This window comes from Streptomyces sp. NBC_00568, from assembly GCF_026341855.1.
GTDB lineage: Bacteria > Actinomycetota > Actinomycetes > Streptomycetales > Streptomycetaceae > Streptomyces.
The window spans coordinates 1-461,373 of record NZ_JAPENW010000002.1; the positions used below are offsets into that span (position 1 = coordinate 1).

At 66.6% G+C, this 461,373-nt stretch carries 351 protein-coding genes, 1 tRNA gene and 42 pseudogenes; 203 read left to right on the top strand and 191 right to left on the bottom strand.

Going from position 1 to position 461,373, the window contains the following annotated elements; translation table 11 throughout:
• Positions 1-442 (top strand): annotated as a pseudogene (locus OOK38_RS32290) (ATP-dependent DNA ligase); the annotation flags it as partial.
• A gap of 582 nt (positions 443-1,024) precedes the next feature.
• On the opposite strand, the gene OOK38_RS32295 reads toward OOK38_RS32290, so the two are convergent.
• Positions 1,025-1,570, bottom strand: a complete 546-nt coding sequence (locus tag OOK38_RS32295) for a hypothetical protein (RefSeq protein WP_266849464.1) — start codon at positions 1,568-1,570, stop codon at positions 1,025-1,027.
• 1,085 nt (positions 1,571-2,655) lie between these two features.
• On the opposite strand from OOK38_RS32295, the gene OOK38_RS32300 reads away from it, so the two are divergent.
• The 5 genes from OOK38_RS32300 to OOK38_RS32320 all read left to right on the top strand — a co-directional run bounded on the left by OOK38_RS32300 (position 2,656) and on the right by OOK38_RS32320 (position 6,313).
• Positions 2,656-2,847 carry a hypothetical protein gene (locus OOK38_RS32300; protein WP_266849466.1) on the top strand — a complete coding sequence of 64 codons (192 nt, stop codon included), beginning with the start codon at positions 2,656-2,658 and terminating at the stop codon, positions 2,845-2,847.
• A 64-nt stretch (positions 2,848-2,911) separates the two neighbouring features.
• Positions 2,912-3,283 (top strand): hypothetical protein, encoded by a 372-nt coding sequence (locus OOK38_RS32305; RefSeq protein ID WP_266849468.1) that lies wholly within the window; start codon positions 2,912-2,914, stop codon positions 3,281-3,283.
• Between the two features lie 92 nt (positions 3,284-3,375).
• Positions 3,376-3,570 carry a hypothetical protein gene (locus OOK38_RS32310; protein WP_266849470.1) on the top strand — a complete coding sequence of 65 codons (195 nt, stop codon included), beginning with the start codon at positions 3,376-3,378 and terminating at the stop codon, positions 3,568-3,570.
• A gap of 96 nt (positions 3,571-3,666) precedes the next feature.
• Complete coding sequence (locus OOK38_RS32315) at positions 3,667-4,176, top strand: topology modulation protein (RefSeq protein ID WP_266849472.1); 510 nt, start codon at positions 3,667-3,669, stop codon at positions 4,174-4,176.
• Positions 4,177-5,482: 1,306 nt separating this feature from the next.
• Positions 5,483-6,313, top strand: a complete 831-nt coding sequence (locus OOK38_RS32320) for an alpha/beta fold hydrolase (RefSeq protein ID WP_266849474.1) — start codon at positions 5,483-5,485, stop codon at positions 6,311-6,313.
• A gap of 327 nt (positions 6,314-6,640) precedes the next feature.
• Here the strand turns inward: OOK38_RS32320 and OOK38_RS32325 are convergent, their stop codons facing one another.
• The 4 genes from OOK38_RS32325 to OOK38_RS32335 form a co-directional block, all read right to left on the bottom strand.
• Positions 6,641-7,057 (bottom strand): hypothetical protein, encoded by a 417-nt coding sequence (locus tag OOK38_RS32325; RefSeq protein WP_266849475.1) that lies wholly within the window; start codon positions 7,055-7,057, stop codon positions 6,641-6,643.
• Positions 7,058-7,613: 556 nt separating this feature from the next.
• Positions 7,614-7,895 (bottom strand): DUF6479 family protein, encoded by a 282-nt coding sequence (locus OOK38_RS34665; protein WP_354006133.1) that lies wholly within the window; start codon positions 7,893-7,895, stop codon positions 7,614-7,616.
• A gap of 229 nt (positions 7,896-8,124) precedes the next feature.
• Entirely contained in the window at positions 8,125-8,301 is a 177-nt protein-coding gene (locus OOK38_RS32330) for a CsbD family protein (protein ID WP_266849477.1), read from the bottom strand.
• Between the two features lie 182 nt (positions 8,302-8,483).
• Positions 8,484-9,452: a hypothetical protein gene (locus OOK38_RS32335; RefSeq protein WP_266850000.1), complete on the bottom strand. Its 969-nt coding sequence runs from the start codon at positions 9,450-9,452 to the stop codon at positions 8,484-8,486.
• 129 nt (positions 9,453-9,581) lie between these two features.
• Between OOK38_RS32335 and OOK38_RS32340 the strand changes: the two genes are divergently transcribed.
• Entirely contained in the window at positions 9,582-9,956 is a 375-nt protein-coding gene (locus OOK38_RS32340) for a DUF6233 domain-containing protein (RefSeq protein WP_266849479.1), read from the top strand.
• 168 nt (positions 9,957-10,124) lie between these two features.
• Here the strand turns inward: OOK38_RS32340 and OOK38_RS32345 are convergent, their stop codons facing one another.
• The gene (locus tag OOK38_RS32345) at positions 10,125-10,697 is read right to left on the bottom strand and encodes an SPASM domain-containing protein (RefSeq protein WP_323178857.1); all 573 of its coding nucleotides are present in this window, start codon (positions 10,695-10,697) and stop codon (positions 10,125-10,127) included.
• A 218-nt stretch (positions 10,698-10,915) separates the two neighbouring features.
• Between OOK38_RS32345 and OOK38_RS32350 the strand changes: the two genes are divergently transcribed.
• Positions 10,916-11,479, top strand: a complete 564-nt coding sequence (locus OOK38_RS32350; RefSeq protein WP_266849481.1) for a hypothetical protein — start codon at positions 10,916-10,918, stop codon at positions 11,477-11,479.
• A 57-nt stretch (positions 11,480-11,536) separates the two neighbouring features.
• The gene (locus OOK38_RS32355; RefSeq protein WP_266849482.1) at positions 11,537-11,731 is read left to right on the top strand and encodes a hypothetical protein; all 195 of its coding nucleotides are present in this window, start codon (positions 11,537-11,539) and stop codon (positions 11,729-11,731) included.
• Positions 11,732-12,516: 785 nt separating this feature from the next.
• Here OOK38_RS32355 and OOK38_RS32360 read toward each other — a convergent pair.
• Entirely contained in the window at positions 12,517-12,684 is a 168-nt protein-coding gene (locus OOK38_RS32360; RefSeq protein ID WP_266849484.1) for a hypothetical protein, read from the bottom strand.
• Between the two features lie 4 nt (positions 12,685-12,688).
• Entirely contained in the window at positions 12,689-13,027 is a 339-nt protein-coding gene (locus OOK38_RS32365; RefSeq protein ID WP_266849486.1) for a hypothetical protein, read from the bottom strand.
• Positions 13,028-13,091: 64 nt separating this feature from the next.
• Between OOK38_RS32365 and OOK38_RS32370 the strand changes: the two genes are divergently transcribed.
• A complete protein-coding gene (locus tag OOK38_RS32370) occupies positions 13,092-13,433 on the top strand; it encodes a DUF6233 domain-containing protein (RefSeq protein ID WP_266849488.1) in 342 nt (113 codons plus the stop codon).
• A gap of 1 nt (position 13,434) precedes the next feature.
• Here the strand turns inward: OOK38_RS32370 and OOK38_RS32375 are convergent, their stop codons facing one another.
• Both OOK38_RS32375 and OOK38_RS32380 read right to left on the bottom strand, forming a co-directional pair.
• Positions 13,435-14,346, bottom strand: coding sequence for a Ku protein (locus tag OOK38_RS32375; protein WP_266849490.1), 912 nt, complete (start codon positions 14,344-14,346; stop codon positions 13,435-13,437).
• A gap of 126 nt (positions 14,347-14,472) precedes the next feature.
• Positions 14,473-15,135 (bottom strand): HNH endonuclease family protein, encoded by a 663-nt coding sequence (locus OOK38_RS32380; protein ID WP_266849491.1) that lies wholly within the window; start codon positions 15,133-15,135, stop codon positions 14,473-14,475.
• 391 nt (positions 15,136-15,526) lie between these two features.
• Between OOK38_RS32380 and OOK38_RS32385 the strand changes: the two genes are divergently transcribed.
• Positions 15,527-16,078 carry a hypothetical protein gene (locus OOK38_RS32385; RefSeq protein WP_266849493.1) on the top strand — a complete coding sequence of 184 codons (552 nt, stop codon included), beginning with the start codon at positions 15,527-15,529 and terminating at the stop codon, positions 16,076-16,078.
• A 486-nt stretch (positions 16,079-16,564) separates the two neighbouring features.
• Here the strand turns inward: OOK38_RS32385 and OOK38_RS32390 are convergent, their stop codons facing one another.
• Together OOK38_RS32390 and OOK38_RS32395 are read right to left on the bottom strand one after the other, a co-directional pair.
• Positions 16,565-16,717, bottom strand: a complete 153-nt coding sequence (locus OOK38_RS32390; RefSeq protein WP_266849495.1) for a hypothetical protein — start codon at positions 16,715-16,717, stop codon at positions 16,565-16,567.
• Positions 16,718-16,856: 139 nt separating this feature from the next.
• On the bottom strand, positions 16,857-17,486 hold the full coding sequence (locus OOK38_RS32395; RefSeq protein ID WP_266849497.1) for a recombinase family protein: 630 nt from the start codon (positions 17,484-17,486) through the stop codon (positions 16,857-16,859).
• Positions 17,487-17,838: 352 nt separating this feature from the next.
• Here OOK38_RS32395 and OOK38_RS32400 point away from each other — a divergent pair, with 352 nt between their 5' ends.
• The 3 genes from OOK38_RS32400 (at position 17,839) to OOK38_RS32410 (ending at position 19,555) form a co-directional block, all read left to right on the top strand.
• On the top strand, positions 17,839-18,456 hold the full coding sequence (locus OOK38_RS32400) for a TIGR02391 family protein (protein WP_266849499.1): 618 nt from the start codon (positions 17,839-17,841) through the stop codon (positions 18,454-18,456).
• Between the two features lie 91 nt (positions 18,457-18,547).
• Positions 18,548-19,027 carry a hypothetical protein gene (locus OOK38_RS32405; protein ID WP_266849501.1) on the top strand — a complete coding sequence of 160 codons (480 nt, stop codon included), beginning with the start codon at positions 18,548-18,550 and terminating at the stop codon, positions 19,025-19,027.
• A 171-nt stretch (positions 19,028-19,198) separates the two neighbouring features.
• The gene (locus tag OOK38_RS32410) at positions 19,199-19,555 is read left to right on the top strand and encodes a hypothetical protein (protein WP_266849503.1); all 357 of its coding nucleotides are present in this window, start codon (positions 19,199-19,201) and stop codon (positions 19,553-19,555) included.
• Between the two features lie 620 nt (positions 19,556-20,175).
• Here the strand turns inward: OOK38_RS32410 and OOK38_RS32415 are convergent.
• Complete coding sequence (locus OOK38_RS32415; protein WP_266849505.1) at positions 20,176-21,018, bottom strand: endonuclease domain-containing protein; 843 nt, start codon at positions 21,016-21,018, stop codon at positions 20,176-20,178.
• Positions 21,019-21,272: 254 nt separating this feature from the next.
• Between OOK38_RS32415 and OOK38_RS32420 the strand changes: the two genes are divergently transcribed.
• The gene (locus OOK38_RS32420; RefSeq protein ID WP_266849507.1) at positions 21,273-22,001 is read left to right on the top strand and encodes a hypothetical protein; all 729 of its coding nucleotides are present in this window, start codon (positions 21,273-21,275) and stop codon (positions 21,999-22,001) included.
• Between the two features lie 6 nt (positions 22,002-22,007).
• Here OOK38_RS32420 and OOK38_RS32425 read toward each other — a convergent pair whose 3' ends face one another.
• The 6 genes from OOK38_RS32425 to OOK38_RS32450 form a co-directional block, all read right to left on the bottom strand.
• Complete coding sequence (locus OOK38_RS32425; RefSeq protein ID WP_266849508.1) at positions 22,008-22,298, bottom strand: hypothetical protein; 291 nt, start codon at positions 22,296-22,298, stop codon at positions 22,008-22,010.
• A 161-nt stretch (positions 22,299-22,459) separates the two neighbouring features.
• Positions 22,460-23,113 carry a hypothetical protein gene (locus OOK38_RS32430; protein WP_266849510.1) on the bottom strand — a complete coding sequence of 218 codons (654 nt, stop codon included), beginning with the start codon at positions 23,111-23,113 and terminating at the stop codon, positions 22,460-22,462.
• A gap of 184 nt (positions 23,114-23,297) precedes the next feature.
• On the bottom strand, positions 23,298-23,540 hold the full coding sequence (locus tag OOK38_RS32435; RefSeq protein ID WP_266849512.1) for a hypothetical protein: 243 nt from the start codon (positions 23,538-23,540) through the stop codon (positions 23,298-23,300).
• Positions 23,537-23,806 carry a hypothetical protein gene (locus OOK38_RS32440; RefSeq protein ID WP_266849514.1) on the bottom strand — a complete coding sequence of 90 codons (270 nt, stop codon included), beginning with the start codon at positions 23,804-23,806 and terminating at the stop codon, positions 23,537-23,539. Before OOK38_RS32440 ends, OOK38_RS32435 begins: the two co-directional genes overlap by 4 nt.
• 1 nt (position 23,807) lies before the next feature.
• Positions 23,808-23,942: a hypothetical protein gene (locus tag OOK38_RS32445; protein WP_266849516.1), complete on the bottom strand. Its 135-nt coding sequence runs from the start codon at positions 23,940-23,942 to the stop codon at positions 23,808-23,810.
• Positions 23,943-23,957: 15 nt separating this feature from the next.
• Positions 23,958-24,425 (bottom strand): hypothetical protein, encoded by a 468-nt coding sequence (locus tag OOK38_RS32450; protein ID WP_266849518.1) that lies wholly within the window; start codon positions 24,423-24,425, stop codon positions 23,958-23,960.
• A 176-nt stretch (positions 24,426-24,601) separates the two neighbouring features.
• Here OOK38_RS32450 and OOK38_RS32455 point away from each other — a divergent pair, with 176 nt between their 5' ends.
• Both OOK38_RS32455 and OOK38_RS32460 read left to right on the top strand, forming a co-directional pair.
• Positions 24,602-24,805 (top strand): hypothetical protein, encoded by a 204-nt coding sequence (locus tag OOK38_RS32455; protein ID WP_266849520.1) that lies wholly within the window; start codon positions 24,602-24,604, stop codon positions 24,803-24,805.
• Entirely contained in the window at positions 24,802-25,116 is a 315-nt protein-coding gene (locus OOK38_RS32460; protein WP_266849522.1) for a hypothetical protein, read from the top strand. Before OOK38_RS32455 ends, OOK38_RS32460 begins: the two co-directional genes overlap by 4 nt.
• Before the next feature lie 255 nt (positions 25,117-25,371).
• Here OOK38_RS32460 and OOK38_RS32465 read toward each other — a convergent pair whose 3' ends face one another.
• The 3 genes from OOK38_RS32465 to OOK38_RS32475 form a co-directional block, all read right to left on the bottom strand.
• The gene (locus tag OOK38_RS32465) at positions 25,372-25,752 is read right to left on the bottom strand and encodes a hypothetical protein (protein WP_266849523.1); all 381 of its coding nucleotides are present in this window, start codon (positions 25,750-25,752) and stop codon (positions 25,372-25,374) included.
• Positions 25,753-25,892: 140 nt separating this feature from the next.
• Positions 25,893-26,084 (bottom strand): hypothetical protein, encoded by a 192-nt coding sequence (locus OOK38_RS32470; protein ID WP_266849524.1) that lies wholly within the window; start codon positions 26,082-26,084, stop codon positions 25,893-25,895.
• Between the two features lie 49 nt (positions 26,085-26,133).
• Entirely contained in the window at positions 26,134-26,340 is a 207-nt protein-coding gene (locus tag OOK38_RS32475) for a hypothetical protein (RefSeq protein ID WP_266849526.1), read from the bottom strand.
• A gap of 844 nt (positions 26,341-27,184) precedes the next feature.
• Between OOK38_RS32475 and OOK38_RS32480 the strand changes: the two genes are divergently transcribed.
• The 5 genes from OOK38_RS32480 (at position 27,185) to OOK38_RS32500 (ending at position 38,300) form a co-directional block, all read left to right on the top strand.
• Positions 27,185-30,088 (top strand): DUF6603 domain-containing protein, encoded by a 2,904-nt coding sequence (locus tag OOK38_RS32480; protein ID WP_323178866.1) that lies wholly within the window; start codon positions 27,185-27,187, stop codon positions 30,086-30,088.
• A gap of 49 nt (positions 30,089-30,137) precedes the next feature.
• Positions 30,138-32,351, top strand: coding sequence for a hypothetical protein (locus OOK38_RS32485; RefSeq protein ID WP_266849530.1), 2,214 nt, complete (start codon positions 30,138-30,140; stop codon positions 32,349-32,351).
• A 27-nt stretch (positions 32,352-32,378) separates the two neighbouring features.
• Positions 32,379-35,879, top strand: coding sequence for a hypothetical protein (locus OOK38_RS32490; protein ID WP_266849532.1), 3,501 nt, complete (start codon positions 32,379-32,381; stop codon positions 35,877-35,879).
• A 31-nt stretch (positions 35,880-35,910) separates the two neighbouring features.
• On the top strand, positions 35,911-37,059 hold the full coding sequence (locus tag OOK38_RS32495) for a hypothetical protein (protein ID WP_266849533.1): 1,149 nt from the start codon (positions 35,911-35,913) through the stop codon (positions 37,057-37,059).
• 119 nt (positions 37,060-37,178) lie between these two features.
• A complete protein-coding gene (locus OOK38_RS32500; RefSeq protein ID WP_266849534.1) occupies positions 37,179-38,300 on the top strand; it encodes a hypothetical protein in 1,122 nt (373 codons plus the stop codon).
• A 490-nt stretch (positions 38,301-38,790) separates the two neighbouring features.
• On the opposite strand, the gene OOK38_RS32505 is transcribed toward OOK38_RS32500, so the two are convergent.
• The 3 genes from OOK38_RS32505 to OOK38_RS32515 all read right to left on the bottom strand — a co-directional run bounded on the left by OOK38_RS32505 (position 38,791) and on the right by OOK38_RS32515 (position 41,244).
• Complete coding sequence (locus OOK38_RS32505) at positions 38,791-39,264, bottom strand: lamin tail domain-containing protein (protein WP_266850002.1); 474 nt, start codon at positions 39,262-39,264, stop codon at positions 38,791-38,793.
• A 454-nt stretch (positions 39,265-39,718) separates the two neighbouring features.
• Positions 39,719-40,879 (bottom strand): protein-L-isoaspartate(D-aspartate) O-methyltransferase, encoded by a 1,161-nt coding sequence (locus OOK38_RS32510; RefSeq protein WP_266849536.1) that lies wholly within the window; start codon positions 40,877-40,879, stop codon positions 39,719-39,721.
• Positions 40,880-40,911: 32 nt separating this feature from the next.
• Positions 40,912-41,244 carry an SPASM domain-containing protein gene (locus OOK38_RS32515; RefSeq protein WP_266849538.1) on the bottom strand — a complete coding sequence of 111 codons (333 nt, stop codon included), beginning with the start codon at positions 41,242-41,244 and terminating at the stop codon, positions 40,912-40,914.
• Here OOK38_RS32515 and OOK38_RS32520 point away from each other — a divergent pair, their 5' ends adjacent.
• Both OOK38_RS32520 and OOK38_RS32525 read left to right on the top strand, forming a co-directional pair.
• Positions 41,245-41,814: a hypothetical protein gene (locus OOK38_RS32520; protein ID WP_266849540.1), complete on the top strand. Its 570-nt coding sequence runs from the start codon at positions 41,245-41,247 to the stop codon at positions 41,812-41,814.
• Positions 41,811-42,227 carry a hypothetical protein gene (locus OOK38_RS32525; RefSeq protein WP_266849542.1) on the top strand — a complete coding sequence of 139 codons (417 nt, stop codon included), beginning with the start codon at positions 41,811-41,813 and terminating at the stop codon, positions 42,225-42,227. Before OOK38_RS32520 ends, OOK38_RS32525 begins: the two co-directional genes overlap by 4 nt.
• 509 nt (positions 42,228-42,736) lie before the next feature.
• Here the strand turns inward: OOK38_RS32525 and OOK38_RS32530 are convergent.
• Entirely contained in the window at positions 42,737-43,687 is a 951-nt protein-coding gene (locus tag OOK38_RS32530) for an alpha/beta fold hydrolase (protein ID WP_266849544.1), read from the bottom strand.
• Positions 43,688-43,817: 130 nt separating this feature from the next.
• Here OOK38_RS32530 and OOK38_RS32535 point away from each other — a divergent pair.
• A protein-coding gene (locus OOK38_RS32535; RefSeq protein ID WP_266849545.1) for an IS5 family transposase occupies positions 43,818-44,608 on the top strand; the annotation gives its coding sequence in 2 pieces (ribosomal slippage) (positions 43,818-44,117 and positions 44,120-44,608; 789 coding nt in all).
• A gap of 19 nt (positions 44,609-44,627) precedes the next feature.
• Here OOK38_RS32535 and OOK38_RS32540 read toward each other — a convergent pair.
• The 3 genes from OOK38_RS32540 to OOK38_RS32550 form a co-directional block, all read right to left on the bottom strand.
• Positions 44,628-45,029: a hypothetical protein gene (locus OOK38_RS32540; RefSeq protein ID WP_266849547.1), complete on the bottom strand. Its 402-nt coding sequence runs from the start codon at positions 45,027-45,029 to the stop codon at positions 44,628-44,630.
• A 311-nt stretch (positions 45,030-45,340) separates the two neighbouring features.
• On the bottom strand, positions 45,341-45,922 hold the full coding sequence (locus OOK38_RS32545; RefSeq protein ID WP_266849549.1) for a YdeI family protein: 582 nt from the start codon (positions 45,920-45,922) through the stop codon (positions 45,341-45,343).
• Between the two features lie 553 nt (positions 45,923-46,475).
• Positions 46,476-46,631: a hypothetical protein gene (locus tag OOK38_RS32550; RefSeq protein ID WP_323178858.1), complete on the bottom strand. Its 156-nt coding sequence runs from the start codon at positions 46,629-46,631 to the stop codon at positions 46,476-46,478.
• 388 nt (positions 46,632-47,019) lie between these two features.
• Here OOK38_RS32550 and OOK38_RS32555 point away from each other — a divergent pair, with 388 nt between their 5' ends.
• The 5 genes from OOK38_RS32555 to OOK38_RS32575 all read left to right on the top strand — a co-directional run bounded on the left by OOK38_RS32555 (position 47,020) and on the right by OOK38_RS32575 (position 56,010).
• On the top strand, positions 47,020-48,114 hold the full coding sequence (locus tag OOK38_RS32555) for a barstar family protein (RefSeq protein ID WP_266849550.1): 1,095 nt from the start codon (positions 47,020-47,022) through the stop codon (positions 48,112-48,114).
• A 306-nt stretch (positions 48,115-48,420) separates the two neighbouring features.
• Entirely contained in the window at positions 48,421-49,344 is a 924-nt protein-coding gene (locus OOK38_RS32560; RefSeq protein WP_266849552.1) for an immunity 49 family protein, read from the top strand.
• 615 nt (positions 49,345-49,959) lie between these two features.
• Positions 49,960-50,634 (top strand): DUF6082 family protein, encoded by a 675-nt coding sequence (locus OOK38_RS32565; RefSeq protein WP_266849554.1) that lies wholly within the window; start codon positions 49,960-49,962, stop codon positions 50,632-50,634.
• 187 nt (positions 50,635-50,821) lie between these two features.
• Complete coding sequence (locus tag OOK38_RS32570; protein WP_266849556.1) at positions 50,822-51,691, top strand: alpha/beta hydrolase; 870 nt, start codon at positions 50,822-50,824, stop codon at positions 51,689-51,691.
• A complete protein-coding gene (locus tag OOK38_RS32575; protein ID WP_266849558.1) occupies positions 51,688-56,010 on the top strand; it encodes a WD40 repeat domain-containing protein in 4,323 nt (1,440 codons plus the stop codon). Before OOK38_RS32570 ends, OOK38_RS32575 begins: the two co-directional genes overlap by 4 nt.
• 71 nt (positions 56,011-56,081) lie before the next feature.
• Here OOK38_RS32575 and OOK38_RS32580 read toward each other — a convergent pair whose 3' ends face one another.
• From OOK38_RS32580 to OOK38_RS32605, 6 genes are all read right to left on the bottom strand, one after another.
• Positions 56,082-56,654 carry a hypothetical protein gene (locus OOK38_RS32580; RefSeq protein ID WP_266849560.1) on the bottom strand — a complete coding sequence of 191 codons (573 nt, stop codon included), beginning with the start codon at positions 56,652-56,654 and terminating at the stop codon, positions 56,082-56,084.
• Complete coding sequence (locus OOK38_RS32585; protein WP_266849561.1) at positions 56,654-59,170, bottom strand: type II toxin-antitoxin system prevent-host-death family antitoxin; 2,517 nt, start codon at positions 59,168-59,170, stop codon at positions 56,654-56,656. The genes OOK38_RS32580 and OOK38_RS32585 overlap by 1 nt, the downstream gene beginning before the upstream one ends.
• 265 nt (positions 59,171-59,435) lie before the next feature.
• On the bottom strand, positions 59,436-59,774 hold the full coding sequence (locus tag OOK38_RS32590) for a hypothetical protein (RefSeq protein ID WP_266849563.1): 339 nt from the start codon (positions 59,772-59,774) through the stop codon (positions 59,436-59,438).
• A 32-nt stretch (positions 59,775-59,806) separates the two neighbouring features.
• Positions 59,807-60,106, bottom strand: coding sequence for a hypothetical protein (locus tag OOK38_RS32595; protein WP_266849564.1), 300 nt, complete (start codon positions 60,104-60,106; stop codon positions 59,807-59,809).
• A gap of 54 nt (positions 60,107-60,160) precedes the next feature.
• Complete coding sequence (locus tag OOK38_RS32600; RefSeq protein WP_266849566.1) at positions 60,161-60,364, bottom strand: hypothetical protein; 204 nt, start codon at positions 60,362-60,364, stop codon at positions 60,161-60,163.
• Positions 60,365-60,808: 444 nt separating this feature from the next.
• Positions 60,809-62,284 (bottom strand): triacylglycerol lipase, encoded by a 1,476-nt coding sequence (locus OOK38_RS32605; protein ID WP_266849568.1) that lies wholly within the window; start codon positions 62,282-62,284, stop codon positions 60,809-60,811.
• 43 nt (positions 62,285-62,327) lie between these two features.
• Between OOK38_RS32605 and OOK38_RS32610 the strand changes: the two genes are divergently transcribed.
• From OOK38_RS32610 to OOK38_RS32620, 3 genes are all read left to right on the top strand, one after another.
• Entirely contained in the window at positions 62,328-64,400 is a 2,073-nt protein-coding gene (locus tag OOK38_RS32610; RefSeq protein ID WP_266849569.1) for an ATP-binding protein, read from the top strand.
• A gap of 401 nt (positions 64,401-64,801) precedes the next feature.
• On the top strand, positions 64,802-66,703 hold the full coding sequence (locus OOK38_RS32615) for a WD40 repeat domain-containing protein (RefSeq protein WP_266849570.1): 1,902 nt from the start codon (positions 64,802-64,804) through the stop codon (positions 66,701-66,703).
• Positions 66,704-66,941: 238 nt separating this feature from the next.
• Positions 66,942-67,286: a hypothetical protein gene (locus OOK38_RS32620; RefSeq protein WP_266849571.1), complete on the top strand. Its 345-nt coding sequence runs from the start codon at positions 66,942-66,944 to the stop codon at positions 67,284-67,286.
• Positions 67,287-67,498: 212 nt separating this feature from the next.
• Here the strand turns inward: OOK38_RS32620 and OOK38_RS32625 are convergent, their stop codons facing one another.
• The 3 genes from OOK38_RS32625 to OOK38_RS32635 form a co-directional block, all read right to left on the bottom strand.
• A complete protein-coding gene (locus OOK38_RS32625) occupies positions 67,499-67,642 on the bottom strand; it encodes a hypothetical protein (protein WP_266849572.1) in 144 nt (47 codons plus the stop codon).
• A 57-nt stretch (positions 67,643-67,699) separates the two neighbouring features.
• Positions 67,700-67,927 (bottom strand): hypothetical protein, encoded by a 228-nt coding sequence (locus OOK38_RS32630; RefSeq protein ID WP_266849574.1) that lies wholly within the window; start codon positions 67,925-67,927, stop codon positions 67,700-67,702.
• A 274-nt stretch (positions 67,928-68,201) separates the two neighbouring features.
• The gene (locus OOK38_RS32635; RefSeq protein ID WP_266849575.1) at positions 68,202-68,738 is read right to left on the bottom strand and encodes a DUF4240 domain-containing protein; all 537 of its coding nucleotides are present in this window, start codon (positions 68,736-68,738) and stop codon (positions 68,202-68,204) included.
• Positions 68,739-69,081: 343 nt separating this feature from the next.
• Between OOK38_RS32635 and OOK38_RS32640 the strand changes: the two genes are divergently transcribed.
• Together OOK38_RS32640 and OOK38_RS32645 are read left to right on the top strand one after the other, a co-directional pair.
• Positions 69,082-72,510: a DNA polymerase III subunit alpha gene (locus tag OOK38_RS32640; RefSeq protein WP_266849577.1), complete on the top strand. Its 3,429-nt coding sequence runs from the start codon at positions 69,082-69,084 to the stop codon at positions 72,508-72,510.
• Positions 72,507-73,550 (top strand): hypothetical protein, encoded by a 1,044-nt coding sequence (locus OOK38_RS32645; protein WP_266849578.1) that lies wholly within the window; start codon positions 72,507-72,509, stop codon positions 73,548-73,550. Before OOK38_RS32640 ends, OOK38_RS32645 begins: the two co-directional genes overlap by 4 nt.
• Positions 73,551-73,992: 442 nt before the next feature.
• Here the strand turns inward: OOK38_RS32645 and OOK38_RS32650 are convergent, their stop codons facing one another.
• Both OOK38_RS32650 and OOK38_RS32655 read right to left on the bottom strand, forming a co-directional pair.
• Entirely contained in the window at positions 73,993-78,054 is a 4,062-nt protein-coding gene (locus OOK38_RS32650; protein WP_266849580.1) for a tetratricopeptide repeat protein, read from the bottom strand.
• A gap of 45 nt (positions 78,055-78,099) precedes the next feature.
• Positions 78,100-78,429, bottom strand: coding sequence for a trypco2 family protein (locus OOK38_RS32655; protein ID WP_266849581.1), 330 nt, complete (start codon positions 78,427-78,429; stop codon positions 78,100-78,102).
• 436 nt (positions 78,430-78,865) lie between these two features.
• On the opposite strand from OOK38_RS32655, the gene OOK38_RS32660 reads away from it, so the two are divergent.
• Both OOK38_RS32660 and OOK38_RS32665 read left to right on the top strand, forming a co-directional pair.
• A complete protein-coding gene (locus tag OOK38_RS32660) occupies positions 78,866-79,429 on the top strand; it encodes a hypothetical protein (protein WP_266849582.1) in 564 nt (187 codons plus the stop codon).
• 35 nt (positions 79,430-79,464) lie between these two features.
• Positions 79,465-80,409, top strand: a complete 945-nt coding sequence (locus OOK38_RS32665) for a Ku protein (protein ID WP_266849584.1) — start codon at positions 79,465-79,467, stop codon at positions 80,407-80,409.
• Positions 80,410-80,433: 24 nt separating this feature from the next.
• On the opposite strand, the gene OOK38_RS32670 is transcribed toward OOK38_RS32665, so the two are convergent.
• The 3 genes from OOK38_RS32670 to lexA form a co-directional block, all read right to left on the bottom strand.
• On the bottom strand, positions 80,434-80,790 hold the full coding sequence (locus OOK38_RS32670; protein WP_266849586.1) for a hypothetical protein: 357 nt from the start codon (positions 80,788-80,790) through the stop codon (positions 80,434-80,436).
• A 47-nt stretch (positions 80,791-80,837) separates the two neighbouring features.
• A complete protein-coding gene (locus OOK38_RS32675) occupies positions 80,838-81,599 on the bottom strand; it encodes a hypothetical protein (RefSeq protein WP_266849588.1) in 762 nt (253 codons plus the stop codon).
• 77 nt (positions 81,600-81,676) lie between these two features.
• Positions 81,677-82,348 carry a transcriptional repressor LexA gene (gene lexA / locus OOK38_RS32680; protein WP_266849589.1) on the bottom strand — a complete coding sequence of 224 codons (672 nt, stop codon included), beginning with the start codon at positions 82,346-82,348 and terminating at the stop codon, positions 81,677-81,679.
• Between the two features lie 695 nt (positions 82,349-83,043).
• Between lexA and OOK38_RS32685 the strand changes: the two are divergent.
• Both OOK38_RS32685 and OOK38_RS32690 read left to right on the top strand, forming a co-directional pair.
• Positions 83,044-83,484 (top strand): annotated as a pseudogene (locus OOK38_RS32685) (HNH endonuclease family protein); the annotation flags it as partial.
• A gap of 751 nt (positions 83,485-84,235) precedes the next feature.
• Positions 84,236-85,024, top strand: coding sequence for a pentapeptide repeat-containing protein (locus tag OOK38_RS32690; RefSeq protein WP_266849591.1), 789 nt, complete (start codon positions 84,236-84,238; stop codon positions 85,022-85,024).
• A gap of 38 nt (positions 85,025-85,062) precedes the next feature.
• Here the strand turns inward: OOK38_RS32690 and OOK38_RS32695 are convergent, their stop codons facing one another.
• The gene (locus tag OOK38_RS32695; protein WP_266849593.1) at positions 85,063-85,269 is read right to left on the bottom strand and encodes a hypothetical protein; all 207 of its coding nucleotides are present in this window, start codon (positions 85,267-85,269) and stop codon (positions 85,063-85,065) included.
• Positions 85,270-85,801: 532 nt separating this feature from the next.
• Here OOK38_RS32695 and OOK38_RS32700 point away from each other — a divergent pair.
• Both OOK38_RS32700 and OOK38_RS32705 read left to right on the top strand, forming a co-directional pair.
• Entirely contained in the window at positions 85,802-86,653 is an 852-nt protein-coding gene (locus OOK38_RS32700; RefSeq protein ID WP_266849595.1) for a ribosome-inactivating family protein, read from the top strand.
• A gap of 246 nt (positions 86,654-86,899) precedes the next feature.
• Positions 86,900-87,337 (top strand): ricin-type beta-trefoil lectin domain protein, encoded by a 438-nt coding sequence (locus OOK38_RS32705; RefSeq protein WP_266849597.1) that lies wholly within the window; start codon positions 86,900-86,902, stop codon positions 87,335-87,337.
• 254 nt (positions 87,338-87,591) lie between these two features.
• On the opposite strand, the gene OOK38_RS32710 is transcribed toward OOK38_RS32705, so the two are convergent.
• The 7 genes and pseudogenes from OOK38_RS32710 to OOK38_RS32740 form a co-directional block, all read right to left on the bottom strand.
• Positions 87,592-88,818 carry an IS110 family transposase gene (locus OOK38_RS32710; RefSeq protein WP_266849599.1) on the bottom strand — a complete coding sequence of 409 codons (1,227 nt, stop codon included), beginning with the start codon at positions 88,816-88,818 and terminating at the stop codon, positions 87,592-87,594.
• Positions 88,819-89,285: 467 nt separating this feature from the next.
• Positions 89,286-89,618: pseudogene (locus OOK38_RS32715) on the bottom strand (transposase); the annotation flags it as partial.
• Positions 89,619-89,648: 30 nt separating this feature from the next.
• Positions 89,649-90,272: an IS3 family transposase gene (locus tag OOK38_RS32720; RefSeq protein WP_266849601.1), complete on the bottom strand. Its 624-nt coding sequence runs from the start codon at positions 90,270-90,272 to the stop codon at positions 89,649-89,651.
• Positions 90,221-90,544 carry a hypothetical protein gene (locus OOK38_RS32725; RefSeq protein WP_266849603.1) on the bottom strand — a complete coding sequence of 108 codons (324 nt, stop codon included), beginning with the start codon at positions 90,542-90,544 and terminating at the stop codon, positions 90,221-90,223. The genes OOK38_RS32720 and OOK38_RS32725 overlap by 52 nt, the downstream gene beginning before the upstream one ends.
• The gene (locus OOK38_RS32730) at positions 90,541-90,846 is read right to left on the bottom strand and encodes a transposase (protein WP_266849605.1); all 306 of its coding nucleotides are present in this window, start codon (positions 90,844-90,846) and stop codon (positions 90,541-90,543) included. The genes OOK38_RS32725 and OOK38_RS32730 overlap by 4 nt, the downstream gene beginning before the upstream one ends.
• 51 nt (positions 90,847-90,897) lie before the next feature.
• The gene (locus OOK38_RS32735; protein ID WP_266849607.1) at positions 90,898-91,305 is read right to left on the bottom strand and encodes a diadenosine tetraphosphate hydrolase; all 408 of its coding nucleotides are present in this window, start codon (positions 91,303-91,305) and stop codon (positions 90,898-90,900) included.
• A gap of 375 nt (positions 91,306-91,680) precedes the next feature.
• A complete protein-coding gene (locus OOK38_RS32740; protein ID WP_266849609.1) occupies positions 91,681-92,415 on the bottom strand; it encodes a dienelactone hydrolase family protein in 735 nt (244 codons plus the stop codon).
• A gap of 236 nt (positions 92,416-92,651) precedes the next feature.
• On the opposite strand from OOK38_RS32740, the pseudogene OOK38_RS32745 reads away from it, so the two are divergent.
• The 3 genes and pseudogenes from OOK38_RS32745 to OOK38_RS32755 form a co-directional block, all read left to right on the top strand.
• Positions 92,652-92,893 (top strand): annotated as a pseudogene (locus OOK38_RS32745) (transposase); the annotation flags it as partial.
• Positions 92,894-93,244: 351 nt separating this feature from the next.
• Complete coding sequence (locus tag OOK38_RS32750) at positions 93,245-94,363, top strand: glycosyltransferase (RefSeq protein ID WP_266849610.1); 1,119 nt, start codon at positions 93,245-93,247, stop codon at positions 94,361-94,363.
• A 62-nt stretch (positions 94,364-94,425) separates the two neighbouring features.
• Entirely contained in the window at positions 94,426-95,430 is a 1,005-nt protein-coding gene (locus OOK38_RS32755) for a zinc-binding dehydrogenase (RefSeq protein ID WP_266849612.1), read from the top strand.
• Positions 95,431-95,492: 62 nt separating this feature from the next.
• On the opposite strand, the gene OOK38_RS32760 is transcribed toward OOK38_RS32755, so the two are convergent.
• Complete coding sequence (locus OOK38_RS32760) at positions 95,493-97,523, bottom strand: ATP-binding protein (RefSeq protein ID WP_266849613.1); 2,031 nt, start codon at positions 97,521-97,523, stop codon at positions 95,493-95,495.
• A 785-nt stretch (positions 97,524-98,308) separates the two neighbouring features.
• Here OOK38_RS32760 and OOK38_RS32765 point away from each other — a divergent pair.
• The gene (locus tag OOK38_RS32765) at positions 98,309-99,391 is read left to right on the top strand and encodes a hypothetical protein (RefSeq protein WP_266849615.1); all 1,083 of its coding nucleotides are present in this window, start codon (positions 98,309-98,311) and stop codon (positions 99,389-99,391) included.
• A gap of 241 nt (positions 99,392-99,632) precedes the next feature.
• Here OOK38_RS32765 and OOK38_RS32770 read toward each other — a convergent pair whose 3' ends face one another.
• Positions 99,633-99,875 carry a hypothetical protein gene (locus OOK38_RS32770; protein WP_266849616.1) on the bottom strand — a complete coding sequence of 81 codons (243 nt, stop codon included), beginning with the start codon at positions 99,873-99,875 and terminating at the stop codon, positions 99,633-99,635.
• Positions 99,876-100,287: 412 nt separating this feature from the next.
• Between OOK38_RS32770 and OOK38_RS32775 the strand changes: the two genes are divergently transcribed.
• Complete coding sequence (locus OOK38_RS32775) at positions 100,288-101,304, top strand: DNA-directed RNA polymerase subunit alpha (RefSeq protein WP_266849618.1); 1,017 nt, start codon at positions 100,288-100,290, stop codon at positions 101,302-101,304.
• On the opposite strand, the pseudogene OOK38_RS32780 reads toward OOK38_RS32775, so the two are convergent.
• Positions 101,231-101,440, bottom strand: a pseudogene (locus tag OOK38_RS32780) (hypothetical protein); the annotation flags it as partial. The gene OOK38_RS32775 and the pseudogene OOK38_RS32780 overlap by 74 nt on opposite strands.
• A gap of 180 nt (positions 101,441-101,620) precedes the next feature.
• On the opposite strand from OOK38_RS32780, the pseudogene OOK38_RS32785 reads away from it, so the two are divergent.
• Positions 101,621-101,782, top strand: a pseudogene (locus OOK38_RS32785) (IS5/IS1182 family transposase); the annotation flags it as partial.
• 126 nt (positions 101,783-101,908) lie between these two features.
• Here OOK38_RS32785 and OOK38_RS32790 read toward each other — a convergent pair.
• The 4 genes and pseudogenes from OOK38_RS32790 to OOK38_RS32805 form a co-directional block, all read right to left on the bottom strand.
• Positions 101,909-102,667, bottom strand: coding sequence for an IclR family transcriptional regulator (locus tag OOK38_RS32790; protein ID WP_266849620.1), 759 nt, complete (start codon positions 102,665-102,667; stop codon positions 101,909-101,911).
• Between the two features lie 53 nt (positions 102,668-102,720).
• A pseudogene (locus OOK38_RS32795) lies at positions 102,721-103,174 on the bottom strand (MBL fold metallo-hydrolase).
• Positions 103,164-103,496 carry a putative quinol monooxygenase gene (locus OOK38_RS32800; RefSeq protein WP_266849622.1) on the bottom strand — a complete coding sequence of 111 codons (333 nt, stop codon included), beginning with the start codon at positions 103,494-103,496 and terminating at the stop codon, positions 103,164-103,166. Before OOK38_RS32800 ends, OOK38_RS32795 begins: the two are co-directional and overlap by 11 nt.
• 1,271 nt (positions 103,497-104,767) lie before the next feature.
• The gene (locus OOK38_RS32805; RefSeq protein ID WP_266849624.1) at positions 104,768-105,355 is read right to left on the bottom strand and encodes a TetR/AcrR family transcriptional regulator; all 588 of its coding nucleotides are present in this window, start codon (positions 105,353-105,355) and stop codon (positions 104,768-104,770) included.
• Positions 105,356-105,466: 111 nt separating this feature from the next.
• On the opposite strand from OOK38_RS32805, the gene OOK38_RS32810 reads away from it, so the two are divergent.
• Positions 105,467-106,477: an NADP-dependent oxidoreductase gene (locus OOK38_RS32810; RefSeq protein WP_266849625.1), complete on the top strand. Its 1,011-nt coding sequence runs from the start codon at positions 105,467-105,469 to the stop codon at positions 106,475-106,477.
• Between the two features lie 295 nt (positions 106,478-106,772).
• On the opposite strand, the gene OOK38_RS32815 is transcribed toward OOK38_RS32810, so the two are convergent.
• Complete coding sequence (locus OOK38_RS32815) at positions 106,773-106,970, bottom strand: hypothetical protein (RefSeq protein ID WP_266849626.1); 198 nt, start codon at positions 106,968-106,970, stop codon at positions 106,773-106,775.
• 481 nt (positions 106,971-107,451) lie between these two features.
• Between OOK38_RS32815 and OOK38_RS32820 the strand changes: the two genes are divergently transcribed.
• Positions 107,452-108,486 (top strand): helix-turn-helix domain-containing protein, encoded by a 1,035-nt coding sequence (locus OOK38_RS32820; RefSeq protein ID WP_266849628.1) that lies wholly within the window; start codon positions 107,452-107,454, stop codon positions 108,484-108,486.
• 435 nt (positions 108,487-108,921) lie between these two features.
• Here the strand turns inward: OOK38_RS32820 and OOK38_RS32825 are convergent, their stop codons facing one another.
• On the bottom strand, positions 108,922-110,430 hold the full coding sequence (locus tag OOK38_RS32825) for a GMC family oxidoreductase N-terminal domain-containing protein (RefSeq protein ID WP_323178867.1): 1,509 nt from the start codon (positions 110,428-110,430) through the stop codon (positions 108,922-108,924).
• Positions 110,431-110,646: 216 nt separating this feature from the next.
• On the opposite strand from OOK38_RS32825, the gene OOK38_RS32830 reads away from it, so the two are divergent.
• The gene (locus tag OOK38_RS32830; RefSeq protein WP_266849629.1) at positions 110,647-110,922 is read left to right on the top strand and encodes a hypothetical protein; all 276 of its coding nucleotides are present in this window, start codon (positions 110,647-110,649) and stop codon (positions 110,920-110,922) included.
• A 95-nt stretch (positions 110,923-111,017) separates the two neighbouring features.
• Here the strand turns inward: OOK38_RS32830 and OOK38_RS32835 are convergent, their stop codons facing one another.
• From OOK38_RS32835 to OOK38_RS32850, 4 genes and pseudogenes are all read right to left on the bottom strand, one after another.
• Positions 111,018-111,467: an SMI1/KNR4 family protein gene (locus tag OOK38_RS32835; protein WP_266849631.1), complete on the bottom strand. Its 450-nt coding sequence runs from the start codon at positions 111,465-111,467 to the stop codon at positions 111,018-111,020.
• A 136-nt stretch (positions 111,468-111,603) separates the two neighbouring features.
• Positions 111,604-112,014: pseudogene (locus tag OOK38_RS32840) on the bottom strand (IS5 family transposase); the annotation flags it as partial.
• A 952-nt stretch (positions 112,015-112,966) separates the two neighbouring features.
• Positions 112,967-113,202: pseudogene (locus OOK38_RS32845) on the bottom strand (helix-turn-helix domain-containing protein); the annotation flags it as partial.
• 372 nt (positions 113,203-113,574) lie between these two features.
• Complete coding sequence (locus tag OOK38_RS32850; RefSeq protein ID WP_266849633.1) at positions 113,575-114,330, bottom strand: SGNH/GDSL hydrolase family protein; 756 nt, start codon at positions 114,328-114,330, stop codon at positions 113,575-113,577.
• Between the two features lie 435 nt (positions 114,331-114,765).
• On the opposite strand from OOK38_RS32850, the gene OOK38_RS32855 reads away from it, so the two are divergent.
• Positions 114,766-115,056: a hypothetical protein gene (locus OOK38_RS32855; protein ID WP_266849635.1), complete on the top strand. Its 291-nt coding sequence runs from the start codon at positions 114,766-114,768 to the stop codon at positions 115,054-115,056.
• A 418-nt stretch (positions 115,057-115,474) separates the two neighbouring features.
• Here OOK38_RS32855 and OOK38_RS32860 read toward each other — a convergent pair.
• Positions 115,475-115,662, bottom strand: a pseudogene (locus OOK38_RS32860) (TauD/TfdA family dioxygenase); the annotation flags it as partial.
• A gap of 917 nt (positions 115,663-116,579) precedes the next feature.
• Here OOK38_RS32860 and OOK38_RS32865 point away from each other — a divergent pair.
• Complete coding sequence (locus OOK38_RS32865; protein WP_266849636.1) at positions 116,580-117,419, top strand: alpha/beta fold hydrolase; 840 nt, start codon at positions 116,580-116,582, stop codon at positions 117,417-117,419.
• 223 nt (positions 117,420-117,642) lie between these two features.
• Positions 117,643-118,476, top strand: coding sequence for an alpha/beta fold hydrolase (locus OOK38_RS32870; RefSeq protein WP_266849638.1), 834 nt, complete (start codon positions 117,643-117,645; stop codon positions 118,474-118,476).
• A 167-nt stretch (positions 118,477-118,643) separates the two neighbouring features.
• Here the strand turns inward: OOK38_RS32870 and OOK38_RS32875 are convergent, their stop codons facing one another.
• Complete coding sequence (locus tag OOK38_RS32875; protein WP_266849640.1) at positions 118,644-119,789, bottom strand: ISAs1 family transposase; 1,146 nt, start codon at positions 119,787-119,789, stop codon at positions 118,644-118,646.
• 804 nt (positions 119,790-120,593) lie between these two features.
• On the opposite strand from OOK38_RS32875, the gene OOK38_RS32885 reads away from it, so the two are divergent.
• Positions 120,594-121,001 (top strand): hypothetical protein, encoded by a 408-nt coding sequence (locus tag OOK38_RS32885; RefSeq protein ID WP_266849641.1) that lies wholly within the window; start codon positions 120,594-120,596, stop codon positions 120,999-121,001.
• A 13-nt stretch (positions 121,002-121,014) separates the two neighbouring features.
• Positions 121,015-123,627: a tetratricopeptide repeat protein gene (locus OOK38_RS32890; protein ID WP_266849643.1), complete on the top strand. Its 2,613-nt coding sequence runs from the start codon at positions 121,015-121,017 to the stop codon at positions 123,625-123,627.
• 1,571 nt (positions 123,628-125,198) lie between these two features.
• Here the strand turns inward: OOK38_RS32890 and OOK38_RS32895 are convergent.
• From OOK38_RS32895 to OOK38_RS32905, 3 genes are all read right to left on the bottom strand, one after another.
• A complete protein-coding gene (locus OOK38_RS32895; protein WP_266849645.1) occupies positions 125,199-126,206 on the bottom strand; it encodes a YdcF family protein in 1,008 nt (335 codons plus the stop codon).
• Between the two features lie 452 nt (positions 126,207-126,658).
• Positions 126,659-127,123 (bottom strand): MarR family winged helix-turn-helix transcriptional regulator, encoded by a 465-nt coding sequence (locus tag OOK38_RS32900; protein ID WP_266849647.1) that lies wholly within the window; start codon positions 127,121-127,123, stop codon positions 126,659-126,661.
• A gap of 40 nt (positions 127,124-127,163) precedes the next feature.
• Entirely contained in the window at positions 127,164-128,465 is a 1,302-nt protein-coding gene (locus tag OOK38_RS32905) for an NAD(P)/FAD-dependent oxidoreductase (protein WP_266849648.1), read from the bottom strand.
• A gap of 287 nt (positions 128,466-128,752) precedes the next feature.
• On the opposite strand from OOK38_RS32905, the gene OOK38_RS32910 reads away from it, so the two are divergent.
• Together OOK38_RS32910 and OOK38_RS32915 are read left to right on the top strand one after the other, a co-directional pair.
• Positions 128,753-129,073: a WhiB family transcriptional regulator gene (locus OOK38_RS32910; RefSeq protein WP_266850005.1), complete on the top strand. Its 321-nt coding sequence runs from the start codon at positions 128,753-128,755 to the stop codon at positions 129,071-129,073.
• A 118-nt stretch (positions 129,074-129,191) separates the two neighbouring features.
• Complete coding sequence (locus tag OOK38_RS32915; protein WP_266849650.1) at positions 129,192-131,240, top strand: ATP-binding protein; 2,049 nt, start codon at positions 129,192-129,194, stop codon at positions 131,238-131,240.
• A gap of 809 nt (positions 131,241-132,049) precedes the next feature.
• Here the strand turns inward: OOK38_RS32915 and OOK38_RS32920 are convergent.
• Complete coding sequence (locus OOK38_RS32920; protein WP_266849652.1) at positions 132,050-132,592, bottom strand: MarR family winged helix-turn-helix transcriptional regulator; 543 nt, start codon at positions 132,590-132,592, stop codon at positions 132,050-132,052.
• 147 nt (positions 132,593-132,739) lie between these two features.
• Here OOK38_RS32920 and OOK38_RS32925 point away from each other — a divergent pair, with 147 nt between their 5' ends.
• From OOK38_RS32925 to OOK38_RS32955, 6 genes and pseudogenes are all read left to right on the top strand, one after another.
• Complete coding sequence (locus OOK38_RS32925; RefSeq protein WP_266849654.1) at positions 132,740-133,672, top strand: NADP-dependent oxidoreductase; 933 nt, start codon at positions 132,740-132,742, stop codon at positions 133,670-133,672.
• Between the two features lie 96 nt (positions 133,673-133,768).
• A complete protein-coding gene (locus OOK38_RS32930) occupies positions 133,769-134,740 on the top strand; it encodes an alpha/beta hydrolase (protein WP_266849656.1) in 972 nt (323 codons plus the stop codon).
• Positions 134,741-135,246: 506 nt separating this feature from the next.
• Positions 135,247-136,338 carry an alkene reductase gene (locus tag OOK38_RS32935; RefSeq protein WP_266849657.1) on the top strand — a complete coding sequence of 364 codons (1,092 nt, stop codon included), beginning with the start codon at positions 135,247-135,249 and terminating at the stop codon, positions 136,336-136,338.
• Positions 136,339-138,138: 1,800 nt separating this feature from the next.
• Positions 138,139-138,804, top strand: coding sequence for an RNA polymerase sigma factor (locus OOK38_RS32940; protein WP_266849658.1), 666 nt, complete (start codon positions 138,139-138,141; stop codon positions 138,802-138,804).
• Entirely contained in the window at positions 138,801-139,889 is a 1,089-nt protein-coding gene (locus OOK38_RS32945) for a CU044_5270 family protein (protein ID WP_266849659.1), read from the top strand. Before OOK38_RS32940 ends, OOK38_RS32945 begins: the two co-directional genes overlap by 4 nt.
• A 2,039-nt stretch (positions 139,890-141,928) precedes the next feature.
• Positions 141,929-142,311, top strand: a pseudogene (locus OOK38_RS32955) (transposase); the annotation flags it as partial.
• Positions 142,312-142,677: 366 nt separating this feature from the next.
• On the opposite strand, the gene OOK38_RS32960 reads toward OOK38_RS32955, so the two are convergent.
• Together OOK38_RS32960 and OOK38_RS32965 are read right to left on the bottom strand one after the other, a co-directional pair.
• Positions 142,678-143,484 (bottom strand): hypothetical protein, encoded by an 807-nt coding sequence (locus OOK38_RS32960; RefSeq protein WP_266849660.1) that lies wholly within the window; start codon positions 143,482-143,484, stop codon positions 142,678-142,680.
• A 23-nt stretch (positions 143,485-143,507) separates the two neighbouring features.
• Complete coding sequence (locus tag OOK38_RS32965) at positions 143,508-144,041, bottom strand: RNA polymerase sigma factor (protein ID WP_266849661.1); 534 nt, start codon at positions 144,039-144,041, stop codon at positions 143,508-143,510.
• Positions 144,042-145,277: 1,236 nt separating this feature from the next.
• Here OOK38_RS32965 and casA point away from each other — a divergent pair.
• From casA to cas6e, 5 genes are read left to right on the top strand one after another with little or no spacing between them, the layout of a single operon-like run.
• A complete protein-coding gene (gene casA / locus OOK38_RS32970) occupies positions 145,278-146,969 on the top strand; it encodes a type I-E CRISPR-associated protein Cse1/CasA (protein ID WP_266849662.1) in 1,692 nt (563 codons plus the stop codon).
• Entirely contained in the window at positions 146,966-147,640 is a 675-nt protein-coding gene (gene casB, locus OOK38_RS32975) for a type I-E CRISPR-associated protein Cse2/CasB (protein WP_266849663.1), read from the top strand. The genes casA and casB overlap by 4 nt, the downstream gene beginning before the upstream one ends.
• Complete coding sequence (cas7e, locus tag OOK38_RS32980; RefSeq protein ID WP_266850007.1) at positions 147,637-148,854, top strand: type I-E CRISPR-associated protein Cas7/Cse4/CasC; 1,218 nt, start codon at positions 147,637-147,639, stop codon at positions 148,852-148,854. Before casB ends, cas7e begins: the two co-directional genes overlap by 4 nt.
• Entirely contained in the window at positions 148,851-149,579 is a 729-nt protein-coding gene (cas5e, locus tag OOK38_RS32985; RefSeq protein WP_266849664.1) for a type I-E CRISPR-associated protein Cas5/CasD, read from the top strand. Before cas7e ends, cas5e begins: the two co-directional genes overlap by 4 nt.
• The gene (gene cas6e / locus OOK38_RS32990; protein ID WP_266849665.1) at positions 149,579-150,355 is read left to right on the top strand and encodes a type I-E CRISPR-associated protein Cas6/Cse3/CasE; all 777 of its coding nucleotides are present in this window, start codon (positions 149,579-149,581) and stop codon (positions 150,353-150,355) included. The genes cas5e and cas6e overlap by 1 nt, the downstream gene beginning before the upstream one ends.
• A 418-nt stretch (positions 150,356-150,773) precedes the next feature.
• Here cas6e and OOK38_RS32995 read toward each other — a convergent pair whose 3' ends face one another.
• Positions 150,774-153,920: a tetratricopeptide repeat protein gene (locus OOK38_RS32995; protein ID WP_266849666.1), complete on the bottom strand. Its 3,147-nt coding sequence runs from the start codon at positions 153,918-153,920 to the stop codon at positions 150,774-150,776.
• A gap of 792 nt (positions 153,921-154,712) precedes the next feature.
• On the opposite strand from OOK38_RS32995, the gene OOK38_RS33000 reads away from it, so the two are divergent.
• Both OOK38_RS33000 and OOK38_RS33005 read left to right on the top strand, forming a co-directional pair.
• Positions 154,713-155,513: a GNAT family N-acetyltransferase gene (locus OOK38_RS33000; protein WP_266849667.1), complete on the top strand. Its 801-nt coding sequence runs from the start codon at positions 154,713-154,715 to the stop codon at positions 155,511-155,513.
• Between the two features lie 571 nt (positions 155,514-156,084).
• Complete coding sequence (locus OOK38_RS33005) at positions 156,085-156,426, top strand: Lsr2 family protein (protein ID WP_266849668.1); 342 nt, start codon at positions 156,085-156,087, stop codon at positions 156,424-156,426.
• A gap of 570 nt (positions 156,427-156,996) precedes the next feature.
• On the opposite strand, the gene OOK38_RS33010 is transcribed toward OOK38_RS33005, so the two are convergent.
• On the bottom strand, positions 156,997-158,004 hold the full coding sequence (locus tag OOK38_RS33010) for an alcohol dehydrogenase catalytic domain-containing protein (RefSeq protein ID WP_323178860.1): 1,008 nt from the start codon (positions 158,002-158,004) through the stop codon (positions 156,997-156,999).
• A 291-nt stretch (positions 158,005-158,295) separates the two neighbouring features.
• Between OOK38_RS33010 and OOK38_RS33015 the strand changes: the two genes are divergently transcribed.
• Positions 158,296-158,523 (top strand): transposase, encoded by a 228-nt coding sequence (locus OOK38_RS33015; protein WP_266849669.1) that lies wholly within the window; start codon positions 158,296-158,298, stop codon positions 158,521-158,523.
• 3 nt (positions 158,524-158,526) lie between these two features.
• Here the strand turns inward: OOK38_RS33015 and OOK38_RS33020 are convergent, their stop codons facing one another.
• From OOK38_RS33020 to OOK38_RS33035, 4 genes are all read right to left on the bottom strand, one after another.
• Positions 158,527-159,021 (bottom strand): hypothetical protein, encoded by a 495-nt coding sequence (locus OOK38_RS33020; protein WP_266849670.1) that lies wholly within the window; start codon positions 159,019-159,021, stop codon positions 158,527-158,529.
• A 378-nt stretch (positions 159,022-159,399) separates the two neighbouring features.
• Entirely contained in the window at positions 159,400-159,960 is a 561-nt protein-coding gene (locus OOK38_RS33025; protein ID WP_266849671.1) for a TetR/AcrR family transcriptional regulator, read from the bottom strand.
• Positions 159,961-160,079: 119 nt separating this feature from the next.
• Complete coding sequence (locus OOK38_RS33030) at positions 160,080-161,477, bottom strand: amidase (RefSeq protein ID WP_266849672.1); 1,398 nt, start codon at positions 161,475-161,477, stop codon at positions 160,080-160,082.
• Positions 161,464-161,673, bottom strand: coding sequence for a hypothetical protein (locus OOK38_RS33035; RefSeq protein ID WP_266849673.1), 210 nt, complete (start codon positions 161,671-161,673; stop codon positions 161,464-161,466). The genes OOK38_RS33030 and OOK38_RS33035 overlap by 14 nt, the downstream gene beginning before the upstream one ends.
• A 149-nt stretch (positions 161,674-161,822) precedes the next feature.
• Here OOK38_RS33035 and OOK38_RS33040 point away from each other — a divergent pair, with 149 nt between their 5' ends.
• Entirely contained in the window at positions 161,823-163,124 is a 1,302-nt protein-coding gene (locus OOK38_RS33040) for an MFS transporter (RefSeq protein WP_266849674.1), read from the top strand.
• Positions 163,125-163,134: 10 nt separating this feature from the next.
• Positions 163,135-164,049, top strand: coding sequence for an MBL fold metallo-hydrolase (locus OOK38_RS33045; RefSeq protein ID WP_266849675.1), 915 nt, complete (start codon positions 163,135-163,137; stop codon positions 164,047-164,049).
• 107 nt (positions 164,050-164,156) lie between these two features.
• On the opposite strand, the gene OOK38_RS33050 is transcribed toward OOK38_RS33045, so the two are convergent.
• Positions 164,157-166,142 carry an AfsR/SARP family transcriptional regulator gene (locus OOK38_RS33050; RefSeq protein ID WP_266849676.1) on the bottom strand — a complete coding sequence of 662 codons (1,986 nt, stop codon included), beginning with the start codon at positions 166,140-166,142 and terminating at the stop codon, positions 164,157-164,159.
• Between the two features lie 153 nt (positions 166,143-166,295).
• On the opposite strand from OOK38_RS33050, the gene OOK38_RS33055 reads away from it, so the two are divergent.
• Positions 166,296-167,174 (top strand): alpha/beta fold hydrolase, encoded by an 879-nt coding sequence (locus OOK38_RS33055; protein WP_266849677.1) that lies wholly within the window; start codon positions 166,296-166,298, stop codon positions 167,172-167,174.
• Between the two features lie 586 nt (positions 167,175-167,760).
• Here the strand turns inward: OOK38_RS33055 and OOK38_RS33060 are convergent.
• The 3 genes from OOK38_RS33060 to OOK38_RS33070 all read right to left on the bottom strand — a co-directional run bounded on the left by OOK38_RS33060 (position 167,761) and on the right by OOK38_RS33070 (position 171,354).
• On the bottom strand, positions 167,761-168,651 hold the full coding sequence (locus OOK38_RS33060) for a hypothetical protein (RefSeq protein ID WP_266849678.1): 891 nt from the start codon (positions 168,649-168,651) through the stop codon (positions 167,761-167,763).
• A 778-nt stretch (positions 168,652-169,429) separates the two neighbouring features.
• On the bottom strand, positions 169,430-169,834 hold the full coding sequence (locus OOK38_RS33065) for a DUF6009 family protein (protein ID WP_266849679.1): 405 nt from the start codon (positions 169,832-169,834) through the stop codon (positions 169,430-169,432).
• Positions 169,831-171,354 carry a phage/plasmid primase, P4 family gene (locus OOK38_RS33070; protein WP_266849680.1) on the bottom strand — a complete coding sequence of 508 codons (1,524 nt, stop codon included), beginning with the start codon at positions 171,352-171,354 and terminating at the stop codon, positions 169,831-169,833. Before OOK38_RS33070 ends, OOK38_RS33065 begins: the two co-directional genes overlap by 4 nt.
• Positions 171,355-171,712: 358 nt before the next feature.
• On the opposite strand from OOK38_RS33070, the gene OOK38_RS33075 reads away from it, so the two are divergent.
• Positions 171,713-171,910, top strand: a complete 198-nt coding sequence (locus OOK38_RS33075) for a hypothetical protein (RefSeq protein WP_266849681.1) — start codon at positions 171,713-171,715, stop codon at positions 171,908-171,910.
• Positions 171,911-172,187: 277 nt separating this feature from the next.
• On the opposite strand, the gene OOK38_RS33080 is transcribed toward OOK38_RS33075, so the two are convergent.
• Positions 172,188-172,391 (bottom strand): transposase, encoded by a 204-nt coding sequence (locus tag OOK38_RS33080; protein ID WP_266849682.1) that lies wholly within the window; start codon positions 172,389-172,391, stop codon positions 172,188-172,190.
• Between the two features lie 573 nt (positions 172,392-172,964).
• On the opposite strand from OOK38_RS33080, the gene OOK38_RS33085 reads away from it, so the two are divergent.
• Positions 172,965-173,711: a NucA/NucB deoxyribonuclease domain-containing protein gene (locus OOK38_RS33085; protein ID WP_266849683.1), complete on the top strand. Its 747-nt coding sequence runs from the start codon at positions 172,965-172,967 to the stop codon at positions 173,709-173,711.
• A 29-nt stretch (positions 173,712-173,740) separates the two neighbouring features.
• Positions 173,741-174,244, top strand: a complete 504-nt coding sequence (locus OOK38_RS33090) for a hypothetical protein (RefSeq protein ID WP_266849684.1) — start codon at positions 173,741-173,743, stop codon at positions 174,242-174,244.
• 188 nt (positions 174,245-174,432) lie between these two features.
• On the opposite strand, the gene OOK38_RS33095 is transcribed toward OOK38_RS33090, so the two are convergent.
• From OOK38_RS33095 to OOK38_RS33110, 4 genes are all read right to left on the bottom strand, one after another.
• Complete coding sequence (locus OOK38_RS33095) at positions 174,433-174,993, bottom strand: transposase (RefSeq protein ID WP_266765205.1); 561 nt, start codon at positions 174,991-174,993, stop codon at positions 174,433-174,435.
• Positions 174,990-175,529, bottom strand: a complete 540-nt coding sequence (locus OOK38_RS33100; RefSeq protein ID WP_266849685.1) for a winged helix-turn-helix domain-containing protein — start codon at positions 175,527-175,529, stop codon at positions 174,990-174,992. Before OOK38_RS33100 ends, OOK38_RS33095 begins: the two co-directional genes overlap by 4 nt.
• Before the next feature lie 707 nt (positions 175,530-176,236).
• The gene (locus tag OOK38_RS33105) at positions 176,237-176,608 is read right to left on the bottom strand and encodes a fic family toxin-antitoxin system, toxin component (RefSeq protein ID WP_266849686.1); all 372 of its coding nucleotides are present in this window, start codon (positions 176,606-176,608) and stop codon (positions 176,237-176,239) included.
• Complete coding sequence (locus OOK38_RS33110) at positions 176,605-176,862, bottom strand: hypothetical protein (RefSeq protein ID WP_266849687.1); 258 nt, start codon at positions 176,860-176,862, stop codon at positions 176,605-176,607. Before OOK38_RS33110 ends, OOK38_RS33105 begins: the two co-directional genes overlap by 4 nt.
• Before the next feature lie 160 nt (positions 176,863-177,022).
• Here OOK38_RS33110 and OOK38_RS33115 point away from each other — a divergent pair.
• Positions 177,023-177,898 (top strand): annotated as a pseudogene (locus OOK38_RS33115) (IS5 family transposase).
• 73 nt (positions 177,899-177,971) lie between these two features.
• Here OOK38_RS33115 and OOK38_RS33120 read toward each other — a convergent pair.
• From OOK38_RS33120 to OOK38_RS33135, 4 genes and pseudogenes are all read right to left on the bottom strand, one after another.
• A complete protein-coding gene (locus OOK38_RS33120) occupies positions 177,972-179,273 on the bottom strand; it encodes a caspase family protein (protein WP_266849688.1) in 1,302 nt (433 codons plus the stop codon).
• Positions 179,248-179,613 (bottom strand): hypothetical protein, encoded by a 366-nt coding sequence (locus tag OOK38_RS33125; RefSeq protein ID WP_266849689.1) that lies wholly within the window; start codon positions 179,611-179,613, stop codon positions 179,248-179,250. Before OOK38_RS33125 ends, OOK38_RS33120 begins: the two co-directional genes overlap by 26 nt.
• 154 nt (positions 179,614-179,767) lie before the next feature.
• Positions 179,768-180,009 (bottom strand): annotated as a pseudogene (locus OOK38_RS33130) (transposase); the annotation flags it as partial.
• A 66-nt stretch (positions 180,010-180,075) separates the two neighbouring features.
• Complete coding sequence (locus tag OOK38_RS33135) at positions 180,076-181,563, bottom strand: triacylglycerol lipase (protein WP_266849690.1); 1,488 nt, start codon at positions 181,561-181,563, stop codon at positions 180,076-180,078.
• A 20-nt stretch (positions 181,564-181,583) separates the two neighbouring features.
• On the opposite strand from OOK38_RS33135, the gene OOK38_RS33140 reads away from it, so the two are divergent.
• From OOK38_RS33140 to OOK38_RS33155, 4 genes are all read left to right on the top strand, one after another.
• Positions 181,584-183,785, top strand: coding sequence for an AAA family ATPase (locus OOK38_RS33140; protein ID WP_266849691.1), 2,202 nt, complete (start codon positions 181,584-181,586; stop codon positions 183,783-183,785).
• Entirely contained in the window at positions 183,782-186,133 is a 2,352-nt protein-coding gene (locus tag OOK38_RS33145) for a WD40 repeat domain-containing protein (RefSeq protein ID WP_266849692.1), read from the top strand. Before OOK38_RS33140 ends, OOK38_RS33145 begins: the two co-directional genes overlap by 4 nt.
• Before the next feature lie 240 nt (positions 186,134-186,373).
• Positions 186,374-187,069, top strand: coding sequence for an RES family NAD+ phosphorylase (locus tag OOK38_RS33150; protein WP_266849693.1), 696 nt, complete (start codon positions 186,374-186,376; stop codon positions 187,067-187,069).
• A gap of 608 nt (positions 187,070-187,677) precedes the next feature.
• Positions 187,678-188,130, top strand: a complete 453-nt coding sequence (locus tag OOK38_RS33155; RefSeq protein WP_266849694.1) for an XRE family transcriptional regulator — start codon at positions 187,678-187,680, stop codon at positions 188,128-188,130.
• Between the two features lie 106 nt (positions 188,131-188,236).
• Here OOK38_RS33155 and OOK38_RS33160 read toward each other — a convergent pair whose 3' ends face one another.
• A complete protein-coding gene (locus OOK38_RS33160; protein WP_266849695.1) occupies positions 188,237-188,629 on the bottom strand; it encodes a hypothetical protein in 393 nt (130 codons plus the stop codon).
• A gap of 230 nt (positions 188,630-188,859) precedes the next feature.
• On the bottom strand, positions 188,860-189,180 hold the full coding sequence (locus OOK38_RS33165; protein WP_266849696.1) for a hypothetical protein: 321 nt from the start codon (positions 189,178-189,180) through the stop codon (positions 188,860-188,862).
• A gap of 518 nt (positions 189,181-189,698) precedes the next feature.
• On the opposite strand from OOK38_RS33165, the gene OOK38_RS33175 reads away from it, so the two are divergent.
• The 3 genes from OOK38_RS33175 to OOK38_RS33185 all read left to right on the top strand — a co-directional run bounded on the left by OOK38_RS33175 (position 189,699) and on the right by OOK38_RS33185 (position 190,510).
• Entirely contained in the window at positions 189,699-189,980 is a 282-nt protein-coding gene (locus OOK38_RS33175) for an HU family DNA-binding protein (protein WP_266849697.1), read from the top strand.
• A gap of 195 nt (positions 189,981-190,175) precedes the next feature.
• Positions 190,176-190,379 carry a cold-shock protein gene (locus OOK38_RS33180; protein ID WP_266849698.1) on the top strand — a complete coding sequence of 68 codons (204 nt, stop codon included), beginning with the start codon at positions 190,176-190,178 and terminating at the stop codon, positions 190,377-190,379.
• A 57-nt stretch (positions 190,380-190,436) separates the two neighbouring features.
• Positions 190,437-190,510, top strand: a tRNA-Met gene (locus OOK38_RS33185).
• A 444-nt stretch (positions 190,511-190,954) separates the two neighbouring features.
• Here OOK38_RS33185 and OOK38_RS33190 read toward each other — a convergent pair.
• The 6 genes from OOK38_RS33190 to OOK38_RS33215 all read right to left on the bottom strand — a co-directional run bounded on the left by OOK38_RS33190 (position 190,955) and on the right by OOK38_RS33215 (position 197,564).
• Entirely contained in the window at positions 190,955-192,037 is a 1,083-nt protein-coding gene (locus OOK38_RS33190) for an ABC transporter ATP-binding protein (RefSeq protein WP_266849699.1), read from the bottom strand.
• Between the two features lies 1 nt (position 192,038).
• Positions 192,039-193,127: an ABC transporter ATP-binding protein gene (locus tag OOK38_RS33195; RefSeq protein WP_266849700.1), complete on the bottom strand. Its 1,089-nt coding sequence runs from the start codon at positions 193,125-193,127 to the stop codon at positions 192,039-192,041.
• A complete protein-coding gene (locus OOK38_RS33200; RefSeq protein WP_266849701.1) occupies positions 193,124-193,969 on the bottom strand; it encodes a carbohydrate ABC transporter permease in 846 nt (281 codons plus the stop codon). The genes OOK38_RS33195 and OOK38_RS33200 overlap by 4 nt, the downstream gene beginning before the upstream one ends.
• Positions 193,966-194,844, bottom strand: coding sequence for a carbohydrate ABC transporter permease (locus tag OOK38_RS33205; RefSeq protein WP_266849702.1), 879 nt, complete (start codon positions 194,842-194,844; stop codon positions 193,966-193,968). The genes OOK38_RS33200 and OOK38_RS33205 overlap by 4 nt, the downstream gene beginning before the upstream one ends.
• 80 nt (positions 194,845-194,924) lie before the next feature.
• The gene (locus OOK38_RS33210) at positions 194,925-196,520 is read right to left on the bottom strand and encodes an extracellular solute-binding protein (RefSeq protein WP_266849703.1); all 1,596 of its coding nucleotides are present in this window, start codon (positions 196,518-196,520) and stop codon (positions 194,925-194,927) included.
• Positions 196,521-196,538: 18 nt separating this feature from the next.
• Positions 196,539-197,564 (bottom strand): NAD(P)-dependent alcohol dehydrogenase, encoded by a 1,026-nt coding sequence (locus tag OOK38_RS33215; RefSeq protein WP_266849704.1) that lies wholly within the window; start codon positions 197,562-197,564, stop codon positions 196,539-196,541.
• 178 nt (positions 197,565-197,742) lie between these two features.
• On the opposite strand from OOK38_RS33215, the gene OOK38_RS33220 reads away from it, so the two are divergent.
• Entirely contained in the window at positions 197,743-199,527 is a 1,785-nt protein-coding gene (locus tag OOK38_RS33220) for a sigma-54-dependent Fis family transcriptional regulator (protein WP_266850011.1), read from the top strand.
• A 277-nt stretch (positions 199,528-199,804) separates the two neighbouring features.
• Here the strand turns inward: OOK38_RS33220 and OOK38_RS33225 are convergent, their stop codons facing one another.
• Positions 199,805-200,401 (bottom strand): hypothetical protein, encoded by a 597-nt coding sequence (locus tag OOK38_RS33225; protein WP_266849705.1) that lies wholly within the window; start codon positions 200,399-200,401, stop codon positions 199,805-199,807.
• Between the two features lie 1,130 nt (positions 200,402-201,531).
• On the opposite strand from OOK38_RS33225, the gene OOK38_RS33230 reads away from it, so the two are divergent.
• From OOK38_RS33230 to OOK38_RS33240, 3 genes are read left to right on the top strand one after another with little or no spacing between them, the layout of a single operon-like run.
• Complete coding sequence (locus tag OOK38_RS33230) at positions 201,532-203,418, top strand: hypothetical protein (protein ID WP_266849706.1); 1,887 nt, start codon at positions 201,532-201,534, stop codon at positions 203,416-203,418.
• Positions 203,419-203,430: 12 nt separating this feature from the next.
• Positions 203,431-205,914: a M23 family metallopeptidase gene (locus OOK38_RS33235; protein WP_266849707.1), complete on the top strand. Its 2,484-nt coding sequence runs from the start codon at positions 203,431-203,433 to the stop codon at positions 205,912-205,914.
• A 1-nt stretch (position 205,915) separates the two neighbouring features.
• The gene (locus tag OOK38_RS33240) at positions 205,916-208,381 is read left to right on the top strand and encodes a VWA domain-containing protein (protein WP_266849708.1); all 2,466 of its coding nucleotides are present in this window, start codon (positions 205,916-205,918) and stop codon (positions 208,379-208,381) included.
• 195 nt (positions 208,382-208,576) lie between these two features.
• On the opposite strand, the gene OOK38_RS33245 is transcribed toward OOK38_RS33240, so the two are convergent.
• The 3 genes from OOK38_RS33245 to OOK38_RS33255 all read right to left on the bottom strand — a co-directional run bounded on the left by OOK38_RS33245 (position 208,577) and on the right by OOK38_RS33255 (position 210,248).
• Complete coding sequence (locus OOK38_RS33245) at positions 208,577-208,774, bottom strand: hypothetical protein (RefSeq protein ID WP_266849709.1); 198 nt, start codon at positions 208,772-208,774, stop codon at positions 208,577-208,579.
• 341 nt (positions 208,775-209,115) lie between these two features.
• On the bottom strand, positions 209,116-209,787 hold the full coding sequence (locus OOK38_RS33250) for a nucleotidyl transferase AbiEii/AbiGii toxin family protein (RefSeq protein ID WP_266849710.1): 672 nt from the start codon (positions 209,785-209,787) through the stop codon (positions 209,116-209,118).
• Complete coding sequence (locus OOK38_RS33255; RefSeq protein ID WP_266849711.1) at positions 209,784-210,248, bottom strand: hypothetical protein; 465 nt, start codon at positions 210,246-210,248, stop codon at positions 209,784-209,786. The genes OOK38_RS33250 and OOK38_RS33255 overlap by 4 nt, the downstream gene beginning before the upstream one ends.
• Positions 210,249-211,020: 772 nt before the next feature.
• On the opposite strand from OOK38_RS33255, the gene OOK38_RS33260 reads away from it, so the two are divergent.
• From OOK38_RS33260 to OOK38_RS33280, 5 genes and pseudogenes are all read left to right on the top strand, one after another.
• A complete protein-coding gene (locus tag OOK38_RS33260; protein WP_266849712.1) occupies positions 211,021-211,281 on the top strand; it encodes a hypothetical protein in 261 nt (86 codons plus the stop codon).
• 40 nt (positions 211,282-211,321) lie between these two features.
• Positions 211,322-211,489: a hypothetical protein gene (locus tag OOK38_RS33265; RefSeq protein ID WP_266849713.1), complete on the top strand. Its 168-nt coding sequence runs from the start codon at positions 211,322-211,324 to the stop codon at positions 211,487-211,489.
• A 192-nt stretch (positions 211,490-211,681) separates the two neighbouring features.
• Complete coding sequence (locus OOK38_RS33270; protein WP_266849714.1) at positions 211,682-212,602, top strand: squalene/phytoene synthase family protein; 921 nt, start codon at positions 211,682-211,684, stop codon at positions 212,600-212,602.
• 609 nt (positions 212,603-213,211) lie between these two features.
• Complete coding sequence (locus tag OOK38_RS33275) at positions 213,212-213,973, top strand: creatininase family protein (protein ID WP_266849715.1); 762 nt, start codon at positions 213,212-213,214, stop codon at positions 213,971-213,973.
• Positions 213,974-214,367: 394 nt separating this feature from the next.
• A pseudogene (locus OOK38_RS33280) lies at positions 214,368-214,899 on the top strand (transposase).
• A gap of 1,997 nt (positions 214,900-216,896) precedes the next feature.
• Here OOK38_RS33280 and OOK38_RS33285 read toward each other — a convergent pair.
• Positions 216,897-217,568 carry an FMN-dependent NADH-azoreductase gene (locus OOK38_RS33285; protein ID WP_266849716.1) on the bottom strand — a complete coding sequence of 224 codons (672 nt, stop codon included), beginning with the start codon at positions 217,566-217,568 and terminating at the stop codon, positions 216,897-216,899.
• A 120-nt stretch (positions 217,569-217,688) separates the two neighbouring features.
• On the opposite strand from OOK38_RS33285, the gene OOK38_RS33290 reads away from it, so the two are divergent.
• From OOK38_RS33290 to OOK38_RS33310, 5 genes and pseudogenes are all read left to right on the top strand, one after another.
• Positions 217,689-218,618 carry a LysR family transcriptional regulator gene (locus OOK38_RS33290; protein ID WP_266849717.1) on the top strand — a complete coding sequence of 310 codons (930 nt, stop codon included), beginning with the start codon at positions 217,689-217,691 and terminating at the stop codon, positions 218,616-218,618.
• Positions 218,619-219,483: 865 nt separating this feature from the next.
• Positions 219,484-220,986 carry a coagulation factor 5/8 type domain-containing protein gene (locus OOK38_RS33295; RefSeq protein WP_266849718.1) on the top strand — a complete coding sequence of 501 codons (1,503 nt, stop codon included), beginning with the start codon at positions 219,484-219,486 and terminating at the stop codon, positions 220,984-220,986.
• 208 nt (positions 220,987-221,194) lie between these two features.
• A pseudogene (locus tag OOK38_RS33300) lies at positions 221,195-221,736 on the top strand (IS5 family transposase); the annotation flags it as partial.
• Positions 221,737-222,437: 701 nt separating this feature from the next.
• Positions 222,438-222,587, top strand: a pseudogene (locus tag OOK38_RS33305) (IS5/IS1182 family transposase); the annotation flags it as partial.
• A gap of 59 nt (positions 222,588-222,646) precedes the next feature.
• The gene (locus tag OOK38_RS33310; RefSeq protein WP_266849719.1) at positions 222,647-222,877 is read left to right on the top strand and encodes a hypothetical protein; all 231 of its coding nucleotides are present in this window, start codon (positions 222,647-222,649) and stop codon (positions 222,875-222,877) included.
• A gap of 568 nt (positions 222,878-223,445) precedes the next feature.
• On the opposite strand, the gene OOK38_RS33315 is transcribed toward OOK38_RS33310, so the two are convergent.
• Positions 223,446-225,638 carry an acyltransferase family protein gene (locus tag OOK38_RS33315; RefSeq protein ID WP_266849720.1) on the bottom strand — a complete coding sequence of 731 codons (2,193 nt, stop codon included), beginning with the start codon at positions 225,636-225,638 and terminating at the stop codon, positions 223,446-223,448.
• 582 nt (positions 225,639-226,220) lie between these two features.
• Between OOK38_RS33315 and OOK38_RS33320 the strand changes: the two genes are divergently transcribed.
• Positions 226,221-226,931 (top strand): RNA polymerase sigma factor, encoded by a 711-nt coding sequence (locus OOK38_RS33320; protein WP_323178861.1) that lies wholly within the window; start codon positions 226,221-226,223, stop codon positions 226,929-226,931.
• A 73-nt stretch (positions 226,932-227,004) separates the two neighbouring features.
• Positions 227,005-227,898 (top strand): CU044_5270 family protein, encoded by an 894-nt coding sequence (locus OOK38_RS33325; RefSeq protein ID WP_266849721.1) that lies wholly within the window; start codon positions 227,005-227,007, stop codon positions 227,896-227,898.
• Between the two features lie 864 nt (positions 227,899-228,762).
• Here the strand turns inward: OOK38_RS33325 and OOK38_RS33330 are convergent.
• Both OOK38_RS33330 and OOK38_RS33335 read right to left on the bottom strand, forming a co-directional pair.
• Positions 228,763-228,963: a hypothetical protein gene (locus OOK38_RS33330; protein WP_266849722.1), complete on the bottom strand. Its 201-nt coding sequence runs from the start codon at positions 228,961-228,963 to the stop codon at positions 228,763-228,765.
• Between the two features lie 329 nt (positions 228,964-229,292).
• Positions 229,293-229,747 (bottom strand): annotated as a pseudogene (locus OOK38_RS33335) (L-lactate permease); the annotation flags it as partial.
• Between the two features lie 289 nt (positions 229,748-230,036).
• Here OOK38_RS33335 and OOK38_RS33340 point away from each other — a divergent pair.
• The gene (locus OOK38_RS33340; RefSeq protein ID WP_266850013.1) at positions 230,037-230,486 is read left to right on the top strand and encodes a MarR family winged helix-turn-helix transcriptional regulator; all 450 of its coding nucleotides are present in this window, start codon (positions 230,037-230,039) and stop codon (positions 230,484-230,486) included.
• Entirely contained in the window at positions 230,479-230,847 is a 369-nt protein-coding gene (locus OOK38_RS33345) for a helix-turn-helix domain-containing protein (RefSeq protein WP_266849723.1), read from the top strand. Before OOK38_RS33340 ends, OOK38_RS33345 begins: the two co-directional genes overlap by 8 nt.
• Before the next feature lie 929 nt (positions 230,848-231,776).
• Here the strand turns inward: OOK38_RS33345 and OOK38_RS33350 are convergent.
• The 5 genes from OOK38_RS33350 to OOK38_RS33370 all read right to left on the bottom strand — a co-directional run bounded on the left by OOK38_RS33350 (position 231,777) and on the right by OOK38_RS33370 (position 235,358).
• A complete protein-coding gene (locus OOK38_RS33350) occupies positions 231,777-232,256 on the bottom strand; it encodes a MarR family winged helix-turn-helix transcriptional regulator (RefSeq protein WP_266849724.1) in 480 nt (159 codons plus the stop codon).
• 283 nt (positions 232,257-232,539) lie between these two features.
• Positions 232,540-233,283: an SDR family NAD(P)-dependent oxidoreductase gene (locus tag OOK38_RS33355; protein ID WP_266849725.1), complete on the bottom strand. Its 744-nt coding sequence runs from the start codon at positions 233,281-233,283 to the stop codon at positions 232,540-232,542.
• Positions 233,284-233,587: 304 nt separating this feature from the next.
• Positions 233,588-234,466 (bottom strand): LLM class flavin-dependent oxidoreductase, encoded by an 879-nt coding sequence (locus tag OOK38_RS33360; RefSeq protein ID WP_266849726.1) that lies wholly within the window; start codon positions 234,464-234,466, stop codon positions 233,588-233,590.
• Between the two features lie 578 nt (positions 234,467-235,044).
• A complete protein-coding gene (locus OOK38_RS33365; protein WP_266849727.1) occupies positions 235,045-235,167 on the bottom strand; it encodes a hypothetical protein in 123 nt (40 codons plus the stop codon).
• Positions 235,164-235,358, bottom strand: coding sequence for a hypothetical protein (locus tag OOK38_RS33370; RefSeq protein ID WP_266849728.1), 195 nt, complete (start codon positions 235,356-235,358; stop codon positions 235,164-235,166). The genes OOK38_RS33365 and OOK38_RS33370 overlap by 4 nt, the downstream gene beginning before the upstream one ends.
• Positions 235,359-235,708: 350 nt before the next feature.
• Between OOK38_RS33370 and OOK38_RS33375 the strand changes: the two genes are divergently transcribed.
• Both OOK38_RS33375 and OOK38_RS33380 read left to right on the top strand, forming a co-directional pair.
• Complete coding sequence (locus OOK38_RS33375; RefSeq protein WP_266849729.1) at positions 235,709-236,773, top strand: alkene reductase; 1,065 nt, start codon at positions 235,709-235,711, stop codon at positions 236,771-236,773.
• A 106-nt stretch (positions 236,774-236,879) separates the two neighbouring features.
• Positions 236,880-237,248 (top strand): MarR family transcriptional regulator, encoded by a 369-nt coding sequence (locus OOK38_RS33380; RefSeq protein ID WP_323178862.1) that lies wholly within the window; start codon positions 236,880-236,882, stop codon positions 237,246-237,248.
• An 813-nt stretch (positions 237,249-238,061) separates the two neighbouring features.
• Here OOK38_RS33380 and OOK38_RS33385 read toward each other — a convergent pair.
• Positions 238,062-238,379 carry an SCO4225 family membrane protein gene (locus OOK38_RS33385; protein WP_266849731.1) on the bottom strand — a complete coding sequence of 106 codons (318 nt, stop codon included), beginning with the start codon at positions 238,377-238,379 and terminating at the stop codon, positions 238,062-238,064.
• 709 nt (positions 238,380-239,088) lie between these two features.
• Between OOK38_RS33385 and OOK38_RS33390 the strand changes: the two genes are divergently transcribed.
• Entirely contained in the window at positions 239,089-241,134 is a 2,046-nt protein-coding gene (locus OOK38_RS33390; RefSeq protein WP_266849732.1) for an ATP-binding protein, read from the top strand.
• A 263-nt stretch (positions 241,135-241,397) separates the two neighbouring features.
• On the opposite strand, the gene OOK38_RS33395 is transcribed toward OOK38_RS33390, so the two are convergent.
• Together OOK38_RS33395 and OOK38_RS33400 are read right to left on the bottom strand one after the other, a co-directional pair.
• The gene (locus tag OOK38_RS33395; RefSeq protein ID WP_266850015.1) at positions 241,398-242,087 is read right to left on the bottom strand and encodes a response regulator transcription factor; all 690 of its coding nucleotides are present in this window, start codon (positions 242,085-242,087) and stop codon (positions 241,398-241,400) included.
• Positions 242,072-244,423: a histidine kinase gene (locus OOK38_RS33400; RefSeq protein WP_266849733.1), complete on the bottom strand. Its 2,352-nt coding sequence runs from the start codon at positions 244,421-244,423 to the stop codon at positions 242,072-242,074. The genes OOK38_RS33395 and OOK38_RS33400 overlap by 16 nt, the downstream gene beginning before the upstream one ends.
• A 129-nt stretch (positions 244,424-244,552) precedes the next feature.
• Between OOK38_RS33400 and OOK38_RS33405 the strand changes: the two genes are divergently transcribed.
• From OOK38_RS33405 to OOK38_RS33425, 6 genes and pseudogenes are all read left to right on the top strand, one after another.
• Complete coding sequence (locus OOK38_RS33405) at positions 244,553-245,584, top strand: CPBP family intramembrane glutamic endopeptidase (protein WP_266849734.1); 1,032 nt, start codon at positions 244,553-244,555, stop codon at positions 245,582-245,584.
• 375 nt (positions 245,585-245,959) lie between these two features.
• Positions 245,960-246,508 (top strand): annotated as a pseudogene (locus tag OOK38_RS34670) (BTAD domain-containing putative transcriptional regulator); the annotation flags it as partial.
• A 62-nt stretch (positions 246,509-246,570) separates the two neighbouring features.
• Complete coding sequence (locus OOK38_RS33410; RefSeq protein WP_266849735.1) at positions 246,571-248,649, top strand: AAA family ATPase; 2,079 nt, start codon at positions 246,571-246,573, stop codon at positions 248,647-248,649.
• A gap of 1,301 nt (positions 248,650-249,950) precedes the next feature.
• Positions 249,951-251,156 carry a hypothetical protein gene (locus tag OOK38_RS33415; RefSeq protein WP_266849736.1) on the top strand — a complete coding sequence of 402 codons (1,206 nt, stop codon included), beginning with the start codon at positions 249,951-249,953 and terminating at the stop codon, positions 251,154-251,156.
• 178 nt (positions 251,157-251,334) lie between these two features.
• The gene (locus OOK38_RS33420) at positions 251,335-251,898 is read left to right on the top strand and encodes a sigma-70 family RNA polymerase sigma factor (protein ID WP_266849738.1); all 564 of its coding nucleotides are present in this window, start codon (positions 251,335-251,337) and stop codon (positions 251,896-251,898) included.
• A 568-nt stretch (positions 251,899-252,466) separates the two neighbouring features.
• Positions 252,467-253,828: an FAD-binding oxidoreductase gene (locus OOK38_RS33425; protein WP_266849739.1), complete on the top strand. Its 1,362-nt coding sequence runs from the start codon at positions 252,467-252,469 to the stop codon at positions 253,826-253,828.
• A 325-nt stretch (positions 253,829-254,153) separates the two neighbouring features.
• Here OOK38_RS33425 and OOK38_RS33430 read toward each other — a convergent pair whose 3' ends face one another.
• The 5 genes and pseudogenes from OOK38_RS33430 to OOK38_RS33450 all read right to left on the bottom strand — a co-directional run.
• On the bottom strand, positions 254,154-255,122 hold the full coding sequence (locus OOK38_RS33430) for a threo-3-hydroxy-L-aspartate ammonia-lyase (protein WP_266849741.1): 969 nt from the start codon (positions 255,120-255,122) through the stop codon (positions 254,154-254,156).
• Positions 255,119-255,799, bottom strand: coding sequence for a transcriptional regulator (locus tag OOK38_RS33435; RefSeq protein WP_266849743.1), 681 nt, complete (start codon positions 255,797-255,799; stop codon positions 255,119-255,121). Before OOK38_RS33435 ends, OOK38_RS33430 begins: the two co-directional genes overlap by 4 nt.
• Positions 255,789-256,193 (bottom strand): RidA family protein, encoded by a 405-nt coding sequence (locus OOK38_RS33440; protein WP_266849745.1) that lies wholly within the window; start codon positions 256,191-256,193, stop codon positions 255,789-255,791. The genes OOK38_RS33435 and OOK38_RS33440 overlap by 11 nt, the downstream gene beginning before the upstream one ends.
• 874 nt (positions 256,194-257,067) lie before the next feature.
• Positions 257,068-257,637 (bottom strand): sigma-70 family RNA polymerase sigma factor, encoded by a 570-nt coding sequence (locus OOK38_RS33445; protein WP_266849746.1) that lies wholly within the window; start codon positions 257,635-257,637, stop codon positions 257,068-257,070.
• Between the two features lie 1,102 nt (positions 257,638-258,739).
• A pseudogene (locus OOK38_RS33450) lies at positions 258,740-258,872 on the bottom strand (IS5/IS1182 family transposase); the annotation flags it as partial.
• Positions 258,873-259,690: 818 nt separating this feature from the next.
• On the opposite strand from OOK38_RS33450, the gene OOK38_RS33455 reads away from it, so the two are divergent.
• A complete protein-coding gene (locus OOK38_RS33455) occupies positions 259,691-260,224 on the top strand; it encodes an RICIN domain-containing protein (protein ID WP_266849748.1) in 534 nt (177 codons plus the stop codon).
• A gap of 92 nt (positions 260,225-260,316) precedes the next feature.
• On the opposite strand, the pseudogene OOK38_RS33460 reads toward OOK38_RS33455, so the two are convergent.
• Positions 260,317-261,067, bottom strand: a pseudogene (locus OOK38_RS33460) (transposase); the annotation flags it as partial.
• A gap of 370 nt (positions 261,068-261,437) precedes the next feature.
• Between OOK38_RS33460 and OOK38_RS33465 the strand changes: the two are divergent.
• On the top strand, positions 261,438-264,794 hold the full coding sequence (locus tag OOK38_RS33465; RefSeq protein ID WP_266849750.1) for a S8 family peptidase: 3,357 nt from the start codon (positions 261,438-261,440) through the stop codon (positions 264,792-264,794).
• Positions 264,795-265,439: 645 nt separating this feature from the next.
• Here OOK38_RS33465 and OOK38_RS33470 read toward each other — a convergent pair.
• On the bottom strand, positions 265,440-266,099 hold the full coding sequence (locus OOK38_RS33470; RefSeq protein ID WP_266849752.1) for a hypothetical protein: 660 nt from the start codon (positions 266,097-266,099) through the stop codon (positions 265,440-265,442).
• Positions 266,100-267,170: 1,071 nt separating this feature from the next.
• Between OOK38_RS33470 and OOK38_RS33475 the strand changes: the two genes are divergently transcribed.
• The gene (locus tag OOK38_RS33475; protein WP_266849754.1) at positions 267,171-267,629 is read left to right on the top strand and encodes a hypothetical protein; all 459 of its coding nucleotides are present in this window, start codon (positions 267,171-267,173) and stop codon (positions 267,627-267,629) included.
• A 217-nt stretch (positions 267,630-267,846) separates the two neighbouring features.
• Here OOK38_RS33475 and OOK38_RS33480 read toward each other — a convergent pair whose 3' ends face one another.
• Complete coding sequence (locus OOK38_RS33480; protein WP_266849756.1) at positions 267,847-268,305, bottom strand: hypothetical protein; 459 nt, start codon at positions 268,303-268,305, stop codon at positions 267,847-267,849.
• 236 nt (positions 268,306-268,541) lie between these two features.
• Between OOK38_RS33480 and OOK38_RS33485 the strand changes: the two genes are divergently transcribed.
• Positions 268,542-269,264 (top strand): response regulator transcription factor, encoded by a 723-nt coding sequence (locus OOK38_RS33485; RefSeq protein WP_266849758.1) that lies wholly within the window; start codon positions 268,542-268,544, stop codon positions 269,262-269,264.
• Between the two features lie 58 nt (positions 269,265-269,322).
• A complete protein-coding gene (locus tag OOK38_RS33490; RefSeq protein WP_266849760.1) occupies positions 269,323-271,083 on the top strand; it encodes a cell wall metabolism sensor histidine kinase WalK in 1,761 nt (586 codons plus the stop codon).
• Between the two features lie 141 nt (positions 271,084-271,224).
• Here the strand turns inward: OOK38_RS33490 and OOK38_RS33495 are convergent.
• A pseudogene (locus tag OOK38_RS33495) lies at positions 271,225-271,952 on the bottom strand (transposase family protein).
• A 100-nt stretch (positions 271,953-272,052) separates the two neighbouring features.
• On the opposite strand from OOK38_RS33495, the pseudogene OOK38_RS33500 reads away from it, so the two are divergent.
• Both OOK38_RS33500 and OOK38_RS33505 read left to right on the top strand, forming a co-directional pair.
• A pseudogene (locus tag OOK38_RS33500) lies at positions 272,053-272,304 on the top strand (IS1380 family transposase); the annotation flags it as partial.
• 229 nt (positions 272,305-272,533) lie between these two features.
• A complete protein-coding gene (locus OOK38_RS33505; protein WP_266849762.1) occupies positions 272,534-274,867 on the top strand; it encodes a GDSL-type esterase/lipase family protein in 2,334 nt (777 codons plus the stop codon).
• 771 nt (positions 274,868-275,638) lie between these two features.
• On the opposite strand, the gene OOK38_RS33510 is transcribed toward OOK38_RS33505, so the two are convergent.
• From OOK38_RS33510 to OOK38_RS33530, 5 genes are all read right to left on the bottom strand, one after another.
• Entirely contained in the window at positions 275,639-277,039 is a 1,401-nt protein-coding gene (locus OOK38_RS33510) for an MFS transporter (RefSeq protein WP_266849764.1), read from the bottom strand.
• Between the two features lie 695 nt (positions 277,040-277,734).
• On the bottom strand, positions 277,735-278,343 hold the full coding sequence (locus OOK38_RS33515; RefSeq protein ID WP_266849766.1) for a hypothetical protein: 609 nt from the start codon (positions 278,341-278,343) through the stop codon (positions 277,735-277,737).
• A 273-nt stretch (positions 278,344-278,616) separates the two neighbouring features.
• The gene (locus OOK38_RS33520) at positions 278,617-279,900 is read right to left on the bottom strand and encodes an ABC transporter permease (RefSeq protein WP_266849768.1); all 1,284 of its coding nucleotides are present in this window, start codon (positions 279,898-279,900) and stop codon (positions 278,617-278,619) included.
• The gene (locus tag OOK38_RS33525) at positions 279,893-280,582 is read right to left on the bottom strand and encodes an ABC transporter ATP-binding protein (protein ID WP_266849770.1); all 690 of its coding nucleotides are present in this window, start codon (positions 280,580-280,582) and stop codon (positions 279,893-279,895) included. Before OOK38_RS33525 ends, OOK38_RS33520 begins: the two co-directional genes overlap by 8 nt.
• The gene (locus OOK38_RS33530; protein WP_266849772.1) at positions 280,579-281,793 is read right to left on the bottom strand and encodes a hypothetical protein; all 1,215 of its coding nucleotides are present in this window, start codon (positions 281,791-281,793) and stop codon (positions 280,579-280,581) included. Before OOK38_RS33530 ends, OOK38_RS33525 begins: the two co-directional genes overlap by 4 nt.
• 565 nt (positions 281,794-282,358) lie before the next feature.
• Between OOK38_RS33530 and OOK38_RS33535 the strand changes: the two genes are divergently transcribed.
• Together OOK38_RS33535 and OOK38_RS33540 are read left to right on the top strand one after the other, a co-directional pair.
• The gene (locus tag OOK38_RS33535) at positions 282,359-283,042 is read left to right on the top strand and encodes a response regulator transcription factor (RefSeq protein WP_266849774.1); all 684 of its coding nucleotides are present in this window, start codon (positions 282,359-282,361) and stop codon (positions 283,040-283,042) included.
• 1 nt (position 283,043) lies between these two features.
• A complete protein-coding gene (locus OOK38_RS33540; RefSeq protein WP_266849776.1) occupies positions 283,044-284,843 on the top strand; it encodes a cell wall metabolism sensor histidine kinase WalK in 1,800 nt (599 codons plus the stop codon).
• Between the two features lie 111 nt (positions 284,844-284,954).
• Here OOK38_RS33540 and OOK38_RS33545 read toward each other — a convergent pair.
• From OOK38_RS33545 to OOK38_RS33565, 5 genes and pseudogenes are all read right to left on the bottom strand, one after another.
• Positions 284,955-285,267, bottom strand: a pseudogene (locus OOK38_RS33545) (transposase family protein).
• 40 nt (positions 285,268-285,307) lie between these two features.
• Positions 285,308-285,691, bottom strand: a complete 384-nt coding sequence (locus OOK38_RS33550) for a ribosomal protein L7/L12 (protein WP_266849778.1) — start codon at positions 285,689-285,691, stop codon at positions 285,308-285,310.
• Between the two features lie 273 nt (positions 285,692-285,964).
• Positions 285,965-286,696: an anti-sigma factor gene (locus tag OOK38_RS33555; protein WP_266849780.1), complete on the bottom strand. Its 732-nt coding sequence runs from the start codon at positions 286,694-286,696 to the stop codon at positions 285,965-285,967.
• A gap of 106 nt (positions 286,697-286,802) precedes the next feature.
• Positions 286,803-289,727 carry a BTAD domain-containing putative transcriptional regulator gene (locus OOK38_RS33560; RefSeq protein WP_266849782.1) on the bottom strand — a complete coding sequence of 975 codons (2,925 nt, stop codon included), beginning with the start codon at positions 289,725-289,727 and terminating at the stop codon, positions 286,803-286,805.
• Positions 289,728-289,880: 153 nt separating this feature from the next.
• A complete protein-coding gene (locus OOK38_RS33565) occupies positions 289,881-290,633 on the bottom strand; it encodes an alpha/beta fold hydrolase (RefSeq protein WP_266849784.1) in 753 nt (250 codons plus the stop codon).
• Between the two features lie 663 nt (positions 290,634-291,296).
• Between OOK38_RS33565 and OOK38_RS33570 the strand changes: the two genes are divergently transcribed.
• The 7 genes and pseudogenes from OOK38_RS33570 (at position 291,297) to OOK38_RS34675 (ending at position 297,111) form a co-directional block, all read left to right on the top strand.
• Positions 291,297-291,530, top strand: coding sequence for a winged helix-turn-helix domain-containing protein (locus OOK38_RS33570; protein WP_266849786.1), 234 nt, complete (start codon positions 291,297-291,299; stop codon positions 291,528-291,530).
• Positions 291,531-291,726: 196 nt separating this feature from the next.
• Positions 291,727-291,994: pseudogene (locus OOK38_RS33575) on the top strand (transposase); the annotation flags it as partial.
• Between the two features lie 553 nt (positions 291,995-292,547).
• The gene (locus tag OOK38_RS33580; protein ID WP_266849788.1) at positions 292,548-293,693 is read left to right on the top strand and encodes a serine protease; all 1,146 of its coding nucleotides are present in this window, start codon (positions 292,548-292,550) and stop codon (positions 293,691-293,693) included.
• A 172-nt stretch (positions 293,694-293,865) separates the two neighbouring features.
• Entirely contained in the window at positions 293,866-294,822 is a 957-nt protein-coding gene (locus tag OOK38_RS33585; RefSeq protein WP_266849790.1) for an SCO0930 family lipoprotein, read from the top strand.
• Between the two features lie 347 nt (positions 294,823-295,169).
• A pseudogene (locus OOK38_RS33590) lies at positions 295,170-295,429 on the top strand (IS701 family transposase); the annotation flags it as partial.
• Positions 295,430-295,684: 255 nt separating this feature from the next.
• On the top strand, positions 295,685-296,506 hold the full coding sequence (locus tag OOK38_RS33595; protein ID WP_266849792.1) for a DUF3152 domain-containing protein: 822 nt from the start codon (positions 295,685-295,687) through the stop codon (positions 296,504-296,506).
• Between the two features lie 161 nt (positions 296,507-296,667).
• The gene (locus OOK38_RS34675; protein ID WP_354006134.1) at positions 296,668-297,111 is read left to right on the top strand and encodes an ATP-binding protein; all 444 of its coding nucleotides are present in this window, start codon (positions 296,668-296,670) and stop codon (positions 297,109-297,111) included.
• A 70-nt stretch (positions 297,112-297,181) separates the two neighbouring features.
• On the opposite strand, the pseudogene OOK38_RS33600 reads toward OOK38_RS34675, so the two are convergent.
• Positions 297,182-297,621, bottom strand: a pseudogene (locus OOK38_RS33600) (transposase); the annotation flags it as partial.
• A gap of 581 nt (positions 297,622-298,202) precedes the next feature.
• Between OOK38_RS33600 and OOK38_RS33605 the strand changes: the two are divergent.
• Genes OOK38_RS33605 through OOK38_RS33615 form a run of 3 tightly spaced genes read left to right on the top strand, consistent with a single transcriptional unit; the run spans position 298,203 to position 300,573 of the window.
• Positions 298,203-298,631 (top strand): GntR family transcriptional regulator, encoded by a 429-nt coding sequence (locus tag OOK38_RS33605; protein WP_266849794.1) that lies wholly within the window; start codon positions 298,203-298,205, stop codon positions 298,629-298,631.
• Positions 298,631-299,569, top strand: coding sequence for an ABC transporter ATP-binding protein (locus tag OOK38_RS33610; protein WP_266850017.1), 939 nt, complete (start codon positions 298,631-298,633; stop codon positions 299,567-299,569). Before OOK38_RS33605 ends, OOK38_RS33610 begins: the two co-directional genes overlap by 1 nt.
• Positions 299,566-300,573, top strand: a complete 1,008-nt coding sequence (locus OOK38_RS33615) for an ABC transporter permease subunit (protein WP_266849796.1) — start codon at positions 299,566-299,568, stop codon at positions 300,571-300,573. The genes OOK38_RS33610 and OOK38_RS33615 overlap by 4 nt, the downstream gene beginning before the upstream one ends.
• A 157-nt stretch (positions 300,574-300,730) precedes the next feature.
• On the opposite strand, the pseudogene OOK38_RS33620 reads toward OOK38_RS33615, so the two are convergent.
• Together OOK38_RS33620 and OOK38_RS33625 are read right to left on the bottom strand one after the other, a co-directional pair.
• A pseudogene (locus OOK38_RS33620) lies at positions 300,731-301,278 on the bottom strand (transposase).
• A 7-nt stretch (positions 301,279-301,285) separates the two neighbouring features.
• A pseudogene (locus tag OOK38_RS33625) lies at positions 301,286-301,809 on the bottom strand (transposase); the annotation flags it as partial.
• Between the two features lie 852 nt (positions 301,810-302,661).
• On the opposite strand from OOK38_RS33625, the gene OOK38_RS33630 reads away from it, so the two are divergent.
• Positions 302,662-303,570: a DUF4232 domain-containing protein gene (locus OOK38_RS33630; RefSeq protein WP_266849797.1), complete on the top strand. Its 909-nt coding sequence runs from the start codon at positions 302,662-302,664 to the stop codon at positions 303,568-303,570.
• 1,037 nt (positions 303,571-304,607) lie between these two features.
• On the opposite strand, the gene OOK38_RS33635 is transcribed toward OOK38_RS33630, so the two are convergent.
• Positions 304,608-305,687, bottom strand: coding sequence for a ParB/RepB/Spo0J family partition protein (locus tag OOK38_RS33635; protein ID WP_266849798.1), 1,080 nt, complete (start codon positions 305,685-305,687; stop codon positions 304,608-304,610).
• A complete protein-coding gene (locus OOK38_RS33640; protein ID WP_266849799.1) occupies positions 305,684-306,937 on the bottom strand; it encodes a ParA family protein in 1,254 nt (417 codons plus the stop codon). Before OOK38_RS33640 ends, OOK38_RS33635 begins: the two co-directional genes overlap by 4 nt.
• A 2,550-nt stretch (positions 306,938-309,487) precedes the next feature.
• On the opposite strand from OOK38_RS33640, the gene OOK38_RS33645 reads away from it, so the two are divergent.
• On the top strand, positions 309,488-310,000 hold the full coding sequence (locus OOK38_RS33645; RefSeq protein WP_266849800.1) for a hypothetical protein: 513 nt from the start codon (positions 309,488-309,490) through the stop codon (positions 309,998-310,000).
• 1,963 nt (positions 310,001-311,963) lie between these two features.
• Here the strand turns inward: OOK38_RS33645 and OOK38_RS33650 are convergent.
• From OOK38_RS33650 to OOK38_RS33660, 3 genes are all read right to left on the bottom strand, one after another.
• Positions 311,964-312,347, bottom strand: coding sequence for a DUF6009 family protein (locus tag OOK38_RS33650; RefSeq protein WP_266849802.1), 384 nt, complete (start codon positions 312,345-312,347; stop codon positions 311,964-311,966).
• A gap of 184 nt (positions 312,348-312,531) precedes the next feature.
• On the bottom strand, positions 312,532-314,049 hold the full coding sequence (locus OOK38_RS33655; RefSeq protein WP_266849804.1) for a phage/plasmid primase, P4 family: 1,518 nt from the start codon (positions 314,047-314,049) through the stop codon (positions 312,532-312,534).
• Positions 314,046-315,131, bottom strand: a complete 1,086-nt coding sequence (locus tag OOK38_RS33660; protein WP_323178863.1) for a bifunctional DNA primase/polymerase — start codon at positions 315,129-315,131, stop codon at positions 314,046-314,048. The genes OOK38_RS33655 and OOK38_RS33660 overlap by 4 nt, the downstream gene beginning before the upstream one ends.
• A 1,328-nt stretch (positions 315,132-316,459) precedes the next feature.
• Here OOK38_RS33660 and OOK38_RS33665 point away from each other — a divergent pair.
• Positions 316,460-316,680 (top strand): annotated as a pseudogene (locus OOK38_RS33665) (transposase); the annotation flags it as partial.
• A 577-nt stretch (positions 316,681-317,257) separates the two neighbouring features.
• Here OOK38_RS33665 and OOK38_RS33670 read toward each other — a convergent pair.
• The 4 genes from OOK38_RS33670 to OOK38_RS33685 all read right to left on the bottom strand — a co-directional run bounded on the left by OOK38_RS33670 (position 317,258) and on the right by OOK38_RS33685 (position 323,103).
• Entirely contained in the window at positions 317,258-318,169 is a 912-nt protein-coding gene (locus tag OOK38_RS33670) for a ParA family protein (protein ID WP_266849806.1), read from the bottom strand.
• 276 nt (positions 318,170-318,445) lie between these two features.
• A complete protein-coding gene (locus OOK38_RS33675) occupies positions 318,446-319,501 on the bottom strand; it encodes a ParB/RepB/Spo0J family partition protein (protein WP_323178864.1) in 1,056 nt (351 codons plus the stop codon).
• A 574-nt stretch (positions 319,502-320,075) separates the two neighbouring features.
• Positions 320,076-320,891: a hypothetical protein gene (locus OOK38_RS33680; RefSeq protein WP_266849808.1), complete on the bottom strand. Its 816-nt coding sequence runs from the start codon at positions 320,889-320,891 to the stop codon at positions 320,076-320,078.
• A 718-nt stretch (positions 320,892-321,609) separates the two neighbouring features.
• A complete protein-coding gene (locus OOK38_RS33685; protein ID WP_266849810.1) occupies positions 321,610-323,103 on the bottom strand; it encodes an NAD(P)/FAD-dependent oxidoreductase in 1,494 nt (497 codons plus the stop codon).
• A gap of 720 nt (positions 323,104-323,823) precedes the next feature.
• Between OOK38_RS33685 and OOK38_RS34680 the strand changes: the two are divergent.
• From OOK38_RS34680 to OOK38_RS33705, 5 genes and pseudogenes are all read left to right on the top strand, one after another.
• Positions 323,824-324,000: pseudogene (locus OOK38_RS34680) on the top strand (FAD-dependent oxidoreductase); the annotation flags it as partial.
• Positions 324,001-324,081: 81 nt separating this feature from the next.
• Positions 324,082-325,311 carry an NAD(P)/FAD-dependent oxidoreductase gene (locus OOK38_RS33690; RefSeq protein ID WP_266849811.1) on the top strand — a complete coding sequence of 410 codons (1,230 nt, stop codon included), beginning with the start codon at positions 324,082-324,084 and terminating at the stop codon, positions 325,309-325,311.
• A gap of 1,462 nt (positions 325,312-326,773) precedes the next feature.
• Positions 326,774-327,310 (top strand): hypothetical protein, encoded by a 537-nt coding sequence (locus OOK38_RS33695; RefSeq protein ID WP_266849813.1) that lies wholly within the window; start codon positions 326,774-326,776, stop codon positions 327,308-327,310.
• Between the two features lie 4 nt (positions 327,311-327,314).
• A protein-coding gene (locus OOK38_RS33700; RefSeq protein WP_266765546.1) for an IS5 family transposase occupies positions 327,315-328,174 on the top strand; the annotation gives its coding sequence in 2 pieces (ribosomal slippage) (positions 327,315-327,669 and positions 327,669-328,174; 861 coding nt in all).
• Positions 328,175-328,276: 102 nt separating this feature from the next.
• Positions 328,277-329,179, top strand: a complete 903-nt coding sequence (locus OOK38_RS33705; protein ID WP_266849815.1) for a hypothetical protein — start codon at positions 328,277-328,279, stop codon at positions 329,177-329,179.
• Here the strand turns inward: OOK38_RS33705 and OOK38_RS33710 are convergent.
• From OOK38_RS33710 to tnpA, 3 genes are all read right to left on the bottom strand, one after another.
• Positions 329,176-330,014, bottom strand: a protein-coding gene (locus tag OOK38_RS33710; RefSeq protein WP_266849816.1) for an IS5 family transposase whose coding sequence is annotated in 2 segments (ribosomal slippage) — positions 329,176-329,654 and positions 329,654-330,014 — 840 coding nt in all. Because the reading frame shifts where the segments join, the coding sequence is not laid out codon by codon here. The two genes, OOK38_RS33705 and OOK38_RS33710, sit on opposite strands and share 4 nt — an antisense overlap.
• 399 nt (positions 330,015-330,413) lie before the next feature.
• Positions 330,414-330,602 carry a hypothetical protein gene (locus tag OOK38_RS33715; protein WP_266849818.1) on the bottom strand — a complete coding sequence of 63 codons (189 nt, stop codon included), beginning with the start codon at positions 330,600-330,602 and terminating at the stop codon, positions 330,414-330,416.
• 748 nt (positions 330,603-331,350) lie between these two features.
• A complete protein-coding gene (tnpA, locus tag OOK38_RS33720; RefSeq protein ID WP_266849820.1) occupies positions 331,351-331,779 on the bottom strand; it encodes an IS200/IS605 family transposase in 429 nt (142 codons plus the stop codon).
• 15 nt (positions 331,780-331,794) lie between these two features.
• Between tnpA and OOK38_RS33725 the strand changes: the two are divergent.
• From OOK38_RS33725 to OOK38_RS33745, 5 genes and pseudogenes are all read left to right on the top strand, one after another.
• Positions 331,795-332,960 (top strand): annotated as a pseudogene (locus OOK38_RS33725) (RNA-guided endonuclease InsQ/TnpB family protein).
• Positions 332,961-333,279: 319 nt separating this feature from the next.
• Positions 333,280-333,765: a hypothetical protein gene (locus OOK38_RS33730; protein ID WP_266849822.1), complete on the top strand. Its 486-nt coding sequence runs from the start codon at positions 333,280-333,282 to the stop codon at positions 333,763-333,765.
• Between the two features lie 1,369 nt (positions 333,766-335,134).
• The gene (locus OOK38_RS33735; protein ID WP_266849824.1) at positions 335,135-335,671 is read left to right on the top strand and encodes a PadR family transcriptional regulator; all 537 of its coding nucleotides are present in this window, start codon (positions 335,135-335,137) and stop codon (positions 335,669-335,671) included.
• Positions 335,668-336,387: an ABC transporter ATP-binding protein gene (locus OOK38_RS33740; RefSeq protein ID WP_266849826.1), complete on the top strand. Its 720-nt coding sequence runs from the start codon at positions 335,668-335,670 to the stop codon at positions 336,385-336,387. The genes OOK38_RS33735 and OOK38_RS33740 overlap by 4 nt, the downstream gene beginning before the upstream one ends.
• Entirely contained in the window at positions 336,384-337,928 is a 1,545-nt protein-coding gene (locus OOK38_RS33745) for an FtsX-like permease family protein (protein WP_266849828.1), read from the top strand. Before OOK38_RS33740 ends, OOK38_RS33745 begins: the two co-directional genes overlap by 4 nt.
• A gap of 104 nt (positions 337,929-338,032) precedes the next feature.
• Here the strand turns inward: OOK38_RS33745 and OOK38_RS33750 are convergent.
• Positions 338,033-338,892 (bottom strand): IS5 family transposase gene (locus tag OOK38_RS33750; RefSeq protein WP_266765608.1). Its coding sequence is split into 2 segments (ribosomal slippage): positions 338,033-338,544 and positions 338,544-338,892, totalling 861 coding nucleotides; the frame shifts between segments, so codons are not numbered across the junction.
• A gap of 95 nt (positions 338,893-338,987) precedes the next feature.
• Here OOK38_RS33750 and OOK38_RS33755 point away from each other — a divergent pair.
• Positions 338,988-339,176, top strand: coding sequence for a hypothetical protein (locus OOK38_RS33755; RefSeq protein WP_266850022.1), 189 nt, complete (start codon positions 338,988-338,990; stop codon positions 339,174-339,176).
• 116 nt (positions 339,177-339,292) lie between these two features.
• Positions 339,293-339,697, top strand: a pseudogene (locus OOK38_RS33760) (transposase); the annotation flags it as partial.
• Here OOK38_RS33760 and OOK38_RS33765 read toward each other — a convergent pair.
• Both OOK38_RS33765 and OOK38_RS33770 read right to left on the bottom strand, forming a co-directional pair.
• Positions 339,658-340,497, bottom strand: a pseudogene (locus OOK38_RS33765) (transposase family protein); the annotation flags it as partial. The pseudogenes OOK38_RS33760 and OOK38_RS33765 sit on opposite strands and share 40 nt — an antisense overlap.
• 1,514 nt (positions 340,498-342,011) lie before the next feature.
• Positions 342,012-342,773: an isocitrate lyase/phosphoenolpyruvate mutase family protein gene (locus tag OOK38_RS33770; protein ID WP_266849830.1), complete on the bottom strand. Its 762-nt coding sequence runs from the start codon at positions 342,771-342,773 to the stop codon at positions 342,012-342,014.
• Positions 342,774-343,380: 607 nt separating this feature from the next.
• Between OOK38_RS33770 and OOK38_RS33775 the strand changes: the two genes are divergently transcribed.
• Positions 343,381-343,989 carry a transposase gene (locus OOK38_RS33775; RefSeq protein WP_266849832.1) on the top strand — a complete coding sequence of 203 codons (609 nt, stop codon included), beginning with the start codon at positions 343,381-343,383 and terminating at the stop codon, positions 343,987-343,989.
• 947 nt (positions 343,990-344,936) lie between these two features.
• Positions 344,937-345,245: a peptidase inhibitor family I36 protein gene (locus tag OOK38_RS34685; RefSeq protein ID WP_354006135.1), complete on the top strand. Its 309-nt coding sequence runs from the start codon at positions 344,937-344,939 to the stop codon at positions 345,243-345,245.
• Positions 345,246-345,411: 166 nt separating this feature from the next.
• Here the strand turns inward: OOK38_RS34685 and OOK38_RS33780 are convergent.
• From OOK38_RS33780 to OOK38_RS33790, 3 genes and pseudogenes are all read right to left on the bottom strand, one after another.
• A pseudogene (locus OOK38_RS33780) lies at positions 345,412-346,680 on the bottom strand (IS701 family transposase).
• A 177-nt stretch (positions 346,681-346,857) separates the two neighbouring features.
• Positions 346,858-349,641, bottom strand: coding sequence for an amino acid adenylation domain-containing protein (locus OOK38_RS33785; protein WP_266849834.1), 2,784 nt, complete (start codon positions 349,639-349,641; stop codon positions 346,858-346,860).
• Between the two features lie 360 nt (positions 349,642-350,001).
• A complete protein-coding gene (locus OOK38_RS33790; protein ID WP_323178865.1) occupies positions 350,002-350,220 on the bottom strand; it encodes an MbtH family protein in 219 nt (72 codons plus the stop codon).
• A gap of 1,153 nt (positions 350,221-351,373) precedes the next feature.
• Here OOK38_RS33790 and OOK38_RS33795 point away from each other — a divergent pair.
• On the top strand, positions 351,374-352,141 hold the full coding sequence (locus OOK38_RS33795) for a spermidine synthase (RefSeq protein ID WP_266849838.1): 768 nt from the start codon (positions 351,374-351,376) through the stop codon (positions 352,139-352,141).
• A gap of 153 nt (positions 352,142-352,294) precedes the next feature.
• Here the strand turns inward: OOK38_RS33795 and OOK38_RS33800 are convergent.
• Both OOK38_RS33800 and OOK38_RS33805 read right to left on the bottom strand, forming a co-directional pair.
• Positions 352,295-353,076 (bottom strand): annotated as a pseudogene (locus tag OOK38_RS33800) (IS5 family transposase).
• 634 nt (positions 353,077-353,710) lie between these two features.
• Positions 353,711-355,039, bottom strand: coding sequence for an MFS transporter (locus OOK38_RS33805; protein WP_266850025.1), 1,329 nt, complete (start codon positions 355,037-355,039; stop codon positions 353,711-353,713).
• 261 nt (positions 355,040-355,300) lie between these two features.
• Here OOK38_RS33805 and OOK38_RS33810 point away from each other — a divergent pair.
• Positions 355,301-355,522 (top strand): annotated as a pseudogene (locus tag OOK38_RS33810) (transposase family protein); the annotation flags it as partial.
• A gap of 309 nt (positions 355,523-355,831) precedes the next feature.
• Here OOK38_RS33810 and OOK38_RS33815 read toward each other — a convergent pair.
• From OOK38_RS33815 to OOK38_RS33840, 6 genes are all read right to left on the bottom strand, one after another.
• Positions 355,832-356,413 carry a GAF domain-containing protein gene (locus OOK38_RS33815; protein ID WP_266849840.1) on the bottom strand — a complete coding sequence of 194 codons (582 nt, stop codon included), beginning with the start codon at positions 356,411-356,413 and terminating at the stop codon, positions 355,832-355,834.
• Entirely contained in the window at positions 356,410-357,264 is an 855-nt protein-coding gene (locus OOK38_RS33820) for a S8 family serine peptidase (protein ID WP_266849842.1), read from the bottom strand. The genes OOK38_RS33815 and OOK38_RS33820 overlap by 4 nt, the downstream gene beginning before the upstream one ends.
• Before the next feature lie 4 nt (positions 357,265-357,268).
• The gene (locus tag OOK38_RS33825; RefSeq protein WP_266849844.1) at positions 357,269-360,469 is read right to left on the bottom strand and encodes an adenylate/guanylate cyclase domain-containing protein; all 3,201 of its coding nucleotides are present in this window, start codon (positions 360,467-360,469) and stop codon (positions 357,269-357,271) included.
• Between the two features lie 133 nt (positions 360,470-360,602).
• A complete protein-coding gene (locus tag OOK38_RS33830) occupies positions 360,603-360,812 on the bottom strand; it encodes an aroma-sacti cluster domain-containing protein (RefSeq protein WP_266849846.1) in 210 nt (69 codons plus the stop codon).
• Positions 360,790-361,569 carry an iron-containing redox enzyme family protein gene (locus OOK38_RS33835; protein ID WP_266849848.1) on the bottom strand — a complete coding sequence of 260 codons (780 nt, stop codon included), beginning with the start codon at positions 361,567-361,569 and terminating at the stop codon, positions 360,790-360,792. The genes OOK38_RS33830 and OOK38_RS33835 overlap by 23 nt, the downstream gene beginning before the upstream one ends.
• Positions 361,566-362,660 carry a radical SAM protein gene (locus OOK38_RS33840; protein WP_266849850.1) on the bottom strand — a complete coding sequence of 365 codons (1,095 nt, stop codon included), beginning with the start codon at positions 362,658-362,660 and terminating at the stop codon, positions 361,566-361,568. Before OOK38_RS33840 ends, OOK38_RS33835 begins: the two co-directional genes overlap by 4 nt.
• 366 nt (positions 362,661-363,026) lie before the next feature.
• Between OOK38_RS33840 and OOK38_RS33845 the strand changes: the two genes are divergently transcribed.
• Together OOK38_RS33845 and OOK38_RS33850 are read left to right on the top strand one after the other, a co-directional pair.
• Positions 363,027-363,569, top strand: coding sequence for a winged helix-turn-helix domain-containing protein (locus OOK38_RS33845; protein ID WP_266849852.1), 543 nt, complete (start codon positions 363,027-363,029; stop codon positions 363,567-363,569).
• Positions 363,566-364,090: a transposase gene (locus OOK38_RS33850; protein ID WP_266850027.1), complete on the top strand. Its 525-nt coding sequence runs from the start codon at positions 363,566-363,568 to the stop codon at positions 364,088-364,090. The genes OOK38_RS33845 and OOK38_RS33850 overlap by 4 nt, the downstream gene beginning before the upstream one ends.
• A gap of 36 nt (positions 364,091-364,126) precedes the next feature.
• Here the strand turns inward: OOK38_RS33850 and OOK38_RS33855 are convergent, their stop codons facing one another.
• On the bottom strand, positions 364,127-365,863 hold the full coding sequence (locus tag OOK38_RS33855) for an AfsR/SARP family transcriptional regulator (RefSeq protein ID WP_266849854.1): 1,737 nt from the start codon (positions 365,861-365,863) through the stop codon (positions 364,127-364,129).
• Positions 365,864-366,064: 201 nt separating this feature from the next.
• Positions 366,065-366,262: pseudogene (locus OOK38_RS33860) on the bottom strand (transposase family protein); the annotation flags it as partial.
• 50 nt (positions 366,263-366,312) lie between these two features.
• On the opposite strand from OOK38_RS33860, the pseudogene OOK38_RS33865 reads away from it, so the two are divergent.
• Positions 366,313-366,603: pseudogene (locus OOK38_RS33865) on the top strand (CRISPR-associated helicase/endonuclease Cas3); the annotation flags it as partial.
• A gap of 6 nt (positions 366,604-366,609) precedes the next feature.
• Here OOK38_RS33865 and OOK38_RS33870 read toward each other — a convergent pair.
• Positions 366,610-366,732, bottom strand: coding sequence for a hypothetical protein (locus OOK38_RS33870; RefSeq protein WP_266849856.1), 123 nt, complete (start codon positions 366,730-366,732; stop codon positions 366,610-366,612).
• Between the two features lie 172 nt (positions 366,733-366,904).
• Between OOK38_RS33870 and OOK38_RS33875 the strand changes: the two genes are divergently transcribed.
• The 3 genes from OOK38_RS33875 to OOK38_RS33885 all read left to right on the top strand — a co-directional run bounded on the left by OOK38_RS33875 (position 366,905) and on the right by OOK38_RS33885 (position 370,965).
• Positions 366,905-368,632 (top strand): MFS transporter, encoded by a 1,728-nt coding sequence (locus tag OOK38_RS33875; protein ID WP_266849858.1) that lies wholly within the window; start codon positions 366,905-366,907, stop codon positions 368,630-368,632.
• A gap of 595 nt (positions 368,633-369,227) precedes the next feature.
• Complete coding sequence (locus tag OOK38_RS33880; RefSeq protein ID WP_266849859.1) at positions 369,228-369,746, top strand: RICIN domain-containing protein; 519 nt, start codon at positions 369,228-369,230, stop codon at positions 369,744-369,746.
• A gap of 304 nt (positions 369,747-370,050) precedes the next feature.
• Positions 370,051-370,965 (top strand): transposase, encoded by a 915-nt coding sequence (locus OOK38_RS33885; protein WP_266850029.1) that lies wholly within the window; start codon positions 370,051-370,053, stop codon positions 370,963-370,965.
• Between the two features lie 39 nt (positions 370,966-371,004).
• Here OOK38_RS33885 and OOK38_RS33890 read toward each other — a convergent pair.
• Positions 371,005-371,240: pseudogene (locus tag OOK38_RS33890) on the bottom strand (transposase); the annotation flags it as partial.
• A gap of 410 nt (positions 371,241-371,650) precedes the next feature.
• Here OOK38_RS33890 and OOK38_RS33895 point away from each other — a divergent pair.
• From OOK38_RS33895 to OOK38_RS33970, 16 genes are all read left to right on the top strand, one after another.
• Entirely contained in the window at positions 371,651-372,019 is a 369-nt protein-coding gene (locus OOK38_RS33895; RefSeq protein WP_266849860.1) for a hypothetical protein, read from the top strand.
• A complete protein-coding gene (locus OOK38_RS33900) occupies positions 372,016-372,687 on the top strand; it encodes a nucleotidyl transferase AbiEii/AbiGii toxin family protein (RefSeq protein ID WP_266849862.1) in 672 nt (223 codons plus the stop codon). The genes OOK38_RS33895 and OOK38_RS33900 overlap by 4 nt, the downstream gene beginning before the upstream one ends.
• A gap of 449 nt (positions 372,688-373,136) precedes the next feature.
• Positions 373,137-373,262 (top strand): hypothetical protein, encoded by a 126-nt coding sequence (locus OOK38_RS33905; protein ID WP_266849865.1) that lies wholly within the window; start codon positions 373,137-373,139, stop codon positions 373,260-373,262.
• Positions 373,263-374,519: 1,257 nt separating this feature from the next.
• Positions 374,520-375,176, top strand: a complete 657-nt coding sequence (locus OOK38_RS33910) for a hypothetical protein (RefSeq protein ID WP_266849867.1) — start codon at positions 374,520-374,522, stop codon at positions 375,174-375,176.
• A gap of 38 nt (positions 375,177-375,214) precedes the next feature.
• Positions 375,215-375,598 (top strand): nucleotide disphospho-sugar-binding domain-containing protein, encoded by a 384-nt coding sequence (locus tag OOK38_RS33915; RefSeq protein WP_323178868.1) that lies wholly within the window; start codon positions 375,215-375,217, stop codon positions 375,596-375,598.
• A 230-nt stretch (positions 375,599-375,828) separates the two neighbouring features.
• Positions 375,829-378,747, top strand: a complete 2,919-nt coding sequence (locus OOK38_RS33920; RefSeq protein WP_266849871.1) for an AfsR/SARP family transcriptional regulator — start codon at positions 375,829-375,831, stop codon at positions 378,745-378,747.
• Positions 378,748-379,108: 361 nt separating this feature from the next.
• On the top strand, positions 379,109-379,891 hold the full coding sequence (locus OOK38_RS33925; RefSeq protein WP_266849873.1) for a class I SAM-dependent methyltransferase: 783 nt from the start codon (positions 379,109-379,111) through the stop codon (positions 379,889-379,891).
• Between the two features lie 13 nt (positions 379,892-379,904).
• Positions 379,905-380,618 (top strand): 7-carboxy-7-deazaguanine synthase QueE, encoded by a 714-nt coding sequence (locus OOK38_RS33930; protein ID WP_266849875.1) that lies wholly within the window; start codon positions 379,905-379,907, stop codon positions 380,616-380,618.
• Positions 380,619-380,655: 37 nt separating this feature from the next.
• Positions 380,656-381,018 carry a 6-carboxytetrahydropterin synthase gene (locus tag OOK38_RS33935; RefSeq protein ID WP_266849877.1) on the top strand — a complete coding sequence of 121 codons (363 nt, stop codon included), beginning with the start codon at positions 380,656-380,658 and terminating at the stop codon, positions 381,016-381,018.
• A 38-nt stretch (positions 381,019-381,056) separates the two neighbouring features.
• On the top strand, positions 381,057-381,647 hold the full coding sequence (gene folE, locus OOK38_RS33940; protein ID WP_266849879.1) for a GTP cyclohydrolase I: 591 nt from the start codon (positions 381,057-381,059) through the stop codon (positions 381,645-381,647).
• Between the two features lie 112 nt (positions 381,648-381,759).
• A complete protein-coding gene (locus OOK38_RS33945) occupies positions 381,760-382,764 on the top strand; it encodes an aspartyl/asparaginyl beta-hydroxylase domain-containing protein (RefSeq protein ID WP_266849881.1) in 1,005 nt (334 codons plus the stop codon).
• An 84-nt stretch (positions 382,765-382,848) separates the two neighbouring features.
• The gene (locus OOK38_RS33950; protein ID WP_266849883.1) at positions 382,849-383,538 is read left to right on the top strand and encodes a 7-cyano-7-deazaguanine synthase; all 690 of its coding nucleotides are present in this window, start codon (positions 382,849-382,851) and stop codon (positions 383,536-383,538) included.
• Positions 383,535-384,560, top strand: a complete 1,026-nt coding sequence (locus OOK38_RS33955) for an isopenicillin N synthase family oxygenase (RefSeq protein WP_266849885.1) — start codon at positions 383,535-383,537, stop codon at positions 384,558-384,560. The genes OOK38_RS33950 and OOK38_RS33955 overlap by 4 nt, the downstream gene beginning before the upstream one ends.
• Before the next feature lie 70 nt (positions 384,561-384,630).
• Positions 384,631-386,460 (top strand): BTAD domain-containing putative transcriptional regulator, encoded by a 1,830-nt coding sequence (locus OOK38_RS33960; RefSeq protein WP_266849886.1) that lies wholly within the window; start codon positions 384,631-384,633, stop codon positions 386,458-386,460.
• A gap of 167 nt (positions 386,461-386,627) precedes the next feature.
• On the top strand, positions 386,628-387,899 hold the full coding sequence (locus OOK38_RS33965; protein WP_266849888.1) for an ATP-grasp domain-containing protein: 1,272 nt from the start codon (positions 386,628-386,630) through the stop codon (positions 387,897-387,899).
• Between the two features lie 152 nt (positions 387,900-388,051).
• Positions 388,052-388,888 (top strand): hypothetical protein, encoded by an 837-nt coding sequence (locus OOK38_RS33970; protein ID WP_266849890.1) that lies wholly within the window; start codon positions 388,052-388,054, stop codon positions 388,886-388,888.
• A gap of 109 nt (positions 388,889-388,997) precedes the next feature.
• Here OOK38_RS33970 and OOK38_RS33975 read toward each other — a convergent pair whose 3' ends face one another.
• Entirely contained in the window at positions 388,998-390,146 is a 1,149-nt protein-coding gene (locus OOK38_RS33975; RefSeq protein WP_266849892.1) for a GNAT family N-acetyltransferase, read from the bottom strand.
• A gap of 340 nt (positions 390,147-390,486) precedes the next feature.
• Between OOK38_RS33975 and OOK38_RS33980 the strand changes: the two genes are divergently transcribed.
• The 10 genes and pseudogenes from OOK38_RS33980 (at position 390,487) to OOK38_RS34020 (ending at position 402,823) form a co-directional block, all read left to right on the top strand.
• The gene (locus OOK38_RS33980) at positions 390,487-391,875 is read left to right on the top strand and encodes a hypothetical protein (protein ID WP_266849894.1); all 1,389 of its coding nucleotides are present in this window, start codon (positions 390,487-390,489) and stop codon (positions 391,873-391,875) included.
• Positions 391,876-392,007: 132 nt separating this feature from the next.
• Positions 392,008-393,219, top strand: coding sequence for an MFS transporter (locus tag OOK38_RS33985; RefSeq protein ID WP_266849896.1), 1,212 nt, complete (start codon positions 392,008-392,010; stop codon positions 393,217-393,219).
• A gap of 65 nt (positions 393,220-393,284) precedes the next feature.
• Positions 393,285-393,452, top strand: a pseudogene (locus tag OOK38_RS34590) (2-aminobenzoate-CoA ligase); the annotation flags it as partial.
• Between the two features lie 22 nt (positions 393,453-393,474).
• Positions 393,475-393,633 carry a hypothetical protein gene (locus OOK38_RS34595; RefSeq protein WP_323178869.1) on the top strand — a complete coding sequence of 53 codons (159 nt, stop codon included), beginning with the start codon at positions 393,475-393,477 and terminating at the stop codon, positions 393,631-393,633.
• Between the two features lie 264 nt (positions 393,634-393,897).
• Positions 393,898-394,248 (top strand): hypothetical protein, encoded by a 351-nt coding sequence (locus tag OOK38_RS33995; RefSeq protein ID WP_266849897.1) that lies wholly within the window; start codon positions 393,898-393,900, stop codon positions 394,246-394,248.
• A gap of 559 nt (positions 394,249-394,807) precedes the next feature.
• Entirely contained in the window at positions 394,808-395,824 is a 1,017-nt protein-coding gene (sbnA, locus tag OOK38_RS34000) for a 2,3-diaminopropionate biosynthesis protein SbnA (RefSeq protein ID WP_266849899.1), read from the top strand.
• Between the two features lie 14 nt (positions 395,825-395,838).
• A complete protein-coding gene (gene sbnB, locus OOK38_RS34005) occupies positions 395,839-396,858 on the top strand; it encodes a 2,3-diaminopropionate biosynthesis protein SbnB (RefSeq protein ID WP_266849901.1) in 1,020 nt (339 codons plus the stop codon).
• A gap of 3 nt (positions 396,859-396,861) precedes the next feature.
• Positions 396,862-397,071, top strand: a complete 210-nt coding sequence (locus OOK38_RS34010; RefSeq protein WP_266849903.1) for an MbtH family protein — start codon at positions 396,862-396,864, stop codon at positions 397,069-397,071.
• The gene (locus tag OOK38_RS34015) at positions 397,068-397,805 is read left to right on the top strand and encodes a thioesterase II family protein (RefSeq protein ID WP_266849904.1); all 738 of its coding nucleotides are present in this window, start codon (positions 397,068-397,070) and stop codon (positions 397,803-397,805) included. Before OOK38_RS34010 ends, OOK38_RS34015 begins: the two co-directional genes overlap by 4 nt.
• A gap of 14 nt (positions 397,806-397,819) precedes the next feature.
• Positions 397,820-402,823: a non-ribosomal peptide synthetase gene (locus OOK38_RS34020; protein WP_266849906.1), complete on the top strand. Its 5,004-nt coding sequence runs from the start codon at positions 397,820-397,822 to the stop codon at positions 402,821-402,823.
• 672 nt (positions 402,824-403,495) lie between these two features.
• Here the strand turns inward: OOK38_RS34020 and OOK38_RS34025 are convergent.
• From OOK38_RS34025 to OOK38_RS34040, 4 genes are all read right to left on the bottom strand, one after another.
• Positions 403,496-403,984, bottom strand: a complete 489-nt coding sequence (locus tag OOK38_RS34025; RefSeq protein WP_266849908.1) for a hypothetical protein — start codon at positions 403,982-403,984, stop codon at positions 403,496-403,498.
• Positions 403,985-404,230: 246 nt separating this feature from the next.
• Positions 404,231-406,750: a DEAD/DEAH box helicase family protein gene (locus OOK38_RS34030; RefSeq protein WP_266849910.1), complete on the bottom strand. Its 2,520-nt coding sequence runs from the start codon at positions 406,748-406,750 to the stop codon at positions 404,231-404,233.
• Positions 406,751-406,974: 224 nt separating this feature from the next.
• A complete protein-coding gene (locus OOK38_RS34035; protein WP_266849912.1) occupies positions 406,975-407,505 on the bottom strand; it encodes a hypothetical protein in 531 nt (176 codons plus the stop codon).
• Positions 407,502-409,961 (bottom strand): hypothetical protein, encoded by a 2,460-nt coding sequence (locus OOK38_RS34040; RefSeq protein ID WP_266849914.1) that lies wholly within the window; start codon positions 409,959-409,961, stop codon positions 407,502-407,504. Before OOK38_RS34040 ends, OOK38_RS34035 begins: the two co-directional genes overlap by 4 nt.
• A 689-nt stretch (positions 409,962-410,650) precedes the next feature.
• Here OOK38_RS34040 and OOK38_RS34045 point away from each other — a divergent pair.
• The gene (locus tag OOK38_RS34045; RefSeq protein WP_266849916.1) at positions 410,651-411,727 is read left to right on the top strand and encodes a hypothetical protein; all 1,077 of its coding nucleotides are present in this window, start codon (positions 410,651-410,653) and stop codon (positions 411,725-411,727) included.
• Here OOK38_RS34045 and OOK38_RS34050 read toward each other — a convergent pair.
• On the bottom strand, positions 411,693-411,932 hold the full coding sequence (locus OOK38_RS34050; protein ID WP_266849918.1) for a hypothetical protein: 240 nt from the start codon (positions 411,930-411,932) through the stop codon (positions 411,693-411,695). The genes OOK38_RS34045 and OOK38_RS34050 overlap by 35 nt on opposite strands.
• A 193-nt stretch (positions 411,933-412,125) precedes the next feature.
• Between OOK38_RS34050 and OOK38_RS34055 the strand changes: the two genes are divergently transcribed.
• The 3 genes from OOK38_RS34055 (at position 412,126) to OOK38_RS34065 (ending at position 417,548) form a co-directional block, all read left to right on the top strand.
• On the top strand, positions 412,126-414,870 hold the full coding sequence (locus tag OOK38_RS34055; protein ID WP_266849920.1) for a sel1 repeat family protein: 2,745 nt from the start codon (positions 412,126-412,128) through the stop codon (positions 414,868-414,870).
• Positions 414,871-415,620: 750 nt separating this feature from the next.
• A complete protein-coding gene (locus OOK38_RS34060; RefSeq protein ID WP_266849922.1) occupies positions 415,621-416,070 on the top strand; it encodes a hypothetical protein in 450 nt (149 codons plus the stop codon).
• A gap of 665 nt (positions 416,071-416,735) precedes the next feature.
• Positions 416,736-417,548: a tyrosine-type recombinase/integrase gene (locus tag OOK38_RS34065; RefSeq protein WP_266849924.1), complete on the top strand. Its 813-nt coding sequence runs from the start codon at positions 416,736-416,738 to the stop codon at positions 417,546-417,548.
• A 172-nt stretch (positions 417,549-417,720) separates the two neighbouring features.
• Here the strand turns inward: OOK38_RS34065 and OOK38_RS34070 are convergent, their stop codons facing one another.
• The 3 genes from OOK38_RS34070 to OOK38_RS34080 are packed head-to-tail and all read right to left on the bottom strand — an operon-like array spanning position 417,721 to position 421,595.
• The gene (locus OOK38_RS34070) at positions 417,721-420,078 is read right to left on the bottom strand and encodes a hypothetical protein (RefSeq protein WP_266849926.1); all 2,358 of its coding nucleotides are present in this window, start codon (positions 420,076-420,078) and stop codon (positions 417,721-417,723) included.
• Positions 420,075-421,220, bottom strand: coding sequence for a helix-turn-helix domain-containing protein (locus OOK38_RS34075; protein WP_266849928.1), 1,146 nt, complete (start codon positions 421,218-421,220; stop codon positions 420,075-420,077). Before OOK38_RS34075 ends, OOK38_RS34070 begins: the two co-directional genes overlap by 4 nt.
• Before the next feature lie 39 nt (positions 421,221-421,259).
• Positions 421,260-421,595, bottom strand: coding sequence for a hypothetical protein (locus OOK38_RS34080; RefSeq protein ID WP_266850031.1), 336 nt, complete (start codon positions 421,593-421,595; stop codon positions 421,260-421,262).
• 376 nt (positions 421,596-421,971) lie between these two features.
• On the opposite strand from OOK38_RS34080, the gene OOK38_RS34085 reads away from it, so the two are divergent.
• From OOK38_RS34085 to OOK38_RS34105, 5 genes are all read left to right on the top strand, one after another.
• Positions 421,972-422,235 (top strand): hypothetical protein, encoded by a 264-nt coding sequence (locus tag OOK38_RS34085; protein ID WP_266849930.1) that lies wholly within the window; start codon positions 421,972-421,974, stop codon positions 422,233-422,235.
• Positions 422,232-422,603, top strand: coding sequence for a hypothetical protein (locus OOK38_RS34090; protein WP_266849932.1), 372 nt, complete (start codon positions 422,232-422,234; stop codon positions 422,601-422,603). Before OOK38_RS34085 ends, OOK38_RS34090 begins: the two co-directional genes overlap by 4 nt.
• Positions 422,591-424,093 carry a ThiF family adenylyltransferase gene (locus OOK38_RS34095; RefSeq protein WP_266849934.1) on the top strand — a complete coding sequence of 501 codons (1,503 nt, stop codon included), beginning with the start codon at positions 422,591-422,593 and terminating at the stop codon, positions 424,091-424,093. The genes OOK38_RS34090 and OOK38_RS34095 overlap by 13 nt, the downstream gene beginning before the upstream one ends.
• A gap of 76 nt (positions 424,094-424,169) precedes the next feature.
• Complete coding sequence (locus tag OOK38_RS34100) at positions 424,170-426,068, top strand: hypothetical protein (protein WP_266849936.1); 1,899 nt, start codon at positions 424,170-424,172, stop codon at positions 426,066-426,068.
• A gap of 107 nt (positions 426,069-426,175) precedes the next feature.
• Positions 426,176-426,874, top strand: a complete 699-nt coding sequence (locus OOK38_RS34105) for a DUF6308 family protein (RefSeq protein ID WP_266849938.1) — start codon at positions 426,176-426,178, stop codon at positions 426,872-426,874.
• A gap of 631 nt (positions 426,875-427,505) precedes the next feature.
• On the opposite strand, the gene OOK38_RS34110 is transcribed toward OOK38_RS34105, so the two are convergent.
• The gene (locus OOK38_RS34110) at positions 427,506-428,342 is read right to left on the bottom strand and encodes a hypothetical protein (RefSeq protein ID WP_266849940.1); all 837 of its coding nucleotides are present in this window, start codon (positions 428,340-428,342) and stop codon (positions 427,506-427,508) included.
• Positions 428,343-428,968: 626 nt separating this feature from the next.
• On the opposite strand from OOK38_RS34110, the gene OOK38_RS34115 reads away from it, so the two are divergent.
• The gene (locus tag OOK38_RS34115) at positions 428,969-429,178 is read left to right on the top strand and encodes a hypothetical protein (RefSeq protein ID WP_266849942.1); all 210 of its coding nucleotides are present in this window, start codon (positions 428,969-428,971) and stop codon (positions 429,176-429,178) included.
• Between the two features lie 84 nt (positions 429,179-429,262).
• Here OOK38_RS34115 and OOK38_RS34120 read toward each other — a convergent pair whose 3' ends face one another.
• The 6 genes and pseudogenes from OOK38_RS34120 to OOK38_RS34145 form a co-directional block, all read right to left on the bottom strand.
• The gene (locus OOK38_RS34120; protein ID WP_266849944.1) at positions 429,263-429,850 is read right to left on the bottom strand and encodes a hypothetical protein; all 588 of its coding nucleotides are present in this window, start codon (positions 429,848-429,850) and stop codon (positions 429,263-429,265) included.
• 481 nt (positions 429,851-430,331) lie between these two features.
• The gene (locus OOK38_RS34125) at positions 430,332-430,595 is read right to left on the bottom strand and encodes a hypothetical protein (protein ID WP_266849946.1); all 264 of its coding nucleotides are present in this window, start codon (positions 430,593-430,595) and stop codon (positions 430,332-430,334) included.
• 120 nt (positions 430,596-430,715) lie between these two features.
• Positions 430,716-432,278: an ISL3 family transposase gene (locus OOK38_RS34130; RefSeq protein ID WP_266849948.1), complete on the bottom strand. Its 1,563-nt coding sequence runs from the start codon at positions 432,276-432,278 to the stop codon at positions 430,716-430,718.
• A 147-nt stretch (positions 432,279-432,425) separates the two neighbouring features.
• Positions 432,426-432,671, bottom strand: a complete 246-nt coding sequence (locus OOK38_RS34135) for a helix-turn-helix domain-containing protein (RefSeq protein WP_266849950.1) — start codon at positions 432,669-432,671, stop codon at positions 432,426-432,428.
• A 9-nt stretch (positions 432,672-432,680) separates the two neighbouring features.
• A complete protein-coding gene (locus OOK38_RS34140; RefSeq protein ID WP_266849952.1) occupies positions 432,681-432,866 on the bottom strand; it encodes a hypothetical protein in 186 nt (61 codons plus the stop codon).
• A 657-nt stretch (positions 432,867-433,523) separates the two neighbouring features.
• Positions 433,524-434,402 (bottom strand): annotated as a pseudogene (locus tag OOK38_RS34145) (IS630 family transposase); the annotation flags it as partial.
• A gap of 421 nt (positions 434,403-434,823) precedes the next feature.
• Here OOK38_RS34145 and OOK38_RS34150 point away from each other — a divergent pair.
• From OOK38_RS34150 to OOK38_RS34180, 7 genes are all read left to right on the top strand, one after another.
• Positions 434,824-439,182 (top strand): LamG-like jellyroll fold domain-containing protein, encoded by a 4,359-nt coding sequence (locus tag OOK38_RS34150; protein ID WP_266849954.1) that lies wholly within the window; start codon positions 434,824-434,826, stop codon positions 439,180-439,182.
• 171 nt (positions 439,183-439,353) lie between these two features.
• Positions 439,354-446,196: an RHS repeat-associated core domain-containing protein gene (locus tag OOK38_RS34155; protein ID WP_266849956.1), complete on the top strand. Its 6,843-nt coding sequence runs from the start codon at positions 439,354-439,356 to the stop codon at positions 446,194-446,196.
• Positions 446,193-446,576 carry a hypothetical protein gene (locus OOK38_RS34160; protein WP_266849958.1) on the top strand — a complete coding sequence of 128 codons (384 nt, stop codon included), beginning with the start codon at positions 446,193-446,195 and terminating at the stop codon, positions 446,574-446,576. The genes OOK38_RS34155 and OOK38_RS34160 overlap by 4 nt, the downstream gene beginning before the upstream one ends.
• Positions 446,577-446,924: 348 nt before the next feature.
• The gene (locus tag OOK38_RS34165) at positions 446,925-447,239 is read left to right on the top strand and encodes a hypothetical protein (RefSeq protein ID WP_266849960.1); all 315 of its coding nucleotides are present in this window, start codon (positions 446,925-446,927) and stop codon (positions 447,237-447,239) included.
• Between the two features lie 792 nt (positions 447,240-448,031).
• A complete protein-coding gene (locus OOK38_RS34170) occupies positions 448,032-448,271 on the top strand; it encodes a hypothetical protein (protein ID WP_266849961.1) in 240 nt (79 codons plus the stop codon).
• A 755-nt stretch (positions 448,272-449,026) separates the two neighbouring features.
• Positions 449,027-449,350, top strand: a complete 324-nt coding sequence (locus OOK38_RS34175; protein WP_266849963.1) for a hypothetical protein — start codon at positions 449,027-449,029, stop codon at positions 449,348-449,350.
• Positions 449,351-449,489: 139 nt separating this feature from the next.
• Positions 449,490-450,710 carry an IS30 family transposase gene (locus OOK38_RS34180; RefSeq protein ID WP_266849965.1) on the top strand — a complete coding sequence of 407 codons (1,221 nt, stop codon included), beginning with the start codon at positions 449,490-449,492 and terminating at the stop codon, positions 450,708-450,710.
• Here OOK38_RS34180 and OOK38_RS34185 read toward each other — a convergent pair whose 3' ends face one another.
• The 3 genes from OOK38_RS34185 to OOK38_RS34195 all read right to left on the bottom strand — a co-directional run bounded on the left by OOK38_RS34185 (position 450,711) and on the right by OOK38_RS34195 (position 451,950).
• Positions 450,711-451,103 (bottom strand): hypothetical protein, encoded by a 393-nt coding sequence (locus OOK38_RS34185; protein WP_266849966.1) that lies wholly within the window; start codon positions 451,101-451,103, stop codon positions 450,711-450,713.
• Positions 451,100-451,258 carry a hypothetical protein gene (locus OOK38_RS34190; protein ID WP_266849968.1) on the bottom strand — a complete coding sequence of 53 codons (159 nt, stop codon included), beginning with the start codon at positions 451,256-451,258 and terminating at the stop codon, positions 451,100-451,102. The genes OOK38_RS34185 and OOK38_RS34190 overlap by 4 nt, the downstream gene beginning before the upstream one ends.
• Positions 451,259-451,515: 257 nt before the next feature.
• The gene (locus tag OOK38_RS34195) at positions 451,516-451,950 is read right to left on the bottom strand and encodes an NUDIX hydrolase (RefSeq protein ID WP_266849970.1); all 435 of its coding nucleotides are present in this window, start codon (positions 451,948-451,950) and stop codon (positions 451,516-451,518) included.
• Positions 451,951-452,422: 472 nt separating this feature from the next.
• On the opposite strand from OOK38_RS34195, the gene OOK38_RS34200 reads away from it, so the two are divergent.
• From OOK38_RS34200 to OOK38_RS34210, 3 genes are all read left to right on the top strand, one after another.
• On the top strand, positions 452,423-452,914 hold the full coding sequence (locus tag OOK38_RS34200) for a hypothetical protein (RefSeq protein WP_266849972.1): 492 nt from the start codon (positions 452,423-452,425) through the stop codon (positions 452,912-452,914).
• Between the two features lie 152 nt (positions 452,915-453,066).
• Entirely contained in the window at positions 453,067-453,798 is a 732-nt protein-coding gene (locus OOK38_RS34205; protein WP_266849974.1) for a hypothetical protein, read from the top strand.
• A 751-nt stretch (positions 453,799-454,549) separates the two neighbouring features.
• The gene (locus OOK38_RS34210; RefSeq protein WP_266849976.1) at positions 454,550-455,107 is read left to right on the top strand and encodes an XRE family transcriptional regulator; all 558 of its coding nucleotides are present in this window, start codon (positions 454,550-454,552) and stop codon (positions 455,105-455,107) included.
• Positions 455,108-455,202: 95 nt separating this feature from the next.
• Here the strand turns inward: OOK38_RS34210 and OOK38_RS34215 are convergent, their stop codons facing one another.
• From OOK38_RS34215 to OOK38_RS34235, 5 genes are all read right to left on the bottom strand, one after another.
• Positions 455,203-455,646 (bottom strand): hypothetical protein, encoded by a 444-nt coding sequence (locus OOK38_RS34215; protein WP_266849978.1) that lies wholly within the window; start codon positions 455,644-455,646, stop codon positions 455,203-455,205.
• Positions 455,647-455,697: 51 nt separating this feature from the next.
• The gene (locus tag OOK38_RS34220; protein WP_266849980.1) at positions 455,698-456,732 is read right to left on the bottom strand and encodes a hypothetical protein; all 1,035 of its coding nucleotides are present in this window, start codon (positions 456,730-456,732) and stop codon (positions 455,698-455,700) included.
• A complete protein-coding gene (locus tag OOK38_RS34225) occupies positions 456,729-458,504 on the bottom strand; it encodes a hypothetical protein (RefSeq protein ID WP_266849982.1) in 1,776 nt (591 codons plus the stop codon). Before OOK38_RS34225 ends, OOK38_RS34220 begins: the two co-directional genes overlap by 4 nt.
• 218 nt (positions 458,505-458,722) lie before the next feature.
• On the bottom strand, positions 458,723-459,478 hold the full coding sequence (locus OOK38_RS34230; RefSeq protein WP_266849984.1) for a TIR domain-containing protein: 756 nt from the start codon (positions 459,476-459,478) through the stop codon (positions 458,723-458,725).
• Between the two features lie 12 nt (positions 459,479-459,490).
• Positions 459,491-460,783, bottom strand: coding sequence for a helix-turn-helix domain-containing protein (locus tag OOK38_RS34235; protein WP_266849986.1), 1,293 nt, complete (start codon positions 460,781-460,783; stop codon positions 459,491-459,493).
• 185 nt (positions 460,784-460,968) lie between these two features.
• On the opposite strand from OOK38_RS34235, the pseudogene OOK38_RS34240 reads away from it, so the two are divergent.
• Positions 460,969-461,088 (top strand): annotated as a pseudogene (locus tag OOK38_RS34240) (AAA family ATPase); the annotation flags it as partial.
• Between the last annotated feature and the right edge of the window lie 285 nt (positions 461,089-461,373).

Here is a 461,373-nt window from a genome sequence, read left to right on the forward strand (position 1 = left end):
ACACCGAAGTCTGGAGAAGGACGGGTTCCGGGCGATCCTCAGCCTGAACCCCGAGGGCGCTGTGGAGATCCGTTCACGGCAGGGGACTCTCCTGAATCCCGGATTCCCGGAGCTCGCTGCTGCAGCCCGCGACCTGCCACGGGTCATCCTGGACGGCGAGATCGTGATCTGGCACGACGGCCGCCTGGCTTTCGAACGACTGCTGCGCCGCCTCAACCGGCGCCCAGAGTCCGTGGCTGCTGAGGTCCGTTCCAGTCCAGCCCACTACGTGGTCTTCGATCTCCTGCGCGACGAGGGTGCGGGCGACAACGTGACCCGTCTCCCCTACCAGGATCGCCGGGCACGTCTGGAGGCCCTGTTCGCCGAGCATGCGCTCAGACCTCCGTGGACGCTGTGTCCCATGACGCTCGACCGGAGCGAGGCGCTGTCGTGGATGCGGTAGTGGGCTGCGGCTGGGATCGAGGGCGTGGTCGCGAAGCGACTGGCGGGCACCTACCAGAGCGGAGCGCGCGGTTGGGAGAAGGCTCGTGTCCGACACACGAGCGACGCGATCGTCGGTGCGGTGACCGGCCGTGTCCGTGCGCCGTCCAGTCTGCTGCTCGGCCGACTCGATGCCGAGAGCCGTCTGCACTTCGTTGGCCGCACCACTCCCCTCAACCGGGAGCTCGCTGCCAGCGTCGGAAGCCTGCTTCAGGCGCAGACTGGCCGGCACCCGTGGACAAGGCGTCGGTTCTCGGCGGGCTGGGGCAGCACACAGACTCTCGACGTCCACCTCGTCCAGCCGGAGCTTGTCGTCGAAGTGAGCGTCGACATCTCCTTGGATGCTGGCGGCCGATGGCGTCACCCTGTCCGGCTGGTACGCGCCAGACCCGACCTGGAACCCTCGGGCGTCCCGTCTATCGTTTAGCGCTGCAGAGCGATACCAGGAACCGTGCAGCCGTCGCCGCCGCGAAACACCACCGTTCACGGCTCGACCGTCTTCACCCTCGGCGCGGACGTCCTGCTTGTAGAGCACGGTGGCCATTCACCCGCCTTCGCAGGTCTTCAGCGGCTTGACGGGGGGAGTCCGGGAAAGCCTCCCGGGCGCGGGCTCTTGGTCGCCAGCGGATGGCGCGAATTGGTAGTCGGGCGCTATCAGCTGTCCATCCCTTTCGCGGCCCCATTTCGTGCCGTTCCTGTCGGTGAACCGCATGCCTCGAAAGAACGCTCCTCGCATGGAGGCGATCTTCCGCCACGTGCCGTCATCGGTCCACGTCTCCGGGAGGGTGGCACTCATGGCCATCATGTCCTTCGCAGGCTTCCAGTGGAGAGCGCGAGCGTCCGAGGCAAAGATGATCTCTGAACAGGGGGGAATGCTGCGCAGCTTGACGAAGAACACCACCAGGCCGCCAGGAGGCTGATGGTGCCGGTCCTCGGCAATCCGTACTTGAAATCCCACGGATACGTCCTGGACCGGATCCAACGATCTGTTCATGACGTGGAGGCTCGAATCACCGTTGCCGCTCCATTGCGAAACGAGTAGCGCCTGCTCGCGCGCGTCATGCGACTGCTGAAGCTGATCACTTGACACCCTCGCCTGGTAGTAGGTGGCTACTGACGTGAGTAGAAGGGTTCCCGCGCCCACCAGGACAGCTGCGACGGTTCCGATATGCGCCCAGTCATCGCGCTGCCACCAAGGCTTCCGCTGTTCGGGCTCTGGAGCGGGACCGCCAGCAGGCTGAACCTCAGGGTCCGGACTCCTTGGCTCTGGTACCCGTGCCCGAACCACCTGTGGCCCTGGCCGCCGGCGCGCCAACCGTAGCCGTACGCGCCTCTCTGGCTCCTCTGACATCTGCCCCCCCAACCTAGCTTCCAGTGTGCCGATGCCCGGGCTGCCGCATACAGCAGTCCGGTTAAAGGGATCTCGAGCAGGTTGCCGGGAGGGTTGCGGCGGCCTTGACGAGTCGCCGTCGGGGGCAACCGGGCATGGCGTGGTTGCGGTGCTGTCCATCCGGCAGCGATGAGGGGGCGTAGGCGATGCGGCGCGAGCACGCGGTGTAGAGCCACCACATCTGACGCTGGACCTGCTCGGTGAGAGCGATGGCCTGCTGGCATTCGCGCGGCGTGAAGGGTGGGCGAGGCTTGCGTCGGGCGCCGTGTTCTTCTTCTCCCCCGTGACTACCTGCAGACGAGATGGGGCTGAGGTGACCACAACAGAAGGAGTGCAGCGCCTTCGTGGCGTTGGGCGTGCTCGTCGTGCCCGCGATCGGGCTGCCGCGACGGCTCGGGCGCGGCCCTTGTCCGTGTAGCCGATCAGACGGGCCCGGTAGCCAGTGCCCCGGACGAGGTGACCCTGTGCGTGGTCCCAGGCGGGAGGGGCGACGGGGGCGTAGATGGTGGCGGTGCCCCGGTAGTCGGCGCCGGTCGCGAAGCCGTCGCCGCGTCGGGCACGGAGGATGTTGCGCTTGGAGCCGGGGCGATTCGAGCGCCACTGGGCGGGCCATCCCCGCGTGCGTGGGGATGGCCCCCGTGATCTCCTGCGCCCGGGTCTCAGGCACGCCTGCTCCCCGTGCACGCGGGGATGGCGACGGGGGTCGCCAGGAATCCGCAGTCACTTGACTAATGCGCGCGCATTCCTGTGGGAGTGTTCGTGGCCGCAGACTGGAGGGGTTTCCGGTGGAGGTTTCTGGCGTCGGTGTCGCCGCGTTCCTCGTTTTCCTGCTCGCGCCGGGGTTGAGCAACGTGCTGAAGAGCATCGAGTTCCGCATCCGCGGGTCGGGCAAGGCGGAACTGCTGCGCGCTCAGCGGCAGTCGGGTGGACAGATGGAGGACGGGCGCAGCGCGGGGAAGCGGGGGCGGCGTGGCTGAGTAGGAGCGGGCGAAGGCACACGCCGACGCGGTCGCGGACCTGGTCGCCCAGCGGTACGAGCAGATGGTGGGCTACGCCCGTAAGCGCCTTCAGGCTTTCGGGGTCCCGCCGTCGTCGGCGGATCCCCAGGACGTGGTGCAGATCGCCCTGACGAAGGTGCTGACCTGTCAGGAGCGGGTCGAGAAGCTGTGCCCGTACGTCTTCACGGTCATCAAGAACGAGGTCAGTCACGCAGCCTGGCGCTACCCTCGCAATCGGGCTCCGCGTCCTCGCGCCGACGACCGCGTGTCAGCCGTAGCCGCCGAACTGGCCGCTGTCGAGGCGGCGAACCGGACCGTCACCGCCGACCAGGTGGCCGAGCGCTACGGCGTGAGCCGACGGACCGGTGAACGGCTACTCGCCGCCGCCCGCCAACACCTGCAGAGGCATCCTTAGCGTTTGTGCAGGCTGGAGCGTAAGGCCCAGGCCGTCAGCCCACAGGGACCGGAGGCCCTGCCGCCGACCGGTTCGTCCCGCAGCAACTGGTCGTGCGCTCCGGCAGCGACGTGATCAAACGCCTCTCCTACCTCCGCGAGATCGCCGGCACCCAGCAGCACGCCGACCTGATCGCCGCGTGCGTGGACCGCCTGCGCCTGTTCGGCCAAAGCAAGCAGGTCGACACCCTGGAATGCGTGTTGCGAAGCCTCGTCCCGGCCACCGCGACCGAGCGGGGAGCTGCCTGATGCCGACCGCTCGACAGGCCATGGCGCCTGGCTCATCCGGACGTGTCCTGGAGGATGGGCCCGCCGGACACCCGAACCTCTCTACGCTGGAGCACCATGAGGAAGGTCGCCATCGTCGGCTGCGGAGGCAGCGGCAAATCCCACGTGGCCCGCGAGCTGAGTACGATCCTCGACGCCCCGGTCACGCACCTGGACGCCGCGTTCTACGACGACGAGTGGAACGCGCTGCCCATGGACAAGTTCACCGAGCTGCAGCGCGAGCTGGTCGCGCAGCCGCGGTGGGTGATCGACGGCAACTACAACTCGACGCTGCAGGTGCGGCTCAAAGCCTGCGACACGGTGGTCCTGATGGACGCGTCGCCCCTGGCGGCGCTGTACGGGATCTTCTCCCGGCAGATCCGGCACGGGGCCGGGCACAAGGGCAACGGGGTGCACAACCGCATCCACTGGGGCGTGATCAAGTACGTCGCCACGTACCGGCGCAAGATGCGGCCCCGCGTGATGGCAAAGATCGAGGAGTTCGGCGCCAGAGCGGACGTGGTGCTGCTGGCCAACCGGCGCCAGACGCGCCGCTGGCTGCAGAAGGTGGCCGCCGAGCAGTCCTGAACGGTCCGCGTCCCCGGTCTCCAACAGCAAAGAGCCGCCGGAGCGAGCTCATGTCGGGCCGACTCGGCGCGCTGCCGCGCTCGGGCTGGAGTGGGCTCCAACCTGACCGCTGCGTCCGTCATGGCATCCGCCGTGGCAGGCGTTTGCGGTTGACGTGATGTCCCGGGCGATCGTCTCGGCAAAAGGACGACCGCCCGGACCTGCCGACGCTGACCACAGCGGCAGATAGCCACCCTCGCCAGGTCTGGGGCGAGAAGCGACGTGACGCCTGATCGTCTCGTAGCCCTCTGCCGTCGAGGCGACGACTCGCTCGTCAGCAACCGCCCTCGACAAAGCTCACTCATACGCCCGCTGAAAGAGACGGATGGCCGTGTCGCTCCCAACAGGATGACGTTGAGCCGGTCGGCGCGCGGGATATCAACGCTCTTGAGACTGCGCACCGACCGAGGGCCCGAAGCCCAAGAGATCCACTTCGGGCCCTCACCCCTGTGCCGTGCCCGCGTGGCGCTGGTTCTCCTGCTGTTGCAGGGTGAGGTTGCGGCGGCCCGGTGCCGACTCACCCCTCGCGGCCGGGCCGCCCCACGATCTTCCCGAACCGCACCCGTACCCACGATGCAGCGCATCATGTCCAGGACCGGGGGGATCTCGGGTACTCGCCCGGGCTCGTGAGCGGGCGCAGGAGCGGTAAGCCGGCGAGGGCGTCGTCCAGCAGGCCCCGCAACGCAAGCCGGGCTTGAAGGTTGTTGTACGCCGACGGGGAGACCGTGAGTGGGTGTGCGGTCCGCTGCCGTCACGACTGCTCGATACGTCCTGCATCGTCATATCGTGAGCAACAGGATCCGCCGGGAAGTCCGCGTGAGCCGAACGGGTACCGCGGGTGCGGCACACCAGCAGCCCCGCCACGGACCCGCCTGCCACTCCAACCCCGCCCTCCCACTTCCCCACGCCCGGTCCTTCTTCGCGCACCGGGCACTTGTCCGGCGCGAGCACGAAGGGCCGCCGCCCGACACGCGCCGACCACCCGGCCGCCCGGTGACCCTTTTCCCGAAGGGCGCACTCCACCTGGACGCCATGAACCACGCCCGCTCCACGGTGTGTGGGTCGACGGCGGATGGGATGGGAGCCGGCAGAGTGGTGGGTTGAGGAGGATGGATGCCGCAGTGGCAGCATTACGGCCGCCAGCCTAACGATCAAGCCAGTTGAGACGATCTCTGAGGCTTGGCGAACGTCGACAAGCTGCGGATGTGGCCCGCAGAGACAGGGCGTAGCGTGGCTGGGGTGCGCCTGGACGAGCGGAGGATCTGCGATGGGTACAGTCACGACCGACGACGGCACCACGATCTTCTACAAGGACTGGGGTCCTCGGGATGCGGAGCCGATCGTCTTCCACCACGGGTGGCCGCTGAGCGCCGACGACTGGGACAATCAGATGTTGTTCTTCCTGGCGCAGGGCTACCGAGTCATCGCCCACGACCGCCGTGGCCACGGACGCTCCACCCAGACCGCGACCGGCCACGACATGGACACCTACGCCGCGGACGTGACCGCCCTGACCGACGCACTCGACCTGCGAGGCGCCGTGCACATCGGCCACTCCACCGGCGGTGGTGAGGTCGCCCGCTACGTCGCCCGCGCTAAGCCCGGCCGTGTCTCAAAGGCGGTCCTGGTGGGCGCGGTGCCGCCGCTAATGCTGAAGACGGAGGCCAACCCGGGCGGCTTGCCGATGGAGGTCTTCGACGGCTTCCGTGAGGGCGTTGCCAGCAACCGGGCTCAGTCGTTCATTGATATTCCCTCGGGGCCGTTCTACGGCTTCAACCGTCCCGGAGCGCAGGTGTCGCAGGGTTTGATCGACAACTGGTGGCGCCAGGGCATGATGGGCGCGGCGAACGCGCACTATGAGTGCGTTGCGGCGTTCTCCGAGACCGACTTCACCGAGGACTTGCAGCAGATCGAGGTGCCCGTCCTCGTCGCGCACGGAACCGACGACCAGGTCGTCCCGTACGACGACTCGGCACCCCTGACGGTCAAGCTTCTGAAGAACGGGACCCTCAAGTCCTACGAGGGCTACCCGCACGGGATGCTGTCGACGCACCCGGAGGTCCTCAACCCGGACATTCTCGCGTTCATCCGTTCCTGACCCCGGCGGGCTGGCCTCGTGGTCCGGCCCGTTCCGCGGCGTACCCGTAGTTCGCATCGGGCAGCGCACCTGGTCAGGCGGACGTACGGCCGTCTCAGTTTCCGCCTCATTCAGCGACGGACACCACCGTTCAGGCAGGTCCGGTCCTCACCTCGCGATGAGCACCCGGACGGGCCGAACGTAGGTGACCGCCTCTGCACGAGGTCCGTTGGACCGCTAACAGACTTGGAAAGCGTGTCGGGGGCAACCCTTCACGAGTTCAGATCCCGCATCCTCCGCCAGCGGCTCACGGGGTGACTGGACGCGCCGCCTGCAGCAAGGGCGTCCCTACCGCTGCTCGTCGGGAAGCACATACAAGCGCAGCAGTGCCTGCCCTGGGGCGCGACTGTTCGTGCCGGCACGCCCCTGCTCAGGGCGCGTCATCGCAGCATTGTCTTCGGAACTATCGGAGCGGGCGGACTCGGTGTCCGGATTGTTTTGGCGGCTGGGAGCAAGGCCCGAAGCGGTGCTCTTGTCGCAGTGGAACGAAGCCTCTTCGATGGCATCGGTGACAGTCCGTGAGTCAGCGGGGTCCCGTCCGCCCCGGTCCGGCTTGTTGACGACCTGCTGCCAGCCCGGGCCATCGTCCCACGCGATGTCGTAATAGTCGTAGAGGCGGTGTTCCTCGTCCACCGTGAGGAACCCCCCGGCGTCGACGTCGACGTGAGGGGCGTCTTTGACGGTGGCGGGCGTAAGGAACTTCAAGATGGTCCTCCACCATGGCCGCCTCGCGCGTGGGCACGAAGGACTCACTGGAGCCGAAGAGCCCGGTTTTGACGGTGACCCATTCGGGCTCGCCGGTCGCATCGTCGAGGAAGACATGAAGGAGTAGCCGATCCCGACCATGCCCGCTTCGTCAGTTGCGCAGAGCCGCTGCCGAACCCGCGGTCGCAACCTGAGGGCGACGATCGGCCCCGGCGAGTGGGAGGTCCGTGGAATCCGGCGTGTCCGACGACGAGGCCCTCATCGCCGACGACCGCTTGCCGCGCCATCCGCCGCGCCCGGCCAAGATCGGCGGCCATCGGGCCGAGACGGAACCGCCCGAGCCATCGAGCTCTGTCGGTCACGAAGTACCCGGCGAAACCCTGGCCGTGCTGCCAGCTACGGACAGCTCTCCGCTGGACAGCTTGACGAAACAGCACGGCGCTGGGGTGTCCAGACAGCTGAGCCCCGTCCGTACCGCTACCGCCGATCGTGCGCGGCACCCAGCACGCGGAGTCGGGCCTACCGCCCTGCGCGGCACGGCGTGGATGCTGCGCCATCAGCGGTGGGGATGCCCTTGTTCAGGGTCGTCGTCGGGTGTGCTCCATCCGTCGCCGCGGTGTGCGGGATCCGTCAGGTCACGGCGTGCTTGTGCGGCCTGCGGCGCAGTCGTTGTCACACGGCGCCGGGCAGAGTGTCGGGTACCGATGAAGAATGCGACGACCAGGATGACGACGACAGCGATGCCCGCCGCCATCAGCCACAGGGCGCGCCATACGAAGCGGCCAGCACAGTGAGCGTTTCGGCGTTCATGGCCGCCGTGTACCCCACACGAGAGCAATATCCCTCGCCCGCTCTGCGAGGTGAGCCGTGTGGAGGCTGACCGGGCAAGGTGCCTCGTCAGCCCGCCTCGTCAGCCAAGGTCCCCGGCACCCTGGAGGGTCTTGTCGCTCACTCGGTGACGCTGCGCTGGCAGCAATGGGGCCGGCCTGGTTGCGGCGCCTTCATCGCCGGGGACTCCGGTGGAGGGCCCTCCTCTTGGAGGCGGGCCCCTCCAACCGGTTCGCGCTTCAGTGCTTGCTGTGCTTGCCGCGCATGGAGTCCTTGGCGTCGTGCACGGCTTCCTTCGCCTCGCCCTCCGCCTGGTCCATCTTTCCCTCGGCCTTCATCCGGTCGTTGCCGGTGACTTTGCCGACCGCTTCCTTGGCCTTGCCCTTGGCCTTGTCCATGCCGCCCTTGTCAGCCATGTCCTGCTCCTTGCACGAGAAATCAGTGACGGTGACAAACTAGAGCGTAAATGCACATATCGCTCGGTAAGTGCTGCACGGGACAGGCCACGGCCAGGGAGACAGCAGGCGGGGCATCAGACCCGGGGAATCCGGGCAGTTTGGAGCACCACAAGTCTCGCCTCCGCGATGGGGCGGAGGAGTCAGGAGACGCGCAGGAGGGTGGTGGCGGGGCGGATCGCGGCGGGTCCGAACTTGGCGCGGATGCGGTCGCTGACTTCTTCGGCGACGAGGCGGGCTTCGCGTGTCCGGTCGAGGCTGATCTGTTCGGCTACCTGGTCGGCGGCGATCAGGTCTTCGCCTTTCAGCGTGATGGCGGTGATCCGGCCGCGCTGGAGTCCTGCCGCGTCGATCAGCCGGTACGCCATCGTGCGCAGGTCGTCGTCGTGTGCGGAGGCCTCCGCCAGCCGGCGGGTCTTCTCCCAGCTGGTGCCTCCGGCGAAGCGCAGGGTAAGGGTCAGCCCGCGGGCCGCCTGACCGCGGCGGCGCAGCTGCAGGGCGAGGGTGACGACCGTATCCAGGAGGGCGGCACGGACTGCGGCGCCGTCCAGGGTGTGCCGGGGAAAGGTGCGGCTCACGCTCGCGGTGGCGGGCAGGGTCCGTGGGACGACGGGGCGGGGGTCGATGCCGCGGGCCCGGTCGGCGGCCTGTCGTCCGGCGCGGCCGCCCAGGAGGCGCTGGACGGTGGCGGGCGGGATCGCGGCGAGCAGGCCGATGCGGTGGACGCCGTAGTCGTGCAGGGCCTGGGCCTGGCGGGGTCCGATGCCGTGCAGGGCCTCGACCGGAAGGGGTCCCAGCCAGTCCGCGACCTGATCGGGAGTGACGGCGAGGACGCCGCCGGGGCCGGGGTTCTGGCCGGAGGCGGTGGCGGCGACGGTGATGGACGGGCCGATCCCGACGCGGACGTCGACACCCAGCCTCGAGATGGTCCGTACTCGCAGCACCTCCCCCAGCCGGGCGGCTTCCACACCGTGGTAGCGCAGCGCGCCCCGGAGCTCCGCCAGGGCGGCGGTCGGGGGCAGTGCCTGGACGACCGGCGACAGCTCCGCCATCTGCTCCAGCACCTGCCGGTACAGGTCCTCCGGCAGCCGGTCCGGGCAGCGCACGTGCATCACACTCGCCCCCTGCCGCCCCTTGGTCCCTGTCTCCACAGCACCCACCTCCTCCACCCACACTATCGAACTAGAATTCGAACACGCGAGGTGGCGAACCCGGGGACCTCTGGATCTAGAATCGGATACATGTTCGATGACCTGCCGCCTGACCTGGCGCGACTGCTCACCCTGCGGGTGTGGCACGCCATGTGGCTGCAGCGCATCGACACCAAGATCGCCGCCCTCCAGGAGCGAGAGGCCGAACAAGAACAGGGCCGCCGAAACCGGCCCGCGGAACCGGACTGGGTCGTCGAACTCGGCATCGGCAACGGCCGCCCGCCCATCGAAGTGCACGTCGGCAGCTGCTACGCCGCCGGCAAACGACGGCGCCCCGTCCCACGCGACGAAGCACGCCGGCTCCTCACCTCAGGCGTACGCGCCTGCGGTCACTGCCAGCCCGACACCGCGCTGGAGATCCTCGACTTATCCGCCGGCTCAGCCCTCTCCACCGCGATGTGCTGACCGGCACCCTGCAACTTCTGGCCTCAGGCTGCTTTCGCGGTGACCAATCCACCCATCACCCGAAACAGGACACTCTGATGACCAGCACTCCCCCGCCACCGGTCAGCGAACCGGGCCGTCGACAGTCCCGGTCATCTGCTCCTCCTGCTGTTCGTTGTGGGGCGGGCGTCAGCCGTCCGCTGGGCTGCACGTGTCGCCGGAACTCGGCTGGCAGGTGTCGTCGTTCGGGGAGCAGTCCGGATCGCAGGGAGCAGCATCGGCCCGGCGCGGGACGCGCGCGGTCGCTTGCGCCCACGCGTCGCCGGTCAGGACCGAGGTGAGGCTCGTGTCCCGGATGCTGCCTGCGGTCAGGAACCGCCCGAGCTCGCACACGGCCACCTGGCCGTCCGGGAGGATCGCCGCCTTGCCGTCGCCGCACCGCCCGCACAGCGACGACACCGACGGCAGCGCGGTACGGGCGGCGTTGCCGACGGCCCGGACCCGGTCGACGCGTACGTCGTGGACGCCGAGGGCCTCCATCTCGGCGCGGGCCTGCCCAGCTCGCTGGCCGCCGCCCGTATCGACGATGCCGACGCTCACCCGGACACCGCGGCGCACGGCCTCGACGATGTTCGCGCGCGTCGCCGCATGAGAGCCGGCGCGTCCCGTGACCTCGTCGTGCTCGCCCGCGTCGTCGCTGTAGTACGAGGTGGCCAGGCTCACCTGCGGATGCTCGAAGAGCCGCCAATGTTCGGTGCGCACCCGGTACAGGTTGGAGTAGAACCAGCATCACGCGCACTGATTGACGGAGCACCGACCATCTCGGATCGGAATCTCGCTCTGACCTGGTGGTATTGAGTGGTGCTGAGTTGGCTTCAGGTGACTCGCCTAGACTTCACTGCGCTCCCCACGCGCTCCCCGAGTCGTCCGCTCCCCAACCACTCCCCAGCCGAAGGCGGCTAGGTCAACGCTTCGCCGGCATGTCCGGGCACGTAGTCGAGCCCGTTCTGCCTTGCCACGACCCATCGCTCCTGCTCAAGTTCGATGACGCATTCCTGGCAGGCCCGGATTGGTTCTTCGTGGCCGTCGCGAGGACGGATCGTCTTGATACACGCCGTGAGGACATCACCCTTCTCCGGATGCCGGAAGCAGACCCCAGCTGCCCACTCGTAGAGGTCGAGGATCTGCTGTCGGTCCATTCCGTCTTGCTGGCGACCGAGTTCGGGATCGCTCAGCCCACCGCGCAGAAGGTGCACCGCGGGCTGCGGGAGGAAGGGCTCATCGACGATCTGATCCGCCTTGAGCAAGCCGCCGTGGACGCGCATGCCCGGCTCCTGGAACTGCAGGAACGGTACGGCAGCCCCTCGGCGGGCGACGGCTGGACCGAAGAGCAGCACGCCGAGTACGGGGAGCTGTGGCAGGCCTGGCGGGAAGCGGCGCTGAAGTTCCATGCAGCGTTGCCTGGCGGTAGCGACCGGTACGCCGAAGAGATGCGAGTGAAAGCCGCTGTCCGGCATCCCTCCACCGCCGCCGAGGCGGCCTGACCTGCTGCGGGGGAAGGTAGCTCAGACAAGACGCCGATGCCGTGTCACCGTCGCGGCATGGACAACGTGAAGCGGATCTACCGCCACTCCGAACAACGCCTCATTCCTAGGCGCCCCTGCCCCGACTGCAAGACCCCCATCCGTGGTCGCTGGGTGGAGCATGCCGGGATGACGGCTGATGTCGACCCCGAGGGCGACGTCACCTGGCACTGCTGGGGACCGACCTGTACCACCGGCAACAACGGCTTCTGACAGCAGCAAGCCCCGCGTCGGGCATCACTCCGGCGCGGGGCATCAGCAACAACCCGACTAGCTAGTCGTTATGTTGACGACCACTCTACGAGCCGCCACTGACAACGAGGGCTAGCAAGGCAACGACGACCATCGGTCTGGATCCGCGCACTCCGCAGCATCCGAATTCGCCTGGGCCTCCATGTTGTCCTTCGCTGTTTGAGCCGCAGCCCGCGTCTCAGCGTCGTAGCACGAGGGGTTCTGAAGGATCACATTCACCCAGGTCGCGCCCTGCTGCCGCCTCGCCTGCGCCTCGGCGTCCGTCGATGGCGTTGCTCCCGTAAGGCTCTTCCCCAAGCGGCCGGTCGTCTCTCGCGGCCCGGTGCAGTCCGCAGCTTTGGGGCCTGGATCGGGTGCCGTTGCCCGGCCGGCGACGAAGCCGCACGCCAGAGAACCGCCGACTAGGGCGACGGCAACAGCGATGAGCACGCCAGTGCGCTCCCGGTCCTTCTGCGGCACAGGTCTGGCGGGTTCGGCTTCAGCCACGGTGTCCCCCCTCGGAACGTTCGAGGGCAGGATCATAGACGCGCAGCAAGGTGCCCCTCGCCAACGGGGGACGGCAACGAGAGGCGGGGGCAGTCTCGCAGGCTCAGCGCGTCGACAGGTGGTACTCGTCGACGGGCGGGGCCTCCGCGAAGTCCGCGTCGACGTCCTCGAAGCCGTCCTCTTCTTCAACTACGACGGCGTCTTCCTCATGGATCATGTGGGAAGCATGGCAGACCCTTACGACTCCTGGGGCCAGGTCGTCAACGTCTCGCCCGCCTCCTCGTCGACGAGGTGATGCGCACGCCGGGCATGTCGCCGCGCTCGCCCACCCACGATGCGAACTGGCGCCGGGCGGCGGCCTCCTTGGACCACCAGCCCTGCATTGCCGGGCGGCCCTCGAGGTTGAGCGTGAGGTGGTAACGGTCCACGTGTTCAGCCTGCCTCGCGGTCGGCGAGCACGGTCAGCGCGACACCCGCGTCGACGGCTGCGGCCCGCAGGTCGGCGACGATCCCGTCCACCGTCGCGGGTACCCGGCTCGGCTGCATGCCGACCGTGGCGAGGTAGCACGGGCAGCAGCGGTCGAGCCAGCACGGGCCACTGCCCGGTACGTCGACGACCCGGGTGAAGCGGGCCGGGGCAGCGCACAGGGTGCACGCAACCGGTGACAGGCCCACACGCGCTGGGCCGGCCGTACCGCGGTGGTGCGCGGGCGCCGGGTCGAGGGTGGCCGAGTCCACTCCGAGGCGGAGCAGCAGGTCAGCGTCGGTCATGGCCTGCTCCTCTCGTCGGCCCCCTGGTATGCCGAGGGAAGAGTACAGCCGTAATATCGAACACGTGAACGACTCACCCGTCCCTCGTCTCGACTTCCTGCACTTTCTCACCCGAGTCCAGGAGCAGGACCTCGACCGCACCCGCCGGTGGATCGCGGCAGAAGAGGAGCGACAGCAGGAGAAGGAGCGCGGACGGCAAGCCCGGCCGCCGGCGCCCGAGTGGCTGCTCGAGCGGGGCCTCGACGGGCACACCCCACCCGTCTACGTCCACGTCGGCGACTGCCACATGGCAGGCAAGCGCAGCCGGGGCATCACGCAGGAGCAGGCGAGGCAGGCCCTCGGCGACCAGGTACCCGCCTGCACCCACTGCCGGCCGGACACAGAGCTGGGGATCATCGACGGCTGAGTCAGGCGCTGCGCGACTTCCGACCGGTCGTCTTCTTGGCGGTCTTCTTCGCCGTGGTCTTCTTGGCGGCCGGCTTCTTCGCCGCCTTCTTCGTGGTCGTCTTCGGCATGTCGTGGACGGTGGCGTCCTCGCCGCGGGACGCCTTGGCCTTGGCGACGGACTCCTGAAGTGCGGCCATGAGGTCGACGATCTGCCCCGGGGTCTCGGGCTCTGCGGCCGTCGGCGGCTCGCGGTTCTCGCGCTTGGCGTCGATCATCTCCTCGACGGCCTGCGTGTACCGATCGGTGAACTCGCCGCCTTCGAGGTCGTCGATGGTCAGCCGGTCCATCAGCAGCATCGCCTCGTCGATCTCCTCATCGGTGAGCTCCACCTCGTCGGGGCGCAGCTCGGCCGGGTCGCGGATCTCGTCGTCCCACCGCATCGCATGCAGCACGATCACGTCGTCGCGGACCCGCAGCAGGCCCAGACGCTCACGGCCGGACCAGGCGTACTTCGCGACGGCCACCTTGCTGCTCCGCTCGAGGGCCTTCCGCAACAAGGTGTACGGCTTGGCGGCGACCTGCCCGTCCGGCTCCAGGTAGTACCCGTCGCCGACACGGATCGGGTCGATGGACTCGGCGGGCATGAAGGCGAACAGTTCAATCGCTTTCGCGGTGGGCAGCGGCATCTCCCGCAGCTCCTCCTCGAGCACGGGGATGAGCGTGTCCTTCGACAGCTGGTAGCCCTTGCCGATCTCCGAGTTCGATACCTCGCGGTCCTCGAGTTCGCAGATCTTCCGATTCCGCACCCGCCCCATGTCCTCCAGGTGGACCTGGTGGAAGTGGATCGAGTGGTCCTCCCGGGCGCTGACCACATGGATAGGCACCGTGACCAGGCCGAATGAGATGGCGCCGGACCAGATGGTTCGGGGCATGGCAGACCTCCGCGATGTGCCCCGAGACCGTCAGGCTATGACCGGCAGAGTCCGCACGCGAGGTGGGGTACCTAGAACGCGCATGCGCCCGGCCTACATCAGTCCGGCCGGGCGCACCGGGGGACACTACGGCGCAGGCTCGAACTCCACGTCCTGCTGCCCACACCCCGCGGCGATATCCGCGAGGGCTGCCCGCTCCCGGTCGTCGACCGCCAGCTGCCAGCGCAGCTTCGTCGAAACCCAGTCCGCGGCATACGTGCAGCGCGTGTCCAGTAGCGGCGGCAGCCACTCGGCAGGATCCTGGTCGGCCTTCGACCGGTTGGTGCGCGCCGTTACCGCGACGAGGGAGCGCTCGGCGTCCAGGTCGTTTGCGTAGGCCTCGCGTCGCTCCGCGGTCCAGGCAGAAGCCCCGGAGTCCCAGGCTTCCGCGAGCGGCACCATGTGGTCGATGTCCAGACCGCCCGGCGCGGTCACGGTGACGCCGTCGTAGTACGAGTACCACTCCCCCGCCGTCACCCTGCAGCCGACTTCGACCGTGGGCTCGACGCGGGACTCGGCGATGAGGACTTCAGCGCGGGTGTTGCATCCGTCGCGGTCGGCGTCCACCCAGTGCTTGAAGGCCGTCCGCTGGTAGCCGTCACGGGACTCGACCGCCAACGGCAGCAGGGCAACGCCGTCTGTCAGAGGGAGCGTCTCGGCAGCCGGTGCAGCATGTGCGGTGGCGGGCGTAGCCGTGGGCAGGGCGAGGAGAGCGGCTGCCGTCACGGCACGCAACACGATCTTGAACATGGACCGTTGATACCGGTCACCCGGCAAACTGCGGTAGGGAACAGCTCGGGCATCACCCGAGTGCGGGGAACAGTCATACCAGCGTCAGCGCAGCCGCATGGCCTCCCGTGGAGAGCCGGGAGGAGCGGCGGGCCCCGCCCTCGCGGCAGCGCGGCGGGGCCCGGAGCGGGGACCTCACCCGGGGGTGGTGGATCCCGCGTGATCAACGATGCATCAGAACAAGCCATCGGGATAGATGCGTGACCGGAAGTATCTGTACGCACAGCGCCCGCCTTGAAAACGCGATCTCGTCGTAGCGGGGCCGAGGACGCGACCCGCCCGAACCCTGACCGCCCATCACCGAGTGAGGGGAAAGGTCGTACCGGCGCACGCATGCAGTTAGATGACGGCTGTGGATCTGACCGTAGCTGCCCAAACAAGCCGTGATGTCGGCGACCGCATCGGATGGGACATGAGCGAGGGATGGGGCATGCTCGGCGCCGCTATCCTCGCTGGTATCTTCGCCATCGTCGCAGGTGTCATCGCTTACCGCGCCGGACGCCGCCAAGTCGCAGACCAGGGCCTCATCGAACACCGGCACTGGCAACGGCAGAACAGGCTTGAGGCGTACCAGCGCATCCTCACCAGTTCCGATGCTTTCACCACCGCCATGGACGCGTGGCGCATTCCGACGACGCGTGCATCCGCGAACCTTGGCGGGGCGCTGGAAACGCTGGCCGCAGCCGAGGCCGGAGTCCGACTCGTGGGGCCTGCGGAAATGCATACCCCCGCCAAGGCCGTCGTGAATGCGGCAGGGGACGTGTATCGGCGAACACGCACCATCACGGGGGCCCTTCTGTTCATCCCACCCGCACAGTGGGTCCAGCTGTCCCAAGCCCTGATCAGCGCAACGAACCAGTTCGTCACCCAAGCCGCGACCGTTCTCGACACCCCAACTGAGTAGAACACTAAAGCCCAAGCCCCACCGGGACTGTGCAGCCAGCAGGGTCGTAGATCGGGTCCGGCCATTCACCCCAGTATCAGCGAACTACAGCCTCATCTGAACCGCCCCCGGCGGCACCCCGCGCGCAGCCGCTGTCAGCTACGACAAGGGCAGCGCCGAAGACCGGAAGGCGCGACTCGAGGCGGACGGGTGCACGGACGTGGAGATCGTCGAGACGAAGCCCGGAGAGCTGGCACAGCCGAAGAGCTGATCTGTGCGGCCCCTGGCCTGACTGCACCCGTAGGTACCGGGACCGTCCTCCACTGGACGTGACTCCAGCAGCGAGTAGGGGCCGCCCTCAGTGCTACGTCCGATCCGCGGGGCCATGACGGTCACGCGCCGCCGGACTCGCTCACCAAGGAAAACGGGCCTCGCCTCAACATGTCAGACCCGCACGCACGAGCACCCCGTCGCGATGGACGGGGCGCAAGGCTGGACACTGGTCGACTACTCCTCGCGGATGTTCTCCTTGGCGGCGACGATCTCGACCACCCTGAGGCGGATCAGGGTGTGCGCTCCGGCGACGTTGAACTCCTCGTCGTCTACGGGCTCCACAACAGCGTGGATACCGTCCGCGATCTGTACAGTCTTACGGCTCACTGGTGGATCTCCTTCGTGCTAAAGCCCGATGTCTTCCGACGCTGCGTTGGTCCACTTGTCGGCTTCGCGAATGTATCCGCGGTCGAGCTCTCTGAGGCAAGACCCGCGGACGACTGGTGCAAGCGACTAGGCGAAACGATCAAAGTGTCAGTTCCGCCCGTCCGCCCGCTCGGAGTTCCGGAACGTACTTGTAGATGGTCGTCCGGCTGACGCCGAGCAGCTTCGCGATTGAGCTGATCGATGCGTCGGGGTCGCCGAGCATGACGCGAGCGTGTCGAACCTGTTCCTCCGTCATGGCCGGCGGCCGGCCGAGCCGCTCCCCACGGGCGCGGGCCGCGGCCAGACCCTCATGGGTTCCCTGGACGATGAGCTCGCGGATGAACTCGGCAAGTGCGGCGAAGACGTGGAAGACGAGTCGACCGCCGGGCGTGGTGGTGTCGAGGGCTTCGTGTAGGGACCGGAAGCCGATGCCCTGCCCTCGGAGGTCACCGACGATGCCGATGAGGTCTTTGATCGAGCGACCGAGGCGGTCGAGGGACGGGACCACCAGAGTGTCGTTGGGGCGCAGGTAGTCGAGGGCTCTCTGGAGTTCCTCGCGTTCGGCGTTCTTGCCGGACTTCTTGTCGGAGAAGATCCGTTGGCATCCGGCGGCTTCCAGTGCGGCGAGCTGTCGGTCGAGGTTCTGGCCCTTGGCGCTGACGCGGGCGTAGCCGATGAGGGCGCCACCACCTCCGACCGGATCGAGGAGGTCTTGGGTGTCGAGTTCCATGCCTCATTGTCCAACAAAGGGTGATGGCTAGTATATGGACATTGAGACTTTCTGTACACTATTTCCTGGACAACTACCCACACCCTTATGCCCGTTTCGCGCCTCGCTTGTCCAACTACCCAACAATCGGATTGTTGGACAGTTACTTGCAGCGATGCCCTAAGTCGCCCTACTTCAGGGAACGTTGGCACTGCAGGCTCCGGGGTCCACAGGGATAGCGGGTCCAACCGGCTGCTAGCGTCACTAGGTGACAATGAGCTACTCCGGCCCCGTGCCGACCGAACAGATTCGCCAACTCCCAACCCCAGAGCTTGCAATGGCCCTCCTCAGATCCCTAGGGGACGGTCAAACCGTGAACGCCAACAACGTGCTCCGGGGCGCCGAACACGCCTTCGCGCACAACAGCGAACACGACGCGGATCAACTCCTTGATCGGCTCGCGGATGCCTGGACGTGGCTGGAGTCTCGAGGTCTCATCGGTCCGCACCCCAAGAACACGGAGTCTGCCTGGCAGCGTGTGACCGCAAGCGGGCAAGAGGTTGCGGCAGATCCTCACGGCCAAGCGAAGCTTTGGGCGGCCGACCGACTCGCAGGCATCCTCGACCCGGCGATCGAGGAGAAGGTTCGCCCGATCTTCAACCTGGGCGACTACGAAACGGCTTGCTTCGCTGCGATGAAGACGGTCGAGGTGGAAGTACGGGCCGCCTCTGGGCTCGACTCCTCACTCGTCGGCGTGGATCTCATGCGGCAGGCGTTCAAGCCCGGCGGCCCGCTGGCGGACCCGGGCGCCCACGGAGGTGAGGTAGTGGCGCTCATGGAACTCTTCGCGGGGTCCATTGGCGCATTCAAGAATCCAGCGAGCCACCGCACAGTTCATTTCAGCGATCCGGTCGAGGCTGCAGAGGTGGTCCAGCTCGCCGATCTGCTGCTGCGTCTACTGAGGCGCGCCCAGCAACGCGGCACCCCCTGACTGCGAAGCTGCCCCAGCCTCCTCGTCGGTGGGCTCGCGGGGTCGTCGACAGTCACCTCCTGCCGTGTCGCTCCCGCGCTACGCTCGCGTCATGACGACCACCGCGCTCGCGACCGTCGACTGGCTGCATCTCGACATCGGGGACCGGCACTTCACCCTGATCCCCATGCCTGGCATCGCCCTGCGCCTCTCCATCGATTCGGTGCCGCGGTGGGACGGCATCCACGAGGAGATGCTGCGGATGCCGGAGCCTGAGACCCGCGTGACTGTCGATCTACTCCCGGACGATCGGGGACGCGCCGATGAGTGCGTCTGGCTGGCGCAGGGTGCTGCGGAAGCGCTCGGCGTGCACGCTTCGCCCCTTACCGCGCTGGAGGTGTTTTCCCTCCAGGCGTTCCTCGGCGGAGGATCGCCCTACGACAGGGTGTCGGTGCCGCGACTCACGGTCCTGCCGGGTGACCCTCCAGGGCTGACCGTGGACGAATCTGGCCGCCTCTACGTCCGCGCCTTCACGGCGACCGCCCACAAGGGCAGCGACGGCAACAGGTGCACGATGACGCACCCCGGCTGACGCACCGGAGGGCCGTTACCCGTCGGCTCCCGCCCTCGATTCCACTAGCCGCGGTCACTGGCCGGACGATTCTCGGCGACCGTTACGCCTACCCTCGGCACGTCCATCGTGATGCCGATGGGTAGCCGAGGGCAGCAGCCGACGGCTCAGACCGTGATCTAGGCTCCGCCCATGGCTACCGACGAACGCCCCATATCCCGCGCAGACTACGAGCGCGTCTACGTCCTGCTCCAGGCCTACCGAGTGCGAGACCTCGACGGCAGTGAACTGCTGTGGGAGATCCTGCATCGAATCCACAAGGACGACCTGGGCGGCAGAGTCTGCGACCCTGAACAAGTCGTCGGAGACGAGGGCATCGCTCGGGAGGCTCAGCATGCTGCCGTCGTACTCGAGGCCCTCATGCACGGGAAGACGACCATCAGCGGCTCAACCCGCCCCGTTCTGGGGATCTGCGGCACTCCAGGGTGCCCCGAACACACACATGGCGCCCTGTGCCCATCGTGCGAGCTGAAGGCCAGCGGTTCGTAAGCACCTAGCGTCTCGCCGGGCGCGCATCCGGGAGCGTGAACCGCTGCCTCCTCAGTTAGGAGGTCGTCAGGAGGTGGGCCCGCGCTAACCTCCCGCCATGACAGAACGCGCGCGCTTCCACGCTGGCGACGGCCGGCACCGATACGTCGGTCCCGCCACGGTCGTACTTCCTGATGGACGCGAAGCCTTGGTCGCCGCGTCTCTGGTGCTGCGCTACGACCCAAGCCGGACAGACAACCGCGAGTCCGATCGAGACAGCACGTGGGCGGGCAGCGTTACGCTCGTCGACGAGACTTCCGACGTCGACCTTGGGGACGCGTTCCCTGGGGTGCTCCGGCTGCCTGACGGTCGCGAGAGCGAGTTCATGGCAACCGGCGGGCTGCGCGAATCGGGCTGTTCAGGGTTGGGCCCGGCCCCCTTCGGGCCTCGGTAACGCGACGCGGCGGAGGGCCGTTGCCCGTCGGCCCCGGCCCTCCTATCCACTAGCCGCGTTCGCACGCCAGGCGGTGGATACGCCTGAGCGCGCGGGCTTTACAGGCCGGTGGCTAGCCACAGAGTACGACGCCGCCGTCCCCGCCTCCCCGCCGTTGCGGCGAGGAGGCGGGGACGGCGGCGTTCGGTCAGGCGGCCTTCGAGTGCTTGCCGGTCAGGAGTCGCATGACCGTCGTGTGGTGCACGCCAAGCTGGGCCGCAATGGACCGGTATGAGGCGCCAGAAGCCTGCAGGCGGCGCGCTTCCGCGATCTGGTCAGCGGTGATTCGTCGTGCTCGATTGACCCGCTTGTCGACGCTCCAGGGCGAGGAGTCCACCGTTGCGGAGCACTCGTCTTCCACATGCAGCCACGTCTTACGTCTGAGGATGAGGCCGATTGCATTCTGCGAGACACCGTACTCGCAAGCCAGTGCGCGTTGAGTCACGTCACCCCCGGCGTACCGCGCCCGAATCTCGCGCACCGTGTCGTCCGTCAGATGCGCACTCCTGCCTCGTGACCCCGCCCGAGGCGTACTGCGCTTCATCGCCAGAGCCGTACCGTGGGAAATGTGGGGATTCCCTTCACCACACTCGGCGAGGAACCGTTCTGCCGTCTCCCTGATGGCCTCGTAGACACCCAGGGCCTGGTTGCACGCCACGCACAAGAGGCCGCGAACCCGCCCGCTCAGATGGTCGTGGTCCACGGCGAGTTGACGTCCAGTCCGGCATACCTTGCCGCACATGGCGCAGCCGCCACCCTGGGCAGCAAGCATTACGTCGTACTCTTCCTCGGTGAGGCCGTAGGTCGAGAGGCTGAAGCGGCGCCGGTACAGGGCCTGCTTCTCCTTGTTGGCCTCACGCCACACCTTGTGGGTTGCGGACCGGCATACCCGGCACTTGCCGCGGTGGCCACCACGTCCGTCTCGCTGGAAGGCCGCAATCGCCTTTAGCTCGCGACAGTTGATGCATGTCTTGTTCTGGATCTCGGTCAAGGGTCCTCATGTGGCGGAGAGCCCATCCGTGCCCGACGACACGGCGGGGTGCGCCTCCCGAGATCCATGGTCATTTGACCGCCTGCAGGTAGCGGTCTCGCACCGGGAGTACCTGACAGCGAGTATCCCATGTCGATTCATTGCTGAGTGCCGCCCCTGGCTGGGCCCCTCGTGTCACAGCCCTGCAACCGTCCTCCCCCCTTCCGTCCCGTCTGCCCTACGGTGTCCCAACTGGCTCAGCCCTGGGGGGACATATGCGCGTTCGCGCGACAGCGGCGACGGCGGCACTGCTTCTGGCCGCACTCACCGCGTGCGGTGACGGAGACGGCGGGGCCGACTCGAAGGCGCCGGCCAAGGCGAAGGCCTCTGCGTCGAAGAAGGTCGACTGCAAGGACCAGAACCTCGATCAAGGCGAGTGGATGAAGTACTGCGCCGATGATGCCGGTGACGGCTCCGGGACTGGCGGGGACGGCAAGGGCGGCGGCGAGGACATGAAGCTCGGCGATACCGCGTCGACGATCGGCTCCCCAAGTCCCGCCGACGGCGGCAACGGCGGCGGCGAGTTGGAGGTGACGCCGACGACCGTCGTGTACCAGAAGGAGGCCATGGGGAGCGTGGCCGCCAACGGCGTGTACGCGATTATCACGGTGAAGGACAAGGCGCCGAACGCGGTGTCGGCTGCGGAGTCCGCTCCGATCGAGGGCGGCGGCTGGCAGTGGCTCGCCCCGGACGGCCAGGCCCTGGACGAGGGCGAGAACGAGGCATCCAGCATCACGCCGAGCGGATTCACGGGCGGCGGGTCAATCCCGGCCGGCGCCTACAAGTGGCGCACGATCGCGTTTGATCTCACCAAGGCGCAGGCAAACGGCGGCGCGATCATGTACACGGACGGCGAGGGTACGACGTTCCGCTGGAAGGTGCCCGCGACAGACTCCGGACCGGAGCTCGCAGCCCTTAAGAAGGGCATGGAGGGCAACTACTGATCCCGCTCATGGGCCCACCGCCACCCACGGTCCTGCGAAGTCCGTCCCTGAGTTCGACGCCGGTGTGATCGTCGAGGGTAGATCGGTGCGCCCAGTGCCGTTCGTCGCGTACTGGTACGTCGCTGCGGTGAGGCCGAGGTTCGCAGCGGCTTCGACGCCGGTCCAGCCGGAACCGCGAGTCAACGATGGCAGCACCGAGGCGTTGAACAACAGTGCGACCCAGTAGAACCCGGCCGTCAGCGGCTGACCGCTGATCGTGGTGGACTTCGGCCCGGCCGAGGAAATGTCGGAGTCCACGTTCGTCGAGGCCAGCAGTGTTCCAGCCGAGCTGTACAGACCTACCGCACTGCCCGCAGTGCAAGCACCTGCGGTCCCGCCACCGCACCCGCCGGGACGGCTCGTACATGGACTGACCGGGATGCGTGGGGGCCTGTCGCGTGGAGCGGGGCAGGCCCCCACTACTTCACGTCCCCGGCGAAGATGGACAGCTCCATATCGACAGACGGCGCCGTCTCGATCTGCAGGTAGGTTGCGTTCTTCGGGAACGCGCACGCCACCTTCGTCTTCGCCGTCCGGCCCGGGCGCAGGGCAGTCAACGGGCCGTCGTCGAGACCCTCGTCGAAGATCTGCTCGCCTTCCTTCGACTCGTCTCCGTAGTGGCACAGAAAGAATGACGTCCCAAGGTCGACTACGGTGTCGCCGCGGTTAACGATCGTCATCGTGAATGCGATGTACTCCGTGTTCCCCGGCGCGGCAATATCGGACGACACGCCTCGCTTGTAGCTGGCCAGGGACAGTTCGACCCCATTCTCGTAGGTGACCGAGTCGACGAGCTTGTAGATCTCCGGCTCTGTGCTCGTGGGTGTCGGCTCCGGCTCCTCCTCAGCCTTGATCGCATTGTCGCTCCCGGTCCCCGCTTCGGACTCGGACGCTGCCGCACTGCCCGACTTCCCATCGCTGTCGCGAGAGTTCGAGACGACCACGCCTGCGGTGACGATCGCCGCGATGGCGAGCACGGCGCCGCCGATGATGAGGGCTTGAGTGTGATTCTTCTTCGCAGACGGCTCGGCCGGCGGGAAGTTCGGCATGGGCGGCGTCGGGTCGTGGCTCATTGGTCCCCCTGCAGTGATGCGATGCGACCTGCATCATCTGGTGCTTGCGCGCCATGAAGGGACAGTGTGCCCGATTCGTAACCCGATTCCGATCCGTCCAACACCTACCAACCCCGAACACGCTTGTGGCCTGCCTCGTTCGGAAGCAGGCCCACATGGTGGGGTGTTCAGTGACCCTTCAGATTCAGGCGGCTGGCGATGCGGCCTCGGCTTCCACCGCCCGCGCGCACCCGGGGCATTCGCGGATGGTGCCGAGGCTGTATCCGGTGGCCAACCAGCCGGTCTTCCCGCAGGCGGCCTCAAGCGGGTCTTCGTACCAGCGCTGGTCGACGGGCCGGCGGGCGCGGTGGTGGGTGCGGCCGTTGACGAAGCGGATGTCGCGGACAGGGAATTGCTCGCCGATCGACAGGGTAGGCGGGGCGGTCACTGGCCTGGGGCTTCCTCGCTGGCCTGGTTGTTGGCGAGGGCCAGCATCCCGGTGAGCACGTGGCCGACCATGGCCGGGGTGTCGGCCCGGTTGATGTAGTCGATGAGGCTGCCCTCCAACAGCTCCAGGCAGCGCAGCTCCCGTCGCTGGTCCAGGTCGCCAGCGGTCTTGGCCTCTCGCTCGACGCGGTCCAGCAGCTCGTCGAGGTATTCGCCGCCGAGGTTTGCGTCGTCGGCGTAGTTGTACAGCTCATCGCGTGCGGTCACGTCAGTCCTCGTTCCAGTACATGCGGTCGTAGCGGGCGGCTTCGGCGGGGGTCTCCTCCCACCAGCGGGGAGGCGGACCCGGCTCGACCAACGGTTCGGGCGTGGAGTGACTAGCGGGCTGATCGGCGGCATTCACGCGTGGTGTCTCCCGTCAGGCGGCGAGGGCGGCAAGAAGGGCGTCGGTCGGTACGTCGGCAGTGAGGCCGAGTTCGTCGAGGCGACCGATGGCGTCGCGGATCATCCGGTCGACCGCCTCGGGGGCGTGGTCTCCGAGCGGGTCGATGAGGATCCACTCGCCCGGGGTGCGCGGATCGGCCTGCTCGGGGTCGATCTCGTCGAGGGTCGGCAGCCGGAACACGTCGACCGTGTACCGGAAGTACGCGTCCGGCTGCTCGGCATTGACGATCAGCGTCGTCCCGAGCTGAACGGTGGAGACGATGCGCGCGGACTGACCGATGCCGATGGTGGCGAGCGCGGCAGCAAGGCGTGCGGCCTCGGCTTCGTTCCTGGCCTGCAGATCGAACAGGTCGCGCTTACAGCCATAGCACTCGCGGAGGAAGGGACCGACGAAGGGGGGCGCTTGCAGGTCTGGTACGTCGTGAAGTTGGTCTATGCGCACCTCGCGTAGCCGCTCGCGAGGAGGTGGCGGGTGCCCTTGTAGGAGTGGAGGCCGGCATAGAGGGCCTCGTCGATGGGGCCGTAAATGGGTACGCGGATCCAGTGGCCGGTGGTGCGGTGCCGTGTCCAGACCTTGAGGGCGTCGCGGCCGGTGGCGGTCCGGTAGGCCTTGGCGACGTGGCGGCCGAACCAGGACTTCTGCCCGTCCTTCAGGTCGCCGCCGCCGATGAGGTCGAGGAAGTCGCCGGTGCGGACGAGCTTTCCGGCATGACTCCCGAGGTCTTTCGGCGCATCGCCCGCGCCGAAGGCGTCGAACGCAAGCGGGAGCCCACCGTCGGCCGCGAAGTCGAAGCCAAGCGCTCAGGTGGGCCCGTCGCGTGACTCCGGACCAGGCGGCGATGGCCGCGTTCCTGCGTGAGCGGTATGCCGAGAAGCTCGCCAATGCCCACACGATGGCCAGGGCGTTCACTCAGGGCATGGGCAGCGATCTCGGTCTCCAGCCAGCCGACGCCGCGCATCAGGCGCGCAGCAGGATCCATGCCGCCGAAGCCCGCACCCGTTTCCTCGACGAGACGGTGATCCCGTACCTGGATACGGCCGGGCCGACGGGCAGGATCGCGGACATCCAGCTGCGGTTGCTGGCCGACGAGCACAAGGGTGCCCGCGGCTACGACGAGGCGTGGCGCCCGTAGCTTCCCGGATTCCGGCCCGACTCCCCCACCTCCGCGGGCAGACTGCGGGTATGGCGATCAGGGTGGGTGTGCAGGCGGACAGCGAGGACGAGTGCGCGGAAGGACTCGCGCAGCTGGTGGACGCCGGCTATCTGCCGGTGATGATGCCTCGGTTCCTGACTGACGGGCGGTGGCTGGCCCGCGCCGTACCCGCACCAACGGCAAAGGCCCCGACCGGAGATGATCCCGGTCGGGGCCCTGCCGTGTCTGGCTGAGCTACGGCTGCATGTCCTCGAGCGTGTCTTCTTGCATCTTCCGCTCGTCGAAATGCCCGTCGTCGTCGAGCCAGCCGAGGTCGCCCATGGCCGCGTTGAGGACGAGCGCGTCGTAGTCGTCTTTCTTCACGTCGTTGCAGGCCGACGGCTTGCCCTTCTCATCGGCCTTGAACTGGGCGGCGAGCGCCTTCTGGCAGTCCTTGACGATGTCGCCGTAGGACGGCCGGGTGAGCCAGAACACCCCGCCGCCGATGGCGACGGCTCCGGCAGTGATGGCGGCAATGACCAGATTCCGGCGTCTTCTCCTCGCGACGGGCATCGGCCCGGGGGTCTGTCCGGGCATGGGCGGCATAGCGGGCGGCGGCGGAGTCTCGAACGTCATGGTCCCCCCAGGTTGGTGCGGAGTCGGGATGCTAGCGGCGGGCATGCCAGTTACGGATGGGTCTGGTTGGACGTTCACCGCTTCGAGACCCGACATGGCGCGGCCCCCGGCGTGACGTCTGCTGGGGGCCGACTGCCGGGCTACAGCGCGCTGTCGAAGGTGACGGGCTTGCCGGGTCGGCGGCCAGGGATGTCGGGAACGCGTCCAGCAGCCCGGACTGCTGCGATGCCGAGCGGGTCGATGGCGGACAGCGGGGTGTGCGGGCGGCGCTTGGACTTGGGGGCGGCGGCGCGGTGGCGGGGGATGGCGACGACGGTCAGGGGAGCGTTCATGGCTGCAGTGTCCTCTCAGCCGCTGGAGTCCTCGGGGAGTCCGTGGCGACTACTGATACTGGCCAGCATTGTCGATGAGCTCTTGGCCGAAGCGTCGATCGGCTGCACTGAAGATGTCGGCGCTGGAGTAGCCAGCGGCGTGGGCTGCGCTGACGGCCTTCTCGAGGCCGGCCGGCTGGCCTTGGCCTGACCGGTCGGCCCTGTATCCGTCGACGACGATGCCGACAGCTACCTCGAGGACGTTGTCGCTGTGCATCTCTTGCTCCTTCGGTTGACACCTGGTTAGAGGCCTTGGGTCTGGGCGAGTTGAGCCGCCTGATCGAGCCGGAGCAGGACGGGCAGCGCGCTGGCCTGTGCCGCATTCCAGGACGGAATCGTTTCGGTGCTGGGGAATTCCCGTCGGATGACGTCGAGGAGGAAGACGCAGGCGTCGTCGGCGGCCCCGCGCGTCGAGGCTTCGAGCCGGATGGCGCGGATGGGGCAGACGGCTCCGTCCTCGTCGAAGATGGCGTCGCGGCACCACGGAACCCGGGCACCCGGCTGTGCACGCTGTGCGGAGCCGCGCAGGAGCTGACGCCTCTCCCGCGCGATGCGGGTGGTGAGGATGGGAGGGGTAGCGGACGGGCGGCCCGGACAGATGGAGAACGCCTTGCATCGGTCGACGCTGCCGGGCAGGCCACCGGGCGCGGCCGGTTCCTCGGCCGGAATCCGATGTCATTGCGCCCACCGGCGCCCGGGCGGGGCTCGCTGATCGGGCAAGAACGGCGTCCCGAGCATGTCTTCTTGCGCCTCGTCGGCGGTTGCCTCGCGGCAGGCCGTGCTGTTGACGTCCCCAGGCGCGATCGGTGGAGGTGCCGTCCGCGCAGGACGACACACCGTGGCATGCGCCCTTCTCTCGGGTGGAGTAGCCGCGCCCGGCCCTCCCTGCCGAACGCCTTGTGCGCTGATAGATTCATGATCCATAGCGGTATTCGCTCATTCATCCGCATATCTTCCCTATTTTCGTCCCTCCGCCTGGTCCTGCTGGTGCTGTCTGCCGACTCGACCAGGTTCCGCGTGCCCGCGCGCGTGTCGAGCGGCAAGGAGTCGATTCCGTGACGATGACCGTTGATGACCTGCGCGCCCTACTGGCGGAGGCGGCGCCGGACGGCGAGGTGGTGGTCCCCGGGGAGGCGTTGGGGCCCGAGAGCGGCACGTTCCGTCCGCTGTTCGAGGACGGGGTGCTGCGGGCGCGCCGCGAGGACGGCGGCGCGGGGGGTGACGGGGACGGTGAGGGCCTGTCGTTCGCCGGGTCGGCGCGCACCGTACTGGCCGAGGAACCGGTGCCCGTGCGGGTGGCGTTCGGGCACAACGGCGCGCCCGAGGTCACCGAGGTGCGGTTGTCGGCGGAGCTGCCGACGCCGGGCACCGCGGCCGACGCACTGGGGCAGCGCCTCGGCATCGAGGGGCCCGCGCTTCCGGACATGCTGCGGGTGACGGAGCTGACGCTGGAGCAGACCGACGGCACCCTGCGACTCACCGGCAGCGGGGAGCACGGCCGCATCGCGGTCGTGCGTCGGCAGGGCACCGGACGGCTGCTGGTCGCCGAAAGCGACGCCGGCTGGCGGGTGCTGTGCGCGGACAGTGCGCTGGACGAGCGGCAGCTCGCCGACCTCGCAAGCGCGGCCGACGGGGTGAGCGTGCCGCGGCTGGCGGCGGGGCTGCCGGCCGGGGCGTGGCTGCTGCTGCCAGGCCCGGCGGGACCGGACGCGCCGCTGCTGGTGCCGGTGCGGCCCGAGCGGCGCGACCGTACGACGGGCACGGCGACGGCGCCGGTACGCAAAGAGGGCCCGGCCGCGTACACCATCGCGCGCAACGGCGTACGCCGTGAACCGCACGCGATCGCCACCGACCGCGGCTTCTACGTCCTTGCGCCCGGCGGGCTGCGCGCGACCTGGGGCCGCTTCGGCGTGACCGGGCCGTCGACGTACGTGCCGGGCCGCAGCTGGTCGGACTTCGGGCTGACGGCGGGCGCATCGGTGTCGGTCGAGTACCGCAATTCACCGCTGACGATCCTGGGCGGGCTGGCCGCGCTGGACGCGTCGCGATACCCGGACTACGAGGCGGTGGCGGGCGGCGTCCTGGTGGTGGACACCGGGACCTTCAGCGGCAGCGCAGTGGCCGCGGCCTTTGTGCCGGCGGCGGGCGGCAAGACCTCGTTCTTCGCGTTCGGGGCGCTGGGTTCGGCCAAGGGCATCGGACTGCCCGCCTTTCAGGTGCGCGGGATCGCCGCCGGTATGGGCTGGCGCAGCAACCTGCGGCTGGCCGGGACCGAAGACCTGGCGGAGTTCCCGTTCCTGAAGGCGCTGGATGACCCGGCGTCGATCGGGATGGACGCGGACGGCAACGCCGACCCGATCGGGGTCCTGGAGAAGCTGACCTCGCCCCCGGTCGGGCAGCCGTGGGTGACGCCCGCCGCTGCGGGTGAGGATCCGTTGTGGCTGGCGGCGGGGCTGGCATTCACCGTGGCGGAGTTCTTCAACGGCAGCGCGATGGCCGTCCTGCAGACCGGTGAAGATCTGACGCTGGCGATGCTGGGCATGGCGGGCATGGAGTTCCCCAAGAAGGCGAACCGCAAGTACGCCAGCGTCGAGATCGCCCTGGAGATCGTCCTCAAACCGAAGGCCGGTGAGCTGTCCTTCAGCGCGGCCCTCACCCCGAACTCGTACGTCATCGACCCGAGCTGCCGGCTGCGCGGCGGGGTCGCGGCGAAGATCTGGTTCGGGCCGAGCCCCAACCGCGGGGACTTCGTGGTCACGGTCGGCGGCTACCACCGCAACTACAAGCAGCCGGACACGTATCCGAGCGTGCCGCGCCTCGGCTTCGACTGGGACCTGTCCGGTGCGGTCACCATCTCCGGCAGTGCCTACCTGGCGCTGACCCCGGCCGCGGTGATGGGCGGCGGCTCGCTGGACGTGCGGTTCCACTCCGGCCCGGTACGGGCGTGGCTGACCGCGGGCGTGGATGTACTGATCCAGTGGAAGCCGTTCTGGTTCGAGGCCGGGTTCCACGTCAGCATCGGCGTGTCCGCCTCCGTCAAGATCCTTTTTGTGCGGATCACGATCACCGTCGAGGTCGGCGCGTCGCTGACGGTGTGGGGGCCGCCGACCGGAGGCCGGGCCAAGATCAAGCTGTGGTTCATCTCGTTCACGATCGGTTTCGGCCGCGACCGGGAGGCGGACAGCAACGCCCTGGACTGGCCGGGCTTTCGCGAGATGCTGCCGCCGGGGGACAACGCGGTCCGTATGCTGCCCGGCGCCGGGCTGATCGCGGACCGCCCGCCGTGGGTCACCGGCACGCGCAGCAGCGATGACGAGGCGTGGCAGGTGTCGTCGGCCGGGTTCGCCTTCTCCACCGACTCCGCCGTGCCGGTCACCGAGCTGTACGTGAACACCGCCACGGGCAGCCCGGTGGAGCGCGGCAGCAAACTCGACATCCGTCCCATGGCGAAGACCGGCCTGACCAGCGTCCAGTGCGTCAGCCTCAGCAAGGACGGCGAGAGCTTCGACATCAGCGACTGGGGCCACGCGCCCTCCAGGGCCGCCGTTCCGCAGGCGCTGTGGGGTGCGGGGAGCAGCAATATGCTGCCCGCGCCCGGCGAGCAGGTCGTACCGGACGAGCTGACCGGTGCGACGCTGATGTCTCCCGGCCCGGACTACGGCAACGACACCGGCTACATCACCGAGCAGACCTTCGCCTTCGACCCCATCGACCCCGACGGCATCCAGCCCCTCGACCCGGACGCCAGCCGGGTCGGGCCGGTGCCGCGGCGGCCCGGCGGGGTGATCCGCACGATCACGGACACCGTCGCCGCATCTGCGCAGAAGACCGCCCGTAGCGAGCTGGCCGCCGCCCTGACCAGCCTGGGCTTCAGCCTGGGAGCGCTGGATGAGGACCTGTCCGCGCACGCGCAGGCGGCCGAGACGGCCTTCACCGCCGAGCCGATGCTCGTCCCCGCTTCCTGACCGGCCCCTTCCTGGCTTCCCGCCCTTCACCGATTGGGGTGACCTCCGCGTGTCCACCACCACGCCTCCCGTGCAGCACCGCACACGGTTCTTCGACCACCGCGTCCCCGCCCTCTACGGCGGCAAGTACACGATCACCACCGATCAGAGCATCAACGGGCTGAACACCGCTCCCACGCTGCCGCCCCGCGAGCAGCGGTTCGACGTGCGCGGGCCCCGGTTCGCCATCGCCGCAACCGATGTGCACGCCTGCTACCCGCTGCCTGGCTCGACCGGCACCTTCGCCCAGGTACTCCCGCACATCACCTTCGACACCCCGGGGGTGCCGTGGCTGTATCCGATGGCCGGACAGGACCCGTCGGTGCCCACGATGGCGCTGATGGTCTTCCGGGCGGGGGAACTGCCCGGCGACCTCAAAGCCATCGGCCTGGCCGACACCTGCACGGTCCTCAACCTGTTGGACGGGCGGTCGGACGAGGGTGAACCGCTGGCTGGCCGGCCGCCACGGATCGATCCGGACACCCTGTTCCGCGACGAGCAGGACCTGGTCTGCCGCAGCATCCATGTGCCGGCAGATCTGTTCGCCGCGCTCGCCCCGCTGCCGGCGGAGATGGGGATGCTGGCGCACGTCCGCGAGGGCGGCCCGCCGGACGCCACTCGCGGTGCCTCACCCGCCCCGGCCGAGGAGGATTTGAAGGCGGTCGTCGTCGCCAACCGCTTCCCCTCCTTCGACGGCGGCCCGTATGTGGTGCACCTGGTCTCGCTGGACGGCTTCGCCGACTGCCTGGGCCCGGACGGCACCGTGCCCGACGGGGGGCTGCGGGTGGTGTCCATGTGGTCGTGGGTGTTCGAGTCCGTGCCGGATGAGGGGCTGGGCTTCGGTGACCTGGCGCAGAAGCTCGTTGCCGACACCGACTTGCTGCGCCTGCGCCCCGAGGCGCCGCCGTCCAACCCGGGGCCGGCCGAGCAGGTGGCCTTGGACCGGCTCGCAGCCGGGGCGACCGCGCTGCCGCAGCGCCTGGCCTCCGGGGAGCGCACATTCGGTTTCTACCGGGGCCCCTTCACCGCCGCCCCCGCGCAGCCACTACCGGACCCGGCCGAGAACGAGGAACGCCTGCACTCGGTCGACGAGGCACTGGTCTACCTCGAACAGCACGGGATCTACGACAACTCCTACGCCTCCGCGTTCGCGCTCGGCCGCGCGCTGGCACTGGCCGACCCCGAATTCCGCACCGCCCTGCTGACCTTCCGCAAGGCCGCCCGCGGTGCGGCCCGGCGCCTGCTCACCCACCCGCAGCTGGCCGGACGTTCGATCGGCGCGGCGACCGCCGGGATGCTGACCGGCACCCCGTCCCGGGACGCCTTCGACCAGTTGCTGGCCGGCGACCGCGGCACCCGGCTCATGACCGCCCTGAACCGGGCCGGCGAGGACATCGCCGCCGGACGCCGCCGCACCCCCGCAGCCCGCAGCGCCACCATGGCCCCGTTGACCGCGGCCGGCCTGCACCAGGCACTGGCCCGCTCCGAGGTCCGCGACGTGCTGCGGCAGGCCACCGCCCTGCAGCTCGACCCCGTACGGGCCTGGCTGGACCGCCTGGTGACCCTGGAAATGGTCCCCTTCGAACACCTGGTGCCAGACGCCGGGATGCTGCCCCAGGACAGCATCCGCTTCTTCTACGTCGACCCCGGATGGATCCGCGCCGCGGTCGACGGGGCACTGAGCATCGGTGTCGGGCAGACCCTGGACGAAGATCTCAACGACCTCGCCCGCGGTATCCAGGACCCGCCCGCGTGCGGGGTGCTGCTGCACTCCGACCTCGTCGAGGGCTGGCCCAAGACCATCTACACCGCCTTCCGCGACGACACCCCCGTCGAACCGATGCGCACCACCCAATGCGGCACGCACATCCTGTTGCACCTCTACCCGCAGGTGATCGACACCTTCACCCTGGCCGAGCCCCCGCAGGGCCTGCACTTCGGCTTCGGCGACCTGGGCACCATCCAGCTGCGGCAGATCTCGGGCGACGAGATCGGCATGCCGCTGCCGGGCGCGGACGGCGAGTTCCCCCGCGACCCGCAGGACGACCGTTTCACCCGGTTCAAGCGGCCCGGCGGCCTCGACGTCCTCAACCTCGGCGGCGCCGGCGACCCCCTGCTGCCCGCCCTGTCCCAGGCCCACGGCTTGGACGTGCCGCTGTCCTCGGCCCAGTTCACCCTGCAAATGGTCAAAGCCCCCCAGTTGCAGACCTTCGCCCGCCCCTGACCGGCACCCGTACTTCTGGAGGACCCGATGCCCTCGCGCAACAGCAACGACCTGGTGGTGCCTGTCGAGGTCTCAGCCCTCGCGGTCAACACCCGCACCCAGAACACCGGAGCCTTCGTCTTCCACCGCTGGCGCACCAACTTCCACCTGCTCGCGGACAACCACATGCCCGCCGAGCCGCCGCCGTTCCAGATCGACCAGTGGCCGCCCGAGGGTGGCACGGGGCGGGGCGTCTACGTCAAATGGACGCTTCCCGAGGCACTGTGCAACGGCCGGCAGGATGACGAGGAAGGCGTCAAGGACTTCCCCTTGGTACCCAACCGCTGGCTGGTGGTCCGCTACCAGGCGGCCTCCCGCACGGTGCGTTCCTGGATCGTGGAAAGCGACCACCTCGGCGAGAACGGCACAGTGTCCTTCCTCGACCCCGAGGCCGACGAGATCGACGCGACCGCTATCGGCCGCCGCCACGACCTGACCGCAAGCAGCCCATGGCGCGAACCGGACGACGCCCGCGCACCGTTCCTGACCGCGGTCGGCTCCGGTGTCCTCACCTTCGCCGCCTACCAGCCCTACAACGAAAACGTCTTCTCCCTCCACGACACCCTTCAGGACGTCCCGGGCGACGACCGGCTCAGCTACTACGTCGCCGGCTGGTACGCCGACCCCGATGCCGACATCCTCACCACCGGTGAGGGCAGCCTGACCGACCTGCTGGATGACCTGGAATGGCTCGCCCCCGGCGCCACCAGCACCGTCAACCGCTCCCTGTTCACCGGCTGCGCCATCGGCGTCGACTGGCAGCCCGACGGCGACATCCCCGACTCCGACATTCCTAAAATCCCCGTGATCACCGACCCCAACAAGCCACCCACAGTGGCGGTCTCCATCGGCAACTCCACCGCCGAGGCCATGGCCGGCCTGCCCGAACAGGCCGACGGCCCGGACTCCCTCAGCACGGACGAGGCCCGCCTGATGCGCGCCTTCGCGCTCGGCACCCTGAACGACCTCGACCGCACCGACGGCGACGAGTTCATCGAACGCACCGCCCATCAGTCCGGCTTCGGCCCGGTCCCGGCCGGCTACACCTGGCGGATCGTCGAGCGCGGCGACCGCACTACGACCGCTTCGCTCCCGCCCGAGGAGCGGGCCAGACAAATCGCCCGCGAACAGGACGTCGTCTCGAAACTCAACCAGGCGCAGGCCGACCACGACGCCGACGTACGCGACCTGGCCGCCGCTCAGGAGCGCCTGTACCTGCTGTGGGCGCTGTCCCGGGCCGAGAAGAAGCCCTCCGCCGAGTTCGAGGAGCGGCTCGCCGACGAACTCAACCCCGGTAATGACCAGGGAGCGGCAGGTCGCGTCAAGAACCTCCAGGGCAAGGTGACCGATAAACGCGCCGTGATCCCGTGGGGCACCACTCCCGACGAGTTGGAGGCGAGCGCCGCCCAGTACGCCGCCGACCAGGGACTGCGGTCCGGTCACGTCCTGCAGCGTGTCCCGCAGCCGTCCTACGAGGAGGCCGCGGACCCCGTCGTGCTGATCCAGGGCGCCCGCCTGAACGCACCGCTGAGCCGCGAGAGCCTCCTGCCCTGCCGCACCCCCGACCGGCTGGTCACCGCCATCGGTACCATCACCGCCGCCTCCGTCCAGCAGGATGTGGACCAGGTCAACACCGCGGGCCTGCCCGAGACCGTATCCGCCCTGCTGACCGAGTTCTTCATCCTCGACCGCGCCCTGCTGGCCGGCGCCGACCTCGACGACCCCGACGCCGTGGACGGCGCGCTGCCCGAGTACGGCACCAAGCCGTGGCGCCAGCCGTGGGAGCCGCTGTTCCTGCAGTGGGCCGTGGACTACACCGCCCTGCCCTACCTCGACGAACAGGGCCCGCACTGGACCTTCGACGGCACCCGCTACAACTGGGACGGCACCGGGGAAGTCCCCGACCATTTCGTCATCGAAGGCCGGCAGACCCTCGCCCCCACCGCCGGACACGACCTCGACGGCAAGATCGCCGTCCACAGCGCCCACCGCGCCGATCTCCCCGACCTGCGAGGACTGCGGGAGGAGATCCGCGAGCTGGACATGCTCTCCCAGCGCCTGGACGGCCTTGGCGCCTTCCTCGCGCAGCGCGACCCCCGCTCCACCGAGTACCCCACCGGGGACATGGGCCGCCTGGTCGGCCACGCCGACCACCACGCCCCGCTTCCCGGTACCGTCCCGCACTTCTCCTGGGAAGAGACGATCTCCTCAACGTTCTTCGAACTGCGCACCGGGCAACTCGCTTTTCGCCAGCTCACGGTGGTCGACCGGTTCGGACGCGCGGTCAACCTCTTCAATCCCGACAGCCCCGGTCACTTCAAGCCGTGCCGGCCCGCGTCGATGATCCCCGACAATCCCGTCAGCGACTCGGACACCCACCGCTTCGTGGAACTCTCCCCCCGCCTGCTCCAGCCCGCCCGCCTCGGCTTCGACTTCCTCAGCGCCGACAGCGACGACGACGTCGACCTCACCCCCGGCACCAACCCCGTCTGCGCCTGGCTCATCAACAACCGCCTGGACCGCACCCTGGCCTGCTACGACCCCACTGGCCGCCCCTGGGGCGAACTGCGCACCATCATGCGCGGCGACGGAAACCGGGCCGTGGTCTGGGCGCCCCTGCCCGGCTCCCCCGTCCTGACGCTGGAAGACCTCCAGGCAGCCTCCCCCCACACCCACGACCTGCTCGCCCCCATCGTCGCAGGCGGTCCCGACACCCTCGAAGCGGTCCGCCAGGCTATCGATGACGCCCTGGCCACCATCGACCCCGAGGGCCCCGACGACACCGGCCTCGGCTTCCTCCTCGGCCGCCCCCTGGCCCTGGTTCGCGCCCGCCTCGACCTTCAGCTCTACGGACCTGCGCGCACCTCCGTGGGCTGGAACGAAGTCCTCGACCCCGACCAGCACGCCCCCGCCATGCCCGACTGGGACTGGATCGTCCGGCTCGGCCTGGCCAACGCCACCGACGACGGCCTGGTCGGCTACGTCCTCAACGAGGACTACGACCACTTCGAAACCCTCACCCAGCCCACCGACACCGCCGACGGCTACTTGCGCTGGATCGCCGAAGACCGCCTCAAACTCGCCTTCACCGGCACCAGCACCGCCACCGTCACCCTGCTCCTCGACCCCCGCGCCGCCGTCCACGCCGTCACCGACATCCTGCCCACCGGCGCCGTGCACGTCCCCCAGCAGTTCGTCGACGACGCCCTGGCTCGGATGGCCATCTGCTTCCGCACCGGCCCCCTGCTGGCCCCTGCTACCACCGACCCGGCAACCGCCGAACCGCTCACGGCCGTCATGCCCCACCCGGCCACCGCCACCGGCACCTGGTCTTGGACCGAACTCACCGAACCCGCAGACCCCGCCGGCCCCAGCGCCTGGCACACCCTGCCCGTCACCGTCCCCGACCCCCACGCCCTCCCCCTGGGCGACCCCGAAATCCGCGCTGGCTTCCTCATCCTCGGCGGCGCCGCCGACGCCACCCGATAAACCCGCCCCCACACCCGAAGGACCCCCTCACATGGCCCTCGTCACCCACACCGTCGCCAGCCCTACCACCCGTACCAGCGAAGACGCCGGAACGGCAGAGTTCGGCGATCACCAGCTCGACTACTCCCTCACCACCGTCCCGCACCCCCTCACCGTCAGCCCCGAAAACACCGTCGAAACCGCCGACCTGATCATCGTGGGCAGCCGGTTCAACGACCCGATCGAAACCAACGAGATCGCCGTACACCTGCCGATCGGCACCGACGCATCCGACCTGGTCCTCGACTACACCGGTTTGCAAGCCTCCACCAACCTCAGCAACTGGACCGCCACTCCTCAACCCGCCCAAAGCCGCATCCTCTTCAAACCCTCAACCGCATCGGGATACGCCACACTCACCCCCGAACAGGGCGTCACCCTCCAGCTCAACAAACTCCGCATCAGCCACCAGGTCGGAACCGCCCCCCTCGGCATCATCCTGAAATGGCGGAAAGCCGGGACCACCGGAGAATTCAAATCCGAAGCACAAGAACTCGGCGTCGGAAAATTCCCCGCAGGGTTCTACCTACGAAACCTCAAAGCCGACGCCAGTTACATCGACAACGGCGACACCGTCACCCTCACCTGGGAACGCTCCACCAACGCCGACTACACCCTGCTGTACGAAGACAAATCCATCGACGTCACCAACTACGGCACCTACACCGTCCACAATGTCACCCGAAATATCATGTTCTATCTTGAGGGTGCCACCCAGCAAGGCACCGGCAGCGCCACCCTCCGCCTCAACACGTACGTCACCGTTCACAAACCCGACCTGACAGTCAACGACATGGTTGTGGAAGGGGACCTCTCCGCGAGCCTGTTCGGACCCGTCAAAACCGGAAGTGTGAGCGGCGGAACCTCAGGCAAGGAATACGCTCCCAAAGCAGACGGCATTTTTATCGTAACAAATAATTCAGGTCGACAAATCAACGTCAGGCTATATCGCGCCGGACAGTCGACCCCGGAATACGACGAGCCGCACGCGACCGGCGTAAAGGCGTCATATTATGTAACAAAGGGAGGGCGCTTCTGGTTGAATACGATGCAGTCAAGTCAAATTCACTTCAATTACATTTTTCTTCCCATCGGAAGTCAACTCCCCTCACCCCTTGGCGAGGTTGGCGACTCATGCTGAATGTTCCTGGATGCAACCCGAGCCAGCATCAGAGCCAGAGCGGCGAGGAAAAGCTGCCTCGGCGGCGCCGCCGACGCCACCCGATAAACCCACCCCCCACACCCGAAGGACCCCCTCACATGGCCCTCGTCACCCACACCGTCGCCAGCCCTACCACCCGTACCAGCGAAGACGCCGGAACGGCAGAGTTCGGCGATCACCAGCTCGACTACTCCCTCACCACCGTCCCGCACCCCCTCACCGTCAGCCCCGAAAACACCGTCGAAACCGCCGACCTGATCATCGTGGGCAGCCGGTTCAACGACCCGATCGAAACCAACGAGATCGCCGTACACCTGCCGATCGGCACCGACGCATCCGACCTGGTCCTCGACTACACCGGTTTGCAAGCCTCCACCAACCTCAGCAACTGGACCGCCACTCCTCAACCCGCCCAAAGCCGCATCCTCTTCAAACCCTCAACCGCATCGGGATACGCCACACTCACCCCCGAACAGGGCGTCACCCTCCAGCTCAACAAACTCCGCATCAGCCACCAGGTCGGAACCGCCCCCCTCGGCATCATCCTGAAATGGCGGAAAGCCGGGACCACCGGAGAATTCAAATCCGAAGCACAAGAACTCGGCGTCGGAAAATTCCCCGCCGGATTCTACCTACGAAACCTCAAAGCCAGCGCCGACCACATCGGCAACGGCGACTCCGTCACCCTTACCTGGGAATGTTCCGCCGGCCCCACCTACACCCTGCTGTACGAGGGCACATCCATCGGCGTCTCCGGCTACAGCGACTTCACCGTCCACAACATCACCCGCAACACGATGTTCTACCTCGAAGGCGCCACCCAACAAGGAACCGGCAGCGCCACCCTCCGCCTCAACACCTACGTCACTGTCAACAAACCCGACCTCGAAGTCGGGAAGCTCGATGTCCATGACGTCACCACAATCATGGGAAGTCGACAACTGCTCGGCGCACTCGCCACCGGACTTGCCAAGGCATTCGAAGTGCCGACAGACGGAATGCTAGAAGTCCTCACCACAAACGGAAGGGTGGGGTTCCAGCTGAACGGTGGAGGCCTCAGCTACATCGGATTTCCAGCGGAAATGGGTCTTTCATGCCATGGGGTCATTCCATTGGAAAAAGGGGTGCGGATCAATCTTACGACCCATGTCCAGGAAGATATTAGAGGCTACGTATGGTGGCGACCATTCGGGAAGGTTCCGCTTGAAGTTTCATGGTGAGGACTGGGTCCAGCCTTGCGGCCACAAAGGGGGGCTTCGGTGTGATGCCGCCCGGCACCTACCGTTCCGAAGGCGGCCCTCTCGGAGCCATTGCGTATTGCTACTAGGGGCGAACCACCGGCTCGGGAGACATCATCAACAACAATCTCGTGACGCCAGCGCGATCGATTACGGTCACGGTGAGAACCGGGGAATTGTTCACCTCGGAGGACTGCGGAGTCTGGAAGCCTGTCGGGTAGGAGCCGTCGGCGCGCGCTCGATGTGGCGGATCAGTGAGGCTCCAGGCCGGGTTGGGATCCCGGCCCACCGGAATCTCAGCTGCACAATTCGGGGCTGATCGGAGCAGCTGGCGAACACACTGCAAGTGCCCGTCCCGCTGGTGTTGCTGAGGGGCGGGCACTTGCGCAGATTGACGCGTATTTGGCCCTGGTCCCCGCCTGCCCCCGGCCAGGAACAGGATCGGGGGCAGGCGGGGACGGTTCAGGCTCGGTCAGTGGTGGAAGTGGCGGCGGCCCCAGGAGGCGTCGTCGATGAAGCGGCCGTGGTCGTTGCGCAGGGTGGCCCTGTCGTGGTCGTTGTTCCACACGTAAGCGCGGCGGTCCTGGAACAGGTCGGTGCGACTGTCGCGGCCGAGGCCGGTGTGGACCCGGACCGTTGAGCGGCCGCCCAGGCGGTAGTGGTCGAAGGTGTAGGTGTGGCCGTCCGCGTCGGAGAGGGTCCAGCCGTCCAGATTCACGCTGCGGCGGGTGTTGTTGGTGATCTCCACCCACTCCTGGTTCAGGGAGCGGTTGGAGCGGTCGTCCCAGCCCGGGGAGTCGTACTGCACCCGGCTGATCTCCACCGCCTGGCGGTGCGGGCGCGGGTCCGCGGCGGATGCCGGGACCGCAATCGCGGCAGTGATGGCAGCAGCACTCAGCGCGGCGGCGGTCAGACGACGGGCAGACGTGGATACGGTCACAGGAATCCCCCTGCATTGTGCGGGCACAACCTCAAAACGCCCTGGTGGGAGTCGGGTTGTGCGGTGTGCAAGTGGCGGCCGGCCGGCCGCGCATTCACACCCTGCCCTCCGACCCGTCGGGATGTGAACGTCATCCGGGGTGCGTTACCGATCAACCGCACCGCCGTGACACTTGGCTGCAACAGCCATCCATTTCACCGGTGTACGAAGTTGACGCGGGCCCGACCTCAGCAGCCTTGCAGCAGTAGCCATCAGGCACTGACCGCCAGGTACCGCCACCCCACCAAACAGCTGGCCGTCACCCGAAAGTGAGTAACAGCCCCTGGGCCGCGCGCACCTTCTGGTTCGACGCGGCTTCCAGGGCCCGGACGATGAGTCGGCGCAGTGTGACCCGCCGGGCCGAGATCAGGGCTGGTAGAAGCCGCGATCGGGGTTGCGGGCTGGGCGTCGTCGAACGTCGTCACAGGGTGGCTGACCACCGGCCGCGGGAGAGAGTGGTCTCGCCGGCGGGGGTGATCGTGACAGCGGCGCCGTAGACGGGTAGTTCGCCAACGGTGTTGAGGCGGTCGCGGATCTCCTCCAGCAGGTCCCACAGGCGGCGTGGGCCGCCCTGGTGGACCATCGGTGACTGGCGTGGGCCGTCGGCGTGGGCTCGTGCCCAGGAGCCGTCGGGGTGCGCCATCCAGACGGTGCGCCCTCCGCTGTCGCCGCGCTGGGTGCGGTGCTCGATACCGGGGGCTGTAAGTTCCAGCATCGAGCGCACGGCCCAGGAGTCCGGTACGTACAGCAGTGGATACCGGCTGGTCATGACGTCGTCGCCGTCGCCGTCCGACGCCTTCCACACCGCGGCCGCCGGGGTGGTGTCGTCGTAGTCGTCGCCGTGACGGGTGCTCATGAACGAGGCCCCGTCATAGGCGATGTGCCCGCGGGCGCCACCGTCCGGTGTCTTGTCGGCGACGAGGATCAGCCCGGTGCCGGTGATGGTCGTGACCAGCCGCCCGCCGGGGCGCAGCGCGTGAAGCCAGGCGGCGGGGACGGGCCGGACCGACACGGTGGAGACAATGCGGTCGAACTGTCCGGGAAGAGGCGCCTGGGTGAGATCGCAGACAGAAGTGTGCGGGTGCAGTCCGATGGCGGCCAGCCGGCCGGCCGCAACCTTCACGAGGTAGGGGTCGACGTCCACGCTCGTCACCCACTGGGCGCCGAGCCGGTGGCAGGCCAGGGCGGTGCCGTATCCGGTGCCGGTCGTCACCAGCGTGTGGGAGCCGTCGCCGAGCATCGCGTGCCGGTACATGGTCACCATCAGGGTGGGCAGGGTCGAGGACGAGGTCGGCCTGCCCGAGGCGATCGTCCCCGGTACGGCGTGGTCGGCATGCAGCGGACCGACCCGGGTCACCAGCGTGGCGTCGCTGTAGGCGCTCCCCAGCCATGCGAGGGGGTCGGCGGCGCCGTCGCGGACCGTCCTGCCGCTGGCCGTCCGCTCCCACCAGCGTGGCACGAAAAGATGCCGCGGGACGCCGGCGAGGGGTTTCCACCACCGGGACTCCGGCCGGCACACGGCGTCGGCCAGGCCACGCGCACGAGCCTGCCAGTCCACGCCCACGCCCACAGTCCCGGTCATCTGCTCCTCCTGCTGCTCATGGTTGGCGGGCGTCAGCCGTCCGACGGGCTGCACGTGTCGCCGGAACTCGGCTGGCAGGTGTCGTCGTTCGGCGAGCAGTCCGGATCACAGGGAGCAGCATCGGCCCGGCGCGGGACACGCGCGGTCGCCCGCACCCACGCGTCGCCGGACAGGACCGAGGTGAGGCTCGTATCCCGGATGCTGCCCGCGGTCAGGAACCGCCCGAGCTCGCACACTGCCACCTGGCCGTCCGGGAGGATCGCCGCCCTGCCGTCGCCGCACCGCCCGCACAGCGACGACACCGACGGCAGCGCGGTGCGGGCGGCGTTGCGGGGCTGGTCGCGCTCGCGATCCAGTACGGGCACATGCGCACCGTCCTGGACGCCCGGACATCCAGCGGCTACAGCTCCCGCAGCCGCGGCGGCATGCACTCCGTCCTCGACGTCGAGACAGCCCTGGCCGCCGCGGACACGGCTGCCCACTTGCGTGACCGCGTCGCTGCTGGAGAGAAGATCTCCGGTCCAGCCGCCCGCCGGGCTATCACCGCTGCGGCGACGACTCCGCGGTTCGAGGGCCGCATCGTCCCCAAGACATTCGCGAAGAAAGCCGCCAAATTCCTCGCTCGGGACGGCGTCGTCCTCTACGACAACCCGGACGCGTTTGTGATCTGCGCGTTCAAGCACGACAACGCGCTCTGCGAGCCTGAGCCGGGGGCGACCGCGCCGAGGCAGTACGACTGCAAGGAGGGCTGCGGCAATGCAGTCCGCACCGACACCCACGCCCGTCAGCTGCGGGAGAAGGCCGACGAGGTCGATCGCGGGGCCGCCTTCGTCCCGGAGAAGCTCGCCAATCGGATGCGCCGCAATGCCGAAAATCTTCGCAAGAGGGCCGATGCCCATGACGCCACCGCTCAGACCGCCAAGGCCCTGACATGACCCAGCAGCCGCAGGACGAACGGACCCGCATCCGTGAGGCGATGGACCGGCTGCTGGCCGGACAGGCCACATCCTCGAACGGCAGCTTCACTGCCGCCGCCCTCGCTGCTGAGGCCGGTGTTCACCGCATGGCCCTCTACAAGCGGCACGCGGACCTGAAGAACGAGTTCGAAGAGCGCGTCCGCACGGAGACCCGGCAGGTCCCGGAGACCGAGAAGCGGCTACGGGAGACCGTCACGAAGCTCAAGAAGACCATCGCCAACCAGAACGAAGAGCTCGAAAAGCTCCGTCAGTTGGTGACCAACCTGACGCTGGCCAGCGCAGTTCTCACCCATAAAGAAGGCTCACCCGCAGAATCCGCCCCCATGTCCGTGCCCGACAACGTCGTCCCGTTCCGCCCTCCCACCACCTGAGCATGATCGAACAAGCGGTTGAGCATGCAGAGTCGTACGCGATTGCGCATGAGGAAGTCGTACGCGACTGGGGACGTTGAGTGGTGCGTGCCCGGGCGGGAATGGCGCGGGACCAGGGTCCCGGTCTGCCCCGGGCTCTCCTGGTCCCACTTCCCGCCGCCCACGGCCACGGGCTCTGCATTCCACGATAGGCCGCCGCCGGCCGCCTCGTGTCTTTCAGGCGGCTGACGGCTGCGGGTCATGGACGGCGGCGAGGGCCCGCAGGTGGGTGGCCACAGCGTCCGGGCCGAGGGCCGCGAGGGCCCAGAGGGCGGTGAGGCGGCGGCCGGAGGACCAGAAATTGGCACTCGGCGGATGGAACGGGATTTCCCTGTCAAGTTCTGCGTGTTGAAATTCCATGACTCGCTCGATGGAGACCTGACCCCCGCTGCCGACTCCGTGGACACGGAAATCAAGGCATTGACCGGCTGAGTGCAGGCACCAGCGGCAAGAGTCCAGAAATCGACCACTCAGACGGTGGCATCCTGCTGTTCCAGCCATTTGATAATCAGCTGGTTTGTTTCCTCAGGCATTTCCTCCTGGATCCAGTGCCCGCAGTCCAGGCCGACAACTTCCACGTTGGGCACGAACTCTGCAAGGTTTTCGAGCCTCGGGATCGCGAAGTCCTGGTCGCCGTAGATCATGAGGGCGGGCTGCTGGATGATCGGGTCCGCGTCCGCCAGCTGGTGCCAGTTACGGTCGAGGTTCCTGTACCAGTTGATGCCGCCGGTGAATCCCGACGTCTCGAACCCGGAGATGTATACGGCCAGGTCGCTGTCGCTCATGATGGGCTCACCGGGGGGTGTTTCCGCCTTGGCGAGATTGATAAATGCCATGCCCGGCTCAGGGGGTGCAGGGGGCACGTTCTTCCGGTAGAGGTTGCGGATGAACTGGGAGGTGTTGGCATCGAACACGGCGTCCGCAACGCCCGGCTGTCGATTGAAGTGGACGAAGTAGAAGTCGCCGCCGAGGAACTGTTCCATGACCTCGATCCACGGCGTTTCACCGCGCACCTGGTAAGGCAAGGACAGGTTGATCACCTTGTTCACACGGTTGGGGTGCAGCAGGGTCAGTCCCCAGACGACGAACGCACCCCAGTCATGGCCGACGAAGGTGGCGTCTTCGTATCCGTAGTGGTCGAGGAGCGCGACGAGGTCGCCCGACAGGTGCTCGATGTCGTAGTCGGTCACTTCGGCCGGGCGGGATGAGTTGCCGTAACCCCGCTGGTTCGGTGCGATGACGTGGTAGCCGGCTTCGGCGAGGACGGGCATCAGATGACGCCAGGAGTACGCGTGCTCCGGCCAGCCGTGGCAGAGAACGATGGGCTTTCCCTTGTTCTCTCGTCCTGCTTCGAAGACTTCGAGTTCCACGCCGTTGACCGGAACAATGGTGGGCTTGGGGAAATCGCTAGAATTGGTCATCGTGTTTCCTTATTGCCTTTCGGGGTGATTGGGCTTAGAGCTCGTAACACGATCTTGTTGAGGTGTCCTGGTCGGGCGTGACCGATGTGACGATTCGGCCGTTCGGGAGAGTGTGAGTACTCGGCCATGGATGGTGGATGACGACTTGTGGATGCTGATCGAGCCGCTGTTGCCGCCCTGGCCTGAGCGATCACCGGGGCCTCGGCCGGTGGCGGACCGGCTGTGTCTGCAGGGCATCCTGTACGTGCTCTGCAACGACATTGCCTGGCAACTGCTGCCGCTGGAGCTGGGGTTCGGCTCGGGTCAGACCTGCTGGCGGCGTCTGGAGCGGTGGCAGCAGGCCGGGGTCTTCGACCGGCTGCACCGCATTCTGCGCGCCGAGCTGAATGCGGCCGGCGAACTCGACTGGTCCCGCGCGTGTGTGGACGGCTCCCACATCCGTGCGAAAAAGGGGGAGCCGACACCGGTCCGTCACCGGTCGACCGGCGGAAGACGGGCAGCAAGCATCACTTGATCTGCGACGGCCGCGGCACCCCGCTCAAAGTCATCACCACCGCGGCGAACGTCAACGACGTCACCCAGACCCTCGCCCTGGTCGACGGCATCCCGCCCGTGGCCGGGCGTCCCGGCCGGCCACGCCGCCGCCCCGATTCGCTGCTCGGTGACAAGGGCTACGACTCCAACCCCCACCGCGAGGAGCTGCGCAAGCGCCGGATCCTGCCGGTCATTTCCCGCAAGGGCGCCCCGAATATCAAGGGCCTGGGCAAGCTCCGTTACGTCGTGGAGCAGACCTTTGCCCTGCTCCACCAGTTCAAGCGCCTCGCCGTCCGCTGGGAACGCCGAACCGAACTCCACGACGCCTTCGTCTCATTGGCCTGCGGCCTCATCTGCTGGAGGCGGCTGAAGAAGCACCGATCATGATCGTGTCACGAGCTTTTGGCTACAGCTCACACCACTCACCCAGAGGGCCGGCCGCCCGCGTCTTGATGAAGTCGTGCACCAGGTCCCAGGCCCGATCGATATCCAGGACAAAGTCGCCCGTGAACGCAGCGAGGTCGTCCATGATCGGGACTTCGACCTCGGCACCCGAGGGCACGGTGCCGTCTCCTGCGAGCAGAGACATCCGCTCGGTGTCACGCATCAGATGGACGACCGCGTGATCATCTCGGAAGGCCAGGATCAGCACCGGGAACTCCCTGTCCGGCGACCGAACCTCGACGTATCCCTGACCACGGGAACGCAGGTCGTTGAAGCGGTCTGACAGATCCTTCACCTCTGAACATCTCTCAACCGGATGGAACAATCCCGATTCCGGCGACGTCGCCGCCCACACCACGCTCATCCAGCCCCTCTTGCCCACACAGGCCATCGCCCACGATCCAGGCCACGCTCCCACGCTCTACCACGACACGACTACGGGGACTGGGTCGCATGATCGTGTTACGAGCTCTTAGGTGAAGTTCCCGAAGAGTTCGGGCTGTCTGTTGAATCATGAACTCTTTGCGCGGGGGACCTGTGCGGAATGAAAGTCTGACACTGAGATCGCCGAGACGCGAGACGACGGTTACGCTTCGTGACAGCGCCTTCTTGGGGCTCCCTATGAGCCTCCGCGGGCCTTGATGCCCTTGATCTGCGCGTTGACCGAGCGGTCGATCATGATGGCCGCTCGGACCTTGCCATCGACGCCACCATCCGCTCCAAGCGGGCCAGCCGCGTCTTCTCGGTACGGGCGGTGACCAGGCCGAGGTAGAGGGTGAACTGGTCGGACTTGCCGAGCATGTCGTAGAACACCCGCGCTGCAGGGTTCGCGTCGAGGGCTTCGATAAGATCCGGTGGTGCGGTGGCGTTCTTCTGCGAGGCGTATGCCGTCTCCCAGCGGCCGTCCGCCCGCGCCGCCTCGACCTCGGCCAGGCCGCGGGGGCGCATCCGGCCTGCCGCGATCAGGGCCTCGGCCTTGTCGACGTTCACCTGCGACCAGGCGGAGCGGGGGCGGCGGGGTGTCGTGCGCTGCAGAAAGTACGAGTCGTCGAAGCCTCGCCGCTGACCGTCGATCCAGCCAAAGCAGAGCACCGTGTCGACCATCTCTTCCCAGGTGAGCGACGGGATGCCGGTATGCTTCTTGGCGATCTTCACCCAGAGCGCGGCCTTCTCCCCGTGATGCTCTTCGAGCCACGCCTCCAGCTCGGCCGGGCTCGCGGGGACAAGGATCTCGACGCCGTCCTCGTGTTTCTGCATAAACCGCAGACTAGAGGCCATATAGGACAGATAGTGACCTACTAAAGCGAGCCGCTCAGGCGAGCTGACCGGTTCACTACTTGGCGAGCTTCGCCCTGCTTGGACTACGTCCGCGAGTTCAACACGGCCCTCGCCCCGTGGCAGCGCGAGCCGGCCGTCCGCGACTTCACCCACCGGACCCGCAAGGAACTCGGCGTCGCAGCGTGAAGCACCGCCGGGCGGAACGTACTCAGCCGCAGGCGGGCGGCCGGGGCTGAGTGGGCAGGACATGCACCACCGGATCCGGGTCGATCAGTTGCTTGCGGAGCTGCCGGGCATAGGTGACAGGGGCTGAAGGGGCCGAATACAGAAGCGGCGTCAAGACACGCGTCCGGTCTGCAGCAAGTGAATTCTCCGGACAACGACTGAGACCGTCCGAGAACCGCATGCATCGAATACCTCGACCGCACTCTTCCTTCAGAGGAGAACGGGCAGGGGGCGTCGGGCAGAGACCTTCACCCGCTCGGGACGGACGGCATGTTGACCCCCTCCAGAGCCCTCCGCACGGAGTCCCTCAACCTGAACACATGAACTTGACAGGGAAGCTGCCGTGACCGCGTGTCGGCCCGGCCTGGGTGTAGCAGTGCGAGAGGCAGGTGAGCTGGCACCGGGCCGTGATCTCCAGCGACAGGAACCGCAGCATGGTGGGGACCTCTGCAGTGGTCGTCATGACGCGATCGTAGGTGTCGGAAGGGGTAACTCGTCTGGTTTTGGGACTACTTGATGAGTGGGGACGAAGGCTGTCAACGGTCACGTAATCGCCAGCGTCAGCTTCCCCACTCAAATGTTCGAGCGACACACCATCGGACTCCACCCGATCGACGGCGACTGCGCTCAGGTGCCGAAACAGGTCCTCAACACTCTGCGATAAGCACGTCGATCATGCTCCCCGATCACACATAGTCCTGTGGGTCGCGACGCGCGCAAGGGCAGGGAACGTCACGTGACCCGCCAGAACCGAGGGAACTTGATCGCTTGTGGCCAACTCGGGTGTTCAGCCTTGAGAGATCGTGACCCGCCACAGGGAAAGGGGTTCGCCGCGAAAGCCTGGTCCAGGCATGATTCCCTCCGTGCAGGAGGACGAGAACCATCGCGGGCCCACACGGTACACGCTGACGGAGACCGAGCATGGCCATGCCTGGGGAGTCTGCGTCGAGGCGGAGGGGCTGTTCGGGGAACCACGGCGTGGGACGTACGAACTGCTCGACTGGGTCCCGGTCGGCGAGGTGCGGGACTGGGTAGGCAGCCGGGTGTGGCTGGTGCCGGACGACAAGGGACTCGAACCTTGGCTGCTGGAGGACGCGGAGAGTTCAGGGCAGTTCCCCGGAACAGACAGTCTGCTGCTCACCGGTCTGGACGACTACGAAGGCCCGCCCGAGGGCCACAGGGGCTCCGTCCGAGTGCACGACGGCCATCGATGGCTGGGCTCGTGCCGGGAATTTGCCCGCGTCCTGCCACCCGAGCAGGTGGCACCCCCGCTCGTCCTGAGGGGACTCACCCCGAGTGATCAGCTCAGGGCGGCACTGCTGAAGGGCACCCGGCGGGCGCTGGATCTCGAGGAGGCCGCCCTCGAGATATGGGACGACCAGGGCGAACCCCTCACGGAACGACTGCTGTGGACCAGAGTCACCGCCTGGCAACCGTCCTCCAACGGGACGGACCTGATCGACTTGGAGCTCGAAGGAAAGCTCTTCACGCCCGTCCCCGAATACGCCCGGCCCATCTGGGAACGGTGGCTCGCCGGGCCACCGAACACCCTGGGCGCCTGGGCCTGCCTCGACACCCGGCGCCGCGGGGCCTGGCTCGATCTCGTCCGGGAGCGGGCCTGCCAGCGCGCCCACCGTGGCCGGCCGGATCGTCACGCCAACGAACTCGACGGTCGGTACATCACCGACGAACCGGGCCTCTACCTGGCGCTCGGCGAGGCGGTGAACGGACCGGGCGGCTACTTCGGTGGCTGCCTGGACGCCCTCGACGACTGCCTGGGCGGCACCTTCGGTTACACCGCCCCCGCAACCCTGCTTTGGCGAGACGCCGTCACCGCACGCGAGCACCTGTCCAAGACCTTGACACCGGACGGCCAGCCCTACGACCTGTTCGCCGAGGTCCTCAACGTCCTGGCCGAGGGCGACATGCACGTCACCCTTGCGTGAGCTGTACTCCGCCACAAGTGCGCCGCGACGCGTCGGCCAGAGAACATCACGTGATCGTCGCCAGAGCCGAATTACGTGACGTTCCACAAAGGCGTCCCCATGCCTGCTCCGCGTGCGGCCGGCCGACTGCTCAGCCCTGCGGCTGTGGGAGCTGGCCGGGCTCCAGTGCCTGACCTGAGCAGATTCCACACGATGCAACTCCCGGGCCCGGCCGCTGGCGTAGACGGGTGGGACGGTCCGGGCGAGGTGGAGGATCCGACGACTTGATGGGGACTGCGTTGTCGGTGGGCCCTCAGGATGGGTGGCATGGCGATCAAAGAAGTAGCGCGTCACACCGTTGCGGAAGAGCGGATCGAGCAGGCTCTTGAGGAGATGTGGGGTCGGGCCTTCGGCCGGTGGCACGAGATGCGCTACGGCGATATGCCGCTGCGGCGAGGTCTGAGGGAACTCGGCGGGGAGCTGGCCGATCACGTCGCCGCGCGCACCGTCCGCGACCCGGCCCTGTGTACGCCCGACTCGCGCACCGCCCTGATCACAGCTGCGGAGTGCGCACTGGGCGTGCTGAGCCTCGCGTGCTTCCCCGACGGCGACTTCCTGGTTCCGCTCCCGCTCGTGACGGAGACCCTCAGCAGCGAGGAGCTTCACTACGAGGAGGAGTGGGAGCCGCCTGACCCGGTGACTACGGCACGGACGTGGACCGATGCGTTTGCGTGGGCCGTGATCAGCGGCCTGATATGGGACCGGGACCGGGTGATCGGCCCCCTGCTGCGCGAGGACTATGCGCCCGCCATCCGTGACGGCGTTCCGTACTCGAAGCGGGAGTCGGTGTCGGACCCGGCCGATCTCGCCGAGATGGACGCCCTGTGCGGCTACCTGAATGTCGTCCAGGGACGCTATCCCGGCGCACTTCCGGGGCCGGTACCGCTGGGCAAGCCGGATGCTGCCGAGCGGGCGCGCACGGCCGAACAGCTCGATGCGGCCGGGACACTGACTGGGGACCAGCGGCTGTTGCGCGTTCTCCTCGACGATGACCAGGCGGCGTTCGAGCGGGCTCTTGAGGAACGACTCGTGGCGCACCGCGAGAGCGTCGGCGCCGACCCGGCTGCCCAGACTCTGCTTCCGGCGGGGGCCGTCACGCTGGCCGCCGTCGCCTGTCTTGCGCACGGCTGGCAATTGGGCATCCGGTCCGCCTATCTGCCCGATACGCTGCTGACTGCCCCGCAGCAGTAAGCGGCCGCCGGGCCGCCACCGCAGCCGAGTGGGCGCCTCCGTCAGGCGGGCTGAGCACGGGCGTGCCTTCCCGCCGCGCGCTGCGAACGCGGGCCTACTCGGTGACCATCAAAGGATCATTGGCGACGTTCCCGCGGTCGCACCGATTGTCAGTGATGGCAACAAATGAGTCTGGTCCGTCACCACGGGGGGAGTGACGGACCAGACGTGAGGTCCACGATGGCACAAGTCGCCTTCGGACAGCGCGGCTTCACTGTGCGAGGTCGGGATTCCAACGGCCGAATCGGGCCAGCAGCTGTCGCACCGCGCCCTCGTCCAGGCCCAACGCGGTGGCGGCCCACTCGGGATCCTGCCGGGCCTCGCGGGCCGGCCAAGTACGCGGACTGCATCGCGATCACCTCAAGGCGGCGGCCCCAGCACAGCCGCCAGCGGCGAACGAGGCATCGGAGGCGCGCCCGCGTGACCTGGCATGCGCAGGAGCCATCGGCAGGTGACCGGATCCCGCGCCCACCCTTGTCCGGCGTCAACGCCGACTCCATTCTGGTCAACAAACAGGCACTCGGGGTCTCAGGGGGGCATGTGGCAACCGGAACTGGACGAGGTACGGCTCAGCGCATGCTGAGAGTACGGATGGTCCTGACGTGCAGTCTCCTCGGACTCGGGCTGTTGGTTCTGATCGCGTCCACACCGTTCGTGCTGGCTGCAGTGGCTCCCGCGGACACCGACTGGGGGAAGCTCAGTGACATCAGCCAGGCTTACGGAGCCGTGTCCGTGGTGCTCTCAGCCGTTGCACTGGTCGGAGTCGCTCTCTCGCTCATCTACCAGGTCCGTCAAGCCCGTACGAGCAACGAGCAGGCCATCAGAGACAGCCACCTGCAGCTCGCGGCACTCGCACTGAGCGACCCGGCTCTGCTCCAGGCATGGTCACCGCCCGTCGCACCCGTCACCCTGAAACGGCATCAACAGCACCTGATCACGTCACTCGCTCTCGGCGAGTGGCTGCAGCGCTTCCGCATCGGCCATCTGTCCGTCGAAAAACTCTCGGTGAAGCTCGACGGACACTTCGGCGGTGAGATTGCGCGCGAACAGTGGGAACGTGAAGGGCCTGGCTGGCGCCGCACCATGGAAGCCGGTGACCGCCGCGACCGCGTGTTCGTTCGCCTGGTGGATGAGCGCTACCAGACGGCTGTGGCTGCGGGCCGGCCGCGGGCCGTCATCGAGTTCCAAGACCGACCGGACAGGCGCCGACGGTTCCCACTCACGCGGCCACGCCCGGGTGCACATCGCTGACGTGCAGCCTTAGCGATTCGGATCGCGAAATGCCTCGCAACGGCCGTAGCAGACAGGGCCGCGAGGTTCGCTTCTGTCTGACGCGAGTGCTGACCGCTTTCGGGATTTGCAGTATGTGCCGTTCTGTCTCGCTCTACAGTGCTGACCACACAGTTCACGGGGGCGAGTTCGGGGGCATCACAAGGCCATGGCGCGTGTGGTGGGAGTGCATGGCATCGGCAAGCAGACACTCGGAGAAGAGACACTGCGCCAGCAGTGGTTACCGACACTCAACGACGGGCTCACCCGCGCCGGCTCGGCCGCCCGCCTTGTCGAGCCGGACATGGAGATCGGCTTCTACGGCGATCTCTTCCGCCCCGAGGGAGAGTTCCTGGCGGTCGGCAACCCGCCCTACACCACCGCCGACGTAGCAGAAGGCCTTGAACGAGACCTGCTGCTCGCCTGGTGGAAGGCGGCCGCCGACAGCGATCCGGGCGTGGTGCCTCCCGGCGCGGACACGCTCGTGTCCACCCCGCGGTCGGTGCAGGCGGCGCTGAGAGCGCTGTCCGGGTCGCGGTTCTTCGCCGGAGTGGCACTACGGGCGATGGTGTTCGACCTGAAGCAGGTGAGCCGCTACCTCACCGACCCCGACCTGCGTGCCCGGGCCTTGGCCCGGGTCGTCGAGCGGATCGGTGACGACACCCGGGTGGTCGTGGCTCATTCGTTGGGCTCGGTCGTCGCCTACGAGGCACTGTGCGCGCGGCCCGGGCACCGGGTGCGAGCCCTGGTGACGATCGGGTCGCCGCTGGGCATCGAGAATCTGATCCTTCCCCGCTTGCAGCCAGCGCCGCTTGGTCTCGGCGGGCAGTTGCGCGGGCTGTGGCCCGGCGGTGACGGCCTGGTGTGGACGAACCTGGCCGACGCGGGGGACGTGGTCGCCCTGGTGAAGGATCTGCGGCCCGCTTTCGGGGACCGGGTGCGCTGCGCGGTGGTCCACAACGGTGCGCAGGCGCATGACGCGACGGCCTATCTGACGGACAAGCTGTGCGGGCAGGCGATCGCGGACGGCCTGGCGTGAGCGGCACCGACGGCAGCGAGCCGTCTGAGGGCGAGGGGCCGCGCCGCTATCTGATCGCCACTGCGGTGTCGCGCTACCCCAAGTGTGCGGACTGGGACCGGCCCGGACTCGTCCGGGCCCGTGAGCAGGTCGTCGAACTGTTCACGCAGCAGCTCGGCTACCGGCACGAGAGCGCTCTTGGTCTCGACCCGACCGTGCAGCAGTTGCGTGAGCACCTGCGTGCCTTCTGTACCTCGGCCGAGCGCCGTGAGGACGACCTTGTCGTCATCTATGTGTCGGGCCATGGGGAGGTCCTCGAGGACGGTGGGGAGCATGTGCTGCTGATGTCAGACACCGACCCTGTCGACGTGCCCTTCACGTCGTTGCCGACCGCGGACCTGGTGCGGGTGATTCGCGGCACCCGCGTCCGCCGACTCCTGCTCATCCTGGACACCTGCTACTCCGGCCAGGGCGGCAACGAACTCGCCGCCAAAGCCCTCGAACGCCTCGGCACCCAATGGGCGCAGAGTACGACCGGTACCGGGCTGGTGATCGTGTCGTCCGCTCAACCCCACCAGCAGGCCAAGGCAGGTCTGTTCCCGGAACTGCTCAGCCAAGCCGTGACCAGCAGGGCCACCGCCGGGCACGGGCCGACACATCTGTCAGTGTCCGCCGTGGTGCAGCAGATGAACGGACACCCGGACAAGCCCGCCTACCAGCACATCAGCCTGTCCTTGCTCGGGCTGACCGGCGAGCCGCCCGACTTCCTCACCAACCCGCGGCACAACGTCCGCCTCACCGACGTCGACCTCGCCCTGCAGGACGCCGCCGAGTTCGATGCCTACGCCCGCCGCCGGGATACCGAGTTCACCACCCGTCTGCTGGTGCGCGCCATGGGCTACCACGGGGACGGCGCGCACGGCTGGTGGTTCTGCGGCCGCCACCAGGTCCTTGCCGAACTCGCCGACTGGCTCAACTGGAAAGACCCCCTCCGCACGACCGGGCATCCTGTTCCTGAGGCCGGGGTGGGTGACGTCGTGCGGGTCGTCACGGCCGGACCAGGCTCGGGCAAGACGGCCGTCCTCGGCCTGATCTCCGCCCTTGCCCTGCCCGAGCGCCGCCGCACCGTGCCCGTCGACACTCTGGGGCTCGACGAGAAGATGATCCCCGGCGAAGGCAGCATCGACGTCGTCATGTATGCCCAGAACCTCACCAACAGCGAAGTCCTGGGAGGACTCGCCGCCGCCGTCGGCCTCAAATCCACGCGGGTCGGTGATCTCCTCGAAGGACTGAAACAGCGGAACGGCAAGAGCCAGCGCCCGTTCACCGTCCTCATCGACGCCCTCGACGAGGCCGCCACTCCCGACACCTTGTGCTCACAGATCATCCGCCCCCTCATCGAGCACTCCCAGGGACGCATCCGTCTACTGCTGGGCACGCGCCCCTACCTGCTCGATCGCCTCGGCATCGACACCAGCATGCCCGCACAGCAGAAACAGGTCATCGACCTGGACAACCCCGACTACGCCGACCACCAAGCGCTGCTCGCCTACACCTTGCGCAACCTCATCCAGAGCCGCCGCACCTCTTCGTACCGGATGTTGGACGGACATCGGGGGCATCTGCTGCTGCGGAGGGTTGCCGAGGCCGTCGCGGCTGCCGCCGGCACGTCCTTCCTCGTCGCCCGTTTTGCCGCCTACACCCTCGCCTCCGCCGAAGCCGTAGCCGACCCCCATGACCCTGCCTGGCGAGCGAGCCTGCCGCGCCATGCCGGGCAGGCCATGCGCGACGACCTCACCCGCCGCCTCGGCCCCGACGCCCAGCGTGCCACCGACCTGCTGCGCCCTCTTGCCTACGCCGAAGGCCAGGGCCTGCCCTGGGAAGACATCTGGGCCCCCCTCGCCTCCGCCGTCTCCGGCCGCAGCTACACCGACGACGATCTCCTCTGGCTGCGCAGCAACGCTGGCTCCTACGTCGTCGAAGCCACCGAGAACGGACGCTCCGCGTACCGCCTCTACCACCAGGCCCTCACCGAACACCTCCGCGAAGGCACCGACGCCATCACCATCCACGGGGCGTTCGTCGACATCCTCACTGCCTGCGTTCCCTACCGCGGCGATGCCAGCCGCGACTGGTCCCGCGCACACCCCTACACCCTCAACCACCTCGCCACCCACGCCGCCGCAGCTGGGCGCGTCGACGACATCCTCGAAGACTCCGAATACCTCGTCCACGCCCGGCCAGACACCCTCACCCCCCAGCTCCGCCACGCCACGAGCGACACAGCCCGCCTCACCGCCGCGGTCTACCGCACAGCCCTTAACCTCCACGCCACTGCTCCCGCGCCCGTCCGCCGCATCGCCCTTGCGCTCAACGCCGCACGTGCCGGCGCCGCAGCACTTCACGAGCAGCTCAACCGCCAGGCCCAGCCGGGCACATGGATCCCCACATCAGCCACCGGAAGCGACTTCACCACCGCTCTGCAAGACACCATCACCATGGGCAGCGGACCGGTGAGCGCGGTGGCGTGCACGGTCCTCGACGGCGCACCCATCGCCATCACCGGCGGCGACGACGGCACCGTCCGGATCTGGGACCTGACCACTCGCCTACCGATCGGCGAACCTCTCGCAGGACACACCGATTCGGTGTTCGCGGTGGCGTGCACGGTCCTCGACGGCACACCCATCGCCATCACCGGCAGCCGCGACAGCACCGTCCGGATCTGGGACCTGACCACTCGCCTACCGATCGGCGAACCCCACGTCGGACACTTCGGATGGGTGAGCGCGGTGGCGTGCACGGTCCTCGACGGCATACCCATCGCCATCACCGGCGGCAACGACGGCACCGTCCGGGTCTGGGACCTGACCACTCGCCTACCGATCGGCGAACCCCTCATGAGACACACCGGACCGGTGTTCGCGGTGGCGTGCACGGTCCTCGACGGCGCACCCATCGCCATCACCGGCAGCGACGACACCACCGTCCGGGTCTGGGACCTGACCACTCGCCGAATGATCGGCGAACCCCTCACCGGACACACCGGACCGGTGAGCGCGGTGGCGTGCACGGTCCTCGACGGCGCACCCATCGCCATCACCGGCAGCAACGACACCACCGTCCGGGTCTGGGACCTGACCACTCGCCGAATGATCGGCGAACCCCTCACCGGACACACCGGACCGGTGAGCGCGGTGGCGTGCACAGTCCTCGACGGCGCACCCATCGCCATCACCGGCAGCAACGACACCACCGTCCGGGTCTGGGACCTGACCACTCGCCGAATGATCGGCGAACCCCTCACCGGACACACCGGACCGGTGAGCGCGGTGGCGTGCACAGTCCTCGACGGCACACCCATCGCCATCACCGGCGGCGACGACGGCACCGCCCAGATCTGGGACTTGTCAGGCAATACCTTGCCTATCCGAACAGAGCACGGCCTCATGCGTATAGGAACCGCGGTGGCGTGTACGGTCCTCGACGGCGCACTCATCGCCATCACCGGCAGCAACGACGGCACCGTTCAGGTCTGGGACCTGACCACTCGCCTACCGATCGGCGAACCCCTCACTGGACACACCGGACCGGTGAGCGCGGTGGCGTGCACAGTCCTCGACGGCACACCCATCGCCATCACCGGCGGCCACGACGGCACCATCCGGGTCTGGGACCTGGTCACGCGCAGGCCGATCGGCAAACCGCTCACCCTACACTTCGGATGGGTGAGCACGGTGGCGTGCACGGTCCTCGACGGCACACCCATCGCCATCACCGGCAGCTCCGCTGGCTTCGTTCAGGTCTGGGACCTGGTAACGCGCCAACAGTTGGGAAAATCCCTCACCGTACACGTCGGACCGGTAGGCACGGTGGCGTGCTCGGTCCTTGACGGCACACAAATCGCCATCGCCGACAGCGACGACGGCACCGTCCGAGTCTGGGACCTGGTCACGCGCAGGCCGATCGGCAAACCTCTCGCAGGACACACCGGATGGGTGAGCACGGTGGCGTGCACGGTCCTCGACGGCACACCCATCGCCATCACCGGCGGCCACGACGGCACCATCCGGGTCTGGGACCTGGTCACGCGCAGGCCGATCGGCAAACCTCTCGCAGGACACACCGGATGGGTGAGCGCGGTGGCGTGCACGGTCCTCGATGGCACACCCATCGCCATCACCAGCGGCCACGACGGCACCGCCCAGATCTGGGATCTTCGGGCGGGACGGCTATTACAGTGCCTCGTAGCACCCGCATGCGGGGATGTAGCGCTCACGTCCGACGGCCGCATCGTCGTGGTCCTTGGACGTGACATCGCGGTCTTTGAACGCACCTGAGACCGGCCGGCGCCCCGGGCAGAGGCCGATTTGCCTCAACTTTTTTCAGCTGCAGCCTGCCCCGGCCCAGGTCACCTGAGCTCAACAGCGTAGGAGTCGCCGGAGAATTCCCAGCCGTCGGTGCCTTCGCCGATGTCGGCGACGATGACGTCGTCGATGAAGCGGTCCTCGAAGTCGTCATCGCGCAGGTCGCCAGCCAGCCACAGCTCCTCGATGTCGCTCCAGTCCCCGCGACGGCCGTCGATGCGCAGGGGGGCGGCGCGGCGGGTGCCGCGTTCGCGTTCGTCGTTGCCGGTTTTGACCTTGCCGCTGATCTCGAACTGGCCGTTCTTCACCGTGTCGGGGAGGGGTTCGGCGGGGACGATGGCGACGTTTTCGTAGGCGGTGTGGATGAGGTCGCGGTAGCTGCGGCGGACGTTGTATTCGGGATCCGACAGCCACTTGAAGAGGGTGTCGGGCCGGACGTCGAGGCCTGCGCTTTCGAGGGCTTCGTAGCCGCGGTGGGTTCCGGTGAGCTGGCTGAGCTGGGCGTGCCAGTGTTTGGCGTGGTAGGTGGACAGCCGGTGGCGGGGGGTGACCTGGGCGCGCAGGAGGTCGTTGAGGGCGGCGCCGAGGGAGTTGCCGCGGCCTGTGGGGCCGGCCATCAGTCGTCACCTTCGGGGATGAACTCGCCGGGCTGGAGGAACTTGGCCTTCACTTCGCCGAAGCCGGTCCCGATCCGGTAGGTGTCGGGCGGGGTCTCGTTGGGGGTCCAGAAGACGGCGGCGTCGACGTTGCGCAGGGCGATGAGGGTGTGGCCCTCCTGGACGGCTTTGAAGGCCACCGTCCAGTGGCGGACGGAGGCTTCGGCGACCATGCTCATGCGCCAGTCCGGCCGCCAGAACGGCGACCGCTGTTCCTCGCGCTTGGGCCACAGCAGGCGCAAGGCGATGGACAGGCGGGTCTTGTAGTTCGCGTACGCATCCCCGCCGACCTGGACGAGGTCGGCGCGGGCCTCGCGCGCCGCGGCGTAGAAGGGCTTGAACAGCGACTCGTTGGTCTTGCCGGTCCAGGAGTCGTGGATCGTCACCCGCTGGGTGAGGTGGCCGTCGCGGTGCAGGCGTTCCAGCTGCTTGATGTGCGGGGTGGTCACCCACACCCGTCCCTGCTCGTCGGTCCGGTCGACGAGCTGTCCGAGCGGGTGCGGCATACCCGGGAAGTTCCACTCCGGGACGTCGATGAGGTAGATGCCGGCCTGGCCCTTGTCGAAGGCGTTCAGGGGGCCGGTGTGCAGGAGCTTGTTCGGGGCGAGCGGAACGGCTGAGCAGGCGGAGGGGTAGGAGCCGTTGCGGTCGATCAGGCACATCAGCCCGTCCCCGAAGGAGGCGGGTACGTCGAGCTTGTCGCGGCGTACCCGCTTGCCGTTGTCCCGGATGTGCGCGACGCGGGTGCTGGTGACATCCGGGTGGACCCACTTCGGTTCGCCGGACATGTCCTCACTGATCAGCGGCCACGGCCCGCCTTCCCGCTCCTCGGTACGGATGACGGGGATTGGGTGCATCTTCGAACGCTTCACCGCGTCCTTGAGGATCTTCAGACCGGGGAAGACGGCGCCCTCCGGCTCCTCTTCCTCATCGCCCGGCGCCAGGCCGTCATCGTCGTCCCGCGCCGCGTCCTCGTCGTCTTCGGTGTCGGTGTGGACCCCGTCCGATGGGGTGCCGCTGACCGCGGCGCCAGCCGCACGCTGTGTGAGTGCAGCGGCCGGGACGGCGGCGTTGTAGGCGTCCAGTGCTGCGGTGAGGCGGCGGCCCTCGGCGCTGTCGGGTGTCTGCACTCCGGCCGCGGCCATCGCCTTGAGCTGGGTGTGGAGTTCGTCCAGGTCCTTCACGTGGCCGCCTGCGAGCGCCGTGCGCAGCGCCGCGAGCAGGTGGGCGGCCTCTGCGGCCAGTCCCTTGACGGCCCCGGAGGTGAAGGGCAGAGCGGCGTCGGCCAGTTCACGGTCAGCCGCAGTGCCCACGCTGTCCGGCACACCACCGTCGGCCTCGGCAGTGGTGGTCCCCGCGGGCGCGGGCGTGATGTCGAGGAAGCGGGCGTGGGCGAGGTCGGGCCACAGCTGTGTGCTGGCGATGATGCCCAGGTCGCGTTCGGCGACGGTCACCGTCGTCACCTGCTGGCCGGGGGCGTTGGTGAGGGTGAGGATGACGTCGGCGTCCAGGAGGTTGACGATGGCCGGGTCGTCGGTGTCCAGGACCGCGATGACCGGTACCTGCTGGGTGCGGGCCAGTTCCCGCAGGATCTGGCTGGCCTCGGGAAGGTGTTCGCCGGACAGGGGCAGGCGCGGGTTGCGGGCCCGCTGCAGCCGGTCCACGACCACGAGCGCCAGATTGTCGGCGAGAGGCGCGGTGTCGGCGATGGCCTCGGCGGTCAGGTCGCTGCCGTCGTCGATGAGCAGCGGCGCGTGACGCAGCCGTTCGACGACCTCCTGCTCGTGCCCGGTGAGCATGCCGGTCTTGAGGCGGGCGTAGTCGCCGCCGGCCTCCGCGGCGATGATGCGGCGGGTGATGTCCGCGCTGCTGGGGCCCGATGCGGCGTACAGGACGCGGGCGTTGCGGGCGAGTGCGGTGCGGGCGGCGGCGAGGCCGATCAGGCTGCCGCCCACCTGGGGTTCGGCCGCGACCAGGACCAGGCGGCCCGGGTGCAGACCTCCGGTCGCCTCGTCCAGGCCCGTAAGGCCGAAGGAGAGGCCGGGGGCGGAGTTGGAGGAGAGGACGTGGCCGATGGCGTCGCCGAGGGTGGCGAGGCGACGGCCGCGCTCACGGCTGGGAGTGGGCCGGCTGTTCACCGCACCTCCTGCGGGCGCCGCGCCAGGGTGCGCGGCCGTGTCGGATGAGAGGGCAATCGCGTCGGGGTCGGCGGGGAGCAGTACCGCGACGGGCGTGCTGTTCCGGCGGAGGACTTGAGGCTCGCCGCTGGCCGCCCGGCTGATGAGGGTGCCGAGGTCCTTCTGCGCCGCGCTGAGCGTCCAGGTGGGGAAGGCGCCGGCCTTCCGTGCGGCCGGGAACCGGTCGAGTGGGGCCAGCAGAGCGCGCTCGTCCCGCTTGTGGATCATCGTCGTGATCCCGTCGTCTTCGGCGCTCTTGACCAGGGCGTACAGATCGCTGCGGGCTTCACTGACGTTCATCACGTTCTCTGCCTGCGGTGGCTGACTCACTCACCCTCCCGAACTCAACTCCCCTCCAGAATACCCGACTCCACTCATTTGCCGGAACAAAGTCACACATCCTCCGAATCAATCTCAATCATTTATGTGACTTCTCGGAGTCGGTTGACGGTCCGGACGCTCTCGGGCCGCCAGCCGTGAGACACGGCGGAGGCCGGGGCCACCTCCGGTCCCGGCCTGCGATCACCGCGTCCGCAGACGAACGATCGCGCCGCCCCTCGAACGGTCAGGCCAAGACCTGTGGGCCCGGCTCTCGTACGATGGTCGCCTCCTTGTACGCGAGGTGCCCGACAGCGGAGTAGGCCTTGCCCAGCACTCCCGCGAGCTGCACGGCCGACTCTGCATACCGCTGGACTTCGGCGTCGCTCTGAAGCACCTCTCCGGAGGCCTCGAGCAGGGCCAGGACTGTCCGCATCTCGCCCACGCAGCGGGTCAGGAAGCTGTAGATCCGATAGGCCTCCAGCGGATACTCGATTCCCCGGTGCTGGAGGTCGCAGACGAGCTCGGCGAGGGAGCGAGCCGCGTTCTCCGCGTTCTGGGCGATGCCCTCGGTGTTCTCGCTCACGTGGATCCGGATCTCCTTGCTGGGGTGGCGGGTCACGGACGGCCGGTGAACGGGCAGCTGGGTCGCATGGATGCTGGAAGCGCCACCATGTACAAGGTCGTCTGGCGCGCGTAGAACAGCGGGCTGATCGGCAGCACTCGTCCCCGTGTACGGGTGTCCGACAGGATCACGGGTGACACCGTCTTCATCAGCGCTGGCCTTGCCGGTGGGGTGGCGGACAGGCTCACCCGCGCGAGGTCCTGGCCGCGGATGAGGTCGGGGTGCTGCTGGCCGTATGAGGCCCACAGGTCCGGTAGGTCATCGAGGAGTTCCGCGCGGTCGGCCAGCGACATCCGCTCCCCGCCCGCCGGCAACATCCGGAAGTCGCCTCCGGAGGCGCGGTCATGCTAGGCGAGAAGGAAGAACAGCTGGGTGGGCCTGGCAGCGAAGCGTTGCGGATCCGCATTGCGTGACGCGTGCAGGCTGAAGAACGCTCCGGCCGTCACCGCGAGCACGATCGGGTCCGCCTCGAGGAGTTTCGCCGCCGTCGAGCGTCGGCACGGCGTGCACCGCTCGATGGCCGCGCCGATCAATGCTGACGCAGTCCGCATGTCCGGCGGGGACTCCACTCCCCACCGGCTGGGACTCGAAATGCCCGGATCGCTGAGTGCCCCTCGCCGCCCCAGGAACGGGCCACGCTTCCGCTCCCCGAAGCCAGCCTCACCCCGGCACTGCTGAAACCCTCGAGTAGCACTTGCACGACTGCGCCGCCTCATTGATGTCCTTGGCGGTGCCCGGCTCCGGCAGCGCCCATGGACGAGTACGAACTCCCCTACGGACCGGCCGCGCACACCGGTCGCCGCTCGAACACCGACTGCTCTGACTCTTGGGGGCGGCGGGCCGACAGCGGCCTGGCCGAGGGCGACGGCGACGGCCGAGTAGACCTCGGGGCGGTGCCATAGCTGGCCGCCTTGAGAGCTGCGGGGGTGCCGTAGCTGTCGGCGCTCTCCTGGTTGATGAACAGGCCACCGGTCAAGCGAACCGCAAGCATCGACCTACACCTCGTCTGGTCTGAAAGCCATCACCAACTGCGTCACTGGTGCCGCCTCGCTCACGCGGGCCGCGACCCTATACAGGCCCGGCTCGCGCAACGTCACCATCGCCGCCATGTCGTCCTCCCTTCCGGAAAGGCGTGGTCTGGCCACACAGATGCCAGTCTCGGCGTTGACGATCTCGCATGTCACTGACACCGGACTGTCGCGCCCGGTCACGCGAAGTTCCCATGCCTCCCCGGCGACGGCTCCCTCATCCGGCAGGTCTAGCCCGAGCTCGCCAGGGCCCATCGGCGGCCCGGCATAGCCGTCGTACTCAGTGAGCACGCTGTGGATGTACTTCAAGGCGCTGTCATGCTTGGCCAAGGCACCATGCTGGACGGGCATCCAGACTGGCTGCCGAACGGAATTGGTGGCCGCATCCCGGTAGACGGTGCCGTCCCCCCAACGGTCCCAGCCTTTTGGAATCCCGTGGCAGTTCCGCACTAGCTCACCAGCCGCGTCCACCTTGAACGCCCGGTACTCCGGATAGACGATCCCGTTCTTGATGCGAACGCTTTGTACGGTCGGCTGTGCCACGCCCGCGACCGCGCGGTGGTCAGGCAGTACGACAGCGGCCTCGGTGCGCATCTTCAACTGGAAGCCTGCCGCGGCGCGAGCAAGCTCGCTGTTCCCGCCGATGCCCTCCACCACATCTGGGGTAAGCCGAGATACCTCCTGTCCCTCATCGATGCACCGGTAGTCCGGCAGAAGGTCGTGCACACTCGGCAGCGTCGCGGCCAAGGCCTGCAAGCGCTTGCGAACGCGACCCGGACCTCTACCCTCACCCCGCTCGCCGTTCAGCATCACTGCGGCCTTCGCCGACCCGAGGAATGGCGTACCGAGAGTGATCACCGTTCGGGTATCAGGCTGTAGATCCTTGTGGTGGTGCAGGGCGGCCCTCGTTACCAGCCCGCCCATCGAATGTGCCACGAACACCAGTTGCGGCATTCGCTCCTGGCACCGGGCGCGCAATGCTGGCGTGCTGGCAACGACCGCCTTCCACTTTTCAAGGCGCTGGCGCGCCGCTTCAGCTAGTTGTCGCCCGTTGTAGTCCACCGACAGCCGCCAGTCGTACGCAAACTCCAACATCGCCGCCCGATCCACCACCGCGCTGCGCACCATCTGGACGAGGTCGTGATACGGCTCGATGCCCTCCAGAAGAGAAAGCCACTGGGGGCGGATCCGCAGCAGGTCCGAAGGCTGAACCCGCGCTGGTCCTGCGCCCTCCAGCTCGGCCTCGGTCACGTGCAGCGCCCGGAGACCGTCGTCGCGGCCCAGTGCTTCGCGGAGCAGACTTGGCGCCAGTCCCCAGAGCACCTTACTGGTCTTGGCGTCGATGAGTTCGCTGCCCATGATGCCCGGAACGATCACTACCGCGTCCACCGTGGTGTCCCGGCTCTTCCGGGCAGATGGGTTCCAAATTTGTGGTTGCTGCACCTTAGATCTCCTTTTGCTCCCCCAGTGCAGCAGACTAATCGTCATGAACAGTGCGAAAGAGGATGATTCGCTGCTTGGTGACCGTGTCCGACGCCGCCTCGTGACGATCGCCGTACTGGACTACGGGGACGAGGACACAGAGTTCATCGAGGGCATGAAGGAGCAGCTCCAAGCCCTCGACGTCTGGTGGCGCGCCCCCGATTTGGGCGATCGCCGGTTCGCTCCGGAACAGGCTCTGGAGCTCCAACATTGCTGGGACCTGACCAACTTCTTGCACGAAATTGATTTGCATGAGGCACCCGCTGAGGACGCCATCGTGCTGTTCATCTCCGGCCACGGCCACGCCGGCTCCGGCGGCAGTCACTACTTCCTGCTGCCCAAGACCCAGCTAGATCGGCTGCCAGTCACCGCCTACCGCACTGCCGACCTCGTCCTCGAAGCCATCGGTTCACACGCTGAGCACGTTCTCGTGATCGTCAACACCTGTCAGGCGCACGGCGCTGACATCGACCTTTCCCAACTCAGGGCCGATCTCAGCGCGAAACGCGCCAACAGTCCCACCGTCGTCGGTCTGGCCACCACTGATATCCGCACTACCGTCGGTGTCCGCAACCTCAGTCATCTCCTCGCTCAGGTCCAACAGCAGCTGCGAACCTCGGCGCAGCTCACCAACCCCTACCTGAGCTTCGCCGAGTTCCTCGAACAACTGAACTTGGCCGCTGAAGCGATCGAGTGCAAACCGCCGAAGGCTCTGTTCGGCTCGGACGGCTCCTCCGCCAAGCACCTGTGCCTACCCAACCCCGGCTATCAACCAGCCCTCGTCGCCCCCGAACGCAGCCAGGTCGCCACTAGCGACGCTGACATGCGGTTCTGGATCAGCCGTGCCAGTGGTCGTCCCCATCGCACCGACCCCGGCTGGTACTTCTCCGGCCGCCAGCCCCTCACCCGGGCACTGGCCGACTTCCTGCGCGACGGACCGCTCCAGGGAAGAAGCCCGTCTTTGATCATCACCGGGACCGCCGGCAGCGGAAAGTCAGCCGTTATCGGCCGAGCCGTGACCCTCAGCGACTCCGGCTTCCGCGCGGACCCGGCCTTCGCTCAAGCCCTCGTGCACACCCCCACCGAGACTGTGCCACCGGTGGGTTCCGTCGATGTCGCGGTTCGCGCGCGCCAACGCTCGGCCGAAGGTGTCATCGCAGCGCTGCTCGATGGAATTGGAGGCAAGCCACCGACCTCCAGGCAGGGGCAGGACCACCTTGCTGACATGCGCGAAGCTCTCCTTGAGGCCCTGCACGACATCGCCAGCACCGGCAAGACCGTCACCTTCGTTATCGACGGCCTGGACGAAGCGGATGATCCCTACCGCCTGATCCCCCAGCTCATTGCCCCTCTCGCGCAAACCCGCTTTGGCACGCCGAAGCTCATCATCGGCGTTCGCAGCCACCTCACCAAAGGGGCGCCCGCCGCTGACGACACCGCACTGCTGGACCACCTCAGACGAGCCCTGACTATTCGTCTGCTTGCAGACGCCGACATCCCGCCGCTGGAACTGCGCACCGACGGCCCAGACACCGTCCAAGACATCCAGGCTTACCTCCAGGCTTTGCTCGACGACATCGACGACCACTCCTTCGACGTCACCGAGACCGCAGGCCGGATCACGCGACACATCCCCGCAGTCTCCTTCCTCGATGCCCGCATCGCAGGGGATCAGATTCGTGAGGCGGACCATCCCGGTAATCGCCTTAACGACCCCTACTGGTGGGACTCTCTCGGGCAGGGGCTGGTTGGCCTTCTCGGTGAGGAACTGCGCGGGATGAACACACCGGAGTTGCCGCCAGAGACTGCATTGGGACTCCTCCGGGCCGCTGCGTTCGCGCAGGGCGCCGGCATCCCGTGGGGCCCGATCTGGCCAGCCGTGACTGAAGCGATCCTCGATCGGCCGCTGCCTGACGCCGATGCGGCCATCGCAGCCCTCCGTGCCAGCCGCCTGGTCGGCTACTTCGCACAGGACGCAGAAGACGGCCGCATCGTGTACCGCCTTGCTCACGAACGCCTTGCGGAGGTCCTTCGAGACGAGCCTCACCGTCTGTACGTGCCAAAAGAGAGGCAGTAGTGACTCCAATCCAGCAGCCGGATCCGCCAGCCGACGTCCACCGGCGAATCGCCGACCGGCTAGCGGAGTTGGCCAGCACCCCGGCAGAGGTTCCCCCGCACCCTTACGTTCGGCGGCACCTCGCCCAGCACGCCGACCTTGGCGGTGTCCTCGACGATGCCCATCTGCCAGCCAGCTTCCTGCCTTGGGACACCGGCGGACAACTCCGTGGCCGACTCGGCCTCCCCGTTACCCCTAGTCCCGGACTGGAAACTCTTGCTGCTTGGGCCAGCATCGAACCTTTCCTGCGCGATGCAGACCACCAGACCCGTACAGCCAGTCTCCAGTTCGCCCTTGCCGCGGCGGGAGCCGAGGTCGGCGACACGGCCATCGTGCGACCGCGATTCTCCCGGTGGCGCACTATGAACAACGTCATCGCCGAAACCATTGCCCTTTGCCTCACGGCCTTCGTCGAACCTGATGGTCAGCCGTTGCTGGCGACCGGCGGTGAGGACGGGACGGTGCGGGTGTGGGATCCGCTGGCCGGTGTCGAGGTAGGTGAGCCGCTGCGCGGGCACGACGGTCCGGTGAGGGCGCTGGCGGGGTTCGCAGATGTGGAGGGTCAGCCGTTGCTGGCGACCGGCGGTGAGGACGGGACGGTGCGGGTGTGGGATCCGCTGGCCGGTGTCGAGGTAGGTGAGCCGCTGCGCGTGCACGACGGTCCGGTGAGGGCGCTGGCGGGGTTCGCAGGTGCGGAGGGTCAGCCGTTGCTGGCGACCGGCGGTGAGGACGGGACGGTGCGGGTGTGGGATCCGCTGGCCGGTGTCGAGGTAGGTGAGCCGCTGCGCGTGCACGACGGTCCGGTGAGGGCGCTGGCGGCATTCTCGGATCAGGAAGGACCTCTGCTGGCTGCCAACGACGACCACTTCGTGCGGGTGTGGGATCCGTTGCAAGGCAGCCGAGTTCAAACGCTGCGTGGGCCCGACTCGGCAGTCTCGGTGGTGGCGTTCGAGGGTTTGGACGGACAGCCTTTGCTCGCCATCGGCACTAGCCACTCCGTGGTTCGGTTGTGGGATCCACTACTGCAAACCGAGTTTGGAATTCTGCGCGACCATGACAGCGGACTGCTGGCGGTGGCCGCGTTCACAGACCCGGGAGGGCGGCCAATGCTGGTCACCGCCAGCGAAGATGCAACGGTGCGGGTGTGGGATCCGCGTGCAAAGAGCCAGGTTCCGCTGCTACACGGCCATGCTGGCTTCTTGACGGCGGTGGTGGCCTTCCCAAGTACACAAAGCGAGTTGCTGCTGGCCACAGCCGGCCTTGACGGGCCCGTTGAAGTGTGGGATCCGCTGGAGGGCGTCCAGGTAGGCCAGCCACTGAGTCGGTACGGCCGCCCGGTGACGGCGATGGTGGCGTTCGCGAGTCCGACCGGTCGGCCATTGCTGGCCACTGGCATGCTTGATGGGGCCGTTGAAGTGTGGGATCCGCTGGCGCATGTCCAGGTAGGCGAGCCACTGTGTTCGGCTGGGCCAAGGCGGCGATCGGGCAAACGGCGGGGCCCGAGACGCGGGCACGCCAGCCCGGTGACGGCGATGGTGGCGTTCGCGAGTCCGACCGGTCGGCCATTGCTGGCCACTGGCATGCTTGATGGGGCCGTTGAAGTGTGGGATCCGCTGGCGCATGTCCAGGTAGGCGAGCCACTGCGTTCGGCTGGGCCAAGGCGGCGATCGGGCAAACGGCGGGGCCCGACACGCGGGCACGCCAGCCCGGTGACGGCGATGGTGGCGTTCGCGAGTCCGACCGGCCGGCCATTGCTGGCCACTGGCCGGGAGGACGGATCGGTACAGGTGTGGGATCCGCTGGAGGGCGTCCAGGTAGGCGAGCCACTGCGTTCGGCTGGGCCAAGGCGGCGATCGGGCAAACGGCGGGGCACGACACAAGGGCACGCCAGCCCGGTGACGGCAATGGCAGCGTTCGCGAGTCCGACCGGCCGGCCATTGCTGGCCACTGGCCGGGAGGACGGATCGGTACAGGTGTGGGATCCGCTGGAGGGCGTCCAAGTAGGCGAGCCACTACGCGGGCATGATCGCCCAGTGACGGCATTGGCGGGTTTCAGCGGTCGCTCTCTGCTCGCCACCAGCAGTGGTCGCACGGTACACGTCTGGGCCCTCGGTCGTACGCGAGGATTCCTACGTATCGTCACAGCTAGCTCCGTGCATGCGCTCGCGAGCGGCGAGGGAATGCGCCCGGATAGTCATGTTGGTCTCGCAGTCGGCGCTGGGGCGGGCCTCGTTCTTGTTGACATTGACCTTGGTCGACTCTGAGTTGCCCCGGGCTGGCCAGCAGAAGCCCTGATCGAGCCTGAATCCTTGCCAAGGGGATGAAGGATCTCGGCATCTCGCTCCGGAGGGCTTCGACCAACGCTGCCGGTGGCCAGCTCGACCAAGCGCTTCGCTTCCGGTCTGCGGTGAAAGCTGCCGCCCACTCGGGTGAGATCCCGGTCGGGTGAGGGCCCGGTCAGTTCTCGTGTGAGCAGCTGTCTGGTCCCTCTTCATCCATGGGGTGATCAAGAACCTGCTGGGTGTTCTGCTCGCTCTGTCCGTTGTCCCGCTGGCTGCTCCTGCGGCGGGAGCCTCTGTCGAAATGTCTCTGGCTGTCCGTTTCGCTGCGGCCTCGAAGGAGGCGGCGCCGCCCGCCGGGACGGACGTGCCGCTGCGGCAGGCGCTGGCCTGGGTGGACGAGGTGCCGGAAGGGCCTCGGGCCGGATACAGACGCGAGCGGTTCAAGCACTGGAACAAGGGCCTGGACCCGACGGATGGATGTGACACCCGCAAGGAGATTATCCGTGCCGAGGCCGTGCTGACCGACCAGGTGTGGGTCACTTCCGCGGCGTCTCGGCCGAGCTGACGTATTCCATGATCTTCAACGTGACGGGGCCATGCGTGCGCCACCACGTGCCGTCCGCCTCCCTGCGACAGGCTGGGTCAGCTGCTCCGCGCCCGCAGCACCCGCAGTGTGCGGTGCAGATCGTACGGATCGGGCGGCACCCGTAGACGACGGGGCATACCCCCACCCTAGGCGGCGTCCACGACGGGCTGTGGGGCCGCTCAGGCTCCTTGTCAGGCGGCTGCTTCGACGTCGGCCTGCTGAAGCGGCGCTGGGACCGCGCCCTCGGCGTGCTTGAGTGCCATGCGGGCCATGACCAGGGGTGCGCCCTTGATGCCCTCGCTCTCGCACCGATCCCACCAGGCGTGGCTCAGCACGGCTGCCGTCGCGTCCCGGAGGTCGACCCAGAGCTTGTCGTACGTGGCGGCTTCTTCCTACGACCAGCCCACGGTGGCCGGGCGCCCATCCCGCTTCCGCTCTTTGTCGCCCGCCCACCCCTCGTGGGGTTCACGCGACCAGGGGAGCTTCGCCTGAAGGGCGTGGAGTTCGGCGTAGAGCGTGGCTTCCCGGAGCTGGGCGTCCAGCAGGTCCTTGGGGAAGTCGAGAGGGTCGAACGGGGCGTCGGCGGGCGCGGCGGTGCCCTTCGGGGCGGGAGTGGTCATGTCTCGGAGCTTAGTTCGAGTCGCCGACATCCTCGGCAGGGGTCGGCGTTGGGAGTGGCTGCTGGGCGTTGTGACGGAGCACGGCAGCTTGCGAGTTGTCGCGAGGAAGGACCTGGTTGGGGGGTCCGGTGGTGTGCGACGGTTTGCGAGTTTGGCAGGCCGAAGTTTGCAAGCCCCGAGACACCTCATGGTGCTCACTCGTCAAGCCGCCGCCTGCGGTATTCGAACGGCGATCACTCATAGCGCTTCTTGATGGGAGCGGATCGGCCGCGACCTACTCCAGGTAGAGAGCAGTCAGATGCGGCAGGCGGCGAGCGATCTCGTCTGAGTCCGAGAAGTCGAAGTTCCAGGCAGGGTCTAGCTGCGGGTAGCGGATGGTGGGTGCCTCCAGGGGAAGCTGATCACCGGTCGCCGTGATATGCGCGTTCCAGGCGATGACCAGCATGTCTTCGCCCTCCAGGTCGATGCCGGCGGCTGCGGCGGCTTGGACTGTGGGAAGTTTCGCCAGGGCGTCAGGATCAGCGACGACGCGCTCGAAGACTTCACGCCCTTGAGCGATCAGCCAGCCTCGGAAGTAGTCGAAGCCGTCGTCGGAGCATCCACCGTTGGCGGTGTAGGCGGCGGCCCACAGAGGGTTGGTGTAGGACTCAATCATCAGGTCCCACAGCACCTGCTCAGCGGCGACGATCTCCTCGACCAGCCGGGCGGCCAGCAGCGAGGTCGCTTCGCGGGCGATCGCTTCGCTTTCGTGTGGGGTGATCGCCCGGTCGCGGGCCGCCGCGATGAGCTCCCAGAACTGCTCCTTGTTCATGGCGGGAGAGCATGCCATCTCGTACTGACAGAAGGAGTTCTCGACCGTTGGATCAGGCTGCCGGCTTCGCCTCCAGGCTCGGGTGCCGGAAAAGGCGACCAGTTCATCCGTCCGCTCCTTCGAGCCGCTGTGCGGAGTGCCACCGTCGACGGGCTCGCAAGCTGCAGTGCTCCACTCGCAAACTGTCGTGCTCCGTCACAAAAATCAAACGAGCGTACGAGGGGGGCAGGTTCACCTATTCGCACACTTGTGCGATTGCTGGTTATGGTTGATAACTGGAGAGGTCACAGGTCAGGGGAGGGCCACAGGAGATTTGGAGGTGTTGGGCGGTGGATTTACTCACTTGCATGTCGCCTCCGGCTACTCGGCCCGCTATGGCGCATCCCTTCCCGGCGCCCTCGTCCAGCGTGCCGCTGAGCGCGGGATGACGACCCTGGCGCTGACTGACCGGGACACTGTCGCGGGCACCGTTCGCTTCGCCAAGGCCGGTGCGGCCGCCGGGATCCGCCCCATCTTCGGCGTCGACGTGGCCGTCGCCCCACTGACCGCACCTGACCCCGCGGTCGGCCGTTCCCGGACGCCGGCGCGCGGCGGGGCGCACGTGCTCGAACCGCCGCTGCGGATCACGCTGCTCGCGAAGAATCTGTCGGGGTGGGGGCGCCTGTCTCGCCTGGTGTCCGCGGCCCACGCTGATGCCGGGGACGGTTTGCCGGTCGTGTCGTGGCCGACACTGCGCACATACGCGGATGAGGACCTCGTCGTGGTGCTCGGTCCGTCTGCTGAGCCGGTGCGGGCGCTGTCCGCCGGACGCCCCGATTTCGCGGAGCAGCTGCTGGCGCCGTGGCGCGACCTCGCGGGTGACCGGTTGCGCCTGGAGGCCGTGCATCTGGGGGTGGAAGGCACGGGGGCGGGCTCGCTGCGGCTTGCGGCACGCACCGTGGGCTTGGGCGACCAGCTCGGTCTCCGAACGGTTCTGTCCAGCGCGGTCCGCTACGCCGACGCCGCTCAGCACCGGCTGGCCGACGTCCTCGACGCCGCCCGACTCCTTCGGCCCATCGACCGCCGGCACCTGGACAGCGGCGAGCGCTGGCTGAAAGGACCGATGGAGATGGCGGCGGCCGCCGAGCGGATCGCCCGCGCCGTCGGCGACGACCGCTCCCGAGCCACCCGCCTGCTGGCCGAGACCGAGGCCACCGGCCAGTCCTGCACGCTCACCCCGACCGACCTGGGGATGGGGCGTCCGCACTTTCCCGAGCCGTCCGTGGTGGGCGCCGGAACGCAGACGGGTTCGGCAATGCGGCTGCTGCGGCAGCGCTGCGATGCCGGGATGGCCGCCCGGGGTCTGGACCGCGACGAGGCCGCCGTCCGGCAGATCGACTACGAACTCGATGTGATCGGACGGCTCGGGTTCGAGGGCTACTTCCTCGCCGTGGCGCAGGTGGTCGCGGACACCCGAGCGCTGGGGATCAGGGTGGCCGCGCGCGGCTCCGGCGCCGGTTCCATGGTCAATCATTCGCTCTTCGTGGCCACGGCGAACCCACTGGAGCACCGGCTCCTGTTCGAACGCTTCCTGAGTGAGCGGCGGACCTCGCTTCCCGACATCGACCTCGATGTGGAGTCGGAGCGGCGGCTGGAGGTGTACGACGCGATCATCGAGCGATTCGGGCGGGAGCGGACCGCGGTCACCGGCATGCCCGAGACCTACCGGGCCCGGCACGCCCTGCGCGACACCGGCCTGGCACTTGGGATTCCGCCCCAGGTGATCGGCGAGGTCGCCAAGAGCTTCCCGCACATCCGAGCCCGGGACATCCGCGGCGCCCTGGCGGAACTGCCGGAGCTGCGTGAACTCGCCGGTCGAGCCGAACAGTTCGGTGCGCTGTGGGAGCTCGCCGAGGGCCTGGACGCCCTGCCGCGCGGGTACGCGATGCACCCCTGTGGAGTGATCATCTCGAACGCGTCGCTGCTGGACCGCGTTCCCGTGCAGCCGACCCCGGGCGGCTACGCGATGCTGCAGGCCGACAAGGAGGATGTTGAAGATCTCGGGCTGCTCAAGCTCGATGTACTGGGCGTGCGGATGCAGAGTTCGATGGCGCACGCGGTCGCCGAGATTCACCGGGCCACCGGCCGGGCCCTGGACCTGGACAACCCCGATCACGTCGACCTCGACGACCCGATCGCGTTCAAGCTCATCCAGGCGTCCGACACCGTCGGCTTGTTCCAGCTCGAATCCCCTGGCCAGCAGGACTTGGTGGGCAGACTTCAGCCCCGCCACATGCAGGACGTGGTCGCGGACATCAGCCTGTTCCGGCCCGGTCCGGTGAAGGGTGGCATGCCGGCTTTGTTCATCGCTGCCCGGCACGGCGCGACCCCGCACTACCCGCACCCCGACCTGGAGCCCGTACTCAACGACACGTATGGCGTGGTCATCTGGCACGAGCAGATCATCGCAATCTTGGCGCGGATGACCGGCTGCGACCGCGCCGCTGGCGACCTCGCCCGCCGCGCCCTGGCCGACCCCGACCGACTGCCGAAGGTCGAAGCCTGGTTCCGCCGCACGTCCGGCGAACGCGGCTACACCAAGGACGTCCTCGACGAAGTGTGGGAGATCATCTCCCAGTTCGGGGCGTACGGCTTCTGCCGCGCCCACGCGGTCGCCTTCGCCGTCCCGGCCCTCCAGTCCGCCTACCTCAAAGCCCACTACCCGGCCTTCCTGTATGCCGGGCTCCTCGAACACGACCCGGGCATGTGGCCCATGCGCGTCATCGTCTCCGACGCCCGCCGTCACGGTGTGCCTGTGCTGCCCGTCGACGTCAACGCCTCCGGCGCCCAGCACCGCGTCGAGAAGACGGAGCAGGGTTGGGGGGTGCGGCTCGCGTTCTCCACGGTGAAAGGCATCAGCGAAGCGGAGATCGCACGGCTGGTCGCCGGGCAGCCCTACGCCGGTCTGCAGGATCTGTGGCAACGGGCCCGGCCGTCCCTGCCCCTCGCGCAGCGCCTGATCCGCATCGGTGCGCTCGGCCCGCTCGCGGGCGCCCTGACGCGGCGGGATCTGCTGCTGCAGGCGACCGAGCTGCACCGCCAGTCCCGCAACCGCAGTGCGGGCGAGGGGCAGTTGCCGCTGGGCGGGGAGCTGGTGACGGCGGAGCCGAGCGGTCTGCCGGAGATGACCGGCCGCGACAAGCTCAGCGCGGAGCTGGAAACGCTGTCGATCGACGTCACACACCACCTGATGGACCACCACCACCGGCTGCTGCGCGAACTCGGCGCCACGGACGCTGCCCACCTGAAGGGCATGGTGCCCGGCCAGACCGTGCTCGTCGCCGGCGTGCGGGCCTCCACCCAGACGCCGCCGATCCCGAGCGGGAAGCGAGTGATCTTCGTGACGCTCGAAGACGGTGCGGGACTCGTGGACATCGCGTTTTTCGAGGACTCACACGAGGCGTGCGCCCACACCGTTTTCCACAGCGGGCTCCTACTCGTTCGGGGAACGGTCGAGGCGCGCGGTCCGCGGCGCACGGTGGTCGGGCACATGGTGTGGGACCTGGACGAGGTGGCCGCCGCCCGCCGCGACCACGGCCCGCAAGCCGCCCTTGACCTCCTCGGCCGCCCCTCCGCCGCCCCGACACCCGCCCAACCGGCCGCGCCGCAGCGCACCCTCGCGGACGGAACCGCAGGAGCGAAACTCCACCCCTACGCCGATCTTCAGCCTGCTGGCACCCGCTCGGCGGACCTGCGCCGACTCGGTCACCGGAGTCAAGGAAGTGCCGGATGAAACGCCAGACCATCAGCCGCAGCATCCTGCACCTGCGCTTCGACATGCCGTCCGGCTCCGAGGTCGAACTGCCCGAGCAGCTGCGCCGCCTGCTGGAGAACATCACCCCGCGGGTGCAGATGATCGAGCCGAATAGTGCCGTCCTCGATCTGACCGGAGCGCTCCCCTACTTCCAGCGTGACGCACGCGGCCTCAGTGAACTCATCCAGTTGCGGGCCCTCGCCCACTTCGGGGTGAGCAGCGCCGCCGGCGCGGCGCCCACCCGGATGCTCGCCGCGATGGCGTGCGCGCTCACCGGGCCCGGGCGGCGCCTCGTCATCGAGGACTCCCCCGAAGCGGTCAGCGGGTTCCTGCGGCCGCGGCCGGTACGGGAGTTGCCCGGCGTAGGCGCCCGTGCGGCCGCGACGCTCTCCGACTACGGGCTGCACACCGTCGGCGACGTGGCCGACGTCCCCCAGCTCACCCTGCAGCGCCTCCTCGGCGCCCGACCTGGCCGCACCCTCCACGAGCACGCGCACGGCCACGACACGACAGTCGTCGATCCCACGCCCACGCTGGCCAGTATGAGCAGCGAGCACCGCTTCGACCGCGACGAACTCGACCCCGCCCAGCACCGGCGCGCTCTGCTCGCCCTCGCCGACGACCTCGGCGCCCGCCTGCGCACCTCCGACCAGATCGCCACAGGTGTGACCTGCACTGTCCGCTACGCCGACGCGAGCTCCACCCGCCGCAGCCGCACCCTGCCCGAAGCCACGCAGCACACCGTGCTCCTGGCCCGCGCCGCATACGCGCTGTACGACTCCCTCGGACTCCAGCGCGCCCGGGTCCGCAGTATCGCCCTTCGCGCCGACGCCCTGCGCCCCGACGACCGCGCCAGCCGACAGCTCACCCTCGACAGCAGCGACGACAAGCCGCTCGCGATCGAAACCGTCGCCGACCGCGCCCGGGCCCGGTACGGGCAGAACGTGATCTATCCCGCCGCCCTCGCCATCACTGCGGGGCGATCGGCAGGCCGCACACCCGAGCCCCCGCAAGGCTGACGTGAGTCCACCCCGCGTGTCTGACCTTTTACGGAAGGAAAGGACTCCAGCCAACGGCTCGGCCAGCACCACTGGAACACATGGAAGCTGACGTTTGACGACCGCGAGCGGGCAGCGCTCGTTCGCTGCCGGGTGTGGGTAAGAGTCCGTCGAGTACGAAGGCGCTCCGTAGCGTCCAGGATCTCCGCCGCAGCGGCCTGCCGTGTTCATCGGCCCGCTGCCTCTTCTACTCCGTCCGCGAGTACACCGGATGCAAGGACCATCCCAAGGGCTTCGGCTGGCGAGACATCTGCGACAGGCCCGATTGTCCTTGTCCGGGGCAACGTCCACTTGCACCTGACCAAGCCCCTGCGGGAGTTCATCGAAGCGAACGCGGACTGGCTCGCGGCACCGGCCAACGTTCAGCGGTCTCTGACTGCACGACACCACGATCAGACTGACATCACGAGTTCAGTAGCCAGCGACGGATCTCCCCGGCCTCTCGATTACGCCGGAGTCTGTCGAGCAAGTCCGCTTGCAAGGTGAGCACCGCACGCAAATGCGTGGTGAATTTTGCAGGTGCCACTGCCACGAGTTTGCGGTAGAGCTCTATTGACTCCCCCGTTGCTCGCAGCGCTTCCTGGAGGAGTTGCATCTTAAGCCCGATCCGTGCCCACGTATCCAGCGAATCGGCGAGGCTGGGTTCGTAAGTGGTTGGATTTGCTGTGGCCAGACGCCGGTCGATCTCCACCGCCTCTCCAGTGACGGTCAGCGCCTCCTCCCACCGTTCCACCTTCGAGAGACGGATCCCGAGGTTGGACAGGAAGATGGCCAGGTGGGGTTCGTAAGCGGTGGGGTTTGCTGTGGCCAGGCGCCGGTAGATCTCCACAGCCTCTTCAGTGACGGTCAGCGCCTCCTCCCACCGCCCCACCCGTGACACAAAGACACCGAGGTTGGACAGCGAGGTGGCCAGGTCGGGTTCGTGGACGGTGGGGTTTGCGGTGGCCAGGCGCCGGTAGATTCCCACCGCCTCTTCAGTGACGGTCAGCGCCTCCTCCCGCCGTCCCGCCTTCCACAAAGAGGCCCCAAGGTTGGATAGCGAGGAGGCCAGGTCGGGCTCGTAAGCGGTTGGATTTGCTGTGGCCAGACGCCGGTAGATCCCCGCTGCCTCTCCAGTGACGGTCAGCGCCTCCTCCTCGACGGTCAGTGCCTCCTCCCACCGTCCCGTATCCGATAGACGGTTCCCGAGGTTGGATAGCGAGGTGGCCAGGTCGGGTTCGTAAGCGGTTGGGTTTGCGGTGGCCAGCCGCCGCCGGATCCCCACCGCCTCTTCAGTGACGGTCAGCGCCTCCTCCCACCGTCCCACCTCCGAGAGACGGATCCCGAGGTTGGATTGCGAGGAGGCCAGGTCGGGTTCGTAAGCGGTTGGGTTTGCGGTGGCCAGCCGCCGCCGGATCTCCACCGCCTCCTCCTCGGCGGTGAGCGCTTCCTCCCACCGTCCCGCATCCGAAAGGGTGATCCCGAGGTTGGATAGCGAGGAGGCCAGGTCGGGTTCGTGGGCGGCTGGGTTTGCGGTGACCAGCCGCCGCCGGATCTCCACCGCCTCCTCCGCGGCGGCCAATGCCTCCTCCCACCGTCCCGCATCCGGCAGAAAAGCCCCGAGGTTGGACAGGAAGGCGGCCAGGCGGGGTTCGTAAGCGGTGGGGTTTGCGGTGGCCAGGCGCCGGTAGATCCCCGCTGCCTCTTCAGTGACGGTCAGCGCCTCCTCCCGCCGTCCCGCCTTCCACAAAGAGGCCCCGAGGTTGGATAGCGAGGAGGCCAGGTCGGGTTCAAAGTGGGCTGGGTTTGCGGTGGCCAGCCGCCGCCGGATCCCCACCGCCTCCTCTTCAGCGGTAAGGGCTTCCTCCCACCGTCCCGTATCCGATAGACGGTTCCCGAGGTTGGATAGCGAGGTGGCCAGGTCGGGTTCGTAAGCGGTTGGGTTTGCGGTGGCCAGCCGCCGCCGGATCCCCACCGCCTCTTCAGTGACGGTCAGCGCCTCCTCCCACCGTCCCACCTCCGAGAGACGGATCCCGAGGTTGGATTGCGAGGAGGCCAGGTCGGGTTCGTAAGCGGTTGGGTTTGCGGTGGCCAGCCGCCGCCGGATCTCCACCGCCTCCTCCTCGGCGGTGAGCGCTTCCTCCCACCGTCCCGCATCCGAAAGGGTGATCCCGAGGTTGGATAGCGAGGAGGCCAGGTCGGGTTCGTGGGCGGCTGGGTTTGCGGTGACCAGCCGCCGGTAGATCTGCACCGCCTCTTCCGTGACGGTCAGCGCCTCCTCCCACCCTCCCACCTGCAACAGACGGGCAGCGCGGTTGGAAAGCCACCTTGCGAGGTCCGCTTTGTCGACGCTGCCACCGGTTCTTGTGAGAGCCGTGGTGATGCTGAGGGCCAGGCCGTTAGTGATATGGGAGTCGTCGGGCAGGGCGGCGATTGCAGTTTGCAGGGCCTGGCGGTGAGGTGTCGTAGTTTCTAGCGCGCTATCAAGGGCCTTCAGGATTTGGGCGCTATCAGCGGTGCGCTGGGCATTGTAGTGAGCGATGGAGGCGCGGCTGAGGACGATGATGAGCTGGCCTTGCTGCCCCGGGGAGGCCGCAGCCAACACGGCAGGCAGAGATATGTGGCCAGTGATGACGGTGCGTGAGGCGTGGTACTCGGCGATGCGGTCTGGTTGGAGGGAGCCCCAGTAGCGGTCATCTCCGGCCGGGTACAACATGGCTAGCCAGGCTGCGGTGCGCGCCACCTTTTGGTCTGGCAGGTCAGGTACCTGCTCGGTGACGTGGAGGGCTTCGTCCCTGTCGCTGGCTCCGCACAAAGCCGCGACCGCGACTGCTCCAGCTAGGGCAGGCGTTGACAGGTCGTCCATTTTGAACGCAGGGGTAGTGGCGCTGTCTTCCCAGAAGCGTTCCTCATGCTCCAAGAGGACCTCTTCGGGGGGCGCGCCGGGCGTGGACTGTACCGGCTTGGGGCCATGTTGGAGCAGGCTGACGAGTGCGGTCATCTGCAGCGTGAGGATGTTGTCGTATTGGGTCTCGCTGAGATCCTCGGGGGGCTGGAGGGTGGCTGCCAGGGAGGACCAGTCGTATACAGGCAAGCTGGGGACGTGCGGCAAGAGGCGGGCGAGGTCGGCTGCTGCTTCGGTAAACGCGGCCACGCGATCCTGATCAGGCCGGTCCTGGTCCGATCTGCTGCGTGAGAACAGCGCGGTGAGTTCCGTGATCTGGGCTGCCTTGAGGAGGGTACGGGTACGCGGTGTGGCGCTGAGTGCGTCAGTACGCCATTCTCCGTCGGATCGGGCGAGCAGCAGCAGTCGCACGCGGTGCGAGGAGCGGTGTAGGTGGGCGATCAAGCGGCGGAGCAGGCGGGGGCGGGTCTCGGCGTAGTCGATGACTAGCAGAAGGGGGTGAGCGGTTGTCAGCGGCGCGAAGTCTGGCGGCGGGTCCTGATCGGTAAGGTCGGAGCGCAGGTGGCCAGTGACCCAGCCGGCACGGCTGAGGATGTCAGTGAGGTGGCGGGCGAGGCGGGTCTTGCCCTGGCCTCCGGGGCCGGTCAGGACACGGACCGACAGAGCGGGCGGGTCCCCTTCACACCAGGCTCGCAGATCAGCCAGTTCCTGTTCGCGGCCGTAAAAGGCGACGGCTCCGGTGTCGGCGCGCAATAGTGCGGCGGCTGAGCTCGGGTCGCGTTCGGGTGCGGCGGGGGTGAGGAGGCCAGCAGGTTCCACAGGCTCCAGGACGGGATCCCAGCCGGAGGCGCGTTCGGTGACGATCGCGCGGAAGTCGTCGTCGGCCAGGAGCAGGGCGGCGGGCGTAGCGGTCAGGCGGGTCCCGTTGATGGCCTGGCGGTCGCGTCGGGTGACGCCGCACAACAGGTCATGAGCGTGGACGGCGGCGCCGGACATGCCTGACCAGGGGGTTCCTGGTGCGTCCGGGCCGAGCAGCGCATCGAGTGCAGGGCTGGTGCTGGAGATTTCGTAGCGGTGGGCAAGGGAGCCGCTGCCCGGGTTGATCTCTCCGGTGAGTTGCTCGTCCAGGCGGCGAGCGGCGGCGTCCTTTTGCATGCGGGGAAAGCCGAGCACGGTGACAGGGTGGGGGCGGGGGCCGATCAGCACGCCCCACCGCTGCGGGGGTCGCGTGACTGTGTCGTACAGGGACTCCGGTGTCTGCCAGCTGCTGGATTCGCAGAGCTCAAGCAGGGCGGCGTCGACAAGGTCGTCTTTGCGGTACCAGCGCACGGCGGCCAGGGCCTGCTGTGGCTCGGGCCCGGCCGACGCACGGGAGCTGATATTTTGGCTGATAAGGGGCGGCTGTGGTCGGGCGACCATCAGGGTGCCTGGCCAAGGTCCAGATGCGTCGCCGAGGACGTGGGCAGCGGTGAGCACGAGTCGCGGTGCTACCAGGTAGCCGGACCCGAACGTCTTCGTCGGCTCCTGCGTCCACCGGTCGATCGTGTGCAGACGGACCTGTACCCGGCGGTCGAACTCCACGCCCTCACCTTCTTCCGGTGAGTACCGCCACACGCGCCCGGCCGACTACTCGGAGTCAACGACATCGACGTCGTCGCCACCCAGTTGGTGCGGGTACAGCCGCACCGTGACCCGGTGCGTGGACGTATCGGTCTTCTCGTGCTTGCCGCCGACACTCATACCGACGCCCACGACGCTGAAGCGGAGACCGCCGTTCACACCCTTGGTGCCAGCCAGTTCCATCCCGAGCTCCAAGGTGAGCTCGCCCAACCTGAATCGGACCCCTCTGTCATTCTGACCGATGCGCATCTGAGCCTCCGCGATCTGATCGCGCAGCAGTGTGATCGCGTCGGCCAGATCCAGCCAGTCCGTGCCCGGGTTGTTCGTGCTCCCCATCGTCAGCGCCCTTCTGTGTCTCAGCGCGCAGCGCGTGACAGTCGGTGCTGTATGTCCAGTATCGGATCTATGGCATGACCTAGCCACCGCAGTCGGAATCGAAGAGCCTCATTGGATCTCTGTGCTCAACCGCTCTGCGGCGGGGGCCGGGAGGGAGGCAAGACGCCGGCCGTTGCCGAGCTTCCTCTTCAGTGCGAGATTCTCGTGGTAAAGGTTCGCGGTCACTGCGGCAAGGGCGTCGAACTTGCCCTGTGGTTATGTGACTTCAGCCTTGATCTCGAGAAGCAGTCGGCGAAGCTTCGCGATCGTTTTGTCCCGTTCGACTTCCCCACGGCTTCTCAGGACTGGGCGGGCGACCTTGGCGTCCCACTCGGTGCCCCGCAGCCCATCCCGCTCGCTCCCCCGGCGCGCGGTGCCGACGTGATGACGCTGGTCAATGAGGGGCACCTCTACCAGGTCGCTTGGCACCCGCAGCCGGATCGACGACGCCCTGGAGCTCGCGGCCGCGGTGAACCGCGGCCCGATGGCCCCGGCCGTGGCTGGCGCGTGGGCCGCGGTCGAGTCGCTGCCGACGCACCCGGACGACCCCAAAGGGGAGAACGAGCGGTCCGGCAAGGCGGTGGCGGCCGACCGGATGGCGGCCGTCATTGCCTGTTCGTGGCCCCGCGCCGAACTCACTGCCCTCGCGCATCACCACAAGCCTGGCGTCCAACACAATCTCTACCGGGGCATCGCCGCCTGTGCCACGAATCAGGAACGCGCCCGGCTGACAGCCGAGGCGCTGCAGGGGGGCGGTGCGTCAGTTCTGGGCTTCACCGGTGCAGCCACGAAGTACAGCGATGGGCCGGCTGCCCAGCGCATGGCCGACCTTCGCCTCGGTGGACGCCTGATCCGGGCACGGCTTGCCCGGCGCATGGGTACCGATTCAGCGGTCCGGCCATGCGTTCAGCGTGCGGGCGCTGTCGGCCGCGCGTATGCGGAGTGGTCGTGCGGTTCGTAAGGTGGCCTTCTCGGGGCTTGTCGCGGAGGTCCCTCATGCCCCGAACCATTTGGAGCGGTGCCATCTCGTTTGGCCTGGTCACCGTACCGATTCATGTGGTGTCCGCCCGAGAGGATCACAGCATCCAGTTCCACCAGGTTCACCTGGAGGACATGGGCCGGGTGCGAAACCGGAAGATCTGCGAGCTGGAGGATCGCGAGGTCTCGTCCGCGGAGATCGGCAAGGGCTACCAGTGGGGCAAGGACACGATCATCCCGGTCCTCGACGAGGAGCTGCGGGAGATGCCGCTGCCCACGGCGAAGGCCATCGAGATCGAAGCTTTCGTGCCGCTGGACAGCATTGACCCGATCCAGATCGGCGACGGCTACTACCTGGAGCCCGACGGGCAGGTCGCGGCCAAGCCGTACACACTGCTGCGCCAGGCGCTCGAGCGGTCGTCGAAGGTGGCCGTGGCGAAGTACGCGTGGTCTGGCAGGGAGCGCCTCGGTCTGCTCCGGGTCCGCGACAACGTCATCGTCCTGCACGCGATGCGCTGGGCCGACGAGATCAGAGACCCGTCCGAGCTGCGGCCGGACGACGTGGAGCTCACCGAAGACGAGATCGCCGAAGCTGAGCACCTGATCGAGCGGCTGACCCGCGACGACCTGGAAGGCGACGATTTCACCGACCGGTACACGGAAGCGGTGGAGCAGCTGATCGACGCAAAGCGGGAGAATTGCGAACCGCCCACGGCCACTGAGCCGGATGCACCGGGGCAGATCGTCGACCTGATGGCCGCGCTGCAGGAGTCCGTGGCCAAGGCCAAGGCCTCTCGCGGTGAGGACGCCACCGTGCACGAGATGCCGAAGAAGAGGGCGGCGGCCAAGAAGACGGCCAAGAAGACGGCGAAGAAGACGCCGGCCAAGAAGGCTGCCGCGAAGAAGACCACGACGAAAAAGACGGCCAAGAAGGCGCCGGCCCGGAAACGGCACAGCGCCTGAGGCCGGATTCGGGACAGGAAGGGTTCAGGCAAGGCGTAGCTGGCCGAGCGGCCTCCCCTGGTCAGCCTGCGTCTCAAGAAGGGTGGCCATCTCCGCCGTCCTTGCGAAGACGGGGCCCGCCCAGCTTTCCGGGACCGCCACGGGTGCGAGGTGTACCTCGGTGCCGTGCTTGTGCGCGGCGTCGAAGAGGGCCTGCAGCACGTGCAAGCCCGCTAGGTCGAGCGCGCCCAGACGCACACGCCACGTCTGCGCTGTCGGGTCGTATCCGGCGATGGGGCGGAGTATCTTCAGCTGCTCGCGCCAGTGCGGGTCGGCGCCGTGCGCGGCCTGGACGGTGGCCTCCAATATCCAGGCAGTCTCAAGGGAGCTCTGCGAAGTCATGCTCCGACGGTAGGCGCCGCCACTGACAACGTGGCCGCGCGGATGTGTCAGGAACGGGCGTGGAGCAGGGTGATGACGGCGGCGGCGTAGGCGCGGGAGCGGTCCCAGACGGCGAAGTAGTCGGTGTGCATCTGTCTGGCCTCTTCGGTACGGGCGGGCGAGATCCGGATGCCGGTGCCGCGTCCGAGGAGAAGGTTGGCGTGGCGGCTCATCTCGGGGCCAAGACCGCGGACCGGATCCACCGGCTCGCCTCCCTCAACCGTGCCGTCCGGGTGGTAGGCCTCGTAGAGGCCGGCGCGTCCCCGGTAGCCCACGCGGCTGGCCTGCAACAGCCGTGCCTGCGCTGCGACTTCCTGTATCAGTGGATCGTCTGGGCTGCCGAGTCGGAGCTCGGGTCCGGGTGTCGGGATGGCTCGCCAGATGCCGGCGTACGTCGTGTTGAGGGTGTTCATCCACCACTGGGGCACGTGTCCGCCGGGCAGGATGCGCAGCTGCGGCAGCCGACGGGGCGGGCGCCTGCCGTCTGCGCGTCGGGCGAGCAGCTTGCGGGCTGAGCGCAGCAGGGCGGCGTCATGTGCCTTGCTCAGGACGACAGCGGCCAGGAGTTCGCGGTCCGCGGCTTGGTATTCGGGGGTCTGTACGTACGCGCGCTGTTGGCGCCGGTACTCGGCGGGTTCGAGGTCGGCACTGTTCGGGCCCTGGCGCGCCGAGGCCTTCTTCGCCTCTGTTACACGCCGGTCGGCCGCCTGTGCTTGGCCGAGCTGATGCGCGAGTCGTTCGGTGGCCGTCGGCCATGAGCCCCACACCACTCGTGATCTCCCCTCCGTCTGGTGCTCGGCGGTGTGCCAGGCTGTTCACAGCCGCCCCGCCCCCGTGGGTCAGGACCTTAGAGCAGGCGGAGGACGCCGACGACCTTGCCGAGGATCTGAACGTCATCGGCGGGGATCGGTTCGTACGCCGGGTTGCGCGGCATCAGCCAGACCTCGCCGTCCTGCCGGTGCAAGACCTTGACCGTGGCCTCGTCGCCCAGAAGGCCGGCCACGATGTCGCCGTGGTCGGCGCTGTCCTGGCGGCGGACGGTCAGGATGTCGCCGTCACAGATCGCCGCGTCGATCATGCTGTCGCCGGACACGGTCAGGGCGAACAGGTCTCCTTCGCCGACGATCTGGCGGGGCATGGAGTAGACGTCCTCGACCATCTCGTCGGCGAGCAGCGGGGCGCCGGCGGCGATGCGGCCGACGAGCGGCACCTGGACCGGGTCCGCCTCGCTCCGGCTGCCGAGCTCGGGGGCCCAGGAACGTACCCGGTAGGCGCGGGGTCGGTGGGGGTCGCGGTAGAGGACGCCCTTGTGTTCCAGAGCCATGAGCTGGTGAGCGACTGAACTCGTCGAGGAGAGTTTCACGGCTGCGCCGATTTCGCGCATCGATGGCGGGTAGCCCTGCCGGGCCACGGACTCGGTGATGTACCGGACGATGGCGGCCTGGCGAGACGTGAGACCACCCTCGACGGTCCGTATACCTGGAGGGCGGCCAGCGCATCCTGGCGTGCTGTTCTCCATCCCCGGCACCTCCGTGCAAGATCCTCTCGGAACGTGACCTTAACCCGCCATCTGACGCAAATGGAACGGTGGGTTCGGAAATCGTTCCGCGGGTGCGGGGCAGGAGACCCTCTGCCACGGCTGTCGGCACCTGGGACAGGGAGGAGGGCTGGGCCGTGGGCCAGCCAGCGAGCACGACGGGCTGTTCTGGGGTGCGGCCCTCGGCGACTGCCGTGACCAGGTCGGCGAGGCCGACGGGGTACACCGTTTCTCGGGTGGATCGGAGTTCGGCCGGGGTCCACCAGCGGTATTCGCGGATGTTGTCGGGCTGCGTGGCGCGGGAGGGGTCCACGTCGGTGCCCGCTACGCGGGCGAGGAAGTACCGCTCGACCTGGCGGACTTCGCGGCCTAATCGGTACGGGCGGGCGGCGCCACCGGCTCCGTCGGGGTCGCGCCATCAGCCGGCGGCATCGTAGACAGCCCTGACGCTGACCTCGCCGCCCAGGTCCGGCCCGATGAGCGTGACGGTCGCGGTGCTGAGGCGCGATCCAGATTTTTCGGAGTTCGGAAGACTGGGGCCTGGAGTTCAACGTCCCGATCGGCGGCGAGAAGCTCCTGCTCTCCGACAAGCTCGACCTCCTCCTGGAGGTCCAGCTCGTACGCACCTGACCCACCCGCGCGGAAATCCCGTCGGGAGAACCCCCTCGCAGAGCAGGGAGGTCATCCTGGCCGAGGCTGTGCTGGCTCCCGAGGTCGGGCCGAAGTGCGCGCTGACGGGCGGGCGGTGGTGGTCGGAGTACGACCAGGTGTGGGTCACTTCCGCGTCGTCGCTCGACGTCGACCACATGGTCCCGCTCGCGGAGGCCTGGGACTCAGGTGCAGCGCTCTGGACGGCGGCGCGGCGTGAGGCTTACGCCAACGACCAGGGCGCGCCGAACAGCCTGATCGCGGTCTCGGGCAGTTCCAACCGTTCCAAGGCGGACAAGGACCCGGCGGCCTGGCTGCCCGTGCCGGCGGACCAGTGCAAGTACGCCGCGGACTGGGTGGCGGACAAGCTCCGCTGGCAGCTGACGGCGGACACCGCCGAGCGAGACGCGCTGACCCGCCTTGCCGAGGCCTGCCCGACCGCCACCGTCACCTACGAACAGGTCCTCTAACCGGTCCGGCGCCGCCGCCCCGGCCGGCACCGCCGTCACCCCGGTGAACACGAGAGCCGCTCCCGCGGCCACCACCGCTTCTCGCCAGGGCGGCGTCCGCCTGCTCGACGGGCAGCAGTTGGGCCATGGGCTCGCGGCTGGAAGAGCTGGGCCTGTGACAGCGACGGACTATGTAGATCGCAACATCCGAAAGTTGAGCTTTCCCTACAAGTAGCCGTTATAGGTGGCTACCGTCAGACAATGACTTGGTGGCAAGCAGCCCTGTGGGGCTTGGCTGGCGGCGGAGCCGCTTCGCTCGTGTCTCTCTGCGCATCCATCATGTCTGGCGGGTACCGCTGGCCGTGGCAGCGTAGGCACGAGGAGCTGGGACCACGACTGTTCGTATTGGGGAGCGGGTTTGTCCTAGGTGCCGTGGTGGCGGCTGCCGCCCACGATCAGATGAGTGGGCCGTGGCCTGCCTTCATCTTCGGCATCGGTGCCCCCGCCACGATCCGGGGCATCCTCTCCGGTGTAGAGGTCGGGCTGGCTGGCGGACCGCCAGTCAGCCCGGCGTCGATTGAGGGCGGCCAGGCAGGCGCCGCTCCGCCACTTCCGCGCGCAACTGAGGATGGGGAGATCCGTGAAGACGCATCCTGACACCCTCCTTGCCCGTGTGGTCCGGGCCGCGCGACCTTCGCGTCCCTGGCTGAGCATTGAGGCATCTGTCTGGTGGACCCGAGTGCTCTTGGCTGGCGGCGCCCGCCCCCGTCACATGACCGACGCGGTCCTGCTCGAAGGGATCCTGTCCCGCCAGACTCTGACCGGCGCGAACCTGGCCGGCGCGGACCTGTCCAACGCGGACCTGCGCGGCGCGAACCTGGCCAGCGCGAACCTGACCGACGCGGACCTGCGCGACGCGAACCTGGCCAGCGCGGACCTGCGCGACGCGAACCTGACCCACGCGGACCTGTCCAACACGGACCTGACCCGCGCGCGCCTGATCCTCGCGGACCTGACCTATGCGCGCCTGATCTACGCGGACCTGACCAACGCGTACCTGACCAACGCGGACCTGACCTACGCGATCCTGGCCAACGCGAACCTGACCCACGCGAACCTTGCCGACGCGAACCTGACCCACGCGTACCTGGCCAGCGCGGACCTGACCGGCGCGGACCTGGGCGGCGCGATCCTGACCCACACGGACCTGCGCGGTGCGATCCTGACCGGCGCGGACCTGGGCGGCGCGGACCTGACCCACACGGACCTGCGTGGCGCGATCCTGACCGGCGCGAACCTGGGCGGCGCGGACCTGCGCGGCTCGAACCTGACCGACGTGAGCCTGACCGGCGCGGACCTGCGCGGCGCGGACCTGACCGACGTGAGCCTGACCGGCGCGAACCTGGTGGATATCACGTGGTCGGAGTTGACACGTTGGCCAGATGCCTACGGCGCCGTGATGTTGGAGCGGTCTGTGCCGATCGGGGGCGGACTCTGGCGCGTGCAGGGCTCTGGAAACAGCGGCGCCGATCTGTCAGTGCCTCCGGTCCCTGTGGGCTGACCGTCTCGGCCCAAATGCGCTAGCACCCACATAAAACGCTAAGAGCGCTGCTGCAGGTGCTGGCGGGCGGCGGCGAGTAGACGCTCACCGGTCCGTCGGCTCACGTCGTAGCGGTGGGCCACCTGGTCGGCGGTGACGGTCCGGTTTCCCGCCTCGGCGGCGGCCAGTTCGGCGGCAATGACCGGCACGCGGTCGTCGGCGCGCGGGCTGATGGCGCTCGGCCAGGAACACCCAAGGCCCACCACGACTGCAACCGGTCAGCGACTCCCGTGTACTCGAGTGTTAGGCGGCTTGATCAACGAATACAGATATGCGGCGTGAGCTGCAGCGATGGGTTTCCGAACGGCACAGGGCACACCGCTCCACCGGCAGGGCGAGGGGCAAGCGCCTGCCCGGGAGTAGCCGGCACCCGCTGCTGGTCCACGACCAGCCCAACCAGCCGAGACGGTCCGCTGGATGAACCGGCGGACCACCGCGAAAGGATCGACGTTAGCGAAACGTTAGCGAAGCGTCAGCAGGGATTGCGAAGGTGGTGCGTCAGGAACAGCAGACCGCGAGAACGGAGATTATCGTACATGAGCGCAAGGCTCCCGCCAGCGGCTACGTGAAGCACCTGATGGTGTTACTGCTTTCACTCGTGGCTGTGCTCGGCATGACTCAAGTGAGGTCCATCCCGCTCGCGCATGCCGCCACCAGCAATTACTGGTCGCGGATCACATGGAATACACGGGGCTGGGTAACGGAAGCAGCAGGGAGGCAGAGCGTAATTACCGGGCCATGGTGAACCAGCTACGGGTGCTCTCTGGTTATAACATCGGCACCGGCCTGATGCGAACCACGGAGCAGACTCAGCGCTACATCGAGATCATGATTGTCGACAACGGAGACCTGGTCAACAATCATCGCATCTCTCTCTACCTGCGCCTCGACAACCTCTACCTCGATGGTTTCACCATCGTGGGGCAGAACTACAGGTTCAGCGATGCGCCGGGCTACCTGACGACATGGTTCGCAAACCAGTACCCAGGCGCCGTCCACCTGTTCCGCAACTTGCCCTACTCCTCGCATTATCAGGATCTCGCCAATGCCGAGACCCGCGGCAGGCAGGCATTCTCGGGGCCATCATTCTGGACCGCCATCCAGACCATCCAGAGGCTCACCGATCAGAACTGGAACAATGCCAGGTCTGAACTCGCCGCCATCATCGGCGCGACCTCCGAAGCGGCCCGATTCGGCTGGATCGAAAACCGGATCGCGAATTCTATCGGATCCGGCGGAGAAACGGACGACGCCAGCGGCTTCCACAACAACCTGGGCGGTTTCGGAACCGACCTGGAGAACAACTGGGAAGACCTGTCAGAAATCGTCTACAGGCAGCAGAACGGCAACGGGCGCATCGAGCCCGTGAACATCGACGGCCACCGGTGCAGCAGCATCGAGGGTGTCCTGATCTGCGATGACACCGACTTCCTGAACAAAAGCACCAAATCCGCCGGTGTCCAGCGCCAGTACCGGGTACTGCGGGCCGCGCGGAAAACTGCCAGATCGGCACCGACACGCAAGGTCGAGGTCAAGCTCGGGATCCTCGTCGAAGCCGGAACCGGCAGCTTTGCAAAGAGCAATAGCTGACGAACCGCTTCCATGCCTTGCTCCAACCTCAAACGGAATCAGACATTCACCTTTTGAGCTGCCTATTCTTCTGCCATACTCACCGTCGCTCCAGCCACTTGGGGCACTGCCCACCCATACGCAACCACCACCCAAACCCCTCCATGCGAATCATTCACGTTGGATCTCGAAGGAAGCTGAAATCATCCAATGAAATTAAAAGCCATCCTCTCCATGATATGGGCTGTCGCGTGTGCTTTCGTATTCATGACACCGACCAATGCTGCAGCAGCAGCCGGCCAGCCGGTCGTGCTGCAATTCAGAAACGCGGCTACGGGATATTGCCTGGACAGCGACACGGGCGGATCTGTTTACGCGAAGAGTTGTGGTTCAAACAACTCGTTTCAGAAATGGAACACGTACCGCGACGGCAATCGGATGATGGTCCAAAATGTGGCGACCGGACGATGCCTCACCGGCAAGAGTCAGAGCGCTTGGACCCCGGTCACAGAACCATGCGACGGGCTGAAGTCCGAACAGTACTGGGAGGACTGGGACTCTGCTGCAACGAAGGTCCTCCTGGTCAACAACAGGTATAAGTACTCAGTCATCAACGGCAGTTGCTGCGACGGCAACGGGGCTGAAATCGTGAGCCTTAGTACTCACCCGTTGGTGGGAGAACCGTCGCATACCTGGCTGCTGTGATTCACCCCCGGTAACAGGGGGTCAGGGAACAAGGTCACCCTTGTGAAACCGGCAGCGGGCTGCTCGTCTCAGCGATCAGCCTCACCTCCAGCCCCGCCCCCGGCGTCGTGCGCCGCCGTGCTGAGAGGGCGTCCGCCCCAGCGGATGCCTTTCTCGCTGCGGATGCGGGCGCGTTCCTTGCGTTCGGCGGCGAGGACATCGCGGTGGCGGGCGTTGGCGTTACGCCAGCGCAGACACCTCACGTTGCTATGCCGTCAAGCCGCGGCGGTCAGCTCCGTGGGGAAGGCGGTCTGTTCATCGAACAACTCGTGGTCCTGGAGGCAGTGGTAGAGCTGGCCGAGCATGCGGTTGAAGAGGTTTCTCTGCGCGGCCGCGTGCCAGTCTCCGGTCTCGCGACGGCGCCGGTAGTGGGCGTTGGCTCCGGCCGATGGCCGCAGGGAAGCGAAGGCCCAGAGGTAGCCGGCGTGGTTGAGGCGGTCGTTCTTCACCCAGCGTCGGGTGATGCTGGACTTCTTGCCGGACGCGCGGGTGATGGGCGAGGCACCGGCGTATGCCTTCAAGCCTCGGGCGTCGGCGAAGCGGGTGTGGTCGTCCCCGATCTCAGCCAGGATCCGGGCGGCCAACTGAATGCCGAGCCCGGGGAAGCTCAGCAGCACTTCGGCGTCCGGGTGTCGGGGGAACGCCTCTTCGACCGCTGTGGCGAGGTCGTCGGCGGCGGTGCAGGCGGCTTCCAGCTGGACCAGGAGGGCGAGCATCTGCTTGCCGAGCGCGTCCTCGACCAGGAGCGGCTGGTGGGCCCAGTCGGCGCGGAAGATCTCGCGGAGGCGGTCGGCCTCAGCCTCGATGCCGCGTTTGCGGCCGGCCCGCTTGAGCGCAGCCTGGATCTGCGCGCGGCTCAGCTTGACGGCCCTTGTGGGCGTCGGGGCGGTCTTGAGGACCTCGCGTGCCTCGGGCCGGCACAGACCATTGGTCCAGGTGGCGAAGGCGTCCAGGGCGGCCGGGTAGTACTCGCGTAGCAGGGAGCGGAGCTGGTTGGAGATCTGCTGCCGGTTCCAGGTCGCATCCTGCTGGGCTCGGGCGAGGACTGCGATGGCGCGGCCCAGGTCGCTGTCGTCGGGCAGCGGACGGTGGGCGTGTATGTCGGTGCGCAGGATGTTCGCCAGGACCAGAGCGTCACCGGGGTCGGACTTCTTGCGGGAGACGCTGTGCCGGTCACGGTAGCGGGCGGCGGCCATCGGGTTGATCGCGAACACTTTCCGCTTGCCCGTCCGCAGCACTGCCACCAGCAGGCCCCGGGACGTTTCGATGGCCACCGGGATCGGGTTCTCCTCGGTGTCGCCGTATTCGGCGAGCAGGTCCAGCAGCAGCTGGTAGCCGGCCGCGTCGTCGGTGATGTGCCGCTTGGCCAATAATTCGCCAGTGTCGTTGACGAGGGCGACGTCGTGAGTCCGTTCTGCCCAGTCAATGCCACAGTAGATCAAGGGTCCTCCCCTTCCGATAGGTAGGTATTTGCGCTGGTCACGAGCACAAGCGGGCCACGCAGCGACCTAATCCCAGGACTCAGCACAGAGGCTGGTCCGCCACCTCACTAGCCGTTCGTGACACCAGCGCACCCCGCGGGCCTCGGTCTATGCAGGAGCTCAAGCGGCTCGGGCATCACAAGAAGTCACCGTGGAATGGGCTCGCACCACCAACACCAACGAGTGATCAATCAGTGAGATGTAGGCAGTGGCGGCGGGCGCGAAGACGCCGAGCGTTACCGATCTGCGCTGAGGCATCAGAGGCCAGGTAGGCATGAGACATCCACCCGACGTCCACGCGACCGCCACCACCACAACACCAGGACCGCCCGCCGGTCTACACAGAGGCCTTCTCGAGCCAGGGTTGCCGAAGGCATCGCGATCCTGCTCGAACAGACTGAAGGAAGAGACCTCCTACAGCACTGCCGTTAGCAAGGGATTAGGTAGGCATGCAGGGCCCGGGTCTGCACGGTGTGGTTGGGGTGGTGGGAGTTGGCGATGGTGAACTGCCGCAGCGGTCCGAAATGGGCCTCGATCGGGTTCGTCAATGAGGCGTAGGTCGGCGTGAAGCACAACTCGACCTTGTTCTTCTTCGCCCAGCGGCGGATGTCGGCGCCTTTGTGGGCGGACAGGTTGTCCATGATCACGTAGATCGGGGCGCCGTCCGGGCGCGAGGCGCGGATCGATTTCAGTGCGGCCAGCGTGTTCGAGGCGCCTTTCCTGCGGCGGTTGACGCCCCACAGGGTGTCGTCGCCGACTGAACTTTCCCCGTGATGCTGGACACTCGTTGCTTACGCTGCGAGGGCGTGTTCTTGCTCGTGTCGCTGTCGGGTCTCCAGGGGGGTGAGGTAGCCCCAGGCCGGATGCTTCCGCAGCCGTCTGCGGTTGTAGAAGATCTCTATGAAGGCGAAGATCTCCGCGCGGGCGGTGGTCCGGTCGGGCCAGCGGCGGGTGCCGATCTCCGCTTTCAGCAGCGCGAAGAAGCTCTCGGCGGCGGCATTGTCGAAGCACGAACCGGTTCGGCCCATGCTCTGCCGTAGCCCCAACCGGCTTATCTCGCGGCGGAGTTCGTCGGAGGTGTACTCCGCTCCGCGGTCCGAGTGGACGATGCAGCCGGGCTGGAGCCGGCCGCGGCCGGCAGCCATGGCCAGTGCGTCGACGACCAGGGATGCGCGGTGGTGGTCGGCCATCGAGTAGCCGACGATCTCGCGGGTCGCCAGGTCCAGCCAGGTCGCCAGATACAGCCAGCCCTCGTCGGTGGGGATGTAAGTGATGTCGCCGACCAGTTTCCGGCCCGGGGCCGGGGCCGTGAAGTCGCGGCCGATCAGGTCGTGAGCGGGCACCGCCTTCTTCGCCGGACGGGTCAGCGACCGGCGCTTGCGCCGGGTGACCCCGGCGATGTTGCGCTCGCGCATGATCCGCTCCACCCGCTTGCGGTTGACCCGCCGGTCCAGCCCCTGCGCAGCCCGGCGTGGATGCGCGGCACTCCGTAGGTGCACCGGGAGGCGAGGTGCAGCACAGTGATCTCGTGGGCCAGGGCGTCGTCGGCGGCCCGGCGGGCGGCGCGGGCCTGCTCGCCGGCCAGCCAGGCATAGAAGGAGGACCGGGCCACCTTCAGCAGCCGGCACAACAGAGCGACCGGGTGGGTGGTCTTCTCCGCCTCGATGAACGCGTACACCTCGCTCATCGATCGCTCTCCTTCGCGAAGAAGACCGCCGCTTTTCGCAGCACCTCGATCGTCTCGGCCTGCTCACGGTTCTGCCGTCGCAGCCGACGCAGTTCCTCCCGCTCCGCGCTCGTCAGCCCGCCCGACGTCCCCTGCCCGCGGTCGATCGCGTCCTGCTTGACCCAGTTCCGCAGCCCCTCGGCGCTGACCCCGATCTCCCGGGCCACCTCGGTGACGGTCCTGCCGGAGGACCGGACCAGCGCGACCGCGTCACGCTTGAACTCCTCCGTGTACCGCCTGCTGCGGTTGCTCTTGCTTCCCACCTGGCACTACTTCCTCTGGAACCTCACGTCCCAGTCTCCAGGTGTCCAACATCAAGGGGAAGCTTCACTCCACCGGTCACCCGGATACAGCCACACAGGCTTGCCCACCAGCTCGGCCGGCTCCCACTCGAACCGTGGCCAGACGTGAGCATGCAAGAACGGGTCAGTGTTCCCCAAATTCTCCATTTTGACCCGGCGGAAGCCGGGGTCCAGGCGTCGGCAGACGCGCTCAACGGCTTCTCCGAGCCGGTCCATGTCGGACAGAAACGACAGCCGCCTTGCCCTCGGCAGATCAGACAGCCGTTGAACACCTGGCTCATCCACGAGGAGAACCGAGTAGCCCGGCAAGAACTGAACGTCGCCGATCACCGCGAATCCCGCCTCAAGCCGCCGCAGCACGGTCGGATTCTCACCTCGCAGAGCAGCCCCGATCCGATCCATCCGCCAGTCACCAGTCATGGCCCCAACTTAGCCACCGGTGATCAAGGCCCGCTCTTCGCTCCCCAACCTCCCCACATACATCACGAGCCAACCAAGTGAGGCGGGGAGCGCCCCTGGCCGTTTTCACGAATCGCCATTAGGGCGGGGTGCTCGGTTGCGGGGGTCGCCTGGCCGGCGGCCCGCCCCGGTGCGTTCGGGGTGGTGCCTCTGGTCTCCGGCATCGATCCGGTCCTGCACCACATGGCGCGGCCACCAGCGGCGGCCGTGCAGCTCAACACCCGTGGGCATTCCCCGATCCGACAGAGGCGGGCCACGGCCATGGAGACATCGGTGTGGCCCGCCATGCCGTCTGCTGGGCGCGGCCGTTTCAGGCTTGGTTTCCGGGCTGGAGCCTCAGCTGTTGGCCAGGGTGCCGTCCAGAAGGGGGAGCAGGCGATCCCAGTGGCGCTTCAGCCCGGAGACGCTAAAAGCGTCGGTGTCGGACATGGTGAAGCCGTGGATGGTGCCGGGGTAGATCTCGGAGGTGTAGCCGACACCTGCCGCATCCAGGGCCTGGTTGAGCTCGCCGAGGGCCTCAGGTGTCACGTCGCCTTCGGCGTGGCCGAGGTGGACCTGGGCGGTGATCTTGGAGAAGAGATTGGCCCCATCGACACCCACGGGGCCGTGGAACGCGGCGACGGCCGCCACCTGGTCGGGGTGGGCCGCGGCGGTGCGCATTGCGTAGAGGCCGCCTATGCAGTAGCCGGTCACCGCGACCGGTCCGGCGCCGACCTCGGGCTGAGTGGTGAGGAACCTGAGGTAGGCGTCGGCGTCGCTCAGGACACGTTCGGCGGTGTGTGCCTCGATCAGGGGCATCAGCTGGGCGAAGACCGCGGGCCGGACCTCTTCTCCGATGTACTCGGGAAGCTCGACCAGCGGTGCCGGGCCGTGCCGGTAGAAGGAGTTGGGGACGAGCACGTAGTAGCCGTGCCCGGCCAGTTCGCGGGCCATCTCCCCCAGCACGGGCCGGATGCCGAAGCCGTCCGCGTACATCAGCACCCCTGGGTGCCGCTCGCCGTGGTCGGGGAAGGCGGCGAAAGCGTCGGCCTGGCCGTCCGCGGTGGGAATCCGCAGCGTCTTGGTGGGCATGAATAATGCTCCTGTCGTGGTTGATGTGCAGAGCCTGTGATCAACACGACGGAGGCGGAGCACGCGCAGCAGCGCAAGAGCCTCGATCAAACAGCAGGCCCAAACCGGCCCGTACGGCGCTCAGAAGAGCCCCGGGTCACCGATCCGTGTGTGGCGCAAGGCCGTCCCGGTATTCATAGCCGCACAGCCTAGCCCACCAGATATGAGCTCATCTGCGGCAGAGATACCGACCGACAGGCTACGACTACCGCTACCTGCGGCGGTGGCTTGCTTCCCGCGGCATCCCGCACCGCCTCGCCCGCAGGGGGCTCGAGTCATCCCGGCATCTGGGCCGACATCGCTGGGTCGTGGAGCGGACCATGTCCTGGCTGTCCGGCTGTCGCCGACTCCACCGCCGCTACGAGCGAAAGCCGGAACACTTCCTCGCCTTCACTGCCATCGCAGCACCCTCATATGCCACCGCAGACTGACCAACTGAAATGATCTCTTTTATAGGAGCGGAGTGGGCCCGATTCCACTCGGCTCACCGGGAGTCGGGGCGGGCTGAGTGCCACGCGGGCCGGGCCCCGAACATGAGCTCCGCTCGCTCAGCCGTTGTCCGCGCGCGCACTGATAGGGGCAGCGGGAGCGTGGCCGCGTGGTGGCGGAATTGAGCAGAGGTGAGCAGTCACCGCGGCATTGCATGAGCGGTCATGACCCGCATGATGAAGCGACGAGGTCCAGAGCAGGCCGCACGGCCTGCGACGACCGGACTCGTGCGGGCACTGCCGCGTCCCAGACCACGGGCGCGCTCCGCGCAGGCCCCTGTTCTCTCTGCTGAAGGTGTTCCATGCGCATCCTGTTCTCCGGCACGCCGGCCTACGGTCACCTGTTGCCACTGCTCCCCCTCGAAAGAGCGGCCCGCCTGTCCGGTCACACCACCGCGTTCCTGACACACGCCTCCCTTGGAGGGGTGGTCGCTCCCGCCACCGTCCACACGGCGGGCGCGACGCTCGAGGACACCCTGGGCGAGTTCCAGCGGCGCACCGGAAAGAACGCCGCCACCGACATGAGCCCGGCCACCGCGGGCGAGTTCTTCGGTGGAACTCGTCTCGACCTCGGCGCGGACGACGCCCTGACGGCGGCCCGCGACTTCGCCCCGGACCTGGTGATAGCGGAGACCGCGGACTTCCTCGGCCCCTTGGTGGCCTCGCAGTTGGGCGTGCCGTGGGCCTCCCACGGCGTGGGTATCGCCTTGGAGTCCCCCTTGGCCGAGGCCATGTGGGCGACAGCTGCCGACCGTGCGGCGGAGCGGGGCATCACGCTGGCCCGGCCTTCGGCGACCGTCGACCCCTGGCCCGACTGCCTCCAGCGCGACGACTGGGAGCCGTCGGCGGACCGCATCACCATCCGGCCCCAGGCGCACGCGTCCGAGGCCGGCACGGATTGGCAGGCGCCGTCCTTCCCCGGCCGTGAGCACCTGCCCCGGGTCCTCGTAACCCTGGGCACGATCATCGACGACGCGGACGCGCTCAGCCGGATCGTCGCCTCGCTCGCCGGGCAGGACGTGAACGTCGTGGTCGCGCTCCCGCCGTCGTCCGAGACGGAGACCCTGCCGGTGGGTGGCAGCGGCGTCCACGTGACCGGATTCGTTCCCATGGGACTGCTGCTCCAGGGTGTGGACGCGGTCGTCTCCTCCGGTGGTGCCGGAACGGTGCTCTCGGTGCTCGGTGCCGGTGTCCCGATGGTGATCTGGCCCATGGGCCTCGACAAGCCCCTCAACGCCGAACGCACGGCCGCGCTGGGTGCCGCGGAGGTCATCGGTTCGGCGGACGAAGCCGGCGAGGCGGTCGCACGCGTACTGCGGCAGCCGTCGTTCCGGACCGCCGCCGAAGCGGCCTCCCGGAACATCGCCGCGATGACCCCGGTCCCCGAGGTTCTGTCCCTCCTGACCGAACGCCGGGGCTGAGCCTCCGCACGCCGGGCAGGACGTCGGCCGCCGAGCGAGCCGACACGGAAAGAGGAGGAACCATGTACGCGATACGCCAACATGCCTTCGGCGCACCGGACAAGCTGGTGTACGAAGAGGTAGATCCACCGTCTTTGGGCCCGGGCGAGGTCCGCCTCGCCGTCACCGCGGCGGGGGTCCACCTCATGGACACCGTGCTGCGCGCGGGGCGCGAGATGGGGATGGCACTGCCGCGCCTGCCGATGACACCGGGCCGGGAGGCAGCGGGCGTTGTGGACGCCGTCGGCGCGGGGGTCGACGCAGGATGGCTCGGGGAACGGGTGGTCGCTTATCTCGGGCACGAGCGCAACGGTGGTTATGCCACGCACGCCGTGACATCGGCCGATTCCCTGCACCGCATTCCCGACGGGCTCGACGACAACGCCGCCGTCACCATGATCGGAACCGGGCGGACCGCGATCGGCATTCTGGAGCAGGCAACCCTGTCGGCCAAGGATGTCGTCGTGGTCACGGCGGCCGCCGGAGGCCTGGGCACACTGCTCGTGCAGGCGGCACGGGGGGCGGGTGCCGTGGTCGTGGGCCTGGCCGGAGGCGGGCAGAAGCTCGACGTGGTGCGGGAGCAGGGCGCGAACGGTGCCGTGGACTACACCCTGCCCGGTTGGGAGGAGTTGCTCCGCGAGGCGCTGGGCGGCGTACCGTCGACCGTCGTCCTCGACGGGGTGGGCGGCCGGCTCGGCCGGACCGCGGCCGAGTCGCTCGGTGACGGAGGGCGGCACCTGTACTTCGGCTGGGCTTCCGACGAGGGACGGTTCACCAGCTTCTCCCCTCAGGAGTTGGAGAAGTACGGCATCACCTCCCAATTGGCGGTGGGTCCCTCGCTGTTCGGACTGCCGGGCGGAATCCGCAGGCTGGAGGAGACAGCACTCCAGTGGGCGGCGGCCGGACGACTGAGCCCCGTCGTCCAGTCCTTCCCGCTCGCCTGTGCGGACGAGGCCCATCACGCCCTGGAGACCAGGGCCACCGTCGGCAAGGTGGTCCTGCGGCCGGGGACCGACGGGCGACCGTGACCGGGGAGGCGCGGCAGTCCGCGGAGTGCCCAGCAGGGGGCACTCCGCGGACTGCCGCGTTGTCACGGGGGAAGCAGCGGCAGGCCGGTCTCCTCGTGACGCCACATGACCTCCTCGATGCGCGAGATCGCGGCGGTCAGGTGGCGCCGGTAGGTGCTGTACGGCATGTTCAATCGCCGGGCTGCCGCCTCCTGGGTGGGTGCTCCCTCGACAAAGGCGAGAGTGGCGACCCGGAGTGCCTTGTCTCCCCCGCGTTCGGTGACGAGGCATGCGACGGCGTTGGCGAGCACGTCCCGCAGTGTCATGCCGTGGTCGGCGACCAGGCGGCTGTGACGCAAGGGGTTCAACTCCAGGGCCGGCGGCTGAGTCAGGTCGCGCAGTGCGGAGCGGACCGCGGCGGTGAACTCCGGGCGGCTCAACGTCGGCGGAGGGAGGGGAGCGCGGGGCCGGGGAACAGGCGTACCAGCGTCGGCGAAGCCCTCGTCCGTGCCGGACATCAGTGCCTGCTGTTTGTCCGTCAGCCACGCTCCCGGCGCCAGGTCACGCCAGTCGTGGGCGAAGATCCGGTAGGCCGATCCGCTGACTGCGACGGGCTGCTCCAGCGGTGTCATGTCGCAGAACTCCATGTGCGCGTTCCAGAAGCCGTCGTCGCGGAGCACGATGAACGACCACGCCAGTCCGCTGTCCCGCAGGAGTTCGCCGAGCATGCGCCAGAGCATCAGGTCCATCACCGGCGAGGGCCGCTGATAGTGCCGCGGGTGGACGTGAAATCGGCCGAGGGCGATGTGCTCCCCGGGTCCGAGCGGGACGTGTGAAGCGACATGGTCCCAGGCCGCGGCAGCGATCGGGTCGTGCTCGCGCCCCTGGGCGGGCTCCGGTCGCAGCCAGGCGGAGAAGGCCACCGCAGGCGCCGTGCCGCGCAACCGCTGCACCCGAAAGTCCTGTGGCCGGGTCCGGAGCCAATAGCGGACCGTCTCGGCCGAGCCGGGGCCTTCTGCCCGTTCGGCGAGAGCCAGCACGTGGGCCTCATCAGATGGCCCGTACGGGTGGTCCTCGACCAGCCCCGGGAGGTGCCACAAGTGGCTCTGGGCCATGTGTCCCTCGCCCCGGTAGAGAAACTGGAGTGAACCCACCGCGTGCAGCAGCCGTTCGGAAGGAACGGAGGCGATCCGCTCCAGCAGGTGCCCGTGCAGGTGCCGGTACAACTGGTCGAATCGCTCCGGGTCCCGCCACCGCAGGTCGGCCGCCAGTGCCTCCCGGACGATGTCGTGGGGGAAGATCCCTTCGGCGCAGTGGTCCACGTACGGCTGCTCCCGCATCCACGCGAACAGTTCCGGGGCGTCATCACCCACCACGGCACGCAGGAGTGTCTCGGTCGTCAGATGAGCCTGGGCACAGACCTCGAGGGCGAGGCGGTGCCGCGGGCCCGGCAGATGTCCCAGGATCTGGCGCAGCAGGGACGCGACGACCTCAGGGGTGGGTCTCCAGGATCCGGAGGCGGGGAGGTCGATGCCTCCCGTCCTGGCCACATGAGCGGCAAGCGCCAGCGCGAGTGGGTGGCCGGAGGCGAAGGCGAGCAGAGGCTGGCGATGAGCAGGGGCGACTCCTCGTCTCTCCAGGAAGAGCTCCGCCTCGCTCGCGCTGAGGTCGTCCAGCGCCACCACCTTGAGCACGTCGGCCCAGCCGGGGTCCGCCGCCCAGTTGACGTCCGGCGCGTGCCGGCCTGCCACGACCACCAGTACGTCGTCGGCCAGGCTCGGCAGGAACTCCTCGCGCAGCCATCCCTCCAAGCTCTGGCAGTACTCGAAGGTGTCGATGAGCAGAAGCGCACCCGGCGCGTGCACGACCGCCGCGGCCGCCTTCTCGAAAGCCTCCGGTGCGGAGGACAGGGCGCGGCCGTCGACGTGGACCACCGGTCGGCCGGCAGCGCGGGCCTCGTTGGCGTACTGCCGCATGAGCGTCGATTTACCGATGCCGCCGGGGCCGTGCACGTACAACACAGAGGCGGCACCCGGCCGTCCGGCGAGGGCGTCACGCAGCAGGGCCAGTTCGGTCTCTCTGCCGACGAATGCGCTGCGCCTCGCCGTGCTCACGCGATCAGCGACAGTGCCGCGTGGCGGTGCTTCCATGTCCTGCCTTTCCCCACGGCAGGTGTGTGCCGCATCACTTGCAAGGGCACCTCACGACGGCCCGTCTTAGTTTGGCAACCCTAATGAAGGCCCCTCGCACTGCCCTATGCAGGCGCCCGGCCGAGCCGGACCAGGGCCGCTTTGCAGATCATGCCCACATTGGACACCCGGCCCGAACCCCGGCCTCTGACTCGCACCACCGGGGTCCGACCGATCGGCCCCAGGTCCTGACACGCGGCGGCGTCAGCGACTGGCTGGCCTCGCCTTCGAAGACTATCCAGCCGTTGCAGGCCGCCTGGGTCTTCTGGCATCGCCGCAACGAGTAGCAGGGCGAAGGGTCCGCATTGGAAGGTGTGGACCCCTTCGCTATGGCGAGTTGCTCCGAGCCATCTGCCTGTCTTCTCCGCCGTCGGGGCGCTTTGCCCCCGTCCACGTGCGTGAGGCGCTTTCGCAGCGCAGCTATTCATGGCGGCTTGTGATCAACAAGACCTGTACGAGCACCACACCGCCGACGAGGAAATCGGGTTCGGCCCCGGCGCCGAACGCGTCAAAGACGCGGTGACGAGACGTGGGCTGCGACCTGCACACACGACGCTCAAGCGTCGGAGCCTCAGCCACGAAGCACTGGGGGGGGTGAGGGCCTGAAAGAATTCTTCTGTCACTCCGGGCTCGCGCCGCAGCTAGAAGTCAGAAGCTCTGACTCCTGAGAGGAAGCAATGTCCACTCCTCCACCGCTCCAACGCTCTCTGATGGTGCTGGTCGACAGCTGCAGCGCAGGCAAGCTCTCCCAAGCCCCTGGCCTGCCCTCCGAGAACCAGCGGTCGTTCCTGGCCGAGGCGGCCAAGGACATCCGGTTCCGCACCAACAAAGACACCGGCGTCGACTTCTGCGGGTGGACCGCTGGCGGCGAGTTCTGGACGGCTGAGACCAAGATCGGCCGGATTCGTGGATCTCACGACGGTCGCTTGATCACGCTGCCGCTGGACTCAGGCCTTGCGGACGCTGCCGCGCTGCTCGACGGCGAAGTTCCCCTGGTCCACATTGCCGGTCACGGGCAAATTCCCGAAGCAATTTACGTGAGCAGCTCGGGGGTGTTGGTCCAGGAGCTCCTCGACGCGGTTGCGGAACGGGAACCAGCGGCCCGCCCGTTCGCTGCTGCCATCCGCCCTGCTCGGGAGGGACGAGCCTTCAGGGCCGCAAGGGACGCGCTGGAGGGATTCCTCAGCGGCATGGACCGCGTGGTGGACGAATTCATTACGACTTGGCTCGGGAGGAAGCCTGATGGCTGCCACGAGGCGGTCACCACGGCTCTGCTTGAGGAGTGGCCGGAAGGGCTCGACATCGCGGATGATGAGGCTGTTCTCCGCGACTTCAAAGCACGCGTCGCCAGGGCAACCAGGAACCTCAAGCCGCTTTGGGAACTTCAGGCCAACTATGGTCCCATCCAGTGCTTGGACGAGCCTCTCACGCCCGCAGGAGACACCCTCGGTGATCTACTGGCCGGCGGCACCGACACAGAGACAGAGGCACTGGACAACATCGAGTACCTCGACTCTCACCGGTGCCTGGCCTCGATCCTCTCTCTCACCCAGCTGTCGCCCACCGAGGAGCACGTCGTGAACGAGCTCTCGAGACAAAACCGGCCGGTCAAATGGCAGAAATTGGCCACCGAGCTCGGGTATTCCCGGGAGTTCGGGCGACGCATCAAGCGGCGCCTTCAGTACTACGCCGAGGTCCACGTCGACCGCATGCGGAAGATCGTGCCCGACCACGATTGCTGCCGCCAGCCCTACAACTCGATCGAAGCGATCTCTCCGAGGGCAGCCTGGTGAGCGCAATTCTTGCTTTCGCCGATCAGCTTCCTTCGTGGGCCTTGATCATTCTTCTGGTGATGCTCCTCGCCATCGCCTTCGTCAGAGCCACTTGCGCGGGAGTCGCCAAGATCTGTCGAGAGACCTATCCGCACAGGTCGGCAGACCGAGTAAAGATCGCGGAACTCAAAATCAGGCATCGTCAGTGGAAGCGCCAGCGGGGGGAGTGGGAAGCTCCGAACCCGCCGGGCTCGCACAAAAACTAGCCACAATCACCGGCGAATTGTCTCCCAAACTGCTGCGGGAATCCGGGAACTCGTCGGTTTCCGCTCGCGTCGATGGGGATCGGCTCGCCCGGGTTGAGGAGCGTGTCCACCAGGACGTCGCCGGACACCTTCTGGACACCGAGGTCGACGATGCGGGGGTCCCAGTCCAGTCCTGACGTCTCGGAGTCGAGGACGACCGTGTCCGGGTCGCTCAGGACGGCCCGGGCCCACTCGCTCAAGGAGGCGACCTCGTCGCGCCGTGCCTCTCGGCGAGTTCTCGCGCTTCCTGGTCGGCCCGCAACTGCTCGGTTCGTTCCCGATCGTCGCGCTTGGCGCAGGGCAGGCACCACCGCGGCCCGCACCATGTCTTCGTAGCCCGTGCGCCGGCGATCTCCTGGCCCAACGCCATAATCACGACACGGCCAGGGCCGCGCATGCCTGCCTGGCCGTCCTGGCGCCCGCGACCTGGACGCGGGCGGTGAAGAAGCGCGTGGGGGCGGCGGGCGAAGGGGGGAGGCCCGAAGCCTCCTCAGTGGGTTGGGGAGTCGTGCGGTTCGGGCGCTGCGGAGACCGTATCGCCCGTACCGCCCGTACCCTTCGTGGTGTCCACGGCGTCACCCAGCGGCGCCAAACCACGGGAGGCAACACCACGTGCTGATCGCTCAGCGTCCGTCCCTGACCGAAGAGGTCGTCGACGAATTCCGCTCCCGGTTCGTGATCGAGCCACTGGAGCCGGGATTCGGCTACACCCTCGGCAACTCCCTGCGCCGAACCCTCCTCTCGTCGATCCCCGGCGCTGCTGTCACCAGCATCCGCATCGACGGTGTCCTGCACGAGTTCACCACCGTGCCGGGCGTCAAGGAGGACGTCACCGACCTGATCCTCAACCTCAAGCAGCTGGTCGTCTCCTCGGAGCACGACGAGCCGGTCGTGATGTACCTGCGCAAGCAGGGTCCGGGTCTGGTGACCTCCGCCGACATCGCGCCCCCGGCCGGTGTCGAGGTGCACAATCCCGATCTGGTCCTGGCCACGCTCAACGGCAAGGGCAAGCTGGAGATGGAGCTGACCGTCGAGCGTGGCCGCGGCTACGTCTCCGCCGTACAGAACAAGCAGGTGGGCCAGGAGATCGGGCGCATCCCTGTCGACTCCATCTACTCGCCGGTGCTGAAGGTCACGTACAAGGTCGAGGCGACCCGTGTCGAGCAGCGCACCGACTTCGACAAGCTGATCGTCGACGTCGAGACCAAGCAGGCCATGCGTCCGCGCGACGCCATGGCGTCGGCCGGCAAGACGCTGGTCGAGCTGTTCGGGCTGGCCCGTGAGCTCAACATCGAAGCCGAGGGCATCGACATGGGCCCGTCCCCGGTGGACGCCGCCCTCGCCGCCGATCTGGTGATGCCGATCGAGGAGCTCGAGCTCACCGTCCGCTCGTACAACTGCCTCAAGCGTGAGGGCGTCCACTCCGTGGGTGAGCTCGTCGCCCGCTCCGAGGCCGACCTCCTGGACATCCGCAACTTCGGCGCGAAGTCCATCGACGAGGTCAAGGAAAAGCTGGCCGGCATGGGCCTGGGCCTCAAGGACAGCCCGCCCGGATTCAACCCGACCGCCGCCGCCCTCGGCGCGGACAACGACGCGGAGGCGGGTTTCGTGGAGACCGAGCAATACTGAACGCTGCGCCGCGCCAGGCATAGCGACACTTCGCGTACCGGGGCAGGAAGACCTCCACGCAGTTGCCCGCACGCTGGGCCACTTCGGCCGGGCCCGCGCCCGCGCACAGCCACGTGGACAGGGCCGAGTGCCGCAAAACACGTCCGCACCGGCCCAGGAGAAACCCCCTCGAACAATGTCTTCGCGGCGAGGATCAAGGCGGGAGGGCAGCCTACCTGTACGACCGGCTGGTGACGGAGGACGAATGCCGCCAGCGCATCCGGCGGCACCGTCCCAGCTCACTGCTGCCTCTGATCGCCGCGGAGGCCGGCCACCGGCATTCGACCGGCAGATCTACCGCCGACGCAACCTCATCGAACGCTGCTTCAACCGGCTCAAAGGCTTCCGAGGCATCGCCGCCAGATACGACATGACCGCCACTTCCTACGAAGCGGCGGTCAGTCTGGGGTCATTCCTGCTCTGGGCAAGATCCGTTTGAAGGCGACGGGATCGAGGGAATCCTTGCGAAGCGCCTGTCCGGCACTTGCCAGAGCGGGGTGCGTGTTTGGGCGAAAGCCCGGGCCCGGGGCACGAGCAAGGCGGTGCCGGCAAGAGAGGACGACCGTCAGCGGCAGATTGCCTGGGTGGCTTCGTTGGCCGCTCGTCGGACGCTTGCTGTCAACTGGGCGCGGTGTGAGCGAAGTTGGCTCGGAGAGACGGACAGGGCAACACTTCCGACCACAGTTCCGTCTTCACCCAGTACCGGCGCTGCAAGACAGGCTAGTCCTGGCTGGGCCTCCTCGACATCCACTGCGATTCCGGAGCGTCGGATTCGACGCAGTTCCTCGTCAAGTCGTGCGGCGGACACAATCGTGCGCGGAGTGAACGGGCGCAAGCCGGGTTCTTCGAGGTATCGACGACGGGCTGCGGGGCCCGCAGCCGCCAGTGCAATCTTGCCGTGGGCGTAGGCGTGGCTACGCGGATCGACACCGATGCCAAGATCGGTCCGCCTCCGGCCCTGAGCGGCGACAGTTCTGACATCCGCAATAACGAGGCCGTCGCCCTGGTAGGCCACGTAATTGGCCGAAGCACGGGTCGTGTGCCGCAATCGCACCAGCAGGCCGTCGATGCCGTCGTTCAGACCCGTCTGTTTTTGGAAGGAACGGTGCAGGGCGGAGACACGGTAGCCGAGCACATACCCGCCCTCTGTGCGTACCAGGTAGCCCCGCTCGGTAAGCGGGGTGAGCAAGGTGTACACAGTGGACAACGCGCAGTCGAGACTGCGGGCCAATGCCTTGGCCGATACCGGATCGGTCCCTTCAGCAACGAGTTCCAGCACCTCGAGGGTGCGGTCCGCTGCCCGAGGTCCGGTCTGACCCGGCATGGCACCTGCCCTTTCGTTCCTCTTGCTCTATAGCTCTCAGCGTGGCGAGGCCGCTACCAGCCTCGCTCCCGCCACTCCTGCAGGTGCGGCCTTTCCGCGCCCACCGTGCTGTCGCGACCGTGACCAGGATAAATCACAGTGGTATCGGGCAGTCGATCAAAGGTCTTGGTTTCGACTCCATGAAGAAGCCGGGCGAAAGCTGCCGGATCCTTGAAAGTGTTACCCACTCCACCAGGGAAGAGGCAGTCCCCCGTGAACAGATGCGGGGGTCCTTGCGGATCGTCGTACAGCAGGACGATGGAGCCTGGGGTGTGCCCCGCGATGTGGTAGGCGGTAAGTGTCACGCGGTCCCAGTGGATCTTGTCCCCCCGGCAAACGCAGCAGGTAAGCATTGTTGTCCATCGGGCCGACCGCGACCTTGGTTATGGTCACGGCCGTCAGCGTGCGCACGGCTGGCGGACCGCCAACTATGACTGCGCCGTCGCCGTAGGGATCGTCATGCTTCACGGGGAGACACCTCTGCCATCCGGTCCCATCCTTCGCGGTCCGGAATCTCGACGCTGACGATCTCAGGTGTCTGCGCGACGGCGTGCGACATGGCCTCCGTTGCCAGCTTGAAGTGCGTGGACTCGACGTGTTCCCGGCCAGCGTCGGCATCACGGAACGCTTCCACGAGCACGAACACGTTCGGGTCATCGACGCTGCGGGACCACTCAAAGAACAAGTTGCCCTGCTCCCGGCGGGTGGCCTGGGTGAAGTTGTCGACAAGGTCGAGCCAATCAGCGCCGCGATCGGGACGGGCACGGAACTTCACGGTGATGAAGATCATGGCTTCTCTTTCTACAGGTAGGTCATGGACGAGGAGGGAGGCGCTCGGCGGGCACTTCTGAGTGGCGTGGTGACGGTTCTCAGACCCGGGCAAGCCAGCTCCGTCACTCTGCGCCAGTACTGCCCTGTTCTGAACTCGCAGGGCGCGGGATTCCACTCATGCTGGAATCCCCGCGTCTACTGATGAACCCAGGGCCGCGCGGCACCGTCTCAGGAGCAGGTTCAGCGCCATCGACTCGATACTTTTGGCGTCCTAGGAGCTGATCGACTTCTTGGCCGACCGAGTCGGGCGAGCTGCGCTACACCGAACCGACACCAGCCACGAGAGCGTCCCGCTCCGCGACCTCACCCCGGCCGTGGGCAGTACGGCACGGACACGAGGGGGCGGGGTGCGGGCTGGAGGGACAGGGGCAGGCTGGCGAAGGTGCGACTTCGCGCCGCGGCGCACCCTGACGTTGCCGAATCGCGCGCTGACCCGTGCGCGGAACCCCGGCGCCCGCTGCCTGCTCCAACTCCGCCTCGCCCGCACCCTGGCGGCGCAGAACGAGCGCGGAGCCGTCCTGCGAGCCCTCGCCGCCGCGGAAAAGAACCTCAGCGACGCCGGAACCGACCGCCCCGCCTGGTGCTCCTGGGTGTCCGAAGCCGTTATGCGGTCTGTCAACCTGTTCCAGCCTGGGAGTGTCTCAAGACTGCACTGCGGCCTGGCCGCATGACGAGGTCGTCGGCCAGGCAGCAACGCGCGTGTCGTCAGGGGTGGGTGGCGATGATGCCGGGGCCGGCGCCGAGGGCGAGCACCCGCTGGATGCCGTCGAGGCCGCGGTGGTCGCCGGGCAGGGTGTAGAACTCGGGCGCGTGGCGGGGCCGGTGGGCGGCGTAGTACAGCGCGGTGGACGCGAACAGCTCTTCGGGCGTGTACGGGGTGTCGCCGAGGTGAGCCCAGAGGCGGCTATTTGTTGATCTTGAGGTGTCTGCGTATCCGTCGGGCGGCGGGGTCGTGTTCGGCGACGTGCCGGGCGACCGCGTCGACGCTGGGGTGTGCGCACCGCTCCAGGGAGTGGAGGGAGGGGTGGCGGGGAGCGGGCCGGCTGCATCGGGGTGGAGGTGCCGCCCTCGGCGTCGTGTGTCAGGGTGCTGTGGCGGATCCGGTGCAGTGTCCAGCCGTCGCGCGCGGCTCGATACCGGTGCCCTTGACCGGCTTGGCGAACTCGGCGTCGAACCGCTCCTGCCGAGCGCGCGGCCGAGTTCGCTGGTCCGCGTGCGCGACGATGTCAGCTACGGGCGAGGGGGGCGTTCCTCCTCGGCGTCGCTGCTCCCTGCGCTCGCCAGAATCGCGCTCGCGACAACCTCGAAGAGGTGGTCGGCGCGTGGCGCGAGCGAGGGTTGATCGCCGAGCCAAGCGAGCATGGCCACCAGCGCAAACAAATCGGCGCCATCGATATCGCTCCGCGCCATGCCTGCGGCCTGGGCACGGGTGAGGAGCCGCGCACCCGCCGCGCGCAGGGTGACGCACGAAGCGTGGAGTGCGGATTCGGCGTCCTCGATGGCGGCTGCCATCAGCACGGTCACGCCCCGATACTCGGTTGTCCACGCGACGCAGTCGCGTAGCCACGAAACGAGAGCATCTTCGGGTGAGCTCAACGTTTCGAGCTCGGCTGCCTGTGCCGCCAGCTCGTCGAAGCTCGTGCGGAGCAGGGCATCGAGCAGCGCCTCGCGCGTCGGGAAGTGACGCAGCAGCGTCGCGAGCCCGACATCGGCCCTGCGCGCGATGTCGCGCAGTGACACGTCGACGCCTTGCTCGGTGATGGCGGCGCCCGCTACTGCGAGCAGGTGGTCGCGGTTCTTCCTGGCGTCGGCCCGCACTTGTCCCCCTTGACTATCCGGATCAGTGGTCCATATATTCGGATCAGTGATCCGTTTATGTGGACCACTGATCCGGATAAGACTATCCCGCAGCGCGGGCAGGGGAAAACGATGCCGACACACACAATGAGGGCAGTCCGGCTCCATGAGTACGGCGGCCCTGAAGTTCTGCGTTACGACGAGGTGCCGATTCCCGAGCCGGGGCCGGGCGAAGTGCTCGTTCGCGTTCACGCGGTCGGCATCAATCCTCCGGACTGGTACCTGCGCGGCGGGCTGACCAGGATGCCCGGGGAGACGGAATCGACGGTCAGCCTGCCGGTGATTCCGGGGACGGACGTGTCGGGCGTCGTCGAGGCCGTCGCCGCGGACGTGGACGGCCTCGCCGTAGGTGATGAAGTCTTCGGTCTTCTGCGTTTTCCCAGCTTCAACGGCAGCGCGTACGCCGAGTACGTGGCCGCGCCCGCGTCGGACCTCGCACGTAAGCCGGCCGGCATCGACCACGTGCACGCCGCCGGGGCGCCCATGGCCGGGCTCACCGCGTGGCAGTTCCTGATCGAGGTCGGACACGATCACCCCTCGCCCTTCCAGGAGGCACGGCATCGCCCGACGGCACTCGATGGCGACACGACGGTGCTCATCAACGGCGCCGCGGGCGGCGTGGGGCACTTCGCACTGCAGCTGGCGAAATGGAGGGGCGCACGTGTCATCGCGGTGGCATCGGGCGCGCATGAATCGTTCCTGAGCCAACTCGGCGCCGACCAGTTCATCGACTACACCAAGAGTCGTCCTGAGGAACTCGTGCACGACGTCGACCTCGTGCTCGACACCGTCGGCGGCCCCGACAGCAAGCGCTTCCTGCGCACGCTTAAGCGCGGCGGCGTCCAGTTCCCCGTACTTCCCGGGGACTTCGACGAAGAAGAGACCGCGAAGCTAGGCGTCACGGTCTCGAGCGCCCAGGTCCGCTCGAACGGCGCGCAACTCGCTGAACTGGGGCGCCTGCTCGATGCGGGCACAATCCAGGTCGCGATCGACAGCACGTTTGCGCTCGCGGATGCCCGAGCCGCGCACGAACGCGCCGCCCGAGGGCACATCCAGGGCAAGATCGTGCTCACGGTCGCTTAGGAACGAGCCGTTTCACCGACGCGTCCGGCGCCCGTCCGCGGGGCACCGGCGGCCATCGAGACGCCGATGCGGAGAACTTGGGGCGTGTCCTGGCGACCACGCGGCCGCGATGCTCGCAAACGGCGAACCGAGCCGACCGCACGGGTCGGCTCGGTTCGCCGCAGGAGATCGCCGAGACGGTCGCATTCCTGATGCCGGCTGAAGGGCGACATCACTGGCCGGCACATCACCATCGCCGGCGGGAGCGGTCCGGCGCCCTGGCGGTGGAGCGGTCGGTCGCAAGGCGGCGCACCGCTCACGTCACGTCCTCCGCCCTCCCGGCGCACACCAAATGGTCGCTGTCGCTGTGCGCGCCCGATCTTTCACCCGACAACCGAGCGCGAACGACCTGGATCACGGAGATCTGGTGACGTTGGCAGGCGTCCTGACCGAAGACGCCACCTGGAAGGCCAACGTCGCCGGTGAGGTCGAGCAGGGCCCCTTCGTCGGACACGCGGCGATTCTCGACCTGGTGCGAGATGCAACGGAGGCGCAAACCGATCAGCGAAGGCACAACCTGATCAACATGGTCTTCCGGGTGACGTCTCGGATGTGGTGCAAGGCCTCAACCGACCAGTGGTTCTGCGCGAGTTCGGCGAGTTGTGGTGGGCTGGCCTGTTCGGGCGAGAGGCTGGGGTCACGTAGACGCTCTTCGTCTCGACCTTGCCTGCCTTGTGGTGGGTGCGGCGGCGCTTGATCCGCATGGCCTGGACAGCGTGCGGGAAGAGCAGGCCGGGACGGACGGTGCAGACTTCAGACGGCGGATCTCACAGCGGCCGTGCCCGGCCCCGGCGGTGCGGGCCTGCAGTGCCCCTCGACCGCTGCCATGCGGGCCGTCTGTAGGAAGATTGGCACAGCGCCGACATGCACCACGGCGACGTCCGTACGGAACACGAACACCGCGTTGAAGCAACGAATGTGAGGATCGGAGAGTGATGAACAGAACTGGAGCGGAGGTCGACGGCGCGCGCGGGGTGTTATCAGTTGACTCGACCGCCCCGGGCGCCGCACCGCGGGGACTCGACGCCTTCCGGCGCGGGTGGGAGACGCAGATCGGCGACGACGTCTTCCAACTGCCAGCCTTCAGCCCTGACACGATCGGTGACTTCCGGGTCAAGGGCCACGTGGCCAAGGTGCAGGGCGCGGCGATCGCCGATCTTCACGCCGCCTCGGCAACCCGGACCGCGGACATCCCGGGCGGAGACCAGGACCTGGTGGCGATGTACGTAGTGCAGCGCGGCGCGTGGACTCTGGGCGGACCGCCGGGTGGCGGCGAACAGACCGTATCGGCCGGGCAGTTCCTCGTCCGGCACGTCGGCCGCCTGTCGGCCTTCGAGACGTCGGCGCACCTCACGGCGAAGTTCTTCGTCCTGCCCCCCGGCGAGCTCAAACCCCTGCTCGGGAACCGGGTCATCACCGGGCCGGCGGACTCGGCCGAGATACGCCTGCTGACGGCCCTCACGGACATGATCCACATAACGGTGGCCGACCTCGGCCCGGCCGGTGTGGAAGCCGCCCACGCCGCCCTGATCGAGCTGGCCAAGGCGGTGACGAAGGGCCGGTTCGACGACGTAGAACCCCGGCTGGCTCCCGCGCTCACCCAGGCAGCTAAGGACCTCGCGGACCGCCGGCTCGCTGATCCCGAACTTTCTCCTGCAATGCTTGCGCGTGAACTCAACGTCTCCGTCCGTACGCTGCACCGGGCATTCGCCGCGGTGGGAGAGCAGGTGGCCACCTACATCCGCCACCGGCGACTGCAAGAGGCCCGGCTCGCCCTCACCGAGCCGTCAGGTCGCCTGAGTATCTCGGAACTCGCCGCACACTGGCAGTTCGCGGACAGCAGCCACTTCACCCGGACCTTCAAGAAGCACTACGGTCAGACTCCCACCGAGTACGCCCGCTCGACCGGAGCAGCCTCGCTCTCGCCGACCCGGCACCCGCCGGGCCACGGGCCGGCCGAAAGCGCGTGACCAAAGGTACGACCGCAGTTCAGCAGAGGCAGGGCGGCGCTGTGGGCGGCGCCTGGGCATTTGACCGCGGCGGGATGTTGTCGATGAGGGCGCGGGCTGGGTGACCTCGCCGGCGCTGCCCGCAGGGCCCTCAGTCGTTTCAGGACCTCGGCGGTTCCCGGCGAGCTGAGAGGTGATCCCCCCGTGGCTCACCATTGGGTGGTGTTTGCTGCCCGCCTTCCGCTGGCCGACCGACGACGGACCGGCGTCAGCTCCCCCCACTTTCGCGCGTATGTGGCAGCCGTCCACACACGGCCTGGACCCGTCGAGCTCGCCGGCCACCTTGAGTTCGGCAAGCAGGATGCCGGCAGCTGGTCGAAGACCCCGGCCAGCTGCCGGCGATCCAGGCGTCGGGGATGAGCGCGTTGTGGAAGCGCCGTGGGCGCTGTAGAAGGCTCAGTCGATCAGTTCGGCGGCCCGTTCGGCGATGGCGTAGACGGTCGCGTTGGTGTTGGCCGAGGGGATGGACGGCATCACCGAGGCATCGGCGACCCGCAGTCCGGCTATTCCGTGTACGCGAAGGTTCGCAGGGTCGACGACGGTGTCGGCGTCGGTTCCCATGCGGCAGGTGCCGGTGAAGTGGAAGTAAGGGCCAGTGGCCTTGCGGATGAACTCGTCCACGGATTCGCCGCTTGTTCCGGAGCCCGGCACCGCTTCCTGCTTGCGCCACTCGGCGAACGCGTCGGCCTCCCCGATGCGGCGTGCCAGGGCCAGGCCCTTGCGCATGATCTCCAGGTCACGGTCGTCGCTCAGGTAGCCGGGGTCGACGACGGGAGCGCTGCCGGGATTGGAGTCCGCCAGGCGCACGGTGCCGCTGCTGTGCGGAGCCATCGCGGAGAAAGCGATGGAGTAGCCGTTGGCCGGCGGCGGGCCCCATGCCGACGGGAGCGGTGCGGCGACGATGTAGACCTGAAGGTCCGGCCGGGCCGCGGCGGGGTCGCTGTACAGGAGGCCCATCATTTCGGCGGGCGGGTTGGCAGGAATGAACGGTACGGGCTGGATGGCCTCGTACACCACGCCCGCCATCGGATGGTCCTGCAGATGGGAGCCCACTCCCGGCAGGTCGGCGACGACGTCGATACCGTGTTCCTCAAGGTGTTGTGCCGGGCCGATCCCTGACAGCATCAGGAGGTGTGCGGAACCGATGGCTCCCGCAGTCAGTACCACCTCGGCGCTGTCGACGGACAGGTGCTCCCCACCGGTGGTGTACTCGACGCCGGTGCAGCGGCCCGCGGTGGTGCGCAGCCGCTGCACGGTCGCGTCCGTGACGACGTCCAGGTTCGGCCGGTCAAGGAACGGACGGATGTAGGCGTCGGCCGCGCTCTGGCGGGCGCCGTCGGGCAGATTCATGTCACTCCACCCGAACCCGGTCTCCAGTCCGCTGCCGATGTCATCGGCGCGTGCGAACCCAGCCTCCACCGCGGCGTCGACGCCCGCCGTGGCCAGGGGATGGGGTTCCGGGACCGGGGCGACCGCGACCGGCCCGTCCGTGCCCCGCACGGAGGCATTACGGCTGCGAGTGCTCTCGCTGCGGCGGAAATAGGGCAGCAGATCGTCGAAACCCCAGCCTGGAGCACCGAGGCCGGGCCATGCGTCGTAACCGGAGCGGTGCCCCCGCAGGTGGTAGAGGCCGTTGATGCTCGACGATCCGCCGAGCGCCTTGCCGCGCAGCACGTCAGCGGCCCTGCCTGTACCGGCCTGCACGGTCGAGGCGCCCAGCCAGAGGGATGACGGGTCAAACCCCAGGAAGCCCCAAGGGGATGCCATCGTCACGGTTGCGTCCCGGGCTCCGGCTTCCAGCAGCAACACCCGCACGCCGGGGCGTTCCGAAAGCCGGGAGGCAATCACGCATCCCGCTGTCCCCGCTCCCACCACGACATAGTCATAAGGACTCTTGCCCATCATGTCTCCGCTTTCCACGGCAGCCTTTGTCCGACCACCGGTTCTCAGAAAATCAGCTCCTCGACGTTCAAGGAGCTGATTACGCTTATGTACCAAAGGGGTCTGAAAGTGAGGATGGTCGTCTTCGCGTCAGCCCTGTGGGTCACCCAGCCGCGTCCGGGCTCGGCGCGCAGAAGGCGTGGAACCGGCTGATCAGCAGCGAGCGGGCTCCAGTGGAGCATGGCTGTCCGGATGGAGGCTCGCCACACACCCCTGCTGGTGTGGGCGTTGCTGGTGCTGACCGACACCGAGGTGACCCGATGGCAAACGATCACCTTGATCCGGCGGGCCTGCGATCCGCACACTGCCGATCACCCCTTTGGGGATGTCCATGGCGGCGCCGGTACCTGCGATGACGGCCACGGGGCCGGAATTCTCTTGGTTCACGAATTTCTCGTCTTTGGTGTGTATCTGTCCATGAACAGCCCGGGTGTTCCCTCTGCCGTCGAAGCTTAGGAAAACCGACACAGCACGCACTTGAACCGCCGCGACGTCCGTTCGGAACCTGAGCGCCATAACAGCGGCTAACAGAATGAGCCCCGAGGGCTGACCTACAGAGATCCCGGCTCGCCGTCGGCAATGAACCGCGTCAGGGATCGCTCCAGCAGTTCCAGAAACTGCCGCAGGTCGTCGGCTACCTTGTCGAGTTCTGGTTCGTCCCGTGATGCCGTCCGCGTTCGATGAACCGACCCATCAGGGCCCGCGACGTAGGAGAGGCCGCCGCCGTTCGAGCCGATGGCCACCATCTGGTCCGCGCCGGCAACGACAGCGCCGTGCTCCTGGAGTCGCAGAAGGACGTCGCTTGCCGGGTCGAGGAAGAAGCCGTTGCCGACGTCCGCCCAGGTCACGTCGCCGATGCTGTCGTAGAAAGTGACCAGGTCAGCCGGGATAAGGCCCGATTGGGCAAGCGTGCGAGCCGCGGTTTGATCGTCGCGGCTGGCTGGCCGGACCTCGTTGGTACCGGGGGGAAAGCCGTGCCGACGCTCGAACTCGTCTGTCATTGCGGCGAGGGTCCCGGAGACTCTGTCTGTCCACGAGGCCAGCCAAGCGGGTGAAAGCGAACGGTCACTCATGGGGCCGGATCATGGCATGAGCCACGGACATCCATGAGGTGACCGGCGGCCTTGTACCCCAACGTCAGCGCAATGCCCTGAGTTGCCGGTGGGTGATGAGGCAGCAGGCGAGCTTGAGGAAGGCTTCGTGGATGTCGGCCCGCCGTTCCCACCGGATCCGCAGGCGTCGGAAGCCGTGCAACCAGGCAAAACTCCTCTCCACGACCCAGCGGTAGGTGCCCAGCCCGGTGCCGTGTCGGGTGATTGCGGGCACGATGCCACGGGCGCGAACCTGGTCGCGGTAGATGTCGTGGTCGTAGCCGCGGTCGGCGAACAGCGAGTCCGGCTTGCGGCGGGGACGGCCGACCCGACCACGGACCGGTGGGATCGCGTCGAGTAGGGGCAGTAGTTGGGTGACGTCGTTGCGGTTGCCGCCGGTCAGCAGGACAGCCAGCGGGGTGCCGTGCCCGTCGGTGATCAAGTGGTGGCCGGGCTGACCGTTTCCGGGTCCACGACGGCCACGAAGTACTTCTCGACCTGCCGCTGTCGTCGATGTGATGCCACAGCGGCGGCCAGCCGTCAGTATTCCCGTCGTGCTTGGCCCACACATTCCGGACCGGCCCTGCGAGCCGGCCTCCCAATCCTGAGCGACACTCCCCGTCACCTGCCATGGCCCGATGAATACAGGTAGATCCCAGGTCACGTAGGCTTCTACAGGAAGTTGCACGCAGTCTGATCAACTTCAAGCCTGAGCTACTCAGCACGTAGTAGCAGACCACTGGATCCGAGCTAGGTGACACTAAGAATTCAGAAGTGCCCCAATACGCTAGGCATGACGGTTTCACTGGAAATCTGCGAAATCTGATCACCTTGGCCATAAAGCTGCAGGTCACTCAGTGTGCTCCCCGCGCACGCCGGGGATGGTCCCACCACCGTGTCCGAGGCGATCTCCAGGACGCCGTGCTCCCCACGCACGCGGGGATGGTCCCAAGGCCGGCGAAGTCTCCGTAGTACCGGCGTCTGCTCCCCACGCACGCGGGGATGGTCCCGAGGTCCGCGCGAAGAACGGGCTGGCTGTACTCTGCTCCCGTGCACGCGGGAATGGTCCCGCCTGCTTGAACGCGTCACCGATCCCGGATGTCTGCTCCCCGTGCACGCGGGGATGGTCCTCTCGATGCCGTCGACCGCGCAGGCAACCCGGACTGCTTCCCGCGCACGCGCGGATGGTCCCAAGGCCGGTGACGCCTCCGGTAGCACCGGCGTCTGCTCCCCACGCAGGCGGGGATGGTCCCGCCCTAATCCGGCTGGCCAATACGAGGTTCCGCTGTTCCCCGCGCACGCGGGGGTTGGGTCCCGTCGGGGTACTTTTGCAGAGGTGGTGCGGGGAGCTCGGCCAGCCTTTCACCCGCTGGTCACTGCGCAAACTCGTCACCTACCTGCGGAAAGCACCGAGGGTCCAAGCAGGCCAGGCCGATCTCGTTGAAGCGGTGGATGACATCGCGGACGGTGTCCTCGTCGGCTGCACCAACTGCGCAATCACCGGCACCCGGTTGCCGCCGGCCGAGGCCAGCAGCATCATCGCCCGCCGGTATCGCACCGAACTCGTGCTGCCCCGGCGCACGATCTGCTGCAGCCGCTGCCCCTCCTGGTCAGTCAGTCTGCGCACACAGACAGGCTCAGCCACCGCGCCTCCAACGGTCGGAACGGACGTCACCGTCCATCCAAGCGCCACAAGGGCCAACACGGCGAACATAGGCGGTCAGAGCACTAGCGTTCGCCGCCCTGCCCCGAAAGCCGTAAGTCGTAAGCCATCAAACTATCAAGCAGACCTACGGCCACGACACTTGACTGTAGGCGACACAATCCCCCGGCCCATACGGCAACTCACGCCGAGGCAGACGACGGCACTGTGGTGCGCCGCCGCTCGCCTCAACCCGCGAAGGGGAAACCACTCAAGCAGTCATGTGTCACGGCCCCGGGCCACGCTGCAGCACCTCGCCAACGCTGGCCGCCGAGGACCAGCAACATCACCCCTTACGCGGTAGATCCTCGCGACCTACTTCAGGGCCTCGAACACACGGTTCGCCATGAACAGGTGGCCTACACCGGTGGGGTGTGCGGACCCTGCCGAAAGCGGCAGGAGAGGGTTGACCCAGCGCGTGTTCTGCGGCTGGCACATGTCGGTGCCCTGGGATCCGGAATAGGTGTCCGCGTAGGCCGCGCCAGCACCACGTGCCTGATTGGCGAGCATCGAGTTGAGCTTCCGGGTGATGTCGTCGAGATAGGTGACATCCCCATCAGCCAGCGGAACCGATGCACCGCAACGGTCGGCCTTGGCCGGGAAGAGAGTCGGATAGCCGACCACCACCACGCGGGCCGCGGGACTGCGCCGCTTGATGTCGACGACCATGGAGCCGATCCGGGGAGCCAGCTTGGCGATCCGGGCCTCGAGAAGGTTCTGGCCACCGGCGTTGTACTTCGTTCGGCACGGACTGCCCGTGCTGCCCTTCAGCTGGGCCTGCAGAACGCAGTCAGCAAGCACAGTGGAGAATCCCAGGTCATTGCCCCCGATCGAGACAGTGACCAGGTCCGTGTTCTTGCTCAGAGCATTGAGTTGCGGGTGCGCCGGCCCCTGATCGTTCCAAAGGGAGCGAGTCGTCGCACCGCTGCAGGTGACGTTCTTGAAGTTGGCGTCAGAGATCTTGTAGGTCTTCTTCAGCCACACCGGGTAGCTGCCGGACGAACGCAGGCAGGTGGCGTTCGTCTGCCCAGAAAGGCCGGCACCAGAGGCATATGAATCGCCCAGCGCCACGTAGCTGGTAATACCTGCACTTGTGGCAGCGGCGGTTGTAGCGACCGGAACGGCGTCTGCGGTTCCAGTTCCGACGGAGATGGCTGTGGCCGCAGCAGCGACCGCAAGACCTACTGCCGCCATCGTGGTGCGGCGTTGAATACGGTACATAGGACCTTCCAGAGGTGTGCCGAGAATGAGTCTGACCAGCAACACGGGACCCTCACTGGCTGGAAGCGACAGATCCCGTGTCAGCACCCCTACGGCCCGTTGGGGGCCCTGGTTCACCATCCGCACCGGCCGCCGATGACCAAAGGGGACCGGGGCTGTCTCCAACTCTGGGTAGACAAGCCGCTCCTGCCGTGGACCGATGAGCAGGTCAAAAGCGGGTGTGATGCTGGATCCATCGCAGCCCAGGGGCGCAGCACCCCTGCCTAGAGACAGGAATTGCGTCACATGCTCACCATCAGCGCACCAGTCATACTCGCAGTGGTCGTCGTCGGGGTCCTGGTCGCCGCCTTCTCCCGAGGGCGTTGGGACAGCCCGTCCTGGCTGACTATCTTCAGTGTCGTAGTGAGTCACCTGGTCATTCGGCAACTCATGGAGAAGGCCTTTAAGGGCACGGCCACTTGGCTGCTGATCGCGTTTGAAGTGTCCTGCGGGATCCTCATCGCCACCCTCCTCAGCCCGGTGTACCACCACCTGCGAGGGCGGGGCGGAGCCACTCAGGACTCGGTCAGCGTGTGACCCTCTCTCCTCATCTCTTGTCGTCGATGGCATGGGCAGACGTGCCCTCAACCAGGACGCGCCAGGCCGACCGGTGCTCCGCGGCATCCCGTACAACGCTGCCTGCCCCCGTGCACAAGGATGCGGGGCTCAGTGACCAGGGGCCAGCAGCAGCATTCGCGCAGTTCACAACCCCGTCACCGGCCGCCTTCAAGCCTGCGCCGCCATGGCGGGAATCTCCCCGTACGACGTGCGCCCCACCGGACAGCTGATGGGGCGCACGTCTGCGGCCCTCCCAGGAGGCGATGGCCCCGACGCAAGCACCTGTCTTTCGGCTTCCACAGGCGTCCGACCGGTTGCCTCCTCGCCAACCCTGGCCCAGGCTGAGCCTTCGCGGGCGCCCGTCGCAGGAGCGTGGCGCTGCGAGGGGCTCTCGCGGTCAGGCCTTCGGCTGGGTTCCCTTGATCGCCGCACGCTGCCCGTAGCGCGAATGCGGGTAGTAGTCACACTCGCGTGGTGCTGGACACAGCGGTTGTCCCAGAACACCGGTGTGCCGGGCTCCCAGCGGACCCTGCAGTGCAGCAGCGACCTGCCGGCAATGTGGCCGCACGGCAAGTCCAGCACAGAGCGTGGCCTACCGCCGGTCCCACGAGTTCCTCCAGGTCCCCCACGGACGTCACCTGCCAGCCAGACCCGAACGGCTGAAATGGAGCGGATGATGCTTCGCGCACCTGGGCCACGGCCGAACCCCTTCCCCGCCGTCTAGCACCGGTCCTGGCGATGGGGGCCCACGACGCCTGGCTTCCGACAGCTGACGGTCCAAATTGCTCACAGGCGAGGGTGCGGTGCTCGTTGCGCGCAGCCGCCCGGCCCAGCACGGAGCACACGGGCCAGGAGGGCCAGTTGCATGGGCATGCAGCCCCGTCGCTCAAGGTGCCCTCACCCAGCCAAGGGGCGCAGCCTCTGACACTGAACACCTCCGAGAAGGAACCCGGCAGAAACGTCGCAGCGCGAACCGACGGGAACACACGGGAACGGCTGCGACACGACGGGCCTACGAGGGCGATCGGCACCCGCTTGCCCTCGCATCAACGACACGTTCCGCACCATGGGCCATCCAGCCGGGTTACAGTCGCTGAAAGCCGCACGGCTGGTGCACAGGCCTAGCGATCACGCAACCGCTACACGGCAGCACGGCTTTAACGTGGCCCGAATGAACCCCTCATGATCTCCTGTAGTGAGAAGGCGTGCGGCCTTCCGCACGATGTCGGCGCCCCGGCGCACTCCAAGCGTGCTGATGGGCGCGCTGCAGGAGGCTGGCCGCCTTACGCCATGAACGACACTGCCGCACCACCTGAACCTGCACCGCAAGGCACAGCAGATTCCCACCCAGGCTGAAAGTGAGCACGGAACTGGACTGTTAGGTGAACAACTCTGGGCGGGAGTTTGGTGGTGGCCCCGGCGCTCTCGCCTGGGGCTGGCGGTTCCAGAAGGCCCTGCAGGTCTTCGGCAGCCGCTTCGGTCCTGCGCAAGGGGAACCCGCAATGAACTGGAACTCCGCCATCCGTCCGCTCCGCACCCGCACCGTCATGGTGGCCGGCGCCACCGCCGTGGTCGTCGCCGCCCTCGCCGTCACCCTGCCGGGCAACGCCGACGCCACGCCCGCCACCGGCCCGCGCCCCACCATCGTTCTCGAGCACGGCGCATTCGCCGACGCCTCCAGTTGGAACGGCGTCATCCAGAACCTGAAGAAGAAGGGCTACCCCGTCATCGCCGCGGCCAACCCGCTGCGCAGCCCCGCCAGCGACGCCGCCTACCTGCGCAGCGTCCTGAACCGCATCGACGGCCCTGTCGTCCTGGTCGGCCACTCCTACGGCGGCACTGTCATCACCGACGCCGCCGTCGGCCAGGACAACGTCAAGGCCCTCGTCTACATCGCCGCGTTCATCCCCGACATCGGCGAAACCTCCCTGGGCCTGTCCAACAAGTATCCCGGCAGCACCCTGGGCAACGTCCTCGAACAGGCCACCTACACCCTGCCCGACGGCACCACCGGAACCGACCTGACCATCAAGCCCGACAAGTTCCGCGCCCAGTTCGCCGCCGACGTCTCCGCCAAGGACGCCGTCCTCATGGCCACCACCCAGCGCCCCATCGCCGCCGCCGCCCTCGAGGAAGAGACCACCCGCACCGCCTGGAAGACCATCCCCTCCTGGTCCCTCATTGCCACCCAGGACAACAACATCCCACCCGCCGCCCAGCGCTACATGTCCGAGCGCGCAGGCTCCCACACCACCGAAGTCAAGGCCTCCCACGCCGTCGCCGCCTCCCGCCCCGACACCGTCACCCGCCTCATCGAACAAGCCGCCCACACCGCCAAGTAGCACCCTGCAGTCCCCGTAGGCCTGCAGCACTCCGGAACACCGGCGGACCGCACCTGCCGCATCTCGGCAGCACGTCGGAACCGCAGCACCGCTGCAGCACCCTCCGCCACCCTCGGAACTCCTGCAGCACCCACGCCGGCCCTCTGAGCGCAGCATCCCGTGCGCTCCCGGTCCCGCAGGAACCACAGCCACAGCCACAGCCACAGCCACAGAGGAGCATCACATGTCGTTCATCACCGTCGGCCAGGAAAACTCCACCGACATCGACATCTACTACGAAGACCACGGCACCGGACAGCCCGTCGTCCTCATCCACGGCTACCCCCTCGACGGCGCCTCCTGGGAAAAGCAGACCGCAGCCCTCCTGAAGGCCGGCTACCGCGTCATCACTTATGACCGCCGCGGCTTCGGACGCTCCAGCCGACCCACCACCGGCTACGACTACGACACCTTCGCCGCCGACCTCAACACCCTCCTCGAGAACCTCGACCTCACCGACACCGTCCTCGTCGGCTTCTCCATGGGCACCGGCGAAGTAGCCCGCTACCTCTCCACCTACGGGCCCACCCGCATCGCCAAGGCCGCCTTCCTCGCCTCCCTGGAGCCCTACCTCCTCAACACCCCCGACAACCCCACCGGCGTCGACGGCAGCGTCTTCGAAGGCATCCTCGAAGCCGTCACCACCGACCGCTACGCCTACTTCACCGACTTCTACCAGGCCTTCTACAACCTTGACGAAAACCTCGGCACCCGCATCAGCGAAGACGTGGTCCGCGCCAACTGGAACACCGCGGCCAACGCCTCACCTCACGCCTCCCAAGCCTGTGTTCCCACCTGGACCACCGACTTCCGCAACGACCTCACCCGCATCACCCTCCCCACCCTCATCCTCCACGGCACGGGCGACCGCATCCTTCCCATCGACGCCACCGGCCGCCCCTTCCACAAGGCCCTCCCTCACGCCGACTACATCGAAATCGAAGGCGCCCCCCACGGCCTCCTGTGGACCCACGCCACCGAAGTAACCAACGCCCTCCTCACCTTCCTCAACAAGTAGCCACCCCACACCACGAAGAGCCGATGGCCTGTCACTAACCAACGGGCCATCGGCACTCGTCGTCGTCCCCTCCGAGTCGTCTAGCGCGATCAAAGTGCGCCGTTGCGATCGTGCTCGTCGTCAGGCAGGGGTGATTCATAGCCTGATTGGTCGTGTCGCGTTGCAGGTCAGGCCAGTTGGAGGAGGTCCAGCGGGCGGGTGAACGGCGCGTAGGAGACCTCTCGCAGTCCGGTGGTGATGCTGCGGTAGCCGGCGTCCCGGAGGGTTTTGATCGCGAGGTTGCGCAGGGTGGCCATGTTCTCCGGGCTGTGTCCGGTCCGGATTTTGGAGGCGTCCTCGGCGAACGTGGTGTCTCTCACGTGGTGCACGGCCTCGATGCCCCACTGCGACCTGGCCAGGCGGCCGATGAGCTGCGGGGATGCCTGCCTGGCCGTCATGTCGGTGATCGCGTAGACGGTCTGCCGGGTCACCTTGCCGGTCTTGATGTCGGTGCGGTGGCGCAGGATCTTCACCGCCTGGACCACGTGCGGGAAGTCCAGGTGGAGGCCGGTGACAGTGAGGGTGCGCACCGAGCGGGTCTCGCGCCGGCCGTGCCCGCGCTGACGGTCGTAGCGGCGTGCGGTCACTTCCTTCCACGGCAGGGACTTGATCGCCGCGTGCAGGGTGGGCTGGTTTCCCTTGACCACCAGCAGGTAGTGCGCCTTCTTCACCTCCACCAGCCATTTCGCGTGCTCGCGCTGGGTGTGCAGGGCATCGGCGGTCACCACGGTGCCGGCCAGGTCGAACGGGGACAGCAGGGAAGTGAACGCGGCGATTTCATTCGTCTTGTCCGGTACCCGCAGCTGGCTGACGGTACGTCCGGCCGTCACGGCGGACAGCAGGTGGGCCGTCGCGCTGGTGTCGGTGCGTGAGCCGCGGGCGCTCTTGCCGTCGACCGCGACCGCCTGGGCCCCGGCCGGGTGGTGGCCGAGCAGATCGGCGAGCCCGCCGGGGCACACCAGCATCAGCACGCGGCGCAGGGTGGAGGATGAGGCGGGCCGGCGCACGCCGAGCGACCCACCTGCGCGAAACCCCAAACGGGCGAGGGTGTCCTGGGGTGCGTGGCGGGCCCACTGGCCGATGGCGAGATAGGAGCGGGCGCCGGCCAGGACCGCGCAGGCAGCAGCGAGCACAACCGAGGCGAGGGCGTGCCGCCGACCGCGCCGCTCACGCGGGTCGGGCAGTGCGGCCAGCCGGGCTGCCACGTCCGTCAGTTCACGCTGCTGGCGCGAGGGCGACTTGAACAGGCAGACGGTGGCAGACTGACGGCACATCGAGGCTCCGGTGGTCGGGCGACTTGGTAGGTCCCCTTGATCATCGGAGCTTCGTTGCGCCCGGAGCCGGCGCACTGAAACTTCGTCACCCCCTTGTGACCTGCTGGTTCTTGCTGCCATCAAGACCATGAATCAGCCCTGCTGCAGCGGCACATGGGCCCTCAACTTGTTTGCCTCCAGGCGCCGTTAGTTGTCTCCAGCGGCGCCTGCTCGTGTTTCCGCACGTCAGCCGGTGCTCCTGGAGCCAGCGGTCGCAAAGCCTGGCTAGGACTCCCGAGGCCGAACAGGGCGCAGCCCTCAACCGCCGTGCCGTCACCCTCAGCCCTCGGCGTGCCCGTCCCGGGCTGGCCGCCACACCCGGCGAGTCCGTTTCGGAACCTGAAGCCGAAGCATCCCGTTCACACGGATACATCCTGAAAAGGAAATCCTTGGCCCTGCCCGCCGACTGCTCAATGCTCCCGAGCACCGTCACTGAACGACGCGTACCCCGGTGCTTCCGTTCTCACATGGTCTTCTGTCCGTTCCAGCTACCGCAGCACCCGCCACCCTGACCTGCCGCCATGCCGTTTTCAGCAACCCCCCTCGCGGGCGGCTGCCGCGGCTACCAGCTGAGAACCGGACCACTGTGCGTACACCGTCGCGCGGTCCGCACTCAACCTCGACCGCTCATAGCGGCCGATCTTGGTCAGGATCCGGCCGACGCCCGCTGTACCTCGCCCCCTGGCGCATCCGCGCACGGGGCGTTACGGTCTGTAACGAGGCGGTGAGCGCATGTCCGCGCGGGCAGCCTCGGGGGAGGGCGCCGTGGAACCCATCTCGCTGCTCATCGCAGCCCTGGCGGCGGGTGCCGCGGCGGGGTTCAGTGATGTGGCCAAGGAGTCGGTCGTCTCCGCGTACCAAAGGTTGCGGGGGGCGGTACAGGCCCGGCTCGCCGGCCGTGCCGAAGGGCCGCTGATCCTGGAGCGTTTTGAACAGGCCCCCGAAACCTGGGAGCACCCCCTGCGTGCCGAACTGACCGCGGCCGGTGCGGTGGATGACGAAGCGCTGGTCGCCATGGCACGGCAGGTGCTGGCCGGGATCGAGAAGGGCAACGGCCCGGGCCCGAAGTACCAGACCGATTTCCACGGCCAGGTGGGCGGGGTCGTGGTCGGCGACGCGGCCCGCATCGACGTGAACATCAACAAGCCCGGCTCCGCCGGCGACCCGGCCTGATCCACCCGGCGCCGTGGAACGGTCCGAACCGGAGCACGTGGAGTTCCAAGGGCCCGTCGAGCTCGCCCTGATCGGTGATCACAACCGTGTCACCGTGCACCGGCACGCACCGCAACTGCCCGCGCCGTTCCTCGCCCCCAGCCGGCCCACCGGCCTGCTCGTGGGCCGGGACGAACTGCGCGACCGGATCCGCCAGTTGCTCACCGGGAATGTCGTGGGCCTGTACGGACTGCCGGGTGTCGGCAAGACAGCACTCGCCTTGGACCTCGCCTACGACGAAGCGGTCCGGGCCCGCTACCCCGACGGCGTGCTGTGGGCGGGCCTCGGTGTCCGCTGCGATGTGCTGCGTCACCTGGCCGAGTGGGGCGAGCAGGTCGGGCTGAGCGCGCAGGACCTGCGAGAACACACCGTGGCCGGCTGGTCCGAGGCACTCCACCGCAAGATCGGCGCGCGGCGCTTCCTGCTGATCGTGGATGACGCCTGGGACCCCGACGACGCGCTGGCTCTGCAGGTGGGCGGGCCGAACTGCGCCCAGCTGGTGACCAGCAGGTTCCCGGGAATTGCGCTGGAATTCGGCGGCAGCGTACTGCACGTGGACGAACTGCTGCACGAGCAGAGCCTGCACCTGCTGGAGGCGCTCGCCGGGGACGCCGTACAGTCCAATCCGCCGGCGGCGGCCCAGCTGGTCTCCCTGGTCGGCGGGCTGCCGCTGGCCCTGACCCTCATGGGGCACCACCTCAAGGGCGCGGCCCTGGGCGGGCAGCCGGGTGTCGCCGAGACACTCGAACGTCTACGGCTGGCCGAGCAGCGCCTGCAGCTGGCGCGGCGGCAGGCGCCGAGCGCCGCACACCCCAGCATCCCCGGTGACCTGCCGATCTCCCTGCTCGCGGTGCTGGACGTCGGCTACACCTGGCTGTCCGCCGCCGCGCAGCAGGCCCTGTGCGACCTGGCCGCATTCCCTCCCAAACCCAACACCTTCGGATCGGGCCCGGCACAAGCGGTCACCGGGGCGGCGCCGGAGACCCTGCACACCGTCCTGCAAGCGGGACTTGTAGAGCCGGCCGGCAAGGACCGCTGCGCGATGCACCAGGTGGTACATGATTTTGTACGCGCCAAGGGCATCCCCGCCGCCGCGGAACGCCGCATGGTCGAGGTGTTCGTGGGCATGATCCGCCAAGGGGCCGATGGAGCCGAGGAAGGTGCCATGACCAGTGAGGGCTTCCAGCGCGAGCTCGGCAACATCCTGCAGGCGCTGGACCATGCGCACCAGCACGGTCTGCACGAAGCGCTGCTCGACGGCGTAGAAGCCGCCTATCCCGTGCTCATCCACCGCGGCCTGTACACCGTGGCCGAGCCGCACCTTGCACACGCCCTGCACGCGGCACGCGCGATGGGGGACGTACGGGCCGAGGCCCGCACCCTGCTGCGCCTGGGCAGCGTCGTTCTCGAGCGGGGCGAGCTGAGGCTGGGCGACCGGTATCTCGACGAAGGAATGCAGTGCGCCCAACAGACCGACTCGGTGGGCGAGGTCGTCGAAATCCTCCTGAAGATGGGCTGGAGCACCGGCATGCGTGGCGACCTGGAGCGTGCCAGGCGGCATTTCGCCGACGCCCTGATCGGTGCCCAGGGTGCCGAAGCCGTGCCGGCGCTGCAGGGCATTGGGTGGGTCGCGGGACTTCAGGGGCGGCACAACGAGTCCGCCACGCATCTGCGCCGCGGGCTCGAGCTCGCCCGCGAGAGCGGAGAGCCCGCCCAGATCGCGGGCCTGCTGCAGGTCGCGGGTTGGATGCGAGCGCTGGCCGGCGACTACGCGGAATCCGCGGCGTTCTTCGAGGAATGCCTGGACCTGTCCCGCAGAGAACACCTGGCCACCGACGAGGTGGACGCGCTGCACGGTCTCGGCTGGCTCGCCATCGAACGCGGCCACCACGACCGGGCCCGCACCCTGCTCGCAGAGGCCTTGCAACTGGCCCGCGACCTCGACTACCACGAGCGCGTCCCCATCCTGGTCAACAACGGCCGGGTGCTGGTCATGACCGGCGAACTCGAGGGCGGCGGTCGCCTCCTGCAAGAAGCCGAACAACTGGTCCGCGAACAGAACCGCCCCGAAAAACTCAGTGAGACGCTACGGGAGTTGGCCCGATACGAACTGGCCACCGGAGCGCACGAGTCTGCCGAGCGCCATCTGGCGGAGAGTCTGCGGATCGCGGAACAGGTCGCGATGCGCGAGCCGTTGGCAGGCGCCCTTGAAGCCTCCGCCGAATACGAATTGGCGCAGGGCCACACCCCCGCCGCACGCGAGTTGCTTCTGCGCGCCACGCGTCTGGAGCGAGGAAACGCACCGGCGCTGGCTCGCCTGCGGCTGGGACTGGCCGTGGTTCACGAAGCCGAGGGAGATCTCGCAGCGGCCGGAGAGATGTACCGAGCAGCAGGCGCGGGCGCGGAACGCACAGGCCAGGAAGAGGTTGCCGCCCTGGGCCTGGCCGGAGCCGCTCGTGCCGTGGCCGCCTCCGGGAACCTGCAGGAGGCGCGGGTGTTGGGCACCGAGGCCCTGGAGCGGCTGCGTGCACTCACGAGCTCCCGTACGGCAGAGGTCCAGGAATGGCTCGACGGCCTGGAGACCTGACACCACGACGGCCTCAGCGTCCGCGCAGTGAAGGGGCTACCACCTCGCTGTCGCGCAGGTCACATAGCGGACCTGTCACGCGGGGCGCCACTCGCCCGTCCTGATGCCGAAATGCCCCGGGACACACCCAGGGGCACGACATCAGGAAAAGTCATCATGCGTGTATTCGTTGCCGGAACCACCGGGGTGATCGGCCGGGCGCTCGTTCCGCTGCTCACCTCCGTGGGACACGAGGTCATCGGGCAACCGCCCTGCCATGAACGGGAGGCCACCGCGACGACCTCGGCCTGGTCGCCACTGCCGCGCAGCGCGGGACCGCCGGCATCGCCCTGGCAGATCACGGCCTTGTCCGACCGTTCACAGGTGATCAGGCGACTTGGTAGGCCACCTTGATCATCGGAGCTTCGTTGCATGCGGGGCCGACATCGTGAAGGCTCGTCACCCCCCTGTGACCTGCCGCTTCTTACTGTCACCCGGGACTATGAATCAGCCCTGCGTCGTCAGGCGACAGACTCGCCTCGATCAATCGGCCGCCAGATGAAAGAGCTGGTATTCAGCAACAGTTCTGAAACCCATTCCGCGATAGACAGAAGCCCCAATTCGTTGGCCTGCAGGGTGGCTATGCTCAGCCCACTCCCTGCCCGCCTGCAGGGGCAACTGTCAAAGCTGCTCCGATTCCCTTGCGGCGAAGTTCCTCCGTCGTGGTCACGACATAATTGCCAGCCGCTCCGCGAGCGTCGAGCATGAGGGCAGTCCCAACCGCTTCACGTTGATGCGCCCCGTCACGCGGACGATGTTCGACGCATCCCAACGCCGACTCGATCCCGAACGCGAAGTCCACGAGCGCCGGCTCCACACCGAACGAACGGCTGTAGGTATGCGTCCACTCGGCAAGGTGCAGCGACGCGAGGGCCGTGCCAATCTCGAGGCCGAAGCCTGAGAGCTACGGAGCACTAGGTCAGCCATGCTGGGAATTCAGCTGGCGACCGCGCTCTCACCGGTGAGACGTGGTAACGGCATCGGCGTTGGAAGGCAGCACGGAAGACCCAGGGGAAACGGATTCCCCAATCCATGGGGTGCCTCAACTCAGTCCTTGCCGATGGCAATGAACCGAAGCGCAACACAGGACGTAGAAGGACTGCTGGGTATTGGCGTGCTTGTCACTCCAACGGCCAGACTCCGACGTCCAGACTGTGAGGCATGGAGCCTGCGACGTTCGAATGCTGAAGAACCTGGATCGTGCGGTGGCTGTCCCCGCGAATGGAGAGGGAGTGGTCCTCATCGCTTTGCCCTACACAGGGGTGATGGTCACAGGCATGCTTGTGGCCATGGCTGCGGTGGCTTTCGGCAGGGGTCCCAGTGAAAGTCGCCTGTGGTGCGTCATCCTTACCGCAGCGGGCATTTACCCGCTCTTGCTATCAATTCTCGTGGGATGCGGAGGCGACCACCCGGGGTGGCCCCTACAAGTGTCCTGTGTCTGCGGTGGACTTGCTCTCGCAACCGTGCTGAGCCCTATGATGGGGCGTCAGCGACGGTTGCGCAGCGTTAGCAGGATGAACCGCGTCGCCTGATCATGCGACGATGGCCCAGCACTGCTGGATGATCACGAGGCTCACGGCCAGATTGGCCAGCTTGCAGCGGGAGATCAGGATGGCGGCGAACTCCCGCAGTGTTGCGCTGGGCAGGAAGTAGGCCGCAGTGGGAGATCCGAGAACCTGACCGCGCATGCCTATATCGCGTGCGATGAGGGCAGCACGGAACACATGGAAGTTGTTTGTGACCACAGCACACCGGTACTTCGGTTTACTGCCTTCCATGATCGCCTTGCTGAAGCGGAGATTCTCGAGTGTGGTACGGGATTGGTTCTCCTTCACGATGGTGTCGGCAGGAAACCCGCGATCGATGAGGTATTGCGCCATCGCCTCGGCTTCTGGCATTGACTCGTCTGCTCCCTGGCCACCAGACGTGATGAGGGTGGGCCGGATGCCGTGCTGGGCGGCCTGGCTCTCGCAGACCTCACGTGCCCGCTCAAGTCGGCTCGCCAGAAGCGGAGGTACGCGAGTGCCACCGATGAGGCCGGAACCGAGGACGACGACGAAGTCCAGCTGCTTCCGGACCTTGAGGCGTCCGTAGAGGTATCCGTACGTGACGAAGCATGCAAAGAGAAAGGCGAAGTAGCACAGCAGCCCGAGGGTGATGCCCATGGCGAGGGTCAGCAGGTCGAGGTCTGCGTACACGGCGACCGGGAAGAGTACACCGACCACCACGATCGCCACACCAGCCAGCAAGGACAGGAGGTTGCCCAACCGCCTTCCTTCCTTGCGGAGCATCTCCAGACCATTGGTGATCAGGTAGTAGACGAAGAACAGCACCCCGCCGAAGAGGAGAGCGACCACCACGAGGGCGAGAGTCCCAAACAGCAGGCCCGCTGCAGCGGTCATGGCAAGATCTACAAGGCCGATTGCAAGGAGGGTCAGGGCCAGGCCCAGCATGACAGCGTTGATGAAGCGCCGTGGGTCGGTAAGAACTCCTATGCTGAAGAGCGTCAGTGCAGCACCTACGAGCGAAAAAATCAGCACGGTATGACCATTTCTGAACTACGGTCGGCGGGTCGTGGGCGGTGCACGATGCCTCGGACCACCCGCCTGCCGGACAATCCGGACGACGTGCTCTCCTACGCCTTCGTGGCCATACCATCCGCACGGACAAGTGAGGGCCGCACACGCGTGAGAGCCCACCGCGTAGCTCTACGTCCTCTCGGCCTCGCCGGTTCAGCCGTTGATCCGGTTACTCCTTGGTGCGTCACGTCATCAGGTTTCGATAACACGACGGCTGCCCCAGTTCTCGCCTTCAACTCGAACGCCAGCAGCCGGACACTTCGCTAAAGGCGGCACAGAGGCTGCCGACATCCTCAGAGCCGGTCTGGAGGTTCCAGCACGAGGGAACCTGCGGAGGAAGGAGAGTCCGCCACGGCATCGCCACTGGCATCACCGATGCGTCTGTGGCCGTTTGTGGGTAGCCCCACAGCGCGCTACCCATACCGCTCGGCCAGCGCGTGCAGCGAGTGGACGAGTGCCTCGAACTCGCCTCCGGAAAAGTCGAGTTCATCACGGAAATCGACGAAAATGCCCTGCGCTGCTCGGCGCAGATCGTCCCCGGCTTCTGTACAGAAGACTTCGACGCGGCGTTCATCCTGAGGATTGCGCTGCCGATCAACGAACCCACTGCTCGCTAGCCGCTTCACCAACGGCGAGAGCGTCCCCGAGTCCAGGCGCAGAGCCACAGCAAGTTCGCCCATCGAAACCGGGCCGCGCTCCCACAGCACATGCATGACCAGGTACTGCGGGTACGTCAGCCCCAGTTCTGCCAGGACGCGGCGGTATCTGCCGACGGATGCCCGAGATGCCACATACAGAGCGAAGCAGAGTTGCTCCTCCAATGGCATCGGCAGCGGCGGATGTTGGTCACCCGTTACTGAAGAACCGGTCTGCATCATCCGCTATCTCCTCGTTCCTCGCGCAGCGCTGACGACCTACTCATCCGGCAAGGCCTTGGAGAAGGTCACGCCGGGATGGAAGGTTCCGCTGGCCGGCTGAGTGCTGCAGGGCCTCCAGCCGCCTGACCAACGCCCGCGATAGCAGTATGTGGTTCGGCTGCTCTCGCTCTGCCGCGGTGCGGACCGCCAACGCCGACTCCCCGTCGTCTTGGCAGCGGATCGTTTCGGGCCAGGTCCTGACCTGGGCTTCGGCTCCGTCGTAGAAGCGCGTTTCTACGCCGATCGCGCGCTGGTGGACGGGCAGCAAGACGTCCGCCGTAGCCTGATCCAGCAGCAACGCAGTTGCTCTTGCGTCTCCCGGTGGCGCGGTGCGCAGTGTGTCGCGCAACAGCAAAGCCTGTGCCGTGCCCAGGGATGGGGCGATGCCCAGGAGTGGATGGCACGTCGCCCAGGCTTCTCCGACGGCCATCACACCAGTGGCGATCGGTTCGCCGCCCACAACGAAGCGCCGCCACCCGCTTTCCGCCCGCAGCGTCGTGCACACCCCGGACAGCAGCTCCGCCCCGCGTGGTAGCAGAGACGGCCGGTACAGGTCTACCAGCCGACGCCAGGCAGCAACCCCTGCCAGCGGATAGAGCGGCTCGTCGTCATCTCGAGTGCACAGCGTCAGAGACCAGCCGCCGTCTGAGGCAAGGCTGGCAGCCCACAACCCTTCCCTCAGCGTCAGTGTCCAGGGATCGGCCTCTGCGGTGGCCTCCGGGACACGAAACCGCACCGAATAGAGCCGGTGTCCGCTGTCCTGGTACTCCTCGCCTGGCCGGGGGGCGCCCACGTCGCTCAGCAAGCCTGGAATGGGTGATCCATCGCCGCGGCTGTCCACCACCAGGTCGGCGAAGACGGCTTCGCCACGGGTGGTCAACACGCCGCTGATGTGCGGACGTCCAGCAATACGTGATCTGCCCGTCAGGAGAGACTCAATGCCGTCATCCAGGCGCAGCGTCAGCCCGGGCGCGGCCGACGCCGCCACGAGCAGAATCCGCCGCGCTCGCTCACGACTGATGACGAGGCTGCCCCCAGCCCCATCCGAGCCCGCCGGCGCTACCCGCTGCGCACCGTGGAACAGCAGCAGCCGAGCAGGTTCGGGCAGCTCCCGCGCCAACACGTCGAGCAGTTCCGGCAGCAACACATGCGATGCCCCAACCGGATCCAGGTGCTCCGTCCCAGAAGGCGACCCGCCGCCGGCAAGGGGATGGCCGAGCATCGTGACGTCATGCCCGTCCGCGGCCAGCACTAGGGCGGCCACCAAGCCTGTAAAGCCGGTTCCGGACACCAGTACACGCATGCGCGTCCCTCTCAGCAATGTCCCCGAATGATGGCTCGATGGTGTCCCGATTCACTGCTCACACGACAGATCGTTTCTCTAGTCATTCCGCAGCCGAGCGCCAAGCTCAGAGCCGGTACCCGCGCGCCCAAGACACTGACACCGAACCGTCCCGTGCCTTCGCCCGTACAGACAGTGCCAAACAAAAGGGGCGGAATCATGAATCGCACAGCAGGCAGCCGACGGGCCGGCACCCCCGGACCCACACAGACCAAGGGGCCGAAATGACACAACCCTCGATGCTTCCGATGGAACCACTGCCTCCGACCACCGGCGCGGAACCCTGCGCCGGGTCTCGGGGATTCTTTCTCGACAGCTACGCCCCGCAGACCCGTGAGGTCCTGGCAGCCGGAGCCCTCTGCCGCCGGTGTCCGGTGGCCAAGTCCTGCCTGATCTGGGCTCTCGCCAACCCTACGCTCGCCTACGACGGCATCTGGGCAGCGACAACACCCAGCCAGCGCAGAACACTGCGCAAGCGCCTCCTGCATCGTCTGGGGCCGGACCGGTTGTCCCAAACCCTCAGGACCGAATACGCCAGAGCCCGCGCTGACCTGGTCAAAACAGGGTGACCACATCGAGATCCGCTCGGCCCGCCCGGCACCGACATGACAACGCTGCCACCGAACCGGCCAGTAGTAATCTCCTCAGATAAGCAACCATCCGGTTGATCAGGCAGAGGAGCCGACAGTGAGCGAAGGTAACCGCCCGTATCGCGCGCTCGGCGACAGCCTGGCCGCGGGCCGCGAGCGAGCCTTCGTCGGCCGCCAGACCGAGATCGCCCTGTTCCGCGCGGCCCTGGCCGGTGACCCGGCAGCCAGCCCAGTCCACTATCTCCACGGGCCCGGTGGCATCGGCAAATCCATGCTGCTGCGCAGACTGGCCCAAGAGGCCCGAACCGCGGGACGGCCCGTCGTCGAGGTCGACGGCCGCATCATCAGCCCAACGCCGGAGGGCTTCGCAGAAGCAGCCAAGGTGGCCGTCCAAGATCCAGGCGCCGTACTCCTGGTGGACACCTTCGAACGCTGCCAGGGCCTCGAAGGATGGCTGTGGGACCGTTTCCTGCCGAAACTGCCCGAAGGCAACCTCGTCGTCATCGCCGGCCGCCTTCCACCAGACCCCGTGCAAACCTCGGATCCCGGCTGGGCGGATCTACTCAAGGTCACCGCACTGCGCAACCTTGTCCCACGGGACGCGGCTGAATTCCTGCGCGTACGCGGGGTACCGCGCCAGACCCACGCGGCACTCCTGTCCTTCACCGGCGGCAATCCTCTGGCCCTGGCCCTTGCTGCCGCCGTCACTCTGAAAGACGCGACAGCTTCTCCCGAGTGGACGCCGAGCCACGACGTCATCGCCACCCTCCTGCCGCAGCTCATCGGGAACATCCCGGACCAGCAGCGCCGCAACGCCCTGGAAGTCTGCGCCCACGCTTACATCACCACAGAGTCGCTGCTACAGGCCATGCTCGGCGACGATGCCCCGCAACTGTTCGCATGGCTGCGCCATCAGCCCTTCGTGGAGGCCACCGCAACCGGCCTGTTCCCCCACGACGCTGTACGCGAACTCCTGGAAGCCGACCTGCGCTGGCGCAACCCTGAAGGGTTCTCCGCCATGCACCACGCGATGCGTGAGCATCTACTCGGCCGACTGCGCTCCGCACCCGAGACAGAGATGCTGCAGGCCACCGGGAGCCTCATCTACCTGTTCCGCACCGACCGCGCGATGTCCGACTTCAACGGATGGCGCGAGGCGGGCCTCGTAGAAGACCAGCCCTACACCCCCCAGGACCGCACTCGCGTACTGGAACTCGTCCGGGAGGCCGAGGGCGAAGAATCGGAACACATCGCTTCCTACTGGCTCGACCGCCAGCCTGAAGCCTTTCGCATCTACCGCTCCACGCAAACGGGAGTGCTCGACGCATTCTCAGCATGGCTGCGCCTCTCCGAGGACATCGCCTCCGACCCCATCGCTTCCGCAGCATGGCGCCACGCATGCTCCGTCGCTCCCCCACGCCCCGGAGAGCACATCGGCATCGAGCGATTCTCGGTCAGCAGCCAGGCCTACCAGAGGCCATCGGCACCCATGACCCTCATGCAGTGGCGGGCCACGGGAGAGATGATCCGGGGCGAACGTCTGGCCTGCTCCTACGTCGTCATGCGCGACGACGGCTTCTGGAACGCCCACCTCGGCGACATCAATATGGTGCCCGCCGAGTCGCGCCCCGTGGTCGGAGACCACTCATACGCCATGTTCTTCCACGACTGGCGTGCGCAGCCGGTGAGCCCATGGCTCCTGGAAAAAAGCAATGCGATGCTCACGGGTACGCCCATGGTCCAGACTCCCCTGGAGCGCTCGGCCGAGCTCACCGTGCTTTCCCGCCCCGAGTTCGAGGCCGCCGTGCGTGACGCCCTCCGGTCTCTGAGGCGTCCTGAGTTGCTCGCCTCCAACCCTTTGAACCGCAGCCGTCTGATCGCCGAGAGCACCAGGCCCCTGGCCGATGTGCTCAAGCTGGCAGCAGACGCACTGCTCGAGGAGCGAGGCGGCGACAAACGCCACCGCGCAGTCATGGTGACCTATTTCAAGGGTTCCCCCACTCAGGAGGCAGCGGCAGAACGGCTGGGCATCCCCTTCAGCACGTACCGGCGCCACCTCACCGCTGCCGTCGACCGTATGTGCCAACTCCTGTGGCAGCACGAACTCAATGGCACGGAGATCACCCCGCCCGAGAACAGCGACTGACCGGCGAAACGCTCAAACAACGCATTCGCCGACTGCAGTGGCCCGGATGCGCTGATAGTCCGCCTGGAGCACACCCCTTCCGCCCCGGTGCGATGGCAGTATCAGCTCCGGCCCGCCCGCTTGCCGACGTCGACACCGCCGCGACGCGCTCGCCAGCCAGTTGTTCGCTGACCGTTCAAGAGCCGATGCTGCGAAGACTGGTTCGCCCCGACCCGTTCCTCGCCTCCACCAGCTGCTCCGTCGGCGTTCTTCGGGTTCGTCCGATTCCACGCGTCGCGCGTTGATCCGTTCCGGCAGTTCAGGACGAGCGTGCACTGGTTCGCACAGATCCAGGGACTGCTGTCGTGTGCAGTGGACCCATGGATCGACGCTTCGGGGTGGCCCGGGCTGTCGGCGATGCGTGCCCAGATAAAGCGGTGCCGGGGGGATCCCAGGATCCGTCGGCGATCTGACTGGTGATCCAGTGGGCAGTGCTTGCGCGGTGGCCCTTCGGTCAGGGCAGGTGGTGGAGCAGCCTCAGCTCCTCCACTACCTGGGCGGGATCGCTGACATTTCGGACCCTTCGCTCCGAAACAGGCTGGTCCGCCTGTCGATGGGGTGCGCTCTGTCAGCTCCGGCAACCAGCGCGTCCGGTCTTGCTTGGATGAGCCGGTCGGACCCGGCGCGGATGGTGCGGTCTGCGGCAAGCCGACGGTGCGAGGCTATGGGTGGGGATCTTCTCCACTGGCCGCGCAGCCGTTGGCGTGCTTGGCCCAGAGTCGGTCCGGCGGCAGCGGGTCGTGGAACGCGCAGAGCGTTCCTTGAGAGCGTCAGTCCTTCACCGGGGCAGCGCCTGGAGCGGGGGCACGGCGTTTGCGGGCTGCGGCAGAGCGAGGTGGCTGGGCGCGCATGTGGTCGCGTACGCGGGTCATGATGCTGCCGAGATCCTGCAGGTCGTTGTCGCTCAGCGGGTCGAACAGCAGGTGGCGGACGAGCTGGATGTGTCCGGGCAGGATGCGGCGGATCAGGGCAAAGCCCTCGTCGGTGAGGGCAACGGCTGTGGCGCGGTCGTCGTCGGGGGCGGGACTGCGAGTGATCAGGCCGGCTTTCTCCAGCAGGCCTGCCTGATAGGTCAGGCCACTGCGGCTGTACACGACGCCGTCCGCGAGCTGGGTCATGGTGAGCGGCCCGGGTGCGTCAGCAAGGCGGGCCAGTAGTTCGAACTGTACGTAGCTGATGCCGCCGTCAGCGCGCAGCTGCTGCTCGAGCTGGTACTGGAGCAGGCTGACGGACTCCAGCAGCACGAAGTAGGTGTTCAGCTGCGCGGGGTCAAGCGGCTGGACGCCATCGGCGTCGGGGCGGATCTCGGACATCCGTCCAGCCTACGTACTACGAATTCAAAGCACACTGTCGGATCATGTGTGACGAGGGTCACAACCAAGCGCGGCATTACTTCGCATTCGAAGCAAGTTATGGTCAGTGTGCTTCGAGTTCGAAGCAAATGCGATGAAGGAGTGATCATGAAGGCAGTCAGGTACCACGCCTACGGCGACACCGACGTCCTGGCGTACGAAGACGCCGACCGTCCTACGGCGGGCGCAGGCGAGGTGGTCGTGCGGGTAGCCGGCACCACATACAGCCCCGTGGACACCGCGATCCGCGCGGGCTTCCTGCGCGACGTGTTCCCCCTGGTCTTCCCGCACATCCCGAGCTTCGACCTGGCCGGCGTGGTCACTGAGGTCGGCCAGGGAGTCAGTGGTTGGAACGTGGGGGACAGCGTGGTCGCGTTCCTGCCGATGAACCAGCCCGGAGCGGCCGCCGAGTACGCCATCGCGCCAGCCGAGGCCCTTGCTCACGCGCCTAGGAACGTTGCCCTGGCCGACGCTGCCGCACTTCCTTCGACCGGCCTGACCGCCTGGCAGTCACTCTTCGAGCACGCGGACCTCAAGTCCGGACAGACCGTTCTGATCAACGGCGCAGGCGGGGCTGTCGGCGGCTACGCCGTCCAGCTGGCCCGTCAGGCCGGTGCCACCGTCACGGCCACCGCCAGCCCGCGCAGCATCGACCGTCTGCGCTCCTACGGCGCCGACCAGATCGTCGAGCACACCGTCACCCCACTGGCGCAGGCGGTCGCCGGGCAGCAGTTCGACGTGGTGCTGAACCTCGCGCCCACCAGTCCTGAGGAGACCGCGGCCCTGGTGGACCTCGTCGCCGACGGCGGAGCGTTCGTCAGCACCACCACTCCCGGTCCCGACAACCCCGGGCGCAACGTGCGCACGGTTCGGGTTTTCGTCCACAGCGACGCCGCCCAGCTTGGCGGACTGGTCGCCAAGGTGGACGCCGGCGACCTGCAGATCGACGTCGCCCAGCGGCGGCCGCTGGCCGACCTCGCCGCCGTCCACAACGAGGCCGCCGCCGGACAGCTGCCCGGTAAGACCGTCCTGATCCCCTGACCTGCACGGCATCGGCCCGGCAAACGCCGGGCCGTGGGCCAAACCCCCATGCCGGCCGCGTCAGCGGCCCGCGCTGATCCCTTCCAGGAGTACATCGTGACCGCACCGTCCGACACGCAGACTTCCGTCCGCCCTCCCTACGACCCGGAACTCGGCACGCTCCTCGCAGCCAGCCCGCTGCCCGCCGTATTCACGGCGGACATGATCGAGCCGCTGCGAGCCGCTCCCTTCACCGCCCCCATCGAAGAGGTGCTCGCCACCCGGGCCATGGACCACGAGATAGTCACCGTGCCCGTCCCTGACGGAGAGCTGACCGCCTCCGTCTTCACCCCGCATGGCAGGACCACCGACGGACCGGGCATCTACTTCCTCCACGGCGGCGGATTCATCATCGGCGACCGGTTCACCGGCATCGCGAACATCCTCGACTACGCCCTGGAGCACAACGCCGTCGTCGTCTCCGTCGACTACCGACTCGCCCCCGAGCACCCCGACCCGACCCCGGTGGAAGACGCCTACGCCGCCTTCGTGTGGACCGCGGCCCACGCCGCTGACCTCGGCATCGATCCCGAACGGATCCTGCTCGCCGGTACCTCCGCCGGCGGCGGCCTCGCCGCTGGAGTGGCCCTGCTTGCCCGCGACCGCCAAGGCCCGAAGGCAATAGCACAAATGCTGATGAGCCCCATGCTCGACGACCGCGACCAGACCACCTCCACCCTGCAGTACGCCGGAACCGGATCCTGGAGTCGCGAGAGCAACACCACGGGCTGGAACGCCCTGCTCGGCGAACGGCGCACCACCGACGCCGTCTCCCCCTACACCGCGCCCGCCCGGGCGACCGACCTGTCCGGCCTGCCCCCGGCCTTCATAGACGTCGGCTCCGCCGAGGTCTTCCGCGACGAAGACGTCGCCTACGCCTCCCGACTGTGGGCCGCAGGTGTACAGGCCGAACTGCACGTGTGGGCCGGAGGCTTCCACATCTTCGACGGCGCCGCCCCCGCCGCGGCCCTGTCCCAGGCTGCCCTCGCCGCCCGCTACACCTGGGTGCGCCGCACCCTCACCAACTGACCGCATCGCCCCCCGTGAACGCGCCCGCCAATGCGATCGCCGCCCTCCCGGAACAGCGGGCTGCGCGGTCGCACCGGCGGCGCACGCCACTCGCCCCATCCGCCAGCCTCGGCCTGCGGCTCTGACTGGGGCAGTACGGGCCCCTGCCGGCCCTGCCCGCGCGCGGGCCAACGACCGGTTGCCCTCGCAGACTTCCACTGAGGCTCTGCCCTCAGCCGTCCAGCACCAGGGCGCGGGCCGCCTGGCCCCCGAACGAAGCGGCCGCTCCACCGATCGACCCTGCGGCCCCACCCTCAGGTGGGCATCGTCCGCGCGTCGTCGTGAACCACTTCGCCATCTGGCCCGTAGTCGAACACAAGCAGCAGATACACGCTTTCACCCCAAAAGCCGCCGCGGCACCCCGCCAGAAGCACTGAGTCCCTCATATCTGCGTTGAGCTGCGCCACCGGCCCGCCGGGGCGGAGCGGCACTACGCCCCTGCCTTCGCTCTCGATAGGAGACCTGTCATGTCCGACAACGCGCTGGATGCTCTGTGGACGCCGACCGCCATAGGCGACATCGCCCTGCCGCACCGCCTGGCCATGGCCCCGATGACCCGGGACCGCTCCACCCCCGAAGGCGTTCCGACCGAGCTCAACGCCGAGTACTACGCCCAGCGCGCCTCACACGCCCTCATCGTCACCGAGGGCACCCAGCCCTCCGCCGACGGTCAGGGCTACCTCCTCACCCCCGGCATTTACAGCGACGAGCAGATAGCCGGCTGGCGCAAGGTCACCGACGCCGTACACACCGCTGGCGGGCGGATCGTCATCCAGCTCATGCACGTCGGGCGCATCTCGCACCCCAGTAACACGCCGCACGGCCGGCAGCCGACCGCCCCGTCCGCGATCGCTCCCGCGGGCATCATGTTCACCGCCTCGGGGCCCCTGCCGATGCCTGAGCCGCGCGCGCTGTCGACCAGTGAGGTCGCCGCCACTGTCGAGGACTTCCGCCGGGCCGCCGCGGCAGCCATCGCCGCCGGCGCCGACGGCGTCGAGATCCACGGCGCCAACGGCTACCTCGTCCACCAGTTCCTGGCCAGCAACTCGAACCACCGCACCGACTCCTACGGCGGCTCCATCGAGAACCGCATTCGCTTCGCCGTGGAAGTCGCCACTGCCGTGGCCGAGGAGATCGGTGCCAGCCGCACCGGCATCCGAATCTCTCCCGGGAACCCGTTCAACGACATCGCCGAGGAAGACACCCGGGAGCTGTATCCCGCCCTCGTCCGCGCGCTTGCCCCTCTCGAACTCGCCTACCTGCACATATCTCACGCCGGGGACGAGGACCTCCTCGACACCCTCCGCGGCCTGTGGCCGAACACTCTGGTGCTCAACCGGGTCGGCGCGGAACTGACTGCCCGCGCGACGGACATCGCCGACGGGCGCGCCGACGTCGTTACCGTCGGCGCGCTGGCTCTGGCCAACCCCGACCTGGTCGAACGCGTACGCATCGGAGCACCCCTGAACACCCCTGACCCGGCCACGTTCTACGGCGGCGATGCGACCGGATACACCGACTACCCCACTCTGACAGACCAGGAAAAGACCGGCCTGTAAACACCCGGGTGGCACAGGGATTGCTGCCGGGCCGCTGGAAGCGGCCCGGCAGCAATCCCTGTGCCACCCGACCATGCGCCCGATCATCTCTCGTAAAGACTCCTCTTGAGAGGGCCCTCGGCTCGCGCAGCAGCCTCTGCGTCGGCACTGCATCTCGTCAGAAACCAATGGGACGGGGAGCGAATGAAGGGATTGCAGCACGGGCACGGCGCCGGCAATCCTCGGCATCAGCTGTTCGCGTGATCCCGCAGCCAGTCGCTGGCTCCACTCGGAAAGCACGATCCAGCCTCCCCGGCCCGCTCCGCAATCGGGCCCCCGCCTCACGGCGAACTCGCGTCGGCCCAGTCGCAGCCGGGTTCGCCTCGGCAGCGCTCATGCGCCCACTAGGGGGCTGCACCCGGCTCCAGTGCCTGGAGGCTGCACGAAAGACACGCCGCGAGCGGTCCCGCGAGTATGCACAGGGGCGCGCCGGCCGCATCAACGCCGCCCCTGCAGCCGACTACGCCATCGTTCTCAGAAGTCACGGTCTGTCAGCTCACGACATCGCGAGTAGGTCAGGCATCTCCGTCACCCTGATCCGCCGACTCCTCAAACCCGCTGACCAACGCCCGCTCCAGGTAGCACGCACCACCGCCAATGCGGTCCTCGGCGTACCAGTTCCCCCACAGGGCACCGGTCTACCGCTGGCTGGCCGCGGACTGACCTGCGCAGACGAAGCGGCCAAGGTGCTAGCTGCACTCGCTTGCCAGGGTTGGCCAGCAGCCTGGCTTGCCCGCGCCCTCTGCATCAACCATCACACCGTCTCGACAATCCGGGATGGGATGCACATCCAGATCAGCATCGCGATCGACCAACGAGTCCGGCGCCTGCAGACAAGTCTCCGTCCGATCGATCCCATTGACGCCAGCGTGCGCCCCGGCGATGCTCCACGCGCTCGAACGTGGGCTGCCCGCCGCGCTGACAAGCAGAACCGCCAATCTCCCGGCACACAACTCAGCGATTGACATTCCCCTCTCCCCGAAGGGAGGGGATTCCTGGCTGAGGCTGCCTCGATGAGCCGCGCTCCCGGAGGTGTTACACCCTCGACAGCAGCCGGGGTGAGACCTCGCTTCGGCAAGGGCGCCTGTGCTCAAAGCGGAGCGCTACCCGCTCAGCCCCGCTTGCAGCAGCCTCCGCTTCCGGATGATGCCCGACGCAACAACGCGGGTCATCCAGTCTCTCCACCTCAAGTAAATCCGCCATCGCGCAAGGCCCGTGATCACACATACCCACGTGAGGCCTCACTGCGCGTGCCGGTACAACCGGTATTCCATTAGCCGGTCGCCTGTCGAAGTTCACCATGCCGGTCTCCCTTGCTGTTGCTGGTCGGGCAGAACCCGCCTCGGACCTCGCACCCGTACTACGCCTGGATACTGCCCACGGATCGACACTGTCCGTTTTGCCCCACCAGGAGAACGAATCGGATCGGCCTGAGCTGCACGCATATCTCCTAGGCACCAACAACCGCATGATCCCAGCTGCGCACCACAGCTACCGCAGCCCAGCAGTCCCGAGCCGCCCAAGTGACCTCTGCCGCGAATACCCCATCCATCAAGGGCGCAGCGTGTGTTGGGGACGAAAACGATCAGCGAGCATTCACGGGCCGGCCCCATGCCAGACCCCCGCTCAAGCAACCAAGCCCACCTGGGACGCTGGAAATCCCTCCCCAATCGGCTGTCGGTCAAGGTCGAGCCACATCTGCCAGCCACGCGCGTGACGGGGATCACGGCTACGCGCAGGGGCTGCCGGACATGTGCCAGCGTGAGCAGCGATATACGAACTCAGGTGCGCGCTGGAAAGCCGCAAGCCTTCGCCAAGCTGTACGAGGCCTATGCGAACACGGTGTACAACCACGCGTTCCGGCTGACAGCAAACTGGGCAGCGGCCGAGGACGTCATGGCGACAACGTTCATGGAGGCATGGCGACTGCACAACAAGATCGATGCCGAAGGCGGTTCGCTGCGCCCATGGCTACTGGGAATCGCGACGAACACGGCCCGCAATCAGTACCGCAGCAACCGCCGATACAAGGCAGCGGTCACGGCTGCCGCGCAGGTTTCAACTGCGGTTCCTGATCACGCTGACGACGTGGCTGGCCGCCTGGACGACCAGCAGCGTATGACGGCGGTACTCACTGCACTCTCGTCGATGCGCAGACCCGAACGTGAGGTGCTGACGCTATGTCTGTTCGAGGGCCTCGAGTACAGCCAGGCGGCTGAAGCACTGGGCATACCGCTGGGCACCGTCCGGTCCCGGCTCTCTCGTGCTCGGGCAAAACTGAAGCGCCTGGCCACGACCGAGCTGACTGGCCGCAGGAGCAGCACTTCGAAAGATGCGGGCGAAAAACGGGAACTCTCAGCGCGCCGCCGACAGGTATTACCGCAGACAACGCATCCGGCCCGGCCCACGCAGAAGGGAAGCGAATGACCCCGAACCCGCCTCACTCCGGCCCCGCAACATGGGATGAAACCGCAGCTCTGCTGCCCGCACCCATGCGTGCTTTGCCCGCGGACCGGCACGAGTTCCACAAGGAGACACTAATGTCGAAGATTGCCCAGGACCGCGAGGCTGGCAGCCCCTCCGCTGCCAAGAGCAGGGGATTCCGGCTGCCGCGCCCGGCCATCACCGTGCCGGTAACAGCCTTCGCCCTGGCCGCAGTTGTCACTGCGGGAGTGGCGTTCAGCGGCAAGTCGGCCGAAGAGCCCCCCGCCGTTGCCACGGGCCCGCTTATGACCACGAAGATCGGCGCTGGATCCGTCGCGGGTGTTCCCGCCCTGCTGAACCAGATCGCGACGGCCGCTTCGAAGGATGGCCACCCCGCTGTCAAGGCAGACCAGTTCGTCTACGTTGAGTCCAAGACCGCCAGTACCAGCATCAAGACCGTGGATAACAAGTCGACAGTAGTCAGCGAGAAGCCCTACAAGCGTCAAGTCTGGGCCTCACCTGACGGCGTCAACGGATGGCTCATCGACCCCACGACCAACGAAAGCGCCAAGGGAGAAACCCTCAACCTCCCGGACGAGCAGGGCAACACCCCGAAGGCCGGATTCAATCATCCCTCATACGACTTCCTCGCCAACCTGACCACGGACCCCGACGAACTGCTGAAGCTGATCTACAAGGAGACCAAGGGCCAGGGCAACAGCCCGGAACAGCAGGCTTTCGCCACCATCGGCGACCTGCTCGGTGAGACCTACCCTCCCGCTGCCCTGTCTGCCGCACTGTTCAAGACGGCCGCGAAGATTCCCGGAGTCGTGCTCGTCAAGAACGCACGAGACGCTGCCGGCCGCGAGGGCATCGCCGTGGCCCGCCTCGACGAGGCAAGCGGCCAGCGCGAAGAATGGATCTTCAACAAGGAGACCTACACGTTTCTCGGCCAGCGCATCCTGCAGGTCAACCAAGCCAGCGGCGAGGACAGTCTGATCAAGCCCGGCACGATCACGTTCACCAGCGCGATCGTCCAACGCACCATCGTCAGCAAGATCAAGGAAGTCCCCTCACAGACCGCCTAACGTCCCAGCTCTGCCGTCTACAGACACGACACTCCCGCCTTCCTCTGACGCAGGACTCCCCGTAAACCCGTTGAAGGAGTCTCGCCCCTCTCTACACGACCGTTTCGGCCAGGGCACCACAGTCATGCTCGCCCCACTGCAGAAGCACGGGCCCATACGTGGCTGCCACCGCGTAGTTCAGGGCGAAGAACGGACGCAAGGTAATAGAGCGTTCCGCAGCGACGAAACGCCTCTCTCCCCGTGCATGCGGGGGTCGATCCCAACCCAACTTGGCCGCCCCTTGGCGACTGTCCACTTGATCAGGACTGGCCGCACCGTGCGGCCTCGAGCCTGCTCTAGGCCCAGGGCACGCACAGCAGTGCGGAAGCCCTCGCAATAGGAGTGGCCCATCTGGATGACCCGCTGCTGGCCGCTCCACCAGCTGGAACGGCTCACCGACCAAATCCTGGCGCCCTACCTCCTGTTGCCCGAGATGCGCCGCGCATTGAAGTTACCGGAGCTGATGGACGGTGCAGTGGCGTTAGAGGGGGAGGGTCTTGGTTAGAACACTTCTCGTCAGAGTGGCGAATCCGAATCAGCAGGATAGAGCGGCGAGACGCAGCCAGCCGCGGTCGGCAAGTCTGACCAGCATCCCGCGCAGAGCTTCCTGCTTGCCCGAACGCTGACGCCGGCTCCCAGCGTTTCGCTGACCTCCCGGGCCACGAGGGTCGGGCATCCTGGTGCACGACTGCGAGGATGCGTCGGCAGTCCAGCTGGAGTGCGGCCTCCTCCACGCCCGATGTGCGGTGCGGGATCAGCATCACCGCCTGTACGCCCACATGCCCGGTCGTCACCGCGGACGAGGCGCGTTCGTCGGTGCTGTTCCCTCGCACGCTCAAGGACCCCTTCGACGACGGCGAGTTCGTCCCGTTCGGCCCTTCCGTCAGATGCCTAAACGGCTGTTCTTCGAGTTCGTCCAGTTCCGCGCGCCGCGCGGTGATGCCTTCCAGCGTTCGGGATCCAGGATGCATCGGATCGTAAGGGGCCGCCCGGCTATTGCGAGCAGGAGTCGGTGGTCCGAACCTTCATCGGTGGCCGATGAAGGCGAGCTCGACTCATTCGAGGAATACAACGCTCAAAGCCACGGTCACGGCTGGCAAGGCCTGGCCGGGCCGAGTCACGAGTCCGCTCCCGCAGGCCCGAAAGCGTCGACAAGCTCCACTTGGGATCAGCGGTCGGCACTTTCGTCGTCACAAGCACCGGCCTCAAGGCCCTCACGACCTGGCCGTTTCTCCTGCACCCGGCCTACCACGACCGCGAACTCCTCAGCGAGTGCATCCTGACGGCCGACCCACGACTCCTACCCCGATGATCCCCTGAGTGGGCCCAGGCCAAGCCGGAGCCCGAGGCCACCTCAAGCCGTCTTCGAGAGCACCCGATCCCGCTGCTGACCTTCAAATCGCGGTGCCGCGAGGTGAGGGCTGACAGCTGGTGATCCCAGCGGTGTGCCGTCTTCATCGGTACGCGCGGGGTGGCGGGCTGACCGTCAAGCGGCGGGCGTTTCGGGAGCGACTTCGGACAGAGGCGGCCGAGCGATGCGCCGCGCGGCGACGATACCGCCGTCGTCGCTCATGACCTGCGGGTCACCCTCCGCTCCGTGTAGCGCGAGCGGACAGGAGGGGGCGGCGGTGAGACGCGGCTCTCACGTCGAAGGGACCAGCGTCCCTACCGCTGCTGAGCGACGAGTTGTTCGCGGTCCTGGAGGGGGAGTTGGACAAGGGCCCAGTCGTGCACGGCCGGCCCGACCAGACCTGGACACTGGCAGGGATCAAGACCCTGCCCTGACCAGGCACCGGTTCAGTTCCACGGGAGGTACACGAACAGGATGTTGCGGCCCTGCTCAAGCGGCACTGCTGGACCTGCCAGCCCCCCGCCCGCCGTGCCCTCGAACGCGACGGAACAGTGGTGGCCGGCTGGGTGAAGGGGACCTGGCCACACGTCGAAGGATCGCGGCGCGCCTCCACGCCTGGCTCGTCTTCGAGAACGAGGCCGGCTTCTCGATGAAGCCGCCGACCGCCCGCACATGGTCCCGCCGCCGCACTCCCGCCGTTCACGTGCGGGGCTGCTCCCGCCGACGATTGTCCGTCGCCGCCCGGGCCTGCTACACCTGGCAGCCCTCCCGATTGATCTACCGGCCCTGCCGGACGCCCGGCCCGACGGACGAAAATGCTTCTCCGGGAAGGATTACCGCGACCCGATCCAGCCCGCGCACGAGCAGCTCGCCGGCCCGATCGTGCTGGAGTGGGACAGCCTGAACACCCACCTGACGGCTGGGATGCACCGCTACATTGCCGAACGGGACTGGCTCACCGTCTACCGAATCCCGCCCTCCGCACCCGACCTCAACCCGGCCGAGGGCATCTGGTCGGTACCGCAGCGCACCGCCGCGGTCAACCGCACGTACGCCAAGAGCTTGTCGCAGCCCTGCCGCACGATCGAGGATCTCCCGGCCAGAACGCGCGGCTCCACGTCACGACGGGCAACGCGCGGCAGCACCGTGAACTGGCCGACGACACCAGATCACGCTCAGGGATGAGCAGCCGCCCATCCCAGCAAACGGATCCAAAGCTTCGGAACAGGGACCCTCGAACCTGCAGCCACACATCCGAGCCGCTCACTCCCGCATTCAATCTTCCCGAGGCGGCCAGGAGCGAGCCCGGATACACAGCTCAGTCGTGGTGCACTTCCAGGCGACCCGTCGGGCATGCCCTGGTGGACGGCTCAGGTCGATGCGCGATCGGGACGCCCTCTACGACCCGTCCACGACTGTTTCTGCGGGCACCGTGCGGGTGGTTCCATTGGTGAGGGTCAGAGTGACGGTTCCCGTCAGCAGCCCGTCCGGGTTGCCTCCAGGCCACCAAGCGGTCCAGCGGCCGTCCTGAACAGTCGCGTTGACACTGCGGCCGCTGTCCTTCACGGTGACCTTGGCAACATCGGGGCCGACCGATCCCAGGGCGTAGTTGAGCCGGGAAGAGCCACTACCACCGGCTCCCAACGAATCCACCGTGATCGCCTCGTCGGCTACCCGCGCCGCCACCCCATCAACGGCCATCAGGAATGCCGATCCATCCGAGCCCGCCAGGCAGTACTGGGTGTCGGCCCCACGCGTGATGATCATGGATGCGACGGAACCCCGGATGTCCGCGTTGGAGATGACCGCCGCGGTGTCCTTGCCGGCCCCCTCCGCCGAGGTACCCAGGCACAGCTTCTTAGCAGCAGCGCCTTCCGGGGTCGACGGGCTGAGTGCAGTGGCATTGGAATCCCAACTGGCCAGTTCCGCCGACGACAGCGGCCCCTGGTCCGCCCGACCGAGTAGCTCGTCGCCGTAGATGCCGAGCACAGTCACACTTGCCACAAGGCCAATGCCTGCGGTGAATACAATGCGCCGAGCAACCGGGCGGCGAGAGGTCGCTCCGGCGGGCTTGCGCGCGGGCTGCTCAGTGTCTTCCATCACACTCAGCAGCAGGACATCGCGCCGATCGGTCTCTGTATCGGACAGCCCCCGCCGTGGGGCGGCATCCAACTCAGCCAGGCGGAGGAAAAGGTCGTTGCTCACGGTATGTCTCCTTTAGGTGCGAGTCAGCGAGTTGCTGCGAGGGACACGTCTGCCTGACGGTCCGGATCGACAAGTCTGGCCAGACGCCGTCGAGCCCGGGTCAGACGCATGGCAAACGTGGCGCGCGAGCAGCCCAGAACCTGACCTGCCTGCTGAGCCGTGAGCTCCTCCCACACGTGGAGAGACAAGACCTCCTGATCGCCCTCGCTCAGGGCCTGCCAAGCAGCAGAGAGTCCCAGGCGGTCATCGACCCGCCCCGCAAAGTCAGCCTTCGAGTCATCACCGTCAGCCCTGAAGGTTTGCTGAATACGCACGACGAGTGAGGACTGCCGGCGCATGCCGCGACCGGCGTTGAGCATCACGTTGCGGGCTGTGCCGAACAGCCACGGCCGAGGGTCGTCGGGCAACTCGTGCCGGCGGCGCCAGGCGGTAAGGAACGTCTCACCCACAATGTCATCCACGTTCATCGGATGGGCCCGGCGGCTCACAAACCGCAGAACGTCCTCGTAGTGAGCCCGGTACACGACCGTGAACAGGGCTTCGGTATCAATCGCCATGACGTCCTCTCGCTGGGTCTACCGCTACATGTCCGCACCCCGGGCAAGTGCAACACCCGACTCTGCGCGTGAAGGACGACGCCGCTCGCCGTCTTGGGCGCGGCGTGGAGCCCGCCAGATGAGGCACTGTGTGGTCCTCATGCAGACAGGGGTTATCCGCAGTCGGGCGATGAGGGGCCGCGTTTCCTCGTGGTCCCCGCACCGGCGGGGTGACTTCAACGCGGGCGATGCTGCCGCTCATGAACCAGTCCCCGTACAGGACAGGGATGGTCCGGCCAGTGGTCTGTCCGGCCGCGCGGATTCTGCGGGGGTCCCCGCAAAGACGGGGACGGCCCTGCGCTTGTGTGGATCATCGCGCTGGCGCTCCAACTCCTCCCCACGCAGGCGGGGTGAACGGGTTGTCCAGCCAGGCGTGGAGCAGATCAGTCGCTTGCCGCCCCACACCGAAGTGGATGCCACGACGGCGGGCGCAGATCGGCAGTCTCCAACTCATCGACAGCGCCGGTCACGCGCGCCCCAGCGAGACTTGATCAAGATGAACGCGCCGCCCGGTGAACCAACCGCGAGTACTCCTCGTAGCGGCACATGAGAGACCGGAGCCAGCGTGATAGCGCAGCCGCACCACCCCTCTCAGAAACCCGAGACAACAGGCCGGACTATGGAGGGCTGGATGCGGACGACAAAACGCTATGCCGTACGTAACGTGACCGCCGATGCATCCGCTGAGTAGCGTTCAATGATCGCGCTACATGTCTCACCAGGGCCAGAGCTGCCTTCCCCCTGGCCACACCGCGTGCTGGCAGCGTTGCAGTCCTGGTACGCCACCGCAGCCATCACACACGGCAACGCCTGCCGGAGCATGCACAGATCGCAGGCACGACCCTGGCAGCAACAACACTCTTCGGCAATTGCCCGACGCGGCAGCGCATTGCACTGCCAGTCACCATCTCCACCTCGGCGGTCCGCCGCGGTGCCCGCCGGCCACCGTCTCCGCTTGCGCCGGGTCGGGTACCGCACCCACGCTGCGCATGCGGTCCTCCCCCACCTGCTGCACGCTCCAACCGATATGAGACCAACGGCGGTTGTAGCCACCGCAGCGGGACAGTTGACGACCGCCGTCGCCGTTGCCCGCAACAGATGGCCGCTGCTCCTCAACAGACCATGATCGCGAAGCAGCAACGACTGCTCACGTCGCCCCGATGCAGTACGGCGTGCGGTGCGGACAGAAGGTGACACGTGGGTGACAGCAAACGGGACCGGACGCACGGGCCGTTGTCGTTCGACTTGACGAACCGGCCGTGGATTCCGGTCCTGCGTCAGGACGGCACGCAAGGTGAGATGTCGCTGCGCGAGGTATTTGCCCACGCTGGGAGCCTTCGCCAGGTCATCGGGGATGTGCCCACCCAGGACTTCGCGCTCCTGCGTCTGCTGCTCGCGCTCGCCCACGACGCACTGCGCGGTCCTGCAGACATCGATGCCTGGACCGGCCTGTGGGCCGATGCGGATTGCTTCGCACCGCTGGAGCCCTACCTCGACGCCCACCAGGAACGCTTCGATCTGCTGCACCCGGTAACGCCGTTCTTTCAGGTGCCCGAGCTGCGGACCATACGCGGCAACATCGCCTCCCTCAACCGCATCGTCGCTGACGTACCCAACGGACAGCCGTTCTTCTCAGCGCGCATGCCGTCGGTGGAACGCCTGAGTTTCGCAGAGGCTGCACGGTGGGTGGTGCACACGCACGCGTATGACACCTCCGGCATCAAGACCGGTGTAGCCGGCGATGACCGGGTCAAGGACGGCAAGGTGTACCCGCTGGGAGTGGGCTGGGCGGGCAGCCTCGGTGGAATATTCGTGGAAGGCGGCACACTGCGCGAAACCCTGCTGCTCAACCTGGTCGCTGCCAATGAGGGCGGACTGGAGAGGCCAGCCAGGGACCTGCCTGCGTGGCGACGCGAGCCGTCCGGGCCGGGGGCTGGCCCAGTCCGTCAGCCGTCCGGGAGGTGCGACCTCTATACCTGGCAGACGAGGCGGCTGCGCCTGGATTACGACGTCAGCGGTGTGACCGGAGTCGTTCTCGGCTACGGCGACCCCCTTGCCCCGCGAAACCTGCACGCCTGTGAACCGATGACCGCATGGCGGCGCAGCGAGGTGCAGGAGAAGAAGCTCGGTCAGGTACCCGTCTATCTGCCCCTTGAGCACGATCCGGGCCGGACCCTGTGGCAGGGCCTGTCCTCGTTGATGATGGATCGGCCAGGGGCGGCTGCCGGCTCTGAAGCCGCGTCCCGGATGCGGCCAGGCGTCCTGGAATGGGTGTCCCGGCTGGTCACATCAGGGGTCCTGCCACACCATTTCCAGATCCGTGCTCGCGCCGTCACCGCGGTCTACGGCACCCAGCAGTCCGTGATCGACGAGATCATCGACGATGACCTGTCCATATCTGCAGGCCTACTGCACCAACAGAACCGCGCCCTGGCAGAGCAGGCCACCGGGGCCGTGACAGACGCCAAGAACGCAGTCAACGTGTTCAGCGACTTCGCCGCCGACCTGACGCGGACGACCGGGGCGGATGGAGAGGCAGCGCGCGCGCAAGCCCGCGACCTCGGCTTTTCAGCAGTGGACGCTCCGTTCCGGGTCTGGCTGAGCAGGCTGGCCGACACAGAGGACGCCGATCGGGATCGTGACTGGTGGCGGCAGGAGTTGTACCGCCTCTTCAGCCACCTCGGCGATCAGATGCTCGCTGCGGCTGGCGATGCCGAGTGGAAGGGGCGGATCACGGCCACAGCCAAGGGCACTGTGTGGTTGAACTCTGCCTATGTCGACGGATGGTTCCGGTACCGGCTGACAGCTGCACTGAGCTCACCGTCCTCCAGCAATTCCAGTGCATCGAAGGCCCCCACGGGCTCCGGCGCAGAAGAGGCACTCTCGTGACCACCGCAATCGGCCTCGGCCTGCCATATCGGGTGCGGCAGACAGTCTCGGATCACATCGCCAAGTGGCAGCACGGCTACTTGGCCGACGAAAGCCACGCTGTCAGGGCTGTGGCCCGGCTACGCCGAGGCGTCCCCGACGGATTGGGCCTGATCAACACCAGTGCCCTGCATGAAGGGGACGCCGATGCCGCCCCGCAACCTGACAAGGAGCAGATACAGCATGCCGAAGAGGCCGTAGTCACCGCATTGACCATGTGGGCCGTGCACCAACAAGCCCAGACCTCTGCCATGCACCGAGCGGGCAGCGCAGAATCACCTGGCGACCTGGGCCGGGCACTCCGCCAGCTGATGCCCCCCGGCACCCTCAACGAGGCCGTCGTCAAGCGACTCATCAGGGCAGGTACCACCCAGCACCTCGCCGAACTCGCGCAATCCCTGCGGGAGATCGTGCAGCTCTTGCGCCAAGGCCACATCCCCCTGGATTACGCCCACCTCGCCGCCCAGCTGTACTCGTGGCAGCAGCCCGGCGGCCGGAACGCCGTGCGCCACGAATGGGGCCTTTCCTTCCACTCGTACTACATCAAGGAACCGAGATCGCACAACCAGACGGCCGCCACCGCCTCTCGTTCCCTCCCTGAACCCGAATCCACCGTATGGGACGCTTCGTGAACCGCCTCTTCCTCGACATCCACGCCCTGCAAACCGTGCCACCCAGCAACCTCAACCGCGATGACACCGGCGCTCCGAAGACAGCCGTATACGGCGGAGTCCCCCGAGCACGAGTCTCCAGCCAGGCATGGAAGCGGGCTACCCGCTCATACTTCTCTGACGAACACCTGCTGGAGCCGAGCGAACTCGGCGTCCGCACCAAGAAGGTCGCCGAGGTTCTCGCCGCCCGCATCACCGCCCTCGATCCCACGATCGACCCGGCCGAAGCGGTACGCCTCGCTGCAACGGTCATCCAAAAGGCCACCGGCTCCACTATCGAGGTAGCGAAGCGGACCACAGCAGCGAAGACGTCAGACTCCGATCTGGAATCAACAGGGCACACCGAGGCAGCACCGACCTCCAAGTATCTGATGTTTCTCAGCAACCATCAGCTCGACGGCCTGGCCGCCTTCGCCCTCGAAGGTGCCGCGGACATCGCAACCTACTTGAAGGACAAGGCAAACAAGGCACGTGCCAAACAGATCGCTGACACCCGCCACTCCGTCGACATCGCCTTGTTCGGACGCATGGTCGCCGATTCCGCCGACTTCAATGTCGACGCGGCCGCGCAGGTCGCGCACGCCATCAGCGTGCACCGCGTCAATACCGAATCGGACTACTACACCGCTGTCGATGACAGGAACACCAGCGCGGAAAGCGGCGCAGGAATGATCGGCACCGTCGACTTCAACTCCGCCACCCTCTACCGCTACGCAGCGGTCGGCATCCACCAGCTCGCCGAGAGCCTCGGCGACGGACTCCGTGACGATGCACCCCTCACCACACCGGTTCGCCGAGCCGTCGAAGCCTTCGTCCACGCGTTCGTCGCCTCCCTGCCCACCGGAAAGATCAACACCTTCGGTCACCACACGCTGCCCGACGTGGTCGTCATCAAGCTCCGTACCAGTCGCCCCATCAGCTTCGTCGCCGCCTTCGAGGAGCCCATCACTACCGAGTCCGGCGGCTTCCTGCGAGAAGCCTCAACACGCCTGGCGGACTTCGTCCCGGAAATCGAGCGCGCTTACGGCGACGAGTCCTCGACCCGAACCTGGGTCCTGCGGGTCGGCACCGCCACAACCAAGCTCGCCTGCATGGGCGAAGAACTGCCCAGCCTGTCCGACCTCGTCAAGGAAGTCGGCCAAGCCGTCGCCGAACACATGATCACGACCTCGTGAGTACCCTCACCATGCTCCTCGCCGCTCCGCTGCAGGCGTGGGGAGCGTCAGCACGGTTCGCGCGCCGCACCACCGAGTCTGCCCCCACCAAGAGCGGCGTCATCGGCATGCTCGCTGCCGCGAAAGGCATGAAGCGCGACGACAACACGACGCTGACCGCACTCGCCGAACTCCGCTTCGGCGTACGCATCGACCAACCCGGCACGCAGCTGCGCGACTACCAGACCGCGCAACACCAGGTCACGAAGAAGTCCATGCCGGTCTCGGAACGCTTCTACCTTGCCGATGCAGTCTTCGTCGCCGCAGTCGAGGGCGAGACCACGCTCCTCAGCGAACTCGACGCTGCCCTTCGAGCACCGATTTACCCGCCCTATCTCGGCCGCCGGTCCTGCCCACCCGCCAGGCCCATAAGGCTCAGCCTGCACCAGGACACCGACCTTGCCCAGGCACTGCGCACCGAGCCCTGGCAGGCCTCCGGCTGGTACCGCAGGCAGCAACACCGACAGGCGACTGTGACCCTGAACCTCCTGCGCGAAGCCCTGCCACACGAACACAGCTCCCACGCGCCACGAGACCAACCCCTCAGCTTCGCCGCCGAGCACCGCCAGTACGCCCTGCGCCGCGTGATCACGGAAACGACACGTGTTCACAACCCGGACAGCACAGCCAACCGCCCTGACGTACCCGAGCACGACCCCTTCGCCGCCGTGGAAGAAACCGCCTGATGTACCTCACCCGCTTTCGCTTTAACGCTGCACGCACAGGGGCTCGACGCCTCCTGTCATCCCCGCAATCACTGCACGCGGCGGTGATGTTCTCATTCCCCGACCTTCTGCCCAACACCGGCACTGGTCCGAGTCTGTCCGAGAAGCCCCGAGTGCTATGGCGTGTGGACCGCAATGCCGCAGCCGATGTCCTTCTCTACATCGTCAGCCCCGACCAGCCCGACCTGACACATCTGGTGGAACAAGCAGGCTGGCCGGCAGCCGCCAAGGCCAACCCCGACAAACCCGGCTGGCAGAGCCTGCCGTACGAACCCTTCCTCAACCAGCTCACGGTCGGCTCCTCCTGGGCATTCCGGCTCACTGCCAACCCCGTGCATCACATCCGCCGCCAAGACACTGAACCCACCAAACGCACCGGGCACACCACCCCCCTGCACCAGATGAAGTGGCTGCTGGATCCGGCACGACAAGAGAATGCAGGCTTCAGAGTCTGCAAGACGGCAGACAACCCTGGGCTGCTGCCCAACGGGTCCGCACACCCGGGCGACAACTTCGAACTCGCCGTACGTGACCAGCGCATCCTGTCCTTCACCAAATCCCGCGCTGCCGCTCGTCAGAGCCCGCCGATCACGCTGCTCACCGTCACCTTCGACGGAAGACTTGAGGTAATGGACCCCGAGCGGCTACGCCTCACCCTTGCCAAAGGCCTGGGCAAGGCAAAGGCCTACGGCTGCGGCCTGATGACCCTGGCGCCCGCGCCCACCACATCTCGATGACCAGATCTGACCGCACGAGGTAGCTCCAGGACCGCGGGCTGAGACCGACCCCGACAGCCCCACTGTGGACCTCGAGCCACGTCCCATTCTCAGTGAGCGCTGTGCATCGTGAAGTTGCAGGTCACAGGGCTGGTGTGCGCCTCTTGCCGTGCTCGCGCTGGGCGGAGGCCTGTGTCCGCGTTGGCGAGCATGACCGGGCGGCTGGGGCCGTTCTCATCAGCGTTGCCGCTCCAGAGTGAGGACGGCTGTGGCGCTTGACATCGTACGGTTCCGCTTGGGTCCGCAGCCGCCCCAAGGACCGAGCGCACCGGTTCGGGGCCGCTGGAGTGCACCTCCAAGTCGCCTGCCCCCGTTGATCAGTGCGCGCTGGCCTGGGTACCTGGATACGTACACTCGGCGAGAGCGATGCAGGGTGCCGTCAGCTGTCCACCACAACTTCAGACCCCGCCTCGTCCGTGTCGTCCTCCGCTTCGCAGCCAACCGTGCGCAGACGTTCGGCGGCCTCGTGCTCTCCCCGCCCGTCGAGCACTCCGATCAAGGCCGCCCCCGCTCCGCTGGTGCCAGCGTGCACCTCGTCGTACAGAAGGTCCACGTCGCCCTGTTCCACGAGCGACTCCAGCAAAACCGTCGTGGACAACCAGTCGCCACCGTCCACGTCCTCGCGCAGTCTCGCCTTGTCCCCCGTTCTGGCCTCCAGTTCGACCAGCTGTATCTCGGCGAAGTCGTCCCTCGCCGCCCTTGAGCGCAGCGTTTCCGCGTCCTCCAGCGCCCCAAGGAGTTTGGCCATCCTGTGGGCGGCTCGTTCGTCCCCGCTGTCGGCGAGTGGTTCGAGCAGCGTCACGGCTTCCTGTGGCCGGCCCGTCTCTACCAGGAGTTCGGCGAGTTCGCGCGTCACGCAGGGGTGGGGTGGCGTGGCCCGCAGCAGCTTCACCCCCTCTCCAGGACGGCCCAGCCACTGCAACCGGAGAGCGACGGCGACGGCGGCGTACGGGTCGCCCGCCTTGGCTGCCGCTCGCAACCCCTGGAAAGTTCCGAACGAGGCGACGCGCTCCTCCCGGTATCTGGGCCCGTCGAGCACCCACCGATTGACTTCCTCCTTCGGACGACGAAAGAACCGGAACAACCTCGCGAGGCTGGATCGTCGGCGGTTCCAGACGTACTGCCGGAGCATCCTCCTGTGCTCTGGCGATCCAGGATGCTCCGACAGCAGCTCGTACAGTTCGTGGCGGGTCAGGGGGTCCCCCGCGTGGAGAGCGCTCCGCAGCACGGCCACCGCCTCCGCGTACTCCTCGTAGGGCAGATACCGGGCCAGCAGCGTTCCAAGTTCCGTGGCCACCCTGGGATCGTCCCTCCAGAAGGGGCGCAGGACCTCGATCGCCTCTTGGTACTTGCCCTCACGGACGAGGAGTTGGCTCAATGCGCAGGCGGCGTCGGAGTGCCCCGCGGCGACGTAGGTCCGCAGCACCTCCTCGCTCGGATCGAACGTCAACAGCGTAAGGAGTGCGTGCTCGGCGGAACTGTCCCCGCTATCGGCGAGAGATCGCAGTTCCTCCGCGTCGCCTCGCGCTCTCAGCAGTTCGGCTCGGGCGTCTTCCACAGAACTGGTCACTGCAACCTCGGGCATTCGCACAATGCGGAGAGCTTCATCCACTTCCCCGAGGTCGACCAGCAGGCCCGCGACCCATCCCGTGATGTAGGGATCGGAGTGCGCGTCAACGCCTAGGCGGGCCGCCCGCAGGGCCTCATCCCGATCCCCTCTTCGGTGCAGCAGCCTGCCCAGCGTCACCGCTGCCCAGGCATCGCCGCCGACCGCGCGCGCCCACAGCTCTTCGGTGTCGTCCAGACCTTCTAGCGTTTTCGCCAGTTCGTATGCGGCCCAGTGATCGTCGTCCGCCACGCAGCGGAATACCGGGAGGGCTTCCCGGGCGCGTCCGATCGCCACCAGGCGTTTCCCTAGTTCCCGTACCCGTTCGACACCCGCAGGGCGTACCCGGGATTCCACGAGGCGCTGCGCCTCTTCGTACTCTCCCCTGAGGATGAGGAGTTCTGAGAGCGCGGCAGCCGCGTCCGTGTCACCGTCGGCGAGGGGCCCGTACACCGATTCCGCCGTTCGGTACAGCAGTCGGTGGTGGGCTGCCCGCGCGAGGCGCATACGGTCCTCGGGGGCGTTCGTACCGTCGATCAGCACCTGCCAGGCTCCCAGGGGCAGCCGTCGGTTGCGGCGTTGGCGGGTCAAGTGCTGCAGGAGGTAGTCCGCCACGGTGTATCCGCGGATGGCACGCCGGTCCGTACTCACCAGGGCGATGAGTGGTGCGGTGGCCCGATCGGCCGGGCGGTCCCGGCTGGCGAGTTCCGCGACCGCGGAGTCGAACCAGTGGTCGTCAGGCAGTATCTCCGCAGTGAGTTCGCGTGCCACGGCGCGCAGCAGGTCAGGCGCGAGCGGTCCGTGGACACCCAGGCGGCGGGCATCGACGGCCGCCTCGACGACCGCTTTGTGGAGACGGGTGGACTGTTCATACCGACGGATGAGCTGGGGAGCTCCGGCCAATACCTCTGTCACGTTGTAGTCGGGGTCGTCCATAGCGCGCGCGATCCGGGGGTCCCGCGCGGCCTGGCCATCGGCTCTCGCCCGTTCCCGTTCGGAAAAGGATTCCAGGGCGATCATCGTCACGCCAGCAGCGGACAAGATGTCCACCGCCCGCTGGTGACGCGGCACTCCCGGCGTTCCTTCACGGACCGGCTCAGCCGCTCGAAGCTCAGCGGCATACTCCGGCCACAGCGTGCCCAGGACGACGACAGGTGTGTCGGCCGACAGCAGCTTGCGCAGGGCCGAGGCGGTGAGCGGCGCGTGTCCGGACTCGTCATCCGCAACGAAGTACGGACCGGGCAGGAACCGCTGCAACTCATCCAACCAGACGACGGTATGGGGCAGCTCGAACGTGGCGTCGGCAACGGCGTTGACGAGCCCTCCGTCTCCGAGGTCAGGGGCGAGGACCGCGAAGTCGGACAGCTCCCGCCGCGCGGACTCATACAGCAGCCGGGATTTGCCGACGCAGGATCCACCGACGAGGACCAGGGCCCCACCGTCCCGCGCAGCGGTGCGCATCCAGGCGCGCACCTGCTCCCCCGCCTCACGTTCGACGAACACGGGCAGGTCCGGATCCAGGCCGACCCGACGAAGCCTTTCCCTACGCCGGAGGCGCGCCAGCACCCCGCCACCTCTAGCAGCCCGGGCAGTCGCGCCCGCCGTGTCCCACCCGTCGTCCCGCCGGGGAAGGCTGATCGCCTCGTGGACACGCAGATCACGGGCACGGGCACCCCGGTCACCGATTCGCACCAGGCCTTCCTGACGGCCCACGTGACGGCGCAACCGGTCCACTGTCTGCTGTTCCGCCTCCGCGTACGCCTGCCGGCGAGCCACCCACGACTCCGCCCACCAGGCTCCAGCTGCACCGACCGCCGCAGCGACCGCCACAACGAGCCAGGGGGGGCACCAGGCGAGCCATGAGGGCATCTCCTTCGACTCGAGCAACGCCACCACCGCGGCGACCGCTCCCAGTGCCACGACCGGAGCAACCACCTGTCGCGCCCTCACCCGAAAGACCCGCGCCATCTTCCGCCCCCGTCCCCGGCCACGAACATCTCAGCGTAGAGCCGACGAACCGCACCGGGGAATCCATGAGGAGCGACCCAGAACGCGGCACGACCCTCATTGAGCGGGCGAACCCGCGCCCGGACCAAAGCAAGCGACGGACCGGTGCAGATCGCCAGGATGCACAGCCAACTCCTCGGCGATCACGTCCAGTTCACTGCGGGCCGCGTGATCCTCTCCAGATCCTGTATCCCCGCACCCTCCTCGCGACCTCTCGGCGTACCTGCCCGGTGACGGATCGTAGGAGCGTTGCCACAGTGAGCGCAGCAGAACTGGAGAACGGCCCCAGCCGCCCGGTCAGACTCTCCAACGCGGACACCGGCCTCCGCCCAGCGCGAGCACGGCGAGAGGCGCGCACACCAGCCCCGTGACCTGCAACTTCGCGATGCACAGTGCTCAGTGGTCATCAATGTGCTTCCAGAGCAAGTCGAACAGCAAATCCAGTGAGGGCACCGGTGGAAGAATCTGATCCGCATCAGGGAACGATCTCGGCTGCGTCTTCCGCGTCGACTGGTCAATGGTCTGCCTGCTGATGACCACGGCACTGCGGACCCTGCACCGGACTCACGCGTGCCCAACGGCCAGCAAACCCCTGATGTGGACCGAACCGCAAAACCCGGGCATGGAGTATGAACCACAGCCTCCAAGAGGCCGTCATGCCTTTTGATCGAATCTAGATATACCCGGCGATTCCTAGGGGCTTCAATGACGGACCTTGCCGATTCAATCGAATCCATGCACCAGCTCGCTACGGGCTGGCGTGCCATAGTGCTCGACCGGGAACCGGATGCGGATGTACGGGACCTACCAGGTATTGCCGTTCGCTGGGCCGACTGTCCGTTCGCCTTCTGGAACTGCATCACATTCACAGAGGTAGGTGCGGACACGGTGCTCATCAAGCAACGTCTGCACCAGGCAGCCGACATCATGCGCTCGAAGAAGCACCCTGGCTTCCTGTGGATCTTCGAGGGGCTCCTCGACGAGGAAGCCATCGCAGCGCTGGGACCAGCAGCCGAGCGAGCAGGCTTCGAGCACGCCTTCCCCGGCACCGGCATGGCTGGCAACCTGCTCCCCCTCCCTGAACCGACCCACCCCGACTTGGCCTTCGTACGCGTGACCACGGACGAACACCTGGAGGCGTACGCGGATCTCAACTCGCGCGCCTACGGCATGGCCCTGGAGGACGGCCGCAACGGACTCGTTGGCTCCACGCTGTGGAAGAACCAGGTATATGCCTACCTGGGCATGCGCAACGGCGTTCCCGTGACATGCGCTGCGGCCATGGAAGTCGACGGCCGCCTCTTCGTCGTCCTTGTCGCCACACACCCGGACTGGGAGCGCAAGGGGTACGGCGAGGCAGTGACACGGAAGGCACTCCACGAGGGCACCCAAGCTACCGGCCTGATCCGCGCCACCCTGCACGCAACGGTTGCTGGTGCGCCTGTCTATCCTCGCATCGGCTTCAAGGCGAACTCACCCATGCACTTCTTCAGTTTGAAGGACTGAGGAACACCCCGCCGCCGCGGCTCTGTCCACGTCATCAGAAAGCGTCCGTACGGCGCTTCCTGATGACGTAGAAGCCGCAAGGCTGGAGTTGCGGCACCCTCGACAGCAGATGTCGGGTCGCGCGAATCTGGAGTCCGCCATCCAAATCATCTCGCCGGGGTAGGCGCGGCCCCGGCGGATCGACAGCCTCGGCGAGCCACCTGTCTCCTCACCCTGCTTGCACGACCGAAAGGCCCTTGAGGCGGAAGCACCCCTGCGGCACCGCCGGTAGGCAGAGCCCATCGCGAGGACGGCTCCCCTGGCCGGCCGGCGTAAGCCCTTACTGATCAGGCCTTCGCACGATCTGATATGCCTACGCGCGGATGCGCACATCCACCAACCCGTGTGAGCTCGAGCCCAGCAGCCCTTACGCGGATCCAGGAAGCCGATCCCTGACCCCCCGGTCTGCTCACCACCGCGGGTGATGAGCTCCACTTCCAGGAGCTGGAAGTGACTGCCGTCGCAGGGACTGACGGTTGCCGACCAGCCGTTCTTGATGCAGAAGGAGTCGAGATCCCCTTATAGTCAGCGCATGGTCCAGAAGGTAATTACGACACTTGTTGATGACGTGACTGGCGAGCAATCGCAGGACATCGCCACCCACAGCATTCTCGTGGATGGGGCTGGGGTCGAGATCGATCTCACGGATGAGAACTACGAGAAGCTCCTTGAAATTTTGAATCCCTACCTCCACGCCGAAGGCGCTCGTCGAGTTCGCGCAGGCACGAAGCCGAAGGCTAAGACCCAGACAACTACCGCCAGCAGGGACGAATCCTCCGCGATGCGGGCCTGGGCCAGGGAAAACGGCTACGCGATCAGCGATCGCGGACGAGTGCCTGCCGCGGTGCGCGAAGCTTACGGAAAGGCCAAGTGAGCTGCTAGTCCTGGGCCGTGTCTGACCATGCGCCGAGCATCGTGCGGCAAAGGGGCCCCTCATGCCTTCCGAACGCGCAACGCGGGTCCCATGCCGGACGTCCCGCGCGGTAAGAATGGTCAGACACGCCCTCGCGCTTCAACCCGGGGGTCATTTATGCCATTGACCCAAAGAATTCGAACCTGTCGCAAAATTGTGCCAACCGGGCAGGTTTATTCAGCATCTCTTCACGTGATGCCCCGGACATCTCATCGCTGTCAAGGCATCCGCCTTTCTGGCCACGTTCCGCGCCGCCCAGAAGTCTGCTCCTGATAGACCACTACGCCACGGAGGGGCGCCCGTGACGCCGTCGCCGCCACGTGATGAGAGCCGGAAGTGGACCACTCGGACAGGGAACCTTGCTCACGTGTGCTGCACCCGGAACCCGGACCGAGAGCACGTCGGCCACGATCATGCTGGGAGTAGCCGACCACGTGGGTTCTCGGGCCGGACTGCCCGCGCCTGCAACCGGCTCGCCCTCGATCACCGGTCGGCGCTCGGGCAGAGGCCCCGCGCCGTCCGAGTATCTCCTCAGTCGAATATGACCAATGGTTTTTCTGGCAGCTGAAGCAGTGCTTGGGGCAGGTCGTCGAAGTGAACCGTCTCGCTGAAAGCCAGAGTCGGATCAATCTTTTTCGATGCAAGCATGCCAAGAACAGCGGGCAGGTGGGGGGTGATGTCGGGACGCCCGGTACTGAACGTTACGTCGTCCATATACATCGACAAGAGCGGGAGTGAGATTTCCTCGAAGTAGATTCCGATACTGTGGCAGTGCCCGCCCGGAGCGGTCGCCTGAAGCGCCCTGTGCAAGCCTTCAGGAGCTGCCGACGCATCGATCACGACAGGGTATTTGCTCCTGCTCAGCTCTCTCACATCGCTTACGGCCTGTGCCCCATAGGTGCTCGCAATGGAACGCCGGCGCTCGTCGCTGTCGACGTATGCAACTTCTTCGCTACCGAGCTGTACAGCGAATGCGGATGCGTACAGTCCATGCGTTAGGCCACCAATGACGAGAACTGGTTCAGTAGGCCTGGTCCGCAGTCCACGAAGAACCGCGCCGTAAGCGTCAGTCAAGCTGTCGGAAGCAGCTGCCGCTGATGCCGGTGTCACACCTTCTGGTATTTTGATGAGGTTGTTCTTGGCCCAGGGAACCGAAATGAGTTCGCTGAACATACCTCCCCAGTGGCCTCCAATAGGCAGCCCGAACATTGCATACGGGGGCGTCTGCTGGCAGCGAGTGGGGTGACCTGTGACGCACAGATCACACATGCCGCAGGCGATGTGCCAGGGAACCACAACGAGGTCACCCACCCGTAACCCCGCGCAGTCGTCACCCAGCGCAACAACGCGCGCTACGCATTCGTGCCCGAGAGCGAAGGGGCCCTGGAAGGGCGTGAGCCCAGCGATGGCGGCTCGATCAAGGTCACAGGTTGTCGCCGCGACAGGCGCGACTATTGCTTGATCTGCGCTTCCTATCGACGGATCTTCCACGTGCGCCCAGCGGACATCGTGCGGAGCGGAAAACTCGAGAAATCTCACGTTCGTTCCTGCCTGTTACTTTCCGCCGAAATGACACGAATGATGGGGGATGGTCATCGTTCGACGCGTTTTGGCGCGCAGCCGCCCGATTCCAAGGCGGCCAGCATACGGCACCAAGCGACCAAGATCACGAGGTTCCGCGAGTCCAATTTCCCTTTCAGGCAGGCGAGTTGAACATTCGGGTGCGGCCAGTGCCACGCTGCGTAGCAGGTCGCATGCCACTGCCTCGCCACTCAAGAGACCAGGAAGCTCGGTGAGTTCCGCCCACGCGGCTAATGCGGGAGTTTTTCGATGCCAACGCCCGACTGGCTCACCCTTCTCCAGTTGCCGACGTACACCCCGGACCTCAACCCGCAGAAGGGCATCTGGTCGCTGGTGAAGCGCGAGATTGGCAACCTGGCCGCCGCCGGCCTCGGCCAGGTCACCCGCGCCGTGAGGCGCAAGCTCAAGATGCTCCAGTACCGGCCGGAGGCCATCGGCGGCTGCCTGGCGGGTACGGGCCTGGCTCTGTCGGCGTGATCGTCAGAAGAAGCCGAAAAAGCGAGCCCACCAGGTGGGCCGCTGTACTTGCGAGGGCAGTCGGCTCGGCCCGTCGTAGTCGCTTTCCAGCAGTTCCTCGGCAACTACTACATAGCCGAGCTCGACCAACGCCCGGTTGACCTTGGCAAGGTCAGCGCCGTCCAACTCGCCTTCGGCCTGAGCTTCCTCCGTTCCGAGGAAGGCACCCGGGTTGTCCGCGCAGACGAGCGCCAGTGAGCCGAACTTGCTCACGCAGACGACGATCCGGGTTCCCCGTACGGTCGCGTCAGCCGGCACGACGACGCGTCCGTACTCGCTGGAGTCCTGGGTGTCCTGCTCATCCGTGCAGCGAACTGCGAAGTCGCCTTCGAGTCGGGTCAGCAGACCACCGAAGCGGGCTGCGGCCTCGCCACGGTCGTAGTGCTGCGGCCACTCCAGCCACTCCGGATCATCAAGCTCGCGCAGCAACGCCAGCAGATCCGCTTCGCTCTCGGTCATGCGCTCATCCTGCCGAGCCAGCCACAGGCGGAGCGGCTCGGGGTACCACCACTGTCCCCGTCCCCGACATCACCCATGCAAGTTCAGTAGTTCGCCACGTTGAATGAATCTGCAGCAGCCCAACGCTCCTCGCGAATTGCTGAGCTCCGTGCCAACGGCGGGGCGGCAGCACCGCTGCGCTTCGGCATACAGCACGGGCCCTGCGGGCGCGCAACTGTCGTGTGCGTGCAGTGCTGCGTAAAACGTCGGCCCTGAGCGCCCGCCGGGCACTGCCGGGATTGAAGAAGCCTCCCCGGCCCGCCGGGAGCCATCAATCTGCTCGCCTCCTTCAGCGGGCCGGCGATGTTCACCTGCGATGCCGCTGCGGCGTCCGGTGTCTCAGGATGCGTCGAGGGCATGTTCCACGAGATCGCGGGCGTAGGCAGCGTCAAGCAAGCTCGGCCGGAACAGAATGCGGTACATCATCGGGGCCACGACTCGGTCGATGACCCGCTCCACGTCGGGTCCTGTCTCACCCCGCCCCGCGGCGCGGCCCAGCACGATGTCGATCTGGTCCGCTGCGTAGACCGAACACTGGCCGGCGTTGCTGCCATCAGAGTCGCCGAGCAGCGCATCGCGAATGTAGGCACGTCCTGTGGGAGACGCCATCTCTTCGAGGAACTGTTCGGCCCAGGCTCCGAGGTCCGCACGGAGGCTGCCGAGATCGGCCGGGGGTGAGTCAGGGCGCAGATACTGCACCGCAACATCGGACAGGAGTTCCTGCAGGTCCCCCCACCGGCGGTAGATCGTCGAAGGTGTCACTCCGGCGCGGGCTGCTACGAGAGGGACGGTCAGCGTCTCCCGGCCCAGCTCGGCCTCCAGTTCACGGACGGCCGCGTGGACCGACTCCTGTACGCGGGCGCTGCGCCCTCCCGGGCGCACCATGGGTTTGGGGCTCATGACATCCACCCTAATGCGAAATCGTTGCTTCTAGGAAGCTTGATGCCTCCGTGAAGCCGGGGGCAGGCCTGCCCCCGGCTGGAAGGTCTTCGTCCGGGAACTCTGGCAACGTGGCTCGTTCAGACCTCAATGGGAGCAAGCCGTCCCGCTCCGCCATGCGCTTCTTCATAGGCGGTTCCCACACGCAGCACTGTCGCCTCGTGCAGGGGGCGGCCCATCAGCTGCATACCGATCGGCAGCCCGTCCTGGTCCTGCCCCACGGGCATGGTGAGCGCCGGAATTCCCGTGATGTTGGCCGGCGCCGACAGTCGGACGTAGCTATCGGATACGGCTTCCGCTGTTCCGTCCGCCCATTCAACGGTGTCCTGTTCGGAACTGGCGGCTGTCATCGGGACGGCCGGGGCTGCGATTACGTCGACCGTGGCGAGCATGGTGGCCCAGGCGTCTCGCATGAGGGTCCGCGCACGCTGGGCGCGCAGGTAGTCTCCGGCCGATACCAGCTCACCGGCCTCCAAGAGGATGCGGACGTCCGCCGCATAGCGGTCGGGCATCGACCGAAGGGTGCGCTCGTGGTAGGCGGTCGCTTCGGGCACCATCAGGCCCCACTGGGTGGGCTGGATGTAGCGCGTCATGGGGATCTCGACTTCGACCAGTTCCGCGCCGAGCTTCTCCAGCTGTCCGATGGCCTGCCGTACGGCCGCTTCGACGTCGGGAGTCACCCGCTCGAAGTAGTAGTTGCTCGGAACGCCGACCCGCAAGCCGGTCAGGTCGCCCCTGTCCTTCGGGAGGTAGTTCGTCGTAGGGACGGACAGGCTCGCCGGGTCACGCGAGTCATGCCCCACCAGCGCGCCTAGTACGAGAGCCGCGTCTCGCACGGTACGGGTGAGGGGGCCGACGTGGTCCAGGGACCATGACAGGGAGGTCACACCGTGCCGGGGGATCAGGCCGTAGGTCGGTTTGAGTCCGACGACGCCGTTGAGCGATGCGGGAACGCGGATGGATCCGCCGGTGTCCGTGCCCAGGGTGAAGGTGGCTTCTCCCGCCGCCACTGCCACGGCAGAGCCGCCGCTCGATCCGCCTGCCACCCGGTCGTGATCCCAGGCGTTGTTGGTCTGGGGTGTGGTCAGGCCGTAGGCGAATTCGTGTGTGTGGGTCTTTCCCAGCAGCACGGCGCCGGCCGCAGACAGGCGCGCGGCCACGGTGCTGTCGCCGACTGCGACATGGTCTGCCCTGACTTCCGAGCTGGCTGTGGTGGGCATGCCGTCGGTGTCGATCAGGTCTTTGAGCGCCATGGGGATGCCGTGCAGCGGGCCGCGAAGGCGCCCTGCGGCGATCTCGTGCTCGGCCCGGGCGGCCGAGTGGCGTGCGGCTTCGGCAATGACGGTGACGTAGGCCTGGAGCCGCCCCTCGACGGCTTCGATGCGGTCCAGTACGGAATCGGTCAGCTCGACGGGAGAAAGTTCCCCTGCCTGCACGGCCTGTGCTGCGTCAGCGAGCGACAGCTCAAAGGGCTTCATTTTGGTCCTCCCGTACTGCGGTGTAGGTGGCGGCTGGCGGCGTGTCCCCGAAGTCCAGCTCGCGCAGGACGGCGATGACTGCCTGGATGTGATTGGCGGTCGCGGCGACTCCGGCGTGGCGGTCGCCGCCCAGGTCCAGCCCGGCGCGACGTGCCCCTTGGGCCGCCTCGTCGGGGGTTAGTTCGGCTGTGTTCATACGTGGCCTCCAGGTCATCTGTGTCACGTCGCCTGGACCGGGGTCCGCTTGCCGCAACCAGAAAAAGCTAACCGTTTGCTTTAACGGACGATACGGCCTACGTTGGATTAACGCAAACCCGTTGCTTTAAGCGTCAGGGAAGGAAGCCCATGCAGAGCGCCCTCGAGGGCCAGACCCCACCCCGCACACACTTCTCAAGGCGCTGGCCGTTCCTGCTCAACGCCTCCATCCTGGTCGCACTCCTCGCCGCATCCAGCGCACCGACCCCGCTGTACTCCATCTACCAGGCCCAGTGGCAGCTCTCCTCCCTGACCGTGACCGTGATCTTCAGCGCCTACGCGCTGGCACTTCTCATCGCGCTGCTGACCACCGGCACCCTCTCCGACCACATCGGACGCCGGCCAGTGCTCATCACCGCACTCGCACTGCAGATCGTCTCGATGGCCATCTTCGTCATCGCCGACGGCGCCGGAACCCTGATCGTCGCCCGCGTCCTGCAGGGGATCGCGACCGGCGCAGCCACCAGCTCCGCAGGCGCGGCACTCTTGGACCTGGAAAACCCCGCACGCCCCGGCAGCTCGGCCCTCGCCAACAGCATTGCACCCGTTGCAGGCATGGCCACCGGAGTCATCTCAACCACAGCCCTCATCCACCTGGTCCCCGGCCCGACCGTCACCGTGTACCTGCTGCTGATGGCACTGTTCGCCGCCCAGGCCCTCGCCCTCGCCTTCACTCCAGAGACCACCCAGCTTCGCCCCGGAGCTCTGCAATCCATGCGCCCGCATCTGGCTCTGCCCCCGGCCGCCCGACGCGCACTCGCCCTCAACAGCGCCGGCATCATCGCCGTCTGGGCCCTGGGCGGCTTCTACTCCTCGCTGGGCCCCGCCTTCACCCGGCTCATCTCCCCCGACGGCCCGCAAAGCGCCGGAGGGCTCGTGTTCTTCACCCTGACCTCCACCGCAGCCCTGACCGTATGGGCCACCCGCCGGCTTCCGGCCCTCACCGCTGCCCTCCTCGGCAGCTCCGCAGTAGCCCCCGCAATGGCGCTGTCCATCACGGCCCTGCACTTCTCGAGCCCCGCCCTCCTGTTCACCGGAGCAGCCCTGGCCGGATTCAGCTTCGGTGCGGTCTCGCAGGGTGCCCTCCACAGCGTCCTGGCCACCGTGTCGGCGCAGGAGCGCAGCGGGACCCTCGCCTCCTACTACGTCCTCAGCTACCTCGCCATGAGCCTGCCCGCCATCGCCGCCGGCGCTCTTGCCACGCGCTACGGCCTGTCCACCACAGCCCTCTTCTACTCCAGCACTCTGGCGATTCTGGCCATCGGCGCAGCCGCAGCACTCGCGGCGGCCATGCGCACCCACCCCCGCACAGCCAAAGCCGCTCCTGCCGCCCCGGCCCTCACGCCTTCGGCCTCACCGCACGCTTCCCGACTGTTGACCCGCCACCCCTGAAGGAACCGCCATGCCCACCACATCGCACCTGCACCCCCCAGCACCGACTTGGACCGTGGGAGACGTCACCGTCCACCGCATCGACGAAGTCGCCCTTCCCAAGCCGACCGCCCCCTGGCTGCTGCCCAACGCCACCCCCGAGGTCGTGTCCCAGGCACCCTGGCTCCGCCCGGACTTCGCTGACGAAGAGGGCATCCTGCGCCTGGCCAGCCACAGCTTCGCCCTCGAGATCAACGGACTGCGCGTACTGGTCGACACTGGCATCGGCAACGGCAAGCAGCGGGCGAATCCAGCCTGGGACAACCTGAACACCGACTACCTCAAGCGCCTGACTGCGGCCGGCTTCGACCCGGAAACCGTCGATCTCGTCGTCCTCACCCACCTCCACACCGACCACGTCGGCTGGAACACCCGCGCCGCAGGCAGCACGTGGGTACCGACCTTCCCCAACGCCCGCTATCTCACGACCCGCACCGAATGGGACTACTGGGCAGGAACGGACATGGAAGAGGCCCGGCGTCAGATGTTCCGGGATTCCGTGCACCCCATCAAGGACGCAGGACTGCTCGACCTCGTCGACGTCCCCAGCGACGGTGCAACCATCGCACCGGGACTACGCCTGGTACCCACGCCGGGCCACACACCGGGCCAAGTGGCCGTGGAACTCCACAGCCACGGCGAGAGCGCACTCATCACCGGCGACTGCATCCACCACCCCGTCCAGATGCTCCACCCCCACCTGGGCAGTTGCGTCGACATCGACCCGGCACAAGCGATCGCCTCCCGCGAGGACATGCTCCGCAAGCTCTCCGGCACCCGCACCCTGCTCCTCGGCAGCCACTTCCCGCCGCCCACCGCAGGCCACGTCATCCCCGAGGGCGACACCTACCGACTCGCCCCGGTCCCGCCCCACGTCCCCAGCTGAGCTCCGAGAGATCCCGGCCTGGAACACCACCCAGCTTCCAGGCCGGACAACCCCCGCCCTCAACAGCCGCCCGCCGCGGGCTGCGCGCCGCAGCCCGCGGGAACGGGCTAATTCTGACCGCGTGCCGCCCTGAGCTCCTCCAAGTAGCCCGACACCGGTCCCATAGAGATCAGGCCGCTGCCCGCCCCCGCCAACTCTGACGCAGCAGGCTCAAGTTGCGTGGAAGCCCGCTCCATCACACTTTGCTCGCCCACCGCGATCGCCGCCTTCGCGATCAGGCACCACAGCGCCTCAAACAGCAGGTCCCTGGGCGGAGAGGAAATCCCCTGCAACGCTGCCCGGGCCTCGTCATCCCGCCCTTCCATCACCAGGAGCAAGGGCCGCACCCAGGGCTCGTACGGGCCCCACTCCTCCTCCCCCACCGGCATCGTCACACCGTGCCGCACATACACGCTGAGCAGAGCCATCGGCAGCAGACCAGACTGAAGCCCTGGCATTCCAGCGCCCTCAAGATGCACTGCAGCGTCCTGATAGGCAGAACGGGCCTCGGCCAGCGGGGCAACAAGGGCAGTCCGCAGCGCCCGGTACCAGGAAGTGAAAACGGAAACGAGCGGAAGCTCGTGCCGCAGCGCGAGCGCATCCGCCGCCTGCGCATGCCGGTCGGCTCCCGAGAAATCCGCCAAAGCACACCGCGCCTGCAGCCGGATGAGATGCCCCAGCACCTCATACGTCGTGAGATCGTTCTTCGCGGCCAGTGCGACGATTTCTGTGCCGATGGCATCACGTCGTCCGGCAAGCCCCGCACGGTGAAACGTCTGCATGAACAAGCCGTTCAATGCAAAGACCAGCAGCGAGTCATCACCGAGACGGCGAGCAAGGTGCTCAGACTGCCGTGCCGCCTGAAACGCCCGCGCGCCCGCCCCCGACGTCGCGTCCTCCCTCGCAAGCGTGCCGCGCGATTCCACAGCAATGGTGGCCAGCAGACGCGCGCGCGCCGCTTCATGCTCCTCCACCGGAAGCATCTGCAGGGTCCGCTCCGCAGCTCCCACCAGCCACCGCGCCTGTTCAGGATCATCAGAACGAGTCCAGATGGCGGGTACGTCAAAAACACCGATGACCCGCGCAGTCAGTTCCGGATCGCCCAACTGCTCAGCCGCCGCAACAGCCGCGACCCGGTGCCGGCGCGCCGCCTCCAGCCCGCCACCACCGGTCACCGCGAGCCCCCGCATCAGCCCTGCCGTCGACTCCAGACGCGTGCGGGCACGGGAGGGAACCGTGCTCTCGTACGCCGCCGCAGCCTCGGCCCACACCTGAGCAGCCGTCCCCCCAGGGCCCGGGTCAAGATAATCAGCCTGCTGAAGAATGTCAGCTTCCAGACGGCGCAACCGGGGTCCAGGATCGACGCCCAGGTGCTCATTCAGCATCCGCCGCGCCCTCCGGACAACAGACAGCGCATCGCTCTGGCGCCCCGACCGGTACAGCGCCAGCACCAGCAGCTGCCACGCATCCTCCCGCCAGGGGTGTTCAGCTATGTGCGCATCCAGCTCCGGAATCGCCTCAGCAGGTGCACCCAGTGCAATCTGGGCTTCCGCACGCCGCTCGACGGCATTGAGCCGCAACTCCGTAAGCCGCGACCGCTCGCCGCGTGCCCACGGCTCGTCCGCGAAATCCGCAAACGCTGGGCCACGCCACGAACCGAGCGCGGCGGTCAGCCGGTCCACGACCTGTGCGGGCTGCAGATCGGCCACGGATTCCACGGCATGCTCGAACTTCCATGCATCCACGTCGTCCTGCGCAGGACGGAGCGCGTAGCCGGGTCCCTCGGTGACCAGCAGCCGGGCCGGCGTCCGCGGCGGCCGGTCAGGCTCCAAAGCCCGCCGCAGCCCGGCTACGAAGGTCCGGATCGAGCTCACTGCCTCGACCGGCGGCACAACCCACAGATCCTCCACGAGTCTCGACACAGGGACCACCCGCCGACGCGCGATGATCAGGCGTGCGAGTACCGCGCGATGCCTCGGCCCCTTGAGTGACAGGGCATTTCCTGCATCGTCCCAGGCCGTCACCGGGCCGAGGACCCCAAAATCCACGTGCACGTCGGTCGTCCGTTCTTGCGTCCCGCTCTCCCGCTCAACGTAGCGCGTTCATTGGCTGCTCATTCACGCCCCGCAGGCTGGAACACATCGGGAACCCGGCGCCCTCACCGGCACGGACCCGGAAACGGTCACCCAAAGGAAATGAGCAGACCCATGGGATCCACCATCCCCGGATTCGACTACCAGCGCATCACCGTCGCCGACGGCGTCTCCATCAATGTTGCCGTGGGAGGCTCCGGCGCCCCCATCGTTCTGCTGCACGGGTTCCCCGAGACGCACTTCCAGTGGCGTCACGTCGCCGCCGACCTGGCCGCCGACTACACCGTCATCTGCCCCGACCTGCGTGGCTACGGTGACAGCGACAAGCCGGCCGAGGAAGGCCCGGACACCTATTCCAAGCGGACCATGGCCAACGACATCGTCACGGTCGCGAAGGCACTGGGACACGACCGCTTCGCGCTGGCCGGCCACGACCGCGGCGCCCTGGTGGCCTTCCGGGCCGGTCTCGATCACCCGGAAGTCATCACCCACCTGGCCTGCCTCGACGTTCTGCCCACCCTCGACATGTGGGAAGTGCTGCATGGCACCAACGCCGCTGTCGGCTTCCACCTCTACCTGATGGCACAGCCGCCCGGGCTGCCCGAGCAGATGATCGCCGCCAGCTCCGACGCCTTCTTCGGCTACTTCCTCGACATCTGGGCCAACAACCCCGAGGCCATCCCGGCTGACGTCCGCGCCATCTACCTCGATGCGTGCCGCAACGCAGTGCCTTCGATCGTCGCCGACTACCGCGCCTCTGCCGGCATCGACGTGGAGCACGACAAGATTGATCGCGCCGCAGGCACCAAGCTGGCCATGCCCGTTTCCGTCCTCCAGCAGGACTGGGGCGCCGCGCTCGGATTCGAAGCTTCCGCCCTGTGGAGCACGTGGGCCGCAGATCTCCGCCACTCCACCGTCTCATGCGGGCACTTCATGGCGGAGGAAGCGCCCGCCGACATAGCCAAGGCGCTGCGTGACCTCCTGGCGCGTTAACACCTGGCGGCGACGAGCCAGCTGAGCCCACGCGCAAACGGGGTACAACGCTGGCACGGCGGCATCACGGCCCGAGCGACAGGCTCAGTCATTGTGCCGATGCCTGGCAGGAGGACTCGGCGGCTAGCGGTCCCCGAACTCCGCTCAGGTGAACCATCAGGACACAACGAACGTAGTCACCCTTCAGCTGCAGCAGGCGCCCCGCGCCCCCGGAGGACGCCTGCTGCAGCCAACTCGCAGACGCCGCACCGCAGGGGTACCCCGCGGTTAATCACACACGCACCTGGTCCTCGGACCAAGCTCCGCTGGGCCTGTCGAGGAGCGCATGCTCCCTCAGGTCACGGCCAACCGGTGAACCGCTTACAGAAGCCCCGTTATGCCGGTGCCTTGCTACTTTTCCAGGACCCGCGAACGGCGCCTGACGGTTGCATCACCGGATGCGTCGAGGGAGGGAACTCCGGTGAATCAGCAGGCTGGAGCAGGGAAGGGGGCGTCGGGTCGAGACCCCGATGCGGCCATGGGAAGCCACAGGGTCAGAGCAGGACGCGTTAGCGACACGTGCTCTGACCCGTTCGCTGCACTTGGGTCAGCCGAAGAACACCGACGAGATCTGGTCGTTGAAGCCGATCGAATTGAGGTCGAGGATGTCGGAAGAGACGATCGCCGAGCGGCCCTTGCAATTGAGCTCGGTCCAGATCTTCACCTCCGAGCCGGAGATGTCCTGGATCGCGGAGGCGACGTCCTCCCTAACATTCACGCAGCCAGAGCCCGAGACACGCCTGGCTGCGTTGTTCTCAGAGGTGTCGTTCGGGTCGCTAAGGAGGGTCAGGGCCCCCGGCTTGCCGGGCTTCTGCGACTGCTCGGGCTGGCCGCCACCACCCGTGTTGCCGCCCTTGAAGGCAGGCTGACCGTCAGGACCAATCGCGAACCACTTGCCGTCGCGGCCCTCGCCCTTGAGGTCGCCGGCCTTGGCATCCTGGTTGAAGCGGTACAGCGGCCAGCCGCCCAGGGTGAGCTGGTAGGTCCCGTCGGCGCGCTTCACAACGCCAACGGCCTTCCGCTGGTTGGGAATCCCGTCGATCATGATCCTCGTCTTGCCCTGCTCATTGAACTTGACCAGAACCGGCGGCCACACCGTCGCGCATGTGCCGGAGCAGGTCGCCTGGGAGGGATTCGCGCTGTCGTTCTCGAAGCGGTAGAGCGCCAGGTTGGAACCGTTGACGATGTTCCCGGCTGGAGCCTTCTTCAGAGCGGTCCAGGTCAGCTGCTGAGAGGAAGCTGCCTTCGTGCCGATGGCCCAGTCACCCGTCCCCTTCCTTGCCTTGTTCGCCTCCGGAGTGCCGGCAGTGAGGTTCAGCTCAGCGCCAGAGGCAGCCGCCTTGCTCGGCTCGACCTCACTGTCAGCACTGCAAGCGGTGAGAGCAACGGAAGCAAGAGCAGCAGCAACAACAACTGAAGCAGCGCGGCGACGGAACATTTTCTTCTCCAGAGATGCAATTGACGATCGGTTACATTCCCGTCAACGGCCGCAGTGCAGAAGCGGTTCGATACTTCAAGCACGAAGCTTGATTGTGTTTCAACGAGGAGCATCTGAGCACCCCAAAGCCCCGGGACGATAAAAGCATTCAGCTTTGAGCAAATGACTTTCGACATCCCGGTTCACGACCTCGCCTGAGGAGAGGCCGACGGGGGAAGGCCGCAGAGCGGAGCTTCAGCTCAACTGGCGGACCGTGGCGCCCTTTGCATGAAGGGTCTAGCCATCACCGCTACGAGTAGCCCGCAGGAAGCCTCAAAGGTCCATCGGAGCAACCCGTCGGGCGCGTTTCCAAAGTTGCCCACAACGAGATGGGCAAGCGGAAATACACCCAGAACAACAACCGGGACGAGCCAGGCGGGCCCGGGCACCCGACCACGGGCGGAGATCAAGACGCCGACAGCGAGCATGACGAAAGCGGCCATCAGCGCGGAGAAATTGATCTGCATTGCCAGCACGTTCCTACGTCATCCGAGCGAGCGCGGGCGATTGATCCCACACGGCCTTCAACGGCCAAGTAGCAAGACTGGTTCACTCTGTTCCCACGACAGGCGCGCGGCACGGCACTCCCGCGTCGCCTGTCGCAGACGAGGCCACCCCGGCGCCTCCCGCTGGCTCCCTTACGGGCTCTCCTGTCCCGCGCATGCGCTCTCTGCACAGAGTCCCCCACTGCTCGCCCGTCCGCCGCTGCCGTGCACCCTCTCTCCCTGCCCCCGCCCTGTCAGGCTTGGGGCAGAGTGATGCCCAACTCGCGCATCGCGTGGGAAGGCGGACCACCCTCAGAACGCTCCGTCTTGTACCCCTTGATCCCGGGTGCCACGGTCCGCGGATCCACGGCTTCGGAGGGCGCACCGGAGTGATACAAGCCGTCGGGCATGCCGTCGCGATCGTGTGGCAGGAGCCAGAACACGCGGCGCAGAAAGGTGCCGGAGGTTCTGGAGGAACGAGCGTGGGGCTGCAGAACGGCATAGCCGACCATGCGACCGTCCCGGTGATAGGCGGGCCGTCCGGCCCTGGTCGGCAGCCTGTCGAGGCTTTGGCGTACGTAGTCCAGGTCTCCAATGCTCTCCAGCCAGACCAGACACTCCTCCCCGGCCAGCTGCGCAGGATCGATCAGAGCACTCACGTCGCCCCTCCCACTTCAACCACGAGGCCGATACCGGGGTAAAACTTCCGTTGATTGGACAGGACCATCTCTTTCGGTGTCGCAATTCCTACGGTTTCTCGGACACGTGCCGCGAAGGACCGGGAGGAGACGGGCGTCGCCCCCTCGAACTGGCACCATGCGCGATAGGAGTTGTAGAGCTGGGCCTGTTCAGCCCGCATCGAGGGGTCCAGCCGACAGCATTCCGTGAGGAATCGACCGGTGTGGTCCTCGGTTTCGGCGTAGGCGCTGGTGGCGGTCTTGACGCTGCGTGGGCCTGTGAGGTCGCGGCTTCCGTTCAGATAGCCGCGGGCTCCGGTGATCAACCAGTCCAAGATGCCGGGGCCTTCCTCTGTCACTAGGACGTCCGCCAGGTTGTCCACCTTGCGGTCGTCGTCCACCACGCGTTCGAAAGGGATCAGCCGCATCCTGCGCCAGAATGCATACCCTCCAGTATTAACTTCGGGGCGGTGGTTGCCCAGGAGCCAGAGCTTGTGGGTCGGGTTGAAGCTGAAGAAGTCCTGCCGCATGCGGCGGGCTTTGATGCGGTCGCCGCCGGTGAGCAATTTGACCCGGGCTTCGTCGAACCGGTCCCCCGGCTTGAGTTCGGAACACACGACGATCCGGCGCCCGTGGAGTTCGGCCAGGTCAGTGGGGTGCCCTTCAAACGGGCGCGCCATCAAGAAGCCGGGCGGCGCAGCGTCGGCGTAGTCCCCGAGGAGCTTCACCATGACGTCGAGCAGGACGCTCTTACCGTTCTTTCCCTGACCGTAGAGAAACGGCATGATCTGGGCTCCGACGTCGCCTGTGATCGAGTACCCCAGCAACTCCTGCAGGAAGACAATCATCTGCATGCCCTCGGCATCGTCACCGAAGGTGTCGGTGAGGAACCGCTGCCAGCGGGGTGTGGGCGTGGTTTCGGGTGCAACAGTAGTGGCTCGCGAGTGGTAGTGCCGGGCTGGATCAGGTGTTGTTAGGGCCCCCGTGCGCAGGTCCACCACTCCGCCGGGGGTGCACAGCGCATAGGGGTCCGCATCCAGCATCGAGGCGTTGAGGACCATCCCCGGGGCCGCCTTTGCCTGCATCAAGGTCGCCTTGATGCCTGAGGTAGACAGCGCTCGCCGCCGGTGGCGCCGAAGTGCCGAGCTGCTGTGCTGCCCGGTGCGGTCCGTCTCTGCGAGGGACTCAGCCATGTCACCCGCCGCCCATAGCACGGTGTCGTCCTCATCCATCTGCCAGCGGTATCCCGACCAGCGGTACCAGCCGAGCCCGGGCACGTGACGAAAGTCCCGGCCGTGCAAACTCACGAAGAGTTTTGCGTTGCCCCGGTCGGTGAGGCTGTCGGGTATCACGCCGTACTGGGCAGCAGACCCCTCTGCTCCATGGAAGACGGGGATCTGGGCGTACTCGGCTCCTCTATGCGCTGAAGTCAGCAGAATCTGTCGCGCGACTTCCTTCGGATCGAAGCGTCCGCCGCCGTCCTGGTTGCTGCGTGTCAGCATGCCCGACCTCCCCCAGGTGTAGGAGGCAGGGATCGTACGAACGCTCCTCGCGCGGGTGCGAAAGGCCGGCGGTCCGTCTCGGTGACCCGGCGGCTGCTCGGCGCAGCGGTGCTGCCCGCAGTGGCTTGCCTATGCGGCACGCGCCCCCCTTTCAACATCTGAAACGACCTGCATAAGGTGCTGTTCGCAGCTGCTCTTCGCCATCGCCCTGGAGAGCCCTGATCGGCAGGCTTAGGGCCGGCGAGTTACAGCTACTGAAGCGACCGAGGCTCTGACCTGTTTCAACGAGGCACCCTCGGTTCGGGTTCATGCGGTTGATCAAAGTTCTTGCCGGGTCGGCCACTTGAGCTCACGTGGAGTGACGCAACGTACACTTTTAGTTCTCGCGGTTGTCGGCGCGCCCGGCGAGAACGGCTGGTACGGCGCGCTCACCTCGCTGCGCGGCGACGGAGTGCGGATCACCTTCACCCGCGGGGTCGGCTTCAGTGCGGAGACCATCGGGCTCGCCACCGGCGAGGACTGGTACCCCGAGTTCGGCGCGCCGATCAGCGGCTGAGCCCGGACGCTCGGGCAAGGGGGCGCGTTCCGGTGCGCACACCACCGGGACGCGCCCCCTTGCCGTTCCAACGCGGGCCGACACGCGGCGGGTTGCGCGGTGATCACGCCCGCCGCGCGGCCCGACCTGCCAGGATCGCTGGGATGTCCTCACTCCCTCGTCCGTCCGCCTCGGGATCGACCAAGGGCGTGATCCTCTGGTTCGTCCGGCCGGTGGATCCCCCTTTTCACCCTGTCGCAGCAGCGTGCTGGTGGGCGCGGACGATGGTGGAGTCGATCTAGACGAGCCAGTCGATGTCGCCGGCCGCGTCCGCACCGGCCTGGATCTGCTGGAGTGCTTGGGTAAAGACGCCGTTCAGGGCGTAGCGGCGGAAGCGGGTGTAGACCGTCTGCCATGACCCGTAGCGTTCCAGCAGGTCGCGCCACGAGACCCCGCTTCGGATCTTGTAGACCATCCCGTTGACGACCTGCCGGTCCGCCACCCGCGGTCACCCCGTCGCGGCACGAGGGATGAGCGGAGCGAGTAACTCCCACTCCAGATCGGTGAGTTCATGGCGGCGTATCACCCCACCATGATCCACCACCCGATGACCTTTGAAGGCGGACCCTAGCGTCCTGCGCCAGTAGTTGATCGTTGTAATTGTGTGACTTCTGCTGCTGGTGCGTCAGTTCCCCGTCGGGGCCCGAAGCTTGAACCGTTGCTTTTGTCTGATGACGAGCGGACGGTGTTGGAAAGATGAATGCGTCGAGCGACATCGGCCCAGGCTCTGGCCCTGCGAGCACGGATTGTGCTGGCGTGCGCGGGGCCCGAGTTGCCGGCGATCGTCGCGGTCGCCCGGGGGGCACGGCGAGTAACGGCAGTCATGGGGCATACAGGCCGGCGCAAGGTGCCGTGTCCGTCCACGACGAAGATCGTTACAAGAGACATCGCGCGCAGGCATTCCGGCTTCACCCCGCGGATGCGCGTGAGCTGAGGACCCGGCCCGCGCCCGGTCTTGGGCCCTCAGCTTGAGCCCGGCCCCGTACCATATGCGGGGCCGGGCTACTTGCTTCCCTTGGAGCTGCTGCTGACGGGACTGTGGGCGCCGTCGTCAGCGACGCGGGGACGTCTAGCGAATCGCTCCGCTCGCCGCCGCCCGGTCCGAGATTTCGCCGCCCTTCCCGGTCACGGCCGCCGTCCTGCGCAACGCCCCGCGGCTGCGCACCGGGGTTCTGCTGCGACCCACCGCCGGCGCCTGCGGGACCGGGACCTCGACACCACCATCCAGACATCGCCCAAGGGGAAGAAGGGCGACGGGCAGGCGTCGGCGAAGTGGCGGTTCAGCAACCCGGAGTGGGCTGGCCCCAGTAACGAAATCGCCTTGCCGACACCTCCGGTGCGGTGCGACAACGCTCTTCCGGGCACGTCGAAGACGGGGTGTGTGATGCCGTACATCCCGGAGATGGTCTATGCAAGGCACGGCGAGTTCCCGGAGCTCGCCGACCACATCGAGTACGCGCAGACCACCAAGAACCTGCCGGGCAGGCACGGCACCAAGCGTTACCTGACCCGCCTCACCGACAAAGTCAAGATCAAGGAAAACCGGAATACGGCGTGCCCGACGAGCGTGCCACGGCCGGCGGGCAAGCAGTGCGACGAGTATCCCTTCGCGTCGACCTGGCAGGGCGCCAAAACTGGTGGCGACTTCAGCCGACGCCTGATCAACGGGCCGCAGAACGAGGACGGAGGTCGGGCCCTGAGCCGCTTCTACCTGTACAACCGCATCATCGAGAAGGACAAATTCTTGACGTGGATCAAGTAGGCATCCAACGCTTGGCAGAGGACTGCGAGATGACCGACAAGGCTGAATGGGGCAGTGGAAGCGTTCCGGTTCAGTACCACCAGTTCGACATCAGCGACGAGGACGGGCCGACCGGACCCGACCTGGACCGCGGCCACAACGGTCTCGTACGGGTCGCCGACGGCGTCACCATCGTCATGACCGGCATCCACACCGGCGACGTCGATGTCACGGTCACCCTCCATGAAACCGAGCCCGCAGCCGGCAGCGGTGACTGGCAGGACATCGTGGAGATCTCAGCACACTCCACGTCCGGCGAGCTCATGGTCAGAGGAATGATGGATGACCTGGACGAAGAACTCCCCGCCCTGTCGTTCCACGGTCCCGGTGACTACCGGTTGCGCGTTCACGCTCGCGGTCGGGACACTGCCGTCGACCTGGCCCCCGACGAGGTCACCGAGTGGTACCTCATCCAGGCCTGGCCGGCACCTGCTCAAAAGGTGACAGTGCTCCGCCAGACCGATGGCTACGGAGCATCAGTCCGCACCCGCTGAACACCATTGGCAGCTCTGCCCGCCCATCGCCTGTCGACGGGTGATGGGCGGGCAGAGGCCTGCACACGCCCACGCCACCGTGCTCCTGTCCATCGCCGACTGACAGGTGGTCTCGATCCTCACCGCAGGTCAGACGGAGCGCCCCTGAGACGGATGCCGTCAGACAGACAGTGAGGCAGCGGCAGATGTTACTGACCTTTCCGTTGGGTTGTCGGGGTTGGTGTTGGGGCTATCGAGAGACCGGTTCCGGCGAGGCATCCGTCGATGAGATGGGGGCTGCGCTGAATGCGGCGCATGCCGCTGCGGACGGTTCTGACGAGGTGGTCTCGGTCGGTGAAGACGACGTTGGCGGTGGCAGCACGTCGGAGTAACGACCAGATGCCCTCGACCGGGTTGAGGTCGGGTGCATAGGTGGGCAGCTGGACGACGGTGAGCCAGTCGTGCTCGGCTGCGTACTCACGCAGATGGATGCTTCGATGGACATTCAGATTGTCCCAGATGACCACGACGGGTCCGCCGAGCTGAAGGTGCGCCCGCACAAGCAGGTCACGGTAGTCCTGCCAGGTGAAGCCCCGGTGATCACCGCGTTGATGGCCCTGAATTCGAGGACGGTAGATCAGCCGACTACGTTCGCCGGCCTTGAAACAGGCCAGCGCGGCCATCGTGATGCGGCCTCGGGAAGCGCCGTTGAACCGCACCACGGGCACGCCACCCTTGGGCGCCCAAGTGCGTGCCCGGTGCGACGTCATCGAGACGGCAGCTTCGTCCTCGAAGACCAGCCATGCCCCGAGCGCCGCCGCGGTGGCTTTGCCCGTGGCCAGGTCTCCTTCACCCAGGCGGCCACTGCTGCATCGTCACGCTCCGCCGCCCGCCGCACCGGCCGCTGACACGACCAGCCGTGCCGCCGCAACAGCTCCCACACCCCGCGGACCGACAACGACACACCCAACCGGTCCGCAATCAGCACCCCCACCCGCGACAGCGTCCAGCGCTCATCCGCCCAGCCCTGAGCCACCGCTCCTGCCAGCAGCAGCGGCTCCAACAGCGCGAAGTCACGGTCGTCCACCTTCGGACGCTTCGCCGGACCGGATGCCTTCAGTGCCTGGAATCCGCCCTCACGCCAGGAACGGCGCCACCGCTCCACCGACCGCACACTGACCCGAAGATCCTTCGCGATCACCGTGTTCTTCTCACCCCGTGCAAAGCCCTCGGCAGCCAGCATGCGCACCCGTTCACGCCCGGACTGACCTTGCGGAGTGAGACCACCACCCTGCGGATACCTCATGTCCACGAACTACTGCAGGGATCAACCGATGTCACCCCCGACAACCCAACGGAAAGGTCAGTAGGCGGGAGACACCGAATTCGTCGGGGATCTGTTGGACGGTGTCGTCGCCGGAGTTGTACATCTCGCGCGAGCCTGACCTGACAGGGCCAAGTCAGGGTCTCCGGCCATCGTTATCCCGCCACAGCACATCGAGTCCATCGCCTTCCCCGGCGATCCCGCCTACGACCGGCTTCCGAGACTCCCCACCGTGTGATTGACCGCGAGTGGACCAGGCCGCGAGAGCAACCTCCACACCGGCAAGCCGATCACGGAACTGGCGGTGGATTGGCGGCCTGGGCGGACCAGATCGCTGCGAAGGCCGGGGCCCTGGATGCCAAGCGTGCCCACCTCGAGCAACTCGCAGAACAAGCGACCGGCGACGAAAGGGGGAGCCGTCACGGGCCTGGTGAACGTCACCCCAGGCGAGCTACTCCGGGCGCTGGCGGCACTGAGGCAAGAGCACGTCGTCGACCCTAAATGACGCCCTGCTGGCCTCATGGAGAAGGACGTCACCGAACTACTCAGAGCCCTGCTCGCCGGTTCCAGCCCTACGCCAGCACCCCGGGCGTGCCCGAATTCCTCCACGTCGCGGCGGCATGCCGGCGCGCATCGAGTCCGGCGGAGTGACCTGCTCAGGACCACGGCCGCAAGACAGCTCCCTGGGTTCAGGGTTTCCAGGTGCGCAGGAAGGAGGCGATCCGGGCGGCCGTGCAGCGCGGGTTGTTCAGCTCGTGGGCAAGAGCGGTGAGCTGTTCGCGTGTGGGGTTCACCGGAATGTTGCTGGCCTCGAGGTACATGACGGCGACGGCGCAGGCGACGGTGAGGTTGGAGCGCTCCAACCAGCGGCAGCGGCCCAGGTTGTGCACCAGGGCGGCGGCGCGGTTGTAGGCGCCGTCGTAGACGGGTGTGTCGAGGAGTTCGCCGCGATGGCGGGCGACGGCGGCGATGGGCACGCCGTAGTCGTCGGGGGCCGGATCGCGGTGCCCGGCCCGTTCCGCCACTTCGAGGATCCAGGATTCGTCGACGTACAGGATCACGCGGCGGCCCCGGGCTGCGGATCGGCATACGGAGCGTCGAGCTGCTGCTCCAGATCGTCGAGGAACGCACCGTGCTCATCGATGAGCCGCTGGGCGGCCGTCATGCCGGCGGCGCGGGCGCCGGTGGTGTCCTCGACGATGAGCCGCTCCACGTACCTGTTGAAGTCCAGCCGCCGGGCGGCCGCGGCAGCCTTGCCGGCCGCGAGCACGTCCTCTTCCAGCCGGACCTGCGTCTGCCTCTTCGTGGAAGTCATACCCCATGGTAGCAGGGTGGTAGCAAGCGTGGGGCGGAACACCGTCAATGACACGGCCAGCCCTCAGCAGACAAGGCCCCGGGGGGTTGCCCTCGTATGCCAAGGGCCAGGACTAGGGTCTGTTGCGAAAGTGGATCTTGTTCGTTGATGATCACGTCCTGTGGGACGTGGGGATCTGACGAACGGCCAGTGGGCCCGGCTTGAGCCTCTGCTGCCGACGGGCATCAAGCCGGGGCGGCCGCAGGTGTGGACGCGGCGGCAGCTGATAGACGGCATACGGTGGCGGACCCGGACCGGTGCTCCCTGGCGGGACGTGCCCGAACGTTATGGGCCGTGGGACCGGGTCTATGACCTGTTCCGGCGCTGGCAGCGGGACGGCACCTGGGCAAGGATCCTCACCCAGCTCCAGGCCGAGGCGGACGCGAAGGGCCTGATCACCTGGGAGGTCAACGTCGACTCCACTGTCTGCCGGGCTCATCAGCACGCCGCGGGAGCGGCGAAAAAGGGGATCTCCAGAAGGAACCGCCCGGCGGGATCTTCGTCGAGCCGGCCGACCACGGCCTCGGACGCTCCCGCGGTGGACTGACCAGCAAAATCCACCTCGCGGTCGAGCAGGGGCAGAAGCCCTTGTCCGTCGTGATCACGGCCGGGCAGCGGGGCGACTCCCCTAAAGTTCGAAGCGGTCCTGGAAGCCATCCGGGTTCCGAGACTGGGGCTCGGCAGGCCGCGCAAGCGCCCGGACCGGGTGCGGGCCGACAAGGCCTACGACTCCCGCGGCAACCGCTCCTACCTGCGCAGACGCGGCATCAAAGCCACCATTCCGGCTCCGGCGCACCGAGTCCGCAACCGGCTCAGGCGTGGATCGCGTGGCGGGCGCCCGCCGAAGTTCGACAAGGACGACTACAAGCAACGGCACGCGGTCGAGTGCGGGATCAACCGGCTCAAGCGCCACCGGGCCGTCGGCACTCGGTACGACAAACTCGCCGTCCGCTACGAAGCGACAGTGCTGGTCGCAGCCATCAACGAGTGGCTGTGACCAACACTTTCACAACAGGCCCAGGCCCCTGTTGTCGCAGATCAGGTGCCGTATCCCGCCGGTGATCGCGAGTCTAAGATCGCGGAGGCCGCGCGGGGTGTCTTCCCCCGCGGAGTGTTTTCAGTTGCTCCATCACCTTGGCAGCAGCCACAACATACGCGGTTGCCGTTTCGGGGCTGGGTAGTACCGCGCTTTGACTTCCACCACTATACATCCCCCCGCCTGGCAAACCTCCTGGATAAATTCTTTCTGCGGCCGCGGCCAGAGCGGCAACATTATCGCCCACCACTAGCCAGCGCCCGTCTTCAGTTTTTCTTGCGAGATCATTGGATCGGCGCTCAATTGATTTGTTCCCCACCTTGTGGTCGGCGCATGCGGACTCGAACTCTCCCATGACCTTAAAGTGGGCAGAGTATACTTTCTGAAACTCTTCGGAGTCCTCCGCCCTGATTCCGAAGAGCCCGCGTATCCCTGATTTGCGTCTCAGCCGAGGCGCATCGATTGAAACCATACGGACCTGTTCTTTTTCGCCCTTGCGCCGGTCTTCCCATTTCCTCTGCGGCGGGTTCCCTGTGAACGCACGATTTCGGGCGATCGGAATTAGGTGGCCGTGTTCCTCAAAGAAACTCCGCGGTTGCGGAACCGGGTATCCTTCCACCACCCTGCCCCGCAACCGGATTTGCAAGGTACTGAAAATATCACCCATGGTCAGCTCGGCTTGACTTTCCCCACGTCGCCCGTCATGGAGTTCGCCTTGTAGGCCATCTTGCAGAATACTGGTCAGTTCACGCGTGAAAACACTGCCATCTGCCTCGCAGAGTGCACGCTCAGTTCCCGCTGCTGAGGTCAGGACACAGGCACCTTGAATTCCGAAGTTTACCTTTTCCACTTCCGAGGACGGCAACTCGTCGCCCATACGAACGGCGAGTCCACTGAAGCAGCAATCAAGAATCACGATTCGATGCCGTGCTCGCGAAGCTGCCACCACTTCGTCAATGTTTTCGTAAAGCGCAGAGTGGTAGGGGCGCCCAGGACGAGACTTGACGGTGGTCAGCAGAAGGCTCCGGCCGTCTTTGCCGCCAATCTGACCGTGCCCGGCGTAGTAGACGAGGAGCATATGATTGGCTTCTAGGGCAGCGTCATTAAGGGCGTCAAGAAAGTCGTTGGGCCCGCTGTCATCAGGCACACTGACGCAGTTCGCATCGGGGAGCCCGCCCACGTCCTCGGCCGTGAGCAGGTTCCGCAAAGTGGGTACGTTGTGGCGCACGCCGGTGAGCGCACCGAGATGCTGGTAGGTGTGCACGCCGAGTAGGACAGCACGAGACTTGGCCGCTTCCTCTGGCCGCACGCTACAGCTCGCCCTCCTGGCCGTCATCCGCCAAGCGCCGCAGCAGATCGGCCAGCTCTTCAGGGGAGAGATGGCCGATGTCGATCTCACTATCACCGTGGACGAGGAGCCGCGCGCCGTTCCCCGCCCCCAGGCCGCCGGCCCCCGGCCTGCTTGCTCGCCAGGTTGCATACGCGAGGGCGAAGTTCGCAAGGTTCGAACCATGCTCGACAATGAGTTCGAGCGCTTCGAGTGCGCCCATCGTCGTCCCGCCGCCGCTCATGATCGGCTCGACGGGAATTTCATTCGTCTTCGGGTTCCTGGCCAGCCAGGACTGAAGATCATTGAGAGAACGTTCGTCGCCCTCACTCATGATTCGGATGCGCATCCCGACCACCTCCGCATATGCCGTCTTACTCGAACTGGCTTGCATCATACGGAAATTGCACGTTCCGGACGCTGGTCTTTACGCAGCGCAATTTCCCTCAGATTCCTCGTGTCTGCGTGTTTGTACGATCGCTGGGCCGACGGGCTGTCTCGCGCAGCCGCTCGGCGATCCGCCGCCGCACCGGCAGCGGATTCCCGGGCGACTGGTTCACAAACTGATGCCGGCCGGCAGCCGCTCGGCCACCGGCTGGATCGACTTCCTGCGGCCGTCCAGCATCGGACCCCGCAGACAACACTCGCCCCACTGGCAGTGATTCCGCCGCGGCACCGACGCGAAGACATCGGCCACGAACTCCGCCAACTCAGCCCAGAGACGATCCACTTCACCCAGCCTCACGCAACGACGATGCCCATCACCAGGCGAGATCACTCAACCTAACAAGATCCACTTTCGCAACAGACCCTAGTCGGCCTCTGCGGCGTCCAGGCCAGGTTCGGCGACGAGGACGAGTTGGCTGACGGTGTGACCGTCCCGGGTGGACAGGCTGATGCGGTACAGGCCCGGGTCCGTAATGGTGATCTCGGCTGCCGGCCGGCCGTCGCGCATCGCCATGCGGGCGGGCTTGGCGGTGCTGTCGTCCTGTGTGTCGGTGACGGTGCAGGTCAGTCCCTGCAGCGAGTCGGTGTGTTCGGCGCTAGCGTGCCAGGTCTGGCCTGCTTCGACGAGGTCGGGTGTGAGGATGCCGCAGCCGGGTTCACCAAGCGGGGGTCCCTGCGGTTCGTCCTCGAGGAGGATGTCGATGACCGCGTTGAGGGTTGCGTCGGCCCGGGCGAGGTCGCCGTGCTGGACCGGTGCGGTGGACAGGTGTTCGCCGTGGGCGGCTGAGTCGCGGTAGACCGTGCCGTCGCCCTGTACGGAGTAGTAGACGAGCCGGCCGGAGCGGTCGCGGATGAGGGAGCCGTCGCTGTTGTGGCGTGCGCCGTCTTCGTGCGGGGAGACTGTTCCGCTGTCGAGGGTGAGGCTCTGCCAGGTGGACTGCCGGGTGCCCGCCAAGGCGCGGTGGCCCGGCAGGAGCACCTTGTGCTGGCGGCTGTGGAAGTCGAAGGAGGCGAGCGCCAGGTCTGCGTTTCCTCCCAGTGCCGTGACCGAACCGGGGTCGAGACGGACGACGTCGTCGCCGGTGCGCAGGCAGCGGTAGAGCGGCAGCAGGTCGTGGAGGCCGGGCATCGTGTGGCACAGGGCCTGGAGTTTGCGGTGCGGGAGGGGGACGGGGGCGCCGCGGCCGCTGTTGAGGATGGCGGCGGCTTTGACCGCGCCGTAGAACGGGGTGCCCAGGGTGATGACGGTGCGGGTGTCGGCGGCGAGGTCGTCGTGGTGGGTGCTGTCGAGGGCGCAGCGGGTGACGAGGCCGCCCATGGAGTGGGCGATGAACACGAGGCGTGCCGGGCGCTGGTCGGCGCGGTGCGCGAGGGCCTGGTGGTGGCGGGGATGGGCGCGCCAGGCGGTGAGGTGCTCGCGGGCTCGCTGGGCCAGGAGCTTGCCGTTGGTGGCGACCGGGAGTCGCCAGTCGTAGGGGAATTCGCAGACTGCTGCGGGATCGGCTACGTAGTCGAGGACGGTGTCGGTCAGCTGGGTGTACGGTTCCTGGCCGCGCAGGTACGGCGTCCAGGTGCTGTGCCGGAGTAGCTGTGTCGCTTGGATCCGGCCGGTGGCGCCGGTGAGTTCTTCTTCTGTCAGGTGCAGTTTCTGCAGTCCCTGTCGGCGCGTCCAGGCGCTGACCAGCCAGCGGGTGCCGGACAGTCCCCAAAGGATCTTTCCGGTTTTCGTGTCGCGGAGCTCGCTGCCCATGATGCCGGGAACGATGACGACCGCGTCCTGCGTCACATGGGGTGGTAACTCCCGCTCGGGGCTGCTGTTTTGGCTGGCCGGGCTCTGCCGTTGCGTGTCCATGGATGGGAACAATAGGGAAGATGAGCGAGCAACAGGGCCAAGTTGTGGCAGTTGCTGCTGAGCCGGGCGTCCCTGAGTCGGCGGACCTGCCGGCGGGGCATGTCGCTGGGAGGCTGGTGGGTCTGACGGTCCCGGACGGTGACGTCCGGTTCGATGCCGCTCTGGAGGAGCAGCTGGATGCCCTGCGCTTGTGGTGGCCGGACGGGGAGGGCCGGTTTGGCTGGCAGCTGTCCGAGAATCCCGACGGCACGCCGCTTGCCACCCGCTCCGACGTGGAGTCGTTCCTGGACCGGAGCAGGCTGAGGGAGACCGGTCCGGAGCTGCCGCTGGTTCTGTTCGTCAGCGCGCACGGCCTGTTCTCCGCTTCTGCCCGGCACTATCTGAAGCTGCCGACGACCTCGGACCGCCGCCTGCTGGCGACCGCCGTACCGACGGCACACATCGCCTATGCCGCGCTGGACTCCCTTGCTCAGCACGTCCTGGTCATCCTGAACATGTGCGAGTCGTCGGCCGTCGGCAGTGAACTGATCTCGCTGCAGGGCGAGCTGGACGAAGACCGCAAGGACAGTGCGGTGTTGAACGTGCTGGGCACGGCCGTGCAGGGACGTCCTGTCCTGGGCGCGGAGCTGGCCAGGCTGCTGCGGCGTGCCCACCAGCTCGTCACCACCAGCGAACAGATTGCCCGGCCCCATCTGAAGATGAGTGAGTTCACGCTCCTCTTGCACAACGCTGCCGAGTCCCTGGAGGCGGAGCGGCCCCGGCGCCGGCAGCCCCGCAAGGTGTCCGAGCAGATCAGCGTGCCCGAAATGCTGCTGACCCGCTGGCAGCACAAGGTCTCCCTCGCCCTACCCAACCCCGGGTACCGGCCCGAACCTGCGGTTGCCGAGCCCGGCTTGCAGGACGTGGCCGCCTCTTACCGCCAGCTCGAGTACTGGATGGAGAAGGCCAGCGGGCGTCTGGACCAGGCAGACGGGGGCTGGTACTTCTCCGGCCGTGAACAGCTGAACCTGCAGCTGGTGTCGTTCCTGCGGGAACCGGTCGGCGTCAAAATCGTTGCCGGCAGCGCCGGCACCGGCAAATCCGCGCTGCTGGGGCGTCTGGTGACGATGAGCGCCCGGGTCTTTCGCGACTGCGACCGCTACGCCAGCGCCCTGCGCTGCCGCCCGGACACCATCCCTGCCGTGGGCGCCGTCACCGCCGCACTGTCCGCCCGCCATCGCAGCGCGGCAGACGCCCTGCGCCAGCTCACCGCGGAGCTCGGCTGCCCCGCCCCGCCCGAAGGCGCCGACATCAGCGCGTGGCAGCAGGCGCTGGAGGACTTCCTTCTCGGCCCGGGCGACCCGGTCACGGTGGTCATCGACTCCCTCGACGAGGCCTACGAGCCTGGCCAGTTCATCGCCGCGGTGCTCGCCCCCTTCGTCCCGGCGACCCGCAGCCACGACCCCGCCGCTGCCATCACCTCCCCCCTGCCCTCGGACGCGGCGTTCGTGCCGGGCCCCCGCCCCGGGACCGGCCGCACGCAGGCACGCACCGTGCGCCTGCTGCTCGGCGTACGCAGTACCCGCCGCAGCACACCAACGGCCCCCGCCGGTGCCGGCACGGTTGCCCCGGTCGGTGACCTCCTGGCGGAGATCACCGATCGGTTCCCCGACGCCGAAATCCTGCGCAGCGACGAAAACCCCGACGCCGACATCCGTGCCTACGTCAAAGCCCTGCTCAAGGGCCAGCCTCACTGGAGCGACGCCGCACGCGCCGAAGCCGCCCTGACGATCAGCGACCACGCGCACGGCTCCTTCCTCAACGCACGCCTGGCCGTCGACCAGCTTCGAGCGCACAAAGACCTCGGGCCGCGCCTGCTGCGCAGCCGGACCTGGCTCGACAGCCTCAGCATCGGCATCGCAGGCCTGCTCAGAAGCGAGCTTCACAAACTCGAACGCGAAGACGGCCTGTCCGCCACCGAAGCCCTCGGGCTGCTGCGCGCAACCGCATTCGCCCAGGGCCGGGGGGTCGCATGGGGGACTGTTTGGCCCGCGCTCGCCGAAGCCGTGCTCCAAATGCCCCTGCAACACCCCGACGAGAAGATCAGCCGCCTTCTGAAGAGCCCGCTGGCGGGGTATCTCACCACCGACCACGAAGACGACCGCGTGGTCTACCGACCGGCGCACGAACAGCTGGCTCAGATCCTGCGCCGCTGGCCCGCGGACCTGAAGGGCACCAGGTGACCAACCACGACGCCGCGCGGGAACACGCCCTGCACGACGACGGAACCGGCGAACACGCCATCCACGCCCGCATCGCCCAAGCGCTCGCGACCCTGAGCACCACGACGGACGGCACACCGCCGCCCCCCTACGCACGCCGCCACCTTGCCCGCCACGCCCAGCTCGGCGGCGTTCTCGACGACGCCCGTGTCCCGCCCCAGGCTCTGGCCTGGGACACCGGCGGCGGCATCCGCGGCCTGCTGCAGTCCAGCCCCTCCCCCGGACCGCGGCACTGGCTCACTGCCTGGTCGGTTGTCGAACCCTACCTGCGCGACGCCGATCTGCCCTCCCGCATCAGCAGCCTCCGCCTCGCCCACACTGCCCTGCACCACGCCCGCACCCCCCGCTCCCGGCTGCCCGGCGACGAGGCCGCCGCACTGGGCGACGGCCCGCTGACGGTGCTGTGGGCCGACTGGCATCCGGCCTCCAACGTCCTGGCGATGCTGCCCTCGCCCGCCGTCAGCCTGAGCGTCCTGCCTGCGGCCGGCCACAGCGGCCCGCACCTGGCCGCCGGCACCACGGACGGCAGCATCCACTTCCTCGACCTGCACACCACCCAGTTCACGGCCGCGCAGAACGCCCACACCGGCGAAGTACGCCACCTGCACACCACCGGACCGGACCGTGAAGGCGGCCGCTACCTGATCTCGGCGAGCACCGACGGCACGCTGCGGCTGTGGGACGCCCGCCACCACACCCACCTCGACCACCTCACCGACACCACCTGGATCGACGACACCGCCTCCCACTACGACCAGGGCGGCCGCCTCACCATCTGGAGCGTCAACGGCCGCAGCGAACTCACCCAATGGATACCGCCCGGCCGGCCGCAGCTGCGCCACACCGAAGAGCCGGCCCTCAAGGGCGCCGTGGCCACCCTCGTCGACGAGCACGGCGTGCGCCGCATCGTGCACGCCACCCACCAGCTCACCCTCCACACCAGCCCCGGCGAACACATCCACACCCACCCGCTGGCCGTTCCTGCCCGTGCCCTGGCCGTCGGCAGCGAGCCGGGCAGCTTCTACTGCGGCCACGCCGACGGAACCATCACCACCTGGTCCGCCACCCACGGACAGCTGCCCGACACTGTGCCGGGCCACGGCGAACCCGTCAAAGACCTCATCACCCTCACCCTCGAAGACCGCCAGATCGTCGCCGCAGCCCGCGGATCCCACATCCTGCTGTGGGATCCCGCCGCCGGCACCACCGGACAGCTGACCGGACACTGGTCCGCCGTGACCGCACTGACCGCCCTCGCCCAGGACACCGACCGCGCCACCCCGCAGGCCCTCATCTCCGCCGCCACCGACACAACCCTGCGCCAGTGGCCCGCCGACCTGCTGCGCCACGCGCTGGCAGGCGCAAGCGCCGAACGGCCCACCCGCCCCGCGGCCGCGGCCCTCCTCACCGCCGACGCCGCCCCTCTCGCCGCCAGCCCCGAGCCGACCGGCATCGACGTATGGGACCTGCACACAGGTAGCCGCACACCCGTCCCGGCCGGCGCCCCCGTCCTTGCCGTGACCTGGGCCGAACGCGCCGCCCAGACACCGCTGCTGCTGTGGTCCGACACCACCCACGCCATCCACGGCTGGGACCCCGCAACCGGCCGCACCACCACCGTCATCGCCGACAGCGAAGCCCGCACCGCCACCATGACGGCCTGCCGCACCCCGCAGGGCCCGGCCCTGCTCCTGGCAGCCGGAGACGACTACCGCACACGCCTGTGGGACCTGGACACCGCCACCCTGCTGCGCACCTGGCACCCCCAGCCCCGCAGCATCAAAACGGTCACCGCCGCCGCAGACCGGGACGGACAGCTCTGGCTGGCCACCGGAGGAACCGACGGCATCGCCCGCCTGTGGGACCCGCAGCAGAGCGAGCGATGCACCGCAGAACTGCGCTGCGACCAGGGCCTGATCAGCGCGCTCGCACTCCACCCCGAGGCCACCGAATCACTGCCGCCCTTCCTCGCCACAGGCGGCGACCAGGGCCCCGTACGCCTGTGGAGCCTGCACACCCACCAGAGCCTGGACCAGCAGCTCGCCGGAGCGACTGGTCCCATCGACGCCCTCACTGCGTTCTCCACCGGCCAGCACGCCTACGTCGCCGCCGCCGCACGCGACGGACTGGTCCGCATCTGGCACGCAGCCAGCACTCGCTGCATCCTCACCCTGGCCACCGGCGCACCCGTCACCCGCCTCGACGCCACCACGCAGAGCACCGGCCACGGCGTGCAGCTCTCCCTCAGCAGCGATGCCGGCATCCTCGTCACCCAACTCGACCTCGGCCACCGCGCCCTCGTGCACTGAGCACGACCCCGCCACAACCGTGTGCGCCCCCCTGGATGCTTCATGCGCCCCCCGCCCGCTTGCCCAACCCGCTCTCCCCCGGCCGCGGCCCCCACAAGAATGATCGCCTGCCCACAGACAGGATCGGCGCAGCACGGCCCCAGCGGCCTCCCCGACCAGACAGGCCCGGCCCGTCGGTATCCCACCGGCGGGCCAACCCCGTTCAGGACCCTGAACGGACCGATCAACGGAGCACAGGACATGAGCACGCAGCCGGCACCCGACGTCCGACTCATCCACCCGCCCGAAGCGGGAGTGTGGCGGCTGGACAAACAGGGCAGCGGGCTGACCTACGACCGGCTGCGCCCCGAGGACGCCACCAGCCGGGCCGGAAACCGGTGGAGCAGCACCCGCTGCAGCGTCCTGTACTGCGCCTCCACCCAGGACGCCTGCTTCGCCGAGGAACTCGTCGCCCTGCAGGTCAGCCCCGAACTGCGCGGCGACGTCGAGGAGCCCTGGCAGCAGGCCGGCCAGCCGGCCCCCGGCGTGATCGTCCGCGACTGGACCGCCAAGCGCACCCTGCTGCGCTTAGCCGTGCCCAAGCCGTTGGTCTTCTTAGACGTCGACGACGACACCACCCAGCGCGTGCTGACGAAGGAACTGCGGGGCCGCTTCGAGGAACTCGGCGTCGACGATCCCGAGCTGACCGGCAAGCACATGCGGGGCCGCAACCGGCGCCTGACCCGCGCCATCACCCAATGGGCCCTCGAGCAGCAGACGCCCGAGGCCGCGCCGCGCATCCACGGCATCGCCTACCGGTCCACCTACGCGATGCGCCAGTGCTGGGCCCTGTTCGAGTACGCCGCTCCTCTCGCCATCCTGGAGTCGTCCTACGTCTACCCGGAGGCCGAACCCCTGCAGGCGGTGGCCCGTGAGTACGGACTCAGAGTGATGTGAAACCACCACGGAAGTATCCGAAAACCTACCTGAACGCCACCGGAAAAGGTTAGCCCTGGCGGGTGGAAATCAGCCACCATCACCTAGGCCGGTTCCCGCCTCAGCCAGCACGCTGCCCTGTAAATCCGCAGCTCAGCTCCCGGTTTCCGTGGCGGATCGCCGCCAGAACTGGCATATGACGATTCTTCAAATCAGAGGCAAAGCGGTAGAGTTGACCTACCTAACTGGGTACTCTTCCAATACCACCAAGGAAGGGGCAAGCGTCATGACGAAGCATCGGGACGGCTTACCGGACCCATCATTCACGCCGATTCACGCATGCTCCCAGCAGGCAGCACCCCTCCCCCGCAGCCGTCCGCCCTCCCCGGACCGGCTGCCCCCGCTCGCACTTCGGACGCCCGCGCACCGGATCCACCCCGACCGGCAGCGCCAGAGCTGACAGCGAAGCACCCGAGGCCGCGCTTCCTCACCTCTCGTCCCCACAAGCGCGCCCCAGCCACAACCACCTCCGTGGCTCATCCACCATCCGGCGCCCGCGCCACCCAGCGCCTGACGTGCGACCGCTCAGCACCACCGCGCACGGCCAGGTCCACCAGGGAGACACACCTATGCCTGCACCCATCGCCAGCCCCAACGCCACGAGCGTTGAACGCGCCCACATCGTCGCCGTCAGCACCACCATCGCTGACATCGCGCGTTTCCTGCAGGACAACCTCGGCCAGCGACTGACCGCACGCATCGCCGGAATCAGCGACCCCAAGCAGGTCGGACGCTGGGCCACCGGCGCCGCCGCCCCCCGTGCTGCCGCAGAAGCCAGACTCCGCGACGCCATCCAGATCTTCAACGTCATCCAGCAGTCCGAAAGCGTCTACATCGCACGCGCCTGGATGATCGGAATGAACCCTCAGCTCGAAGACATGGCGCCAGCCCAGTGCATCGCCGACGGCCACGCGCGCGACGTCATGGTCGCCGCCCGCGCCTACGTCAACAACACCGTCGCCGACACCGCCACCCAGCCGGCCCCGGCAACCAAGGAATCCCGCACAGCGCCCACGCCGTAACGACCGCGCAGACACACCTTGCCCAGTGAGCGTTCTCCCCTGCGCCTGTCCGGTCTACAGCCAACGCGGCAGGCCTCATCAGGCAGTTCCTTGGATGCACGCTGCGCTAGTCCGGATATGCGGTAGCGCAATCGACACGGGCGCGCCTTGAAGCTGCTGCGATACCCTCCGTGACCGTCGCCCCGGCGTTGATGGCGTTGACGCCGTCACTGCCCGCCTTCAGGAAGATTTGCATCTCCGGAGCGCCGAGGTAGGAGGCAGCGAAATCACGGCCCCGCTCATTGCGCTCCTGGCTCTCCGTATCGTCCGTGACCTGTCCCGAGTCGACCCAGAGCTTGTCCGCGGCCGTGACCGTCCTCGTGCAGTCCTGGGACTGACTGGACACAGCGGCCTCGCCGACGGAGTTCGTCCCGCTCGGCGCTGTCCCGCCGCCACCGCACGCCGTGGCCCCTGCCGACAGCACCACCGCACAAACCCCCAGCACCAGACGACTTCCCATTGCCCCCACCCTCTCTGAACACCCCGTCACCACCCACGCATGTTCCCGTACATCCGGCGGGACCACCTCACACGTCCGGCGGCGCCGTCTCCGACGCATGCCCGGGCAAGCGAGAGCCTCCCGGGCCCAACGTGCCCGGAGCCTGAGACCGCCTCATCATGGGCCTCTGTCGACGAGGGCCGTAATTCCCCAGGTGCTGTGGTCACGCAATTCCCCCGAGGCTGGCGGGCTCAGGCATCATCGAACGGTTCGTCAATCCACCTGAACCAAGCACGATCGTCAGTGATGTGCAGAAGGAACTCCGCGACCGGACCTGACGGGGCCACCAGCGACAAGGTGCCCGCGATCCGGTCGTAGGAGTCCTCGAACCGCTCGTACTCCTCCGCCTCCATCAGAGCCGGAGACTCGTCGAACCACGGCCTCACCTCGCCGAACATCGGCGTTGGAACGAAGCGGCCGTTCAGCCATGGAAAGTCGGCCTCGTCGATCACGATCTCGCCGAGCAGATCCTCCTGCCGCATCAGTCGCCAGACTTCGCCCTCAAAACCCATCCCGCCAGCACTCCATCCATGTCCTGGTGCCGCCAGGCAGCCTCTCATGCGGCAAGGACAATGAGGCAGGAGCGCCGACGGACCCTTGGCCAGCCGTATCAACGCTCCTGCGCGCGATGGATCAGGTCGGTCAGGGCCTGTCGCTGGGGTTCTTGGAGCGCTTATTGGGCCGGTAGCTGGGTCCGTTCGTGATCACCTGGTGGCTGTCATTGGTCAGCCGGTCCAAGCAGGGACTCGGTGAGGACCAGAGTGGGAATGAGCGGATACACGTCGCTGGGCGCCTGGTTGCTGGTGATGGCGTGGCCCGCCTCGGGCCACGTCCCTCATCCAGCAGAACGCCCCGCCGGGAGCGGGCGGCACCGGCACGGCACCACCCGGATGAGTGGCTATAGCCTGACGGCGCGCTTCGGGCCCAGCCCGAGTGCTCCGACTCTCATTGTCGGTGGCCGGTGGCAGGATCGGCTTGACCAGCCTGCACGATGCAGCGCGGGCGATTCAAAGATATTGGAGAACATCGCATGAACCGCAGTGAACTGGTGGCAGCCCTGGCCGAGCGAGCCGAGGTGACCCGCAAGGACGCTGACGCCGTCCTGACCGCCCTCGCGGAGACGGTTGGCGATGTCGTTGCCAAGGGCGACGAGAAGGTGACCATTCCGGGCTTCCTCAGCTTCGAGCGCACCCACCGCGCCGCGCGTACCGCGCGCAACCCGCAGACCGGCGAGCCGCTCGAAATCCCGGCCGGCTACAGCGTCAAGGTCTCGGCCGGCTCCAAGCTCAAGGAAGCTGCCAAGGGGAAGTAGCCGCCGGCTACCGGTACACAGAGGCCAGAAGGTAGCCCAGCAATGCAGGCCAGGCCAATGCGCGGCACGCACGGCCGGCGTCAAGCTGGAAACCCGAGTCGCCTCCGGGGTAGAACGGACGCCGGGACCGTCCGGTTGCGGACGTCCCGTACACGAACCAGCCGGCAAGTCCGGCAAGAAGTGAAGGACAACAGCATGGCCAGCGGCACTGTGAAGTGGTTCAACGCCGAAAAGGGTTTCGGCTTCATCGAGCAGACCGGCGACGGACCGGACGTCTTCGCCCACTACTCCAACATCGCCGGCAACGGCTTCCGGGAGCTGGTTGAGGGAGAATCCGTCACGTTCGACGTGACCCAGGGCCAGAAGGGCCCGCAGGCCGAGAACATCGTCCGCGGCTGAGCCCCGCCACCCACCGCACCGCCTCGCACGGGACGCTGTGTAGAGTGACAGCACCGCCGCGGGGTGGAGCAGCTCGGTAGCTCGCTGGGCTCATAACCCAGAGGTCGCAGGTTCAAATCCTGTCCCCGCTACGAAAAGATGGGGCCCGGCACACAGCCGGGCCCCATTGCTTTCCCCAAACCAGCGAGCCTGGTGGGGCGGCGACGGCGCGGCGAGAAATTGAGCCGATCAGACTGCCGGCGAATGGCTGGCGGGCGCGGCCTGCTCCAGTTACTGCCAGCGGCGCCGCTTCTCGTTGCGGTGCTCTTCGAAGCGTTCGGTGAACAGCTTCAGCGCCTCATTCTCCTCTCGTGGCGGTGGCCCGCTAGCTCCTTCTGTACGGCCGCCCGGAGTGCGGCAGACTGTCTGTCGGTGAGACCAGGGCCCATGTGCCGGTCGGTCAGACGAAGACTCTCGCGAAGACCGTGACTGTCGCCTGCCCGAGCGCGCTCGTCGCCAGCCCGACACCTTTCTGGAGCGGCTCGTCGACCACCCGCTCGCAGAGTCGCCTTGCGGCTGGCCGCCCGAAGCACTCGTTACGATCGCAGTACCAGCTGACCGTCCGCGTACGGAAGGACCTTGGCGCGCGGCAGGTGCACGAGGACCTCCTCGCCGACAGGGACTCCCTCCTCCCGCGGCGTCTTGACTCTGACGAGTTGCCCTGCGACCTCGACCTCGAGCACGCGCTGTGCGCCGTGGTCGCTGACGCCCCGCAGCCGGCCGGGGAAGGTGTTGGGGCCGGGGTCCCTGACGACCTTGACGTATTCGGGACGGACGCCGACCTGCACCTCGGTCGTGCTCTGCGAGATGATGTCCCAGGCAGCGGACAGCGTTCGGCCGCACAGCGTGAAGCGCCCGCCGGTCCGGTCCACGGTCAGGAAGTTCATCGCCGGTGAGCCGATGAAGTAGCCGACGTACGTGGAGGAGGGCGCCTCGAAGAGCTGCTCGGGGGTGCCCTGCTGCACAGCGCGGCCATCCTTCATGACCAGCAATTCCTGCGCGAAGCTCATCGCCTCGTACTGGTCGTGGGTCACATAGATCACCGTGGGCTGGAACTGTTCGGTGATCTCACGGATCTTGCGCCGCAGCGAGTGCTTCAGCTGTGGGTCGATCACGGTGAGTGGCTCGTCCATCAGGACGGCGGCCACGTCGTCACGGACAAGGCCGCGGCCGAGTGAGATCAGCTGCTTGTCGTCGGCGGTGAGTCCGCGAGCGGGGTGCCGCAGCCGGTCGTGCAGGTCCAGGGCCTCGGCGACCTGCTGCACCTTGGCGTCGATCCTCGTCTTGTCCCAGCGCCGGCACTGCAGCGGGAAGGCGAGGTTCTCGTAGACCGTCATTGACTTGTAGATGACGGGGAACTGGAAGACCTGGGCGATATTGCGCGCCTTCGTGGGCAGGGCGGTGACGTCGACGCCGTCGAACAGCACCTGTCCCCGGGATGGTCTGACCAGGCCGGAAAGGATGTTCAGCAGCGTCGTCTTGCCGCAGCCCGAGGGTCCGACCAGCGCATAGGTCTTGCCGGATTCGAAGGTCAGCTTCAGCGGCTTGAGGGCCCACCGTTCCTGCTCGGCGCCCGGCGCGTACGCGTGCCCGACGTCGACGATGTCCAACTGCGCCATGTCAACGCCCTTCCGCTGAAGCGAGATCGTATGAAGGTGTCCGCACGAGCGTCCCCTGCTCGTCGAAGGCGAACAGCCGGTCGGGACGGAGCCGGAGTCTGACCAGGTCGCCGAGGGCGACATCGTGGATGCCTTCGATCTGTACGACGAAGGGGGTCTCACCGACGACCACATGGACGAAGGTCTCGGAGCCGGAGATCTCCACAAAGGTGACCTCGCCCTCGACCCCGCTGGACGCCAGGCTGACGTCGGTGGCGCGCAGCCCGAACTGGTAGGCGCCGTCGTCCAGGTCGGCCAGGTGTGCGGAGACGTGCGTGGCCTGGAAGCCGGCCACCGTGACCTGGCCGCCCTCGAGCCGGCCCTTGAAGATGTTCATGGGCGGGTCGTTGATGATTGACGCCACCGTGGTGGTAGCCGGGTGTTCGTAGACCTCCTGCGGGGTGCCGGTCTGGAGGATGCGCCCCTCGTGCATGACCAGGACCACGTCGCCGAGCATCATCGCCTCGGCGGGTTCGGTGGTCGTGTAGATGACGATCGTGTCGCCCTGGTCCGAGAAGAGGGCCTTCAACTCGTCGCGCAGCTGCTCGCGCAGCTTGTAGTCCAGGTTGGCGAGTGGCTCGTCGAGCAGGAGGATGCCAGTATCCCGGGCCAGGGCGCGAGCCATTGCGACGCGCTGCTGCTGGCCGCCGGAAAGCTGGGAGGGCTTGCGCTTCTCGAAGTCCGCAAGCCCCACGCTCGCCAGGCTCTGCCGGACGCGTTGCTGGATCGCGTCCCGTGACAGCCCGGCCCGCTTGAGCGGGAAGGCCACGTTGCCGAACACGTTGAGATGCGGATAGTTGATGAACTGCTGGTAGACCATGGCAGTGTCGCGCCGCCACACGGGCGTCTTGAGGAAGTCTGCTCCTGCACGGGTCAGGGAGCCGGAGTCCACTTTCTGCAGGCCGGCCAAGGCCCGCAGCAGCGTCGTCTTCCCGGCCATGGTGCGGCCGATGACGGTGTGGAGGCGTCCCGGCTGGAAGGTCGCGGTCACGTTTTTGAGGTGGTCGACGCCGTCGACGGTCAGGCACAGATCAGAGGCGTTGAGGTTCATCGGACCGCTCCCGACAGGTTCCCTTTGGACAGGAGGCGCTCCACCCACAGGGCGAGCAGGATCAGCGGTGCCACGCCGAAGAGCGCGGCGGCGGACAGCGTCCACCACGGTGGAATGGAGGAGTTGAGGGCGACGACCGCCTGGGGCAGTGTCTGGACCTCGGTGAAGGTCAGCCGGAAGGCGAAGAAGAAGTCGTTCCAGCCGAACACGGCGCAGAACATCGCCGCCACGGTCAGTCCGGGCAGAGAGTTCGGCAGGATCGCCCGTACGAAGGTCTGGAACGGGGGGCAGCCGTCCAGCATCGCCATCTCGTCGATCTCCCGGGGGATGCCGTTGAAGAAGTCCACCATCACCCACACCGCGATAGGCAGCAGCAGCGCGACTGTCACGATGACCAGGCCCAGGATGCTGTCCAGGAGGCCGCCCCACTGCAGGAGGTAGAAGAACGGGATCACCAGGACGACCGGCGGCATGATCCGTTGGGAGACGAAGAAGAAGACGATGTCGCTGTTCTTGATGAAGCCGAGCTTGAACCGGTACCGGGACAGCGCGTAGGCGGCGAGAGACCCCAGGGCCAGGCTGATGGCGGACGCGGCGATGGTGATGATCGCGCTGTTGATGAAGGGATCGACCACATCGATTCCGCCGGCTCCGCCGAAGATGTTGCGCCACCCGGTGAGCGTGGGCTTGTACTGCACCCAGGGTATGTAGGTGGGACCGCCCTGGACGGCGTTGGCGCTCTTGAAGCTGGTCGTCATCGCCCAGAAGAACGGTCCGGCGACGAAGCATGCCCACAGTGCGATCACGGTGTACTTGAAGACGGGATAAAGGTGCGACCTCATGAGTCCCCCTTCAGCTTGAGGGCCCTGGTGAGCAGGGCGGCAACGGCCGTAAGCGTGGCGATCATGAGGACGAGGTAGGTCAGGGACATCGCCCCGCCGTAGCCGGTCTGCTGATCGCGGAGCCCCTGGATGTAGAGGTAATAGCCCGGGGTCTCCGTGGAGGACCCCGGCCCGCCGGATGTCAGTACGTAGACGCTGTCGGAGAGTTTGGACGCCTCGATCAGCCGGATGATGACCGCGGCGACCGAGACGGGTGCCATCAGCGGGAAGGTCACTTTCCAGAAGGTGCGCCAGGTGCTGGCGCCGTCGATCGCCGCGGCCATGAACGGTTCCTTGGGAAGGCTGAGCAACCCGGCCAACAGCAACAGGAACATGAAGGGGGTCCACTGCCAGACCTCGACGGTCATCAGCGCAACCAGCGCCGGGCCCGACTCGGTGAGCCAGGGAATTCTTGTCAGGCCCAGCATCCCCAGCAGGTCGTTCGCCGGCCCCAGGGACTCATGGAAGATCGTCTGCCAGATGGCGGCCATCACGACGGGCGTGGTCATCATGGGGACGAGAAAGAGCACCCGCCACAGTCTGCGGCCGCGTGCCTCGCGCCAGACCAGCAGGGCCATACCGAACCCGATGACGTACTGGATCAGGACCGTGCCGCCCGCGAGCAGGATCAGCCGGGTGATGGATTCCCAGAAGCGGCTGTCATGCAGCATCGCCGTGTAGTTGGCGCCTCCGATGAAGTCCATCTGAGGGTTGCTGACGTTCCAGCCGGAGAAGCTGACGCGGATGGTGAACAGAAGCGGGAAAATGATGATCAGAAAGAGGGTGAGCAGTCCCGGCAACAGGAACATGCTCTTGTGCCGGCGCAGGCCGTCCATGGTTCTCCTTGCGGAAGGGGGCGGAAGCCCCTGAGCGGCCGGCCGGTCCGGTCCGGCCACCCGGGGCGTCCTGCGGTGGATCAGGAGTTGTCCTCAAGCTCGACCACGTTGCGGTATGCGCTTTGGACCTTGTCCTTGCCGATCTGGTCGGTGATCTTGGACCAGTCCTTGGCCACGTCGTCCAGTGCCTTCTGGGGGGAGCTCTGTCCCGCCAGAGCCGCAGCGACGCCGTTGGCCAGCGCGGACATGTACTGGTTGACACCGGGAACGCGAAGGTCGAAGACGCGGTTGGTGCTCTTCTCCATGCCGGAGAGCGTGTGCACGTACGACTCGGCGACGTCCTTGTTCCAGCCCTGCTTCTCCCAGAACGCCGGGTCGAAGTGGGCGTTGCGGTAGGGGTTGACACCGAATCGGCCGATGGTCAGGTCGAGGGCGGTGTTGGCCTCGTTACCGAAGAAGCACAGGTAGTCGAAGGCCATCTGCTGGTGACGCGAGGCCTTGGCCACCGCTGACGTCCAGCCCCACGTGAAGTACGGCGCCTGGTTCGCCTTCTTGTCCCACGACTTCGTGGTGCGGTTGTAGACCTCGGTGGAGCCGGGCAGCGGCGCCGCCTGCACCTTGTTGCGGATCCTGCTGTCCGACTGCTGGGCCTGGATAAAAGCGTCGTCCCAGGAGTAGGACATCAGCGTCTGGCCGCCGCCGAAGGAGAAGATCTCGTCCCCCAGACCGAAGTTGGCGCCGCCGGGCGCCCAGGTCGACTTGGCCTTCACCATGTCTTCCAGGGCGCGGACGAAGCCCGGCGTGTTGATCAGCGGCTTCATCGTCTTGACGTCGAAGAAGACACCGCCCTTGACGTCCGGGTTCTTCACATACGGCGCCGCACGGCTGATGAACGCCGAGAAGGTCAGATCATCGCGCTTGGTCACCTCGGCACTGCCGTAGTTGGCCTTGCCGTCGCCATCAAAGTCCTTGCCGCTGAAGAACTTGGCGGTCTTCTGGTACTCATCCCACGTCCTGGGGACCCTAAGCTCCTTGCCCGTGGCCTTCTCGTACTCCGCCTGCCGCTTGGGATCCATCAGCACATCGGTGCGGACCTTGAGGTAGTGCCGGTCACCGTCCACCGGGTACTGCAGGACCTTCCCGTTCCAGGTCGCCACGTCCATGTAGGCCTTGGTGACGTCCTTCATGCCGGGGCTGTTCAGGTACGACTTCGGCACCGGGGCCAGGTACGGGGCCATGTCGCCTATCCACAGGGACGGGTAGAACATGACGTCGTACGCCGGCTGGCCCGCCTGGAGGGGCGTGAGGATCTTCTGATGCAGTTCGCCGAAGGGAACGTTGACCACTTCGACTTTCCCGCCGGTGATGTCCTCGAACTGCTTGGCGTGCAACTGGGTCGGCTCGCCGATGACGGGAACGGCATGGCTGATGATCTTCAGCGTCTGTCCGGAGTAGTCCTTGCGGCTGATCGACTCGTAACTGCAGGGGCCGGGGACATCCTTGACCGTGGTCGCCGGGTAGTCCTTGCCGTACTTCTTGTAGCTGATCTCCGAGCCGGACTTGAAGAGCGCTGCCTTGCCCTTGGGCTTTTGCTGTTCCTGGCTCTGGGCGGTGCACGCGGTGGCGGCCAGAGCCACGGCGACGGCAACCAGGGCTGTGTACGGTCTGCTGCGCATGGGGCTTCTCCTGCGGTGTCAGGGGATCAAGATCGCTCGGCCGCGTACGGCCCCGGTCTCCAGGTCATCGAGGGCCTGCCGGAAAGAGGCAAGGGGGTATCGCCGGGTGTGCAGGGTGACCTTGTCCTGGGCTGCCAGGACCATCAGCTCGGAGAGGTCGTTGTAGGACCCCACGAGGTTGCCAATGAAGTTGATCTCCGTGGAGATAACGTCGATCGTCGGCACGTGAAGGTGGCCGCCGTAGCCGATGACGTAGTAGTTGCCGTTGCGGCGCAGACAAGCCACACCCGTCTCGACGGCACCCCCCTCGCCAACGAAGTCCAGGACAACCTCCGCCCCGTGACCGCCGGTGAGGTGCTGAACGTGCTCGGCTTCGCTTCCGTCCGCGACCAGAGTGTGGTCGGCGCCCAGTTCCTTGGCCAGAGCCAGAGCCTCCGGGCTGCGATCGATGACGATCATCTCCACCGGCGACAGAGCCCGCAGCACCTGAATTCCGATGTGCCCGAGTCCGCCGGCGCCGATGACCACGGCCTTGTCGCCCGGCCGCAGCACACGGACAGCCTTGGCGACGGCGTGGTACGCCGTGAGCCCGGCGTCGGCCAGAGCTGCCACCGAGGCCGGCTCCAGGGACGGGGCGAGAGGCACGACCGAGCGGGCACTGGTCTTCAGGTACTCGGCATAGCCCCCGGCGGTGTCGATGCCAGGGAAGGCCGAGTTCATGCAGTGCACGTCGTCGCCGGCCCGGCAGGCACGGCAAAGACCGCAGGTCAGCAGCGGGTGCAGGATGACCGGGTCACCGACCTTGACGTTGGTGACGGCCTGCCCGACCTCCGCAACCCAGCCGGCGTTCTCGTGACCGATTGTGTACGGAAGGGCGACCCCGCTCTTCTCCTTCCACTGTCCTTCGAGGATGTGAAGATCGGTCCGGCAGACTCCGGCGCCCCCGATCTTCACGATCACATCCAGCGGACCGGTGATCTGCGGGTCCGGCACGTCCACGAGCTCAGGCGGCTCGCCGTACTCGATGACCTGCACGGCTTTCATAGAGGCTCCCTGTGAATCGGCGGGTGGTGCGCCGATTACACAGGCCGCCGTTCCCAGGCCGATGTCTCAGAATCCGCCCTCGAATGTCTCAATGTGAGACACGCCTTAGGTGTCACGCCGTCGAACTGGTCCAATCACTGAACCGAGGGATTGTGACGCGCGCAGTACGGGAGTGTTAATGCCCCGCCAACCAGCCAGAAGCTCACTGAGAGCAGCCAGAGACCTCTACCTGGAGGTCACCAAGGATCCAAGCGCCCGGCCGCTCGTGGTGGCCTCATGGCATCGCTCGATGGAATTCGAAGTGAAGCCGAGCAGCCTCGACGCTCCGTACCTGGACAACCCCGATCTGGATAGCCCCCTGGCAAGGGCGGCGCTGCCGATCCTGGACAGGCTGCACGAGCAGCTCGCCGACGACCCCGTCTCCACAATGATCACAGACCGCAACGGCGTGGTCCTCTCCCGGAAGGTCTCTCACCAGGGGCTGACGACGAACCTCAACCGCGTGCACCTCGCCCCGGGTCATGTGTTCGCCGAGCGCTACGTGGGCACCAACGGCATAGGAACCGCGCTGGCCAGCGGCCGCCCGGTCATGATCGCCGGAACGGAGCACTACGTCGAGGCGCTGCGGGACTTCCGATGCGCGGCCGTACCGATCCTGCATCCCACCCGGCGCACCCTGCTGGGAGCCTTCAACCTCACCACCATCCGTGAGGGCTCCGACGGCATGCTGATGGCCTTCGCTCGCTCGGTCGCGGCCCAGATCGAGGCCGAAATCGCGGCGATCACCTCACGACGCGAGCGAGCCCTTTTCCAGGACTACATGGAGGCGTGCTCCTCAACGCGCCCCGGCCCTGTGCTGGCCCTCAACCGTGACGTCGTCATGATGAACGAGCAACTCAGTGCCGCCGTGACCGGGCCCGATCACTACGCGCTGCTCGACCACGCCCGTGAGATCGCCAGCCACTCCCGGCTGGAGGGGACCCGCAGCATCGCCCTGCCCTCGGGGCGGGTCGCCGAACTCAAGATCAGTCGCTGCCGGCGCGAGGACAACGACGCAGGCGCCGTCTTCCGAGTCCGGCTGATCGGACGGCCCCAGCCCACACCTGCAATTTCCGCCGCACTCGCCCACTCCAACCTGGGACTGGTGGGCTCGTCCCCACACTGGCTGCGCGCGGTCGCCGACAGCGAAACCGCGTTCGTCGCCGGGACATGGCTCCATCTCCTGGGCGAAGCCGGCGTCGGCAAGAGGACACTAATCAAGGCCCTCCACCGGGCCCACGCCACCGGACGCCGACTGGAGATGACGGAAGCACCGCTGTCTGCTGCGCCAGCCGTCACCGAGCGCTGGCTGCGCGACATCGGACAGCTGCTTGTCATCCCGTCCAACGTGCTCGTCATCAGCGACGTGCACCTGCTGGGCGACCGACTGCGGCAGCAGCTGACAAACCTGCTGGTGCAGCTGAACGGCATCCCGATCGGGCAGCTGGTCATGACCAGCCAGCCGTCGATGGTCAGTGCCGACGACCAGCTCGACCAGCTCTGTGGTGCCTCGGTGGAGGTGCCTCCCCTGCGTCACCGCTTTGGGGACATCGAGTACCTGATGCGGTTCTTCCTGCGCAAGTACCGGCCGAGCGGCGAGTGCAGGTTCTCCCCGGATGCGCTGACCATGCTGCAGCACTGCCCCTGGCCCGAGAACGTCCGGCAGCTCGAGTCGGTGATCCGGGGCCTGGCGCGGCGGCCTTCGGGCCAGGTGATCCACGTGGAGGACCTTCCGCCGGAAAGTCGGGTGTCGTCGAACAAGGTCCTGACCACCATCGAAGCGCTGGAACGCGACGCCATTCTGCGTGGGTTGATGGCTCGCCACTCCAATGTCCAGCAGACCGCGCAGGACCTTGGGATCTCGCGCGCCACGATGTACCGCAAGATGCGCCGCTACGGGATCGTCCCATCCAGTCTGACGTGACGAGCCTTCCGGCACGCAGGCCGTGGCGTGCATGCCTGTCCAGACATCTCACGGCGCCAACGCGTCAAGCAGCGAGGTCCGCGGAAAGGCCCGCCGTTCGTCGAAGTGGACGCGGTGCCGGACGCAGTGGCGCAGCTGCTTCCCGCACGCCGCTCGACGCGCCTGCCTGGGCAACGCCACCGATGAGTCGTCGACTGCTCCACGACTGTGCCCCCTTCACAACAGATCACCGGGCAGCTAAAGGCTGGGGAGGGGCGCAGCACATCTTCATGGGTGCTCAGCTGGCAGCAGCGGCCGCCGGCTGTGCGGAGGCAGCGGCCTCTGCAACGTAGAAGACCGATGAGCCCTGCTTGGTGCGCTGGGCCAGGTTCTTGGCGACAAGGTTTTCGACGGTGGTCCGCACAACGGTGGTCTTGATGCTGCGGTTGGGGTGAGCCTGCGTGAGCGCCGCGGTGATCTCCGCGGTGGAACGGGGTTCCCTCGCCTGCTCCAGGTGGCCGCGCACCAGGTCGACCAGGCTGGGCTGCGCAGCCGCTGTGGCCGTGGTCTTGGATGCTTTCGCGGGCGAGGTCTTGGGAGTGGCCGTCTTCTTCGCGCTCTCAGCGGCCGCCTTCTTGGACTTGCTGCGCTGGGGTACGGCGGAGGCCTGCGGCGGCACGGTTGGCGCCGCGCCGGCTGAGCTCGAACCGGTGAGTGCCTGCTGAATGTTCACCAGGACGCCGTGGTCGTGCTGCAGAGTGCGCAGCCTTTCCTGCAACGCTTCGAGTTCTGCGCTGATACGGGCCCGCTCCTCAGCGTTGCGCTCGAGGTCGGCTGCGACCTGGGTGACGTACTGGGTAGCCAATTCGGTGGTGTGCAACTGGACTTCGGACATGGCGTAGGACCTTTCGGTAGTGTGCGCGAACGCTGACCCGCAGGATTGTCCGCCAAGGGCGGAGAAGGTGTGCCATCGGCGTTGACGGCTCACCCACAGCGCGCAACAACTGAGGCGGACAACAGGCTAGAGGTAGTGCGCACAGGACAATCACATGTTCTTGCCCGGTCATGCCTCACTTCCCATGCCAGTGCGAGCAGCCTACTGGCACGTGCCACATACGTCGTGGTGCACGCGTCGGTGTCACTGAACGCGGTCAGTGATCCACTTCTCCTTGCAGGCTGTGTTCCAATGCGGCAACTGCGGCTTACAGGACGGGTTTGCCGGTGAAGCCCCGTAATCCGCAGACACACAGGCGTACGAGAGTGATGCGGAGTCGATGCCGGGGCCGACGAGGGAGAAGTGCAGCCGCCGGACGTGAGGCAGGCGCCGGCTGCATGAGCGGGCAACGCTGGAGAGCGGCCGGAGGCCTGAACGGCGCCGAAGGCTTGCTGCGGCCGCCCAACGACTGCGGTGACGACTCGCATCCTTCGGCGTAGCCCGTTCGAGTCGTCCCGATCCGGAAGGAGCTGCGGGTGACGGTCCGGGGGCTCGGCGGAGAAGAGGGCGCGAGGGCGCCGAACGTCGCACAGATGGTGCCCTCGGCTCCTACACGCCAGCAGCCGACCGCATTCCTGTGACTGGACGCGTGGTGGGGGCCTGGCGGCGGCCGGGGAACACGGACTCGTGTTGTGCGATCTCCGCAGCTGACCCGCCTTGCCTCGGCGTGGGCAGGTGCACCGTAGCCGTCGAAGAGAGCCTCGATCAGGGATTGGCCCGGGCCGCTTCAGAGGGCGGGCACCCCGAAGCCCGGCCTTTCAAAGGACGTTGTCGGGGATGCAGCGTAACCATCCTGGCCTTGCACAGATGCGAGGAGCGCGCAGGGGCGCAAAAGCTCGACCGCTGGTGCGCCCGTCGCACGCCCTTCCATGGGCGTTGAGCGTTCTGGTCTCCTGGACAGGCTGTGCCAGGTCACGTTGGTGATCTACTGAGTTCGACGGGTGTCTGCCATGGGGGCTGGCGACAACGAGGGCCGCGTCTCTGTGAATGGCTTCTGGCATCAGTCGCGCACGGGTGAGAGGGGAGCCACTGTGAGCGCGACCGACTTCGACAAGGTTATTCCACCTCATCGCTGGCTGGAGCGTCGTGCTCGCCCGCGGCTGCGAACCCTGGCCGGCCATACGCTGCGCATGGACGCAGCCGAATTCTTAGGCGTCGCCGACGCGGATCCGGTGCGGTGGAGAATCGGGCGTCGAGTCTGGAACGGCCGCCTGCTTGACTGGACTCCCCGGCAGCCAGGCCGCTATCGCATCACAGCCACGACCGGATCCGGCCGCAGCCGGTCGGCGTGGTGTGACGTCGGCCTGCGAGCGAGTGATCTCGTCGAGCGAGCGGATGCTCTCAGCTACTACTTCTGCCTCGTCGTCCGCCGCGACTTCACCCTGCATTTCATCCCGCTCCTCGCAAAAGACCATGAGAGCGATGCCACACACACGCTCAGCAAGGAAGCAGAGGGCGGCCACCGCGCGTTCCGGGCACTCATGGCCAGCCAAGCGCAGGTCTATGGCCAGCAGGTGCTCCGCCGCATCCCTGCCCTGTGGCACCGCACGAAAAGAGTCCAGGACGGCATCTATGCAGTGTGGCCCAGTGGCCTCACCTACCTCGGCAGCGCACCCGACATCGCAGCGGCCGGAACCGTTCTCGCGGATGCCCTTGGCCAGATGAAGGACTCGGCTCAAGGCCGGGCCAGGCTCCTGCGCTCTGCGGAGGACGCCCTTGATGGGCTGAGCCCCGACAGGTACGCATACTCTGACGAGCCCGCTTTCCCCTCGGGTGGAGTGGGAGCCATCGAGCGTTTCGCTATGGCAGTTGTCAATCCGCTCACCGCAGGCCTGCTGGCGTTCAGTAAGGATGTCGGCCTGAGTAGGGCGCGGGGGATCATCACGTTCAGCGCCTCGACCGGGATGTTGAGCACCCGCCTTTTCGACACGCGGATCGGGTTGTGGCGGCAGTTGAGCACAGGGTTCGACTTCCCTGGGCGCGCAGATGCGCGAGCTGACGGCATGCCGGCGGATCGTTTCGGACGCGGCAGCTCGCGCGCCGGCGCGCTCGGCGGACTGCTCAACACGCAGGGAACCGGCTCCTTCACGGGGTCACGTCAGCAGTGGGCGATGGACGGCTATTCCGAGGAGGGAACGACCTGGGAGCCGGGCACCTATGGCGGGAGTCCTGGAGAGTTCGGATACCGGGAGACGAACGGCAATCCTGACGGGTACCCGGACAAGCCGGACTACTTCTGGCCGGATTCGAACTCGGGTGGTGAAACGCCCACGAACGAGGTCGATTTCGACGCTGCCGTCATATTCGGCAACACCGGGACCGATCCCGATGACGGTACGGACGGCGGCGGGGACGATCCCGATGCCGGTACGGACACTGGCGGGGGGGACGACCCCGACGCCGGTACTGATTCCGGCGGTGGAGACGACCCCGACGCCGGCAGTGATCCTGACGGTGGAGACGACCCCGTGGTCGATCCAGAGGCAGGCACGCCCGCGCCCGACGACTCGGGCGGCCATGGCGGCGGGTCCCTCGGATCCGCCGCCCCTGTCATCGTGACCCGTGGCGGCGGCTACACCGACCCCGGCGAAGGCCAGGGAAATACCGGCGGCGGCAGGACCACGATCACTCCAGGAGGGGGCTATACAGATCCTGACCGGGACGGAGTCCCGGATGGCATGGCGATATGGGGCGGGTACAACGCCCCGATCGGCCACGAGGTCGACCCGGTCTTCGACCCTCCACCCGGGGCGTTCCGATCCGCCGGGGCGGTCTCGTTGTCGAAGACCGTCACGGTCCATGCAGGGGTCCGGATCGAAGAGTACGCAGGAATGACTCCGGGCGGGATTGTCGCGGACGGCGTCTTCAGCACTGGAACGTCCGAACGGATGCCCGGTTCGCGAGGGCCGCGCCCGTAGCAAGGGGGCCCGATGCGCACGCTGTATCTCCATGCCTCTGCCGCCTACGTGGCGGTAACTATCAAGGGTTCCTCCCAGTACTACGTGCGTGCCAGCTGGGCAAATGATCTCAAACTGCTCGACGAGCCACCGGGACTGCCGAGAACCTCCGACAACTACTTCCAGAACGCGGCCCAGTACGTTGCAAATCCGCCCACCGCAGCCAACCCACTGGTCCTGCGCGCCGATGCCACTTGGTGGCGGCGGGCACGCGAGCGGGAACGGACCGTCTATGCCCTGGTCGAGTGGCGGAAGAGCCCCAACCAGCCGTGGGTGATGCTCGATACGCTGGAATACGTCGTCAACCACTCGCCACGCGCCAACGCGGGCCCCGACCAAGTCGCCATCGTCGACGCTGCGGGCAACCTGACCGCAGAGGTGTCGCTGGACGGCTCCGCCAGCGACGACCCCGACCAGAACGCCGCCCTCCACCCGGCGGGAACCCTTACCTACTCCTGGGCCGCGATCCAGACCCCCGCCGCACTCACCCCTCACGGGCCGGCCTGGACAGCAGCTCACGGACTTCGGCCAACTGCCACTCCCCTGTTCCTCGCAGCGGGGACAGCGATCCCGCCGAGCGACCGAGGCGTCTACGCCTTCCGCCTGACCGTCGATGACAACGAGGCGGCAACCCTGGGCACTCGAGCCGGTCAGTCCCTGACCAATACCTCCGACATGCGAGTCATGCTGGGCGCCCAGGCAGGACCGGGACTGACCGTGCTGTCCCCCACAAGCACGGCCCCGTACTTCGGCAACTTCGAAGACGGCGTGGACGTACCGGTCCACTTCACCGTGGATCCCGCGCTCGTACAGCAGAACGCCTACCACAACGGCTGGTTGGTGAGATGCACCATCACTCTCGCACTCGACTCACCTGTCTACCCGTCGGGCCGAAGCCAAGGTGAGACCGTATTCGAGGCCACAACAGCCGCCCGTACCGGACCAGTCGAAACCATCCACTGGAACGGACGAACCAACCGCGGCACGACCACCGGATGGAGGGCGGTCGGCGCGTTCACCGTCAAGCTGGAACTCCTCGACAGCACCGGCGCTCTCCCCGCCGGAATAGCAGGCAACGTCACGACCCAGAACCGCGCGATCGTCCTCGACGGCTTCCGGTGGAAGCTTCCGGTAGACGCCCCGTGGGCCCAAACCATCCTCAGTGGCGGGTTCGGAGAATCGGGTCACGCTGGAGGCCTGCAGACCCGCCTGCACACAGGGATAGACATCAGCGCAGTGGGACCGCCTGACATCGTGGCCGCACGGTCCGGCTTCTACCCTCCGGGCAATCCGAACGCCGATGGTGTCCACCGGATCGAACTCACCCACGCCCTGCCCGACCGGACTCACTACCTGCACGCCGACCAACTCGCCAACTACGCGCCGGGCGAACTCGTCCTCCAGGGAGCCAAGCTCGGCCGCATGTCCAACGTCTCACCGGGAAGCCTGGACGTGCATCTGCACTTCGAACACCGAGTACAGACGCCCACCGACCCGGGTCCCACGGTCCGCAACCCGCTGGGCATTGTCCCGCTGCGCGACGTCTACGCGCCCGAAATCGAAGGGGTGTTCGTGCGGCAGGCGCCTGCCGCGGGAGCTGCGGATATGTCCGCAGCCCACGACAACATCACGGGCATGGCCGATCTGGTCGTCCGGAGTCGCGACTACGCCCATCCGGACAGGCTCAACGTCGGCCCAGGCACCCTACTGAACGGACTACACCGCCTGGAGGTCCTCGAGCAGAACGCAGTCGCCGCCTGGCGCGGCATCCGACTCGACGCGATCCCCTCGCCGGGCGACGCCCAGCACGTAGCCGTCACCCACCTGCGGGACGTATTCGCCCTCCAGGCCAACAACCTGCAACCACCGCCCGTCTTCCCCCGCACTCGCGACAACCACTACCTGAACTACCTGCGCTGGAACACCGCCGGCTACCAGCAGCAGGGCGGCCCGCTGCGCCTCGAAATCTCCGTCGTCGACTTCAGCAACGCCCGCAGGAGAAGGACCGTGGTCATCGGCCCCGATGCGACCCTGCGGACCCCGCCTCCCACCCCGGCGACCACCAACGCGGCACCAGCCCCGTTCAGCTTCGACATCGAGGTCGTCAACCGCACCAACAACCTCAATGGAGCTCACACCATCAACGCCAGCGTGGCGAGCCCGGACGGATACCAGGTCCACACGTGCACCGACTGGATCAGCAATGACAACTGCCACGTCACCTTGGCGGGTGCCCCGCCCGGCTGGACCATATCGCCGGCGCGCACGGGCGCACTGTCCAACGGGGCGACACCCGCAAGCCCACAGGGCGGCGCTGCCCAGCCTCAGGTGGTCACCGTGACGATCGATCCGCACGGGCAGGCTCCTGCAGGCACCCACACCTTCGACATCGTCGTCTCCTCCCACGTCCTGCGGCAGGCAGGCAGCAGGATCCCCGTCACGGTAAGGGTGAACTGACGTGCCCAGTCACCTCTACTCCATCGACGCGGGACTGCTCGTACCGCAAGGCGTGGCTGCGATGGACGGCGTCCTCACCGTTGCCGACACGGGGCACAACCGGATCGCCTTCTACGACATCGCGGCCCTGCCCGCCGCCCAGCCGACGTATGCCGGCGGACCTGGCACAGATCCCGCCGTCGAAGGACTGCGACTACCGGGAGCCGTCACCTTCCTCGCACCCGACTCCCTCGCGGTAGCCGACACCTTCAACGGACACGTCGACCAGTACTCCGCCACCGCGGGCGGGTGGGTCTTCCAAGGAGCCATATCCCCAGGCTCCACGTTCGTGCCAGACGTCGCCGGCGAAGGCAACGCACTGTTCATCCTCGACGCACCGAACCGGCGCATCCAACGAGCAGCCCCCACCGGTGCAGTCACCACTCACCTCACCGACCCTCACTGGCTGGACCCGACAGCCCTCGCGATCGGCAGCGGCTACCTCTGGGTCGCCGATGCCGGCCGGCACCAGGTGTTCCGCTACGACAACACCTTCACGCGCACCGCCATCGGCGGCTACGGAAGTGCCCCCGGAAAGCTGCGCACCCCCCGAGGACTCGCCTTCGATACAGCCACAAATACCCTGTACGTCGCCGAGGCCGAAGGGGACCGCATCTCGGCCTTCGACACGACAGGCGCTCCCCGCGGGGGGATTCCCCTGCCCACCGGCTTCCATCAGCTGCACAAGCTCGCCCTCGACACAGGCCGGCTGTACGCGGCGGATGCCGGGGCCAACAGCATCCACGTCATCGACCTCACCAAGCCAGCAGACGCGCTGACGCTGCGCGAGGGTGTCCTCGATTTCGGGTCGGTCGGGATCGGCTACCGGCTCGGCCGCCCAATCACCATCCGCAACCAGGGAACCAGTCCCGCACTGGTCACCAGTGCGTCCGTCCAGGGCGCCGGGTTCACCCTTGCCGACACGCCGCCCTTGACAGTGCCGGCCGGCGCCGAGCGGCCCCTCCTCATCCGCTACACCCCGCCTTCACCAGGCCTGGCGGCCGGCCAGTTACGTGTGGAGACGAACTCGGCCAATACACCAACGCTCTTTGCAGATCTGCTCGGTGAGGGGCTGACAGTCGAGCCGATGGCCCTTGCCCTCGTTCTCGACCGATCCGGGAGCATGGCGGACTCATCCGGCTCCATGTCCAAGATCGAGCGACTGCGTTCCTCCTGCCAGCTCCTGATCGACCTGCTCTCGGCAAACGAACGCGACGAACTCGCTGTCGTCCCGTTTTCCACCACGGCCTCTACAGGCCTCCCCCGCTCTCCGCTCTCCCCAGCGACCGTCACCGCCGCAGCCAACGTCATCGCCGGGCTCGCCCCAGGAGGGCTGACGTCCATCGGCGACGGCCTGCAGAGAGCGTTCACGGAGCTCACGACAAGCACGCTGAGCCGGCGGAACATCATCGTCGTCACCGACGGGATCGAGAACACCGCACCCCTGATCGCAGACGTCCCCATCCCAGGCGGCAGCAGAATCTTCTCCATCGGCGTTGGCCTTCCCGAGTTCCTCGACACCGCCAAGCTCCAGGAACTCGCTGCCGGTACCAGCGGCTACTTCCAGATCACTGACGCGAACTACGCTCTGCTGCCCAAATTCTTCGTCCAGATCTTCAGTGACCTCGTCGGCCAGCAGATGCTCATCGACCCGACCATCCAGCTGTCACAGGGCGGCACCCGTGACATCACGACCGACGTCTCCAGCGGCGAACACACCCTCACAGCCGTACTCACCTGGGAGAACCCGGCAAGCAACTTCACCATCGAAATGATCACACCGGAGGGAGTCGTACTCGATGAGACCCGATGCAGCTGGGTCACACGTGGCGACCGCCACCTGGCGTGCTCGCTGTCGCCGAGGCCTGCCGGCCGCTGGACAATCAGAGTCCGCGCCTTGGCCACAACAGGCATCGAGAGCTGCGTGATCAGCGCACTTGCCCGTTCCGATCACCATTTCACATGGAACTTCGTAGCACCGCCGAGAGAGTCCACACAAGAGCCCCCACCCACGGTCGCCCCCTCCTCCGGACCAGATCTCTTCCCGCCCGCGCCCAGCTTCTTTACCCCGCCCAACGGTCTTCGAGTCGGCGACCGCGTTCGTCTGGAGATTCGCCCTGACCCCGGCGCTGTCATCCGAGGGGGGACGGTCGGGATCCGTCCCCCCGGAAGAAGCCTCTACGAACTGCGAAGCCGCTACGAGGGCATCGATCTCGACCGCGTAGACCGCATGCCAGAAACGGGGTGCAGGACTCCCGCGGCTTGGAGGCAAACGAGACTGATCCGCCGCTCCGGGTCCGCAGCAAGCGAGTTCACCCTCGACGGACCAGACGGTGTCTACGAAGGCCGCGTCCGGATCATGGCACTCACCGACGACGGCGAACGTCTACAAAGAGAACGAAGCTTCCAAATCCTCGTTGACCCCTGATCCACCACAGCTGCTCCCCGCAACGCGCCGAGATGATCCGCCGGCGCACACCATGGCGCCGGAGACTCTCGGCGGCTCCCTGCACTTGGGGAATGGATTCCACCGAGGACCGCCCCGGCATCAGGACCCGCGGGTGGTCGTAAGGTGGCGGGTTCTTTCTGCTGGGGTCCCCGCCAGGCTTTGGATGTCAGGGATTTAGGTGAGGAGGGCGACGATGGCCGCGGTCACCGCGGCAGCGAGGGTGATGACGGCGGCGAAAGCGGTGGCAGCGCGGCTGAGAGCGGTGGGGTAGGTGGCGCCGTCCATGCGGGCGATCGCGGCTGCGCCAGCAGCCGCCAGCAGTGCAATGACGATGACGAGCGCGGCAGCGAGGAGAACAACGACGACGGTCACGGCAAGCTCCCTTACACAGTGGGGTGTTGGCGTGATCGAAGGTCGCGGAAATCGTGTGCGCCGGGGTTCGCCGGGACAAAGATGAACACCGGCGGACACATCACGGCCCGGGGGGGCGCACGTGCGCGACGAGCAGCGCGGAGACAATCCGGCACTCACCGAACTGCGTAAGAGACTGGCTGGCGGACTGGCCCTGGCCCGGCTGAACCAGACGCAGCTCGCCGCCCGGGCGAGGCACTGCGCAGCAGGTGGACGCTCGCATTGTTACTGAGCCCGTCGGATGGCCAGGTGTACGGGCCGCTGCGAGTACATCCTCAAGGTCGTCGGCCGGCTGTCTCCGTCTAATCCAGATCCTGATCGCGGAGGAGTCGGCGGCCGAGGTCGTCGGCCCAGTCCTGGGCCCAGGCCATCAGCTCGTCGATGAGTTCGGGGGGCGCGCCGTATGCCTCGAGTTCGGCGTCATCGAGCCAGGCGACCGCGGTCAGCCGGGTCTGGAGAGACTCCAGGTCGAAGCGCTCGCGGGCATGGCGGCGGCCAAATTCTTCAAGGTCGGTCGTGGGCCATCGGCGCGAGGCGGCGAAAACGTCCAGGGCGTCGCGAGCCACGCCGCGCTCGGCCAGCGCGCGGACCTTCGTGCCGATCACGTCTTCCTCAGCGAGCACAGGTCCGTAGGCGCAGGAGGCGGTCGGCCGGGTGAACACTTCCTTCAGGACGTCCACCTCGCAGGTCTCCTGGGATCCGGAGCGGGTGTCGGTGACGTTGAGGCGTGCGGAGAGTGGGGCGACTTCGATCACTTCGAGCTGCCAGCCGCGTTTGGTGAGCCCGTCGGTGAGGGTGTGGACGATCTCGTCCATCGGTGCGGGGTTCTCGGTGGCGACGTCAAGGTCCTGGCTCGGGCGTGCGAGGAGTTCGTGGGCCTGGACGGCGTAGCCGCCGGTGATCACCAGGGGGTACGGGGAGCCGATGGCCAGGACGTCCGCCAGAAGGCGGGCGTGCAGCTCTGGAAGTCTCACGCGGCCGCCGGACCCTGGTGGGTACGCCGTCGCCGGGCCGGAGGCTGAGCGGGAGGTACGTCGGCCAGAGCCCTAAGCTCTGAAAACCGATCCTCCCATACACTGCGGACCGTGGTCGAGACCAGGGTTCGCAAGGTGGGCCACGACCCCAGGAGGATGTCACGGTTCAGGAGAACAGACAGGTCCTTGCGCATGCCCTCGGCCAGGACAGTGCGGTACAGGCTCATCCGCTGACGTTCGTTGGCGAGGTCGAAGACACGCAGCCCGGACCAGACCACGGTGGCGGGTGGTTCCACAACCCCCTGTGCCGGTCCGTGCAGCTCATCCAGCGAGTCCGGCAATCGTCGCCGAAACTTCTCCCGGTACAGCTCCAGATCCGTGCCGCCGGAGCCCCCTTCCACAACGGCACCAGCACCGGCAGAGGGCGGCGCGGGAACTGGGTACTGCGGTGTGGCGGGCATGCCCCAATTATGACGGCTATCGCCGGGTGCCGTGCGGCAACACCATGTTCCGGCTCGTGCCGCCCCACTTTCGGGGACTTGGCACACTTGCGACTGTCGTCCGGGTACGCGCGCCCCGGCGATAGGAATGCTAGGCAGCCTCTCACTTCTTGCACTGCCGGCCGCCTGGCGTACTCGCCGGTGAGCGGTATGTCGTCGGCGATGCCCTCGCATTGGTCAGCGGCTGCTGCGTGATCGGCGCCGTGTCCGTCGCGCGCATGGGCGCCAGCTTCAGGCGCACACCCGTAGTCGGCCGTCTCGCCAGCGCACTCGCCACGACGGGCGTCCGCGCGGCGCAGGAGCCCCAGCCGTGAACGCGGGAACTGGGTGCAGGCCGCTCGGCCGGGAATGAATGCTCCTGGTTGCCTTCCTCCGCTGGCTGCACTGGGATCCACGGTCCGAACTGGGACTCTCCCGGCGTACGGACCTGTCGGTGTCCACTCCAGCGAATCGCCAGCAGTTCAGGGCTCGCCCGAGCAGCGGCCGAACCGAGAGAAGGGAGCACCGGGCATGCACCACGGGACCGTCCTGAAGGTGCAGTGATCACGGCCCGGCCACATCGTGCTTGCCTCAGAATGCTGGCGCGCAGAATGGCCCCGACTGATCGGCTAGCTCTGGGGGGACCATGCACGTCCGAAGTGTCGTCTGCACGGCTCTGTTCGCTGTCTCCGTGGCAACGGCCGGATCCAGCAGCTCAAGCGGAGGTGAACCAGGGCAGCCTGTCAGCTCTGCAGTGTCTGCCCTGAGTGATGCTGCGGGGCGCCAGGCCTGCGTTGATGCCTGGGCCGAAGTCATTTTTGCCCATCCTCAGGACTGGAGTCCGGGGGAAGCCGAAACGCCCGAGGAGTGCCCGAGCAAGATCGGTAGCACGTGGGCGGACCTGTACATGCTGGGCAGGGACAAGGCCGAGGAGAAGCGGCTGTTGCTCCCGCCGATCGACGATGGGGCTTCGCTTGCGGCCGAGGAATCTCCATCCGAGACCGACCAGCCGTGAGCACCGTCTCGCGCTCTGCCATGGAGTTCGCCTTTGTGAGGTGTCGCGTTCGGCTTCGGCGCAGCTCTATCCGGCGCTGCAGCCCGCCGTACCCACGTCTTCGCGTGACCTCACTCCGTATCCGCTCATCGACCCGATCGCGCAGCGCAGCCTCGGCGGTGGCATCGGGATCGGCGGTGCGATACGGGGCGGCAAACAGTTCGACTGATCGCCGAGCGTGCATGGCTGACGGCGCTTGGGCCGCCCGTCCACGCGCCCGAAGTCGACCGCTCCGGGGGTAGAGGCACACGTCAAACGCAGCCTGGCCAGCCTCGCCATCGTCACCCTCGACCGACTCAATATCCTCCTATGCAAGCCGACCCAACGCCTCCCGTGCCAGCAGCACAGTAAGGAACGCGACATGCTCACGTGGACTCGCACGCTGCGCCAGGCCGGCATCACCGAGCCGACTCTGCTCGCCGCGTACGGCCAACAACGCGACTCTGTCCGGCGCTTCAAAACTGCGGAATTTTTGACCGTCCGGCTGCTGCTGCCCGCGCAACTGCACCCACCGATCATTGCCGCGGTCGCCTTCATGCACGAGACAGACCAGCGCATCGACACCGGTACTCCTGAAGAGCGCGGAAGAGCGTTGGAGAACTGGACCACAGCCACACGGGCGGCACTCGAGGGCACCACCGCTACCCACGCCACTCTCCGGGCACTCGGGGATGCGGCCACGCGCCACCCTCAGCTGAGGCAACGAGTTGCGGACTTCCTGCAGGGAGCGCACCACGAGATCAACTACGCCGGCTTCGACACCGAAGACGAACTGCAGTCCTACATCGACGCGTACTCGCTACCCGCCTTCATGCTCCTGGCCTGCCTGGTGGAGCAGAAGGACGCCGCTAAGACCGCTATCTACGTGCAGCGCTGCCGCGATCTTATCGAGGCGATGCAGCGCGTCGACTTCCTCGACGACCTTGCCGAGGACGCGGCGCACGGGCGGGTCGGCATCCCGGGCAGCGATCTGGCACGTCACGGACTGTCCGTCGAAGATCTCCGGGCCCCAACGAACGCTGTCCGGGCGCTGCTGGAGAAGCTGGTCCAGCAGCAGACGGAATTGGCGCATCTGCGGTTGTCCACCAGTAGGCAGCTGGTGGGACTGATGCCGCAGCAGACTCAGCCCTTCATCTCCGCGTTGCTACAGGTCCAGGAGCTCCGGTTGCGCGCCGTCAGCCGCAAGGGCGGCCGCCTGGCCGACGGCGGTGCGCACCCGTCCGCTCCGGCTCTGTTGGGCGTGCTGGCACGCCAGTACCGGGCCGCGAGGCAAACACGGTAGACATCAATCCGGGGGTCTTCCAAAGCAGCGCCTTCATGATCCCCGGAGTCTCACGAACACGGTTTCGCGGCGCATTTGGCTACCCGGTTCCGGGCCGGAAGCCCGTCGGCGGCCGCACTGATGGCGGCGCTCGTGGCGTTGCGGGAGCGGATACCGTCGGCCTGGCGTACTACAACCCGGTCGTCACGCGGGACTTCGAAAAGGGGCATGTCCGCTCCGGCCGCCTCGGCGACGCCCGGTCCCTCGTCGACAACCCTGACATCCTGTACACCCCGTCCAACCTGTGGGCTGCGGACCCCTCCTGGGCCGTCTACACCGACTACGACCTCTGGGGCACCAAGGCCTCTGGCCCCCTGCCCGCTTGTCGAGGCGCTGCTCGCGGACTGCGAGATCGAAGCCATCCGCCTGCCCTGGATCAGCGAGTGACGTGACGGGCGCCGCGGCAGGGAAGCCTTTTCGGTCACGGCACCAGCCGTCGGCGCATCTCGCGTGGGGCGCCGATGGGGAAGTATCACTTGGGTGGCAACACTTGACTCAGTTAAGGCAATTATTTAGCTTTAGCGGAGGCACTTGTGCCTTGAAACACCCCTACGAAAGGCACCCTCGGCCGTGACAGAGAACCGTTGGAACCACTTGACCGCTCCGCAGCTGCGCGACTTGGCGGAGCGTGACGCCGTCGTGCTGCTGCCGATCGGTTCCACCGAACAGCACGGCGAGCATCTGCCGACCGGTGTCGACGACTTCCTCGCGGCCGAGGTATGTCGCCGGGCGGCCGCAGCAGCAGCCCCCCTGCCGGTAGTGGTGGCACCGTCCGTGTGGAGCGGTTTGGCGGAACATCACATGCCGTTCGGCGGCACCCTGACCCTGTCCCTGCAGACACTTCACTCGCTTATGAAGGACGTGTGCAGATCGATCCTTCGGGCCGGGTTCACCCGCATCTTGATCGTCAACGGGCACGGAGGCAATGTCGCCGCGCTCAGCGCACTGGTGACCGAATTGACAGTCGAGCTCGGGGCACCGATCGCGCTCACGAGCTACTTCACCGCCGGGCGCGAGGTGATCAGAGAGACCCTTCAAACGCAAGCACACCTCATGCACGCCTGCGAGGGTGAAACGTCCATGATGCTGGCCGCCTTCCCGGAACTTGTCCGGACGGAGTTCCTCCCTCAGGCAGTGGGCCCCACCATCTCCTTGCAGTCCGAGGACACCTCGCCGGTGTACCGATCCGTCACCTTCGACACCATCACGTCTTCCGGCACCGCAGGTGACGCTCGAAGCGCCTCCGCTGAAAAGGGTGATCGCATGTTGAACGGTTGCGCCGAGGCCATCGCGGAGTTGCTCGCTAAGGGAATCTGGCCCGCCGGCAGTTGAACGGAGCGTGTGTCGATACCCTTACTCTCCCGACGCGACGTTGGAACGTAGGCGCCTTGAAGCCCTTCGTGAGGCAAGGCTGATTGGACCCCTTGGCGTTCGTGTAAGTGGTCTCGGCTTTCAGAGTTCTTCATGATTGTTTCGCGTTGGGCGATCTAGAGCAGCCGAGCCGTACCCGGCTGACCGCAGTGCCACGTCCGGCCGCCGTGCGATCGCATACTCAACCGCGGGATCAGCGGCTCCTCGAACCCCCACAGCCCGTCCGGAACAATCCACCTCCACGTCTCCGCCACACGCATGACTCAACGTCCCCCTCACCATGCAGGACGCGGTGGTAAGGCTCCGGGGCGGCGCTCGGGCCTGGCTCTGCTTCGAAGATGAAGCCGGTTTCTCGATGACGTCGCCCACCGCGCGAACCTGGGCCAGGCGCGGGCACACACCTGTCGTCCGGGTGCGGGGACGCTCCCAGCGCCGATTCTCCATTGCCGCTCTGGCCTGCTACAAACAGGGCGAGCGCTCACGCCTGGTCTATCGGCCCAAGCGGCACGTCGATCACAGCCGGGGCGGCAGACGCGACTACCGCGACCTGCTCATCGCCGCCCACCAGCAGCTCGGCGCCCCGATCGTGCTCGTCTGGGACAACCTGAACGTTCACAGAGATCGTCGGCTGCGGGAGTTCACCGACACCCACGACTGGATCACCTACTTCCTGCCGGCCCATGCCCCCCGACCTCAACCCCGTCGAGGGCATCTGGTCACTGCTGCGACGCAGCAGCCAGGCCAACACCGCCTTCACCGACCCCGGCCACCTCATGAGCGTGCTGCGGCACGGTCGCCGCCAGATCCAGTACCGCAGCAACCTCATCGACGGATGTCTCGCCGAAACCGGCCTCACCTTGACGACATCACGGCAACAACGTCAGTAGCAGGCGCGGGGCCGCGTTGAATGGCGTGCCGGCGGAGGGCAGCCGGAGTGGGCCGCCCGTAGGCGCGGGGAGCGCTATGGGGCCCGGGGTGAACCGGCTGTCTTGGGGATCACCCATGCAGGTGCAGGGCCACCCGGCCGTCGGCTGGTACACATCCGTGGGGCCAGACCGGCCCGCCGACGCGTGGACCCGCGACATTGCGCGCCCAACCCGGGTCCACGTCCACGGGACCACCCCCGCAGATGCGGGGACCACATCGCCGGACGCTTTCTGACCTACGCGCCGGTGGGATCACCCCCGCCTGCGCAGGGAACACATCCCCGCCTCCCAGACTTGGACCGCGCGCGGACCACCCCCGCCCGTGCGGGGACCAACGTCTCTGGCCTGGGCTGCGTAGTGCTGCTTCTTGTATGAGGCTGTTCTTCCTGGCTCATAGTGTCAGAAGCGGTGCCGCTCATGCCGGGAAAGGGCTTCGGCCCCGGGGGTCTGTAGTGTCCCGGCTCAGGTGTGGCCGGTGCTGCGATGGGCGGAGGAGGTAACGCCGGATTCGCGGTTGCACGTCGGCCTCGCCGACGAAGCGTGACAGAATCGCGCAGTGGGCGCCCGCGGCCTGCGGTGACGGGTGCGGCGGCGACCTGCAAGCGCAGCGGCCAAGCCTTGCATTGGTGGTCGTTCCGGGGTGGAGCGGACGCTGCCGATGACGGCAGCCAGCCCTTTCCTGTCGTGGTGCGGGCGGACCGGCGAGGTGACGGCAGCTCGGTACCCAGGCGCCGATGACCTTGTCGGTGCCTTGCGGGTCGTGATCACAATCCGGTTCGCATCAGGCCCGCTCGTACCGGCACGTGACGTTCTGCCACTGCGAATAGGATCCAATAGGGCCGATGCACGTGGGGCAGACAGATACAGGTCGTCACCGGTTGCCAGGTCCGTCTCGATCCGCGCGGCTCTCAACTCTGGATGGTTGTGTATGACTGCTGTCTCACCCGGCTTCGAACCCGCTCCCGCCCGGCTCATGCAGGATGCGTCCGGCTCGCGCGCTGCGCCGCAGCACCGGGATCTGTTTCTCCAGCCGCAGTACACCATTGATTTGCCGCCCTTGGACGAGGACGAGGACACATTCTCGCCTCCCCCTCAGCAACTCGCGCAGGGGCAGCGCAGATCAGCCCGGAGCCGCTGACCGTCATCTGCGCGTGAAAACCGTAACCAGCGAGCCATTCGGTGGCCGGGGCTGCTTCGCCGTGCGCGAGGGCTTCTGGGGTCAGCGAGGGCAGTGTCCTGATTGCCGTGCGCAGGGTTGGTGCGCTGGTGGATGCGACTGGCTGCTCTGCTTCACGCCGGTATGCGAGCTGTGCCGCCGTCCTTCGGAGTCTCGAAGTCGACCACGCATCGTCGGTTCATGATCTGGCCCCGGGCCGGAGTGTCAGGGCCGGCTGCACGCAGCGGTGCTCCACCGATGCGACGATGTGGGCCTGGTCGATGTTTCCCGTGCGGTCCTCAGTCGGCTCATGTCCGCGTTGAAGCAGGGGCGGGCAGGCAGGTCCGAGCCCGGTGGATCGAGGCAGACCGGGAACCGAATTGCACGTCTTGTCGGACGCGAACCAGCCCGCCTGGTCGTGGCCGCCTTTGCGGCAGGCGTCGACGACATCCAGGGACTGAGCCCCCGTGACCGCGGGTCTCCGCGAAGAACGACCCGCGCCGCGGCGGTACTTCAATCCCAGGCGCCTGCAGGCCGACAAGGTCGACGACATTCCCGACCTGAGCAAGCGATTGCGGGGCAAGCGCATCAGAGTCCACTGGCTCGCAAGAAGGCCGAGACCAGCGAACGACGAGTGCGTGTCGAACTCCAAGCCCGCAACTGCCTGACCCTCCTCGGGCTCGCCGCAGCCCTCCGCTACGAAAGCGCCTCCTAGAAATTGCTGCGCAGGGACACGGTCAGCCAGAAACCGCCATTGCCGTAGTCCGTCCTCGGACTTCCGGGTTCCCTGCCTGCCAATCCCTCAGGCCGCCGCGTGGGAACGAGCGCCGTCGACCGCCGCCTGGAACGACGAGGCTGCGAGGTCCTGGAACCCTGCGAGCCTCGGGACATGCGCCGACTTCGTCATCTCGGCGTGCAGAAACGTGAGGTCATCCGCAAGGCCGATCATGGCCAGTGCTGCCCTGAGGTAGGGCTCCTGGAAGTCGCTGCCGTGCCGAGGTGTGCCCGGGCCGTACGCCCCTCCACGGGCGGAGGCCACCACGACCTTCTTGCCCGACAACGGGCCCGCCCCGATGACGGGGTCGGCGATGAGCGGGGCGATCAGAATACGGTCAAACCACGCCTTGAATGTGGACGGTACCGAGAAGTTGTACATGGGCACTCCGAGGACGACTGTGTCGGCCGCGAGGAGCTCCTCGATCAGCGGCCAGGCAACCGCCCAGCTCTCCTTCTCATCCGCCGTGACCGCTGCGTCGCGGACCACCGCAAGATCACGGATGCCCTCCCGCTCGAGACGGTGCATGATCTCGATCTGCGCTTGGTCGATGTGCGGAACCGGTGCGGCAGCCAGGTCCCGGTGGACGTATATGCCATTCGGATTGGCGGTGCGCCATGCCTCAGCGAACGCACCCGAAATCTGACGGGAGACTGAGCTGCGCCGGGGGCTGGAGTCAATATGGAGCAATGTGGACATATCTACGACTTTCCTGAGGTCAAGGTGTGCACGGTTCGGAGACTCCATCAAACTCTCCGCAAGCCCCAGCGTCACGTAATCTGGAGTGACACTTTCTTACGATAAGCGTTAGCGAGGCTGATGGTGCTGGACGTGCGTCGACTGATCCTGCTGCGCGAGGTGGGGGCGCGCGGGTCCATTGCTGCTGCCGCGCAAGCTCTCAACTACACCCGCTCCGCGGTTTCCCAACAACTGTCGGCCCTGGAAGCCGAGACAGGTGCAGCCCTGGTGGACCGCAGCAGCAAGCGGGCAGGGCTCACGGCAGCAGGGCGCCTGCTGGCGGAACACGCTGAGCGGATCCTTGCCCAGCTGGAACTTGCCGAGGGGCAGTTGCGCCTCAGGGACGGCAAGGTCGCAGGGGAACTGCGTGTGGGAGTGCCGCTGCACGAAGGACCCGCCCTGGTGGTGCCGGCGGTGACTGAGCTACGGGACCTTCATCCAGAACTTCGCATCACCCTGCACGGCATTTCACCGTCCGACGGGCGGCAAGCCGTGCGGCTCGGTCAGCTCGATGCAGTTCTGGCTGCCCGCTACACGCAGGTGCCGGAGCCGCGAGTACTCGGGCTGCACGAAGAAGACTTGATCAGCGACCGCATTCGTCTCGCGATTTCGCCGGAACACCCTCTTGCCTGCAGCGGCAGTCGCCGACTCGCGGACTTCGCCAACGTGCCCTGGCTGCTGGACCCGGCTTCCGGCCTGGGGCGACTCGCTCTGCACGTTTGCGCAAGCGCAGATTTCGCCCCCGACGTTGTCTCAGACATCTCGGACATGCAGGCCGTGCTGGCCCTGGTCGAACTTGGCTGGGGCGTAGCTCTCGTCCCCGACCTGGTCCCGGACCGGCCGGGACATCCCATCGCACGCATCACTTTGGAGGGTGCAGAACTGAGCCGCCGAACCACCCTTGTCGTCCGCGAGGGCTCGATGGACAGCCCGCCGGTAGCAGTGCTGCTTCCCGCACTGCGGGAAGCAGCGGAAGAACTGCGTAACTCCCAAGCACACCCAAGCGAGTAAGGGCACGCCGCACAACTGCGCGACACATACCCATGCGGCTAGTGGGAGTGTTTTGGATCGATCTCCGCACCGGAGGCAAACCACCAGAGTTGGACTCAGCATGAGGGGGCTTCGTGAAGAAGCTGGGCTACGAAGCAGTGCCCAACGAGCTCGTGCACGGTCGGCCCTGGCTTGGTACCCGGGTAGCTCATTGCCGTGGGCATAATGGGGGGCTGGGCGCGTGAGTTGATCGTTGCGGAGTACCGGTCACCGGGCTTCGCCCGAGGTGGTCGCTGTACTCGTAGCTGAGGTAGGGCTGCTGTGACTCGAACAGCATCAGGTGCGTCTGACGGCTCGGCAGCAGCAGCGAGCTGCAGTAGTGGGGCGAAGCACAGGTTCGACTTCGCCGACCGGCTGCTAGCCACCCCTGGTGGCTGACGCTGTGGGGATCGCCTTTCACCCGCCGGAACCGGCCCAGCATTCCAGCGTCGCCGACACGAGGGTACGGCTGCCGCCGGACCTGCAACGCCTCACTGCAGTTGAGGCAATACTGCGCCAGCCGGAACCCGGCATCTGACCGATGGTCTACACGACATCGAGGATTACTGACGCAGTGTCGAACCATGAGCGGCATTCCGACGTAGTACCGATGCCACTCGTAGTCTTCAGAAGGGCCGGATGTTCGATCATGGGACGAAGGAAGAGAGACCGCAGACGCCTCTCCGTGGGAACGGCGCTAGGCGTGGCGCTCGCTACGGCAGCAGCGGTGGTCGCCACGGTTGTCTCGGCCGCGACGTCAAGCACGACGGCTTCCGGAGCCGCGACATCAAGCACGAAGGCCTTCGGAGCCGCGGTAGCACCCGCGAAGATCAGTAGCGTGGTTCCCGTGTCCTCAGCGCACAAGGTTTCCACGGTCTACAGCCTCAAAGTGAACGGAGTGTCCGTCCCAGTCAACGGCTACGCCGGGTACGACTATGCACAGTTCTCTATGACGTCCGGCCCAGCCACCGTTGTCGTGACCAAGCGAAACGGCGCGCAGGCCAGCAAGGCGCGTATCAGCCCGGTCAAGCAAGGCTACAAGGCGAAGCTGCAGGCCAATACTGCCACGTTCACAATTCGTCGCAGCGAGTACCTGATCATCGGAATCGACGGGCTGCGACGACTGGTGCTGTCCGCAGATCCAGCCGAGACTGACCGCCCGGCTTCCTCCGGCACCGGCATCTTCAACGTGACGAAGCCGCCCTACAGCGCAGACCCCAGCGGGGGTGCTGCCAGTACAACAGCTGTCCAGAAGGCACTGAACGCAGCCTCTGCCTATGGGTCGGTGGCGGGCCATTCACGCGGCACCGTCTATATCCCACGTGGCCTGTACCCCGTAGGCAACCTGGAGATCAAGAGCCACACGGCTGTGTACCTCGAGCCCGGGGCGGTTCTCAGGGTGGTTGCGGACAAGGCCCTCTACCGCATCGACGCGCATAAGGACTCGCAGAATCGGGACCTGACCTGGTGGATCCGTACCGCTTTCGGATCCAAGGACATCAAGATGTACGGACGCGGCACTCTCGACGGCAACGGAATGGCCGCTACCAAGGCGGGCTTCGGCATGAACGTCCTTGTGCCCATCGCTACCAGCAACTTCGCGCTGGACGGCCTCACCATCCGCGAGGGTGCTTCCTGGTCGGTCATCCCCACCCGCTCCGACAACCTGTCCTTCACCAACATGAAGGTCTTCAACCGCTTCGACATGGGCGAGAACGACGCCTTCGACGCCATCGAGTCTCAGAATGTCAGCGTGCGCCGGGGCATTGGCATCAGCCTGGACGACTCCTACAGCACCAAGACTTGGCCGAAGCAGGTCGGTATCACCAAGAACTGGCCGAGCGAGCCCGAGAAGATCAGCGACGTGACCTTCGACGATCTGCTGGCCTGGACATACTGCTTTGGATACAAGGTCGGCCAGGGCGTGGTTGGGGATCATGACCGGGTCACCTTCAAGAACAGCGTTGTGTACGATGCGGCCGTCGGCATCGGCATTCACCACAAGGCGGGCGCCGGCACCGCGCGGAGCATCACCTTCTCGAACATCGACATCGAGCAGTTGACTTTCAAGCTCGAGCGGCGCCAGACGTGGATCGCCTTCCTCATCGAAGACGCGTACAAGAACGGAGCCGGCCCGGTCACCGGTGTCCGCATCAGCCACGTCAACGTCCGCGCGAAGGGCTCAACACCTGGAGTGCTCGCCGGATTCAGCAATTCCTCGTCTATCAGCGACGCAGTCTTCGACTCGATCCGGATGCCGGGCGCCACCGCCTACGCGAAGACTCTCAAAGAAATGAACATCACGGACGTCAGATTCACCACCCAACCCGCCATCGTGGCAGCTCCGTGAACCTCGCGGCCCAGAAACCACCGAGATCGATGTGACGGCTCAGTCGCATGAGGACACGGCCGATCTGCAGCCTCGTGCGGAGGAACTGGTGGGCTTCTTGCCAACACGATGGTCTCAACCAAGCTGATCCTCATCCTGCGGGCTTATACGCAGACGCCTGGACGCAACTAGCGCGTGTCTCTTTGATGGGTTGGTCAGTTGATCGGATGTGTCCGTCCGATTAGTGATCACTGATGCGATGTGGAACCGGATCGAGCCGCTGATGCCGGCCGATCCGGTTCGTGGGCGGCGATGGGCCGACCACCGCCGCACCCTTGAGGCCATCGCGTGGAAGTAGCGAACCTGTTCGCCCTGGCGGGACCTTCCCGACGAGCTCGGTTCATTCCAAACCGCTCACAAACGCCTGATCAGGTGGGCCGTTGACGGTACCTGGGAGCGGATCCTCACCGCCGTTCTGGCCGCAGCGGACTCCGACGACGACATCGACTGGACCGTATCTGTGGCCTCCACCGTCGTTCGGGCCCACCAGCATGCCGCCGGCGCACGGAAAAAGGGGCCGTCGATCGCGCTGAGCCCGCCGACCATGCAGCCGGACGCTCACGCGGCGGGCTGAGCACCAAAGTCCACCTGGCCGCGGACGGTCGGGCCCGACCACTGGCATTCACCGTCACCGCAGGCCAGGCCGGGGACGCACCGGCCTTCGAGACGGTGATGGCCCGCATCCGTGTGCCCCGAAGCGGCCCGGGCAGGCGATCAGCAGCACCGTCACGAACGAGTGACGCTTCCCGCGCCAATGCCGCGAGTCGGCCGTCGTCTGCAGCCGCAGGTCAGCGGCCCGATCACCCGATGCTGACGAATGGGCGACTTGATCGTTCACTGGCATCAACCGGAGCTTCGTTGCGTACGGACCGGGCTGACCTCGCGTCGTCATACCGTCGCGACCTGCACTCTCACGCAATCACCAAGACTTTGAATCTGCCCTGCACACTGCCATGAAAGGAAATCAGCCCATGCGTCTAAAATTTGCCATCCCGCGTACGCTATTTAAACAGAATTATACCTATCTAAAGCAGGCTTTCCAGGAAGACACCGAGGGTCCGCCATGGGCGAACTTCAAGCCCTAAGAGAATCCCAAGGAGGAAGAATTGGCGAATACGGCATTCACGATCTACGAAGACGACGAAGAGGAAATCAGACCCACAGGGCCACCCGACCGCTCCAAAACGAGAACTGAATCCGATCAGGAGCCGAATCAAACCAAGTAGCCGAGTGCACAATATACCGAAACAGCTTCGCGAGAAGCTCCACCAAATCCTACTACCCCATTGGGGCTTGCACTGAAAGGATGGATTCATAGCGGGAACCGGCCTGGACCTCGACGCGCCAACGTCACCCTAACCAGCCGAAGTCAGTAGGTAGAGCCGCCCTGATGTCCTTGTCCAGGGCGGTAGTTGAGCGTTCGGTCTGGTGGGGGGACGTCACCGCGGATCGTGTCGGATGAACTGTGGGATCGACTTGAACCGCTGCTGCCGCAGCGTGAGCGCAGGTTCCTGTATCCGGGCCGCAAGGCATTGCCTGACCGAGAGGTGCTCTGCGGGATCCCCGCCGACTCAACGGCAGGAACACTCCTACCTTGCGCGACCCCGCAGACGGTGACCGCGTGAACATCCAGCTTCTGCTCGACACACTCGGCATCCAGGAAGACGCCGCCCGCGCCCTGGCCGACGACCTCCGCACACAGATCAATGAACTACAGGAACGGCTGCGGGAAGCGGAGACCCACCTCGAGCACCTGGCGATCACCCGGAGGACCGTCACCACCCTCAGCGAACGATTACCCCCACATCCTCGCCACCTTCAACAAGGCTACCGGCCCCCTCCGGGCCCGTGACGCCTGCGAACCCCTCGACCACGAACTGCTGCCGAAGAACATCGAAGGTACCTCCGCCAAGCTGAAACGCCTCGTCAAGCGCGATGTCCTCACCGAAGTCGATGCCGGCAGCTTCACCGGAAGAAGTAGCCATCCCGCGACCAGCAGCCCTGCCCCGGCTTCACCCGGAAATGGACATCAGCTCACGGACCGCCCCCAAGTTGCCTTTCTTGTCCGTTGTCAGGGACTGCCTCCGTGCAGAGTCAAGGCGCCTCGGCTTGTCCGACACCGGCGCTTCTGCTCGAGCGAGTGCGGAATCCTCAAGGGTCAACTTGGTGGGTGGCGGTCTGGGCAGCGTCCTGAGGCTCGCCGAACGCATCACCCGCGGCGGGTTCACGATCGAAGCGGCCTTCCGATCGCAGACCGAGTCCTTCCGACACCGCGAAGCTCCCACGGGAACCAGGTGCAAGGCGCCGGGCACGACCGCGAGGCGGGCACCCTGTATCCCGTTTTGCAGGGCGCGCCGAGAGCAGGCGGGATCGGCGTGATGCCTGCAGGCACCCAGGGACTCTGTGGAGCGCTTCTTTCCTCATTTGATGAGCCCCAGGGCCCGCAGTTCCTGGTGTAGGACGGGGATCAGAGCCTGCGCAAAGGACTCCGCCAGGTGGCTTTCGTCGCGGTAGGCGAACGTATCGCCCACGACAAGGGGACATCGTCCCTGCGGACGGCAGAGCCAGGGGCTCGGGTCTACTACGAAGGCTTTGGCGCGGCGAGCCGCCCGCCGGCTCGCCTCCCTGAGCATCGGGTCCTTGACTGCGTCATTCTGGTCTTGTTCGCAGGTCGGCAAGTCCAAGGGATAGCTGGATGCGCATTCGACTGCGTCGCTGCTTGGCCATGGGGTGTCGAGCATGACGGCCAGGTGTCCGGATGCACCGGCCAGTTGCTGGTAGACACGCTCGTACCCCGCCTGCCATTGCCGCCGGGGACTCTTCATGCGGTGCACCGGGGTGGCCGCTTCGGACGAGGAGGCCACAACCAGCAGGGGTTGCAGCTTCTTGATCCGGTTCAGTGCGTCCTTCCGCCAGGAGTCGCACGCCTCGTAGGGCCGGTTCTGATTGACGATCATCACGTCGGCGGTCTTGCAGGATGCCTTCGTCAGCGACACCAGCTTCCACCCGTTCCGGCGGCTGATCTGGTCCAGGGCCGGGAACCACTGCGCGGCGTGGGAGTCACCGAAGAGGACGATTACCTTGTCGGAGGCCGTGTCACCGTAGACGCAGTCCGGCGAGCGGGTGGCGGCGTAGCTGACGTGGCAGCTGTCCCGGTAGAGGGCGGACCGCTGTCTCTTGATGTCCGTGAGCCCCGGTGACAGGTTGCGGGGCAGGCTCGTCGCGGCCTCGGTGAGGAGGTCAGCAAGGTGTTCTTGGGGGTTGCTCGCCGAGGCGAGGGATCGACCCAGTTGCGGTGCGCGGGCGGTCGAGCTGATCTGCGGCGGGACAAATGCCGCGATGAGGGAGGCTGCAGTGACCGTCGCCGACAGGCTGACGCCGAAGGTCAGAGCGGCCGTGGGTCTGTCGCGCAGGGAGGAGCGGAACCTGATCGGATCTTCAACGAGATGCAGGGTTACCCAGGCCAGCGCCAAAGCCACGACGGCAAGGATAAGAGAGAGCGTGGGCGTGGCGGTGCGTGCCAGGGCGGCAGGGCCGATCATCATCACTGGCCAGTGCCAGAGGTACCAGCCGTAGGAGAGGTTGCCCACCCGGGTGGCAGGACGCATAGCCAGGAGACGGGACGCGGCTGATGGGGATGCATTGCATCCGCCTGCGATCACGAGGACCGCTCCGGCAACGGGCAGCAGCGTGTAGTGGCCGGGGAACGGGGTCTTGTCGTCATACAGCAGTGCAGAGGCGAGGATGCCGGCCAGGCCGAGCCAGGTGCCCGTGGCGGAGAGGAGGCGCGGAAGATGCGCGAGCGCTCCGTGGCCGAATGCGAGCAGGCTTCCGGCGCCCAGTTCCCACAGTCGGGTATGCGGGCCGAAGTACGACCAGGACGCAGAGGTCTGTCCGGTCTGTACGGCAAGAGCGTAGGAGACCAGGCACAGTACGCCCAGCGGGAGAGCCTTGAGCCAGGTGCTGCGGCAGTACTTCCAGCTCATCAGCAGCAATACCGGCCACACGAAGTAGAACTGTTCCTCTACCGCCAACGACCAGAAATGCTGGAACGGCGAAGGGGTGGTCCCCTCGCTGAGGTAGTCGGTCGAGGAGGCTGCCAGGTCGATATTCACGAAGTACAGCGCGCTGGCCAGCGCATCGTGCATGAACTCGGCGTAGCGGAGCTTGGAGGCATAGAGCCAGCAACCGAGCATCGTAGTGAGGGCGACCAAGCTCGCCAGCGGCAGGATGCGTACCGCGCGCCGGGCATAGAAGCGCCGAAGCGAGATGGAGTGGGAGCTGCTGGCCTCTCTGATCAGGCCGCTTGTGATGAGAAAACCGGAGATGACAAAGAAGACGTCAACGCCGACATAGCCGCCGGCGAGGAACGGTGCCTCGGCGTGCGCCAGGACGACGAGCGTGACCGCCAGTCCGCGCAGTCCCTGGATGTCGCCTCGCAGTGCGGGTAGCGAAGGGGCGGGCCGCAAGTCGTGGTGCTTATCCGCTCGGGATGGCGCGGAGCCGGCTTGCAGTATCGGTCCCTGTTTCCGCTCGGCATATGCGTGCATGGGGGTGTGGATCACATGGAGGGCTGTCCGCTCGGTGGCAGGCGTCTCTGTGAACTCGGTCATACGTGTGTAATGCGGCAACCGTGGCCCGGTGCTGCGGCGGAGCTCCGCGAGGGCTGTAGTTGTGGGAGGGGAGCCAGTCGCGCTTCGACATCTGCGGGGATTTCCCGTGTGGGACGCTGATCAGGACTGCGAGGAGGTATCACGCTCGTCGCCCCTGCCGAGAACTGTCTGCAGAGCGGCTGGAGATCAGCCTGGAAATGACCTGGCCAGTACGCACAGTGTCAGCTCTTGGACTCTGACCGCCTGGGCACAGCAGCAGGCGCACGTGCGAAGGGCGTTGAGAGCCACCAAACGTGGGGAGGCACAACAGGTCGCGGCGACGGGCTGAGCCTGCAATGACCTTTGATGATCTCCCTCGATGGCATGGACAGAACTGCCATGTTTACCTGACCAGCGACAATCGAATCGCCACGGAGACTGCAGGTGGACTCTCTGATCACAGCGCCCTCGAGCGTGCCTTGGTGGTGCACTCCGGAGCAGGAGTTCGCCTGACTGTGGTCGACTTGCTCCCTGCCTCGAGCGGACCTTCGATCGAGGAGGGCAGCAGTTCGCCCCTCAGGACTGCAGTCATGAGCATCTCCTGTGACTCACATCACCGAGATCCTTCGTGTCGACCGGACAGGGCAGAATGTGGACGATTCCCTACGGGCCCGCATCAGATCAGGCGATCCGCAGGCCTATGCAGAACTGTTTCGTGCGAATGCGACGCCTGTCTACAGCTATGCGGCTCGCCTGACGGGCGATCGCAGTGCTGCGGAGGATGCCGTATCGCTCACCTTCCTGGAAGCCTGGCGACTACGCGAAAAGCTCCTCACCGACAGCGAACGGCGGGACCTCGTCTACGACGCTGACTGTGCTCACGATGGTGCCGCACCAGATGATGATCTTCGGCCCTGGCTCTTCGGCATTGCGACCAACGTGCTCCGCAACATGCAGCGATCCGCCCGACGGCACAACGCTGCCCTGGCCCGCTTGCCCGGCCGGCTCGCCGACCACGACACGGTGCCCGACTTCTCCGGCGAATTGGTCGGACGCATCGAGGATGCTGAACGCCTCGCAGCCGCGCGCGCGGCACTGGGGCAGCTCCGCAAGCGGGAACGTGAGGTCTTCGCTCTGTGTGTGTGGGCGGAGCTGAGCTACGCAGACGCCGCCGAAGCACTTGGGGTGCCGACGAGCACAGTGCGGTCCCGACTGTCGCGCGCGAGACAACGCCTGCGGCAGCTGGCGGAGCTGGAGTTGCAGCGGCGGGCAAGGGAGTTCAGCGCTTCCGGGAAAAGTCTGAGACGGCTGTGAGGCAGCGGACAGGAACAGGTTGGCCGCAACACACCGGCGGCCCGGTCGACACAGTCACAGGAGAGAAGTACCGATGAACCCCGCTGAGCGTGAAGAGCTGGCCAGGCTGTTGCCGTGCCCAGGGGAACCGGTCCTGCCGAACGACCGACTTCTCCAGCTAGAGGACCATCTGATGCAAGAGATCACCCGAGAGTCTGCTCCTGCAGTGCGCCCTGTGCGTCCGCGACGCAGGTTCGCGCTGATGGCTGTGCCCCTGGGCACCGCTGCTGTTCTTGGGGCCGTCCTCGTGTCCGGCGTGGGCTCAGGTCCCGAAAGTGCGGACAGGAACGAAGAAGCCGTGGACCTGCTGAACCGGATCGCCACGGTCGCTGCGGCCAAGGATGCGACGCCCGTCCGTGACGACCAGTACATCTATACACGGACCCAGGGAACCCAGAGGATTCTGGACAAGGGGAAGGACCTTTTCCAGCGATCGGACTGGCACGCCGTCGACGGCACTCGGGACGGTCTTGCCCAGATCAAGGTGCTCTCCGGCCCGTCCGGGAAAGGCACCACGGACATGCATCTGGACGTTGACCCGAACGCCACCACCTACAAGGAGCTGAAGTCTCTGCCTACCGACCCCTCCAAGCTGTACGACAGGGTGTGGGCCGAGACCGAGGGCCAGGGGCCGTCTCACGAGGAAGCAGCGCTCGAGAAGATCGGTTCGATGCTGCCAGGAGCGGCGCTCCTTCCCGATCTGGACGCGGCGCTCTACCGCGCTGCTGCCAGGATTCCGGGCGTGACGGTGGTGGACGCCGCGAAGGACGCGGCTGGGCGCCAGGGCATTGGCCTGGCCTTCGGCTCGGGTGACGACCGGGATGTCTGGGTCTTCGACCGGCAGAACCTGAAGTTCCTGGGTTCCGACGATGTTGCCTTGCTGGAGATCGACGCTGTCGACGAGCCTGGCAAGGCTCCGACCAACTGACCTCTCAGCCGCGGTAGGGCAGCCGCGGATCCCGTGGCCCGCTCTGAGCGGGACGTAGGGGTGCCGTGGGCAGGATGGGCAGTCTTCTCTGAGCAACCCGCCCCGTACAGGCCCTGGATCAAGTACGCGTTTGCGCATCCTCGGCGATTGCTACGCAATCACATGCGGCCCGTTTGCTGGGGAGTTGTGGTCGGGCCGGCCACAACTCTGCCCCTGCAGTGGGGGGTCGTACTGAGCTTTCCGTTGGGTTGTCGGGGCTGACACTGCGTGATCCCTGCGGTATGTCGTGGCAATGAGATGCCGCAGGGTGCTGGTCTCACGTCGCAAGGTCAGGCCGCGGCCGCGCGGGAACGGGTGCGCATGCTCGCAGCCGATGAGTTTGCGCGGAGTGAGGGGAACACGGTGATCGCGAAGGATCTGCGGGTCAGCGTGCGGTCCGTGGAGCAGCCCAAGCCCCACACCCTTTGCGGGACAGCCCTTAGCGAGCCCGTACACGCTTGGCCGTTGACGCCGCTTCCGAAGTGTGGGCACGGTCGGGCTTGACAGCCTGCCGTGCGCCACCACCCTGGGCCGCCTGCTGTCCCGTATCGATGGCGACGCCTTCGACGACGCCACCGGGGCATGGCTCGCCCGACACACGGCCGAACCTCCCGTCGACGACCAGCCGCTGACGAGACTGGCGACTGTACGCCGCAGCCGCCACGACGGGCAGGCTGCCGTCGTCCTGCACAAGCCTCGGTCGGAGATCTCTCCCGCCAGATCGCCGCGAAAAGCACCGGAATCCCCACTTTCGCAATGCTGCTGGGCCGACTCTCCTCCGCACGGTCTCGCCATCACCTCCGACGCTCTACACACCCAGACCTGTCATGCCGAGCAGATCACCGCCCAGGTCGGGACCGCCACGTCGTCGTCAAGGACATCCAGAACAAGCTCCACCGTCAACCGCGGCGACTGCCCTGGCGCGAGGTCCCGGTTCAGCACCGTGCCCGTGAACAGGCATACGGGCGGGGCGAGATACGTCGCTGGAAGGTCTCCACCGTCCAGCCGGGTCTGCTCTTCCCGCATGCCGTCCAGGCCCTTGAGATCAAGAGCTACCTAACGGACTACAAGACCGGGAAACGGACGTCAGGACCGTCTAGACGGTCACCAGCCTCACAGCCGAACAGGCGACTGGCCGAACTGATCCGCGGGTACTGGCAGGCCGAGGCCCTGCACCACGTGCGAGACGTGATCTTCGCCGCGTCTCGCGTCCGTATCGGTACCACACCCTACGCAAAGGCGATCCTCCGCAACCTCGACATCGGCCTCATGCGCCAGGCCGGCTAGACGAACATCGCCACCGCTAACGGTCACCACCGATCGCGAACCAGCCGCACTCTCCAGCCTGAGTGAATCACGGAGCAACGCCTGTTCATGGCCCAGATGTGGTCCGACGACGGGAGAGCGAGCAGCACGAGGGTGCCGCCGGTCGCCACGATCGGCCAGGTGAAGACGTTCCCGCCCACCGGCTCGCCGTTCGGGTCGACGACGTCCAGGAAGGACCAGTCGCGCGGCTGTGTCGCCCGGGCCGGCCACTCCTTCACGGCCGGGATCTGGGCGATGGAGAAGGCGGTGACGACGAGCGCGAACGGGGCGTAGGCGCGCACACCTTCGCGGCGCGGGTCCTCCCTCGTCGAGGACCTCTGCCGACCCACCACGAGGGCGGCGGAAGCCAGGGCAGGCCGGTGACTTGGACGGGTGTCACGGCGTGTGTGCCCCTCGCGCCGAAGGCGACCGGCACGGTGCTGGCGACGAGGGCGACGACGGCCGCGCGCACCGGGTCGAAGCCGAGGGCGACCAGCATCACCGATGCAGAAGCGCCCGCAAACCCAAGGATCAAGCCTGCCGCTCGATCTATGTGCTCGAACAACTAAAGTCCCGACGGTCATTCCCTGCGAATTCCTGTGGCGGCCGCCACACCTAATTCTCTGCAGTAGAACGGGACATCCGATGCGACGGATGCGGATCCGGCAGCCGAGGTAGACTAATATTGTTCGAGCAACATCTAGGAAGGAAGGGCGATGGCCATGGCACAGTCGACACCTCCGTCCGGGAGCCGGGAGTCCGTGCCTGTGCCGGGTGGTGCGACGTTGGTGTCCCTGCCTGCATCTGCGAGCGGGGGACGCATCAGTCACGCGATCTTCCGTGTGGCCCGAGTGCACCGCCTCATCACCGGTCAGCTCCTGCGCCATGTCGGGCTGTATCCGGGCCAGGAGCTGGTGATGATGCACCTGTGGGAGCGCGGCCCTCAGCGTCAGGTAGACCTCATTCGCCTGATCGACTCCGACGCCCCCACCATGACCCGCACCGTCCGGCGTCTCGAGCAGGCGGGTTTCGTCCGCCGCAGCTCCTCGGCCACCGACAAGCGTTCGGTCATCGTCGAGCCGACTGCCGCCAGCCAGGCCCTGCGCCGGGAGGTCGAGCAGCTCTGGGCCGAGCTCGAAGACATCACCCTCGGCGAACTTACTGCCGAGGAGCAGACCGGGACACTGCGCGCGCTGGAGCGGCTGGAGGACAACCTCACCTCATGGAACGCACCCGATGACTGAGGCGCAGGGACAGCACACAGGTCCTCAGCCGCTGAGGGCCTCCCCCCATCTCGAAAGTGCCTTTGAGGTGCTGGGCCGCAAATGGAACGCGGTCATCATCGATGTCCTGGCTCAACGGCCGGCCCGGTTCGGTGAGCTTCGTGCAGCGGTCGCCGGAATCAGCGACAGGATGCTCAGCGGGCGGCTGCGCGAGCTTGTCGATGCTGGGCTCGTCACCCACACCCGCCTGCCTCCCGGCCCCACCGCCTACGCCGTGACAGCCGACGGCAAGGCCCTCGCGCTGGCATTGGGCCAGGTATGCGCGTGGTCGCAGCGGCGCACCGCTATGCCCGCCTGCGCCGAGTCCGGCACCGGCCACTGACCCCTGCCGACCGGCAGTCGGTCGCCCGCGGCAGCAGCCCAGCGCCGGGCGTGTGGCGCCTTTTTGCGTGACCCACGCGGACCTAGTGTCAAACGATCACCGATGCCGCTGGCGAGGTTGCCCGGTTCCCCACCAGGAGGCGGATGATGCGATCGCGCTGGGATGTCAGCTGGCGAGCCTGCGCGCCGCTGTCGCCGACCTTGGTGGTCGGAGGGGTGGCGGGGCATCTGCTGGAGGCGGGCTGTGACTCGCAACCCGAACAAGCCCGGTGAGCTCGGGTCGACCCAGGTGAGGGAGGCGTCGCCGGAGGCCGCGAGGACATGGGCTCGACGCGCCGTGCCCTGCACGGCGCGACCTCGGTCTTCTGCGTCACCTCGGCATCTCACCACCAGCGGCCTGCCCTTGACGGTGCTGCGGCGGCCCGTGCTCCTGGTGGTGGTTGGACCGTGTCCTACGTGGCGAGGCGACAAGTCGTTTGTAGCAGGAGATGGCGGCGGCGAGTCAGACAAGGGCCAGTTGATTGCGGGGATTGTGTTCGTAGCGTGAGCTGAGCCGGCGGTAGCCGGACAGCCACGACACTTCGTGGATCCGCTGGCAGACCCGGCTTCGTTCCCGCCCGGCAGCCGACCTCCAACAGGTCATACCCGAGTGGAGGCCCAGCTCCTCAGTCAGGTCTCCATCGGATCCCGGCGTGCGGCAGGTAGAGGAATCCCGCACGACAACCCCGATTCTGCAGCGGCTTGCGACCCGGGTACCGGAAGTTCGCGCTGGGGCATCAGCAGTTCACGATGGCCCCAATGCTCCGACATCATCCACGGCGGCGACGGTCCCCACCCTCGGTCGAACGCTCAATTTCCTTACCGGACTTGGCACTCCACCTGATCCGTCGCATCTTCCTAGCCGCCCCAAAGAGAACAATGTCCGGGTGTTCAATCAGCGGTGCGAGGCGGGAGACTACGGTCGTTGATCGCCCTCTCGATGTTGCTGGCGACGGTGATGAAGGACTCGATTTCCTCTGAATCAAGGCCTCGTACGGAAATTTCCTCCAAAGCTGCCCACATGGCTGCGATGGGTTTCCTCATGTCGCGGCCCTTGTCCGTGAGCCTGACGATCATCGCCCGCCGGTCGTGTTCGGCTGGCTCACGCGTCAGCAACCCGGCATCCTGCATGCGACGAAGCGACTTTGAGACGGTCGAGTGGTCGAGACCGACGCTTGCGAGGAGCTCGGACTGGGTCTGCCCGTCCTTTTCGTACAGTTGCATCAACAGCAGCTCCTGACCCGGATGCAGATTCATGTCGCGCAACATGGAAGCCGCGTAGCCGCGATGCGCGCGTGCCAGCTGGAAGACGGCGTAGCTCAAGCGGCCTTCTTGGACCGTCGTGGGATAGCGGTTGGCGGACTCGCTCATTTTTTCCTCCTTGGGCGACAGTTGGGGAAGTCTGGGTGATCATTGCAGCCCCGACTCGTCACCACCGTAAAAGACTTCAGAGTCGGGGGCTCAGCGGGCGGGGCAGCATGTACATCCTCCGGGGATCAGTCCTGACTTGGGGCACCGTGTCGATCGTGAGGCCGCTTTTCCGCATTTCGGACCGCCGTGGGGGCGTCTGCGGCGGCCCGGCCAGTGGGTGGGGGCTATGGCCGCGGGCAGCGGATCTTCGCGCATGGGGCGCGAGTGGCAGGCAGGGCCTCTCTCAGGTGGTGAATCCGCCGTCCGCATTGAGAGTGGCTCCGGTGATGAACGCGGCGTCGGGGCTGGCCAGGTAGGCAATGAGGCCAGCGATCTCATCGGGGGTGCCGTAGCGTCCAAGGGGGGTGGCTGAGCGCATCACGGCGGCGGCGGGGCCGTCAGCGGGGTTGAGGTCAGTGTCGACGGCGCCGGGCTGTATCAGGTTGACGGTGATTTGCCGTGGTGCGAGATCTCGGGCCAGAGCCCGATTCAGGCCAGCGAGGGCGGCCTTGGTCATGACGTACCCGCTCTGACCTGCGAAGGGCGAGCGGTCGGCGAAGACGCTGCCGGTGATGATGACGCGTCCGCCTGGCGGCAGGTGTCTGGCGGCTTCCTGTGTGGCAACGAAGGTGCCACGGACGTTGACCTCATAGATTCGGTCCAGGTCGGACACGGTCATGCTTTCCAGCTGGGCGGCCGCACCGATTCCCGCGTTGTTGACCAGGATGTCCAAACCGCCAAAGGTGCGGGCGGTGGTGTTAACCGCTGACCGGACTTCTTCGGGGCTGCCATTGTCGGCGCGGAGGGCTAGGGCCCGGCCTCCGGCGGCGGTGATGGTCTTCACCACGCTCCGGGCAGCGTCCGGTGAGCGGGTGTAGGTCACGGCGACTGTTGCGCCCTGCTGTGCGAGTCGTGTGGCGACAGCGGCTCCGATGCCGCGTGACCCTCCGGTGACGAGAGCTACTTTGTCCTTGAATAACGTATCCATGATGTCAGTTCCTATTCTTGGGAAACACTGGCAACAGTGGTCAGGCGATGGCGTGGTGAAGAAGAGCTTGCGACGTTCATGTCCACCGTCGCCGGCCTGCTGGGCTGCACATGCTTCGGGACCACTGGGCATCGGCACCGGTGCCGGAACTCCCCCAGCACTTCGTTTCGGGCCCTGCGGTGTCGACCATCTCGCCCCCGGTGTCGACCACGGCGGCGACTTCCAGTGCCGGGGCCGGAGAACTGGGCGAGGATGAGAGCTTGCAGCGCGCCGCAGCGGATTTCGTCAGTTCGGACAGCAATGTTCAGACGCGCCGCTTCAGGGCTTCGCGCACCGCAGGAACAACCTCGGTGGCGAAGGCGCGGATCTGCTCCGCATGATCGCGCTCGGGCCAGATGACGAACCCGTTCATTCCGACAGTCGCCGCGAGTTCCACGATGGTTTCAGCCCACTGGGCGGCTGGCCCACGAAATGGACCGTCCGCTGCAGACTGGATGGTTCCGGCGATGTTGTAGACCTTACGGAGCATCGACGGGTCACGGCCTGCAGCTGCCGCGGCATCATTGACGCGCCCGACCGCCGCGGGCAGGGCATCGAGGCCGAGGTAGGCGTGGGACGGCAGCCAGCCATCGGCGCGGGCTCCGGTGAGCGCGAGCATGCGCGGGCCGTAGGAACCCAACCAGAGCCCCAGTCCGGGACTGGGGGCCGGACCCGGACGGACGCCGGCAAGAGAGTAGTGCTCGCCGCGGACCCGGACGCTGCGTTGTCCGCTCCACATGGCGCGGACGACGGTGATTGCTTCGTCGAGGGCATCGACGGCCCTCTTTGGTTCTTTATGCAGACCGCCCATAGCTTCGATGGCTTCCCAGAAGGCCCCAGCACCCAGGCCGAGCTGCACCCGAGACCCCGACAGCCTGTCCAGCGTCGCGGCGGCCTTGGCCAGTACGGCCGGAGGACGCAGGGGCAGCGAGGCGACCGTCGGAACCAGCGTGACGTTCTTGGTCCGGGCTGCCAGGAAGCTGAGCAGTGTCCAGGTGTCGTCGAACGATTCTTGGTAGGGGTGATCCTGGATGGTCAACAGGTCCAGGCCGAGACTGTCGATGAGCAGTGCGTGCTCACCAGAACGCCCCAGAGGGAAAGCGAGCGGGTCGACGTTCGCGCCGAACAGAACAGGAAGGGACATGACAGCCTCTCGAATGGTCAGGAGCCTGAGCGGGGCGGGTGCGGTCAGAGGCCGCACCCAAGACAGGAATGGGTACTTCATGTGCGGGCTGGCGACTTCCACATCCTCGAGGCGCCGCCCTCACGGCCGCCCTGTCCACCGCCGCCCTCACTGAACGCGCCGCCAGGGTCCGCCGAACCCTCGACGCGTGACCCCTTCCGGGCCCCTCACACGTGTGGAAACCGCAGGTCAGAGCGCCCTTAGCCGCTGCGCAGGGAGATCTCTTGTCCGGTGCGGCCCGAGAGCCGCAGACGTCAGCGCGGTGGGCCGAGGATGACTCCGCCGTACAATTCCGAGGCTTCTGTCAGCAGGGGCCCTGGGGGGTCGTGGAGAAGCGGCGGCCGCGAGCCCGCCACCGACGGAGGTTCCGGCCAGGAGAATCCGCTGGGGGCGATGCCCAGTTCGGCACCACGATCGGCGGTCCACGCGAAGCCAGCGTGCGCGTCCTCCACCGCCGTCGGGCCGGGGTGCTCGGAAGCCAGACGGTAGAACCAGGGACACCACGACGGCGTCGTGCTCCAAGGCCCAGTCCAGGATGTTCACGATACCGGTGAATCGGTCGCGATGATCATTCCGCCGCCGTGCAGGAAGTAGATCCCTGCCTTGGTGGCAGTGCCGCCCCGCGGCGTGAACACCGACGCTGCCGCCTCTGCGTCGTTCACCGAGACCATGCCGACGTCTGATCCAGGGAGCGCGTGGCCAGGATCTCCTCCATCGGCGCGGTGAAGGGTACGGCCCGTAGGGCGTCGATCATCTCGGCGGTGATCGTCGTCGGCAGCGGGCTCGCGTCCAGCAGGGCCCCCAGTTCGGGGTGGTACGTCGGACGGGCCTGGGTGTCGGTCGATGCAGTCATGGCAGTCTCCGCGGTGGGGCTACAACGACCACTTACGTGGCCGACCACGTAACCGTATCTTCGATAAGTGTGGTCGGCAACATAAATCGGATTTGGGCTCGATCGCGTGCCGCCGGGAAGGGTCAGCCTCCCTCCAGGGAGGGGCCGCACAACCGCCCCCTTGCCGGTCGGCCAGGTGCCACCGAGCGACCCCGCCCCCGCCGAGGGCGAGGTCCAACCCGAGCCGCTCGGGGGTGGTGCACCCTCGGTGCCGCGATCGACCCGAGGGCCGCTTGACAATATAGGTGGCCGACCACATAATCGGGGTCAAGCGTAAATGTGGCCAGCCACATAATTTTGGGAGACCTGTCATGACCTTCTCGCTATGGACTCCGACCACCGTCGGCACGCTCAACCTTCCTCACCGCCTTGCCATGGCCCCGATGACCCGGGATCGCTCCACCCCCGAGGGCGTGCCGACCGAACTGAACGCCGAGTACTACGCCCAGCGCGCCTCAATGGCCCTCATCGTCACCGAAGGCACCCAGCCCTCCGCCGACGGCCAGGGCTACCTCCTCACTCCCGGCATTCACAGCGACGAGCAGGTCGCCGGCTGGCGGAAGGTCACCGACGCCGTACACAGCGCAGGCGGACGCGTCGTCATCCAGCTCATGCACGTCGGGCGCATCTCGCACCCCTCCAACACCCCCCACGGACGCCAGCCCGTGGCACCTTCCGCAGTCCAGCCGGCGGGCATCATGTTCACCATGACCGGCCCTCAGGAGATGCCCGTTCCCCGGGCCCTGTCGACCGCAGAGGTCGCCGATGTGGTGCAGGAGTACCGGCAGGCGGCCGCCGCGGCCATCGCCGCCGGTGCCGACGGTGTCGAGATTCACGGCGCCAACGGCTACCTGGTTCACCAGTTCCTGTCGAGCAACGCGAACCTGCGCACGGATTCCTACGGTGGGACGGTCGACAACCACATCCGCTTCGCGGTCGAGGTGGCCACGGCTGTCGCTGACGAGATCGGCGCGGACCGCACCGGCTTCCGTATTTCTCCCGCGAACCCCTTCAACGACATCGAGGAAGAGAACACCGCCGAACTGTACGGAGCGCTCGTCGCAGCCCTGGCACCGTTGAACCTGGCCTATCTGCACGTCACGCACATCGGCGACGAGGCCTTGCTGCGCACCATCCGCAGCCAGTGGCCCACCAGCCTGATCGTCAACCGCGCAGGCGCCGACATCGAAGCACGTACCAAGGACCTCGAGGACGGCCTCGCCGACCTCATCACGGTCGGATCGATGGCACTGGCCAACCCCGACCTCGTCCAGCGCCTGCGCATCGGTGCGGCCCTCAACGAGCCGGACCCCACCTCGTTCTATGGAGGAGACGAGCGTGGATACACCGACTACCCGACACTCCCGGGCACCTGAGAGGGACGGCACCTCCCCCGACACGGCAGGGGCCCGCGCCCCGACGGGCCGTCTGAGCCACACCGTCTTTCTCCTGGCCCGAGCGCATCGGGCTGTCGCAGCCGGCATGCTGCGCGACCTCGGTCTGCATCCGGGGCAGGAGCTACTGATCATGCGACTCCTGGACGAAGACGGACAGAGTCAGTCAGATTTGCAGGAAGCTGTCGGCCTGGACCACTCCACCGTCTCCCGGTCCCTGCGCCGGATGGAGACGGCGGGTCTACTCGTCCGCGAACCCGCCGCACATGACAGGCGGGTGCAGCTTGTGCATCTCACCTCTCGAGGTCGTGCACTGCGACAGCCCCTACAGGCAATGTGGTCGCATCTGGAACAACTGTCTGTTCGTGCGCTGGATGACGACGCGATCACGTCCTTCATCTCGAGCGCCCTGGCGATCGAGTCAGCCCTCACCGAGCGTGACCGCTCGCACGATTAGCCAGGAACTGCCGCATGCTGCCGTACGGGAACCCCGCGCGGCAGCATGAGACTGCCAGCAATCCGGTCCTGGAACCTTGTAATGAAACAGCCGCTGGACCATGCTCCTCGTCGGCCGCGGGCGGCAACACGAAGCGCAAGGGCACCACTCATCGAATACAGGACTCGGGCCGGGCGTGCTGTTTCCCAAAAGCGCTCCTCTCAAGGCTGCGCTTCCACCTGGCAAGGGCACCACCCGGAGGGATTGGCAGGCATCCGCCGGGCGGCGCCCCTCGTCCCGTGCAACGTACGTACCGCAGGTCCGGTTCAGAAGCCCAGTACGGTGAAGCCCGGTCGAAGCCTCCACCTCAATGGCGAGCATGTCGGCCACCTCCTGGGCCACCCCCAGTGCCTCCCGGTGAGCCCCAAGCGACAGCCAAGCCGGGGCCCGCAATTCGCACGGAAGCGCCGCCACGACAGCGGCAGCAGGCAGCGCCGGAAACCCCACCCCTCTGGGATCCGACGAGATTCAGCGGGCCGTGCGCGTCTGGCGGCACCGCACAGGCCAGGTCACCCGGACGGTTCTGCGCTTGCATTTCGGCCCGTACCAGCATGCCCGCCGGTACAACGTCGAGGCCCCATCCGCCGGCAAGACGATGCGTCAGACGGTTAAGGGTGGCCTGGGGAGGAGGCGTACGTCTGCGTCGTGAGGGCGCCCCCGCCAGTACCTGGGACAACGGGCCGGTGGGCGAACGTTCCAGCGCGTCGCCACCCTCGCCGCTGGCGACGCGGCCAGGACGATCTCCCCGCCGCGCCAGGCAGGTCCCGACAAGCCTCATCCGCGACGAAGGCCCGGGATAGCGCGCAAGGCAGTCCCCAGAAGCCAAGCGTTGACGAACGCCCCGAGTACCGCCGCTGCCGGGTAGGTAAACGCCATGCTCTCAGGCAGCGCAAGAACCACGAGGCCCGCAGGCGCCGTCAGCAGGAGCGGGTACACCGCAGCGAAGCTGGCATCCGCGTGGGAAAGCACAGTGTGGTCGATGACGGCCCACAAAAGCACTACGGCGCAGACGGCCAGATACGCTCGAGACACCCAGTTCCCGATCATCGTCTCAAGCACGTTGCTGCGGTGGTGCACGGTGTTGGTGGTCATTGCCTTCTCTTTTCTCTTCAGGTTTCACCTCAGTAGACCGAATCCGAGCGTGACGCGGCATGAGCAGCACAACTCATTTTTCGAGGTCGAGAAAATGAGTACCTCAGAGATGAACCTTCAGGACTGCCAGCTCGTAATGGCGGCGCACCGCACCCGATCAAGAGAGCGGTGACCCGCCGCACCGTCTTTGCCCCACCCCGGTGGTGCGCAACTCGTTCACCCAGCGTTGATTCCAGTTCGCCAGCAGGGCGGCCAGCCAGCGGCAGCGCGCCCTGAGAGCAGGCGAGGCCCGCGGCTAGGACAGACAGCACAGGGAATCAACTCCCCCCGCATCTGCTCCGTCCGGTGCCACCGCTCTGACAGCTCACCGAAGAACCACGGGCCCAAGGGCCTACCGCATCGACAGGTTCTCTAGCGACGGTTGCAGCAGAAGGGGCGCAAGTACAGGAAACGCAGCTTGTTTGGGTCGCCAATGAGGCGAACTATCCCAACGGAGCATCGCGCCCTCGTTCTATGAGCAATACCCCTCGCGAAACCTGCCAATGAATTACTCTGTCTGCGATCCTGACGGTCTCCACTCGTGTCGGCTGCCCAGCGCACCGGCTGGCTCGCCCCTGGCACGGGTGGTGAATCGGCCGGGCACCAAGAGGATGGTTCCGCTGCCCCGCTAACCCCAGCTGCGGAGCCAGATTCGCACGGGGAGACTTCCATGGCACCAAGCAGCCGCAACGGCGTTATCGCCGACACCCTGGCCGCCGGACGCGACCAGGCGTTCGTCGGACGTCAAGCCGAACTCTCACTGTTCAAGGCAGCCCTGGCCGGAGACGCACGCGCGTTCCCTGTGCACTACCTGCACGGCCCCGGCGGCATCGGGAAATCGACGCTGCTGCGCCGCTTCGTTCGGGAAAGCCGCCAAGCTGGCCGTGAAGTCATCGAGGTCGACGGGCGAACAGTCCCGCCCACGCCCGAGGGCTTCCTGGAAGCAGCAGGGAAGGCCGTGAGTACCCCGGACGTCGTACTGCTCGTGGACACCTTCGAAAGGTGCCAGGGCCTGGAGGGCTGGCTGTGGGAACGATTCTTGCCGCGGCTGCCGGTCGGCGCGATCGTGGTCGTGGCTGGGCGGCTCGCCCCAGATCCCCGCTTGATCTCCGACCCTGGGTGGGACGGCCTGCTTCAGGTCACCTCATTGCGCAACCTCATACCCAGGGACGCTGCCGCCTTTCTCGCCACACGCGGCGTACCGCTTCACACACACGAGCAGTTGCTGTCGTTCACCGGCGGCAACCCCCTGGCGCTCACGCTAGCCGCCGCCTTGTCCATGAAGGACGCGACCACCACAACCAACTGGAAACCAAGCCAGGACGCCATCTCCACCATGCTGCCCCAGCTCATCGGGGACACACCGAGTCTGCGGCACCGTAAGGCTCTCGAGATCTGCGCACATGCGCACGTCACCTCCGAATCGCTGCTGCGGGCTCTCATGACTGACGACGCACCCGAGCTGTTCGCCTGGCTACGCGCCCAACCATTCGTGGAGACGACCGCCGCCGGCGTCTTCCCGCACGATGCCGTGCGGGAAGCGTTGGAGGCGGACTTGCGCTGGCGCGACCCGGAAGGCTTCGCCGCCATGCACGAGCAGATGCGGCACTACTTCCTCGCCCAGCTCCGTGCGGCACCCAAAACGAAGATGCTCCGGGCCACTGGCGCTCTGATCTACCTCTACCGCGCCGACCGTCGCATGTCCGAGTTCAACGACTGGCGGGAAGTCGGGCAGGTGGAAGAGCAGACGTACGACCCAACCATGCGCGAGAAGATCTTGGAGCTGGCAGTCGCAGCCGAGGGGGAGCAGTCCGCATCGATCGCCGCGTACTGGCTGGACCGCCAACCCGAAGCCTTCCACGTGTACCGCTCCACCCGCACCGCCGAAGTCGTGGCGTTCTTCGCATGGTTACGGCTGGAGCAGCCGGAGGGCACGGACATCGACCCCATCGTCTCGGCAGCGTGGCGGCACGCACGTGCCGCCGGGCCGCCGAGGCCCGGCGAACACCTGGGCCTGGCCCGCTTCTCCGTCTATCCCGAGGCATACCAATTGCCTTCGGCACCGATGACACACATGCAGTGGCGGGCCACTGGGGAGATGATCCGAGCCGACCGGCTCGCGTGGTCCCATGTCGTGATGCGGGACAACGGCAACTGGAACTCCCATCTGGGCGACATCAACATGGTGCCGGTCGACGAAACCCCCGAGGTCGCAGGCCACCGGTACGCACTGTTCTGCCATGACTGGCGCGCACAGCCCGCCGACCCGTGGCTGCAGGAGAAGACCGCCGCGATGCTGGCGGGTTCCTCCATGGAGCAGGCTCCGGTGTCAGGGTCTGGCGAAGTGGTTGTGCTGTCCCGCCCGGAGTTCGACGTGGCGGTCCGGGAAGCCCTGCGCACGCTCCGCGACACCGAAGCGCTCTCCAATAACCCTCTGACGCGGAGCCGCATCGTCCTCGAGAGCGATCGGGATCTGTCTCAGATTCTCGAGCAAGCGGCTGAGACGCTGCGGAACGAGCGGGGCGGCGAGAAGCGCCACCGGGCCGTGACCGTCACCCATTTCCGCGGGAGTCCCACACAGGAGGCCGCAGCAGAACGTCTTGGGCTGCCATACAGCACCTATCGCCGTCACCTTGCATCCGCAATCGAGCGCATAAGTGACTTGCTGTGGCACCACGAACTGCGCGGCGAAGCCCTTCCCTCGGCGACGACCTGACGAGGTGGCACCCGCCCGGATTCAGCGGTGTGCTTCGGCTCGGATTCGAAACCAAGCTGCCTCACCAGCTGTGCGGTCGGCGATGCCGAACCCGCCAGGGCGGCAGGACTACTCTGCCAATGCGGCCGGAACGGCAGCACGGTGTCGGTCATCGCCCGGTTTGACGCCCGTTCCATCCGCTGGGTCTGGCCCCGTTTCAAGAAGCGGGGCTCGGCGGGCCGCAGGGGTACTGCCACCGCGTTGCAGCGCCTTCGTGGAGTCGCTCAGCCTGGTGCGGAGGCGTGGTCGTCAGCAGTGCCACTCGGCCGGATCAGCCCTGTCTCATAGGCCAGGATTGTCGCCTGAACCCGGTCCCGCAGCTGCAGCTTCGCCAGAAGCGCATTGACATGGGATTTGACCGTGCCCGTCGTGACACCGAGCTGGATGCCGATCTCCGCGTTCGTCAGGCCGGAGGCGATCAGCATCAAGACTTCCCGCTCACGGGGGGTCAGGGCGCTGAGCTTGCCGGTCGTTCCAGGCGGAAGGGGCGCGCCGTTGGCGAAGGTGCTGATCAGCCGGCGCGTGATGGCGGGGGCCAGGATGCCTTCCCCCGCGGCTACCACGCGGATGGCTGTGAGCAGATCCTCTACCTCGGCGTCCTTGAGCAAGAACCCCGAGGACCCGGCGCGCAGCGCCTCGTACACGTAGACGTCGAGGTCGAATGTGGTGAGCACCAACACTTTCGGTGCGTTCTTCAGCGCAGTGATCAACCGGGTCGCCGTCAATCCATCCATGCCGGGCATCCGGATGTCCATCAGCACCACGTCCGGTGTGGTCCGCTCGGCTAGTGACACCGCGGCCGCCCCGTCACCGGCTTCACCGACCACAGACAGGTCGGGCTCGGCATCGATGACTGCGGCAAACCCCGCACGCACCACGGCCTGGTCGTCAACGACCATCACACGTATGGAGATCGTGGCACCTCCTCGGCAGGGACCGGCAGGTTCGCAACCGGCAGGGATATTCGCAGCGTACCGGCTTGGTCGGTGGCCATACGCCCGTCTGCGGCTTCGACTTGGATGCGCAGCCGCTCGGCGACGGGTCCTGCGACGGCCAGCGAGACGCCGGTCACCGTGATGTGCAACGTGCCAGGGCGCGACTTCAGCACGACGCGGGCGGGGTTGCGATCTCCGGCGCTGAGGGCTCCCTCCACGATGCGGTAAGCCGAGAGAGCCACCTGTGCCGGCAGCCCCTCGGCACAGGGCACGCCCTGCAGCGTCACTTTCCGTCCGGACACGCGCAAAGCACGGCACAAGCCGTCCAAATCGGCCAGGGTCGGCTGCGGGTGGTGGTGCCCGTCCGCAGGTGCGGTGTCGTGCAGGCTGCGCAGCAGTTCCCGCATCGCTGCCAGGGCGGACCGGGCTTGTGCAGCGACCTCGTCCGGGAGCCCGCTCTGGGCCAGTTCCACCATCCGGGCCGTCCGATGCAGCACCGACTCCTGCAGTCCTGTGGCGATCCGCGCACGTTCGGCCCCCGCGGCAACGTCCGCTTTCCGAACGGAGTCGGCGAAGGCGCCCTCCTCACGGGCCACGGCACGCAGGCGCCGTCTGCGGACCGCCAGACCCAGCGCCCACACCGCGGCCATTGCGAGGCCGATCCCGCTCGACACATCGATGGCGGTCCACACCACGATGGCCGGTGAAACGCGCTCATCCAGCAGTGCGCCGTCAACGGCGAAGGCGGCGGTCAGAGCGCAAGCCAGCCCGCCCGCCGCTGCCAGGGCCAAGGGCCACGTCCGTGCAGCACCGCGACCGTAAGCTCCGACCGCGTACACCGCCATAACTTCCGCCAGACCGGCCACTGGCAGCAGCGTCGTGGATGCTGTGGGCAGCGCGCCCCACGCAGCCGCTGCAGGCCAGGCCCACGTCGTCGCTGCCACCCACAACAACGCTGCCCTGGGCGCACGCCTGCGCCACCAGAGGGGCAGCGCGTGCACCGTCATCAGCAGCGCCAGTACCGAACCGACGGTGCGCGTCACCGGACGTGCCGCCCCGTTCTCCAAGGCAATGAGCACCACAAGCAGCGGAGTCGCTGCCGCGGTGAACACCAGTGCCGCGTCCGCCAGCCGTTGTTCCTTGAGGAAGTTCCTCCTCCGCGAGGGGCTTGCCGGACGTCGTGGACCGGTGGTGTCCGGTAGATGTGCCGTGACTCGCCACCCGCCGCCGGGGCCCGGGCCCGCGGTCAGGGTTCCGCCCACGGCCGCCGCACGCTCCCGCATGCCCGGCATGCCGCGCCCCGAGCCGAGGCGGTCGACCCTGCCCTCTGGCGGGAAACGGGGCGCATCGTTGTCCACGGTGAGTTCGAGTGTGCCGTCGACGCGCTTCACCCGGACGCAGACGGCAGCGTCCGGCGCATGCCGCAGCGCATTGGTGAGTGCCTCGCGCACGATACCGAAGGCGGCCTCAGCCGCCGGGCCGGCGAGGTCGGCCGCCAATTCGGTGGTGATGGGACGGCCCAGCCGTCCGAATCCGGCGACCAGCTCCTGGATGCGCCCGGACATCGGCCTCGGGTCCTGCCGCTGTCCGTCCCGCATCACAGCAACCAGCCGACCCAGTGCGGTCAGTGTCTCGCGCCCGGTGCGTTCTGCGAAGTCCAGCGCATCGGCGACCAGTTCGGGCCGACTCCCACCGAGCCGGCGCGCCGCGTCGACAGTGACCACAACGGAGGTCAGATGGTGGGCGCTCACGTCATGCAGCTCGCGTGCCAGTCGCTGGCGCTCCGTGTCGGCGGCCTGCCGAACGCCGTCCTCGGCGCGGGCAAGCCTTCCGTTCGCCGCCCACCGTCCGCCCAGCCACTGGCGGCGACCCTCCCCCAATCCCGTGCAGGCCACACACACCACTGCGGTGACGACGAAATCGTCCAGTGCAGAAGACAGCGAACCGACACGGACGGCATGCGGTGCCCACCCGCACAGAGTGGCACCAGCCGTAGCCAGCATCGAAGCCCGGCCGCCGCGCCGTACAGCAACGGAGTACAGCGCAATCAATATGCCAACCTCGAGGAGGAGATCCGGTACCACCAGGGCCCTGATCAGCGCCGCCCCCAGGGATCCGGCCAAAGCCCACATCGGTTCGTGCCGCCGCCACCCCAGCCCGCCCGTCTCCAGCACCAGAGCCGCCAGGACTCCGACGAGGGACACCAGACCCAGGGGCTCCTCGCCCGCCGTGGATGCACGCCACAGCACCATCACCTGGGTGACAGCGAGGACGATCGGCAGCAACCAGGTGCGTATCTTTTCCATGTCGCGCATCAGCGTAAAGTGACACGACCGAGCATGACGTCTGCCGCAAGGAGGAGGGGGATCTCCAACCCGGGTTAGACCCGCTGTTCCTGCCGTAGAGGGACGCTGCATCCAGGTCCTGGCGAAATGCTATGCGTCATGACAACGGCTCCCTTGCTTACGGCCCTGCCCTACCACCGCATGGCTCACTACACCGGCCGCCACCGCTGGTGGCGCCCCCTGCTCGGCACATCGTTGCTGATAGCCGGCTGGATGTTGCTTGTCCTGTTCCTCGACACCCTCGCCTACGGTGTGGGAAAGGCCGCGGGCTACACGGAACTGCCAGATGGAACCATCGACTTCGGGCCCGTCAGGGGCACCGTTTTGGACCTGGCCTACCTGGCTGTCGCCCTGCCGCTGATCCTTGTGGTCATACGGTCGACGGGCGGGCGTCCGGCCGGCACCGTTTCCTCGGTCATCGGGCGGTTGCGGTGGCTCTGGCTGACACGATGCGCACTGGTCGCGGTGCCTGCTGTCGCACTCCTGGCCCTAGCCGTGGTCTTCCTGCCAGGTATGGAGGGAGGCCCACAGGATGCACCTGACGTGTGGGTGGGATGGCAGCACTTCCTTCCGGCAATGGCCGTCCTGATGCTCTTCGTGCCACTGCAGGCAGCAGCCGAGGAGTACGCGTTCCGAGGCTGGCTCATGCAGGCGGTGGGCGGCTTCTTCCGCTCTCCATGGATCGCCGTGCTGCCGCAGGCCGCAGCCTTCGCTGCAGCCCACGGATGGGGAACGCAATGGGGCTTCGCCGATCTGCTCGTCTTCGGCGCCGTCGCCGGCTGGCTGACGATTCGCACTGGCGGACTGGAGGCAGCCATCGCCCTGCATGCACTGAACAACCTGTTGGCCTTCGGTCTGAGCGCGGCAGTCGTCGACGGGCTGTCGTCCGACGACACTGCGGCAGACGCTCCGTGGCAGTTGGCGGCCGTGGACACGGCGTTGGTCCTGGTCTACGCGAGCATCGTGCTCTGGCTCGCCCGCCGGTACCGGCCCATGAGCATCTCTCCCTCCGCAACTCTTCACGTTGAGTCACAAATGTTGGTGCCGGTCCTGGCGCAAGCGCCAGCGGCGGACGTCTTTGCCGCCCAACCGCTGGCCGGATCAACGGAGTCCACCCGAACGTCATCCTGACCTGATGCGCGAGGGCACGCTCGGCACCCCACCATCCTCCGGCTCAACGACCACGACAGGGACACCATGGTCCGCGCCAACGCCGCATCCTGCTCACCCGTCTCCTGATCGCCGGAAACCGACCTATCGCGCTTGGCACCTCTGCGAAGACCTCTGGACCGGACGGCCGCCCGCCGCAACGACTTCAGCGGTCCGCACCCACATCAATCGGCTGCTCACGGTTCTGGAACCATCCGGTGCCACCCGGACGCGGCACCGGATGCTCTCCAAACCACCGCTCGGCTACGCCCTTCTCGTCCCGGACGGGCCCGGGACACGGCACCGGTTCGAAGACCGTCGCGCACGGCCGCAGCATGCTGAGGGCAAGGACGGGTCGCGGCGGCGCCGGACGCCACTGGACAGGCTCTAGCCTCCTGGCGTTCTCCAGCCCTGGAGGACACAGCAGAGAACCCCATTCGCGGCACGCGAGATCGCACGGCTCAAGGAGACCCGGCTTGCCGACCAGGAACTGCACATCCATGCACAGATCATGTCGGGGCCACCGGACCGGCAGTCAGCGCCGCGCGGGACCTCACGGTGGAGGAGCCGCTGCGCGAGACCGGCTGGGCCCTGCTCATACGAGCATTGTGCTCGCACGGCCGGTCCGCCGTGGCAATGCAGCAGTACAACCGGGTCCGCCAACTCCCGCATGATGAACTAGGAGTACAGGAGGGTCCCCGATGCGTGACCTCAGGCAGGCAATCCAGCAGCACCACAGCTCGGTGCCAGGACGCTGCCGCCTCCGTCAGCCAGCCCCACACCCCTGCTCAGCGCGCGGATGCGACAGCAAGAAGGGGAAGCGAGCCGTCATCCGACGCCACCACCAGCCCCTGGTCTGCGGCAACAGCCAGCAAGACCGGAAATAACGAGGGCTGGCGGACGTAAACTGACCATGCGGTGCAGTTTCGAAGGGTCAAACCGCGCAGTTCAAGGGCTAAGGGGAAAGCATGGGCGCTCGCGGAGACCGTGCATTGGGAGACCTTCTGGAAGCCGCACGAGACCGCCTCTTTGTAGGCCGGACCGCGGAAATCGCCCTCTTCCGTGCCGCCTTGGCCGGCGAACCCGGGTCCTTCCCCGTCCACTGCCTGTACGGCCCAGGAGGCATAGGCAAGTCGACCCTGCTGCGCCGCTTTGCCCGTGAGGCCCGCCAAACTGGACGCACCGTCGTAGAGGTGGACGGCCGGACGATCGTCCCGACCCCCCAGGGGTTCGCAGCAGCCGCAGGCGAAGCGGTGAAAGAACCCGGAGCAGTCCTCCTGGTAGACACCTTCGAACGCTGCCAGGGCCTCGAAAGCTGGCTGCACGAAACTTTCCTGCCCGGACTGCACAAGCAGAGCGTGGTGGTGATCGCCGGACGTCGAGCGCCAGACGCCGGATGGACCTCTTCCCCAGGCTGGTGCGATCTACTGCAGGTCACCGGAGTACGCAATCTCTCCCCGACCGACGCCGCCGGCTTCCTTCATGCCCGTGGCGTCCAACCTGCGGCCCACCAGGCGCTGCTCTCCTTCACCGGAGGAAACCCACTGGCACTGGCACTGGCAGCAGCAGTGGCCATAAAGAACGACACTTCGAAGTCTGGCTGGAAGCCGACACACGACGTGATCTCCACACTGCTGCCGACACTCCTGGGGGACATCCCCAGCTCCGAACACCGCAGGGCGCTTGAGATCTGCGCCCATGCCAATGTGACGTCGGAGACACTGCTGCGGGCCGTCATGGGCGAAACAGCACCCGCGATGTTCGCCTGGCTGCGCGACCAGCCGTTCGTCGAGTCGACCGATACCGGACTGTTCCCGCACGACGCTGTCCGCGAGGCACTGGAGGCAGATCTCCGCTGGCGTGATCCCGACGGCTTCGCCGAAATGCACCGAACAGTTCACCAGTACCTGGTCGAGTGCGTACGCAGCGCGCCGGAAGCGGAGATGCTGCCCGCAACCAGTTCCCTGCTTTACCTCTATCGCCAGGAAGCCATGGCCAACTTCCGCAAGTGGCGCGAGGGCGGCCTCGTCTCGGACGACCCATATGAAGCAGCCGACCGCGACCGTGTACTGGAACTGGCCGAACTCGCGGAGGGCAAGGAATCCGCGTCCATCTGCCGGTTCTGGCTCGACCAGCAGCCCGGTGGATTCCGTGTCTACCGCTCCGCGGAGACCGGTGAGATCGTCGCGTTCTTCGGCTGGCTCACCCTGCAGGAGCCGCTGGGCATCGATATCGACCCCGCCGTCGCGACAGCGTGGGAGCATATGCGAGCCGCGGCACCGCTCAGGCCCGGCGAGCACATGGCGCTGGCACGATTCTGCGTACACCCGCCCGTCTACCAGCGCACCTCCGCACCCATGGATCTCATGCACTGGCGGGTACTCGGCGAGGTCTTCCGCGCCGAACGGCTCGCCTGGACCTTCGTGGTCATGCGTGACAACGGGTATTGGGACAACTACCTGCGCCACTTCGCCATGCCGCCCGCCGACGCGCGCCCACAGATCGGACTGCATGCCTACGCGCTGTTCGCTCACGATTGGCGGACGCAGCCAGTCGGTGCGTGGCTCGAAGCCAGGTCGAACGCAAGCCTGTCCCAGAGCCCAGGGGCCAGACTGCCGTCGCCTACACCGGAACGCGCTGAGCTGGTGGTTCTGTCCCGGCAGGAGTTCGACACTGCGGTCCGTGACGCCCTTCGCTCCATTCGGCGACCGGAGGCCCTGTCACAGAACCCACTCAACCGCAGCCGCCTGGTCGCCCAGGGCGGAGCAACACTTGCGGAACTGCTCGCCACAGCTATCGATGCCCTCCGGGAGGGGCGGTCTGGTGAAAAGCATCGCCGTTGCCTGACAGCCACCTATCTTGCGGGGACACAGACCCAAGAAGCGGCAGCTGCCCGTCTCGACCTGCCGTTCAGTACCTACCGGCGACACCTCACCACCGGAATCGACCGTCTCACCGACTTGCTGTGGCGCAGCGAACTGCACGGAACCGTGCCCGCCCCGCTTAGCCAGCCCACACAACCGCACAGCGGTATCTCGGAGCAGTAGGCCCGAATGCCCCTGCGGCACGCCCGCCGTTGCCCCCGCAGCATCGCGGCTCCGCCTCGCCCGGTATGCGCCGCGCGCTCGGTGCCACCGGCCCTACCACCGACGTCAGCGTGAGGGAAGCAAGGAGCATCCGACCGCGCCCGCTGCAGGTGCCCCACCGACGGCCGTTGCGGCCCGGACTCGCCGAGGTCGGGCGGGCTCACGCCGGCAGCCAGGGGGACCGAGGCAGCGCATCGTCTTGCGCCGCGCTGGCAGGTGGTGTGAACCGCAGGTGCATCATGCGCGTTGGACTGATCGACGGACCGGTGCTCCTCGGAGCGGACTCGAAGACCAACTTCTCAACGGCCCTACCGGTTCGCCGCGCGGCGGGGATCAAGGGTCCCGTGACTCCTTGAAACCTCACGCTCACTGCATGCGCACCAGAGACCGCTTCTTTCAGCACATAACGAGGACTGAACCAACGTGGCCCTTCTCATTGACAACGAGTTCCGCAGCCGCCTACGGCTCTATCGCCTACGAGGGCTCCAGCCGTCGCAAGGGCGTGTGGAGTTCGGCGCTATTTGATCTCACTGGTTTCGCCGGCGGGCTCGTTGCGGCAGTACCGGACGGGTTTCGTGTCAAAACGGGCACCCTTCAGAGAGATGTCCGCTTGACGGTCGAACTGCTCGAAGCCGGCCCTCGATGCCTGGGAAGCCATCTAGGGTGTCGGCCTCTACGTCACGGACAGAAGGCTTGAGGACGCCTACGAAGGGGACGGGATCGTTCGTTCTACTTCCCGAGCCTGGCCTACCGCCTGAGGACATGTGCGAGCGGCCGACGAACGGCTCGAGAGCACGAATGGGCCTTCCGTGACGCCGAGTTCGGCGAGGACGAAGACAAAGAGGATGCCCAGGGCACAGACCACGCCGCGACGCTGCACTGGACCTGGACCTGGACCTGGACCTGGACCGATACACACCGGATCGTCCTCTGGCGTGCCACACCCCGGAAGCAGCAGATGTGCAAGCGGGACAACATCGAGATCAACCCTCCCGGGTCGCTGCTGCCAGTGCTCGAGTCCGACCCCGAGGACCTCAACGGCATCTTCGACAGCGCTGCTGACGCCACTTCGCCGTAGGGCCCCATCCACAGGCTTGGACCCGCCAAGTGAGCAACAACGTGGTCTGGGAAGTGAGCAGTGATCGCAGCCATGCTCAAGCCGTCGATACGTCGGAGGGCTGGTTTGCATGCATGTAGTGGTGTGCGGGGCGGGACCCGTGGGCTCCCTGGTCGCGCTGTTGCTAGCGGCCGAGGGGCACCAGGTGACCGTTCTGGACGGACGCTCCGAAAGTCCGGCGGTCAGGGGAGCGGCAGAGCGTCCTGACCGGCCGCGCGCAGTCAACGAGCCATACCTACTTCTGCCGCCGGAAGTGAAACGCCTGGTGACGCAGGAGCTGCCCGCAGCGGCGGCAGCTCTGGCCTCGGTTGGCGGCACGGTAGCCGAGAACGGGGATCTCGTCCTGCAACGCGGGGCAGCTGTGTCGGCGCTGTCTGCGGAGCTGCACAGCACGCAGGGCATAAGTATCCAGCGTGGCACCGCAGTCACGGAGTTGCTGACCGGCACCAATCGATCGCCCGGTACGCCGCATGTGCGGGGCGTTCTCACCAACAGCGGGGAGGCCGTCCTCGGCGATCTGATCGTCGATGCAGCTGGCCGCCATTCGGCAATGGTCAAAATGCTCGGCGAGATCGGTGCTCTAAGGCCACTGGAAGAATGGCAGGACAGCGGCTCACGGCTCTACACCCGCCACTTCCGCCCGGAGTCCGGCACGAACACCTGGCCCCGATGGTCCCTGCGCCACTTCGCGGGCATCCGCACCGCCGTTATCTCGGATGGCAGCGGCATGTGGTCCGTAGCGCTGGAGATCGACGACGCGGACACCGATCTGTACCCGCTGGCCGGACCATCCGCCTGGCACAGAGCCGCCCGGATGTATGAAGCGGCGCCTCCGCGTTGGGAGGGCATACCTTGGCCCGGCGTGTGGGTCACGCCGCGGGTGGAGAACTGCTACCGGCGGTTCGTGCTGAACGGCAGGCCGGTGGCATCCGGCACCGTCAGCATCGGCGACGCATGGGCGGCAACCGACCCGATCCTAGGGCTCGGACTGTCCATGGGAGTCCTGCAAGCGCTGTTCCTACGGGATGCCGCACGGTGGAGTGCCGACGTCGAAGACATTGCCATACAGGTGGACCGCCTCACTGAAACCAGCCTGACGCCCGTCTACGACCGTGTCACGCAGTGGGAGGATCGGCGCCGGGTGCGCGATAGTGCCGGGCCCGAACAGGCTTCTTCCACTGCAGACGCCGCAGATCTGGTTGACGACCTGGACGCCGGGCCGTCGATCAGTGCACGGAACCTTCTGACGCGCTTGGCCGCAGCAGAGACACGGGGCACGGTCACCACGCGTACAGGTCCCTCGCGTGCTGAACTCCTCAGGACCCTCACCAGCGCGACGGCGACCGTATGAGCATGCCGTCGCTAGTGAACTGCGGGCAGTCGACCCAACCGACTTGGACGTCAGCCCCTGCCACAGCCGATTCCCACGCTCCCGGTATCCGGAATGCGCGGAGAGACAGCCGCTGCCAGCCCCGACGCTGCGCCCTCCCCCGCCCACCGCACCCGCACGCCACAGGACTGGTTCACCCATGACGAACGAGCACCGAACCACCACCGCAGCAACCAGCACCACCGCACACGCCGGCCACGACAGCGAAACCTTCGTCCGCGCCATGTATCAGCACCACGGCACCCCCCTGCTTCGCTATGCGGCCCGCCTCCTCGAAGGCGACTGGCACAAGGCCGAGGACCTCCTCCAAGAAGCCACTGCCCGCGCCTGGAAACACCACAGCCCCACAGCAGACCCTGCGAGCCTCCGCCCGTGGATGTTCACCGTCGTACGCAATCTCGCGGTCGACCACCACCGCGCCCGTAGCATCCGCCCTCGCGAAACGCAGACGACCGACGACCTCGACCTCCCCATCGACGATGCCATCGACCAGATCCTCACCTCACAGGTCGTCCTCGATGCCCTTCACCAACTCACCCCTCAGCAACGCGAAATAATCACCCTCGCCTATTACCGCGGCTACACCACCGCGCAAAGCGCCGAGCATCTCGACATCCCGCCCGGCACCGTCAAATCGCGCACCTACTATGCTCTCCGAGCTCTGAAGACCGCCCTCCACGCCCGAGGAATCCTGCACCCCTGAGGCGTCAGCGCAGCCTCACGCGAAGCAAGCGAGTCCCTAGCGGTCTTCAGAACCGGCCCGACGCCAGACACCGATCGCTGCGAACCCCTTGCATCCAGCGATCGCGCAACCTCCACCGCTACAGGAGAATTCGAGCTGGCCTGGCAGAACGAACCGGCCCCGCCACCGCCGCCGAGCCACTTCCCCGCGCTGCGGACACTGCCCGCTCGTATCCCCCCGCAAGGCGCTCTCATCCATCTCAGCGGCCTCAGCGCCGAGATGCCTCGCCCGTTCGCGGCCCCGATCGCCGCCACCAACGCGGCAAAGTAGTCGATGGTCCGCTCTCTGGCGGCGAAACTCGGCGGCGAGGGGACCCGCATCTTCGAACTCGTCATCGGCCCCATCCGCACCCGGCCGTGTGCGGCAAATCGGCGCAGACAATGTCGGCTGGTTCAGGCGCATGCGGGCAGCCTCATCGGCGGAATCAGCCGTTTCACGGACACGCCCTGCAATGCCTGTTCACCCGCGGAGGCGGCATGAAGACCACACCATTGCGACAGGCCGGTCCCGGATGAAGAAGGAGATATCAATGCAAAGGGCCGACGGTTCAGCGGACCGTACACGTATTTCCCTCCCGGACTCCCTCGCGGCGGTCGCGGTACGCCCCGAAGAGCCCGGTTATGAACACGCACGACATACCTACCTCCATCGCGGTTCCCCCGCCGCCGTCCTGCAGGTGGGAAACGCGCAGGACATCGCAGCAGCCCTTGACCTTGCTCGCGACCGGCAGCTCCCGCTGTCCGTGCGCAGCGGCGGACACGGCATCAGCGGGCGCTCCACCAATGACGGCGGCATCGTCGTGGACCTCGCACGGCTGAACAGGGTCGAGGTGCTGAACTCCTCGTCCCGCCTGGTACGCGTGGAGGCCGGGGCACGATGGGGCAGCGTCGCTGCGGCGCTCGCGCCCTACAGCCTGGCGGTTTCCTCCGGTGATACCGGTGACGTCGGGGTCGGCGGGCTTGCCACGGCCGGCGGAATCGGGCTGCTGTCCCGACGTCACGGCCTGACAATCGACCACGTGCAGGCCGTCGAACTCGTATTGCACGACGGCACCCCCCTACGCGTCGACGCGGACAATCACCCGGATCTGTTCTGGGCCATGCGGGGTGCGGGCGCGAACTACGGCATTGCGACAGCCTTCGAATTCGAAGCAGAGGCCGTCGATGAGGTCCTCGCAGCCGTGACCCTCTTCGACGCATCCGACAGCACGGCGCTTTTGACACGGTGGGGAGCCGCCCTGGAAGCAGCACCCCGTCAGCTCACGAGTTTCCTGACGCTGTTCGCCGGCCGAAACGGCGGACGCCCGGTGGCACAGGCCATGAGCGTCTACGCGGGGACGAACATCGATGCGGCGACTGCCGCACTCACTCCGGTCCTGGCCGCCGGGCCAGTCCTAAACAACCGCGCCGCCCTCACTCAGTACCACGACCTGCTGCCCGCATCCCACGTCATCCACCGGGCCCAGCAGCCGCTGTCGGTGTCGCGGTCCGGGCTGCTCCAGCACATCACCACTCCGGTCGCCGAACTGCTCGGATCGGCCGTCGGCTCAGGTGCGGCAACGATGGTGCAGCTCCGATCGATCGGCGGAGCAGTCAACGACATGCCAACGACCAGCACGGCCTACCCTCATCGCACTCAGAACTTCGCACTCATGGCCGCCACTCTGCCCGTCCACGAGGCCATCCTGGACCGCCATTGGGATCAGGTGGAGCCAACACTCCACGGTCTGTACTCGAGCTTTGAGACACGCACCGGCCATGAGCAGCTTGAGGCAGCATTCCCGGGCGCAGTCCTGGAACGGCTGCGCATTCTCAAGGCGAAGTACGACCCCAACCAGGTCTTCTGCGGCAACTTCGCTATCCCGCCCGCCCCGTCACCTGCCAACCGGTAGACCGAAACCTGCAGCACGTCGTCCACCAGCCACCGGACGCCGACCGGCGATGCACTGCCCCCCGACCACGTTGCCGGTTCGAGATTCGAACCCTGAACGGTGCACGGCGTGACCGCGCCACCCGCCAAACTCTGCGCAGACCCTCTGCCTGGCCCACGGCCAGGTTCTGGAGGCCGACGTGGAGCCTGCCCCCGACCAGGGGTCTCAGAAGCTGCAATCCTCGACGCTCGGCAGGCTAATGCTGGCGCGCCTCCCTCGTTTCACAGGCAGCTGCAGCGGATGCCCGGGGCGCGCAGCGGGCCGGGCCGGTCATCAGGCGTCGGCGTCAAGCGCCGAGGATTTCAGCGAACCGCTGGGCGCTGATGTTGCCGCCCGAAATGACGATGCCAATCCGGCGCGGGATGGATTCGGTCCGTCGAGCCAGGAGGGCTGCCAGCGCAGTTGCCCCGCTCGGTTCGACGACAATCTTCATGCGCTCGTGGAAGAAGCGCATAGCGTCACGGATCTCGTCGTCGCTGACCAGGGCGATCTCGTCAACCAGCCGCTGGTTGATGGAGAAGGTGAGTTCGCCAGGGATATCGGCGGCCTGACCGTCGGCGATGGTGCGGGATACAGGAATGCGGACTCGATGGCCGGCTTCGAGGGATCGCTTGGTGTCGTCCCCGTCCTCGGGTTCGACACCGATCACCCGGATGGTCGGGGCGAGCCCCTTCGCAGCGGTACCACTGCCCGCGATCAGACCGCCACCGCCGACTGGCACCACGAGCGCGTCGAGGTCACCGACCTCCTCGATCAGCTCGAGCGCAGCGGTGCCCTGACCCGCGATCACATGCGGATGCTCATACGGCGGGATGAGCGCCAGGCCGCGTTCGGCAGCCAGGGCCTCCCCGATCGCCACCCGGTCGCCGGTATAGCGGTCGTACGTCACCACTTCCGCGCCATAGCCGACCGTCGCATCCACCTTGGAGCGCGGTGTGTCCTCCGGCATGAGGATCACTGCAGTCGTGCCGAGCTCCCGCGCTGCCAGGGCAACGGCCTGGGCATGATTCCCGGAGGAGTAGGCCGCGATTCCCTTGCGCAGCTGCTCCCGGGAAAGCCGCGAAGCGGCGTTGTACGCACCACGGAACTTGAACGCACCGATGCGCTGGAAGTTTTCGCACTTGACGAAGACCTCTGCACCGACCATCGCGTCCAGCGTGCGCGAGCGAAGTACGGGAGTCCGGTGTGCCACATCCTTGATCCGTGCGGCGGCATCGCGGACATCGTTCAGGGCCACCGGCGAAGTATCGGTCATGATCGTGCTCCATCCTGGTCGGTACCGTCTTCGCCGTGCACAGTCCTGGCCCTGGCGAGGTAGTTGTAAGCAGAAGCCCGGGAAATGCCGAGGCGTTCCGCGACCTGCTGGGCTGCGCCCCGGACTGCGAACACACCCCGCTCGTCGAGGTTTTGGAACAGCTCGAGCCGTTCAGTGCGGCTCAGCTCGGGCCAGGGCTTGCTCTGCCGCAGCTGATGCGCATCGACGATCGAGTCCACGACGGAGTCGATGTCGTTGGCGAAGGTGGTCGTCGGCACCGCGCCACCGCTGGTAACTCCAGCAAGCTCACCGATGAGAGCGTGCGCCTGGTTGAGGGCAGTGATGTCAAGGTTGAGGCACAGTGCCCCGAAAACGGTGCCGGATGAGTCGCGGAGAATCATGCTGGACGACTTCACCAGCTTCCCGGTCCCGGTGCGGGTGAGGTAGTTCAGCTCATTGGCTGCGTCGTCGCCCCGCGCGAGGATGCCCATGCCGATCTCGCTCATCGCCCCACCCACGCCACGCCCCGTCACCGAGCCTGCAATGGCGACGACGGACTTCTCCGGCCGGCGAAAGTCGTGAACGACGGCTTCGCACGATGCCCCGAGGGTCGCTGCGATGCCGTCGACGACCGATGCCAGCGCCGCGATGATCGCGTCCTGCTCCTCAGCCGACATCAGCAGATCCTGGTGCCTGCACCCGGGCGAGCGCTTCGATCTCGACGCGGCCACCGTACGGCAACGCTGCCGCCCCGACGCAGCTGCGTGCAGGGCGCGGTTCGGCGAAGAAGTCGGCGTAGGCGAAATTCAGGCGGTCGCGGTCTGCCATGTCGGTCAGATAGGCCACGACCTTCACCACGTCACCGCGGGTAGCACCAGTTGACTTCAGTGCGTCGTCGAGGTTTGTGAGAGCTTGTGCGCACTCCGCTTCGAATCCTCCGGGCACCAGTACGCCGGGTTCGCTCACCCCGAGGCGCCCGGAAACCGCCACCAGGTCACCGCTGCGAAAGGCCACGGAATAGGGGTGCTGGTCGGTCTGCTCTCCGAGCGTTTGGCCAGTGTCTCGCGTCATGTGCCCTCCCGTTAGGCGAACAGCCGCCTTGCATCTGGACTAGGAATCTAACATGTTAGACAAAAGTTCTAAAGATGCCTCGTAGTGCATCCCCCCGCTCCACACCCTGCGGCCACCGTGCGGTACGGAACGGCGCAACAGCTCAGATCGCCTGGGCCAACACCGCGCTCCTTCACCTCTCCCGCAAGACCACAAGCACGTCACACGGCATGGTCAAATCGCAGCAATCCTCGCCACGGCCCAAAGCGGACCAGCCACGAGCCGGGCCCAATTGCCACTGAGTAGTGGACCCGCTCCAGGAGCCGGCCTGAACGACGCTCCCCCAGAGCACAGGCTGCCGCGGCCCTGAACCGGATCGCGACGCCGCGGCCGCGCCGGCACCCATGCCACAGTGACGCGGCGCCGACGGTCAGCCTCCGTGGGGGGGCATTGCTCGTTCTCCGGGCGGCCCGATACACGACTCCGCCCCCCAGGCAACCACGGCACTGAATTCACAGCAGAGGTGAACCTGACCTGAGATCTCGCCGTTGCCTCTAGTACCGGGCTCGCGGGTTCCTCAAGCCCGGCGCCAGCTCCGACTCCAATCCCCCGCGATGTCGGAGCTGGCTCCTCTGCCGTGGTGACCTGGACCGGCCAGACAGGAGGACTGCTATGTGCTGCTTCGCCGAAAGCATCCTCGCGGCGCCCCCACCTCTGACACCAGGCCGCTCAGCCGCTGCCGCCATGGTTCGCCAGGTCCAGAGGCGAGAATCCTCTGGACCTCACACAACAGATTCAGCCCAAGGCCGGGCTTGCCTCCAACAGTCCGCCTTTGCCACTTTCTGTCCGTGGCAAATGCCGGCGCGCCCGGGAGCGCACCTCACCCGTGACGGGATCAGCTGGTAACGCCTCGGCTGGCCAGCGCCTTCTTCAACGCCCGTAGGGCGTAGTAGGAGCGGGACTTGACCGTGCCTGGAGGTATGCCGAGGTGCTCCGACACCTGCGCAACGCTGCACTCCAGGTAGTACATGAGCTTGATGATCTCGCGGTGTTGTTCCGTCAGTTCATCAAGAGCTTCGAGCACAACCTGGGAAGTGAGCAGGCGATCTGCCTCGTCGGCCACGGAGGCTTCCAGCAGCTCGAGCGACATGCTTTCAGGCGGCCGGATCTTGCGGGCACGGTGATGGTCGATGATCAGGTTTTTCACGACCGTGTAGAGCCACGGTCGCGCTTCCTCGACCTTCATTCCGAGGGTAGACGCGTGCTTCCACGCACGAAACGTGGCCTCCTGCAGGATGTCCTCGGCGCGGTGCCAGTCGCCTCCCAACAGGCGGGCCGCATAGCGCAGAAGCAGTGTTCCATGTTCGGCATACAGAAGACGGATGAACTCCTCGCATTGGTCAATCGGGGCCTCGCCCGAATGGTCTGTCGTACCAGCGGCGCCTGTGACAGGCACCCCGTCCATGGTCCGCCTCATCTTGTGGCGTCCTCATCCATCGATCAGTTTCGTTGTGGCGTGCCCCGGGTAAGACACGACGGCGGTTCACACTGACCGGGCCTACTTGGACGATTCTTGTCGTTTCCTTGCTTCCGCTGTTACGTGCAGCGAGTCCCGTCCCGCACAGGTGTCATCGACCCCGTCGGGGGCCAGCCATCGCGACAGCACGCCTCCCGAGGTAAGCGTCCGCCGCCCGCTCCAGCTCCACCGCAACCACCAGGTATCAGCTGGCATTTCTCGCCACGGGGCCCGCACCGACTTCGACTTCGACGCGCTCCCCGACCACACCGCCGGATGGCGCTGCCAGCCAACTCACCCTGCAATGGGCCTCAAGGGACGACGACGCCATCTGTGCCGAGATGGTCAGCGGGTTCGCTGCCGAGCCCAATCCCCGGTGCGACTGGAGACTCGATGATCACGCCGTGAGCGATCTGCTCATTGCTGTCAGAGACGTCAGGCGACCACCAAAGCTCAGGGATCATCGCCGAGGACCTGTACCGGCCCGAGCTCCCTGCCACGGCCACCGGCACGCGCCCGCCTTGGGGCTCAAGGTCTGGCTCTCGCCGCTCCACTGCGAGCCGAGGAACGAAATGATCATCCAGTCTGTCGTCGACCGCACTCGAACACCCACGACCGCGCCAAGGAAGCCCCGGCAAGGACGTGCGTACCGCGCCAGTCGACCTGGGCACCCGCAACGCGACCCCTTGAACGATCACACCCCGGTCGTGTTTGGCCCCGATCGCCAAACACGACCATCCATCAGGCCGCCCCGACCAAAGTCCACGCCTTTACCCGCAGCTTCGCCACCCCTAGCCGCAAGGCCGGAGCACTGGGCTGCTGGAGCATCGTCAAGATTCCCAACGCGGAGAACAGTCTCCCGCCAGCCCTGGGGACCGGCGGAAGGCCTTCACGTACTCGCAAGAGCAGAGCGGGCGCGCGCAGGCTCTGCCCATCGATGCTTCCAGTTGCTCACCTACCGTCCCTCGCGAGTCTGTTTCACGTGTCGGTGGGTGAGCAGGCAGGCGTCAAGACCGAGGAACGCCTCGTGGATGTCGTCGCGTCGCTCTCAGCGGATGCGAAGGCGATGAAAGCCATGCGGCCAGGAGATCGTGCGCTCGACGACGTAGCGGAGAATTCCGAGGCCGGAGCCGTGTGGTTGGCCGCGCTCTGCGATCACCGGGCTGCCGTAGCAGCCGCCGGTACTTGTAATGGTGGTAGCCGCGGGCGGTCAGCGGGGCGTCCGGTCGCCGACGAGGCCGGCCGACCAGGCCCGCGACCGCCGAATCACCCGTTTCGAGAACGGCGTCCTGGTCGAGCGCCAGGAGCACGCCCGCTTCGCCGCCTACCGCGAGGTACTGCGGCAGGTTGCTGACGCGGAGGAGACCGGGGTGGTCAGCCGCGTTCTCCCCGATCCGGACCAGACGATGGCCCAGTCTGCCGTGCTGCGGCACCTGGGCTGCCGAGCCGATGACCTCCACCGCGGCCCGCCTGCGAAGGGTGGGAACAGGCGATGGACCGAACCGTGCCCGGCTCCCCCTGGCCCGACGCCTGCAGGAATGGTCCTGCACCGCGCCATCACGCTCCAACTGCCCTGGCAGCCTGACGACCTGCTCGCGGCGTCGAACTGGCTTGCTCCGGCTCGAGACCGCCTCCGGGTCGAGCACCGCAGCCAGCGACGTCCTCGCCGAAGTCGGCCGCACCAAACCAATCCGCAACACCGCCACAGCCAGCCTCAAGCAACAGAGGAGGCGCTGAACTCAGCTCACCCACATCGGCTATTGCTCCAACAGAACTCCCTGGCAACGAAATACAGATGCGCCCGTCGTGAACCGCCTCACCCAGCTTCCCGTTAAGCGTGAACAACGAGGCAGCGGCGCTCAAGACAGCGCGGCCTTGCAAGGAATCACAACGTGTGGAGGAGTCAGAAGTGTCGAATGTCAACCCGCCAGACGCAACGTCCGATGGTCGTAGGCCGCACCGTACTCGCTTGATAGTGGGTGGTGGCGCAGTCGCTCTGCTGGTGGCAGCAGCAGCCATCGCCGTACCGTCCATGGTCGGCGACGACAACAAGCCGACGGCCCACAAGGCCAAAGAGATCAGCAGCAAGTCGACAGTGGTAGGGGTGACCCGCACATATAGGAGCCAGAAGGGCCTGCTCCTGACCGCGGGCGGAGTCGGCCCCAGCGGACGGGGCAAGGTATTCGCCCAGCTTCCGGGTGTAAATGACCTACAGCAGAGCTGGAACCTCCTTCGCGACAAGATCATCACCCGCGGAGGAAGCTCCAGCAACCAGCTTCGCTGCCTGGAAACAAACCGTGAAGGCAATCTGTTCACGGCGTCGTGTGTCACAGGAAAGGCCTCGCAGGAGTGGGCCCACAAGGTGGTCGATATCGGGGATCCGGGCTTCCCCGACACCATCATCATTCAGAACTTTGCGACCAAGAAGTGTGTCACCGCTGGAGCACCCACGGGACGCGGAACCTCGGCCACCGCCGCGCAGAACTGCACGGGTGCGGCGAACCAAAAGTGGACGCAGGGTAGGTTCGTCAGGTAATTGTCCTCACGTCTGGCACATGCCGACGCCCCTGGGATAGACCCCTCTTGATCAGTCTGCGCGCCAGGGACTCAAGCGCGCGCAGCATACATTCAGGGCCAAGGCGGGTCCCATGACATCCACATGGCGCCTCCTGACGCGATCGGGTGGAGACGGGCCTTGACGAGGAGCTCGCGGCCCATGTAGCGGCGGGCCTCGCTCCATTCGTCGTCCTGCTCGGCCAACACCACGCCGACCAGGCGGATCAGGCCGGTGCGGTGCAGTGCGGTCGGGGAAGATACCGACTACGTCGGTACGACGGCGGATCTCCTTGTTCAGGCGTTCTTGCGGGTGTTGGACCAGATCTCGCGGCAGAACGCGGTGAACATCAGTAGGTCGTGCTGAGCAGCGTCCAACTGGGCCACCTCCTTCGAGGACTTGGCCTCCAGCGCGTCCAGCGCGCAGCGCATCAGGGGCTGGACGGCGTTGGTGTCGGGCTGGTCGAGGACGGTCCGCAGCAGCGCGGCCACGCAACGCCGGGCAGACCTGGGGACCTGGCTCAGAAAGTGGGGGCGCCATGCGTGCGGCATCGCTGCCAGGATCTCCGGGCAGGACGGCACCGATCGCGGTGACGAGGTCGGTGTGGGCGTCGGAGACGACGAGCTGGACACCGCTCAGGCCGCGGGCGGTCAGGGAGCGCAGGAAGGCGAGCCAGCCGGCGCCGTCCTCTGCGGTGGCGACGTCGATGCCGAGGATCTCGCGGTGGCCGACGGCGATCAGTGCATGGACGTTGATGATGCGGCCGGCCTCGCGGACCTTCTGGGTCAGTGCGTCGACCCAGAAGAACGCGTAAGGCCCGGTGTCGAACAGCCGGTCGCGGACCGCGACTACCCGGATCACCAGCGCGTTGGACCTCTCCCCCGAAGGCCGCCTGCGCCGCCACCGACCCTGGCCGCGCCTCGACCGTGACTGGCCAGGCCGAAGCCCGCCGCCACGGCTCCATCCGTTCGACTCCTGCGTCGCTAGCCGCGACGTGAGGTCCTCGTTCGGTATCTGCGGGAACGACTGGAGCACGCCGCCGCTGCTGCCACTGGGCTGGCATGGCATCGCGAAACCTCGTAAATGCCGAACTCGTCGCGAAGAAATGGGAACCCGGCGCTCCTGCTCGACAGATGGTAGGAGATCGCGATCCAGCGATCCGGACAACTCACCACATTCGAGTGTTGGAGCAGAGTTGCAACAGAAGACGTTCAAAGCGTATGCGGTCTTAGCAGCGGCATTGCTGAGCGCCGGGCTGGGTGCAGGGGCGGCGGCTGACACCGCAAACGGTGGTGGTACCAGCGCCCCGTCCACCTTCCAGGCGAGGCAGGGTCCGGGCAAGACGTCTGTCGTCACGCTGATAACCGGAGACAAGATCCATCTGTCTGATGGGAAACAGGTCACCCGGATCGAGCGGGCGAAAGGCCGCGAAGGGATCCTCGTATCTGTTCGCCGTGCGAACGGCGCTACCTATGCCATCCCGTCCGACGCCGCGATGCTCGTGGACCAAGGCAAGCTGGACCGGCGGCTGTTCAACGTCAGCGCGCTGGTGGCGTACAAGTACGACGACGCTCACCGCACCACGCTGCCGTTCATCGTCTCGTACACAAGAGACAGAGTCCGCGCAAAATCCGCGATGGCGGCGGCGGACGTCTCGGTACGCCGAGACCTGCCCGCGGTCGGTGGTGAGGCGCTGACCGCGCGAAAGAGCGGGGTGGCCGATGTGTGGCAGGCCCTGACAGCGCAGGGGCAGGGCCAGCGTACGACAGCCGCCGGCATCGAGCGGGTGTGGCTGGACGGCCAGCGCCGGGCCACCCTCGACAAGAGCGTGCCGCAGGTGGGCGCCCCCAGCGCATGGCAGGCAGGCTACGAGGGCACAGGCGTGAAGGTGGCGGTTCTGGACACCGGAGTGGACGAGACCCACCCGGACCTCAAGGGCGTGGAGGCAGCCCAGAAGAACTTCTCGGAGGCCAGTGACACCGTGGACCGCGTGGGTCACGGCACCCACGTCGCCTCAACCGTCGCCGGTTCGGGCGCAAAGTCGGGTGGGAGCCATAAGGGTGTCGCACCTGGCGCGAGAATCCTCGACGCGAAGGTGCTGGACGACGAAGGCTTCGGCAGTGATTCTGGCATTCTGGCCGGCATGCAGTGGGCGGTCGACCAGGGCGCGAAGGTGGTAAACCTCAGCCTCGGCATGGACGACACCCCCGAGGTGGACCCACTGGAGGAGGCTGTTAACACACTCTCCGCGGAATCGGGCACCCTCTTCGTCGTTGCGGCAGGTAACAGCGGCCCGGAGGCCCGGACACTCGGCTCACCAGGCAGTGCCGACTCCGCCCTCACCGTGGGCGCGGTGGATCGCAGTGACAAGATCGCCGACTTCTCCAGCGTGGGACCGACGGCGAACGGCTCGCTCAAACCCGACATCACTGGACCCGGCGTCGGCATCGTCGCAGCAAAGGCCGCGCAGGGAACGGACGGCGACCCCGCACGGGACGGCTATGTCTCGATGTCTGGCACATCCATGGCGACCCCGCATGTGACGGGCGCCGCCGCAGTCCTTGCCCAGGAACATCCTGACTGGACAGGGCAGCGGATCAAGCAGGCGCTGACCGCATCGGCCAAGCCGGGCGACGGCCTGACGGCATACCAGCAAGGCGCCGGCCGTGCCGATCTGACTGCCGCTATCACCCAGACCGTGGTCAGTGAGCAGGCGTCGGTGAGTTTTGGGACCGCGCGTTGGCCGCACCCAGATGACAAGCCGAAACGAAAGACGATCACCTACAACAACCTGGGCCCGCGACCCGTCAGGCTGGATCTGTCCTTGGAATCCCTGGGCCCTGACGGGAAGGCGGCTCCCGCAGGCTTCTTCACACTCGGCGCGAACCAGATCACGGTACCCGCGCGAGGCACGGCGAGCGTAGATCTCACATCGGACACGCGAGCAGGCAGCCAGGACGGATTCTTCTCCGGCGCAATCGTCGCCACGGCGGCCGGTACGCCCGATCAACGCGTCCGTACTGCATTCGGCGCGGAGCGAGAGACCGAGTCCTATCAACTATCGCTGAAATACATCGATGCCAAGGGCAAGCCTGCACAGGCCCCGATGTCCGTCGTCTACAGCTACGACGGCAGTGTGTATGAGACTCCGACCGATCCCGACGGCAACGGCATCGCCACGCTCCGAGTACCCCGCGGCGACTACCTGGTGAGTGTGCCCGTTTACACGCCCAAGGGCGACGATGTCTTCGACGTCGCACAGATGACGCAACCCCGTGCTGCGATCACCGGGAACACCACACTCACGTTCGACGCGCGCAAGGCCAAACCCGTGAACATCACTGCACCCGGCGGAGCGAAGGAGGTCGATGCTCTCGCAAACTTCGAACTCGCACCCCCGTCCGGGGAAGCGTATCTGCAGACCTCGTTCCTGGGGTCCTTCAAGGGTTACCGCACAGCCCAGGTCGGCGCCCCGGCGAACCCGGACCACTTCCGTTCGGAACTCGCCGGCCGGTGGGAAAACGGCGCCGAAAGCTACCACCTGCTCTACCCCCGGACCGGTTCGCTCCACACCGGGTTCACCCACACCGCATCAGCGGACGAACTAGCTCTGGTGAAGGTCAAGATAGGCAGTTCGGTCACAGACCGCACCGGCTGGCTGGGCACAATGTACCGGCCGAAGCGTGCTGCGGGCGGTGCGGAATACGGGATGGGCACCAGCGGCACTTCGTTCAAGTTGCCCACGACGCGCAAGTCATACATCTCCACACCGCAGGACTACACTTGGGAGTTCTCAACGGGCCAGGAAGCCAAAACCGGCGATGGCTCCGAGGTGTACTTCGAAGCCGACAGGCCCAGAACCTACGAGCCGAAGAAGACCTACGCCAAGACCTTCAACGTCGGAGTCTTCAGTCCCATGGTCGACTCCGGCCACAGGGCTGAACGCATCGGCGACGTCCTGTCCATCTGCATCCCCGAATTCACCGACGGAGCAGGCCACTTCGGCTCCTCTACCGTCACCTCGAGGCAGACCTTCGTGACCGTGGACGGCAAGAAGGTAGTCGACACGGACGAGGCACTCTGCGGGACCGTCGACAGGCTTCCGGACACGTCCGCAGACTATCGAATCCGCACAACTGCCACCCGGTCCGCCGGTGTGGCCCGCGTCAGCAGTCGAATATCCGCACTCTGGACCTTCACCTCCAAGAAGCCCGCCGACGATGCCGCAGCTGTCCTGCCCCTGTCCACCGTCCGCTTCACGCCGAAGCTGGACCTGTCCAGCGCCGCCCCAGCAGGCAGTAAGTTCCAGGTTCCGATGACCATCCAGGGTCCGGCCGCCGGTCAAGGCTTCAAGTCCCTCACCGTGCACGTCTCCTACGACGCCGGAAAGTCCTGGAGCAAGACACCGGTCCTCACGGGAGAAGACAACCGCAAGAGCCTGCTGCTGAGCCACCCCAAGACGGCGAAGTCGGCGTCGTTCAAGGCCCTACTCACGGACAAGGACAGCAGGACCTACGAAGTGATCGTCATTAACGCTTACCAACTCAAATAGCACACTGCGTGTAGGGCTACGCCCTTTGCAAACATGGGTGCGCCTCGGAGAGCACAGAGCAGGCCTCCCGAGGCGCCCACACATGGTGCCGCGTTCGGGAAGGCGTCCAGCCAAGGAATCATGTGCCAGCCATTCTGAACCTACCGGGTGAAGCCTACGAGGTGTGATCAACAGTGTCAGTCTGGTCCATCAACGGGACTCGCAGCACCAGGAGACCATTCCGATAACTGTCAGCATGGAAATGGGTACGCGTCGGTCTGGGCAGCTGCCAGCGTGGACAGTTCGATCGCAGTCACTTGGACGCCTTCGGCGGCGGCAGAAGCGGACACGGTGCGGCTCATGCGTTGGGACAGTTGCTGTAGGAACCCAGCCGGCGCACGAGCCTGTGACTGAAGGCAGGCAGTGTCGAATACTGCGGCGACCGTGCGTGCCGGCCCTTGAGGTCCACGTTCGAGACTACCCAGGAGTGCCGTCTTCTGAGCTGATCACACGCGGCGGGCAGATATCCACTTTGCACCTGTGCCGAGTTCAGCTCGTCCGGCTGTGTAAGTCGGCCTGCCTGCGCCAGGTCTTACACGTCGCCGACAGCTATGCCCTGGCCATCGTCTTCACGCCCGGCGCGTGCACGGCAACTTGGTCTCCGCATCAGGCGAGCTTGAGCGCCAGCGTTGCCGCAGTACCGGTGGAATAGGCGATGGTGTGATAGAGCAGAATGGGCTGGCGCGGCATCCTGTACAGCAGGAACACCGCCAGCACCGCGACGACCGTCACCACCAGGAGGTCGAGACCGATACGCTCGAAGGCGAGATTCGCAACGATCGCTCCAGCGGCAAACAGGGCGTTCACCGTGACGATGGCCTTGTCGACCCATGCCAACGGCATCTGATCGGGAGCGGCTGCTTGGCTGAGCATGAGAGCGACGCTCAGTAGCACGAAGCCCATAAAGAAGACCCCGTGTGAGAACGATTCGTCGTTGAAAGCGATGACTCCGCACAGTCGGGACGGTTCAGATGCACAGAACCGCCCGTGCAGGTAGTTCGTGACTTCGTGGTTGCCGTAGCCCGCGGCGTAGAGGTAGGCGCCAGTAACGAAGAGCGCGCCCAGCAGGCGGCGGCCTCGTTCGCGGTGGGAAGGGGCGGACACCGCACGCACGTGCTCAATGAGGAGGTAGTAGAGGAGCACGGTGAGCAAGCCGAGTGCCATGTTGTTGAGTTCTGTCCAGCGCAGGAACTCGTTGGGCAGTGCGTAGCCAAGAGTGAGCTGGCCGCGCCGGTTCACCGAGACGGCAACCAGGACCAGTGACACGAGGCCTAGCAGCAGGTGGAGGTGCTGATGGCCTGGCTCGCGGTGCGAGCGAAGTGTGGCAGCCTCTGCTGGTTGGGAGCGTGCTGTTTTCACGGGTGGAGCTCCCGGAGAGATGACGGGCTTAGTGGGCAAGGCACGATAGGTCACTACGCTCGGCAGCTACGAGTGGTTCAATGCCGCAGGTTCTCTCGGTCAACTGGCCAAGGCTGTGGTCTTCCGTAACCGAGGCAGCTGGCGCAGCAATCAGTCTTGGGCTTGCGAAGATTGGTGTTGGACAGCGACCGAAGCGACTCGGCCTGGGGACTATGAGCGGAATCCTCGCGCAACAGCAGGTTCACGTCGGTGTTGTTGAGTCGTTTCGGTCGCTTCGGGCTGGTTTCGTGCCGCCGCGGACTGCGCTTTTGCCCGGTACGTTCCGCAGGTGCGGGAACGGTCCAGGAAGCTGAATGCTCTCCTCGTCCCCTTTTCAGCCCAGGGGGAAGCGGTGCCGACCTGCGATTCGGTCTCCACTCAAGCTTTCGGAGGATCCGCCGCGGGGGTCGGCGCGGTCACAGTCCAGCTCTCCAGGGTGGGAGCCAGCTAGTGAGAGGCCCGTTGGCGGGCAGCTATGAGGCTGTGCCCTCCCTCACCCCGGGCTGTCAGGGCACCGGCCCGTGAAGACACAAGTCCGACAGCATGCGCCTGGGCCCTGAACTGAGGCTCGACCGAGGGATTGCGCAGCTGAAGGACTGCCGGGACCCTGCGAAGGTTCCGTATCAGCCCGAAGTGGAGTACGTCCGTCCCCAGAGCCGCCATCACGCCGAAGAGGCGGTGCCGGTTGCATCGCTGACGGACCGTCGGATGTCGATGTGAGGGGTCACTGGCTTCGAGCTGGCGGGCAACAGGTTCGTCGCCTGGAGCCGATAGGTACGGAAACGCACCTGTTTGCCTGTACGAAGGCGGTGCCGGCGCCACTGGTGAACCGGCTTCGCTCCGTCGTCGTTGATGGATGTGCGTACGGAACAGCAGTGGGACTCCGTCGCCGCTGTCTGCGGGCACCTACATCGCCCAACCTCTGAAAGGATCCGCCGCGTGAAGAAGTGGCTCCATGCCCTTGTGACAGGTGCGAGCGTGGTCGCAGCGGTCACACTGCCAGCTAATTCGGCCAGTGCTGCCGGAGATGACTCAGTACTCAGGAACGCCAAGAGTTCCGCGTGCCTGCGAGACCCGGGGCCACGCTACAAACTCGCATCCGGAAGCTGTGGCTCCGATGCGGTGTGGCACAGGATCCCTGTGAGCAACAACAGGTACATGCTGCAGAACGTCTCTACCGGTCGGTGCATGGACACCAATGGAACGGACCTGTACATGTCTTCCTGCAGCAGTGCTGACTCCGGGCAGCGGTGGATCAGCTTCGATTCGTTCCACAGTTGGCAGGCAGCAAACGGCAAGGTCCTGGTCCAGTGGGACACGTATGTCGTTGGTCTCTCCGCGATTGACGACATAGACGACAGCAGAAAGTACTCCTGGACCAACACCTTCAGCATGTAGCGCCGAAGAGTTCGACAACGCCACCAGAAGTCAACCTCGACTTCGGAGCCCAGGGCGCCCGGGCACTACTGTGTCCGGGCGCCCTAGTAGAAGGGCCCGCAGGACCCGCCCGGTACTCGCGGAGACCGAGAACGGCGCCAACGTATCGCCGACAAGTGAAGCGTTGAAGGCAACGGATCTCACCTGTGCCCCCGTCACTCCTGGTCGTTGGCGCCTGCTATTTCTGGCTGAACGCCTTCTTCAAACAGTCGTCCTCCACCCGCACATAGTCAGGAGGCAAGCTGCCCACGTAGTTGTAGCCGCTGCCGTCCGGCAGGACTGAGACCTTGACCCCCTGCTTGTTCATGCAGTTGATCTGCTCACGAAAGGAATCCATGAAATCAGGGTTCCGCTTCGGGTCGAGCTCTACGGGCTGTAGAGGCCGCTTCGACCGACAGGCCTCATCTGCGCTCTTCATGGCTGGCGATTCCCGATGGGGAAAGATCCATTCGCCAGCGCCGCCAGCTGGTGCACCCTTCGTGTATGTGGGTACACCAGCCTGTTTCAGACATGCCGAGTAGGCGTTGTTGATCTGGCGCTTCTCCTCTTCCGTACTGTCCAGCCGCAACTGGACGCCCTCGCTGGCTGCATCAGCATGCTCCTTCCCAACTGCGCGATTTCCCTTCGGACTCGCCACCGAGGCCACGTTGGGCTCTCGGCTGGCATCCGAGGTATCAGACCCCCCACACCCAGCGACGAGCAAGAGGCCGGCGAGGGAGCAAAACCGAAGAGAGCGGCGGCGGAAGCAGGCCGCCCTGGGTATGGACCTGACGATCAACATGATTCAGATGCTGAGCCAAGGTTATGAAGATCCTGATAGGGCAACGTCAGGATCCTGACAGCAGGGTTTGGCCACGGCTTAGGGTCGACACCATGTGCGCGCGTGTCCTGATTGCCGAGGACGACAAGAAGCAGGCAGAGCTGATCCGACAGTATCTGGAGCACGCTGGTCATCACACCGCCGTGGTGCACGATGGATACTCGGCTCTGGACCTGGTTCGGCAGGATCCGCCGGACCTTCTGATACTCGACGTGATGCTGCCGCGGCTCGACGGATTGCAGGTCTGCCGCATACTCCGGCGCGAGACCGACCTGCCTGTTCTGATGCTCACCGCTCGCTCCACCGAGGACGACCTGCTGCACGGCCTCGACCTTGGCGCGGATGACTACATGACTAAGCCCTACAGCCCTCGCGAATTGATGGCCCGGATCCGCACATTGCTGCGTCGCTCCGACCCTGCGGCTGCCCCTGGTCCTCGCATTCTTCGCGCAGGCGCACTCACCGTGGATCCAGTGCGCCATGAGGTGTTGCTGTCGGGGCAGCTGGTGGTCTGTACTCCGGGGGAATTCGCACTGCTGACAATACTGGCCAGTCAGCCGGGCAGGGTGTTCACTCGACAGCAACTGCTGGAACTGACCAGGGGATCCGACCAGTTTATCGGCGGCCGCATCGTCGACGTGCACATCGGTAATCTCCGAAGGAAGATCGAACGAAATCCACGGCGGCCCGTCCTCCTGGTGACGGTTTTCGGAGTCGGATACAAGCTGGAAGGAACGCAGCGCCACCGTCTCCAGGACGGCAACCATGTCACGTAACCGACCCCATTTCCCTCACAACAGAGTTCCCCTGCGCAAGAGCCTGCTGGCCCGTCTGATGGCCACCTCTGTGCTGATCGCGATCTGCTCCATCGGCGCCACCGCATGGCTTGCGGTGCAGACCACCAGCCACGCAATCGAGCAGGAACGGGGACAAGCCCTCTCTGACGACACGGAGATCTACGACCGACTGACGGGATATGCAGCCACACATCCTCGCTGGGATGAGATAGCTCCCCTCGTGCGTGAACTCGCGCAACGCGCCGGACGCCGGATTGTTCTGACCTCGCCAAGCCACCACCTCCTGGCGGATTCCGCTGCCAGCCCCGCTCCGCTGCCAGCCAGGGTTTCAGCAATCGTCGATCCGCTACACGCGGAGAACGGCCCGCTGTTCGCCATCCGGGCACCGACTGATGACTCCCCCATCGACCCACGGGCTACGGGCCCCTACCTGCTGCCCAAGAAGGAGCGCGCCACGCTGCGAAAGCTGGCGAACAAGCGAGTCGCATGCCTGCGCGATGCCGCAAGCAACGCCCACTGGATCGACACTCCCAGCGGCCGCCCGACTGTAAAGATCAACATCGCGCCCGGAGCCCAACTCCCGACCATCGACCCGTGCGTCCTACCGCTTCTCGATGCACCCACGCCCACCGAGCGTGCACCCCTCGCGTGGCTCAACGCCGAGCTATCCAATTGCCTGACGGCTCGCAAGGTACCTGTCCACCTGCGAGTCGGAGCCAGCGTCTCACCAGACCTGTCCTGGTTCTCCAAAATGCCTGCCGGCCGATACGCCGAAGTAATCGAAGCCTGCTCCACTGACAACCGCCGCAGGCAGCTGAAGCCCTTTGTCGCTCCGGCAGCGTTGCTGTATCTCGGCGCTCCTCACAACCCTGCTGCGCCACCGTTCGACCTCTCCCCCACAAACACGGCCCGGATCGCCACCGTCACTGGCCTGGTACTCACTCTCACCGTCTTCGTAACGGCAGTGGTCGCCTCTCGGCTGGTTCACCCTCTGAGAGCTCTGACAGTCGCTGCTCTCTCCCCCGACCGCCGGCACCACCGCGTGCCGGTCACCACTAAGGATGAAACGGGTTACCTGGCCGCCGCATTCAACGAGATGATCGAACGTCGCGAACATCTGGAAGAACTGCGCCGGGCCATGGTCAGCGATGTCGCCCATGAACTGCGTACCCCGCTCACCAACATCCGCATCTGGCTGGAAGCCACGGAAGACGGCATCGCCGAACCCGACCCGCCGCTGATCGCCTCACTACTGGAGGAGGCGCTGCTGCTGCAGCGCATCATCGACGACCTCCAGGACCTCGCCGCAGCCGAGGCAGGACAGTTGAGCATGGATCGCAAGGCGACACACCTCGCAGGTGTTCTTCATCAGGTTGTCGCCGCGCACCGCGCATCGGCCGAAGCCTCGGGTGTCAGCCTGGCGTCCGGAGGCGACGGCAGCATCTACCTACTGGCCGACCCAGCGCGGTTGCGTCAAGCCTTCGGCAATCTAGTGTCCAACGCTGTGCGGCACACCGCCCCGGGTGGAAGTGTCACTCTCGCGTCCCGCAGATCCGGCGACGACGTGGTCACCGAAGTGACCGACACAGGAAGTGGCATCGACCCGGATGACCTGCCCAATCTGTTCGACCGCTTCTGGCGGGCAGAGAAGTCACGCAGCCGGCGCTCGGGAGGCAGCGGGCTCGGCCTTTCCATAGTCCAGCAAATCGCGCGCGCCCACGGCGGTTCTGTCTCTGTAAGCAGCACTCCTGGCGTCGGGTCCACCTTCGCCGTGAGAATGCCCCTTACAGACCCGTAGGTACGCAGGTAAGCCCCTACCTACCCCAGGACTCCTGACCTACCGCGAAAGAGACCCATCTCATCAAGGGTTGCCAACCACTAAACGGTGGTGCAGAACGCCGTGATTTTGCAGTTCAGGGCCGGGCCGCTGCTGTTCTGATCACGCGGTCAGGGCGAGGTTGTGCATGTGGGCGACGGCTTGGACCACTTGGTGGAGGCCGTCGCCATGCTGCTGGCAATCACGGAGGATCTTGTAGTTCTTCAGCCGGCCGATCGCATGCTCGACCCGCGCGCGGACCCGGCGATGTTCCGCGTTATCGGCTTCCTCGCCGACCCGGCCGGGACGTTTGCGGTGGGGGACGCCCAGGCCGGTGTTGATGTAGGCGCCGTCGCCGAGCACGGTGACGCCCTGGCAGTGTGGCAGCAGGCCAGAGTCGCGCCACACGTGAGCGTCGGCCCTGTCGCCCGAAGCCGGGCGGGCGTCGGCGTCGATGATGACCTGCACGTTTACGGAGAACCGGTAGTTGCGGCTCGAGGCGCCGACCGTGCGGTCGCGGACCGGGACGAGCGTGCCGTCCACGATCCACAGCCGATCTGCGGCATCGACGGGCGCGAGTGCGAGGAGGGGCCACAGCCGCTGGACGCCCCGGCACACGATGGCCGGCGAGACCCCGAACAGCGGAGCGAGCTTACGCATGGTGAGGTTGGTCCGGTAGTAGACAGCCACCACAAGCACCCGGTCGGCAAGCGGCAGACACCATGGCCGCCCGATCCGCGGCCCCTCGCCACCCCGCTCCCGCACCACCTTCAACAGCCGCTCAAACTGCTTCATCCGCAGCCCGTGAACGTCTCCACCCACAACGGATCAGCCCTCAACACCTCACGCATACAAGGGAAATGCCCTACTCGCGACGTTCTGCAACACGCTTACAGTAGTCGTCAGGAGAGCTGCACTCCTCAGGTGAAGAGGAGTATCGGGACTCCTCAGGTGAAGAGGAGTATCGGGTCGTACCCGGGCGGCCGCGGGGTGGTGTCCCAGGCCAGAGCGGCGCTGTTGGTCGAGAGGGTTCCCAATTCAGGCCTGAATTATGGGATATCGCGGGCACTGGCGCCGTGACGCAAGGCCCGTGCGGTGCACGATCCGCGCACGGACCTGCAGGATATGGCACTCACCGTCGCGCCGGTCGGGACCTGCCTGGCGGATGTGGGCACACTGCGGTACGAACCTTCGGTGTTCGGCCGTGGCATGTTCCCCATGCCGGAGAGCATCCAGCACGTAGATGTCCGTCAGCCCGACTGCGCCGTGCGCAACGGCATCGGTCATACCGCGCTTACCGCACCGGAACCTGAAGGGCACCTGCATGGAGTTCGCCGTGGCCAAGTGATGGCGGCAAGACTTCGCCAAGTTCCCTGCAAGAGTCGTGGAGAATGCTGGCCGGAAAAAAAGTGAGGCCTTCGTTCATCATCTGATGGATCAGACAGTAAACGGCACCCAGGATACCAATTTCGTTTCGCGAAACCAGAGAAACTCCACCACGGGTTCACGCGAAAAGAAGGGTAAACGAATGCGAAAAATCGCAATACCACTCGTCATGTCTTTGATGAGTTTTCTCGGAATAACGCTCATATACGCTCCATCCGCAACAGCAATCGTGGGGGGAGCGGACTCGGCCCACTTGCACGGGGAAGTGCAGATCCTCCAGGAGGACAACGACGCCCCAGATTTGGATGACGACAACGTCTGTGTCGGATCACTGATCGACGTCAAGTGGGTGCTGACCGCGAAGCACTGCCTTTACGAACAGGATGGGACTGAGAGGCCGCTCTCAGAAATGTCGGTAATGACAGGTAGCCGGACGCTACGCCAGGGTACACAGCACAGTCTGAGCAGGGCCATCGAGCACCCTACCAGTGATGCGGCCTTGCTGGAACTGACAGATGCCGAACATAACTACCAACTCGTGGTCGGCTACTCGGCAAATGTCCCGCCCGTGAATAGCCTGGTCTCCTTCCGAGGCTGGGGTCCGACCTCGTTGGACGAGGACGCAGATATCGAGTCAGAGCATCAACAGGTCGCCACGATGCGGGTAGGAAATAACAACCATACAGACCCAGACATTGGACCCGGCGGCTACGGTTTGTACCTCAACCAAATCAATCTGGGGGTGTCAGTCGGGGGAGACTCCGGAGCCGGAATTGACTGGCAGGGCCGCGTGGTCGGGATTCTCACAGGAGGCGACGACGAGACGTTCACCGACGCACTCAAGATCGCACCGATCGCGCAGTGGATCAAAGATAGGAGTGGAGTAGCTTCATCTTCTTCAGTACCGAGCGAAATCCGGCTGATGCCGCTTGGCGACTCGATTACTGCTGGCGTCGCCAGTTCCACCGGCAACGGCTACCGTGGGCCGCTGCGCAGCGCACTGCAGAACGCCGGCGTGAGCAGCCTCGACTTCGTGGGCTCTGTAAACAGCGGAGAAATGGTGGATAAAGACCACGAGGGTCATTCTGGCAAGGTCATCCAAGAGATCGAAGATTTCGCCGACTGTACGGTTCCGGCCAGTCGCCCGAATGTAGTGACTTTGCATGCGGGAACCAACGATATGGACCAGGACCTTGAACTTGAGGGTGCCCCTCAGCGACTCGGCGCCCTTATCGATCGGGTGCTTACAAACGCACCCGAGACGACGGTCTTGGTAGCGACCCTGATTCCGGCCCAGAAGGCGGGACTGCAACCCCGCATCGATGCATTCAATGCGGCGCTGCCCGCACTGGTCGGCTCACGCCAGGCACAGGGCAAGCGAGTGGCCCTGGTGGATATGAGCTCAGTAACCACGAGTGACCTGGCTCAACCGGCCCACCCGAACGACACCGGCTACGCAAAAATGGGCGAAGCCTTTTACGGCGCCTTGATCGCCGCCCAGGACCGAGGCTGGATTCAGACCCCGAAGCCGGGCAACGGGCAGCAGTGTTCACCCGACAGTCCCCCTGACAGTGCCGCTGGGGCGGGTTGGTTGTCGCTGGGGACGATCGCGTCGGGGATGCCGTCTCCGACGGGCCGGACCGACCTGGTGGAGCTCGACGGGGATCGCCGGGCCGACTACCTGAAGATCTCCAGCACTCTGGGCACGGTACGGGCCGCGCTCAACAAGTCCAGTTCCGTCCCGGGCAAGCCGGACTGGATCGAACTGCCGTACCGCAACTCGGGCGCGCCCAGCGACAAGTTCGCCGACATCGACGGTGACGGCCGCGACGACATGATCCATCTCCAGGACGGCAATATCGCCTGGGTACGGAACCTGGGACCCATTTCGGACGGCATGAACTGGCAGGCCACCGCCTACAAGGTCGGCCTGCCCACGGGAGTCTCAGACGACGCCGTACGCTTCGCCGACATCGACGGTGACGGCCGCGACGACTACCTGCGCGTCGGCGACTCCGGCAATATCCACGCCTACGTCAACCTCACCACCGGCTGGGAAGAACACCTCAACTGGGCTCCCGGCGTCTCGGGCGGCTCCAGGAACGCCCTGCGCCTCGCAGACGTCAACGGCGACCGCAAGGCCGACTACCTCATGGTCAGCAGCGACGGATCCGTCGACGCCTACATCAACAACTGGGACCGGGCCAACCCCACAGCACCCGGCCGCTTCACGAAGAAGGAAAACTTCGTGAACGCCACCAACTACCCCGCCGACAAATCCACCTTCCGCGACATCAGCGGCGACGGCAAAGCCGACTACGTCGTCATCTACGACGGCGGATCCATCCGTTGCTGGCTCAACAAGGGCGGAAACCTCTGACAAGAGGCATCACGTGACCCGTGATGGCGCAACTGACCCTGCTCCATAGCCACGCGGACATCAAGATCAGCAACTGCGCTCCAGACCAGGTCCTGGCCGACGAATAGTCTCGTAGGCCAGGACCTGGCGCCGTTCACCACCAGAACGTGCAACGTACTCTCGATGCGGCCCAGCCACAGAGGCTCTGACCGTCGCCCGAGCCACCAAGTGCACCGACATCACTCGCCAGACCTTACTGAACCGTTCAGGGTCGAATCGGGCTCGATTCCCTGAGAGGGATTGAGTCATGGCACGTCCCTCCGTCTGCCCTCCTGAGCTGCGCAAGCATTCGGTCCGCATAGTCGCCGACGTGCGGCCCGACTACACCACCGAATGGGCCGCGATGAGGGGGTCGCCAGCCGGCTTGTCTTTCTCCGCAGCCGAACTCAAGCGGGCACATCTGCGCTCGTAGCGTTCATCGCGGACGAGCCCGTCAAGCTCCACAAGAACAAGTGCTAGGACCACCGGCTCCTGCGACGATGACTCGCTGCCCGTGGGATCGGACATTGCCGCGCCCGCAAGGGCGTTGAGCCCTCGAGCGGGATCCTGCTTCGTGCTGCACAAATGTCTTCGGTGGGAAACGACGACCAATGAGTTGGACTCTGCATCAGGCAGGACCTGTTGGTGCGCCTGGCAGCCTGAAGCGAGGTTGCCAGTAGCTGAAAGCTGCCTGGGCTGACCCCCTGGGAACTGCTGGCAAGAGCAACAATCCGCAATATCCGCCGCTGAGAGTCAAGTGCGGGTTCCCTCGGGGGAGCGTGGTCCAGGCGCAAGAGATGCCGGGTCCATGGGAGCCTTAGCATCCGCGGATTTGAACCAACGTATTCCCGCGACGAGAACCAACGCCGTCACCACCGGGCCCGCCATCACCAGGAGGTAGGTACCGCCTGTAAGGCCACCGAGTGTCGAGCCGACTGCGAGGCCGGTGCTGTAAGCAGCAATCATCCAGCCGAATGCCTCGGTCGACGTGCCCGGTGGGGCTGTCTCCAGAAGGATGAGGCAGGTGGTGCAGACGTAGACGCCGAAGAAGATTCCAGGAACTGTGATGAGGAGTACCGACGGAACGGGTCCGACCCCGACCACGAACGGGATGTAGGCGACTGCCATCACCGCCGCCATGGTGATCGACTGCCGCAGTTTGCTCGCTGGCCATGAACGCGTGCCGTACACGAGGCTCCCGACCACTCCGCTCAGCGCCAGCACGGCGGGCATAGCCCCCTCCATCCATCCTGCCCGATGTTCGTCGGCCTGGACTACAGCGGCCACCCGCATCGCGCCGTTTGATACACCAGCGCAAGCAATCGCGATGAGCGCGACTCGAACGGCCGATGACTGAAGCGGCCCAAGCCAGTGGCCCTGCTTCAGGGCTACCGGCCGTAGCGTCTGGGCTGGTGCTGAACACGCCAAGCTGAGAGCTCCGGCGAGGCCTAGTGCAGCTGTCGCGATGAGAGCCAGGCTCGGTGAACACGCCACCAGCCCTGCGGCCAGGAGTGGGCCCACGACGTAGACGGCTTCCTGCGTCCCGCTGTCCAAGGCGTATGCCGTACGCAAGAAGGGGACCTCGTCTCGGCCCACTGGCACGATCACCGGCCACAGGGTGCGAAGTACCGCTTCCAGGGGCGGATTGGCCACGCCGGCCACGATGGTCAGCACGAGTGTCAACACGGTGTCGCCGGTTCCAAGCAGGCCTATCGCCGCCAGCGCAGCAGTAGCAAGCCCGGCGCCGACCAGGACCGTTCGAGCGGGTCCCCGGCGGTCCGCCACGCGTCCCAGCAACGGCTGCCCCGCAGCGTAGGCGACCAGGTAGACACCAGCGAGGAGACTGCCGAACGCAAGTGAGCCGGATTTCCCGGCTGCCAGTAGCAGAGCGGTGGGAGCCATGCCGTTCGGGAGGCGCCCGACCAGTGTCGAGGTGAGAAGCCTTGCGGCAAAGGGCCCCCGCAGCAGCTGCCAGTACCCGAGCTCATGCCCTTCCCGACGAGTTGGGTGCCCGGTGTTTTCCTGCAGCAAGGGTAACTCCAATTCGAGGATGACTTCGGACCACAGAGCGATCGCCTCGATGCCCTCACGAATGGCAGGATCCGAATGCAGTTCACCTCCGGGCCGCGGGAATACCGAGGACGGGATTCCCATAGCAATCCGCCGCCTTGGCGTCAAAATTCACGCGATTCCCCTCCTGGATAATCAGAGGAAACACGTGCCCAGGCCCTGCTGGCAACAACCTGCACTACGGCCCGCGGCCCCAACGGGTTCACGGTGCCCTGGTCACACTCGAGGTGCGCGGTCACTTCGCAGCCGGAGCCCGAGCGGCAGCCTTGCTCCCTGGTCGAAGTTGCGCTGTCCTGGGGGCAGGGGGCGGTCGCCGGGGCGGTGGCTGCGAGCCCAACGGCGGCCGCCATGCTCGTGATCTTCGTCCGCTTCGGCGACTACTGCTTCGCCGAGCGCGCGCATGGACCGTCAAAGATATCCACGACATCGCGGGAGTACCGGCTCGCGCCCTCTGCGACGTTCACTGTTCCCGCTCCGCAGCCCGCTGGAGCGCTGGCACGCGCGCCCGAGCAGATGTCACGACACCTGGCCGCGCGCATCCTATGCGACTGCGGCGCGCCGTGCTGGCTTGTGGGTCGCTTCAGTCGCTGCGGGCACGCGGGACCTGTTGCGACCCACGCCGGTGTCCGCCGGGAGCAGGGCTTCTCGGGTGAGGGAAGCCATCTGCCGGGGTTGCGTATAGCTGTCTCAAAGGCGACGGCTTTCTCACCCGACCGTGGCGGTTTCAGATCTATTTCCGAAGGCGGCCTACTCTGCTCCGTAATTCTGGGACACGCGTATCACTTGAACGCCTCGATCTCGCACTCCCGCAGAATCCTTTCCGTGCGGGGTGCCCCTCGCTCGTCCTGCGATACGCTCGCATCGTAGTTCCATCCGCTACCGTCGGGCAGAGCCTTGATGCGGATTCCGTGATCATTTATGCATTTGATTGATGCTCGGAAGTCATCGGCGTAGTTCGGGTTCTGGTTTGGGTCGAGTTCCGGCGGGGGAACCGGCTTCTTCTTCTTGCATGCTTTAAGTGCTGCGGTCGGCTGGAGTTCATCTTCGGCCGCATTCAGCAGATGCTTTCCTGCCGCTTTGGGTCCGGTGACTTCTTCCACTTTGCCACCGTGCTGCTTGAGGCATGAGGCGTAGGCGTTGTATATGTTGCGCATTTCGTCAGGCGTACTGTCCAGGCGAATACGCGGTTGGTCCTTGTCTGGATCTGCTGCGTCCGGCGATACGGCAGGTTTCTTGCTGTCTTGCTGCAGGGATGGGACTTCGTCCTTCTTGTCCTGTTGTCCGGAGTCTCCGCAGCTGGCGAGGCTGAGGATGGCCGCAGCTACTGCGATGAGAGGTGCCGCAGCGTTGCGCGCAGGAGGGAGAGTTTTCCCCTTGCTCTTGAGCACTTGAGTGATCCTATCCAGGAGGTGAGATGCGATTGAGGGATGGATTCGTGAGCCGTAGAGGCAGGTGTTCCTTCGAGTCGTGGTGCCGGCACTGTGTGCACAGGTTTGGTATCTGGTTGTCCGGCCGCGTAGTTCGTGACGGTTCCCGCACCGTCAGGTAGGCCATGAAGGGGGCTCCGGAGTTGCCTGCGACAGGCAGGCGCGGACCACTCTGGGTCTAGTGATGCGTGTCGGCGCATCTACTGGGGTGTCGCGCGGGTGCTCACACGCAGGTCAGGTCGAGGCCAACGCCTCTGTAGGTGTCAAGCGGGAGGCGCGGATGGCGGGGTAGACGCCGGCAATGACCCCGACGAAGACGGCTCCGCCGAGCCCGGCTGCGACTGCCATGGCTGGTATGACAGGGGGCCAGTGGCGGAATGACGCGTAGGCGATTGCGGCTGCACAGCCCAGCAGGACGCCGGCAGCGCCGCCGAGCCCGGACAGGACGACGGACTCGGTCAGGAACTGGCCCCGGATCTGGCCCCGGTTGGCGCCCAGGGCCCGGCGTAGGCCAATCTCCCGGCGGCGTTCGAGAACTGAGATGACCATGGTGTTGGCGACGCCGATACCGCCGACTAGGAGGGCAACTCCAGCCAGCCCAAAGAACAGGGCGGAGAACGCACTCTCGGTCGCCCGTTTGGCGGCCAGGGCGTCGGACGGCCGACTGACCTGCACGAGCCCGGGTGTCTGCGGGTTGATGGTTGCGGGGAGCACAGCGCGCACGCTTTCGACCGCAGATTCGTCAGCTCTTGTGTAGACCACTGTCGGCCGGCCGTCGAAGTCCAACTGGCTGCGGGCTGCCTGCCAGCTGACGAGGACTGCTCGGTCGAGATCTTCGGCCAGGGGAACGGGGCGGAGGGTGCCGATGACGGTGAACCAGCGGTCAGCAAGGCGTATCTGGGGTGCTGGTTCGCCAGGGTGCATGGCGCTGAAGCCGAGACGCCGAGCGGCAAGGGCGCCAAGTACTACGGTTGGGAAGCGGTCACTGTCCCGGTTGAGGAAGCGTCCGGAGGCGACTGTGCCACCGACGGTCTGCAGCAAGTTCCGGCGTACTGCCAGGACGCTCAGGCCGGCGTAGTCGGCGGGGTCCACGCGGTCCGAGCGGTATACGGGGACATTGGTGTTGGCGACCGCGCTCGCTCGGTCGACTGGGCCGATGCGCTCGACCATTTCCACCGACTCCACGGGCAGAGAGCCGGGCTTGCTACTACCTTGCTCTGGCATGGCCTGGGCGCGCAGCAGGTTGGTTCCCAGCGCCGACAACTGCTGCATCAAGGCCTTTTGGCTGGAAGCCGGTATCGCCGTCACGATGATCATCGTGGCGATGCCGATGGAGATCCCGAGGGCTGACAGCGCGGCCCGTACTTTCCTGGTGCGGATGCCGAGCAGACCGAGCCCAAGCAGATCGAGCGGTGTCAGGCGAACGGTCGTCGGCCTTGCCTTTCGGTGCGCCGGCACAGCAGCGGCTGGGCTGTGAGGCGCAGACGAGTCGACGGCGGGCGGCGTCACATTAGTCATGTGGTGCGTCCAGTGCGGTATCGGTGATGATGTGGCCGTCGCGGATCTCGATGCGGCGAGGCAGCCCAGCGGCTATGTCTCGGTCGTGGGTGATCAGCGCGATGGTGGTGCCCTCCGCATGCAACTGCAGCAACAGGCGAAGGATTGCTGCGCCGTTGGCTGTGTCCAGAGCGCCGGTCGGCTCATCGGCGAGGACCAGGGCCGGTTGATTGACCAGAGCCCGGGCGATGGCGACGCGCTGTTTCTCGCCGCCAGACAGCTGGTTGGGCATGTGGTCAGTGCGGTGCGCCATGCCGACCCGTGCGAGGGATTCTCGGGCCAGCGTTGGGCGCCGGTTCCTGGGCACGCCCCCGTAGATGAGACCGACCGCGACGTTCTCGGCGGCAGTGAGTCCCTCCGTGAGGTGGAACTGCTGGAAGACGAAGCCCAGCTGCCGGCCCCGCAGTGTCGATAGGCGACGGTCAGACAATTGCGAGATGTCGTTGCCGCCGACCTCTACGCTGCCAGAGGTGGGCCGGTCCAGGGTTCCCATGATGTTCAGCAGGGTTGACTTCCCGGACCCGGAAGGTCCGACGATGGCCAGCAGTTCCCCGTTCTCCACGGTGAGAGAGACGCCGTCAAGAGCGCGGACGCCTCCGGGATAGGCCATGACCGCGTCGCGTATAGCGATGACTGTGGTCACGAGGCGGTTTCCACACGGAGCCCCGGGCGAATGCCGGGTCCGGTGACCTCGACCATGCCCTTGGCGAACATCCCAGTGGTGACTGGAACCAGGCGCCCCTCTGTTGTCCGCAGGGCATAGCCCCCTTCGCTCAGAGCAAGCAGGGCTTCTACGGGGACTGCGAGGACTCCGCGCTTCGTTCGGCCGGGGAAATCGACCTTGACAGGGGCTGCATTGAGCCGTTGCACCGCGTTGTCGCTGCCGAGGGAGACCGTGACGGTGATGCGTCCGTCGAGCGGGTTGCTTCCTTGCCCAGAGGTATCCGCGTCATTCCCCTGCACGACGGTCCCTATAGAGTCAACAGTGCCGTCCACACGTCGTTCGTCAGGCAGTGTCACGCGGACTCGGGCGCCCTTCCTGATCGCCCCTGCATCAGAGGCAGCGACGGGGACAGTGACCTGTTTGCGGGTGGACGTGACGGAGACCAGATCGGTGGTCGTTTCGTCGCCGACTTGCGCCAGAACCTTGCCGATCCGTACGGCCCCGGTCGTGACGAGTGCGTCACCTGGCAGGATCACCCCTGATTGATCCACGTCCTGGGTGCGCTGCCATCGCTTGATGGCAGCTACGAGGCTGGTGGTGAGCACAGCGTCGCCCTTTCGCACCTTGATGAGAGACGGAGAGGGCAGCGGCTGCTCGCCGTCAGCGGGCGCATCGGATGCGGCGTTTGGCGGCGGACTACTGGGCAGTGCGCTGGGTGCCGCAGGCGCTTCAGGGCTCGAGGAGGGTGTGGGGTTACGCACCCATGAGCCTTCGGCAGGTTGCGCGCCTGTGTCGTAGCCAAGGCTTCTCAGGTGGTCTGCGATGACGCGTACATCCCGGCCCACGAGGCCAGTCTTGTCCAAGGGGCGGAACAGCGGGGTATCCCCGTAGAAGAGCACCACTGGGTGGTCGTCGACGCGCCAGATCGCTTGGCCTCGCTTGACTGTGGCCCCCACTGCCGGCAGCCAGGTGACCCGGCCCCCGCCCGTGTGGTGCAGAGAACGGGGAGCGCCATAACCCAGGGTGCCGTCCAGCGAGAGGTTGTCGGAGAGAGTGGCGCTGGCCACTGTGACGGTCTTTGCCTTCCCGTCCTGCTGCGCTGGACGGCGGTCAGCACCGTCGTCGGGCCAGAGCGCCGCGCCCGTCGCTGCTCCTATCGCAGCAAGGAGCGCGAGGGCGATGCCCAGCATCCTTCGGCGGTGACGTGGGGCAGCGCCCTGGATTGCGGATCCTGACGTGACGGGCTCTTTCACCAACCCGTGCTTGGGCCCGCGGCGGCCCGAAGTGGCCTCGCCTGAGGGTGAGTCGACAACAGCCAGGCTTAGCGTTTCATCCGGGCCAAACTGTGGGCGGTTCGTCCCCGTACCCTTGTCAATCATTCTGGCAGACTCTTCTCATGCACTCTTGCTCATCGGAACCGCTTCAGTAGCTGGACGCTCCAAGCCGGCGCTGGCTGGTGTGCTCACGTCGACACCTCGGCACCTGGCCGCTCACTGCCCCGGAGGGCAGGTCGACGCGGAGCGTTGTCCTCGGCGCAAACGTTCGACCAGGGGAGCTCCCGCGGCTTGCGGCCGTCGGGAGAGGGCAGCCAGGGTGCGCGGACAGCGCGGCGTCCGACAGACCTCGACACGGCCGGACCCATCGCTGACGAGGTCCTACGGCAGAGCATGCCGCGCAGATATCAAGAAGTTGTCATCGTGCGAGACATTTCTCAGCCATGCCCATGGCAGACGAACTGGACCTAGCATCGGGCGGGTGAGTGCACACATCCTGGTTGTGGAAGACGACGTAAAGCAGGCGGAGGTGATTCGCCTGTCCCTGACGTCCGAAGGGCATATCGTCAGCGTCGCGCACGACGGCCCGACGGCCCTTGAGCGGGCGCGGCAGTGGCCCGCGGACCTGATCGTCCTCGACGTGATGCTGCCGGACATCGACGGTTTGGAGGTATGCCGCATCGTGCGTGCGGAGTGCGATGCCCTCGTGCTCATGCTCACTGCGCGAACCGCGGAGGCCGACATACTGGCCGGCCTGGATATCGGCGCGGATGACTACATGACCAAGCCGTACAGCCCACGCGAGCTCGTGGCCCGCGTCAGGGCCATGCTGCGTCGCAGCCGCCTCGATGCCGACGACGGCGGAGCACTGCGGGTTGGCTCGCTCGTCGTTCACCCGGACCGGCACGAGGTGTTGTGTGACGGGCGACAGGTGTCCTGCACACCGGGCGAGTTCGAGATTCTGTGCATCATGGCAGCCTCGCCCGGCCGGGTCTTTACTCGCCGCACGCTCCAAGAATGCTCCGGTGGTGATCAACGTGCGCACAGCGAGCGGGTCGTCGACGTGCACATACTGAATCTGCGTAAGAAGATTGAGGCCGACCCGAGAGCGCCGACCCGGCTGCTGACAGTTTTTGGCATCGGGTACAAGTTGAGCGGCGGCTAACGTGCCGGACAAGGTTCTGCTGCGCCACAGCCTTCTCGTGCGGCTCCTCTCCACTTCTGTGCTGATCGCATTGTGTTCGATCGCCGCCACCGCATGGCTTGCGGTGCACCTCACGACGCGCGCGCTGGAGCAGGAGCAAGGGCAGGTCCTGGCAGATGACGCGGCCATTCAGGACGCTCTCACCGCCTATGCCGCCACCCACGGTGACTGGAGCCGTGTGGAGCCCACCCTTCGCCGCCTCTCTCACAGGACAGGCCAGCGGATCGCGCTGACCACCGAATCCCACCAGGTGCTTGCGGACACCACTGCGAAAGCGGCATCGCTGCCCCGACGTTCCTCCGCAGCGATCGATCCCCTGCGTGCCGAGTCCGTTTCGGGCGCGGGACGAGTCGAGGGCTACCGCATCGATCCGCGCGCCGTGGGCCCCTATCGTCTCCCGGCCAGGGAACGTTCCGCTCTCTTCGAAGCGGCCAGCACAATGTCGGCCTGTCTGCAGCGGTACGCAATAGACGCCCGCGTGGTCGAATCCCCCAGCGGGCGCCCCCGACTGGAACCGGCGGCCGAGGACAATCGCCCTTTGGACATGGCCGATTGCGACTACGGCAAGCTGAGCAGTCCCACCCCGGTAGAGCAGCGAGCCCTGCGAGCACTCGACAAGCTCGTGAAGCGATGCCTTGCCGAGCACCAACCCGAGGTGACACAAGAGGTCCGGGTACTGCCGGACTTCACCTGGGCGGCCAAGGCGATAACAGGGCCGCGCGCCAAGAGAGCAGTTCAAAAGTGTGTTGACGACAGCCGCAGAAGGCAACTCGACCCCTATGTCGCAGCGCCTGCGCTGCTCTACCTTGCCTCCGAGGACGGAAGCACCGACGTCCACTTCGAGTTGTCGAGACAGAACACAGGCCGCCTGGTCGGCATGACCGGGGCCATCCTTGCCCTGACCGTCGCGGTCACCACAGGCGTCGCCATCCGGCTCGTGCGGCCCTTGCGCGCGCTCACCGAGGCTGCCCGGCACTCGGGCGAGGACCACCTCATGGTGCCAGTCACGACACGCGACGAAACCGGAACGCTCGCGGCTGCCTTCAACGCCCTGTCCGAGCGTCGCTCTCGTCTCGAAGCCCAGCGCAAAGCGATGGTGAGCGACATCGCGCACGAGCTGCGCACCCCTCTTACAACCATGAGGGCCTGGTTGGAAGTCGCTCACGACGGCATCGTCACGCCCGACCCCGCGTTCCTCCGTTCCCTCCTCGAGGAGGCCGTTCTCCTGCAGCGCATCGTTGATGACTTGCAGATTCTCGCTGCTGCTGACGCCGGCGAACTGCCGATCCATCCCGAGCCACTGCGACTGAACCACGTCCTGAGCCAAGTGGCGGCCGCCCACCAGGCCCAGGCAACTGCATCGGGCGTGGAACTGAGTGTCCAGGCTGCCTCAGATGTAGAACTGACAGCCGATCCGACGCGGCTGCGCCAGGCTGTCGGCAACCTGGTAGCCAACGCAGTCCAGCACACACCCCCTGGAGGCGTTGTCGCACTCTCTGCCCACCGCACTGCCAACAGCGTCACCATTCAGGTCGCTGATACCGGCACCGGCATTGCCCCGGGCGACCTGGCCCAGATCTTCGAGCGGTTCTGGCGCTCTGAGAAGTCGCGCAGTCGCCGAACCGGTGGCAGCGGGCTGGGTCTAGCCATCGTCCGACAGCTGGTCGAGGCCCACGGCGGAACTGTCACAGCTGAGAGCGTCCCTGGCCTGCGAACGGTGTTCACCGTCGACCTGCCGGTGCGGGAACACCCCTGCGCGTAGCGAACTGGATTCCTCCCGCCGTACAAACCTGGCCTCTCTGCTCCGGCGCGCCTAAAGGGTGTTGCACAAGGTCCTTCTCGGGCAGGTCGGAGTGGTGCTTGACCTGGTGTTTCACCCGGCGAGGGCGAGATTGTGCATGATGGCGACGGCCTGGACGGCGTGGTGGAGGCCGTCGCCCTTCTGACGGCAGTCGCGGAGGATCTTCCAGTCTTCATTCGGGCGAAGGTGTGCGAGCTGGCGCATCGTGAGGTTGGTGCGGTAGTAGACGGCCACCAGCAGGACCCGGTCCGCCAGCGGCAGGCACCACGGCCGGCCACCGCCCGGCCCGTTCCCGCACCACCTTCACCAGCTTCGCGAACCGGTCCATCCGCAGCCCGGTGAACGTCTCCACCCACAACGGATCAGCCCTCAACACCCCACCCATACAGGAGAAATGCCCTGATCATGGCCTTGTGCAACACCCTTTAGAGCGTGTCTCTCAGATCTGGCTGCGAGTCCGTCAGCAGTGGCCGTATCCGGTCCGTTGCTGGTGGGCAACTTGCCCGGCAGGTCTCGGGAGGCCATGGCCCACTACATGGGGCCGGGTCGAGCGGGCCTACCATGCGTGTGATGGTTCGGTCGCACCAGTCGCACACCACTGTCGCGTGGGCACCCGCGGCCTCAAGGATTCCGGCCGCGTCTTGGGCGGCCTCGAGCCAGTCGGGTTCTGTGACCGCCACGGGCGCACTGTCCAGCAGAAGCTTGCTGTTCCACAGGCTGAGGCCGGTGACCGTCCGGATCGCACGGACCGCCTCCGTCTTCCGGTCTCCTGCCTCCGTCAGCAGGACACAGAATCCTGGCTCTTCCACACACCCTCCCCGGCGGCCTCAGGCTGTCCAGCAAGTGAAGCATCCCCGCAACTGCTGAACTCCAAGGGCAGAGCGCCGAGAGACATAGCGGGCTATCGCCGGGCCCAGACAAGGATGGCGGCGAGGTGGAGTGCGGCCTGGTAGGCGATGGCGACATACACACCCCGTGCGACGCGGGGTCCTACTGCTGGTCTCGCCCGGACTCACCCCCGTGCTGACTGACCGGCCTCAGCGTCAGCGCCCGGAGTCAGGCGCCGACGCTCTGTTTGCGTCCTACAGACTGACACGCACCAACCTCTCGCCTCCCGAAGTCACAACCTCGAAGGCGCTGATGTCGGCGGGGCCAAGTGAACTGCTGCCGCCCAGCGTGAGCTTGGCTGGCGAGCCCTCGACCCCGTATCCCTTGGGAGGCACCGACCATTGAGAGACCACCTCCCTCTTACCGGATGTGGACACCGCTACGAGCGAGCATTTCCGGGGTCCCGTCACGCCCCCGAGCGACAGGGAAACCTCTGTCCCCCAGCCCTTGGCAAGCATCCCCACCTCTGCTTGTACGCCGGTACTCGCATCGGTACTGCTCAGTGTCCTTGCGCTGTTGGAGGCGACAACCGGTCTGGTATCGCCTTCCCCGTTCTGGCTGACGCCAGCAAGAACACCGGCGCCGGCCAGCAGGCCTCCGGCGAAAGCGGCAGCCAGCATGAAGGAGCTTCGACGCGTCTTCCCCCCTGTGCTGACCCGTATCGGAGTGGAGGCAGCGGCTGCCGCCTCTGGCTCGTACTGGAAGGTGCGTGCGGCCTCGATAGCCCGCGCGGGGTCCGGTGTGGGAATGCCATCCAGTTCGAATGGCTCCACTTCAGCCAACAAACGGACCAGAGCCCGCAGCTCGTCTTGTTCTTCCCTGCACTCCGGGCATGCCTCAAGGTGAGAGGCGAGCGCGTCGGCGCTTTCCTCCCGCCCCGCCATCGCCGCGGCCGCAAGGTCATACTTCAGTTGCTCGCAATCCATGGACCACTTCCTGCGCCTGTCGACCCCCGGCTACCACCACCCAACTACGTCAGGCCCACCGGAGTGGTTCACTCCTGAGCAGAATTCCTACGACTTCTTGTCACGATCACTCCTCACCAGCTGATAGAAGCGCCGCAAGCCTTCTTTCCACCTCCTTTACCGGGTGTACATCCGGCGTGTCCTCAGCAAGCCGCAGCGCTCGTTCCCACACCCGTCGAGCTGCCTTCGGATCGCCGGCGCACACGTGTGTATCGCCGAGCCGCATCATGGTTCCGACCTTGGTAAACGAGTCCCCAGCTTCAACCATCAAGTCCAAGGCGGTGCGATAGCAAGCGACAGCTGCCTGATGGTCGCCCAGGTGGTGGTGAACGTGCCCGAGACTGTCCCACGCGTACGCCTCCCGCTGCGGCACGTCGAGCCGGCGGAAGAGTTCAACCGATCGACGGCAGTGCACAAGCGCCTCGTCGTGGCGACCCAGCATGGTGAGGGTCCAGCCGACCGCGTTGCTGCTTTCTGCATCCAACAGCTGGTCACCAGTGGCTTCCGCCAGGCGAAGAGCCTCCCGTGTCCGGTGCAGCGCCGGGTCCACCTGTCCTGCGGAGTGCAGCAGTGCGCCGAAGGACAGGTGAACGCGCACCTGCTCGGTGACGTCGTCCACTCCGTCGAGCAGCGCTTCTGCCTTGTCGAGGTGAGTCAGCGCCTGAACGTAGTCGTGCACCCGCCCCAGGCACCCGGCCAACGCCCGGTGCAGCCGTGCCTGCTCGAGGCGATCGGCCGTCCCCTCTAGCGCTTCAAGAACATTTGACAGCACCACAGCGGCATCCGATGAACGACCTAGTGCATCCAGGTATCCGTGCAGCGGCCAGGCCAGTCGGCAAGCATCGCTGACAGATCCGTGCTCGACGGCCTGCCGCAACATCGTCCGCAGGACCCGTTGCTCGACGGCATACCACCGCAGCATCCGGTCGGCGACGTCGAATTGCTCTGGGATTACACCCGGAGCAGGCGGATCCGTGATGAATTGCGCGATGTAGCCGAGCCGAGGCCCTCCTCGGGCAGCTGTGTGCACGTAGTGGTCGTACATTCGCCTGCGTGCCTCGTCGCGCACCACCTGCGCGTCGAATTCTTCTACAAGCTCCCCCGCATACACCCTCAACAGGTCATGGAAGGCGAAACGGCCAACCGACGACTCGTTGATCATGCGTGTCCGGGTGAGCTCTGTCAGCAAGCGACGTGCGAGCGGCACCTGCAATCCAGCAAGACTCGCCGCCGCAGCCACCGAAATATCCGGCCCTGGATGCAGGGCCAAGAGACGGAACAGTCGGGCGGCTTGAGGGGTCAGCGCACGATAGGACCAGGAGAAGACGGTGCGCACATCCGCGGTGTCGTCAGGCCCGGCAAAAGCGTCGAGACTGCCTTCGGTGGCACGCATCTCCCCTACGAGGGAGCGCAAGGAGAAGTCCGGATGCAGTGTGGCCCGCGCCGCAGCAGTCGCGAGAGCCAACGGCAGTCGGCCACACCGATCTATGATCTCTGCAACGGCCTCGGGTTCAGCCTGTACACGCAACGCTCCCAGGCGCCGCGTCATCACCTCCGTGCTCTCATCTGGAGGCGGCACATCCAGCGTAAGCACCTCGGCACTGTCTGTAGTGACAAGACCGTGGAGTTGGATGCGGCTGGTCACAATGGTCATGCAGCCTGATGCCGCAGGCAGCAGCGGACGGACTTGATTCTCATCCCGGGCGTTGTCCAGTACGACCAGCACACGGCGCTGCGCCAGCATGGTGCGCAGCATGGCGCTGCGAGCGTCACTGGTCGAGGGGGCCGTCGTGGGGTGGACGCCCAGCGCGGACAAGAATCCGAGCAATGCCTCGTCCGCGTCCATCGCCGAACCGGTCGCATCGAATCCGCGGAGATCGACAAAGAACTGCCCATCGGGGAAGCGGTCTTTGACCTGATGAGCAAAGTGCAGGGCAAAGGCCGTCTTACCCACTCCGGCAATACCGCCGATCAGCATGACCGACGGAGCCTCAGCCCCTGATCCCGTCTGGGGCAGCATCCCTTGCAGGTGGGCAAGTTCAACATGGCGGCCGGTAAAGAAGGCCGACCCTCGTGGCAGTTGCGCCGGCCTCAACGCCGAAGCCGCTGCAAAGAGATCGCAACGCTGATCCACATCAGGGTGGTGGGCAGCCAGGGAATTGTCAGTAGATACGGCTGGTCCCGACCGGGCGTCCCTCACCGAAACGAGGGTGTAGGGCTCGTCAGTCCCCGTGTCGTCGTAGACCGATGCAAATCCCGCCTGCGACACGCGCTTGATAGCTGTCAAGTCGTGTCGCAAAATCGCCTCCTGCAAGACGGCGATCCCTGGGCTGGGGAGGAGGCCGAGTTCCCGGGAAAGGTACTTACGAAGTTCCTCAAATCGCGTCAGAGCCTCGGCATGCCGACCGGTGAAGTACAAAGCGCACATAAGCAGACCCCAGGCCACCTCGCGAAGGGGATGACGGGCGGTGAGCACCTCCGCAGCGTGCACCGCCTGCTGTGGATCACCGTCATGGATAAGCGTGCATATGCGCAGCTCCTCAGCAGCCACATATGCAGCCTCCAGTTGTGTCATGGACCGGGCAGCAAACTGGTAGTCCCGAGCGTCATCCAGCGCCGTGCCCCTCCACAGCGACAGCGCCTGTTCCACCTCACTGCGGGCCGCTGCCACTTGGCCTTGAGCCAGCAGGCGATCAGCTCGGGCCACACCTCTCTCGAACTGAACCGAGTCCAGAGCTCCCGGAGGAACTCTCAGCGCGTACCCATGGCTCTCTCGAATCAGCATCCCGGGCTTGCTGTGGCGGGCTCTCTCCGGTTCGAGAACGGCTCGGATCCTGCTGATGTGTGCCTGCAGGGACACCACGGCACGGGAGGGCGGACGCCCAGCCCAGACGTCCTCGCAGAGCCGATCGGTGGAAACGGGGCGCCCTTCCTCGATCAGAAGACGCAAGAGGAGCACGCGTCGTTTGGGCGGCCCGAGATCCAGCTGCATCCCCGCCCTTCGAAACACCAAGGGACCAAGAAGACCGCACCAGAGGCCGCCGTTGTCACTCTCCGTTGTCCACTCCACGCTCATTTCCTGGTCCGGGTGACCCTGCGGCCAGGCAGGCAACCGCCCGCCTGGCCGGGTCGACCCCCGCCGTTTCTAGCCTTGCGCCCCGGCCCAGAAGCGCTTCAGCACATGGGCGGCTACTCCAGGCCCTTCGAGCATCCACCAGTGGCCGAGGCCAGGCAGGCTCTCGGTTCGAGCCCCCAGCCGGGAGGCAACATCTGAGGAGGCCGCGGCGTCGTCAAACGGGTCGAGCGAAGGCTGCAGAACCAAGCCGGGAGCGGACGCTGCAGCGAGGATCTGCGGTCCCCAGTCGTGGAACACGTTGGGCGTCGCGGAGCGGTACAGATCAAGGATGGCCAGCCCCATCGTTTCATCGAAGGACTTCGCCAACTCCTGGGCATGCTCGGCGGACAGCCCAACACTCATGAGCTGCGCAGCCGCCCCCTCAGCGGAGGCGGGATCCGCGGCCAACGTGGCACGCAGCCATGCCTCGCCCGCATCGGGTGTCTGCCACAGCTGCGCTGCCGGGTGCCACTCATACTCGGGGTGCAGGATGCTGCCCACATCTACGGTCCAGGACCTCAGCGAAACCTGCGCACGGGTAGCAACGCGCGCAACGATCAACGCGCCCCAGTCGTGACCGACCAGATCTACAGGGGTGCCGATCCGCCGAAGTTCCTCCTCGAGCCAGCGCACGTACGCGTCCTTCGTGGACGTGAAGTCCGGCGTGCGCGAACGACCGAACCCGGGTAGATCCAGCGCAACCGTCTTACCGCCGAGCTGCTCTCGAACAGCGTCCCAAAGCCCGCTCGTCTCCGGTACACCATGCACAAATACTGCCGTCACAGCCCTACTCCTATTGTGATCACGACCGCGCTGCCGTCGGCAGAACTCCTTCTACTGAACGGCCCATTCACGGAACAGGTTCACGTCAGGCCACGCGGGGAAGGTAGGCAGCACGTCCTCGGCGTACGACCGCCGTTGCCACTTGATGGGGGACGAATTGGCTTGCGAACGGAGCGAACCGGCTCAGCACCGGCACCGTAGAGACCTATGACGGTTCAGGGACTCACCCCGGGAAAGCGGCCGTCGTTCCCTGTTGATCGCGTTGTGGCCGCGGTCAACAGTGCCTTCCCGTTATCCCTCGTCATCCTCCGCAGTCAGCGTCAGGGCGGGGGGCGCAGTCGCGCGACCGTCCAGTCTGTAAGTGAGCAGCTACTTACCTTGGAGGCGGGTTGCCGTAGGGGCTGACCGTCGATGATCGTTGCGATAGGCGGGATGCATGGGGTATCAGCAGGGGGGTCTCGCTGCGGAGGGGCAGGCGTTCCGCGAGCGGATCCGGATGGAGCAGCTGCGATGTTCACCGAGGGACGGGGCAGCACTGACATTGTGAAGGAGTTACGGGTCAGCGTCCCGTCGGTCCAACAGTAGCGGCGGTCCTGGAGGGAGACCGGGCAGGACGGAGTTCGATCCGGTGACGAGACGTCCCTGCTGAAGCTAAGCGAGGCGTTGTTCGCCGTACTCGAAGCTGAACTGACCAAGGGCCCGGTTGACTCACGGCTGGCCGGACCGGAGATGGACGCTGGCCAGGATCAAACTCTGATCGGCTGGCGGTTCGACAAGTCGATGGCGCTGTCAGGGATCTTGCAGATGCTCCGGCGGCATGGCTGGAGTCATCAGGTTCCCTCCCGGCGTGCGGTCGAGCGTGACGAGGCGGCGGTGGCCAGCAGGGTGAAGGACTGATGGCCGCACGTGGAAAGACCGCGCCGGACGCTCGGGGCTTGGACCGTCGTCGAGGACGAAGCCGGGTTCTCGATGACGCCGCCGGCCGCTCGCATCTGGAGCCGCGGCACCACACCAGTCATCCGGTCCGCGGACGCTCTCTGCGGCCCTTCTCCATAGCTACCCTTTGTTGCTACAAACCCGGGGCACGCTCGCCCACTGGAAGAGACTCTGGAGCTCCAACCCGCCCGGAGCGGTTGAACCGGGAGATCAAACGGCGAGTCGACGTCGTCCAGGTCTTCCCCAACCCAGCCTCCCTCGACCGACTCGCCGCCGCGGTACTGGCCGAACTCCACGACGCATGGCAGGTCTTCGCCCGCCGCTACCTCTCCAAAGCCTCCATGGCCGAACTACTCACCACCGAACCGGCTGAGGACGACCGCGCGCTGTCTCCACAACAGGAACCCAATCAGCTCGACCAGTGACTACACCACTCGGCGGGACACCATCCGCGGCGAACCCACTCGCCACCGCGGGTCTTCAATCGGTCATCGACACGCACGTACAGTGCCGTCAAGTGAGTGTCTAAATCGGTCGTCACAACCCGATGTTGGACACTCTCCCCACGTCTGAGAACCGGCAATCGGAACTACTCGTCTAGTCGAAGCGGAGCAGTTGCTCCGTGCCGTCATGCTGCGAACAAAGCAGCTACTGGAGCGACTGAGGCTGAGTATCCAGTAGAGCATGTCAACTGCTTCCATCACGTAAGGGAAGACCCGAGTCGCTTCAGTCGCTGCCAGGAGCCGATGAACACTGCGACCTGAGGGTTCTGCAAAATTGCTCGGTAGCTGCGGTCTTCAGCCAAAGAGCGCAAGCGGGATATGGGGCCCGTTCGGCGTGACTCCAAGAGCCGGTGAACCCTCCCCAAGGGATCGCCGTAGGGAGGCACGACAGACCAGAACGAAACCCGCACAGGGGCAACGTCATGTCCCCTTCCGGACCCCTTGCGAGGCCGGCAGCTAACCGGAGAGTGCACCGATGAAGCTCACGCGAACGCCCGACTCACCGAGCCCGTCGAGAGGTTGCTGGCGCCGCGGCAGCCGCCGCGCCGGTTTGGTCTGCGCGCTGCTGACCTTCACCGCACTGCTCTCCGCCTGTAGCGGTAGCGGCCTAGACGCCGCGTCAGGCGCTGGAAAATCGCGGCAGGACGCATCAGAAGACACTGACTGGCGGAACTGGGATGCTGAGGAATGGGCACGCGACGTCGACGACTTCACCAATCCCGTGATTGATGGGCTGTGGGAGCCGGAGCGAATGCGCGAGGCTCGCGACCCAGGCAAGCAGGTGGATTCCGATATCGCCGAGGCTCAGGGTGTTACCGACCCAGAGCCAACCGCTGTCGACGCTAAGCGTGTAGGAACGCCCTACCACAAGAACGCTGCCCCAGTTGGGAAAGTCTTCTTCGACAGTCCGGAGGGTTCACAAACATGTTCCGGAACGGTGGTCAAGGACCCAGCACGCCCTGGCCGTTCGAACCTCGTTTGGACTGCAGGACATTGCGTCCACGCGGGCCAAAAGGGGGGCTGGTTCCGGAACATCGTCTTCGTACCGTCCTTCAACGACAAGGGCCTCTCCTCCGCTGAACTCGAGACCGCCACAGCCCAGGAGATGTTGCCCTTCGGAACCTGGTGGGCGGACTGGGCCGCAACCTCACAGCAGTGGATATCAAATGGCACCGCCCAAGGCGGCAACGGTGCTCCGTTCGACTTTGCAGTGCTGCACGTCAAACCCGCCCCGAACAGCGACGGCAGATCGCTCGAGGAGACGGTGGGCGCCGCCCTTCCGGTCGCCTTCAACGGCCCGCGCGTCCAGGATGTCTCACAGGTCAGCGCATGGGGGTACCCGGCCGCCCAACCATTCGACGGGAGCACCATGCACAACTGCTCGGACGAACCGGGCCGGCTGTCGCTGAAGAACTCCGAGCCCACCATGTACCGAATCGGCTGCACGATGACCGGCGGATCCTCCGGAGGAGGCTGGTTCACCATCGGTGCTGACGGCAAGACAACACTGGTGTCCAACACCTCCATCGGCCCTGATCCGTCCGTCTGGCTGGCCGGACCGTACCTCGGCCACACCGCAAGGAACGTCTTCGACGAGGTCAGCGACCGCTTCGCACCCTGACGCCGCAAGTTCCTGAGCACCGACTCGCCACCCGGCCTCACATCTGTCGGCCGCGCATGGCCGGACACCACCCGTTCCTTGCTTGCGGACTTCGTGAACCTCTCGCTGTGCAAGGGCGTAGCAAGAGAACGTACAGCGCCGCCGGGCGTGAATGACAGGAGCACACCAAGTAATGATCACAATGCCCAGGTGCACCGGCGCGGTCGCGCTGGCTACAGCCACACTCATCCTCACCGCGGCCTGCAGTACCGAGAAGCAGGAGAACAGCCCGAAGGCAGACCGGACAGCGTCTGCACAACAGGACTTGGCCGGTAACACCCCGGGTACGGGTCCCGACGCGCCCGCTGGACAGCTCACGATCGCCAACGACCCGAAGATCGGACCGATCGTAACTGACGCAACCGGGTTCACCTTGTATCGGTTCACCAAAGACACTCAGGAGCCGCTCGCTTCGGCCTGCGAGGGCGACTGTGCCACGCTCTGGCCTCCTGTGCCTGCCAAGGATGCGTCCCTGCCTCAGGGCCTGGAGCCGACGCTCCTCGGCAGCCTCAAGCGGCCCGATGGCATCGCGCAACTAACCGTGGCCGGAATTCCCGTCTATCGGTATGCCAAGGACACCAAGCCCGGACAGGCCAACGGCCAAGGCGTTGGCGGCACATGGTTCGCCTCGCTTCCCGAGGAGGGGGTCCCCGGATTCGAGAGCGTGCTGGCCGCCATCACCGGTGGGGTCTCAGATGACGGAGCCGGAGAGGCTGGCGACGCCGCGGATGCGGCTCTGCCAGGTATGTCGGTCGTCGACAATCCGAAGCTCGGAAAGATCCTCGTCGATGGTCAGGGCCGGACGCTCTACCGCTTCGTCAAGGACACTGATTGGCCGATGACGACCGCTTGCACGGGAAAGTGCCTCGACACGTGGAAGCCGGCCAAGGTCATTGAGAAGAACGACGTCAACGGCATCGACCCGAAGCTTGTCATTCCTTTCAACCGGCCCGACGGAGTTCTGCAGCAGACGATCGATTGCTGGCCGCTGTACTGGTTCACCGGTGACAAGACGCCTGGCGACACGAACGGCCAGGGTGTTGACGGTTACTGGTTCGCCGCCGCCGCGGATGGAAGTCTCGTCAAGTAGTCCTGCCGCACCCGCGACCTGCCTCGGCCCATGTGACCGCCAGCCCTTCACTCGATCTTCCACCGGTCGGGGAGGGGCTGCTACTCGTGATCGTTTTCGGTTAACAAGTTTTCGCCCAATGCCGTAAATACCCACCTGATTTCCGGCTAGGGGCACGGCGGCGTCCCCGATGGCATCCGTCGGACTAATGAACCAGCCAACTCAGCGATACCACGCGCGATACGGCGGTACTGGTGCCGGAGGCGGCAGCGACTCGGGCGATCCCGCCGTGGCCGATGGCGGCGCTCGTCGAAGTGCAGCAGGTCTGATCGAGCTTGGCCCGCCGCCCACAGGCGGAAGGCGCCGCCACCACGCTGGACAAGCTGATCCGCATCGCGGGCAGCCGCTGGGCTGTGGAGGAATGCCTCCAGACAGCAAAGCAGGAGTGCGGCGCGACCTGGACGGCTACCAGGTCCGCCGCTACCCCGGCTGGCACCACCACATGACCCCGGTCATGGCCGCCCAATGTCTGCTTCACCGCCCTGCGAGCCCGAGAGCTGGACACAGACAAAGCAGAAACGGATCTCCCAACTCATCCACCTCAGCCTCGCCGAGTTCGGACGCCTGATCACCCCGTCTCACGGACCACCACACCACCCAGGTCAACGACGTTCTCCACTCATCACGCTGGCGGCGATGACGCCAGCGCCAAGCCCTCATTAGCCACTACAAATGACGCTGACACTGGGCATGACAACTTTCGAGCAATCAGACCAGGCACCGTTGCGGCACCAATTGCTGAACCATGGACGTGCCTCCCACGTTGCAACTCTGCGTAACCAACAACAGAGCCAGGACGGCACCGTGTAGCTGGAGGAGACCTGTGTCCCGCTGGACCTCACAAGGCCGGACCGCCGCTAGGAAGCGCCAGCAGAGCGCGATCGCGCTTGCCGTCATCCTGACGAGCCTTAGCGCACTCAGCTGCAGCGCCCCGCACGAGGGCAGTGCGGACCACGAGAGCGGCAAGGAAGCATCCGCGTGGTCGGAAGAGGGCCCCATGGAACAGGAGCCCGGCCCGACAACGGATGCCACGATTCCCGTAACCGGCTCAGGTACGTTCACCACCGCCAGCGACTCCCTCGATGCGGTGGGCCCCGGTACCCCTCGCCGGTACCGGGTACAAGTCGAGGATTCCCTTGTTCTCTCTCCGTCGAAGGCGGCCCTCGAAGTCAATGACATACTCGCCGATCCGCGGGGTTGGACGGCCGACGGCAACGGCTTCCAGCTCGTCGCCTCGCAAGACATTGATTTCACGGTCAAGATCGCGACCCCGTCTACTGTCGACGCCATCTGCGGCGCCGCTGGCCTAGACACCCAGGGGAAGGTCAATTGCACCGTGGGATCGACAGTAGTCGTCAACCTCAGGCGATGGATGCTCGGTTCGCCTCAGTTCGACGGCCCCATTGAGGAATATCGTGCGCTGATCATCAACCACGAGGTCGGGCACCGTCTAGGGCGCTCGCATGAAGGGTGCCCCGGGCGTGGCAAGCGGGCGCCCGCGATGATGCAGCAGATCAAGGGGCTCGACGGATGCAAGGCCAACGCGTGGCCCTATGACAGCAAGGGCCGGTACATCAAGGGCCCACCAGTGGACCGGGCAAGGCTCTGGGGAATCCCTGACCTAATACTCCGATTCCGTCGCTAAGCGCACCCAGTCAATTCCAGAGAGCGGTCAAGGGTTCACCGAATTGCGCAGTACTGCCGAATTGAGCAGAAATCCGGCCTGTCGAGTGAGTAGGTAGTGCCGCCACTCTTCCGATACCGCCTCACATCACGAGGACCAGCCGAAGAGAAGCGGACGCGATCATGCCGAACCCATCACCCTCAACTCAGGCGCCCCACTGCAGTCACCAACACTTCACCCTTCCCGCAACGAACCAATCCGTCTCAGAAGCCCGCTCCACCGTGCGCAGACATCTGCGCTACTGGCACGTGGACTCGGACCTGGCGGACCAGATCACGCTTGTCGTCTCAGAACTCTTCACCAACGCCGTCATACACAGCAACAGCAGCACAATCGAATGCGTGCTGAACGCGACCGGCAATCGCATCCGTTTGGAGGTCGCGAACGAGGGGACGGAGTGCGCATCCCTAAACGACGCCGCTCCAGCCCACGCGAGCGCAGAGCACGGCCGCGGACTCATGCTGGTCACCGCATCCAGCAATGCGTGGGGACTGCGCAACAGCAGTCACAGGCACAGCTGCGCAGTTTGGGCCTCGTGGGACCGCCCACAGCCGCATTCCACCTGAGCCAACCAGAACACGTCGGAACCACCTCGCCGGTTGCGATCCTTCGGCGTCGCGAGCGGAGTGAATGGTGGCCGAGCGTGTCTGTGATGAGGTGCCGTTTGCGTCCTTTGATCTTCTTGCCGGCGTCGATGCCCTGGCTGGTCTCGGACACGTTTGCCGAGGTCTTCACGCTCTGCGCGTCGATCACGGCCGCGGTCGGCTCCGCGCGGCGGCGATGGAAGCGACGGGTCTTGTCACGCAACAGGTCGTGGACCTGCTGGGTCGTGCCGTCCGCTTCCCACTTCGCGTAGTAGTCGTAGACGGTCTTGTACGGCGGGAAGTCGCGCGGCAGGTACTCCCACGGAATGCCGGTGAGGTTGACGTAGAGGATCGCGCGATCTCCCGTAAGTCGTGGACCCGGGCCGCCGCGCCGGAGCAGGTCCGGCCAGCTCGCCAGGCCGTGAAGACCGGTTCGATCAAGGCCCAGCGGGCGTCGGAGACATCACTGCGATACGGGCGACGAACACTCACGCCTCGCCCAACGACCACCGACGCCAGCAGTAATAGAAGCATCCCGATCTACCAACTACCTAGATCAGATGCCCTCTTAGGTGTACCCGGCCGCGAACACCCCGAGTCTGTAAAAGATAGCCGCGGACATGGAAGCCGACGCAAGGCTGCCTGGTGCGCCGCCGCCCAGCCAGGCCGATGCGTCGTCTCGCCCCTTCGTGCTGGCTCGGCAAGCTGCCTGGGATGCGCAGGGCTTTGCCGCACGCGTGCGCGATCTGTGGGTTGCAGGCCGTCTGATCAGAGGCGCGGGCCAGCCGGTCGGAGAGTCGGCTACAGACTCGCCGTGGACCGTCTGGAAGTGCACCAGGCGCTGAGTACCCGGTCCGGGCACAGAATTTGCCAGCGCTCTGCCTGTCCGCGTGCCGCGGGCGCTCGAGGTGCTGCTCGTGACGGCCGCCCTTGCGGTCGGCAGACGTACGACCTCTCCGCAGGCCCTTTCAATCGATCAAGTCGCGGAGGACGCTGCGGCGTTCGCGTGACCGGAGCGCTTTGACAGGTTCGCGATCCGTACCCCATCATCGGTCCACTAGTTAACTAGCTAAATGGTGGTGATGGGGTTGGAGTTCCGCATTGACCGGCGGAGCGGGCTAGCCGCCTATCAGCAGATTGTTCAACAGACCAAGCAGGCCCTGCGTCTTGGCGTACTCGTGCCTGGGGACCAGCTGCCGACGGCCAAAGAGGTCGCGGCGACATGCGCAGTCAACCCGAACACGACACTCAAGGCGTACCGGGAGCTGGACAGGGAGGGCCTGGTGGAACTGCGACCAGGTCTGGGCACCTTCGTCCGCCAGTCGCTGGCTCGCCCTCAGACAAGTGCGGATTCCCCGCTGCGGGGCGAGTTGGTGGCATGGATGGACCGGGCCCACGAAGCAGGTCTGGAGCAAGAAGACGTGACAGCGCTGGTCGCATCGGTGATGGAAGAGCGGTACGCCGTCACCAGGGCGGCCGTTGGAAACGAGGGACACGGATGATGAACGACGGAACGGGCCAGGGCCGGGCGGACGAGTCCGCGATAGTGGCCCAGGGTGTCGGCAGGAAGTATCGCCGTGGCTGGGCGCTTCAGGATTGCTCTTTCAGGCTGCCAGCTGGACGGATCTGCGGGCTGGTGGGCCCCAACGGCGCTGGCAAGACCACGCTGATGGGCATCGCCGCCAACCTGCTGGAACCGACCACGGGCACCCTGCGGGTGTTCGGTGCGGCCCCGGAGTCGGCGGAGGCTGGCCGGCGGACCGCGTTCCTAGCCCAGGAGAAGCCACTGTTCCGGCGCTTTACTGTCGCCGAGATCCTGCGTCTTGGTCGCGAGCTGAATCCCGGCTGGGACCAGAAGGCTGCGGAGGCCATCGTCCGTGCAGGCAATGTGCCCTTGGACGCGAAGATCGGCACGCTCTCTGGTGGCCAGCGCACCCGGGTGGCCTTCGCCGTCGCCTTCGGTAAGCGTCCCGACCTGCTCCTCCTCGACGAACCGATGTCCGACCTCGACCCTCTGGTGCGCCATGAGTTGATGAGTGCCCTGCTGGCCGAAGCCGCCGAGCGCGGCACCACCGTGCTGATGTCCACTCATATGCTTGCCGAGCTGGAGAGCACATGCGACTACCTGCTGGTCATCGCCAATGGTGGGCTGCGCCTGGCCGGTGAGGTCTACGAACTGCGCACTGCCCACGCAGTGCTCACCGGGGTCCACGACGACGGGCGGACACCTCCTGAACTGGCACATCACACGGTGATTGAAACCCGTACCAGTGGACGGCAGTTCACCTCACTGGTTCGCCCTGACGGGCCCGTCAGCGGCCCCTGGCAGGCGAGCACCCCGGACCTAGAGGAACTCCTTCTCGCCTATCTGCGATCGCCCGAGGCGCCACCTCTGATCAGTCCCAGCTCCTACGTTGCCCCGCAGGCGGTGGCGGCATGAGCATGATGACCAACACCAGCGGGCCGGCTCCCACCGTCACCGAAGCCAGCCTCGGCCGCGGCTTCCGGCTCAGCGGCATGAACTGGCTCGTCTGGCGTCAGCACCGCGCAGCCTTCTGGACCCTCCTGACCGCTGCCACGGTCACCGTCGGCGTGATCATCTATGCACGCCACCAGATGATCACGTACCTCGACGGACACGGGTGGCCGCATTTGAAGTCCGGCTGGGAGGAAGGGTTCGACCAGAATCCGCTCAATTCAACTGCAAACCTGCTCGGGTTCGTACCCATCGTGATCGGCGTCTTCATGGGTGCGCCGCTGCTTGCCGGAGACCTGGAGAACGGCACCGCCAAGCTGGTCGCCGCGCAGTCCACCAGCCGCGCCCGTTGGCTCGCCACCAAGCTTGGGATGACCTCACTCCTTGTCGTCGTGTGTACCACGGCAGTCGCCGCCGCATTCACCTGGTGGTTGACCCCTGTCAAAACATCCTCGTACGTCCTGACCTGGTCCGACGGCCCCGTATTCGACAGCAGCGGACCCGTGCCCGTCGCCTTGACCCTGCTCACCATGGTCGGTGGCGTCGCGATCGGCATGCTTCTGCGCCGGACCCTGCTGTCCATGGTCGTCACCCTGGGCTTCGCCGTCGCCGTACAGATGGTCTGGTCCCACTTCCGGATGTCTCTCGGGGACCTCATCACCGTCACCAGCCGCAACGGCGTCGTCAGCGACAACTCCTACCCGAACCTGCCCGACAGTGCACACGTGGTGGACCAGTCCTACCTCACCGCGTCCGGCGACCTTATCGGCTGGGGCAGCTGTGCGCAGGGAACGGATGGGGCAATGAACGCCTGTCTGGAGAAGGCGCAGGTCGTTGGCTGGCATATCCAGTACATTCCTGTCTCGCAGATGTCCTCAATGCAGTGGCTCGGAGCCTCGATCTTGCTCACCCTGACCGTCGGCATCACAGTGTTCGTCATCCTCTGGGGCCGAAAGCGCCTAGTCTGACCAACCGAAGCTGACCCGAATTCCGTCTCCAGGCACGGTGGAGCGACCCCGCCCGCTCCACCGTGCTCCGACGTGTACCCGAAACGGTCAACGAATGGCTTGTGCTGAAGCGCATAGGCTCGGGACCAGTGCAGAGGAGCCTGATCGCTCTCGTCCGTTACTGACCTTCGTGGCGTGATGTCGCCAGGGTGAGGTCGGTTTCTGTGAGGCATCCATCGACGAGGTTGCTGCGGTACTGGATCTGATGGAGGCCGTGGCGGAGGGTGCGTATCCGGTGGCCTGGGTCGGTGAAGGCGGTGTTGGCCCGGCTGCTGCGTCGTAGCAGTGACCAGATGCCCTCTACGGGGTTGAGGTCGGGTGCGTAGGCGGGCGGGAAGTAGCAGGTGATCCAGTCCTGGGCGTCGATGAATGCTGCAGTCGGCGGTCCTTGTGCACGTTGAGGTTGTCCCACACCAGCACCATGAGTGCGCCGAGTTGTTGGTGGGCGGCGCTCAGCAGGTCGCGGTAGTCGGTCCAGGTGAAACTGCGTCTGCCGCCCCGTTTGTGATCGACGTGCCGCTTGAGCCGGTAGATCAGACGGGAGCGTTCGCCCTGCTTGTAGCAGACCAAAGCAGCGATGGAGAAGCGGCGCTGGGAACGTCCCCGCACCCGGATCACCGAGGTGTGCCCGCGCCTGGCCCAGGTGCGCGCTGTCGGCGGCGTCATCGAGAACCGGCTTCGTCTTCGAAGCAGAGCCAGGCCCCGAGCGCCACGGCGCTTCCACCTGGGACCAGGTCTCCTTCACTCAGCCGGTGACGGCGTCCTCGTTGCGCTCCACCGCTCGGCGGGCCGGAACCTGATGGCTGAAGCCGTGCCGGTGCAGCATCTGCGCGATCGCCGACAGCGTCATGCTCTTGTGGAACCGTCGCCCGATCAGCGTCTTGATCCGCGCCAGGGTCCAAGTCTGGTCCGGCCAGCCGTGCACCACCGGCCCCCGGGCCAATTCCTGCTCGAGTACCTCGAACAGCGCCTCACTCAACTTGGGCCTGGACACTGGCCCTTTCGACTCCAAGGCTGACGTGCCGCCGTGCTCCCACGCCTGATTCCAGCGTTGCACCGACCGCACGCTGACACGCAACTGCCTGGCGACCACGGCATTGTCGTGTCCCAGGGCGACAACTCGCGTGCCTGCACACGGATGTGTTCGCGAAACGCGCGTTGCTCCGCGGTCAGCCCTCCGCCGTGCGGATAGCTCATGCAATCGGCCTACCGCTGCAACCACCACTTGTCAGCCACGACATCACGCCAACAAAGTCAGTAGCAGCCGCCCTGGGGGCGGAGCAGCGCCGAACGGTCGTAGAGCAGCTCGCCAGTGCACCGAGGGCAGGACGCCCTTGCCGTTCACGTCGGATACCCAGCGCAGAGAACACCGCCGGCAAAGAGATGAGGAAGCCCCGTCTCACAGGTTGGAGATCGAGGGAGGCGATTGTGGTTCCTGGATTCGCCGCAGGGCGAGCCTCACCAGCTGAACATGAATCTGAATCTGCTGCATTCGCCGTACGCTGGGCCGTCCAACGGAATCCAGTGTCTCTGCACTGGGTAAGGCACGGTGTCATGCAGCCGAGCTCGCACGTGATCTCCGAGAACTGAGCAAGTCTGCACCCAAATATCCGCCTTCGCCCCCTTGCAATCGTCGAGGGGCCCCTCCCCTAGCTCGTCGAAGCCCGGGTGAGCATGGCGCGAACTGGAAGCCCTGGCAGGCAGATTGTTGCTTCTCGCGGCCAGTGCCATCCGGTATCGGGTTGGAGCGCAGTTCCATCACAGCACGGCGGTCCCGGACCAGGAGCGCAACCCCGCACCCCGAAGGCTTCTACCTGTTCCTGCGTCGAGAGCGTGGGGCAGTCCGCTGTGAGCACGCAGAGAAGCATTCGTCATCTCGTCACATGCCCACAGAAACGTCCACGTTCTGTAACGGCAGTTCTGAAGGGTGATCCAAAGCCTCTGCGTCGCCGTTCTCCCGGGTGTAGTCCACCGAGGATGATCAGCAGTGGCCCACAGGTCAGCAGGTCTCCGCGGTGTCAGTCCCCAGCAGCCACATAGGAGTTCTGCATGTCGCCCAACCGTGTTCGCCTCTTCACCAGCATTGGCCTGCTCGCTACGGTCGGAATCTTCCTGACGGCCTGCAACCCCGACGCCGGTTCCTCGTCTTCCGCTGCAAGCGCCGTGAGCGAGACTCCGGGCAAGACTGCGGTCAAGACCGCTAGATCCACCGACGGCACCTTCTCCGGCACCCTGAGCTACTGGGCTCCCGGCAAGCTCCGCGTCGGCAAGCGCGCCTTCTGGGTTGCCGAAGATACCGCCATCCAGAACTCCGGTGGACTGTGCGGCAACGGCAGCTCCCCGAAGATCTGCACCGCCGACGAACTCGACGCCGCTGCCAAGAAGAAGTCCGTCAAGGTAAAGGTCACCATCAAGTCCGGCATCGCCACCACAGTCATCGACCAGACCCCCCGCTCCAGCACTGGCGAACCCAACCAGGGCAACACTGGTAACAACTCCGGGAACAATGGCACCCGCATCAGTGCCTGCCTCGTCAAGGATCTGAAGCTCCAGAGCCAAACGATGTCCCGCCCGATCAACCACATCATGCTCGTGGCGACGAACCAGTCGAGCAGAGCCTGCACGATCAGCAGCTACCCCTTCCTGTTCATCTCCGACGACCAGAACGCCCCGCCCCGGATCGTGGAGGAGAGCAAGCCGAAGTCTGCTTTCGTCGTGAAGCCGAACGAGCATGCTTTCGCAAGCATCAACCTCCAGGACGCCACCGGCGAGTCAGACGGACCGCAGGCGAAGGGAATCACCAAGTTCCAGGTGGGGCCGGTCCCCCGAAAGGACGACAACACGTCACAGTCCATGGTCACTGTTGCCACACCAGGCGGCAAGCCCGTGGATGTCGACCTCGACGTCGTCTCCGTCTCCTACTGGCTGGCCGACCCCAACGACGCCGCATCCTGGTAGACCAACCAGTTGACCGTGGCTCGGCCCCGCTCGAACCGTGTCGGGGCAGTCGCCGGATGGATCGCTGAACTCATCACCGGGGTCTAGCCGTTGCGGCACGAGCAGCATCAGGATCGACCTGCGGTTCGGCCTCGGAGAGCCGCTGTGGGGAGCGGGGCAGAGCAGGGGGCTCGTCTTCGTCGGCTGCGGCTGCGGCTGCGGCTGGCAATGCTGGTGACTCGGCGCAATACCAGTCAGCAGAAGGCGAATCCTGAGCATCAAAGATCTGGAAGGCATCCCAGTCATCAAGTCCACGTCATCCGTCACCACCGTGGCGGTCGTTCCGGACGTGCTGGCGGTGTTGGCGGTGTCACAGCGGGGCCAGCTGCGCTGTGCCCATCGTCTCCGTCTTTGTGAGGCTGCCCTGGATGACGGAGAGGTCATCGCTCTGATGGGGACCCGCCCGTCCCTCCGCTGCGCACCTGCTGTCGGCCGCACCGGAAACCTTGCACGGCGGCGCCTGAGCCGAGCAGACAAGCAATTGCTCCAGGCCGCCGGCTGGGAGGCCTGCGCCGTAGCATCCGACCACGGGGCGCCGCTGCAGTGCGGTTATGCCAACCCTCGCTGCACAAGAGCGGTTGTAGCTCACCCACTGAGATGAGTACCTCAACGTCGCCATCAGGTCATTAGGGCGCTGATTCGTCGAGGGGTGGTGTGGGCGTGTTCACCGCTCGCGCCAGCTGACGCAGCCACCGGTGTCGACGTCCAGGTGGCGGAGTCATGTTGGGAAGAACCGTGTGCAGCACGTTCTCCTCGGGGCATGGAGTGCGCGTCGGCTGGCGTGTGGCGCTGTGTCCCCAGCCAGATCCTGGCTGGGGACACAGCGCCACACGCCAGCCGGGAATATCTCACGCACTGAACGCTGACGCGTGGCGCAGATGCCTCGGCACCTGCCTGAGCCCATGGTGTGGCCTGTGGCTCAACCGACCTGACGCCCCCATGCTGCTGACAGAGACTGGCCTCGAGCGTGCAGGCGTGGCAGTGTCCGCGGCGGTTTGCTACTCGGGGCGGGCGCCGAGCTGCGTCCCCTGGAACTTGTTCAGCAGGGCCAGCATCTTATTGAACTCGACGGTGCTCATCTTCCTGACGAGGTGGTGGGCCAAGAAGACTCCATCGTCGTAGGGCAGCCTTGGGGGTGAAGTGGTTGCCTGCTCATCCCCTGTCGCGATGGTGGTGGCGGTGCGCGGTTCCGGAACTGTCTCGGTTGGCGCTTGCGCCAGCTGGTCCTCGGCAGCGCGCGTGTCTGGCTGAGGTAGGGCCTCCATTACGCCGTAATAGGGCTCCGGTTCAGGGGTGGACCGTGGGGTGGACTCAGAGGGCGGCGGTGTGTCCTGGTCGCTGAGACGCTTGCGTTCCTTCTTCTCGACTTCCTTTCTGGCCCGGCGTTCCTTGAGTTCGTTCAGAGCGGGTTGCTGCTGATCCGCGGGCTTGTTGCCAACAGCACGCAGCAGGTCGATGGGCTCCTGGCCGATACGGGCCTTGAGTTCGGGAGTGAGGTTGAGCAGCGCGAGGCGCTGAGAGACCCATCCCTGGGAGCGGTGGAGGCGTTTGGCGAGGGCGGTCTGGCTGCCGTGGATGAGCAAAAGGCGCCCAAGGGCCCGGGCTTCGTCAAGTTCCTCGAGATCTTGGCGGTGAATGTTGGCGACGAGCGCTGATTCGAGGATTTCGTCAGAGGTCGCGCCTTGGTCGTCACTGACCATGACCTTGAGGGTGGTGATTCCCGCTTCCCGGGCTGCCGCAAGGCGCGTGCTGCCGTCGACGACGACGTGGGTGGTGTCGGGCTCGAGGTCGGCTGCACGGTCGGGGTTGGCCTTGATGTAAGCGTCACGGTTCATGACCGTGATGGCTGACTTCTGTCCGTGGTCCTTGAGGCTGCCGGCAAGGTCGGTGAGGTCACCGAGGCTGGTGCGCGGGTTGTCGGGGTTGAGGCTGATGCGATGGACCGGTAGTTCGGTGGGCGCTGCGACGGCTTCGGTGGGGACACCAGTGATGGCGGCGACTGCTTGTCGTCGTGCGCTAACGGGGCGGGTCTGTGCGCTGCCGAAGCGCCCGGTGCCCAGCTGGTCGGCCTTGCTCATGAGATCTCCCGGGCCAGTGCGCGCATACCGATGGCCTGTTGTGACTTCGGGGCGTAGGACAGGAGGGGCTTCTTGACGCGGACCGCCTCCTTCTGTTCTTTGAGGTCTCCGATGAGACCGACGACCCGTGGATCCTTTATGTCCACCCACCCTTGGAGGGAGGAGGTGGCGATGTAGCCGCGGCGTCCGTCGTAGAGGTTGACAACGATTCCGAGGTAGTCGATGTCGATCTGGAGGTCGCTGCGTAGGTCGTCGATCTGGTTGGTGAGGAGTTCGTAGGCGTCGGCCGAGCTGTCTTCGGCCTGGACGACAATGAGAGTGCCGGACTGGCCTGGCTTTTCGTCGTTGCGGCGCCTGCCGTAGTAGGCGGCCGCGTCCATGCTGAGGCCTAGGCTGGGCGGACAGTCGACCAGGATGACGTCGTAGTCGGCTTCGAGCGGGGCCAGAGCTCGCTCGAGCGCCGCCTCGCGTGCGCGGACCGCGGAGAGTCGCACGTCCAGGAGGAAGGCGTCATTGCAGGCGGGCAGGAGGTGCAGGCGTCCGTCGAAGCTGTCGTCGTCGATGGAGATGATGAGGTCGCGGAGTTCGCCCTTGGGGTCGCCTGCCATGTGGTTGGTGAGGCTGTCGCCGTTCATCGGGAGGGGTGCGCCACCGAGTTGGTTGGTCAGGTGGCATTGGGGGTCGAAGTCTACGAGGAGGACTCGCAGGCCGAGTCCGGGCAGGTCTTCGGTGTCGAGAGGGCTGTCACTCTCGAATGGGTTGTCGGTGGCATCTATGGCTGCGGCGAGTTGTTTGGCGATGCGCACCGGGTACAGGCGGGAGGGGTCTTCCGCGAGGGCTTCGCCGGCTCCGGCTGTGATGGCCGTCTTGCCGACGCCGCCCTTTTGGTTACAGACGACGATGCGGCGGGTGATGGCCGGGCGGGCGATGCTCGGGGCCGGGTTGGTGTCCAGCCATAGCTGTACGGATTGGGCGAGGCCTTGGATGAGGGACAACCGTCGGTCTGTTGCGATCTGCTTGAACTCATCCCACTGGCCTTCCGGGAGGAAGGTTGAGAACGAGTCAGCTCCAGCGGTGTCGACATTTGCCGGAGTCGCGGCGAGGTCGCACCAGTCCCGGATGCCCTGTTCAACTGCGGCTTGAATCTCGATGCCGCACTGGGCGGCTCTGATCTTGAGGTTCTGCCGGAGCCATCCCGGCAGCTTGGAGACGACCTTGTCGCGGTCGCCTGGGGTTGCAGGCGAAGTCATGGGGATACCTTACTAACGCGCAAGATCTCTTGTCGCATCAACGCGTTAGTTTTTTCATCTTCCTTCGTTTCAGGGCCCGTCACTCCCCTATTACGCCGTAATGGGACTCCCGCCTCGCGGCGGCGCAGGGGGCCCTGCGCTGTCTCCTCAATCAGGTCGCTGTTCAACAGGCCGAGGCGTGCGGGCGCTGTAGTCCGCGTGCACGCACCCCACGAGCACCTCGAGACGACGAGTCCAGGCTGATGCGCCTGGTGGGCTCGACTGCCCTGATCCCCTTCTCGTGGGCCGCGCACCAACGGCGTCAAGTCGTCGTGCTCCGTTGCTAAGAGCTTCAAGTGCTCCCAGCGTTCCGGGTATTTGGGCTCGGAAGGTCCGTCACATGACCAAGCGGATGAGTGCGGCCTTGAGTGCGGTCTCCCTCTTCTGTCTGCCGCTGGTGCGGCAGGGTTGTGCCACCGGCGCGCCCCGGCCCCGACGGAGCGGCGGGGGCGGGGCGGGGGCGGGTGGCGAGGGTCTTCTGGTCGGCTCCGCGAGCTTCGACACTGTGAAGGTGTCCTGGTCCGCGGCCACTCCGCTACCACTTACGGCTGAAGTTTCTGTTGTTGCGAGGGGCGGCGAGGTTGCGGGCCGCGTTGTCGTCCTGGTCGATGACCCAGGCGCAGGCGTCGCATGCATGGGTTCAGAGGTGCAGTGGCAGTTTGCCGTTCACCGCGCCGCACCCGGAACAGGTCCCGGTGGAGGCAAACCAGGGGTGTGGGCGGCCACGATGTGGTGGCCGTTGCGGCGGGTCTAGCAGGTGAGTTGACGCCGGATCTTCCAGAAACCGGCATCAGGGATCTGGCGGGGCGAGGCGCCGGTTGCGGTGGTATCCCGGCCGCATTCAGGTCTTCGTCCACGATCGTGCCGCACTCTGTCGCCACCGCAGAGGTGAATTTGTGCAGGGCGTTCGTGCACAGGTTCACCGCCCGGTGATGCACCTGGTTGCGGGCGGCGTTGGCCTTCTCCCATCGCTTCGAGGTCCGTCCGGTCCGGCGGTCAGGGCCCTGCCATCTCGAGACGATGCGGGAGGCCCTAGTCAGGAGCTTCAGCGCGTTGTTCAGGTGTCGGGGCTGGCATCGGCACGGTCCGCTCCCGCGCTGTCGGCCATCACCGCGAGGGATTTCACACCAAGGTCGATACCGACCGCCGCATCGGGCCGGGCAACACGGTGGATGTCCCGCGCGGTTTCGGAAGGAGACGAACCGTACCGGACCGTGGCGGACAGGATCCCGGGCTGTCCCGGCCTGCGCACGGCCCTGCAGCTTGCGCATCGGTTCGTGAAAGCGGTTCGTGCCCAGCCGGGGTAGCGTCACATGCCGACGATCCACCTCGACGCGGATCGTGCCTGTGGTGAACCGGCAGGACAGACGGGCTCTCCGTTTCGACTTGAACCGGGGTATCCCCACGCTCTTGCCCCGCTGTTGCCCTACTTCGGTTCTGTGTAGTTCTCGAACGCCGCAGCGGGGTTGGCCAGCCTGGTGTTCTACGCCTCTTTCGGGTTCTCCTGCCAACCATCCGACACAGCGAGGCTCGATGTGCTGGGCCTCGTTGAACGCTTTCCGGAGCACGGGCGGTGGCCACGGCGTCACCTGGTCGGCGGGCATGCTGGAGGACTGTTCTGCGACAGGCTGCCACCAAAACACCGTTACCCAGCCGGCCGCCCACTTGTGGGTGGTGCGGGCGGCGTCGAAATCCTGACGGAGTACGTGCTCGTGGGCTCCGTTGGGTCCAGCGCGGACCTAGACACGTGAACTGCGAACCCGGACTACGGCTGGAACCTCTTCAGCCGGCACCTTCGCCGGTCGTCACGACCCCGTCAACCGCCTTGGTCCCTGCTTCGGTGACCAGCCACGTACCGGACGGCGTCTGCACGACCGAGAACGGTGCACGGTCCCCCTTCGCCCACGCCGTCTGTCAGGGCACGCCACTGGCTGCTGCCTACTCACGAGGCCTCACCCGAGCACGGTGCACACTGCAAAAGGGGAGGACGTTCACTGATAAGCGAAGGAACTGTTCGCAACCCCGGCCGATGGATGAGCGGGTGAGGGACAGGCATGCCGTCGTGAACGAACCTCGTCGGACACGACATCTGACGCGCCCCTTGGCGTCTCAGCGACTCGAGTCGACGCGTTCACCCAGCTCAGGTCGCACCGATCTGCCTCATACTCGCGACCGTCTGCACGGGTGAGGAGCGATTTCGTTGAGAGGGGCACCGCTGGGCTATTACGTCGTAATAGCCCGAGGATCGCCAGAGTGAACAGCAGCCCGCGGATCTCGGGGCGTGTCCCGTCTCACTCAATCGAGTCGCTTTCTCAACGAACCGAGTCGTTCGGGCTTCTATCTCAGCGAACCGAGTCGCGCGGCCGAGTGCGCTGGGGGTGCTGGGGGTGCTGGGGGTGCTGGGGGTGCTGGGGGTGCTGGGGGTGCTGGATGGCCGTACCGGCAGGGGTGGATCCTGGAGCCGCCAGAGGTCACCTTCCAAGGCCAGCTACACGGTGCAACACTGCCTCCGTGGATGACAGGGCACGCTATGAGGCGCAACTTGACACGCTGATTGCGCTCATCACCTACATGGCTCTCACAAGATGGCGGAGCCGCTCTCCCAACGGTCTCTCAAAGGATCTTGGTTTAGCTGAGGATGTTGTCGCCCGAGCGTTGAACGGATTTCCTGGCTTATTCCGCAAGAGTGCTGACTTCTATCCGACTGACGCTGGACTCCAACACTCCTTCACCCTGCATGCGCGCTATGCACGGCGTCGACCTCGGGGGGAAGATTCCGCCTTGAACCAACCAGTCGGTGCACACAACGCGGCATCCCTCAGCGACCCCGAGCCCACTCAGGATGGGGCGGGAGAGGAATTGGATGCTGAAACGCTCCGCGCGCTCCTCGACTACGTGACCGAACGCGCAAGGGCCGAGCGCGACACCCGTTTTCATGCCCAATCGATTCGGTGGCTGCTTGCCGGAGCCATCGCAGCCGCCCTAGCCAGTTTGGCAGCAGCGATCATCCAGGCCCTCCGATGAATGGACATTGACCACGCAGGTCAGCGACTACCGGAGCAGCCTCGGAGCCAGGAGATCGACTACGGCGCTGGCCGCCCAACGGTTGCTGTTGGACACGGAAGCGCGCCCAACAGCAACAACCCTCTGTCTAACCCAATCCAGTTCATGCAGGTCAGCCTCACGCGGACGACTAACTTCCTTGAGACAGGACAGTGCGCGAACCAACGCGAGCCCAATCAGCTCCGGGGCACCCGCGGGAGGCGTAGGTGCTCGGACCATGCCAGGTCCGGCCAGTCTTCCAGCCAGCACCCGACGAGTCGTGGTGCCCCATGGATCTCGGTGGTGGCCTGCTGGTTGAGATCGATCCTGTGTCACTTTGTGCTTGCACCCGTCGGCCGGCGTCTGTTTCTCGGTCTCCTCCTAACCGGCCCAGCGTCTTCGGTACTTGCTCCCGATGCCGTTCCTCCTTTCACTTCTCACGGTGGTGGCTACTCCCCTTTGCTCGGCGGCCAGCGTTGTCGTTAGCCTCTCGGCTCTTCTAGGACTACGGAAGCCAGTCCGCCGATGCCTTCCTGTTGCATGCCTGCTGGACGCGCCGGGCCGGCCACGCGGTGAGCTCTTCTCTCAGGGAAGAGGTGGCAGCGGTCTGAGGGAGGAGGGCCAGGGAGTAGCGCAGAAGGATCTTGAGGTCCCGTCGTGGTCTCGGTCAGGCTTTCGCGTTGTAGCTCTCGGGGTGCCGTGCGGGGTGGCGTGCGCTGGTAGTCACCGAAGCGAAGCAGACACTCGAGCGGCTGTGTCTCGTCGAGGCTCTCCTGTTGTCCGCCAGCATTGGTTGCCGGATCTGAAAGCGCGTACCGGAACTCCTTCGATGGCTTGGTGGGCAGGCTCCCGAGATCGTCGGGGTCGATTTCGCATCCACGTCCTGCGCCTTGTCCGACGGCCGGAGGATCGACAGTCCGAGAAGCTCGAGAAGACCCAGTGGGATCTGTGCGGGAACCAGCAGGGCTCTCACCACCGCGAAAGGGCCCGGCAAAAGGTCGTCCGCGCACACGCCACGGTGGCCGGCCCGCGCCGCAAGCTCTAGCACCCGACTGATCCGCGAGAACCCGGGAATCGCTGCTGAGGGCTTGTGGGTGAAAGGACTCGCCACAGCCGTCGGGCACATCTGTCCACGAAGCTGGCTCGTCCGTCTTCATGACGACGTTGGAAGACAAGGCCGCCCGGTTTTGGCGGGAGTTCGTTCGGATCGACCGTTGCGATCTGACCTCCCTGGTCCGTTCCGGGTGCGCAGTAGTGGACAGTTCCCATCCTCTCTGCGTCCGTAGCTGGGGGTGCAGGGGTGTACGGGACCGTCCTGGACCGGGAGAGAACGTCGCCAAGGCCGCCTGGTGGGTGGAGAAGGGTGCGGAACGTTTGGGAGGAGACGCCCATCTAGCTGGCTTGTCGTAGAACTCAGCTTCATTCCTCAGCAGCCCCGCGGTGTAGCTGGCTCTGAAGATGAGCGCGTTCAGTCAGTTCACACAAGCGCTCAGGGACAAGGATTCTCAGCGGGTGACGAGCCTTAACAGGAAGGATCCCTTTTCCAGAGGTCGGGCGCGGGATTCTGAACCTGCTCGGCGTGCGCATGTTCCGCTGTCTGTGCTGCTCCGCCCCTCTCGCTCGGACAGCATGTCCTCGAGAGCGACGGGATCACCACTTGGACGTGGTCGGTATCCCTATGCCCTGCCGTGGCTGACAAAGTCCGTCGATGTCAGCGTCTCGCCAGAGCGAGTCGGCATTGCTGCGGGGCCACCGCCTGCGGCCCTCACGTCCTGGAGCTCGCGCACCAGATCAGCTAAAGCGCACCAATCGCTGCGGCACAATCGCCCAAGCGGTCGCGCGAATCATGGCTGCTCTACCGAAGCTCGCTGCTGGTGGCTGAGCCTCATAGCGGGCCGGTGCCAACTCCCTGTCCTACCGAGCAGGCGGTTGTGGACGCCGCTTGTCAGACGGAGGACCGCGATGAGGCGGTGGGACCGCTCTGGGAGCGAGGGGTCTTCTCCCCCACCTTCTTTACCTCAATCGTCCGAGGGTCGACCGCCTCCCCCGGAGCGCCTTCCCTGTACAGACCTTCGGGGCGGGCGTCGCGGTCGTGCGGGAGCAGAAAGAAGACACGGCGCCGATAGAGGCCGCTGTCGGGGTCGGCTTCAGCTGCAGCGTCCAGTTCGGCGTAACCGACCATGCGGCCGTCTCGCGCGTACCGGGGTCTATTGCGGCGCCGCGGGGTTTTGTCGAGGGCCTGGCGGACGTAGTCGAGGTGGTCGGGGTCCTCCAGCCACACCACGTTCTCCTCGTGGGTGAGATCGCCCTCGGTCAGTAGCGAGCTCATGGCTGTTGCCCCTCCTTCGTGTCCCGGGCCGTACAGAGGCCGGTCTGGTGCGGGCGTGATTTGCCGCTTGATTCAGTTTCCGCGCAGAGGCCTGTATATGCATGGTAGGCCGGACGGGCTCCAGCGTGTAGTGGCTGGGGAGTGGCCGACCACCCGTGGCGGGCAGCAGTGTGGGTCGGTGCGTTCATCCCTGGGTGTCCAGCAGTGCGAGGCCGGGGTAGTACTTTCGGCCGTTGGATTTGATCATGTCGGCAGGTGAGGCCAGGCCAGCTTCTTGTCTGACGCGGGTGGCGAAGGCTCGGGTTCCTGCGGGACGGATTCCTTCGCTGGCGTTGCACCAGGAGCTGTAGGCCGCGTAGAGCAGGCCTTGCTCTACGCGGAGTTCCTGCTGGGTGTCCGTATCGCGGGTGCAGCATTCGGCGAGGAAGCGGCCGATGTGGTCTTCGGTGTTCGCGTACGCGGTCGTGGCGATGCGTACGCGGTCGGGTCCCTCGAGGTTGTCTCGAGTGGTGAGGTAGCGGCGGGCGCCTAGTAGCAGCCACTGCAGGATGCCCGGGCCTTCGTCACGGACGAGTTCGAAGGCCAGGTTGTCGATCTTGCGGGCGTCAGGAACGACACGCTCGAAGGGCAGCAGGCGGATGCGGCGCCAGAAGGCGAATCCGCCAGTGGATACCTCGGGGCGGTGATTGCCGAGCAGCCACAGGTGGTGGGTTGGTGTGAAGGAGAAGTAGTCCTGCCGCATTCGTCTAGCTTTGATCTTGTCGCCGCCTGTGAGGAGGCGGACACGGGCTTCGTCGAACTTGTCGTTCGGTTTGAGTTCGCTGCATACGACCAGTCGGCGGCCGTGCAGTTCGGTGAGCTCTGTGGAGTGTTCGGAGAAGGCACCACGGTCCATGAGGAAGCCGGGCGGGGCAGCGTCGGCGTAGTCTCCGAGGATCTGGATCATTGTGTCCAGAAGGACTGATTTGCCGTTCTTTCCATGTCCGTGCAGGAACGGGAGGACTTGTGCGCCGACGTCACCGGTAATCGAGTAGCCGAGGAGCAGGTGCAGGAAGTCGATCATTTCCTGCCCCTCTGCGTCATCGCCGAAGGTGTCCCGCAGGAAACGGTGCCAGCGGGGGGTTTCCATCTGCTGAGGGGCCACGCTTGTGGCTCGGGAGTGAAAGTCCCGTGTTGGGTCGGGCTTGCGCAGCTGGCTTGTGTACAGGTCAACGACGCCGGCTGGTGTGCACAAGGCGTAGGGATCGCCGTCCAGCGTGTCAGGGTCGACGGACAGGTCTGGGGAGGCTTTGGCTTGGGTGAGGAGCGCCTTCATGCCGGTGGTCGACAGGGTTCGCTTCTTGTGTACGTGAAGCTCACGTTCGGTGTACAGGCCACGGGGATCGCTGTCGGGCATGTCTTCAGCCATTTCGCCCGCCGCCCACAGCGCAGCCTTTTCACCGCCGGTGCGCTTCCATCGGTAGCCGTCCCATGAGAACCAGCCGAGGCCCTCAACATGGCGGAACTGGTCGCGGTAGAGCTTGACGAAGAGCTTGGCGTTTCCGCGGTCCGTCAATGTCCCAGGCAATGGCGCGAGACTCGGCCGGGACTGGGCATTGGTCTGGGCTGGGACGTCGGCCCACACAGGGTCGGCCTTCTGGAGATCCAGCATCTGCTGAGCCGCGGCGCTGGCGTCGAAGCGCGGAATCTCGGCGCTGCTCATGAACGTCCTTTGAGGTGGAACGGGCGGGCGTACCCGGCGGCCAGGGCGTCGTTGATGATTCGTTCGTTGCGGGTGGACTGCCAAGGACGAGCTGAGTTGGCAACCTCTGTGAGCATCTGGCGTACTACCGCGTTGTCGGCATGCCCTGCAGCAACGAGTCCTCCGGCCGTGTACGCAGCCTTGTTGAGCTTCTCTGTGAAGGCTGCGCCTTCTGGAGTCGCGGCGCATGCGGCTACCTCGTCCACAAGGCGCCGCAGAGCCGAACTCGTAGCAGCGGTGGTCCCTGTCCCCCTCGGACTGTCAGGCGCCTTCTGAATAGGGACAGTGGGGCGTGAGTCGGCCCTGTGGCCTGTGCGTAGCAGTTCCTGAGCAAGCCAAGCCGGGAGGGGGGCAGGCAGCCGAGCAGCGCCTTCTGCTGTGTAGGCGCCGGCTGGGGTGCGGGTGGTGGGCGCCACGATGTATCCGCCGTCGGCGCGGATGTCCACCTGCCACGCAAGGGCCACCTTGGAGCTGGAGCCGGTGGAGCACCGGTAGCGCAGCGTGGGATCCGGGTTCCGGTACCAGACGTGCAAGCCACCTGAGGGGGTCCTCACACGCAGGGTGTTTTCATCGTGTGCCGGATCTGTTTGTTGGTGCAGGGCAGCAAGCAGGGCCAGCGTGTCGAAACCTGACGCAAGGCCTTCCAGGTCAACAGACTCATGAATAGGGATGCCGGGCAGGAGTCTGCTGCGAGCCGGCACCTCGACTGAGTGAGCGTCAATGTCGATGACGACGAGGTCTGCCGCCCCGCACGCGACTCCGACTCCGGCAGCGGGGGTAGTTGACCACCAGGAATCAATGAGGCGGGCGTCCATTGTCGCAGCGTGGAATCCGTGGCAGGGCTTTCCTGCAGGGAGGCACGGGCAGGCCGTGGGCAGGTGGCGCTGCTCTCTGCAGGTTCGGCAGTTGGCGGCAGGAGTCTTTCGACCGGGCGCTAGAGGGTGGACGGGCCAACCCTGGGCAGCACACCAGCGGGCTACGGCATGCGGGCTCGCAGAACTCGCATCGGTAGCGGGCAAGCTGGTCTCGCCTGGGCGTGGCACGCGGTGTCCTTCTCTGAAGATCTTTGGTCTCTAGAGTCCCTTGACCAACCGGCTGACAACTCCCAGCAGATCCAGGGACCGAAGGGACTGTGTTTCCGAAGAGAGTCTAGGACTCCCCCACAGTAGAAGTACGGGAGGTCCCCCGCGTGCCGCTCTATCAGTTTTCTGATCCCTTCGGTCCCTTCAGACCCTCCCTACCCGGAGGCCGAGATACCCTTTAATCCCTTATGTCCGTTTTGCGAGTGACTCTAGGGACCCTTCGCTGGGATTCTGAGGTCGCTCTTGGTGTGGGGGCCCTTCCCCACTCCGGGGGCGTGAGGCTTTTCAGTCCCTCCCAAGGGTAGGGACTGAGGCTCAGGGACGCTGCCGTGCTTCAGTCCCTCCATATTCCCGCAGGTCAGAGGCCTAAAGCAAATAGAACAGGGACTGTAGGGACCAGAAAACCTAATTATGAGCTAGCCACAGACAAGGAAGAGATACATACGCCCGCGCGTACACATGCATAGCTGGCTTATAACTAGAGATCTGAGTCCCTACAGTCCCTAAGCCCTGGACTCTTAGGCCGCTGACCTGCAGTTTTGCGAGGGACTGAGGCCAGGGACTGAAACTTCGACCCAGCCTCGCCCAGCGCTTTGGCCCCCGGCAGGAGCTTCAGTCCCTCCCAGTGGCCTGCACCTTCAGCCGTTGCGCCATCTCCACGCCTAGAGACTGAACGCATGCTGGGTCCCTTCTTCTTTTGAGCAGGTCCCAAGTCAGAACTTTCTGCACGTACTGACTCAGCATTCACATGTAGGACAAGCGGCCCCCACTTGTCCCTGCATCCTTGTACTACTCCCCCGGCCGGCTTCCCTTTGCGATGTCCCATATGCCAAGTAACAGGGTCTCTGCGGATTGGTGACTCCAGCCGGCCGCCGGCCGCTCAGCGTGGCCTTGTGCAGCTTTGCCCGCTCTCCTAACCGGGTGGTGATTCCGGGGTCCTGTATCAGGACCCCGGGCCCAGTCGTAGTTCTTTCACCCTGGTTCGAACCAATAGCCTGGGGGTTCCTGCCACGCGCGCGAGCCCTCGTGGAGACGCTGATGAGAGGTCCATCTACCGCTTGGACGAGCGCCATGAACGGGCTCTTTTCCGAGCGGGAGGTCTGACAATCGCGAGTACCTGTCGGCGGGCGCCAAGGCTCGGGCCTGCTCCTCCTCCCCCGGGCAGGGCGTTTTTGTACGACATCGACGACGTAAAGCAGCTTTCGAGGCCTGGACGTTAGTCAAGGGAGCATCTTGGGGCCAGCTTCCCCGGACCGAAGAGGAGACGCTGAATCAGGAACTCGTTTGCGGACCAGCACGCCTCGATCGGTGCCCTGCCGCTGGCGGTCGCCCGCGACATAGGTTGCCCGGTCGCCTGTCTGCCGGTCTGACGATGCGGCGGATCGCTGACCTCTATCTGGGCGAGGCGAAGACGGACGCGAGGGACGCGTTCATCATCGCGGCCCCTGCCCGCGCGATGCCTCACACGCTGCGGTCGCTCGACGGGGAGGACGAGATGGCCGCCGAGCTGGAGTGGTCGTCTGCGCCTGCGGAGGCGCCAACTAACGCACCGAGTGCACTCCTTGCCCTGTCCCAACGGCTCCGCGGAGCTGGATCCTAGGCATGCACCGGGCCGGCACCGCCACGAACGAAGGGGCCCAGACAGCTTGACCAAAGACACAGGCCCCCCGGGAGCCCGCCAGCAGGGTCGCCCCCCTGCCCCGGATCCGCGATGTGGCCGATGCCACCCCTGCATTCCGGCTGGGTGAAGACTGATACAGCGGACGCTGCGGCCATCGCGGATGCCGCCCGCACCATGCCGCACGCCCGGCGCTGTCGTTGGAACCGACCGCCACAATCATCGACGAACGGCCTCTGCCGGTCGGTCACGACCGACCTGGCGGTTAATGCCACTCTTCCCTGCAACCTGATACAGGGCCTGCTCATGCACTCCCCCAGCCTTGAGCGCTTCCTCAGCCTCAGGTCTCCTGCCAAGTACAGAGGTCTGCCTAGCAGCGTGCCGGGCGGGGGCAGTGATGAGATTGACGGCAGTCTCTTGCCGCAGGCGCCAGAGGTGGATACCCCTCAGGCCGGGATCTGGGTGATCACTAGCGTCGTTTGTAGCCGAGCGCCTGTGTAACGAGGTAATAGTCGTCAGTGGCCGACTGGGCGTTGTCCGGTGTGAGCTTCGACGGGTTCTCAGTAACCGGATCATAGAACCGCAACACCCGCTGTGCCGCGTAGGCTTCAGGAATTCGAGGGCTGCGACGTACCGTCGGCAGAACCAGTTCCTCGTAGGCTTCCTTGGCTTGCTGCTGACTGTCGTCGTACACAGCACCCTGATTGCGCGTGGTGGGGCAGTCCACGATAAGGATCTTCGAGAGTTCTGCTCGGGCGCCCATCACGGAGAAGGTTCCGCGGATGTCGTCGATTTTGGCTTCCATGCGAGTGAGAGCCCGAAGTTCCTTCCATCCAGGCTTGACGCACGCGATCACCTCGTCAGCTGCGACCACGGCGTTGACGACGATCAGGCCGAGGTTTCCTGGACAGTCGACCAGGATGAGGTCGTAAGCGTCGCGGATCCGCTCGAGCTGGTTCTTCAACCAGAACTCTCGACCCGTCTTAGGAGCGAGCAGCTGCTCGGCTTCCTCAAGTTCGCTAGATCCCAGAACGATGAACATGTTGGGGATCGGCTTGGTGCCTTGCTCACCGACGGGCCCCGCGAGGGCCGGGACGATAGCGTCTTCGACTTTGGCGGATCCGATGAGTACGTCGTACAGGTTCGCCTGCTCTGGGACACCGTCCGGGTTGTCGTATCCGGTGGCTGCGGAAGCATCACACTGCGCGTCGGCATCGATCACGAGTGTCCGGAAGCCAAGGTCTGCTGCGCAGGCAGCGATGTTGACGGCAGACGTCGTCTTGCCGGCCCCGCCGCTCTGGTTAGTGAACGCGACAACTCGGGCCAGAGATCGCGCAGCGAGGGCATCGAGGTGGGCGTCGCCGTTTGGTGACGGGGTCATGGTGAGCCTCCGTGAGTGATTGCTACGCAATCACTCACGGACTGAGGATTGCGCGCGAGGTAACAGGTAGAACTCAGGGTTGATGCCCTGACTGTCTTTGGAGTTCTGGGACGTTGGATGCCAGCCAGCGTTGGAGTCGAGGCGTAGTGATTGCGCAGCAATCACTACGCCGATGCTCTCCAGCGGAAGGGGGCGAAGTAGAGCTGCTGACTGCTGGTCGCACGGGGCAAAAGCCTACTTGCTCCCCTTCAGCGCCCCGCGCTGGTACAGCCGAGGTCAGGGCAGACGGGGTGAGAGGTACTCCTTCAGCGACTCGATCTCTTCTCCGTCGAGAAGGTCCATGATGCTCAGTGCGAGCTCCTTGACGCTGCGAACTACGATTACGCCACGGGGATCCTCCTGCGTCATAACAGGAGCTGCCACGGGTTCTTCACGTGTGTGGGCTACTGAGGATCGGTCTCGCGTAGAGCTATCACGGCTGGTGCTGCCACCTTCCAGGTGGCCCGGGTCAGCGAGTGCTGCAGGTACTTCCGCTGCAGACGCTGCAGTGGCCAAAAGGGAGTCACTTCCCCGAGGCTCCGGCAACGGCGTCTTTGTCGGCTCGGCTTCGCCAATTGCATCGTAATCAGCGGTGTCTGTCTGGGCAGCCGCGATGCTCTGCTGATCCGGAGGCAGCTTGCTCACGCCAGCAGCTTGGGAAGCAGTGATTTCCCCTTGGGCAAAGGCTTCTTGAAGCTCGGAACGTAGCCGGGCGTAGACGGTGGCCGCTTCCCTGACAGGCAGGAACAAGAGCTGATCGTCGTTGGTGGTCTCGGTCTCCAGTAGTTGCTGGTCCTTGAGCCAGTGATTCACGACGGCCTGCTGCAAGGGGGGCACGAGCCGTAGAAGTGCCACCCGGTGAGATACGTAGGTCTGCGAGCAGCCGGCGCGCTTGGCAAGGTCCCTCTGTGAGAGTTTCCTCCCTTCGTCGTCGGTTTCGTCGAGTGCCTCCTGGAACTCCATTGCCTCCTCGATGGGGTTGAGGGCCATCCGCTGGAGGTTCTCCTGGATAGCCGCAATACGCAGGCTGGGAACGTCCCTACGGACGAGGATGGGGACCTCGGTGAGACCAGCCTCAAGGGCGGCTGCCAGGCGGCGGTGGCCGTGGTGGACGACGAAGAGTACGCCTTCGGCTACACGAGCCTCCACAGCATCCTTGTGCTGTGGGTAGGTTGCGATGTATACGTCAGGCGGAATAACAGTCATGGCTGTGTTCATGCCGTCGGAGCTGAGCGTCTTGGCGAGCTCATCGATCTTGTGAAGCCTCTTACGGCCGTTCTCTGGGCTCGGCATGAGTTGCCCAGGCCGAACGGTCGGCAGCCCTTGTGGCACCAATCGGGCTTGGTGCGTCGCTGCCTTGCGCGCTGCGCGCTCGGCGGCCAGATCTCGTGTGAGGCCGGGTTTTTGAGCCATGAACATCTCCGAGGATCGTTGTAGTCGGCGGCCGCGAGCTTATCCGCCAAGGTGCAGCAAGTGCGGTAGGTGGTGGCTGATTGCGCCGCAATCACAGGAATCCGGCGTCTTTTGAGGTGTCAAGTTTGGCTCTGGGGCTGCCAAGCCGACGTGTCGCGTAAGGAGGGGGCAGTCTGTTGGAGCGTTAGCGATCAAACATGAACTTGCTTTAGGTAACTAATTGATTTGAGGGGAGCTCTGCCTATCCCAGCTAGGCAGGCTCATCTGTCTGCGCTTCGAGCAGAGGACGGCTTGATCGCCTCGTCCTGCCATCGGGAGATGGCAGCGATCTGGGACCTCGCTTGTTGAGGGGCCAACTCCGCTGATGTGCTGCACCATCTGGAAGCGGGGGAGGGTGCTCGAGAACCGAGCCGCTCCTAGCACGAAGCGCTTGCACGGCCAACCCACAGTGGCCTCACCTCCCTCCGCGGAGGAGCTCAACGGCAGCGGCAAGGGCGAGCAGCGCTGTGTCGGTGTTTGCGACGGGCTGGGCCGACAGGCGCTCCTGCTTCTGCATCTCGCGGACGGCAGCATCCAGGTACGTTCGCAGACTCAGCATCTGATTGGGTGTTTTGCAGTCGGGGAGTACCTCCTCGACTTCCTCAAGCCAATAGTCCACTTCACTGTTGTGGGCCAGCTCGTCACGGCAATCGAGGAGACTCTGTGCAATAGGAACCAGGAGCTGATGCTGCCGGCGTGCTGCCTGCTCAGCCCGGTGTTGGGCGGCTGCCTGCTGGGCGATCTGTTGCTCGGCCTTCAGCACGGCTTCTGGGGTGCGGCGCAGTAGTTGGCCGTCCGGGGCGTCCGTCGTGAGGGGGATGGCTCGGAGCCGTTTTGCCTTGTTGTAGGCCGCGCTGGGGCCGCCGACGGCAAGAGCGGGAGCAAGATCCGCCCATTCGACCAGTGCAGCTCGGGCTGCCTCGATGGCTCGGAGCTGGTGCAGTTCAGCCTGCTCGCGAATGTACTCCCAGAGCATTACCCGTTTCAGCGCCGCTTTGCGGCGCTGAACTTCCCCCGCCTTGGCTAGAGCTGAGACGTGCCGCTCTGCGTAGAGGAGCGCTCCATACAGTTCCTCGTTGGCGGGCATCTGCTCGATGTAGGGGTCCTCAGCTCTCTCGTGGAGATCGCGGAGCTCGCCGACGAGAGCTGAGGCGTCCAAAGAACCAATCCGTTGAGGCGCCCTGAGCAGGGGTTTTGTCTTCCCTGGCGCCTTCCGCCGTTTCGTGGCCATCTAAGGATTGTTCCTCATGGGAGGTGATTCACAGAATGTGAATCACCTCCCATGAGGAAGCGGGTCAGGCCATGTGCTTGGTTCACCTGACCTAACCACTAAGAGCCTCAACTGGCCATGCTAGGAAGGGCCTGTTGCTGACTACCTACGATAGTGCGCGAGAACCCGAAGCGTCCGGGCAGCACACATAGGAGCGCCGAGGTGCATGGCCGTGGATGCGTTGACAGACTTTCAGTCTGAAGCTGAGCCAGGTTCAGTTGGTGAGACGACAGTCCCTGATGTCGCTCCAGGGTCAGCGGTCAGCGTTGGAGTAGCCCGTTTGCGCCGAGCTCGGCTTTCTACGAGAGCAACCAGTTGGCACTGAGCTGGTGCTTGAGGCTGGAGTGGTACCGCCGGACTGGCAAGTGAGCGCTGGGGCGGCTTCATACGAGCCTGATGGAATCGCCGGGCTGCTGGTGTGATGGCCAGCGCTATGGATCGCGATTGATGGCCACGCTCAAGGAGCTCTGCCGGAGACGGTCTTGAAGTAGGGCCAGCAGATCAGATGGAGCTGCCTCAGGTTATGCGGCGAGGCCACCCACCTGTCGATAGACGCGGCGGACGGTTGCAGGGTGGTGCGATCGGGCTGTGGTCCCGCATATGACGGCTAGGGCATTACGTGGAAGTCCGCTCACGGCGTGCGTCATCCTCAGCCCCCTAGTGATTGCGGCGCAATCATTCACCGAGGTCCAACTCCCACACCGAACATGGAAGGGACGCCGCACAGATCCTGGCCTGGTACCAGCGGGTGACCCCCGGTAGGAAGCCTCAGTGCAGACAGAAGTGCTGAGCGAGATGGCCCCTGTTCGGCTCGGTACGGCTGATCACGCTTCAGCGACCTCAGCCGTTGTGCGGCCTCAAGACTGAGGAAGCCCTCGGCCGGTGAGGTCAGCAAAGAGTCGATTGCCGCCTGTGCTCGAAAGACCTCGGGGTCTTGAAGCTGGCTGCTTGCCACCTCGCTCCACAGACTCCACTGCGTATCGTGTGTGACGTAAGCGTGACCGGTCATCTGCGCATCGATCTCAGCAAGCCGGTGGCGTTCCCACGCAATCGATCTGTTCCATACGGGAGCGATGAGCTCCTGCGAGTCAGCCTCGTAGGCGGCTGCCAGTTCGCCGACATCAGTGGCACCGACCTTCCACACGGCATTGCGCAGGAGGACAGCTTGTGCGGCGCCCATGGTCAACCCCACGCCGAACTGATCATTGGTCGTGGCCCATGCATCCCCGATCAGCACCAGACCACTGGCAATCGGCTTGCCCCGGCTGATGATGCTGCGTCGGACGCTGCCGCTGCTCACCATCTCCTGGACATCTGTGGTCGGCTCGCCATCAAGCCATTCATGCATGCCAGGAAGCAGGGCAACGGTTCGTGTCCACAGGTCGCTATCGGCGAGCGCCCGCAGCGCTTGATCGCGTGACGAGGTGACCAAGGAAACTGACCAAGTCCCCTCATCTGCAGGAGTGGTGAGCAACGACAGACTGTTGTGGTGCGTCAGGTGCCATGTGCGCTGTACCGGCTGTACGCCGCCCCGTGAGCGGAAGCTGCGTGTGTAATGCCTGAATCCTCGGCTTCCGAAGCGTTTGAGAGGGGCAAGCCCCATCTCCGCGAGGAGTTCCGGCAGTCGGGTGTTCCGGCCTGAAGCGTCGACGACCAGATCCGCTTTCCATTGGGCGCCGTCAGCTGTGATGACTCCGGTGATGAAGCGACGGCCGGCCATGCCAACTTCTGCACTCAGAAAGCCCGTTACACCAAGGCCGTAGTGCAGAGCGATCCGCGGAGTCTGTCGGACGCGATCGCGGAGAACGTGCTCGAGCGTGAACCTGCTCATGGCCACGGTGTCGAAGTCGCTGTCCTGCGTACGCTGAGGTCCGACAGCTCCTACGTTCCATGCTCCGGCGACCATGTTGTACCTCTGCCCGCCTCCGGCAAGGAGGGCAGCAGTGAAGTCCGGCATCTCGCACTCAAGGATGTCCAAACCGGCTGGAAGTAGAAGATGAGGATGATTGGAGTGCGGCGCACCGGGGCGCGGCGCACCGCGGGTGGGGGAGTCCTCCTGAGACCACTTCGCTGGGTCGCTCTCCAGCACCGTCACCTGCTGGCCTTCGGCAGCGAGGAGCAGCGCTGTGAAGAGTCCCACCGGACCAGCTCCGACTATCACTGTGTGCGTCATGGCTTCACTCCTTGTCTCTGATATTGGAAGCGGAGCCAGTCTCAGCGCACTCACTGCTCACTTCACAGGTCAATGAGCAGGTCATTCCCGGGCCTGCTGAAGCTGCTCGCGTCTGCAGGTCTTGCGGTCCGGATAGGGGGCCGGCCCAGGGGAGTGGTGCAGGGTGCTGCCTTCCGGATACGAGTGGTACTGCTCCTTGGCATGCGGCCGCCATCTCGGGGAGCGGCTCGGGACCCTGCACAGAGCGGCGTGTCGAGGGCAGGACTTCCTGACATCCATCTGTAGCGCGCAGGGCAGGCGGCGTGGCTTCTTCTCGAACCAGCGACTGAGTCAGAGCGACTGTGTGCATGGACGCCCATGGAGAGGCAGCGGTTGAAAACACCAGGTCAGAGGGCTTTCCAGCTTCGATCAGCGACCGTAGCGACTCAGGGTCGGTATATATGAAGCCGGTGAGATGTGCGTATGCGTGTGCGTTTCATATAGAGCGATACTGAGTCGCTTCAGTCGCTGTTCTTCCCGGCGAGGGGGCATCTGACCTGCATTTTTACCCGTTTCGGATGGGCAGCGACCCAAGTCGAGGCACCCCCTCGGGAGGCTTGCCGTCTCTTGAGTCGCTGTAGTCCCGCTTCAAGCTCAGGGCATCCTTCTAAGCCCTCGATTTGAGAGTGCCCGATGAGCAGACCTGACCAGAGATTCCAGTAGCTCGCGAGAACTGAACAGATGCCTGGTCTGGGAAGTGAGCAGTTCTTGGAGGGAGATTGGCTGGGCCAACCAGTTGTGAAGGAGCTTCTTGTGTCTCATAGCGTTGTGATCGGAGCCGGCCCGGTGGGGCTAGCCACGGCGATGTTGCTTGCCGCTGACGGACATCGCGTGACTGTTCTAGACCGCGACCCCGCGAGCTCGCGTGAGGAAGCAGCCGTCCTCGGGGGCGACTGGAACAGGCCGGGGGTTGCCCAGTACGGCCATACGCACATTCTCATGCCTGGGGGCTACCGGGCGCTTGCCCGCGAGCTGCCCGGCACGGTCTCCCGGCTCCTGTCAGTTGGCGGGCACCCGCACAACATGATCGGCGGCTCCCTGAACGTCGAGCAGGTCGGCCCTCGGAGGGAGACCGACGACCAGTTCGAAACGATCGCGGCCCGCCGCCCGGTCCTGGAGATGGCTCTCTTCACAGAAGCGAGCATCACGCCCGGCATCACCATTACCTGCGGTGTGACGGTCACTGGCCTGCTGACCGGAGATGCCAAGACGCTGGGCAAGCCGCACATCGCCGGCGTGACCACGAAGGGCGGGGGCAGCATCCTTGCCGACCTGGTGGTCGACGCCACTGGAAGGAACTCGCATATTCCCGGACTGCTCGCCGAACTCGGAGCGGCACCGGCGGAGGAGCGGGCCGAGACAGGGTTCCGCTACTACACGCGCTACTTCCGATCTGCCTCGGGCAACTTGCCGCGGCAGCCGGCTTGGCCGATCTATCACTACAACAGCATCACGGCCATCACCGCCCCGGGAGACAACGGCACCTGGTCGCTCACTCTTGTGACGTCCGGACGTGACCAGGAGCTCAGGTCTCTCAAGGACCCGGAGATCTGGACGCGAGTGGCTGCGCGCTACCCCGACGTCGCGCATTGGCTGGAGGGTGAGCCGATCACAGGCATCAACGTGATGGGCGGCACGGAAACCAAGCACCGAGAGTACGTGCAGGATGGACGGCCCGTGGTAACAGGCCTTGTGGCCGTGGGTGATTCCTGGGCCACCACCAACCCTCAGTACGGCATGGGTATGACCATGGGCATCTGGCGGTCGTTGCTGCTGAGGGACGCGATCCGCAAGCACGGGACAGACAATCCGGTGGAGCTGTCGATTCAGCTCGAGCGCGACACGGAACAGACGCTGTCTCCGATCTGGCACGGATCGCTGTCCTGGGACACACACCGCCTCAACGAGATAGACGCTGAGATGCGCGGCGAAACGTATGCCACCGACGACCCTGACTGGAATCTGAGGCAGCTTCTCGACGCCACGCGTCTGCAGGATCCGGAGATTCTGCGCGGCTACGCCGAGGCTGCGTCGATGGTGACGCCAGCCAACGAGGTCCTGGCGCGGGACGGCCTACTGGAGCGCATCCTCCAGCTGGGCACAGGCACTCCGCGCTACCCCTTCGTCGGCCCTGACCGCACGGAGCTGCTGGCACTAGTGGCCAGCTGAAGCCCCCAGGCAGGCACCCGCGGATCTGCGAAAAGAGGCAAGAGGCTCGCGCAGTGGCTGAACCCATTGAGATGCTGGCCCGTTGAAGCGTATGGGCGGGCAGCCAACGCTGCCCGCCGAGCCGGCTCCAGGGGTCCCTCCCCCGAGACTCCTGGAGCCAGCTTCAACATGAAGATGCGTCCGGACCGGCTCGTCTATCCGGGGACAGCATCCCTGCCGTGCAGGGCCGCTCCTGCCGTGGTCATAGCCGTGCGAGCCCCCGGCGAGCCCTAGGCTGCCGGCGGGCTTGCTATGCCGTCAGCCTTGTGAAGGCCCAGCATCACCGGTGTTCTTACCCGGCTTCTCTCGCACCACCGCACCCCTTGCTTGAGTAAAAGGAGCCTACGCCGCGCTGCTGCTCATCGCAGCGCCCCAAGTTTCCCGCACCGGCAAGTCTCTTCGCCGATCTGGCTGACGCAGCCGCACCATGCTTCAGCAGGTTTCGTCTTGACGAGCAGTCCCGAGCCCGAGTCGGCTCCTTACCCATCCTGCAATGAACGACGCCGCGCTCCACCGGTCTTATGACGTGGTCGTTGGCGGCGGAGCGGCAGGACTGAGCGCACCACCCGTTCTGGGCCGGTCTCGTCGCAGCGTCGTGGCGGTGGACGAGGGCGAACCCCGCAACTAGCCAGCCGCCTGCAGGGGGCTACCTGACGCGCGCCGGTATGCCGTCAGGGAGTTGCTTGAGAAGGCACGACGAAAGGGAGAAGCCTATGGTGCCCGGCTCTTGAGTGACGGTGTCACCGGCCTGCGCTCAGACGGCGATGGGGAGTTCGAGACTCAGTTGACCAGTGGGGGAGAGGTCCACGGGCGAGCCGTGATCGTTGCTACCGGCCACGTCGATGAGCTGCCCGAGATTTCAGGCCTGTCGGAATCATAGGGCCGCTCCACGTCCCTTCTGCCACGGCTGGGAGGTCAAAAGGGAGTGCTTGCGTCCCCGGCGCTCGGAGGGATCAGGCTCTGCTGCTGAATCAGTGGCCAAGCGATGTGACCCTGTTCGGGCAGACGGTCCAGGATCTCTCGGATAAGGAGAGTAAGAGGCTGACAGCAGCACGCGGCCCCGTGGTGGTCGGCGAGATCGCATCTGTGCTGACCGAAGGCGAGAAAATGTCTGGCTTCGCGATATCGGACGGCAGAGTGGTCCCACAACAGGTGCTGTTTGCTGCCGGCTTGCCTGTCCCGCGCGGTGGACTGCTGCGGCAACGGGGCGCGGAGACGGTGTACACACCTGTAGGCCCATACTCGGCAGTGGATGCCACGGGACAGCCCTTAGAACTCCTAACAGAATGGGCCCCCTCCGATCCGCGCGCGGTGGGGCAAGGCGAGTGCGAGGGAAGATCACTACTCTGCATGAGTGCTCTCATACGACGAGTTGACTTCACCGGAGCGTGAGCTGTGGGATCGGTTCCCCGAGGGACGCCGCGTGGACCTGCGCACGGGTGTGCCCGAGAACGACCGTGTCGCCGAGGGTGGGCAGTGGGGCCCCGGGCGGACGGTTCGGGCCGTCGTGATCGTGGCGCTCCTCCAGGGCGCGAACACCACGCAGACGGGCGCCGTCGCGTGCCTGAGGCTCGCCGGGGCGCGCATATCCGGGCACCTCAACCTGGCCGGCGCGCAGATCGCTCACGCCCTCTGGCTCGAGGACTGCTGGTTCGAGGAGGGCGTGGACCTCTCCGGAGCGTCGACCCAGTCGATTGCGATCGTGGGCAGCCGAGTGCCGGGTGTGGAAGCGGGCTTGATCCGTATCGAGGGACGCCTCGACCTGCGGCGCTCTCGCCTGGAAAGCGGGTATGCCTCGCCCTTCCACCGCAGGATCAGCGCCTTGTCGCTCATCAACGCCCACGTGAGCGGCGCCGTGAATCTCAGCGGCGCTGAGATCACCGCACCCGAGCAATGGGCGGTGTCCGCCGGCGGACTAGGGTCCGTCTTCAAAGATCATCAGATTGGTGGATCATGGTGAGGTGATACGTCGCCATGAACTAACCGATCAGGAATGGGAGTTGCTCGCTCCACTCATACCGCGGGCCGCGACAGGTCGTCCGCGCGTGGAGGACCGGCAGGTCGTCAACGGGATGGTCTACAAGATCCGGACCGGGGTCTCCTGGCGTGACCTGCCGGAACGCTACGGACCGTGGAAGACGGTCTATACCCGCTTTCGCCGCTACGCGCTGGACGGCGTGTTCACCCGGGCTCTCCAGCAGATCCAGGCCCACGCGGACGCGGCCGGCGACATCGACTGGCTCGTGCAGATCGACTCCACCATCGTGCGTGCTCACCAGCACGCCGCCGCCACCGGCAGAAAAAGGGGATCCACCGGCCGGACGAACCGGACGATCACGCCCTCGGCCGATCCCGAGGCGGACTGACCACCAAAATCCACCTTGCCTGCGACGGCCGCGGGCGGCCCCTCGCCATCCTGCTGACACCAGGCCAACGCCACGACAGCATCTGCGCACGCCCCCTCCTGGAACGGATCCGGGTCCCGCGCACCGGCCTTGGGCGTCCCCGCTGCCGGCCCGACCAGGTCATCGCCGACAAGGCCTACAGCTCCCGAGGCTTTCGCGCCTACCTGCGCAAACGCGGCATCGCCTGCACCATCCCGGAGAAGAACGACCAGCAGCAACACCGCCACAACCGCGGCCGCCGCGGAGGCCGGCCACCGGCATTCGACCGGCAGATCTACCGTCGGCGCAACGTCGTCGAACGCTGCTTCAACCGGCTCAAAGGCTTCCGAGGCATCGCCACCAGATACGACAAGACCGCCACCTCCTACGAAGCAGCGGTCAGTCTCGCGTCATTCCTGCTCTGGGCAAGACTCGTTTGAAGACGGACCCTAGTTGCGGAGGGCGGCGTCTACTGCTTGGACGGATTCGTCGCGCACGGTGAAGTCCGTCTCATGGGGGCACAGTTGCCAGGCGGACTGCACATGCGGGGTGCACTACTGGAACGCCCCGGCCAGCGTGGGGTGACGCTCGCCCTGGACAACGCAGTGACCTCGACGCTCGACTTCTCCGACAGGTTCATCTCGAACGGGACCGTACGGCTGCGGGGTGCCCGGATCTCGGACCACCTGACCTTTGAAGGAGCGGTCCTGAACGGGCCGCCCGACGGCCACGGCCCGTCATTGGTCGCCCTGCTGATGCAGGCAGTCGACTTCGACTTCATCCTCGCCCGGCCACCGTCCGGCACCGTGGACCTGCGGGGCGCGCAGGTGTCCTACCTCCACGACAGCGACCACAGCTGGCCAGCCGTGGTGGAGCTGGACGGCTTCGTCTACGGCTCCATCAAGGTGGACGAGGCAGGCGAGCGGCGGGAGGCCGTGGGGCGGCGGGACTCCGTGGCCCGCCGCGTGGCGTGGATACGACGCAGTCCGGGCTACAACCCCCAGCCCTATGAGCAGTTGGCGAGCTGGTACCGGAAGGCCGGCCACGACCACGACGCCCGGCGCGTGCTCCTGGCCAAGCAGCGGCATCGGCGTCAAACTCTGCCCCCGGCCGCGTGTGTGTGTGGGCACCTGCTCGACGTGACCGTCGGTTATGGCTACCGCCCCTGGCTGGCGGGCGTTTGGCTCCTCGCGCTGACCTTGCTGGGCACACTGTCCTTCGGCACTCACTCCCCCAATCCGGTCAAATCAGGTGAAGGCGCCCCGTTTCAGCCCCTTGTCTACACACTGGACCTCTTGATCCCCATTGGTGGTCTGGGTCAGCGCACGGCCTGGTACTGGTCGAGCGGCAGCCTCCAATGGCTGGCCTACCTGCTGATCGCCCTCGGCTGGGTGCTGACGACCGCCGTCATCGCGGGTGTCACCCGCACCCTGCAGAAAAACTAGCGGTCGACAGCTGAGATCAGGCGTCGCCAGCAGAGCAGTGCGCATCCCAGGATGAGGAAGGCTTCGTGGATGTCGTCTCGTATCTCCCAGCGAATCCGCAGGCGGCGAAACCAGTGCAGATGTGCGAACGCGCGCTCGACGAGCCAGCGTTGGGCGCCCAGGCCGGAGCCGTGCTCGGTGCCCCGGCGGGCGATCAGCGGCTTCACACCCAGATCCCAGACACGACGGCGGTACTTGTCGTGGTCGTAGCCGCGGTCGCCGAGGACCACGGTGGGGCGGCCCCGGGGCCGGCCCCGCTTGCCCCGTACCGGCGGGATCGCCTCCAGCAGTGGGATCAGCTGGGTGACGTCGTTGCGGTTGCCGCCGGTCAGGGTGACGGCCAGAGGGATGCCGGTGGCATCGGTGATCAGGTGGTGTTTGCTGCCCGGCCTGCCCCGGTCGACGGGGCTTCGTCCGGTCCTGGAGCCCCCTTTAACGCCCGGATGTGGGAGCCGTCGACGGCCGCCCGGGAGAAGTCCAGGGCGTCCACACTGCGCAGCTTTGCCAGGAGGACCTCGTGCAGCCGGGGCCACACACCGGCCTCAGTCCACTCAGCCAGCCGACGCCAGCAGGTCATGCCCGAACCGAAGCCGAGTTCCTGCGGCAGGTGTTCCCAGGCAATCCCGGTGTGCAGGACGAACAGGATGCCCTGGAACACCAGCCGATCCGGATGCCGCTTACGCCCGGGGTGCCGGGCCCGACGCTCGACCTTGGGCAGCAGTGGCTCGACCACCGCCCACAACTCGTCCTCGACTACCCACGGCTTCGTCCGAGCCACCCAGCACCCCCAGGTCATCTGTCCCGGAGTGATCCAACCACCTTGAAGATCATTTCGTTAGGAGTTCTTAGAGGGAGGTCACTGGGCCGCCCGCCAGGGCGGTACAGACGAACTGTTGGTGATGCGCAGGCTGGGGCTCTTACCCGCTGCGGTGCTCGACAGCTGGGTATCTCGGTCTCGAGCGTCACCATGGGCCTGGTCCACGGCAAGCCTTGGGCAGGCCATAGGCGGTGGATACCCAGCCCCTCGTCGGATGCCGCTTTGCTGTGACGACGATCAGGCCATTCGCGCTCGCTCCGCAAGGGTCTGACTCCTCTCCGGCCTGAAGGCCGGAGACGCTAGGAGGAACCCGGTGAAACCGGCTGACCGTCCTGAATCATTGAGGAGTCGACGCAAGGGGCCCATTGCTTTGAAGGGCTAGCAGCGAGCTACGAGCATCACTTCCTGGCGGGTTCCGAGCGTGGCGTCCTCGTTGAGGAAGTATCCGGTCGTCCGAAATCCCGTGTCCACGTCCTCGCCCGTGACGGCGAAGCCGTCGGTCAGACTTGAACATTCCAGGGTTCCCTCAAAGCGGAAGACCTGGTGGTCGCCCAGTGTGCGCGTCACGAGAACTGTGTCGCCGGTGCGGGCGCCAAGACTAGTGAAGTCACTACTCGAAGCGTTGTTGGTGTGCATGGTATTTCCCTTTGTCCGTGCGACAGTTAAGGCGTTGGAATGCAGTCGTCCCCGCGTTCATTCAGGCTTGGCTGTCCAGCCCAACTTGCCGCCGCTGCGCATCGTGCAAGTGGCGATCGCTGAGGCATATCCCCCCGTGAAGTCGGCGAGCCGGCTGCGGCGCCTGTACTCGGCCCGGTTCCAGGGAGGGGTGCCCCGCTTCTTCCCCGCTAGATACGTGACCGCAGCGCCCAACGCGACGATCGCCAGGGGGGTCAGCCTTCCCGTCACCGACATCTTTGGACTCCTTTGAAAGGAGGGAGGCTTCTCTGAGCTCTTGTCACCTTTAGTAACGTGGATCTCCAAGATCGGGTTCACCGCCTCGTGCAAGGTGAGTCAGGTCTCTTTCTCGATGTGGAAGTCCCGCTCGCCCGCTGCGGAAGGCGCTTCAGGACCTGGGATCAGTTGGTTCTGATCCCCTTCCAGGAAGGCGGTATGGAAGGCTCGGCCAGGCGACACCACCCGATGAGGGGCCGTTTCTCGGGTGCGAGACCGGAGGGCCGCTGGGCTGCCAGGAGCCGGCCCACTTCAGCATGATCTAGCGCGGAACCTCGGGCGTTCACGCCCGGGAGGAAGCGCTTCTCTGGACTGCTCTGACCCGCGCGCGTGCATGGGTCTGCACTGTTTTGGCCTCAGCCGTCTACAGCGGGCGCTTCTGGTTCTCGATGTACTCCTTGATGATGCTGAGCGGGGCGCCGCCGCAGCTGGCCGCGAAGTACGAGGGTGACCAGAAGTGCGCGCCCCACAGGTACTTGCGGATGTGGTCGGGATACTCCTGGCGGAGTCTGCGGGCGGAGACGCCTTTGAGGGAACCGACCAGCTTGGAGACCGAGACCTTGGGCGGGTAGTGCACGAGCAGGTGGACGTGATCCTTCTCGCCGTTGAACTCGACCAGTTCGGTTTCGAAGTCGGCGTAGACGGCTCGCATGACTTCCTCGCAGCGTCGCAGGATCTCGTCGGTGAACGGTCCCCGCCGGTATTTGGGTATGAAGACCAAGTGAGCATGGAGAGTGTGGACGACCGTGCGACCCCTACGGATATTGGGGTTTGGTTCCCATCGTGGTGACATAGATCAATTGTTACGATGGTCCATGTGAAGATCGTCGTGCAAGTCAAACTGGTGCCGGATGCCGCGCAGGCATCCGCTGTCGGCGCGACCTTGCACACGGTCAACGACCGGGCCAACTGGGTGTCCGAGGTGGCTTTCGCCCGTGGTGTGCCGCGCGAGTACGAGCTGCGCAAGCACACCTACGCCGAGCTGAAGGCGGCCGGTCTCGGAGCACAGGCGCGCAGCACACGATCAAGAAAGTCGTGTACGCCTACACCGCGTTGCGGGCGAACCTGCGGGCGGGGAACCTCGGCAAGCCCGGCTCGAAGCGCCGGAAGAAGGCCGAGTCCAAGCCGGTCGCCTTCCGCCCCGAGGCCGCGCACCCGTTTGACGACTGGTGCTTGTCCTGGCAGTACGACGAACAGACCGTCTCGATCTGGACCACCGCCGGACGACTCAAGAACGTCCGGTTCGTCTGCTCCCCGGACGCGCTCAAAACTTTACGGGAGTACCGCAAGGGCGAATCGGACCTGATCGAACGTGACGGCGTCTTCTATCTCATCGCCGTGTGCGAGGTTCCCCAGGCCGAGCAGTACGAGCCCGACCAGTTCATCGGCGTGGACCTGGGCATCACCAACATGGCCACCACGTCCACTGGATACCGGGCGGCCGGTCGCGGCCTGAACCGGCACCGTAACCGGCAGCTCGACCTGCGGAAGAGGTTGCAGGCCAAGGGCACCAAGTCCGCTCGGCGACGGCTCAAGAACCGGCGCCGCAAGGAAGCGCGGAACGCCGCGAACGTCAACCACATCATCGCGAAACAGATCGTGACCGAGGCTGAACGCACCTCGTCCGGCATCGCCCTGGAAGACCTGGGCGGAATCCGGCAGAGGGTACGGCTCCGCAAGCCCCAACGGGTCACGCTCCACTCCTGGGCCTTCCACCAGCTCGGGCAGTTCGTTGAGTACAAGGCACGCCGGGCAGGCGTCCCGCTGGTGTACGTCGATCCGGCGTACACCAGCCAGGAATGCGCCGAGTGTCATCACATCGAGAAGAAGAACCGGGTCGACCAGGCCCTCTTCATCTGCCGGAAGTGCGGGGTCGTTGCCCACGCCGACCGGAATGCTTCCCGCAGCATCGCCGCTCGCGGTGAGGCTGTGTGGATTGCGGGGCGTGAGTCACGCGTCCCGGCACCTTCCTAGGTGTCTGGACGGAGGAGGCCACACCACAACCAGTGGTGCCCTACCTCCAAGCCTGGTCGTTTACGGCCGGGTCAAGTTGACAGATTGATCTGCCGACAACACAGCTTGTCGCGCCGCGAGCATGGAGCCTTCTCCGTCGATCAGCGCCCGATAGCGGCGCCCCTCGATGTTGACGGATGAACCATCTACGCCACCATCACGTTCTTCCCACTGCAGGGCGTCACACTTGAGCGCGACGAGTGGTGGCCTCTCAAATTCCACCGTTCCCCCGACTGCGTCGGGAGAACTTCCACACCCACCCCTTGAGGCGGTATCCACGATGCAGAGCGACAAGCGGACAGCATCCATACGAGCTCTTGCTGGCCTTCTCTGCGAGGTTCCGGCCAGGGACGACTTTCTCTTCTGGCACATCATCAACACCCGCGGCTACCTGCGGTCGGCCCAGAACGTGATGATCGTGGAGCCCTACAGCGACGGATCAACCATGAGGCGCCTTGCCCATGGCATCGATCACCTTACGCGTACGGACGGAGACGACGTCGTCCGTGACGACCTGTGTGTTCTCCTCTCGGAGCTGTTCCACAGCGCAGATGTCGCGCTCGCCTCCTTCCTTAACCGCTATATGCGCGGACGTGGCCACGTGAAGTGGCGGTCGGCTGATGTGTGGCTGAGGGATCTCGATGTCGTGCTCGACTCCATGGCCGAGCGGGAAGACATACGTGAGCTGAGACGGGGCTGGCTCGTTTCCGATGATCTGCCTGTGCAGCCGGGCATCGAACTCAGGGTGGCCAGCCCGGTCGGCTGACTCATCGGCACCAGAATGGCGAGGGTACTCCGCCAGTTTTGGCTTGGACGAGATGACTGCTTTGGCTGGCACCACCAAGGCAGGCCTTTCATTTTGGCCCGCAAGCAGACTCTGAGCAGGCACCTACGACGTGGAACTCCGGGGATATAGAGATGATTGCGGCTCTTGCTGGCTGTCGGCGTCGGCTAGGGCAGCATCGCGTAACCCTGTCGCCCCCTGCCCATCTGGATCGCGATCGTAGAGCGGTTGCCGGCCGCTGCGGCTCTGGGCAGCCCGTGGCTCACTCCGGCGGAGCGAGAATCCATGGACTACCTGCGGACCACCGATGCTGGAGCGGTGCATGCCTACATCAACACGCCTGCATCCTGAGGGATGGTCCAGTGGGTGGAGTGGTTGAACTGGGCATCGGTGCCTCCTACCGGACGCGTGAGGATCTCCGTGTCGCAACGTCAACGGTCACCGCCGAGCCGTCTACCTGATGGTGGGGCAGAACGGAGCGGTGCATGCCGGCATGAACGGTGGAGGAGGCGGGCAAGGCGGATTCACCGAGTACAAAGACTTCGTCGCTCCCACCAACTATCCGGGGGCGACTCTTTTTGTGACATCAGTGGTGACGGCAAGTGACTCTGTTGTGGTCTACGACGGCGGTTCGGCCCGGCGCCGATCAACCGAGGCGGCAATACCGGCAGTGAACCGACATTGAATCGGCGCTCACAAGGATGCCGCAGATCAGAACTTCTGCTCCGCCCCGTTCCTCGAAGGAGCGGGGCGGTCGGCGTTGCATCAGGAGGTAGGCGCGAACAGAGGCTCGGGCTCCAGTCCAAGAAGCTGATGGATTGCATGAGGGCGGCGGAGCGGTTCGGTCGAAAGGTGCAGGAACGCCCGGAGCTCACGAAGCTGTCGCTGTGTGCGTCGTTTCACCCGATCTGGAACGGGAGCCGTGCGGCGCACAGGAGACGAGGGCACTTCGCGGGCATGACCCGGACCGACGTCTCGGATGGTTCGGTTCAGCGCCCCGGACAAGTGGAAGCGCCCGACAGCGCGACTCGGCCTGCGTGCTGAAGCTCCTCCGGTAGCCCGTACCTGTGCCGAGTGCGCGTTCCTTGCTTGACCGTGTTCTGGGTTGCGGACAAGCCCGTGCCCTTGACCAGTTCAGCTTGGGCTGAGGCCTGTCGCTCAATGAACCGGATCAGTTGGCTGGCCGTTGGACCGGGTGGGAGGCGTGGAGCCTGCCGGCTGGCGGTCCAGTTCTCGGTGGCTTTCTGGCCAACCGGTCGGCGGCCTAGCGAAGTTGGATTGGCATCGCTGCGGCGGTGAAGGCCGATACGGTCATTTGACAGAGCTATTCACTCAGTGAATAGTTGCTCCCATGTCGATGGCCCACATCCTTCTCGGGCTGCTCAACGGCCAAGCCCTGCACGGATACGAACTCAAGCACTCCCACGACCAGCGCATCCCCGGGGCCAAGCCACTGGCGTACGGGCAGGTCTACTCAACACTCAAGCGCCTGGTGCGCGACGACCTGGCCGTAGAAGTGGGCCGGGAGCGGAGCGGAGGCCCGGACCGCACCACATATGAGGTGACCGAGCGCGGCCACCAGGCAGTGCGCGACTGGCTTGCAACGGTCGAACCACCGGCGCCCTACCTCTCGAACGTCCTGATGGCCAAAGTGGTGGTCACACTTCTCGTCTCCGATGAGCACACCGCCCGGCATCACCTGGCCGCCCAGCGAGCCGCTCACCTGGCGCGGATGCGTGAACTCACCGAGTTCAAGATCGCAGCCAACGCCTCGCTCGCCGACCTGCTCGCAGCGGACCTGGCGATCGCCCATCTCGACGCCGACCTGCGCTGGATGCAGACAACCACCGAACGCATCACCGAACTGCGCCTGGAGGTGCACGCGTGATTCTCGAAACCCACGCCCTGACGAAGTCGTACGGGCCCAACCGCGCGCTGCGGGGCATCTCGATCGGCATGCGCAAGGGCGAGATCGTTGCCATCACGGGGCCGAGCGGCTGTGGCAAGTCCACTCTCCTCCACGTCATGGCGGGCATCCTCAGCCCGGACGGTGGTGAGGTGCGATATTGCGGTGAGCGCATCGACGACTTGAGCGAATCCCGCCGTTCGGTGATGCGCCGAACCGACTTCGGGGTGCTCTTCCAGTTCGGTCAGCTGGTCGCAGAGCTTCCTGCCATAGAAAACGCAGCACTGCCCCTGCTGCTCAATGGTGCCCGCCGCCAGGAAGCGATGGAATCGGCACGAGTCTGGCTTGAGCGTCTGGGAGTCGCAGAACTCGCAGGCCAGCTCCCCGGCGAGATGTCTGGCGGACAGCAACAGCGCGTGGCCCTCGCCCGGGCGCTCGCCACCGAACCAGCGGTGCTCTTCGCCGACGAGCCCACCGGTGCGCTGGACACGCTCGCCAGCGAAGTGGTGCTGCGCCACATGGTGCAAGCTGCCCGCACCCAGAAGACGACCGTTCTGCTCGTTACGCATGACGCCACGGTCGCCGCTTACGCAGACAGGGAGATCCGCCTGCGTGACGGAGCTCTCGACGCCGACGACTCGGTTCTCCTGGGTTCCCGCCCGGCAGCGGCGAGCAGTGATGCCGAGGTCACACGATGAGGGTCCTCACCATTCTTCCGCTGGCTCTCGCCGGCGACCGTCTCGATCGGGCGCGGGTCGTGCTCACCGCGGTTGGAGCAGCCTGCGGCACAGTGACGCTGCTCGCCTCTGCCACGGTGCTGTCCGTGGACGCCCCTCGTGCCGCCAAGTACACGAACGACTTGCTCAACGAGAGCGGCCTGCGGCCAGGCGTCGCATTCGGCATGGTGCTGATGACAATTCCCATCCTCACCTTTGTCGCACAGTGCAGCCGCCTCGGCGCGCCTGCACGCGACCGCCGACTGGCGGCGATCCGCATGGCCGGAGCAACGCCACGCCAGGTCGTGGAGATCACCGCGCTGGAGACCGCCCTTGCCTCACTGGTCGGCGTTGCGTCGGGATTCGTTGTCTACTTCGCCGGCCGAGCCCTGCTGGATGCCCCTGATGCCCAGGGCCGCCGGCCCTTGCCCACCGATGTCCTGCCACACACCGTCGCGATGGCCGGGGTCGCCCTCTTCGTACCCCTGTTCATCATCGCGCTGGCAGTGTTGACCATGCGCCGAGTGGTGATCACTCCGCTGGGCGTGGTGCGCACTGGGTCACGGCGTCGGCCGAGTGCCTGGCCGGGGGCCCTGATTTTGGTAGGGATCGGCGCGTGCGCCCTCGTGGAGCCCTCCCATCGATACTTCGTCAGTCATCCTCAGCGCAACGACCTTCCCGTGATCGTCATAGGGATCTTGCTGGCCATCGGCTTCCTGGCCGTGAGTATCGGGCTGGTCGCCGGAACTGGATGGATCACCTATCTGATCGGCCGGATTCTGCACCGCCACACCCGGCGACCGGCGGGCCTGCTGGCTGGGCGACGCCTGATGGCGGATCCGTGGTCGGGCAGTCGCACGTTCGCCGCCATGCTGGTCGCCCTGGTCGTGGGCTCAACCGCAGCGGGGCTGTCCGCACTCACAGTGGCGACCGTGGAAGCTCAGGAAGAGAACAACCGACGACTGGCGCACCTGCTCGGCGAGACCTATCAACCGACCGACGCAGCCTTCTACGAGCGTGCTTACCAGATCGTGGGCTACGCGGTTTCCGTATCCATGGTGATTGCTGCTGCTGGCCTGCTCGTTGCTCTCACCGATGGAGTCCTGTCTCGAAGGCGGGCCCTCACTTCCCTCGTTGCAGCGGGCACACCGCGTGGGATTCTCGCCAGGGCACTGGTATGGCAGACCCTCACACCGGTTGTCCCCGCTGTCGCCATCGCGGTTCTGGTCGGCGTCCTGCTGCCACGCTTCGCCGTCCCGGATGCTAACGACACGGCCCCAATCGAAGTGCGACGTTGCGTTCCCTCACCGGGCGATGCCGCGGATGCGTGCAAGAACGCCGCCTATGACACGGCACACCAAGTGCTCCTCACCGCAGAACGGGTGCCGGTGACGGTCGACATCCCATGGAGCAGGATCGCCCTGCTGGGCACGAGCGCCGTGGCTGCAACAATCGCCATCACCCTGTTCGGGCTGTTCTTCCTGCGCATGAACACCCGGATCACCGAGCTGCGCACCTCCTGAACCTGCACCGGGGTAAGTCCCGCACAGTCACGGCAGGAGGTGCTCCTTTGCCGGCTGGCTAGCGGAGGTACTTGAACAGTGTGACCTAGGCGGTTTCGTTTGGATCATCGGGCGGACCAGAGGAAGATGCCGGCGATGTGGAGTCCGGCCAGGTAGATGGTGGCGGTCTTCTCGTAGCGGGTGGCGATGCCTCGCCACTGCTTGAGGCGGTTGATACACCGCTCGACCGTGTTGCGCAGCTTGTAGGTCTCACGGTCGAAGGCCGGTGGTCTGCCGCCCCGACTCCCGCGTCGCAGCCGATGGCCGCGCTGGTCCGCCGGGACGGGGATCACCGCACGGATGCCGCGCCGACGCAGGTGCTCGCGGATCGCGCGGGAGGAATACGCCTTGTCTGCCAGGACCACGTCCGGTCTGGTGCGTGGCCGACCACGTGGTCGGGGGACACGCAGGCAGGCCATGACATCGGTGAAGGCCGGTGCGTCGCCCGCCTGTCCGGCGGTGAGGACAAACGCCAGAGGCCGGCAGCGGGCATCGGCAGCGAGGTGGATCTTCGTGGTCAGTCCGCCGCGGGACCGGCCGATGGCATGGTCGGCCGGTTCGCCGGCCGGGGCCCCCTTTTGCGGGCCCCGGCCGCATGCTGGTGGGCCCGCACGATCGTGGAGTCCACCGAGACCGCCCAGTCGAGGTCCTCATCGGCGTCGGCCCGGGCCATCAGCGCGGTGAAGACACGTTCCCAGGTGCCGTCGATGGCCCACATCCGCAGCCGGTTGTAGACGCCGCGCCAGTTGCCGTACTTCTCCGGCAGGTGCACCCATTGCGTTCCGGTCTGGAACTTGAAGGCGATCGCGTCGATCACCTGCCGGTGATCCCGCCAGCGGCCACCCCGCACCGGCGTCCGGTCCGGGAGCAACGGCTCGATCCGCGCCCACTGCGCGTCAGTTAACGACACACCCGGACCAACGATCCGATGATCTAAACGAAACGGCCTAGCCGGGCCGTAGAATTCGAAGCCGCCTCAGTACTGCACGTGAGGTCGCCGACGAGAAGGGCATGCTGCCTGTGTTCGAGGATGTCCCGATCTACCGGCGCCTGGTTGCGGAACGTGGTGACATTCCGGCGCAGGTGCGCGGTGAAGCCGAGCGGATCCGCAAGGATCTCCAGCAGGTCATGCGGCCGCGGCAGGACTCGTACCCCACCGCCAGGCGCGCTGGCGAACCTGCTGGCCCGGCGGTGCTGCCGCCACGCTGACCGCACTCCTGGCCCATTTTTTCCGGCCCGGGGCTGGGTTCGCACACTCGGAAGAGGGGTTGCGGCGATCACAAACATGGCGTCGGACGTGTCCGTGGCCGTTTTCGGCTGTTCACGGCCGCAGTGCGGATCCCACCGCGGCCGTGGTGGACGCGCAGAGCGTGAAGACCTCGGCGAACGTCGCCGAGACCAGCCAGGGCATCGACGCCGGCAAGAAGATCAAAGGACGCCAGCGGCACCTGATCACGGACACGCTCGGTCTGGTGCCGGCCGTCCTCGTCACCGCCGCGAACGTGCACGACACGACCGGCGGCAAGCTCCTGCTCGACGACCTCGCCGCGGCGCATCCCAGCGTGACCAAGGTCTGGGCCGACGGCGGATACCAGAACAGCATCTTCAACCACGGCGCCCAACTGGGCATCGATGTCGAGGTGGTGCAGCGACCGCGGGCGAGAGGCTTCGAGCCACTGCCGAAGCGGTGGGTGATCGAGCGGACCTTCGGCTGGTCGGCGAGGGCGTGTTCGACGGTGATGCGTTTCGAGGAGTGTCGGTGGCGGGCTCGCCGACGGGCTTCGAGGACCTCGGGCGGGCTGATCTTGTTGCCCTTTCTCGGCGGTGTCACCGCCTGCCCTGGGTGATCACGGCGGAGCCCGAGATAGCCATCGTCCAGCAGGACCTCGACATCGGGAAAGTGCTGGAAGCAGATCCCGATACCTTCGTTGCGTGCGGCGGTCGCGTCATGCATCCGCCCAGGTCGCAGGGCATCGACCCATAAAGTGCGGCCGCGGTGGTCGGCGATGACGGTGGCCTTCATGGTGTTCTGCTTCTTCTTGCCGGAGACGAACGCTCGCCGTCCGCCGCGGCCGGCAGGCGGCCGGCGGACCTGGATCTCGGTGGCATCCAGCCGCAGCTCGATGCCCTCGGCCTGGGCGTAGGCGAAGACATCCGGCAGTGTCCGAAGACGCAGGCCAGGGCTGTCCGGGACCGCGCACCCCCGTTCGGCCAGGAGTGTGCGCACCTCTCCGATCGCGCGGGTGATGGTGGAACGGTCGACGCCGAACAGCAGTCCCAGCACTGAGTGCGGCAGGTCGTGCCGCAAATGGACAAGCGTGGCCACCAGCCGGTCGACGAACACCAGTTGGTGGCGGGCGCCGGCCCCTTCAGCCCGCTTCCGGACCCCACCTCGCGCGGCATGGCGACGACCCTCGACCCCGGCCTGCCACGGCACGGCCAACTCCTTTACCAGGCAAGCAAGATGACGCCGAGAGAGCCCCGTGAACAGCCGATGCGCCAACGCCGACAGATTGACCGTGATCGCCACAACGGGATCATGCCACCTGCCTGGCACGACACCTCACCCGCTATCACGCACCAGCTCGTAAGGGCTGTCCCGTAGTCCCCGGTGTATCAGCGCGCGGCGTCAGATGCGGTGCATCGCAAGGCGAAGGCTCGTCATGCTGGGGCCTATTGGGGCAATTCGACAACGAATACGCCGAGTACCACGCCGAGATGCGGCAGGACATGGAGTACTGAGCGTCCCAGAGGGGGCGAAACCGGTTGTGTGGCTCTGCGGCGGCCGTCTGGGAGGATGCGGCCATGTCTGACCAGTGGAGCCTCATCAAGGTGTTTCGCCTCTTGGAGGATGAGGACCCGGACACGCGGCGGGATCTCGGGCCATCGCTGGCCACGGAGCCGCCCCCGACGTCATGCGCTGAAGGCCTCCCGCCTGGGTGGGTTGGCTGCCGGGACTGCCGCGCCGCGTACGAACCGGGCAACCCGGACGAGGTGAAGTTGCACACCGAGCCGGTGAACTGCGGGCAGTCGTGCCGGTGCGTTGGGCGTCCACGCTGCTATACGTGCCGCGGCTCGTTTTGCTGCTGCACCGCGCACTGAGGGGCGGCCGCCTTCAGGGCCAGCCGCTGTTGTGCTGCTACGAGGGCCCTACGGTTGGTCGCCGACAATTCCGTGACCGCACGGTGAGAACCAGTAGCTGGTTGGCAAGCCGCCGCCGCTGCCGGAAACCCAATTGTGTACGGCACCGCGGCACTCTGGGCACAGCGGAAGCGGCCAGTCCTGGGGGTGCGGCAACTTGCCGGCCTGCATGGTTTCCTCCCGAAGGCGCAGTACCTCGCCCAATGCATCAAGTCGCCAGCGGGGGAGGATCGTTCGGCCGTCGAGGTCGCGCGCGTTCGGCATACCTTGAGCCTAGCGCCGCAGGCCCGGCCGCCGAGGCACACGTATGGCTGGTTCCGGAACCGTCCCAGACGTGGCCCCTCCGGCTCGGGCGCCAGAAGGCTCCACATAGCTACTAGTGAGTAGCCGACAACAACTGTGATTGTTGTCGATTATCTTGACGAATCGTCAGATCCGGGCTCAGAAGGGGGACAGTGTGGTTTCGCTGCGATTGGTTCACGACTTCATCGTCAGGTGCATCGTCGAGGACGGGAAGATCGGTCATGCCGTGCAGCCGAACCTGGACGGCGAATGGCCGGCGGTTTGGTACGCCAGGCCCTTCACATGCAGGCTCTTGCCGGTCGTACGGTGGCCGCATGGACAGGGACTGTGTTCCCCGGCTGAGGCGGGTCGTGGTGACAACCGCGAGGGCTGGGCCGCCCCTGTGCCGGGATGCGGGGCCCGTTGATGCCCTCGGCGAAGGCCCTCTCCGTGAGGCAGACGGAACCCTCCGGCAGCCCATGCTCAGTTCAGACCCTGGTCAGTTGGTGCAGGCGGACGCGTTTGCCGAGGGCTACCGTATGCTGGGCAGCCTGACTATTATGAAAGAGCCAGCCTCCACAACGCACGTCGCGGAGGCTGACCCTCTTTTGCGTTTCTATCCTAGGGCGCCCACGGTCCGAGCATTTCCTTCATCGCATCCGCCAACGCGAATTGCAGCAGCGGGCCACAGGTAATTCGGCCGACCCCGAGGCGGCGGAAGCGTTCCAGGTCGTGCTTGACGGGGTGGGCTGTGGAGTTCACGGGAATGGCAACGGCGCCGGTCACTGCCGCCAGCAGGTCGTCGTTATCCTGAATCCCCACCGGGTAGACGCTGTCGGCGCCAGCCTGCTCGAGTGCCCGCAGTCGCTCGATCGTCTCGTCGAGGACGCCGGAAGCATCCTCCGCGTGGAGAAAGAGGTCAGTGCGCCCATTGACCCAGACCGGAATCCCCGCGTCGTCAGCCGCCGCGCGCAGGCCAGCAATGTAGCCCGCGTGCTCCTGCGTGCTGCGCACGCGTCCACCGTCCGAGTGGACGGTGTCCTCGATGTTGAGACCGACCCCGCCGACTTCGGTGAGTCCGGCGATGAGATCTGCGGGCTTCTGTCCGTACCCGGCCTCCAAGTCGACGGATACGGGGACGTCGACTGCCACGATGATCGGCCTGACAGCGGCGAGTACCTCCTCGAAGGTCTGCCCCTCGTGGTCGTCGGCCCCCCGAGAGTCGGCGAGCGGATGGCTGCCGATCGTCAGCGCGGGAAACCCGGCGTCGACTGCCGTCCGCGCGGACCAGACGTCCCACACGGTCGGCAGCACGAGCGGTTTGTACTCGGCATGCAGTTGCTTGAGGCGTTGAGCGCGCTCAACGGTGGTGCGAAAGTCCATATTGAAGACCCTACCCGTATCACCACAAACAACGTGCTGGCGGGGCGCCGCCCGGTAGCGGAAAGGTGCAACCGCCATCGCCGCGCCAACTGTCATAGATGGACTCGGTCATTGGCATTTAGGTCCCTACTTTCCTGAACCTCGTGAGGTTGCTGTCCCAGGACCCGATTATGGACTCAGGTGGACGTGCAGGACTCCGCCTTCTGTCGCTGGCGTACTTCAGCGGAACGAGATACTCCGGCGGACTGACCGCAGACGTTGAAGACCCGGTGAACACCGTCCTGGAGCAGACCCAGCTGGGCTGGTCCGACACTTACCACGCAGACCGCATACGGCTCCGATGAGAAAGGCGACTTACGACCTCGTGCACGATTGGCCGTGGCTCGGCGCCTGGGTGGCTCGTTGAATTGTGGATGGTGGGGGCTGGGGCACGTGAGCTGATCGTGGCGGAGTACCGGGTCACGGGGCTGTCGCCGGATGTGATCGCTGAACTCATCGCTGAGGTCGGGCCGTTGTGGCACGAGCAGCATCAGGCTCGGCTCACGGCTCGTCCGCGAAGGCGGGCTGTGGGAGCGGGGCGAAGCACAGGTTCGTCTTCGTCGACCGGTTGCTGGCCACGCTGGTGAACCTGCGGCATGGCACCACTCATGACGTGCTGGCCTGCTGGTTCGGCGGGGACCGCTCAACCATCACCCGCATCGGCGAGGTCCGGCCGCTGCTTGCGCGACGCGGCTGCACCGTCGCGCCCGGCCTGCGGCTGAGCAGTCTCGCCGAGGTCATCGAGCACCTGGGCGCCGACGGTCGGACCGGGATCATCGACGGCACGGAGATCCGTGTGCGACGCCCGGCCGCAGGCCGCAAGGACCGGGACAAGTTCGTCTCCGGCAAGACCAAGCAGGCCGTGAAGTCCATGGTCTTCACCGACACCGAGGGACGAGTGTTGTTCTGCAGCCCGGTTCGGCCGGGCAGTTACGCCGACATCACCCAAGCCCGACAGCTCGGCCTGGTCGCACTCCTGGCCAACGGTCCGTTCATGGAAATCCTTGCGGACGCCGGCTACCAGGGCCTTGGAGCGCAGACCGGCGGACGGGTGGTGACGCCGCCCCATCGCAAGTCAAGAAGAACGCTCCCGCCTGGTACGAGGAGCGGCACGAGCAGCAACGCAAGGCACACTCCTCGCGGCGCATCCGCGTCGAGCAAGGCATCACCCACCTGAAGAACTGGCGAGCTCTTACCGCCACCTTGGCCGCCGCGAGCACGTGAGCGACATTGTCCTAGCCGTCGCCGGACTGCTCTCACACCAACAGACCGCCGCCCTCTCCCGCAGCCGTCGAGCGTGAACACCGTCAATAGCGCAAATAACGACGTGCCATGGCCAACCGTGCACGAGGTCATAAGCAAGCCCGTTCGCCTACGGGAAGCCTCCTGGGCATCCAGCGTCATTTGGCAACGTGGTATCGGCCAGCTTGAAAGCGGCGGTGGAAGGCGAGGTCGCATGGAATTCGGCTGCCGGTGGCCGGGGCGCCCGACTCCGTGAAGCGCCGGTGATGCCTACCACCCGGCGTGGCATCGCCCGCGCCCCGACCTGCCCGGTGACACCCGAGCCGGTCGCGGCAGTTGCCCCCGGCTCTTCGCTACAGAGCACGCAGTGCCTCTTCGGCGTTGGCCCGGATGCGAAGTGTTTGGCGCCACTGCAAAGCGCCATCGGCCACCGATCGCGCCCCTTGCACTCCGGCATCGACCTCCCGATTCCCTTCTGCACCCCGAGGGTCGGAGCGGTTGGGGCATCGCCTGCCTGATCCCGGCAGTCTGAACCGGACCAACTGGCGTGACGACGATCCGCACGCCGGCCAATCTGCCATCCGGTGCTACCCGCTCGAGGGCTTCTGAAGGCGAGTGAACGCCCCACCACGCGAACGGCTCCGACATCCATCGACAAGTTTGCAGCAGTAGTTGGACGCAAGAAATTAGCAAGTGAACCAAGGTCAGCTACTTCTGGTCACACCGATCGATTGCCCATCACCAGGAGTAGGCATGTACATAAGCTGGCTGAAGGCTCCAGTGTTCGCCGCAACCATGGCAGTTTCCTCTTTGCTGACCCTCGCTGGGCCCAGCAGTGCTGCCGAGCCCAAACCGCAGCCCAGAGAAACGTCTGTTGAAGCGATGGTAGACGTAAATTGGTGCCAAGAAAACGCATTCTGCATTTGGGAGAATTCAGGATATAACGGGCGCGCTTTCCAGAGTGGCTATAGCACCCCGAGTCTTACTGACAACATGAACAATAGGATGACTTCGTATTGGAATCGGACTCGATTCTGGGTTTGTCTTTACGAATATCCGAACTATGTTCAGAGGCTGGATATTCCGGGCTTCAAGGGTGTGGCACCGTACTCATCCAGTTCCAATGTGGGCTTTACTGCAAATGATCACCTTTCGTCATTTAAGTTCGCATTTAGTGACAGTGACTGCTAAGCGGGGGGTTGAATGCGCGACGAGTGCTCGCCCTCGCCACGGGGCGTCGACCAGTCTGCAACACCCAAGTTGCTCCCCTAGCTAGTAGTGCTTCGTTAGGTTCTGGCTCTGGTCCTGCTGGTTTTGAGGGGGCGGCCGCAGGTGGTGCAGGTGCCGGTCCAGTACCTCAGCAGGTCTTGGAGTGCGTCGAGGGTCTGGTAGAGGGTTGGGCCGGTGCCAGGGCGCTTTTGGGTCGTGGCACCGGAGGGTGAGGAAGGCCTGGGCGGCGGTGACGAGGGTGACGTGGTGGTGCCAGCCGCGCCAGGTGCGGCCCTCGAAGTGGTCAAGTCCCAGGCCGTGTTTGAGTTCGCGGTAGTCGTGTTCGATCCGCCAGCGCATCTTCGCCCACCGCACCAGGTCGGCCATCGCCGTGTGGGCAGGCAGATTACTCATCCAATAGCCGGTCGGTTCACCGGCTTCCTCGGGCTGTTCGACGAGCAGGGTCCGCAGCGGCAGCACCCCGTCCCAGCTGCCGCGTCCGCCGGCCTGTTCCTGGGCGGTGCGGGTGGCTTCCTTGCCCGACGGCCTCACCTCGAGCACGGCGAAACGCGAGGTCATCGTCTCCTCGCTGCCCTGCCGCCAGGTGACCTCCTCGAAGGATGTGTCAGCCGTGACGAACGTGCGCAAGGACTGGGGAGCCTCGCGATAGCGGGGCAGGGTGGGTGGCCCCAGCCCGCTGTAGGCGGGCTGGGGCGGCTTCGCATCGGCGGGCCGGGCGATCTTTGGGATCCACTGCCATGACGTAGGACCAGCCGCGTTCCTCCACAGCGATCCGGAACCAGACGCTGCGGCCATAGCCGGCATCGGCCACGATCACCGGCACGGCCAGATCGTGTGCGGCCAGCCGGTTGAGCAGGTCCAGCGCCAGGCGTGTCTTGGACACGTGGCCGACCTCGTCGGGGACTCCGGCCCGTCGTCGCCGCTGGTGATCCGACGTCCATTCCTCGGGCAGGAACAGTTCCCACTCCAACGGGCACGATGCGGTGTCGGTGGCCGCGTGCACGCTGACCGCGACCTGGCAGTTCGCCCGCTTGCCGAGCGCCCCGCAGTACTGGCGGGCCACCCCCGCCGGCGCGGTCCCGCACTTAGGAAACGACACGTCGTCGACCACCCACACCTCGGGAGTGATCACCCCGCACAACCGTTCGGCGATCCGCCGGCGAACCGGCTCCCATTCCCACGGCGACTGGTTCACGAACTGCTGCAGGGCCTGCATGTTCCCGTCCGGCAACCGCTCTGCCATCGGCTGGATCGACTTCCGCCGGCCGTCCAGCATCAGACCCTGCAGATAACACTCGCCCCACCGCCGCTGATCCTTCCGCGGCAACGAACCGAACACATCCGCCACGAACATGGCTAACGCCGCCCGTAAACGGCTCACTTCATGCGCGTCCACACACCCAACATGCTCCTGATCAGCACCAACGGAAACACCTAACGAAGGCGGACGAACGGCTTTTCGAAGCACAAAGCCGACCATGGATACCGGTCGTGACGGCCCCGCCCTCCGAGCAAGCGGCGAGTACAGCCGTCCGTGCCCGCTGTTGCGACCTTCGGGATTCGGTCCGTTGCATTACGGTTTGCTCTCAGCCAGCCGGGCCAGCCGCTCGGACACCACCAGTCCGATCTCCGCCAAGGGAGCCGGCTTAGTCATGTGGGCGTGCGAGCAGTCCACGTCGTGAGTCTCAACCTCGCCCGTCACGTAGTGCTGCCACCGGCTGGGTGTGGGCCAGCCTTTCGAATGATCGAGGGTAGACGTAAACAACAGCATGTCACCGCGATAGCGCTGAGGCACGAACTGGCGGGCTATCTTTGTGTTGTTCGTCAGAATATCGGCGACGGCCTGGATGTTCCCCTCGCCAAGATTGGCCATGATGCTGCCATCGGCGCGCGCCGCCTCGATGGCACGCTCGAAGTCCACGGGCTCGTCGGCCTCGGGGCGGGGCACGCCGAGGAAATCAAGCATTGCTTCCAGCACCTGTTGATGACTGATAGTTATCTCGTCACCGACCGGCGAGTGCGCGGCCTGATCAGGTCTGGCTGCAGGGGCGGGGAAGCTGTCCAGCACCACTAGCAGTGGCACGTCCGCACCAGCTTCCTGGAGACGCGTCGCGAGAGCATGCGCCGCCAATCCGCCGAACGACCACCCCAACAGGTAGTACGGACCCTCTGGCCAGACCGCGCGGATCTGCGCCGAGTAGTCATCCACCATCGCTGCCATGGTCGTCGGTCGAGGCTCCGGGCGGGCCAGGCTGCGGGCCTGCAATGCATAGATCGGGACGTCATTCCCAATGTGCTTGAGCAATCCTGCGTAACTCCAGCTGATGCCGCCGCCTGGGTGAATGCAGAATAGTGGGGGCTGAGCACCGCGAGGGCGCAGTGGTAGCAACACGTCCAGCGCGCTGCTCCCGGGCTCTTCGTTGAGCTTCTCTGCCAGGTCGGCAACAGTGGACGTCTGGAACAGGCTCAACAGCGGTAGTTCAACGCCCAATACGGCGCGTATCCGACCGAGCAGTCGCATCGTGAGCAAGGAGCTTCCGCCCAGGTCCATAAGGGAGTCGTCGAGACTGACCCGCGGGATTCCGAGGACCTCGCAAATCAGGTCACATAGCACTTTCTCGCGGGGCGATCTCGGCGCCCGTCCGGAACTCATTGACACGGTCACCGGAGGAAGCGCTTTGCGATCCAGCTTCCCGTTGAGAGTAAGAGGCATCGACTCGATCGGCACCACAGCTGACGGCACCATGTACTCCGGCAGCCGTTCCCTGGCAAACGAGAGGACCGACGCCGGCAGCGCCAGCGCCTCGACCTCGACCCGCTCTCCCTGGGGGACAACATATGCGACAAGGCGCTTGTAGCCGGGTTGGTCCTCGCGTACTACGGCGCTCGCCTGGCGAACGCGGGGGTGCGTACCCAACACTGCTTCCACCTCGCCGAGTTCGATGCGGTGCCCGCGTACTTTCACCTGATCATCGACACGGCCGACGAACTCCAGCATGCCTGCAGACCATCGCACCACGTCTCCCGTACGGTACAAGCGGGTGCCGGGCGCGCCGAAGGGGCTCGCTACGAAGCGTTCGGCCGTCAAGGCCGCGCGACCGGCGTAGCCCCGGGACACACCCGCACCCGCTATGTACAGCTCGCCCTCCGTATCTGGCGGAACCAGCTTGAGGTGCTCATCGAGCACATAGACCTGGGTATTCGTTAGCGGGACACCAATCGGCACCGCACCATCAGACACATGGCCCACATCGGCAGAGGTCGACCAAACGGTCGACTCGGTCGGCCCGTACAGGTTGAGCACACCGTCAGACAACTGGGCCAAATCACGTGCTAGTTCCACAGACAAGGCTTCACCACCAACCAACACCCGCACACCACGTAGCAGTTCTGGAGCCAGTGCTACAACCTCGCGCCACCATGAGGGCGTCGCTTGCACCACCGTCACGCCACGCTCCCGTACCAACTCGCCCATAGCCCGGGGGTCCTTGACCGTCTCACGGTTGGCCACGACCACACAGGCACCATTCACCAATGGTAGATACAGCTCCAGCGCAGCAATATCGAAGGCCACTGTTGTTGCTGCCAAGACACGGTCCTTGCTTCGCAAGGTGACACGCTGGCCAACCGCAGAAAGGAAGCTCGTCAGGTTGCCGTGGGTGACTACGACGCCCTTGGGCGTGCCCGTCGACCCTGATGTGTAGATAACGTACGCGGGGTGTTCGGCACGCAGCGGCATCGGCTGCTCGGTCTCCGTCAGCGGCATGCTTGAGACATGTGCCAACTCCGTGACGGTCGTCGCGTCGTCCAGCACGAGTACCGGCGCCCCTACCGGCAGTCGGCTAGAGATCTCCGCGGCGGTCAGGACCAACGCTGGCGCTGCGTCAGACAGCATGAATGCCACCCGCTCCGCCGGGTATTCCACATCCACTGGAACGTACGCCGCACCGGCTTTCAACACCGCAAGCAGGGAGATGACGAGATCGGCCGAGCGCGGCAACGCCACCGCCACCAGCTGCTCCGGACCGACTCCGCGTGCCATCAACAACCGGGCCAACCGGTTCGCCCGCGCCTCTACTTCCCCATACGACAGCTCAACATCGCCAGCAATCACCGCAAGGTCGTCCGACGCAATCAACACCCGAGCCGCGAACAACTCATGGCAACCCGTCCTCATCAGAGCTGAGTTAGCAACCCCTCCCTCGGCCAGCACACCCCCGCTGCGGCCCGGCGTACTACACCGATCCAGATTGTTGGATGCGATGCGTGTGGACGTGTCTACCGCAACCTGATCCGCGAATCTGCCTATACGCGATGTAGCGGACAGCGGCAAGCCGTCTTCGTTGTGCGTGGACACACATCCTCCAATGACCTTCGCGTGCTGCATTGAATCCGATGACAATGTCACTCAGGACTGTGAGGGGTAGTGGCCTCATGGCACTATCCCTTTTGGGCGAGGTTCGAGAGCGCGACCGATGGTCGAGCCCGGATACAGGCCCCACCCGGTGCCACGAACAGGGCACAGTTCATGTCCTGTGTGGGGCGACACCTCAAAGATGTCCATGGTCACTGTGGGGCGCAGAGTCGGTGTGATCGCGCCCGTACGGCGCTAGTCAGAGGACCCCACAGTGGAATGGATCAGCCGCCTCGAGCGAGTTAGGGCAGCGAATCGTGCCGCCTCATCGCATCGGAGCCACCGCATCGTCGGGGGCTGGCATTAGCCGTGCCTGCTCTCTGCGGCGTCGGCAAGGCTTTTCGGGCGCAGGTCGAGCCAGTTGGCGTTCACGTAATCGACGCAAGACTGCCGACTGTTCACACCGAACACCATCTGCCACCCGGCGGGCACCTCGATGAACGCCGGCCACAGAGAGTGCTGGTTGTCTTCGTTGACGAGCACAAGGAACCGGCCGTCGGGGTCATCGAACGGATTGCTCACGGGGTTTCCAGTTCCCTTTCGGATCGAAAATATCCTGCTGGAACACATAGGTGGCAAGATCAGGGAATCGGGGCATCCTGACCAGAGTTTGATAGACAGCACAGTGGAAAGCGCACAATCAGGCTGCCTGATGGCTGCGCCGCATCGCTCTCCAAGCCGCTGTTCAGGCAGCAAAATTCTCTAGCGGTACTGTTGGGATGTCAAGGCTGATCTGGGCGAGTGAACTCGGAGAGCATAGAATCGCCGCTTGGGTACGTACATTCCACTCTGCGCTCAATCCGGCCAGCTGGTTGGTAAGCGAGCGCTCCCGTGTGTGAGTGGCTGGAGGTCAGGCCGAAGGCGATGCTCTTCAACGGTCAGGTCTTAGGGCACCGTCCTGTACGCGGGAACAGTATGAATTGATGGTGCCCTACACCACGGTCTGCGACAGCCTACGGGTGCTGCGGAGCCCCGACGTCCTCGCCGACAACCTGTTGTACCGCAGCGGTGGCCGGACGCGGGAACGATTCTCGCCGAACTGCTCGCCTCCGCAGTCGATGTTCTCTAGGAGGACGTTCGGGCGACAGGCAAAAGAGTCCCTTCGCACGGTTCGCTGCGGGCGGCGTCAGTCCTCCACGGGGTATCCGACAGCACCTCGTGCCCGCTGTCGTGGCGGCTGCTTCTGCGCCACAGCTCGGACGGCCAGACGGGCCGATTGTCGGATCCCCGATGGCGAGCGTCTCTGGAGTCACCGTAAAGCACACCACGCGGATTATTTAAGCAGAAAGAAACCAGTCTGAAGCAGACTGCGGATGCGGGACGCGGGTGCCCTTGCGGGGACCCCTAGTCCGCTCTCTCCAGGGGAGACCATCATCTCCCTCAGTCTTGAGCCAGGAGGAAAAATAATGACCACTCTGAACTTTGGTGATGACGGGGATGACGTGCAGGCGCACACGGCTTCTGACACGAGCGACGAGGTCCAGCCTGACACCGAGGCTGAGTCGGGCGACAAGGAATAAATGAATTCGCGGTGGGGGGAATCTATCTGTGACTTCCTCCCACCGCGCGGCCCGCAAACGACGGCGCTTTCGTTTCGGAAGCGCCGCCTCTTGCAATTTGAATATGAGGTGAGGGTGTAGACGCGCCCTCTGCCGCGCACCGGAAAGATCCTCTCATGGGCTTTGCTAAGGCCGCTGGTCACCTCGGAAATAAATACGTTGGCGAGAATGCTGAGCAAGTTTCCGCTACGCGAGTGGTGGACTTCGGAGAGGCTGAGCTGTCGACCGACACTAACGACAGCGGCGCCTGGTGGCTGAAAATAGACGGATTTCTGCACTCGCATGTGAATATCGCCAATCCAAGTCTTCTGAAGGTTCCGTACATCCGATGGATGTCCCGTGCTGTGGATGCTTCAGCAGTGGGTAGTCAGGCTTTGGATATAGTTCATCTTGGCGGAGGGGGGATGACTCTACCGCGGTACTTCGCCGCAACTCGACCAGGATCGCGACAGTGCGTCGTAGAAGCAGATTCCGCGCTCATTGAATTCATTATGGAGTATATTCCAATTTCCGATGAGTGTGGAATAAGCGTGCATAACGAAGATGCGGAAATGTGGCTAAGGCGAACCGAGGAGGATTCCGCAGACGTCATCATCTCTGACGCTTTTGCCGACTCTGTCACGCAGCCGGCGCATCTTCGTACTCATGGTTACGTAAGCCTCGCAGCTCGAGCCTTGCGGGAAGATGGAGTTTACCTAGTTAACCTAATAGATGAAGCTCCATACAATTTTCTGGATTCGCAACTCGGTATCCATGCCTCAATCTTCAAGTCTGTTCATTTGCTTGCGGCGTCTGATTTTCGTAACAAGAAGAAGCCGGTCAATGCCGTACTCGTGGCTGCTAATTGGGATCTCAATCTAGAAGCCCATTTCGCCAGTAGTTAACTTGCGTCAAGCCCTGAATGCTAGCCGTGAATTGGCCGCACGCCGCAGTTATCCTTCGACGCGCGCTGAGGGCTGATGGAAGGCCACTCTGAGAGGTCGTTTCATCCTGCTGTCTCATCCCTGGATGCGGCTCTGAAGTGTTGGTGTCGACTCTCACCAGGAGATGGTGTTCTCTCCGGTGAGGCGACGGGCCATCAGGTCGGTCATCGCGAGGTGGATCATGGCTTCGGAACGGTGTGGGTGGGTTTCGAAGTCGCGGGCCAAGCGGCGGTGGAGCATCAGCCAGCCGTAGGTCCGCTCCACCGCCCACCGTTTCGGGGTCGAGGTGAACCTCCCTGCCCCGGGGATGCGTTGGACGATTTCGAGGTCGATGCCGAGAGTGGCGGCGTGCTCGACGAAGTGTTTGCGGTAGCCGCCGTCGACCCAGACCTTGCGCAGGCCGGGGTGGTCGGTGGCAGCCTGTTCCAGGAGGGTGCGGCCGGCCGTGGAGTCCTGGACGCCGGCCGCGGTGACCAGGACCGCCAGCAGCAGGCCGGGGGTGTCGGTGATGATGCTGCGCTTACGATCCACGATCTTCTTGCCCGCGTCGATGCCCTGAATCCTCGCTGGAAGGCTTGTCGAAGTCTTGACGCTCTGCGCGTCGATCACACAGGCTGACGGGGCGGCTTCGCGCCCTTCCTGCCGACGTACCAACTCCCACAGCAGACCGTTGAGCTGGGCGAAGACAACGTCTTTTGGCACCTGGCGAAGTAGCCGTAGACGCTCTGGCAGGCAGTGCGGTCCACGTAGAGGATCGCGTTCATGTCTCGCCGCGGAGGCCAGCCGAAGTCCAGAGCGCGACCGCGGCGTTCGAAGCGACACGCGGACAGCACCGGTCCGATCAACTCCCGGCGTGTATTGGACAGATCACCTGCATACACACGACGTTCCGTCACGACCTGGGCATGCCGTCGTCCGGGGGTGTGCGCCCAGGCGCGTGATCTGCCGCGTCGAAGCACGGGCAGACTCGGGCGTCCTGGAACGAGACAGGCCCAAGCACCCCGGCTGTTATATGCCGCACGCCGTCCCGCCCTGGCCAAAGACCTACCACTGTTTCGCCTGCCATCAGCGCCCGGAAAGGGATCGTCGGCCGCATCGGCCAGGTGCCGTGCCGCGCCGGATGACGCGTCGCCGACAGGTGTGGTCAGTGATTGATCAGCCCACTACCGGCGCGAGCAGTTGGATGCCGTGCCGCACCTGGGGCCGGCGCGGAAACACGCCCATCGGCCAGACGACCGCCGCAGCCACCGAATGAGCTTCGATGGCCCCGCTCATCTGCACACAGACCTTGCAGGCACGAGGACTTCACCACGCTTGTCGAGACCCAGCTTAAACGGATGCATACCGCCCCGACCTCATCAGCCAGGCATGGCCGCTGGCGTCGTTGCGGTGTCGGGGCGCCTGCTGACCAGTGTCCCTACGCACCACGGGCAGCGTTTCCCTGCGATTCCGAGGTCTGCGATGCCCACCGCCGTGTACGTGAGCCAGCATCGTTCGGGGGCTCCTCTGGTGTGTCGACCTCAGACTTGCTCAAGTCGAGGAAACGGTGCCGTCGGAGGTGACCTCGCGGGCTGGCTGATCAGGTGGCGCCGGGGTGGGTGGGTTGTTTTCAGCGCGCTCCAGCCGACGGATCTCCGGGGCCAGCAACAGAGCTCCTGTGAGCAGCACCGTCAGCACTGCACAGCCCCACAATGCGCCGGACATACCGAGCGTCTCGGCAGCCGGTGCGGCCGCCGCCATGCCCAGCGGCACGATCGCTACCGAGCCGAGCCAGTCGTACGCCGAGATACGCGACAGCATGTCCTGCGGGATCTCTTGGTGCAGGGCTATCATCCACAACACGCCGAACACCTCGGACGAACACCCGGCCACGAGCATCGCCACGACGAGCAGCGGCACCGGAACAGGCACCGCTAGTGCCGCGGCGGGCAGCGCATATGCGGAGACGCACAGCACTCCAGAGAGCAGGATCCGGCGCGGGCGCCAGCGGACCATCAGGAACCCGCCCAGCACATTGCCCAAGCCGAAGGCGGCCAGCGCTACGCCCCACGACCCGGCCCCACCGAGGTCTGACGCGGCCACTTGAGGGCCGTACACCGCCAGAGCCGCTGAGGTGACCGCGTTGATGACGGAGAACTGGACGACGATGCTCCACAGCCAGCGACGTGACACGAACTCCCGCCAGCCATCCCTCAGATCACGCCACATCCCGCTGCTGCGCTCCGAAGGGAGCAAGCTGCCGACGCGAAGGAACATTCGGAGCAGTGCGGCAAGCGCGAAGCTCCCGGCGTCCAAGGCCAGGACGACGCCGGGACTGGAGAAAGCGATCAGCGCGCCGCCCAATGCGGCACCGGCAACATTCCCCCCGTTCACCCCGAGCCGGTAGATCGCGAAAGCCTGCGATGCGTGGGCCTGCTGCACGCTGTTGAGGATCATGCCCTCGGAGGCAGGGGAGAAGAATGCCTGGGCGGTGCCACCGAGCGCTGACAGCACGGCCATCTGCCAGACCTGTGCCTGTCCTGACAGCACCAGCACCGCGAACACAGCCTGGGAACAGGCGTTGAGCAGGTTGGCCGCCACCATCACCCGGTGGCGCGGCAACCGGTCGGCGACCGCTCCACCGATCAGCAGGAAGGCCACAAGGGGCGCGGTACGGGCCGCGGCCACCAGCCCCACGTCCGTACCCGTGCCGCCTGCTTCGAGCACCGCGAAGGCAGCAGCAGTCATGGCCCCCGAAGAGCCGAAGCCAGTGATTACTGCGGAGGCCGCCAGCAGTTGGAAGTTGCGATTCGCCCAGGTAGGCAGAATCCGACGGCGGAGCGAGGTGACGTCGGGGGGCACCGTCTCTTTTGCTCGCAGGGTCACACAGACTTCCTTTCGTGTCACCGGGTACGGCATTGGATTTAATCCAATGACTTGGCCTTCTTGATGTGGACGGCTGTGCGGCCTTTATGGTCTGAGGGCTCGAAGGATTATGGGCGCTACCCTATGAAGGAGCAGTTTTATGTTGCTTAAAAAATGCATATGAACGCTATAAATTCTTTACCGTAAGCACGGACGGGCGATGTTGAGCCTTTTCCAACTCTCGACCAAGAGAACCGTCTCCACCAGGGGCTTCGTATGCTTGTCCGTCCGGCGTCGACGTCTTCAGTTCTGCCCCAACTGGGGGAGCGCCGCCGCACTCTCGGAATCGGATGGCGGCGCCTGAACGCAGGCCAACGGGCCCTGCTCGCCCTCGCCGCCCTGCACAACGGCCAGCCCTACGCCCAGATCGCTGCCGGATTCGGGATCGGCACAACCACCCGCCTCCGATGCATCACCGAGGCCGTCGATCTCTTGGCGCCCTGGCCCCACCTTCAACCATGTGCAGGCAGGTACCGGTCTCGTGCACACTTCACCCGGCCTGTTCTCCGTCTCGAACTGCCCCTATAAGGCTGCGCACTTCGCTGCGGTGCATCGAGTCGATCTCGACCCCAGTCCACCGGACACGGATCGCGTCTGTCAGCGCTTCCGATCGATGCGCCATCCGCCCGCATCACCCTCGACCACCGCCGAAACGTCATAGCCAGGATCTACCAGAGGTCCGTGACACAGCGCCGATCGGCTGTCTCCTGAAGTTGGAATTGGCTCATTGGCTCGGCCCGTGGCAGGTCAGCGCGCGTCAAGCAGCAGCTCGCGCAGAGCCTCGACCATCCGTAGGCCCTCCGCCCGCCCCCGGCCGTCGAGTTCCGGCGCGGCGGTTGAGTTGCGCCGGTCGAGCACCACACGCAGGGCGACTGCCGCCTGACGCGCGAACAGCACCAGCAGGTCCAGCTCGCCGAGGCTGGAGCGGGACTGCGGGGCGGGGTCGAGGACTTCCAGAACGCCGACCACCCGGGAGCCGTGTATCAGCGGGGCAGCCATGAGTGAGTTGGGGACATAACGGGTGGACTCGGCCAAGTCCCGGGCGAATGAGCCGTCCTGGCTGAGGTCGTCGACCACCATCGGCTCCCCAGAGGTCGCCACCCAGCCGGCGATGCCGCGTCCGGCGGGGAAGCGCATGCCGACCAGGAAGTCCTCACCCTGACCGGATACGGCCTTGAAGACCAGTTCGTCGGTGCCCTCGTCGAGCAGGAAGATGGAGCTGGCTTCAGCACCGAAGATCGCCTGCGCGGTGCCGACGATCGACTGGAGGAGTTCTCGCGCGACATGGTCGCCGTCGGAGGGCTCCTGCACTGTGGTGTTCTGAGTCATGCGCCCACCTCGACTGATCGGTTCGGCTGGACATTGGCCGCGGACAGGTAGAGCGAGTTCTTCAACTGGAAGACCGTCATGTTCGGGTGTTTCGACAGGATCCGGGCGCACAGCCCCGTGATGTACGGCGTGGCGAAGCTGTTACCAGTGGTGCGGATGGTGCCTCCGCCCAACCAGGGCACAGTCACGTTCTGGCCCGGCGCGAAGAACTCCACTGGAGGGCTGGGGTTGTAGAGGTACAGCTCTGGGTCTTCCTCCTGGTGGCTGCCCACCGAGATGACCGACGAGAACCGCCAGGGAAAGGATTCCACCAGGCTGTTGTGGGCTGACGCGACGAGCACGGTCCGGCCGAAGTAGGCGTCGTCGGCGAGCGCGTGCAATTCCTCGATGAAGCGCGGACGGGTGGTGGACAGGCTCATGTTCACTACGTCGAAGCCCTGGGTGATGGCCCAGCGCAACGCGGCGAGGAGTATGTCCCCTGTCCCGGAGAACCGCTCGCCGAGCACCCGGAGGCTGTATAGCTCGCAGTCCGGGGCGGTGCGGCGGATGATCCCCGCGCAAGCGGTACCGTGGCCGCAGGAGTCACCGGTGTCCGTCTCCTCCACACGGATGCCTTCCCCGCCCTCGCCCTTCATCGCGACGTACGAGCCCTGCACAGGTCCGACGAGGGGATGGTTGCGCTCCACCCCGCTGTCGATCACGCACACTCGCACCCCGCGCCCGGTGGCGCCGCCCCACGGCCACTCGGGAGTGATCTCGTTGCCGTCCGCGACGACCGGGATGTCTCCCGGCCCGCGTCCGCGCAGACTCCAGGTGAGCGTCGAATCCCACGCGGACGTTTCCGTGCCCATCCGGTCAGGTCTCCTCTTCTTGTTCTCGCTGTTTACGTTGGTCCGTGCCGACCCCGCCGTCCTGGGGAAGGTTCCCGCTGCCGTCGGCCCGTGCCGCCAGACTGGCGGCCCAGCCCACACCGACCAGGTGCCCCTTGGCAGCGAACCAGCGCCCGGCCTCCCGCGCCGCGCGGCCAGCCTCGTCCCGGCGTCCGAGCAGCAGGAAGGTATGCGCCCGGTCGAGCTCGGCGACCGCTCGTACGATCGGGGAGTCCGTCCGTGCCGCCTGGTCCGTGGCGTGGGCTGCCAGCCGTGCGGCCTCGTCCGGATCGCCGCGCAGTGCGGCGACCCGAGCCCGCAGGCCGCATGCGTCGGCAGCCTCGGAGGGCGGCAGGCCGGCCTCGTCGGATCCGGTGCGTTCCAGCGCCTGCCGCCACTCGCCCCGGGCGAGCAGCAGCCGGGCGAGTTCCCGTGAAACGGGGTCGGGCAGACCGCTCGCGCCTGACTCGCGGCAGGCCGCTTCGGCCTGGAGCAGCAGTTCCTCAGCCAGGGCGGGCCGTCCGGCCAGGGTCTCCACGGCAGCGGAGAAGACCGGCACGAAGATCGAGGCCTCGACGTATCCCAGCTCGCGGGCGAGCCGGTCGGCCGCCGTCAGGCACTCGCGGGCCTCGTCCCACCGCTGCTGCAGGGCGAGCAGCACTGCGAGCGGACAGTTGAGCGTTACCCGTACGGTTCGGCGCTCGCCGCCGTGCTCGGCCAGGAGCGTGCGGCACCACGCCACGGCGTCCGCGACTCGCTCCGGCCCCAGCCACAGCGACACCCCGATGGCACCGAGAGCGGCTGCCCGCTCGGGCTCGGCGTCCGCCTGTACGGCGTCCCGCAACGCCTGGTCGAGCAGTCGGCCGGCCTCGGCGTGCGATCCGCGCAGCTGGTGGCGCTGGGCGATGCGGATCCGTGCCCGTGCCAGGCCGAGCGCCTCCCCAGTAGCCTCGAAGACGGGCAATACGGCGTCGGCGGCGTCGGCCGGTTCCTCGCCCGGCCCGCCGCCAGGACAGGCGGAGGCGAGCAGCAGCCGGGCGTGGGCTGCGGAGATCCGGTCGCCGGAGGCGGTGGCGGCGGCCAGTGCCTGCCGCAGAAGCGAACACGCCTCCTCCCCGGAGCCGCCCCGGCACAGCCGGGCCTCGGCGAGCCGACGGGCGGCGTCCGGCCAGGGCGGTTCCAGCGGATCGGCGAGAGCCGTGGCCCGAGTCAGCAGATCTTCGGCGCGGGACAAGTCCGCGTGGGTCAGCGCCTCCGCTCCGGCGGCGGCCAAATGGCTGGCGGCGCGGCGGCGCAGGTCGTCCGTGCGCGCGTCGGACAAACCCAGTTCGGTGCGGTAGCCGTGGGCCCGCTCCAGGTGGATACCAGTCAGCGCGTCGCCGCCGCCCCGGGCGGCTAGAAGGTCGGCGGCGCTTTCGTGACGTTCGGCCCGGATCCGCTTGGCCATGGCCTGGTAGACGACCTCCTGGACCAGGCCGCTGCTGAAGCGGAACAGTGTGCCGCCAGCCCGGTGGCGGGCGGGTTCCACCAGCCGCCGCCGGGTGAGCCGCCGCACCGCGGGCCGTACAGCCTCGGCTGCGCCACCGCCATGGACGGCGGCAGCGGCGAGATCTGCCAGTTCTTCCAGGGCGAACTCCCGGCCGACCACCGAGGCCAGATCGAGCGCATCGCGCTCGGCGCGTTCCAGCGCGCCGACACGGGCCGCCAGCAGGGCCTGCACCGTAGGGGGGAGCCCGTCGACGGATCCGCCTTCACCTCGCATGGCCAGGAGCTGCTCCAGGTGCAGCGGATTGCCCTCGGCGCGCTCAAGCACTCGGTCGGACGCGGGGTCGGCCTGATGAGCGCCGACCTCGTCCAGCCCCGCCGCCAGCGCCCCGGACTCCTCGGGCGACAGTCCGGGCACAATCAAGGACACGGACTTCAGCCGGCCGCTGCCCCACCCGGATGCAGTGTCAAGCAGTTCGGGACGGGCGGCGCAGACCACCATGACCGCTGCATGGTCGAGGTCCTCCACCAGCCGGTCGAGCACCTCCAGGAGCAGCGCGTCTGCCCAGTGACAGTCGTCCACCACCAGGACCAGGGTCCGCTGCTGGGACAGCGCACCCAGCAGGTAGGACAAGGCTGCGCAGGTATCGTCGAGCGACGGGTTGGGGGTGCCGTCGCGCAGCAGGCCGGTGCCGAGGAGCGCCAGTGCCTCGGCAGCCTCGGCGCGGTCGGCCGGTCCGGTGAGGGCGACCGGATCGGTACGGCTTGAGCCAGCCTCGCACTCTTCGCCGTCCGCGCCGTTCAGCAGCGATCGCAGCGCGTCGGCGAGCGGCGCCAGGCTGCCCACCTCCCCGTACGGTCGGCAGCGCCCCATGCCGTAGATGACCGCTGCCCGACCCTGGTTCTGGCTGGGCTGCCCCAACCGGTGCAGCCACTCGCGGACCAGCCTCGTCTTGCCGATGCCCGCCTCGCCGTACAGGTTCACCAGGTGGCAGCCGCGCCCCTCGGTGACCCGGTCCAGCACCAGTCCGAGTTCGGCCAGTTCCGTCTCCCGGCCGACGAACGGGATGTCGAAGCGCCGCAACAGTTCGGGATCGTCGTCCTGTACGGCGAGTAGCCGGTACGCGGTCACGGGCTGCGTTTTGCCTTTGAGTGTGAGCGGCCCGACCTCCTCCACGACGGCGGCCGGGCCCACCGCGCGTAGCGTCTCTGGGCCTATGAGGATCTGGCCCGCGGTGGCGTTCTGCTCCAGCCGCGCGGCGACGTTGACCACCTCACCGGAGACCAATACCTGGCGGGCGGAGGCGTCGGACGTGGCGACGACCTCCCCGCTGTTGACTCCGATCCTGACGTCGAGACGGAGGCCGAAGGCGGCGGTCAGTTCATTGTTGAGGCCCTCCAGGGCATCGATCATGTCGAGCGCCGCGGCGACGGCGCGGCGAGCGTCGTCCTCGTGCGTCACCGGCACGCCGAACACCGCCATCACCGCGTCGCCGATGAACTTTTCCACCGTGCCGCCATGGGACTCAATCTGACGTCGCATCAGATCGAAGTAGCGCAGGGTGACCGACCTCAGGGTCTCGGGATCGAGCCGCCCCGATATTGCGGTAGAGCCCACCAGGTCGCAGAAGACGACGCTGACCACCTTGCGTTCCTCGGCCCGTCCTGCGTCCGCTGCGGCGCTGCCTGGTGCGCAGGGCATGCCGCACCCGGAGCAGAACCGCGCAGCCGCCGACAAGGGCGTATCGCAAGAGGGGCAGTTCATGGTGGTGTTCCTCGGTTCTCCCTCTCGGGCTGTCGAGCGGCATGAGCCGCGACCTATGCCACGTGCCTGACTAGAACAGCGCCCCGCCCGCGACAACGGTGTGTGCCTGGACCTCAGGCTCTGCCTCGTCGAGCCGGCCCTTGATGTCGACCAGCAGGGCGACCTCCTCGGGCGTGAGCGAGCGGAGGACCTCTTGCTGTTCGTCGGGCAGCGCGCTGATGGGGAACCCGGCGGCCTCAAGGGTTTCCAGGACCGCTTCATTGCCGGGGTCGGTGGGCATGGGTGTTCCCTCCTGTCAGGGGAGCAGAGCGGGCGGTCGGCCTGCGCGCTATACGGTTGAAGATCTCGGTCGCTTCCGCGATCGTGTGCAGCGCGCTCACCGCGATCGCGGCCTCTTGCGCCGCGGTGAGCGGCAGCTCATCGATGACGGCGTCAAGTTCGTCGCTGTGCCCGGCGTCGAGCACAGCGTGGTGGCGGACGGTACGGAAGGCGTCGTAGGGCAGGCCGGTGCGGGCGGCGAGCCGGTCCGCGAGCCATGGGGCAGGGGCGTTGCCCTCCAGCACGGTCATGTAGCCGAGGAGACAGACCGGGTGATGGTGCTCAACCCAGTAGTACTGCGCGCCCACCAGCCGCGCGACAGCGGGCGGTTGTGCGGTCCGGGCGAGTGAGACGGCCGACTGCGGCTGCCCGGCCGCGGCCAGATCCTCCAGCAGCCAGTCGTCGTGGTGGCGCTCCTCCTCGATGTGGGTGAGCAGATAGTGGCTGAGCGGTTCCGCCAGGGGATCACCGGAGCCGAGGCGCGCGCAGCGCCGTACGGCCAGCTCCATCAGGGGCACGGAGGCGCGGATCACCGCATGCATGGACCACAGGTAGCGCAGATAGCGGGCAGCCGCGTCGGGCGACGGCGCCCGGTCGCTTCCCTCGTCGGGAATAAGCGGTTCCCACAGGCGGGCAAGGGCCGCGCGAAGCATCGGGGAGGCAAGATCGATCTTGGCCCTGAGCCGCTGGGCCGCGCCGGTCACCGCGGGGGCCGTCACCGTGCATCGTCCGGGACCGGGACCGGGGCCGGCAGCGCGACCAGAGGAGCGTACGGGGCACAGCCCCAGCGGCGTACCAGGGCGACCGGCCCGGCCTGCGCCTGCAGCCGGGAGGCCTCGCGGTCCAGCAGTTCGCCGACCGGGCCTGCCCCGGCCCGCGCCACGGCCTCGCTCAACGCTGGGCGCTCACCGAGGCGGCGGCATGCGGTGCAGTGATGCTCGGGCACCTTTGGCTCCGTCCCGTACCGGGCGTACAGATGGCCGGGCCCGGTGGTGCGGATCATGCGCAGCACGGGCGAGCCGAGCGCCCTGGCCCGGATGGCCGCCCAGTCGTCCGACGCGACATGACCCAGCCGCAGATGGGCCGGGACGGGGCGGCGGTCCACAACGTCCTGGTTGCAGCAGGCGACGACGGTGCCGTCGAAAGCGACCACCGGCCAGGCGGCCATGGCGCAGGGCAGCACGCCCGGACCCGCGGCAGTCGGCATCGCCCCGGCGGCGGCCCAGCCTGCGGCGCGGCCCACCGCCCGCACCTCGTTGACCAGCATCGGCACCTGGTCGCCGAACGTCCGGCGGATGTCGGCCGTCACATCGGCGAGGTACGGGTCGTCGGGGCCGGAACCGGTGAGGTGAAAACTGGCAGGCACACCGCTGTCGAGCACCTTGCGCACGGCCCCGAAGACCTCGGCCCGGGAGATCTCCCGCTCGTGGAAGGTGTCCAGGCTCGCCGAGAAGTGGTCGACGGCGCTGATCGCCGCCCGTATGCGGCCGGGGACCCGGCCCCCCCGCGCAAAAAACATGCCACTGAGCAGAGCGCTCCGAGCACCCGCCGCCCGCACCGTCCCGGCCAGCGCGGATACCAGCCCAGGCAGCAGCAGGGGCTCACCGCCGGTGAGCATGACGACATCGGGCCGGTCGTTCGCCGTGAACGTCCGCGCGAACCGCAGTAGCGCCCCGGCGGGTTGTTCCTCCGCGGACATGGTGGAGGTGGTGGAACAGTGGGCGCAGCGCAGAGGGCATCGCCGGGTGAGGGTCACCAGAAGCCCGGCGCAGGGGACCGGGCGCAGTCCGACCAACTCGGCCAACTGCATTGGCGCATCCCCTCGGGTAGACAGACGATCCACATGAGCGGACCCTGGCGGTCATTCAGAGATGACCTTCGCCCCAGGCGGTATGCCGGTGGTTCGACGGCGGTTGTGAATCAGTAAAACCCCAGCTGGGCACGGCCATGGCTGAGGCACCGATGAGGTGGGACCCTCTGGGGGAAGGGACACTTGGGCAGGCCGGCCTGTCCATCGGCCCGGCCGACCGCGGCATCGTTCCGCGACGACTTGACGTCGATGGTCCGCCATCGGCATCCCGGAGCACAACTGACCTGCGCCCGGGACGTGTTACTGACCTTCAAAGCGTGGTGTCGGAGGGCTGACGACCCATGATCCCTGCGGTATGCGGAGTACATGAGGTATGCCCAGGGCGGAGGCCTGACCGACGAACGCCGTTCCCTCCGTGAGGAGTTACGGATGGAGGCTGCCGAGCGGTTCCGGCACGGCGACGAGAACACGGTCATCGCGCACGACCTGCGGGTCAGCGTCCGGTCGGTGCAGCGCTGGCGCAAGGCATGGTCACAGGGCGGGCCGAGGGCCCTGGCCTCGAAGGGCCCGGCCTCGCTGCCGCTGCTGAACGACGAGTTGTTCGCCGTGCTGGAGCGGGAGTTGCTCAAGGTCGGCCCGGTGGCACACGGCTGGCCGGACCAGACCTGGACCCTGTTTCGGATCAAGACCCTGATCGGGCGCCGCTTCCACAAGAGTTACACCGTGCAAGGTGTGGCCGCCCTGCTCAAGCGGCACGGGTGGAGCTGCCAGGTTCCCGCCCGCCGCGCGATCGAGCGGGACGAGGCAGCGGTGGCCGGCTGGGTGAAAGGGACCTGGCCGAGCGTGGAAGGACCGTGGCGGCGCTCGACGCCTGGCTCGTCTTCGAAGACGAAGCCGGCTTCTCGATGACGCCGCCGACCACCCGCACCTGGTCCCGCCGCGGACACACCCCCGTGGTCCGCGTCCGAGGCCGCTCCCACCGCCGCTTATCGGTCGCCGCCCTGGCCTGTTACAAGGCTGGTGAACCTTCCCGACTGATCTACCGGCCCTGTCCCGACGCACGCCCCGACGGGCGCAAAAGCTTCTCCTGGACGGACTACCGCGACCTCATTCAGACCGCCCACCAGCAGCTCGGCAGCCCGATCGTGCTGGTCTGGGACAATCTCAACACCCACCTCACCGCCAGCATGCGCCGCTACATCGTCGACCGCGACTGGCTCACCGTCTTCCAACTGCCGCCCTACGCACCCGACCTCAACCCGGTCGAGGGCATCTGGTCCGTGCTGCGGCGCACCACCACAGCCAATCGGGCGTTTGCCGACCCCGACGACCTGATCACCGCCGTCCGGCGCGGCCTACGCCAGCTCCAGTACCGACACGACATCCTCGACGGCTGCCTCGTCGGCACCGGCCTGCGCAAACCATCATGACGACATCACGCATTCAAGGTCAGTAGCTGTGATCGGCTACGCGTGTTGACCAATGTGGCCGCATTTCTGAAGTTTATACCATTTCGCGTACAGCAGTAGGAATTTCGGTACTTCGTAAGTCGGCGCATTCGCCTCATCCGGATAGGTCATCGCGCTCTTTGCAATGAGGCTTTCCAGTTCCTTGGTCGCCAGCTCCACACTGCAGTCAAGAACTGATGCGATTTCCGATGCAGTAAATTTAGTCGCGACCGAATGGCCGATGTGGGACAAGATCAGCTGCTGTTCGCCGGTCAGCTCATTCCACTGTGACGCAATTTTTCCGCGGAATGAAATTCCGTCGTAGCTCAATTCCTCAAATATGTTCTCTTCACAAGTCAGTCGGTCTGCATAATCCTTGATGGATGTGCCTACCGCGGTCGAAAGCCTCCGTCCCGCCATTCGAACTGCCAGCGGTAGGCAGGCGATCGTCTCCACGATACGTACCAGGTCTTCCCGGCCGTGCGCGACTCGCCTCTGCCCAAGAATTGACACAAGTAAGGCCAACGCCTCCTGCATATGGAAAACGCCGAGTGGTATGTAATGAATACTCTCCAGAGTTGCCAGTCTGGCTCTGGAAGTAATCAGGCATTTGGCAGGACCAGTGGCAGGAAGCAATCGACTGACATCGTAATCTGCGGGAACGTCATCGATTATAATCAAACATCTACGGCTGGCGAGCCAGCTATGCCAGGTCGCCAGGCCAAGTTCCATTTCTTTGAAATCGAAATTCTTCCCAATTGACCTTAGGAGTTCTCTGAGCACTGATTCGACAGGGCGTGGCGTGTCGTCGCCTGCTCGGATCCGAACGAATATTCTGCCATGTGGAAATGTGTGCTCCAATGTGTGCGCTGCATGCACGGCCAAGCTGGTTTTTCCCGTACCTGTTGGACCAATAATGGCCACAGGTGATGATTCTTCCGCAGTCAGAGTTCTTGCGATCAGTGCTGACTCTGTTCTTCTTCCGACGAAGTCACCCAGGTCGCGTGGCAGCATCGTCGGCACGTGGTGCCCCGCAGGCTCGGTATGGGGAGCGCCTATTTTTCCCGCCAGAATATTTTGGTGTACCTCCTTCAGGACAGAACTGGGGGATATTCCCATTTCGCGAGCCAGGGATTGTCTGATATTTTCATAAGCTGACAGTGCTTCCGTGCGCCGGCCGCAGAAAACCAGTGACTTCAGGTAAGCGGCGAACAGGCGCTCTCGAAAAGGATTGTGCTGTATCGCAACATCGAGCACACTCAATGCCTCACTGGGGTCGCCCAGCGAAATTTCCAATTCGGCCCACATTTCTAGCAGGCGATAGTAGATCTCCTCAAGTCGGCGGCCGTACTCGCCCATCATTCCGGAGGTTTCTCTATCGAAAATGGAGGAATCCGGAAAAGTATGCAGAGCGGATCGAAACAATTGAGCGGCCAAGCCGTGCTCACCTTGTACAAGTGCTTGCGTTCCTGCAGTAACGGATTTTTCAAACCGAATCGTGTCCAGCTCGTCATCAGCAACGGAAATCCGATACGTCTGATCCTGGTATGTTATACGGTCGGCGTGCCCTGTATTCCTGAAGATTGCGCGTAGGTTGGATATGTATACCTGAATGTTCTTTTTCGCAGATGCCGGAGGTTTATCGGGCCATACCTCGAAAATGATGCGATTGGCGGTCACAGGTCTATTTGCTTGGCATAGCAGGGCGGCCAGAACCTGTCGCTGCTTTATTGAGCCCAGGGGGATGTCGATCATATCGATCTCCACCCGCAATTTAGGCACCATATATATTCGCATCATCGTTTACTCCAGTGACTGATTTGACCTGCTCCTGCTGAGACTGCTGATAGGCGCTATGCAGGTCAACGGGATGAGACGGTTTCCCTCCCGAGGTGGAGCTCGGAGCCCGCTCATGCCCCCTACGGCAGGTGGGCGCAGATGGTTCATTGAGCTTCTTCAGCGTTGCCGTTCCAGGGCGCGGATGGCTTTGGCGATTGACGCCTGCGGTTCGGACTGCATTGGGGTCTACGGAAGATCCGCCAGGACATAGGAACGCGCGACGACGCGTTCGACGGGTGCCTGTGCCGCGGCCAGGGCCTGGTTGACGGTCTCCTCGGAAGGGGTGAGTTCTTGCACGGGCCTGCGGCCCGATGTTTGCGCGAGGATGTACAGGAACTTTCTGCCTCCCGCCTCGACCTGCCGGAGGGGCGAAGCCGCAGCCGGCTCAGGAGGCCGCAGTCCGGCTTGCGCAGGAGATGGCTGAGCCAGGGCTGTTGATGGTGGAGGCGCCGATGAAGGGAAGACCGAGCCGCTCTTGCCGTTGCGGAGATCATCGGCGCGCGCGGGGGCTCGAGGAGTGTTCTTCGCGCTGCCGACCATGGCGACCGGCAACGCGATGTTCCCCGTGGCTCGAGCGGCTGCCCACCAAGGACGGCGCCCGAGTCTCTGTGCTGTTGGCGCACTCCAAGGCTCCCTTGAACGAGGAGTACGCCGAACATGAATCATCGGGGGCCGACGACGAAGCCCTTGGTGCCCTTGGGTCGGGAGACGATGCGCAGGGTGAGCCAGAGACAGTCGCGGGCCACGCGACCGGAGCACAGGGCTCCGCCCCTTTCGAAAGACATCTATCCGAGCGTATAGTCTCGCAACATGTTTTTCGTGGCTGGGTGCTGCCCGGCGTGAGCATCGCAAACTCGCCGACCCAAAGGCCATGCGGCCGTCGCGCACCTGACCCGCCTCGCTTTGCTCGAAGTTCCGGGTCGGCGCGAGCTGTTCACTGCAACCGAAGCTACCCAGATGGTGGGAGAGTCTCCGACGAACTGCGCCTTCCATCTGCGCACCCTGGCGAAGTACGGCTTCGTCGAGGAGGTGGGAGCTGGCACCGGCCGCAGCCGCCCCTGGCGGCGTTCGCACATCGACTTCAGCTTCGAGGCTTCCGATCCCGCGGGCGATACCGAATCCACTATCGCCGCCGCTGCGCTCGGCCCGGTGCTGTGGGACTTGTGGCTGGAACGGATCCGCAAGATCGGCGCAATGCGGGCCGCGTTCCCTGAACACGGGAGCAAGATCACTGCTTCTGGCGAGTCGGTCCTCTACCTAACCCCTGGGGAAGCTGACTCCTTTCAGGAGGAGCTGACCGCGCTTCTCTTCCGCTACTGCGAGCGGCTCGAAGATCCGTCGCTGCGCCCGGAGGGTGCCATCCCGATGGAGCGGAATCCAGTTCACTTTCCCTGCAGACGCTCTACGCCCGCTGGAGGACTGACCATGCGTGCCCTTCTTGCTCGCCACGATATCCGCCTGCTCGTTCTTGCCCGGCTGATCGACATGGCCGGGAGCAACGCCTTATGGATCGCCCTCGGCATCCGCGTCAAGGAACTCACCGGCAGCAGCTCCGCCGCCGGCCTGACCTTCTTTGCCTTCATCCTCGGCACCCTGGGCGCGCCCTTGGGCGGCGCCCTGGTGGACCGATTACGTCGCCGGCCCTTGCTGATCAGCATGAACCTGGCCTCCGCAGTGTTGGTCCTGCCGCTACTACTGGTGCACGACCGCCATAGCGTCTGGATCTGCTATGTCGTCATGACTCTGTATGGGCTGGCCAATGGCGCCACCGGCTCGGCCATGACCGCGCTCACCCAGACGTTGATCCCACCGGAGCACCTGGGTGATGCCAACGGCCTCCTGCAGACCCTGTTGCAGGGCCTGCGGCTGATGGCGCCACTCCTGGGTGCGGGCGTGTTGTCCGCATTCGGCCTGGGTCCATTGGTCGTAGGCGACGCGGCTACCTTCACTCTCGCAGCCGTGCTGATTGCCCTGATTCGCCGACGGGAGGATCGCCCACAGCCGACTCAGCAAGAGGAATCAGGCGCTCAGATCGCCGCTGGCTTCCGATACATCGCGCGGTCCCCCGCCCTGCGCCAGTTGACCGTCGCCGTGGTGCTCGCCATTGTTGCCTTCGGCTTCTCCGAGTCAGTGCTCTTTGCTGTCGTCGATGCGGGACTGCACCGCCCGCCAGCCTTCCTCGGTGTCCTCAGTTCATTGCAGGGTGCTGGGGCAATAGCAGCCGGGGTTGCCGCCGTAGTGCTCATGCGGCGTGTAGGGGAAGCGTTGACTGTAGTGTTCGGCCTAGCCTGCGCCGCCGCAGGCTTCTTGCTGAGTGCCGCCCCCTCTTTGCTCGCGGTCGCGCCGGGCACCGTGCTCATGGGCGCCAGCCTGCCTTTGATCGTTGCGGGCGTCATGACCCTCTTCCAACGGCGCACCCCCGCCTCGCTGATGGGGCGAACCGACGCCGCGTTGAACGTGCTGATCGGGGTACCGCAGACCGCGGCCATCGCCACCGGAGCCGCTTTGATCGCGCTGGTGGACTATCGCGTCCTGCTCGCCGCGATGGCGGCCCTGATGGCTGCCTCGGCGCTCTACCTGGCCACTCGCACCATCCGCCAGCCGGCCGAAACGGTAGTCACGGCGCGGCTGGCACGAGAGCCTGGTGACGTAGCGCCGGAAACATCACCACCGCGCCATGGGTGACGGCAGTCCTCGAGAGCGTGGCCTGCGGTCAGGTTACGTAATCGGTCCGGTTCGCTCCGATGCGGGTCGTTGCTGGTCGGGGTGGGGGCTCCGAGGGCGGCGAGGTAGTCGGTTCTTCAGCATCTGTGACCTTCCCTCGGGATCGATCCTGGCGGGTGGGTTTCACGCTGGGTGGATAAGCGCTGATCTGCAGAAGGGCGTGCCGTGGGTGGAGGAGTTCGTGCTGGCACTGTCGGCGGGGGAGGGTGACGGACCGGCGGGTCGTCCAGCAGCGGGTGTGGGTGAAGCAGTTGCTGGCTTTCGCCGCCTGTCCGGTGTGGGAGGTCCGTCTGGGCGTGCCCCGCTTGCTCGCACCGTAGCCCCCAAGGCCTCTCACGATCCGTGTGACAAATCGCAACAATCACGGTGCACTTGAGTAGCTCACGACCGGACTGAACACGAAAACGGTCTGGAAGATGAGCAGTTGCCGATCCTAAGTTCGCGGTCAGCAGCATGCTCCTACAGCTTCGGGAGGGCGGGCGGATTGGTCGCCGCACCATCCCTGCGAACACCATTTCGTGCGCGCTTCACCCCACGCAAGACATCTGGAGTTTTCATGAACATGCCCCGAAGGAACGCAACCACTCGCGCCACGCTCGTCGGGCTGGGCGCCTCCCTGGCGGCGTTCTCCCAGGTCGCTCTCGCCTCAACGGCCCACGCAACGGGTGCTTGGGACGAGGACCGGGTTCGCGTCCAGTCCGCCCGAGGGGACTGCCTCACCGTTATTGCAAACAACCAGCTCGACACAGAAAGGTGCGACACGGACAACCTCCGCGGGAACTGGCGGATGGTCGACTACAACGACTCGTTCTTCCTGCTCAAGAACTGGTCCACCGGCAAGTGCCTGGATTCCGAACGGAACGTCTTGGGCGGGAAGGTCTACATGTCGGCCTGCGACCGGAACGACGGAGGTCAGGTGTGGAGGTACTACTGCCTCGACGGAAGGCTGATGAACCTGGCCGCAACGACCTTCCTGACCCGGTTCGATTCAGGATTCGTCGGCCATCAGCCACGATTGACCTCGGACGTCGGCAAGCAGGTCTGGAACATCGTCCCCCAACCGCACGCCTGCTGAAGGAGCGGCTGGACCCCGCCTCTCCTTGGCTGGTCGGACAGTCGACCGGACAGGTCGGTCCGGTCGGTGACTAGGGCCCCGAGTGCGGTGGGGCGGCGGAGCTGGGCGGGCGGACGGCGGTCGGGAACACGCCCGGGAACATCCCGGGCGTGGAGCCCTGACACGAGAGCCGTCTCCGCAGCCGCCCTCCTGCCCTCTGCCTGAGACAGCCCGGTGCTCCGCCCCGCCCACGTTGTACAAGACCGGCCCCCGGCTAACGAGTTGGTGCGTGATAGCGGTTGGGCATGCTCTGGTGGTGAGGGGCGTGGTCGATCGGGCGGTGTTGGCGCATCCGTTGTTCACGGGCATCTCGACGGGGCATCTGGCTTCTTTGGTTGAGGAGTTGGCCCGTCCGTGGACAGTTGCGGCGGAGGGCCGGCGGGTGCGTGTTCGGGGCGGAGTACGCAAACGTGCGCCCGGTGCGGGTGCCCGGTATCGGCTGGTGTTCGTGGACCGGCTGGTGGTCACACTGATCCATCTGCGGCATGACCTGCCGCATGCAGTCCTGGGTGTGCTGTTCGGCGTCGATCGCTCAACGGTCACCCGGGCGGTCGGTGAAGTCCGACGGTTGCTGGCGGAGCGGGGATTCGCTGTTTCCGATCGCCCTGGCCTGCGACTTCGCACACTGGAGGACGTGTTCGCCTATGCTCAGGCCGAGGGTGTCGAGCTGCGGCTGGACGCTACCGAGGTCCAGGTCCGCCGGCCGGTCGCGGGCCGGGGCGGGCGTCGCGCATTCGTGTCGGGCAAGAAGAAGCAGAACACGATGAAGGCCACCGTCATCGCCGATCACCAGGGCCGCACGTTATGGACCGATGGCCTGCGGCCGGGGCGGATGCACGATGCGACCGCGGCTCGTGCGGCGGGTATCACCGGCTGCTTCCAGCACTTCGACCTGGTCGAAGTGCTCTTTGACGACGGCTACCTGGGCCTGAGCCGTGACCATCCCGGCCAAGCCGTCACCCCGCCCAGAAAGCCACGGCCCGGAGCGCTGCCCGGCAGAGTCGAGCAGTGGGAATGCGAGCGTCACGGACACTCCTCCGACCGCATCACGGTCGAGCACGCACTGGCCGACCACAAACGCTGGAAGCAACTGATGCGCTGGACTCATCGCCGCGACCGCCTGCCCGACACCTACCGAGCCATAGCCGGTCTCGTCTCCGACCGCACCGTCATCACCTGAAAACAGGCGATGAACAGGCAAGACACGGCCCAACCGTTATCACGCACCAACTCGTAAGGCGTCGTTTCGCTTGGTGAGTCGGCGGTGGTTGATGAGGCTGGTGGCAATGGCGGTGAAGGCCAGGAATGCTCGGGCTTGCGTTCGTAGCGCCGGTGGAGCCGACGGCATCCGCCGAGCCAGGACATGGTGCGCTCGACCACCCAGCGGGTTCGGCCCAGGCGCTGTGAGTTCTCGACGCCGCGCCGGGCGATGCGAGGAGTGACGTTCCGGGCACGGACAGACCCGCCGGTGCCCCGTGCTCATGGTCGTTGGCGCCTCCCGGCAGACGGCGGCCTGTCTGGTGCCCAGCGCCCGCTTCCGCTACGTGTGGATTGGCCATCGGCGCCTGTGACTAATTCGGTACTGCTCACTGGGCAGGTGGTATGCCAGTCAGGGGATCTAGTGATCGTTTCAGGCGCCCGTGCATATGACTCCGACCTAGGTGCAGCAGTTATCCGCAGGGTTTGGGGGAGCGAGACTGGTATAGCCGGGCGGCACGCCGCCGTGCTCCGGTGGCAGAGGGCGGCCAGGCTGCGATCTCGTCCTCGGCCTTCCGCGGCTGTCATCGAGGAGCCGGCTGTCGGGCGGGCGGGCGGTTTCGGGCGTCGGACGTGACCCGCCCGGTCGGGCAGGCGATAATCGGGGTATGGCTCTCAGCTCCTCTCGTTTCCTGGTGCCTAACGCGTTCGAGCTGCTCCGCGAGCAGTACGCCAAGCGGCTGCCCGCGCGCCTTCAGGACCTGACGGGCCCCACCCATGGCTCGGTCGACCTGCCGCTGCACGTGGCCTGGTCAGGACGCCGCTCCTACGACGTAGAGCAGCCGCGCTCGCGGATGAGCCTCTACCGCACCGTTCTGGCCGAAGGGCAGCGCCAGGACCTGGTCGCCTTCCTGGACCGGGATCTGCTGCTCGGGCAGTGGCCGGTGCTGCGTACCCTGATCAGCCGGCCGCTGCGGGATGCCTGGGAAGCCGCCTTCCCCGAGCTGGCTGCCGCCCGGAGTGTGCCGGCCGCGTGAACCTGACCGACCTGCACCGCCGGCTCCTTGCCGATGTCCTCGCGATCGGCACCCCGTACCCCTTGGTGATCACAGGCGGTTATGCCGTGCAGGCCCACGGCTTGGTCGACCGCCTCAGCCAGGACCTCGACGTAGCCACCGAAAATCCTGCCTCGATCGCCGAGATCGTCGCTGTGGTCAGCGACGGCCTTGTCACCCGCGGCTGGAGCGTCCGCCAGATCGAGACGGGCGCCCTCTCCGGTCGCCTCATCGCAACCGACCCGCAATCCGGGGACGAATGCGAGGTGGACGTCCTCAAAGAGGCCTTCTGGAGTCCGCCCACGGAGACCGAATACGGACCAGTTCTGGCTCTCGACGACGTAATCGGCACCAAGGTCCGTGCGCTCGCAGACCGCGGCGCGGTCCGTGACCTCATCGACGTCCATGCCGCCTCCGAGCACCGCACCACCGCCGACCTCGAAACGCTCGGCCGTCGCCACGCACGCTTCGAGTTCAGCCTCCAGGACCTGCGCGACCGCCTCAACGGCGCGGAATGGTGGGACGACAAGGACTTCACCGACTACGGCCTCAATCCCGGCCAACTGGCTGACCTGCGCGCCTGGGCCCTAGCCTGGGCAGCCGAGCTTGACGCCCGCCTGTACGCCGAGGAGAACCCAGACGAGGCTTGAGAGCCCTACGGCGGTCTCATCGATCACCACGCGTACGGGCGCCAGCTGCGCATGGCGCACCTGCTTTGGTCATGCTGCGCGAGCCGGCCGACCACAAGCGTGCCGGACCGAGTTACTGGCAACGTTCATGCGGTCTTCGAATAATCGAGCCGATGCGACGCGCTGCTCGACTGGCTCGACCTGGACGTGTCGGACGACCAACCCGTCGCTCCCACGCGACCAGTGGTCGCGTGGGAGCGCCGTGACCTCGTCATGACCAACTGGCGCGACGGTTGGTTCAACTTCGAGCTTGGCCACACACTGCCAACCCCACCTCTTCCTCACCCGCCGCACCGCGATCTCCACCACGCCCGTCAGCCGTCCCTGGCTCTACCGCCACTACCCTCCTCCAGCCACCTCCTACGCGCCGACGCCTCGTTGACGAAGCCCAGGCCGCCGGGGACGCCCGCATGATCTGCGAACTGTTCGGCCTCACCTTCAACGCCGCCACCCGCTACACCCGCCCCTACCAGGACACCGCCACGCTTCACCCAGCACCCACCCCGATCCCGTTCTTAGCTGCCGAGCACACGTGAGGCTCTTTCCTCGGGACTGGGCCTTCTCCCACGACGCGATCATCTAGCAGGGCATCCCGTACCCCTGCGCGCACGTGCCTTCGTGGCCAGCGATGACGTGCCGAATGGCTTGTGGCTCGATCGGTCTGGTCTATGCGGGACGGGAGGCGGTGGCTGGTCTGGGTTGCCGGCGGGTGTGCGCAGGCGTTCACCACGGACGCATTGCCCGCCGAAGTCTTCCTCGATGTCTCGGCCGCCGCAGACGTCCGCGGTGTCGTCACCGTCTCGGAGTCGACCACGATCCATTGGCTGCCCTGCGGCAAAAACGCCGAGGCTGCGGTGAAGTCAGGCTCGCGCGCTGCAGCCAGTCCAGAACGCCAGCGTCCCGCAACTGCCCATCTACACCCGGGCCGCTTGGTGAGGCGGCTTTGGCCACCCATCCGCCGGCACCTCGTCGGCGAACGCGGCGCGGACCGCTCAGCCATCTCCTTCGCGGGTACTGGACTTACGGCCGAGGCGCCCTGTGAACCGCCACCAGCAAGGCACCGTCAACCGGACTGATCATGATGGTGCCCAGAGCGGCCCCGCCTGCGCAGAATCGAACGAGTAGCAGTCCTCTGCGAACTGATGGCAGAAGGGCACGTGGGCAGGCGTCAACATGCCCGTGACACTTTCCGCGACGACATCGAACGCGACCGTCGACGTGCACCAGTCCCGGTTCGGATTCGTGCCTGCAGGCCCGTACTGCCAGGCTCGCCGCCCAGGTCCTCGCTAAGGAGCATGGGCAGGCCACTGAACCATGGTCCGGCGACGCGCGTTCAAGCGAGTGCATCTACAGCAGTTGCCACAGAAGGGTCAGAGATCGACCATGCGCTCAAAGAGAGCACGCAGAAGACTATCCGTTGAACGCTGTCGTATAGCCGTGGACCACGTTCTGCCAGACAGTCTCTGTCATCTGGTCGCATCTTGGACGCCGACGGGCCGACGGGTACTCGGCCACCAGCATCTCGGCGATGGACAGGAATTGGTGAGTCGGCAGCCTGAGCGCACGAGGCCGACGTCCCTCACCAGCCAACTGTCAGGGCAGCGACCCCAATCGGTGCTCACGTGGTCGCCCGCAAATGTGGGTGCCGCTTATGGCAGCGGTGGTTGGCCGCCATCGCGGAGAGGGGCGGAGCCAGGCGGCTAACTGGTCTGCGAAGTGAGCAATCGTTCCGATCACACTCTGCGTATCCAGCTGGTTCGCCCCTCAGGAACTCTCGGCCCCCCGGTCTCACCATGTCTGCAAGTGAAGTGAAGGACCATCCGATGAACATCATGTTTTCGGGCACCCCTGCCTACGGGCATCTACTGCCCCTGCTCTCACTGGCCAGGGCAGCTCGGCATGCTGGCCACACCACAGCTTTCCTGACTCACTCCGCACTGGCGGACGTGGTCGCCCCTGTGCCGGTCCTGCACGCGGGACCGACACTGGAAGAGGTCTTCTCCGAAGTGCACCGCCGAATCGGAGTGGATGCCGCCGCGGACATGAGCCCTGCGACAGCGGCCGAGTTCTTTGGCGGCGCCCGTGTCGATCTGGGGGCCGACGAGGCACTGAAGGCAGCAGCCGCGTTCGCTCCCGATCTCATCGTTGCCGAAGTTGCAGATTTCCGCGGTCCGCTGGCTGCCGCCGCTCTGGACGTTCCTTGGGTCACGCACGGTGTGGGCATCGCGCTTGAGGGCTCCTTGGCCGAGGCCATGCAGACAGCAGCGGCCAGCCGCATGTCTGCAAGGGGTATTACCCCGACCCAGGCTCTGGCTTCCGTGGATCCGTGGCCCGATTGCCTGCAGCGAGACACCTGGGAGCCGGCCCTCCACCGGATCACGCTCAGGCCGGAGGCACACGACACAGAGGGCGTTGCGGAATGGTCGCCGCCTGAGTTCCCCAGATCCTGACGTCTCTGTCGCAGCACCAGGTCAACACCGTTGTCGCGATCAACCCCTCTGCGCAGACGGACACCCTTTCCGTGGACGAACGGAGCGTGCGGGTCACCGGCTTCGTTCCCATGCGCCAGTTGCTGCAGGGCATCGACGTCGTGGTCTCTTCCGGTGGTGCAGGAACCGTGTTGGCGGCACTTGGATCCGCACTTCCGATGGTGCTGCTCCCCATGGGCCTCGACAAGCCACTCAACGCCGAACGCGCGGCCGCGCTGGGCACAGCCGCACTTGTCGACAGCCCTGAACAGGTAGGCGACGGGGTCGCAAAGGTGCTGCGGAACGCCTCGTTCACTACGGCAGCCGCCGACGCGGCACGGCAGATCACGACAATGAACCCGGCTGATCAAGTCCTGTCGCAGCTGCTGGAACTCATGCCCTGACGAGGAATTGAACCTGAGAGGGCGCCCGGTCTGGGCGCTCTCGACCTCACGAAACGGTCAGCAATCCGCTGATCGACCTCGTCAGTCATGCCCACGCTGGCCGTGCTGCACGCGATCACGGTGTGCCTCACCCCCAGCGAGGAGGGCGCCTCGGCGGGCCTCCTGGTGCAGGCTGACGAGCCCTTTCTCCCACCCGCTCTCCTTTCCCGATACCACAGAACAAGGTGTGCATGGCGGCTTCAGCAGGCAACGACAACGGCGGCGGCATCTCGACCGCTGCCTTCCGGGTGCTCGGGCCGCTCGAGGTGAGCGGCGGGCGGGGGAGGGTGTACGTGGCCCCCGGGCGGCAAGAGACCATCCTCGGGGTGCTGGTGCTCGAACTGAACCGGGTGGTGGAGACGGCGTATCTGGTGGATGTCATCTGGGCTCACGATCCGCCGAAGACCGCCCGCGCCCAAGTGCAGATCTGCGTCTCCCGGCTCCGCAAGGCGCTGTCGGACGGGGGAGTCGACGGCACCATCGAGACGCGCGCTCGCGGGTACGTCCTCAGCGCGCCAGAGGACGCGACCGACGTTGGCAACTTTCGGCGCCTGGTGACAGAGGCCCACGCCTTGGCCCGTGACGGCCTCAAGCAGGCCGCGGTGGATGCCCTCCGTCTGGCGACAGGCTTGTGGCGGGGCCGGTGCCTGGCCGGTGTGCCCAGGGAAGCCCTGGCAGGCACGGCAGCGCAGTTGGACGAGAGCCGCCTGGAAGCGGTGGAGACCTGCATGCGGCTGGAGTTGGAACTGGGCCGTCACGAGTGCCTCGTCGGCGAACTGCAGCAGCTTGTCACCAACCACCCGCTGCGCGAGCGGCTGCGCGGGCACCTCATGGTGGCGCTATACCGCTCGGGCCGGCAGGCGGAGGCGCTGGAGGCCTACCACCAGGGTCGCGCGATGCTTACCGAAGAAATGGGCCTGGACCCGGGCAAGGAACTGCGCGACCTGGCACAGGCGATCCTGACCGACGACGCCGACCTGGCGCCCGCCGAACCCGCCGAACCACGTCTCCTCACAGCGACCCCGCTCTCCGAGGTGGTACAGGAGCGCAGAGCGGATCCCGACCCGGTCGTGACCCCGAGGCAGCTTCCGGCGGACATCGGCGACCTCATAGCCGACGACGTCATCATTTCGGCGATCTGCGACGCCGTCACCGACAGACAGGAAGGGGGTCGGCTGAATGTGGTCCTGGTGCTCGGCAGGCCGGGTGTCGGGAAGAGCACGGTGGCCAAGCATGTGGCTCACCGGCTAGCGGCAGGGCACTTCCCGGACGGACAGCTCTACTGCGACCTCCGAGGGCTTGGAGGACAACCGGTCGACCCCGCCGCGGCGTTGGGGCGGTTCCTGCGAGCCCTGGGCATACCGGGCCAGGCCATACCCGATGCGCTTGACGAGCGAGCGGAGATGTACCGCAGTCTGCTGGCCGATCGACGGATCCTAGTGCTGCTGGACGACGCGGAGAGCGAGTCGCAGGTTGCGCCGCTGCTTCCCGGAACCGGCAGCAGCGGCGTGCTGGTGACCAGCCGCGGCCGGCTCACGGCGTTGCCGGGTACACGTCGGTTCGAGCTGAAGCCGCTGGGCCCGGAACAGGCCGTCCAGCTCCTCGCGCGGATAGTCGGCGAGCATCGCGTGGAGAGCGAGGGGGAGGCGGCGCGAGCCCTCATACGCCTGGTGGGCGGGCTGCCCCTGGCGCTGCGCATCATCGGCGCGCGCTTGGCCGCGCGCCCGCACTGGTCACTGGCCTCCATGTGGCAGCGGCTCGAGAACGAGCAGCGCCAGCTGGACGAGTTGGCGTACGGCGAACTGTCGATCCGGGCGAGTCTTTCCCTCAGCTATTACGACCTGGCGGCGGCCGACCGTCGCCTGCTGTGTTTGATCAGCCTGGCCGAGGGGACGGTGATTCCGGGCTGGTTGGGTGCCGCCCTGGTCGACGACCGCACGCCGCACCCCGCTGACCTGCTGGAACCGCTCATCGACATGCGGTTGCTCGACATCACCGCCATGGAGGAGGGCGGTGATTTCCGATACGGACTGTCGCAGATCGTACGGACATTCGCGCACGAACGGCTGCCGTCGGAGATTCGTGAAGCAGAACGCGCCGGTGCGGTGCGGCGTATGGTCGGCGGCTGGATGGCGCTCGTGGAGAGGGCGCACAAAGAGCTCTACGGCGGTGCTTACACGATCGTGGTGGGCCGGGCCGAACGGTGGTATCCGCCTGAGGACCATGTCCGGCGGTGCCTCGGCGACCCGCTCGGGTGGCTGGAGAGTGAGCAGACCAACCTGCTGAACGCGGTCGAGCTGGCGGCCCGATCCGGGCTGGACGAGGTGTGCTGGGAGCTCGCCACGACGCTGGTGACGTTGTTCGAGGCCCGTGGCTATCCCGACCTGTGGGAGCGCACACACCGGGTGGCCCTTGCTGCCGTACAGAAGGCCGGCAACGAACGGGGGCATGCGGCGGTACTCGGCTCGTTGGGGACCCTGTACCTGCGTCAGGGAGAGCCTGACGCGGCGGGCCCCTACCTCAGCACCGCCCTGGAGATCTTCGAGCGGGTCGGGGAGCCGACCGGGCAAGCGCTGTGCCTGCGTGACCAGGCGCGCATCGAGCAGCACCACGGTGAGGACGACCGGGCTCTGACCCTCTACGAGAGCGCCGAGCGCAAGTTCGCGCAGGCCGACGACGTCATCGGCCGAGCGTACGTACTCGGCGAGATGGCACACATCACGATGCGGCGAGCAGACTTCACACGCACCCGCTCGTATCTCGACGAGGCTCTCGGGATTTGCCGGTCGGTCGGCTTCGACCGGGGCCAGGCCCTCGCACTACGGCGGATGGGCCGCATGCTGATGCATCAGCAGCGGTACGAGGCGGCGGAATGGACCCTGCTCGAGGTCCTCGACATGGTCAGGGCGAGCGGCGACGTGGTCGGAGAGGGGTATGTGCTGCGCGACCTCGGCCAACTCAATGCCCAACTGCGGCGCGTAGAAGGGGCAGTTCAGTACTATTCGCAGTCGGCCAGGATCCGGGAGCGGATCCTGGACCATAGCGGGGCCGCCGCCGTACGGGCTGAGATCGTTGCCATCCTGGGCTGGCCCATGTCGTCGTTCAGCTGATGCCGGAAAGCATGCCGGTCGTCACGTCCACGGCGTGTTCTCGATGGCCATTTCAGATCTTCTCCCTTCACAATCCGTTTCGCAATCCGTCCGGTGTTGCTGCAACCAGCGTGAGCGACGCGTTCATCGTGGCCGCATGCCCGCGCTATCACGGCCCTATCCCGGACCCGTCCCGGTGCGGATGCGCCGTGATGCCGGGCCGATGGGGCGACACCGGAGATTGGGTCCTGCCGACCTCGGCGCGCCCCTTCCCAGGACGGCCCTCGAGGAGTGGTCCGAATGACCGTAGTGATACGGGACGCTGTGACACCCGCCGTGTTCGACGTCTCGAAAACCGAACTCAGCGGAAGGCGCACGGCCGATGACGATGGACGCGGAGTTCTACTCCCGGGTGGCCGAGCGGTTCGGCGGCTACTTCAGCGACGCGCAAAGCACTGACGAATTCCCCGACGGCCGCCCGGACGCCGTCTTCGACGAACTGGTGACTGCCCTGGGAGCGCCGCACGCCCGGCTGCTGGATGTCGGCTGCGCCGACGGGCGTCGTTTGCTGCACACTGCTCGCTCCTACGGCGCCGTAACCGGGTTGGACCTGTCGCTGGAGATGCTGGAATGCGCCGAGCGGTATCGAGCGGAGACGGGTCTGGAGCACGTCATGTTCGAGATGCGCGATGCCGCGCACTCAGGGCTGCCGGACGGGTCCGCCGATGTGGTCACTTCCCGCCGCGGTCCACTGATCGCCCGTGAGTTCGAGCGGGTACTGCGCCCCGGCGGAGCCGTGCTGTACATGGGGATCGGGGAACAGGACGCGCGCGCACTGAAGGAAACGTTCGGTCGCGGCCAGGACTTCGGCAGTTGGAACGGCAGGCCCTTGTCGGAGAAAACAGCTCAGGAACTCTCCGATGCGGGCTTCGTCGTGACAAGAAGCCAGGAATTCCGGTTCGAGGAGTTCTACCACTCGGCGAATGATCTGGACACATTCCTGCACCAAGTGCCGATTCTCGGCGACTACGATCCGGCGGCGGACAAGGAGAAATTCGATCGCTACGTCGCCGCGGCAACCGTCGATCAAGGCGTCCGGCTGAGTCGGCATTGGTTCATAGTGCAGGCACAGAAGCCGGCAGCCGTCGAACCGTCCCACGCATAGGAATCGGTGCGCCATGGAGCAGGATCTCGTAGTCAACGAAATCTTCGGTCCCACCGTCCAGGGCGAGGGCCCTTCCCTGGGACGCAGGTGCGCTTTCCTGCGACTCGGCGGGTGCAATCTGTCGTGCTCGTGGTGCGATACGCCATACACGTGGGACTGGACCGGAGCCGGTGAGAGCGGGGTCGCCCACGATCCGAAGAAGGAACTGCACCGACGCCCGGTCGAGAACGTCGTAGAAGAACTGCTGCGTTTCGGCACGGACCTGGTCGTGATCTCCGGCGGCGAGCCCCTGGGGCAGCAGGAGCGGCTGATACCTCTGGTGACAGCACTGGCCGGACGCGGTAAGGAGATCGAGATCGAGACCAACGGGACGCACGCCGCGCTCCCCGAACTCGTCGCCGCCGGCGTCAGGTTCAACGTCTCGCCGAAGCTGTCGCACTCGGGCGACCCTCTGCAGCGCAGGATTGTCCCTGAGGCGCTCAACAGTCTCGCGGCACTGCCGGGCAGCACGTTCAAGTTCGTCTGCCGGAACACCGGTGATCTCGACGAAGTGGCCCGGTTGGTTGCCGCCTTCGACCTGGCCTCGGTGTGGATCATGCCGATCGGGCGCAGCGCCGACGACGTCACCCGACACATGAGTGAGCTGGCCGACGCGGTCGTTGAGCGCGGCTGGAACCTGACGACCAGACTCCACACCTTGTTGTGGGACGACAAGCGCGGCGTTTGAGCCACGGCACATGCATGGAAGAAGGGAACTCGCATCGATGGCATTTCGAATCACCAAGAAGTTTGAATTCTCGGCCAGTCATCGGCTCGCCGGTCTTGCACCTGAACACCAGTGCGCCCGTATGCACGGGCATAACTATGTGATCGAGTTGGAGCTCGGGGCCGAGGAGAAGAACCTGTCGCCCGTTGGTTTCGTTCGGGACTACGGCGACTTGTCCTCGTTCAAGATCTGGCTCGACAACCACCTCGATCACCGGCATCTGAACGATGTGATGGACGAAAATCCGACGGCCGAGAATCTGGCTGCCTGGATCTATAGGACATGGTCGATGGAGTTTCCCGAGTTGACCGGCGTGAGCATCTCGGAGACTCCAAAGACTTGGGCCGAGTACCGGCCGTGAGGTCGACGACTCCGAAGCCCGGACGAAAGGTGGACCGCATGTCGGTGACAGAACTGGACATCGAGGACGACCCGGCGGCGTCGAGGACGACCGAGGACCCGCTGGTCGCGCTCGCCCGCCAACTGCTGGAGGAGATCGGGGAAGACCCCGATCGTGACGGACTGCGCGACACACCCGCGCGGTTCGCCCGCTGGTGGCGCGAGTTCATCAACTACGACCCGGGTTCGCTCGGCACGCTGTTCGAGTCCATCGGCACGAGTCAGCTCGTAGTCGTCTCGGACATTCAGGTCTGGTCGCTGTGCGAGCACCACCTCCTGCCGTTCAACTGCTCCGTGACGATCGCGTACCGCCCGGCGGGGCAACTGCTCGGCCTGTCGAAGTTCGCCAGGGTCGCCCATCAGTACGCGCATAGATTGCAGGTCCAAGAGCGCCTCGTGGACCAGATCGCGCTCGAGATCAGCACCCTGAGCGGAACGCCGGACGTCGCGGTCATAGCGAAGGGCGAGCACCTTTGCATGTCGATGCGCGGCATCAAGGCTGCCGCGCAGATGACGTCGACGGCCTATCGCGGGGAGTTCGGCAGGGACTCCGGGCTCCGGGCCGAGTTGTTCGACCTGCTCCGGGCGTGACGGGCCGTCCGACTCCGAAAGCGGACTCCCTGCTGTCGAGATACCCCTTCAGCGGCCGTTCCCCTTTTTCGGCACGCATGCCATCCGTTCTGGTCGACATGAAAGGACAACGATGAACGCAAAGGGCTCTTCGACGCCTGCGGAAGCCGCCCTCCTGCTCCCCGTGCTGGATGCCGACCGGCTGGTGGCCGACCTCATGACCGCGCGCGACCACCTGTGGGACCAACAGCGCGTCTACCGGGACGGGGCCGTGGTCAGGCAAGCCGAGGAGGACTGGCGATGCCTCGCGGTGCGCAGCCCCGGCGGTGACAAGACACGTACCGACCCGGGCGGCCCCGGCGGTGCGGAGTTCGCGGACACAGAGTGGCTGGACCACATGCCGTACGTGCGGGAGGTGCTGCGTTCGATTCCCGGGCCCCTCTTTGCCGCCCGATTCATGGATCTTGGACCCGACACCGTCGGGTACCCGCATGTCGATTCCAAGTTCGCCCCGGACTGGGGTATGGCCCGACTGCACATTCCGGTCACCACCCACGAGAAGGCCTCGCTCGTGCTGGACGGAGTGACCCACCAGTGGCAGCCCGGAGAGTTCTGGTTCGGCGACTTCACCCGCATGCACCAGATCCAGAACCTCGGTCCCGAGCATCGGGTCCACCTCGTCGTGGACGTGCTCGTCACACCGGAGCTCGGACAACTGTTCCCGGCCGACTGGGCCGACTACTTCAATGGCTCCGATGTGCTCCACAACCGGCCGGCCGTGGCCGTGACCGATCGAGAGCGGGAAAGCGCCCGGTGTTCGTTCGACGCGCCGGCGCATCTGCTGGACGTGGAAGAGTTCGGGTCGCTCACCGGCTCGCAACCGCAGGCCACCTTCCAGGTCGTCGGCACCGAGACCGCCAACGACAACGACACCGACACCGGTCTCGCCGTCCGGTCTCCCCGGGACCATCTGTTCCCGCTGGTGGCCCTCGGTGGACACGAGTACCGCTTGGTCGGGTGGAGCGAGGAGCGCACCGTGACCCTGCGGCTGGAAGGTCCGCGGCCCGAGGTCGAGCTGACGTACCGCAAAGGCCAGCGAGCGACCCGGCTGGTCGTCCCGGCAACGCCTACGGCATGACGCGCTCCATGCGGCAACCGCTGCCTGATCCCAGGTACTGATTCCCCTTCCCCCCATCCCTTTCCATCCGCCGGAAGGCGACGCATGCCCAGAACTGTCGCAATCGTGTCCGGCGGCCTGGACTCGGTCACCATGGCCTACCACCTCCAGGCACAAGGACACACACTCAGACTGCTGTCCGTGAACTACGGGCAACGCAACCTCGTGGAGCACGAGTTCGCGGCGAAGACGGCTCGAACGCTCGGGGTGCCGCACGACGTCGTTGATCTCAGCCCGGTCGGCAGGCTCATGCACGGCTCCTCGCTCACCGACCCGGCCGTCGAGGTGCCGGACCAGAAGCGGGAGTCGCTCGGTGCGAGCCCGAACGTCGTGCCCAACCGCAATGCCCTGCTGCTGTCCGTCGCCTTCGCGGTCGCCGTCGCGGAGAAGGCGGAAGCGGTGGCCATAGGGGTGATCGACGACGCGCAGGCCGCGCCCGACAGCAATACCGCATTTCTCGACTCCTTCCTCGCCATGGAGAAGATCGCGACCCGCGGATACGCGCACCCCGAGCTGACGTTGACGGCTCCGCTGGCCGAGCTGCGCAAGAGCGGCGTCGTGTCGGTCGGAGAGGAGCTCGGCGTCCCCTGGACCGACACCTGGACCTGCATGCGTGGCGGCGCGCTGCACTGCGGACGCTGCGCTTCCTGCTGGGACCGGCAGGAAGCGTTCCGAGACGCCGGCGTGACCGACCCGACGACCTACGAGACCAGCCATGCGAAGGAGCTGCCATGACCGATCCCTTTCCGGTGCTCGACCTCCGTGACGCCGCCGGTTCAGAAGAAGCCCGGGCAGGTTTCCTGCACCGCTTGCGAGTGGCCGTGCACGAGATCGGCTTCTTCCAACTCGTCGGCCACGGTGTCGAGGACGCCGACGACATGCTCGACCTGGCCCGCCGGTTCTTCGCCCTGCCCGAGGCCGATCGGCTCGCGATGAACATCCTGGACTCGCCGCTGTTCCGGGGCTATTCGGAACTGGGCCGCGAACGCACCAGGGGTGTCCCCGACCAGCGCCGACAGCTGGACATCGGGCCGGAGCAGCCCTCAAGGCCCCTCACGCCCGGCGATCCCCCCTACCGATGCCTGATCGGCTCGAACCAGTGGCCCGGCGCGATGCCCGAGCTGCGCCCGGCCGTCGAGTCCTGGATCGCCCGGCTGACCGATCTGTCGCACCGGCTGCTACGGCTCCTGCTCGAGTCGCTCGATGCTCCTGCCGGGTTCCTGGACGACGTGGTCGATCCGGATCCGCAGATCCACCTCAAGCTCCTGCACTATCCCGGCCCCGAGCAGCCGGGCGAGGACCGGGACTACGACCAGGGGACCGGCATTCACAACGACCTCGGTCTGCTCACCCTGCTCGTCCAGGATGGCACCGGCGGTCTCCAGGTCGCGGTCGACAACGATCGGTTCGCCGAGGTCCCGGTGATCCCGGGAGCATTCGTGGTCAATCTGGGAGAGCTGCTGGAGGTGGCGACGCGGGGTTATCTGCGTGCCACCAAGCACCGGGTGATCCGGCCCGCCCCGGGCGTCGACCGCTACTCCATTCCCTTCTTCTACAACCCCCGGCTGGACGCCACGATGCAGCCGCTGCCCAGCCCCTATGTAGCGGACTCCGGCGGAGTCGTCGCCGACGCCGACAACCCGCTGTTCGCCCTGTATGGCGACAACGTCATGAAGGGGCTGGTCCGCTCCTTCCCCGAAATCGTTGCCCGGCACCACCCTGCCCTGGCCGCGGCGGCCGGGTCTACGAGGTCCTGAGGAGCCGGCAGTTGACCGGCCGAGGAACTCCTCTGACGGGGACCGTACGAACGTGAGGCAGGGCGGATTCATGCGCATCAACCTTCTCGGGCCGCTCCAGGCACACGGGGACGATCACCGGGTCGACCTGGCGCCGGCCGCCCAGAAGGTACGTCAGACACTGGCACTGCTCGCGCTGAACGCGGGTCGGGTGGTGCGCTTCGAGCAGCTCATGGACGAGCTGTGGGACGACGACCCGCCAGCCAGCGCGCACACCGCTCTGCAGACGTACGTCTACCAGCTCAGGAAACGGTTCTCCCTCGGCAACCCGAGGAGCGGCGGCGCGGTACGGGCGGCCAGCCCGCTGCTGGGCACGGTCGACGGCGGCTACCAGCTGTCGCTGCCCGCCGCCCACGTGGACGTCTTCAGGTGTGAGCCGCTGCTCTCTCGGGCCCGTGCGGAGTTCCGTGACGAGGATTTCGCACGGGCACGTGACACGGTCACCGCGGCGCTGCAGTTGTGGCGGGACGATGCCCTGGTGGACGTGCGTAAGGGGCCCATGCTGCAGGCCGAGGCGGTCCGCCTGAACGAGTTGCGTACCAGCGCACACCACCTGCGGATTGAGGCCGACCTGCAGCTCGGCCGGCACCACGAGGTGCTCGGCGAACTGACTTCGATGGCCGGGCGGGAACCCACGAACGAGTGGGCCCAGCGCAATCTGATGACGGCCCTCTACCGCATGGACCGACGGGCGGAGGCGCTCGGGGTCTACCGGCGGGCACGCGAGCGGATCGCCACCGAGCTGGGCCTTGACCCTTCCCCCGAACTCCAGGCCCTGCACATGGCCGTGCTGTCGTCGGACGATGAACTGCTGCGTCCCGCCGGGCGGCTCACGGCCGTGACCGCCACCACCCGGACGCCCTGCCATCTGCCCGCCCCGCGCGAGCGTCTGACCGGACGCGACGGTCAACTAGGCCTCATCACCGCGGCGTTGGCCGGCCGGGCGCGGGCGGACCGGCCGCTCGTGATCGTGGGCGGCGCTCCCGGCACGGGGAAGAGCGAGCTGTGCCTGCACGCCGCGCATCAGGTGAGCGGTCACTACCCGGACGGACGGCTCTACGCACGTCTTCGCGACGGCATGGGCCGGCGGGTACGGCACGCCGAGATTCTCCGCTCGTTCCTGCGTGGACTCGGGGCGAGGGAGGAGCAGTTGCGAATGGCCGCGACCGACCTGAGCCTGCTGTTCCGTACCTGGACCGCGGATCTGCGCGTCCTGGTGGTCCTCGACGACGTGTGCGCCGTACAGGACTTGACGCCGTTGCTCCCTTCCGGCCCGGGCTGCGGCGTGGTGATCGGCAGCCGCAGGCGGCTGTTCGTGTCCTCGTCGGCCGTCCACGTCGAACTGGCCGGACTGCCCTTCGAAGACTGTCTACACGTGCTGGCATCCTCCGTGCCGAGCCACCGGACCACCATGGACCCGGAGGGGCTGCGACGGCTGGCCGGGTTGTGCCGGGGACTGCCGGGCGCGCTCTTCGCCGTCGCCGGGCAGTTGCGCCGTCGCCCGCACTGGACAGCCCGTCAGGCCACCGCCTGGGTCCTCGCGTCAGCAGGCGCCGACAGCGATCCGCTGGGCGTACGGGCAGGATTCGACCGGACCCTGGCGGCGCTGCCGGCCGAGTCACGATCTCTGGTACACGCGTTGTTGTCCGGCGCCCCCGACCGGCTCACGCCGGCGCTTGTCGCAGCGACCCTGGGGATTGGTGACCAGCGGGCCGAGGACCTGCTGGAGGAGCTGGCGGAGAGCTATCTGCTGCGCCCGCGGCACCCGTGCGCTAACGGCAAATTCTCCTACGAGTGGGAGCCTGGAGTACGCCCCATCGCTGCGCGGCACAGCGACGCGCCGGTCATGTGCTCCGCCTGACGGCGGCGGCTCCAGGGCAGCTCCGCCGAGCGAAGCGTTCAGCAGGGGTTCCCTCGGCCACAGGTGTGACCGCGGCTCCGTGATCGCCGCGACGATCCCACGCGGGCCGTACAGGCCAGCGCGCCTCGACCGAATCCACCAATGTCACCGAACCTTGGAGAACCTCCATGCCACAGCGCCCGAAACTCGTACTGGTCGGTCAGTTGTCCGTGTATCCCTGGGTGTTCGAAGCAGCAGAGCGTGCCGGTATCGACCTGATCCTGGTGCCCAGGGGGGACGACACGGTGGAGTCCGCCGAGCGGGCCGACGCGGTGGTCGAGCTGCTGCCGCTGGACATCGACGGCGATCCGGAAGGTGCGTTGTCCGCGCTCGCCGACCGCTACCGGCGGGAGCCCTTCGGCGGAATCATGGCAGGCAACGAAAGGGTCGTGCCGTTCGTGGCACGCGCGGCTCGGGAGTTGGGCCTCACCGGCCTGACCGAGGACGCGGCGGCCGTGGTGCGCGACAAGCGCAGCATGCGCCGGCGCCTGCGGGAGGCGGGCTTGGGCGTGCCCGGCTTCGTGGTCATCAAGGAGCCGGACGGCTGGAGCGACGCGCTGACCTTGCGCTTCCCCGTAGTGGTCAAGCCGGCGAACGGTCACTCCAGCCTCGGGGTGATCCGTGTGGATGACAGGGACAGTCTTGAGCAGGCCGTGGCCCGCACCTGGAAACTCATCGAGGCCCACCACCTGGGGGCCGCCGACGGATCGGACCCGGACGCCGGTGTGCTGGTCGAAGAGTACCTGGACGGGCCGGAGGTCTCCGCCGAATCGCTCGTGCACCACGGGCAGGTGCGGGTCTGTGGCATCAGCTGGAAGGGGGAACTCACGGGGCCCTACTTCGAGGAGACGACGTTGCGGGCCCCCGCCCAACTGCCGGCCGAGGTACTCGCCGCGATCGAGGCGGAGGTGGTCGGTGCCCACCATGCCTTCGGCGTCACGGAAGGCACCACGCACACCGAACTGCGCCTGGTCGGCGGGGTGCGGCCGGTACTGGTGGAGATGGGCGCGCGCATCGGCGGCGGAGGCTTCATGCACTGTCTCGTCCACGTCGGCAGCGGGATCGACCTGGCCGCCGAGGCACTGCGCATCCACCTCGGTCGGGAACCGCTCTGCTGGCGTCAGGAGCCGGTGCCGGCCGGCCACGCGGCGGCCTATCAGGTGTCGGTGGGACGTGGCGGACGGATGAAGCGGATACGCGGCCTGGACGCGGTGCGCGTCGACCCGCGGGTGGACTACGTGGTGGAGCCCGTGAGCCCCGGGGACCTGCTGCTCCCCTACCCGGACTTTTCCGGATACCCGGTCATGGTGATCTCCCGTCACGAGTCGGATGCCGAAGCCGAGGAGTACCGCGCCCACCTGGCCCGGACGCTGCACGTCGAGTACGAAGAGCAGGGTTGACCACGCGCCACGCTCCGGACCACCGCGGGCCGATGACACCGCCCGCCGTCCGCTGCGACGCACGCGGAGGTCCGCGCCCACGCCGCCGCTCTGCCGGCCCTTCCGCCCATTGAGAGAGCACAGCTGTACGCGTGAAAGAGAGAGAGATACAGATGCAGCAGAACAAAACACGGCTGAGCGGACAGCAGGCCGATTCGGAGTTCTTCCGCTTCGAGGAGCGCGGCGAGCTGGACTATGGGCTCGTTCTGGACGTCCTGCACGGCCGCAGGCTGGGAGTGATCTTCCGGGACGTCATACCGACGCCGGCGCGCAAGGAGCTGACCGAACGATTCTGGGCCAGCCCCGCCCGGCAGCATCGCGAGGGTGAGCCCTCGCACTACGTCGGCGCCTATCACTGGAACAAGGACGCCGACACATATCTCGACGAGTCCGCCGAGGTCGCCGCGCACGTCCAGCAGGTGATCGACGCGCCGAACTCGCCCTGGCACATGTTCCGCCAGGGCGTGGACGATGCCCTGCAGCAGGAGGGCGCGTCCCTGCGGGTGGCACGGATGAACGGCCGCTCGGCGTGCGCCGCGCTGATCCGCGCATGGGACAAGGAGGGCGACTTCTCCCTCGACCCGCATGAGGACGAAGCGCAGTGCAAGGACCCGCGACAAAGCGGCTTCGAGATCCAGCAGGTCCTGGACCACCAGATCTGCGCGGTGAACATGTGCACCGAACACAGCGCCGGAGGACGGCTGGTGATGTGGAACATCCGCCCCGACGACGCGACCCGCCGCTCGCTCGGGCTCGAGTTGACGGGGCTGCCCTACGAGGCCGAGGCCCTGGCGGACTTCGAGGAACTGCGCCTGGACATCCGGGAGGGTGACGTCTACGCCTTCAACGGTGCCTTCGTGCACGCGGTGGACGCCAACGCCGGCAACCGCACGACGGTGTCCTTCATCATGGGGTTCACCGATCCCCGCACGGTCGTGAGCTGGACCTGAAGCCGAGCGGGCCGGCGGCGTGACCGACCGCCGGTCCTCGTGCCGGCGCCGTCCGTGGTGTGCACAGGCGAGCCACGTTGCGGAACTCGTAAGGCGGCCGGAGCTGACATCAGCAGTACGGCTCCCAGAGCTCGTACTCCAGCGCGTCGGAAACCGCGGGCGAGGAGCCGCGCAGACGGGTGAGCAAAGTGCGGTTGTGCTCGCGGATCTCCTTGTCGTACCCGGCCAGCGGGCTGTCCTCGGACAGGTCCAGCAGCCACAGCGGCCGAAGCGTCGCGCCGCGCAGTGCCTTTCCCTCCGGCGTCTCGGTGCCAGCATGCAGTCGGCGCACTCCCGGGAGCCGTGCCTGCATGTAGTAGGTGAGGTTGAAGTACTCGGCGGCCGAGGCGAGTCGGTCGTGGTCGAAGCCGAGCGCCCGCAGGTACACGGTGTCGCCCGAGCGGTAGTACATGCAGAAGCCGACGGGCGGTTCGCCGGCGCGCGAGCAGAGCACCACTTCGGCGCGCGGACCGGCGAGTTCACCCTGTTTGCGCAGGGACTCGGCCATCGGGGCCACGTCGACCGTTCTGCCGTAGCGCAGCAACGAACGGGCCAGCAGTCGGGCGACGTCCTGCCAGGACTCGGAGAGCGTCCGGTGCTCCACCTCGTATCCGGCCTTCTCGAACTTGCGTACCTCGCTCCGGATGCGGCGGGCGCGGTGCGTGGACAGCGACTCCAGCCAGGCGTAGTAGCCGCCGGGCGGGATCTCGATCCAGGCGTCGGTGTTCAGCGCGACGGGAGCGGTCCGCACCCCTGCGGCGAGCAGCGAGTGCACGTCCTCGGTGGTCAGATACATCGCCACACGGGCGATCTTCGACTCCTCGTGCAGGGGTGAGCGCAGCGCGCGGACCGCGTCGAGCACCGCGGCGGCGGCCTCGGTCCGGTCGGTACCCTCGTCGGTCAGCAGGTGCGCCAGGTAACCGCGGCGCTGGCCGATGAGCAGGCCGCCCGGCTCGGGTGCCGGCAGGCCGCGCGCGGCGAGCAGGTCGTGCCACCGCAGGTGCGGGGTGGGCTCGTCGGTCACCGCCGCCACGGGGATCGCGGCCCGGCCACCGCCCGGGGTCTCCACGTGCAGTCCGCCGGAGACCGACCCGGGTTCAAAGGCGCACAGCCGCAGCCACAGCGCCGACGAGTAGAACTTGCCGTCGGCGAGCCGGTCCCACTCGGTGTCCCCGAGGCCGCCGATGGCATCGGCGAAGGTGTCCGTCGTGGCGGTCATGGCGCCTCCTATGGTTTTTTTGCCTGACCGTGCCCGCGACTTCGCTGCGCGATCGGACGCTGAGTGTGCCGAACAACTTGCGTAGGTGATAACGGGTCGTGTGCGGCGAGCGGTTGACACGGATGCCGCCAATAAGCGGGAACAATAGAGGTCGCCCCTGGCTGCGAAACCATCCCTTTCGGGTGTCCAAGTATTCTAAGTGTTAACACAGATATTCCGAGTCCACAGGGGGTGTTGGTCGGGAATTGAGCCACACTTGAGTCACGGCTGAGACCGGGGTGAAAAAGTGAGTCCTGCGGGCTGAGACGCCCAGTCACCATCGAGCAGGAGCGGAGCCTTCATGTCGGCGGAGCGGCTTACAGCCCAGTACAACAGGGAATTCTGCACACCGGGCAGTGAGTTGGCCGCGGTCGCACAGCACGTCAAGGATTTTCCGACGCTCGCACCCTGGCACGGCGAGTACTTGGCCAGACCCCTCTTCGTCGCCGAACGTGAGCTTCGCGAGTTCGCTGATGACTTGCAGCACCTCATCGAAATACTCTTCTCCCTGCCGGACCGGATGTTCGGCGGTGATCTGGACGCATTCCGGTCCGTGCTCGGCATCAGTGACGGCCACTGGGAAGCGATTCGGCGGTTCGGTGAACTGGTGCCGCCCCACTACGGCCGGGCCGACATGTATCACGACGGCACCTCGTTCAAACTTCTCGAGACCAACTTGGGGAGCGAGTCCGGCGGCTGGGGCCTCGCGAGTGAGATGTCCCGGGCGACGATGGAGGTCGACGACTTCGCCGACTTCGCGCGCCGGAACCGGCTCGGTTACGTGCATCCCGTTCGCGCCGCGGTGGAGGCGCTGCGCCGCTTCGGCGCCCAGGTGGTGTCCGGACGTGATCCGGTGGTGGCCATGCTGGAATGGCGTGGCGGTCTGGCGGACTACGGCGAGCTCTGGCTCAACTTCCAGTCCGCAGTGCGCTCGGCGGGCCTCGACATCCTGCTGGCCGAGGTCTCCGACGTGCACGAACGCGGCGGGGCGCTCTACCTCGGCGACAGGAAGATCGACGTGGTCTACCGCGCCTTCGTCCCGGACCAGATCGTCGAGGAACCCGACGGCTGGGATCTGGTCGCACCCGTCCTGCGTGCGCAGCGGGCGGGCGGGACACTGCTGTACACCTCGCTTTCCAGCAACATGTTCGCCAACAAGGCCTGCTTGGCGCTGCTTTCGGACCCGGCGCGGCGGCGCAGCCTCTCCGAGGACGAGTGCCGCCTCATCGACCGGGTCCTGCCCTGGACCAGACTGATCAACACCGACACGTTCAGGACGGACACCGACCTCGTCGACGAATGCCTCGAGCGACGCGAGCAGTTGATCCTGAAGGTCAACGCGCGCGGCGGGGGAGTCGGCGCAGTGGTGGGCTGGGAAACGGACGACGCCACCTGGCGGCGGGCTCTGGAGAACTCCGCCGCCGAAGGATGCGTCGTACAACAAAGAGTGATCCCCCGGCCTGAGCTTGTGGTGGACCCGGAATCCGGGAAAACCGAGGAATGGCACGCGGCCTATGGCATGTTCTACACCCCGCATGGTTGTGCGGGAGCGTATGCCAAGGTGGTGCCGGCCGGTTCGGGCGGCATCATCTCCATCGCGTCGCATGCGAAGGCATGCAGCGCAGCCGTCTTTTGTCAGAGCGATCTGCCTGTCGGGGGCGAAGCGCTGGCAGCGGGCACGGCGACGTAAAGAGAAGCCATAATGCCGCAGCACTCGCCCGCGCCTTTGGCGTGGTTTCGGACGGCCTGGGGTCTTCCGGACCTCGCCGGAAAAGGCCGATTCGTCACGGCCAATTTGATCGACAGTCTGGGAAACGGATTGGTGACGGCGTTCACCGTCGTCTTCTTCGTGCGGACGACGTCGCTGTCACTGGTCGCCGTCGGTGCCGCGCTGACCGCCGGCCAGTTGCTCGTCCTGCCCCTACCGCTCCTTGTCGGGCGCCTGCTGGACACATACGGTCCACGCATCGTGGTCGCTGCGGGCAACTGGATTTCGGTGGCAGGATTCATCGGCTTTCTGTTCTCGCACACGGCCTGGCAGATCGTGCTGTGGCAGTTCGTGGTGCAACTCGGTTCCACCGCCTTCTGGATGGGCAGCAGTCCCCTTACCGTGCAGGTCGCCCGGGGCGCCGAGCGCGCCCGCTGGTTCGGCTTCGTCCGTGCCCTGCGCAATGTCGGCGTCGGTTTCGGCGGCGCCGCGTCCGCAGTGGCTCTGAGTATCGGCACCGTTGCCGGGCTGCGCGCGGTCATGGTGATCAACGTGGTCACCTTCGCCGTCGCTGGATGGCTCGTGGTCACCTTGCGGGACACCGACCCGAGCGAGGCGGCTGGCGCCGGGCCCGCGGCGCCGGAGCGCGCGGCGCCGGAGCTGGCGGCGGTCGAGACCACAGGGCAGCGGGAGGGCGGCTATCGCACCGTGCTCAAGGACAGTCGGTATCTACGGCTGATCGCGACGAACATCTCCTTCGTCTTCTCCTCCACGGTGATCACGGTGCTGCTCGCCGTCTACGCGGCGGACAACCTCGATGTCGGTTCCTGGATCGTCGGCGTACTCGTCCTGCTGAACACGGCCATGGTCGCGCTGCTCCAGACGCTCGCCAGCCGGTGGATCGAGACCCGCAGGTCGGCGATGGTGCTGGTGCTGGCCCTGCTGTTCAACGCGGCGGCGTTCGTCGTCTTCGGCACGCTGCTTGTGCTGCCCGGGTGGGCGGTGATCGCCGGCCTGTTGATCGCGATGGTGCTCTACACCGTGGCCGAGATCCTCAGCTCGCCGCCGACCAGCGAACTGAGCGTGGTGATGGCGCCCGAACATCTGCGCGGCCGCTATCTGGGCGTCTACCAGTTGTCCTGGTCGCTCGCCAGCGCCGTCGCCCCGGCGCTGCTTACAGCGCTGTTGCAGGGAGGCGCGGTGCTGCCCTGGGTGTTCCTCACCGCGATCAGCATGCTGGCCGTACCGCTCGTGCTCGGGCTCGACCGGAAGCCCGCGACCATGAGCGAGGGAGCACCGGCCGCGGACGTCACTCCCGGGCTCTAGAAGAAGCCCAGCTGCGCCCGATCGCGAACTGCTTGCACTTCCATTACCACGCCAGTAGCGACCACATGATCGTCTCCTCTGGGTACAACATCGGCGGTCTCAAGGTCGAGGCCGCCATCGGCACCCACCCCGACGTCACCGAGTCCGCCGTCGTGGCCCGCCCCGACCCGGAGCGTGGCTCGATCGGGTGCGCCTTCGTGGTGCTGCGTGACGGCGGGCCCGGTGACGCAGCGAAGGCCAGGGAGATACAGGACCATGTCAAGCAAGGCCTGGCGCCCTACAAGTACCCCGCGCGAGGTGCGCTTCCACAGTGCCCTGCCGCGCAACGACAGCGGCAAGCTCCAGCGCTTCGCACTCCGCAGGATCACCGATGATGAGCAGACCGCCTCGGCCGAGGCTGTCGCCGAGCAGTGACGCGTCGAGCAGTGGGAAGGAAGGAGCGCTGCCGCGCCCTCGGCGTCACCGTCCACTTTTCCACCCTCGCCCCGGACACCGGGCGGCTGCGGGCCGCGTACGACCGGGTGGTGGCCGCCGAAGGCGTCAACTCCGCGATGCAGTCGGCCCGTTCGGACGCCTTCCGGCCCTCCCTGGACCGCTGGCACAGCAGGTGCATGTGGCTCGGCACGGACCGCGTCTTCGAGGCCTTCCAGTTCTTGGTCAAGGAGACCGAGTGGGGGCATGCAGGTGCACGGCTACCCCTACTCCGAGACCGGCTCCACCTTCACCGTCGAGATACACGAGGACGCCTGGCGGCGGGCCGGCTTCGACGCGACCGGAACACTCGACCTCCCGCCCGGCGTCTCCGACGAGCAGGCCGTCGCCCGCATCCGCGAGATCTTCGCCGATGAACTCGACGGACACCAGGTTTTCGCCAACAACTCCAAGTGGCTGAACTTCACGACCGTACGCAACGAACGCTGGCTCGACGGCAACCTGGTGCTGCTCAGCGACGCCGCCCAACCCGCGCACTTCCTCATCGGCTCCGGCACCAAGCTGGCCATGGGGGACGCCCTGGCACTCGCCGCCTGACTGCACGAACAGCCCCACATAGAGGGCCTTGACGGCCTAGGAGACCGAGCGGCGCCCCGTCGCCGAGTCCACCCAGCGGGCCGCGCACGCCTCACTCAAGTGGTTTGAGAACATCGGCATGTACGTCCACCAGCAGCCGACCCATTCTGCTTCAACCTCCTCACCCGCTCACGGCGCATCACCTACGACAACCTGCGCACGCGTGACGAGAAGTTCGCGGACTGTGTCGACGCCGCCTTCGCCCGCCCGCAGGGGCTGAGCGGCAGCGCACCCGCGATGTTCCAGCCGTTTCGGATGGGGGAGTTGGAGCTGAGGAACCGGATAGTCGTGTGAAGGCCGCGCTGGACCTGAACTTCTTCCCTGAACTAACTCGGCTGACGGCAGAAGCCGACACGGGGCCTGTCCCGGTTTTCACCGGTGGTCCGGCAGTTCTCGGAGCGGAAGGTGATCGTGTTCCGTCCCTTCTGGCCGGCCGAAGCACACGCCCACCGAGACTCGACCAGACCGCACTTGAGTCGCGATTGAGTCGCGCCGACCGGCCCCGTGCCACACTCGGCCCATGCTCCACAGGCGTGCTGATCAATTTCTGATCGAACGGGCAAAGCAAATTCGCAGGGGCCTCACGGAAACCCCACTGATTCCCCTGGCGGACGAGCGGTGTGACATCGTCGCCAAACTGGAGTTCTGCAATCCCGCCGGCAGTACCAAAGATCGTTCGGCACTGTGGATTCTGGAACAGGCAATCGGTCGGGGCGAGATAGCGCCCGACACCACGGTGGTCGAGTCGTCGTCTGGCAATTTCGCGCTGGCTCTGGCTTTCTACTGCAGAATGCTCGGCATCTCGTTCGTCCCGGTCATCGATCCGAACTGCAACGAGTCCACCGAGGCCCAACTGCGACTGATGTGCGAGCGGGTGGAGAAGGTCTCCGTCCGTGATGTGACAGGGAGCTACCTGAAGAATCGGCTGTCCCGGGTGCAGGAGCTGCTGGTTGAACTCGACTCCGCCTACTGGCCCAACCAGTATGCAAATCCGGATGCCCGCGACGCGCACTACCGCTTCACCGCGGGCGAGCTGATCGCCCAAGCCGGCCCGCTCGACCATCTCTTCGTCGGCGTGGGCACGGGCGGCACGATCGCCGGGCTCTCCCGACGGATCAAGGAAACGTACCCGGGCTGCGTGGTCGTCGCCGTCGACACCGAAGGCTCGGTGATCTTCGGCGGCCCGCCGAAGAAGCGGCGGATTCCCGGCATCGGCTCCAGCATCGTGCCGCCGCTGTGCGGTCAGGCACTGATCGACCAGGTCGAGATCGTCTCCGAGGTACGCGCCGTCGAGGCCTGCGACGAACTCGTCGCCAAGTACGGCCTGTACGCGGGAGGTTCGACGGGCAGCACCTATGCCGCCGTCCAGGACTACTTCGCTCGGCAGCGTCCCGGCAGGCGCCGTCCCCGGGTCGCCTTCATCGCCGCCGACCGCGGTCACGCCTACGCCCAGACCGTCTACGACCCCACGTGGGGCCGGCAGCTGCGCGCGGAAGCGGCACAGCCCACCGGCGTCGAAGCCCTGGCCGTCAATTGAAGGAGCACCACCCCGTGTCCACCCTGGCTCCACCGCCCATGACCGTGATCGGCGCGGGCGACATCGCCACCGAGACGGACCGTCACCGTCCGGAGCTCATCGAGGTCGTCCGTGCCGCCTACCTCGCGCACGACGCCGGGCAGAGCTCGAACCCGCACAGCTCGTTCCTGCGCTTCCCGAACCAGAACCGGTCACGCATCATCTCCCTGCCCGCCTACCTGGGCGGCGAGTTCGAGGTCGCCGGCAACAAGTGGATCGCCAGCTTCCCGGACAACACACAGCGCGGAATCCCCCGTGCCTCGGCCACGCTGATCCTCAACGACTGCGCGACCGGCTATCCCTTTGCCTGCATGGAGTCCTCGATCGTCTCGGCAACCCGGACCGCGGCCTCCGCGGTGCTCGCGGCGAGGACCTTGCTCGGTGCGCGCCGTGCTCGCCGGGTCGGCATCGTGGGCACGGGGCTGATCGCCCAGCACGTCTGGCGGTTCCTGGGGGATCTCGACTGGGAGATCGACGGCTACCGGCTCTTCGACCTCGACCCGGCGGCGGCGAGCCGCTTCGGCGCCGTCATGGCAGAGCACACCGAGGCCGAGATCGTGGTCGCCGACAGGGTTGAGGACGCGTTCACCGACTGCGACCTGGTGGTGCTGACCACGGTGGCCGGCGAGCCGCACCTGCACGACCCCCGACTGCTGGCCCACAACCCGGTGGTCCTGCACCTGTCCCTGCGCGACCTCGCCCCCGAGTTGATCCTCGCCGCCCAAAACTTCACCGACGACATCGACCACGCCGTACGCGAGCGCACCTCGCTGCACCTGACCGAACTGCGCACCGGAAACCGGGACTTCGTCGACGGCACCCTCGCCGACCTGCTGCGCGGGCGGCTGCACCGGGACCGCGGACGCCCGGCGGTCTTCTCGCCGTTCGGACTGGGCGTACTCGATCTCGCCGTTGGCAAGTGGGTGCACGACCGGGTCGTAGCCGCGGGCCGGGGCCGCCGTGAGAGCGACTTCTTTACCGGGGTGGGTATCTGACGCATGAGCACCTCACCCGCACCCCGCTCCGCCGGGGACCGCCATGTCGTCGTCGTGAACCACGAGGAGCAGTACTCGGTCTGGTTCGCCGACCGTGAGCTGCCTGCCGGCTGGACCGCTACCGGCGCGCAGGGCACCCGCCAGGAGTGCCTGGACCACATCGGGCAGGTGTGGTCCGACTTGACCCCGCGTTCCGTACGAGAGTCACGATGACGACCGCGCGCCTGGCAACGGCCTGGCTGCGCGGGCTCGGCGGGCGTGAACGCACCGCGCAGCGGCGCCTGTTTGTCTTCCCGCATGCCGGAGCCGGCGCCTCCGCCTACCGGCTGGCGGCGTATCTGCCGGACACCGTCGAAGTGTGCACGGTCCAGCTGCCCGGCCGGGAGAACCGGATCGCCGAACCGGCCTTGACGTCAATGGACGACGCCGTGGCCGCGGTCGCACCGTTCATCGCCGACCACACGGAACTGCCGTACGCCTTCTTCGGGCACAGTATGGGCTCCCTGATCGCCTTCGAGACGGCACGGCGGCTTCGTGCACTGGGCACCCGGATGCCCGACCGACTGTTCCTGTCGGGCATGCGCGCCCCCGGCACGCCCGACCGCGACCCGCGGCACACGCTGCCGGACGACGAGCTGCTCGCCATAGCCGAATTCGACGGCTTGGACGCCGAGTTGCAGGAGCTGCTGCTGCCGGTGCTGCGCGCGGACCTGACGCTGTGCGAGACCTACACATATCGGGTCCAGGCACCCCTGCCCTGTCCCCTGACCGTTCTGGCCGGCTCGGGCGACGACAGCGTCGACGGGACGGAGCTCGCCGAGTGGCGCGAGCACACCTCGGCCGGCTTCGACCTGCATCTGTTCCCGGGCGCCCCCCACCTGTATGTGCGCGGCGCGGAACGAGAGCTGGCGGAGACGATCACGCGCACCTTTTCCGCACGGTGCTGAGAAAGGATCCGTTCATGGCGCCGACCACCGTGGTCGCACTGTGGGAGCAGCAGGCAGCCGCGACACCCGACGCGGTCGCCGTGATCGCGGGAGCGTACCGCGCCACCTACGCCGAGGTGGACCGCCGGGCCACGGCACTCGCCGCCGAGCTGCAGACACGCGGCATCGGACCGGAGAACCTGGTCGGCGTTTGTCTCGGTCGCTCTGTCGAGCTGGTCGTGGCGCTGCTCGGCATCCTGAAGTCGGGCGCCGCGTACCTGCCCCTCGACCCGAGCTACCCGGCCAACCGGCTGCGGCACATGACCACCGATGCGAGGACCGGGCTGTGGTTGTGCGACGCGGACCACCGCGCGCTTGCCCTGGCGTTCGGCGCGGCGGACGTCGTGCTGGTCGAGGACCTCCCCGCGGAACCCGCCGCACCGCCGGCACCGCCAGCGCCGGTGGTCCACCCGCACCACCTGGCATACGTCATCTACACCTCAGGTTCGACCGGCCTGCCCAAGGGCGTGGCCGTCGACCATGCGGCGATGTCCTCGTTCCTGCGCAGTGCGGCCGAACGGCCCGGCCTCGGGGCGGACGACCGGGTTCTCGCGCTGACCCCGCTGTCGTTCGACATCTCGGTACTGGAGCTGTTCCTGCCGCTTACCCGGGGTGCGGCGGTGGTGATGGCCCCGCGCGCGGCCAACACCGACCCCGAGCTGCTCGCCGCCACCCTCGCTGAGGCGGGCGTGAGCGTCGTCCAGGCGACCCCCACCACCTGGCGGATGTTGCTGGCGTCCGGCTGGACGGACGGGCGCGGCCGGGTACTGCTGTCGGGCGGTGAGCCGCTCGATCCGCAGCTGGCCCGCGACCTGCTCGCCACCGGCGGCACCCTGTGGAACCTTTACGGGCCGACCGAGGCGACGGTATGGGCCGCCGCCACCCGCATCGACGCCGTGGCCGAGCGGGTGACGGTCGGTACGGCCCTGTCCAACACCCGGCTGTACGTCGTCGACGAGGGCGGGCGGGAGGTCGGCCCTGGAGTCACCGGTGAGTTGTGGATCGGCGGCACCGGCGTGGCACGCGGCTACCTCAACCAGCCTGCGCAGAGCGCTGATCGGTTCGTGCCCGACCCGTTCGGCGACGGAGCCGGACGCCTCTACCGCACCGGTGACCTCGCCCGCTGGTCCGCTGGCGGCGAACTAGAGGTGCTGGGGCGCAGCGACCACCAGGTCAAGGTGCGCGGCTTCCGCATCGAACTCGGCGAGATCGAGGCCTGTGTGCGCAGCCACCCCCTCGTCTCTGACGCGGTGGTGGCCGTCGACCGCGAGGCAGCCGGCGGCGATCAGTTGGTGGCGTACCTCGTGCCCGCGCCCGACGCGCGGAACGTTTCCGGGGACCTGCCCCGGCATGTCCGTGACCACCTCGCGCGGCGGCTGCCCGCCCACATGGTCGCCCAGGGCTACGCAGTGCTCGACGCCCTGCCCCGCACCCCCGCGGGCAAGGCGGACCGCGGCGCCGTGCAGCGGATCCCGTACGGGCCGGTCCGGGCGAACGAGCCGATGCCCGACGACGCCCCGCTGCCGCCGAACACTGCGGCGGTGTGCCGCGTGTGGGCCGAGGTGCTCGGGCTCGACGACGTCTCCGCCCACGACGACTTCTTCCGCCTGGGCGGCCAGTCGCTCACCGTTGTACGGGCTGTGGCCCGGCTACGCGCGGAGCTCGGCGCGCCGGTCGATGCCCAGTCGGTCTTCGCGCATCCGACACCGGCCGCGCTCGCCGCCGCCCTTCACGGCGTGGCACCCTCGCAGGACGAGCCGATCCCAGCGGCCGCGACAGCAGAACTCTCCTTCGGGCAGGAGCGGATCTGGTTCTTCGAGCAGATGAACGACGCCGTGCCCGCCTACCACCTGCCGGTCGCCCTGGGCCTGCCCGACGGGCGAGTCGACCTGACGCTGCTGCGGGACTCCCTGTCCGCTCTGGTGCACCGGCACCCGGCACTGCGCACGGCATTCGTCCACGTCGACGGCCGGGTCCGCCCCGAACCGCGCGAGCCGGGACCGGTGCCGCTGCGCTGCACCGAGGTCGCCGAGGAGGACCTGGACGCGGTGGTGACCGAGCTCATCAGCGCCCCCTTCGCCCTCGACCGCCCACCGCTGCTGCGCGCGGACGTGCTGCGCACCCCGAGCCGCGACATCATTGTGCTGACGATCCATCACATTGCTTGCGACGGTGTGTCGGTGGACCTCATGGTGCGAGAACTGGGCCATCTCTACACGCAGTCCGCCGCAGGCCGCCGCCCCGCCCTGGCGCCGCTCCTCGTGACGTACGCCGACTACGCGGCCTGGCAGCGCGAGCGGCTCACCGATGCCGAGCTGGAGCGGCTGCTCGACCACTGGCGTACCCGGCTGTCCGGCGTGCCCGTCCTTGAGCTGCCGACCAGCCGCCCCCGGCCAGCGGTCGCGAGCCACCGCGGTCGCCGTGAACTGCTGCGCGTTCCCGTCGACTTGGCCCACCGTCTGCGTGCGCTGTGCCGGGCCGAGGGCGTCACTCTGTTCATGGGCCTGCTGGCCCCGTTGCAGGTGCTGCTCGGCCGGTACGCCGACGAGCACGATGTCGCCGTCGGCACCCTGACAGGCGGCCGACCGCGGCCCGAACTCGACGATGTGGTCGGCTATTTCGTGAACACGATCGTCCTGCGCACCGACCTGTCCGGTGACCCGACCTGGCGCGAGCTGCTCAGCCGCGTCCGCGAGGTCGCACGGCAGGCCTACGCGCATCAGGAGCTGCCCTTCGAGAAGCTGGTGGCGCACCTGAGCCCGGAGCGCGACCTGAGCCGCAACCCGCTCTTCCAGGTGCTGTTCGCCCTCCACCAGGAGCCGAGGGCCGGTTACCTCACCGAGTTGTACGACCGCAAGGAGCTGGAGGGACGGCTCGGCACCGCACGCTTCGACCTGGCCTTCGACGTGACGGACCACGCCGCCGGCGCCGGTGACCTCAGCATCTCCGTCGAGTACGCCACCGACCTGTTCGACGCGGACTTCGTCCAGGGCCTCGGACGGCACTTCCTTCGGGTGATCGAGCAGATGGTGTCCGACACAAGAGCCCGGCTGTCCGGGCTGGAGATCGTCTCGGCCGACGAGCTGCGCGCCCTCTCCATCGGGAACCGAGCCGAGCCGCTGCCCGAGCCGACCACTCTGGTCCGCCTGTGGGACCGGCAGGTGCGGACCACGCCGGACGCCACCTGCGTCGTGGGCGACGGGCGGTCGCTGACGTTCGCCGAGACCGACGCGCGGGCCTCGGCCCTGGCCCGGGAGCTGCGAGCCGGCGGTGTGCGCCCCGAAAGTCTGGTCGGCGTCTGCCTGGAGCGCTCGGTGGAGCTGGTGGTCGCCCTGCTGGGCGTGCTGAAGGCGGGCGGCGCCTACGTTCCGCTCGACCCAGGCCACCCGACGGACCGGCTGCGGTACCTGCTGGCCGACTCGGGCGTACGCCTGGTCGTCGCGGACCCGGGACATCCCACCTCGGCCCTGTTCGGCGAAGACGTGCGGCTCGTGGCGGTGGGTCAGGAATCGAGGGCGGATCCCGGGGAAGGTCCCAGGGCCGATCCCGAAGCCTGTCCTGGGGCGGGCCCCGGGCCGGCCGAGGAGGCGCGACCGCACCACCTCGCCTACGTGATCTACACGTCCGGCTCGACCGGCAACCCTAAGGGCGTCGCCATCACCCACGCCAACATCACCGGGTTCCTGGAGTGGAACCAGCGGCTGTGCCGCCTCACCGTCAAGGACCGCGCCCTACTCAACCACTCGGTGGCCTTCGACAACTCGGTCTGGGAGATCTTTCAGTGCCTGGTGTCCGGCGCCGAACTGCACCTGGCGGGTCCCACCGCCGCCTACGACCCCGAGGAGTTCCTGCGCGAGGTCGCCGAACGCGGCATCACCACGCTCAACGCGACGCCCTCGCAGATGCGGATCCTGCTGGAGTCCGGTGCGGATGCGGCTCCCCGTCTCGCCTCCGTACGCCTGGTGTTCACCGGCGCCGAGGCCGTGCCGCACGACGTGGCCCGCCGCATCCTGTCCGTCACCGCGCCGGGATGCCAGGTCTTCAACGAGTACGGGCCCACCGAAGCGACGGTGACCTCGGCGTTTTGCCCGATCACCGACGAGCTGCTCGACCGGCACAGCCACCGCCCGAGCGTCCCGTTCGGCCGGGCGACCGACAACGCGCAGTTGTACGTGCTGGACCCGCGGCTGCGCCCGGTCGCCCCTGGCTGTCGCGGTGAACTGTACGTCGGCGGCAGCGCGGTCGGCCGCGGCTATCTCGGCAAGGCCGCCCGTACGGCCGCGGCGTACCTGCCCGACCCGTACGCTGCGGAGTCAGGCGCTCGTATGTACGCCACGGGGGACGTGGTCCGGCTGCTGCCCGACGGAAATCTGGTCTTCCTCGGCCGCAACGACCACCAGGTCAAGGTGCGCGGCTTCCGCATCGAGCTCGGCGAGATCGAGTCCGCCCTCCGGAGCCACCCCGCCTGTGCCGACTGCGTGGTGGCCGTACGCCGCACCCGCACCGGTGCGGACCAGCTGGCGGCCTACCTGGTCCCCGAGCGCCCCGACCGGCCCGCCCCCGACCCGGCAGAACTGCGCGCCCACCTGGCGGAGCAACTGCCGCCGTACATGCTGCCGCAGAGCTACACCGTGATCGACGAGATCCCTCTCTCCCCGAACGGCAAGGTCGACCGGGAGGCGCTGCCCGACCCACGCCCGGTGTCCGCCTCGGCCCCCGCCACCCGCCGGGCCGTCACCGAGCAGCAGCGCCTCGTCGCCGAAGTGTGGCGGGAGTGCCTGGGTGTCGAGGAGGACTTCGGGCCGCAGGACGACTTCTTCGACGTCGGCGGCACCTCGTTGACTATCACCACGATCGCGCGGCGGCTCGGCGAGCGACTTGGGCGCCGGGTCCCACCGGTCCTGGTCTTCAGAAACCCCACGGTCGCGGGCCTCGCCGCGGCCCTGGAGGAGGCTGGACGAACTCCATCGGCGGGGTGAAGGCCCTCGCGTTGACGCCGTCGAGCCGCCGGGGCCGCGGTCCAACACAGCGGTGATCATCATGGCTCTGGCCAACCGAGCAGGCGCGCGGCGGCGGGGACGGCCGCGACGGCGTCTCCTCGAGGACGGTCGCAAGTGACAGCGTCAGCATCCACGTCCCTAACGTCAGAGACATCGAAGAGCTGCCCAAGCCGGAAAATCTTGCCGCGTTGCAAGAGGTGGCGGGCATGGAGTGCTGCGCCAGCGTGTCTTTGTGGGTGATCCGGGCCCAGGTGCCACACGCGCACTCGTAGCTGTTCTGCAGTTCCGGGCCGGTCAGGACCACGGTTCCGGACTTCGGGCAGATGCCGGGGCGTCCCCGTGCCGAGTGCTGGGATCGCCGTGTTCCCCCCGGCCGCGACCCGCACCCAGCGCTTTGCCTGCGCCTGTTGGCTGGGTGTCCCGCCCACCGGATCCGCCTTGGGCCGGTGGGCATGCGGACTACTACAGCCGCTGTCTTGGTCCTTGCTGTGCTGGCGGCTGTCGTTGCTATCCTTCACGGCATCCCTTTCGGGGTCGTGCTGCCAGCCACTGCCCTGGCCCCGCTCCTCGTGGAGCACCTGAGCGACCCTCCCGCGGTCCGGGGCGGACCCGTCCGGATCGTTGAGCGGGCGCGACGGCGATGTCGCCGGGTCATGCAGCGCGGGGCGCCTGGCCGGGGCGCAGTGCGCCTCGGCGATGCACTCCAGGACGTAGCCCTCGGCTTCCTGCAGCGCGTAGCGCACCAGCGGGATGGGCCGCCACCTTCTCGTCCAGCCAGCTGCGCCCCCGCCACCACCGCACGAACGGGAACTCGGCGCGCAGGCCGTCGAACCACTGCTGCTCGGCGGGGGTCGCATCGATCGGCACGAGAAGATCCCAGTGGTCCGGCTGGTGACGAGCTGCCGACACCAGCGACCGCTCCACCTGCCTGAGGCGCACCGCGGTCATCCGGCCGGTGAACGACTTCGCCTCGTACACGACCAGTTCGCCGTCGTCGGTGTACTCGAACAGGTCCCGTCCGCCGTCGCCGCCTGTCCCGTCGACCGGCTGCGCCCGCTCCCGTAAGCGCATCACCAGCAGCGTCACCAGGGACTCCGACAGGCTGGGGTTCTCGGCCAGCTTCTCCCACGGAACTCTCACCCTACGAACTCCTCTGACATTCCGCCCCGCTCAGCCGCCGAGCTCCTCGCTCCGCCACCACCTCCGGCCCCGGCGGGCCGGGCGAACGGTGCCAGGGCTGCCGACCGGTGGCTGCCGACCGGTCACCTCCGTCCGCCGTAGGGGGCCCGCCGGGTACCCCTGCCTGTGCCTGTGGACCGGGTACGGTCTGCCGGTGTACGCGGCAGGCCGTACCGGCCCAGGACCCGTCTGACGTCCCGGTGTTGATCAGGCGCGCAGGGGTTCGGAGTAGGTGGTGAAGAACCGGTCGCCGGTGAGCTTGTGGTGAGTGAGCTGTTCGCGGACGGCCTGTTCGTCCGCCCAGCGGTCCGGGCTGCTCGCGAGCGCGGCCGCGTAGGCCGTCACGGCCACCTTGAGCTTCTCGAACAGGGCCGGGGTGACGACGCGCATGCCCGGCACCGCGGTCGCCTTGTCATCGCGGACCCGGCTGGGATGCAGCATGACCGCCACGGCCTCTACTTCGGCGTTGTGCTCGTTGAGCCAGCGGATGCTGCCGCCGAGCTGGTCCATATCCTTCTTGGCGATGGTGTCGGTGGTGCAGCCTGTCTTCAGCTCGACGACGGCCTGCCGCGCCGCGGAGAGCGCCCACAGGTTGTCCGGGCCCGTGCCATACAGCTTCTCCGGCCGCGTGCTGGCGAACCCGAGATGCAGCCCGAGCTGCTGCCAGGTCCGCTCGGCGTCGTCGGAGCGCTCCTCCTCGCCCCACACGACGTCCTCGAACAGCGCCTGCACGCCGAGCCTGAGGCTGACGCCGTCGCGGTACTGGGCGGCCAGGAACTCGGCGCCGGCGCGCGACTGCACCGCCGCCGCCTTCAGCTGGACGGGGGCACCGCCGTTGACGGGCCGCAGGACGAACGGGTTGTCGTCCAGCGCCCCGGCCAGGGCCCGCTCGGCGGCCGCGCGATCGGTCAGGTGCAGGTAGGCGGCCTTCTGCTCCCGCAGCCAGCCCCGCAGCGCCCTGTCGCCAGCACCGAGGTCGTTCACCGCCTTCTGCACCCGCTCGGCCGCGGCCGGGGCGCGGCCGGTGGCCGCGAGGTCGAACGCCTTGCGCAGCGCGACGGCCTCGTCCCGCACCGTCCCGTGCTCGGCGTAGCGCACCTCCGCCAGCGCCCGCCGGCTGCGCTCGCGCCACTGCGGCACCCGCCCCAGGCAGGCCCGCAGCGCCTGCCTCACCGCGTCCAGCCCTTCGCCCTTGATCTGGCCGGCGATGTCCCGGCTCAGCTTCAGCTGCGCCTGGGTCGCCGGGGAGAACAGAGCCAGGTGGCGGGCATCGTGGATCGCCGTAGCGAGCTTCGCCCCCAGCAGCAGGACGGCGCAGTAGTCCTCTCCGTCGCGCACTCCCCGGCCCATGCCCTGTTCGATCCGCTGGACCTCACGGGCCAGACGGACCGTGCTGTCGGCCAGCGCGACAGCCTCGCGCCGCTCCACCCCGTCCAGGGGCCGCGGAATCTGGTCGAGGATCAGCAGACGGCAGGCGTCGGCCGGGAGGTTGACGCCGTCGTACTTGTTGACCAGCACCACCAGGCCCACATGGCTGGCCTGGAGTTCCTTCACGCCCGCCTCAAGGTCCCCGACCCGCCAGACGTGGTGGGCGTGGCGCGCCCAGTTCGCGGCGGCTCGGTCGCTAGGCACCAGCACGACCACGTTGACCGGCTTGGTCTCGGCGACACCATCGCCGTCCTGGTCCCCGTCGGCGAACTGGCGGGCCAGCACGCGGACGGCCTCGTCGTCCAGGTCCGGGTTGAGCGCCACCGGGGCCAGGATCATCCGCTCACCGAGGTCGGCGGCGCTGCCCGGGGTGACGGGCTTCGCGACGAGTGTCGGGTCGGCACCGAAGTCGGTGACCAGGGCGCTGTCGTCGGCGAGCGTCGCGGTCAGGTAGACCCGGCGGCGAGCGTGCACGAACGACGGGATGCGGTCGATCGGCGGGCACGAGGGCCTGATCTCGATCGCCGACGACGTCGCCGTCGCCGTGCACAGGTACAGCACCTCCGCCAGCAGCGGCCATACGAACTCGAAGACCCGCTCCGTGCGGTGCGGGCGCAGGATCTTCAGCACCTCCTCGCGCTTGTCGGCCCACGCCCAGAACGGGATCGGCGCCAACGCGGTGGGGTCCTTGTCCTCCAGCGCCGACCAGGCGTTCGCCGACTGGTGGCGCAGGTCCTGCGCGAACAGCTCCAGCAGCTTGTCGTACGCCTCGTGCCCGGCGGGCACCCGAAGCCGGAACTGGTCCTCGGTCCGCGCCAGCGCGGCGTGCGCGTCATCGACGACGACGATGCCCAGATCGAGCGGCTCCTTGCCGTCCCCGACGACACCGAAGGCCGACCTGCCGTTGAGCAGCTTCTGGTAGTTCGTCACCAGCACGGCCTGCGCGGTGAGGAACGCCGGGTCGTACGGATCATCCGTGGTGGCGATATCGAGCTTGGCGGCCTCCTCGCGGACCTGCTTGACGAGGTAGTTGTCCGGGGTCAGGTAGACGGCCTTGCCGATGCCCTCGTTCAGGGTGCTCTGCGCGATCAGCAGGCCGACAGCCGTCTTGCCCCCACCGGTGTTCTGCTTGATCACCACATCGCGGTCACCGCGCCGCTCGAACCACTTGTCCAGCACCTCGCCCTGCTCAAGCCGCAGATACGGCCACGGCCGACTGGCCAGCCCCGCGTAGATGTCCCGGGGCCGCAGCAGCGCCTCGCTGTCCCCCGTACCGATCCGATCCCAATCCAGCGCCACTGCGCCGTCCTCCCTCATCTGACCCGGCGGCGTCACGCCGCCTGCACTTTTTCGTTCTTCAGGGCCGCCGCACACCCGGCGACGGCCTCGCGCCGCACCGACGTCCCCAGGCCTCGGTGCGGCCCTGCCGCGGTCTGACTCCCGCGCCCACCGGCAGGGTGCCTTTCCGCCCGCCTGGAAGCGGAGGCCGGGAAGGCACCCGTTCACAGACCGGGCCCGGTCCGTCAGGCCGGTGCCGCCGACCGGTCACCGGTGTCGTCCCTGGCAGGCCGGGGACGGACGATCCGCGACGCGGGCCGGGAGGTGACCCGGGCGAGCCACTGCTCCTGAGTGACTACGGGCCACGTACGCGGGCCCATGCGGCCGCGCAGCCCGATCAGGTCGGCGGCCCGGCCCTCGGCGGCCTCGATCGCCTTCGGCGGACTGAACGGATCGGCCTCCACGACGAACGCCCCTGCATAGACACGGGCGCGCTCGGGGTGCCGGAAGTGATCCCGTAGCCGGGCACCCACTCCGCCGTCGCGGTGTGCCTTGCCCAGCCACCGCAGCCGCCCGTCGCCGTCGACCGCCAGGTACAGCCCGGCCAGCACCTCGTCCAGCACCGCGAGCGTCTGCGCCCGGCGGCCCGGCTCCAAGCTGTACGGGGCGGGCCAGTCGCCGCACCGCAGCGGGCCCAGCGCCATCCACGCATGACGCAGCACCCGCGCGTCGACCACCGGCCCGGCCACCGGCTCCGCGCAGCAGTCCACGCTCACAGCGACATCACCGCCAGGGTGGCCTTGTCCAGCAGCGGCGCGATCTTGGCGGCCTCTGCCTTGATCTTGTTGAAGTCCTCCACGTACAGCGCGCGCACGTCGGCGGGCTCCTTCTCGTCGCCGGCATCCTCACGGGCTCGCACGGCGTCCTCGACGGTCGTCAGGAGCCGGCCGATCTGCTCGGCGACGGCGGCGGCGCTCACCGTGCCGCTGGCCACCGCGGAAGCCAGCTCCGCGCGCAGGCGGGTCATGCGGGCGAGCGGGGTCTCCGGAATCTCCTCGTTGAGTTCCACGGTGTCCGGGCCTTTGTCCTTGCCCTCGGCGCCGGTGACGGTCTCCGCGGGCTGCTGCTGGCGCTTGGTCCTGCGGAAGGAGGTCAGGGGGAACAGGGCGTCGAACCATTCTTTGTCGGCGAGGACAGCCTTGCGTGAATTGCCGTGTGCGTCGGGCGCCCAGAAGGTGCCCGGCGTCATATCGTCCCCGGCCGGGGAGTCCGGGGCGCGCAGCACCGCCTCGGCGAACGCGAGCAGCAGTTTACGCGTGACACCCTCGGGCGGGTCGGTGTAGGCGTCCACGAGCGCCTGGATCGCGTTGGAGGGTGCACGCCGCACACCCTTGCGGTCCGCGCTCTCCAACGAGCCCTGGTTGGGAGTGACGAATGGCTTGGCACCGCTGATCATGCCGGGCAGCAGGTGCCGCCGCACCAGGGTCTCCCAAGCCGCGGCGTCTCCCTGGCGGCAGGCGGTCAGCAGCGAGGCGAGGCTGCGCGCATCGGGGCGCACCCCGAACTGCACCTCGTGCTTGCCGAACAGGCCCTCGGCGGCGGCGAGGGGACCAGGCCGCAGGAAGTGCTGAGCGACCACGGCCGCCCAGATTTCCGTGCGCCGCCTGGCCCTGGCCCCGGCCCCGTTCGACTGAGACCAGGAAGCCTCCTGCAGGCAGGCGCGCACCACCGGCCAGTACCGGCCGGTGGGCATCCGGGCGTGCGGCGCCAGATTCTGCGGGCGCGGCGGCACCGGCGGGAACACCAGGACGGTGGCGCAGCGGATCGCCACGTCCCGCAGGGTCACAGGGCTCACCTCGTCGCCCGGCGACAGCATTACGGCGAGCACGTCGAGCGCCCGGGCCCCGACCAGGGCATCGGCGATCGAGTCCTCGTCCAGTCCAGTGGCCGGGACGCGGCCCCGGGTGACCTCTTGGGCCAGCAGTTCGCCCAGCAGTCCCTCGGCCTGGTAGGCCTTGACCAGGGTCGACCACAGTCCCAGGGCACGGTCCATGTCCTCGTAGTCCAGCTGGCCGCGCAGGTGCTCGTGCACGTTCAGCTGGCGTAGCGACTCCTCCAGCCGCTCCGGCTTCCTGGCGCCGACCACGACACGGGCTGGCACCTGCGCGATGCGCACCGCCCGCTGCGCACGCCCCTCCGAGTCCCGCTCGGGATCGGCGTACTCGGCGTTGAGTCGGAAGCTGACCCGGCGCAGGATCTCTCCGAGCCCCCGCACGACCATCCGCCGGTTCTCCTCCTCCCCGGGCAGCCGCAGCAGGGACTGCGGCACCCCGGTCAGGAGCTGCTGCGCCGAGATCCCGAAGATGTCCAGCCGGGCATCGGCACGGTTGGCGCCCGTGGCATGGTGGCCCCGCCAGATCTCCCGCTGTGACCCATCCTGGTCGGTCACCGGAGTTCGCTGCAGCACGACCACGGTGGAATCCCGCTGGCCCTCCTGCACCAGGGACTCCACCAGGTCATAGGGACGCTGCCGCGCCCGCCGCCGCAGCATGTCCACGGCGTACCGTTGCACCTCGCCAGCGATCTCCGTGCTGACCATCTCCGTGGTGAGCGCCGCGAGCGGCACCCCGTCCTCGACGACTGCCCGCACCACCGGCAGCGGACGCCGCCCGCCCAGCGCCTGCTCGCACGCCTTCAGCTCCCGCTGCTCGCGAGCCAGCTCTTCCTCGGAGGTCTCCACCGCAGCTACCGCCGCATCCTTCTCCGCTGGCGTCGCAGTCGAGGCCAGCGCCCGCAGCGCCGCCTTCGCACGCTCCGCCCCGACGGTCCACGCGGCCACCTGCCGCTGCTGATCGACGAGCTCCTCCAGGCGCTCCTGATTTTCCACAGACGGATGCAGCCACGCGCTGCGCGTACGGTCGTTGATGACCCAGGGCAGCGTTCCCGCCCCGTGCAGCTCCACCTTCAGCACCAGCAACGCCCCGTCGGTGTCACGCTGTTCGATGTGGTGGGCCGTGCCGCGCAGGAAACGGCTCCCGCCACGGCGCTCGATGACGCGTTTGGCTTCGTCCTGGCCGAGCGCCGGGGAGAGAGCGTCGAATACGGCCTGCCGGGGAACGGGCGTGAAGCCTTCGGCCGCGCAGGTGTTGACGATGGCCTCGTAGAGGTTCTCCGCCCAGGTCGGGTTGGTCGGAGGCGGGAAAGGCCCCTTGGGAGCCTTTTGGGCAGACATGAGAGGCAGCCGGTCCATAACTCCGGGAGCCCTCGTGGCCCCGGGTGCGACTGGGAACACCCGGCGGGCGCCGGATGCGGCACGCACCCGAACTGCAGGGACTCCCGTCCAGGGAGCACCGGCGAGGGCTGCCGTCGCCGTCACACACCTCGTAGCGCGTGTCGGCGAGGACCGTCTGCCCCTTCGAGTCCACCAACGGAGACTGTGCACGCCACCGGAAGCTTCCCCTGAAACAGCGGGGTCTCCGCGGCGCACGGCTCACGCCCTCTCCGCCGACGGCGGCATGGGGCTGGCAGGTCGTCGAGACCACTGACGTGCCCTGAAAGTCTGCCAGACGCTAAGTAAATCGGACAAGTTGCTTAGAAAACGCGCGTAGAACGTCAAGATCACACGACTGGGAAGCGCCCCGCGTAGATTCCACCGCCTGCGCCTCGCCTCTGCACGCCCCAACACCACGCCGCTGCGCACGTGTTCACGTTAGGCGCGGTCCAAGTGGCCATGATGCAGACCGCCTCGGCGTCACCACGCGGCTGGCGGGGAGAGCGGGCAGTTTCCGCTACGATGCCCAACCGCCGCCGCTATACCCCGCCCGCGCCGGGACAGCATTGACGGCTAAGGTCCACACCCGGGCCCGCAACACCCACCCGCACGACTGCGGGCAGGCGCGGGGTGCCCGGAGAGAAGACCTCATGCCACGCAACCAGTCCCGCGTCAGCCAGCGCGCCCGCGCCGCGCAGAAGACCGCGGGCGGCACGGGCAAGTACAGTCAGCTGCTCCGCGCCAAGCCCGGCCCGCGCGGCGCCCGCCGGGAGCCCGCCCGACGCCTCGCCGCCCAGCTGCGCGCCGACCTCGGAGCCGAGGGGGAGAAGGCGGCCCGCATGGTGGACGCGGCGGTGGCCTGGGGGGTGAAGGACCGCGAACTGAAGCACGCCCCGCTGCGAACACAAGGCGACCTCGCCGTCCGCGCGCCTTCAGCCTGCCGTGGGCGAGCACGCCGTCGGCGGGTCATAGTGCACGACGCTCCCCTCGCCCAGGTCGTCCACATGGTGCTGGAGGCGGCCGTCGAGGAAGAAGAGAGCGCGGACCTGCTGCGCGCGGCCGCGGAGGTTTTGAGCTGGTTGGTTGGTACCAGCCACATCCGCAATCCCGCGATCTGCAGGGTACGGGTCGGCGAATGGCTCACGGAGCTGAGGATGTGGGAGCGGGTGTACACCACGACTGACCCGGTCGCGGTGGTCGCCGCAGCGGCCCTGCGCATGATGCGGGAGGCCGCCCGCATCCCCGACGAGGACGAACTCACGGACGCTAACTGCATGCTCACCCTGCAGGAAGCCGTCCGCTTCGCACGGACCGCCGCCGACCTCGCCGCCCGCCTGACCCACCCGCCCCGGGTCGCTGCCCCGCGCCGCGCCGGCACGGGGGCAGCCCCCGACCACCAGCGGCACCGCGCGACTGTACGGCGCTCCTGTCCTTCCGGTCGGCCCCGGTCGCAAGCCGTCCGCTGCACCCGGGGTCGCGCTTCTGCGCGAAGGGTGCGGCGAGTTCGGCCCCTAGGTCCCGGCCGCTGGCCGTGGGCGGTCCCGCGCAATGTGCGAAGGAAGCGCGGGACCGCGCAATGTGCATTCGAGCAGGTCGGGAGTCGTATCGGACGGCCAGTCCTGACCTGCGGGCAGCTGGTCGGCGGCTGTCGCCCTGTCCCGGCATCAGCATTTGTGCACCGCGTCCGTGGCCTCACCGACGGGGCCGGAACGGGAGCGTCGGCTTGAGCTTGTTCATGTAGTCCAGCAGGGTGGTCATGGTGCGGCGGGCAGCAGCGCGCCGGTAGGAGTGGCGTGACCACACGGATGGCAGCACGACGCCCACGTAGAGGAGCAGGAAGACGACGAGGATGAGCGTACCGATCAGGCCGAGGTGCTGGCCGGTCTGGGTGCCGATCTGCTTCAGCATCTTCAGGGTGTCGGTGATCGACATGTCGGGCGCCTTCCAACTGTGACCCCGGACCGCTGCCGGGGTGGATGCCTCGACACTTCCTGTTTACCGGGGTGTCCTTCAGCCTTCTGCGGGATCCTGGACGGTCTCAGGCCGTACACCCAAGCGGGAGCCTATGCTGCCGTCGAGTGTCCAGGCCGAGTGTTCTGGACACTGGACAGCAAACGGGGGCGGTGTGACGGGACAGCAGATCGACGACCCGAATGAGGAACTCCGGGCCGACCTGCGCCGGTTGGGTGCCCTCTACCGGACCCACTTGCAGACGATGCTGTCCAAGAACCGCATCGCCAAGGCCCTTGGCACATCCCGGACTACGCCCGGCGAGTGGTTCAAAGGCCAAGTTCCCCAGCGTGAGGAACAACTGGTCGGACTGGTCAGACAACTGGCAGTCGCGCTCAAGGCCGCTGGGATTGACGTGGCGCATGGTGACCAACGCCTGCTTGATCCGGAGGGCTGGCGTGCCTGTTACCGGGCCGCCGCGCGGCAGCGGGCAGCCAACGTCAGCGTGGGCGTGCAGCGTGCGCAGGCCGAACGTACCCTTAACGCCTCGGCGACGCAGGAGCAGTACAGGGCACTGCCCGACAAGCCTCGTCCCCTGTCTCACTGGACGGCGCAGCAGCTCGGCGTTCATCCTGCGATCCCCGGATTGCCTGCCGGGGCAGCAGGCGAGGAGTTTGTCCTGCCCGGCTACGTCGAACGCGAGCACGACCGGCGGCTGCGTGCACGGCTCACTGCGGTGGCGGGCGGCGATCAGGCCATCCTGGTCGTCGTACGGGGCGAGTCATGTGCGGGCAAGACCCGGACCGCGTTCGAAGCCGTCCGGGCATGTCTGGCCGACTGGGATCTGGTGTTTCCCAAGGGCGTCGACAGCCTTCTGGCGCTGCTGGCGGCCGAGGTCTCGCCACGAACCGTCCTGTGGCTGAATGAAGCGCAAGATTTCCTCGAGGGCAGAGGCGGTGAAGAGGCGGCGGCGGGACTACGACGCCTTCTCGAACAGCATGGCCCTATCATCATCGTCGCGACCCTGTGGCCCGCCGACCACCGGACCCTGACCACTACCTCCCAGGCGGGCAAGGACCCTCATGCGCAGGCCCGTGCCCTCCTGAACACCGCCGCACCGTTCGATGTCTCGGAGCTTTTCACCGAGCCGGAGCTTCGGGCGCTGAATACGTGCGGTGACCCGTCGCTGGAGACGGCCGTCCAGACGAGCCCCGGCGGTGGGATCACCCAGACCCTGGCTGCCGGCCCCCAACTGGTTGATCACTATGAGAGCGCGGTGGCCCCCGACGGCCCCTACGGCAGGGCGATCATCACCGCAGCCATGGACGCTCGCCGTCTTGGCTACGTCTCCCCGCTCAGCGAGGCGTTCCTGGAGGCCGCCGCCCCCGGCTACCTCACTGCTCAGCAGCGGGCCGCCGCCGAGCCGGGCACGTGGTTCGCCCGGGCCCTCGGCTATGCGCGGCAGAAAGTGATGGGAGTGGCGGCGGCCCTGGAGCCGGTGGCCCATCCCACTGGCATGGGCTCGCTTCCCGGTATCTACCGACTCGCTGACTACCTCGACCACCACGCCCGGAGCGCCCGCCGCTACCAGTTCCCGCCCGCCACGTTCTGGACGGCCGTCCGGCGTCATGCGGCCGCCGACGAACTGATCAGCCTCGGTGGGGCCGCTGGTCAGCGCGGCCGTTACCGCATCGCTGCCTCCCTCTATCAGCAGGCCGCCGAGGCCGGCGACACCGTTGCCGTGCTGCGGCTGGCAAGGCTGCGGCTGGAGGAAGGAGACGTGGTGCAGGCGGCGGTGCTGTTCGAGCAGGCTGTCGACGCGGGTGTCTCCTGGGGATTGCAGGAACTGGCGGACCTTAGGGAGGCGACCGGGGACCTGGACGACTCCGAGGCCTTGCTGCGACGGGCGGTAGCGGTGGGGGACCTCGCCTCCCGCCAGGAGCTCGTGGACCGGCTGGAGCGGGCCGGGGCTCGGGACGAGGCAACGGCGCTTGCCCGGGAAGCCGCCGCCGACGGGGACACGTGGCTGCTGGCCAATCTGGCAGACCTGCGGCGGGTGCTTGGAGATCCGGCGGGAGCCGAGGCCCTGCTTCGGGAGGCGAGCGATGCCGGGAGCGCCTGGGCTCTGTACAAGCTGGCGAAGATGCGGGACACGGCCGGCGACCGGGACACGGCGGAGACGCTCCTGAGACAGGCCGCAGAGGCGGGAAGCGACGATGCCCTCTACGACCTGATGGAGCTTCGGCAGGAACGTGGGCACAGGGAAGAAGCAGAGATCATGCTGCAGCAGTTGGGCGAGTCCGGATACACACCGGCACTTCACGACCTTGCGATGGCACGAGAGGAAGCCGGGGACAGGGCAGTTGCAGAGCGGCTGGCCCGGGAGGCAGGCGCCTACGGAGATCCCAACCCCCTGCAGGAACTGGCGGTGATGCGCGAGAAGGCCGGGGACGGGCGCAAGGCCGAGCAGTTGGCCGGGCAAGCCTCATTGGCCGGGGACACCTGGGGGCTGTACCAGCTGTCCGTGCTGCGCGAGAAGACCGGCGACCGGGAAGGAGCGGAGAGGATGGCCCGGGAAGCTTCGGCCGGAGGCCACCCCTCGGCACTACAGGAGCTGGCACGACTGCGGGAAGAGGCCGGATGCGAGGAAGATGGACAGCGGTTGGCCTGGGAGGCCGTCATTGCAGGCGAACCCGACATTCTGGGTCAGTTGATCGGGCGGCTGATCGAGAGCGGGGACCAGGGAGGAGCCGAGCAGTTGGCCTTGGACGCCGCCAACTGTGGGTATCACTGGGCCGTGCGGGAGCTAGCGCGGCTTCGAGAGGACGCCGGAGATCCCGAGGAGGCGGAGCGGATACGGCGATTCGGACTGGACGCCGACGGCTCGGCGCGGCAGGCACCGACGACTCGCGGCTGGTGAGGGTCAACTGCACCCGTCTCCACTCGCGCGCCCCGAACTGCCCGCAGGCCAGCACGAGGTGACGGCACTCGACATCAACGGCGCCTACGTAGTCGGTCCGGTTCGCTCCCGTGTGGTTGCCGCTGGCCAGAAGCGTGGCCCCCAGGTCAGGGAGGTGGCCGTTTCTTCAGCATCTGCGAACTTTGCTCGAGATCTGGGCTGGCGGGGTTTCACGCCGGCGACGTGAAGGATCCGATGTGCTGGGGGCGGTCGTGACGGCAGTGCCTGGGCTACCCGCTGCGTGCCAGCAAGGGTGGGGGCCACGCCGTTTCGGCCCCGCGGCATCCGTAACGCCCGCTCGGTCCGGTAGACGACCGATCTCCCGCCGGGGACGACTCCTTGCCGGACGCGGAGCAGCGGAGTTGGGGGTCTCGCTCCTGTTATCGCCGGCAGGAGCGAGACCTCCGGGTGGGCGCCTCGGGCGGGGGTTCTCGGCGCGCACTACACCGTTCAACGACATCAGCGGCTCCTGGATGCGAAGCCTCGTCGTGCTGCGTGTCGCGTAGGGCGCCAGCGCAGAGTGGGACCGGCGGTAGCGAGCGGCACTGTCATGATCAGCGACTCCACGTGTCCCGGGCTCTGGCTGCTCACAGCGGGCGGGCGCTGTGGCTCAGCAGCCAGTGCCCGGATCATCCGATTCCGTGGCATGCCCTTGTCTCTTCGCGAGAGGATGCCGCAGCCTGTCCCATCCCATGGAGGAGCGCGACACCGGTGGATATGCGGGAAGCGGCTCGAGCCCGCCTGACCCAGAACTTGACTGACAGGACGCGGGCGCTGGGAGATCACCTCCAACACGGCGAGACACCCGTGGGGAGCAGCGCCGGCGACCTCGTTCTGCAGGAGCCCATGCCTCCAAAGTCCTGGTCGACGGATCAGATCAAGGCGTACTTCCCGGAGCCGGAAGGGGATTTCACTCTCACCGATCGGACGCTGTACTACCGGGACCCGCGTGGCGAGGTCTACACGTTGTCTCTGGCTTCGATTGCCGGATGGAGGCAGCGACGATCCGAGAGGCATGAATATCTGCCTCCACGCCTGCAGCGCCGGATCCTGGAGATCGAGGTCACAACGTCCGACGGCCGGCGGTATCTGATGGAGTCGGGAAAGATCTTCGCCCGGCAGATCCGCCGGACGGGCAGGATCCGTCGTCGCCGGTGGTGACGCCGTACACGCATGCTGCCGCAGCCAGGAGAGGAGGGTCGGTCCCTGCCGGGTTCGGTGGCGGAACCGGACCACCACGGTGTTACTAGGCGGAGCAACAGACCCCGGCCGTACCGGGCCCCGCGCGGGTGTCCGGGCTTACGGCCCCGCCGAGTTGCTCCTCGTCGTGTCCCCCTTGATGGAGGAGTGTTGGATCCAGGGGCTGGCACCAGCGATGAGGCCGCTGATGCTGACACTTCAGGTAAGCAGGGAGGCAGGGGACGTTCGGCGGGGATGCGTAGCCCATGGCAGCGCGGGCGCAGATGCCAGGACAACGGATTCGGTCCGGCGCGGTCGTCGCTGGTCACAGCGCTGGTCCCGCAGGTCAGTGATGTGGTCGGTTCTTCGGCATCTGTGAACTTCCCTCGAGATCCGCGCGGGCAGGGTTCCACGCTGGATGGATGAGTGCTGATCTGCAGGCGGGCGGAACCTCGTGGGTGGATGAGTTCGTGCTGGCCTTGGCGGCGCGGGGGGTGACGGACCGGTGGATCCTCCAGCAGCTGGCGTGGGTCGAGTAGTTGCTGGCCTTCGCCGCTCGCCCGGTGTGGGAGGTCCAGCCTGCCGACGTCGACGGGTGGCTGGTGGCGGCGCGGAAGCGGGGGACGGGACCGCAGACTCGGGGACAGATGGCGCAGGCGGTGTACCGGTTCTACGCGTTCGTCGAGACCCGCTACGGCGCGTGGGTGCTTGAGGCGATGGGCCGGCCGGTGGTGTGCCCGGTCGACGAGTTCAACCGGCCCCGGCGCCTGGCCCGGGTCGGGGTGCGTATCCCGCCCTCGGCGCAGGAGGTCGATTCCCTGTTCACCGCCTGGCGTTTCCACCTGCCCGGCCTGCGGGGGACAGCGTTCCTGTCGGCGGCGCGGGACTACGTGGCGGCGTCGTTGTGGCGGCGCCTGGGCCTGCGCATCAACGAGACGGTCCAGTTGCGGGTGGGGGACTGGTATCCGGGCTCGGGCATCTACGGGGTCCTGCACGTGCGGTGCGGGAAGGGAGCCAGGGGCAGCGGACCGCGCGAGCGGCTGGTGCCCGCCATCGACGGGACGGACCGGCTGCTCGCGTGGTGGCTGACCGAAGTGCGCCCGCAGTTCGGTGACGAGCCGGCCGGCGGGCAGGCTGTACTGCTGCCCAGCCGCCAGCACACGCTGCAAGGTGGACGGCGCCCGGCATGCGCCGAGACCCTGCGCGACGGACTGGCCCAGACCGTCGCACAGTGGCTGCCGGACTGGACGGGACGGCTGACACCGCACCCGCTCCGACACTTCTGCGCCTCCCACCTCTACGCGCGCGGGGTTGGCCTGGAAGTGGTGGGGGCGTTGCTGGGCCACCGGTGGCTGTCGACGACCGCCCAGTACGTGCACGTGCCCGCCGAGCGGATCGAGCGGTGCTGGCAGCAGGCCAACGATCGCCTCACCGGACGCCTGCTGGGCCCCGGCCCCTAGGACAACCGATGGCGGTGGCGGGACGGGAAGCGGCGCAGGCCCACGCCTTACCCATCGAGCCCGACGTCCTGTGCGCCTCGTCCGTTTTACCTGTGCTTTGGCTGTTTTTATTGCCGCTGACCAGCGGGGATGCGTGGTGTACACGTACGATACGTAGCCTCTGGATGAATCGCTAGTCGTCGATGTCGTCGAAAATGCTTCGGTGGTAGATGGCACCAGGATTCGCTTGATTCGTGGGAATGTGGTCGGCAGACGGGGTATTGGGTCGAGGCTTGCTCTCTTGCTCTTCGTCGGCCTCCGATTTTTCATCTTCGATGAGTTCTTCCATTTCTGCGAGTAGCCTGCTGAACTCCTCGGCGATTTCTGGTTGGTTCGCGAGTGAGTCGCGATAAGTCTCCAAACTCTCGCGAAGTGGCGCGTAGTACTCTTCTGGGGTTATTTCTCTGTTTCCGTAGCGATTGATTCTCCAGTCCCACAGTAGGGTGGAGGTCGGTGAGAGTAATTCTTTCCTGACTTCTTTCAAAATACCCTCCCTCTCTTCTTGGGAAAGGATAATATTCCAATGTGGCGTATCTACCCAGCCTGCGTCAGGGACCGATACGGCGTACTCGGTTAGGGTCTGAACTATTTCTTCGTGCTCGTCTTCGCTGATGAGGTCTGCCTGGTGTAGGCGCGCCAGCACTTCAGGTTTGCGGTCGGATCCCAGGTATATCCCGAAGTTCATCATGTTGGGAACGAAGCTCGGATCCGTCTCGGTGTACTGCTTGAGGAATGCATCGGAGCATCGGGTGGTGAAGAAATTGCACCAAAGGAAATCTTCCCAGTGGTCCTTTCTTTTTCTGGGTTCGAGTTCCTGAAGTCGCTTGGCGACGAAGTGGTGAAGCGTTGGAGGGACTTTAACGAGAGTTCCGCGCTGCTTTTCACTCCCGCAATCAAGTTTGGTGAGCATTTCTTCTAATGGTAGCCCGGAGAGGAAGATGCCGAGGAGGTTGGGGTTGGCGGCCAAGAGTTCGGCGAATCCCTCTTGGAGGGTGGGGTGACGGAATGACCACCCTGTTGTGGTCTCATTTCCCGGAGAGGATGAGAATCGTAGGAAGGTTCCGGTGAGGGCGTTGAGTGCGCGGTCGATTCCTGCGGGGGAGCTGCCGAGGCGGATGATGACGTCCTGTTGTGCGGCGTCGAGGGCGAGCGGGGCAGGCAGGAATTCCCCTGACTGGTAGGTCAGTGCGAGGGCGGCCTTTTCGTCTGGTCCGAGCTCCGTGTAGAGGTCGCGCAGGAACGCTGTGGGGCGGCGCATGAAGTCGGTGATGCCGTGTTTGCTCGGTTTCAGGTGGCGGGTGAAGGCTTGCCGGCCTAGGCGTCGAGCTACTTCGGGGTGGAACGGGTTCTGTGCGGCCGCCTCTTCCAGATGGGGCTTCATCTTGCCGCGTACTTCTGTGGGCTGGTCACCGAGGCTGATGTGGTTGTAGAGGATCTGTCGGCGTTCCTCAAGGGGCAGTTGGGCGACGTCGACAACTACTTGCTGTTCGTGTAGCAGGGGGTAGGCGTATTCCTTCAGGTGCGGGCGTGCATCGCGGTAGATGTAGTCGCGTGAGGTGAGAACGATTTTGGCTCCGCCGTGGACTGCGGTCATGATCTGGCGCATGTGACGAGCCCAGCTATCGGTGAGCTGCGGTTCGTGGCGGACAGCGCCGAAGGCGTCGTCGATCCAGAAGAACTGGTTGGGCTCGTTGGGGTTCCAGTGGCGTACGAGTTCGGTGGCGTCGTGGGGGTTGACGGTGAGGCAGCCCCAGGCGTCGAGGGCTGTCATGGCCAGGGTGGCTGCGATGACGGATTTGCCGACAGCGGGTTCGCCGAGCAGGAGGACGAAGCCGTGTTGTTGGACTGCCTGTGCGGCGCGTCGGTAGGCGTCCGTGACAACGAAGGTAGCCAGTTCCTCTCGCAGGTAGGAGAGCAGGTACTGGGCTTGGGTGTAGGCACGTTCGTCGAGGATCTGGGAGAGGTCGCCGAGTCCGTAGACGCGGGGGACGAAGGTCCGCAGGCGCTGGCGGCTGGCTATGGTGTCGCAGATCCACTGCCCGTCGAGAATCAGCGGGTACCTGACGCCGGCATCGAGCAGCCGCTGTCGGATGGTGGCTCCCGAGGTTCCGCTGACTCGTGCGTTGGTGAGCAGGACGTAACTGCCGCACAGACCCTGGTCCACCAGCGCCTGAGCCTTGGTGAATTCGTCGCTGAGTTCCGAGGGTGTGAGGGTGGTGTCGGCTTTCTTGGTGTGCTTGCACTGCAGGACAAAGGGGCCGTCGGGGATGTCCTGGACGCCGATTGGGTCCGGTGGCTGTTGCCAGGTGCCGTAGAAGGCGCCGTCGCGTCCGCCGTCGTTGGAGTCGGCGAAGGTGTGCACGGACTGTGCCCAAACTTCGCGGAGTACGGCTGCGCACAGGTCCTGGAACGCGCGCCAGCCCAGAGTGTGCAGGGCGAAGTCGGGGGAGCCGGGTGCCGCGACGGTGCCTTTGCGGGGGCGATCGGTCACTGTGCCTCGTTCTTTGCGGGGCCGTTGTAGGGGAAGTGGACGGGGCGTTTGAGGGCGTTGCCGTGGGTCCAAGGCAGGGCACCGTCGTGCTGGAGGCGGCCGACGACAATGCCGGGGGCGATGCCGGCCTGCCGAGCGAAGGCTTCGATGTTGCCGAAGGGCATGGGCCTGCGGGTGAGGCGGCGGTAGGCGGCATGGTGCTCGGGTGGGATGAGGGTTTGGGCCGCGAAGGCATCGGCTTCTCCTTCGCTGCGGTCGCCTTCGGGTGTGCGTTCGTCGGCGCGGTCGGTGTTGTCGAGGAAGGTCAGTCTCTTGCCGTGCAGGAGGGTGTGGCCGATCTCGTGGAAGACGGTGAACCAGAAGTGGTCGTCTTTTTTGAACCGGTCGCTGAGGGCGATTCCGACCTTGTCGGGGGTGAGCCAGCGGGTGACGCCGGAGACGCTGGTCAGGGGAGGGGCGGGGAGGAAGACGACGGCTACGCCGGCCTCGGCGCATAGCTGGGTGATGCGGTCGGGCCAGGCTGCCGGGTCTTCCAGGGTGAGGGCACGCAGGCGGGGCAACAGGGCGGTGAGGGCGGCACGGTCGAACGGCTGGCAGGGCAGGGCGCGGGCCTCAAGTTCTGCCTGCCGCAGCCATACCGCGGTGGCGTAGTCGTCGGTCTTCAAGACGGTGGAGCGGCGGAAGGCAGTGCGGTAGCTGCGCCAGAGGTCTTCTGCGACGCCTGGGTCGGCGACGCCGAAGAACGCCAGCAGACGCTGGAGGTTGTCTGCGCTCCTGTCCTTGTTCGGCAGGATGCTGCGCCTGGCGAGGTCGGTCAGTGAGAAGTTGTCGAGCCAGTCGATGCGCTTGCTGAGCTGCTGGAGCTCCTGCTGGCGGGTGACGTGGGTGCGCCAGGCGGCTTCCAGTTGGTTCCACATGGAGGCCGGGATGCCGGTCGTGCGCTCGAGGAGGAGCGCGGTCTCGGGGGTGAGGACCGCGGTGCCTTGGACGATCTGGTTGATGTGCTTGGTGGACAGGCCGGTACGCCGGGCGAGGTCGGCCTGCGGGATGCCGAGTGCGTCCAGTTGTTCCTTGAGGGTCTCGCCGGGCGGCTGGGCGGAGTCGGGCGAGTACACGAAGTGCGGGGCGCGAGGCGGGGTCACGGGTAGTGCCTCTCTGAGGTCGGGGAGGCGGGGGTGGCGTCATCGCGTGATGGCGATCGCGGTGACGATCAAGGCGCGTACGGAGTGTTCATCAAGGGTGCCGTCACGGTGGGCGGCGGGCGGGTCGTCGCGGGGGCGTACGACGAGGTGGCCGTGGTCTCCGAGCGAGACGATCCGGCTGACACCGCTGTCGGCCGGATAAGGCCGTAGCTGGGCTGCGGCGAGGCGATGCAGGTCGGCCAGGTGGCTGGCGGCAGCCATCTGGCCGAGGCGTCTGTGGAGCGTGACAGCGGCTTCCGGCCCGAAGTAGGCCCGGCGGGCCGCGTCGCTGTTGCAGACGCGTGCGAACTCCGCGTCGTCGAAGGCGATGTCCACCGGCAACCCCAGAACCTCTTGCGTATACCTGTCGCTTCCATGCTACTCTCTCGATCAAGAAAAGTTTCATTGGTCTGCTGGGTGCATGAAACCCATCTCACGATGTGGCATCTGTGCAGGTCAGATTGATTCGCCCTTGAAGGAGGAACGTCATGCCCGGTAAGTCCAGTACGGCGAGTGGGTCCGCAGGGAAGCGTGGGCGGAGGGCGGTCACGGGTCGGTTCGTGAAGCAGTCGACGGTGCGTAGGCACCCGTCGACGACGGTGAACGAGCGCGCATCGCGAGGCTCGAAGAAGGGCAAGTAGGCGGGCTTCGGGCCCGCCTTTCGCGTATCCCAGCCCGCTGCGGTGGGCCGGAGGAAGGGGAGGTGGTCGTCATGACGACGGCAGACATCCAGCACAAGGAGACCAGCGGCAAGACGGTAACCATCACCGTGGACGGCGAGCCGGTCGAGGTGCCGAAGCACACGACGCCGAACGCGGTCCTGGGCCTGGCCGGTATCGAGGTGGCCACGCATTACCTGGTCCGGATCACCGGGCGCCACCAGCACTCGTTCGCTGGCCGCGGGGAGGAGGAGATCACCGTGCACGAGCGGGAGACGTTCGTGTCGGTCTCCACCGGCCCGACCCCGACCGCATGACCTCGGTGATGCCGGAGGCGGGGCCCGCGGGCATGCTCGCGGGCTTCCGCCGCGCCGGTTACACGGTGGAGCAGAGCGGCAACTTCGCCATCTTCGACTACCTCGTCGAGGTCGGCCCGCAGGCCGGGACGACGGTACGCATCGGGCTGGAACTGGTGCCGGACTGGCCGCTGTCGGCCCCGCACGGCCCGCACATCAGCCCCCGCCTGGGCCACCCGCACGGCGCGGTGCACGACTCCGGCCTGGGGCACGAGTGGGAGCAATGGAGCCGGCCGCCCGCAGACTGGGCGCAGGACCGCACGGTCCGCGGCTATCTGCGGCACCTGCGCACCCTGTTCGCGCAGCTGGAGAACGGATGCTCCGCGTGATCACCCGCTTCTCGGTCGCGATGACCAGCGACACCGCCCAGCACCTGACCGATCACCTGCGCCGTGCGGACGGGCAGGAGGACTGCACTTTCGTGCTGTGGCGTCCGAGTACCGGGGCCAGCCGCACCACCGCGCTGCTCACCGAGGTGGTGCTGCCGCAGGACGGTGAGCGGATCGTGCACGGCACGGTCGACTTCACCAGCGCCTACTTCCTGCGCGCAGCCGCCCTCGCAGCCGAGCACGGCTGCGGGCTCGGCTTCATCCACGCCCACCCCAAAGGCCGCGGGTGGCAGGGTCTGAACACCATCGATCACCAGGCCGAGGCGTCCTTCGCCGCACAGACCCAGGTGATCACCGGCCGCCCGTTGGTCGGTCTGACCTTCGCTGGAGCGGATGCCGGATTCGGTGCCCGCATCTGGCAGCAGCAGGCCCCCCGCCGCTACGCCCCCACCGAGGCGGAGAGCGTCCGCGTGGTCGGCGGCCGCCTGACGGTCACCTTCAACAACCGCCTCCTTCCCGTGCCGCCGGCCACGAACTGGCAGCTGCGTACCGTCTCCGCCTGGGGCCAGACAGCCCAGGACGACCTGGCCCGTCTGCACGTCGGTGTCGTCGGATGCGGCTCGGTCGGCATGCTCGTCGTCGAGGCCCTGGCCCGCACTGGCATCCAGAACCTGAGCCTGTTCGACTTCGACACCGTCGAAGAGGTCAATCTCGACCGGCTCCTTAACGCCACCATCCGTGACGTGCGGCTGCACCGGGCCAAGGCCCGCCTCGCCGCCCGTGGCGCCCACCGTGCGGCCACCGCCACGAACTTTCGTGCGGCGCCGTACGAGCTGAGCGTGGTCGAGCCGGCCGGGTTCGCTGCCGTGGCCGACTGCGACGTGATCTTCTCCTGCGTCGACAGGCCCTGGCCCCGCGCCGTCCTCAACCTCCTCGCCTACGCCCACCTCATCCCCGTCGCCGACGGCGGCGTCGCGGTTGACGCCCGCGGCGGACGTCTGCGCGGCGCCGAATGGCGCGCCCACATCGCCGCCCCCGGCCGAGCCTGCCTGGAGTGCCTGGGCCAGTACGATCCCGCCCACGTCCAAGCCGAACGTGACGGCTCTCTCGACGACCCCGCCTACATCACCGGCCTGCCCGCCGACCATCCGCTGCGCCGCAAGGAGAACGTCTTCGTCTTCTCCAACAGCGCCGCGGCTGCGCAGCTGAACCAGTTCGTCACCATGACGACCGCGCCGGGCGGGATCGCCGACACTGGCGCACACCTCTACCACCTGACCACCGCCACCCTCGATCATCGCGAGGACGGCTGCGATACCGGCTGCCCCTACGAGGGCATGCTGCGGACGCTCGGCGACGATGCCCCCGTCACCGTCACTGGACGGCACCCGGCCGCTGAACAGGCCCGCGATGCCCGTGCCCGTGCAGTACACCGCTGGCCGCTCCGCGCCCGTCGCGCCGTCGATGACCTCCTGCACCGACTCCGATGAAAACCGAGATCCGCAGCAACGTGACATCGGCAGCTGGTAGTTCGCGGCCGGCGGTCACCGTACGACGGGAGTGCCGATGAACGCGGCAGAGCGCCTCGCCCAGAAGATCGAAACGCTGAGCAAGATGTTCACGGATGCCGAACCCGCGTCTTTGCGTACCGGCTATCTGGCCGATCCCTCGGCCGGGCGGCCAGTGCTGCAGGGATCCACCGCGACGGCTCTCGTGCCCCGGTGGAACGAGCACTCCAGTGGGCTGCTGGTGCCCGCCACCGTCCAGCCGCCCGCGCCGATCGACCTGGGAGCGGCGTATCTCACCCCCGATGAGATCTTCGGGTTCGAACTGCCTGCCGACTACGCCGTGCGTCAGCTGGAGCGCCTTCCTGTTGAAGGCGTCATACGGTTCTGCGCTCAGGTGCTCAACGCCCTGGCGCTGCCCGGCGGTTCCGTGGAGGCCATCGAGGCACACTTCGCCAGCCAGTGGCTGGACGAGCCGGTCCGCAGCCGCGTCCGGAACCTGCTCCGGGACGAGAGCCGCAGGCTGCTCGTGCCCCAGGCCTTCATGCTGCTGGCCCGCATGGCCCTGGAGGTATCCCCGGACACCGTGCCGGACGATCTTTCCGACGGGGACATCGTGCGTGCTCTGTTCAGCCTCACTCAGACCATGGGCCGCCACCCTGATGCCGGCCCGAGCGTCATTACGGACCGGCCCGGAACACTGGGCCGCGAACTCATCGCCAACCAGCACTTCCACCGCAGTTGGTCCGTCCCCGGAGTCCTCGCCCGCTACGCACGGCGGTGGCTGCAACTGCCCGCCGAACACCACGGCGAGCCGGGAATCGTCGACCTCAGCCAGACCTACCAGGACTGCACCGGAGCCCGCCTGGAGGACCTGGCAGCCGTCGCCGGCTATCTGTGGCTGCGCACCACGATGGGGCCGTTCGTCATCGAGCCGAGTGAACTGGCCAGCCTGGCCATGCCCGCGGAGCGCGTCGAGGCAGTCCTGGCGCTAATCACCAACGACCTGCCGGGCATGCGGGAGGCCGTACGCAGGGGACTCCCCGACAAGCGCACCCAATGGTCCTTCGACCCCTTCCAGCAGTGGCCCGTGATCCGCCTGCCCGAGGCCCGGCTTCTGATCCTCGATCCCCGCAACCTGATCAGCCGGGCTTTTGGATGGCTGCCGATCTGGGACATCGAGTTCCCGCCGCCGGGGCGCACCAAGCCCACCGGCCACCGCAAGACGGCCGCCCGGGCCAAGCAGACCCTGCGCCACTGCAGCGAGATCTACGTCAGCGAGGTCCTGCACGCGATCACCCGCGACGAAGGCACCACCCGGCGGGTCTACGACGACGCCGAACTCAAGGCCGCCTACACCGCCCAGAGCCAGCGCATAGCCGACGCCGCGATCGACTATCCCGGCACCTGGATCGTCATCGAGGTCACCACCACCCAGCTGCGCAGCGAAGCCCGCACCGCCGTACCAGGCGAATCACAGATCCAAGACATTGACAAACTCGTCGACGAACTCGACCAGATCGACGCGACCATTACCGCGCTGCGCGGCGACGAGGCTGCTCTCACCGGCGCTCCTGCTGCCAGCGACCGGCGCTTCCTGCCGTTGCTCGTGCTGCCGGAGGGCTTCCCCGTCAACCCCATCACTCTGACCGTGATCCGTGAACGCGCCCGGAATAGGGGGCTGTTCACGAGGCAGGACACGGACCCGGTGGAGATCGTCGACATCGAAGAACTGGAAATGATCGAGGCCTTGCAGGAAGCCTCCGGCCCCAGCCTCCTCGACATCCTGCGCAGCAAGCAGTCCGGCAGCCTGCGCAACGCCGCCGTACGTGACCACATCCTGCACGTCCTGCGAGTACATCCCGACGCACCAGCCCGACACGGTGGGCTGCTGGATAGTGCCCTCAAGCCACTCATCAACGCCCTGCCCCAGCCTCACCTGAGTTCCCCCGCCAGCTGATGGGCGACGGTGCCCTGTGCGCCCCACCGACCGGCTTGCCGCATGCTCGGTCCGGCCCTTCTGACGCCGCTCACCCGCTTACGATTTCGACGAGGGATGGAGTTGTCATGACTGTTTCCACCGCAGCGTCCAGTGTTTTTGGTGGAGGGCCGTCGCCGTTGGGGCGGCGGTTGTGTGCCCTGCTGAGTACCGAGCGTGTCGTTGGTGATCTGCGGCGCTACTTCGGTATCGGTCTGCCGCCCGGCGGGGTGGCGTTCACCGGCAGTCGGTTCGAGCATTTGGCCGGTGGGGGAGACCGGTTGGAGGTCGCCGACCGGATCACGGCGGAGGACCTGGTCGCGGTGCAGACCTTGTCGGTCACCGTCCCTGCGTCTGTCGCGCTGGATATCTTGGAGGGCCCACTCGGCGTGCGGCTGTCCGGTCTGCTGCACGCCATCCCCAGGGACATCGACATGGTCGACGCCGATGCGGACATCGTGGCCGACGGCTCGCCGGCGGACCAGGCCTGGCATCTCCTGCGCGACCAGCCCGATGTCGGATGGGTGATCGCGGGCAAGCTCCTGGCCCGCAAGCGCCCGCGGCTGCTCCCGGTCTATGACCGCGTCGTCCGCTGTGCCGTCGGCCGACCGCCGTCATTCTGGCTCGCCCTCCATGCCGCGCTGCGCGAGGACGACAGCGCTGTGCACCGCCAGCTGCTCGATCTGCGCCGGATCGCGAGGGTTCCAGAGACGGTGAGTGCGCTGCGGGTGTGCGACGTGGTTGTGTGGATGGGGCACCGGGCCGAGGGGCATGCCTGCCCTCGCTGATTTCGGCAGCGACGTTCGCTGATGGCACGCCCCGAAGATGGGTTCCTCAGCTATGACCGTTTTTCGTGCCGACCCGGTGTTGGCATTCCTTCAGTGGCCGGACGCTGTCCGGGAGCAGTTGATCTTCGACCAGGGCAGCAGAGCTGCCCTGGTGTAGGAGGACGGCAGCATCGATCCGTAGGGCATCATGTGGCGGCTCGGGAAGGTGCAACCGCGGATTTCAGCGGGATGTCGACGATGCCGGCACCCTTGGGCTCTTGCCGACGTCCTGGCGCTGCCCCGAGGACCGCGCGACCCGCTATGAGCTACTGGGAGAGTCGTCGCCCGCTCCCGAAGTCCGCCACCGGCGGGCGTCGTTCCGGCTGCACGTCATCCTTGACGCCGCCGCCCGCGCGGCCGGCGCGCCCGTGGAGGTCCTCCGAGGCCCTCAACGTCGTCTGCCGTCCGGCCTGGCCGTGCCCGATCATCTTGGACGACCTGCGGGGTCCGTGAGCTCAGTGCTGCCTGACACCCGAGAGGCGGTGGGGCCGGGCAGACAGACCAGCGGCTCGGGCGCTGGCGCTGGAGCGACTCCGATCTCAGCGTGTCCATGAAGGCGGTTACAGCCGTCGCGCACGGCGCGGTAGGGCCGTTACGGGGTGCTCCCCCCTGCGGCGCGGCGGGCGGCCTTGACGCTGCGGGCGGTCGGCGCGATGAAGGCGTGCATCAGCTGCAGGGCGCCGTCGCATTGCGCGCCGACGGCCGCCAGGTCGCGGTGTCGGCGGCCGCGGCTGCCCTTGCCGGAGGGGTCGACGAGGTCGAGTTCGTGGACGACCTCGTGGCGGGCGTCGAAGAACGACTGGTGACCGTCGAGTATCGAGCCGTCCAGTGCGGCGTCCTTCTTCAAGCCGAGGGCGTTGCGGCAGCGGGTCAGGTCCTTGGCGCCCTGGATGCTGGAGCCGGTCAGGTCTTCGACGTAGAGGTCGACCAGGGCCGAGCGCGGGTCGATGTCGGTGATGGCGTCCTTGGTGGCCTTGGTCAGGGGGCCGTTGAGGCGGTTGTTTATGAAGTGCTCGACGAAGGCGCCGTGAGCGCCGCCCGGCGTGGCCAGCAGGGGGGGCAGGGAGTCGCGCAGGAGGGTGCGCAGGCAGGCGTCAACGCCTGCTGCGGTGAAGACGATCGCGGCGCGAGCCTGGTCGCGGTGCGTCTCGGAGATGGCGCCGCGCATGTCGTCCTGGCCGGCGCGCAGCTCGTTGAGCGTGGTGAACAGCCCGGCCACGGACTTGTGGGTGGCTGTCAGGCGTGCCCAGCTGCGCTCGACTTCCTGCGGGCAGCCCTGCGGTTTGCGGGGCAGGGGGGTCAGTTCGACGAGGGTCAACTTCGACAACGTCTTCTCCTTGCTGTTCTCCCGCGTGGTGCCCGCGGCCTCTCTCACGTCGAAGTATCCGGCCCGGTACTTCCGAGGGTGCGGCCAGGGCGTCACAGGCACCGAAGCCGTCCTTCGTGATGGCTGGACACCGGGGCCCGGAGGGTGGGATGTATAGCGCTCGCTTGTCTCCGACCGGGAGCCCACCACCCAAAACCCCCTACCTCTTCATCCACTTCCGCAACGCCCACACCACCGCCCACGTCGGCCACCGCTGGGTCAACCTGCACCTGGGCCCCCACCTCACCACTCGAACTCTTCGGCCTCAGAACCCGCGCCGCCCAGCGCTACACCACCACCCTCGAATACCGCAGCCTCCGAACCAGGTAGCCCGGCATGCCGGTTCCACCGCAGCCGTGATCCGTGGGCCGGCCGTGGCCGTGCTGCCGGCACCGGAAGCGGACTGCCCGTGAGGCGGGGAGTAGCAGCCGATACCGGCCCGGACGACGGCATGTGGAGCACCGTCTATCGCCTGGATGGGCTTACGACTGCGCCGGGTAGCCGGTGACCGGCCACCCGGCGCAGGTGGCAGACGAACTCGACCGCCTGAAAGAAAGTAAGAACCGGCACACCACGTGGCGCGCCGGACTCAGCCTCGCGGTGCTCGACACCAGGCTTCCGGAGAACTCCGACCTGCCAACACGGCTTCGGACACGGATGATCCGCCGAGAGGCGCTGTCACCGTCGAGGTGCTCTTCGACCCCATCGGCCACATCCGCCTGCCCGATGAGGACGACGAGATCATCGACCGGGCGATCGTCGCCCAGTCCCTGGCCGGCAAGCCCGTGACCCTGGTGACGTACGACACCGGCCAGTCGATGCGTGCTTGGGCCCTCGACCTCCCAGTCCAGAAGCTCCGGACCGATGCGGGAACAGGTGAAGAGCCGGCGCGCGGGTAGCGATCAGTCCGTCCGTACGGGCTACCGGATCCGGCAATTCCAGCCCACACCGGGGCCTGCCCAGGGCTTGGCTTGCCGCGAGAGCTACGAGCTTTCCGCTGCCTGGCAGTCGGGCAGGGCATTCCCCCACGGGTGACCTGGCGGCAAGCCGACGCGGGGGTCGTCCACCCACGCTCTCCAGGCACGCGGCAGCCGAACCGAACACTGCGACGTCGGCTGCTCCAGTAGGTCCCACGCGTCGCGGTAGCCCTCCCATGTCGGCGCGTACACGCGGGCCTGATCGAAACCGGTGTTCCTCTTGCCGGGCGGGACACCCGGCTCGGTCAGCCAGGCCTGGTGCTCCATCCACGCCGCGGCCCACACATGGTCGCGCGGGACGACGTACGAGGCCGGTGCCTGCCCAGGCGTCGGGTCCAGAGCGACGAACACGAACCACTCGCGGTCGCTCAGGGACGGCAACTGCGTCTTGGTCCCGCAGCGCCAGTTCGGCCGCTGCATAGGGCTTGCCGTCTTGACCTGTACCTCGATCATGCGACGGGTGCCATCGGCTCGGACGGCGAGAATGTCGGTGCGCTCCAGCCCGTCGCGGGTGAGCGCGGCACCCCATCCGGCGCTTGCGAGCACCGAGCAGACCCAGTGCTCGCCAGCGCTCTTAGTCATCTTCGTGTCCACGACAGAGAGTGTGCGCGATGGCCACGACGCTTCGCGAGCGACGTGGGGTTCCCTCTCCACGGCGCATCAGAGGCGCACGCTCGTGAGGAGCCACGTTCCCCCAGGTCAACCCCCCCCTTCATGCAGGCTGGCGTAGCCGTGCTCCACGACGTCCGCATGAAGCGGTCGGTGAAGGGTTTCCGATGCTGTGGGCGGCCCGGCCTCGAGGCACGCACCAACGTCTTCTGCCGTGGCGGGGCGTGAGGTTCAGCTGCGGGTGTCCTTGAAGCGCACGGCCGGTACCCAACCTTCTGCACCAGTGCAGCGGCGGACCACGCCGCGGGTCTCAAGGGCGTCCCGGCTCGCGAGGGGTGGAGTCGGTTCCGGACCGCCGCTCCCAACGTGCCCCCAGTCATCATGAACGGCCCCAGCTACCGCCCCAACAAACGGCCCAAGAACCGCGCTGACAAGCCCGCCAAAACGCTCACCTGACACCGGCCGGTCAGAATCCGGCGTCGGCAGGACGCTGATGTCCGCACGACGCCGGGTTGCCGCTCTTGTCGAAGACCTCAGCGTCACTGCCCGAATTCACCCACACAGTAATGCCCTGATCATGAAAGACGACGTTGAACGGCGACTCTTCGGGCCCCGTCTCGGTCACGACGGTGAACTCCTCGCCCGGACGCATCCAGTGATCAGTTCCCCAGGGCTCCACCCAGAGGCAGAGCAGGCTGTCTGTCCCGTTGCTCACGCTCGTCTTCGACACGCACGCACTCTAACGAGCACCGCCGACGGCCTGAGATGCCTGGCGACAACCGGGAGCCTGGGGAATTACGTGAACTTCTGCCTGGGGAATTACGGCTCTGGCGACGATCACGTGACGTGGTCAAGGTGTCAGCAGTATTCGTAATCTGAGAAGGTCGAAGTTCGCTCGCCCATAGCACTGGCGTTTGAGGGCCTTGATGCGTGTCACGGCGCCCTCGACTGCACCTGAGTTGTGTTCCAGGGTCAGTCCGTTGATGACGGCGTCCAGGTCTCGGCGTAAGCCGGTGGCGAGCGTCTTCAGTGCCGGGAGGTCGTCGGCGTCCACGGTGTCCAGCCAGGCCGGAAGATCGGCGCCATGTCGCTGCGTCATGATGGCGGCGAATGTGCGGATGTGGTTGTGCAAGCGTTCGAGATGCTCGCAACTGGATACGGCGGTCTTCAGCCCGAGCGCGTCGTCCTGGTCGAGGTGGTCGGGGTGGGTGAGCATCCAGCGGCTGACCTGGCGTGGTTTGGGGATCGCCGGGGTGGTCGGCGCGGACTTTCCGGGTCCGCGTTTGCGTCCGTCGCCGTGCGGACGCAGCGGCCGTAGGTATCGGCGGACGATCTGGACGCTGCCGGTGAAGCCCAGGACGCGGAGTTCGGCGGTGATGTCCTGGGCATTGGTGACTCCGTCGTTCCAGCACTGGTTGACCACGTCGCGCCACGGGTCCAGTCGACTGGCCCGGTTCTCGGCCTTGGCCAGCAGTTCCTCGACGGTGGCGGCATCGGCGAAGCGGCGCACGGTCTGGATGTCGAGGTTCAGCTCGCGGCCGACCGCAGCTCGGGACAAGCCGCGGGCAAGGCATTCCTGCACGTCGGCGTGGCGTTGTCGGGTTCGGGCGGCCAGCGGGTGGTAGTCCCGGCTCGGCGGGCCGGGGATCTCTGGCGGGGGCGCGTGCTCCTCGGGTTGGACCTCGGCCTCGGCGCGAACTGCCTGACGTAGGCAGCCGTGGTGTGTCACGACCGTCTTCTGCGCCGCTTCGCAGAGGTTCTTCCACAGGTGAAAGCGGTCCGCGACCTGCAGAGCGTCCGGCGCGCCGGCCCGGACGCCCTCGGCGTAGGCGCCGCCGCGGTCTCGGCACACGATCTTGACGCCGGGATGTCTGGTCAGCCAATCGGCCAGCGTCTGGGCCTCGCGGTCCGGCAGCACGTCGATCGGCCGGTGCGTTTCCATGTCGATCAAGATGGTGTTGTAGGAGTGACGGCGTCGGATCGCGAAGTCGTCCACGCCGAGCACGGTCACTGACGGGACCTTGGGCGCAGGCTGTTTACGGATCAGTTTGATGAGCAGATCACGGCCGCAGGGCATGGCCAGCTGAGTGGCGAGCCGGGATCCGGCACGGCCGGCCAGCGACAGCGCTATCGACACCAGAGCCTTGGTCAGCGTCGGCGTCCGCCGGGAGAACGGCACGGTGAGGCCCGGGATTTGCTCACTGAACGTTGTCTGGGAGCACGCATCGTTGACGCATTTGAAGCGACGCACCGTCACCACGAGCTTCGCCCCGCGTCCGGCAACCGGCGAGTCCGCCAGCGAACGACGGTAGCGACCGTGGACTCGCGAGGACTTCGATCCGCAGCCGGAACACGCTGCGACCGACGCGGAAGACCGCACGGACAACGTTACTGACACCCCGTCGGACTCCATCCGATCGACGGCAACAGCGTTCAGATGCGGAAACAGGTCCTCAACACACCGCGATAAGCACGCCGGTCATCGTCTCCGATCACACAGGGCCCTGCGTGCCACGACGCGTCGACCTGGGCACGTCACGTGATCGTCGCCAGAGCCGAATTACGCGATCGTCCACAGTGCGTCGCGACGAGCGTGATCGGATGCCCGGCACGCATCGAGGATCGCGTCGAGGACCGAGGGGGACGGAGCCGACGTACCGGCCTCGGCGTTTTGGATAGTGCCGCGAGAGACCGCTGCGGCCGAGGCGAGAGCACGCTGGCTGAGCCGCGCATCTCTGCGCAGCCTGGCCAGGTGTGCAGCGAGCGGGGCATAGGGAGCCTGCGCGGTACGGCGGGGAGAGGGCATGCCGGGCGCCTACCTGCCCACGCCGGAGCGGACGGCAGCCTCGACCAAGACAGCGATCAGGCGGCGCCCGCCGCCGGCGAGGGCAAGCGTGCCTGCACCGGTGGCACCACAGCCGCCAAGCAAAGCAAGGATCTCACCGACCGGCGTCCCCTCGTGAAACAGCAGGGTGCCGAGCATGAGGAACGCGATCAGCAAGATCAGCGCCTGAGTTGGGCCCCAGCGCGCCGGGGCGACAGGGACAGAGTGCGGGCAGGGGCAGGACAGGTGGCTCACGCATGACTCCATCGGGCGGTGGGATCCTGGCAGGCGGCCGGTGACCCCAGAGGTAAGTGGTCGCAAAACGCGCAGCTGATGCGGCAGTTGGCCCTGCCGGAACGCGGGCTGCGCGACACGCACAGCCTTCCACGGCGCTGCCTCCGCCCGCCTAACACCCACAACCCCTATGTCTGCTTTGCTGGTCGCTGGCCCAATAAATGTTCCCCTGCCGGCTACGCAGTTCCGGCCGGCACCCACGCCTCCCGTACCGGCCGCCTACGGGCACCGCCTGCGGTACACGGTAGGAATCTGAGCACGCGAGGGCAGCTCCCCGGCCGATGCTGGCCGGCAGGTGCCCGCACGGCCCACTATTCGTCCCCGCTCGCTTGCCATCGAGGACTGGGTAGTGGACGCTGCGCAGCGGCGACCCCCGCGCTCCGGCGGTGGTGCTGTCCTCCTGAAGGCGACTGGTCGCATGCCCGAACCTCAGGATCCGGCAGATGCGTTGGCCCGCATCTGCCGAGCGCCTGGCCGGCATCTTCGGTGCCGGCCTTCGGTGCATCCGGCGGCCCCGCATGCCAGGGTGCAGGCCCCCCCGGTGGGTGTGAAGCACAGCTCGACCTTGTTCCTCGCCGCCCACTTGCGGATCTTCCAGTTCAGGTGGGCGGAGAGGCTGTCGAGGGTCACGTAGACCGGGCCGCCGTCCGGACGGGCGGCCAGAATCGACCGCAGGGCGGCCCAGGCCTGGTCGATGCCCTTACGACGCCGGTTGACACCCCACAGCTTGTCGTCGCCGACCGAGTAGCAGCCATGGAAGTAGGTGAAGGCCATGGGCGCAGCGGTAAGCGGCCAGCAGCCTGTCGGGCCGGCTTTGTTCGGCCCAGCAGGAGCCAGCGGTGTGGCGGATGCCCAGCGGCCCGAACTCGGCGAAGGCGAATTGCGGTCAGGAGGCTCGTTGACCGCGTACTCGATCCGGGCCAGCTTGGCGTCGAAGGCAGGGCCCGGGGACTCCTTCCAGGTTTTCGTCCTCTGGAAGGCGATTCTCCGGCGGGCTAGTAGGCACCGCAGTGTCTCGCGGCCGATCCGGACCGGCCTAGCGATGTTCCGGCGCAGGTGGCCAGCGAGTTTGCGGACCGACCAGCGGGCGAAGGGCCCGCCCAGCACAGTCGGGCGGGTGGTGGCCGCCTAGATGACGAACTCCTCGTCGTCACTGCTCAGTAGGCGGGGACGACCTCCCGCCCACTGAGGGTTGAGGCTTGCGAGCCCGCTCTCGTTGAATCGGTGGATCACGTCACGGACGGTGTCCTCGTCTGCCTGGACCAGTCGCGATCACCGGGACCGTGCTGCCGCCGGCCGAGGCCAGCAGCATCATCGCCCGCCGGAACCGCACGGAGCTCGTGATGCCCGCCGAACGATCTGCAGGAGTTTCTGCGCCTCCTGCTCCGTCAGCCTCTGGATCCCGGCCGGTGGTGCCATCCCGCCTCCCTGTTGGGTGGAAGCGACGTCGCTTCCAACGAACACGACGAGCAACCCAGTGAACCTATGCGGTCACAGCGCTAGGTAATGCATCTACATGTGCGCGTTTGTCGTAGATGTGGAGGGGGTCAAGTCTAGGTAAATGATCAACGCCACCGAGTATGCCGGATGGCTGGAACTCGTCATCGCTGCACAGCGATCTGTCCGGTTATGGGATCAACGAACCTTACCAAAACAGAATATTTGCTACTTATATTGAAATGCTCCTGTTGGCTGAATGCTCATCTCTGGCTAATCCGGGACCGGATGCTCGCAGTTTCCGCCCTTGACGCACACAAGTAATGCTCAGTTAAAGTCCGATCACTTTTTGTCATAGATGTGACTCCTGGGTGGGGACTCGTGGAGTCGGTAAGGCGGGGGGATGGGTGCGTTCGTGCTGCCTGTTGGCGGCAGAGCTCTTCTTGTAGCGGTTGCGAGCGTGGTCCTGGCGGGTGCGCTACAACCCGCTGCCGTTGCGGCTCCGGACGATAAGACGACGACCGGAGCCGTGGGTGGACGGCAGGCATCCGCGGCAACGCGAACCCTCCAGGGGGCCCAGAAGGCCGCCGAAGAAGGCGACACGAATGTGGAAGTCACCTCGCTTCGCACTGAAGCGGGCGAGGTGTACGCCACACCGGACGGCAACTTCGAGGCTGTCCAGCATCTGCGACCGGTACGCACGCGGGTAGACGGTGAGTGGAAATCGATCGACGACACCCTGTCCAAGCAGTCCGACGGCAGTGTGGCGCCCCGCGCCTCTGCCGTTGGCATCGAGTTCTCCGGCGGCGGAACGAATCCGCTGGTGACGCTCGAACGCACCGGCAAAAGGCTGTCGTTCTCATGGCCGACATCTCTTCCGGCTCCGACGTTGGACGGCGACACGGCCACCTACGCGAATGTGCTTCCGGACATCGACCTCAAGCTACGCGCGTCCACCGACGGCTTTTCGCAGCTGCTCGTCGTGAACAGCGCTGAGGCGGCGAAGAACCCGAAGCTGGCAGAACTGAAGATGGGTGTCGAGTCCCCGGGGCTCGATCTTCAGCGCACCGCGTCCGGCGGGCTCGAGGCCGTGGACGAAGCAGCCGGCGGGGTCGTGTTCCAGGCGGCCCAACCCCTCATGTGGGACTCAGGGCAGGCCGAAGGAACAAAGACGCAGCTGGTACGAGGTCCGCGGACGACAGCCGCAACGGCCGCAGAATCCGCGTCCGATGGCGACGAAGGTCCCGGGGACGGCGCGAACATCGCCCCGATCGGCGTGGAAGTGGCAAGCAGCGGGGCCGAGTTGCGGCTGACCCCGGACAAGGAACTGCTGACGGACCCCGCAACGACCTTCCCGGTCTACATCGATCCGCAGACCCACACTCCCAAGGCGGGGGAGTGGACCATGGTTTCGCGGTACTGGGCCAATACACCTCAGTGGCGCTTCAATGACGCGTCCGACGCCGGCGTTGGGTACTGCGGCTGGGACTACTGCGCCCCGTACGACCTCAAGCGGCTGTTCTACCGGTTCCCGACCGGTTCCTTCGGCGGCAAGTCGATCCTGAAGGCGACGTTCATCGCCCACGAGACGCATTCCGCCTCCTGCGACGCACGATCGGTGCAGCTGTGGCGGACGAAGGGCATCACCTCGTCGACGACGTGGAACGACCAGTTGGCCAGCGGTTTTTGGATCGACAACATCGACTCACGGTCGGTGGCCAAGGGTGCTTCCGGCTGCCCTGCCGGTGACGTGGAGTTCGATGCCACGGCGGGGGTGAAGTACGCAGCGTCGCACGACTCCTCCTATACGACGTTCGGACTTCGTGCCGCTACGGAGGACGACAAGTATGGCTGGAAGCGGTTCTCGGACGACGCGTTCCTGCGCGTGACGTTCAACCAGCCGCCCAAGCAGATCGCGATGAAGCAGCTCACTTCCTCACGCGGTGGAACCTGCAGGAAGCCGGAGAAGAAGGTCAGCATCCGGTCGCTTCCGAAGATAGAGGCCAGCAATGTGAAGGACCCTGACAACGATCAGGTCAGCGTGCAGTTCCAGCTGTGGTGGGACGCCGGCAGCGGCTTCAAGAGTCAGTGGACCTCGGAGAAGATGACGCCGAAGAAGTCATCGGGTGCCGGAGCCGATTTCAGCACGCAATTGACAGAAACGCTGTCCAACAAGAAGACGATTCCGCAGAACAAGACACTCGCATGGTACGCGCGGGCTGTCGACTACGAACAAGGCAAGTACTACAGCTACTCCCCATGGTCGGGGGCGGGTTCAGCGACCGGCTGCTACTTCGTCTGGGACAAAAGCGTGCCGGACGGGCCGAAGATCACGTCCGGTGACTATCCCGCAGCGGACGACAGTGATCCAGAGGACCCGGTCTACGACGGAGTCGGCCGCTACGGCACCTTTACCATCGATGCGCCGAACTCGGACGTGACCAAGTACTGGTTCGGCGTCAACGAAGAACCCTCCGACGACAACGAGGTGTCCACCTCCGGAGGCGCGGCCAGGACCGTGAGCTTCCGGCCGACCAGAGCCGGCACGAACTTCGTGTTCGCCCAGGCGTTCGACGCCGCGGGGAACGGCAGCGAACCCATGACGTACAAGTTCCGCGTGAAGACGGGCCAGCCCACCCGCGCCGAGTGGAAACTCGACGAAGCAGCCGGTACTCCCCAGGCTGCTGGCACGTCCGGGACACGCACACTCGACCTGAAGGGCGCCCCGACGCTGGGTGCGACAGGAGTCAAGGACACTGCGGTCTCCCTGGACGGCGTGGACGACTACCTTGTCTCGGACATCCCGACGGTGGACACGTCCACCGGATTCTCCGTGTCCGCCTGGGTGAAGCCGAGCAAGATCCCGGACAGTGCTGCCGTCATCGCAGCCCAGCCAGGGAACAACGCCCCTGGATTCGAGCTGTACTACTCCAAGACGTACGACCGGTGGGCGTTCAATCAGTACGCCTCCGATACAGCGTCCGCGACGCCGGTCAGGGTCATGCAAGGGGCTGCGGGCGGAGTCAAGGCAGGAGAGTGGGTCCTTCTCACCGGTACCTACAGTTCCTCCACCGACCTGTTGTCGCTGTACGTTGACGGCTCCCTGGCGGGATCTGCGGCGTACTCCACGCCGTGGGATGCCCGGCGCGGTCTGCAGATCGGTGCTGGATCCTACGGCGGAGCGCCCGGCAGTTTCTTCCCCGGCACGATCGATGATGTCCGGATCTACGACAAGCCTTTGGCGGCAGGCGAGGTCACCAACCTCTTCAACAAGCAGCCGATCGGCACGGGCCGTCCGGCTCGCGCCGTGTTCTCCCTCGACGAGCCGGCAGCCGATTCGGGCGGCGAGGCCACGACTACGGTGTCCGGGCATGCCGACGTGAATCCCGCCGTGTTCAAGGGGGGTGCGAAACCCGGAGAAGCGGGCAGGGCGGGCGAAGCTCTGAGCTTGGACGGCGTCGACGACTACGCCACCACTACCCCGCACGTGAACAACCAGCGCAGCTTCTCCGTGGTCGCCTGGGCGAAGCTGCCCAGGACCAAGCCCACCCACGCCGCTGTCATCGCCACCCAGACCAGCACCGTCAAGCCCGGCTTCGAGCTGTACTACTCGCCCACCTATGGCTGGTCGTTCAACCAGTACTCGCAGGACAGCGTGGACGGTACGCCGATGCGAGCCGCTCAGGGCGATCCCGGACTGGCCCCCGGCGGTGAGTGGACACAGGTGGCCGGTACCTACGACGCCGTGGACAACTACCTGCGCCTGTATGTCCAGGGCACCTACGTGTCACGGGTCAACTTCGATTCCCCGTTCTACGGCGGCGGACCCGTGCAGATCGGTGCCGGCAACTACAGCGGTGCTGCCGACAGCTTCTTCCCGGGCCAGATCTCGGACGTGCAACTCTACGACCGGGCCCTGTCCGCCGGGGAGATGGCCGACATGTTCGACAGCAGACCGACCGTGGAGGGCCGTTGGCGCCTGGACTCCTCCTCGGGCAGCCCCGCCGTCTCACCCGACGACCTGGCCCGCGAGGACCACACCACTCACTCGCTGACCCTGGGCAGCGGGGCGAAGGTCGATGTCACGGGCGGCAGCAACATGGTCGGCGACGGCGGATTGCTGCTCAACGGCACCAGCACTGGATACGCCCAGACCGGGCCCTCGGCCAGTCCCTCGCCGATCGACACCAGCCGCAGCTTCACCGTCTCAGCCTGGGTCACCGCCCCCGCGCGGCCCCAAAAGCCAGTCACCGTCATGAGCATGGCCGGGGCGAACCGCAACGGATTCGCGGTCCGCTACGTCCCCGACGAGAGCAGTCCGGCGACTGCCGGACGCTGGCAACTGGTCACGGTAAGCGCGGACTCGTCCACAGCACAGGTCTCCACGGCAGAGCACACCCTTTTCCAGAACACCGACGCGTGGAACCACATCGCAGTCGTCTACGACGCCTACGCGGGACAGATGCGCCTCTACGTCGACGGAAACGTACAGGTCAGACCCTGCCTCGATGATGACGACGACGGCGAGCCCGACGTTCCGACCTGCACCGAGCAGGTGTCCTGGAACTCGTCCGTCGTGCCCTTCGCCGCGGCCAAGGGCCTTCAGCTGGGCCGGCTGAAGACTGGCTCCAGTACGTGGGGCGAGTACTGGAGTGGAGCCATCGACGACGTCTGGGCCCTTCAGGGCGCGGCCAGCGACACGCAGATCGCAGCACTCGCCGACAGGAGCGGTGCGGGCCTGCCCACCATCCCAGGCCCCTGAGTTCGGCCCGGTGGGGCCATCCCTTTGTGGATGGCCCCACCGGCTGGTCGGCGAACAGGACCAGAAGTACATCCACAGCAGGATCCCCACACGGCGGTGCGAGCAACACGTGCGTGGCGCAGGACGGGCAAAGTGATGAGGCGAGAAATGACAGCGAAGGTACACAGACGCGTGCGGGCACGCATCGCCGTAACAGTATCGGCGGTATTGGTCGGCACACTGCTGCAAGCCACGGCCGTCCAAGCCGTACAGGCCGCGAGCACGCTGCCGAAGGTACCGGCCTCCGAGAAGCCTGTACCCACTCATCAGGTGAAGCCGGTGCCTCGCAAGGGCGATCACGCGCCCAAGGTGCCCCGGACCCCGCCAAAGAAGGCCTGGCCACGCGCGGGCTCCGCCACGGTGACGCTGCCGTCCAAGGCGACGGCGAAAGGCGTTCGCGCAGGCGACCTGCCCGTCTCGCTCACCAGCCCCAAGCAGTCCAGCCACGGCAAGAGCACTCATGTGCCGCTTTCCGGACAGGCCACCGTCCGCGTGCTCAGCCACCAGACGGCCGACCACGCTGGGGTGAACGGCCTTCTGTTGTCCGTGCAACGCAAGGCGGACACACGAGGCAACGCCTTCGGTCTCACGCTGGACTACACGAAGTTCGCCCAGGTAGGCGGAGGCGCGTACGCGTCACGGCTGCGTCTGGTGAAGCTGCCTGCCTGCGCACTGACGCAGCCCAGAGACACAAGGTGTTCCGCTGGTACACCGATTCCCACGGACAACGATCCGAAGGCGAAGACGCTCACGGCGACAGGACTGTCGCTGCCGGCTGCCGACAGCACGTCTTCGATGCTGCTCGCCGTGACAGCGGGTACCTCGAGCGACCACGGCGACTACAAGGCCACACAGCTCTCCGCGTCCTCCGCCTGGAAAACCAACCTCAACACTGGTGACTTCGCCTGGTCCTACGACATGCCGGCACCCGACGTGCCCGGCTCCTTCGTCCCCAAGGTGAGCTTGTCCTACTCGTCCGGCGGAATCGACGGGCGGACCGCCAACAGCAACAACCAGGCCTCTTGGGCCGGCGACGGATTCGACCTCTGGCCCGGCTTCATCGACCGCAGCTATAAATCGTGCGCCGATGAAGGAGTCAAGAACTCAGCCGGCACCAAAGTGGGCGACCAGTGCTGGGCCTACGACAACGCCACCCTGTCGTTCAATGGCCACTCGGGCGAACTCATCGCCACCGGCACGAACTCGTTCCGCATCAAGGGAGACGACGGCACCAAAGTCGACCGCCTGTACGGCTCGGACACCAACGTACGGGCCAACGGCGCCCTCAAGGACGAGTACTGGCGGGTCACCACAACCGACGGCACCCGCTACTACTTCGGCTACAACCGGCTCACAGGATGGGCATCAGGCAATCCGGAAACCAACTCCACCTGGACAACGCCGGTCTTCGGCAACGACGACAAAGAGCCCTGCCACGCCGCCACCTTCGCCGACTCATGGTGCCAGCAGGGATGGCGCTGGAACCTCGACTACGCCGTCGATGCCCACGGCAACAGCATCGCCTACTACTACAACAAGGAAACCAACTACTACGGCCGCAACCTGAAGGCCGCGGACGAGACCGTCTACGTGCGTGGTGGCTCCCTGGACCACATCGAGTACGGCCTGCGCAACACCTCGAACTACTCGGCCAAGGCGCTGGGCAAGGTCGACTTCACCACCGCCGAGCGCTGTCTGCCCGAAACCGGGGTGACCTGCGCGGCCTCCACGATCGACGACAAGTCGTTCTACTGGTACGACACTCCCTGGGACCTGAACTGCAAGTCCGGTGTGGACTGCCTCAAGGCGGCCTCACCCTCGTTCTGGACCCGTAAACGACTGACCGGCGTCGCCACCAGCGTGCTGAAGTCGGACGGCACCTACACGCCGATCGACTCGTGGAAGCTCGAGCACCGCTGGGGCACGTCCGACATCGACTACCAGCTGATCCTCGACTCCATCCAGCACACCGGCTCGTCCGCGAGTCCCGCGATCACTCTGCCCAAGGTCTCCCTCGGCTACGACCAGCGCGCCAACCGCCTCAAGATCAGCGGGGACGACACGGCCCCGTTCATCAAGGAACGGCTGACGTCGATCACGGACGAATCCGGCGGAGAGACCGACGTCAACTACTCGACGGCCGCCTGTGACGCCTCCAACCTGCCCACCGCGGAAACGAACACCACACGCTGCTACCCGGTGTACTTCACCAAGGAAGGGGACGCGGATCCGACCAAACAGTGGTTCAACAAGTACGTGGTCGACTCCGTCACCCAGACCGACCGCACCCTTTCCTCGCCGGACATGGTCACCCGCTACACCTATCTCGACGGCGCCGCCTGGCACTACGACGACGACGAGGGCCTGACCAAGGAGAAGTACAAGACCTGGTCGACATGGCGCGGCTACGGCCACGTCCGGGTGCAGACCGGCGGTCAGGACCCCGTCGGCATGAAGTCCCAGACGGAGCACTACTTCCTGCGCGGCATGAACGGTGACCGGGCCACTCCCAGCGGCGGGACCAAGACGGCGACCGTCTCCGACGACAACGGCGGCACCATCACCGACGACGACGCGGTGGCCGGCTTCGAGTACAAGACCGAGAAGTACAGCGGCCCCAGCGGCAAGATCCTTGAAAAGACTGTCAACACACCCTGGCTACACGAAACAGCCAAGCGTACCCGCTCATGGGGCACCACCACCGCCGACCTGACCGGGACCGCGGCCACACGGATCTGGACCTCCCTCGACGCGGGGGCTGGCAGCAAATGGCGGCAGACGTACAAAACCAACAGCTTCGAGAACGTCGCGGGGCGCGTCACACAGACGGACGACTTCGGCGACAACACCACGTCGGCCGACAACCAGTGCACCCGCATCACCTACATCGACAACACCGCGGACTGGCTACTTGACCTGCCCGCCCGCGCCGAGGCCGTCGCGGTGAAGTGCGCCGACACCCCCCACCGGTCCACGGACGTCCTGTCCGACGTCCGTACCGCCTACGACGGACAGACCTACGGGACAGCACCGACCAAGGGCGACGTCACCCGCACCGCCACGCTGCAAAAGCACGACGGCACCACCGCCACCTACCTGGAGTCCGAAGACACCTACGACACCTACGGACGCCAGCTCACCGACAAGGACATCTCCGCGGTCGTCACCGCAGTCGAGGGCGCCGCACCCGTACGCACCGCCCGCACCGACGGCCGAACCACCACCACCGCCTACACACCCACCACGGGCTTCCCCACCACCTCCACGGTGACCAGCCCACCCGCCACACCGGGAACGGCGTCCAGCGCACAGACCACCACGACGACCTACGACGCCACGCGCCGACAGCCCCTGAGCGTCCTCGACACCAACAACAAGCTCACCGACACGACGTACGACGCGCTTGGCCGCAGTCTGAAGATCTGGCTGCCCAACCGGTCCAAGGACAACAGCGACACAGCCAACTACCAGTTCATCTACACCATCGACGGCACCGGCTCCCCCACCGTCGCGACCAGAACGCTCAACGCCGACGGCACCCAGCGAACCTCCTACACGCTGATGGACGGCTTCCTGCGGCCCCGGCAGACCCAGGACCCCGGCCCCTCCGGCGGCACTCTGCTCGCCGACACGTTCTACGACGAACGCGGCCTCACCTCCAAGACCTTCGCGCCCTACTACAGCACCGCGGCCCCCTCCGCCACGCTGCTCAAGCCGGACAACGCGCTAGCGGTCGAGAGCCAGACCTGGAACAGCTACGACGGCCTGGGCCAGATCACCAAAACACAGCAGATCGCCGGCAACGGCGACGACACTAAGGTCCTGAACACAACAGCCACCGAGTACGGTGGCGACCGCGTCACGGTCACGCCGCCCACGGGCGGCACCCCCTTCACCACTCTCATGGACGCCCGCGGCAACAACACCGATCTGCGGCAGTACAAGACGTCCACGGCCGCCGGCGCCTACGACCAGACCCACTACGACTACACACCCGCCGGGAAGCTCTCCAACATCACCGACCCTGCCGGCAACGCGTGGTCCTTCCAATACGACCAGCACGGCAACCAGACCGTCGCCAAGGACCCGGACAAGGGCCAGACCGACTCGAAGTACGACGACCGCGACCAGCTGCTGTTCACCTCCGACGCCCGCGGTAAGAAGATCACCCACGTCTACGACGGTCTCGGCCGCGAGACCGAGACCCACGCCGGAGACGCCTCCGGGCCCCTGCTCACGCAGAACGTGTGGGACCCCACCGGCTTCGAAGGTCAACTGGCCACCGCGACCCGCTACGTAGGCGGCGCAAGCGGAGCAGCGTACAAGACGACCTACAGCCTCTACGACAACCTGTACCGGCCCCAGCGCACCACCACCACTATCCCCTCCGTCACCGGAGAGGAAGCCCTGGCGGGCTCCTACCAGAGCAGCGTCAGCTACAACTTCGACAACACGGTTCGCTCGACGAGCTACCCCGCCGCCGGCGCTCTGCCCAGCGAGACCCTGACACCCACCTACGACGAGGTACTACGCCCCAAGAAACTCACCGCAGGCGGCAGCGGCGCCGTCTACATCGCCGACACCGTCTACAGCTACACCGGCAAGCCACTCCAGTACCTCTACCAGGGCGCAAGCAAGAAGACCCAGGTCAACAACACCTACGAGTGGGGCACGCAACGCCTGGCCAACACCAGCGTCAACCGCGAGGACATCGCCGGCACCGACAAATCCTCCACCTTTGACTACGACGAGGCCGGAAACGTCACCTCGATCAACGACGTATCCCGCTCAGGCACCGACAATCAGTGCTTCCAGTACGACTACCTGGCACGCCTCACCGAAGCCTGGGCCCAGAACACGACCGCCTGCGCCGTCACCCCGAGCGCGTCCGTCCTCGGCGGCCCCGCCCCGTACTGGCAGTCCTACACGCACGACGCCGTCGGAAATCGCAAGACCGAAACCCTTCACGACACCACCGGCGACACCAGCAAGGACGTCGCCCGTTCCTATGATTACTCCCCAGCTGGCGGGCCTCGTCCTCACGCTGTAAGCCAGGTGCAGACAAGCAACCAAGGCAGCACAGCGCTGGACAGCTACACCTACGACGACGCGGGCAACACCCACACCCGCACGATCGGCGGCGACGAACAGACACTGGACTGGGATACCGAAGGACACCTCAAGCAAGTAACTGTCCCCAGCGCCGGCAGCCCGAAGACCACCTCTTACGTCTACGGCGCCGACGGCAGCCGACTGCTGCAGCGGACTGACACCGAAACCACCCTCTACCTCGGCTCAACTGAAGTCACCCTTGCCAAGGGCGCCACCACCGCCAAGGCGACCCGCTACTACGACCTCGGCAGCGGCAACCAGGCGATCCGAACCAACGACAACAAGCTCAACCTCCTCGTCGGGGACCACCACGGCACTTCCGAACTCGCCATTAACTCCACCGACCTGACCATCCAGCAGCATCGCTCCACACCCTTCGGTGCCCCACGCGGCGCACAGCCCACTGCCTGGCCCGGCACCAAGGGCTTCGTCGGTGGCACCCAGGACGCCACTGGTCTCGTTCACCTCGGAGCCCGTGAATACGACCCGGACACGGGCAGGTTCATAAGCGTCGATCCCGTCCTCATCCCGACCGACCCTCAGCAACTCAACGCATACGCTTACGCCAACAACAGCCCCGTCGCTTCATCCGACCCCTCCGGCCTGTGCCGCCGAGACATCTGCGGCGACGGATACCCGATCGCTGGCGACGGAAAACGAGCCGGATACACCGGCCAGCATAAGAGTGAAACCCCCTGCACTTCCTGCAATACGCAAAATGTGAGCCAATATAATCCGGACGAAATATTTCCGGGAGTGTTCGTTCCCGCTAAATGGAAGGGGCGAAAGGCTTTTATTGAGCGTTTCTACTCGTACTATTTGGACGGGGCTGCAGGGACTAACGGCGTCTTGCCGGGCTATCTCACTGACGGAACGAACCCGGAAGCCGCAAGTCAGCAGCTAGGATACTGGGCGCTCCAGGTCTGCTATGACATGCGATCCTGCCCGCAGAGCTTGATGAGCAGCTTCCGTGACATGCAGATGGGATTCGGGGAGAGAATCTCGGCCATAGCTGGCTCTAGCCACGACGGCAGTGGAGTCGGATCCAACATTTCCAAGCCAGGATCCGAATTTTCCAAGAGCACTACGAGAGATATCCTGGGTGGCTCCTGCAGCTTCAGTCCGGACACCTCCGTCCTCATGGAGAACGGAAAGAAGAAGCAAATCGGAGAAATTGAGCCGGGTGATAAGGTCGAATCGGCTGATCCGGGAACCGGGAAGCGTCGAGGGGTGCGCAGAGTATCGGCAACCCTTGTCCATCACGACGACGACCTTGTCGATCTGAAGGTTCTCGGAAAGGGTGGTGAGCGCGGCACTCTACATACAACATCGCTTCATCCTTTTTGGGATAGCACTGAACGCGCTTGGGTTCCGGCCGGCAAGCTGATTCTCGGCCATGAGCTCGCAACGGCCACTAACGGCAGTGTGACTGTCGTTGCCGTCGCATCTGTGCCTGGTGCGGCTGACATGTTCAACCTGACGGTCGGGCAGCTACACACGTTCTATGTGCTGGCGGGCCGCACACCAGTTCTTGTACACAACTCGATGGATAAGTGCTCCGACGCAGCTTTCCAGACTGTGCTCCATAATGAGCAGGAAATCATCGACGGAAAATCGAGCCACATTATCCCTGGAATGGATTCCAGAACGCCTGAGGGCGCGGACGCACTCGCCGATTATGTGGATAACATCACCAGTACGCCCGGAACCCCGTTGCTTAACGGTGGAGGTGAGGCTTGGTATGATTCCCAAAGGGGTCTGTACATCTTCCGGGGCGGCACCCCTGCCGTCCCCAGCGGATCAGTTTACCGCGCTTCGCCGGAGTATTTCACAAATAAGACCGGAGTGCAGATCAAAAAATGAATCTCAATTGGTCCGGCGAGAAGTACGAGATGCTCCTCGCGTCGCCACGTGAGCATCAGTTGGTACGTGACGCGATCGTGGAGGCAAGCTACGTCATGGGCGGGCTCCCCGATGCAGACTGGGTTGCACGGCTCGGGCGCACTAAGGTCGAGGTAGAGGACTTCCTCGGGGGCTGGGGGAAGTTCCTCCCCTCCCGGAATCTCTCGGTGGCCGAGCTGGAACTCATCAGATCGTGCTTCGTGGAGACGCTAGAATTCTTCTCCGACGAGGAATATAAAATGAGGATGAACTGGACAAAGGAAGAGTCCTCCGTCCCGTTCGCCGGCCTGCTGGATGATCGGAGAAGGATCACCATCGACCGACAATGGGGAAGAGCCTGACCAGTCGCTCGCCTGCCTATGGGTGTCGAAAATCCATCGGCCTTGCCCGAGTAGATCGGGGGCATTACTGATCTCGGCTCGTGGTTTCCGGTGTCTTCATTCCCTGTTCGAATATTTTGCAGAATTCGACGGATCCACTGCAATGAATTTTCGGATTTCACGCGCCTTCAGTCTTAAGACGAACCGGTATCGCAATCAGAAGCCCCACCAGAATCTGTTTCTGGTGGGGCTTCTGGTGTGTTTGACGGCAACATCAGTGGACGGTGGTTCCGTACGGCGGCGCGTCGTCGCCGTTGACCGTTCGGTCGAGAGCGGTGCTGAGAGCTCGTAACAGGATCTTCGGGAGCAATGCTCAGGACTTGTGGATCGGTTGCTGGGAGGGCATGCGGAGGGCGTACCTTCCCGACCCGCCTGGTCCTGTACGCCCTGACCGACGCACTCGCCCACAACCACCTCCTGGTCGGCACCCTCGCCGCCTACTTCCAGCGCCAGGACCTCGACGCCGACCTGCTGCGCCGCTACCTGCAGTCCCCCGACCCCGACCGCTACATCACCCGTGAGGCCGTCCAGCACCTCGACGGCCTCACAGGCGCCGTGCCCGAAGAATCGGTCGAGCCGGTCTGGATGACTGTCGGCCGCCACGTCGCCCGTGACGGCAGCTGACAACCGGACAGCCAGCCCGCCGACCCGGGCGGGGCGCCTCTTCGGGCAGCACCGCACCGCCCGGCCGCTGACAGCGGCAGGCCCCGTCCCCGCCGTGGGTGGCCATGGCCCGTCTGTTCCCGCGACGACGTAAGTGCGGGCCACGAACGGCGACCCGCGGCACACCCCGTCGCCCTGGTCCGTGAACAGCGCGCCTTGTCGCTGCTCGGGTTGCGGAACTGAGCTCGTTCGTTGATCACCTGCCCTCCACGGCGGCGCTACCCACGTTGTGTGGGATGGGACGCCTCCCGCCGAGTCGCTTGCCCGGATCTATGCGCGCCGACTTCGACACACGCGGCGGAAGGGCATCGAGACTCTGGGGCTGGATCGAGCGGTGCAGCTCCTCGGCCGACACGACCAGCCGGTGCGCCTTGGGCAGGTCACATCTGCCGATAGGGCATGGATCTTCATGCTCTTCCTCACCGAAGACGACGGCGCACTGGTGGCCTGCACCGGCGTACGTCGGAGAGGCGAGTAAGCACCTCTTTTAGGAGGGAGGTTGGGCGATCACGGACGTGACCAGCGGATACCTACCTTGGGGGGACGCCGGTCGAATTGGCCCCGGCGAGCCCCGAGTCCCCGTGAGTCCCCGTCCGTTCTGGCACGAGAGTGGCACGGCCTGGGGTCGTGCCATAGCTCCTCGACGCGAACTATGCAGGGGGGACGGCCGAGGGCTTCCGTGGTCGGCTGCTCAACTCAGTTGACCGGAGGAGCCGCGGTTGCTCTACTGCGATGCCGGACAGGGGAGGACGTGTGGCAGAACCGGAGAGCGTAGATCGCGACATTCTGGAGGGGCGCACCATCCTCGCGGTGAAGGCGATTCGTGAGGCACAAGGATGCCCGCTCCGCGAAGCGGTCGATCTTTACCATCAGCGCTACGGAGACCTTCATCCTGAGGCGGTCTCAGCCCAGGAAGCTCCCCGGCCTCGCGTGCTGCGGTTCGAGCAGGATGGCTCTTTGGTTGTGCTTGAGGGACTGCAAGACGGTCAGTAGCCGAAGAAATACCGGGCCGGTCTCCTGACCTGCGGCCTCGGGCGGCCCGTGGACGGCCCACGTCGAGGTGCCGGGCTCTTCCCGCGGAGGATCGAGGCGGGCAGGATGCGGATGTGACGAATACGGGGGCGCGAGACAACTGGCCGCGGATACGTGTGTGGGTTTGGGTTGATGATCGAGGTCAGCCACAAGCCGCCCTGCACCCCGTGGCTGGCGCGACATGCAAGCCTGTTGAGCTGCCGCAAAACGCTAAGTACGTCCTTGAACTACTGGCTCGATGCCGAGGCGCGGTTCGTGCGCTGACGGGCTTGGATGACCCGGAAGAGGCGCGCATTGCGCTCAAAAAGACGGTGGATGTGAGGCGACACGCTGAGCCTGAGGAGGACACCTCGTCCTGGCGTGCAGAGCCGCTACCCGAACGACCAGCCATGGAAGGCCAGGGCAGCAGCATTCGAACTGTCTCGGGCGGGCTTCCTACGCTGGGGCGTCGCCGACGTTGAGGTCGGTGGAGTCTCGATGACTCAATTAACCAGGTCGGCCGCGGCTGACAGGTCCGCGAAGGCTCTGACCCTCTCGATGCGAACTATGGGCACAGCGGTCGCTGAGGCCTGCTGGGCTGTCTAGTCGGTCACCGTGAGCCAGTAATGGTCGCCTGCGGTCGAGCCGGTTGCTGTACTTCACTGCTGTACAGCACACAGGTTGGTCGGTGCGCGATCGGCGGAGTGTCGCTAACGTGCTCCGGCATCATCGCGTGTATGACGCAGAGCGAACACGTACTGAGGATGGCCGATCTCCGGCGATCCTGTTCCGTACTCCTTGACGAGGCGGAACGCCGGTTCGGTGATGAGGTGGACCTCTCCGAGTTGCCCGTGGACTACTACTGGAGCCTCGACCTTGCAGCCGCGTTCGACATGAGCAAAGCGCCGACGCAGCTTGACTGCGGACAGGTCAGCGACGATGTCGCCGAGATCGGGGCGCTTGTGCGGCGCACCCCAGAGGACGCTATCGCCCTGTGGCACGATCTCGATCACCTCGCCGGTGTGCTGCGCCTGCTCGCGCACCTCGATCTGCCGCGGTGAGCCCAGGGGACAGTCTTGAAAACCGTCATGGCGCAAGTCACCGTGGGTTCAAATCCCACACCCACCGCGCAGGTGAATGGCCCCTGACCAGGTCAGGCGCTTTCTAGGGGTCGTCGCAACACCCCAGTTGGGGAGTGCGATGGACTTCGGGATTCGGGACCGGTCGGTCAACCAGGGACGCCGTAGGTTGACCGAGGAACGGCGCATCTACCTTCAGCTCGTGCAACAGGGCATGAGCAGTGTGGAAGCGTGCCGGATCGTCGGGGTCAACTCCCGGACGGGAAAGCGGTGGCGTAACGGCCGTACCCCGTCCGGCAGGACGGTCGGGGCGCCACCGATCCCTGCGGTGGCGCCTTCGGGTCTTTCCCGCTACCTCCGTGAAGCCGACCGGGTCCATATCGCAGACCGGCTGCGGGAGAAGACCACGATCCGGCAGATCGCCGCCGAGCTGGGCCGCAGCCCCTCCACGATCAGCCGGGAGATCCGCCGCAACGGCACGGTCGACCCGCGCGGAGCCCGGCACTACCGCCCGCACTCGGCCCAGGCCCGGGCCGACAGCCGGCGCCCCCGCCCCAAGCCGGGGAAGATCGCCCAGAACCTGCAACTGCGCGCCTTCATCCAGGAGCATCTGGACCTGCGATGGAGTCCGGAGCAGATATGCCAGGCCCTGCGCACCCGCTTCCCCCAACGGCCGGAGCTGCACGTGGTCCACGAGACCGTCTACCAGGCCCTCTACGTCCAGGGCAGAGGCGAGCTACGCCGTGAGCTCGCCAAGGCACTACGGACCGGCCGCGTCCGGCGCAAGCCCCGCCGCCAGGCCCAGCAGCGCCAGCCCCGCTTCCGCGACCCCATGGTGATGATCAGCGAACGACCCGCTGAAGCGGAGGACCGGGCCGTGCCCGGTCACTGGGAAGGCGACCTGATCATCGGCAAGGACGGCACCTCTGCCATCGGCACGCTCGTCGAGCGCTCCACCCGCTACGTGATGCTGCTGCACCTGCCGAACGGCCGGGGCACCGAACCGGTCCGCGATGCCCTGGTCGAGACGGTCCAGACGCTGCCCGCCCATCTGAAGCGGTCACTGACCTGGGACCAGGGCAGCGAGATGGGCCGCCACCGCGAGTTCACCATTGCCAGCGCAGTCCCGGTCTACTTCTGCGACCCGGCCAGCCCATGGCAACGCGGCTCCAACGAGAACACCAACGGGCTGCTGCGGCAGTACTTCCCCAAGGGCACCGACCTGTCCGTCCACACCCGTGAACACCTGGACGCGGTTGCCGCCGAACTCAACGGCCGCCCACGCAAAACGCTCGGCTGGGAAACCCCAGCCGAGCGGCTGCATAAACTCCTCGCGGCCTGATCAACACGACCGTGTGTTGCGACGACCCCTAGAAAGCGCCGCGTCCGTGAGAACCATGTTGTCGATCAATGCCGCGTAGGCGTCCTTCGGTGGCACGGACCGCTTGTGCTGCAACGCCTGCTCGGCTCCGATGTGCCTGGCCCGGGTCCGCCAGTACGCGCCGCACAGCCTGCCCCCCACGGCATAGGCGTGGGGCACCGGCGCCTGATCACGCAGCTGTTCCCACCGGCGACCGACGGCAAGGAAGGCGTCCATGGCGATCTCTTCCGCCACATCCTCGGGAACGCCCTGGCGGATGAGCCATCCCACCATGCGTTTGCGGTGCATCTCGTAGAGGGCGGCGATCTCCTCGTGAGCAGACCGCCGCTCTCCGTTGTTCACGTCGTCCGTCACGACGAAGCGATCTCCTTCGCCGGTGTCTCGGACAGTTCCTGGACAGCCGTGCGGATCACCCGGGTGCGGCCGCCCGGTTCGGACTCGAAGAAGTCCATGCCGGGCTTCATCAACGGCAGGACCGTGACGGTGTGCGCGTTGCGCTCACGTTCCATCTGCACCGCTGTGCGCGCATGGAGTCGTTCTGTCAGATACCGCAGGAGGCCTCCGCACCCCCGCACGGCCCGTCCCACGCCCTTCGCCCCTGCCACGAATTGCTCGATCATCCCGTTCTCATCTCACTCGCCCCGAACTGACGCAAGCTATAAGGGATGTTCACCGAAAGAGGTTGGGTCGGGAGACAAGATTTTTTGTGAGCCGCATCGGCACGCACCGGCTGCCGCCCGGCCCGCACGGCAGACGCAAAGGGGGATCAGCGTTCTTGGCCGCGGCGTTCGGCCAGGAGCAGGGCCAGTGGCCCGGCGGGCAGGAGGAACCGTCCCTCGCTCACGGCGCGGAGCGCATCCTGCATCGGCCACCACATCAGCTGGAAGTCCTGCTCGGTTGCGGTCAGTTCCTGGGCTCCCAGGGTCAGGTGGCGGGCTTCGAAGAGGTGGACGCGTGCGGGGGACTTCAGCGTGATCGCGTGCGAGCCCAAAGGTGTCCAGTGCTCGGCGCTCACGCCGGCTTCCTCACGCAGCTCGCGGAGGGCGCACTGAAGCGGGCTCTCGCCCTCTTCCCGCCGCCCTCCGGGAAGGAACAGATACGCGCCCCCGTGCGCGGGAAAGTCGGCGCTCAACAGCGCGACGAGATCGTTCTCGTCGCGCGCTACGACCACCGAGGCATCGCGCAGGGATCCATTGCTCATGCCAGCTCTCCAGGGCGGGGCAGCGGTCGGCGACCGCGGGCGGGCATGACGCGCACATCGGGCAGCAGGCCGTGAGCGAGGCAGGCCGACGAGAATGCGGGTGCGGCCCGGCCCTGCCAGAGCGCGGACACGGGCCGGGCCACGGCTGAGAACCCTGGACCGGGCAGCGGCATCCAGAGTCCTCAGCGTTCGCGCATCAGGTCCACTCCCACGTACGCGACCTCTGGTCCAACGACTTCCCGCCCGCCCGGACACGGCGCTCCACGCGGTGAAGACCGCCCCGGGAGAGCAACTGCTGGAAGAAGGCGGCGATGCAGCCCGCCTCTCAGCGTCGCGTACCGGCTCGACGTTTCAAGTCGGCCTGCACCCCTCCTTCGCTTCATGATCGGCAATCCTTTACATTCTCCACACACTGAAGCCGTGAGCGCACCGCCCGGAGTGGCCGGTTCAGATGTCTGGAACTTGAGGGAATATGGCTAGATCTGACAAGGATGACGGGGTGTTGGGGTGCCTTGGCCTCATCGGCATCGCCGTCGCGGCCGCGGTCTGCTGGTTGCTGTACGAGGCCGTCCTGTGGGTTGTCGCGGAGTGGCGGTGGGCCTGGTTCTTCGGGTGCGCCGTGGCGGTTCCTTGTGCTGCCTACCTTCTGGTTCGCGTGTGGGGCGAGCAGTGGCCTTTCGATCCCATGGATCACGTCGAGGTATGGGTCACTGCGGTGCTCACCGCTCTTGCCGTGTCGACACCGTTTGTCGTGCTGGTCGAGGGGTGGCTGACCGCGGTCGTTGCTCTCCTGGTGGCAGCGGGTAGCGCGGCGGGAGTCGCCTACCTGCCGTGGTGGCCCGAACTCGTGAGACGACTTGCCCCCTTCGCCCGCAACGCGGCTTCGTCCACAGGCAACCAGGGGGCTGGCACGAAAGAGCATGAAGTCCGCGCAGTGGCTCGGGGGAACGGCGCCAGGCTGTGAGGGCGGTGTGCTGCCGGTCCGCAGGCCGACGGGATGTCTTGCGCACTGACCGACTGCGGATGCGGGCCGATGGTGGCCACCGTGCCGCCGTCCGCACGTCTCGAAACGAACTGCCGCCTGCCCCTTGGGCCTCGACACCCTCTGGAGTTTGAGTGTTCCGCATTTCCTTCCCGCCGCCGGGCCGCAAACGCCGCGTAGGGACACTCCTTGCCGTTGTGTGCGCCAGCACGCTGGTAATCGTTCTCGGTGAGCCGTCCGGGGACGACCCGGCCGCGGCCGCCCCACGGGCGACGCGGTCTACCCCCGTTGAGCCTTCCCAACCGTCGGCGGAAGCCAGCCCTGCTGAGCCGTCGGCCACCCCCACGCCCACCCCGACTCGCACACCGCCGGAACAGCGGCTGGACGACCTCTGGCATGACAAGGGATGGAATCTGTCGGACTATTCGGCATCGGAATTCGTCCAGGACGCCTGCGACATGGCGGACCAGACGGATTTCCTGCCCGAGCAGGTGGGCGAGAGCGTGCCGCAGGCCCTCGCGATGCGCGCAGCCTCCCAGAAATCAGGCGCTGAGGCACTGCGTGCGGGGGTCCCGCTGCTCTGCCCGAAATGGACCAAAGCCTTGAAGAAGAGTCTGTCCGGCCGGTACGACCGCTGGATCACGGACGACACCTACGACATCGGCACCAGCCCGGCACAGATCCCCCCGGGTGCCTACCGCACCGAGGGTGACATAGCTGACTGCTACTGGGAGCGCACAGCGGCGAATGGGGACATAATCGACAATGGCCTGGCCAACGTAGCCCGCAAAATCACAGTGCACATCAGCGCCACTGACAGCACGTTCACTTCGGAGGGCTGCGGCGTGTGGACGCCGGTCCACTGAACCACGGCAAATACCTCCCGCGGCCCGGCCATCGTCGTTCGCGAGGCGACCCGCACGGCGCGGGATGGCGCCGGCGCATCTGACGACTGCGGTCAGGACATCTGTGGGGGATCGGGGCCCGCTCAGGCGGTTGCGCGGCGGCCGGAGCCGCTGCGCCTCGCCGGCTCGGCAGCGGAGCCGGGAGGGAATGTCGGCGCTCTGGCGCTGTCCACGACGAAGGCGCCCGATGTCTGGCCGGGATCCGGCACCCCCGGCCACCTGCTGCTGTGCGGCCGCGTCGAGCGGCCCCTCGCCGTCCGGGCGTCCGTCACCAACCTGCGGCACCGGGTCCCCCAGCGCCACCACGTCCGCAGGGTCGCTGACCTCCAGCCGATAGGTGTCCGCGATGCAGTTGAGGAACGACCACATCGCCTCACCCACGACCGCACCACCCGCAACTCCGCAGCCACCCCGGCGCCTCCCGCCCGCGAATTCGGCGGCGCCTGCACAACAGCACCGAGCGCCCCTCAGCCCGCCGCCCGTGCACCGTCAACGATCCCGGGCGCCCCCTGGTACCGGGGGATCAGCGTTCTTGGCCGCGGCGGTCGGCCGGGAGCAGGGCCAGTGGCCCGGCGGGCAGGAGGAACCGCCCCTCGGAGCGCAGCATCCTCCATCGGCCACCACATCAGCTGGAAGTCCTGCTGGTTGCGGTCAGTTCCTGGGCTCCCAGGGTCAGGCGGCGGGCTTCGAAGAGGAGTAGGAGAAGGCGACGATGAGCATGTTCGGGGACGGCCTGGACGCCGCGGTCCACAAGGCGTTCACCCGTCCGGCGCCCAAGAGCGCGCCCGCGCAGATGCGCTACCTGGTCAAGAAACTGGGCGGCACCAGGGCGGTCGCCCAGATGCTGCGGATCTCTCAGCGCACCGTAGAGCGGTATGTGAAAGACCAGATTAAAAAGCCCCGCCCGGATCTTGCAGCACGCCTGGAACGCGAGGTGAAAGCCCGCTGGCAGCCACAGATCCGGGCCAAGGCCCGCAAGAAGGCGGCGACCACCGGCGGCATCGTCATCGACACCCGCGCCCGCCTCGGCTACACCGCCCCCATCGGATCGACCGACCAGGATCGCATCCGCCATCTGACCGTCGCCCTCCCGCCGCAGTACGCCGCCCGCCTCTTCGACGCCCAAGAGGCCAGCGCCGGCGACCAAGAGCTCCAGGAGATCGCGGCCGAAGCGCTCAAGGAGGTCTACCTCCAGGATGGCGGCCGCCGCGCCGGCAGCCTGGAGGAGGTCCGCTTTACGGACGTGGAGCACCTGGAGTTCGAGCTGTAGCAGTTATGTCTGGAATAGCTCTCATCCCTGGACGCGATCCGGCTATCCGGAGTTCGTTCCTGCGTTACAGCGCCGGCTCGGGGGGCGGATGAGTCTCAGCCTTGTGGCGGATCGGGTTGGTGGGCGTGGATGGTGAGTCCGGTGATCCGGCCTGATTGGATGACTGGGCCGTGCTGTACGCCGCCGTTGATGTTGTTGTGTACGGTGCCGGGTCGAGCCCCTTCGCTCTGGAGGTGCTGCAACCCTGTGATGAGGGTGCGCAGTTCGGTGCCGGAGACGGCTTGGGCTTCCAGGAGATGCCGTAGGTATGCGTCCCACTGTTCGGCGGTGTCGCGGGCCAGGTGCGGATGATCTGCGGAAGGGGCGTCGAGGAGTCTGGCCCGCGCGGCGTCCAGGTCTGTGATCGTGGAGTTGCCTGGATTGCTGCGTGAGAGGAACCGTCGCAGGAGTTCGCGGGCGTGCGTCCAGGAATCGGTGACCATGAGCGAGACCAGGGTGGTCGCTCCTGAGGCGGTCAGTGCGGCCAGCTCGCTGTCCATGGTTCTCCTTCGAGTAGAGCGCGGACTCCAGGTGCTCGGCTGGCATCTGCGTCATCTGGGGTGTTCCGGCTCTTCCGGCTGGTCGTCGGCGTGGGAGGTGAAGGGTTGCGGGTCGTAGCGGCGCAGGAGTTCATCGGCCGTCTCGTGTCTGTCCTGCGTCCGGATGATGTCGGCGATCTGCTTGGTGAGCATCCCCCGTCGGACATCCCCGTCGGTGAAGCCCATGCCGGCAAGGAAGGCTTCGAAATGGTCGGCGGTGGTCGGCTCCCGTTCGACGACGGGGGCCGAGGGCCCACTGGATGAGGAGATGAGGTCCTGAAGCCGTTCGGGGATGTCGGTGTTGTTGGCGGCCGATGTGAGTTGGGCAAGGAGACCGAGGTCTGACACGGTCTTGTCTATCTGGTTGTCGTTCTTGGCCAGCCACCAGACCACCGCGCTGCCGGTGTCCTTGAGCACGTCGTCGCCCAGGTATTCGCGCTTGCTCTGTTCGTACGTGCGCTGGTGTTCCCACACGGCCTTGTCCTTGCGGACTTCAGCGAGTTTGTCCAGGCGTTCCTGGTCTGATTCCTGCAAGGTGAGCGCGATGTTCTCCGCCATGGCCTGAAGGTGTCCAGTGGGGTCGGGGTGAAGTGTGCTGAGGACACCGCTCAGTTCGTGTTGGACGAATGAGGCGCGGGCGGGTTCCCGTTGTTCGGTGAGGGCGCGGGCACGGTCCAGTACCGCCTCGACGGCGAGGCCCGCAGGGTTGAGAACGCAGTGGTCGCCGCGGGCCTCGAGAGGATGCCACCGCACGGTCGCGGAGAGGATGAAGTCGTAGTCGGGCCAACGGCTGGGCAGGGCGACGCCGCTGACGTGGTGTTCCCTGCGCTCGATCGGAGCGGCGGGCACGAAGTTCGTGAAGTCGGCGGGCAGGGAGCCGCGACGCATTGCAGCGATCTTGAAGGCTGCCGCTGGTACACCGACGAGGACAACAGCCAAGGCAGCCCATGCCCATGAAGGCCACTCCTGCATCAGGCCCAGGATCGTCGACAGCAAGGCGCACAGGATGGTGAGGAATATGGTCGTCGTCTTCCGGCCGGTGGTCATCGTGTAGTCCCCCTGGGCGGTGCCGGTGGAGTTGATGCGGCCGACGGGTACAGGCCCTGGGCCGTGGAGATCTTCTGCAGCAGCCGTTCGGTGATCGCAGCGCCGCACGCCCGCCCACCGGGCGCGGCAGGCTCTGCGGCGCGGGCTGTGGAGTACAGCGCGGCAAGAATGCCGCCGTCTTGGCCCGCAGCATCGACCAGCAGAGCGAGCAGGCGGTCGCGATGACTGTCGGCTGCACAGGCCGTGTGCAGCCATCGTTCCGCATACGGCTGCCAGTGCGAGCGCTGCATCTTCGTGAGTACCGCTGCCCAGCCCGCAACCACAGAGGCCTGGACGGCCTTCTCGTCGATGAGCGGTCTTGGCGCACTTCCCGGGTCGGTCAGGGCCACCGGGTCGCAGATCCGCAGAAAGAGACGAGCGTCGTCAGCGTTCGGTGCGGACGGATAGCGGGTGAGGCGGTCCAGCAGGCGCCGTCGCAGGCGGGCACTGGTGGCGGCAAGGTCGCACAGGGCATCGAGAGCAGGGGTGGCGCCGCGCTCCCGGCGGGCCAGGTGGCGCAGCCGGGTCAGGGCCTGATCGGGATGGGTGGGTGCGATCACATCGGTGCACACGCGAAGAAGAACATGCGCGAGATTGCCCGTCAGCTGCTTGCCGACACACCAGTCGTAGACGAGCTGGCGCAGGCTCTGGCCGTAACGCAGATCGTGAAGACCGCAGGCCAGTGCGCCTACGGCAGCCTCCCGACGGGCACGGGTCGCGGGCGCAGCGCTCCACTCCTCTGCAAGGAAGGCCAGGTCGATTCCCCGCCCAGTGCGCAGATACTGCTTGGCGAGCCGGCTCACCAGCCTGGCGCGAAGGTCGAAGGTGATGTGCGGATCGTCCAGCTCCGTGCTGTGGAGGGTCCAGGTACTGAAGTGATGCCGAAGGTCGGGCATGTGGTCCCAGAAATGGGCCCGGACCGCGGCGTCGTAGTCCACCTTGTCGAACCGCACATGGCCGCCCGGCCCGGTTGCCGCACCGATCTCGGCCAGACGCTCCGACAGATCCTTGCCTTCGAGTAGGGGCGCCTCGTCCTTCGGCATGTCGAGGATGCGCAGCAGGAGGGCTGCACCGTGATGGATGACGTCAGCGTGTGCGCCATGCAGCATGGCCGTCGTGAACAGCAGCGCGCGCTGCGATGCCGCGTTCTGCTTCGCGACGAGCTCGGCGACTTCCCTGCGCCACTGCTTGCGCGCGTCACGGGAGCGTTCGCACCAGGTGGGGAAACCGTCGTGAACCGGATGCGCTGCACGGGCTCTGCGCACACGGTCGGCGAAGAGTGCGACCTCTTCCATCGGCGGTTGTTCCGCCAGGAACGCATCCAACGCTGGGGCGCGGCGCAGGTACTCCTCGTGCGGTATCCGGTGAAGCCGTAGATGGCGTCGGAAGACCTCGATGTCTGGTGGGCGAGCGATGTCGGCCCGGTAGGGCTGGAGATGGGACTCCAGCACCCCGTCGTACGGCATGACGACCACCAGGTGTGCTCGCTGCTCCTGCACGGCTGTACGCAGCGCTGACAGGTCCGTACGCATCTGAGCCCATTGGGAGACGTCCGCCTCGGCAAGGTTCAACAGCAGCCGGTCGCCGGCGCCGACCAGTTCGGGATCGGTGAGGGCACCCTCCTCCTCGCCCGGAAGCAACTCGCGGAAGATACCGGTGTCCTGGTGAAGCTCGTACAGGAGGACGCGCGCCGCAGCGGTCCTGCCGCTGCCCGGAGCGCCGTGCAGGATCACCGTCCTGCTGTCGTCTCGCAGGCGGCGTGCCGCTCCCATTCCGCGTGGATCGACGAACTGCCGCCTTAACCGGCGGAGCTGGTCATCGGCGATACGACGCGGACTTCGACCAGGCTTGTCCTGGTCTCCCAGGCCTATGTTGACGGTGTAGTTGAGGGTGCCCGGGCCGGCGTGTACGGGGCCGGAAGGCTGCTCGACGTGCGTGGTGGACCCAATGCTCACTGTTCGTCGCCCTCGGGCCGACTTGAGTCCCCGAACTGGTGGCGGATGTCCCCGCGCTGATTCCCCTCGATGTTCGTCATGCCGTTACCCGAGTAGTGCCGGTCACCCGAAAGGTGGCGCGAGTTCTGGTAGATGTTCCCCTGCCCGGCATGCACGGGACCGGTCGCCCCTTTGATCACCGTGTTGCCGACATCCCCAGTGAAGTCCCGGCTCTGCACCGCCGTTCCACTGACGTCACCGGCCGAGTTGGACACGGAACCGGGACCGGGGGACGGCACTTCGCCGTGTTCGAGGTCGTACAGCTCGGGAACCATCTCGGCCACCAGGTCGCCCAGGCGCTTCAAGTCCGCTTCGGCGTTCTGTGTGTCCAGCCGCACGGACTGCAGTTCGGCCAGCCTCGCGAGCTCGTCCGGCAGCTCCGCCTTGCGCAGGCGTTCCGTCCCTCTGCCTGCCAGGACGGGCACCACCGGCACTCCGCAGCTGAACGCCTCCACAATTTCCTTGCGGACCCAGTCCTCCGGGTCGCGCAGCCGGGACTGGAAGTTGATCCAGTCGGCCCCGATGACAGCCAGCATCAGTGCGCTGCGGCGCACGCTCATCAGGAGGGCGTCTGGGTAGGTGGAGCCCGGAGCGATGGACCTCGAAGCGCGAAACGCCCGGTCCTTGCCGAAACGGTTGGCAAGCTCGTTGTCGATCAGGGCGGCGATGTCATTGCCGTCCCCTGTGCGGTAGTTGATGAACACGTCGGGCATGCCAGGTTCCTCTCAGGGGACAGGGAGTCGGGATAGCACTGCCAGGCGTGGCTCCAGCTGGCGTACCAGGGCGTGGCCGGAATGGCGGGCCAGGACGCGGGCGAGGCGACGGAGGTCGATCGTTACGGTCGCGGACCGGACGGCCGCCAGCCCATCGAGCAGCGGTTCCGCCAATGTGCAGGCCTGGTCGATCTCGCCGTGCGACGCGTAGGCCAGCGCTCGGCGGACGCCGTAGCGCACCTGGGTGCGCATCGCATCAGGCGAGACCAGCGCGAGTTGGCGGTCCAGTTCCTCGGCCGCCTGCCGCGGCTGGCCGAGGTCGAACAGACACCAGCCAGTGATCATGCCGATCGAGTCCGGCAGATGCATGCTGCCGATCACTGGAGCGTCGCCTTCGCTTTCCTGGAGGGCGAGCAGTGTCCGGGCCCGGTCGAGAGCGCGCAGACACGCGTCGAAATCGCCGGCGAGAGCGTGCCCCTGCGCCTCACGCTGCGCGGCAAGCCCCCGTATCCGCGGCGGGAGCGTGCCGTTCTGCGCCTGACGTGCCAGAGCAACGGTCTGCTCGGCATCGTCCTGGTACAGCGTGACCAGGGCCCGCCGGACCAGTGCGTACCCGGCCAGTGCCCGGTCGCCACCGGCCGCGGCGAGGTCCACTGCACGCTGCGTCCACCACAGCGCCGCCTGTTCGTCGCCCGTTTCCTGCACCAGCCAGCCGACGTATTCGGCATACCGGGACCCCAGCGCCAGTAACTCCTGGCGGGTGCGGGAATCCACGTGCGCGGACAGTTCGCGCAGCGTATGGGTCTGCGCTATCAGCCCCGGCAGCAGGAAACCGGGCTCAACGCTCTGGCCGAGTCGCCTGTAGTGCGTGAACAGTGACCGAGAAGCATCCAACATTCCGGCACCCCCGGTCGTCGATACCCGGCCCTGGCTGCCCGTACCCCAGCTCACCAACGAGGCCGCCCCGGCGCTCACGACCTCCCGCCGGCCCACGGGCTGAAACCAGCTCGAACCACCCGGCGACAGCCGCATCACCCACTCCTCCTCATTGATTCCGTGTCGAGTCGCTTCCTTCGACGTACCAGTAGCGGGCGTGGCGACCAAGCCGATCAGCGCACCGCTGGCGTGCAGGGCGGCGTCGCACAACCGAGCCAGATCACGGCTGGGCGCCTTGATGCCTCGTTCGACCTTGCTCAACTGCGCCTTGCTGTAGTGCACGACGGCGGACAGCGCTGTGAGACTCAAGCCAGCGCCCAAGCGCCGCTTCCTCAGCTCCTCGCCGAACTCGCTGGACGGCTGCGGCACGGAAACCTCCAGGACTGTCCATCCAGTGCAAGAGGCTGCTGCACGAAAGAATGCGGCCCCCTGACTGGGCGGACAAGGCAGATGGCACTGTTTCCCGTTTCCTCTCCGTAAGCGGGACGCGCTACTCCCGAAGCAACAGGCCCGTCAGGTTGGCTGCCGCCCGATCTGGCGTGACTGCTCACCGCGTGGCCATCGACTCGAACGAGTTGTTCTCTGGCTGGACCAAGGCCTTCACCGACCACCGCCTCTGCGCGGCCATCGTCGACCGTCTCCCCTTCATCGGCAACATCATCGAGACCGGCACGGCTCCTACTGTTTCGCCACCACGCCCGCGCCGAGAACTACCCGACCCTCAGTTCTCTATGAATCGCTGACGCCAATACCCGCAGGCACTGAACGAAGTTGCCAGTATGAGGTGAGAGCTGCGGGAGACGGACGGCGTGCACAGTCACCGCGGCGATCGCGGTGACGGCGACGGCCGCCTCGCCCGCACCGAACCTGTCGGAGGCAGGCGCGGCCACAGCGGTCGGCTGGACGCCGGCGGGCTCGGCGGTGGTCAAGACAGCGGACATGACGGGAGCCTTTCAAGA

What these genes read in the sequence shown, in the direction of transcription:
- OOK38_RS32305 (WP_266849468.1), top strand. Translation starts at nt 2,912, where the DNA reads ATGGTGGGCTACGCCCGTAAGCGCCTTCAGGCTTTCGGGGTCCCGCCG.
- OOK38_RS32315 (WP_266849472.1), top strand. Translation starts at nt 3,667, where the DNA reads ATGAGGAAGGTCGCCATCGTCGGCTGCGGAGGCAGCGGCAAATCCCAC.
- OOK38_RS32320 (WP_266849474.1), top strand. Translation starts at nt 5,483, where the DNA reads ATGGGTACAGTCACGACCGACGACGGCACCACGATCTTCTACAAGGAC.
- OOK38_RS32330 (WP_266849477.1), bottom strand. Translation starts at nt 8,301, where the DNA reads ATGGCTGACAAGGGCGGCATGGACAAGGCCAAGGGCAAGGCCAAGGAA.
- OOK38_RS32335 (WP_266850000.1), bottom strand. Translation starts at nt 9,452, where the DNA reads ATGCACGTGCGCTGCCCGGACCGGCTGCCGGAGGACCTGTACCGGCAG.
- OOK38_RS32340 (WP_266849479.1), top strand. Translation starts at nt 9,582, where the DNA reads ATGTTCGATGACCTGCCGCCTGACCTGGCGCGACTGCTCACCCTGCGG.
- OOK38_RS32350 (WP_266849481.1), top strand. Translation starts at nt 10,916, where the DNA reads ATGTCCGGGCACGTAGTCGAGCCCGTTCTGCCTTGCCACGACCCATCG.
- OOK38_RS32355 (WP_266849482.1), top strand. Translation starts at nt 11,537, where the DNA reads ATGGACAACGTGAAGCGGATCTACCGCCACTCCGAACAACGCCTCATT.
- OOK38_RS32365 (WP_266849486.1), bottom strand. Translation starts at nt 13,027, where the DNA reads ATGACCGACGCTGACCTGCTGCTCCGCCTCGGAGTGGACTCGGCCACC.
- OOK38_RS32375 (WP_266849490.1), bottom strand. Translation starts at nt 14,346, where the DNA reads ATGCCCCGAACCATCTGGTCCGGCGCCATCTCATTCGGCCTGGTCACG.
- OOK38_RS32380 (WP_266849491.1), bottom strand. Translation starts at nt 15,135, where the DNA reads ATGTTCAAGATCGTGTTGCGTGCCGTGACGGCAGCCGCTCTCCTCGCC.
- OOK38_RS32395 (WP_266849497.1), bottom strand. Translation starts at nt 17,486, where the DNA reads ATGGAACTCGACACCCAAGACCTCCTCGATCCGGTCGGAGGTGGTGGC.
- OOK38_RS32405 (WP_266849501.1), top strand. Translation starts at nt 18,548, where the DNA reads ATGACGACCACCGCGCTCGCGACCGTCGACTGGCTGCATCTCGACATC.
- OOK38_RS32410 (WP_266849503.1), top strand. Translation starts at nt 19,199, where the DNA reads ATGGCTACCGACGAACGCCCCATATCCCGCGCAGACTACGAGCGCGTC.
- OOK38_RS32420 (WP_266849507.1), top strand. Translation starts at nt 21,273, where the DNA reads ATGCGCGTTCGCGCGACAGCGGCGACGGCGGCACTGCTTCTGGCCGCA.
- OOK38_RS32430 (WP_266849510.1), bottom strand. Translation starts at nt 23,113, where the DNA reads ATGAGCCACGACCCGACGCCGCCCATGCCGAACTTCCCGCCGGCCGAG.
- OOK38_RS32465 (WP_266849523.1), bottom strand. Translation starts at nt 25,752, where the DNA reads ATGACGTTCGAGACTCCGCCGCCGCCCGCTATGCCGCCCATGCCCGGA.
- OOK38_RS32470 (WP_266849524.1), bottom strand. Translation starts at nt 26,084, where the DNA reads ATGAACGCTCCCCTGACCGTCGTCGCCATCCCCCGCCACCGCGCCGCC.
- OOK38_RS32475 (WP_266849526.1), bottom strand. Translation starts at nt 26,340, where the DNA reads ATGCACAGCGACAACGTCCTCGAGGTAGCTGTCGGCATCGTCGTCGAC.
- OOK38_RS32480 (WP_323178866.1), top strand. Translation starts at nt 27,185, where the DNA reads ATGACCGTTGATGACCTGCGCGCCCTACTGGCGGAGGCGGCGCCGGAC.
- OOK38_RS32490 (WP_266849532.1), top strand. Translation starts at nt 32,379, where the DNA reads ATGCCCTCGCGCAACAGCAACGACCTGGTGGTGCCTGTCGAGGTCTCA.
- OOK38_RS32495 (WP_266849533.1), top strand. Translation starts at nt 35,911, where the DNA reads ATGGCCCTCGTCACCCACACCGTCGCCAGCCCTACCACCCGTACCAGC.
- OOK38_RS32500 (WP_266849534.1), top strand. Translation starts at nt 37,179, where the DNA reads ATGGCCCTCGTCACCCACACCGTCGCCAGCCCTACCACCCGTACCAGC.
- OOK38_RS32510 (WP_266849536.1), bottom strand. Translation starts at nt 40,879, where the DNA reads ATGACCGGGACTGTGGGCGTGGGCGTGGACTGGCAGGCTCGTGCGCGT.
- OOK38_RS32520 (WP_266849540.1), top strand. Translation starts at nt 41,245, where the DNA reads ATGCGCACCGTCCTGGACGCCCGGACATCCAGCGGCTACAGCTCCCGC.
- OOK38_RS32525 (WP_266849542.1), top strand. Translation starts at nt 41,811, where the DNA reads ATGACCCAGCAGCCGCAGGACGAACGGACCCGCATCCGTGAGGCGATG.
- OOK38_RS32530 (WP_266849544.1), bottom strand. Translation starts at nt 43,687, where the DNA reads ATGACCAATTCTAGCGATTTCCCCAAGCCCACCATTGTTCCGGTCAAC.
- OOK38_RS32540 (WP_266849547.1), bottom strand. Translation starts at nt 45,029, where the DNA reads ATGAGCGTGGTGTGGGCGGCGACGTCGCCGGAATCGGGATTGTTCCAT.
- OOK38_RS32545 (WP_266849549.1), bottom strand. Translation starts at nt 45,922, where the DNA reads ATGCAGAAACACGAGGACGGCGTCGAGATCCTTGTCCCCGCGAGCCCG.
- OOK38_RS32550 (WP_323178858.1), bottom strand. Translation starts at nt 46,631, where the DNA reads ATGACGACCACTGCAGAGGTCCCCACCATGCTGCGGTTCCTGTCGCTG.
- OOK38_RS32555 (WP_266849550.1), top strand. Translation starts at nt 47,020, where the DNA reads ATGATTCCCTCCGTGCAGGAGGACGAGAACCATCGCGGGCCCACACGG.
- OOK38_RS32560 (WP_266849552.1), top strand. Translation starts at nt 48,421, where the DNA reads ATGGCGATCAAAGAAGTAGCGCGTCACACCGTTGCGGAAGAGCGGATC.
- OOK38_RS32565 (WP_266849554.1), top strand. Translation starts at nt 49,960, where the DNA reads ATGCTGAGAGTACGGATGGTCCTGACGTGCAGTCTCCTCGGACTCGGG.
- OOK38_RS32570 (WP_266849556.1), top strand. Translation starts at nt 50,822, where the DNA reads ATGGCGCGTGTGGTGGGAGTGCATGGCATCGGCAAGCAGACACTCGGA.
- OOK38_RS32580 (WP_266849560.1), bottom strand. Translation starts at nt 56,654, where the DNA reads ATGGCCGGCCCCACAGGCCGCGGCAACTCCCTCGGCGCCGCCCTCAAC.
- OOK38_RS32585 (WP_266849561.1), bottom strand. Translation starts at nt 59,170, where the DNA reads ATGAACGTCAGTGAAGCCCGCAGCGATCTGTACGCCCTGGTCAAGAGC.
- OOK38_RS32595 (WP_266849564.1), bottom strand. Translation starts at nt 60,106, where the DNA reads ATGTCGCTGGCCGACCGCGCGGAACTCCTCGATGACCTACCGGACCTG.
- OOK38_RS32600 (WP_266849566.1), bottom strand. Translation starts at nt 60,364, where the DNA reads ATGCGGACTGCGTCAGCATTGATCGGCGCGGCCATCGAGCGGTGCACG.
- OOK38_RS32610 (WP_266849569.1), top strand. Translation starts at nt 62,328, where the DNA reads ATGAACAGTGCGAAAGAGGATGATTCGCTGCTTGGTGACCGTGTCCGA.
- OOK38_RS32615 (WP_266849570.1), top strand. Translation starts at nt 64,802, where the DNA reads ATGAACAACGTCATCGCCGAAACCATTGCCCTTTGCCTCACGGCCTTC.
- OOK38_RS32630 (WP_266849574.1), bottom strand. Translation starts at nt 67,927, where the DNA reads ATGACCACTCCCGCCCCGAAGGGCACCGCCGCGCCCGCCGACGCCCCG.
- OOK38_RS32635 (WP_266849575.1), bottom strand. Translation starts at nt 68,738, where the DNA reads ATGAACAAGGAGCAGTTCTGGGAGCTCATCGCGGCGGCCCGCGACCGG.
- OOK38_RS32645 (WP_266849578.1), top strand. Translation starts at nt 72,507, where the DNA reads ATGAAACGCCAGACCATCAGCCGCAGCATCCTGCACCTGCGCTTCGAC.
- OOK38_RS32655 (WP_266849581.1), bottom strand. Translation starts at nt 78,429, where the DNA reads ATGGGGAGCACGAACAACCCGGGCACGGACTGGCTGGATCTGGCCGAC.
- OOK38_RS32660 (WP_266849582.1), top strand. Translation starts at nt 78,866, where the DNA reads ATGAGGGGCACCTCTACCAGGTCGCTTGGCACCCGCAGCCGGATCGAC.
- OOK38_RS32665 (WP_266849584.1), top strand. Translation starts at nt 79,465, where the DNA reads ATGCCCCGAACCATTTGGAGCGGTGCCATCTCGTTTGGCCTGGTCACC.
- OOK38_RS32670 (WP_266849586.1), bottom strand. Translation starts at nt 80,790, where the DNA reads ATGACTTCGCAGAGCTCCCTTGAGACTGCCTGGATATTGGAGGCCACC.
- lexA (WP_266849589.1), bottom strand. Translation starts at nt 82,348, where the DNA reads ATGGAGAACAGCACGCCAGGATGCGCTGGCCGCCCTCCAGGTATACGG.
- OOK38_RS32690 (WP_266849591.1), top strand. Translation starts at nt 84,236, where the DNA reads ATGACCGACGCGGTCCTGCTCGAAGGGATCCTGTCCCGCCAGACTCTG.
- OOK38_RS32700 (WP_266849595.1), top strand. Translation starts at nt 85,802, where the DNA reads ATGGTGAACCAGCTACGGGTGCTCTCTGGTTATAACATCGGCACCGGC.
- OOK38_RS32705 (WP_266849597.1), top strand. Translation starts at nt 86,900, where the DNA reads ATGACACCGACCAATGCTGCAGCAGCAGCCGGCCAGCCGGTCGTGCTG.
- OOK38_RS32720 (WP_266849601.1), bottom strand. Translation starts at nt 90,272, where the DNA reads ATGCGCGAGCGCAACATCGCCGGGGTCACCCGGCGCAAGCGCCGGTCG.
- OOK38_RS32725 (WP_266849603.1), bottom strand. Translation starts at nt 90,544, where the DNA reads ATGAGCGAGGTGTACGCGTTCATCGAGGCGGAGAAGACCACCCACCCG.
- OOK38_RS32735 (WP_266849607.1), bottom strand. Translation starts at nt 91,305, where the DNA reads ATGACTGGTGACTGGCGGATGGATCGGATCGGGGCTGCTCTGCGAGGT.
- OOK38_RS32740 (WP_266849609.1), bottom strand. Translation starts at nt 92,415, where the DNA reads ATGCCCACCAAGACGCTGCGGATTCCCACCGCGGACGGCCAGGCCGAC.
- OOK38_RS32750 (WP_266849610.1), top strand. Translation starts at nt 93,245, where the DNA reads ATGCGCATCCTGTTCTCCGGCACGCCGGCCTACGGTCACCTGTTGCCA.
- OOK38_RS32755 (WP_266849612.1), top strand. Translation starts at nt 94,426, where the DNA reads ATGTACGCGATACGCCAACATGCCTTCGGCGCACCGGACAAGCTGGTG.
- OOK38_RS32765 (WP_266849615.1), top strand. Translation starts at nt 98,309, where the DNA reads ATGGTGCTGGTCGACAGCTGCAGCGCAGGCAAGCTCTCCCAAGCCCCT.
- OOK38_RS32790 (WP_266849620.1), bottom strand. Translation starts at nt 102,667, where the DNA reads ATGCCGGGTCAGACCGGACCTCGGGCAGCGGACCGCACCCTCGAGGTG.
- OOK38_RS32800 (WP_266849622.1), bottom strand. Translation starts at nt 103,496, where the DNA reads ATGATCTTCATCACCGTGAAGTTCCGTGCCCGTCCCGATCGCGGCGCT.
- OOK38_RS32810 (WP_266849625.1), top strand. Translation starts at nt 105,467, where the DNA reads ATGCCGACACACACAATGAGGGCAGTCCGGCTCCATGAGTACGGCGGC.
- OOK38_RS32820 (WP_266849628.1), top strand. Translation starts at nt 107,452, where the DNA reads ATGAACAGAACTGGAGCGGAGGTCGACGGCGCGCGCGGGGTGTTATCA.
- OOK38_RS32825 (WP_323178867.1), bottom strand. Translation starts at nt 110,430, where the DNA reads ATGATGGGCAAGAGTCCTTATGACTATGTCGTGGTGGGAGCGGGGACA.
- OOK38_RS32830 (WP_266849629.1), top strand. Translation starts at nt 110,647, where the DNA reads ATGGCTGTCCGGATGGAGGCTCGCCACACACCCCTGCTGGTGTGGGCG.
- OOK38_RS32835 (WP_266849631.1), bottom strand. Translation starts at nt 111,467, where the DNA reads ATGACAGACGAGTTCGAGCGTCGGCACGGCTTTCCCCCCGGTACCAAC.
- OOK38_RS32855 (WP_266849635.1), top strand. Translation starts at nt 114,766, where the DNA reads ATGCTCACCATCAGCGCACCAGTCATACTCGCAGTGGTCGTCGTCGGG.
- OOK38_RS32865 (WP_266849636.1), top strand. Translation starts at nt 116,580, where the DNA reads ATGAACTGGAACTCCGCCATCCGTCCGCTCCGCACCCGCACCGTCATG.
- OOK38_RS32870 (WP_266849638.1), top strand. Translation starts at nt 117,643, where the DNA reads ATGTCGTTCATCACCGTCGGCCAGGAAAACTCCACCGACATCGACATC.
- OOK38_RS32875 (WP_266849640.1), bottom strand. Translation starts at nt 119,789, where the DNA reads ATGTGCCGTCAGTCTGCCACCGTCTGCCTGTTCAAGTCGCCCTCGCGC.
- OOK38_RS32900 (WP_266849647.1), bottom strand. Translation starts at nt 127,123, where the DNA reads ATGATGCAGACCGGTTCTTCAGTAACGGGTGACCAACATCCGCCGCTG.
- OOK38_RS32905 (WP_266849648.1), bottom strand. Translation starts at nt 128,465, where the DNA reads ATGCGTGTACTGGTGTCCGGAACCGGCTTTACAGGCTTGGTGGCCGCC.
- OOK38_RS32910 (WP_266850005.1), top strand. Translation starts at nt 128,753, where the DNA reads ATGGAACCACTGCCTCCGACCACCGGCGCGGAACCCTGCGCCGGGTCT.
- OOK38_RS32920 (WP_266849652.1), bottom strand. Translation starts at nt 132,592, where the DNA reads ATGTCCGAGATCCGCCCCGACGCCGATGGCGTCCAGCCGCTTGACCCC.
- OOK38_RS32925 (WP_266849654.1), top strand. Translation starts at nt 132,740, where the DNA reads ATGAAGGCAGTCAGGTACCACGCCTACGGCGACACCGACGTCCTGGCG.
- OOK38_RS32935 (WP_266849657.1), top strand. Translation starts at nt 135,247, where the DNA reads ATGTCCGACAACGCGCTGGATGCTCTGTGGACGCCGACCGCCATAGGC.
- OOK38_RS32945 (WP_266849659.1), top strand. Translation starts at nt 138,801, where the DNA reads ATGACCCCGAACCCGCCTCACTCCGGCCCCGCAACATGGGATGAAACC.
- OOK38_RS32965 (WP_266849661.1), bottom strand. Translation starts at nt 144,041, where the DNA reads ATGGCGATTGATACCGAAGCCCTGTTCACGGTCGTGTACCGGGCTCAC.
- cas6e (WP_266849665.1), top strand. Translation starts at nt 149,579, where the DNA reads ATGTACCTCACCCGCTTTCGCTTTAACGCTGCACGCACAGGGGCTCGA.
- OOK38_RS33000 (WP_266849667.1), top strand. Translation starts at nt 154,713, where the DNA reads ATGACGGACCTTGCCGATTCAATCGAATCCATGCACCAGCTCGCTACG.
- OOK38_RS33005 (WP_266849668.1), top strand. Translation starts at nt 156,085, where the DNA reads ATGGTCCAGAAGGTAATTACGACACTTGTTGATGACGTGACTGGCGAG.
- OOK38_RS33015 (WP_266849669.1), top strand. Translation starts at nt 158,296, where the DNA reads ATGCCAACGCCCGACTGGCTCACCCTTCTCCAGTTGCCGACGTACACC.
- OOK38_RS33020 (WP_266849670.1), bottom strand. Translation starts at nt 159,021, where the DNA reads ATGACCGAGAGCGAAGCGGATCTGCTGGCGTTGCTGCGCGAGCTTGAT.
- OOK38_RS33025 (WP_266849671.1), bottom strand. Translation starts at nt 159,960, where the DNA reads ATGAGCCCCAAACCCATGGTGCGCCCGGGAGGGCGCAGCGCCCGCGTA.
- OOK38_RS33030 (WP_266849672.1), bottom strand. Translation starts at nt 161,477, where the DNA reads ATGAAGCCCTTTGAGCTGTCGCTCGCTGACGCAGCACAGGCCGTGCAG.
- OOK38_RS33035 (WP_266849673.1), bottom strand. Translation starts at nt 161,673, where the DNA reads ATGAACACAGCCGAACTAACCCCCGACGAGGCGGCCCAAGGGGCACGT.
- OOK38_RS33040 (WP_266849674.1), top strand. Translation starts at nt 161,823, where the DNA reads ATGCAGAGCGCCCTCGAGGGCCAGACCCCACCCCGCACACACTTCTCA.
- OOK38_RS33045 (WP_266849675.1), top strand. Translation starts at nt 163,135, where the DNA reads ATGCCCACCACATCGCACCTGCACCCCCCAGCACCGACTTGGACCGTG.
- OOK38_RS33055 (WP_266849677.1), top strand. Translation starts at nt 166,296, where the DNA reads ATGGGATCCACCATCCCCGGATTCGACTACCAGCGCATCACCGTCGCC.
- OOK38_RS33060 (WP_266849678.1), bottom strand. Translation starts at nt 168,651, where the DNA reads ATGTTCCGTCGCCGCGCTGCTTCAGTTGTTGTTGCTGCTGCTCTTGCT.
- OOK38_RS33070 (WP_266849680.1), bottom strand. Translation starts at nt 171,354, where the DNA reads ATGCTGACACGCAGCAACCAGGACGGCGGCGGACGCTTCGATCCGAAG.
- OOK38_RS33090 (WP_266849684.1), top strand. Translation starts at nt 173,741, where the DNA reads ATGACCGACAAGGCTGAATGGGGCAGTGGAAGCGTTCCGGTTCAGTAC.
- OOK38_RS33095 (WP_266765205.1), bottom strand. Translation starts at nt 174,993, where the DNA reads ATGACGTCGCACCGGGCACGCACTTGGGCGCCCAAGGGTGGCGTGCCC.
- OOK38_RS33100 (WP_266849685.1), bottom strand. Translation starts at nt 175,529, where the DNA reads ATGAGGTATCCGCAGGGTGGTGGTCTCACTCCGCAAGGTCAGTCCGGG.
- OOK38_RS33110 (WP_266849687.1), bottom strand. Translation starts at nt 176,862, where the DNA reads ATGACTTCCACGAAGAGGCAGACGCAGGTCCGGCTGGAAGAGGACGTG.
- OOK38_RS33120 (WP_266849688.1), bottom strand. Translation starts at nt 179,273, where the DNA reads ATGACGGCCAGGAGGGCGAGCTGTAGCGTGCGGCCAGAGGAAGCGGCC.
- OOK38_RS33125 (WP_266849689.1), bottom strand. Translation starts at nt 179,613, where the DNA reads ATGCGCATCCGAATCATGAGTGAGGGCGACGAACGTTCTCTCAATGAT.
- OOK38_RS33135 (WP_266849690.1), bottom strand. Translation starts at nt 181,563, where the DNA reads ATGGACACGCAACGGCAGAGCCCGGCCAGCCAAAACAGCAGCCCCGAG.
- OOK38_RS33140 (WP_266849691.1), top strand. Translation starts at nt 181,584, where the DNA reads ATGAGCGAGCAACAGGGCCAAGTTGTGGCAGTTGCTGCTGAGCCGGGC.
- OOK38_RS33150 (WP_266849693.1), top strand. Translation starts at nt 186,374, where the DNA reads ATGAGCACGCAGCCGGCACCCGACGTCCGACTCATCCACCCGCCCGAA.
- OOK38_RS33155 (WP_266849694.1), top strand. Translation starts at nt 187,678, where the DNA reads ATGCCTGCACCCATCGCCAGCCCCAACGCCACGAGCGTTGAACGCGCC.
- OOK38_RS33160 (WP_266849695.1), bottom strand. Translation starts at nt 188,629, where the DNA reads ATGGGAAGTCGTCTGGTGCTGGGGGTTTGTGCGGTGGTGCTGTCGGCA.
- OOK38_RS33165 (WP_266849696.1), bottom strand. Translation starts at nt 189,180, where the DNA reads ATGGGTTTTGAGGGCGAAGTCTGGCGACTGATGCGGCAGGAGGATCTG.
- OOK38_RS33175 (WP_266849697.1), top strand. Translation starts at nt 189,699, where the DNA reads ATGAACCGCAGTGAACTGGTGGCAGCCCTGGCCGAGCGAGCCGAGGTG.
- OOK38_RS33180 (WP_266849698.1), top strand. Translation starts at nt 190,176, where the DNA reads ATGGCCAGCGGCACTGTGAAGTGGTTCAACGCCGAAAAGGGTTTCGGC.
- OOK38_RS33190 (WP_266849699.1), bottom strand. Translation starts at nt 192,037, where the DNA reads ATGGCGCAGTTGGACATCGTCGACGTCGGGCACGCGTACGCGCCGGGC.
- OOK38_RS33195 (WP_266849700.1), bottom strand. Translation starts at nt 193,127, where the DNA reads ATGAACCTCAACGCCTCTGATCTGTGCCTGACCGTCGACGGCGTCGAC.
- OOK38_RS33200 (WP_266849701.1), bottom strand. Translation starts at nt 193,969, where the DNA reads ATGAGGTCGCACCTTTATCCCGTCTTCAAGTACACCGTGATCGCACTG.
- OOK38_RS33205 (WP_266849702.1), bottom strand. Translation starts at nt 194,844, where the DNA reads ATGGACGGCCTGCGCCGGCACAAGAGCATGTTCCTGTTGCCGGGACTG.
- OOK38_RS33210 (WP_266849703.1), bottom strand. Translation starts at nt 196,520, where the DNA reads ATGCGCAGCAGACCGTACACAGCCCTGGTTGCCGTCGCCGTGGCTCTG.
- OOK38_RS33215 (WP_266849704.1), bottom strand. Translation starts at nt 197,564, where the DNA reads ATGAAAGCCGTGCAGGTCATCGAGTACGGCGAGCCGCCTGAGCTCGTG.
- OOK38_RS33220 (WP_266850011.1), top strand. Translation starts at nt 197,743, where the DNA reads ATGCCCCGCCAACCAGCCAGAAGCTCACTGAGAGCAGCCAGAGACCTC.
- OOK38_RS33225 (WP_266849705.1), bottom strand. Translation starts at nt 200,401, where the DNA reads ATGTCCGAAGTCCAGTTGCACACCACCGAATTGGCTACCCAGTACGTC.
- OOK38_RS33235 (WP_266849707.1), top strand. Translation starts at nt 203,431, where the DNA reads ATGCGCACGCTGTATCTCCATGCCTCTGCCGCCTACGTGGCGGTAACT.
- OOK38_RS33255 (WP_266849711.1), bottom strand. Translation starts at nt 210,248, where the DNA reads ATGCCCGCCACACCGCAGTACCCAGTTCCCGCGCCGCCCTCTGCCGGT.
- OOK38_RS33270 (WP_266849714.1), top strand. Translation starts at nt 211,682, where the DNA reads ATGCTCACGTGGACTCGCACGCTGCGCCAGGCCGGCATCACCGAGCCG.
- OOK38_RS33285 (WP_266849716.1), bottom strand. Translation starts at nt 217,568, where the DNA reads ATGTCCACATTGCTCCATATTGACTCCAGCCCCCGGCGCAGCTCAGTC.
- OOK38_RS33290 (WP_266849717.1), top strand. Translation starts at nt 217,689, where the DNA reads ATGGTGCTGGACGTGCGTCGACTGATCCTGCTGCGCGAGGTGGGGGCG.
- OOK38_RS33315 (WP_266849720.1), bottom strand. Translation starts at nt 225,638, where the DNA reads ATGACCGAGTTCACAGAGACGCCTGCCACCGAGCGGACAGCCCTCCAT.
- OOK38_RS33325 (WP_266849721.1), top strand. Translation starts at nt 227,005, where the DNA reads ATGAACCCCGCTGAGCGTGAAGAGCTGGCCAGGCTGTTGCCGTGCCCA.
- OOK38_RS33330 (WP_266849722.1), bottom strand. Translation starts at nt 228,963, where the DNA reads ATGCGGGAAGAGCAGACCCGGCTGGACGGTGGAGACCTTCCAGCGACG.
- OOK38_RS33345 (WP_266849723.1), top strand. Translation starts at nt 230,479, where the DNA reads ATGACTGAGGCGCAGGGACAGCACACAGGTCCTCAGCCGCTGAGGGCC.
- OOK38_RS33350 (WP_266849724.1), bottom strand. Translation starts at nt 232,256, where the DNA reads ATGAGCGAGTCCGCCAACCGCTATCCCACGACGGTCCAAGAAGGCCGC.
- OOK38_RS33355 (WP_266849725.1), bottom strand. Translation starts at nt 233,283, where the DNA reads ATGGATACGTTATTCAAGGACAAAGTAGCTCTCGTCACCGGAGGGTCA.
- OOK38_RS33360 (WP_266849726.1), bottom strand. Translation starts at nt 234,466, where the DNA reads ATGTCCCTTCCTGTTCTGTTCGGCGCGAACGTCGACCCGCTCGCTTTC.
- OOK38_RS33370 (WP_266849728.1), bottom strand. Translation starts at nt 235,358, where the DNA reads ATGACTGCATCGACCGACACCCAGGCCCGTCCGACGTACCACCCCGAA.
- OOK38_RS33375 (WP_266849729.1), top strand. Translation starts at nt 235,709, where the DNA reads ATGACCTTCTCGCTATGGACTCCGACCACCGTCGGCACGCTCAACCTT.
- OOK38_RS33380 (WP_323178862.1), top strand. Translation starts at nt 236,880, where the DNA reads ATGCTGCGCGACCTCGGTCTGCATCCGGGGCAGGAGCTACTGATCATG.
- OOK38_RS33385 (WP_266849731.1), bottom strand. Translation starts at nt 238,379, where the DNA reads ATGACCACCAACACCGTGCACCACCGCAGCAACGTGCTTGAGACGATG.
- OOK38_RS33390 (WP_266849732.1), top strand. Translation starts at nt 239,089, where the DNA reads ATGGCACCAAGCAGCCGCAACGGCGTTATCGCCGACACCCTGGCCGCC.
- OOK38_RS33400 (WP_266849733.1), bottom strand. Translation starts at nt 244,423, where the DNA reads ATGCGCGACATGGAAAAGATACGCACCTGGTTGCTGCCGATCGTCCTC.
- OOK38_RS33405 (WP_266849734.1), top strand. Translation starts at nt 244,553, where the DNA reads ATGACAACGGCTCCCTTGCTTACGGCCCTGCCCTACCACCGCATGGCT.
- OOK38_RS33410 (WP_266849735.1), top strand. Translation starts at nt 246,571, where the DNA reads ATGGGCGCTCGCGGAGACCGTGCATTGGGAGACCTTCTGGAAGCCGCA.
- OOK38_RS33420 (WP_266849738.1), top strand. Translation starts at nt 251,335, where the DNA reads ATGACGAACGAGCACCGAACCACCACCGCAGCAACCAGCACCACCGCA.
- OOK38_RS33425 (WP_266849739.1), top strand. Translation starts at nt 252,467, where the DNA reads ATGCAAAGGGCCGACGGTTCAGCGGACCGTACACGTATTTCCCTCCCG.
- OOK38_RS33430 (WP_266849741.1), bottom strand. Translation starts at nt 255,122, where the DNA reads ATGACCGATACTTCGCCGGTGGCCCTGAACGATGTCCGCGATGCCGCC.
- OOK38_RS33435 (WP_266849743.1), bottom strand. Translation starts at nt 255,799, where the DNA reads ATGTCGGCTGAGGAGCAGGACGCGATCATCGCGGCGCTGGCATCGGTC.
- OOK38_RS33440 (WP_266849745.1), bottom strand. Translation starts at nt 256,193, where the DNA reads ATGACGCGAGACACTGGCCAAACGCTCGGAGAGCAGACCGACCAGCAC.
- OOK38_RS33445 (WP_266849746.1), bottom strand. Translation starts at nt 257,637, where the DNA reads ATGGACGGGGTGCCTGTCACAGGCGCCGCTGGTACGACAGACCATTCG.
- OOK38_RS33485 (WP_266849758.1), top strand. Translation starts at nt 268,542, where the DNA reads ATGTGCGCGCGTGTCCTGATTGCCGAGGACGACAAGAAGCAGGCAGAG.
- OOK38_RS33490 (WP_266849760.1), top strand. Translation starts at nt 269,323, where the DNA reads ATGGCCACCTCTGTGCTGATCGCGATCTGCTCCATCGGCGCCACCGCA.
- OOK38_RS33505 (WP_266849762.1), top strand. Translation starts at nt 272,534, where the DNA reads ATGGATCAGACAGTAAACGGCACCCAGGATACCAATTTCGTTTCGCGA.
- OOK38_RS33510 (WP_266849764.1), bottom strand. Translation starts at nt 277,039, where the DNA reads ATGGGAATCCCGTCCTCGGTATTCCCGCGGCCCGGAGGTGAACTGCAT.
- OOK38_RS33520 (WP_266849768.1), bottom strand. Translation starts at nt 279,900, where the DNA reads ATGACTAATGTGACGCCGCCCGCCGTCGACTCGTCTGCGCCTCACAGC.
- OOK38_RS33530 (WP_266849772.1), bottom strand. Translation starts at nt 281,793, where the DNA reads ATGCTGGGCATCGCCCTCGCGCTCCTTGCTGCGATAGGAGCAGCGACG.
- OOK38_RS33555 (WP_266849780.1), bottom strand. Translation starts at nt 286,696, where the DNA reads ATGGATTGCGAGCAACTGAAGTATGACCTTGCGGCCGCGGCGATGGCG.
- OOK38_RS33560 (WP_266849782.1), bottom strand. Translation starts at nt 289,727, where the DNA reads ATGCAGCTGGATCTCGGGCCGCCCAAACGACGCGTGCTCCTCTTGCGT.
- OOK38_RS33580 (WP_266849788.1), top strand. Translation starts at nt 292,548, where the DNA reads ATGAAGCTCACGCGAACGCCCGACTCACCGAGCCCGTCGAGAGGTTGC.
- OOK38_RS33585 (WP_266849790.1), top strand. Translation starts at nt 293,866, where the DNA reads ATGATCACAATGCCCAGGTGCACCGGCGCGGTCGCGCTGGCTACAGCC.
- OOK38_RS34675 (WP_354006134.1), top strand. Translation starts at nt 296,668, where the DNA reads ATGCCGAACCCATCACCCTCAACTCAGGCGCCCCACTGCAGTCACCAA.
- OOK38_RS33605 (WP_266849794.1), top strand. Translation starts at nt 298,203, where the DNA reads ATGGTGGTGATGGGGTTGGAGTTCCGCATTGACCGGCGGAGCGGGCTA.
- OOK38_RS33610 (WP_266850017.1), top strand. Translation starts at nt 298,631, where the DNA reads ATGAACGACGGAACGGGCCAGGGCCGGGCGGACGAGTCCGCGATAGTG.
- OOK38_RS33615 (WP_266849796.1), top strand. Translation starts at nt 299,566, where the DNA reads ATGAGCATGATGACCAACACCAGCGGGCCGGCTCCCACCGTCACCGAA.
- OOK38_RS33630 (WP_266849797.1), top strand. Translation starts at nt 302,662, where the DNA reads ATGTCGCCCAACCGTGTTCGCCTCTTCACCAGCATTGGCCTGCTCGCT.
- OOK38_RS33635 (WP_266849798.1), bottom strand. Translation starts at nt 305,687, where the DNA reads ATGAGCAAGGCCGACCAGCTGGGCACCGGGCGCTTCGGCAGCGCACAG.
- OOK38_RS33640 (WP_266849799.1), bottom strand. Translation starts at nt 306,937, where the DNA reads ATGACTTCGCCTGCAACCCCAGGCGACCGCGACAAGGTCGTCTCCAAG.
- OOK38_RS33650 (WP_266849802.1), bottom strand. Translation starts at nt 312,347, where the DNA reads ATGAGCTCGCTACTGACCGAGGGCGATCTCACCCACGAGGAGAACGTG.
- OOK38_RS33655 (WP_266849804.1), bottom strand. Translation starts at nt 314,049, where the DNA reads ATGAGCAGCGCCGAGATTCCGCGCTTCGACGCCAGCGCCGCGGCTCAG.
- OOK38_RS33670 (WP_266849806.1), bottom strand. Translation starts at nt 318,169, where the DNA reads ATGACCCCGTCACCAAACGGCGACGCCCACCTCGATGCCCTCGCTGCG.
- OOK38_RS33675 (WP_323178864.1), bottom strand. Translation starts at nt 319,501, where the DNA reads ATGCCGAGCCCAGAGAACGGCCGTAAGAGGCTTCACAAGATCGATGAG.
- OOK38_RS33680 (WP_266849808.1), bottom strand. Translation starts at nt 320,891, where the DNA reads ATGGCCACGAAACGGCGGAAGGCGCCAGGGAAGACAAAACCCCTGCTC.
- OOK38_RS33685 (WP_266849810.1), bottom strand. Translation starts at nt 323,103, where the DNA reads ATGACGCACACAGTGATAGTCGGAGCTGGTCCGGTGGGACTCTTCACA.
- OOK38_RS33690 (WP_266849811.1), top strand. Translation starts at nt 324,082, where the DNA reads ATGCCTGGGGGCTACCGGGCGCTTGCCCGCGAGCTGCCCGGCACGGTC.
- OOK38_RS33705 (WP_266849815.1), top strand. Translation starts at nt 328,277, where the DNA reads ATGCGGGGTGCACTACTGGAACGCCCCGGCCAGCGTGGGGTGACGCTC.
- tnpA (WP_266849820.1), bottom strand. Translation starts at nt 331,779, where the DNA reads ATGTCACCACGATGGGAACCAAACCCCAATATCCGTAGGGGTCGCACG.
- OOK38_RS33730 (WP_266849822.1), top strand. Translation starts at nt 333,280, where the DNA reads ATGCAGAGCGACAAGCGGACAGCATCCATACGAGCTCTTGCTGGCCTT.
- OOK38_RS33735 (WP_266849824.1), top strand. Translation starts at nt 335,135, where the DNA reads ATGTCGATGGCCCACATCCTTCTCGGGCTGCTCAACGGCCAAGCCCTG.
- OOK38_RS33745 (WP_266849828.1), top strand. Translation starts at nt 336,384, where the DNA reads ATGAGGGTCCTCACCATTCTTCCGCTGGCTCTCGCCGGCGACCGTCTC.
- OOK38_RS33770 (WP_266849830.1), bottom strand. Translation starts at nt 342,773, where the DNA reads ATGGACTTTCGCACCACCGTTGAGCGCGCTCAACGCCTCAAGCAACTG.
- OOK38_RS34685 (WP_354006135.1), top strand. Translation starts at nt 344,937, where the DNA reads ATGGTAGACGTAAATTGGTGCCAAGAAAACGCATTCTGCATTTGGGAG.
- OOK38_RS33795 (WP_266849838.1), top strand. Translation starts at nt 351,374, where the DNA reads ATGGGCTTTGCTAAGGCCGCTGGTCACCTCGGAAATAAATACGTTGGC.
- OOK38_RS33815 (WP_266849840.1), bottom strand. Translation starts at nt 356,413, where the DNA reads ATGACTCAGAACACCACAGTGCAGGAGCCCTCCGACGGCGACCATGTC.
- OOK38_RS33820 (WP_266849842.1), bottom strand. Translation starts at nt 357,264, where the DNA reads ATGGGCACGGAAACGTCCGCGTGGGATTCGACGCTCACCTGGAGTCTG.
- OOK38_RS33825 (WP_266849844.1), bottom strand. Translation starts at nt 360,469, where the DNA reads ATGCCCTGCGCACCAGGCAGCGCCGCAGCGGACGCAGGACGGGCCGAG.
- OOK38_RS33830 (WP_266849846.1), bottom strand. Translation starts at nt 360,812, where the DNA reads ATGCCCACCGACCCCGGCAATGAAGCGGTCCTGGAAACCCTTGAGGCC.
- OOK38_RS33840 (WP_266849850.1), bottom strand. Translation starts at nt 362,660, where the DNA reads ATGCAGTTGGCCGAGTTGGTCGGACTGCGCCCGGTCCCCTGCGCCGGG.
- OOK38_RS33845 (WP_266849852.1), top strand. Translation starts at nt 363,027, where the DNA reads ATGAGGTATGCCCAGGGCGGAGGCCTGACCGACGAACGCCGTTCCCTC.
- OOK38_RS33850 (WP_266850027.1), top strand. Translation starts at nt 363,566, where the DNA reads ATGACGCCGCCGACCACCCGCACCTGGTCCCGCCGCGGACACACCCCC.
- OOK38_RS33855 (WP_266849854.1), bottom strand. Translation starts at nt 365,863, where the DNA reads ATGATCGACATCCCCCTGGGCTCAATAAAGCAGCGACAGGTTCTGGCC.
- OOK38_RS33870 (WP_266849856.1), bottom strand. Translation starts at nt 366,732, where the DNA reads ATGTCTTTCGAAAGGGGCGGAGCCCTGTGCTCCGGTCGCGTGGCCCGC.
- OOK38_RS33875 (WP_266849858.1), top strand. Translation starts at nt 366,905, where the DNA reads ATGGTGGGAGAGTCTCCGACGAACTGCGCCTTCCATCTGCGCACCCTG.
- OOK38_RS33880 (WP_266849859.1), top strand. Translation starts at nt 369,228, where the DNA reads ATGAACATGCCCCGAAGGAACGCAACCACTCGCGCCACGCTCGTCGGG.
- OOK38_RS33895 (WP_266849860.1), top strand. Translation starts at nt 371,651, where the DNA reads ATGGCTCTCAGCTCCTCTCGTTTCCTGGTGCCTAACGCGTTCGAGCTG.
- OOK38_RS33905 (WP_266849865.1), top strand. Translation starts at nt 373,137, where the DNA reads ATGATCTGCGAACTGTTCGGCCTCACCTTCAACGCCGCCACCCGCTAC.
- OOK38_RS33910 (WP_266849867.1), top strand. Translation starts at nt 374,520, where the DNA reads ATGTCTGCAAGTGAAGTGAAGGACCATCCGATGAACATCATGTTTTCG.
- OOK38_RS33920 (WP_266849871.1), top strand. Translation starts at nt 375,829, where the DNA reads ATGGCGGCTTCAGCAGGCAACGACAACGGCGGCGGCATCTCGACCGCT.
- OOK38_RS33925 (WP_266849873.1), top strand. Translation starts at nt 379,109, where the DNA reads ATGACGATGGACGCGGAGTTCTACTCCCGGGTGGCCGAGCGGTTCGGC.
- OOK38_RS33930 (WP_266849875.1), top strand. Translation starts at nt 379,905, where the DNA reads ATGGAGCAGGATCTCGTAGTCAACGAAATCTTCGGTCCCACCGTCCAG.
- OOK38_RS33935 (WP_266849877.1), top strand. Translation starts at nt 380,656, where the DNA reads ATGGCATTTCGAATCACCAAGAAGTTTGAATTCTCGGCCAGTCATCGG.
- folE (WP_266849879.1), top strand. Translation starts at nt 381,057, where the DNA reads ATGTCGGTGACAGAACTGGACATCGAGGACGACCCGGCGGCGTCGAGG.
- OOK38_RS33945 (WP_266849881.1), top strand. Translation starts at nt 381,760, where the DNA reads ATGAACGCAAAGGGCTCTTCGACGCCTGCGGAAGCCGCCCTCCTGCTC.
- OOK38_RS33950 (WP_266849883.1), top strand. Translation starts at nt 382,849, where the DNA reads ATGCCCAGAACTGTCGCAATCGTGTCCGGCGGCCTGGACTCGGTCACC.
- OOK38_RS33955 (WP_266849885.1), top strand. Translation starts at nt 383,535, where the DNA reads ATGACCGATCCCTTTCCGGTGCTCGACCTCCGTGACGCCGCCGGTTCA.
- OOK38_RS33960 (WP_266849886.1), top strand. Translation starts at nt 384,631, where the DNA reads ATGCGCATCAACCTTCTCGGGCCGCTCCAGGCACACGGGGACGATCAC.
- OOK38_RS33965 (WP_266849888.1), top strand. Translation starts at nt 386,628, where the DNA reads ATGCCACAGCGCCCGAAACTCGTACTGGTCGGTCAGTTGTCCGTGTAT.
- OOK38_RS33970 (WP_266849890.1), top strand. Translation starts at nt 388,052, where the DNA reads ATGCAGCAGAACAAAACACGGCTGAGCGGACAGCAGGCCGATTCGGAG.
- OOK38_RS33975 (WP_266849892.1), bottom strand. Translation starts at nt 390,146, where the DNA reads ATGACCGCCACGACGGACACCTTCGCCGATGCCATCGGCGGCCTCGGG.
- OOK38_RS33980 (WP_266849894.1), top strand. Translation starts at nt 390,487, where the DNA reads ATGTCGGCGGAGCGGCTTACAGCCCAGTACAACAGGGAATTCTGCACA.
- OOK38_RS34595 (WP_323178869.1), top strand. Translation starts at nt 393,475, where the DNA reads ATGTCAAGCAAGGCCTGGCGCCCTACAAGTACCCCGCGCGAGGTGCGC.
- OOK38_RS33995 (WP_266849897.1), top strand. Translation starts at nt 393,898, where the DNA reads ATGCAGGTGCACGGCTACCCCTACTCCGAGACCGGCTCCACCTTCACC.
- sbnA (WP_266849899.1), top strand. Translation starts at nt 394,808, where the DNA reads ATGCTCCACAGGCGTGCTGATCAATTTCTGATCGAACGGGCAAAGCAA.
- OOK38_RS34010 (WP_266849903.1), top strand. Translation starts at nt 396,862, where the DNA reads ATGAGCACCTCACCCGCACCCCGCTCCGCCGGGGACCGCCATGTCGTC.
- OOK38_RS34015 (WP_266849904.1), top strand. Translation starts at nt 397,068, where the DNA reads ATGACGACCGCGCGCCTGGCAACGGCCTGGCTGCGCGGGCTCGGCGGG.
- OOK38_RS34020 (WP_266849906.1), top strand. Translation starts at nt 397,820, where the DNA reads ATGGCGCCGACCACCGTGGTCGCACTGTGGGAGCAGCAGGCAGCCGCG.
- OOK38_RS34040 (WP_266849914.1), bottom strand. Translation starts at nt 409,961, where the DNA reads ATGTCTGCCCAAAAGGCTCCCAAGGGGCCTTTCCCGCCTCCGACCAAC.
- OOK38_RS34045 (WP_266849916.1), top strand. Translation starts at nt 410,651, where the DNA reads ATGCCACGCAACCAGTCCCGCGTCAGCCAGCGCGCCCGCGCCGCGCAG.
- OOK38_RS34050 (WP_266849918.1), bottom strand. Translation starts at nt 411,932, where the DNA reads ATGTCGATCACCGACACCCTGAAGATGCTGAAGCAGATCGGCACCCAG.
- OOK38_RS34065 (WP_266849924.1), top strand. Translation starts at nt 416,736, where the DNA reads ATGGCGCAGGCGGTGTACCGGTTCTACGCGTTCGTCGAGACCCGCTAC.
- OOK38_RS34085 (WP_266849930.1), top strand. Translation starts at nt 421,972, where the DNA reads ATGACGACGGCAGACATCCAGCACAAGGAGACCAGCGGCAAGACGGTA.
- OOK38_RS34090 (WP_266849932.1), top strand. Translation starts at nt 422,232, where the DNA reads ATGACCTCGGTGATGCCGGAGGCGGGGCCCGCGGGCATGCTCGCGGGC.
- OOK38_RS34095 (WP_266849934.1), top strand. Translation starts at nt 422,591, where the DNA reads ATGCTCCGCGTGATCACCCGCTTCTCGGTCGCGATGACCAGCGACACC.
- OOK38_RS34100 (WP_266849936.1), top strand. Translation starts at nt 424,170, where the DNA reads ATGAACGCGGCAGAGCGCCTCGCCCAGAAGATCGAAACGCTGAGCAAG.
- OOK38_RS34105 (WP_266849938.1), top strand. Translation starts at nt 426,176, where the DNA reads ATGACTGTTTCCACCGCAGCGTCCAGTGTTTTTGGTGGAGGGCCGTCG.
- OOK38_RS34130 (WP_266849948.1), bottom strand. Translation starts at nt 432,278, where the DNA reads ATGGAGTCCGACGGGGTGTCAGTAACGTTGTCCGTGCGGTCTTCCGCG.
- OOK38_RS34135 (WP_266849950.1), bottom strand. Translation starts at nt 432,671, where the DNA reads ATGCCCTCTCCCCGCCGTACCGCGCAGGCTCCCTATGCCCCGCTCGCT.
- OOK38_RS34150 (WP_266849954.1), top strand. Translation starts at nt 434,824, where the DNA reads ATGGGTGCGTTCGTGCTGCCTGTTGGCGGCAGAGCTCTTCTTGTAGCG.
- OOK38_RS34160 (WP_266849958.1), top strand. Translation starts at nt 446,193, where the DNA reads ATGAATCTCAATTGGTCCGGCGAGAAGTACGAGATGCTCCTCGCGTCG.
- OOK38_RS34165 (WP_266849960.1), top strand. Translation starts at nt 446,925, where the DNA reads ATGCTCAGGACTTGTGGATCGGTTGCTGGGAGGGCATGCGGAGGGCGT.
- OOK38_RS34175 (WP_266849963.1), top strand. Translation starts at nt 449,027, where the DNA reads ATGACGCAGAGCGAACACGTACTGAGGATGGCCGATCTCCGGCGATCC.
- OOK38_RS34180 (WP_266849965.1), top strand. Translation starts at nt 449,490, where the DNA reads ATGGACTTCGGGATTCGGGACCGGTCGGTCAACCAGGGACGCCGTAGG.
- OOK38_RS34190 (WP_266849968.1), bottom strand. Translation starts at nt 451,258, where the DNA reads ATGGAACGTGAGCGCAACGCGCACACCGTCACGGTCCTGCCGTTGATG.
- OOK38_RS34195 (WP_266849970.1), bottom strand. Translation starts at nt 451,950, where the DNA reads ATGAGCAATGGATCCCTGCGCGATGCCTCGGTGGTCGTAGCGCGCGAC.
- OOK38_RS34200 (WP_266849972.1), top strand. Translation starts at nt 452,423, where the DNA reads ATGGCTAGATCTGACAAGGATGACGGGGTGTTGGGGTGCCTTGGCCTC.
- OOK38_RS34210 (WP_266849976.1), top strand. Translation starts at nt 454,550, where the DNA reads ATGAGCATGTTCGGGGACGGCCTGGACGCCGCGGTCCACAAGGCGTTC.
- OOK38_RS34215 (WP_266849978.1), bottom strand. Translation starts at nt 455,646, where the DNA reads ATGGACAGCGAGCTGGCCGCACTGACCGCCTCAGGAGCGACCACCCTG.
- OOK38_RS34220 (WP_266849980.1), bottom strand. Translation starts at nt 456,732, where the DNA reads ATGACCACCGGCCGGAAGACGACGACCATATTCCTCACCATCCTGTGC.
- OOK38_RS34230 (WP_266849984.1), bottom strand. Translation starts at nt 459,478, where the DNA reads ATGCCCGACGTGTTCATCAACTACCGCACAGGGGACGGCAATGACATC.